The organism is Curtanaerobium respiraculi (assembly GCF_024609215.1).
Taxonomy (GTDB): Bacteria; Actinomycetota; Coriobacteriia; order Coriobacteriales; family Eggerthellaceae; genus Curtanaerobium; species Curtanaerobium respiraculi.
Map to the genome: position 1 here is coordinate 57,672 of NZ_JANIPD030000001.1, position 429,447 is coordinate 487,118.

General features: G+C 61.7%; 360 protein-coding genes, 6 tRNA genes, 3 rRNA genes, 1 other RNA gene and 4 pseudogenes. 120 read left to right on the forward strand and 254 right to left on the reverse strand.

Annotated features, from left to right (window positions below; translation table 11 throughout):
• Positions 1–392 precede the first annotated feature (392 nt).
• From NOV21_RS00260 to NOV21_RS00290, 7 genes are all read right to left on the reverse strand, one after another.
• A complete protein-coding gene (locus NOV21_RS00260) occupies positions 393–1,694 on the reverse strand; it encodes an MFS transporter (protein WP_283169638.1) in 1,302 nt (433 codons plus the stop codon).
• 281 nt (positions 1,695–1,975) lie between these two features.
• A complete protein-coding gene (locus tag NOV21_RS00265; protein WP_283169639.1) occupies positions 1,976–2,896 on the reverse strand; it encodes a LysR family transcriptional regulator in 921 nt (306 codons plus the stop codon).
• A gap of 289 nt (positions 2,897–3,185) precedes the next feature.
• Positions 3,186–4,427: a CaiB/BaiF CoA transferase family protein gene (locus tag NOV21_RS00270; RefSeq protein ID WP_283169640.1), complete on the reverse strand. Its 1,242-nt coding sequence runs from the start codon at positions 4,425–4,427 to the stop codon at positions 3,186–3,188.
• A 119-nt stretch (positions 4,428–4,546) separates the two neighbouring features.
• Entirely contained in the window at positions 4,547–5,743 is a 1,197-nt protein-coding gene (locus tag NOV21_RS00275; RefSeq protein ID WP_283169641.1) for an acyl-CoA dehydrogenase family protein, read from the reverse strand.
• Positions 5,744–5,905: 162 nt separating this feature from the next.
• The gene (locus NOV21_RS00280) at positions 5,906–6,499 is read right to left on the reverse strand and encodes a hypothetical protein (protein WP_283169642.1); all 594 of its coding nucleotides are present in this window, start codon (positions 6,497–6,499) and stop codon (positions 5,906–5,908) included.
• Positions 6,496–8,136 (reverse strand): AMP-binding protein, encoded by a 1,641-nt coding sequence (locus NOV21_RS00285; protein WP_283169643.1) that lies wholly within the window; start codon positions 8,134–8,136, stop codon positions 6,496–6,498. The genes NOV21_RS00280 and NOV21_RS00285 overlap by 4 nt, the downstream gene beginning before the upstream one ends.
• A 247-nt stretch (positions 8,137–8,383) precedes the next feature.
• On the reverse strand, positions 8,384–9,628 hold the full coding sequence (locus NOV21_RS00290) for a hypothetical protein (RefSeq protein ID WP_283169644.1): 1,245 nt from the start codon (positions 9,626–9,628) through the stop codon (positions 8,384–8,386).
• Here NOV21_RS00290 and NOV21_RS00295 point away from each other — a divergent pair.
• The gene (locus NOV21_RS00295) at positions 9,600–9,752 is read left to right on the forward strand and encodes a hypothetical protein (RefSeq protein WP_283169645.1); all 153 of its coding nucleotides are present in this window, start codon (positions 9,600–9,602) and stop codon (positions 9,750–9,752) included. The two genes, NOV21_RS00290 and NOV21_RS00295, sit on opposite strands and share 29 nt — an antisense overlap.
• A gap of 206 nt (positions 9,753–9,958) precedes the next feature.
• Here NOV21_RS00295 and NOV21_RS00300 read toward each other — a convergent pair whose 3' ends face one another.
• The 7 genes from NOV21_RS00300 to NOV21_RS00330 all read right to left on the reverse strand — a co-directional run bounded on the left by NOV21_RS00300 (position 9,959) and on the right by NOV21_RS00330 (position 16,260).
• Positions 9,959–11,122, reverse strand: coding sequence for an acyl-CoA dehydrogenase family protein (locus NOV21_RS00300; RefSeq protein ID WP_283169646.1), 1,164 nt, complete (start codon positions 11,120–11,122; stop codon positions 9,959–9,961).
• Positions 11,123–11,132: 10 nt separating this feature from the next.
• Entirely contained in the window at positions 11,133–11,624 is a 492-nt protein-coding gene (locus tag NOV21_RS00305; RefSeq protein ID WP_283169647.1) for a PaaI family thioesterase, read from the reverse strand.
• 67 nt (positions 11,625–11,691) lie between these two features.
• On the reverse strand, positions 11,692–11,988 hold the full coding sequence (locus tag NOV21_RS00310; protein WP_283169648.1) for a ferredoxin family protein: 297 nt from the start codon (positions 11,986–11,988) through the stop codon (positions 11,692–11,694).
• On the reverse strand, positions 11,985–13,277 hold the full coding sequence (locus tag NOV21_RS00315; RefSeq protein ID WP_283169649.1) for an FAD-dependent oxidoreductase: 1,293 nt from the start codon (positions 13,275–13,277) through the stop codon (positions 11,985–11,987). The genes NOV21_RS00310 and NOV21_RS00315 overlap by 4 nt, the downstream gene beginning before the upstream one ends.
• A gap of 17 nt (positions 13,278–13,294) precedes the next feature.
• Positions 13,295–14,185: an electron transfer flavoprotein subunit alpha/FixB family protein gene (locus NOV21_RS00320; protein ID WP_283169650.1), complete on the reverse strand. Its 891-nt coding sequence runs from the start codon at positions 14,183–14,185 to the stop codon at positions 13,295–13,297.
• Positions 14,186–14,229: 44 nt separating this feature from the next.
• Entirely contained in the window at positions 14,230–14,982 is a 753-nt protein-coding gene (locus NOV21_RS00325; protein ID WP_283169651.1) for an adenine nucleotide alpha hydrolase family protein, read from the reverse strand.
• 123 nt (positions 14,983–15,105) lie between these two features.
• Entirely contained in the window at positions 15,106–16,260 is a 1,155-nt protein-coding gene (locus NOV21_RS00330; RefSeq protein ID WP_283169652.1) for an acyl-CoA dehydrogenase family protein, read from the reverse strand.
• Positions 16,261–16,528: 268 nt separating this feature from the next.
• On the opposite strand from NOV21_RS00330, the gene NOV21_RS00335 reads away from it, so the two are divergent.
• Entirely contained in the window at positions 16,529–17,182 is a 654-nt protein-coding gene (locus NOV21_RS00335) for a TetR family transcriptional regulator (RefSeq protein WP_283169653.1), read from the forward strand.
• A gap of 95 nt (positions 17,183–17,277) precedes the next feature.
• Here NOV21_RS00335 and NOV21_RS00340 read toward each other — a convergent pair whose 3' ends face one another.
• From NOV21_RS00340 to NOV21_RS00365, 6 genes are all read right to left on the reverse strand, one after another.
• A complete protein-coding gene (locus NOV21_RS00340; RefSeq protein WP_283169654.1) occupies positions 17,278–17,823 on the reverse strand; it encodes a flavin reductase family protein in 546 nt (181 codons plus the stop codon).
• Between the two features lie 33 nt (positions 17,824–17,856).
• Positions 17,857–19,299, reverse strand: a complete 1,443-nt coding sequence (locus NOV21_RS00345) for a sodium-dependent transporter (RefSeq protein WP_428978380.1) — start codon at positions 19,297–19,299, stop codon at positions 17,857–17,859.
• A gap of 108 nt (positions 19,300–19,407) precedes the next feature.
• Positions 19,408–19,938, reverse strand: a complete 531-nt coding sequence (locus NOV21_RS00350; protein ID WP_283169656.1) for a cysteine hydrolase family protein — start codon at positions 19,936–19,938, stop codon at positions 19,408–19,410.
• 462 nt (positions 19,939–20,400) lie between these two features.
• Positions 20,401–21,879, reverse strand: coding sequence for an ATP-binding protein (locus NOV21_RS00355; protein WP_283169657.1), 1,479 nt, complete (start codon positions 21,877–21,879; stop codon positions 20,401–20,403).
• 971 nt (positions 21,880–22,850) lie between these two features.
• Positions 22,851–23,303, reverse strand: coding sequence for a (deoxy)nucleoside triphosphate pyrophosphohydrolase (locus NOV21_RS00360; protein ID WP_283169658.1), 453 nt, complete (start codon positions 23,301–23,303; stop codon positions 22,851–22,853).
• A 50-nt stretch (positions 23,304–23,353) separates the two neighbouring features.
• Positions 23,354–24,178 (reverse strand): hypothetical protein, encoded by an 825-nt coding sequence (locus NOV21_RS00365; protein ID WP_283169659.1) that lies wholly within the window; start codon positions 24,176–24,178, stop codon positions 23,354–23,356.
• On the opposite strand from NOV21_RS00365, the gene NOV21_RS00370 reads away from it, so the two are divergent.
• The 4 genes from NOV21_RS00370 (at position 24,177) to NOV21_RS00385 (ending at position 26,946) form a co-directional block, all read left to right on the forward strand.
• Complete coding sequence (locus tag NOV21_RS00370; RefSeq protein ID WP_283169660.1) at positions 24,177–24,314, forward strand: hypothetical protein; 138 nt, start codon at positions 24,177–24,179, stop codon at positions 24,312–24,314. The genes NOV21_RS00365 and NOV21_RS00370 overlap by 2 nt on opposite strands.
• Positions 24,315–24,393: 79 nt before the next feature.
• Positions 24,394–25,020 carry a GTP pyrophosphokinase gene (locus NOV21_RS00375; protein WP_283169661.1) on the forward strand — a complete coding sequence of 209 codons (627 nt, stop codon included), beginning with the start codon at positions 24,394–24,396 and terminating at the stop codon, positions 25,018–25,020.
• Entirely contained in the window at positions 25,017–25,700 is a 684-nt protein-coding gene (locus NOV21_RS00380; protein ID WP_283169662.1) for a response regulator transcription factor, read from the forward strand. The genes NOV21_RS00375 and NOV21_RS00380 overlap by 4 nt, the downstream gene beginning before the upstream one ends.
• The gene (locus NOV21_RS00385; RefSeq protein ID WP_283169663.1) at positions 25,669–26,946 is read left to right on the forward strand and encodes a sensor histidine kinase; all 1,278 of its coding nucleotides are present in this window, start codon (positions 25,669–25,671) and stop codon (positions 26,944–26,946) included. The genes NOV21_RS00380 and NOV21_RS00385 overlap by 32 nt, the downstream gene beginning before the upstream one ends.
• Positions 26,947–26,993: 47 nt before the next feature.
• Here NOV21_RS00385 and NOV21_RS00390 read toward each other — a convergent pair whose 3' ends face one another.
• From NOV21_RS00390 to NOV21_RS00400, 3 genes are all read right to left on the reverse strand, one after another.
• Positions 26,994–27,872: a shikimate dehydrogenase family protein gene (locus NOV21_RS00390; RefSeq protein ID WP_283169664.1), complete on the reverse strand. Its 879-nt coding sequence runs from the start codon at positions 27,870–27,872 to the stop codon at positions 26,994–26,996.
• A gap of 119 nt (positions 27,873–27,991) precedes the next feature.
• Complete coding sequence (locus NOV21_RS00395) at positions 27,992–28,747, reverse strand: transposase (protein WP_283169665.1); 756 nt, start codon at positions 28,745–28,747, stop codon at positions 27,992–27,994.
• A 53-nt stretch (positions 28,748–28,800) separates the two neighbouring features.
• Positions 28,801–30,318, reverse strand: coding sequence for a helix-turn-helix domain-containing protein (locus NOV21_RS00400; protein ID WP_283169666.1), 1,518 nt, complete (start codon positions 30,316–30,318; stop codon positions 28,801–28,803).
• Positions 30,319–30,589: 271 nt separating this feature from the next.
• On the opposite strand from NOV21_RS00400, the gene NOV21_RS00405 reads away from it, so the two are divergent.
• Positions 30,590–32,338: an FAD-dependent oxidoreductase gene (locus NOV21_RS00405; protein ID WP_283169667.1), complete on the forward strand. Its 1,749-nt coding sequence runs from the start codon at positions 30,590–30,592 to the stop codon at positions 32,336–32,338.
• 429 nt (positions 32,339–32,767) lie between these two features.
• Here NOV21_RS00405 and NOV21_RS00410 read toward each other — a convergent pair whose 3' ends face one another.
• A complete protein-coding gene (locus NOV21_RS00410) occupies positions 32,768–34,270 on the reverse strand; it encodes an alanine/glycine:cation symporter family protein (protein ID WP_283169668.1) in 1,503 nt (500 codons plus the stop codon).
• Between the two features lie 344 nt (positions 34,271–34,614).
• On the opposite strand from NOV21_RS00410, the gene NOV21_RS00415 reads away from it, so the two are divergent.
• Positions 34,615–35,094, forward strand: coding sequence for a flavodoxin (locus NOV21_RS00415; RefSeq protein WP_283169669.1), 480 nt, complete (start codon positions 34,615–34,617; stop codon positions 35,092–35,094).
• 53 nt (positions 35,095–35,147) lie between these two features.
• Here NOV21_RS00415 and NOV21_RS00420 read toward each other — a convergent pair whose 3' ends face one another.
• The 8 genes from NOV21_RS00420 to NOV21_RS00455 all read right to left on the reverse strand — a co-directional run bounded on the left by NOV21_RS00420 (position 35,148) and on the right by NOV21_RS00455 (position 42,529).
• On the reverse strand, positions 35,148–36,182 hold the full coding sequence (locus NOV21_RS00420; protein ID WP_283169988.1) for a tyrosine-protein phosphatase: 1,035 nt from the start codon (positions 36,180–36,182) through the stop codon (positions 35,148–35,150).
• A gap of 396 nt (positions 36,183–36,578) precedes the next feature.
• On the reverse strand, positions 36,579–37,541 hold the full coding sequence (locus NOV21_RS00425) for a slipin family protein (RefSeq protein ID WP_283169671.1): 963 nt from the start codon (positions 37,539–37,541) through the stop codon (positions 36,579–36,581).
• A gap of 13 nt (positions 37,542–37,554) precedes the next feature.
• The gene (locus NOV21_RS00430) at positions 37,555–37,908 is read right to left on the reverse strand and encodes a GntR family transcriptional regulator (RefSeq protein WP_283169672.1); all 354 of its coding nucleotides are present in this window, start codon (positions 37,906–37,908) and stop codon (positions 37,555–37,557) included.
• 215 nt (positions 37,909–38,123) lie between these two features.
• Positions 38,124–39,083, reverse strand: coding sequence for an NrfD/PsrC family molybdoenzyme membrane anchor subunit (nrfD, locus tag NOV21_RS00435; protein WP_283169673.1), 960 nt, complete (start codon positions 39,081–39,083; stop codon positions 38,124–38,126).
• A 24-nt stretch (positions 39,084–39,107) separates the two neighbouring features.
• Positions 39,108–39,764, reverse strand: coding sequence for a 4Fe-4S dicluster domain-containing protein (locus tag NOV21_RS00440; protein WP_283169674.1), 657 nt, complete (start codon positions 39,762–39,764; stop codon positions 39,108–39,110).
• 68 nt (positions 39,765–39,832) lie between these two features.
• Positions 39,833–40,114, reverse strand: coding sequence for a molybdopterin-binding protein (locus NOV21_RS00445; protein WP_283169675.1), 282 nt, complete (start codon positions 40,112–40,114; stop codon positions 39,833–39,835).
• Positions 40,111–40,932 (reverse strand): molybdopterin-dependent oxidoreductase, encoded by an 822-nt coding sequence (locus NOV21_RS00450; RefSeq protein ID WP_283169676.1) that lies wholly within the window; start codon positions 40,930–40,932, stop codon positions 40,111–40,113. Before NOV21_RS00450 ends, NOV21_RS00445 begins: the two co-directional genes overlap by 4 nt.
• 19 nt (positions 40,933–40,951) lie before the next feature.
• A complete protein-coding gene (locus NOV21_RS00455; RefSeq protein WP_283169677.1) occupies positions 40,952–42,529 on the reverse strand; it encodes a molybdopterin-dependent oxidoreductase in 1,578 nt (525 codons plus the stop codon).
• A 165-nt stretch (positions 42,530–42,694) separates the two neighbouring features.
• Here NOV21_RS00455 and NOV21_RS00460 point away from each other — a divergent pair, with 165 nt between their 5' ends.
• Positions 42,695–43,207, forward strand: a complete 513-nt coding sequence (locus NOV21_RS00460) for a rhodanese-like domain-containing protein (protein ID WP_283169678.1) — start codon at positions 42,695–42,697, stop codon at positions 43,205–43,207.
• Here NOV21_RS00460 and NOV21_RS11305 read toward each other — a convergent pair.
• From NOV21_RS11305 to NOV21_RS00490, 6 genes are all read right to left on the reverse strand, one after another.
• On the reverse strand, positions 43,176–43,442 hold the full coding sequence (locus NOV21_RS11305; protein WP_428978381.1) for a GntR family transcriptional regulator: 267 nt from the start codon (positions 43,440–43,442) through the stop codon (positions 43,176–43,178). The genes NOV21_RS00460 and NOV21_RS11305 overlap by 32 nt on opposite strands.
• A 123-nt stretch (positions 43,443–43,565) precedes the next feature.
• Positions 43,566–44,201, reverse strand: a complete 636-nt coding sequence (dmsD, locus tag NOV21_RS00470; protein WP_283169679.1) for a Tat proofreading chaperone DmsD — start codon at positions 44,199–44,201, stop codon at positions 43,566–43,568.
• Between the two features lie 117 nt (positions 44,202–44,318).
• Complete coding sequence (locus NOV21_RS00475) at positions 44,319–45,206, reverse strand: dimethyl sulfoxide reductase anchor subunit family protein (RefSeq protein WP_283169680.1); 888 nt, start codon at positions 45,204–45,206, stop codon at positions 44,319–44,321.
• A gap of 104 nt (positions 45,207–45,310) precedes the next feature.
• Complete coding sequence (locus NOV21_RS00480; protein ID WP_283169681.1) at positions 45,311–46,147, reverse strand: dimethyl sulfoxide reductase anchor subunit family protein; 837 nt, start codon at positions 46,145–46,147, stop codon at positions 45,311–45,313.
• A 13-nt stretch (positions 46,148–46,160) separates the two neighbouring features.
• Positions 46,161–46,781 (reverse strand): DMSO/selenate family reductase complex B subunit, encoded by a 621-nt coding sequence (locus NOV21_RS00485; protein ID WP_283169682.1) that lies wholly within the window; start codon positions 46,779–46,781, stop codon positions 46,161–46,163.
• A gap of 11 nt (positions 46,782–46,792) precedes the next feature.
• Entirely contained in the window at positions 46,793–49,246 is a 2,454-nt protein-coding gene (locus tag NOV21_RS00490) for a DMSO/selenate family reductase complex A subunit (protein ID WP_283169683.1), read from the reverse strand.
• Positions 49,247–49,475: 229 nt separating this feature from the next.
• Between NOV21_RS00490 and NOV21_RS00495 the strand changes: the two genes are divergently transcribed.
• Positions 49,476–51,167, forward strand: coding sequence for a helix-turn-helix transcriptional regulator (locus tag NOV21_RS00495; RefSeq protein WP_283169684.1), 1,692 nt, complete (start codon positions 49,476–49,478; stop codon positions 51,165–51,167).
• Positions 51,168–51,474: 307 nt separating this feature from the next.
• On the opposite strand, the pseudogene NOV21_RS00500 reads toward NOV21_RS00495, so the two are convergent.
• Positions 51,475–52,893: pseudogene (locus NOV21_RS00500) on the reverse strand (alanine/glycine:cation symporter family protein).
• A gap of 502 nt (positions 52,894–53,395) precedes the next feature.
• Between NOV21_RS00500 and NOV21_RS00505 the strand changes: the two are divergent.
• Genes NOV21_RS00505 through NOV21_RS00520 form a run of 4 tightly spaced genes read left to right on the forward strand, consistent with a single transcriptional unit; the run spans position 53,396 to position 56,546 of the window.
• Positions 53,396–53,965 carry an ECF transporter S component gene (locus tag NOV21_RS00505; protein WP_283169685.1) on the forward strand — a complete coding sequence of 190 codons (570 nt, stop codon included), beginning with the start codon at positions 53,396–53,398 and terminating at the stop codon, positions 53,963–53,965.
• Between the two features lie 31 nt (positions 53,966–53,996).
• Complete coding sequence (locus NOV21_RS00510) at positions 53,997–54,830, forward strand: energy-coupling factor transporter ATPase (RefSeq protein WP_283169686.1); 834 nt, start codon at positions 53,997–53,999, stop codon at positions 54,828–54,830.
• A complete protein-coding gene (locus NOV21_RS00515; protein WP_283169687.1) occupies positions 54,827–55,753 on the forward strand; it encodes an energy-coupling factor transporter ATPase in 927 nt (308 codons plus the stop codon). Before NOV21_RS00510 ends, NOV21_RS00515 begins: the two co-directional genes overlap by 4 nt.
• Positions 55,746–56,546: an energy-coupling factor transporter transmembrane component T family protein gene (locus tag NOV21_RS00520; protein WP_283169688.1), complete on the forward strand. Its 801-nt coding sequence runs from the start codon at positions 55,746–55,748 to the stop codon at positions 56,544–56,546. The genes NOV21_RS00515 and NOV21_RS00520 overlap by 8 nt, the downstream gene beginning before the upstream one ends.
• 614 nt (positions 56,547–57,160) lie before the next feature.
• Here the strand turns inward: NOV21_RS00520 and NOV21_RS00525 are convergent.
• The 9 genes from NOV21_RS00525 to NOV21_RS00565 all read right to left on the reverse strand — a co-directional run bounded on the left by NOV21_RS00525 (position 57,161) and on the right by NOV21_RS00565 (position 70,599).
• A complete protein-coding gene (locus NOV21_RS00525; protein ID WP_283169689.1) occupies positions 57,161–57,481 on the reverse strand; it encodes a DUF1292 domain-containing protein in 321 nt (106 codons plus the stop codon).
• 154 nt (positions 57,482–57,635) lie between these two features.
• Positions 57,636–60,458 carry a protein translocase subunit SecD gene (gene secD, locus NOV21_RS00530; protein WP_283169690.1) on the reverse strand — a complete coding sequence of 941 codons (2,823 nt, stop codon included), beginning with the start codon at positions 60,456–60,458 and terminating at the stop codon, positions 57,636–57,638.
• A gap of 83 nt (positions 60,459–60,541) precedes the next feature.
• Positions 60,542–61,690, reverse strand: coding sequence for a tRNA guanosine(34) transglycosylase Tgt (gene tgt / locus NOV21_RS00535; protein ID WP_283169691.1), 1,149 nt, complete (start codon positions 61,688–61,690; stop codon positions 60,542–60,544).
• Between the two features lie 9 nt (positions 61,691–61,699).
• Positions 61,700–62,593 (reverse strand): HAD family hydrolase, encoded by an 894-nt coding sequence (locus NOV21_RS00540; RefSeq protein WP_283169692.1) that lies wholly within the window; start codon positions 62,591–62,593, stop codon positions 61,700–61,702.
• Positions 62,594–62,764: 171 nt separating this feature from the next.
• Positions 62,765–63,868 carry a tRNA preQ1(34) S-adenosylmethionine ribosyltransferase-isomerase QueA gene (gene queA / locus NOV21_RS00545; protein WP_283169693.1) on the reverse strand — a complete coding sequence of 368 codons (1,104 nt, stop codon included), beginning with the start codon at positions 63,866–63,868 and terminating at the stop codon, positions 62,765–62,767.
• Between the two features lie 595 nt (positions 63,869–64,463).
• On the reverse strand, positions 64,464–64,961 hold the full coding sequence (locus NOV21_RS00550; protein ID WP_283169694.1) for a zinc-ribbon domain-containing protein: 498 nt from the start codon (positions 64,959–64,961) through the stop codon (positions 64,464–64,466).
• A gap of 104 nt (positions 64,962–65,065) precedes the next feature.
• Positions 65,066–68,218, reverse strand: coding sequence for an AfsR/SARP family transcriptional regulator (locus NOV21_RS00555; protein WP_283169695.1), 3,153 nt, complete (start codon positions 68,216–68,218; stop codon positions 65,066–65,068).
• Between the two features lie 399 nt (positions 68,219–68,617).
• A complete protein-coding gene (locus NOV21_RS00560) occupies positions 68,618–69,343 on the reverse strand; it encodes an epoxyqueuosine reductase QueH (protein ID WP_283169696.1) in 726 nt (241 codons plus the stop codon).
• 407 nt (positions 69,344–69,750) lie between these two features.
• Complete coding sequence (locus tag NOV21_RS00565; RefSeq protein ID WP_283169697.1) at positions 69,751–70,599, reverse strand: CPBP family intramembrane glutamic endopeptidase; 849 nt, start codon at positions 70,597–70,599, stop codon at positions 69,751–69,753.
• A gap of 60 nt (positions 70,600–70,659) precedes the next feature.
• Here NOV21_RS00565 and NOV21_RS00570 point away from each other — a divergent pair, with 60 nt between their 5' ends.
• Positions 70,660–71,367: a TraX family protein gene (locus tag NOV21_RS00570; RefSeq protein WP_283169698.1), complete on the forward strand. Its 708-nt coding sequence runs from the start codon at positions 70,660–70,662 to the stop codon at positions 71,365–71,367.
• Positions 71,368–71,522: 155 nt separating this feature from the next.
• Here the strand turns inward: NOV21_RS00570 and NOV21_RS00575 are convergent, their stop codons facing one another.
• From NOV21_RS00575 to sufC, 10 genes are all read right to left on the reverse strand, one after another.
• Positions 71,523–71,939 carry a hypothetical protein gene (locus NOV21_RS00575; protein ID WP_283169699.1) on the reverse strand — a complete coding sequence of 139 codons (417 nt, stop codon included), beginning with the start codon at positions 71,937–71,939 and terminating at the stop codon, positions 71,523–71,525.
• Between the two features lie 68 nt (positions 71,940–72,007).
• Entirely contained in the window at positions 72,008–73,105 is a 1,098-nt protein-coding gene (gene ruvB / locus NOV21_RS00580) for a Holliday junction branch migration DNA helicase RuvB (RefSeq protein ID WP_283169700.1), read from the reverse strand.
• Positions 73,106–73,114: 9 nt separating this feature from the next.
• Positions 73,115–73,696, reverse strand: coding sequence for a Holliday junction branch migration protein RuvA (gene ruvA, locus NOV21_RS00585; RefSeq protein ID WP_283169701.1), 582 nt, complete (start codon positions 73,694–73,696; stop codon positions 73,115–73,117).
• On the reverse strand, positions 73,697–74,200 hold the full coding sequence (ruvC, locus tag NOV21_RS00590) for a crossover junction endodeoxyribonuclease RuvC (RefSeq protein WP_283169702.1): 504 nt from the start codon (positions 74,198–74,200) through the stop codon (positions 73,697–73,699).
• Between the two features lie 112 nt (positions 74,201–74,312).
• The gene (locus tag NOV21_RS00595) at positions 74,313–74,606 is read right to left on the reverse strand and encodes a toxin-antitoxin system HicB family antitoxin (RefSeq protein ID WP_283169703.1); all 294 of its coding nucleotides are present in this window, start codon (positions 74,604–74,606) and stop codon (positions 74,313–74,315) included.
• Positions 74,581–75,021, reverse strand: a complete 441-nt coding sequence (sufU, locus tag NOV21_RS00600; protein ID WP_283169704.1) for a Fe-S cluster assembly sulfur transfer protein SufU — start codon at positions 75,019–75,021, stop codon at positions 74,581–74,583. Before sufU ends, NOV21_RS00595 begins: the two co-directional genes overlap by 26 nt.
• Positions 75,008–76,285: an aminotransferase class V-fold PLP-dependent enzyme gene (locus tag NOV21_RS00605; protein ID WP_283169705.1), complete on the reverse strand. Its 1,278-nt coding sequence runs from the start codon at positions 76,283–76,285 to the stop codon at positions 75,008–75,010. Before NOV21_RS00605 ends, sufU begins: the two co-directional genes overlap by 14 nt.
• A 2-nt stretch (positions 76,286–76,287) precedes the next feature.
• A complete protein-coding gene (locus tag NOV21_RS00610; protein WP_283169706.1) occupies positions 76,288–77,286 on the reverse strand; it encodes a SufB/SufD family protein in 999 nt (332 codons plus the stop codon).
• Between the two features lie 422 nt (positions 77,287–77,708).
• A complete protein-coding gene (gene sufB / locus NOV21_RS00615; protein WP_283169707.1) occupies positions 77,709–79,127 on the reverse strand; it encodes a Fe-S cluster assembly protein SufB in 1,419 nt (472 codons plus the stop codon).
• Positions 79,127–79,990, reverse strand: coding sequence for a Fe-S cluster assembly ATPase SufC (gene sufC, locus NOV21_RS00620; protein WP_283169708.1), 864 nt, complete (start codon positions 79,988–79,990; stop codon positions 79,127–79,129). The genes sufB and sufC overlap by 1 nt, the downstream gene beginning before the upstream one ends.
• Positions 79,991–80,297: 307 nt before the next feature.
• Here sufC and NOV21_RS00625 point away from each other — a divergent pair, with 307 nt between their 5' ends.
• The gene (locus tag NOV21_RS00625) at positions 80,298–80,669 is read left to right on the forward strand and encodes a metal-dependent transcriptional regulator (RefSeq protein ID WP_283169709.1); all 372 of its coding nucleotides are present in this window, start codon (positions 80,298–80,300) and stop codon (positions 80,667–80,669) included.
• 49 nt (positions 80,670–80,718) lie between these two features.
• Here NOV21_RS00625 and NOV21_RS00630 read toward each other — a convergent pair whose 3' ends face one another.
• The 6 genes from NOV21_RS00630 to NOV21_RS00655 are packed head-to-tail and all read right to left on the reverse strand — an operon-like array spanning position 80,719 to position 87,151.
• Positions 80,719–81,510, reverse strand: a complete 792-nt coding sequence (locus tag NOV21_RS00630) for an ABC transporter ATP-binding protein (protein ID WP_283169710.1) — start codon at positions 81,508–81,510, stop codon at positions 80,719–80,721.
• Positions 81,507–82,595 (reverse strand): FecCD family ABC transporter permease, encoded by a 1,089-nt coding sequence (locus NOV21_RS00635; protein WP_283169711.1) that lies wholly within the window; start codon positions 82,593–82,595, stop codon positions 81,507–81,509. The genes NOV21_RS00630 and NOV21_RS00635 overlap by 4 nt, the downstream gene beginning before the upstream one ends.
• Positions 82,592–83,809: a nitrogenase component 1 gene (locus tag NOV21_RS00640; RefSeq protein WP_283169712.1), complete on the reverse strand. Its 1,218-nt coding sequence runs from the start codon at positions 83,807–83,809 to the stop codon at positions 82,592–82,594. Before NOV21_RS00640 ends, NOV21_RS00635 begins: the two co-directional genes overlap by 4 nt.
• 23 nt (positions 83,810–83,832) lie before the next feature.
• Positions 83,833–85,263 carry a nitrogenase component 1 gene (locus NOV21_RS00645; protein WP_283169713.1) on the reverse strand — a complete coding sequence of 477 codons (1,431 nt, stop codon included), beginning with the start codon at positions 85,261–85,263 and terminating at the stop codon, positions 83,833–83,835.
• The gene (locus NOV21_RS00650) at positions 85,247–86,023 is read right to left on the reverse strand and encodes a nucleotide-binding protein (RefSeq protein WP_283169714.1); all 777 of its coding nucleotides are present in this window, start codon (positions 86,021–86,023) and stop codon (positions 85,247–85,249) included. Before NOV21_RS00650 ends, NOV21_RS00645 begins: the two co-directional genes overlap by 17 nt.
• A gap of 12 nt (positions 86,024–86,035) precedes the next feature.
• A complete protein-coding gene (locus NOV21_RS00655; protein ID WP_283169715.1) occupies positions 86,036–87,151 on the reverse strand; it encodes an ABC transporter substrate-binding protein in 1,116 nt (371 codons plus the stop codon).
• A 446-nt stretch (positions 87,152–87,597) separates the two neighbouring features.
• Between NOV21_RS00655 and NOV21_RS00660 the strand changes: the two genes are divergently transcribed.
• Together NOV21_RS00660 and NOV21_RS00665 are read left to right on the forward strand one after the other, a co-directional pair.
• Positions 87,598–87,903 (forward strand): hypothetical protein, encoded by a 306-nt coding sequence (locus NOV21_RS00660; RefSeq protein WP_283169716.1) that lies wholly within the window; start codon positions 87,598–87,600, stop codon positions 87,901–87,903.
• Complete coding sequence (locus tag NOV21_RS00665) at positions 87,896–88,342, forward strand: PIN domain-containing protein (RefSeq protein WP_283169717.1); 447 nt, start codon at positions 87,896–87,898, stop codon at positions 88,340–88,342. Before NOV21_RS00660 ends, NOV21_RS00665 begins: the two co-directional genes overlap by 8 nt.
• A gap of 370 nt (positions 88,343–88,712) precedes the next feature.
• Here the strand turns inward: NOV21_RS00665 and NOV21_RS00670 are convergent, their stop codons facing one another.
• Positions 88,713–90,071: an FAD-dependent oxidoreductase gene (locus tag NOV21_RS00670; protein WP_283169718.1), complete on the reverse strand. Its 1,359-nt coding sequence runs from the start codon at positions 90,069–90,071 to the stop codon at positions 88,713–88,715.
• A gap of 184 nt (positions 90,072–90,255) precedes the next feature.
• Between NOV21_RS00670 and NOV21_RS00675 the strand changes: the two genes are divergently transcribed.
• Positions 90,256–90,960 carry a FadR/GntR family transcriptional regulator gene (locus tag NOV21_RS00675; RefSeq protein ID WP_283169719.1) on the forward strand — a complete coding sequence of 235 codons (705 nt, stop codon included), beginning with the start codon at positions 90,256–90,258 and terminating at the stop codon, positions 90,958–90,960.
• A 75-nt stretch (positions 90,961–91,035) separates the two neighbouring features.
• Entirely contained in the window at positions 91,036–92,076 is a 1,041-nt protein-coding gene (locus tag NOV21_RS00680) for a hypothetical protein (protein ID WP_283169720.1), read from the forward strand.
• Between the two features lie 76 nt (positions 92,077–92,152).
• Here the strand turns inward: NOV21_RS00680 and NOV21_RS00685 are convergent, their stop codons facing one another.
• From NOV21_RS00685 to NOV21_RS00710, 6 genes are all read right to left on the reverse strand, one after another.
• On the reverse strand, positions 92,153–92,923 hold the full coding sequence (locus NOV21_RS00685; protein WP_283169721.1) for an acyl-[acyl-carrier-protein] thioesterase: 771 nt from the start codon (positions 92,921–92,923) through the stop codon (positions 92,153–92,155).
• A gap of 2 nt (positions 92,924–92,925) precedes the next feature.
• On the reverse strand, positions 92,926–93,192 hold the full coding sequence (locus tag NOV21_RS00690) for a phosphopantetheine-binding protein (RefSeq protein WP_283169722.1): 267 nt from the start codon (positions 93,190–93,192) through the stop codon (positions 92,926–92,928).
• A gap of 8 nt (positions 93,193–93,200) precedes the next feature.
• The gene (locus NOV21_RS00695; RefSeq protein ID WP_283169723.1) at positions 93,201–94,526 is read right to left on the reverse strand and encodes a class I adenylate-forming enzyme family protein; all 1,326 of its coding nucleotides are present in this window, start codon (positions 94,524–94,526) and stop codon (positions 93,201–93,203) included.
• A 279-nt stretch (positions 94,527–94,805) separates the two neighbouring features.
• Positions 94,806–95,936: a cation diffusion facilitator family transporter gene (locus NOV21_RS00700; protein ID WP_283169724.1), complete on the reverse strand. Its 1,131-nt coding sequence runs from the start codon at positions 95,934–95,936 to the stop codon at positions 94,806–94,808.
• A 3-nt stretch (positions 95,937–95,939) separates the two neighbouring features.
• Positions 95,940–96,377 (reverse strand): MarR family winged helix-turn-helix transcriptional regulator, encoded by a 438-nt coding sequence (locus tag NOV21_RS00705; protein WP_283169725.1) that lies wholly within the window; start codon positions 96,375–96,377, stop codon positions 95,940–95,942.
• Between the two features lie 53 nt (positions 96,378–96,430).
• Positions 96,431–96,973, reverse strand: a complete 543-nt coding sequence (locus tag NOV21_RS00710; RefSeq protein WP_283169726.1) for a glutathione peroxidase — start codon at positions 96,971–96,973, stop codon at positions 96,431–96,433.
• 198 nt (positions 96,974–97,171) lie between these two features.
• Between NOV21_RS00710 and NOV21_RS00715 the strand changes: the two genes are divergently transcribed.
• The 3 genes from NOV21_RS00715 (at position 97,172) to NOV21_RS00725 (ending at position 98,766) form a co-directional block, all read left to right on the forward strand.
• Entirely contained in the window at positions 97,172–97,561 is a 390-nt protein-coding gene (locus NOV21_RS00715) for a hypothetical protein (RefSeq protein ID WP_283169727.1), read from the forward strand.
• Positions 97,558–98,046 carry a type II toxin-antitoxin system VapC family toxin gene (locus tag NOV21_RS00720; protein ID WP_283169728.1) on the forward strand — a complete coding sequence of 163 codons (489 nt, stop codon included), beginning with the start codon at positions 97,558–97,560 and terminating at the stop codon, positions 98,044–98,046. Before NOV21_RS00715 ends, NOV21_RS00720 begins: the two co-directional genes overlap by 4 nt.
• 129 nt (positions 98,047–98,175) lie before the next feature.
• Positions 98,176–98,766 carry a hypothetical protein gene (locus NOV21_RS00725; RefSeq protein WP_283169729.1) on the forward strand — a complete coding sequence of 197 codons (591 nt, stop codon included), beginning with the start codon at positions 98,176–98,178 and terminating at the stop codon, positions 98,764–98,766.
• 116 nt (positions 98,767–98,882) lie between these two features.
• Here NOV21_RS00725 and NOV21_RS11420 read toward each other — a convergent pair whose 3' ends face one another.
• The 6 genes from NOV21_RS11420 to NOV21_RS00750 form a co-directional block, all read right to left on the reverse strand.
• Positions 98,883–98,987 carry a DUF6219 family protein gene (locus tag NOV21_RS11420; protein ID WP_487277363.1) on the reverse strand — a complete coding sequence of 35 codons (105 nt, stop codon included), beginning with the start codon at positions 98,985–98,987 and terminating at the stop codon, positions 98,883–98,885.
• 16 nt (positions 98,988–99,003) lie between these two features.
• Complete coding sequence (locus NOV21_RS00730) at positions 99,004–101,115, reverse strand: heavy metal translocating P-type ATPase (RefSeq protein WP_283169730.1); 2,112 nt, start codon at positions 101,113–101,115, stop codon at positions 99,004–99,006.
• Between the two features lie 81 nt (positions 101,116–101,196).
• Positions 101,197–101,517 carry a hypothetical protein gene (locus NOV21_RS00735; RefSeq protein WP_283169731.1) on the reverse strand — a complete coding sequence of 107 codons (321 nt, stop codon included), beginning with the start codon at positions 101,515–101,517 and terminating at the stop codon, positions 101,197–101,199.
• 201 nt (positions 101,518–101,718) lie between these two features.
• Positions 101,719–104,085 (reverse strand): ABC transporter permease, encoded by a 2,367-nt coding sequence (locus NOV21_RS00740; protein WP_283169732.1) that lies wholly within the window; start codon positions 104,083–104,085, stop codon positions 101,719–101,721.
• A gap of 11 nt (positions 104,086–104,096) precedes the next feature.
• Complete coding sequence (locus NOV21_RS00745) at positions 104,097–104,819, reverse strand: ABC transporter ATP-binding protein (RefSeq protein WP_283169733.1); 723 nt, start codon at positions 104,817–104,819, stop codon at positions 104,097–104,099.
• 68 nt (positions 104,820–104,887) lie between these two features.
• Positions 104,888–105,154, reverse strand: a complete 267-nt coding sequence (locus NOV21_RS00750) for a heavy-metal-associated domain-containing protein (protein WP_283169734.1) — start codon at positions 105,152–105,154, stop codon at positions 104,888–104,890.
• A 368-nt stretch (positions 105,155–105,522) separates the two neighbouring features.
• On the opposite strand from NOV21_RS00750, the gene hemH reads away from it, so the two are divergent.
• On the forward strand, positions 105,523–106,560 hold the full coding sequence (hemH, locus tag NOV21_RS00755) for a ferrochelatase (RefSeq protein ID WP_283169735.1): 1,038 nt from the start codon (positions 105,523–105,525) through the stop codon (positions 106,558–106,560).
• Here the strand turns inward: hemH and NOV21_RS00760 are convergent.
• Positions 106,557–107,219, reverse strand: a complete 663-nt coding sequence (locus NOV21_RS00760; protein ID WP_283169736.1) for a flavin reductase — start codon at positions 107,217–107,219, stop codon at positions 106,557–106,559. The two genes, hemH and NOV21_RS00760, sit on opposite strands and share 4 nt — an antisense overlap.
• Before the next feature lie 141 nt (positions 107,220–107,360).
• Between NOV21_RS00760 and NOV21_RS00765 the strand changes: the two genes are divergently transcribed.
• Together NOV21_RS00765 and NOV21_RS00770 are read left to right on the forward strand one after the other, a co-directional pair.
• Positions 107,361–108,068: a DUF3793 family protein gene (locus tag NOV21_RS00765; RefSeq protein WP_283169737.1), complete on the forward strand. Its 708-nt coding sequence runs from the start codon at positions 107,361–107,363 to the stop codon at positions 108,066–108,068.
• A gap of 348 nt (positions 108,069–108,416) precedes the next feature.
• On the forward strand, positions 108,417–108,854 hold the full coding sequence (locus tag NOV21_RS00770; protein WP_283169738.1) for a YbaN family protein: 438 nt from the start codon (positions 108,417–108,419) through the stop codon (positions 108,852–108,854).
• A gap of 380 nt (positions 108,855–109,234) precedes the next feature.
• Here NOV21_RS00770 and cydC read toward each other — a convergent pair whose 3' ends face one another.
• Complete coding sequence (gene cydC, locus NOV21_RS00775) at positions 109,235–112,699, reverse strand: thiol reductant ABC exporter subunit CydC (protein ID WP_283169739.1); 3,465 nt, start codon at positions 112,697–112,699, stop codon at positions 109,235–109,237.
• Between the two features lie 399 nt (positions 112,700–113,098).
• Here cydC and NOV21_RS00780 point away from each other — a divergent pair, with 399 nt between their 5' ends.
• Positions 113,099–113,476 carry a metal-dependent transcriptional regulator gene (locus tag NOV21_RS00780; RefSeq protein ID WP_283169740.1) on the forward strand — a complete coding sequence of 126 codons (378 nt, stop codon included), beginning with the start codon at positions 113,099–113,101 and terminating at the stop codon, positions 113,474–113,476.
• A 16-nt stretch (positions 113,477–113,492) separates the two neighbouring features.
• Here NOV21_RS00780 and NOV21_RS00785 read toward each other — a convergent pair whose 3' ends face one another.
• From NOV21_RS00785 to NOV21_RS00805, 5 genes are all read right to left on the reverse strand, one after another.
• Positions 113,493–114,059 (reverse strand): helix-turn-helix domain-containing protein, encoded by a 567-nt coding sequence (locus NOV21_RS00785; protein WP_283169741.1) that lies wholly within the window; start codon positions 114,057–114,059, stop codon positions 113,493–113,495.
• Positions 114,060–114,065: 6 nt separating this feature from the next.
• The gene (locus NOV21_RS00790; RefSeq protein ID WP_283169742.1) at positions 114,066–114,311 is read right to left on the reverse strand and encodes a hypothetical protein; all 246 of its coding nucleotides are present in this window, start codon (positions 114,309–114,311) and stop codon (positions 114,066–114,068) included.
• A gap of 107 nt (positions 114,312–114,418) precedes the next feature.
• Entirely contained in the window at positions 114,419–116,950 is a 2,532-nt protein-coding gene (gene feoB / locus NOV21_RS00795; protein ID WP_283169743.1) for a ferrous iron transporter B, read from the reverse strand.
• Between the two features lie 85 nt (positions 116,951–117,035).
• Complete coding sequence (locus NOV21_RS00800) at positions 117,036–117,257, reverse strand: FeoA family protein (RefSeq protein ID WP_283169744.1); 222 nt, start codon at positions 117,255–117,257, stop codon at positions 117,036–117,038.
• Between the two features lie 110 nt (positions 117,258–117,367).
• A complete protein-coding gene (locus NOV21_RS00805; protein ID WP_283169745.1) occupies positions 117,368–117,577 on the reverse strand; it encodes a FeoA family protein in 210 nt (69 codons plus the stop codon).
• A gap of 927 nt (positions 117,578–118,504) precedes the next feature.
• On the opposite strand from NOV21_RS00805, the gene thrC reads away from it, so the two are divergent.
• Together thrC and NOV21_RS00815 are read left to right on the forward strand one after the other, a co-directional pair.
• A complete protein-coding gene (gene thrC, locus NOV21_RS00810) occupies positions 118,505–120,055 on the forward strand; it encodes a threonine synthase (protein ID WP_283169746.1) in 1,551 nt (516 codons plus the stop codon).
• 27 nt (positions 120,056–120,082) lie between these two features.
• Positions 120,083–120,424, forward strand: coding sequence for a winged helix-turn-helix domain-containing protein (locus NOV21_RS00815; protein ID WP_283169747.1), 342 nt, complete (start codon positions 120,083–120,085; stop codon positions 120,422–120,424).
• On the opposite strand, the gene NOV21_RS00820 is transcribed toward NOV21_RS00815, so the two are convergent.
• From NOV21_RS00820 to NOV21_RS00965, 30 genes are all read right to left on the reverse strand, one after another.
• Positions 120,417–120,641, reverse strand: a complete 225-nt coding sequence (locus NOV21_RS00820) for a hypothetical protein (RefSeq protein WP_283169748.1) — start codon at positions 120,639–120,641, stop codon at positions 120,417–120,419. The two genes, NOV21_RS00815 and NOV21_RS00820, sit on opposite strands and share 8 nt — an antisense overlap.
• A 12-nt stretch (positions 120,642–120,653) precedes the next feature.
• A complete protein-coding gene (locus NOV21_RS00825; protein ID WP_283169749.1) occupies positions 120,654–120,968 on the reverse strand; it encodes a DUF192 domain-containing protein in 315 nt (104 codons plus the stop codon).
• Complete coding sequence (locus tag NOV21_RS00830) at positions 120,969–121,526, reverse strand: hypothetical protein (RefSeq protein ID WP_283169750.1); 558 nt, start codon at positions 121,524–121,526, stop codon at positions 120,969–120,971.
• On the reverse strand, positions 121,523–121,963 hold the full coding sequence (locus NOV21_RS00835) for a hypothetical protein (RefSeq protein WP_283169751.1): 441 nt from the start codon (positions 121,961–121,963) through the stop codon (positions 121,523–121,525). The genes NOV21_RS00830 and NOV21_RS00835 overlap by 4 nt, the downstream gene beginning before the upstream one ends.
• The gene (locus NOV21_RS00840) at positions 121,954–124,110 is read right to left on the reverse strand and encodes a molybdenum cofactor biosynthesis enzyme (protein ID WP_283169752.1); all 2,157 of its coding nucleotides are present in this window, start codon (positions 124,108–124,110) and stop codon (positions 121,954–121,956) included. Before NOV21_RS00840 ends, NOV21_RS00835 begins: the two co-directional genes overlap by 10 nt.
• 7 nt (positions 124,111–124,117) lie before the next feature.
• Positions 124,118–124,573: a TadE/TadG family type IV pilus assembly protein gene (locus NOV21_RS00845; RefSeq protein WP_283169753.1), complete on the reverse strand. Its 456-nt coding sequence runs from the start codon at positions 124,571–124,573 to the stop codon at positions 124,118–124,120.
• On the reverse strand, positions 124,557–124,721 hold the full coding sequence (locus NOV21_RS00850; RefSeq protein WP_283169754.1) for a hypothetical protein: 165 nt from the start codon (positions 124,719–124,721) through the stop codon (positions 124,557–124,559). Before NOV21_RS00850 ends, NOV21_RS00845 begins: the two co-directional genes overlap by 17 nt.
• Positions 124,722–124,761: 40 nt before the next feature.
• A complete protein-coding gene (locus tag NOV21_RS00855; protein WP_283169755.1) occupies positions 124,762–124,965 on the reverse strand; it encodes a Flp family type IVb pilin in 204 nt (67 codons plus the stop codon).
• A gap of 15 nt (positions 124,966–124,980) precedes the next feature.
• A complete protein-coding gene (locus NOV21_RS00860; RefSeq protein WP_283169756.1) occupies positions 124,981–125,898 on the reverse strand; it encodes a type II secretion system F family protein in 918 nt (305 codons plus the stop codon).
• On the reverse strand, positions 125,898–126,866 hold the full coding sequence (locus NOV21_RS00865) for a type II secretion system F family protein (protein WP_283169757.1): 969 nt from the start codon (positions 126,864–126,866) through the stop codon (positions 125,898–125,900). The genes NOV21_RS00860 and NOV21_RS00865 overlap by 1 nt, the downstream gene beginning before the upstream one ends.
• Positions 126,839–128,161 carry a TadA family conjugal transfer-associated ATPase gene (locus NOV21_RS00870; RefSeq protein WP_283169758.1) on the reverse strand — a complete coding sequence of 441 codons (1,323 nt, stop codon included), beginning with the start codon at positions 128,159–128,161 and terminating at the stop codon, positions 126,839–126,841. The genes NOV21_RS00865 and NOV21_RS00870 overlap by 28 nt, the downstream gene beginning before the upstream one ends.
• Positions 128,152–129,483, reverse strand: a complete 1,332-nt coding sequence (locus tag NOV21_RS00875) for a CpaE/TadZ family protein (RefSeq protein WP_283169759.1) — start codon at positions 129,481–129,483, stop codon at positions 128,152–128,154. Before NOV21_RS00875 ends, NOV21_RS00870 begins: the two co-directional genes overlap by 10 nt.
• Positions 129,484–129,497: 14 nt before the next feature.
• Entirely contained in the window at positions 129,498–130,118 is a 621-nt protein-coding gene (cpaB, locus tag NOV21_RS00880) for a Flp pilus assembly protein CpaB (RefSeq protein ID WP_283169760.1), read from the reverse strand.
• Between the two features lie 259 nt (positions 130,119–130,377).
• Positions 130,378–131,877, reverse strand: coding sequence for a cysteine--tRNA ligase (gene cysS, locus NOV21_RS00885; protein ID WP_283169761.1), 1,500 nt, complete (start codon positions 131,875–131,877; stop codon positions 130,378–130,380).
• A 184-nt stretch (positions 131,878–132,061) separates the two neighbouring features.
• Entirely contained in the window at positions 132,062–132,535 is a 474-nt protein-coding gene (gene ispF, locus NOV21_RS00890; RefSeq protein ID WP_283169762.1) for a 2-C-methyl-D-erythritol 2,4-cyclodiphosphate synthase, read from the reverse strand.
• 44 nt (positions 132,536–132,579) lie between these two features.
• Positions 132,580–133,446 (reverse strand): 2-C-methyl-D-erythritol 4-phosphate cytidylyltransferase, encoded by an 867-nt coding sequence (gene ispD, locus NOV21_RS00895; RefSeq protein WP_283169763.1) that lies wholly within the window; start codon positions 133,444–133,446, stop codon positions 132,580–132,582.
• A 105-nt stretch (positions 133,447–133,551) separates the two neighbouring features.
• A complete protein-coding gene (locus tag NOV21_RS00900; RefSeq protein WP_283169764.1) occupies positions 133,552–136,125 on the reverse strand; it encodes an ATP-dependent Clp protease ATP-binding subunit in 2,574 nt (857 codons plus the stop codon).
• A 156-nt stretch (positions 136,126–136,281) separates the two neighbouring features.
• Entirely contained in the window at positions 136,282–137,724 is a 1,443-nt protein-coding gene (gene pepD, locus NOV21_RS00905; protein ID WP_283169765.1) for a beta-Ala-His dipeptidase, read from the reverse strand.
• A 74-nt stretch (positions 137,725–137,798) separates the two neighbouring features.
• Positions 137,799–138,149: a PqqD family protein gene (locus NOV21_RS00910; protein WP_283169766.1), complete on the reverse strand. Its 351-nt coding sequence runs from the start codon at positions 138,147–138,149 to the stop codon at positions 137,799–137,801.
• A 3-nt stretch (positions 138,150–138,152) separates the two neighbouring features.
• Positions 138,153–140,159 carry an OPT family oligopeptide transporter gene (locus tag NOV21_RS00915; protein ID WP_283169767.1) on the reverse strand — a complete coding sequence of 669 codons (2,007 nt, stop codon included), beginning with the start codon at positions 140,157–140,159 and terminating at the stop codon, positions 138,153–138,155.
• Between the two features lie 2 nt (positions 140,160–140,161).
• Positions 140,162–142,390: a lysine--tRNA ligase gene (gene lysS, locus NOV21_RS00920; RefSeq protein ID WP_283169768.1), complete on the reverse strand. Its 2,229-nt coding sequence runs from the start codon at positions 142,388–142,390 to the stop codon at positions 140,162–140,164.
• 209 nt (positions 142,391–142,599) lie between these two features.
• Complete coding sequence (gene greA, locus NOV21_RS00925; protein WP_283169769.1) at positions 142,600–143,070, reverse strand: transcription elongation factor GreA; 471 nt, start codon at positions 143,068–143,070, stop codon at positions 142,600–142,602.
• A 99-nt stretch (positions 143,071–143,169) separates the two neighbouring features.
• Positions 143,170–143,463, reverse strand: a complete 294-nt coding sequence (tatA, locus tag NOV21_RS00930; RefSeq protein ID WP_283169770.1) for a twin-arginine translocase TatA/TatE family subunit — start codon at positions 143,461–143,463, stop codon at positions 143,170–143,172.
• Positions 143,464–143,547: 84 nt separating this feature from the next.
• Positions 143,548–143,624, reverse strand: a tRNA-Pro gene (locus NOV21_RS00935).
• Between the two features lie 105 nt (positions 143,625–143,729).
• Positions 143,730–144,863 carry a coiled-coil domain-containing protein gene (locus NOV21_RS00940; protein ID WP_283169771.1) on the reverse strand — a complete coding sequence of 378 codons (1,134 nt, stop codon included), beginning with the start codon at positions 144,861–144,863 and terminating at the stop codon, positions 143,730–143,732.
• 543 nt (positions 144,864–145,406) lie between these two features.
• Positions 145,407–146,870 (reverse strand): TrpB-like pyridoxal phosphate-dependent enzyme, encoded by a 1,464-nt coding sequence (locus tag NOV21_RS00945; protein WP_283169772.1) that lies wholly within the window; start codon positions 146,868–146,870, stop codon positions 145,407–145,409.
• Between the two features lie 767 nt (positions 146,871–147,637).
• Entirely contained in the window at positions 147,638–148,054 is a 417-nt protein-coding gene (locus NOV21_RS00950) for a TIGR04076 family protein (protein ID WP_283169773.1), read from the reverse strand.
• Positions 148,055–148,254: 200 nt separating this feature from the next.
• Entirely contained in the window at positions 148,255–148,743 is a 489-nt protein-coding gene (locus NOV21_RS00955; protein WP_283169774.1) for a DUF4143 domain-containing protein, read from the reverse strand.
• A gap of 181 nt (positions 148,744–148,924) precedes the next feature.
• Positions 148,925–149,608, reverse strand: coding sequence for a transposase (locus NOV21_RS00960; protein WP_283169775.1), 684 nt, complete (start codon positions 149,606–149,608; stop codon positions 148,925–148,927).
• Positions 149,609–149,926: 318 nt separating this feature from the next.
• Positions 149,927–150,250, reverse strand: a complete 324-nt coding sequence (locus NOV21_RS00965; RefSeq protein ID WP_283169989.1) for a response regulator transcription factor — start codon at positions 150,248–150,250, stop codon at positions 149,927–149,929.
• 191 nt (positions 150,251–150,441) lie between these two features.
• Between NOV21_RS00965 and hpf the strand changes: the two genes are divergently transcribed.
• Both hpf and NOV21_RS00975 read left to right on the forward strand, forming a co-directional pair.
• Complete coding sequence (gene hpf, locus NOV21_RS00970) at positions 150,442–151,002, forward strand: ribosome hibernation-promoting factor, HPF/YfiA family (RefSeq protein WP_283169776.1); 561 nt, start codon at positions 150,442–150,444, stop codon at positions 151,000–151,002.
• Between the two features lie 1,079 nt (positions 151,003–152,081).
• Positions 152,082–154,208, forward strand: coding sequence for a DUF2339 domain-containing protein (locus tag NOV21_RS00975; protein WP_283169777.1), 2,127 nt, complete (start codon positions 152,082–152,084; stop codon positions 154,206–154,208).
• A gap of 21 nt (positions 154,209–154,229) precedes the next feature.
• Here the strand turns inward: NOV21_RS00975 and rhaD are convergent, their stop codons facing one another.
• The 12 genes from rhaD to NOV21_RS01035 all read right to left on the reverse strand — a co-directional run bounded on the left by rhaD (position 154,230) and on the right by NOV21_RS01035 (position 165,852).
• On the reverse strand, positions 154,230–155,066 hold the full coding sequence (rhaD, locus tag NOV21_RS00980) for a rhamnulose-1-phosphate aldolase (RefSeq protein ID WP_283169778.1): 837 nt from the start codon (positions 155,064–155,066) through the stop codon (positions 154,230–154,232).
• Positions 155,067–155,155: 89 nt separating this feature from the next.
• Positions 155,156–155,923 carry an amino acid ABC transporter ATP-binding protein gene (locus tag NOV21_RS00985; RefSeq protein WP_283169779.1) on the reverse strand — a complete coding sequence of 256 codons (768 nt, stop codon included), beginning with the start codon at positions 155,921–155,923 and terminating at the stop codon, positions 155,156–155,158.
• Positions 155,924–155,933: 10 nt separating this feature from the next.
• Positions 155,934–156,587, reverse strand: a complete 654-nt coding sequence (locus NOV21_RS00990; RefSeq protein WP_283169780.1) for an amino acid ABC transporter permease — start codon at positions 156,585–156,587, stop codon at positions 155,934–155,936.
• Between the two features lie 175 nt (positions 156,588–156,762).
• A complete protein-coding gene (locus NOV21_RS00995) occupies positions 156,763–157,602 on the reverse strand; it encodes a transporter substrate-binding domain-containing protein (protein WP_283169781.1) in 840 nt (279 codons plus the stop codon).
• Between the two features lie 96 nt (positions 157,603–157,698).
• Positions 157,699–158,883: a 4Fe-4S binding protein gene (locus NOV21_RS01000; RefSeq protein WP_283169782.1), complete on the reverse strand. Its 1,185-nt coding sequence runs from the start codon at positions 158,881–158,883 to the stop codon at positions 157,699–157,701.
• Between the two features lie 14 nt (positions 158,884–158,897).
• Entirely contained in the window at positions 158,898–160,202 is a 1,305-nt protein-coding gene (mobB, locus tag NOV21_RS01005) for a molybdopterin-guanine dinucleotide biosynthesis protein B (protein ID WP_283169783.1), read from the reverse strand.
• The gene (yihA, locus tag NOV21_RS01010) at positions 160,199–160,825 is read right to left on the reverse strand and encodes a ribosome biogenesis GTP-binding protein YihA/YsxC (protein ID WP_283169784.1); all 627 of its coding nucleotides are present in this window, start codon (positions 160,823–160,825) and stop codon (positions 160,199–160,201) included. The genes mobB and yihA overlap by 4 nt, the downstream gene beginning before the upstream one ends.
• Positions 160,825–161,514, reverse strand: a complete 690-nt coding sequence (locus tag NOV21_RS01015; RefSeq protein WP_283169785.1) for a hypothetical protein — start codon at positions 161,512–161,514, stop codon at positions 160,825–160,827. The genes yihA and NOV21_RS01015 overlap by 1 nt, the downstream gene beginning before the upstream one ends.
• A 148-nt stretch (positions 161,515–161,662) precedes the next feature.
• A complete protein-coding gene (locus NOV21_RS01020; RefSeq protein WP_283169786.1) occupies positions 161,663–162,373 on the reverse strand; it encodes a cytochrome c3 family protein in 711 nt (236 codons plus the stop codon).
• Positions 162,374–162,401: 28 nt separating this feature from the next.
• Positions 162,402–163,862, reverse strand: a complete 1,461-nt coding sequence (locus tag NOV21_RS01025; RefSeq protein ID WP_283169787.1) for an ammonia-forming cytochrome c nitrite reductase subunit c552 — start codon at positions 163,860–163,862, stop codon at positions 162,402–162,404.
• Positions 163,863–164,090: 228 nt separating this feature from the next.
• Positions 164,091–165,593 carry a sodium/pantothenate symporter gene (gene panF, locus NOV21_RS01030; RefSeq protein WP_283169788.1) on the reverse strand — a complete coding sequence of 501 codons (1,503 nt, stop codon included), beginning with the start codon at positions 165,591–165,593 and terminating at the stop codon, positions 164,091–164,093.
• Positions 165,586–165,852 (reverse strand): YhdT family protein, encoded by a 267-nt coding sequence (locus NOV21_RS01035; RefSeq protein WP_283169789.1) that lies wholly within the window; start codon positions 165,850–165,852, stop codon positions 165,586–165,588. The genes panF and NOV21_RS01035 overlap by 8 nt, the downstream gene beginning before the upstream one ends.
• A 103-nt stretch (positions 165,853–165,955) precedes the next feature.
• Here NOV21_RS01035 and NOV21_RS01040 point away from each other — a divergent pair, with 103 nt between their 5' ends.
• Both NOV21_RS01040 and NOV21_RS01045 read left to right on the forward strand, forming a co-directional pair.
• Positions 165,956–167,443: a hypothetical protein gene (locus tag NOV21_RS01040; protein ID WP_283169790.1), complete on the forward strand. Its 1,488-nt coding sequence runs from the start codon at positions 165,956–165,958 to the stop codon at positions 167,441–167,443.
• A gap of 324 nt (positions 167,444–167,767) precedes the next feature.
• Entirely contained in the window at positions 167,768–169,330 is a 1,563-nt protein-coding gene (locus NOV21_RS01045) for a polysaccharide deacetylase family protein (protein ID WP_283169791.1), read from the forward strand.
• A 214-nt stretch (positions 169,331–169,544) separates the two neighbouring features.
• Here NOV21_RS01045 and NOV21_RS01050 read toward each other — a convergent pair whose 3' ends face one another.
• From NOV21_RS01050 to NOV21_RS01065, 4 genes are all read right to left on the reverse strand, one after another.
• A complete protein-coding gene (locus tag NOV21_RS01050) occupies positions 169,545–171,341 on the reverse strand; it encodes an ABC transporter ATP-binding protein (protein ID WP_283169792.1) in 1,797 nt (598 codons plus the stop codon).
• Between the two features lie 196 nt (positions 171,342–171,537).
• The gene (locus tag NOV21_RS01055) at positions 171,538–172,524 is read right to left on the reverse strand and encodes a diaminopimelate dehydrogenase (RefSeq protein WP_283169793.1); all 987 of its coding nucleotides are present in this window, start codon (positions 172,522–172,524) and stop codon (positions 171,538–171,540) included.
• Positions 172,525–172,698: 174 nt separating this feature from the next.
• Positions 172,699–173,553, reverse strand: a complete 855-nt coding sequence (locus tag NOV21_RS01060; RefSeq protein ID WP_283169794.1) for a TIGR02452 family protein — start codon at positions 173,551–173,553, stop codon at positions 172,699–172,701.
• Positions 173,554–173,620: 67 nt separating this feature from the next.
• Complete coding sequence (locus NOV21_RS01065; RefSeq protein WP_283169795.1) at positions 173,621–174,553, reverse strand: diacylglycerol/lipid kinase family protein; 933 nt, start codon at positions 174,551–174,553, stop codon at positions 173,621–173,623.
• Positions 174,554–174,621: 68 nt separating this feature from the next.
• Here NOV21_RS01065 and NOV21_RS01070 point away from each other — a divergent pair, with 68 nt between their 5' ends.
• From NOV21_RS01070 to NOV21_RS01085, 4 genes are all read left to right on the forward strand, one after another.
• Positions 174,622–175,452 (forward strand): MBL fold metallo-hydrolase, encoded by an 831-nt coding sequence (locus NOV21_RS01070; protein ID WP_283169796.1) that lies wholly within the window; start codon positions 174,622–174,624, stop codon positions 175,450–175,452.
• Positions 175,453–175,815: 363 nt separating this feature from the next.
• Positions 175,816–175,977 (forward strand): hypothetical protein, encoded by a 162-nt coding sequence (locus NOV21_RS01075; RefSeq protein ID WP_283169797.1) that lies wholly within the window; start codon positions 175,816–175,818, stop codon positions 175,975–175,977.
• Between the two features lie 81 nt (positions 175,978–176,058).
• Positions 176,059–177,510, forward strand: coding sequence for an aldehyde dehydrogenase family protein (locus NOV21_RS01080; RefSeq protein ID WP_283169798.1), 1,452 nt, complete (start codon positions 176,059–176,061; stop codon positions 177,508–177,510).
• Positions 177,511–177,584: 74 nt separating this feature from the next.
• A complete protein-coding gene (locus NOV21_RS01085) occupies positions 177,585–178,220 on the forward strand; it encodes a TetR/AcrR family transcriptional regulator (RefSeq protein WP_283169799.1) in 636 nt (211 codons plus the stop codon).
• Between the two features lie 118 nt (positions 178,221–178,338).
• Here the strand turns inward: NOV21_RS01085 and NOV21_RS01090 are convergent, their stop codons facing one another.
• From NOV21_RS01090 to NOV21_RS01110, 5 genes are all read right to left on the reverse strand, one after another.
• Entirely contained in the window at positions 178,339–179,448 is a 1,110-nt protein-coding gene (locus tag NOV21_RS01090) for an ATP-binding protein (RefSeq protein ID WP_283169800.1), read from the reverse strand.
• A 354-nt stretch (positions 179,449–179,802) separates the two neighbouring features.
• The gene (locus NOV21_RS01095) at positions 179,803–180,657 is read right to left on the reverse strand and encodes an aldo/keto reductase (protein ID WP_283169801.1); all 855 of its coding nucleotides are present in this window, start codon (positions 180,655–180,657) and stop codon (positions 179,803–179,805) included.
• Positions 180,658–181,182: 525 nt separating this feature from the next.
• Positions 181,183–181,551, reverse strand: coding sequence for a YccF domain-containing protein (locus tag NOV21_RS01100; protein ID WP_283169802.1), 369 nt, complete (start codon positions 181,549–181,551; stop codon positions 181,183–181,185).
• A gap of 181 nt (positions 181,552–181,732) precedes the next feature.
• Positions 181,733–182,227 carry a type II toxin-antitoxin system VapC family toxin gene (locus tag NOV21_RS01105; RefSeq protein WP_283169803.1) on the reverse strand — a complete coding sequence of 165 codons (495 nt, stop codon included), beginning with the start codon at positions 182,225–182,227 and terminating at the stop codon, positions 181,733–181,735.
• On the reverse strand, positions 182,224–182,589 hold the full coding sequence (locus tag NOV21_RS01110; RefSeq protein ID WP_283169804.1) for a hypothetical protein: 366 nt from the start codon (positions 182,587–182,589) through the stop codon (positions 182,224–182,226). Before NOV21_RS01110 ends, NOV21_RS01105 begins: the two co-directional genes overlap by 4 nt.
• A gap of 265 nt (positions 182,590–182,854) precedes the next feature.
• On the opposite strand from NOV21_RS01110, the gene NOV21_RS01115 reads away from it, so the two are divergent.
• The 3 genes from NOV21_RS01115 to NOV21_RS01125 all read left to right on the forward strand — a co-directional run bounded on the left by NOV21_RS01115 (position 182,855) and on the right by NOV21_RS01125 (position 185,495).
• Entirely contained in the window at positions 182,855–183,490 is a 636-nt protein-coding gene (locus NOV21_RS01115; protein ID WP_283169805.1) for a 4Fe-4S dicluster domain-containing protein, read from the forward strand.
• A gap of 13 nt (positions 183,491–183,503) precedes the next feature.
• Positions 183,504–184,469 (forward strand): NrfD/PsrC family molybdoenzyme membrane anchor subunit, encoded by a 966-nt coding sequence (gene nrfD, locus NOV21_RS01120; RefSeq protein ID WP_283169806.1) that lies wholly within the window; start codon positions 183,504–183,506, stop codon positions 184,467–184,469.
• 147 nt (positions 184,470–184,616) lie between these two features.
• Positions 184,617–185,495 (forward strand): MerR family transcriptional regulator, encoded by an 879-nt coding sequence (locus NOV21_RS01125; RefSeq protein ID WP_283169807.1) that lies wholly within the window; start codon positions 184,617–184,619, stop codon positions 185,493–185,495.
• A 60-nt stretch (positions 185,496–185,555) separates the two neighbouring features.
• On the opposite strand, the gene NOV21_RS01130 is transcribed toward NOV21_RS01125, so the two are convergent.
• From NOV21_RS01130 to NOV21_RS01140, 3 genes are read right to left on the reverse strand one after another with little or no spacing between them, the layout of a single operon-like run.
• The gene (locus NOV21_RS01130) at positions 185,556–185,840 is read right to left on the reverse strand and encodes a molybdopterin-binding protein (RefSeq protein ID WP_283169808.1); all 285 of its coding nucleotides are present in this window, start codon (positions 185,838–185,840) and stop codon (positions 185,556–185,558) included.
• 2 nt (positions 185,841–185,842) lie between these two features.
• Positions 185,843–186,646, reverse strand: a complete 804-nt coding sequence (locus NOV21_RS01135) for a molybdopterin-dependent oxidoreductase (RefSeq protein ID WP_283169809.1) — start codon at positions 186,644–186,646, stop codon at positions 185,843–185,845.
• Positions 186,647–186,663: 17 nt separating this feature from the next.
• Positions 186,664–188,301: a molybdopterin-dependent oxidoreductase gene (locus NOV21_RS01140; protein WP_283169810.1), complete on the reverse strand. Its 1,638-nt coding sequence runs from the start codon at positions 188,299–188,301 to the stop codon at positions 186,664–186,666.
• A 232-nt stretch (positions 188,302–188,533) separates the two neighbouring features.
• Here NOV21_RS01140 and NOV21_RS01145 point away from each other — a divergent pair, with 232 nt between their 5' ends.
• On the forward strand, positions 188,534–188,953 hold the full coding sequence (locus NOV21_RS01145; RefSeq protein WP_283169811.1) for a pyridoxamine 5'-phosphate oxidase family protein: 420 nt from the start codon (positions 188,534–188,536) through the stop codon (positions 188,951–188,953).
• A 179-nt stretch (positions 188,954–189,132) separates the two neighbouring features.
• On the opposite strand, the gene NOV21_RS01150 is transcribed toward NOV21_RS01145, so the two are convergent.
• The 5 genes from NOV21_RS01150 to NOV21_RS11310 form a co-directional block, all read right to left on the reverse strand.
• The gene (locus NOV21_RS01150) at positions 189,133–189,264 is read right to left on the reverse strand and encodes an AAA family ATPase (RefSeq protein ID WP_283169812.1); all 132 of its coding nucleotides are present in this window, start codon (positions 189,262–189,264) and stop codon (positions 189,133–189,135) included.
• Between the two features lie 111 nt (positions 189,265–189,375).
• Positions 189,376–189,858, reverse strand: a complete 483-nt coding sequence (locus tag NOV21_RS01155; protein WP_283169813.1) for a hypothetical protein — start codon at positions 189,856–189,858, stop codon at positions 189,376–189,378.
• 1 nt (position 189,859) lies between these two features.
• The gene (locus NOV21_RS01160; RefSeq protein ID WP_283169814.1) at positions 189,860–192,973 is read right to left on the reverse strand and encodes an ICP22 family protein; all 3,114 of its coding nucleotides are present in this window, start codon (positions 192,971–192,973) and stop codon (positions 189,860–189,862) included.
• A 158-nt stretch (positions 192,974–193,131) separates the two neighbouring features.
• Positions 193,132–194,322, reverse strand: a complete 1,191-nt coding sequence (locus NOV21_RS01165; protein ID WP_283169815.1) for a helix-turn-helix transcriptional regulator — start codon at positions 194,320–194,322, stop codon at positions 193,132–193,134.
• 287 nt (positions 194,323–194,609) lie between these two features.
• Complete coding sequence (locus NOV21_RS11310; protein ID WP_428978378.1) at positions 194,610–194,801, reverse strand: hypothetical protein; 192 nt, start codon at positions 194,799–194,801, stop codon at positions 194,610–194,612.
• 3 nt (positions 194,802–194,804) lie between these two features.
• Between NOV21_RS11310 and NOV21_RS01170 the strand changes: the two genes are divergently transcribed.
• Complete coding sequence (locus tag NOV21_RS01170) at positions 194,805–195,038, forward strand: hypothetical protein (RefSeq protein WP_283169816.1); 234 nt, start codon at positions 194,805–194,807, stop codon at positions 195,036–195,038.
• Between the two features lie 98 nt (positions 195,039–195,136).
• Here NOV21_RS01170 and NOV21_RS01175 read toward each other — a convergent pair.
• The 3 genes from NOV21_RS01175 to NOV21_RS01185 form a co-directional block, all read right to left on the reverse strand.
• Positions 195,137–195,212: transfer RNA gene (locus tag NOV21_RS01175), tRNA-Thr, on the reverse strand.
• 193 nt (positions 195,213–195,405) lie between these two features.
• Positions 195,406–198,030: an ABC transporter permease gene (locus NOV21_RS01180; RefSeq protein ID WP_283169817.1), complete on the reverse strand. Its 2,625-nt coding sequence runs from the start codon at positions 198,028–198,030 to the stop codon at positions 195,406–195,408.
• A gap of 9 nt (positions 198,031–198,039) precedes the next feature.
• Entirely contained in the window at positions 198,040–198,738 is a 699-nt protein-coding gene (locus tag NOV21_RS01185) for an ABC transporter ATP-binding protein (protein ID WP_283169818.1), read from the reverse strand.
• A 202-nt stretch (positions 198,739–198,940) separates the two neighbouring features.
• Between NOV21_RS01185 and NOV21_RS01190 the strand changes: the two genes are divergently transcribed.
• Positions 198,941–200,032, forward strand: coding sequence for a hypothetical protein (locus tag NOV21_RS01190; RefSeq protein ID WP_283169819.1), 1,092 nt, complete (start codon positions 198,941–198,943; stop codon positions 200,030–200,032).
• 487 nt (positions 200,033–200,519) lie between these two features.
• Here the strand turns inward: NOV21_RS01190 and htpG are convergent, their stop codons facing one another.
• Positions 200,520–202,475 carry a molecular chaperone HtpG gene (htpG, locus tag NOV21_RS01195; protein WP_283169820.1) on the reverse strand — a complete coding sequence of 652 codons (1,956 nt, stop codon included), beginning with the start codon at positions 202,473–202,475 and terminating at the stop codon, positions 200,520–200,522.
• 356 nt (positions 202,476–202,831) lie between these two features.
• On the opposite strand from htpG, the gene NOV21_RS01200 reads away from it, so the two are divergent.
• The gene (locus tag NOV21_RS01200; RefSeq protein ID WP_283169821.1) at positions 202,832–203,635 is read left to right on the forward strand and encodes a glycoside hydrolase family 25 protein; all 804 of its coding nucleotides are present in this window, start codon (positions 202,832–202,834) and stop codon (positions 203,633–203,635) included.
• 369 nt (positions 203,636–204,004) lie between these two features.
• Here NOV21_RS01200 and NOV21_RS01205 read toward each other — a convergent pair whose 3' ends face one another.
• Both NOV21_RS01205 and NOV21_RS01210 read right to left on the reverse strand, forming a co-directional pair.
• Positions 204,005–205,351 (reverse strand): sodium-dependent transporter, encoded by a 1,347-nt coding sequence (locus tag NOV21_RS01205; RefSeq protein WP_283169822.1) that lies wholly within the window; start codon positions 205,349–205,351, stop codon positions 204,005–204,007.
• Positions 205,348–206,760: an MFS transporter gene (locus NOV21_RS01210; protein WP_283169823.1), complete on the reverse strand. Its 1,413-nt coding sequence runs from the start codon at positions 206,758–206,760 to the stop codon at positions 205,348–205,350. The genes NOV21_RS01205 and NOV21_RS01210 overlap by 4 nt, the downstream gene beginning before the upstream one ends.
• 48 nt (positions 206,761–206,808) lie before the next feature.
• Between NOV21_RS01210 and NOV21_RS01215 the strand changes: the two genes are divergently transcribed.
• Positions 206,809–207,135: a hypothetical protein gene (locus NOV21_RS01215; RefSeq protein WP_283169824.1), complete on the forward strand. Its 327-nt coding sequence runs from the start codon at positions 206,809–206,811 to the stop codon at positions 207,133–207,135.
• Positions 207,136–207,188: 53 nt separating this feature from the next.
• On the opposite strand, the gene NOV21_RS01220 is transcribed toward NOV21_RS01215, so the two are convergent.
• The gene (locus NOV21_RS01220; protein WP_283169825.1) at positions 207,189–208,661 is read right to left on the reverse strand and encodes a helix-turn-helix transcriptional regulator; all 1,473 of its coding nucleotides are present in this window, start codon (positions 208,659–208,661) and stop codon (positions 207,189–207,191) included.
• A gap of 130 nt (positions 208,662–208,791) precedes the next feature.
• A complete protein-coding gene (locus NOV21_RS01225) occupies positions 208,792–210,576 on the reverse strand; it encodes an FAD-binding protein (RefSeq protein ID WP_283169826.1) in 1,785 nt (594 codons plus the stop codon).
• 292 nt (positions 210,577–210,868) lie between these two features.
• Here NOV21_RS01225 and NOV21_RS01230 point away from each other — a divergent pair, with 292 nt between their 5' ends.
• Positions 210,869–211,477: a rubrerythrin family protein gene (locus tag NOV21_RS01230; RefSeq protein WP_283169827.1), complete on the forward strand. Its 609-nt coding sequence runs from the start codon at positions 210,869–210,871 to the stop codon at positions 211,475–211,477.
• A 299-nt stretch (positions 211,478–211,776) separates the two neighbouring features.
• Here the strand turns inward: NOV21_RS01230 and NOV21_RS01235 are convergent, their stop codons facing one another.
• Positions 211,777–213,873 carry a glutamine synthetase III family protein gene (locus NOV21_RS01235; RefSeq protein ID WP_283169828.1) on the reverse strand — a complete coding sequence of 699 codons (2,097 nt, stop codon included), beginning with the start codon at positions 213,871–213,873 and terminating at the stop codon, positions 211,777–211,779.
• 367 nt (positions 213,874–214,240) lie between these two features.
• Between NOV21_RS01235 and NOV21_RS01240 the strand changes: the two are divergent.
• The 4 genes and pseudogenes from NOV21_RS01240 to NOV21_RS01255 all read left to right on the forward strand — a co-directional run.
• Positions 214,241–215,167: pseudogene (locus NOV21_RS01240) on the forward strand (anion permease); the annotation flags it as partial.
• A 299-nt stretch (positions 215,168–215,466) separates the two neighbouring features.
• Complete coding sequence (locus NOV21_RS01245) at positions 215,467–215,598, forward strand: hypothetical protein (RefSeq protein ID WP_283169830.1); 132 nt, start codon at positions 215,467–215,469, stop codon at positions 215,596–215,598.
• Between the two features lie 9 nt (positions 215,599–215,607).
• Entirely contained in the window at positions 215,608–216,300 is a 693-nt protein-coding gene (locus NOV21_RS01250; RefSeq protein WP_283169831.1) for a winged helix-turn-helix domain-containing protein, read from the forward strand.
• Positions 216,297–217,697 (forward strand): sensor histidine kinase, encoded by a 1,401-nt coding sequence (locus NOV21_RS01255; protein WP_283169832.1) that lies wholly within the window; start codon positions 216,297–216,299, stop codon positions 217,695–217,697. Before NOV21_RS01250 ends, NOV21_RS01255 begins: the two co-directional genes overlap by 4 nt.
• Positions 217,698–218,558: 861 nt before the next feature.
• Here the strand turns inward: NOV21_RS01255 and rpsI are convergent.
• The 6 genes from rpsI to lysA form a co-directional block, all read right to left on the reverse strand.
• Positions 218,559–218,951, reverse strand: coding sequence for a 30S ribosomal protein S9 (rpsI, locus tag NOV21_RS01260; protein ID WP_283169833.1), 393 nt, complete (start codon positions 218,949–218,951; stop codon positions 218,559–218,561).
• 3 nt (positions 218,952–218,954) lie between these two features.
• On the reverse strand, positions 218,955–219,401 hold the full coding sequence (gene rplM, locus NOV21_RS01265; RefSeq protein WP_283169834.1) for a 50S ribosomal protein L13: 447 nt from the start codon (positions 219,399–219,401) through the stop codon (positions 218,955–218,957).
• A 260-nt stretch (positions 219,402–219,661) separates the two neighbouring features.
• Positions 219,662–220,873: a glycosyltransferase family 4 protein gene (locus NOV21_RS01270; protein ID WP_283169835.1), complete on the reverse strand. Its 1,212-nt coding sequence runs from the start codon at positions 220,871–220,873 to the stop codon at positions 219,662–219,664.
• A gap of 13 nt (positions 220,874–220,886) precedes the next feature.
• Complete coding sequence (locus tag NOV21_RS01275) at positions 220,887–221,546, reverse strand: zinc-ribbon domain-containing protein (RefSeq protein ID WP_283169836.1); 660 nt, start codon at positions 221,544–221,546, stop codon at positions 220,887–220,889.
• 49 nt (positions 221,547–221,595) lie between these two features.
• Positions 221,596–222,882 carry a homoserine dehydrogenase gene (locus tag NOV21_RS01280; protein ID WP_283169837.1) on the reverse strand — a complete coding sequence of 429 codons (1,287 nt, stop codon included), beginning with the start codon at positions 222,880–222,882 and terminating at the stop codon, positions 221,596–221,598.
• Positions 222,883–222,900: 18 nt separating this feature from the next.
• Positions 222,901–224,256, reverse strand: a complete 1,356-nt coding sequence (gene lysA, locus NOV21_RS01285; protein ID WP_283169838.1) for a diaminopimelate decarboxylase — start codon at positions 224,254–224,256, stop codon at positions 222,901–222,903.
• Positions 224,257–224,401: 145 nt separating this feature from the next.
• Here lysA and NOV21_RS01290 point away from each other — a divergent pair, with 145 nt between their 5' ends.
• The gene (locus NOV21_RS01290) at positions 224,402–224,797 is read left to right on the forward strand and encodes a molybdopterin biosynthesis protein (protein ID WP_283169839.1); all 396 of its coding nucleotides are present in this window, start codon (positions 224,402–224,404) and stop codon (positions 224,795–224,797) included.
• The gene (locus tag NOV21_RS01295) at positions 224,798–225,247 is read left to right on the forward strand and encodes a 23S rRNA (pseudouridine(1915)-N(3))-methyltransferase RlmH (RefSeq protein WP_346428523.1); all 450 of its coding nucleotides are present in this window, start codon (positions 224,798–224,800) and stop codon (positions 225,245–225,247) included. It begins immediately after the preceding gene.
• A 54-nt stretch (positions 225,248–225,301) separates the two neighbouring features.
• Here the strand turns inward: NOV21_RS01295 and NOV21_RS01300 are convergent, their stop codons facing one another.
• Positions 225,302–226,804: an LCP family protein gene (locus NOV21_RS01300; RefSeq protein WP_283169840.1), complete on the reverse strand. Its 1,503-nt coding sequence runs from the start codon at positions 226,802–226,804 to the stop codon at positions 225,302–225,304.
• Between the two features lie 93 nt (positions 226,805–226,897).
• Here NOV21_RS01300 and NOV21_RS01305 point away from each other — a divergent pair, with 93 nt between their 5' ends.
• Positions 226,898–228,115 carry a deoxyguanosinetriphosphate triphosphohydrolase family protein gene (locus tag NOV21_RS01305; protein ID WP_283169841.1) on the forward strand — a complete coding sequence of 406 codons (1,218 nt, stop codon included), beginning with the start codon at positions 226,898–226,900 and terminating at the stop codon, positions 228,113–228,115.
• A gap of 19 nt (positions 228,116–228,134) precedes the next feature.
• On the opposite strand, the gene NOV21_RS01310 is transcribed toward NOV21_RS01305, so the two are convergent.
• The 11 genes and pseudogenes from NOV21_RS01310 to NOV21_RS01360 all read right to left on the reverse strand — a co-directional run.
• Positions 228,135–228,749, reverse strand: a complete 615-nt coding sequence (locus NOV21_RS01310; protein ID WP_283169842.1) for a glycerol-3-phosphate acyltransferase — start codon at positions 228,747–228,749, stop codon at positions 228,135–228,137.
• A 264-nt stretch (positions 228,750–229,013) separates the two neighbouring features.
• Positions 229,014–229,610: a recombination mediator RecR gene (recR, locus tag NOV21_RS01315; protein ID WP_283169843.1), complete on the reverse strand. Its 597-nt coding sequence runs from the start codon at positions 229,608–229,610 to the stop codon at positions 229,014–229,016.
• Positions 229,611–229,744: 134 nt separating this feature from the next.
• Positions 229,745–230,059 (reverse strand): YbaB/EbfC family nucleoid-associated protein, encoded by a 315-nt coding sequence (locus NOV21_RS01320; protein WP_283169844.1) that lies wholly within the window; start codon positions 230,057–230,059, stop codon positions 229,745–229,747.
• Positions 230,060–230,124: 65 nt separating this feature from the next.
• A complete protein-coding gene (gene dnaX, locus NOV21_RS01325) occupies positions 230,125–232,284 on the reverse strand; it encodes a DNA polymerase III subunit gamma/tau (protein WP_283169845.1) in 2,160 nt (719 codons plus the stop codon).
• 1 nt (position 232,285) lies between these two features.
• Positions 232,286–233,089: a VTT domain-containing protein gene (locus NOV21_RS01330; RefSeq protein WP_283169846.1), complete on the reverse strand. Its 804-nt coding sequence runs from the start codon at positions 233,087–233,089 to the stop codon at positions 232,286–232,288.
• Positions 233,090–233,253: 164 nt separating this feature from the next.
• An RNA gene (gene ffs / locus NOV21_RS01335) (signal recognition particle sRNA small type) lies at positions 233,254–233,349 on the reverse strand.
• Between the two features lie 92 nt (positions 233,350–233,441).
• Entirely contained in the window at positions 233,442–234,914 is a 1,473-nt protein-coding gene (locus NOV21_RS01340) for a bifunctional folylpolyglutamate synthase/dihydrofolate synthase (protein ID WP_283169847.1), read from the reverse strand.
• A 12-nt stretch (positions 234,915–234,926) separates the two neighbouring features.
• Positions 234,927–236,237, reverse strand: coding sequence for a UDP-glucose--hexose-1-phosphate uridylyltransferase (locus NOV21_RS01345; protein WP_283169848.1), 1,311 nt, complete (start codon positions 236,235–236,237; stop codon positions 234,927–234,929).
• Between the two features lie 104 nt (positions 236,238–236,341).
• Complete coding sequence (locus NOV21_RS01350) at positions 236,342–237,535, reverse strand: galactokinase (RefSeq protein ID WP_283169849.1); 1,194 nt, start codon at positions 237,533–237,535, stop codon at positions 236,342–236,344.
• Positions 237,528–239,909, reverse strand: a complete 2,382-nt coding sequence (locus tag NOV21_RS01355) for an MFS transporter (RefSeq protein ID WP_283169850.1) — start codon at positions 239,907–239,909, stop codon at positions 237,528–237,530. The genes NOV21_RS01350 and NOV21_RS01355 overlap by 8 nt, the downstream gene beginning before the upstream one ends.
• A 127-nt stretch (positions 239,910–240,036) precedes the next feature.
• Positions 240,037–240,711: pseudogene (locus NOV21_RS01360) on the reverse strand (MFS transporter); the annotation flags it as partial.
• Between NOV21_RS01360 and NOV21_RS01365 the strand changes: the two are divergent.
• Positions 240,639–242,105 (forward strand): DUF6937 domain-containing protein, encoded by a 1,467-nt coding sequence (locus tag NOV21_RS01365; RefSeq protein ID WP_283169851.1) that lies wholly within the window; start codon positions 240,639–240,641, stop codon positions 242,103–242,105. The pseudogene NOV21_RS01360 and the gene NOV21_RS01365 overlap by 73 nt on opposite strands.
• Before the next feature lie 11 nt (positions 242,106–242,116).
• Here NOV21_RS01365 and NOV21_RS01370 read toward each other — a convergent pair whose 3' ends face one another.
• Positions 242,117–243,988, reverse strand: coding sequence for an MDR family MFS transporter (locus NOV21_RS01370; RefSeq protein ID WP_283171748.1), 1,872 nt, complete (start codon positions 243,986–243,988; stop codon positions 242,117–242,119).
• A 248-nt stretch (positions 243,989–244,236) separates the two neighbouring features.
• Between NOV21_RS01370 and thrH the strand changes: the two genes are divergently transcribed.
• The 4 genes from thrH to NOV21_RS01390 all read left to right on the forward strand — a co-directional run bounded on the left by thrH (position 244,237) and on the right by NOV21_RS01390 (position 248,460).
• Positions 244,237–244,842, forward strand: coding sequence for a bifunctional phosphoserine phosphatase/homoserine phosphotransferase ThrH (thrH, locus tag NOV21_RS01375; protein ID WP_283169853.1), 606 nt, complete (start codon positions 244,237–244,239; stop codon positions 244,840–244,842).
• A 17-nt stretch (positions 244,843–244,859) separates the two neighbouring features.
• Positions 244,860–246,161, forward strand: a complete 1,302-nt coding sequence (locus tag NOV21_RS01380) for a zinc ribbon domain-containing protein (RefSeq protein ID WP_283169854.1) — start codon at positions 244,860–244,862, stop codon at positions 246,159–246,161.
• 80 nt (positions 246,162–246,241) lie between these two features.
• Positions 246,242–247,282 carry a PseG/SpsG family protein gene (locus tag NOV21_RS01385; RefSeq protein WP_283169855.1) on the forward strand — a complete coding sequence of 347 codons (1,041 nt, stop codon included), beginning with the start codon at positions 246,242–246,244 and terminating at the stop codon, positions 247,280–247,282.
• A gap of 47 nt (positions 247,283–247,329) precedes the next feature.
• Entirely contained in the window at positions 247,330–248,460 is a 1,131-nt protein-coding gene (locus tag NOV21_RS01390) for a cation diffusion facilitator family transporter (RefSeq protein WP_283171749.1), read from the forward strand.
• 81 nt (positions 248,461–248,541) lie between these two features.
• Here NOV21_RS01390 and nrdG read toward each other — a convergent pair whose 3' ends face one another.
• Both nrdG and nrdD read right to left on the reverse strand, forming a co-directional pair.
• On the reverse strand, positions 248,542–249,087 hold the full coding sequence (nrdG, locus tag NOV21_RS01395; RefSeq protein WP_283169857.1) for an anaerobic ribonucleoside-triphosphate reductase activating protein: 546 nt from the start codon (positions 249,085–249,087) through the stop codon (positions 248,542–248,544).
• 368 nt (positions 249,088–249,455) lie between these two features.
• Positions 249,456–251,678 (reverse strand): anaerobic ribonucleoside-triphosphate reductase, encoded by a 2,223-nt coding sequence (gene nrdD, locus NOV21_RS01400; protein WP_283169858.1) that lies wholly within the window; start codon positions 251,676–251,678, stop codon positions 249,456–249,458.
• A gap of 378 nt (positions 251,679–252,056) precedes the next feature.
• Between nrdD and NOV21_RS01405 the strand changes: the two genes are divergently transcribed.
• Both NOV21_RS01405 and NOV21_RS01410 read left to right on the forward strand, forming a co-directional pair.
• Positions 252,057–254,105 carry a lipopolysaccharide biosynthesis protein gene (locus NOV21_RS01405; RefSeq protein WP_283169859.1) on the forward strand — a complete coding sequence of 683 codons (2,049 nt, stop codon included), beginning with the start codon at positions 252,057–252,059 and terminating at the stop codon, positions 254,103–254,105.
• Between the two features lie 277 nt (positions 254,106–254,382).
• Entirely contained in the window at positions 254,383–255,165 is a 783-nt protein-coding gene (locus NOV21_RS01410) for a TatD family hydrolase (RefSeq protein ID WP_283169860.1), read from the forward strand.
• A gap of 564 nt (positions 255,166–255,729) precedes the next feature.
• On the opposite strand, the gene rplL is transcribed toward NOV21_RS01410, so the two are convergent.
• The 20 genes from rplL to argC form a co-directional block, all read right to left on the reverse strand.
• Positions 255,730–256,104, reverse strand: coding sequence for a 50S ribosomal protein L7/L12 (rplL, locus tag NOV21_RS01415; RefSeq protein WP_283169861.1), 375 nt, complete (start codon positions 256,102–256,104; stop codon positions 255,730–255,732).
• A gap of 78 nt (positions 256,105–256,182) precedes the next feature.
• Positions 256,183–256,704, reverse strand: a complete 522-nt coding sequence (rplJ, locus tag NOV21_RS01420) for a 50S ribosomal protein L10 (RefSeq protein ID WP_283169862.1) — start codon at positions 256,702–256,704, stop codon at positions 256,183–256,185.
• An 891-nt stretch (positions 256,705–257,595) separates the two neighbouring features.
• Positions 257,596–259,545 (reverse strand): Tat pathway signal sequence, encoded by a 1,950-nt coding sequence (locus NOV21_RS01425; RefSeq protein WP_283169863.1) that lies wholly within the window; start codon positions 259,543–259,545, stop codon positions 257,596–257,598.
• A 113-nt stretch (positions 259,546–259,658) separates the two neighbouring features.
• Positions 259,659–262,307, reverse strand: a complete 2,649-nt coding sequence (gene acnA, locus NOV21_RS01430; protein ID WP_283169864.1) for an aconitate hydratase AcnA — start codon at positions 262,305–262,307, stop codon at positions 259,659–259,661.
• Positions 262,308–262,404: 97 nt separating this feature from the next.
• The gene (locus NOV21_RS01435; RefSeq protein ID WP_283169865.1) at positions 262,405–263,004 is read right to left on the reverse strand and encodes a HEAT repeat domain-containing protein; all 600 of its coding nucleotides are present in this window, start codon (positions 263,002–263,004) and stop codon (positions 262,405–262,407) included.
• A 92-nt stretch (positions 263,005–263,096) separates the two neighbouring features.
• Positions 263,097–263,210: ribosomal RNA gene (gene rrf / locus NOV21_RS01440) — 5S ribosomal RNA — on the reverse strand.
• A gap of 120 nt (positions 263,211–263,330) precedes the next feature.
• Positions 263,331–266,294: ribosomal RNA gene (locus NOV21_RS01445) — 23S ribosomal RNA — on the reverse strand.
• 401 nt (positions 266,295–266,695) lie between these two features.
• Positions 266,696–268,202 (reverse strand): 16S ribosomal RNA (locus tag NOV21_RS01450).
• Together the 16S, 23S and 5S rRNA genes form the textbook arrangement of a ribosomal RNA operon.
• A 330-nt stretch (positions 268,203–268,532) precedes the next feature.
• Positions 268,533–269,744 carry a tyrosine--tRNA ligase gene (tyrS, locus tag NOV21_RS01455; protein ID WP_283169866.1) on the reverse strand — a complete coding sequence of 404 codons (1,212 nt, stop codon included), beginning with the start codon at positions 269,742–269,744 and terminating at the stop codon, positions 268,533–268,535.
• 18 nt (positions 269,745–269,762) lie between these two features.
• Entirely contained in the window at positions 269,763–270,959 is a 1,197-nt protein-coding gene (locus NOV21_RS01460) for an NADP-dependent isocitrate dehydrogenase (RefSeq protein ID WP_283169867.1), read from the reverse strand.
• Between the two features lie 28 nt (positions 270,960–270,987).
• Positions 270,988–273,480, reverse strand: coding sequence for a U32 family peptidase (locus NOV21_RS01465; protein WP_283169868.1), 2,493 nt, complete (start codon positions 273,478–273,480; stop codon positions 270,988–270,990).
• Entirely contained in the window at positions 273,473–273,991 is a 519-nt protein-coding gene (locus NOV21_RS01470) for a hypothetical protein (protein ID WP_283169869.1), read from the reverse strand. The genes NOV21_RS01465 and NOV21_RS01470 overlap by 8 nt, the downstream gene beginning before the upstream one ends.
• 99 nt (positions 273,992–274,090) lie before the next feature.
• Positions 274,091–276,181: a transglycosylase domain-containing protein gene (locus NOV21_RS01475; RefSeq protein WP_283169870.1), complete on the reverse strand. Its 2,091-nt coding sequence runs from the start codon at positions 276,179–276,181 to the stop codon at positions 274,091–274,093.
• Positions 276,182–276,256: 75 nt separating this feature from the next.
• Positions 276,257–277,654 carry an argininosuccinate lyase gene (argH, locus tag NOV21_RS01480; RefSeq protein ID WP_283169871.1) on the reverse strand — a complete coding sequence of 466 codons (1,398 nt, stop codon included), beginning with the start codon at positions 277,652–277,654 and terminating at the stop codon, positions 276,257–276,259.
• A gap of 124 nt (positions 277,655–277,778) precedes the next feature.
• Positions 277,779–279,035 carry an argininosuccinate synthase gene (locus NOV21_RS01485; RefSeq protein ID WP_283169872.1) on the reverse strand — a complete coding sequence of 419 codons (1,257 nt, stop codon included), beginning with the start codon at positions 279,033–279,035 and terminating at the stop codon, positions 277,779–277,781.
• Between the two features lie 99 nt (positions 279,036–279,134).
• On the reverse strand, positions 279,135–279,563 hold the full coding sequence (locus NOV21_RS01490; RefSeq protein ID WP_283169873.1) for an arginine repressor: 429 nt from the start codon (positions 279,561–279,563) through the stop codon (positions 279,135–279,137).
• A 119-nt stretch (positions 279,564–279,682) separates the two neighbouring features.
• Complete coding sequence (locus tag NOV21_RS01495; protein ID WP_283169874.1) at positions 279,683–281,026, reverse strand: aspartate aminotransferase family protein; 1,344 nt, start codon at positions 281,024–281,026, stop codon at positions 279,683–279,685.
• A gap of 19 nt (positions 281,027–281,045) precedes the next feature.
• Positions 281,046–281,993, reverse strand: a complete 948-nt coding sequence (gene argB / locus NOV21_RS01500) for an acetylglutamate kinase (RefSeq protein ID WP_283169875.1) — start codon at positions 281,991–281,993, stop codon at positions 281,046–281,048.
• Complete coding sequence (gene argJ, locus NOV21_RS01505) at positions 281,990–283,246, reverse strand: bifunctional glutamate N-acetyltransferase/amino-acid acetyltransferase ArgJ (protein ID WP_283169876.1); 1,257 nt, start codon at positions 283,244–283,246, stop codon at positions 281,990–281,992. Before argJ ends, argB begins: the two co-directional genes overlap by 4 nt.
• A gap of 8 nt (positions 283,247–283,254) precedes the next feature.
• Positions 283,255–284,310, reverse strand: a complete 1,056-nt coding sequence (gene argC, locus NOV21_RS01510; RefSeq protein ID WP_283169877.1) for an N-acetyl-gamma-glutamyl-phosphate reductase — start codon at positions 284,308–284,310, stop codon at positions 283,255–283,257.
• Positions 284,311–284,522: 212 nt separating this feature from the next.
• Between argC and NOV21_RS01515 the strand changes: the two genes are divergently transcribed.
• Positions 284,523–284,957, forward strand: coding sequence for an FKBP-type peptidyl-prolyl cis-trans isomerase (locus NOV21_RS01515; RefSeq protein ID WP_283169878.1), 435 nt, complete (start codon positions 284,523–284,525; stop codon positions 284,955–284,957).
• 51 nt (positions 284,958–285,008) lie between these two features.
• On the opposite strand, the gene NOV21_RS01520 is transcribed toward NOV21_RS01515, so the two are convergent.
• The 5 genes from NOV21_RS01520 to NOV21_RS01540 form a co-directional block, all read right to left on the reverse strand.
• Positions 285,009–285,371 (reverse strand): nitrous oxide-stimulated promoter family protein, encoded by a 363-nt coding sequence (locus NOV21_RS01520; RefSeq protein WP_283169879.1) that lies wholly within the window; start codon positions 285,369–285,371, stop codon positions 285,009–285,011.
• A 292-nt stretch (positions 285,372–285,663) separates the two neighbouring features.
• Positions 285,664–286,761, reverse strand: a complete 1,098-nt coding sequence (gene hypD, locus NOV21_RS01525; protein ID WP_283169880.1) for a hydrogenase formation protein HypD — start codon at positions 286,759–286,761, stop codon at positions 285,664–285,666.
• 25 nt (positions 286,762–286,786) lie between these two features.
• Positions 286,787–287,077: a HypC/HybG/HupF family hydrogenase formation chaperone gene (locus NOV21_RS01530; RefSeq protein WP_283169881.1), complete on the reverse strand. Its 291-nt coding sequence runs from the start codon at positions 287,075–287,077 to the stop codon at positions 286,787–286,789.
• A gap of 37 nt (positions 287,078–287,114) precedes the next feature.
• Positions 287,115–289,655, reverse strand: a complete 2,541-nt coding sequence (gene hypF, locus NOV21_RS01535; RefSeq protein WP_283169882.1) for a carbamoyltransferase HypF — start codon at positions 289,653–289,655, stop codon at positions 287,115–287,117.
• Between the two features lie 6 nt (positions 289,656–289,661).
• Positions 289,662–290,375, reverse strand: coding sequence for a LytR/AlgR family response regulator transcription factor (locus tag NOV21_RS01540; RefSeq protein ID WP_283169991.1), 714 nt, complete (start codon positions 290,373–290,375; stop codon positions 289,662–289,664).
• 209 nt (positions 290,376–290,584) lie between these two features.
• On the opposite strand from NOV21_RS01540, the gene NOV21_RS01545 reads away from it, so the two are divergent.
• Genes NOV21_RS01545 through NOV21_RS01560 form a run of 4 tightly spaced genes read left to right on the forward strand, consistent with a single transcriptional unit; the run spans position 290,585 to position 295,375 of the window.
• On the forward strand, positions 290,585–291,862 hold the full coding sequence (locus NOV21_RS01545) for a glycosyltransferase family 2 protein (RefSeq protein ID WP_283169883.1): 1,278 nt from the start codon (positions 290,585–290,587) through the stop codon (positions 291,860–291,862).
• On the forward strand, positions 291,859–292,680 hold the full coding sequence (locus NOV21_RS01550) for a sulfite exporter TauE/SafE family protein (protein WP_283169884.1): 822 nt from the start codon (positions 291,859–291,861) through the stop codon (positions 292,678–292,680). Before NOV21_RS01545 ends, NOV21_RS01550 begins: the two co-directional genes overlap by 4 nt.
• Positions 292,681–292,702: 22 nt before the next feature.
• Positions 292,703–294,007, forward strand: coding sequence for a sensor histidine kinase (locus NOV21_RS01555; protein ID WP_283169885.1), 1,305 nt, complete (start codon positions 292,703–292,705; stop codon positions 294,005–294,007).
• A 36-nt stretch (positions 294,008–294,043) separates the two neighbouring features.
• A complete protein-coding gene (locus NOV21_RS01560; RefSeq protein ID WP_283169886.1) occupies positions 294,044–295,375 on the forward strand; it encodes an MATE family efflux transporter in 1,332 nt (443 codons plus the stop codon).
• A 120-nt stretch (positions 295,376–295,495) separates the two neighbouring features.
• On the opposite strand, the gene NOV21_RS01565 is transcribed toward NOV21_RS01560, so the two are convergent.
• The 3 genes from NOV21_RS01565 to NOV21_RS01575 form a co-directional block, all read right to left on the reverse strand.
• Positions 295,496–296,311 (reverse strand): phosphatase, encoded by an 816-nt coding sequence (locus tag NOV21_RS01565; RefSeq protein WP_283169887.1) that lies wholly within the window; start codon positions 296,309–296,311, stop codon positions 295,496–295,498.
• A 41-nt stretch (positions 296,312–296,352) separates the two neighbouring features.
• On the reverse strand, positions 296,353–297,573 hold the full coding sequence (locus NOV21_RS01570; protein WP_283169888.1) for an MFS transporter: 1,221 nt from the start codon (positions 297,571–297,573) through the stop codon (positions 296,353–296,355).
• 170 nt (positions 297,574–297,743) lie between these two features.
• Positions 297,744–299,054: a trigger factor gene (locus NOV21_RS01575; protein WP_283169889.1), complete on the reverse strand. Its 1,311-nt coding sequence runs from the start codon at positions 299,052–299,054 to the stop codon at positions 297,744–297,746.
• Positions 299,055–299,257: 203 nt separating this feature from the next.
• Between NOV21_RS01575 and hcp the strand changes: the two genes are divergently transcribed.
• Positions 299,258–300,811, forward strand: a complete 1,554-nt coding sequence (gene hcp / locus NOV21_RS01580; RefSeq protein WP_283169890.1) for a hydroxylamine reductase — start codon at positions 299,258–299,260, stop codon at positions 300,809–300,811.
• Positions 300,812–301,143: 332 nt separating this feature from the next.
• Here hcp and NOV21_RS01585 read toward each other — a convergent pair whose 3' ends face one another.
• On the reverse strand, positions 301,144–304,695 hold the full coding sequence (locus NOV21_RS01585) for an ABC transporter ATP-binding protein/permease (RefSeq protein ID WP_283169891.1): 3,552 nt from the start codon (positions 304,693–304,695) through the stop codon (positions 301,144–301,146).
• A 150-nt stretch (positions 304,696–304,845) separates the two neighbouring features.
• On the opposite strand from NOV21_RS01585, the gene NOV21_RS01590 reads away from it, so the two are divergent.
• The 4 genes from NOV21_RS01590 (at position 304,846) to NOV21_RS01605 (ending at position 312,431) form a co-directional block, all read left to right on the forward strand.
• The gene (locus NOV21_RS01590; protein ID WP_283169892.1) at positions 304,846–305,475 is read left to right on the forward strand and encodes an IMPACT family protein; all 630 of its coding nucleotides are present in this window, start codon (positions 304,846–304,848) and stop codon (positions 305,473–305,475) included.
• A gap of 347 nt (positions 305,476–305,822) precedes the next feature.
• A complete protein-coding gene (mscL, locus tag NOV21_RS01595; protein WP_283169893.1) occupies positions 305,823–306,242 on the forward strand; it encodes a large conductance mechanosensitive channel protein MscL in 420 nt (139 codons plus the stop codon).
• 15 nt (positions 306,243–306,257) lie between these two features.
• Positions 306,258–309,074: a PD-(D/E)XK nuclease family protein gene (locus tag NOV21_RS01600; RefSeq protein ID WP_283169894.1), complete on the forward strand. Its 2,817-nt coding sequence runs from the start codon at positions 306,258–306,260 to the stop codon at positions 309,072–309,074.
• A gap of 3 nt (positions 309,075–309,077) precedes the next feature.
• Complete coding sequence (locus NOV21_RS01605) at positions 309,078–312,431, forward strand: UvrD-helicase domain-containing protein (protein WP_283169895.1); 3,354 nt, start codon at positions 309,078–309,080, stop codon at positions 312,429–312,431.
• 261 nt (positions 312,432–312,692) lie between these two features.
• On the opposite strand, the gene NOV21_RS01610 is transcribed toward NOV21_RS01605, so the two are convergent.
• On the reverse strand, positions 312,693–316,454 hold the full coding sequence (locus NOV21_RS01610; RefSeq protein ID WP_283169896.1) for a Cna B-type domain-containing protein: 3,762 nt from the start codon (positions 316,452–316,454) through the stop codon (positions 312,693–312,695).
• 621 nt (positions 316,455–317,075) lie between these two features.
• Positions 317,076–317,915 carry an amidohydrolase family protein gene (locus tag NOV21_RS01615; protein ID WP_283169897.1) on the reverse strand — a complete coding sequence of 280 codons (840 nt, stop codon included), beginning with the start codon at positions 317,913–317,915 and terminating at the stop codon, positions 317,076–317,078.
• 68 nt (positions 317,916–317,983) lie between these two features.
• On the opposite strand from NOV21_RS01615, the gene NOV21_RS01620 reads away from it, so the two are divergent.
• The 4 genes from NOV21_RS01620 to rsgA are packed head-to-tail and all read left to right on the forward strand — an operon-like array spanning position 317,984 to position 321,221.
• The gene (locus NOV21_RS01620) at positions 317,984–318,118 is read left to right on the forward strand and encodes a hypothetical protein (protein WP_283169898.1); all 135 of its coding nucleotides are present in this window, start codon (positions 317,984–317,986) and stop codon (positions 318,116–318,118) included.
• Between the two features lie 3 nt (positions 318,119–318,121).
• A complete protein-coding gene (locus NOV21_RS01625) occupies positions 318,122–319,651 on the forward strand; it encodes a TrkH family potassium uptake protein (protein ID WP_283169899.1) in 1,530 nt (509 codons plus the stop codon).
• A gap of 4 nt (positions 319,652–319,655) precedes the next feature.
• Positions 319,656–320,246, forward strand: a complete 591-nt coding sequence (locus NOV21_RS01630; protein WP_283169900.1) for a hydrolase — start codon at positions 319,656–319,658, stop codon at positions 320,244–320,246.
• Complete coding sequence (gene rsgA / locus NOV21_RS01635; protein ID WP_283169901.1) at positions 320,247–321,221, forward strand: ribosome small subunit-dependent GTPase A; 975 nt, start codon at positions 320,247–320,249, stop codon at positions 321,219–321,221.
• Positions 321,222–321,677: 456 nt separating this feature from the next.
• Here rsgA and NOV21_RS01640 read toward each other — a convergent pair whose 3' ends face one another.
• The 4 genes from NOV21_RS01640 to NOV21_RS01655 form a co-directional block, all read right to left on the reverse strand.
• Positions 321,678–323,789: a HelD family protein gene (locus NOV21_RS01640; RefSeq protein WP_283169902.1), complete on the reverse strand. Its 2,112-nt coding sequence runs from the start codon at positions 323,787–323,789 to the stop codon at positions 321,678–321,680.
• Between the two features lie 81 nt (positions 323,790–323,870).
• Complete coding sequence (locus NOV21_RS01645) at positions 323,871–325,019, reverse strand: toxic anion resistance protein (protein WP_283169903.1); 1,149 nt, start codon at positions 325,017–325,019, stop codon at positions 323,871–323,873.
• Between the two features lie 13 nt (positions 325,020–325,032).
• The gene (locus tag NOV21_RS01650) at positions 325,033–326,136 is read right to left on the reverse strand and encodes a 5-bromo-4-chloroindolyl phosphate hydrolysis family protein (protein WP_283169904.1); all 1,104 of its coding nucleotides are present in this window, start codon (positions 326,134–326,136) and stop codon (positions 325,033–325,035) included.
• A 184-nt stretch (positions 326,137–326,320) separates the two neighbouring features.
• The gene (locus NOV21_RS01655) at positions 326,321–327,592 is read right to left on the reverse strand and encodes an O-acetylhomoserine aminocarboxypropyltransferase/cysteine synthase family protein (protein ID WP_283169905.1); all 1,272 of its coding nucleotides are present in this window, start codon (positions 327,590–327,592) and stop codon (positions 326,321–326,323) included.
• 185 nt (positions 327,593–327,777) lie between these two features.
• On the opposite strand from NOV21_RS01655, the gene metA reads away from it, so the two are divergent.
• A complete protein-coding gene (metA, locus tag NOV21_RS01660; RefSeq protein WP_283169906.1) occupies positions 327,778–328,707 on the forward strand; it encodes a homoserine O-acetyltransferase MetA in 930 nt (309 codons plus the stop codon).
• 50 nt (positions 328,708–328,757) lie between these two features.
• Here the strand turns inward: metA and modD are convergent, their stop codons facing one another.
• From modD to NOV21_RS01685, 5 genes are all read right to left on the reverse strand, one after another.
• Positions 328,758–329,600 carry a ModD protein gene (gene modD / locus NOV21_RS01665; protein WP_283169907.1) on the reverse strand — a complete coding sequence of 281 codons (843 nt, stop codon included), beginning with the start codon at positions 329,598–329,600 and terminating at the stop codon, positions 328,758–328,760.
• A gap of 46 nt (positions 329,601–329,646) precedes the next feature.
• Complete coding sequence (locus NOV21_RS01670) at positions 329,647–330,363, reverse strand: ABC transporter ATP-binding protein (protein ID WP_283169908.1); 717 nt, start codon at positions 330,361–330,363, stop codon at positions 329,647–329,649.
• A complete protein-coding gene (locus tag NOV21_RS01675; RefSeq protein WP_283169909.1) occupies positions 330,360–331,205 on the reverse strand; it encodes an ABC transporter permease in 846 nt (281 codons plus the stop codon). Before NOV21_RS01675 ends, NOV21_RS01670 begins: the two co-directional genes overlap by 4 nt.
• 6 nt (positions 331,206–331,211) lie before the next feature.
• Positions 331,212–332,030 (reverse strand): molybdate ABC transporter substrate-binding protein, encoded by an 819-nt coding sequence (gene modA, locus NOV21_RS01680; protein WP_283169910.1) that lies wholly within the window; start codon positions 332,028–332,030, stop codon positions 331,212–331,214.
• A gap of 180 nt (positions 332,031–332,210) precedes the next feature.
• Positions 332,211–333,308, reverse strand: coding sequence for an ABC transporter substrate-binding protein (locus NOV21_RS01685; RefSeq protein ID WP_283169911.1), 1,098 nt, complete (start codon positions 333,306–333,308; stop codon positions 332,211–332,213).
• A 121-nt stretch (positions 333,309–333,429) separates the two neighbouring features.
• Here NOV21_RS01685 and NOV21_RS01690 point away from each other — a divergent pair, with 121 nt between their 5' ends.
• Both NOV21_RS01690 and NOV21_RS01695 read left to right on the forward strand, forming a co-directional pair.
• Positions 333,430–334,530, forward strand: coding sequence for a FecCD family ABC transporter permease (locus NOV21_RS01690; RefSeq protein ID WP_283169912.1), 1,101 nt, complete (start codon positions 333,430–333,432; stop codon positions 334,528–334,530).
• A 3-nt stretch (positions 334,531–334,533) separates the two neighbouring features.
• Positions 334,534–335,355: an ABC transporter ATP-binding protein gene (locus NOV21_RS01695; RefSeq protein WP_283169913.1), complete on the forward strand. Its 822-nt coding sequence runs from the start codon at positions 334,534–334,536 to the stop codon at positions 335,353–335,355.
• Between the two features lie 70 nt (positions 335,356–335,425).
• On the opposite strand, the gene NOV21_RS01700 is transcribed toward NOV21_RS01695, so the two are convergent.
• The 15 genes from NOV21_RS01700 to NOV21_RS01770 all read right to left on the reverse strand — a co-directional run bounded on the left by NOV21_RS01700 (position 335,426) and on the right by NOV21_RS01770 (position 353,916).
• A complete protein-coding gene (locus NOV21_RS01700) occupies positions 335,426–336,268 on the reverse strand; it encodes a TrmH family RNA methyltransferase (protein ID WP_283169914.1) in 843 nt (280 codons plus the stop codon).
• A 76-nt stretch (positions 336,269–336,344) separates the two neighbouring features.
• Complete coding sequence (gene groL, locus NOV21_RS01705; RefSeq protein WP_283169915.1) at positions 336,345–337,985, reverse strand: chaperonin GroEL; 1,641 nt, start codon at positions 337,983–337,985, stop codon at positions 336,345–336,347.
• 87 nt (positions 337,986–338,072) lie between these two features.
• Positions 338,073–338,360 (reverse strand): co-chaperone GroES, encoded by a 288-nt coding sequence (gene groES / locus NOV21_RS01710; RefSeq protein ID WP_283169916.1) that lies wholly within the window; start codon positions 338,358–338,360, stop codon positions 338,073–338,075.
• A gap of 285 nt (positions 338,361–338,645) precedes the next feature.
• Positions 338,646–339,371, reverse strand: coding sequence for a cytochrome b/b6 domain-containing protein (locus NOV21_RS01715; RefSeq protein ID WP_283169917.1), 726 nt, complete (start codon positions 339,369–339,371; stop codon positions 338,646–338,648).
• Positions 339,371–340,180, reverse strand: coding sequence for a 4Fe-4S dicluster domain-containing protein (locus tag NOV21_RS01720; RefSeq protein WP_283169918.1), 810 nt, complete (start codon positions 340,178–340,180; stop codon positions 339,371–339,373). The genes NOV21_RS01715 and NOV21_RS01720 overlap by 1 nt, the downstream gene beginning before the upstream one ends.
• Positions 340,181–342,376 (reverse strand): molybdopterin-containing oxidoreductase family protein, encoded by a 2,196-nt coding sequence (locus tag NOV21_RS01725; RefSeq protein WP_283169919.1) that lies wholly within the window; start codon positions 342,374–342,376, stop codon positions 340,181–340,183.
• Between the two features lie 274 nt (positions 342,377–342,650).
• Positions 342,651–343,442, reverse strand: coding sequence for a response regulator (locus NOV21_RS01730; RefSeq protein WP_283169920.1), 792 nt, complete (start codon positions 343,440–343,442; stop codon positions 342,651–342,653).
• An 18-nt stretch (positions 343,443–343,460) separates the two neighbouring features.
• Positions 343,461–344,717 carry a sensor histidine kinase gene (locus NOV21_RS01735; RefSeq protein ID WP_283169921.1) on the reverse strand — a complete coding sequence of 419 codons (1,257 nt, stop codon included), beginning with the start codon at positions 344,715–344,717 and terminating at the stop codon, positions 343,461–343,463.
• A gap of 64 nt (positions 344,718–344,781) precedes the next feature.
• Positions 344,782–346,125, reverse strand: coding sequence for an adenylosuccinate lyase (purB, locus tag NOV21_RS01740; RefSeq protein ID WP_283169922.1), 1,344 nt, complete (start codon positions 346,123–346,125; stop codon positions 344,782–344,784).
• Between the two features lie 357 nt (positions 346,126–346,482).
• Complete coding sequence (locus NOV21_RS01745; protein ID WP_283169923.1) at positions 346,483–347,160, reverse strand: potassium channel family protein; 678 nt, start codon at positions 347,158–347,160, stop codon at positions 346,483–346,485.
• An 8-nt stretch (positions 347,161–347,168) separates the two neighbouring features.
• Entirely contained in the window at positions 347,169–347,831 is a 663-nt protein-coding gene (locus NOV21_RS01750; RefSeq protein WP_283169924.1) for a potassium channel family protein, read from the reverse strand.
• Positions 347,832–347,941: 110 nt separating this feature from the next.
• Positions 347,942–348,370, reverse strand: a complete 429-nt coding sequence (locus NOV21_RS01755) for a PspC domain-containing protein (RefSeq protein WP_283169925.1) — start codon at positions 348,368–348,370, stop codon at positions 347,942–347,944.
• Complete coding sequence (locus NOV21_RS01760) at positions 348,363–349,136, reverse strand: PspC domain-containing protein (RefSeq protein ID WP_283169926.1); 774 nt, start codon at positions 349,134–349,136, stop codon at positions 348,363–348,365. Before NOV21_RS01760 ends, NOV21_RS01755 begins: the two co-directional genes overlap by 8 nt.
• 34 nt (positions 349,137–349,170) lie before the next feature.
• The gene (locus NOV21_RS01765) at positions 349,171–350,502 is read right to left on the reverse strand and encodes a hemolysin family protein (RefSeq protein WP_283169927.1); all 1,332 of its coding nucleotides are present in this window, start codon (positions 350,500–350,502) and stop codon (positions 349,171–349,173) included.
• An 81-nt stretch (positions 350,503–350,583) separates the two neighbouring features.
• Positions 350,584–353,916, reverse strand: coding sequence for a SpaA isopeptide-forming pilin-related protein (locus NOV21_RS01770; RefSeq protein WP_283169928.1), 3,333 nt, complete (start codon positions 353,914–353,916; stop codon positions 350,584–350,586).
• Between the two features lie 251 nt (positions 353,917–354,167).
• Here NOV21_RS01770 and NOV21_RS01775 point away from each other — a divergent pair, with 251 nt between their 5' ends.
• Together NOV21_RS01775 and NOV21_RS01780 are read left to right on the forward strand one after the other, a co-directional pair.
• On the forward strand, positions 354,168–357,893 hold the full coding sequence (locus NOV21_RS01775; protein WP_283169929.1) for a phosphoribosylformylglycinamidine synthase: 3,726 nt from the start codon (positions 354,168–354,170) through the stop codon (positions 357,891–357,893).
• Positions 357,894–357,958: 65 nt separating this feature from the next.
• Positions 357,959–358,618, forward strand: coding sequence for an HAD family hydrolase (locus NOV21_RS01780; protein ID WP_283169930.1), 660 nt, complete (start codon positions 357,959–357,961; stop codon positions 358,616–358,618).
• A 150-nt stretch (positions 358,619–358,768) separates the two neighbouring features.
• On the opposite strand, the gene NOV21_RS01785 is transcribed toward NOV21_RS01780, so the two are convergent.
• The 3 genes from NOV21_RS01785 to NOV21_RS01795 all read right to left on the reverse strand — a co-directional run bounded on the left by NOV21_RS01785 (position 358,769) and on the right by NOV21_RS01795 (position 360,005).
• Positions 358,769–359,053, reverse strand: coding sequence for a type II toxin-antitoxin system RelE family toxin (locus tag NOV21_RS01785; RefSeq protein ID WP_283169931.1), 285 nt, complete (start codon positions 359,051–359,053; stop codon positions 358,769–358,771).
• Positions 359,050–359,271 (reverse strand): type II toxin-antitoxin system RelB family antitoxin, encoded by a 222-nt coding sequence (gene relB / locus NOV21_RS01790; protein ID WP_283169932.1) that lies wholly within the window; start codon positions 359,269–359,271, stop codon positions 359,050–359,052. The genes NOV21_RS01785 and relB overlap by 4 nt, the downstream gene beginning before the upstream one ends.
• Before the next feature lie 335 nt (positions 359,272–359,606).
• Positions 359,607–360,005 (reverse strand): Fur family transcriptional regulator, encoded by a 399-nt coding sequence (locus tag NOV21_RS01795; protein WP_283169933.1) that lies wholly within the window; start codon positions 360,003–360,005, stop codon positions 359,607–359,609.
• A 94-nt stretch (positions 360,006–360,099) separates the two neighbouring features.
• Here NOV21_RS01795 and ahpC point away from each other — a divergent pair, with 94 nt between their 5' ends.
• From ahpC to feoB (NOV21_RS01815), 4 genes are all read left to right on the forward strand, one after another.
• Positions 360,100–360,663 (forward strand): alkyl hydroperoxide reductase subunit C, encoded by a 564-nt coding sequence (gene ahpC / locus NOV21_RS01800; protein ID WP_283169934.1) that lies wholly within the window; start codon positions 360,100–360,102, stop codon positions 360,661–360,663.
• A gap of 66 nt (positions 360,664–360,729) precedes the next feature.
• Positions 360,730–362,382 (forward strand): FAD-dependent oxidoreductase, encoded by a 1,653-nt coding sequence (locus NOV21_RS01805; protein WP_283169935.1) that lies wholly within the window; start codon positions 360,730–360,732, stop codon positions 362,380–362,382.
• Between the two features lie 159 nt (positions 362,383–362,541).
• Positions 362,542–362,760, forward strand: a complete 219-nt coding sequence (locus NOV21_RS01810; protein ID WP_283169936.1) for a FeoA family protein — start codon at positions 362,542–362,544, stop codon at positions 362,758–362,760.
• The gene (gene feoB / locus NOV21_RS01815) at positions 362,757–364,784 is read left to right on the forward strand and encodes a ferrous iron transport protein B (RefSeq protein ID WP_283169937.1); all 2,028 of its coding nucleotides are present in this window, start codon (positions 362,757–362,759) and stop codon (positions 364,782–364,784) included. Before NOV21_RS01810 ends, feoB (NOV21_RS01815) begins: the two co-directional genes overlap by 4 nt.
• Positions 364,785–364,935: 151 nt before the next feature.
• On the opposite strand, the gene menC is transcribed toward feoB (NOV21_RS01815), so the two are convergent.
• The 9 genes from menC to NOV21_RS01860 all read right to left on the reverse strand — a co-directional run bounded on the left by menC (position 364,936) and on the right by NOV21_RS01860 (position 379,785).
• Complete coding sequence (menC, locus tag NOV21_RS01820) at positions 364,936–367,623, reverse strand: o-succinylbenzoate synthase (protein ID WP_283169938.1); 2,688 nt, start codon at positions 367,621–367,623, stop codon at positions 364,936–364,938.
• Between the two features lie 27 nt (positions 367,624–367,650).
• Entirely contained in the window at positions 367,651–368,487 is an 837-nt protein-coding gene (gene menB, locus NOV21_RS01825) for a 1,4-dihydroxy-2-naphthoyl-CoA synthase (protein ID WP_283169939.1), read from the reverse strand.
• Positions 368,484–369,230 (reverse strand): alpha/beta fold hydrolase, encoded by a 747-nt coding sequence (locus NOV21_RS01830; RefSeq protein WP_283169940.1) that lies wholly within the window; start codon positions 369,228–369,230, stop codon positions 368,484–368,486. The genes menB and NOV21_RS01830 overlap by 4 nt, the downstream gene beginning before the upstream one ends.
• Positions 369,217–371,400, reverse strand: a complete 2,184-nt coding sequence (gene menD / locus NOV21_RS01835; protein WP_283169941.1) for a 2-succinyl-5-enolpyruvyl-6-hydroxy-3-cyclohexene-1-carboxylic-acid synthase — start codon at positions 371,398–371,400, stop codon at positions 369,217–369,219. The genes NOV21_RS01830 and menD overlap by 14 nt, the downstream gene beginning before the upstream one ends.
• A complete protein-coding gene (locus NOV21_RS01840) occupies positions 371,397–372,653 on the reverse strand; it encodes an isochorismate synthase (RefSeq protein WP_283169942.1) in 1,257 nt (418 codons plus the stop codon). Before NOV21_RS01840 ends, menD begins: the two co-directional genes overlap by 4 nt.
• 47 nt (positions 372,654–372,700) lie before the next feature.
• Positions 372,701–373,345, reverse strand: coding sequence for an HAD family hydrolase (locus tag NOV21_RS01845; protein WP_283169943.1), 645 nt, complete (start codon positions 373,343–373,345; stop codon positions 372,701–372,703).
• Between the two features lie 126 nt (positions 373,346–373,471).
• Positions 373,472–373,546 (reverse strand) — tRNA-Gly (locus NOV21_RS01850).
• 17 nt (positions 373,547–373,563) lie between these two features.
• Entirely contained in the window at positions 373,564–376,647 is a 3,084-nt protein-coding gene (locus NOV21_RS01855; RefSeq protein WP_283169944.1) for a M28 family peptidase, read from the reverse strand.
• A 93-nt stretch (positions 376,648–376,740) separates the two neighbouring features.
• Complete coding sequence (locus NOV21_RS01860; protein ID WP_283169945.1) at positions 376,741–379,785, reverse strand: helicase C-terminal domain-containing protein; 3,045 nt, start codon at positions 379,783–379,785, stop codon at positions 376,741–376,743.
• Positions 379,786–379,817: 32 nt separating this feature from the next.
• On the opposite strand from NOV21_RS01860, the gene NOV21_RS01865 reads away from it, so the two are divergent.
• The gene (locus NOV21_RS01865; protein ID WP_283169946.1) at positions 379,818–380,462 is read left to right on the forward strand and encodes a hypothetical protein; all 645 of its coding nucleotides are present in this window, start codon (positions 379,818–379,820) and stop codon (positions 380,460–380,462) included.
• Here the strand turns inward: NOV21_RS01865 and NOV21_RS01870 are convergent.
• The gene (locus NOV21_RS01870) at positions 380,448–381,392 is read right to left on the reverse strand and encodes a D-alanine--D-alanine ligase family protein (protein ID WP_283169947.1); all 945 of its coding nucleotides are present in this window, start codon (positions 381,390–381,392) and stop codon (positions 380,448–380,450) included. The two genes, NOV21_RS01865 and NOV21_RS01870, sit on opposite strands and share 15 nt — an antisense overlap.
• Before the next feature lie 81 nt (positions 381,393–381,473).
• Between NOV21_RS01870 and rlmN the strand changes: the two genes are divergently transcribed.
• Entirely contained in the window at positions 381,474–382,514 is a 1,041-nt protein-coding gene (rlmN, locus tag NOV21_RS01875; RefSeq protein ID WP_283169948.1) for a dual-specificity RNA methyltransferase RlmN, read from the forward strand.
• 75 nt (positions 382,515–382,589) lie between these two features.
• Here the strand turns inward: rlmN and NOV21_RS01880 are convergent, their stop codons facing one another.
• The 9 genes from NOV21_RS01880 to NOV21_RS01920 all read right to left on the reverse strand — a co-directional run bounded on the left by NOV21_RS01880 (position 382,590) and on the right by NOV21_RS01920 (position 388,605).
• A complete protein-coding gene (locus NOV21_RS01880; RefSeq protein WP_283169949.1) occupies positions 382,590–383,594 on the reverse strand; it encodes a ParB/RepB/Spo0J family partition protein in 1,005 nt (334 codons plus the stop codon).
• Between the two features lie 184 nt (positions 383,595–383,778).
• Positions 383,779–384,771: a ParA family protein gene (locus NOV21_RS01885; protein WP_428978379.1), complete on the reverse strand. Its 993-nt coding sequence runs from the start codon at positions 384,769–384,771 to the stop codon at positions 383,779–383,781.
• 65 nt (positions 384,772–384,836) lie between these two features.
• Positions 384,837–385,499: a 16S rRNA (guanine(527)-N(7))-methyltransferase RsmG gene (gene rsmG / locus NOV21_RS01890; RefSeq protein ID WP_283169950.1), complete on the reverse strand. Its 663-nt coding sequence runs from the start codon at positions 385,497–385,499 to the stop codon at positions 384,837–384,839.
• A gap of 12 nt (positions 385,500–385,511) precedes the next feature.
• A complete protein-coding gene (locus tag NOV21_RS01895; protein ID WP_283169951.1) occupies positions 385,512–386,039 on the reverse strand; it encodes a Jag family protein in 528 nt (175 codons plus the stop codon).
• 74 nt (positions 386,040–386,113) lie between these two features.
• Positions 386,114–386,884 (reverse strand): YidC/Oxa1 family membrane protein insertase, encoded by a 771-nt coding sequence (locus NOV21_RS01900; protein ID WP_283169952.1) that lies wholly within the window; start codon positions 386,882–386,884, stop codon positions 386,114–386,116.
• Positions 386,885–386,890: 6 nt separating this feature from the next.
• Positions 386,891–387,163 (reverse strand): membrane protein insertion efficiency factor YidD, encoded by a 273-nt coding sequence (gene yidD / locus NOV21_RS01905; RefSeq protein WP_283169953.1) that lies wholly within the window; start codon positions 387,161–387,163, stop codon positions 386,891–386,893.
• Between the two features lie 9 nt (positions 387,164–387,172).
• Positions 387,173–387,505: a ribonuclease P protein component gene (gene rnpA, locus NOV21_RS01910; RefSeq protein ID WP_283169954.1), complete on the reverse strand. Its 333-nt coding sequence runs from the start codon at positions 387,503–387,505 to the stop codon at positions 387,173–387,175.
• A gap of 8 nt (positions 387,506–387,513) precedes the next feature.
• A complete protein-coding gene (gene rpmH, locus NOV21_RS01915; protein WP_283169955.1) occupies positions 387,514–387,648 on the reverse strand; it encodes a 50S ribosomal protein L34 in 135 nt (44 codons plus the stop codon).
• A gap of 147 nt (positions 387,649–387,795) precedes the next feature.
• The gene (locus NOV21_RS01920) at positions 387,796–388,605 is read right to left on the reverse strand and encodes an ATP-binding protein (RefSeq protein ID WP_283169956.1); all 810 of its coding nucleotides are present in this window, start codon (positions 388,603–388,605) and stop codon (positions 387,796–387,798) included.
• Positions 388,606–389,235: 630 nt separating this feature from the next.
• Between NOV21_RS01920 and dnaA the strand changes: the two genes are divergently transcribed.
• From dnaA to NOV21_RS01970, 10 genes are all read left to right on the forward strand, one after another.
• Positions 389,236–390,690: a chromosomal replication initiator protein DnaA gene (dnaA, locus tag NOV21_RS01925; protein WP_283169957.1), complete on the forward strand. Its 1,455-nt coding sequence runs from the start codon at positions 389,236–389,238 to the stop codon at positions 390,688–390,690.
• 224 nt (positions 390,691–390,914) lie between these two features.
• On the forward strand, positions 390,915–392,018 hold the full coding sequence (dnaN, locus tag NOV21_RS01930) for a DNA polymerase III subunit beta (protein ID WP_283169958.1): 1,104 nt from the start codon (positions 390,915–390,917) through the stop codon (positions 392,016–392,018).
• A gap of 62 nt (positions 392,019–392,080) precedes the next feature.
• Positions 392,081–393,250, forward strand: a complete 1,170-nt coding sequence (gene recF, locus NOV21_RS01935; protein ID WP_283169959.1) for a DNA replication/repair protein RecF — start codon at positions 392,081–392,083, stop codon at positions 393,248–393,250.
• Positions 393,234–393,734 (forward strand): DciA family protein, encoded by a 501-nt coding sequence (locus NOV21_RS01940; protein WP_283169960.1) that lies wholly within the window; start codon positions 393,234–393,236, stop codon positions 393,732–393,734. Before recF ends, NOV21_RS01940 begins: the two co-directional genes overlap by 17 nt.
• A 183-nt stretch (positions 393,735–393,917) precedes the next feature.
• A complete protein-coding gene (gene gyrB, locus NOV21_RS01945) occupies positions 393,918–395,855 on the forward strand; it encodes a DNA topoisomerase (ATP-hydrolyzing) subunit B (RefSeq protein WP_283169961.1) in 1,938 nt (645 codons plus the stop codon).
• Positions 395,856–395,976: 121 nt separating this feature from the next.
• Positions 395,977–398,475: a DNA gyrase subunit A gene (gene gyrA / locus NOV21_RS01950; RefSeq protein WP_283169993.1), complete on the forward strand. Its 2,499-nt coding sequence runs from the start codon at positions 395,977–395,979 to the stop codon at positions 398,473–398,475.
• 177 nt (positions 398,476–398,652) lie between these two features.
• Positions 398,653–399,417, forward strand: coding sequence for an esterase family protein (locus NOV21_RS01955; protein WP_283169962.1), 765 nt, complete (start codon positions 398,653–398,655; stop codon positions 399,415–399,417).
• Positions 399,418–399,441: 24 nt separating this feature from the next.
• On the forward strand, positions 399,442–400,626 hold the full coding sequence (locus tag NOV21_RS01960; protein WP_283169963.1) for an ATP-grasp domain-containing protein: 1,185 nt from the start codon (positions 399,442–399,444) through the stop codon (positions 400,624–400,626).
• A gap of 475 nt (positions 400,627–401,101) precedes the next feature.
• Positions 401,102–402,706, forward strand: coding sequence for a LuxR C-terminal-related transcriptional regulator (locus NOV21_RS01965; protein ID WP_283169964.1), 1,605 nt, complete (start codon positions 401,102–401,104; stop codon positions 402,704–402,706).
• A 336-nt stretch (positions 402,707–403,042) separates the two neighbouring features.
• Positions 403,043–403,333 carry a site-specific integrase gene (locus NOV21_RS01970; protein WP_283169965.1) on the forward strand — a complete coding sequence of 97 codons (291 nt, stop codon included), beginning with the start codon at positions 403,043–403,045 and terminating at the stop codon, positions 403,331–403,333.
• 300 nt (positions 403,334–403,633) lie between these two features.
• Here the strand turns inward: NOV21_RS01970 and NOV21_RS01975 are convergent, their stop codons facing one another.
• The 4 genes from NOV21_RS01975 to NOV21_RS01990 form a co-directional block, all read right to left on the reverse strand.
• On the reverse strand, positions 403,634–403,783 hold the full coding sequence (locus tag NOV21_RS01975; protein ID WP_283169966.1) for a hypothetical protein: 150 nt from the start codon (positions 403,781–403,783) through the stop codon (positions 403,634–403,636).
• A 125-nt stretch (positions 403,784–403,908) separates the two neighbouring features.
• Positions 403,909–404,163, reverse strand: coding sequence for an AbrB/MazE/SpoVT family DNA-binding domain-containing protein (locus NOV21_RS01980; RefSeq protein WP_283169967.1), 255 nt, complete (start codon positions 404,161–404,163; stop codon positions 403,909–403,911).
• A gap of 621 nt (positions 404,164–404,784) precedes the next feature.
• Positions 404,785–404,860 (reverse strand) — tRNA-Ala (locus NOV21_RS01985).
• A gap of 81 nt (positions 404,861–404,941) precedes the next feature.
• Positions 404,942–405,018: transfer RNA gene (locus NOV21_RS01990), tRNA-Ile, on the reverse strand.
• A 152-nt stretch (positions 405,019–405,170) separates the two neighbouring features.
• Between NOV21_RS01990 and NOV21_RS01995 the strand changes: the two genes are divergently transcribed.
• From NOV21_RS01995 to NOV21_RS02115, 25 genes and pseudogenes are all read left to right on the forward strand, one after another.
• A complete protein-coding gene (locus NOV21_RS01995; protein ID WP_283171750.1) occupies positions 405,171–405,614 on the forward strand; it encodes a bifunctional nuclease family protein in 444 nt (147 codons plus the stop codon).
• A 101-nt stretch (positions 405,615–405,715) separates the two neighbouring features.
• Positions 405,716–406,252 carry a J domain-containing protein gene (locus NOV21_RS02000; protein ID WP_283169969.1) on the forward strand — a complete coding sequence of 179 codons (537 nt, stop codon included), beginning with the start codon at positions 405,716–405,718 and terminating at the stop codon, positions 406,250–406,252.
• Positions 406,253–406,270: 18 nt separating this feature from the next.
• Positions 406,271–408,085: a translational GTPase TypA gene (typA, locus tag NOV21_RS02005; RefSeq protein WP_283169970.1), complete on the forward strand. Its 1,815-nt coding sequence runs from the start codon at positions 406,271–406,273 to the stop codon at positions 408,083–408,085.
• Between the two features lie 413 nt (positions 408,086–408,498).
• On the forward strand, positions 408,499–408,753 hold the full coding sequence (locus NOV21_RS02010) for a dynein gamma chain protein (RefSeq protein WP_283169971.1): 255 nt from the start codon (positions 408,499–408,501) through the stop codon (positions 408,751–408,753).
• Between the two features lie 16 nt (positions 408,754–408,769).
• Positions 408,770–409,213, forward strand: coding sequence for a nickel-responsive transcriptional regulator NikR (gene nikR / locus NOV21_RS02015; RefSeq protein WP_283169994.1), 444 nt, complete (start codon positions 408,770–408,772; stop codon positions 409,211–409,213).
• 50 nt (positions 409,214–409,263) lie between these two features.
• A complete protein-coding gene (gene hypE / locus NOV21_RS02020) occupies positions 409,264–410,286 on the forward strand; it encodes a hydrogenase expression/formation protein HypE (protein WP_283169972.1) in 1,023 nt (340 codons plus the stop codon).
• Between the two features lie 205 nt (positions 410,287–410,491).
• Positions 410,492–410,680 carry an ATP-binding protein gene (locus NOV21_RS02025; RefSeq protein ID WP_283169973.1) on the forward strand — a complete coding sequence of 63 codons (189 nt, stop codon included), beginning with the start codon at positions 410,492–410,494 and terminating at the stop codon, positions 410,678–410,680.
• A 369-nt stretch (positions 410,681–411,049) separates the two neighbouring features.
• Complete coding sequence (gene dnaK, locus NOV21_RS02030; protein ID WP_283169974.1) at positions 411,050–412,957, forward strand: molecular chaperone DnaK; 1,908 nt, start codon at positions 411,050–411,052, stop codon at positions 412,955–412,957.
• Entirely contained in the window at positions 412,957–413,589 is a 633-nt protein-coding gene (locus NOV21_RS02035; protein ID WP_283169975.1) for a nucleotide exchange factor GrpE, read from the forward strand. The genes dnaK and NOV21_RS02035 overlap by 1 nt, the downstream gene beginning before the upstream one ends.
• Positions 413,590–413,726: 137 nt before the next feature.
• A complete protein-coding gene (locus tag NOV21_RS02040) occupies positions 413,727–414,677 on the forward strand; it encodes a DnaJ C-terminal domain-containing protein (protein WP_283169976.1) in 951 nt (316 codons plus the stop codon).
• Positions 414,678–414,703: 26 nt separating this feature from the next.
• Positions 414,704–415,054 (forward strand): heat shock protein transcriptional repressor HspR, encoded by a 351-nt coding sequence (locus tag NOV21_RS02045; RefSeq protein ID WP_428978382.1) that lies wholly within the window; start codon positions 414,704–414,706, stop codon positions 415,052–415,054.
• 43 nt (positions 415,055–415,097) lie between these two features.
• Complete coding sequence (gene clpB, locus NOV21_RS02050; protein ID WP_283169977.1) at positions 415,098–417,740, forward strand: ATP-dependent chaperone ClpB; 2,643 nt, start codon at positions 415,098–415,100, stop codon at positions 417,738–417,740.
• Between the two features lie 276 nt (positions 417,741–418,016).
• A complete protein-coding gene (locus NOV21_RS02055) occupies positions 418,017–418,910 on the forward strand; it encodes a DegV family protein (RefSeq protein WP_283169978.1) in 894 nt (297 codons plus the stop codon).
• An 89-nt stretch (positions 418,911–418,999) separates the two neighbouring features.
• Positions 419,000–419,395 (forward strand): GIY-YIG nuclease family protein, encoded by a 396-nt coding sequence (locus NOV21_RS02060; protein WP_283169979.1) that lies wholly within the window; start codon positions 419,000–419,002, stop codon positions 419,393–419,395.
• A gap of 275 nt (positions 419,396–419,670) precedes the next feature.
• A tRNA-Met gene (locus NOV21_RS02065) sits at positions 419,671–419,747 on the forward strand.
• Between the two features lie 587 nt (positions 419,748–420,334).
• Positions 420,335–420,658, forward strand: coding sequence for a helix-turn-helix domain-containing protein (locus NOV21_RS02070; protein WP_283169980.1), 324 nt, complete (start codon positions 420,335–420,337; stop codon positions 420,656–420,658).
• Positions 420,659–420,799: 141 nt separating this feature from the next.
• Complete coding sequence (locus tag NOV21_RS02075) at positions 420,800–421,057, forward strand: helix-turn-helix domain-containing protein (protein WP_283169981.1); 258 nt, start codon at positions 420,800–420,802, stop codon at positions 421,055–421,057.
• A gap of 20 nt (positions 421,058–421,077) precedes the next feature.
• On the forward strand, positions 421,078–421,674 hold the full coding sequence (locus tag NOV21_RS02080) for a helix-turn-helix domain-containing protein (protein ID WP_283169982.1): 597 nt from the start codon (positions 421,078–421,080) through the stop codon (positions 421,672–421,674).
• A 1-nt stretch (position 421,675) separates the two neighbouring features.
• Positions 421,676–422,464, forward strand: a complete 789-nt coding sequence (locus NOV21_RS02085; protein ID WP_283169983.1) for an ATP-binding protein — start codon at positions 421,676–421,678, stop codon at positions 422,462–422,464.
• 443 nt (positions 422,465–422,907) lie between these two features.
• Positions 422,908–423,534, forward strand: a complete 627-nt coding sequence (locus NOV21_RS02090) for a hypothetical protein (protein ID WP_283169984.1) — start codon at positions 422,908–422,910, stop codon at positions 423,532–423,534.
• A complete protein-coding gene (locus NOV21_RS02095; RefSeq protein ID WP_283169985.1) occupies positions 423,534–425,372 on the forward strand; it encodes a VirD4-like conjugal transfer protein, CD1115 family in 1,839 nt (612 codons plus the stop codon). The genes NOV21_RS02090 and NOV21_RS02095 overlap by 1 nt, the downstream gene beginning before the upstream one ends.
• Before the next feature lie 174 nt (positions 425,373–425,546).
• Positions 425,547–425,762, forward strand: coding sequence for a hypothetical protein (locus NOV21_RS02100; protein ID WP_006362318.1), 216 nt, complete (start codon positions 425,547–425,549; stop codon positions 425,760–425,762).
• 11 nt (positions 425,763–425,773) lie between these two features.
• Positions 425,774–426,187, forward strand: coding sequence for a PrgI family protein (locus NOV21_RS02105; RefSeq protein ID WP_283169986.1), 414 nt, complete (start codon positions 425,774–425,776; stop codon positions 426,185–426,187).
• On the forward strand, positions 426,168–428,681 hold the full coding sequence (locus NOV21_RS02110; RefSeq protein WP_283169987.1) for a VirB4-like conjugal transfer ATPase, CD1110 family: 2,514 nt from the start codon (positions 426,168–426,170) through the stop codon (positions 428,679–428,681). The genes NOV21_RS02105 and NOV21_RS02110 overlap by 20 nt, the downstream gene beginning before the upstream one ends.
• Positions 428,678–429,447: pseudogene (locus NOV21_RS02115) on the forward strand (hypothetical protein); the annotation flags it as partial. The gene NOV21_RS02110 and the pseudogene NOV21_RS02115, both read left to right, overlap by 4 nt.

Here is a 429,447-nt window from a genome sequence, read left to right on the forward strand (position 1 = left end):
GAGCGGCCGCACACCCCACCTCGCTTAAGGGAGGGTCGCTTAAGGGAGGGCTACCAGACTTGCGAGCCAAGCAGATCACAAATCTAACCTCAACCCTGAATGAGCGAAATGCCTACCGGTTTCCGGGGCAAGAAGCGATCTATCAGCCTCTGCCGCCTCTCGCATTCCATTCAGAAGGTTGGGGAAGCCGACACCCGGACTCCTTTAGAGAACGCACCTTGAAGGTAAGCGCTCTTCCGAATATTCCCTTTCGTGTGCCTGATGTCCCTTGATGAAGCTGTCGTCCAGAGACATCTTCGCCCTTTGAGCCGGAGCCGAGCCTCAAAGAAGAAGGGGCGGCCGATTTTGAGCGGCCACCCCTTCCAGCAGGCAGTAATACGACGGTTGAGCAGCTAGTCCTTCATGGGTTCCATGGCGCTGTAGCCGAAGAGCTTCTTGTACTGGGAAACCAGGTACAGGCACATGACGGTGGAAAGAAGCGCAGCGACGAGCAGGAGGATCATCATGATCCAGACGGCGCTCGCCTGACCGACGGCGGTGGTCATGGAGCCGACGACGAAGGGCAGGAACACTGAGGCGAAACCCATGAACGTGTAGTACATTCCAACGTTGCGGCCGCGCGGTCCGGGAACGATCATCTGGCGCAGGGTCACGCCGGTCTGCAGCATGCCCCCGGCAGCGGAGAAGCCGAGAACGGCGATGCCGAAGTAGACGGCACCGGCGCCGATGCCCAGCGGGAGCGCCAGGATGACGACGGCCAGGGCAACGGAGGCCAGGATGGAGTCGATCAGGATGACCTTCAGCGGACTCCAACGGAGCTTGCCCATCATGACGGCCCAGAAGAGGACGGCGATGATGGAGCCGGCAGTGTAGATGGATGTCAGGCCGGCGGCGGCAACCGGATCAAGGCCGAGGTTGGTGATGCCGAACTGCTTGGAGTACTGCTGGGCACCGTACATGATGAACATGATCACGAAGCCGAAGAACAGCGTGATGAAGTTCTCGAGGCCGTTGGGCTTGCGCAGCATAGCGTCCTTGGCGGCTTGGATTTCCGCTTCCGCGGCGTTCTTGGCCTCCGTGTCGCCTTCGACGCCCTGCTTGCGCTCGTCATCGTAGACGAAGGGCGTGAGGGCGGCCATGATGACGCAGATGACCGACAGGACGATCGGGATGATAATGTTGATATGCCAGGAATCGCCGGCGTTCCATGCGGCCAGCAGGGGGTAGAAGATGCCGGACACGGAGATGACCGCCTTGATGCCGATCGTGGAAGAAGCGGCGTACTTCGGGTTCGCCTCGGCGATGGCGGGGTAAAGCGCGCCATCCCAGAAGCCGGACGTGGCGACACCGGACAGGAAGCCGGCGACGCATGCAACGGTCACGTCGGTGGCGACCAGCATGATGGCGAAGCAGATCACGTACAGGACAGCGCCCAGAACGGCGGGAATCTTTCGGCCGATGCGGTCGGAGATCTCGCCACCGATCCACACGCTCACGAATTTGCCAACACCCGTCCAGGTGATGGCCAGGGCGACCGCGGCGGCACCGGCGGTGGCGTCGGCATAGCCCCACTGAGTATAGAAGTTGACTTGGTTTTGGCTGAAAATAATCGCTTGCACGCCATGCGTCAAATAGCACATGTAGACGGTGGCGATGGCAAACATATATTTCTTTGCCCTCTGAACTGCGCTCATGGCATTCCTCCTCATAGTTTGGATTTTTCACAAGTCGTACCGAGCCCGTGGTTAGCATTCGCCGCACTTGGGCCGTACAAGCGCATCGAATACCAACCTAAGTGCATGATATGGGTTGCCCCGGTTGAGCGCCAATAGAACTTAATGTCATGAAATCGTTGAATTGATTGAATTTGTTATCCAGTGATAGCTGAAAACTATTCCAAGGCGCATTGGGCAATGCACGGCGGGGAAGCCTGCAGCCTCCCCGTCGGGGTAATATGAAAAACCTGATCCCTTAGCTAGTCGAGCGGGACATCATCATCATCGGGGCAACCCGCGGAAAAATCAACCGTGGGTGCGAGTTCGATGAAATGCTCAACCGTCGGGCTCCGATACACTCCCTTTTTGTAAACCATATACACCGGATGGAAATTCTTCGGAACCTCCTCGATGGGCAGCGCAGTCAAGTCCGCGAAAAGCGAGGTGGCAATCGTGTCCAGACTCAAGCCGATGGCATCATCGCTCGCAGAAACAATCGATGCAAGCGTGATCTCGTCGTCGCATCGCTCGGTTGGAATGACGTTGCGCCCCTCAAGAAGCTCCTTCACTTCCTTACCGATCGGCGTATCCTCTCGATATGTGATGATTGAGTGGCCGGCGAAATCGGAAAACGATAGCTTCCTTTTCTCAGCCAGGAAGCTATCTTTCGAGACGATGGCTACGAGTTCCTGGTAGAGAACAGGAACGAAAGCAAGATGATCTTTGCCTTCCACATAGGCGGTGAACGCCACATCGTAGCGGTCTTCCTCAAGCCCTTTGATCAAATCGTTCGTCATGCCCTGATACAGATCGATGCGGGGACCGGAGCCGTATTTCTCTCTGAAGTCCCTGATGAGAAGCGATATGAAGCAGTTTTCGATGGTATAGATCGTACCGACGGAAACTGTTCCGCTGAACTGGCCCGTCTGCTCCTTAAGGATGTCGCTCCCCTCATGCAGGGCGGAAAGAGCTTTGATGGCGTACTTGTTGAACTCTTTGCCATATTTGGTCAAGCGGACGTTCCTACCGCTTTTCTCAAACAGCGGCACACCAAGCTCTTTTTCCAGCCTGGCAATGGAATTGGATAAAGTCGGCTGGGTGATGTACAGCTGTTCGGCCGCTTTCGTGTAGTGTTGAAGCTCCGCCAATTTGCAGAAGTACTGAAGCTGAGAGATATTCAAGGGACCTCCCTCGCCGTGCCTTGCTTGGTTTTCCGATCAAAATATCTCACAAGTTATGTTGGAACATATTAATCAGAGTTAATTATAGCTTTTCTGTTATGAATCAGATACGAATCGATTGCCTTATTGCACCCTCTTTCCCCGTCAGGTAATAAAAAATGACGGGGAAAGAGGGTGCAGAATAGAAATTATGTAAGGAAAGCCAAAGGAGCAATGCCCCAAACGAAAGCGCGGTGCGCGGATGAAATCGCCCACGCACCGCATGTCTGAAGCGTTATCAATCAGGAACTTATTTGCCCTGAAGGGTCGCCAGCTTGACAGGTCCGGAAACGGAGCCGTCTGCCATGGCAGCTTCGATCTCTTCCTTGCTGTAGCCCAGCTCAATCATAACGGCTTCGGTGGCAGAGCCCATCATATCGGTCGGCTCGAGCTCAGAGGTCTCGTTCAGTTCGAATTGCACGGGCACGGTCGGGCACCAACGGCCGCCCTTGGGATAGGGTACCTGCTTGATATACTCATTGATCAGCGCGTTCTGATCCTCGTACACGTCGGTCGGAGTCTGCGCGGGCTCGCAAGGCATGTCGTTCTTGCCAAACATGTCAAGCAGCTCGTCACGCGTGAACTGCGCGAAGCCGGCATCCAGAATATCTGTCACCTCACCTGCGAGACCCTTAGCGTTCACCGTCTCGCACACGGAGTAGTCCGGATGGTCGGCCAGCTCGTCGCGATGGATGAGATGCATGACCTTCGGCCAGTCGCGATCGTATTCGGGAAGGCACAGCACAACCCACTTCTCGTCCTTGGAGCGGAACACGTTGTTCAGCGGGTTGTTGACCTCGCGGCGACTCTTGGGGTACTCGTTGCCGTACTGGGCGGAAACCATGCCCGTGGACAGCGCGTAGATGGCAGCATGCTCGAGTGCGCAGGTCACGTAATCACCCTGGCCGGTCTTCTCACGACCAATGAGGGCAGCCAAGATGCCGGAGGCCAGAAACATGGAAGCCTGGAAGTCACCATAGCCGTTCGTCGGGATCATCGGGGCGTCGCCCTTGTTCACCGTGGTGCCGAACACGCCACCGCGACCCATGTAGCAGGTAACATCGAAGCCGGCGTTGTCCTTTTCAGGGCCCTTCTTGCCGTAACCTAGGCCGTGACCCATGACCAGGCGGGGGTACTTGGCGTGAATGCTCTCCCAATCGAGACCCATCTTCGCCAGCGACTTCGTGCGCATGTTGGTGATGAACACGTCAGCGTCGACCAGCAGCTTGTGCATGACCTCAAGGCCCTTCTCGGACTTCAGGTTCAAACTTATGAAACGCTTGTGCATATTCGCCATGTCGAAGCCGAGGTTCTCGTCATCGGACGCGGGCATACCGAACACAACAGCCTGGTTCACACGGCCAGGATCGCCCTTGGCAGCTTCGATTTTGATAATGTCGGCACCCCATTCGCCCAGCACACGGCCCGTCGTGGGAGTAGCCAAGAACGTGGTCAGGTCGATAACTTTGATACCATCAAGCGGCTTGCTCATATCGTCTCCTATCGAATCTTCCGGACAGCTGAAAAACCATCCCTTTGAAAAAGAGGGCCGACGAAACCGCCAACCCTCTCCCGATTATTCCATTCTAGAGTAAACTCCCAATGTCGTGATTAGAAGTTGTACTTGATCTCGCCCTGGAAATTCTGGCACTGACGAGCGATAGTGATGCGCTGCACGCAGGGAGCGCCTTCTTCAAGCCACATGGCACGGCAGTCGCGATACAGGCGCTCGGTCGGGCCGTAGGGGGAATCCTCGAAGTAACCGTCGCCACCGAAAATCTCGAGCATCTCGTCGGAAACCAGCTTCACGGTATCGATGGAGAACAGCTTGCAGATGGCGGCCTTCTCGGTGACGTATTCGTTGGTGGGGTTGATGTCGTAATCGCGAGCGAAGTCGTAGATGGCGGTGCGGAGGACATGGATCATCTTCTGCATCTCGGCGATCTTCTGCTTGATCATCTGGCGGGAAGCGATCGGCTTGCCGAAGGTGATGCGGTCGTTAGCGCGCTTGAGCGACATCTCGAGCATGCGCTGAGCCATGCCGAGGTTGGAGCATGCGATGTGCACGCGGGAAACGGACAAGGAGTGGATGGCAATTTCCATGCCTTGGCCCTCTTTGCCAAGCAGGTACTTGGGATCGAGCTTGACGTTGGTGAACTTCAGGCCCGCATGGCCGGCGCCCCGGCAGCCCATCATGTGGGACATCGGAACGATTTCGAAACCGGGAGCGTCATTGGGTACGACGAAGGCGGACAGACGGTCATCCTTTTCCTTGGTCTCGTCGGTCACGGCGATGACATAGGTGTAGTCGGAGCAGTCGGTGTGGCTGATGAGCCACTTCTCACCGTTCAGCAGGTAGGTGCCGTCGGCCTGCTTGATGGCGGTGGTGTGGATGTCAGCACCCGTGCCACCGGTCTGCTCGGTCAAGGCGAAGTTGATGTAGACGGACTTGTCCTGGAACTTGTCCATGAGCTTGTCCTTCAGCTCCTTGGTGCCGTAGTCATCAAGGATGCGCCAATTCAGGTCAGCGGCATGATGGAGATGCATGCGCATTCCGCCAGGACCGCGGGAGAACTCTTCCTGGACTCGCAGGATTTCCAGCTCGGAGAGATCCCATCCGCCGTACTGGGAAGGTAGGTAGTAGCGGTACAGATCGTTCTTCTTTGCAAGCTCGTAGAACTCCTGAGGGAACGTATTCGTGACCTCGATTTCCTTCTGCATCTCATCAAACGGGCCTTCGGCAAGCTCGCGGATCTGCTTCAGATACGCCTCGAACTGCTCATCGGAAATTTTCGCGTTGGGATTCATATATCCTCCTAGTGTGTCCCGCGATTCTTTCATCGAGCTTGATAGCTCTCATGGGTACTATTTTGTAATGGCTTACTACTATTTTCCAATTGATACCGATCGCCATTTTCCCGACGATCCATTCCGATAACCAATGGGTATCGGGAAATGCCTGTTCAGGGCCTATATTCCAACCGAAGACGTGGGAATCGGGGTTGCCATGCGCTCCAGCGGCATACGCACGATTCCCAAGTTGCGGACAGCGATGTAGGCCACCATCCCCGCTTTGCAGCGGAACTTGCATTCGATGCACGGGTCTTTGTCGCAATAGGCGAAGGCATCCTCGTCCGCAAAGGCAAAAACGAGCGGCGAGTGCTTCTTGGGAATGACATACTTCACCTGGATGCCTGTGAAGGTCTTGACCGCAACCCAATCGATGGCGTACTCGTCGCTGCGGATATCCCAGGACACCTTCAGCGCATTGTTATTGAAACTGCCCACGAACTTATAGTCAACCGAAACGCATTCGGGAAGGTCTTCCAGCGCCACGAACGAGACCGCCGACTCCTTCTCCTCCTCGTTTTCGCTGAAAAAATCAAGGTAGGCAGGTTCTGCAGTCGGCGTACGAATCTCCCCGCCGAGTCGTGACGGCCCCGATCCTGCAAGGCCGAGCGCCACGCTGCCCAGATGCGGATGGTAGAACGGCAGATCCTCGCGCGAAACGCGTGGCTTCGTCGTGGCATGCGAGCGCGTGACGCTAAATTCCGTGTTCTTCACTTCTCGTTCTCCTTCTCCCCCATGCGGCGCTTCAACTCCTCCGTCAAAACCCATTTCTTGACTTTGCCCGTCGGAGTGTACGGTATCGCGTCGATGAACTCTATGCGCTCGGGCCATACGCGCTTCGCAACTTTCTTCGACCGCAGGAACGCTTTCACATCGTCCAATGTCGGCCCCGCTCCCTGAGGCACAACGAAGGTGCAAATACGGTCCCCCAGGCGCTCGTCGGGCATGCCGATCGTCGCATGGGCGCCGATTCCCGGACAGCCGATGAGATTCGCATCCACCTCATTGGTTGAAATGTTCTCCCCACCGCGGATGATGATGTCTTTGATTCGGCCGGTGATGCGTATGCGCCCCTGCTCGTCAGCTACGCATAAATCCCCGCTGTAAAACCATCCGTCCGCATCGAGGGCGGCATCCGTACGCTCGGGCTCGTTCAAATAGCCCACAAACTGGTGCGGCCCGCGCGACGCCTCCTCGCCCTGCACGCCGGGGGCGACCGGGCGGTGATACTGGTCGACCACCCTCACCTCGATTCCCTCATAAGGAATGCCCGACCAATGGCCGTTCCACTCCAAGCATTTTTTCGGCGGAACGATGATATGAGGGCAGCTCTCGGTGGAGCCGTACGATTCGCACAGCAGCACGCCATGCCGATGCGCGCGCTCGATCAGCGTCTGCGGTACCGGCGCACCACCGCAGAGATATAGTTTCATAGGAAGGTTGGGGGAGTTTGTCTCCTCCAGCAACTTGAGCACGTCGAAGATGAACGGCGTGGCACCATGCGACCAAGTGCAAACGTTCTCCCGAATGAAATCGAGTGCCGAAGCGGGAGTGTAATCCTGCTGGAGAGCGACGCTGCTTCCTAGAAGCGTCGCAGCAACCAAACCATGGTACAGCCCCGTCGCGTGGTTGAGCGGCGAGGGCATCCACATGCGGTCATCTTGGTCGAGATCGAGCACGGAAAGGTATACCCGCTCGGAGAACAGGATGTTGTTATGGGTGTGCATGACCATCTTCGGCGTGCCCGTGGAACCCGAGGTCGCTAATATGCAGGCGACATCGTCGGAACGGGACGGGCATCCGCCCCGGTACGGTTCGAAGGTGCCGAGGATGTCGGAGAGCAGGTCAGCGCCTTCGAACGATTGCTTGAAGTCTCGATCGATCAGGCCGATGGCCTTCAGCGAATCGATGCGCTCGCGCAGCAGCGGACTGCGCTCGTCGAAGCGCATGTCCTTGAACAACGTGGGTGCGATGAAGGCAGCCGGACGAACACGTTCAAGCAGTTCGAACAGGGCATCGCCAGAGAGGCGCGCATCGAGAGAATGGACAACGGCACCGATTTTCACGCAAGCGATGCCAGCAACCGCAAACTCCACCCATTTCGGCACCTGGAGTGTCACGATATCGCCATTTTCAACCCCGCAGTTTGCGAGCCACGATGCGACTCGGGACGCTTGCTCATCGACCTCCGCATAGGTCAGCGTATTGTCCCCGTCATCCTTCACGTAGATGCGGTCCGCGAATGTGCGGGATTGCCCGTTCCAGATATCGTTCAGGGTTTGAGATTGCCAATAGCCCTTTTCGTAATAGAGCCTTTTACGGTTTTCGTCGATTCGAAGATCGGTAATCATGCGATTTCCTCCGCGCTCGAAAAACCGCGCGATACGATTCACGCTGCACTTTAAGTGTAATACGCTCCAATTGAACCCATGTATTTCCTTTATCAGGGGTTTTCGGGCAATCTATTGAATTTCGATATCGTGCGAAAAAGCCATCGGACACAACACCAGAACGCCACAACCGAAATCCCGCAACCCTGAAAAGGGCGGGATGCGGCGCCGCCGCATCCCGCCCGATTAATACGATGGATTGGAATCGTTACGGTTGTCCGTTTTCCAGTGCCTCTTTGTGCTGATCTCTGAGTTTGATGAACTCGGCAAGCAGCCGAGCGGATTCCTCATCTTCCTTGCGTTGTTCTTCCTTGTTAAGGCGCAAGTCCTCGCGAATCTTATCGTTATCGGCGATGAGCAGGTACAGGACGCTGCCCGCTATCAGACCTACGCCGCCACCGCGCGCCAAAATGAATCCGGCAATCATGCCGGCAACGCCTTGATCGGTCTTATCGCGGCATAGATCATGGAAGATTTGCGCGCACACGAAGCCCTGGATGCACAACACGACGACGAGGATGGCGCCCGAGGCCGCAGCAGCAGCTTCATACACGGGGTAAATGAACATGCCGATGCCGGTGAAGATGATGTTCGTGCCGGAACCGTCGTAGATGGAATCCATACCCTGGCGTCCATCCTGCTTGTAACGCTGGTAGGTCGCTACGCAGTAAGGAGCGCTTAATGGTCCGGCAAGCGCCGGGTATGGCGCAAACAGGCCCAGCAGCAGATTGCGGATGCCACAGATAGCGTTCGTGCGGTTGGAATCGAATTCGATGTACTCGTCTTCGCGCAGCGCCTGCAGGCCCAATTGCTGCACAGTGATGAAATCGCCGTAGGCGATGATCCAGGCGATTGCGGCAATGGGAACCGCCTTCACCCAAGTAGCAAGATCCGGGAAGCCAATGAAGAACGGCGAAACCTGCATGAACATATTGCCGAAATCAGGGACTTTGATGATCTGCCCCGAGAAATTGTATTTGAACTCCCCGGTGACGCCGCCGACCACGATGAGCGCAATCACGGCCCAGAGAAAACTGTAATTGCCCAGTATGCGGAGCATCTTGTTCGAATCCATGTGCTTGCGGATGCGCTCGCTGAACATCAGGCCAAACACGACGGCAAGACCGGCAATGCAGGCCCACACCGCATCGTCTAGAGGGCCACCCTCCTTCAGGCGCGCATAGATGGCCCCGACGCCGGCGCCCAACACGATACCGGCCTTGACGCCGGCGGGAACCATAACGTTGAGTTTCTTCGACAGTCCGCTGAATCCGAGGAATAGGAAGAGCACCGCCAACTCCAACTGGACGGCTATCAACGCCTGAATACGGGCGATGCCCGGGTCGAAACTTTCAAGGAACGCGATCACGATGACTGCAGCCGGGGTAATCCAACCGCAGATGGAAGGCTCGCCCAACAACCAGTTGCAAAAATACAGCAGCGTCTCGAACACGACGAGCGCCCACGCCGTCTCAGGATCGAGTCCCAACGTGGACACGAGCACGGCGAGCATGCCGTACGACGTGCAGGCGTTCATGATGCCCGTCACCATCTCGGGCGGCGACATCTTGAAGTGAATGAACGGGAGCCTGATTCGCAAAAGGCCGATAGGGATACACGGCTGCACGCCTCCCGGCGCACGCTTCAAAAAAGCCATAGATTCCCCTTCCTTGTGATTTCGAAATGATTGATTCTGCTTCAGAACACATGGTTCAAGCAGCGAAACCCCCCATGATGCGCTTTTTCTAAGCGCACCGTTCACGGAGAGAAGCAACGGATCCCGTCAGTATCCGTACCTTTCTTTGATGAGCGGGGCAGCGATCCGCACCATGATCTGATCGGTTCCCTCAGCGATCTGGAAGCCACGGCAATCGCGCCAAATCGAGGACACGCGCTCCTCGTTGGTGTACCCCCGACCGCCGAAGATTTGGAGTGCATCGGAAGCCACCTTGGTAGCGCGCGCGGGTACGAGGCGCTTCATCAGCGCGACGGACAGGCGCGACTCCTTCGTGTGTCCCCGCGTCCCCACCTCAATCGCCGTGCGGTACACGCTGTCCTTCATGGTGGAAAGGTCAATCTCCATGTCGACGATCATCTGCTGGATGATCTGGAAATCGAAGATCGCGGATCCGAACGCCTTGCGCTCGGACGCGTAGCGGACGGCATCCTCCACTGCGGCCTGCGCCAAACCTAGCGCCGTCGCGCAGGTGAAGATGCGCCCCGTTTCGAACCAGCGGAACAGCTGCGGGAAACCCGCTTCGGAACCCGGAAGGCGATACCGCTCGTCGACCTCCACGTTATCGAACACGATGTCGGAAAACGGGAGCATCGACTGCCCTGCCTTCTTGATGGGGTACACCCCGATTCCGGGCAGGTCGTGTGGAAGCAGCCACATCGACAGTGGCGGATACTTTTTGATCTCTGCATCTGCATCGATCGCAGCGACCAATATATAAGGGGTGAACTCTCCATTATTCACGAAGGTCTTCCGCCCGGTGAGCACCAGCTTGCCCCCCTCGGTTCTAACCGAGGTCTTCATCTGCATGGTGTCGGAGCCACCTTCGGGTTCCGTAGTTGCCAGGGCGAACACCAACCGGCCGTCTGAAAAGTAGCGATCGCGCACCATGTCGAATCGGTCGGAATCGGCAAACTCGCCCATGATCTGCAAGTTCAGCAAATCGTTCGCAAACGGGAGCGTCGCTCCGGCAGCCCGGGCGAGTTCCTCGATGACAAGTACCTGCGCGAACAGGTCGTATGTACCGTTTTCATCGCGATGCACGACATTGAACCCCTTGAAGTCGAGGTTGACGAAGTCCTTGACAACCTCGTCGGGAAGGCCGGCGTCCTTCTTCCATCGCGAGATGTTCTCGAACGAAAAGTGCTTCTCGCCGAAGGATCTCATCTCATCGATCAGCTCGCGGTGCTTGGGGGTGATTTCCGAATACATCGCCGCCCCTTCAGCTCACATTGCCAAACTGTTGATCGTTGCGAGGATAGAATGGCTCCAGCAGCGGGCTTTCCTCGGTCAGATACTCGAGATTGAACAGGGTCGACGTCGCGGAGACGAGCACCTTGCCAACCGAATCGGTGACGTGGCATTCGACCACCGATGTACGCTTTCCTCCGTGGAGCACGTTTGCATCGAAGAGGATTTCCTCCCCGACACAGACGGGCTTCAAGAAGTTCACGCTCATCTGCACGGTAGTGTTCGAATAGCCCATGGTATGCGCCGCCATGCCACACGTGGAGTCGAGCAGCGCCATGATAAAGCCACCATGCGTGGTTCCGATGATGTTCGTCGCGCCTTTGGGAACCGTCATGCGATTTCTCACGTGGCCGCGCTCGATCACGTCTGCATGCAGCGCTGAAAATCCCGTCATATCGGACAAGTAGTTAAGAGCCCCCTCGACGATGTAGTCGGGAAGTTCCCCGCGCTCTCCCTCGCTCATGTGCGTTCCTCCCAATGAAGAAAAAGCCGGACCAGGGGTTCTGGTCCGGCCAGCATATCATTAAGACCTACCCGAAACGGTATTCGATCCCCATCGTAGGTTGCGGGTTGGTCCATTTGATGATGATGGTGCCCCCGCAGGCGATACGGCAGGTGCCGCATTCCAGGCAGCCGGCGTAGTCGAACGACTTATTGCCGTCCTCGTCGCGTTTGTACAACGCCGCCGGACAGACGCGGATGAGCTTGTCGAATTCCGCATCATCGCCTTCCAGATCGACTTCGATATGCGCGTTATCCTCATCGACCTCATATTTGTTCAGCGACAGGTACTCGTCAACATTCACTTCGATCTCTATGTTGCTCATAGGGCCTTCATCGCTCCCCTCGCATCGCGCAGGAGGTTCATGATGCCGACCTGTTTGATGATTGGTTTCATGGTTTTCTTCACCGGACCGACCGGCGTGCCGTCGACCACGAACATCTTGTTCATGGCATCACGTACCGTTTCGGGATATCCCTTGAACATTCGGCCGAAACCTTCCATAAAGGCCGGCACGTGTTGGAATTGACGCAGGTCTTTGAGAACAAACGAATTCTCCAGCGCATCAACATAACCTCCAAGCCCCGATTTGGAGGTATCACCCGCATCGAGCGCCTTAGCAGCCTGCTGGCCGGCGATTTGGCCGGCTGCCACCGCATAATCCATGCCGCGCACCGTGTAACCCAGGTTGACGCACATCATAGCCGCATCGCCTGCGACGAGCACGCCGTCGCCAATGAGCTCGGGCATCATGTTGATGCCGCCTTCGGGAACCATATGGCCGGAATGTTCCACCAGCTTGGCGCCGGCGAGGACGGGAGCCACGGATGGATGGGCCTTCAGATCCTCGAGCATCTGGTATACCGGACGGGTAGCATGATTGGCAATCGCCTCAATGCCGGCCACAACACCAACCGAGATGGATTCCTTGTTGGTGTACACGATGCCGCCGCCGAACAGGCCATGGGTGGCATCGCCCGCAAAAAGCCATGCGGCACCCTCGCCTGGCGCGCACTGGAAGCGTGCCTCGATTTCCTTGGCAGGAAGCTCGAACACCTGCTTCACGCCGACGGCCATGTACCTGGCCTCGGGGCGCTCGAACCCGACCGCTTCCTTGGTGAGCAACGAGTTCACGCCGTCGCACAACAGCACGACCTCGGCGGTGATCTCGTCCTCGCCGGCGCGGACGCCGATGATCTTCCCAGACTCGTCCTTCATCAACGACTCAACGGCGATGCCGTTGATATATTCGGCACCGGCCTCCTCGGCCTGCTCCTGCAGCCATTGGTCGAAGGTCGCGCGTAGGACGGTGTAGGACTCCTGCCCGTCTTTCGTCAGCTCGTCGGAGCTGAAGTCGATCGTGAAGTTGGAATCGGGCGCCATGAGCGAGATGCGTTCATGGGAGACCTTGCGCTCGAAGGGAATATCATCGTAATTGGCGGGAAACACCGACTTCAAACAATGAGCATAGATGCGCCCACCCGTCATGTTCTTCGCGCCCGAGAAGTTGCCGCGCTCGACAACCAGGACGGCCTTGCCCGCACGGGCGAGCTCAAGGGCCGCCACGGAGCCGGCGAGACCGCTCCCGACGACGATTGCATCGAAATCTGCCATTAATAGCTCCCTTTCGGTTACAGAGCAGCAGTCAGTGCGGGAAGGATCGTCTTCAAATCGCCAACCAAACCGTAATCGCACTGCTTGAAAATCGGAGCATTCTTATCCTTGTTGATAGCAAAGATGGCACCGGAACGATTGCAGCCGACCATGTGCTGCATCTGGCCGGACACGCCGGCGGCAAGGAAGACCTTCGGAGTGACGATCTGACCGGACACGCCAATATACGCCTCGTGCGGGAACCAATCCACGCCCTCGGCGAGAGGGCGAGAGCAACCCACGGCGGCATCCAGCTTGTCGGCGAGCGCATAGGCCAGATCGAGGTCGGCCTTGTCGCCGAAGCCGCGACCCACGGAGATGACCGCATCGGCCTTGGTCAGATCGACGCCGCTCTTCTCAATCGGGGTGCTGGCGACCACTTCGATAGCAAACTGGGGCTCGACCCAGTCAATGACGACGGTCTCGTTGGCACCGGAAGCGGCAGCATCTGCGAACACACCAGCACCGATGGTATAGATGGCCACGTTGCCAGCAGCTTTTTGCACGCGCTCGGCAACGCCGCCGAAGTACATGGAGGAAGCGGAGCCATCGGCGGCGACGCTCATGGCATCGGTGACGACGGAGGTGCCAGCATGTGCGGCGAGCTTGCCGGCGACGATCTTCATGCGGCGTGTGGGTTCTACGAAGACGACTTCAGGCTGCTCGGCATCGAAGAATGCGATGATGGTTTCGGCGGAGCACTCGACAGCGATGCCTGCGGGAACCTCAATGGTTGCAACCTTGTCGGCGGCTGCTTCAGGAGCGGCATCGCCGATCATGATGAGAATGACTTCATCGGCGACACCGCGTGCGCCGGCAGCGAGTTCACGAGCAACGTCGGTATGCTCGGCTATGACGAAAGATTTCATGCTTTTCAATCCTTTCAGTGGAGATGCGACGAGCGCACGTCTTCTTACAGAGCAGCCTTGAGTGCGGCGGCGAACTTCTCGATGGCGCCTTCGTCGGTAGCATCGGCGATATCGAGCTTGCGCTCCGCCTGCTCGGGGGCGAGGCAGGAAACCGTCTCGAGGGCGCTCGCAGAAGCGACGTCTGCAGCGGCGACGTTCATCGGCTTCTTGCCGGCGGCCAGGATGTCCCTCATGCCTGGGATACGGGGCACGGCGATGTCGGGCACGACGGAGACGACGGCAGGCAGAGGCACGCGAACGGTCTCGATGTCATCCTCGAGCAGGCGCTCGATAACGACTGCACCGTCGGCGACATCGATCTTACGAGCTGCGTTCACCACGGGCACACCCATCTTGGAGGCAAGCTGCACGTCGACCTGCTGTGCGTAATTGTCAGCGGAGCCGTCGCCGCAGATAACAAGGTCGCATCCGCCAACCTTACCGATGAGTGTAGCAAGCTGCTCGGCAGTCGCATGGGCGTCGAGCCCGTCGCAGGCATCGTCGGCGATCATGAAAAGCTCTTCGGCACCGCGTGCAAGCACGTTCTTCTTAAGTTTGGATTCGTCGATGGACTTGGGGCCGACCGTCACGGCAATGACCTTGTCATCGGCGCCGGCAAGCTGCGTAGCAGCTTCGAAGGCGTTCAGGTCGTAGGTGGAGACGGTGTTCTTCGCTTTGGAGTAATCGAGGGAGCGGTCAGCTGCGACCTGGATGTCCTGGTCGTCAGGTACGACTTTGAATGCAACGACGATGTTCATTGAATGTTCCTTTCTACGGAAAGACTGTGGCCCGAAGCGCGTGCGGCGAAGGGCAGGCAAGCATAGTCCAGCCACCCCCCGCACAGCCGCCGATGGAGAGGGGGATAAGGCAAGCGAATGGTCTTATTTAGCGTATTTCTTGGCTACCTGGCGACCGGCGATATAGGCCATGATCTCGGGCGTGCCACCGCCGAACATGTTGCCGCGCAGGTCGGACCAGATGCGGCCGATGCGAACTTCGGAGGTGTAGCCCAACCCGCCATAGATGGACAGAGCCATATCGCCCACGTTGAAGCACTCGGTGCAACCGTAGCGCTTCAGCAGGGCGGAGTCGAGCTGCACTGAGATGCCGTTGTCAAGCTCCCAGAGCACCTTGTAAAGCATGTTGCGCGTGTTCTGGACACGGATCTCCATCTCGGTGAGCTTTTCCTGGATCATCTGGAACTTGGCGATGGGCTTGCCGAACGCCATGCGCTGGTTGGCGTAGGCGGCGGCATCGTCGAGAGCGGCTTGGGCTAGGCCGAGCTGCTCGGCAACGATGAAAGCGCGCTCGACCTCGAAGTTCTTCATGAGTAACATGAAGCCCTCGCCCGGCGCTCCCACGCGGTCCTCCTCGGTGACTATGACACCATCGAGGTAGACTTCGCAGAACGGAATGCACTGCTGACCGATCTTGTGCAGCGGGGCGGTGGAGACGCCCTCGCGATCCATGTTGATGAGCCACAAGCTCATGGAGCTGTTCTCGCGGGCGGGGTCTTCGTCCTTGGCGACGACGATCGTGTAGGGAAGCTGGGCGCCCATGGTGACCCAGGTCTTCTGACCGTTGAGCATATAGGTGCCGTCAGCCTGCTTCTTGGCGGTGCAGGTCATGCTGCGGTTATCGGAGCCCGCACCCGGCTCGGAGATGGACAGCGAGCACAGGGGCCAGCCGGTTTCCATGTAGGCATCGACGCACTTCTGAATCTGTTCGGGGGTACCGAAGTTGCAGATGTCGATCATATCGAGCGAGTTCTGGTACAGAATGTGGTTGCAGCCAGCAGAATGGTAGAGCTCTTCGATCATGAGGCCCAGGGTCACATGGTCTGCGGGAATCCCACCGTACTCTTCAGGGATGCCCATCAAGCCGAACCCGGCATCGCGGTACGCCTCAGCAATCTCGTCGGGCATGGTGTGGGTTTCGTACATCTCCTTGATGACGTCCTCGGTGAAGTGGCGATCGCAGAACTCGCGTACGCTTTCGAGCAGCAGCTCCTGCTCATCAGTCAAGCTGAAATCCATTAAGATCCTCCGTCCGAACGCATTAAATCAGCCGGATTCCCGGCTTGCTTCATTGCAGAGAATACGCTAGCGTCCCTATCATTTGGACCACCAGAATCGCAATTATGGGTAGTTTTCATCCGAAACGACCTTGGAAAACTATTTCTTTCTTTTATCGAACTACTATATTTCAGGACTATTTTGCGATAATAGGGAGCAGAAGGAGTAACATTCGTTCATCAAAATGCCAAAAGTGACCGGAAACAACTTGGGGAGAGGGCGATCCGTCGTGGCATCGAAACAAACCGTACTCGAACTGGCTGAAGCATTCATAGCCCTCACCGGGGAAAAGCCTCCATCGAAGATATCCGTTTCAGACATCATCTCGGCCGCCGGCAAGAACCGAAAGACCTTCTACTATCATTTCGTTGATAAGAACCAACTTATCGAATGGATCTTCCGCTACGACTTCGCGCGCGAGCTGAAGAAGCGCCTTCCTTCCTCGCAGCTCGTGTACGAGAGGGACTACGATGCGCCCTATTCCGACCTACCCTATTACGCCTTCGTGAAACGGGGCATCCGCTCGCTCGACGGCTCCCAGATATTCGACGCGCTCGCCACCTGTTTCGAGAACAGGCGCGACTACTACGCCAAGGTTTTGAAGATGTGCGAATCAGGCAACCTTGTCGATTATATGTACAGCCTCTTTCTACCCGCCATGAAACGTGATGTCAGATTCGTGCTCAGCAATCGCCAGTTGAAGGATGCGAGCGTCGACTTTCTTGCCGAGTTCTACCTAAATGCGGCGCTCTCGCTGATCGTCCGACGCATATGCGACCCACATTACATCCGCGTCACTGAGGGCGTCGCCCCATTTGCGAACATCGTGCACCAGTCGCTGGAGAGCACCATCAAGGAGCAGCAGCTCAGGCGCACACTCTAGCTTGTCCCAGTGTAAAGAGGCTTTCCCGAGAAGCATACGATGGAGCCGATGCAGCACCAGAATACGACAGCGAGAACCAGGAATCGGGACGGATCCTATCCTTTCAGGATGTAGGAGTCGACGATCTCACCCACGTACATCACATGCGTGTAGCAGCTGGCGCCGACATCGATATCGGTGACGTTTTCGGGATAGAACCGCTGCAACGCCCATTCGGGGAAGTTCTCCTTGACCATCTCGTGCCGGTAGAGCACGCGGCATTCGAGGGTGAGCGGCACCTCCTTGATAGCGGGAACATCCACGACCCGGCCGTTCACCAGCGTGAGCCCCAACTCCACGATCTTGTTATGGTCACGCCCGCTCGTGCTGCCGGCGACGCTGAACACGTCTTTGCTCAGGCGGCCATCCATGGGAACGTTGATGGTGAATTCGGGATGCAGCTCCATCAGGCGATAGCTTTCGCGGCTCGTGCGGATGAAGGCCGTGAACACCGGACGCCCCCACAGCGTGCCGATCTGGCCCCAGCCGATGACCATGGTGTCCACCTCAACGCCGACTTTGGTGGTGAAGAGAATCCCCCGCGGGTTCGCCTGGGCGATCCTGTCGGCATATTCGAACGGTTCGATATCGAGTGGCAGCATGGCCGGTCCTTTCGACGCGATGTCTCCGATGCACTATCCTATACCAAACCAAATGGCGAATTTGGGCGCATACCCCATTATGAATATGATGACCCCCAGCACGGGGATACCGTACGTGCACCACAGGCGCATCCATCGGGGGAAGCGGACGCCCGCCCCCGCATCCGCCTCGTCCACGAAGCTATCCCAGCTCCAGCCCCATTTCGTGCAGCAGAACACGGTGAAGACCAGGCCTCCCAGCGGGAGGATGTTGTTGGATACGATGAAATCCTCCACGCCCTGGATGTCGCCGATGCCCGGCACCACGACGCCCGAGAGCACGTTGAAGCCCAGCGCGCACGGCAGGCTGAGGATCGCCAGCGCCGCGCCGTTACGCAGCACCGCTTGCCGTCGATTCCATTTCCACCGGTCCATGCTCCATGTGACCAGAAGCTCGAAAACGCCGATCACCGTGGACAATGCCGCAAACCCCATGAACACGAAGAACAGGGCGCCCCACAGCTGCCCGAGCGGCATCTGCCCGAACACCACAGGCAGCGTCTGGAACACGAGCGAGGGCCCGCTATCGGGACTGATGCCATACGCGAAGCACGAGGGGAAGATGATAAGGCCCGCCATGATGGCGACCAGCGTGTCCATCCCCACCGTGGAGAGGGCCTCGCCGGTGAGGCTGCGCTCGCGGCCGATGCGGCTGCCGAAGATCTCCATGCCTCCCATGCCCACGGACAGCGTGAAGAACGCCTGCCCCATAGCCGCGTACACGGCGTTGCCGAAGGTTCCCAGCTGCTCCGAGGCGGTTTGTCCCGCAAACAGATGGCTGAAGTCGGGCAGCAGGTAGAATTCCAAGCCCGCAGCGGCGCCGGGCAGCGTGACGGCGCGCACGCAGAGGATTGCCAGTATCACGAAGAGCGCCGACATCATGACCTTCGACACGCGCTCGACGCCCTTTTCGATTCCCATGCCGCAAACGATCACGCCGATCGCGACGGAGAAAAGCATCCAGGCGATCAGTTCGCTGGGGTTGCCCGTGAGGGAGGCGAACGCCTGGGCCGCCGCATCGGCACCCGCCCCGTTGAACATGCCCGACCCCAGGCGCGGGATGTAGGCGAGCATCCACCCGCAGATGGTGGTGTAGAACATGAGCAGCAGAAACGAGCCGACGTATCCCCACGGCTCGAACCAGCGAAAGCTCTTCGCGCTGGGGAGGACATGGAACGCCCGCGCGGTGGAGCGCTGCGACGCGCGGCCGACCGCGAACTCCATGATGAGCACCGGCAAGCCCAACGCGAGCAGGAACAGCAGGTAGAGGATGATGAACGCCGCGCCGCCGTACTGCCCGGTGATGTAGGGAAAGCGCCATACGTTGCCCAGCCCGATGGCGCACCCGGCGGCAACCATGATGAATCCCAGCCTGCTTTTGAAATGCTCGCGCTGCTCCGATTGGGCAGCGGCGCTCTGCGGTCGCTCCACGTGCATCCTTCCCGCGATGACGATAGACGGGCGACATTCTACCAGTTCGCCGACGGACGGACGGCGCAAGCGCCCCTTTGCCCGGCAAATGCCCAGCGGCGCGCGGCGGTATTGCTACAGCACCTTCACCTGGCAGCTCGCCAGCGTTGCCAGCGCCGCATCATGGGATGCGGGCGTCACCCCCGCGCAGCACCCCGCCTTCACGTACAGCGGCACCTCGGGCAGGACGGCCTTGACGAGAAGCGCGTTGCTGACCACGCAGATATCGGTGCACAGCCCGATGAACTCGATGGATTCGATCGGCTCGACGGCGTTCGCGCGGGCAAGGTAGCGCGCAAGCTCCGCGGACCCGAAGGAGGGCTTCTCGAACACCTTCGCACCGAGCTTCTGTTGGAGCGCCCGCAAGGGCGCGATGATATCCCATCCGGGAGTGCCCTTGATGCAATGCTCCACCGGCAGGTTGCGCCCCTCCTGGGTGTCCAGGTAATCCGCCGCATGGGTGTCCTGCGTGAAAAGGACCTCGCCGTCGAACCCCTCGACCTCGTCGACCGCCGCCGGGACGATCGCCTCCGCTTCCGGCGTGCCCAAGGCGCCGTCGACGAAATCGTTCTGCATATCAACGACCACCAGGATCTTCTTTCCCATATCGCTTCCCTTCCCCAAGCCGATACCCCGTTGATTGTATATCAGGCGGCGGAAGGCGCGCATCCGGTTGTCAGCGGCTACTCTGCGTTTCATCATCTTTTCATGGCAACAAAATATCAAATTTTATCCATTTTTGACCTATAAAGCCCTTTTAAATGGATAAAAATTGTAATTTTATCTTACACGGATGCCGAAAGCACTCGCTTGCGCTTCTCCAGCATGCCCAGCATACCCGCGCGCGGGCGCATGCCCCCATTTCATCACCAACGCGTGAGGATTATTAAGCTTTCGTTAAGTGACAGCATGCTAGGGGTGCTTGCATCTTATCCCTTATAGTCGGGCGTCCTCCTTGACAAAGGTGCCCGGGTCGATCTTTTCGATCTTTTCGATCTTTTCGATCTTTTCGATCTTTTCGATCTTTTCGATCTTTTCGATCTTTTCGATCTTTTCGAGCGCTTCCAATCAGCCGTTCAGGCGATAGCTCTGCCTTGAGCTCCTGAGCTCCCCGATCCTTTCGACCACATCCCTCTCGACGAGCTTCTTCAACTGGTAGTTCACCGTGCTGCGCGGCATCCCGAGCGCCTGGGCGATCTCGGCAGAACTCGATTCCCCGTGCGCTTCGAGATAGCCGAGAACGCGATCGGCCCCGCTCCCGCGGCCGTTGCGAACCGCTTCGCCAGGCGGGATCGTCGGGGCGCTCTTCCTGAGAACGATGGAGAACATCGAAATTGAGTCGGCGACCACCGGTCCGCCCATTCCTCTTTCGCGCAACAGGGTCTCGATCAGCTGGAAACCCGTCCCGCGGCTCTCCGCGACGAACCCGCCTTCGAAGGGGGTCGTTTCCAGCAGTGCAGACAGATGCTGGTTGCGCGTGGAGGAATAGCCCGCCGAGCCGATAGTGTCCACGGTGACGGTGCCGTACAGGCCCCCCGGGCTCAGCACTTCCATTCTGTCCGAATAAAGGTTCACTTGCACTTGCGTGCCCCTTCCCATAGGCGAGTAATCCCTGTGCATGAGGGCATTGCACACCGCCTCGCGCACTGCGTCGGTGGGATAGTCGGGCACATCGACGCGAGCCCTGTCGCGAAGAATGCTGCGGGTTCGCGAGTTCCGCCGGACTGCCATTATCGTGTCGTGGATGATCTGGGGAATCGGCCCCGCCATGGTTTCGGAATCGAGATACTTGACCTTCTCGGCCGACGTTTTCGCAACTCCAGGATAGCAGGTGAAGGAAACCGTCAATTGCGGATAATACTTCTGCGGGTATCGCCCCAAAGCCAGCAGCCCGGCAAGCGTCGGCCGCAACTGCCCGGATTGGTCCCGAGCGGCAACCACAAGGTCGACCAACGCGTCCTCCTCGGAAATCGAGGCGAATACGCGAGGGTGCAGCATACGCTGGCGCTCGAGCACTTCTGCAACGAGGTTTCCGTCAAGGTCGTCCATTCTGGCGTTGGGCACGATCTCAGCATCGAAGGAAGGCTGGTATTTGTTCTCCGTCAGACGATCGATCTCGTATGGGCTCAGATGTCTGTCGCCGTCGAAGGAGCGAACGTACGAACCTTCGTGCATTCCCCGCTCGGTTACATAGACCGGCTTGTCGCGCGGGGCAACCTCGGGGACGCTCGCCAGAACGACCAAGGACCCCTCGAACGGGAGTATTTCGATATGCGCACGAACGGGAGGGCTCATTTTGTCCGAGCAGGCGCCCGCCAAGGCATTCGCGATCCGCTTCGCTTCGAAGCCCGAGGCTGGCTGAAACCCGTTCTTCTCCGACAGCCCCAGCACAATCGAGCCGCCCGACCCGTTGGAAAACGCGGACAGCGTTTCGACCATGCTCGAGGGGAGCTTCCCAACGGATTCCTTCACCTCCACCCGCTCGACGTCGGTGCCGACCTTGCGGAGCCTGCCGATCAGGTCATCCAGGTATCGGGTCTCGTCCACATCTGCCTCGTATCTTAATCATCGTCGCCTCCCGGCGACTTTCAGTCCTATATTCCTGACGACCGGATATGGGGCATGATTTCCGTCAGACGGGGGGTCGCGTGATGCCAGTCCGCTGGGGTTCCATCCCCTTCGGGGGGCGGCCGGCCGGCAACCCTGGAAAGGGCTGCCGTCGTCCTATACCAACGAGCGAGCACCGCGCTGCCGCCGAGCATCGCTTCGCTCGCTCTGCCGATCGGTTTTTACTGTAAGGAGGCTCGCGCCCCCGCCCGGCGGAGTTGCGCCAATCAGCTGGATAGCGGTTCATCGCTTTATATCGAACGAGGCTGCGCGCCGCCGGTGCGAGGGGGCAACCGCCTCATCAACTTACCAAGCTGCTTAACAACTTACCAAATTATTGCGCTGTTGTTAAGCGCATTAGCAAGAAGCGTGTGATTCGCATTACATCGCGTAACGCCTTCGTAGGCGAGAAAACTCGGACACCCCCGTTCCTTCTTGCGCATGCGTGGTCAGCGGACTTTCGCCCTGGCAGACCGACTGACCGCCGCAGTTGCCAGCAACCGAGATGGCCATTTCTGAAATTGCTGTTTGGGATATGCCGTATGGCATGGGTACTTTAGACCCAGCAAAGGAAGGCGATCGATACGCCTGCCGAAGAGAGGGGGACTTGCCATGAAAACCATCGCAAAAAACGCTACCCGCCGCGATCTCGCGAAGGCGCGCGCACTGGGGTAAGCCACGTTCGCTGGGACAATCCTGAGCGGATGCGCGCCCGCCGAGGCACATGCCGCCACCGTGACGGGGACCGTTCCGCAGACCTGGGATTACGAAAGCAAGCTCGTGATTGTGGGCAGCGGCGAGATCGGCCGAATGGCGGACCCCGGCGGCCCCACCAACACCGACGGCGACTAGGGCATGGTGAAGCAGATCGGAGGGCGTGCCTGCCTACTTGGACAGCGTGAGCCAGACCCTCATCCTCGGTGCCCGCGCAGGCCAAATCGCCGTCGACATGGACGCATGGACGTAACCCCCTCCCGCACGATGCCTTGCGCCTTGAGCGACCGAATCAGCCCGAAATCCGCGGGCAACCAGTCGACGGAACCGATAGTCGCGGCATCCAGCCAACGGGCGGCTTCGTGCTCCAGCAAGGCGTATCCGCCAACAAGGTGGCATAGGAAGCAGAGCATATGCAGATGGAACGAGGGGTAATCGTAATCGACGGTGTATACGAGCCGACCAACCGCGACCTCTGCCTTGAGCTCCTCGCGAATCTCGCGCGTAAGCGCCTCCTCGGGCGATTCACCCGGCTCGATCTTACCGCCGGGGAACTCCCATCTGCCCTTGAACTCGCCGTAGCCGCGCTGCGTCGCAAGCACGCTGCCATCGCGCTCGATCACCGCGGCCACCACTTCAACGGTCTTCATGCCCTCGCCTTCCGAATGGATGCGTTCGCTTCCCCCTGGGACGATAGCACCTATTCCGCATCGACGCGGCGCGAGGCGGTGCCCAATGCCATGCGCTTGTCGCGGGTGGCTCGCAGATACGCGTAGGCGACCCCGATGCCCCCGTACAGCCAGGCGGTGGCCACGTACTTCGCAAGGCTCATGACGTAGCTTGCGGGGCTCGCCACGATTCGGTACAGCGCGGACTGGTCGGCGAAGGGATACCCGGCCAGGGCATGGCCCACCGCCAGCAGCACGCCCTGGGCCACCATCAGCGCCATCATGGGGTAGGCGAGCTTTTGGACCTTGCGCCATGCCTCGCCCGACATGCGCTTCCGCACGCATGAGAACGAGGTGATCCACGGAACCAGGAAGCAAAGCATCAGGGGCACACCGGCCACGCCGCTGGCGAAGAACATGAACCAACCACCCACCTGGCCGAACGCCTGGAAGACCGTCTGGCTGGTGAAGACGAGAAGATAGGGGAGCACGCGCACGCAATGCGCGGCGATGATGATGCCGCCGAGGACCGACATCTCGGAGCGGATGGAGTACAGCTTCTTCACCATGGGACCGCGCTGCATCGCGCCGATGAACATGACGATCAGGTAGAAGCTCACCCCCGCGACCGCCGAGCTCGTCAGATTGAGGAATGTGTCGAGCAGGGGTATCGCGGCGCGCGTGGAATCGAAGCCGCCCATGCTCGCCGCGGTGGCGCCTGCGACGATCGCCGTCCACGGCAGGTAGAACGCCAGCGGGTGCGCGCGCAGGGGCTTCGCGCACAGCACGCAGAACGCCCACACGAACGGGAACACCTGCAGCAGGTCGGGAATGAATTGCGGAAGGAAGAAGACCATGGGCACCTTCGATTCGATGACGGATTCCCTCCGAGACTACGGCAGCGAAATTCGCGAGTCCCTCGGGAAAATCCCTGATTCGACAAGCGGGAGGGAGATGGTCTCCCAGATGGTCTCCTGCAGGAACCTTGGGTAACCGTCAGTTCTCAATGGACGAGGACCGGCAGGACCGCATGGTAAGATTGCGCGACAGCATATGCATCTGGAAGGATTCCATGGAATCGATTTACGCTGAATTCGCCGATAAGCTTCCTATCGTCATGCAGGATATCGTGGGCATGCTGGAAGAACGCAACCTGGCAAATCGCTCCGCAGGAGGGGAGGGGCTCTACGAGCACCTCCAGAAGCGCATCAAGAGCGACGCGAGCATGCGCGAGAAATGCCGGCGGCGCGGCCTGCCGGAAACCGCCGAATCCGCCCTTGCCGAGCTTACGGACGCCGTGGGATTGCGTGTGGTGGTTCGCTTTCTGGACGATATCCAAACCATTCGCCGCATATTCGAATCCTCGGAGCGCATACGGATCGTCGCCGAGAAGGACTACATCACCCAAGTGAAGCCGAACGGCTACCGCGGGTTCCACCTCATCCTCGCGCTGAGCGAGCCGTTCGAGGACGTCCGGGGCAACATCCCCGGAACCTATTACGCGGAAGTGCAGCTGCGCACCATCGCCCAAGACGTCTGGGCGAGCCTTGAGCACGAGCTCAAATACAAGCACGATATTGGCAACGCGTCGCTCGTGCAGAGCGAGCTCCTTCGGTGCGCCGACGGGCTGGCATCCTGCGATGTGCAGATGCAGACGATCCGCACCCTCATCGAATCATCGAAAGGCGATGCGCAATGAAGATACTGCTAGCGGAGGATGAAGCCGCGCTTTCGCGCGTGGTGTCGCGCGCGCTCGAAATCTCGGGGTTCGAGTGCGACGTGGCGAACGACGGGGTGGAGGCGTGCGAGCTTGCATCGCAATCCGCTTACGATTGCCTGGTCCTGGACATCATGATGCCGCGCAAGGACGGCATCGAGGCGCTGCGCGACATACGGGCGGCAGGCAACCTGACCCCCGCGATCTTCTTGACTGCGAAAGCCGAGGTGGAGGACTGCGTGGCGGGCCTTGCCGCCGGTGCCGACGACTACCTCGCCAAACCCTTCGCGCTGCAGGAGCTCGTGGCTCGCATACAGGCGCAAACCCGCCGCGCCCAAGCGTTCTCGCCCGAGGTGCTGCGCTTGGGCAACGTGACGCTGAACGTTTCGAACGAAACTCTCTCCAACGTGAATTCCATCCGCCTGCCCGACCGCGAAACGCGTCTGATGGAGCTGCTGCTGCGCAACCCCGATCGGGAGCTCTCCACCGAGACCATCCTCGACCGCGTATGGGGAGACGAAGACGGGGCGGACCCCGAGATCGTATGGGTGTACATCTCGTATTTGCGGAACAAGTTGGAATCCATCGCCGCCGACGTGATCATCGAAGGCGAGAAAGGCGGGGGCTACCGTGCCCAGATCGCAGAAAAGCCCTATCGATAGCCTGCAGCATCGCTTCATATGGATGTCCACCATCGCCGCGACGGTTCTGATAGCCCTCGTGCTGGTCACGCTCAACGTCGTCGCCTATGCGCGCATCTTCACCAACGAGGTCGCCATCGCGCAGATGATCTCGGAGAACGGAGGGGTCCTGCCCGATGATGCGACGATCGCCTTCGAGGATCCCTCTCCCTACGAGGACGCGCTGGGCGCGTTTTTCGGCAGCCATGAATTCGCACGGGACCGAACCGGCCTGGTGCGCTATTTCTGCGCAACGGTCGACGCGGACGGCACCCCCCTTTCCGCGGATGTCAGCCACATCACCGGCATCGACGAGGAGCACGCCCTCGCCCTCGCCCGCACCATCTACGGCGAATGGGGCTCATTCTCGTTCGACGATAGCGATTATTTCTATGCGAGCGCCCCTACCGGCGGCAGCGGCGAAAAGACGCTGACGGCGCTTGACGCCACCTACGAGCTGCACGAGCAGCGCGTGACCACGGCGTACTCCATCGTCATCGGCATCGCGTTCGACCTGCTGTTCCTGATCATGGTCATGCTGCTCTCGCATCGCGCTGTGCAGCCGTTCGAGCGCAACATGCGAAGCCAGCGGCAGTTCATCACCAACGCGAGCCACGAGCTGAAGACGCCGCTCGCCATCATGCAGGCGAACACCGATCTGCAGGAGATGGTCGGCGGGGCCACCGAGCAGACCGGGGAGATAAAGCATCAGGTGAAAAGACTCAACGAACTCGTCGAGCGATTGCTTTTGCTTTCGCGCCTGCAGGAGACCGACGCGATGGAGCTGGAGGCGACGGATATCTCGGAGATCGTCCAGAGCATCGCCGGGGAATGGAGAGTCCCCGTCGAGCAGGGCGGGAAGACGTTCGAGGCGAGCGTGGCGCCGGGGCTTAAGGCCAAGGTCGACGCCCGCATGTTCCACGAGCTGGTGAACATACTGGTCGACAATGCCAACAAGTACTGCGATGCCGAAGGCGCGGTATCCGTGCGAATGTCCGGCAAGGGATCGAAAGCCGTCCTCGTCGTCTCGAACAGCTACGCGGCGGGGAAAGAGCAGGACTTCAGCCGGTTCTTCGAGCGCTTCTACCGTGAAGACGAATCGCACAGCAGCCAACGCAAGGGTGCGGGAATCGGGCTGTCCGTCGCATCGCAGATCGTGGAGGACTTCGGCGGCACGATCCGCGTCTCATGGAGCGGCGGGACCATCTTCTTCACCGTGGTGCTGTAACGTGAGAAGGACGGCGGGGTGCTGCCCCGTCGCCGCGATGCAACGGGTTATTTGTACACCTTGCGGGCGATCATGTCGGCATCCATCTCGACACCGTACCAGATCTCCTCGCCGATGGCGGCCTGCTCGATCATCATGCCGAAACCCGGCACCGTGGTGCAGCCCTTCGCCTCGGCGTCTTTGATCAGCTGCGTGATCTGCGGGAAGTAGACCGTATCCGCCACGACCATGCCCTCCTTGATGAACTCGGCGGGAACCGGGGTGTCGGCGTTGCCCTCGCCCATGCCCACCGGCGTGCTGTTCACCAAGATGTCGGAACTTGCGATGGAGGCCTTCAGCTCCTCGTCGTCGCCGGTTCGGTACAGAACGACCCGCGTGCCCTTCAGCTCCTCGAGCTTCGGGGCGATGTCCTTCGCCTTCTGTTCGCCGAAGGTCCCCTCCATCTCGAACACGTCGATCTGCGCGATGCCCTCGAATGCCGCCTGCACGAAAATGGCGCTGCCCGCGCCGCCGCAGCCGACGAGCGTGAGCTTCTTGCCCTCCAGCTCGACGCCGGCTTTCTTCACGTTGCGCCAGAATCCGGCGCCGTCGGAATTGAAGCCTTTGGTCTTGCCGTCCTTGCAGCGGATCACGTTCACCGCGCCCATGAGGTCGGCGGCCTCGTCCATCTCGTCGAGCAGGGGGATGACCGCCTGCTTGTACGGCATGGTCACGTTGGACCCGTCCCAACCTTCCATCACCTTCATGGCGGAGATCACCGCGGGAAGATCCTCTTCCTTCTCGATGTCGAAGCACAGATACACCGAATCCTGGCCCGCCTGCCCAAACGACAGGTTATGTGTCGCGGGGCTCAGCGAATGGGTAGTCGGTTTCCCGATAAGCGTGATCAGATGCGTGTGACCGCTGATACGTGAAGTTTCACTCATGATTGCTTCCTCATACACTCTTTCTGCCGCTTCTCGCGCAGCGGCCGCGCTCTTTCCTGGTGACAACCAACCGGTGACAACCAACCGTATTCTTTGTCACATCCCCAGGTGATGGGTGGCTAGGACTTGCACGCCCTCGATACGATCCCCCTGCCGATGCCCGTGAGCCGCTCTATCTGCCGGATGGACAGCCCCCTCAGCCTCAGCTCGGCAAGGACCTCGTCCCTGCGCACCTTGCTTTCGACGGGAACCTCCCCGAGACCCGCTTCGCAAAGCACATCCTCGAGCGTCTCCAGGGCAGCTGCGTCGCTCAGCCTGAGAATCGGCTTGGATCGATGTGCAAGGCTGCTTTCATCGCACTGCGCCTTGTGGAAATCCGCGAACTGGCGGACACCTCCGAACAAATCGAGCACCGGTGCCGTCGTGCACAGCCGGGGCGAACCAACGTATTCTCGATAGCTGCTCCATTCGAATAGGCATGTTTTCGAGAGGCCCGCCTCGATTGGGTTCCGATGGATGTAGCGCACGGTTTCCATAAGTTGGGCGTCGCCCTTGATGGGGACGCTGCCATACCGTCCTTGCATCAGATGCCCGATATGATCGTGACGCCGATTGTAATACACGGCATATCTCCTGCCGCAGTTCTGCATGATGCGCGCAAGAGCAGCCATATCGGAGCGGAGAAGCAGATGGACGTGATTCCCCATGAGGGCGAACGCGTACAGGTCCGCGCTTCTATCGTCCAGTTCTTGCGACAGGACCTCCAGAAACCGGTCCCGATCGGCATCGTCTTCGAAAATGAGATGCCTGCCGCTGCCGCGCTGCGTTACATGGTAGATGTCCGCTTCGCTTTGTTCCCTTCGCTGATAAGCCATGCAACCACCCCCAGATTGGCGTTTTAATATCCTCAGTTTGCATACGTCATGTGTCAAAGGCTACGGTTGGCTGTCACGCGGCTGTCACGCTCCGCCAGGTCGATCAATTCCTGGTGGGAGTGGACGCCCAGCTTGGTGTAGATGTGCTTGATATGGCTCTTCGTCGTGTTGCGGCTAATCACGAAGTGATCCATGATGAAGCGCCCGTTGCGGCCGTGCGCCAGCAGGATGAAGATTTCGGTCTCGCGTGGGGTGAGCCCATGTTCAGCGGCTATGCGCTCGCAGCTCAGGTCGAACGCGCTATCGGACTCCTCTTCGGCACGCTGGCGTTCCTCCCCATCCTCCGAAACGCGGTCGTCGCCCGGCGTCTCAGCGACGGGAAGCTCCTGCACCCCATTGATGGTTGCCGTGAAACTGAATGTGCGGAACTCAAGCCACAGAAACGCGAAGAATGCGAACACAATCAATGTGCTGAAGCACACCGCCAGAAGCGTGTTGCTGCCGATGAGGGCGTTCGATTCGTGCCCCACGACCGCCCCGAACGTGATTCCGATGTCGCTCATGCACTCCGCTAGGCCGAACACCGGCATGAAGGCATACAGGTTGCGCTTCCCCACCCCGACGAACACCATCCACAGCAGCGCGACGAAGGCCACCTGCCCCGTATTTATGAGCGCCATGGGAACGGTAGCAAGGTCTGCGAACTCGAACGAGATGGGCGCTGAAAGCAAACCGGCCACCACGAGCAGCACGGCAAACGAGAACAGCCGATCTTCCTGCTCCTTGTTGCGCACCAATATCACGTACAGCACCAGGACGGCGATCACAATCCCCTCGAACCCCGCTTGCAAGGGCGCGTTCCTCACTTCATGAAGCGTCAGCGCGTAACCGTTCGCCATGCTGAAAAGCATCACGCAGAAAAAGAGCCCGTGAGACGAGCGGATAAAAGAGTCGGGGTTCACCAGCTCCACATCGTCCGCAGCCTCGCCCGATCGAAGCGTATCGAGCGTCTTCTTGCCGGAGTGGTACCCGAAGACCGCAACGATCACCCCCGCGATCGCGATGCCGGCAACCGCAGCTTCGGGGGACGGGACCATCGCCAGCAGCGGCGAGGCGGCACGATTGATCAAGAATCCGAATCCGATCACCGCTGCAACCTGCGCAAGCGACTCGAGCTTCAGGACACTGCAGGCGAATAAAACCTCCGCCAGCGCGATGGCGACTGCGCGCAGAAGCACGGTTGCCGTCAACGCAGCGGCGGGATACGAGGATGACCACAAAAGGAAGACCGCAACCATGATCGCTTGGCAGGCAACGGAAACGGCGCATATCGCCCGTGCGTTCAGAAGACGGGGCCGGAAACGCGCGATCAGGGCGAAACCGAGAAGGACCGCGCCGCCCAACAAGGTTGCTATTTCACGCGAGAGGCCGAACACATCGGCAGCCGCAGCGTACAGATGCGCATTCGTCAACCCTCCGCCGAAACGGATGAGGGCGAACGCGGCGATGCACGCCCAAAGATAACCGGACATCAGCAATGCCCACGGAGATGTGCGTTGTTCCTCTTTCATAGGATCCTTTCGGGCACGATTCTAACCTATCGGCGTGGCTTTCGACGAGAAGGCGCCGAATTGGCCAGTGCACCCATTTCCGACCTGGAGTTTTTCATCCCCTCACCCCACCGGGGGCATGGGGCTTGCACCATTGCCCCCCCCCGAAAATGACCCCACCCGGGCGGTGATTTCCCCGCACGTCGAAGCCATACTGGCAACATCGAATCGTCCGGGTCGACAGGAGTTCGGCTTTCGGACGGGAGGGTTTCCATAAGAGGAGGAAAAGAACATGAGCGAGATCGCGAAAAATGGGATTTCACGCCGCGGGTTCCTGACCGGAGCCGCCGGCATGGGCGCCTTGGCGGCGTTGGGCCTTGCGGGATGCGGCGGCAGCCCGAAGAGCGCGAAGGACAAGCCCGCCGATGCGGCAGCTTCCAGTGCGGCAGCCGGTTCCGCCGACTGGCTTGGCAGCGCCCCCGAAATCGCCAAGGGCGACATCAAGGAAACCGTCGACACCGATATTCTGGTCGTCGGAGCCGGCATGAGCGGCATCGTGGCAGGCGCCACGCTGGCAGACTTGGGTGCCAAGTTCGAGATCATCGATAAGGGCGGAGACGTTGCCGACAGCCACTACGACATCGGCGCCATCCACAGCCGTTGGCAGAAGGAGCAGGGCATCGACTTCGACGAAGGCCGCTGGCTGAACGAGTGGACCCGCTACGCCTCCTTCAAGAACGACCAGTCCGTCGCACGCACGTGGGTCGAGAACTCCGGTGCGACCGTCGAATGGCTCGTCGATCTGTACAACAACTTCCTGGGCGAGCCCGTCGATGCCACCGTCGACGTCGAGAACGGCAGCGACGGCAGGGCCGGCGGCACCAATTACTTCATCCCGCCCGAGTGCCACCACATCGTGCGCACCGCCTCATCCGATCCCCGCAAAGCCCGCGTCGACCACGTGGCGGAGCTGACCAAGTTCATCGAGAGCAAGGGCGGCAAGGTCACCTACAGCACCGCACTCGTCAAGCTCGTGCAGGACGAATCCGGCAAGGTCACCGGCGCCATCGCGAAGAACAGCAACGGCTACGTGCAGTACAACACCTCCAAGGGCGTGATCCTGGCCGCTGGCGGCTACGCTGCCAATCCGGATATGCTGAAGGCGCGCGACCCCGAGGCCGTGAAGTGCATCACCAGCCTGAACTACAACCAGAACAACGACGGATCCGGCATCAAGGCCGCACTGTGGGCCGGCGCGATGATGGACCCCGTGGGCGCGACCATGGTCTTCGACCGCGGCGTCGTGGCCCCCGGCGTCGATGCGGGCTACAGCGACGAGAAAAAGGGCACCTGGCCCACCAACGGCCAGTTCAACCTGGGAAGCCAGCCCTTCCTGAAGGTCGACCGCCACGGCAAGCGCATCAGCAACGAGAGCGCCAACTACGACGCGTGCTGCTTCGCGGCGGCGAGCCATCCGGGTGGGGTGTGGTGCCAGGTCTTCGACGTGAACGCACCCAACGACGTGCAGATCTTCAAGACCCAGGGTTGCTCCGCCATGACGTGGCAGATGCAGCTGAAGGACAAGACCGTCGACGAGGCGTACGATGAGAAGTACATCAGCAAGGGCCTGATGATGAAGGCGGATACGCTGGACGAGCTTGCAACCAAGCTGGGCTTCGAGGGCGACGACAAGGCTGCCTTCCTCAAGACCGTCGAGGGCTACAACGCGCTCTACGATGCGGGCGCCGACACCCAATTCGGCAAGGAGGCCTATCGCTTGAGCGCCATCCGCCAGGCTCCGTTCTACGGCGCATGGTACGGCGGCAGCCTGCTGACGACGCTCGACGGCGTGCGCATCAACAGCAACACGCAGGCCGTCGGCGAAGACGGCAACCCCATCGAGGGGCTGTGCGTGGTCGGCACCAACTCCGGCAGCTACTACGCGGGCAACTACCCCGTGTACCTGGTGGGCAACTGCTTGGGCCGTCAGGTCACCTTCGGCCGCTACGCAGCGCGCTTCCTGGCAGGCGACGTCAAATAACAGCATCCCGATACCGCGGCGGCGTGTTCCACGTCGCCGCAACCCTCCCAACGGGGACTGTATCAGAAGCGATTTTGGTACAGCCCCTTCTTCATGCGCCTGGTTTACTACCTGTGACAGGCAACCGGTGACAGGCAACCGTATTGTTTGTCACATTGTTTCTCACAGTTGTACGGTTGCCTAACACGCTGCACGCTGGACACGCTGGGGACATACGGCGCTAGATCGCTAACTTAATTACGTGACGGGCAACCGTAGCCTTTGTCACATTATTCGAGGGCATAACGGGCAACGCACCGTTATCGTTGGAGCAGCTGCTGCAACATATCTAACGTTCCCAGAAGACGTGATTAATGTGACAAAGGCTACAATGTGACAAAGGCTACAATGTGACAAAGGCTACGGTTGCCCGTCACGCGCTGCAAAGCGTTAACGCCGGGGGTGCTTCCTCGCCTCGTAATCTGTCATCGCCTCCGCCTTGTTGGGCTTGTCCGCGAGTTGGGGGATCGAGGTCTCATCCGCTTCATCCAGATGCGACTGGTACACGTAATGCTTGGTTCCGGCGGCGATCACCCCGCCCAGCGCCAGCACGGCGATGCAGTTGGGAACCGCCATAAGCGCGTTGGTGATGTCGGAGATGTTCCACACCAGCTCGCCTCCGCCAATGCAGCCCCAGAACACGAAAAGCAAGAAGACCACCTGGTAGGGGCGGATCCCCTTCTTTCCGAAAAGATACATGATTGCGCGGTTGCCATAGGCGGACCAACCGAGCATGGTGGAGTACGTGAACAGGACCATCCCAACGCCCAGCACCAACGGGCCGAGCACGGGAATGGAATCGAATGCGGTGGTGGTCAGCTGCGCCGCAGCAGTGATGTCGCCGGAAAGGATCCCCTGCTCGATGGCGGGATTCGCAAGCATGGTGCTCACGAGCATGATCCCCGTGATGGCGCAGATGACGACGGTGTCCCAGAACGTCCCCGTCATGCTAACCAGCGCCTGCCGCGCGGGATTCTTGGTCGTTGCGTTCGCCGCGACCAACGGGGCCGAACCCAAGCCGGACTCGTTGGAGAACAATCCGCGCTTGAAGCCGTATTGGAGCGCCAAAGCGATGCCGCTGCCCACCGCACCGCCGAATGCCGCGTGACCGGTGAATGCGCAGGTCACTATAAGGCTCAACGCCTCGCCCACGTAAGCACCGTTCATCCATATGATGACCAGGCAGCCGGCCGCGTACAGCGCCGCCATGACGGGCACCAGCCTTTCGCTCACCCGGGTTACGCTTTTTATTCCGCCGATGATGACGACGCCCACGAGTATGACCAAGAACACCCCGATCATGGCGTTGGCAGCAGCAATCTGCGCACCCGATTCCGTGGGGACATAGGCGGTGATGACGCCCGCAAGCGCATTCGATTGCACGCTGGCGCCGATGCCGAAGCTCGCTATGAACGCGAAGACGGCGAATAGCACGCCCAGGATATGGCCGATCCGCTTGTTCCGGAGGCCGCGCTCAAGGGCATACATGGCACCGCCGAGCATCTCTCCGTTGGCATCTTTGACGCGGTATTTCACGGAGATGTACGTTTCAGAATATTTGGTCGCCATGCCGAACACGCCGGTGATCCACATCCAGAAGATGGCGCCTGGGCCTCCTGCGAGCAGGCCTGTTGCAACCCCAACGATATTTCCGGTGCCGATAGTGGCGGCAAGCGCGGCGGTGAGGGCGCCGAATTGGCTAACGTCTCCGGCAGCCTGGTCGTCTTCCTTGGACACGGACAGCTCCACCGCGGTGACGATCTTACGCTGGATGAATCGCGTACGGATCGTCGAGTAGATATGGGTTCCCAAAAGCAAGACGATCATGGCCCAGCCCCATACGAACGAATCGATCGCGCTAATCGCATCGCTGAATGCGGTTACGAAGTCCATGGCTCCTCCTATGACGGCAGATAACTTTGCGCATTGTAGAGAGAAGCAAGGTTGCGCGGCGATCCGCCGTGCCGAATTTCTGGGGAACGGCGCACTTTAACAGGGCAAAGCACAGCGGCTGGGAGATCCACCGCCATGCTCGCGTGACGGTGACAGCCAACCGCATGCTTTGTCACATTAATTAACTTGAGCATAGAGTTAACCGTCCTCAAAAAATTAATGTGACAAAGCATGCGGTTGGCTGTCACCTTTTACCATGCCACTTGACTTGAACCATGGTTTAAGGTCAAGAATCAACCCCGAACCAATGAATGGCTCTGGAACCGAAAACGAAAGGAAACATCATGGGAAAGACACTGGTTGCCTATTTCAGCGCTACGGGCACGACCGCGCGCGTAGCGGAGAAGATCGCGGAAGCAACAGGCGGTGGCCTGTTCGAAATACAGCCCGCCACCCCCTACACCAGCGCAGACCTCAATTGGAATGACAAGCGCAGCCGCAGCACGATCGAGATGAACGACGAATCGTGCAGGCCTGTGATCTCGTCTCGGGTGGACGCGATGGATGCCTACGACGTCGTGTTCGTGGGATTTCCCATATGGTGGTACGTCGAGCCCCGCATCATCGATTCGTTCCTCGAGGGATACGACTTTTCGGGCAAAACCATCGTGCCGTTCGCCACGAGCGGTGGAAGCGGGCTGGGAAAGGCGCCGCAGCGGATGGCATCCATCGCCTCCGGCGCGCGCGTCCTCAGCGGAAAGCGCCTGAATGCAAGCGTATCGCAAAGCGAGATAGACTCGTGGGTCGCCGGACTGGGATTGTAATCAGGGGTAGAGGGAGATAATCGCGGCCCATGGCGAAGGGGAACCTGAAGACGCTACCGCTGAAGCAGCGATTTCAGGTTCTCTCGATGCTCGTGCGTCAGGTGAAGGCCATCTGCGACATACTGCTCGAACGACCCGAAATCGCGCTCGGCCTCGTCGAAGAACGCCTCGAGGTAAGCGGGGCGTGCCTGTAGAAACGAGTCGAGGATGGCGAGTTCCCCATCGTCCATCCCCACGCTGAGCCGTGACCTCTCCTCGGCGATTTCGAGCGCGCTGATTTCGTTCGAGCGAAGATACTCGGCCATGATGGAGCCCCCGTCGAAACCCGCGACACGGCAGGCGACGGCGCACAGCACCCCCGTGCGGTCCTTTCCGTTCACGCAGTGCACGAGTGCCGGCGCTTTCTGGGATGCGATGCTTCTCAGCGCCATGCCGATGATCGGATACTCCCGCGCGTACCGGCGGTAATTCGAGCACATACGCTCTTCGGGTTCGCCGTACTGCCCGATCGCGCCGGCAACCAGGCGTTTCGATGCATCCTTCCGCCTCCTTCCCTCCTCTGCTTCGAGCGTGACGGTTTTCACGTGCAGCAGGTACGGCTCGGGCGCTGCGTTCACCTCGTGGGCGCCGCGAATGTCGTAGATCGATCTGATGCCGAGATTTCCGGAGATGAAGAGGGCGTCTTCGGCGGAGATGCCCCCAAGCGCCGCGCTGCGGAAAAGCCTTGCCCCCCGCAGGGGGCCGCCGTCGAACGCGCGCAGGCGGAAGGTGCCGTATTCCCGGGGAAGCCGGTCGCGTTCGATTGCGGAAAACGCGAAGTTGGATATGAGCGGGGAGGGTGCACCCGAGGAATCGATGGTCCGCGCGCGAAGCAGATACGTTCCCGCTGCCTGCGGGGTGTAGGAGAACGACCATCGGATGCCGCGGTCCCGCGCCGCCCCGCGGGTGGGGTAACGAGTCCACGTCTTGCCCCCGTCGAGCGTGAATTCGACAGCGGCGATACCCTTGGAGAAATCGTCCGCCCAGCCGCGGAACATGATGGGCTCGCCCACAAGGTATACGTCAACATCGTCGGTGAACTCCATCATGGCTGCCACGCTTTCTCGATCATCGCATCCTTATGCACTCTATCAAAGCGGCCGCGATGCGGGCCTCTGGACAGGCAACCGTAGGCTTTGTCACATTAAATAAGTTGGACAAAGAGTTGACCGTTCAAAAATTAATGTGACAAAGCCTACGGTTGCCTGTCACCTCATCCAAGGCAGTGGAGATCATGCGCACCGTGGAGGGCAAGGGGACGGAATATTTCCTCTGGCGCGCCGACATCGCGACGCTGGATTTCAACCAGTTCACCCCGATCGGCTAGGCTGGTCCCGCGCCCGATCGCAGGATTCCAACGCGGGCGCTTTGGGCAGGGCGACCTCCCCTGGCAGCCGAGGCGGCGGCTTCGGATCGTGCTCCATCCCCTAAACGAGCCCCGGGCGTCACTTGCCCTTGGCTATCCTCTCCAAGCCATCGAACGCCTCGGACAAGGCGCTGGGGATGATGACCAAGCCGCCCTTCTCCTTCACGCTCTCCGACACGAAGCTCATGGCCCGCAGCTGCAGGGCGGAGTCCTCCTCCTTGTAGATGCGGGCCGCCTCGACGAACATCTCGGACATCTCGCGCTCTGCCTCCGCCCTGATCATGCGGGCGTTGTACTCCCGCTCGGCTCGGGCTTCCGCCGATAAGGACTCCTGCAGCTCGACCGGGATCTCGATATCGCGAATCTCGACCGACGAGATGGTGATCCCCCATTCGTTGGTCTTCTTCTCCAAGATGTCGGAGATCTCCTTATCCAGCTGCGTGCGCCGCACTCCCAGCTGGGCAATGGAGGCTCCGCCCATGACATCGCGCAAGGTGGTTTGCGCCACCCAGTACACCAGGCGTTCGTAGTTCAGCACCTCGCTACTGGCACGCTGGGCGTCCCAAACGGTCCAGAATAGGACGGCATCCACGTTCACCGGCACCAAATCGCTCGTGAGCACGTGTTCCGCATGGAAGCTGGTGCATCGCATGCGCATATCGATGGACGCCGTCGAATATTCAACGATGGGGATCATGAAGACGAGCCCGGGACCCGCAACGCGATTGAACTTGCCCGCGCGCAGCACGACGACGCGCTCCCATTCGAGCACCACATGGAAGCAAGCGTAGAAGATGATGCTGGCGATCGCGCCGACGACCACCGCCCACCAAGCCCCGGATGCAAGGGCCGCGGCGATGCTCGCCAAGGCGGGAATCGATGCGAAGAGGAAATGGAAGACAACGGCGCCCGTGCGACTCGTTTTCGCAGAATCAGATCCGTCTTCCATCTCGGTCTCTAATTCCGACATCGGCTGTTGCACGGGTGCGGATTCCGGCGGGACCACCGTGCTCGGATCGTCGAAGAACGATTTCTTGCTCATAGGACCGACCCTTTCAACATCTATCGGAATCCTGCTCGAAAACCTCGGCAATACGCAGAGAAAGCTCGTCCTTCGCCACATTATTCTCTTTTGCAACGCGAATCAATTCGTGAATGAGGACATCCACCGGCGAGTCGGGCAGTGGTAATTCGTCGTTATCGACTTCCGCGATGCGCGAGCGCCTGCCGCGGCCGGAAAGGATCAGCCCGTCGGCCTCCAGATCCTGGTACACCTTGTGCACGGTGTTGTAGTTCACGCCGATCCGGACGGCGAGCTCGCGCACGGTGGGGAGGACGTCCCCCGCATGCACCTGCCCCGACTTGATCTGGAAGTAGATCTGGTCGCGGATCTGGACCCAGACCGGCATCCCGGAACTCTCGTTCACGCTGAGGTGCTCAAACATAATGGCAAGGGCCCGCTTTCGCCGTGATTATCATGGGCATTTAGGATACCACAGCACGGGCTTTCACCTGTAAAATCGAGTACGAGCGAAAAGGCCCCGAAAAGAAAGGCAGAGCATCCGTAAGATGAGTAAGATGCCCCGCCCCTGTTCGGAGTGTACGATCCCCGTACCTACTCCCACTATATCAACGATGTAATCGTCGCAGTCACGATGTCGGCATGAACGCCCGCCGCCAAGATGAGGAAACGCAGTTCACATCCTCCAACCAAGGCACCAGCAGCTCCGATAAACATAACCGGATAGGCGGGTTTGCCAAGATGAGTCATCCCTGCAAGCGCTGCAACCAGGGGAAATCCCAAGCCCAGCAATATGAACATACCCCAAAAATACGGGGCCAGAATCCCTGTCGTCAGCATAGCGACCGAAGCAGCAGCCGCCGCGCTCATGGCGTTAGAGGGATTCCCATTTCCCAAAACCATGATGAATGCGACAACCACCAATACCTCAGCGACCACGAGAGCAATTACCGCCTTCTCCAATACGGAATGCGCCCATTCTTGAAGCAGCTCGCGTTTGGAAACGGACACGGCGACAACCTCCACCAAGGCAACGCCTGTATCGAACGCGCTAACCGTGAACAAGCACGGCAGAAGCGGAGTATCCCACAGGGGAACGCCCTCTGCCGTCATAAGCAACATGCCAGTATAAACCGCGACGAAAACACCTAGAGCGATACCCGCGATGGCAAAACCCTTGCGGAGACTGAGCATGCGCCGGGCGTACCAGTTCCATTTCTTCGCCAGCCAAGCTGAAAAAGGCAGGGTTGCCATAAGTGCGGAAAGCCCGAATACGATAATCGCGCAGAAGGCACCCCACGCACCATACGTCATCCACGTGGTCCAATGACTAAAAGCGCTCCAAAGCTGCATACCGCGAATCGGATGAATCAGATCGAACACCAGCAGAAGAAGACCGACGCCCAAGCAAATGGCAGATGCCCACATACTGATGCAGACAATTCGAGCATGATGCTCATGGTCTTTCAGATACAAATATCCCGCGGTAGCAAATGCGCCGGCGCTCATCCCGCCGAGAAACAGATACGCGCCGATGAGAGCGCCCCACGTTGTTTGAAGCATAACCTAACCTCCTTTCAAATCCCTCTATCTATTGACAACCAGAACAGAGGGGTTTCCCGGCTCACCGATGGGAATGGCGTCAGGAAACTTCTCCTTCATTTCATTTATCTTGCCCCAGTTCAGGGCATCGAAGATACATGCCTGCACGCAGTACGGCTCGCTTCCGGCGGGAAGGCCGGCGGTCAAGCAGCAATCGCACTTATCCATTCCCTCGCTCGTATACCGGGGCACGTCGTACGGACATGCTTCGTAACAATATTTGCAACCGATGCATTTTTCCTTGTCGACGCTCACGATGCCGCAATCACCCTTTGAGATAGCGCCCGCTGGGCATACGCGCTCGCAATTGGGTTCGACACAGTGCATGCAGCTCATGCTCACCGTTACATCTTCTTTGCGCTTGTTGGCAAAGTGGGTTACACGCCGGCGGTCGGGCGTCTCGTCTGAAAGCCTGTTGTATTTGCGGCACGCGGCAACGCACTTCTCGCATCCAACGCAATGGTCGATGCGGAACAGGAAGCCGTACTGCGCTTTGGCATCCGCGCCCTCGGCCACGGAAGTCGGAATACCAGCCGCAGCCGCAGACTCCTCGCGCACTTCACCGATGACGAGCGCGGCGGCACCGGCAACAGCTGCCCCCTGCAATAAGGTGCGCCTGGAAATAGGCGTGTTCTCTTGCATCCTTTGCTCCCGTCTCCTCCTTCGAAAACGCGGACCCGTCCAACAGGCGAGCCCGCGCTCGTCTTCATCTATTCTTTGACATCAATCTGGACGTACGCCGACTCGGGGCTGCATTCCCCCCGATCGTTTACCGACCGCACTCGCAGCACGTAATGCCCGAGTTGTTTCGGGGTGAACGCAAATGTCCACGTCACATTCTGATAATCGTTCGTCCCCTCCGTCAGATACGTCGTCCAGTTTGCGCCCTCATCCAACGAGAATTGAATCGCCGAAATTGCGTGACCGAAATCATAGGCGTTGCCCTTCAGCTTGATTGGTGTGCCCACATGTCCGACGATGGCGGGAATCATCTCACGTCCCCACCCAACAGAACGCCGACGTTCGGCAGGTTTTGATATGCGCTACGCGCTTCGTCCGTGCTCGGAGAGGGCGGCGGCGTCACTCGGTCTTCGAACGTGACGGCGACCACATCGCGGACGAAGTAATTCGCCGACGTCGAACCCAGCCATAGTTGATTGGTCCCGCCCATGGTCTCGGCTAAGGGCGCACCGTTCAAATCGAATACGATCGGGCAGTACCGCTGGTACACGTACTCTAGGGGCAGCGCCACTTCGTATCCGTCTGCACTGGTGAACACGATAGTGTTAACGGTTTCGGCAGGATCCGCGATCGCCGCTAAGGCCTTGACGGGAATACCTGTAACCTGGGCGTTGACCGCCGCTCTGCCATCGGCTGGATTTCCGGCGCAAGCGCAACCGAGCACGACAGATTTCACCTCGCTCGTTTGACAAAGCTGGTCGAACGAGGCGGTGAATCCATTGGAAACCGCACCGTTCACCGTTATTTCCCAGCTACCAGGATTCGTTGCCTCCATGTTCACGCCATGGGCCCCGCATAGATACTGGGCAGCCTCTCCCAAATCGCGTTTGACGATTGCGCTATCGGTCACCTCGCCCTGCGTGTAGTTGAACGTGCCGTTCACCTGATCCAATTGCACCAAATCGCTCCGCGCGGAAGCTGCATTCATGGATTCCGCAGTGGCGGGGCTGGTCGCATTCTCTTCCGAACTCGGCGAAGCGGTGGCCAGCGCAGCACCCCCCATGCTGGCCAGAGCGAATACCGCGCTGGTTCCGGCAACGAGCGTCTTCTTCATCGCATCTTTCTTCATCTCGTAAACCTCCCCATCGTTATTTCGCGTTGAACATGACTTTGTCGCATGTGAGGGCAGTGGAACCGTCTTCCAGGACCGCTCGTGCACTCAATACATAGGCACCCGGTTCTTCGGGCGTGTAAGTGAAGTTCCAATGAATCCATCTGACCGCATCGGTATCGGACGTGTCAAACGTCTTCCAGGTCTTGCCATTATCGAAGGAAAGCTCGATCGCCTTGATTTTCTGACCGAAAGCACTTCCGTATCCTTCGAAGGTATAGGGCTTGCCCGCTTCGATGATTTGGCCCTCATGGAAGTGAAGGATGCCGCAGTTGGGCTTATTCGCGTTTGCCCCGATTTCGCTGGAAGTCAGCGCATTGGTCTCATCCAGCTGCCATCCCTCGAACGTCTTGGGTTTGGGATCGTCGGAAACCTCGAGCTCGCTCGTCCAACGGATGCTGCTGGGAACGGGGCGGCCCTTGTACCAAGCACGCACTGGGAAGCCCTGGCTCCAGGTCAACCGCTGGCCATTGACTTCATATACAAGGTACCCCTCGTGGGTAGCAGCAGTTTCAAACGTCTCTCCGCGGCTCCATCCATCGCTTGCAGTCGCGAACACGCTCACCGCATTTGCCTGCACACCTGCTTTATCGAGCAGCCACTGGATGGGGATGCCCTTGCACTCCACGTTGCTTACCAATTCCCCGCCGCTGGCATTCATCACGCACTGCGTGCTGCTGACGAAGGTCTCGGTGGGAGCTTGGGCGATCAGGTCGCCCAACTTGATGGTGTAGGGATTATCGACCAATCCGGAAACCGTAATCTCCCAGTTGTCAAACGTCTCATCGTCGGTCGGAACGCCCCGCATATCCTTGTCGATCATTTCTTGATTCGTGTCGCCTGAGAGCCAATCCACGGTATACATATCGTTCGTGGTGGTTTGATCGTACTTGAAGTCGCCGTTGAATTCGGAGTTTTCGAAAAAGGTGATTCCCTGAAGCACGTCATACTTGGCTTCTTCCCACAGCTGCATCGTCGTGCCATTGGTGGCGGTATGGCAGCTCATGCAATTGCCGCTAAAAGTGTCCTTGCTATGGATGCCATGGATGAGTGTGCCGAACTGCTGCTGCGTCCAGAAGTATCCGGTGCCTTGATCGTGGCAAATCTCGCAATCCATCGGCTGCACGTCAGTACCCAGATTGTTCGTGATCTGCACATGCTTCAACGTAAGCTCGTTTTCGACAAGGTTGGCGAGGCCTTCTTTATGGCAAGACACGCAACCTCGATTATCCGAGTTCAGATAATAGGTGTTGTAGCTGCTCGGCTCGTCCGCAAGATGCCAGTAGGCGCCCGTCACCGTCGGGGTCAATTGGACGCGTGTGCCATCTTCAAGCGTACGCACCTCTGGAGCGTTCTCAGCGTACTGTTGTTCCAAAGCGGAATCGACCGCAGCCATGCTGCTATGGTCCTTCTCGGAAACCAGCGCCCCATTCGATGCGGAAGTATCCGATGCCTCATTCGCCGTTTGGGAATTCGGCACACAGGCAGCAAGGGTCAACCCCAAGGCGCAGCAGCACACTGCTGACATCACAATGGCTAGTTTGCGGTTTCGCATGTTCTCTCCTCTCGTCCATTGCCTTTTGCCTCTCGCTCTCGAAAATATATCATAATCTCTACAGATATACGATACTTATACTACATTCGTATGATTCTATTTTGAGTATAATGAGATTCTAAGATATGGAAATAGGGAGGCATCTTCAGTGGAAAGGACATTAACATGGCAAGATTGCTTTCCGAAAGAGCAAGGTTACGACCTGGTATTGCACGAGATTTTGCCAACTTGTGCATAGAGGGTGCGGTTCTATTTGCCATCATCGCTGTGCCGGGATGCACGAATAGCGAACCAGATATATCGAATGGGGTATCCGAGAGTTCCCCGGAGTCGACCGTCTCGACGCAAAGCGTGCCATCAAGCGAAGAAACGAACTCGCTTCCCGATTCTGCCTATATAACGGTCAATGAGCTTCACGATCGGCTTCAAGCCGAAAACCCACCTACGGTCATCGATATTCGCAGCAAGGGCGATTATTTGCCGTCTTTCATCGCTGATTCGAAGAACATACCCGCGGGACGCCAGTTCGAATTGAGGATGGACGAAATCCCGTCCGATAAGCCCATCGTGCTTATCGCGCTGAGTGAATCGGGCACCGCAGACGCCTACGAAGCTTTGATGCAGGCAGGCTACAGCCCAGAGAATGTCAAAATCGCCCAAGGGGGAATAAATGCATAGACGAAGGCGGGATTCCCCACAGAGGCACGAGCAAATCGAAAATGCTAAAGTTCCATGCGCTTGCATAATAGTGTGAGGCTTCCTCCGCGACGCGCGAGCGCCTGCCGCGGCCGGAGAGGATCAGCCCGTCGGCCTCCAGATCCTGGTACACCTTGTGCACGGTGTTGTAGTTCACGCCGATCCGGACGGCGAGCTCGCGCACGGTGGGGAGGACGTCCCCCGCATGGCGTGACAGGCAACCGTAGGCTTTGTCACATTAATTTTTGAACGGTCAACTCTTTATCCAACTTATTTAATGTGACAAAGCCTACGGTTGCCTGTCACGCGGTTGCCTGTCACGGAACGGCGCCGGAGCGCGCTATCGATAGAAGCGCAGCTTGGGGACCTCTAGCGCCCATGTCGTGCGGACGCCGTCGAGGCTCGCAAACGTGAGCTGGGACAACCCCCGATAGAATGGATGCCGCGCCGCCACTTCCATCTTCTCCAGAAAGTGGGGCGCCCACGTGAGCAGATGCTTCGACAAGTACTCCCCCACCAGCTCCGGGTTATTGCGCGCGATCCAAGCAAGCAACTCGAGCATCGTCCCGATATGGTCATCGGGCATGCGATCGCGTTGCGAACGCGCGATGCCGTGCTCTCCCAGCCAATCATGCAAATCCAAGGCGGTCGCGCCGAATATCACGCCATCTCGATCGGTATAGACGCTTCCCCATGGCGGACATGCCTTGCGCCCCGGCCCCACGAACAGGCGCCGATATTCCCGTGCGAGAGCAGTCTTGTCCGGCCACGCTGATAGGCCGTCCTTCATGATGCGGAGGGCGGCGCGAACATCATCCTCAACCCCAAACGGCCATGCGACGGCAGCGGCATCTGCGTCGATGCCCGCAAACGCGCCGAGTAGTGCGGCGACCTCCTCCGCAGCGGGATCGTACGCGAACAGGGGGCCGAGCGTTTCCCCCGTGAACGCCAAAGGTTCAATAGGGCGGTCATCCATCTTGTCGACTCCTTCCGATTGCCCCGATTCCAATTGATACGTGCAACGAATGCCGCTCCGTTCCGTACTTATGCATCTCCATGAACACCCTTCGGGCACGCGCCGCGCACGATGCGCCTACACGCCCACCCCCACCGTCAAGTGCATCAGATAGAAGGCGAAACGCATGATGAAAAGCGCCGCGAACAGCAGGGCGGCCGCGGTGATCCGCATGCCGAGCGGATGCGCCGCCCCCGTTCGAAGCGACAACGCCAGGACAACGACACCCACCGCGGAAAGCGCCCCGTAAACCGCAAGCATAAGACCATAATGCGGAACCACATCGACGGCTGCATACATGAAGTTGCCCAGATGCTCCAATGAAACGCCTTGCAGCGCGTATACGGCAAACAGCACGATAGCAGCTGCAGCCGAAACGGCAACCAAGGGCACGCCGCTTTTGGCTGCAAGACAGTCTCCCCCGGCAGCCGCGAACCCGACCGACGCGATAGCCGGCGACAGGACGAACGCCCCCACCGCGATCGATGCCGGCGTGTACGGGGTATTCCATGCCGCAATCGTCTCCACGCTGTAGGACAACGCCGACATGCCGATGAACGCCGCAGCTAGGGGAATCGCCAGGATCATAAGCGCTCGTTGCAAACCGCTGCGATCCTTCAGGGAGAACCCCAAAAGCCACACGATGGCGGCGCAGGCAAGGAACACAACCGCGGCGGACACCTCGTTCGAGAGGGGGCTGCGGCCAATCCCCCGGGCAACATAGAGCGCATTGGCGGGATTGCCCAGATGCGTGGCGCTGGCGATGAGGCCGGCCATGCACAGCACGAGCGGCAAGCTGAGCGCCTTGTTCAGCCGAGTTCGACGATGCGGCTTAAGGGCGCCCCCCAGCAGGGGAAGCTCCATGAAAACGAACGCCAACGCCGAAGCGGGGGCCAAGCTGGTGAACAACGCCAGCGTTATCTCGCCCAATGCGTTGCCGAACGCCAGTTCCGCTCCGCTTCCCATGACCCCCCTCTCGTCTCGACATCCAAGGACAGGGTAGCAGGTTGCCCACGGAAAAGCAGGCCGACGACGAGCGCGGGCCTGCTGAAAAGGTTGACGAACGTATCTTAGAGGACGCTCAGACCCACAGACAGCTGCATGGCGTAGAAGGCCAGGCGAAGAGCCAGCGCGCCCACGATCACCAAAACCACGGCCGCCGCTGCCATGCCAATGCCGCGCTTGGCAGCCAGTTGGATGCACACCGCGCCGGCGACCAACGCCACGCAGCCGCACACCAGGGCGGGCAGCGCACCACCGACCAACGCGCTGCCGGCGTAGAGCATGGTGCTCATGCCGTCGGTCGCGCCCGCCATGGCGGTTGCGGCGATCACGGTCAGGGCAGCGCCCAGGTACGCCATCACAGTCAGGCCCCTGGCGGGAAAGCCCGCTTCGTCCTTGGCGAAAGCCAGGACCAGAGCACCCGTCGCGGCGCCGCCGACCAACGTCAGGCCGATCATTTCAACCGGAGTGGCCCAGCTGTTCCAGCTCTGCACGGTAGGCAGCAGGTACGCCATGCCCATGAACAGACCGAAGCAGAGCGCCAGGACGGCGGCGACCACCAGAAAACCCTTGCGGCTGCCAGAGGTCAGCTTGCCGGCATTGGCAAGAATCGCGTACACGATAGCCACCACGGCGAACACTATGCCCATGCAGACCTCGTTGGTCAGCGGGCTGCGGCCTAGGCCGCTGAACACATTCACTGCGTTCAAGGGGTTGGTCAGGTGGAACGATGCTGCGATGAAGCCTACGACCACGATGGCCACGGGAATCCAGGTCGCGCGATCGATCTGGGCCTGCTTGCCCTCGTCGAACTGTGCGGAGAAGCTGGCAAGAGCCAAGGCGATGAATGCGCCTGCGCCCGCGGAAGCCAGCACTGTGAAGAGCGCCAAAGGCAGTTCGTTCATTGCATGCTCCATGCTAGATCACCTCCAGTTGGTTCACGATCATGCCCTCGTCGGTATCGGTCGGACGGGCATCGCCGGTCGCCTTGATGTACAGATTGGGATTGGTGAAGGTATCGGCCGGCAGCGGCGCGATGTTGGCGCGCGCACCGAGTTTCTCCATCTCCTCGACGGTGCCGAATTCCAAGGCGCGCAGCGGGCAGGCATCCACGCAGATGGGATTGGCGCCCCCGGCTACGCGTTCGGCGCAGCCGTCGCATTTCACGCTATGGCCTACCGCGCGATCGACCTTGGGCGCATTGTAGGGGCATGCCATATGGCAATATCCGCATCCGATGCACTTGGTTTCGTCCACGAAAACCAAGCCAGTGCCGGCGTCCTTATGCATGGCCCCCGTGGGGCATACCTGAACGCATGCGGGACTGTCGCAATGGTTGCAGCTCATGGAGATGTGGTACACGAACGCGGTGGTGGTGTACGCACCGTCGCCGGCATCCTGCCAGCTTCCACCCTCGAAATCGTACACCTTGCGATATGCCACGTCGATCGGCAGATCTTTGAAATCCTTGCACGCTATCTCGCAGGTTTTGCAACCCGTGCAACGCGTGGTATCCAGATAAAATGCGTATTGGGTCATCGGTCCTCCCCCTAGATCTTGGCAACTTGGACGATCATCGAGTGCGCGGGCCCGTTGCCCTTCGCCAACGGCGTGGGACGGTAGGTGGAAAGCGTGTTCACGCAGCCTCCCCTGTCCACCCTGTCGCCATCCATGTCGGCATCGTGCCAAGCGCCCTGCGGAATGCCGACGGTGCCGGGGATGATGCGCTCGGTGACCTTGGCCTCGATCTCAATGGTGCCGGCAGGGCTCGTGACGGTGGTCCGATCGCCGTTCGCAATGCCGCGCGGTTCGGCATCGATGGGGTTGATCCACATCTGATGGCGGCAGGCCTGGTTCAGCTCTTCGATGAACCCGAAACTCGAATGCGTGCGCGATTTGTAATGGAAACCGCTGCAATACAGGGGGAATTCGTCGGTCGTGCTACCGAAGCCCTGGAATCCGGGATCGAACTCGGGAATGGCGAAGATCTTGTCGCCGTCTTCGAGTTCCCACGCGTCATTCAGCTTGGCAAGCGCCTCGGAGTAGATCTCGATCTTGCCGGAGGGCGTGCCCAACGGATGCGCAACCGGATCGTCGCGGAAGTCCTTCAGGCCGATCGCGGGTTCGCATTGTACCTTGAATACGCCGTTCTCCTTGATCTCATCCCATGTGGGCATGATGATGCCGGAGCCTTTTTCGGGGTCGAGCGCATTCTCGCGACCCTTGTTGTACAGGTATTCGATCCATTCATCATGCGTGCGGCCCTCGGTGAACTGCTCGCGCATGCCGAAGGACTCAGCAATATCGGCGCATACGTCGTAGCTGCTGCGGCACTCGCCCGGTGGCTCCTGCGCGGGACCGCCCAGGACCACGCCAGTATAGTATTCCGAATATCCCTGGGTTTGCATGTTCAACTGCTCGCTGCGCATGGCATCGGGCAGAAGCAAGTCGGCGTACTTGGCCGAGTCGGTCATGACGGTATCCCACACCAATATGAATTCGCACTTGTCCTCATCGACGAGCACGTCATGTGCATAGTTGATATCTCCATGCTGGTTGGTCAGGCAATTGCCCGCATAGTTCCACAAGCATTTGATGTCGGCGCCCAGTCTGTCCGCACCGCCAATGCCCGCGTTCTCGGCGGTCATGGCATGCCCGTGGTCGATCGCATCGATGAATTCGTATACGGGAAGCGCGGTCTTGATCGGATTCTTCGCAGGCAGCTTGCCCACCAGGTAGATGGGAGGCTCGGCCTCGCGTTGGCCGGTGTTGGTGCCCGGCAGGCCGATCTGGCCCAAGGCGATGGGAACCATGCAGATGGCGCGCGTGGTCTGCTCGCCGTTGGTATGGCGCTGCGACCCCCACCCCTGGCACACGAACGGGGCTTTGGCGTTTTCCAGATCCGCCGCCAGCTCGCGGATCTTGGCGGCGGGGATCGCGGTGATCTTGGAAGCCCATTCGGGGGTCTTCTCCACCTGATCGTACCCCGTCCCCATGACATAGTCCTTGTACGACTTGTTCTGGCCCTTGGCGCTTGCGGGCATGGTGGATTCGTCCCAGCCCACGCAGTACCTCGCCAGGAATTCCTCGTCGGTCTTGCCATCCTTCACGAATTCGTGCACGAGCGCGGCGCACAGCGCGGCATCGGTGCCGGTGCGGATGGGCAGCCATTCGTCGGAATGCCCGGAAGCGCTCTCGTTCATGCGATAGTCGATATTGACGACCTTGCCGCCGCGGCCTTTGACCGCTTCACGGACGCGGGCGAAATCCCATGTGGCATTGGCCCCGCCCATGCGAGTGTCCGCCGGGCTGTTGCCAAACATGACCACCAGGTCGGAATGCGCCGCCGCCTCGCTGAAGGAGCTCGCATTCACGTTATCGTAGGGGCTGAACACGCTGCCGGCTTCCTTGTCGCTGCCGAACATGTAGGGCATGACGGCGGAAAGCATATGGGTCGAATAGTCGTAGCGCTGGTTCACGAAACCGCCCAGCAGGGCAAGGAGGCGGTTGCTCGGTTTGCCCATGGTGGAGTACATGCCCGTGGCATAGTTGATGAACACGCTGTTGGGACCGTACTCGCGGTAAATACGCTCCAAATTATCATGGATGATCTGGATAGCCTCATCCCAGCTGATCCGCTCGAACTTACCTTCGCCGCGCTTGCCCGCGCGCTTCATGGGATAGAGAAGACGATCGGGATGGTTCAACCAGCGACGCATGGAACGCCCGCGCAGGCATGCGCGCGCTTGGAAATCGGCACTGCCGACCGTATCCGTTTCCATATAGGCCACCTTGCCATCGCGCACGTGCCACTGGAAGATGCAATTGCCTCCGCAGTTCACGTTGCACTGGCTCCACGCGATCGTATCCGCGGGCGCCGCATGCGCTTCCTCTGCGCAAAACATCGGACCCGCAGCGTGCACCCCGCCCGCCGCTGCGGACAGCCCCGCAAGTGCGCCCGTTGCCGCAACGAACGAGCGACGGCTTATCGAATGCCCTGCCATACTCTCCTCCTCTTTGAAAACCTCCCGCCCGACACCTTCCTCCCCGTATCGGACATGATGCAAGCTTAGGGTATGCCGGGAAACCCCATGTCACATGAAAGGTGGTATTTTTACATTTGCCCAGATCAAAGCAGTTTTATCTATACTGGCACGCAATGTGCGATACGGTACAATAGCATGCATCATAGAACCTGCCCCCTGTCACGTTACGCATGGAGGGAGGGAACGAATGCGGGAGAAGGTTACCTCGGCTCTACGGCCCTCGGTCGCCGTGCTCGGATTCGCGCTCTTCCTTGCGATCAACGCCGCCAGCGTCTGGGGCGGCGTGTTCCCATTCCTTCCACTGGAATACCAAACGCACGATCTTCTGTTCTGGTTCTACTTCGCTCAGTCGATCGCCTTTTTCTGCACGTTCCTTGCGGCGGCGCGCATCGCATACATAACCCGTGCCAAGCGCCCGCTTCCTCTGACCGTGGGATGCGCCAGCGTGCTGTACGGCCTGGGATGGATCTGCCTGATCGCATCCATCTACCTCTATGCCGTCGCGTTGCCCTTACTCGTTGCCGCAGGATTGCTGCTGGGAACCGGTGCGGCGTTGTTCTACCTGCTCTGGCAGCGATATTTTGCCAGCATCGAATCGAGCAGGGGCACGCGCGACATGATCGTGGGCGCCGTCTTCGCTGCGGTCATCTACTCCGCGCTGTATCTTATCCCGCGCGCGGTCACGGCATTCTTGATCCCCGTGGTGTTCCTGCCGCTGTTCGGGTTGGCCCTTACGCTCAGGAACCGTGAGATCGACTTCGCCCAGCCCATGTTCTCGGATCTGCCGGCGCATAACCAGCGCGTGTACCGCCGTCTGGTGCACGGCACGTGGAAGTCATCGCTGGCGATCGGGTCGTTGGCATTCTGCGCGGGCGTCATGCGGGCGCTTGCCATCGACGATCCCTCCATCGGATCGCTGGTGAACGTGCTGTCCATGATCGCGCTGTTGGCGGCTGCCGCCGTTCTGCTGTACTTCTGGCTCGCCCGCGGGTTGAATCTTTCCATCACGCGCCTGTATCGCATGATATTCCCCCTCGTTATAACCGCGTTGGTATCCGTGCCGTTTGCCCCGCAGGCATACCTGCGATGGGTTGCGGCGGGTCTCTATGGCCTGTACGCTATCGCCAGCTTCCTGATCATGCTGCAAGCGGCACAGATCTCCCGCGACCAGGGAATCCACCCTGTGTACGCCTTCGGCACCATCGCCGGCATCGTGTATGCCCTGCACGATCTGGGGTTTTTGATCGGAAGCGCAAGCGACCGGATTCAACTTCCCAATATCGACCCAGTCACGCTCACCGTCGTGCGCGCCCTGTACCTGCTCGCACTCATGTTCTTCGTGTCATCGATCGACTTCAAGGCCGAACACACCCATTTATTCAGCGACGACCACATCGAGTTGCTCGCCTCGCGCGAGGGCAATCGGGATTACTCCGCTCTGGCGTCGGCGATTGATTTGGAAGAAGACGGGATCGACGGTGCGCCCAACGCAGCACCGCCTGTACTCGCCGATGCGAATCTTCCCCACCTTCCCCAAGATAACCGTGATTCTGCGCGCCAGTACCTGCAGCCCCCACCGAGCGGGCAATCGATCCTGAGCGATCTGGCTGAACCGAGCACCACGAGCTACGAGTACCGCGACCGCATCGACCGCGTGTCGCAGGATATCAAGCGGGATTTCGGGCTGTCGAACCGCGAGGCGGAGATCCTGAAGCTGGTCGCGCAGGGTAATACCGTTCCGAGCATCGCCGAGCAGCTCTTCATATCCGAAAACACCGTGCGCACGCACATGAAGCGCCTGTATGCCAAACTCGATATCCACAAGAAGCAGGAACTGATCGACCTGGCCCACTCCTACCGCCGGCCGCAGCGGGAATAAAGGTCGCCGCGATTGCCGGAAGCGCCCCCCAGGCTGTCTAGAAACTCCTATCAATCTGTTCAAACATGCATCAGAGAGTATCTATATGATTCTTGAAATACATATGTCGTATAAGCAGAAGTCTCAGGGGGTTCCAGACAGTCTCCCCCGCTGTATGGAATGCAAGGCTGGAACGGACCGGGCATCCGGTTCCGCGCACAGCGATCCGCCCGCCGCTCGATAGCGAATCGACCGTCGTAACCGCGATGTCAAGCATGCGCGCCGGCGGCGAGAACGGAGCAGCCGCCGATCGGTGCGCCAGCTGCGCTTACTTCGTCTCCACGCGCGGGATTTCGGCATTGTCCGATTCGGACAGATGGCCATCCGCCAGCCAGTATTTAGTCTCGCGGGAGATGACGCCGGAAAGCGCGAGAACCATGATGATATTGGGAACGACCATCAGCGCGTTCCCGATATCGCTGACGGTCCACACGACATCGCCCACGCCCAAGGCACCCGCAATGCCCACCAGCACGTAGACGATCTGGTACGGACGGCGGCCTTTGCGACCAAAGAGGAACGTGACGCAGCGATCGCCGTAGTAACTCCAACCCAGTATCGTGGAGTACGCGAAGCTGACCATGCCCAGCACCAGGATCGGCGTGCCCACATAGGGGATGCTGGAGAAGGCCGCGCTGGCAAGCGCCGCACCCTCCGTGATGGAGCCGCCTTCGATGATGCCCGGATGGGCAAGCAGGGTCGACACCAGCACGATACCGGTGATAGCGCATATGACCACCGTGCTCCAAAACGCGCCCGTCATGGCAACCAGCGCCTGGCGCGCGGGGTTCTTCGTCGCCGCCGCGGCGGCGACGATGGGGGCGGTGCCGAGGCCCGCCTCGTTGCTGAACAGGCCGCGCGCGCAGCCGTACTGCAACGCGACCATGATGCCGCTGCCCACGGCGCCGCCGAACGCCGCTTTCGACGTGAACGCGCACTCGATGATGGTCTCGATCGACTGGCCCAAATACGCGCCGTTCATTGCCATGATCGCAACACAGCCGCCCACGTAGACAACCGCCATGATCGGAACGAGCTTCTCACACACCGCGGTGATGCCGCGCACGCCGCCGAAGATGACCAGCGAGACCGCCACGGCGATGGCGACGGCAACGACCGCCGCATTCGCTCCGGGAAACGATGACGTGATGATGCCCGTCATGGCAGCGGACTGCACTGCGCTGCCCGTGCCCAGGGTGGCGATGATGGCGAACACGCAAAACAGCACCGCGCCCGCATGCGCCCAGCCGGGAGTGCTGCCGTCGGGCCGGCGGAACGCGCGCTCTCACGCGAACATGGCGCCGCCGATCATCTCCCCGCGCGAATCCTTCACGCGAAACTTCACGGCCGCGTACACTTCCGCGTATTTCGTGGCCATGCCGAACACACCGGTCAGCCACATCCAGAACACTGCCCCCGGCCCGCCTGCGAGGATGGCGGTTGCCACGCCCACGATGCTGCCGGTGCCGACGGTGGCAGCCAGCGCGGTGGCGAGGGCTCCGAACTGGCTCACGTCGCCTTCTGCTCCTTCATCGCGAGCAACGGAAAGCTTGATCGCGGTCCCCAGCTTGCGCTGTATGAAGCCAGTGCGAATGGTGAGGAAGATATGCGAGCCTAAAAGCAGGCAGATCATGGCAGGACCCCACACCAGGGCATCCACGCTATTTAAGAGTTCGATTACATCCATAATGGTCCACCAGTCTAGCCTTCTCTCCAGTCAAATCCGCTGGCACGGCCCAACCCTCACGACAATATCGCGTTCGAGCGCCCGGCAGCAGCGTTTGCGCCGCAGCGACGGGCGCTCCCGCGCACAACGACGAACCCGACCACATCGTCCATCATCCGCCCGAAACGCAATGCGTGCGCCCGTCATCGAGCGAGGCGCCTGGACGTGCGCGGCAATCGGGGTTGCCGGGGCCGCCACTCCCGGCGAGCGGGCGCGGGCGGGCGCGGCGTGGGGGGGCCCCCCCCCACGACCGCGCCCATGCGGAACCGGAAGAACGGGCACCGGCATCATCCCCCTTCTTCTTGCGCCGCGCACCTGTCCTGCGGTAAAAGGCAGGCTGCAGCATCCAAACCCTCGGGTCCTGCAATGCATACGCTGCGGATTCATTCGGCTGGCGCCGAGCGGATGCCGCGGTTTCGCTATAATCGAGTGCGCACTTCGAACCTAAGGAGCTGGACCCGCAATGCCCACCATGCAGAACACCAACCGTTGGGAAACCAAGGAACTCGTGACGATGGCGCTCATGTGCGCCATCAGCGTCATCTTGAGCTTCATCGAGTTCCCGCTCATCCCCGGCATCAGCTGGCTGAAGTACGATCCCTCGTGCGTGCCTGCCATGATCACGGGCTTCGCCTACGGGCCCGGCGCCGGCGTGGTCGTGGGCATCGTGAGTGTTCTCATCCACACGCTCATCATGGGCGACTGGGTGGGCGGCCTGATGAACGTGTTCATCGTGCTCGCCATGGTCCTCCCCTCCGCCGTCGCCTACACGCGCAACCGCACCTTCAAGAGCGCGCTCGCGGGCCTGGGCGTCTCGGTTGTCGTATGCATCGTCGTCGCCATCGTCTCCAACTTGCTCATCGACCCGTTCTACCTGGGCGTCCCCTTCGAAGCCGTCACCGCGCTGGTCGTCCCCGCGTTGCTTCCGTTCAACATCGTCAAGAGCGTGCTGAACTCCGCGCTGACGCTGGTCGTGTACAAGTCCATCAGCAACCTCATCACCCCGAAGAAGAATCGGGTGAAGGGCCGCTAACGGTTCCATGCCCGGCCTGGAAGGTGCTGTATTGATCGAATTCCAAAACGTCGGCTTCACCTACGACGGCGAGACATTCGTGCTGGACGGGATCGACCTATCGATCGGGCAGGGCGAGTTCGCATGCATCCTGGGCGGCAACGGCAGCGGGAAGAGCACGCTTGCCAAGCACGTGAATGCTCTGCTGGCGCCCGATCGCGGCACGGTGCGCGTATTGGGCAAGGACACGTCAGACCCCGAGGCGATGTATTTCATCCGCAGCAACGCGGGCATGGTGTTCCAGAATCCCGATGACCAGCTGGTTGCGAACCCGATCGAAAACGATGTCGCCTTCGGCCCGGAGAACCTCGGCGTACCCGCGGATGAGCTACGGAGGCGGGTGGCCGACTCGCTTGCGCGCGTGGGCCTGCAAGGCTTCGAGCGCCGGGAGACGACCGCGCTCTCCGGCGGCCAGAAGCAGCGCGTCGCCATCGCCGGCGTCCTGGCGATGGACCCCCGGATCCTCATATTGGACGAGGCGAGCGCGATGCTCGACCCCCGTGGCAGGAAGAGCCTGCTCAGAGTGGCACACGAGCTGAATGACGCGGGCATGACCATCATCATGATCACGCATTTCATGGAGGAGGCTGCAGGCACCGACCGCGTGTTCGTGCTCGATGCAGGGCACATGGTGCTGTCGGGAACCCCCGCCGAGGTGTTCGCGCAAGCCGACTTGCTCGCTTCGCTTTCGCTCGACAACCCCTTTGCCGTGAAGATGAGCCGCGCCCTGCAGCAACGCGGCGTGCGCGTGCCGCTCTGCATCTCCGAAGAGCAGCTGGCCGACGCGATCGCGTGCCTCGCACGGACGAAGGGGGGCTCGGCATGATCGAATTCCAAAACGTCGGCTTCACTTACCGTACGGCGGAAGGCAAACGCGGACGCAGGAAGAAGGCGCGGGAATCGGACATCGACTGGGGGAACGACCCCGGCGCGTACTGGGCACTCCACGATGTGAGCTTCGCGCTCGCAGACGGCGAGTTCCTCGGCATCGCCGGGCACACCGGAAGCGGGAAGAGCACGCTCATCCAGCATATGAACGGGCTGCTCCACCCCCTGCAGGGACGCGTGCTTGTCGACGGGGCCGATATCGCCGACAAAGGCGCTGCTGCGGCGGCGCGCGAGCATGTCGGCATGGTGTTCCAATATCCCGAGCATCAGCTCTTCGCCGCCACCGTCTTCGATGACGTGGCCTTCGGTCCGCGCAACATGGGGCTCTCCCCCGAAGAGGTGGAGCGACGCTATGCCCAGGCGATGCAGCTGGTGGAGCTCAACGCGGAAGCACTGCGCTCCGCAAGCCCGTTCGAGCTCTCGGGCGGGCAGCAGCGGCGCGTCGCGTTCGCGGGAGTGCTCGCCATGGGTCCGAAAACCCTGATCTTGGACGAACCGGTCGCCGGCCTCGATCCGAAATCCCGCGAGGACTTCCTCCGATTCATACAGCACATGCATACGGAGGAGGGCATGACCGTGGTGATGGTGTCGCACGACATGAACGACCTCGCCCGGCTGTGCGACCGCATCCTCGTCCTGAACCGCGGGGAGGTGTTCGCGCTCGGCACACCGGAAGAGGTGTTCGCCGACGCCGAGGCATGCAAGCGCATAGGCTTGGGGGTGCCCGCAACCCAGCATCTTTCCAACGAGCTCGCGAAGCGCGGGGTACGGCTTCCCCGCCAAGACGGTTTGCCCACGCTCGAATCCTTGGCCGACGCGATTGCGAGCATCGTGCCCCGCGAAGGGTCGCCGCGTGGATAGGGCGCTGTTCGGACAATACTTTCCCACGGACAGCCCCATCCACCGCATGGACGCGCGCGCGAAGCTGACGCTGGTCGTCATCGTGATGATCGCGATCTTCGCCTCTGGTTCCTATGCCGCGCTCGGCGTATGCGCGGCGTTCATCCTCGCCTTCTTCGCAATCTCCCAGATCCCGCTGCTCCAAGCGGCTCGGTCGATCGGCCCGCTCTTCTTCATCGTCATCATCACGGCGCTGTTGAATCTGTTCTTCGTACAAGGAGGCGTCGAATATCTCTCAGCGGGCCCCTTCCACGTGAGCCAAGCGGGCGTGCATTCGGCGGTGTTCCTCTCGATCCGCCTCACGCTGCTTCTGCTCGATGCGAGCCTGCTCACGCTCACCACGACCACGCTCGACCTCACGGACGCCATAGAGGCGGTCCTCATGCCGTTCAGCCGGTTCGGTCTGCCGGCGCACGAGTTCAGCATGGTCATGGGCATCGCGTTGCGGTTCGTGCCGCAGTTCGTCGGTGAGTTCCGCACCATCCGGGCGGCGCAGCTCTCCCGCGGGGCAAAGCTTTCGACCAGCCCCTTCAAAAGCGGATTATCAAGCGTATCGAGCCTGATGGTGCCTTTGTTCTCCAGCGCGTTCCGCCACGCCGACACTCTGTCGAGCGCTATGGATGCGCGCTGCTACCACGGGGCGGCGGGACGTACCAAACTGCACCCGCTCGCCTTCCACGCCCGCGACGCCATCGGCTCCGCCGTGTGCGTCGCGTTGCTGGCATGCGTGGTCGTCGTCAACGTGCTCTTCTAGGGAAGCACTGATGAATTCCGCCTTGGCCGGGGACGGCAGGCTGAGCGCCGGAGCGGCCAGCGCCGAGCGGGCGCGCCGGCGTGTGCGAACGGGGATCGAGCCGCTCCGGCGCCAGCATGTCGTTCTCGGGCTGGCAGGACTAATCAGCGGTTCCCTAGCGCGCGGTCGACTGCAGTGAGACGACAAGCGGCAACTCGGAGAAACACGTCCATTTTCTGAGCGGAATTCGGACTTAGGAGTCAAAGGCGAGAGAATCGGGGTTCTTTTTGCCTCCAAACTGCATCGTTAGTGTGTCGAAGCGAGCATTGCCCCAGGTCGGAAAATATCGAACGGCAGAGCGAAGGCAAGGATTGGCTCCTAAGTCCGAATTCCGCTCATATTTCGAGAGTTTTTCCACGAGACCGACGAAACGCCCGCGGCATGCCGGGAATAGCGCCCCGGTTATCTACCGCCTCGCGGTGGGTGCGCCGTCTCCGGCATCGACGATCGGCTCGTCGCCGCATTCGACCATGCATCTGCAACCTCAGCAGCCGCAGCGAAGCATATACGGCTGTCAAATCGAACCCGGATGCCCGGATAACCTGGGATAAGGGGCATCCGCACGCGCATCCCGACTACTCGAAATCGTAGAGGCCCTTGCTGGCCTCCCTGAACGCCTCCCATGCGGCATTGCCGGTTTCCTCGTCGGTCACCAGCTCGAAATCGACAGGCTGGCCGTCTTCGTCCATGGCAGTCACCTCAAGCAGCACCACCTCCCCGCTCGACAGGGCGGGCGCATCCTCGCTGATTGGGAAGAAGAAGGCATAGCGCGCCTCATTCATGAGGATGAGCCCGAGGAACTCCAGATCGATCTTCTCGCCGTTCTCGTCCTCGAAGGTGAAGACCGCGCCCTCCTCCTCGGGCGGGGCGAAGTTCGGAGCGCTTCCGTATCTCATCGTGGGGATTCCTCTCTCGTGGGATTTAGACGGTCGAACGGTGATCCGCAGCTGAAATGCGGGGCAGGCAGGTCGGTGGATAGGAAGCGATCGGCGCGCGATCCGAACCGGAGCAGAGCGGGCCGTGCGATCGGCGCGCACGGCCCACCTGCCGTTATTCGTCGCTTTTCGCCTTCGCGGACTCTTCGACCGCCTCTTCGAATTTCTCACGGTCGACGATGCGGATGCCCGGCTCGGGCGAAACCGCTCCGTCCTCGACGATCCGGTCGGACGCCTTCTTCTTCGCGCGCTGCTCGGCACGCTTGGCCTTCGCAGCCGCTGCGCCCGTGGGCTTCGCCTTCTCATGTTTCTGAACCGCGGGCGCCTTCTCGGGGGCATCGGGGCGATCTTCCACTGCAACGACCGTGGCTTCGCCGGCGGGCTTCGCCGCACCTTTGGCCTCGCTGTCCCTGCTGTCGCTTGACAGCGCTCCGTGCTCGAACGCGAAGCGGCCGACCTCGGCCCCGTATTTCTTCGCAAGCCGCTGGTTCTTCGGCTCGCGCGACTTCCAAATCGAGAACAGCGGGCAGGCGATGGCGATGGAGCTGTACGCGCCGACGACCAAGCCGATGGTCATGGCGAAGGCGAAGTCCTGCAGGGTCTCGCTGCCGAAGAGCAGCATCGCAATGACGGGGAAGATCGACGTGAGGGTCGTGTTGATGGAGCGTACGAACACCTGGTTCATGGAATGGTTCGCCATCGTCATGAACGTGCAGCGGATCTGCGAATGCTCCATGTTGTCGCTGATGCGGTGGAACACCACCACCGTGTCGTAGAGCGAGTAGCCCAGGATCGTGAGCAGGGCCGCCACGACGTTCGGGTTGATCTCGCGCCCGACCAGCGCATATATGCCCACCACCAGCAGAAGGTCATGAAGCAGGGCTATGACGGCGGTGACGCCCATCTTGTACTCGAAGCGTATGGCGATATATACGATGATCAGCACGAACGACACCAGCAACGCGATGACCATGGCATTGATGATGCTGCTGCCCCAGTCGGGCCCTATGGTGCTCACCTGGAAGCTTTCCGTGGAGATGCCGAGTTCATGCGCGACCTGCGTTGCAATCCCTGCGGCGCTTGCGGCATCGTCGTTGGCGATGCGCACGATGAAGCCGTCTTCTCCATTGCTGTTCGTGGTCTGGATGACGGGATCGCCCTCGCCCGCAGCATTGAACGCGCTGCGCATCTGGTCGGCGGTCACGCTGCCCGTATCGTTGAACGCGATCGACGTTCCGCCGATGAATTCGATGCCCAGGTTCAATCCACGCACGCCGATGATGCCGATGCACAGCACCATCATAACGGCGGCCGCGCCCAGAAACACATTGCGGTGCTTGAGGAACGGAATATCGTGCTTGATGAAGCGCCCCCGCACCTTGGCGGCGGCCTGCGCGGCGGCGCGGCCCTCCTCGCCGCCCTTGCGCGCGGCGTAGGCCTCGTTGTCGGCTGAGTTGATCGCCTCGGCGGACACGGCAGTCTCCACCTTCTCGCCCTCGGCCTCGGCCAGCCGTTTGTACACGACGGAAGCCTCCTGCGAGTCCTTCACGCCCCAGAAGCCGGGATGCTTTGCGATCTGATGCGGGGCGAGCAGGCGAATGATGGGCGCCTTGAACAGCAGCATCATCACGATGTCGCACATGATGCCCAGCGCCAGCGTCAGGCCGAAGCCCTTGACGCCGCTGCTGGCGAGGAAGAAGAGCGACAGCGCGGTCACCAGCGAGACCGAGTCGGCGTCGATCGAGGTCATGATGCCATGGCGCACACCCGTGATGGACGCCGCGCGCACACTGCGGCCGAAGCGGATTTCCTCGCGGAAGCGCTCCAGCGTCAACACCGACGAGTCGGCCGCCATGCCGATGGTCAGCACGATGCCCGCGACGCCCGCCAGAGAAAGGCTGAACAGCCCGAAATGCGAGAGCAGCGCGAGAAGTCCCAGGTAGAACACTGCAAAGACCGCGATCGCCGCCGCGGTGATAGAGCCGAGGCCCTTGTAGAAGAACAGCAGGTAGAGCATGACGATCAGCAGGCCGGCGAGCGCTACGGCAACGCCGGTCCCCAGCGCATCCTGGCCGAGGGTGGGTCCGACGGTCTCGCTCTGCGCGTAGGTGAAGCTGACGGGAAGCGAGCCGCTTTCGAGCACGGTCTTGAGCGCCTTCGCCGCATCCTGCGTGTAATTGCCGGTGATCTGCACCTTGCCGTCGGTGATCTCGGACTGCACAGCAGGAGCGCTGTTCACCTCGCCGTCCAGTATGATCACGATCTGGCCGTGGTCGCCCACCAAGTCGCGGCTCGCGTCGGCGAACGCCTGCGTGCCGTCGGCGTCAAGCTCGATGTTCACCGCGTAATTCGGGCCGGTCCCGTTCTCCCGGTCCACGTAGACGCGCTTGATGTTGGAACCCGTGATGATGGGGGTGTAGGTTCCGCTCGCCACGGTGAGGTTCGAGGATTTCTCGCTGGGAAGCGTGTTCCCGAAATCGTCGGTCACGGTCGCGTTCTGGTGGATCTGCCCCGTCTGGATCCGGGTCTTCACCGTTTGGTCGGTGAAACTGTCCAAGCGGGCGAACTCCAGCTGGCCCGTCTTGCCGATGGTATCGAGCGCCGCCTGCGTATCGGATAGCCCGGGGATTTGCACGAGGATCTGGTTGTTGCCCTGGATCTGTACCGTGGCCTCGGACGCGCCCAGCGCATTCACGCGCGTTTCGATGATGTCGCGCGACGCCTGCATGTCGGCGTCGGAAACGGAGCCGCCCTCGGTGCTGTTGGCGGTCAGCACGACCGAAAGGCCGCCCTGGATATCCAAGCCCTGGTTGATCTTCTCCTGCGGGGGCATGAACATCCACACCGATCCGACGATGATCAACGTGGTGATAACAAGCAGCCAGATATTGCGCCTATCGGTGCCGTGACTCCGTTTTTTTCCTCGAACTTCTGCCATGAACGTTCCTCGATCTTCGCGCCGAGAGGCGCATTCGCATTTCCCGAACCAAAGTATTATGCCACAAGCGGAATACATCCGGCTCAGTAGTCCTTCGCCGCGGCGCTGCCCATCCATGCGCGGTAGAATTCCTCGTAGGCGCCCGCCAGCACCGCCTCGCGCGCGCGGCGCATGAGGTCGATGAGGAAGAACAGGTTGTGCTGCGAGAGCAGCATCCCGCCCAGCATCTCGTTCTGCTTCACCAGGTGGCGCAGGTACGCGCGGCTGTAATTGCGGCACACGGGGCATGAGCACGCATGGTCGAGCGGGGTGAAATCGCGCGCGTACTTCGCGTTGCGCAGGTTCATGCGGCCGGTGCTGCTGAATGCGGTGCCCATGCGCCCGGTGCGCGTCGGAAGCACGCAATCGAACATGTCCACGCCTTCGCGGACGGCCCGGACCAGCGTGGTGGGATTGCCCACTCCCATCAGGTAGCGCGGGCGATCCTCGGGAAGGGCGCGCGCGGCCCGGCCCAGCGTCTCGAACATGATCTCGTGGTCCTCGCCCACCGAATATCCGCCGATCCCGAACCCCGCGAAGCGCCCCATCCCCTCCGCCTGGGCATGCCGCTCCGCCTCGATGAGGTGCTGCGCGCTCGCCAGACGCAAATCCAGGTGCATGCCGCCTTGCTCGATGCCGAATAGGCCCTGGTCAGCACGCGTGTGCGAACGTAGGCACCGCTCTGCCCATTCCCACGAGAGCCTCGTGCTGGCCGCGACGGCGCTCTTCTCCGCAGGGTATCCGATGCACTGGTCCAACTGCATGGCGATGTCCGCTCCGATGGCCTGCTGGATCTCCATGTTGCGCTCGGGCGTCCATCTATGCTTGCTCCCGTCGTAGTCGAGCGCTTTGAACGATACGCCGTCAGGATCGGCCTTCATCATATGGTCGAGGCTGAACAGCTGGAATCCGCCGCTATCGGTGAGCATGGGACCATCGTAGCCCATGAACTCCTGCACGCCGCCCGCTTCCCGCACCACCTCCGCGCCGGGCCGCATGTACAGGTGGTACGTGTTCGCGAGCACCACCTGCGCGCCGATTTCGTGCAGCACGTCCACCGTGATGCCCTTGACCGTGGCATGCGTGCCCACCGGCATGAACAGGGGCGTGCGCACCACGCCGTGGGCGGTCTCGAAAGAGAGGGCGCGGGCATGCCCGTCCTGCGCATCAAGGGTTACATCGAACAGGGCCATATGACTTCCTCACCGCTCAGGGGAGGCGCCGGCGTGCCCGTCCCATAGGGGGACGGGTTTCGCCTCGCGCCCGGAGGCGGTTGCGAACCCGCCATCCAAAGGACTTCTGTTGGGATATCCGCGCAACGCACGGGTGCTGGTGCACGGAGGCAGCTCCTGAGCCCACGCTGCGAACTCGGCCAGGGATCCGTGCTTCACCGAGCCGATATCGAAATCATTCTCGTTGATGAGCTCGTCGAGCACCAGATAGGCGTCCATGCCCGTCGACAGGCAGGACAGATCGTCGATGGTGTTGTTCCCCACCATCAGAACGCGGCCCGGTTCGTCAAGCGCGTCAGCGATGGCAAGGTTCTCGTGGTAGAACGCCGTCTGCGGCTTCACCGCCGTGCTGTTGTCGAACGTTGTAATGCGCGCGAAAGCCGTATGATCGACCGCGGCCCACTGCAGGCGCGCCAGCACACCCTCGCGGGGGAACAAGGGCATGGTCGTCAGGTAGAGCGGGTACCCTTTGGCGCGCAGCGTCTGCACCGCACGGTTCGCCGCGGGGTTCGGCACGATGCCCTCCCCGCATCTCTCGAATTCATTCGCGTAGAAATCCATCAGGAAATCCCGCGCCTCGGCTTGCTGCTGCAGGTTCAGGGGCATTTCCTGGTCTTCGTACGTGGCGCAAAACGTCGCCCAGAACGCATCCGCATTGGTCAGGTCTGACGGATGATCGCTCATCGAGTGCATGCCCCGGTTGAGGGCATGCAGGAACAGGCCGGCATCCCTGCCCTCCCGCCGCAACTTCCCTTCTAGCTCACGGTAATAAGTTTCGAGAAACCTGCGCACCGGCATGGGCAGCAGGGTGCCGTCCATGTCGAAGAAAATCGCATCGTAGGGCGCCGGATCGATATCGTTCAAAAAGCCTCAACTCCTTGTTTGCACGGAGATTGCCATGCGGACCGTACCCGAGCGTCAGACGCGGTGGCCGGCAGTCGCGGCCGCCCCGGCTTCCCATGGCGTGGCGCGCAAAACCCCGCCATCGCACAGCCCGCCGAAGGCGGATCGTTCCGCACGCGATCTCAATCTACGTTATGCGCCGACGGAATGGCCACAGCCGGCGGCAATCAACATGGCATCGCCGAAACTGAGCATCCGATACCCGCTTTCGATGGCGTGACGATAGGCGTTCATTATGCTGTCGCGGCTGCTGAACGCGCTGACTAGCATCATGAGGGTGCTGCGCGGCACATGGAAGTTCGTCACCATCGCATCCACCACGTGGAAGCGACTCCCCGGCAGAAGGAACAGGCTCGTCGTACCGTTCTCCCGCGCGCGCAGGCATCCCGCGGCCGCATCCCACGCGCTTTCCAAGCTGCGCACGCTGGTGGTCCCGATGGCGAACACGCGATTGCCCCGCTCGTGGGCGGCATCGCAGGCATCCACCACGCTTTGCGGAACCGTGTACGTCTCCGTGTGCATGGCATGCTGCGCAGGATCTTCCTCTTCGACGATACGGAACGTATCGATCCCCACCTGCAGTTCGACCGTATGCCACGAAGCGCCCTTCGCCTTGATTCCCTCAATCAGCTGGGGCGTGAAATGCAGGCCGGCAGTGGGAGCAGCAGCGCTCGTCTCGCGTTGGGAATACACCGTCTGGTACATTTCCTCATCACCGGCGTAACCGTGGATGTAAGGGGGCAGCGGCGTGTGCCCCACGGCATGGACCGCCTGGTCGAGCGTGGGAAAAGCATCCGTGGACAAGTTGACGATGCGCTCGCCCTTGCCATCTTCCTTGAAATCGACGACCTCCGCCGACAGAACCACCGCACCCGACGCATCGGCGAAATCGACCATGGCACCGGGCTTGAGCCGTTTGCCCGGCCGGACGAGGGCTTCCCACAGCGCGCTTTTGTTAGCTGGGGCAACTCCTGCGTGGGGTCGCAGGAGAAAGACCTCGGCTTGGCCGCCCGTTCCGCGTTTGCACCCCAAGAGGCGCGCGGGAAGAACGCGGGTCTCGTTTGCGACGAGCACGTCCCCCGGATCGATATAGTCCACGATATCCCGGAAAATGCGGTCCGCAAGCGCTCCCGTCGCGCGATCCATCACCAGGAGCCGGCACTCATCCCTCACCGGCCACGGCTGCTGCGCGATGCGATCGGGTGGTAATTCGTAATCAAAATCATCGGTCTTCATGGCATACCTCGTTTTGCGTTCAAGCAGTAGATGATAGCGCACGTATCGACCATTCGCACGCGATGTGCGATGTTCGATCCGACCAATGCGGTTTTTTCGAAAATCTCATATCTTGAAGAGCTTATTAGATCGCCAACATCGGAATATGCATACGAGTTGCTCAACTCAGATGGCGACGAGGTTCGCAGGAAGACAGGTAAAAGCCTGATAGATTCAGGCCGTACCGAGAATCCCAACAATGATGAATACTTGGTGTCTTTAGAGGCTGTGAAGAAATACTCCGAACATTCGTCTCCGCTGGATCGTAGTGGTCGCGAAAGACCCGCCGATGTCATGTCACCGGCGGGCTCCATCTTGAGCTCATCTGCGAGGCAGTCGAATTCGCCACCGTCAAAGCCTTGCTTTCAGGCTCATCCGCTCGCGTGCCATTTCCTCGGCGCTCGCGGTGGCCTTGTCTACCGTTTCATCAACCCTTCCACCATCCCAGTGACTTCATCGAGGACGGAGCACCCCGCCAAAGCCAATGGAAGCAGGGCGATGAGGGGGATGTGGTTTTTTGCCCATGGAGATCCCCCTCGGATGGGCTGGGAACGGGCTAATGGAATATCTTTATCTTCCCAACGAGCGGAAGCTCCTTCGCCCTCCCTTGGAAGACGTTCACGAGGCCGAGGATGGAGAGGGCCAGGAAGACGAGGCCGACAAGGCTGAGTATCGTCGGCACGAATGCAAGCCGCCATGAAATGGACAGCACGATGGCGCTCACGATTTGCACGGCAACCCAGTATGCGACCTCCACGAGAAACAGCACAAGCCCTTGACGAGCGTGGTAGCGCACGAAACGGTTCCCCTTCTCGGCGAAGAAGGGGATGAGAACGAGTATGCCCAAGTACGAAAGGCAGCCTATCCCCTTGCCGCTCTCGACTTCGGCGGGAGTGTAATCGCTTGTGGTGTCGGGCGTGTCCGCGAGGTTCTCGAAGGCGGCCTGTGCGTCGCTGTGCCATTCGACCTCGTCCTGCGAAACCGCTTTGCCGCACGACGGACAGTAGCGGATTCCCTCTTCCATTTGAGCGCCGCAGTGTTTGCAAAACATCATGACGATCCTCTCTCTTCGAAGTTTGACGTTGACGTCAACATAGAGGAGAGGGCGTGAAATGAGCGTGAAACGAAAGGGACGAGAGGATAGGCAGGCGAGGAAACCTAGATGGAAAGCTCCGTGTCGATGCCCATTTCCTCTTGGAACCTCCGCTTGAATTGGCGGTAGAAGCTTTTCGCGCGGGCATGCTGCCCCTCTTTGCGATAGAGGGCGATGAGCGTCGCCGCGCATTCCTCGTCAAGCGGGTTCACCTCGAGTGCGCGTACCAGCTGCTCGCGAACGGATGGGGAGCATGCGCCCTTGAGGGCCAGGCGGCCGAGCTCGTGCACCGCTTCGGCGTACATGGAAGCGTAGTACTCCCTCCTTATGGCACCCCAGTCGTCGCATTCGGTCTCGCCGAGGAACGGCCCCTGGTACAGCAGGCAGAGTTCGATGAGAGCCCGGGGGTCGTCGGCATCCCCTTCCTCCCACTGGCGGAAGAGCGTATCGAACTTTCGCACGTCGCTTTCGATGGAGGCAGCTCGCTTGAGACGCAGGCCGTCCTTCGTCTCCTCCAGAAGGGCATTGTCGCTTTCGAAGGGAAGATTGGCCCTCGAAAGCGTCTTGCGGAGCTCGTAGAGCGCAACGCGAAGCGAGGTCTGAGCGGATTTTCGATCCGATTCGGGCCAGAAGATGGCAGCGAGGCGCTCACGCGACTGGGCAGTCTCCCGAGCCAGCACGTATTTCAGGATGCCGCACACCTTCTTCGTCTTGAAATCGCCTTCCGTAAGCACCATGTTTCCATATGAGAGCTGGAATCGGCCGAAAAGGCGCACGCTGATCGCATCGGTTTTGGGAGCTGCACGGTTCCCTTCGTGGTAAGAGCGCAGCAGATGGCAATAGGCGCTTTGGATCTTGTCATCCTCGGCATGCGCGAGAACGCGATTCAGTGAAGGGAAATCCATCGTCATCGCATAGACATACCCGTGCTCCTTTCCCAAGTGGACCCATAGCTCGAGGTACAAACGCCCGCTCTCTTCGTCGCCTGCAAGAAAATGCAAGTCGCAAAGGTGCAGGTATATGCCGTACAGGCTCTGCCGAGCTCGCTTTTTGTCGCATGTGGCCAGGCATTCCGTGAAGATGCGTTCGGCTTGCGCATATTCGCCGCGCTTCTTATGAACGACACCCACGACGGCCTTCGAGAATTCCCCCATGCCGTGCCCGGGGTTTTCCCGCGCGAAGAACGATGCGGCCCCCTGCGCTTCGGCAAGCAGGCTCTCCGCCGGCTCGCCTTCATCGATGAGGCAGAGAAGCGAAACAACCTCCTGGACCAGCGTCTCGCTGCCGTACCGTGAAAACTGGACCCGAGCTTTGCGCCATGCATCCAGAGCCCCGCGCGTATTTCCCTGAAGGTACTTCTGAAAACCCAAAACATAGCAGGCATACCCCAGAGAGAATGACGAGCCGTACTTTTCCCCCAGCAGCGAGAACTCGTTTACGAAGAACTGCATGAGGTCCTGCCTCGCGGAAAGGAAGCACACGTTGCAGCAGGAAACGAGTCCGATGATGCGCCACTGATCGTTGGCTGCCATGATCGGGTGGGCCAGTATCCTCTCAAGGTTCTTTCGCGATTCCTCCAGGTTGCCGCTCCGGTAATGGAATATCCCCCTGATCATCAGATAGCTGAATTGCCACATGGCATCGTTGATGGGGCGACGTTCGAGATAGCGGCTGTAGCGTTTCGCGCGAACGAGCTCGTCTTGTCCGGTCAGCGAGATGAACCGGCTGACGACAAGGTCGGTTCGGCTCGTTCCTCCCTTTAGGACGATGGCAAGGACGGGGAGCCCCTTCGCAGCGCTCTGCAGCACACCGAAATCGTTGGTTTGGAAGGCGATGACCATGATCATGCCGAAGCAGTTCATCAGGAACGCATAGTCCTCCCTTTTCCTGAACTCATCCATGGCGCGAAGGAGGTTCGCCTCCGATTCCGCCCTATCGGTGTTCATGAGGCGCATGGCGTCGATGAAGAGAAGATAGGGGCTGCGTTTGATCTGTTCTTCGGTGAACAGGCCCAGCAGCAAAAAGCACTTCTCGGGCTCTCCCGCCGCAAATGCATCCTTGATGTTGTCGGCGGCAAGTGCGAAGGCATGCCGTTCTTGTTCGGCCTTGAGATAATGGAAGATGGATTTCTCCAAGTTGCGCGTTCGATAGTAATCTGCGGCATGGATATGCAGTCTGCGCTGACTTTGCAGATCGGTGGATCGCCGATACAGGCGGCTCAGGCCATCGCGAAACAGGGAGTGGAACCGATAGCGTACGGGATTGCCCCGAATCCTCTGAAGATATAGGTCGCTTCGTTCTATCCAATGCAGAAACCCCATCGCATCGGGGTTCTTGAACAGATTCGACAGCTCATCGATGGAGAAATCATCAAGCTGCGAAAGCTCGAGCAGCAGGGTCCTCTGATCATCGGTGATAGAGGAGAGGAATTCTTCGAGAAAAGCGAAGAAAAGCGCGTCGACGCTTTCGGGAAGCGCCCCTGGAGCAGCTGCCCTGGAAAGTATTCCCGAATGGCAGATGATGTAGACGCAGGCTACCCATCCCTCGCTGATGCGAGCAAGAGATTCCAGCTGGTCATCGTCGAGCTTCATACCGTAAACATCCCTTACCAGCGCTCTGATCTCATGCCTCTGGAACAGGAGGGCCGTCTCATCGAACAGATGGCAACGAGGATGAAGGAGCAGTTTTCCCGTGAGGATGCCGGGGTCTTTGCGCGACGCGATGACCATATGCACGCAAGCGGGCATGTTGCTGGCGAAATACCGCATCGTCGCCTTTATGGCATCGTTGTCCATGACCGTCTGGTAATCGTCAAACACGAGAAAGAGCTCATCATCGGAATCCTCGACGAGGGAAGCCATGTCCTGACATATCTGGGCGTTGAGGAGCGGGTAATCCTCCTGAAGGTTCCCCAGGCTGCTGAACATGCGGAAACTATCGATTTGAATACGATTCCGCTCGGAGAAGAGCATGGATAGAAGATGCTGGTAAAAAACGGGGAGAAAGGAGTCCTCCCGTTCGAGCCGATACCAGCGGGTGCGGTCACGGTGTTTCTGGAGCGAGAGGAGGATAGCGGTCGTCTTGCCGAATCCGGCAGGGGCCACGAGAATGGCAAGCCGGTATGTTCCCAACGAGAGCTTCTGGATGCGGTCGCAGAAAAGACTGCGCAGGGGAATCGCGGGGAGTCGCAGCTTTGTCTGAAGGAGAGGAGATTCCACGTTGGCAGTCCTTCGAGTCCATACTGATTGCGACGAAGTATAGCAAAATCGGGGGCTCCCTATATCCGATCGTTGTATCGACAACGCTTTTCTTCGTCCAGGGAAGTACTGATTAGGTCGTATCGCGCCCCCAAGCGGTGCCCCGACCGCCGCATGGGCCGCGCCATGCGGCGGTCGGGGCACCGCTTGGGATGAGCGCGATCGGTTCGGCTACTTGAAAAACGCCCCTGAGAGGGGTTTGGATGGCAAAGCCTGAAAAAAATCTACCGATCGTTTTCTCTAAAATGATTCTCCGTAAGGGCTGTGCATGGCCTTCCAGCCGGCCGTCGCGGGATCCGGACAGGCAATTAATTGCCTCCGAGGCCTCGCTGATCATGCCATCGGATCCTGCGCGGTCGTTTATCGCTCATAAGGTTGATCAGCGGAATTGCGGGATTGCTCGCGGAAGCGTTTGCGGGCATCGTGCTTGGCGCGCTGCCTCGCCTCGTAAGCTTCCCGTTTGCGCTTGCGATCCTCGCGCAAGGGGGCTTCTGCCGCCTCGCGCTCCGCCGCCCGGGCGGCACGCTCGCGTTTCCGCTCTTGTCGTTCCGCATCGGCTTCCGCCTTGCTGACCAAGCACCCGCAATAATTCTGGCGGTACATGCCCGCCTCGCGGCTCCTCCGCGTGGCCTGGGGGTAATAGGGGCGGAAATCTTCCCATACGCAAACAAGCCCGTGCGCTTCGGCCGCACGTTCCAGCTCCTCGTGGCATACCTCGGAGAGCTGATAGGGGCTCACCGCGAGCGTGGTGGAAATCCCCTCGAAGCCATGCCTCGACGCGTAGGCGGCAGCTTCCTCCAATCGCATGCGATAGCAGGCGCGGCAGCGATTTTCGCGCAGGGCTCCGGATCGATGCTCCTCGCCAGGAAGGCGGCTCCATGCCTTGTCGTCGTAGGGGAAATCGACGACGGGAATGCCCTGCTCCCCCGCCCATTCCAGCAGCGTGTCCAGCCTGCGGTCGTACTCCGCTCGCGGTTGGATGTTGGAATTCGAGAAGGCGATGGTTATGTCGTGCCCCGCCTGGACGAGCAGCCGGACCGGTTCCAACGAGCACGGCCCGCAACACGCGTGCAATAGCAGCTTCATCGGACCTCCTCGCATCGCCTCGGAGCCTCGCGCGGCACCCCGTTCGGACTGTTCTATGCTAGCACGCTTTCCGCATCAGGATTCGAATCGCCGCGAATACGGCAGAGGCAGTGCGCGCTGCGGACAATGCGCCCGATGGACACTCGATGAATTCTCCCACGTGATTCGCGATACCGCGCTTCGGCGTTCGAAAAAGCAGATGGATGCGCCATGCTGCAGCATCGAGTCGGAAGCGCATAGCCTTGGCAGCTCAGGGCAATGGGCAACGGGGCGCTGCGTGCAGGGCAGGCCCCAATCGAATGGATGTGCCATGCTATTCCGGCAGATAGGGTCGCGAACCCTCAACGACGATGTTCGAAAGGCCCACGCCCGGGTAGCCTTTTAGCCGCCATGCGATCCAGAGGGCCTCACGCACCCTGGCAATCTCGCAGACGATGCATGCAGTATGCCGCGACAACCATGCACCCTAAGGCGACCATCACCGTCGAGACCGCGCCCGCTCCCGCAAGCGCCACACCGCCCATCGACGCCCCGCCCGTGGAAAAAAGCGTCGGCAGCGTATCGATAATATCGAAAACGGCGTGTACGGCTATCGGCACCGCCAGGCGCCCGGTCGCGGCATACAGGAAGCCCATCGCCACGGAAAACCCGAATGCGGTTACGGTTTTGGCGAGCACGGCAAACCACAGTGCGTTCCGAGGCATGGCATATTGGGCCTCGACCACCCCGGAAGCATGAAGCAGGGCGAATAGCAGGCTCGTCGCGAGAACGCCTTTCAATAGGGCGTTCCCCGATCCTGCTTGATTTCCCGCGCGCGCGAATCCCGTCTGCACGACGCCCCGAAACAGCGCTTCTTCGAACGCCCCCGTCGCGCATGCGAGCACCGCAAGCGCTAATATCCCGAAGAAAAGACCCGCCCCCTCGGGTGAGGCCGGGCTTCCGCCCACCGACTCCAGCGCCGAAGCACCGGCCATCCCCCGCACACAGCTCGCGCATGCCGCGGTTGCGAGAAGAACGCAGACGGTCAGACCTACTGACTTGGGATCTCCGGACTTCCCTCGACCAACTTCAAAAGGCAACGCCCCGCTCGGCGATGACCCCGGCCGCATCGCCCGCCAAAGACCGGTCGAAACCAGCGCCGCCGCTCCCGTTGCGCCCAGGGATGCCCAGTATCCGTTCGAGGGAAACGAGGCGTAGAGGGCCAGCACCGCGACGAGCGCCGTCGTGGTGAATGCAAGGGGATGGGATGTGCTCAAATTCCTCAGCATCATGGCGACAGTATAATCGCAGCCGGCCGGATGAAAGGGAGTGGGCGCATGGCGGAGCGGAGCGGTGGACGCGGCGTGGATTCCTTTTTCCTGAAGATGCTCGCCATCGTCACCATGACATGCAACCATGCGGGTTACATCTTCAACGGCCAACTCCCCTTTGAGGCGTACTGCATGCTCATCGGAGTGGGAGGATTCACCTTCCCGATCATGGCCTACCTCGTCCTCGTGGGATACCGGCATACGCGCAGCGTGAAGAGCTACGCGCTGCGGCTGCTCGTCTTCGCCCTGATCTCGGAAATCCCCTTCTGGCTCTTCCTCGGGCACGAGGGCAACGTCATGTTCACATTGCTCGCTGGGCTCCTGGCTTTCCGGCTGGACGATGCGGTGGAAAACCGCTGGCTTCTCACCGGGGCGGTGGCGCTGCTCGCACTTGCGACGCTCTTCTGCGACTGGGGCGTGATAGGCGTCCTGGCAATGTATCTGTTCAAACGGTTTGAAGGACGGCCTGGAGCCGTGTACCTGCCCCTTGCCGTCGTTGCCGTCGTCGCGGGGGCATACGGGCTGCAGGAGCTCGCGGAGGAATCGGCCGATGCGATTCCGTCGATCGCCTACGCCTGCGCGAACATGGCCGCAGCGCCTTTGCTGGCACGTTACAACGGCGAGCGCGGCTATCCGCTCAAGTACTTCTTCTACGCATACTACCCCCTGCACATCGCCGTATTGGGGATCGCCGCGCGGGCGCTCTCCGCCTAGGGAGGCACTGATGGATTCCGCCTTGGCCGGGGGCGGCGGGCTGAGTGCCAGGGCGGCGGAAGGCGAGCGGGCGCGCTGACGTGCGCGAACGGGGATCGAGCCGCTCCGGCACTCAGCATGCCGTCCTCGGGCTGGCGGAATTCATCAGCGGTTCCCTAGATCTTCTCCGTCTGACGGGATTCCAGGAAAGCACGCATCGCCGCATCCGGGGCAACGTCCCCTTGAATCTCGAAGCCGTACGAACGGGCGAGGGCATCGGCCTGCGCCGCCCTCAAATCGGCTTTCCGCGCATCGCCCGCCTCGCGCCAATACTGGGAGGAAAGGTTGAGGGAATGCGCGACGTATTCGATGACCGCAGGGTCGGTGCCCGAAACCGAGAGGATGTCCGCGATCGAAGCGGGAGCCAGGTTCAGCAGCACTTCCCCGTCGATTTCCGTCGCGGCCCCGATCGCCTCATCCAAAAGCTCCGCGGCGGCACCGGTGCCCCGCTCGCCCCGCGCACGTTCCATGCTGCGATTGATGGCTTCGATGAGCTGCAGGATCATGCGCATAAGGTAATCTTGCTCGAACATACACGGCTCCTATCCAGTGCGACGCGGGAACGCCCGACCGCATCGCAAACGCATTGAGACGATGCGCCTCAATCAGCAGCAGTATACGGGATTCCCATATGGTCGAACGCCCGCTCGGTCGCCTGACGGCCCTTGGGCGTGCGTATAAGGAGTCCCTGCTGCATCAGGTACGGCTCGTAGACGTCTTCCAGGGAATCGGGGTCCTCCGACAAGGCGGACGCCAACGTGGTGAGGCCGACCGGCCTTCCACCGAATTGCTTGCAGAGCAGCCCCAGTATGCGATTGTCCACCGCGTCCAACCCGAGCGAATCGACCTCGTAGAACTCAAGCGCCCGGGCAGCCGTATCCTCGTCGATTCGTCCGTCCGCCTTCACCTGCGACCAGTCGCGCACGCGCTTCAGCAGGCGGTTCGCCAAACGCGGCGTGCCGCGGCTGCGGCGCGCGATCTCCAACGCGCCGTCGCGTGTCACCGGCACATCTAACAGCGCCGCCGAACGGTTGACGATATCCGCCAATTCGCCCGGCGTGTAGTAATTCAGGCGGAATGCGACGCCGAACCGGTCACGCAACGGGCCGGTGAGCAATCCGGTGCGCGTCGTGGCGCCGATGAGGGTGAACTTGGGAAGGTCCAGGCGAATGGAACGGGCAGCGGGGCCCTTGCCCACCACGATATCCAGCACGAAATCCTCGAGAGCGGGGTACAGCACCTCTTCCACCATGCGGTTCATGCGGTGGATCTCGTCGATGAAGAGCACGTCCCCATCCTCGAGATTGGTGAGGATCGCAGCCAAATCGCCCGTGCGGGCGATAGCGGGGCCGCTGGTGGTCTTGATGCGAGCGCCCATCTCGTTGGCGACCACCGTCGCCAACGTTGTCTTGCCCAAACCCGGAGGGCCGCTGAACAGGACATGGTCGACGACGTCGCCCCGTTGCTTGGCGGCCTCGATGATGATGCCCAGCGATTCCTTGACGCGTTCCTGGCCGATGTAGTCCGCCAATCGCTTGGGGCGCAGGCTGCGATCGAGGGCCAGGTCGTCTTCGGCAAGCTCCGCCTGCGTGAGGCGTTCGCGCGGATTGGCGCCGCCAAAGCCGCTTTCGCCCAACGCCGTGCCATCCGCCGGCTGCGCCGACGCATCGTACATCATGCCTTCGATTTGAACGCCCATAGCCCGCCCTTATGCACCCAGCCGTTTGAGCGCGTACTGCAGCAGCGCGCGTTCCGTGGCATCGGCGGGGGCGTCCTTGAGGGCGAGCTCCGCTTCGGCCGAAGTGAAGCCCATGGCCAGAAGGTCCTCGGTCGCCTGCTTGGCAGCAGCGGATTCGCCCGTGCCCGCGGCTTCCATAGGAGCAGCATCCTTGGCAAGGGTGCCTTGGAGCTCCAATATGATGCGTTGCGCCGTCTTCTTGCCGATTCCCGGAATGCGCGCGACCGCGGTCGCGTCGCCTGCCATGATAGCATGCGACAACGCATCGGGGGTGTACGACGAGAGCGCGGACAACGCCACCCTCGGACCGACGCCGGACACGCTGATAAGGCGTTCGAACAGCCTTTTCTCTTCCAGTGTGGCGAACCCGTACAGGGTGAGCGCATCTTCCCGCACCTGCAAATACGTATGGACTTGCACGTGCTCTCCCGCTTCGGGCAGGGCGGAAAGCGAGCTGGCGGACATCCCCACCTGCATCCCTAAGCCCCCGACCTCGATGACGGCCGAATCCTCCAACCGAGCGGCGAGCACGCCCTTCACAAACGCGATCATCTAGGCGATGCTCCCTTCCGCGAGAACGCTCTGGTGCGTGGTGTAGCAAATGGCGGCAGCGAGCGCATCGGCGGCATGGTCCGGCCAAGGGGTGCTTTCCAACCCTAGGATCTGCGTGACCATATAGCCGATCTGGGCCTTGTCCGCCGTGCCGTTGCCCACGACGGCGGCCTTGATCTCCGTGGGCGTGTATTCCCCCACGTTCAGCCCGCCGCGGGCGCAGGCGACCAACGCCGCCCCGCGCGCCTGCCCCGTGCCGAAGGCGGCGGTCACGTTCTCGCCGAACCAGACCGTCTCGATGCCCAGGCTTTCGGGTTCGAAGCGCTCGATCACGGCGCCGACCTGCTCGAAGATCTTATTCAGCCGATCGGGAAGCGCCTGTCCGGGATTCGTGGTGACGCACCCGTACGCCAGGCACTCCAGTCGAACGCCCTCTTGGCGGACGATCCCCCAACCGGTATGCGCCAGGCCGGGATCGATGCCCATGATGATATGCTGCGCCATCGGACCTACCTTCATACACGAACTTTTGTTCTATTTTATCACATAAGCAGGTCTTGGCAACTGGTATGCGGTTTCGAGCGATGATGACAGCGGAAACGCAAACGCAAATCCGCTATACCCGGGACGCTATCAATCTGTTCGAGGAAACGCCTTGCTCGGCAGCTTCTATCGCGAGGGTGCGATGCTTTTCCGGCGTAAGCCTGACTTGGAATCTTCCGGAAAAAGACCTCTCGGAAAACGGGACGGGGATCGGTTCGTGCGAGGCTGCCAGATCACCCAAAACCTCGTCCACCAGATCAACTGCGCCATCAAGCGCATGATCCCTGTCGGCATCCAACCATGAAAGGGAGGGGAACTCGACAACCGTGGCGATCGGAATGCTACCGCGCGTCCGCCAACTGCTCATCGAGCATGGTAAGGCAGGTGCGCCAGCCGAGTTCGGCGCACTTCACGCGCGCGGGCATCAGGCTGGTGCTCTTCAGTTGGGCTGCATCGCCCAGCTCGGCGATCTCATCCTCGCCCGCCTCGCCGCGGATCATACGCAGGAATACCTGGCACAGATAGCGTGCTCGGTCGACCGTCTCATCGGTGACCAAATCAGCCATCAGGTCGGTCGATGCCTGGCTCACCGCGCAGCCGTGCCCGGTGAACGCCGCCTCCTCCACCACGCCGTCCTCAACCTTCAACTTCAGCGTGATCGAATCGCCGCAGCTGGGGTTCACTCCCTCGTGCTCGCAAGTGGCATCGTGCAAATCGTATTTGTAATCGGGATGCGCGTTGTGCTCCATGAGCGCCGCGCTGTAGATATCAGAAAGCGCCATTGAAAATCTCCCATACCTTCTGGAGGCCGTCCACCAGCTTATCGATGTCGTTTTGATCGTTGTACAGGGCCACGCTCGCGCGGCAGCAGCTCTCCACGCCCAGCGACGTCAGCAGGGGTTGAGCGCAATGATGGCCGGCGCGTATGGCGATATCCTGCGAATCGAGGATGCTCGCCACATCGTGCGGATGGACGCCGCAGATGTTGAATGAGACGACCGCCACGTGATCGGCGGGATCGGCCGGGCCGATCAGCCGGATGAAGGGAAGTTCCTGCAGGCGCCGCGCGGTCTCCGCCACCAGCGCCCTCTCGCGCGCCTCTAACGTCTCATACCCGATTGAGTTGATGTACGTTATTGCCGCGCCCAGGCCCGCGATGCCCGCGGCATCCTGTGTGCCCGCTTCGAATTTCTGAGGGATGGGGGCGGCGCCGAAATCGGTCTCGGTCACCCAGTCGATCATCTCCCCCCCGGTCAGAAACGAGTCCATACGCTCAAGGACCTGGTGCTTCGCCCACAGGACGCCCACGCCCATCGGGCCGAACAGCTTATGGCCGCTGAATGCGAAAGCGTCGCACCCCAGCTCCTGCACGTTCACCGCCATATGCGGCGCGCTCTGAGCGCCGTCCACCACCACGAGCGCGCCGAATTGATGCGCCCAGGCGGCGATCTCCCTCACGGGATTCTCCACGCCCAGGACATTGCTCACCTGGGCGATCGAGACGATGCGCGTCCGCTGGTTGATCTTGGATTCGTATTCCTCCCGCGTGATCTTGCAATCGTCATCCGGACGCAGGTACACCAGCGTGGCACCGGTGCGCTTGCATAGCTGCTGCCAGGGAATCAGATTGCTGTGATGCTCCATGATGGAGATGCAGACCTCGTCCCCCGGGCCGATGAGCTTGCCGCCTACCGTCGCCGCCATGATGTTCAGGCTTTCGGTCGCGTTGCGGGTGAAGACGACCTCGTTCGCCATCGGCGCGCCGATGAAGCTGGCCACGCGCCTGCGCACGCGGTCGATGGCCTCGGTGGCCTCCACCGACAGCCTGTACAGCCCGCGTAGGGGGTTGCTGTTCAGGTTGATGTAGAAATCGCGCATCGCATCCAGCACGACCTGCGGGCGCTGCGCGGTAGCGGCGCTGTCCAGGAAGGTGAGCCCGGGATTCCGAGCGAGCAGCGGGAAGTCCTTTTTGAAGGGATTCGACGATAGGTTGACGCTGCGGATTTGCTCCGCAGTTGCCTTCACGGCGGTTGGTACGGGTGCCATGGCTATTCTTCTCCTTCTCGGGCGGGGACCATCCCCGCGTGCACGTTTTTCAAACGTTCGATGGCGGCGCGGCTGCGGGGGGTGAGGGCATGCGCCAAAGCGTAATCGAACACCGCTCCCACGAACAGGGCCTCCACCTGCTCTTGGTTCAAGCCCCGTGAATTCAGATAGTGGAGCTGCTCGGGTTCGACATGGCCGATGGTGGCGCCATGGTCGCCCTGGACATCGTCTTCGGTGCAGAGGATCACCGGCAGGCTCTTGTTGCGAACGCCGTCGTTGGCGAGCAGGACCGTCTCCTGCTCGCGGCCCTTGGCGCCTTTGCAGCCGCGAATCAGGTCGATGGTATCGCGCAGCGTCTTCCTGGAGGAGTCGGTCAGCACGCCTTGGGCATCGAACTCGACCTGCGTCTGAGCACCGCGCTGCCGCATCGCATAGTTGAAATCGAGCACCGAGGAGCCGAGTCCCGCATAATGCACGTCGATCCCATTCCGAGCGCGGAATCCTTCCAGGTTGCTGGCAAGGCCGACGTAGCTCGCGCCCGCGCCGAGCACGGTCTGGCGAATCGTCACCCGCGCATCGTCGTCCTCGTCTATGGCGACGCATTCGAGGTAGGTGAACCCTTTTCCCAGGGTCTGCAGAAGCTCGACCTCCACCTGCGCGTAGGCGGCGGCATGCACGCGAACGAGCACGCCCGCCATACCGGCTCCCCCATCGGGCGAATCGGTGTGTACGACCACATGGGCGCGCCCACCCTCGCCGGGATCCACATCCACCACCGCAACGACGGTTTTCCCATCCTGAGCGGTGATGTCTACGACGGCATCGCCGGTAGCGATGACGCGCTGCGAGGCATGCGCCAGCAACCAGTCAGGCCCTTCCCCCAGATCGGCGAGCGCCGATGAAAGCCCGACATTCGAGATCTCCGCCTCCCAAGCAGATTCGGATCCCTCAAGGCTCCCCTCCGAGGTCATCTGAACGCCAAATTCATCTGCGGATTCCAAAGGAATCCGCTCCATGGATGCATGAGGCAGCGGAGCGCCCGAGTCCGGCTTCCCCGAAGCCAGGCGAGCAGCGGAGCGGCGCACGTCGGAGGATGCGGGCGATCCGGGGGCCCCGTCGGGGACCCTCTGAACACCATCCGCCGGCGCCATCCCCAATGGCGCCGAATTTTCGCTGTTCGCGAAAATTCCCAGTGATTGCATGAAGCAGTGCAGCGCACGAGGTTCGGAGAGTCCGTTGGACTCTCCGAAGCGAGCAGCGAAACGGGGTGTCCCCGACGGGGCCCCCGGATCGCCCGCAGCTTGCAACTCCGAAATATGCGCCCCCTGCGCCAACGGCAGGTCCGCGATTTCTACTTCGACCTCGTTGATATTCAGTTTATGCCAGGTGATGGCCGGCGGGCGGTTCAACGCGAGAGTAGCCATTAGCCGATCGCCCCTTCCATGCCTTCCATCTCCAACTTGATGAGGTTGTTCATCTCCACCGCGTACTCCAGCGGCAGTTCCTTGCTCACCGGGTTCGCGAAGCCGTTCACGATCATCGTGCTGGCCTCTTGCTCGGCTATTCCACGGCTCATCAGGTAGAACATCATGTCGTCGCCGATGCGCCCGATGCTCGCCTCGTGCCCCACATCCACGTTGTGGGCGCGCACGTCCATGGCGGGGATCGTGTCGGAACGGCTTTGGTCGTCCAACATCAGATTCTGGCAGCTCACGTACACGTCGGAATTCTCCGCGCGCTCCGTCACCAACACGCTGCTGCGGAACGTCTGGATGCCGCCTCCCTTGCTGATGCCCTTCGTATCGATATGCGTGCTGGTGTTCGGCGCGTCCAGCACCACCTTGCAGCCGGTGTCCAGGTTCTGCGTCGCCCCGGCGAACGTGATGCCCGTGAATTCGCACGAGCTTCCCTCGCCTGCGAGGATGCTCATGGGGTACAGGTAGCCTACGTGGCTTCCGAAGCTGCCTGACACCCATTCGACGCTGGCGCCGGCATCGCAGACCGCCCGCTTGGTGTTCAGGTTGTACATGTTCTTCGACCAATTCTCGATGGTGGAGTACCGCAGGTGCGCGTTCTTGCCCACGAAGAGCTCGACGGCTCCGGCGTGCAGGTTGGCGACGTTGTACTTCGGTGCGCTGCACCCTTCGATGAAGTGCAGGTCGGCTCCGTCCTCCACGATGATGAGCGTGTGCTCGAACTGCCCCGCGCCCTTGGCGTTCAGGCGGAAGTAGCTCTGCAGGGGAAAGTCCACCTTCACGCCGCGGGGCACGTAGACGAAGGAGCCGCCGCTCCACACTGCGCCGTGCAGGGCGGCGAACTTGTGGTCGTCGGGCGTGATCAGCTTCATGAAATGCTCGCGGATGAGCGGCTCCCAACGCTCGTCGTGCAGCGCTTCCTCGATGCCGCTGTAGACGACGCCTTGCTTGGACGCCTGATCTTGGATGTTGTGGTACACGAGTTCGCTGTCGTACTGCGCGCCCACGCCGGCGAGATAGGCTCGCTCCGCCTGGGGGATGCCCAAGCGCTCGAACGTGTCCTTGATGTCCTCGGGCACGCTGTCCCAGTCGCTCTTCTGCTCGGTCGGGGGCTTCACGTAGGTGACGATATGGTCCATGTCCAATCCGTCGATGCTGGGTCCCCAATCGGGAACGGGCAGGGAATGGTAGATCTCAAGGGAGCTCAACCGCAGGTCGAGCATCCATTGGGGCTCGTCCTTGCGAGCGGATATCTCTCGTACGATTTCGGGGGTCAGGCCTTCATCGAGGCGCTCGTAGCCCTCTTCGCTCTTCACGAAGTCGTACAGGCTGCGATCGACCTCGACCACCTGCTGCTCGGAAGCCATTACCGCGCCTCCGCGGATGCGAGCGCCGCTTCCGCGCGGGCGAGCACCGCCGACGCATCGAACGAGGACGATTCGCCTTCGCCATTCGCGGCGGGCGCTTCGGCGGGTTCGTCTTCGAAAACCTCGAACTGCTCGAACCCGTTGGCATCGATGTCGGCGATCATGGAGGCATCGCTCTCTGCCGCCAGATGGCCGCGCACCATCACATGGGTGCGGTCGACCGGCAGGTGCTCGAGGATGCGCGTGTTGTGGGTGATCAGCAGTATGGTGCCGTCGCATTCCGCGCGGTAGACGGCGATGGCGCGCGACACCACGTTGAGCGCATCCACGTCAAGCCCGCTATCCGTTTCGTCGAGGATGGCGAGCTTGGGCTGAAGCAGCAGCAGCTGCAGCATCTCGACCTTCTTCTTCTCGCCGCCGGAAAACCCCACGTTCAGCTCGCGGCTCAGATACGACGGGTCCATGCTCAGCTGCTCCATGATCTCGGCAACGCGCTTCTTATACCGCTTGCCGCGCAGGTTGAGCCGTTCCTCATGCTGGGCGGCGATGGCGCGCAAGAAGCTGCTCAGCGGCACGCCGGGCACCTCCACAGGCGCCTGGAAGCTCATGAACAGGCCGGCGCGGGCGCGCTCAGGCACGCTTCTCTCCGTGATGTCCTCGCCGGCGAGCTCTATGCTGCCAGCCGTTCGGGTATAGGCGGGGTTTCCCATGATCACCTGGCCGAGCGTGCTCTTGCCCGCCCCGTTGGGTCCCATGAGCACATGGGTGGTTCCGGGTTCTACCGCAAGATCGATATCGTGCAGAATCTTCTTATCGCCTGCACCGGCGCTCAAGCCGGTCACGGATAGCAACGCGTCCTTCATCGCGTACGCCCCCTTATGTACCCGGGTCGCATGCCCCGGCGGGCCTCCGGCCCTTCTCGTGTAGTTCACGGAATATCCTAGCATGTAAGTAGGATTTAATGAACTAAACGTCACCATTCCGACATCTGCAAAATCGCAGGCCAGAGGGCTTCCTATAGTTAGGTACATCTAATTTTTTCTATTATACTTGGGCTATGCAGCTACCGCATGAGCCTGCGGACTTCCGCTTTCGGGCGCTTTCACTTTTCGGGCAATGAAGTAGAATGGGACACGTGCATTTTCGCTCCTACGCAAAGGATGGCAAAACATGGCTCTTGTGCTTCATGAATCCGCTGAAATGTACCTCGAGACGATCCACGTGCTGCATCTGAAGAACGGGCACGTGCGCGCCGTCGACATCGCCCAGCGCATGGGCTACTCGAAGCCGACCATCAGCGAGTGGATGGGCAAGTTGCGCGACGCGGGATACGTTACGGTCGAGAATTCGGGCAACATCGTGCTCACCGAGCAGGGTCAGGAGATCGCGGGTCATATCTACGAGCGGCACCTGCTTCTCACGAGCTTCTTCGAGAAGATCGGCGTCGACCCGGACATCGCCGAGGACGATGCCTGCCGCGTCGAGCACTATATCTCGGACAAAACCTTCGACGCGCTGAAGAAGCACCTGGAGGAAATGTAGCTCGCCCGGTTAGCCCTCGGACGGCAAGCAGGTTCCCACCGCCCCGCTTTCATGCGTATGCGAGGCGATAGGGGAACACCGTATGCGCGATGTCGGAATCCAGATCGACGGATACGACGCGAGCGCGAACGCGGTAAAAACGTTCGATGTTCTCCTCGGTGATCACTTCCGACGTCGACCCGAACTCGCGCACGCCGCCTTCGCCGAGAAAGAGCGTGTCATCCGAGATCATAAGGGCATGGTCGGGGAAATGCGTGTTGATCACGCATGTTGTCGTCCCTCGCTCCGCTATTCGCTGGATTGCGGACAGCACGCGCAATTGGTTGCACATGTCGAGGTTCGATTCCGGTTCGTCCAGAATCAAAACCTCGGGCTCGCTCACAAGCGCTCGGGCGATCAAAACCATCTGCAGCTGGCCTCCGCTGATGCGGTTGCAACTGCAATGCGCTATGCTGCCCAAATCCAACCAGTCGAGAGTTGCCTGCGCCCGTTCGTAATCCTCTTTGACGGGACTGGAGAACAGCCTCTTCTCCGCATTCAGGCCCATGACGACGGTATCGAGGACGCTGAACGCGAAGGGACTCTGTTTCGCCTGCGGCACGTAGCTGATATGGGTCCATACATCGCGATGCCTACAGGTCGAAAGCTCACGTCCGTTCAAGTAGGTTCCGCCGGTTCGCCATGGCAAGAACCCCATGATGCATTTGAGCAGCGTGGTCTTCCCCACCCCATTCGGACCGAGGATCGTGAGAACCTTGTTCTCGCGGACCGCCAAATCGAAATGGTCGTACAGCAGGCGGCCGCGGTACCCGAACGAGCCGTTTCGCACTTCAATTCTCATTCCGAAGAACCTCCTGTCTTCCGTAAGATCCAAGCGAAGAACGGCGCCCCGATGATGGCCGTCAGGATGGACAGCGGAATCTCGGCGCCGCTTGCGATGCGGGCGATATCATCGATGATCAGCAAGTACGAGCTTCCGAGCAGCACTGAAGCAGGAACCAGCACCCGATGGTCGTTTCCGACCAGCATGCGCCCCACATGGGGGATCACCAGGCCTATCCAGCCGATCACCCCGCAGAGCGAAACCGTGACCGCCGTCATGAGCGTCGCCAGGACGATAACGACCAGGCGCAGACGCGACACGTCGACCCCGAGGGACGCCGCCTCCTCTTCATCCAGCGAGAGCAAGTTGAGCTTCCAACGCAACCCCCAAAGCAACGCGCAGCAAGGCAGCACCACCCCGGCAACGACGGCAACGTCGGAAAACGATGACGAGGCCATAGACCCCATCAGCCAGGTGGTGATTGCAGGCAGCTTGTCGTAGGGATCGCTCACGTATTTGATGAGGGACACCAATGCGGAAAACAGTGCCGATACGATGACCCCGGCGAGGACGAGCATGTAAATCTGGGTCCTGCGCTGGACGCGTCCGAGCATAATCACCAAAGCGACCGCTGCCAAGCCGAACCCGAGCGACAATCCCTCGATGGCGAGAGCGCTGCCGAAGAGGAGAATGCCGAGCGCGGCTCCAAAGCTCGCGCCCGACGAAACGCCCAGTATATCCGAGCTGACCAACGGATTGCCGAACACCGCTTGATAAGCGGCGCCTGCAACCGAAAGCGCCGCACCCACCAGCAAGCCCATCAGGATACGCGGCATCCTCACCGAAAGGACGACGTTTGCAGCGGTCGCGTCGGGCTGCGATGCCCCCGAGAGGGCATTGAGCAGAACGTTCACCACTTCTACGGGCGAGAGCCCGTACCTCCCCAGGCAGAGCGAGACGACGAACGATACGGCAAGCGCGGCGACCATGCCGATCAATGCGAAACCGCGTTTCCATGCGGCAGACTCCATGCGGGCGGCCTTGGAATCGCCTTGGGCGCCGATCGGAGCGGCCCCCGATGCCTTCATCACGGCATTCCTCATGCCGTCTGCCTTCCAGGTCGGGAGCCATGCAGCGCGCGAAGGAACCCCCGCCCGTAGGGGCAGGCATCGTCCTCCCAGGAAAGCCGGCTCGAAACCGCAAGATGGGGCATTGGGATGAAGCGGGTATCCGGATGGGCGAATTCCTCAAGCAATCCGTCGGCGACCACCATATCGTACGCTCCCGAGGACACGAGCTCCAAGGCGCGGAACTCGCTGATGTGCCCAGGATCTCCGGGAAGAGCGTCAGCGGCATCCCAGCCGAAAAACGTCGCGATATCGACCCGCGCGCACCCCTCGTCGGACATCAGGGACTGGCGCATGCCCTCCGCCATCACCTGCTCGCCTATCACGAGCGCTTTTCCTCCACCGTCGGGAGCGGTTTCGAGCGATATGCGAGATGCCTCGGTTTCCCCCTCGATGCGCATTTCCATGAGGTTGGAGAACGCTTGCACCGGCATCTCGCCTGAAAGCGACGCCCAAGCATACGGTATCCCGAACCTGCGCTCCATCCATCGGGCCAACTTCAGGCCGCTCGAGGACACCACGACATTACAGCTCGCGCGAAGCGCCTGAGCCAGCTCATCGAGATCAGAACCCATGCACCAGCAAGTCTCCACATCCCAGCCGGCGCTTTCCAGCAATGACGATGCCGCCTCGATATTCGATTGGCCTTGCAGGTCGAGGGGCGTCGCGCCCAGGAGATTCACGGAACGCGCCGCCCGCGCGGCATCGGCCTCGAAGCCGCATCCGGCGAACACCACGTCGCGTGCAAGCTGCAGGAGGGCCATCTCCACACCCACATCGTAATAGCGCGTCCCCGTGGTATCGACAGCGAGAACGGGCACGCCGAGCTTACGTTCCAACTCGCGTCCGATTGCCTGCAAATCGGTTCCCAGAACCATCGGATTCGGAGACCCCACCAGCGCGATGAACCTTCCGCCGACCGCCTCTTGCGTGCGTTCGACAGCATGGACGAGCAAATCGTCTTTGCCGAACAACGCTTGCATATCATCGAGCGCAGACGTGAAAATGCGCGCATGGCTGTCGTATGCGCGCGGCTCGTCGTATGCCACGAAATTACCCGTGCATCCCGCCGGATCGTGGAATATCAGCGTCCCGTCCAGTTCGAAGAGAGCCGAGCATGCGCCTGAGTAGTCTCCCGCAAACGTGGGGAGCACCGCATGGAAACGATCCGACTTCTCGATATCCCGCATCGTCCTATCCCCTCCCGGAGCGGTCATACGACCAGGCCCTTTGAATACATGAGCTCTTTGGCGTCGCGTTTCGATGAAAGCGCGTCGTGGACGGACCGCAGGAGGTATTCCAATGCCTGGAAACCGAACGGCTGCCTGTCGACGCCCCATTCGACAACGGCCGCCTCTGGGGCAAGGCGGGCCACGTCGAAGCCGATGGCGACATCGGTGGCACGGGGCGCGCCGGCGACGAGCGACATGCCCGGATGGGTGCCTGGGTAAACGGGTATAGCGGGATCAACCCGTCCGAGGTAGTCGATGAACGGCGCATCGGACTCCGAAAGCTCCTCGGCTATCAAGAACGAGATATTCGCCCCCGCGCGGGCGAGGACGGCGGCGATTTCGAATGTCGAGCCGTTTAAGCTGGACCCAACGGCGATGTCCAAGCCGGCCATCCACGGAGCCGCATCATCAAGCGCCTGGCGGGCGCGCAGTTCGTATTCCTTGCAGTCGATTTCGGCACCCAGCGATTCTCCGAGCCCCTCGTACATGCGGGCGACATGGTCGGGGTCGATGGGCATTCCCGTGAGAAACCATGGGATGCCGAGCCCCCTCCTCATGTCCTCGCACGCCAAACGCCCGAACGGCTTTAGAAGGATATTGAATGAAGCCCCTCTCATCAGGCAGAATTCGTCAAATGTTTTGCATGCGGTCATCTGCCGCACCGTATGGTAGCCGGCGCTCGCAAGCAGGGCGTGCAATTCGCTTCCGCCCATGACGGGGGCAAACCCCCCGATGATGTTCGCCTCGCCCCGCTTCGCGGGGATCTTCCCGGCCTTCTGCAAGAACCGGTAGATGCTCCGTTGCAGGTTGACCGGCGGGGGCGTGCTGGACGTCATCGAGATCGGATCCATGTGCCCGTCGACGAAGGGGATGCCGTATCGTCGTTCCAGCTTGGCGCACACCGACCGATAGTCCGACCCGAGCAAATCGTCCACGCATGTGCTGAACAGATAGAAGGCCCGGGGGGCGGGTTTGCGCATCTCCATGATGCGGGCCACAGCCTCTTCGACATGGTCCATATGCGCGCCCATGACCAGATCCTCTTCGGTCGCATCGAGATAGTACATCCTGTCCCTGTAGCCATGCATATAGGCGGCCATCGACCCATGCCTCCCGCATCCGAGCGGGGATGTGAACAGCATGACCGTCTCGGGGACCTGCATGGCGCCGCGGGCTATGCCCCACCCTCCGGCGCAGGGCGCCACGAAACGGGCGAACCCTTTCGGGGTGAGACAGTTTTCGCCAATGGGGAGGCCGACGACCTGCGTCCCATCAGCCGATGCATCGGCCCCGCCGGAAACAGCGCCCATCGACCGAAGCCTGCCGATGGGGATCGCCACGTCCTCCGCCTCATCTGCGGTATCGACCCGCGTCAAAACGCCGGACGCCGTCACATCACGCCCGCACCGCATCGGCGGCCTCCACTTCATCGACCAGCTGGCGCGCAATGCCCTTGAAGATATTCGATATCTCGAGACCCGAATCAAGCTGCTCGACGGTCATGCCGGCATCCTCCGCTTGCTGGATATGCGCATCGCGGGGAACGATGCCGATGATGGGCGCTTCGATTCTTTTTGAAAATTCCTCCACGATCTTTATCTCGTCCGGAACGTTGCGACAATTCACAATCATCCCGCGGAGCTTGGCGTATCCTCGTGATGCGAAATTATCGAGGGCGCGCTTGATATTGGCGGCGGCGTACATCGCCATCTTCTCACCCGAGGTGACGATGATGACCTCATCGGCGTAACCAGCACGGATCGGCGTCGCGAAACCCCCGCACACAACGTCCCCCAGCACATCGAAGAACACGAAATCCGGATCGTACGTCCCGAACGCGTCGAACTCTTCCAGCGTATCGAACGTTTTCACGATGCCGCGACCGGCGCATCCGCTTCCCGGGGTCGGGCCGCCCGCCTCGACGCAGGCAATGCCCTTGTATCCCTCCGAGACAATCGAATCGAGGCTGGGGCACACCCCGTTGTTTTCCAGAAGGACATCCATCACGGGCATGATGCTTCGCCCACCGAGCAGGTTGAACGTCGAATCCGCCTTGGGATCGCATCCGATCTGCATCACCCGATACCCCTCATCGGCCAAGCAGGCGGAAAGGGTGGAAGTCACCGTCGATTTGCCGATGCCGCCCTTTCCGTAGATTGCGATTTTCTTCATTGCTCCGCTTCTTTAGTCCTGAGTATGATCGAGCATGCGTGAGAGCTCATCGTCGGAAAGGCCGTATCCGTAGACATCGCTGTAGAATGTGCTTACCTCCGCTTTCATGTCCATATCCTCGAACAAATCGGCATGCTGCACTTTCGCCAGCCACTTGATCATGAGCGGGGTCTCCACGCAAGGCGGATCCCAACGGTAACCGCCTATCGGGATTTTGTACACGTTGTTATTTTGGACGGCTTTGATCTGCGACCAGTCTTGCCCGTCCAACTTGTTCTGAAGCACGTCCGACGCTTTGATCCCCGTGAAATTCCCCACGAACACATAATCGGGATTCCAGGAGATGATCTGCTCCATATCGACTTTCACGCTCTGCTGCTGCATATCGGCAGCAGGATCGTTCGCGCCGCTCTTGTCCATCCAATAGGGGGTGAAGCCGGAACCGTTCACCGTCAGATTTTCGGAAAGATGGATGGAAGTCGGACGTTGCTCGGGACCCAGACCGCTTGTACGCGAAGACACCTCGTCAACCTGCTTGAAGAAATAGTCGACGATGAAATCGGCACGGTCGTCCTTGTCGAACAGCCGGCCCAGCAGGCGGATCCACGTCTCCAAATCGTCTACCGTGCCATATTTCAGGGCAACCACCTTAAGACCGGCATCTTCCATGGCTTTGATGCTGTCCGGCTGGCTCGTCCATTGGAACACGACATCCGGCTTGAGCGAGAGGAGCTGCTCGACGTTGACGGTGAAATCACGTGCGCACCAATCCGTATTCACGCCTGCCAATGTCGGATACATGGACTTCAACACGCTGTTCTCGTATGCGGGCATCGAAGCGGGGTTCGCGCCGATAAGCGTATCGGTATCCCCCATGATGGCGTAGTAGATGGAGGGGAACGGGATGATGGTTGTGGCGACGCGAGTCGGAATCGTGTCGAACGCTATGGTCTTCCCCAACTGGTCGGTGATTTCGACCGATTTTTTCGCCTCGGATGACGACGCATTGGAACCGGAGTCGCTTTTCGACCCCCCGCTGCAACCGGAAAGCATGGCGGCACCCGTTGCAAGCGCGATTCCCGCACCGGCCACGAACGCCCTCCTGCCAAGCAGTCGTCCGGCCTGCATAGAGGACCCTGCCTTTTTGACATTGTATTGCATGTGTAACCTTTCGTTAGGTATCCCTTACCCATTCGAAAGTATAGCAATTTCCTTGGGAATTGGTGATTAGGTTATCCTAATCACAAAAAAAGTGGTTCTTGAGCCCGATCGGAGGTGACTTTTCATCTCTAGCCTCACGGGAGTACGGCATGAACACGATGCGGCACATGCAATCCTGCTTCGCATGAGCCAAACCCTCGTTGTTGTTCATCTCCCCGCTTTGCCGGAGATGCTCAGGCTGGTCTCTGCAGCATTCCCTATTGCAAAGCGGGGATTCCGTCACATTAAGAACCTGGTAAACCCGCTATCGCACCCCAAGCAAAGCTTGGGGATTTCTTCAATCGTTAAGTTTGTTTACATGTTTACATTATTGCTGCGTTCGGCTATGATAGTTTCGATGGAAGGGAGAAACCATGCCGACGAAGACATTCTCGGGAAGAGCCGATGCAGAGAAGCTGAAGTTGGCGAATGCTGCAACCAAGCGTGACGCTCAAATGACCTTCGGACAGTTTTGCAGTACCGCTCTGGTTGATTACATCTGCGAGCACAACGCGCTTCCCGATCTCCAGCCAACCCGCAAGAATCCTTCCGCCTTTGCTGTATTGCGAAATCTTGCAGGCAAACATGGGTCAAGCGCTCTTTCAGGTCGGGGAGACCCCGCTATCGGATCGATGTCGGACGAGCAAATTGAAGAGTTGATTGCGAGCCGCTATGCATAAGCGCGTACTCGTCGACACCAATATCATTCTCGATATGGCAATGCAGAACCGTCCGGATCACATCGCGGCGCTGCAGCTGCTCGACGAGGTTGAGGCCGGAGATACTCAGGCGATAATGGCTGCGACATCCTGCAAGGACGTCTATTATGTGCTGTCGAAATACATGGGCGAAATTGATGCTCGCGCCTATATCCTTGCGCTGATGGAAGTGTTCGACATCTGCGCGATCGACAGGGCGATCTGCCTGCAATCGGCGCTTTCGAACGAACCTGACTTCGAGGACGGCCTCATTCGAGCGTGTGCAGAAAACGACAGAGTCTCCTACATCATTTCCCGCGACGAGAAAGCGTTCAGAAAATCACCTACTAAACGTCTGAGTGCGGCAGGCTATATCGAGCTTCTGGATTCCTGGAACGAAATCGGTGACAGGCAACCGTAGACTTTGTCACATTATTTAAATTGGGCAGAGGGTTGAACGTTCGTATAAATTGATGGTTCCCCCTGAAATGCTCCTCCGAGAGGGCTGCGCATGGCCTCCCAGCTGGCCGTCGCGGGATCCGGGCACCGGCTCTAATCAATCGCCTTCAAGGCCTCTGATCATGCCACCGGATCCCGCGCGGTCGTTTATCGCCCATAAGGTTGATCAGTACGTCTAGGGGAACCGCTGATGAATTCCGCCAGCCCGAGAACGACATGCTGGCGCCGGAGCGGCTCGATCCCCGTTCGCGTACGCCTGCGCTCGCTCGGCTTTTGCCGCTCCGGCACCCAGCCCGCCGTCCCCAGCCAAGGCGGAGGTAATCAGTGCTTCCCTAGAAGAAGCGCTCCACGAGTTCGCGCGAGTACTCGGCGGTCTCATCCATGTCGCCAAAGCTCATGACCTCGCCGGCGTAGAAGGTGTTCAGGCTGCCCTGTATTGCCTCCACCTCGTCGTACCAACCGGAAGCGTAGGTTTCGGAATCGACATGCGGGAAGTAGTACCAATCCTTCTCCAGGTGAACCTTTTCCGCCGGGTTCCCCATGACCTTCAGGTCGCCCAGAACCATTTCCCTGCAGGTGCCGTAGTCGATTTCCGGGTCCCCGGTATGGGTGCGCAACGCGTAAGTCGTGAGCATCTGCGCGTCATCGTCACGCCACCTGTTGTAGTACACCATCAGATGGCCGTAACGCTTCTCGTCCATATTGTCGAAGATGTAATAGGAGATTTCGGGATGCTCTTCGGGCTTGGTGGTGAAGGCGAGGACATCGTAGCGCTCGTATTCGATCTTGGAGAAGTGATCCTTCTCCTCCGGGGTTGCGTCGAAATAATCAGCCATATACTGCAGCGGCGACGTGATGATGACCTTGTCGAATTCCTCGACTTCTCCGTTCACGGTGATGAGCACCTTGCCGTTTCGGCGCTCCACCTTGGTGATATCGGAATTCAGGCGCGCGCCGTGCTCCAATTTACTGTTCAGATGCTCCCATATCGACTGCGTGCCGTCTTTCCATGTCCACAGGTTCACATTCACGAAGTTCATCGTGGTTTGGAAATCCAGGTACTTGAGCACGTAGGCGGCGGGGATCTCATCGAAATAACCGTACCCGAACGCCGTGAAGGGCCCAATCCAGACGTCTTCCACCAGCTCGACGCCGTTCTTCTTGCAGAATTCCCGGAACGGGAGCGCCAGGTCCTTCAGATTGGGATTCTCGCCCTCCACATGCTCGCGCTCCGGCGTGACGGCATCGCCCTCGTAGCGGCCCTGCGCAACGCCGCGGTGCCCGTTCACATCGTACCCCTTATATTTCGTCGAGAGGATTTCGCCGAACTCCTTCATCTGATTGCGCATCTTCAGCAGGCGCGGGACCTTCAGCGGGTTCTTCTTGGGGTCGAAGGGATCGATGACCTTGCCCTTGCCATCCTTGTAGTTGCGGTTCAGCTTCGGGCCATCGTGGGTGATGCCGCAGAATTCTTCCACGTCGTGGACGGCATAGTAGGACGGAACGCCCATGATGGCGCCCATCTCGTAGCGGCGGCCCTTGAATTCGGGCGAATGGCATTTTCCGCCCACATGATCTTCCCTTTCGAAGATCGTATAGTCGTGATAGCCCTTCTGCTCCAGGTACATACCTGCAGACAAGCCAGCCGGGCCACCGCCAAGGATTGCAATGCGCTCATTCATGTCCGCCATTTCATTCTCCTCTCCGAGAAAGCGGTTCCAGATATTCACAATCTGGTAATACCAAGATATTAACCGTTTATGTACGTGAAATCAACAGAATTTTATCATTATTTATCTCGTATTTCTTCGTATAAATGGTATACTGATTAAGTGGTAATACCAATGACATTTAATTTGTTCTTTGGAAGTGGCAATGGGTTTTCAGAAAATCAAGAGCGACTCGCTCACCGATAAATTCATCGAGCAAATCGAAGGGATGATCCTATCGGGCGAGCTTGCGACGGGCGAAAAGCTCCCTTCGAGCCGCAGCCTGTGCGAGATGATGGGCATAAGCCGTCCGGTGGTTTCGGCAGGTATCGGCAAGCTCGAATCGATGGGCTTCGTTGAGGTCAAACCCCGCCAGGGGACGTTCGTGAGCGATTATCGGCGCAAAGGATCGGTCGAAACCCTTGACGCCATCATGCGCTACAACGGCTGCCTGATGCGGCGCGAAGAGGTGGAATCGCTTTTCCAAGTGCGTTGGGCATTGGACGAACTCGCGGTTCGCCTCGTCATCGAACGTGCGAAGGATGCCGAGATCACCTCTCTTCGCACCTACCTCGAACAGGCGCTCGAAGCTGCCACGGCGGAAGAGGAGGCGCAGGCCGTCTTCCTTTTCTATCACGAGCTCACGGTCATCTCGCAGAACATGATCATGCCGCTCGTCTATCACTCGTTCAAGTCGGCAAGCGAATTCTTGTGGGAACGCTATATCGGACTCACGCATGTGGGGCAGCTCGCCGAGGACGTGCGCGGGGTGATGGATGCGCTCGAAGCGCGTGACGAAGGGTCCGCGCTGGAAGCGGTGCGCAGCAATTGGCGCAAGGGCATGGAGCTGCTCGACGAGATCGCCCAGTAGGTGGCCGCCCGGCATCGGCGGCCTCATAAGACACGGCGGAAACGGGCCGCGAGGCCCGGGATACAAGGAGGAAACATGGATATCTTGATGGGAATTCTCAACGTCATCGGCATCATCCTGCTGGTGATCGTCATCATCGCCATCGTCGCGATGGTCGGCGTGCATTGTTTCTACGTGTGGGGCAAGGGGTGCTATTCCCCCGAAGAGGAGCAGAAACTCGCATTCCCCGGCGACGAGCTGATGGAACGCTTCGACCCTGAGCTGGTGGAAACGGTCACCGCTGGCATCACGATCGATGCGCCGGTAGAGAAGGTGTACCCCTGGATCTATCAATGGGGCGGCACGAAATCCGGCAGCCTTTCCAGCGAATTACTGGAGCGTTGGTTCGGCCATATGAGCATTTACAACCGCTATGAGCTGTGCGAGGAATGGCAGCAGCCCGACAGCTTCATGCCCGGCGACTTCATGGAATGGGACCGATCCGGTATGGGCAACGAAGCAGCCGACGTGGTCGCTGACAAGTACATCCTGGGCTTTTCCGACATCAAGCATCCCCCACATTCACGTGGCGCGTATGCCATTGCCGGCGGCGCGGTAGATGACATGAACTTCATCTGGGGTTGGTACTTCGTTCCCCTGGAAGGCGGCAAGACGCGTTTTCTGTGCCACTGGAAGTACTACGGCACCACCAACGCGCCCACGCGCTTCCTGCTGAAAAACACCATCCTGAAATGCGGAACCGCCATGCAGCGCTGGCAGATGGAGTACACCAAGAAATGCGCTGAGGGCACCATGCCCGTGCACCGTCACGTGAAGACGTATCGCAAGATCTTCGGCATGTACCACTACGAGCCCGACGAGGTTCAGGACAAGATCGACTCCACGCATGTGCGCGACGGGCGCTACAACCCCGCGGTGAACGAGGTGCGCCCCGCCAAGATGGCCGATCCCGCCTGGCCGCCCAAAGACGGTCCATGGAGCATCGACAGGGATTACTACCGCGATCGCATCCCGCGCGCCATCGAGGAGATCAAGGAGAAGGCAGCCAAGCAGCAGGCTGCGGCCGATGCTAAGATCGCCGCGCTGGAAGAGGAGCTGGCGGCACTGGAAGGATAGACACCCGATCGGCTCGCGGAATGGCCGCGCAATCGCCCTCTGGATCAAATCCGTCCAGGGGGCGATTTCCGTTCCGTCACGATGCCTCGCAGGATTCGCGCAGGTACGCGATGCGGAAAGCGATGGGATCTTCTTCGCCCCGGGCCAAGTCGCCTTCGAAGTAGACATCTCCCCCGTCGCGGATGCAGACGACGTCCAAGGGCGTCCCCGGCGCCACTTCCTGCAGGTACTCGACGCGCACACCGCCAAACGGCATGTCCCGGTATTCGTCTTCGGTCAGAAACTCCTCAACCAGGTCGAAATACCCCGCGTTCCCCATATGCCCGTTGATATCCGCAAGATGCCGGGGCACGGTAACGCGGCAAGTCCGCATGCGATCCTCCCGCGCTTTCCGATCGGATTCGCGCTTCGGCATGGAGACGGGTCGCGGGAGCATGAGGCCCCGTGTTCCCGAGCTCTCTTGAAGCTGGATGCCCCGATCGCGCGGATAAACCGGCTTGCGCGTGGCCTCGTCGATCAGGAGCCACAGAGCAGATCCAGAGACTTCCGCACCGCAGTCGCCGGTCAGACGGTAGTGCCGGGGGAAGAAGACATCCAGGGTCTTCGCCGCCTTGCAGCGCAGCGTCAGCTTCTCCCCGTACGCCGGCAGCTGTCGCATGGAAAGCTCCTGGCGTGAGATCACCCAGAGCAACCCCCTATCGAGCGTTTCCCTACGCGTGACCCCGGCCGATTCGGTGAATGCGATGGTCAGCTCTTGGAACAGGCGCAGGATTCCGGAGATCGGGACCTTGCGCCTGCCGTCAACGTCCGAGCTCAGAACGGTGTGCGTCTGCTCGAAATACTCCATGCCTAGCCTTCTGCCTCCGCACCCGTGCCCTCGTAGCGGATCACGGCATCCACAAGTTCGCCCAGAGTCTTGAACGTATCCCATTCCTCATGCGGAATACGGACGTTGAAATGCTCCTCCAGCTGGCAAACGACCAATATGAAGTTCATCGAATCGATGCCCATGTCTTTGTTGACCACCGAATCCTCGGTAAGCTCCATGTCTTGCAGCTCGGGAACGTACATCTTCACAAGGCGTATCGTCTCCTCCTTGACGGCTTCTCTGTCCATATCGGCTCCTATCTTGCCTCATTTCCAAGCAGATACCTTTTGATCTTCCCCGTTTCGGTGCGGGGCAGCGGGCCGTGGTGGAACATGACGTCGGTGATCTGCTCGTCCCTCCGCCTTCCCCCGTTTATCTCCTCCACCAGAGCCTTTATGCCAGCTTCGATAAGCTGGCCGGGAAGGGGCGTTCCGAGTACGATCGACAACCTTCCGCCGCGCAGCACCATCGCTAAATCCGGAGTGCCGCATGCCTGGGCGAGCTCTTCCTCCTCTTCGGGAAGGAACACCTTCGTGCCATTCCCGAGCACCAATACCTCTTTCTTCCTGCCGGTCACGTGCAAATCGCCGTTTCCGTCCAGATAGCCCAGGTCGCCGGTATGCAACCTTCCTGCGCGAATATCCCCGGCGACTATCTCCCCCGCTTCGCAATACCCTTCCATCAGGCTGCCGCAGGAAACGGAAATCTCCCCATCGGGCTCGATGCGAATATCGCAACCCGGGCAGGGCGTGTAGGCGACGGGGTCCGGCGACTTCGTATGCAGGGCGATGCCGCTGGCGGTTTCCGTCAGGCCGTATCCCGCATGCACCTCGATCCCCCGCGATTCGATCGATTCCAGAAGAGTCGGGGGACATGGCGCCGCGCCGACGACGATCAGGCGCATGTCGGAACCCAGCGCGTTCGCCCGGGCCATGACCTCCAGCATGCGCGGAACCGCGGAAAGAACCGTGGCGTGGAAGAAATCGGCGTCTTTGAACATCTCGTGCACTCCCCTGCTCAAGGCGACGGCGCTTCCATACGCGAGACCCCAGAGGAGCGAGCACACGAATCCGAACACATGCGAGAAGGGCAGCAGCGAAAGAAGAACATCCTCGGGGCCCAAACCAGCCAGGGATTGCCCGGCGAAGCACGCGGAGAGCAGCGCCTTGGAGGACAAGACCACTCCCTTGGAAGCGGAAGTCGTGCCCGATGTGAAGAAAACCGCCCGTCCTTCCGCCTCTGCATCGCCGGAATGCGCATGCGGAATGGCGTGCGGCGACAACTTGCCTGCGGGCAACGGCCTGTCTTCCGGAATGAGAACGATATCGCTGCCGGCATGCAGGCGGGCGATCGCTTCGACCGCGAATCCAACCGTCTTCGATTCGCGAAGCGCAACCGGTGCGCTCGGCGAGCCCTCCGCTCGTTCGATCTCAGATGACCGGGCCAGGATCCTCTCTCGATATTCGCGCCTTGAGAGCTGGGATACCCGGCCGCCCTCTGCATATAAGAATGCGGGGTCGCAGGCTCGGTCGGTTGCAAAAGAATCCACCAGTTCATGGATGTTTTCGAAGCGTTTCTGCATGCTTCGATTCTAACACTGCACGGATCGGGCCCGCAGGCTTTCGGAGGCCCGCAGGCTTTCGAGAAGCCGGCAATCCGCGAAGCCGGCGCACCGAGGGTAGGATCCCGCCCTCCGATGCGGGAAACGCCCGATAAGCCGGAGCATTCCGGCGGCATATTTGGACACGTGCATCGAATCGTTGCTCTCGTGCGATGATGATATCGAGATCATCATCGTGCCTATTCGAGCATCCGCGCACCCGCATCCGGCTTCGCGAACCGCCCCAACCACAACCGAACCCTAGTCGGTGATATCGGAATCGAGGGCAGCGTAGAAGGCATACCCGGGAAACGCCCGCCTCATCTGATCCACAGCCGATTCGAGCACGGCATGGCGGTCATCCGCATCGAATCCCACCACCGCATCGAACGTTGCGATCCGGGCGCCCTCGTCCACGTACAGGCCGTGCACCTGCAGGATGTTCTCGTCCGCCCGGGCGATCTCGTCCAGGCGCGCACGCATGGCACCCGCCACCTGCGTCTTGTCGGCGTTGACGGAATACACGCCCACCGTGTGCAGCAAAACGTCGGTCTTCTCGTGGACATCTTTCTGGATACGCCTGGTCAGCTGATCGATCGCACTCGCAGCCATGCCTTCGGCAACCTCGATGTGCACGCTGCCCATCAGCCTGTCGGGCCCATAATCGTTCAGGATCAGGTCGTACGCCCCCAGCACGCCGGGTTCGGATTCCACGACCTCGCGCACCGCACGGGATGTTTCCGCGCTCACGCGTTCCCCCAGGACCTTCCCAATCGCCTCACGCAGGATATCGACGCCCGCTTTAATGATGAAGATCGAGATGACGGCGCCGAGCCACGCTTCCAGGCTGATGCCGGAGAATATGAAGATGAACGCCGCGGCCAACGTGGAGGCGGAGATGACGGAATCCATCGTGGCGTCGGTGCCGCTGGCGACGAGCGAATCGCTTGCATACTCCTCCCCCTTCGACTTGGTGTATCTGCCGAGGATGATTTTCGCCACGACGGCGACCGCGACAATGGCGAGCGTGATCGCATCGTAGTTGGCGACTTCGGGATCGAGGATGCGGTTCACCGACTCCTGCAGGCTTTCGAAGCCGGCGAAGAGCACGATCACGCCGATGATGATCGTGGTCATGTACTCGACCCGGCCGAATCCGAACGGATACTTCTTCGTCGGGCGCCGTCCCGCAAGCTTCGTGCTGACGATGGTGATCACCGAGGAGAACGCATCGGAAAGGTTGTTGACGGCATCGAGTACGATGGCGATAGAGTTGGAAAGCGCGCCGACCGCCGCCTTGAACGCCGCGAGCAGCACGTTCGCCACGATGCCGACGATGCTGGTGCGGATGATCCCCGTATCGCGCGATCCGATCTGGGCCTTTTCTTCCATGGGCTATTCCTCTTCCATGTTGCGCAAAAGCTTGTTCAGCAGGTCCCGCAAGGCAAGCGCGTCCTCCATTTCCAGCGGGACGCATTTCGCCATGCTCCCCGGCACCGATAGCGCCCGGCTCCGAAGATCTTTCCCCTCCTGCGTGAGCGAGATGTCCACCCGGCGCTCATCTTCGGTGCTGCGCGTACGCGTCACCAGGCCTTTCGCCTCAAGCTTCTTCAGCAGCGGGGTCAGCGTGCCCGAATCGAGATGCAAGCGCTCTCCGAGCTGCTTCACCGATACGTTCTTGTCCTCCCACAGCACCATCATCGCGATGTACTGCGTATACGTGAGCCCGATCTTATCCAGCAGCGGCCCGTAACGACGCACGATCTCCTTCGATGCCGCGTAGAGGGGAAAGCAGAGCTGGTTGTCGAGGGCCAGTGGGTTCAGCTGTTGCATGGGATCCTCCAAACGTCAGCGGGGCACGAAGTCGCGACCCGCCCGATCGCTTCCTAGAGCAGCGCCTTCACGGCAGCTGCGACGTCTTCCATCTTGGCGGTGGGCTCGAAACGTGCGACGACTTCGCCCTCGCGGTTGATCAGGAATTTGGTGGAATTCCACTTGATGTACGCCTTGTCCCCGTACTCCTTGTCGACCGACTTCGCGACCTTGTTCATCGCCATCGCCTTCACGCCCTTGCCGAAGCCCTCGAACAGGAACTTGGTGGCGAGGTCGGCGAACAGGGGCGACGCGGCAGGGCCGTTCACCTCGATCTTCTTGAATTGGGGGAACTCCGTGCCGAATTTCAGCGTGCAGAATTGGTGGATCTCCTCATCGGTTCCGGGTGCCTGGTTGGCAAACTGGTTGCAGGGGAAGTCGAGGATCTCGAAGCCGTTGGCGCGCTCATCCGCATACAGCTTCTCGAGGTCCTCGTATTGGGGGGTGAACCCGCAACCCGTCGCGGTGTTCACGATGAGCAGGACCTTGCCCTCGTATTCCCCCAGGGAAACCGTGCTGCCGTCCTGCTTTTCAACGTCGAAATCGTAGATGCTCATGTAATTCTCCAATCGGTCTCAAAAATGCGATGGATTTAATATAACACACTATTATATTGCATGCAATTTTTTTATTGAAAGAAAGAACTATATGGACAGCGGGTTTTGCAGCTCTCATGCCTTCGTGAATTGAGTTGTGCGAATCGAGTCGTCTCAAATTGATGCTATACTGTATATCAGCAGAAGGAGAGATCGATTATGCTAGAAGCGAGAACCGAAAAACCACGCTCGACCCAAATGAACGTGCGCATCGACATCGAAACCAAGCGCAAAGGCGACGAGGCCCTTGCGGCCATCGGATACTCCCCTTCTGCCGCCGTGCGTGCCATCTGGGAAAAAGCCGCCGCCCACCGCACGGATACCGCCTTCCTCCGCCAGCTGTTGGAAGACGAGGCGGCGGAAACCCCCAAGGAGCTCGAAGACCAGCTGCGTCGGCGAGCCGTGGTCGAAAAGGGCCTTCGAATCATTCCGGAAGCATATGAGCGATTGGGGATCACACCCGCCCTGGATCCGTTCTTCGCGACCGCCGATTGGAAGGACATTCGCGACCGCCTCTATGATGAAGAGTTCGAAGAGGAGCGGCAATGAGACGATCGGGCCTGTCGTTCCTTATCGACACCAATGTCTGGCTCGACCATTTCTTCGACAACCGTCGTGATCATGAAGTCGCCACGGCCGCTCTCACGCGCGCCTACGAATTGCAGGTTCCGCTCTTCTACGCCAGTCCAAGCACCAAGGATGTGTTCTACCAGGCGGCATGGGCGCTGAAACGGGACGCGCGCAACGCGCACGGAACATTGACGGAAGAAGACGCACGCAACGCGACCGAAACCGCATGGAGCGTGGTGGAGAACATGGACGAGCTTGCAACCGCGGTCGGATGCGATAGTAGCGATGTGTGGCTCGCGCAGAAATACCGCTGCCTGCACAACGACCTGGAAGACAATCTGATCTTCGCAGCTGCGAATCGGGCACATGTCACGCAGCTGGTCACCAGCGATGAAAGGCTCATCGAGCACGCGCCCGTCGCGACCCTTACGCCGAAAGACGCGCTCGCACTGCTCGAACTGTGAGGGGCGATCGGCCCGGAACCTTCGGCATATTCCCTCGTTGCGGTTGCGCCCATTGCGGGGCGGATCGCCTTTGGGCTTCTGTTCGCGGGAACGTTCGTCATCGCCGCTCCCCTAGTGGGGCTGTTCGGCATGAGCGGGCACGTGGCTCCGCTCCCAGGCGGTCCCCTCGTTGCCGCGCCTTCGGTGTCCGGCCTCGGCGATGCGGCTACCGCCGGGCTCTTCGGATCAGGAACGGTCCTCGCCGCCGCGGGGTGCGCACTGTTCGCCATCCTCTGGTGCGAATACCTCTCGCGCGTCTCGCTCAGCCGCGCGATGTTCTATCTTGCCATGGATGCGGCGCTCGTCCTGCCCGTCAACGCGCTCATGCTCTGCATGGACGAATTCGGCTATGCGGTCACGCTGCTGACATGCGTCGCGCTCTCATGGATGGGGCTGCGTCGATGCAACGAGACCCTCCGCGGGCACGACCCCTTCGAACGCCCCGCCAAACCGGCAGTCGACACCCCCTCGAGGAAAACGATCGTCGCCCTGATGTCTGCCGTGCTCATCTACACGGCATGCACGGTGGTCGTGAAAACGATTCCCTACGGGCGCCCGATTTACCTGTACGCGACATACATTCTCCTTCCCATGTCCCGCCGTGCAGGGAAAGAGTACGCGCGTCCTTCCGCGCGCTGGAAGGGGTTAGCACGGTTAAAACCCCCTGTAACCCCGGGTTAAACCCCCTCAACGGATGCAGTGCGCCAACAAACGGGAAGCGCCGGGGCACAATCGCCTCGGCGCTTCGAGCTGGGCATCGGCCTCTCCTTCACGATGCCCCGGAAATGTTCAGACCCTCAGTTGCGATTGTACCCCGTGTACATGCACAGCACCATGCACACGACGGAGGCGTACGCGAAGAAGCGGTGCAGCTTCATGGGCTTGCTGAATTTGTTCCTCATGGTCGATCGTTCCTTCCTATGCTCGGGAATCTTCGGGGAGCAGCGGGACCGTGTTCGCCGCCGTGATGCCCACCGTGCTGATGTTGTGGGCGAACGCGCCCACCGTCGGGGCGATTACCCCCGCCACGCCCAGCACGATGAGGGCCGTGTTGAAACCGACGATCAGGCGGTAATCGGCGTTGATCCGCGCCATGAGCGCCGTCGCCAGCCGCCTCATGGTGATCAGCGAATCCAGATGCGCGTTCTGCACGCTCACATCCGCGACGGCGCGCGCGATATCGCTGGCATCGTTGAGGGCGACGCTCACGTCGGCAGCAGCCAGCGCCGGGGAATCGTTGATGCCGTCCCCCACCATGATGACCTTGCGGCCGGCGCGCTTCAGCCCCTCGACGTACACCGCCTTGTCTTCCGGCAGGACCTGGGAGCGGTATTCGTCGATGCCCACCTGCGCGGCGATGGTGCGCGCGCAGATCTCGGAGTCGCCCGTCAGCATGACGACCTTGCCGATGCCCAGCTCGTGCAGGCGCCGTATGGTGCGCGTCGCCGAGCTGCGGACGGGGTCGGCGATGCACAGCACGCAGCGCAGCGTTTCGTCCACCGCCATGAAGATGGTGCTCGCCGTGGGCGCCTCGCGCTCCAAACGCTCGGAAATGCCCTCGGGCTTCTCGATGCCGTTATCGTCGAAGATGAAGTGGGCGCTTCCCAAGAGCACGCGCTTGCCGTCCACCTTGCTGGCGATGCCGTGCGCCACGATGTACTCGACCTCTTCGTGGTTCTCCTCCGCATGGCGGATGCCGCGATCGATCGCCTCCTGGACCACGGCGCGCGCCAGGCTGTGCGGATAGTGCTCTTCCAGGCATGCCGCCGTGCGGAGCAGATCGGCTTCGTCGTCCCCGGCATCGCATACGATGATCTTCTCCACCTTCGGAGCGGCTTCGGTGAGCGTCCCCGTCTTGTCGAACACGACCACGTCGGCATCGGCCAGCGCCTCGAGGTATTTCCCGCCCTTGATGATGATGCCCCGGTTGCTCGCCTCGCGCATGGCGCTCATGACGGCAACCGGCATGGAAAGCTTGATGGCGCAGCTGTAATCGACCATCAGCACGCTCGTCGCCTTCATGATGTTGCGCGTGAGGGCGAGCACGGCGAAGAATCCGAGGAAGCTGAACGGCACCAGGCTGTCCGCCAGATGCTCCGCGCGGCTTTGGACCCCCGCTTTCAGCTCCTGGCTCTCCTCCACCATGCGCACGATATGGTCGATGCGGCTTGCCCCGGGAAGGGCCTCGGTGCGGATGACCATGTCGCCGTCCTCCGCGACCGTCCCCGCGAACACGGTGCTCCCTGGGCGCTTGTGGACCAGGGCGCTCTCCCCGGTCATGCTGGCCTCGTTGACCTCGCCTTCGCCTTCCACCACGGTACCGTCGACCGGAAGGCTCGCGCCCATGCGCACGCGCAGCAGCTGACCGATCTCCACATCGTCCATGTTCATGGCGAAATCGTTGCCCTCATCGTCGACACCCCAAACGGTCTCGGCGCGCACGAGCAGGCTCTCCTGCAGGGCGATGCGCGTGCGGGCGTTCACATGCTCTTCCATCAGCTCGGAAATCCTCAGCAGCAGCATCACGGTGGCGGCGCTCTTGAAATCGCGCTGGAGCATTGCCGCGGCGATGGCCGTGGCATCGAGGACCTCGATGGTCAGACGCCCGCGCAATAGCTGCGCGAGGCCCTTGGCGATGAAGCGCGCCGATTGCGCGACCACCCAGGCGACCTGCAGCGGGTAGGGAAGGAACATGCGCCGCGCGTAGCGGCCGGCGAGCATGATCAGCAGGCGGCGGACGAAGCGGGCGTTTTCCCGCGGCATGTCAAGTTCCGCGCTCCCTTCGGAGCGCGGAAGATCCAGGACCCTGAGTCCATCCATCGTCTGCAGCACGCGGGCTCGCGCTTCCCCATCGCCCGCCTTGTACATCACCAGGACGCTACCGTTCGTCGAACGGGCTTGCACTTGGAGGACCTGCGGAACTTGGCGCAGCTGCTCGGCGATGCCGTTCGCCTCCGCGACATCCATGATGCCGCCCCCGCAGCGCAGCCGCAGACGGCCCGGGATATCCTGCTTGATGGTGTAGCGCATCTTGAACTGCCTCCTAAACGGAGCAGGACGGCACGCCAAGCGCGCACCGTCCCGCTCGATGCCCCTCGAAAACGCGGTGTCCTACTCCGCCTTGGCGTCCTTCGCGACGCCGTCGACCTCGGCGGTGACCTCCGCGCGGATGTCATCCTCCATCGCCGCGAGCCGCTCTTCGACGCCCGCCTGGATGCGGCGCTCGCGCGCACCTTCGGCGCGCAGGTCCTCCGCATCGTCCATGACGCTCTGGGTGTACTCCTGCACGCGGTCGTTCGCCTTGAGCACGCCGGCCACGCCCTTGACGGCGGTATCGCGGACGCCCTCCGACTTCGAAGCCGCCTTCAGCACGCACGTTGCCGCCATGCCTCCCACGAACAGGCCCACTCGACCCCAAATATGCAAACCCATGCCAACCCTCTCTCTCACACGGCCGAAGCCGCTCTTCGATCTTCACCCATCGAACCTGCCGGGTTCTCCGTTGCATCGAGTATTGCATGCCGCCCAAAAACGCTTCAACTCCAAAAGGGCGGGCAATAGCCCATTCAGCTGTTTTAGCCTCTCATCTGGGCAAAGATTAGTTCACCCTTCCGAACGGCAACCCCTTCGCGCCTACTCCTGCGCCTTGAGCGCCAACGCGAGCGGCACCCGGCGCAGGTGGATCCGGTTGAGCAGCGCGACGACCGCATACGATGCCAACCCGAGCGCCCAATATTCCACGAACACCCGGAAGGGGACCGCGAGGCCGAAGGTGATGTCGTAGCTCATGAGCGCGTATTGGAACACGATGTCCAAAAGCACCCAGATCACGGGAACCGAGACCGCCAACGAGATAACGACCGCGATGGTGAGCGAGCGGACGTACAGGAGCGACAGCTCGGAGTCCCGGTAGCCGAACACCTTCAGCTGGGACGCCGCGCGGCTGCTCCGCTCCATGATGGTCTTCGAGAGGAGGTAGATGACCACGACGAATATGAGGATGGCGGCAACGATCATCATCTTCGCGACGTCGCCCATGGATACTTCCAGCTGGTCGGCGATCTTCTTCATCTCGGCCGGAGTGAGGACGCTGGCCACGTCCTTCGCATCGAAATGAAGTTCCGCGTCGCTGGCCCAGCCGTTGAATGCATCCGCATCGTTTTTCACCAGCGTGTTGAGGTATGCGCGGTTCGCATACACGTTCGCATCGGCCTGCGTTCCGTACACGGACTCCACCCGCGTTTTGTATGATTCGCCCTCGTAGGGATCATCGAACATGATGGTGTCACCGGGGTGCGCCCCTATCTTGTCGGCAAGGCCGGCCCCCAGGACGACGCCCTCGCCCGGCACGTTCACATCACCCCAGTACAGGCTGTTCGGCTCGACGCCGTACACCGTCACCTTCATGGGTCCGAAACCCCATTTCTTCTCCGTCTCCAGCGAGACGAGCTCCACCTTCTCCGCCTGGCTTGCGACGCCGGAATCCTGGTCCGCCAACTCCACCTGGCTCTTCAGCGTATACACATGGCCGGCGGGAAGCGAGTCCGCCATATCCCCGGCGATGGAGTCGACGAGGGGGAGCAGGCCCACTCCGAACAGCAGTATCGTGCCCGATATGACGATGCCCAGGAAGATCGTGATGACGCTCCCCAGATTGCTCAGCAGGATGCGCAGGCGGAACCGGGTTTTGAAAGGCCACGCCGCCGGAAGCGAGACGCCGCGCCCCCGCCGCGCACGGCCCGTCTCGTGGCGGAGGAAGGCGAGCGGCGTGCAGCGCATCTTCCGCGCCAAGCCGATGGATGTGATCGCGAAAAGCATGATCAGCGGGACGATCGTGACGGCAGCGAAATCAGCTGGATTGACATGCAGCTCGAACAGCGGAAGGCTGTATGATTTGTAGTACATGGATCGCGTCCAGTCGACGAAAACCCGCTGTATGCCCAGGTTGCCCACGATGGCCGCGGCGATGGCCACGATCATCGGCAGTATCAGGTAATGGCGCAGCAGCTCGCCCTTCCGGTATCCGCTGGCAAGCAGCGTGCCGATGGTGGACGATTCCTCCTCGATGGTCGCATTGGTGATGACCACGAAGATGAACGCCATGATGACGATGATCAGATAGTAGAACACGCGGTACATGAGGGCGTCGCCTTCGACGTCATCGATGGCGAAGGAGATGCCCTGGTTGTCCTTCATGTCGATCAGGTCCGTGACCGTCGCCCCGCCCAGCACCAGGACGCGGGCGAGGCTCTTCTCTGCGGCGATGCGGTCGGAAAGCTCCAAATCGGCGGATTGGAATCGGAAACCGTACGTGTAGACCTGCGGCACGTCCGCGAACGAATCGTACCCCTCCGGCGTGAGGATGCCCACGCAGAACGTGAGGTCGTCCATCACGAAATCGGTGTTCCGCTGGAACAGCGCGGTGTAATCGGGAAGGGTGGCGAGGCCCGTGATGGAAAGCTCCTTGCCCGACACCTCGATGCCATCGCCCACGCGAAGTCCGTGGTTGGCCGCGAACGTCGGATCGATCGCGATCTCGTCGGCGGCCTCGGGAAAGCGGCCCTCGCGCAGGGAGGGGAGGTCGATCTGGGTCCTGTTCTTGTACAGGCGCATCGTTATGCCATGGTCGGACGCGACCGGGTCATCTTCCACGACGGCGACCGCATCACGGCAGAACAGCTCGTACAGCTGCAGAGGCTCGTATCCGTCGAAGTCGACGTTGTCATCGGCCATCGACAGCATCAGGCGGTCGATCCAGCTGAACTCGCCGTCTTGCGCGGCGGCGATCTGGGAATCGTCGAGCTTGTGCGATACCGTGATGCGACCGTGCTCCACGTTGTATTTCGAGAACATCTCACCGGTGATCGTCGTAATCGAATTGGTCGCGGTCAGATATCCGCCGATGAAAGCGATGGCGAAGGCGATGAGGACGAATATCCCCAGGTATTTGCCTGCATTCCATCGAAGCTGGCGGGGGATGCGCTTGAGAAGGGAACCCATGGCGCGCCCGCCTACCAGACCAGGTCGCGCGCGAGGGTGCGGTGATCGTTCACGGTGTTCTGGGAGATGCGCCCCTCATGCAGGCGCAGCACGCGATGCGACATCTTCGCAATCGCGTCATTGTGGGTGACGATGACCATCGTGCACCCGAAGCGGTCGTTCACCCGCTCGAGCACGTCGAGCACCTCGAGGGAGGTCTCGTAGTCGAGCGCGCCCGTCGGCTCGTCGCATAGCAGCAGATCCGGCCGTTTCACCAGGGCACGGGCGATGGCGCATCGTTGTTGCTGGCCGCCCGACACCTGCCGCGGGAACTTCTTCGCCTGCCCGAGGATGCCCAGGCTGTCCAGAAGCTCATCCACAGGGAGGGGATTCTTCGACAGATGCCCGCAGACCTCCACGTTCTCTCGAATGGTGAGATCGGGCAGCAGGTTGTAGAACTGGAAGACGAACCCCAGCTCGCGACGACGGTACTCCACCAGATCCTTCCCCTGTAACCGACTGACATCGGTCCCGTTCAGCACGATGCTGCCATGGTCGGCGGCCTCGAGGCCGCCGAGGAGGTTGAGAAACGTCGATTTGCCCGAGCCGGACGGTCCCAGCAGCACGCACATCTCGCCACGCATCAGGTCCACCTCGATGCCGTCGAGCACATCTATCCGGGCATCTCCCGTGCCATAGCTTTTGAACAACCGCGTGATGTGGACGAACGGCTGAACGGTGGTCTCGGTATCCATACGGTTGCCTTTCGCGTTAGATTTTCCTAACCCGTAGAATATCACTACTGATTAGGCTATCCTACTTTTTACCCGCTCCGGCGTCCGAAAAGCCCCCGGCGCTTTTTCTCCGCTCCTTCGGAAATCGCGAACGAGACGACGCGGTACCCCGTCGGGGCGAGCGCCTTCTCCACCTGCTTCTCGGTGATCGGAAGCTGCGAGGAAATCACCGTCTCGCCTTTGGAATGGGAGGATGTCACATTCTCCACCTGCAGGCTCCCCCGAATGGCATCGTTCACGTGGGCCTCGCACATGCCGCACATCATTCCATCTATCTTCGCCGTTGCGATATACATTCCATCTTCCTTACTGTTTGCATTAGCTTTACCTAACGAAAAGTACCACTATGGGATCGGCTTGCCTACCCTTTTTTGGAAGAGTCGGCCGATGCGCTTCCCGTCAACCCTCCTCTATGTTAGATTTGCCTAACTTCTATCGGACCGATCGAGACGAGATGAGATATGACAGCGCATGCCCGACACGGCGGGGCGCCCGCTCGGCCTTTGGGCATCCCTCCGGGCGGCGCTTTGGCTTATAATCCATCCGGGCGACAACCCGCGCCGAAACGAATCCTTTGGGAGGACGCGCTGCGCCCGTTCCCATTGATTGCATACCCGACCGAAAGCCGCCGGGAGACGGCGATTGCACAGATACGAGGTTGAGAATGGCCCAAACCGGCATTCTGCTCATCAACACCGGCACTCCGGACGCGCCGACCGAAGACGCCATACGGCGCTACCTGGGGGAGATGCTTTCCGACCCCGCTTTGGTGAACGTGCCGCGCTTCATCTGGAAACGCGTGCTGAAATACGCCATCCTCCCGAAACGCCCGGCGAGGACGAAGCCCGCCTACGAGCGCGTTTGGACCCCGGAGGGCTCCTCGTTCATGCGCATCTCCCTCGCTCAGCGCGACAGCATCGCCGCCGCGTTCGGCGGGCGATACCGCGTTGAGCTCGCTATGCGCTACGGTAACCCCTCGATCATGGCGGGGTTGAAGGCGCTGGCGGACGCCGGATGCGACCATGCGGTGCTCGTCCCCCTGTATCCGCAATACGTGCGGGTGTGCGCGGGCACGTCGCTGGGAGAGGCGCGCCGGTGTTTGGGAGAGCTCGCCCGCACAGGCTGGAACCCTCGCGTGACCGAAGTGCCCCAGTTCTTCGATCAGCCCGCCTACGTGCGCGGCATCGCGGATTCGATTCGGTCGACCTGGCTCGATGGCAGGGCATTCGCCGACGCGGAGCGGGAAACCGGCGCGAAGCCGAAGTCCAAGCTCATCTTCAGCTGGCACTCCACGCTGATGGCCGATATCGAGGCGGGCGATCCCTACCGAGACCAGGATGAAGCGACCGCGGCTGCCGTGGCGGCAGAACTCGGCCTGGAGGATGACGAGTGGACGATCTCCTACCAGTCGCGTTTCGACAACCGCAAATGGCTGCAGCCTTTCACCACCGATGTGCTCGCGAAACTCGCGGCCGAAGGCGTGGGGGACGTTGCCATCGTGTGCCCGGGATTCGTGGCGGACAACATCGAGACGCTGGTGGAAGTGTCCGAGGAGCTGCGCGACGGTTTCCTTGCCGCAACCGACTGGCGGGCGCGTTTCACCTACGTGCCCGCCCTGAATGATTCGCCTGCGCTCGCGCAGGCGGTTTCCGACGCGATCCGCCAGGCCCTCGCGGAAGACGCAGGGAGCCCGTCCCGTTAGAGTTCGACGCGCTCGAACAGGCTCTTGCCCGCCCCGCAGATCGGGCACATGAAATCGTCGGGGAGCTCGTCGGCGTATTCGACATGGCCGCAAATGGTGCAACGCCATGCGGTGCGTTTGGAAGCGTCCCCCGCCGGGATGGCGGCTTCCTCATCGGGCTGGTATGAAGAGGCCTTCGGCGGCGTTTTCCCACCTTTCACCTGGTGGTAGAACGCATAGGTCATCGGCGTCTCGGAGGAGAGCACCTCAGCTTCTTCCACCGTGCCGATGAACAGGATGTGGGTCCCCACGTCGAGCGTGTTGCTCACCTTGACCGAGAACCGGGAGCAGGCATGCTCGCTGACATAGGGTGTGCCTTCCCCGTCCACGCCGGATTCGCAGGCAGCGAACTTGTCGGTGTCTGTGGACGTATGGAACCCGAACGTGCCGATGAGATCCATCGTGGCCGTCTCGTCGAGCACCGCAACGGTGAAGCGGCCTGACTCGCGCACCGCCGCGCACGTGGCGTTCTCCTTGTTGATTGCGACGCTCGCCTGGGTGGGTATCGATGTGACCTGCGCGAACGTATTCACCACGCAGCCCGCTCGATTCCCGTCCGCACCTTTCGCGCCCACGATGTACAACCCGTACGACACCGACCTAAACGCCTTGGTATCCATGCCAACCCCTCCCCGCGGAATCTCTCCAGTTGTCCCCTATTGTACTCTCTCATGGAAATTGCATGATAGGATTTGACCCAGCATCCAATTGAACGCAAACTGTTAGGAATCCCTAACTTCTGTCAACGAAAGGATGTGGCCATGGCGGATCGTCGAATACCCATCGAAGAGATCACGCGCGCCGTCGAAGCCGATGCCTTGCTCGAACGGGACATCGTGCGCTACGCCGCCCCAACCCTTGCCGGAATGAAGCCGGCATGCATGTTCAGCTGCCCTTACACTGCCGACCCCGACGATGGGGTGCGGGAGTTCGTGCCTGAAGTCCTGCTCCTCGGCGAGTTCAAGCAAGCATTGGACGGTCTAGGCGCGCGTCTCTCGCCTTACGGGGTGGACATCGAGGTGATTGCATGGCGCGACACGAGCGCCCTGCTGTACGTCTGCCGCAGAGAACTGGCGGCGCAAGCCGTTTCGACGGGAGCCGCCGCATCCCGATTGGCGGCATTGGGATACCAGATCGACGACTTCGAAGCCTGCATGGATTTCCTGCGCGGCCGCATAAAGGAGTTCGACAACCTGGATCGTCAATGCGATTTCTGGGATTTCCCGCACGAGATCGGGCATTTCCTCGGCTACCCCGCCATCGATGTCGCGGCTTACACGCGCAATCGGGGCTGGAACTTCACGGCGGACGGGCATTGGCGCGTGTACGGATGCCAGCATCGCGCGCGAGGCGTGCTGAGGCATTTTGCCAAACTGGATGAGTGCGAGCGCAGCTATTGGCGGCTCTACACGGAAGGCGCGCGCGTGGAGCATCTCGCCGAATTAGGCAACCTGGCGTGTAGCGGATAGCAACGCATGCGTTGAATACCGTGGAATCCACGGTGTATCGACCTCATATCGCGGAAAGCCGCCAAATCGACACGCAGGCAAGGCGCGATGCATGGGAGCTCGTGGTATCCGCGCCTCTTCAACCATGCTGCAACCTTGCGCCATGGTCTTCGCCGCCCGCGTCGAAGCGGGCCGGGAGCATCCCATGCCATGCGAAGCGGAAGGCTTCCCCTCCACCTGCATCCCTCCTGCAATCGGGGTCCCTAGTTAGGCAAGCCTTGCTATTTGTGATAGCATGTCTCATTGCACGCTGGCGGGCATGGCTCCGACGGCATGCATCGTCTCTTGACAACTTCGAGAAGAGGAAGTATGCCCGCAGCCGATATCGAAAAACCTTCTTCAAGACGCTTGCCCCGCGTGCTCTGGGCGGCGGCGGGTTTCATCAGCTTCGGTCTGGGAATGCTGGGCGTGGCCTTGCCCTTCTTGCCCACCACCCCCTTCATATTGATCGCCGCCTTCTGCTTCGCGCGCAGCTCCAAGCGCGTGAATGATTGGTTCAAGGGAACGAAGGTGTACCATCGGGTGCTCGAAGGATACGTGACCAAGCGCTCCATGACGCCGAAGGCCAAGCTTTCCGTCCTCGTACCCGTAACGGTGCTCATGGCTATCGGGTTCGTGCTTATGATGCGCGTGCCGGCCGCTCAAATCGTGCTGGCGATCGTATGGGTTGCCCATGTGGTCTATTTCGGCTTCGTGGTGAAAACCGATCGCAGCCCCGAAAAATCGGCCTCTATCGAGGGCAGATAGCCCCCGGCGAACGCGACCGCGGAGAAAACCCTCATTTTTGTGAGCGGAATTCGGACTTAGGAGCCAAGGAGGAGCGCTCACATAGCCCCGCCTTGCCGCTAGCTCTCTTTTAGGCAGCCACGACCTGGGTTTTTTCTAAGCACGGGGAGTACCAAGACTGTTAGATGGCGCCAAGCGGCCCCCTTTCGGCTCCTAAGTCCGAATTCCGCTCACAAAATGGGAGATTTTCCACGAATTGACGAAAACGGCGGAACGCTTACGCGTGCAAAGCGGCAAAGCGCCGAATCGCCGGAGACGTACGGCATGGTCAAGCTCATCCCCATGCACTCCATTCGAGCCGGAAGGCCGATTGGAATCCTCCCGCCCAGCCGCGCCGGCACTTAGCTCGTACGATCGGGAAGAACGTAACGGACGTCGGCAAACCCCACGGTGCTCGCCCGGTGGCTGACGATGACGACGGTCTTCCCGGCGCGCCCCTGGTCGAGGGCATCGATGACCGCTGCCTCGTTCAGGGCATCGAGGTTGCTGGTGGGCTCGTCGAGCAGGATGATGGGGGCATCCTGCAGGAAGATGCGTGCCAAGCCGACGCGCTGGCGCTCGCCGCCGCTCATCGTGTCGCCCAGTTCGCCAACGGGCGTCTCGAATCCGCGCGGCAAGCGGTCGACGAAATCCATGATGCGGGCCTTCTCGCAGGCACGCCGCAGCTGGTCGGGCGTGGCGTCGGGCCGGGCGAGCAATATGTTGTCGCCCAACGTCCCCGAGAACAGATGCGTGTCCTGCGTCATGTAGCCCAGGCTCTCGCGCAGACGGCGCGTGGGAATGCCCCGGACGTCCGCTCCGTTGTACGTGATCGAGCCGGATCCGACATCCCAGAAGCGCATAAGGAGCTTCAGCAGCGTCGACTTGCCCGACCCGCTTGCGCCCTCGAGCGCCAGCACCCTTCCCCGCTCGAGGGCGAAGTCGATATCCCGCAGCACCTCTTCTCCCTCATAGGAGAAGGATACATGGCTCACCCGCACCGGGGCGCCCGCCTCCTCATCGCCTCCATCATCGGGCACATCGGGCGTTTCGGGCTCCTCGTCGAGCAGATCGAGCACGCGATCGCCGGAGGCGAGCGTCCCAGCGAGGCCGCCGCCAAGCCGCATGACGGCTATGACCGGGCCGAACGACGACATGAACGCCGCAACGCCTCCCAAAGCCTCGGAGAACACGATGGACCCTTGCCCCATGAGAGCGATCGCCGCGACGATCATCGCGATGTCGAATCCGATGATGACCACGTCCGCGCACGCGGCGACCACGCCGTCGCGCCGTTTGTAGGCGAGTTCGACCGTGCCGAGCTCCTCTGTGCGACGGCCCAGATTGAGCCCGCGTCGCCGTGCCGCTCCGAACTGGATGAGCTCGCGCAGGCCGCGAAGGCTCTCCAAGACGTAGGCGTTCAGCCTGCCCGTTCCATCGCGCAGCGTGCGCCCGGCCGTCCCCGAGACACGGTTCCCCGCCATCGGGAGGGCGACACCGACCGTCAGGTACGCCGCCAGCGCGATGAGGGCCATCCAGGGGCTCGTCGCGGCAAGCCAGCAGACCATCGCGAGGCTCACGATGAACGCGATGGCGACCGGGGAGATCGTGTGCGCGTAGAACACCTCCAGCAATTCGATGTCCGCGGTCGCAAGAGACACCAGATCGCCCTTGCTCCGCCCCTCGAGCTTGGCGGGGGCCAAGCGCCGCAGCGCCGCGTACACCTTGTCGCGAATGACGGCGAGGATGCTGAACGCGATGAAATGGTTGGCCATCTGCTCGCCGTAGCGCAGAGGACCCCGCACCACCCCGAAGAACGCGACGGCAAGGCACAGGGCGAACAACGACATCCCCCCGAACCGGGCGACGGTGCGGCAGAGCGCGTACGCCCCCGCCGTCATCAGCGCGATGGCGGCAAGATGGCCCAAGGCGCCCAACGTGATGGCGAGCGACATATGCGGCTTCAGTCCCCCGAGCAGGGAGATGAGCCTGCCCATGATGCGCAAGGGGGAGCGATGGCGCGGCGGCTCCGACGCAGAGCGGCCCTTCGGGCGCGCGGTGCGGAATGCGGGCTCGGCAGGCATGCCCCCGTCCGGCTCCTCCTGCGAGAAGTCGCGGGCAAGTTTCTCCAGGTGCTGCTGGCTTTGCCACAGATGCGCGTACACGCCCCCGCCCAGCAGCAGTTCCTCATGCGTCCCGCTCTCTGCGACGACGCCATCCGCCAAGGCGTATATGCGGTTGGCGTGCTCAACCGCGCTCAGGCGGTGGCTGATGACGATGACCGTCTTGTCCTCGGCGAGCTGGGCGATGACGCGTCCGATGGCCTCCTCGCTTTCCGCGTCGATATTGCTCGTCGCCTCGTCGAACAGGTAGATGGGCGAATCGTGCAGCAGGGCGCGTGCGAGCACCAAACGCTGGCGCTGCCCTCCGCTGAAATTGGAGGACGCCTCCGCCACCGGGGTATCCAGGCCGGATGCGGAGCGCAGGTAGTCCGCGATGCGGCATTGCGCGAGAACCTCCCACATACGGTCATCGTCGGCTTCGGGATTCCCCAGGGCAAGGTTCTCGCGCACCGTGCCGGCGAACAGCATGCCGTTGGTCGGAACCGATGTGATGGATCGCGCGAGAAGCTCTGGCGAGAACTCGTGCAAATCGACGCCCCCCAGCGTCACCGATCCGGCGTATCCGGCAAGCCTACCGCTCAGGATGCCCGCAAGCGTGCTCTTTCCGCAACCGCTCTCGCCGACGATGCCGCAAAACCCTCCCTGCGGGAACACGGCGTCCACTCCCCGCAGGATCTGGCGGCTCCTATCATAGCTGTAGCTCACCCCGTCGCAGGCCATCGTGATATCCTCCGGCAGCTCGTTGCGCCCTCCGGCAGCCGGTTCGGGCATCGCGAGCAGCTCGTGCATGCGGTCGGCGGCCGCGACGCCGTTCATGGCGCTGTGAAACAGGCTGCCCAATGTGCGCACGGGCAGGAAGAACTCCTGCGCGAGGAACACGATCGTGAACGCCCCGGCGAACCAGAGCGCCCCGGCCGAGAGCTGCGTGGCAGCGACGATGATGCCCGCCGCCGCGCCCACGAACACGACGAGGTCCATCGCGACGATACTGCGCAGCTGAACGGAAAGCAGGCCCATGGTGGCGCTGCGGAATTTCTGCGCCTCATCGTTCATGCGGGCGTGGCGATCCTCGTCCGCTTGGAAGATCTTGAGCGTGGTAAGGCCCTCGATGTCCTCGAGGAACGAGGTGCCGAGGTCGCCGTAGCTTCCCCAATACACGTCCGCAGCGTTGTGGGCCGCCTTGCGCACACCCATGATCAGGCCGGGAACCAACGGCACGCCGAGCGCGAGCACGAACGCCGCCGGCAGGTTGATGGGCGCGAGCGCCACGAACAGCGTGAGGGGGGCAATCAGCGCGAACACGAGCTGCGGCAGATATGCCCCGAAATACACCTCCAATTGCTGCGCTCCGTCGATCGCCAACTGCACCGCCTCGGCCGTGCCCACCTTCTCCTGGTAGGAGGGCCCCAGGCGCAGCAGCTTGTCGAACACCTTCTGGCGCACCTGCCTTTTCGCGGCGAGGGCGGCCTTGTCCCCCGCTCCCTGGGCGAGGACGCCCGAGAGCGCACGCACGCACGCCGCCGCCCCGACGAGCGCGAGCGCGGCCCAGGGCACCGTGCGCACGCCGACGAGCAGGTCCTGGAACACCCAGCCCAGACGCATCATGATGAAGATGGTGGCGAGCAGGCCGACCCATTTCCACAGGACGCTCAACGCGATGTACTTCTTCGCCTCGGGAGCCAATGCGAGAAGTTTCTTGTCCATGTTCGCCTCTTCGTTCGACGCAGCCAAGACGGCGCAGAGGCTCGCATCATTGCAATGGCGAAATCACTCAGGTGGATGCGCTCAAGCTGTTGTTAGCAAATCCTAACCATTGTAGAGCCCGAATGGAGCACACGTCAACCTGCCAGAAACGCTCCGCCAATTCCCCAAGTATCACGTGCGTCCCCGCCAGCAGCCAGCCCGGCCAGCGAACCCCGCATGCTCGGCTCGCCCGACGGCGTCCGCAAAACCCGTCGTCGCGGAAGGGCGTGTGTACGAAAGCGCCCTCCTTCCCCTCGGCAATGCGGCCCAAGGTTCCGTTGCCATTTCGACATGAGAAAATGGGCCCTGTTCAAGTACAATGTTAGGCATGCATAACCCATTCGTTCGAAGGCGGTTGCCATGCCACTGGTCCTACACGAATCTGCCGAGATGTACCTTGAGACGATCCATGTGCTCAGCAAGGAGAAGGAGCATGTGCGAGGGGTGGACATCGCCCAAAGGATGGGCTACTCCAAGCCGACGATCAGCGAATGGATGGGCAAGCTCGGCGACGCCGGCTACGTCCACATCGACGAGAAGGGAAACATCTCCCTCACCGAGATGGGGAATGACGTCGCCACCCGCACGTACGAGCGGCACGAGGCGTTGACCGAGTTCTTCACGAAGATAGGCGTGCAGCCGGAAAGGGCCGAAAGCGATGCCTGCCGCGTGGAGCACTACATCTCGGACGAGACGTTCGATGCGCTGAAGAGGCACCTCACACGCATCGAGGCGTAGGAGCCGAAACGGGCTCTCAGCCGACGTGCATGCTGCGCCATTCGCGCGGGAGCATCCCTATGGTGTCGGCGAAGGCTTTGCTGAACTTGCTGGGGTTGGCGTAGCCGACCTCGGCGGCCACCTGCGCGATGGGCAGGTTTGGCTGATCGCGCAGCTTCTCGCAGGCGCAGTGGATGCGGTACGTGCGGTACCAGGTGTACACAGGCGCGCCGAACGCCTCCTTGAAGCACGACTTCATCATGGTCGTCGAAACCCCGCAAGTCCTCGCAAGGTCCTCGATGGTATGCGCATGCGAGAGGTCCCCCGTCATCAAATCGCGCGCGCGGCAGGCGACGTCGAGCCTCCGCCGCTCGCGTGCGGTGAGGGAGGACCGGTCCTTTCCGCAGGCGTCGTCCACCAGGCGCGAAAGCTCGGGGGTCGCATCGACCATCATGACCCCGCCTTCGCGCCCCAAGCGGTCGAGCAGCTCGTCCACCCGGCTGCCGTCCGCCACACGCGCTCGGTCGACCAGGATGTATCTGGCGACATCGGCCGGCATCGTCAGATGCTGCGGCTGCGAGGCATGCGCAACGACCATCGCCATCGCCGGCTATGCGCCCATCTTGTGCGTCGCGTGCGTGCGCCCGCGGCCGTTGGCGGAAGCCTCCATATCCTTCACCATCAAATCGGCAACCGAGCAGCTTCCGCCATGGCAGGTGCCATCCTTGCACGAGCTGCATCCGTCGCAGCTGCCGCTCTTGCCGCTGATGTAGTTCCACGTCGCGCGTGCTCCGATGAATACGAGCGCGATGACGAGGGTAAGCGTAACTATCGTTCCCACGGTCATATCGACCATCTCCTGTTCCTTCGTAGGGGAATCCGTTTTCGTTTCCCCCAAGGCATCCGCGAATGCGCTGGGGGAAACGGGGCCGCGCCAGTAGCCCCGGTTCCGATGAAAAGCCCTTACGCGGCCGCGCCTTCAGCGGCGGCGACGCTCGTCATGCCCTTCTTGTCCTTGTACTTATTGGGACGGAAGAGCAGGTACAGGCCAGCTGCCACGACGGCGATGGCGACCAGGGTCCAAACCCCGAAGGTTGCTTCGCCGGTTGCCAGACCGCCGAGCTGGAAGACCACGAGGGCGACCAGGTAGGCGAACCCGCACTCGTAGCCGATGGCCGCCCAGAACCACTTGCCGCCGTTCATCTCCTTGCGGATGGCGCCCATCGCCGCGAAGCAGGGGGCGCACAGCAGGTTGAACGCCAGGAAGCTGTAGGCCATGGCGGTGGTGTAGCTGAGCTGCACGTTCGCATACCAGCCGAGATCGGGGATCGGGGCGCCGTTGTACAGGACGCCGAACGTTCCGACGACGTTCTCCTTCGCGATCAGGCCGGTGACCGTTGCGGCAGCAGCCTGCCAGTTGCCCCAGCCGAGCGGGCTGAAGATCCATGCCACCGCGTTGCCGAGGGCGGCGAGCAGGCTGACCGACTGGTCGTCGACCATCTCGAGGCCGCTTTCGGTCATGCCGAAGCTGGAGAGGAACCAGACCAGGATCGTGGCGAACAGGATGATCGTCGCGGCCTTCTTCAAGAAGGACCAGCAACGCTCGCCCATGCTGCGGACGACGCTGCCGAAGGTGGGGATATGGTACGCCGGCAGCTCCATGACGAACGGGGCGGCCTGGCCGCTAAACGGCTTGGTTTTCTTCAGTATGACGCCGGACACCAGGATGGAGCCGATGCCCAGGAAGTACGCGCTCGGCGCGACCCACCACACGCCGCCGAACACCGCACCCGCGAACAGGGCGATGATGGGCAGCTTGGCGCTGCAGGGCATGAACGTGGTCGTGGTGACCGTCATGCGACGGTCGTTCTCGTTCTCGATGGTGCGGCTGGCCATGACGCCGGGGACGCCGCAGCCGGTGCCGATGAGCATGGGAATGAAGCTCTTGCCCGACAGGCCGAAGCGGCGGAAGATGCGGTCGAGGATGAACGCGATGCGGCTCATGTATCCGCAGCCTTCCAGAAGCGCCAGGAAGAAGAAGAGGACGAGCATCTGGGGCAGGAAGCCCAGCGGCGCGCCGACGCCGGCGATGATGCCGTCGAGCACGAGCGCCTGCACGACCTCGTCCACATCGGCGGCCTCCATGGCGTCGCCGACCAGCGTGGGGATGCCGGGGATCCAGAGGCCGAAGTCCTCATGGGCGACCTCGGGGACCTCGAGGGATTCGGCGTACGTAGCCGCATCGACCTCGACGACCTCGTCCTCGCCGGATTCGTCATCGTAGGAATCGTAGGACGCCACGACGTTGGCCGCCTCGGCATCCTCGATGAATGCGGCCATGGCGGCATCGTACTCCGCCTGCTCTGCCTCGGTCGCATCCTCGGGGAGTGCTTCGGGGACCTCGAGCCCCGCTTCCTCGGCGGCGGCGTTGAACGCCTCGATGTTGGCGGCCGCCTCCTCGTACGGAGCGGCGGCTTCGTCGTAGTTGGCCTGGGCGGTGCCCTCCTGGGTAACGATGGCCATGGGATCCAGGTACCAGCCTTCGCCGAAGATGCCGTCGTTGACGCAGTCGGTCGCCCACGTGCCCACGGTGGTGATCGAGAAGTAGTAGACGAGGAACATGATGACCACGAAGATCGGCAGCGCCAGGAAGCGATTCGTCACGACTTTGTCGATCTTGTCGGAGATGGACTCGGTGGCGGCGGAATTGCGCGTCAGGCAGCTGTCGATGATCTTGTTGATGTAGTCGTAGCGCTCGTTGACGATGATGCTCTCGGAGTCGTCGTCGTGCGCCTTCTCCGACGCGGCGACGATACCCTCGACGTCGGGGATCGAGCTCATGTGCGAGGCGATCTTGCTGTCGCGCTCGAACAGCTTGACGGCGAAGAAGCGCTTGGCGTGCGCGGGCACGTCGGCGGGGAGCTTCTCCTCGATCTGCCGCAGGGAATCCTCCACATCCTGCGCGAACGCGTGCTGGCGGTGCGGCTCGATGTTGCCCTGGGCGAGCTCCAGCACCTTCGCGACCACATCGTCGATGCCGGTCTTCTTCAGGGCGCTCATCTCCACCACGGGGCAGCCCATCTTGGCGGACAGCTCTTCAAGGTTGATGACATCGCCGTTGCTCTTGACGATGTCTATCATGTTGACGGCGATGACCGTGGGGATGCCCAGCTCGATGGCCTGGGTGCTCAGGTACAGGTTGCGCTCCAGATTGCTGCCGTCGACGATGTTGATGATGGCGGACGGCTTGCCGTCCTTGTCGCCATCGATCAGGTAATCGCGCGCGACGGTTTCCTCCAGCGTGTAGGGCGACAGGCTGTAGATGCCGGGCAGGTCGACGATGCGCACGTCCGTGTGCCCCTTGAGCTTGCCCTTCTTCTGTTCGACGGTCACGCCGGGCCAGTTGCCAACGTATTGGTTGGCCCCGGTGAGGGCGTTGAACAAGGTGGTCTTCCCGCAGTTGGGATTGCCCACCAACGCCACATTGAATTCCATGTGTTCCTCCAGTTTGACTTCGAGTCTTTCGTCCCGGTCGCCTGACTCCCAAGCTTTCTCCGGGGTGTGCGGGCCGCTTGCGAGCTTAAGCGACTTCCACGTGCTGCGCCTCTTCTTTGCGCAGCGACAGTTCGTATCCGCGAATGGTGACTTCCACCGGGTCGCCTAACGGAGCGACTTTTCGGACGTACACCTTCGTGCCCTTGGTGATGCCCATATCCATGATGCGGCGCTTGGTGGCACCTTGGCCGACCAGCTTCGCCACGGTCACGGTCTCACCGGGCTTGACGGTATCGAGCGTTGCCATAGTTCTTCCTTTCTGTGATGAAAATCGAAAATCTGCCATATCGCAACGCAACCATTTCGCCTCGCGACCGCGAGGAAGGCGAACGCGAGGTGAAGCGGGTGCTGAATTGCCTAAACGATGACGCAGCGTGCCAGTCGGCCGTCCACCGCGATGCGCGAGCCTTTGACGCCCACGATCAGGTTCTCGCCATTGCGGGCGATCACCTTGAGCTTGGTGCCGGGGACGAAGCCCAGGCCCTCCAGGTGCAAGCGCGATTCGCCCTCGCCGGTGACGGCATGGATGATGTAGTCGCGTCCGGGTTGAACCGTCGTCAAAACCATGCGAGCCATCCTTTCATCCTTCTCTTTCTCAGTGCCTCTCCTTGAAGCGGCCCCGAACGCCCGGTCCTTCTCTCAACGAGCATCCGTTAGGACCCGCTAATCGTATAAATAGTAGTTCGGGATATCTAACTGTCAAGACTCTGGTTTCATCTTTTTCGCGAATGGAACCCATATCCGCCATATCCGCCGTGCAGCCCGAGGGCCGATTCGCTTCGTGCGTGGATCCGCACCGCGTGAGCTGCGGAAGCGTCCTTTCTGCCGGAGAGGAAACCCCTTCCCCGCCCTTCGCCGCGCATCGGCGCGGAAGACGGCACCGCCTTCCCCACAACAAGAAAAGGCTGCCCCGGAAGACAGCCTTTCGATAGACAAGAGGACGGGCATTTGGAGAAGCTGAATGCCCGTCCTGACCCTCATACAATGGTTGCAGACGAGAAGGAGGTTCGTATGGGGTCTACGTGTTAACTTGTCAAGTGGAAGGTTAGCTTTGAGGTTGTTAGGAATAGCTAACTTCCGTGTGATATGTATATTAGGGAATCCTAACTAAGTGTCAACACCTTTTTTGAAAAATTTCGAAAAAATTTTTCGAGCGGCGGCGGGGCGGGGACGGTAGAGGATGGCGGGGCGAGCACCCCGGTCCCGTCTGCGCGCCCTCCGGCGAAGGGGATGCCCGATCCGCGGCAACCGCGAAGGCGGGCCGGAAGCCTTGAGGCCCCGACCGCCGGGGCGCGAGGACGTTCCAACCCGCTCGAATACGCGAGACTTTCCCTTTGCCCCCGCCCGAGGTGCGGGGCGTTCACGGCATGCCTTCGCAGACGACTCCGCAAGGCAATCTGCCAGGTGGTTCGCGCATGCCGGCGCCGCTTTGCAGGGCGGGCATGCTAGAATAATCGTCCGAGAGAATACTGCCTGCATCGAGGAGCTATCCCTATGGCAAACGCATATATCGACACCCGGGGGCGCATGCCGCGCAGCGTCCCCTTCACCCAGGCAGTCGTCAGGGGGCTTGCCGACGGGGGCGGGCTCTTCGTGCCCGAGCGAATCCCCCGGCTCCCCCTGGACGAAATCTGCGGGCTGGCGAAGTTCCCCTACTGGCAGAGGGCGGCGGCCATCTACAGGAAATTCGAGGTCGACTTGCCCGGCGAGCGCATCGACGAGCTCATGCAGGCGGCCTACGGGGAAAACTTCGACACCGAGGATATCTGCCCCATCGCCTCGTTCGACGATGGAATCCACGTGCTGGAGCTCTGGCACGGCCCGACGAGCGCCTTCAAAGACATGGCGCTGCAGTGCCTTCCCCTATTCTTCAGCGCGAGCGCGGTGAAAATGCGCGATGAGGGGGAAATCGACCACACTTTTTTAATCCTCGTCGCCACATCGGGGGATACGGGCAAGGCCGCCCTCGAGGGCTTCGCGCGCAAGGAGGGGGTGCGGATCGCCGTGCTCTATCCGGATGGCGGCGTAAGCGACATCCAGCACAAGCAGATGGCAACGCAAACGGGCGGCAACGTGATGGTCTGGGGCGTACGCGGGAACTTCGATGACTGCCAGGCCAGCGTGAAGCAGGCATTCAACGACAAGGAATTCGCCCAACGGCTGATGGACGAGCACAAGGTGGCGCTTTCGAGCGCGAACAGCATCAACTGGGGACGCCTGCTCCCCCAGGTCGTGTACTACGTGTCAAGCTACGCCGAATTGGCGGCGGCCGGCAAGCTCGCCGCGGGCGATCCCCTCGACGTGTGCGTCCCCACGGGCAACTTCGGCAACATCCTCGCCGCCTGGTACGCCAAGCAGATGGGAACCCCCATCGAACGACTGCTGTGCGCGAGCAACGAGAACCGCGTGCTCGCCGATTTCATCAACACCGGCACCTACGATATCTCCGACAGGCCGTTCGTGCTCACGCCGAGCCCCAGCATGGACATCCTGGTCTCCAGCAACTTGGAGCGGCAGTTGTTCGAGCTCACCGGGCGCGACTCGTCTGCCATCGCCGGATGGATGGACGATCTGTCCTCGCACCGCAAATTCCGCATCGATCCGGCTACCTTCGCCAAGCTGCGCGCCGATTTCGCAAGCGATTCGGTGGACAGCGCCACGTGCCTGCGCACGATCAAGCAGGTCCACGAAGAGCGCGGATACCTGCTCGATCCCCATACGGCGGTCGCCTGGGAGGTCGCGCAGCGCCTGCGGGGCGAGAACCCCGTGCTGATCGCGGGCACGGCCCATTGGGCGAAGTTCGCGAACAACGTCTACCGCGCGCTGCAGGGCATCGACCCGGGCGCACCCCTCCCGGAAGACGCGGCGCGTCTGACGGGATGTCAGCTCAACCGCCGCATCGCCGAAGCCGCGCAAGCGTCCCCCATCCCCCTGGGATTGGCGGAACTCGACGACAAGCCGCTGCGCTTCACCTCGGTCATCGACCCCGGGAAGACGAGCGTCGAGGCCTCGACATTGAACTTCTTATCCGAAAACCACGCCTAGACCGCCCCCTATCCGAAAGGAAGCCCCATGCAATTAGACAAGCTGACGCCGTCCGTCAAGATATCCATCCACAACCCCGAAGACAGCAGGAACGCCGCCTTCGGCCCTGGCGTCGCCGCGCTCTGCCGCGGAGTGCGCGACAAGGGGTCCCTCAACGCCGCCGCAAAGGGAATGCACATGGCCTACAGCAAGGCATGGCGGATCATCAAGGACACCGAAGCTGCCCTGGGATTCCAGATGCTGAACCGCGACGGCGCGCATGGCAGCACCCTCACCGTCGAGGCGGATCGGCTGCTGACGGCATACGACAAGCTGTGCGTATCGCTTTCCCTTGCCGCGAAGACGGATTTCTCCGAGCTCCTCAGGTAACGGCGCTGCCGAGGGGCGCAACCCTGATCTTCACTTCGAAACCGCCGACCTCGCACACGAGGTCGGCGTTCGCGTTGCCGTCCTCCGATGACGGAACGCCCGGACCGGTCGGCTCGCCTTGGCCCGTCTCCTCATCATCGTCGAATCGATGCATGCACCCGAAGCAGACGTCCATATCATCGAAGCACCGCGCTTTGCATACCGGGCAGATTTTCATGGGACCTTCCTTTCATCCTAGGCTCAAGCCTACGCGCTCCCCCACCTGGGGCCATCTCCTGCTTTCATCGGCCGCGCGCTCGATCGCAACCGCTGCGCCCTTGCATCGAAGCACCCTCCCCGGCACGACGGACCGCTCCGCCTTCAGGACCCGGCCCGCGCCGTCGATGAACGCGACGTCGATCGGGCAGCCCATGCCATAGGTATGGATACCCCGGCACGGGGCAAGGACCAGCGCCCCCTCCGCAGCAGGGCGGCGTAGCAACCCCCGCAATCGGGACCGCCACGTGACGGCCCACCGGGCGGGCGTGCAATACGGTTCTTCCATTCAACCCTCCTCCGCGATAACGACGAGCGATGTTTCCCCGAGGACGGGCTGGCAAAGGAGGGTGACCCACCGGTACCTGCCCTCGCGCTTCGAGAACGCCGCGCATCTCACCTCATGCGATACGGAGGAGGACACCGGCGTCCATCCCCTCTCGCGGAGGAGATCGGCAGCTCGGCGCATCACCGCATCCCCGTCCAAGGGGCAGACGATCCCCACCACGCCGTTTGCTGAGGCAACGAGGCTTGGCTCGAACAGGGAGGGATCGAGCAGCTCGGCGGCGAACGGAGCGGAAACTTCCCCGCCATCCACCCGAACGCCTCCGGCCGCCTCGAACAGACGTTGAATGGCATCATCTCCCACGCCATCGAGCGCCCCGGCCTCCCGTCGCATCCCATGCTGCCCAATGGCCCCCTGAGAGGATGCGGCGTTTTCCGCCGCGATTGGATCGGAGGCGCTCCGATGACCTTCGGGTGGGATCGCCGGCAGGATCGCCAGGAAAGCAGCTGCGACGGCGAGGGCGGCGGCCGCGGCGGCGAGGCGCCTCATCTGCGCTCTCATACGACCGCCCCCGGTCGGTAGGGATCGACCGTCATCGAGGCGGTGTGCACGATGGGAGGGAGCGGCACGCCGAAGACCGATCCCGATAGCGAGCGCCCGAGCAGCGTGGGAGTGAATCGAAGCTCGCCCGTATACGTGACCCATCCCGGCGCATGGCCGCTCATCGTCACGCTCGATTCGAGGAAATCCCCTTCGAGAGACTCCTTCACCGCCGCATCGACGCTCCCCAGGCAGGCGCCCGGTCCCTCCCCATGGGACGGAGACGTCCCGTAGGTGGTCACCGCCAAACGAAACTGGCGATCGAACGCGGAGCAGGCATCGAAGAACAGCAATGCGTTCAGCATGATGATTGCGATGGCGATCAGAGCCGGGAACGCCACGGCGGCTTCGACCGTCATCTGCCCCCGATGCGACGATATCTTCCCTGCTATTCCCATACGGATCCCCCGTCCCCCGAACCCGTCATCTCCTTGATCGCATCGCGCGCCCGGCCGACCATATCGAGCGAGCCCTCCTTCACCGCAGGAGGCAGGGGCACTTCGATCGGGATGGGGGAATCGCCGTCCCCCCAAAGATCGATGGAGGCCACTTCGATCTTATCGGGCGATCCGTCGATGGACTCGACGGAATACGACGCGAGAACATCGATAGCCGCGCCGAGCGGATTCACCGACGAAGCGGGGATATGGGCGGCAACGCTTTTCACGTCCATCAACGCCTGCGCGAACGCGCCCCCATCTTGTGCGGCAACCCGGTACGTGTTGGCGAGGATGGGCTTGTACGAGACCAGATCCATCGGCTGCAGCCCGATGCCGGCGATGGCAGCCTCGAGCCTTCCGCGCGCCCATGTCCCCAATCCGGAATGGCTGATCAACGGCAGGGCGTTGAGGGCGCCCTCCACCCCCTCCTCGAGCGACGTCGCTCCGCGCGCATGGGCGGAGAGCATCGCCGACCATATGCCGAGCACCAGGGCAGGAGCTTGAGAAGCGCCGCCGTCCGCGTCGGCTATCACGCCATCGAGCAATGACGAGATCACGCTCCCGGCCTCATCGGGATCGTCCTGCCCCAATTCAGCGGCGGAAATCGCAGCGCGCGGGCCGAGGGCGCCGCTGGCCTGCACGAACGTATTGGGAAAGAATGACGAGACGGGCAGGGACGACGTCGCCGCCACAAGCGCGACCGCCCCGTATCTGCCGGGGGGATTTACTTGAATGCGGGCTTTCGCCGCCCGCTTCGCCACGTCGGCGAGCGATTCGAGCGCCTTGCCCACCGGGATCTGGACAGCCTTCTGGGCGGGGATCTGGTTCTGCCTCTCGCGTTCGTACTGCGCCGCCTCTTCCGCGACGATGCGGTAGTAATGCTCGAAGCCGTTGTCCGTGGAAGTCGATGCCGCCGCCACCCGGGCCAAGCTGACGGCGGAGAATTCGCAGTGTGGACATGGGGAAAAGCCGGAGGGGTCATCCACCAGCATGCGAATCGACCCGTACCCCTCGAAAGAACCCCCCGCGCACCCCGGGCATCCTTCGAAAGCATGCATCGTGCTCGTGCCATCGGGATTGGCGGATATCGGATAGACCGCCTCGTCGTACAGCTCCGTCTGCTTCAATTCCTCGAGGTTGCAGGGAACGAGGGGGAACGACGCCTCGAACGTCCCATCCGCCCCTTCCCTGACGTAACCGCGGTCCACCTGTTCTGCGGCGAACGCGTACATGCGCGCCCGAAGCGATGAGTTCGCACGCTCCTTCGCCGTGCCGTCAAGCGGGCATTCGCATGCAAGCCGAACCGGGTAGTACGCTTGCGCCCGCGCGAGGGCGACGGAGAACGACCATGTGGACGGGCTTCCGTAATGGGGGTTGTCCGCGCCTGAGAGGCCCGCGAGCGACTCCGCCCGCTCCTCCATGCAGTAAGAGGGCGCGGCGCCGCAATCTGCCTCGAATGCGCGCTGCCTATGCTCATCGGCGCGCTTGGCGGCCTCTTCCGCCTGCTCGGCCGCCTCCTCTATCTCCTTCTGCTGCTCCTGCAGCTCCCGGACCGCCTCCTCGCCCCCCGTTTCAGGATCCATGGCAAGAAGCTCCCCCTCGGTGGGCAGGAGCACCGCGATTGCGAAGTACCCCTCCTCGCCTCCGTTCGCCGAAGCCACGCCGCACGCCTCGGCTGCGGCGAAGAACGGGAGGAGCTTCTGAAGCCCGTTCAACCCCTCGATCGCCCTCGAGGCGAACGCGGTGCGCGCCTGCATGATCCGATACGCCGCATCGAGCAATGCCTCCCCCACGGCCGCACCCCCGGGCACGCAGAGCGCCACGGCACCGACACCGGCCGTGGTGACACCTGCGAGCGAAAGCGTCAGGCAGACGGCATCGCAGGTCTGAGCGACTACGTAAAAGCTCGCCACCTGGTTATCAGCCGCGAGGACGCTCGCATCGGCAACGTTCTGCACATCGGCCGAGTGCGATTGGATCTTGTGCACTTGGGCCGCGCTGAAAAGCAGCGAGAGGGAGATGAGCAGGGCAAGGACCATGCCCACGGTGGTGAATCCCCCGTCATCCTCGTGGAAGGCGCGCACCCTTCGACCCAACCCAACCATGATTCTCCTATCCCGTGTACCAAGGAGGCTTCGTGGCCGCCTCCTGGTGCACGACGATTCGATACCGTCCATCCGGAGCCAAACCGGTCAACGCCCCCGCCGCATCGAACAGAGGAAGCAGCCTCACCTCGTTTTCGATGTCGACCGAAACCCGTGCGGCGTGCTCGTCACCGTGGAGACGAATCCGGTACGAGCAGCCCCCCTCATGGATATGGAAGAGCTCCTGCTGGGGAATGGAGCCGAGATGGCGTTTGACCACCGCGACGCACGCGTCCTCGTCGAAGTGCCCTTCGGAACATCGGGTCGCGGCGAGCCGGCAACCTTCCGCTGCCGCACCGTCCATGACCATGCGGTCGTAGAGGATGATGCCGGGTTGCACGAGCATGAGCATGATCACGAACAGCACGGGGATCAGAAGCGCCGCCTCCACGGTTGCCTGCCCCGCGTCAGTATGCGAAGACATCGGCCCACGCTCCCGTCGCGCCGGCGATATGATGGGAAGCGCTCAGCAGCGCGTGCTCGACCAGCTTCCCATCTCCCGCCATGCGCCATAACGCCGCCAAACCGGCGAGCAGAGCAACGAATGCGAACAGGACGAGAGCGGTTTCCACCGTGCCCTGCCCTGCGCGGCCCGTAAGCGCCGCCCGGACCCTACAGGCTGTTGATGCCGTTTGCAATCGCATCCCACAGCTCCTGTATCTTCGGTCTGAAAACGGTGATCGCGAGTATGGCGATCACCACGAGCACCCCCACCAGGATCGCGTACTCGGTCGTTCCCTGACCGCGCGTGTCGCGTAGCAGATCCCCTATCTTCACCTGGACTCCTGCAATCATGTTCCGTACCATCGCTCCCATTTCCCCATCCTTTCCTCAAACCAACAGCTCGAGCAGCACCGGCCCCATGACCAGCAACAGCATCGAGGGCAATATGAGCGTCCCCACGGGGACCATCATCTTCACAGGAGCCTTCGCCACCTGCTCCTTCACCGATGCCTCGTGATGCTCCCGCGCTTCGACGGCCAAATCCCCCAGCGTGTCGGCAAGGGGCGACCCGAACCGCAGCGAGCGCACGATTCCGTCGACCATCCGCCTCAACAGGCGGGAGTCGTAACTTGCCTGGACCGTCCTCAGCGCCTCCTCGCGCGTGCGCAATCCGCTCGCCCATTCCCCGGCAGCCATGGCGAGCTGCCGTGCGAGGGCGGTGTCGAAGCAGTCGCAGTACAGGAAAAGCGACCGATCGAACGAAAGCCCGCTCCGCAGCCCCAGGCAGATCACCTCGATTGCCTGGGAGAGGTGCTTTTCCAGATAGCGCCGCCTCGCATCGCGCTCAGCCCTCAAAGCCCGCGCCATGCCCGACCATCCCCAGAGAAAGCCCGCGCCCGAACCGAGCACGGCAAGCTCTCCCGAGAAAAGCGATCCCGCCAGGCATCCGCATGCGCCTCCCGCGGCCGCCAGCAGCAACCTCGTCCGAACGAGGCCCTCGCGCGTGGTCGCACGCGCGAGCCCCGCGGGGATCGCAGCGCGCTCCAGTCTTGCGGCTCCGGCATACGCCCACGGCGGAAGCGATCCCGCATCCGCACGCGATACCCTGACCGCCTCTTCAAGGAAAGCCTCGTGCAATCCGCCGCACAGGAAGCCGGAACCGCCCCGGCGGTTCCCCGTCGATATTTCGAGCAGCCTCCTCCTTCCCCGCCTGCTCTGCCAGGCGCCTCCGATAGCTCCGCATCCAACACCGCCGGCAATCGAAGCGAGCAGGCCCGCCGCCAACGCCTCCGCAGCAAGGCCCATCAGCCCACCTCCACATGGAGCAGCTTCCGCACCGCCACGATCCCCGCCGCCTGCATGGCCAATGCCGAAGCGAACAGGCAGAACCCCAAAGGAGACGCGAAGAATGGCGCCAGAAAGTCCTCGGTGAGAAGGGACAGCACGGCAACCAGGACGATGGTGACCCCCATCACCACGCGGGCGGACAGCCGCGCTTGGGCGGTGTGCACGCGCAGGGAGCGCCGGAGCTTCAACTCGCCTTCCATCGACTCCCTCGCGGCATCGAGCATATGCTGCATGCTGCCACCCGCTTGGTGCTGGACCTCGAACGCAACCGAGAGGAACGCGAGCTCGGGCACATCCTCCGCACGGCGAAACCCGTCCAACGCCTCCCGCGCCGAAGCCCCGGTCTCAAGCCGATGCGACGCGCCTGAGAAAAGCCGGCCCAACGGACCGGAAAGCTCCCCTCCCACCTGCTGGAACGTTTGCTGGAGGGAATAGCCTGCGCGGAAGCAGACACCCATCATGCGCAGGGCATCGGGCAGGGCCTCGCGCATCGCCTCGATGCGCATCTCGGTAGCCTTCCCCGCTGCGGCACCTGCAGACGCCAACCCCAGGATCGCGAGCGCCATCCCGGCGACAGGGGACCCCGCAAGGCATCCGACCGCCAGTGCGACCGCGATCCAGCAGATGCCGATCGAACCGCATGCCTCGGAAGAGCTCGCATACCCCCTCGATCGGAGGGCATGCGCCGCCTTTCCGCTCCATGAGGCCCAAAGGGGCACGCCCGCCAGCTTCCGGGCGACGGGAAGGAAGAGCGGGATGCCGTTGCGAGCCGCCCGCTCGAGGCGCGAGCCGGCACCTGCGCTGCGCTGCATGCGATTCTCCGCCATATGCGCGGCAATCGCTCTCCCGCACGCGAGGACGAAGAGGCACGCGGAGGCGAATGCGAGGATCGCCGCCCCTAGCAGCATTCGGTGAGCTGCATCCACGATGCCACCTCCTCGGGTCGTGCCCATCCCCGGCACGTATCAAAGGACAGCCACGAGGGGGCTTTCGCCCACGCCCCCCGGTCCTCGAAATCGTCGCGGGCATACAGCGGGATGACCGCGCAGGCGTTCCGGCCGCGGTCGTATTCGACCTCATCGATATGGCTGACGAAACGCCGGCCGTCCGATGACCGGGCGGTCTGCACGATCATGTCGAACGCGGTGCCGATTTGCGCCTCGATCACATCGACGGGCAAATCGGCGGCGTAGCGCGCCATCGTCGTGAGGCGGAGCGCGCAATCCGCCGGGGAATTCGCATGCAGCGTGGTCAGGCTCCCCGCATGCCCGGTGTTCATGGCCGTGAGCATCTCGAGCGCCTCCCCTCCGCGCACCTCCCCTACGATGATGCGATCGGGACGCATGCGCAGAGCATTGATCACCAGATCGCGTATCCCGACTTTCCCCGTCCCCTCGATGCTCGCAGGACGCGCCTCGAGACGGATGACATGGGGATGGTCCAAGAACCGCAATTCCGCCGAATCCTCGATGGTGAGAACCCGCTCCCCGAAATCGATCTCGCACGACAGGGCGTTGAGCAGCGTTGTTTTCCCGCTGCTCGTTCCCCCGGAAACCGCGATGTTCTTCCGCGCGCGAACGCTCCAGACGAGCACATGGCGCACGCCTTCGTCGATCGAACCGCTTCGGCTCATCTCGTCAAGCGTGATAACCCGTTGGGTGAATTTGCGAATCGTGAGCATGGGGCCGTCGAGCGCGATGGGAGGGATGACGGCGTTCACGCGGTGTCCCTCCGGCAAGCGGGCATCCACCATCGGAGAGGCCTCGTCGATGCGCCGCCCCAGGGGTCCGATGATGCGGTCTATCACGCTTCTGACTTCTTCGTCCTCGGCAAAGGGGGTCGGCAGCAGCTCCAATACGCCGTCGCGCTCCACATACAGCGAGCGCGAACCGTTGACCATGATCTCCGTGACGGACTCGTCTGCGACCATCCCTTCGAGCGGTCCCAGGCCGAAGAGGACGTCGATCAGCGCATCGGCCGCGTTCCGGCGCATATCCTCGCCCTCGATGAACCAGGGGTCGTCGGCGAAAACCTGAGCGCAGGCCGCTCGGACCTCGTTCTCGGCACGGGAGGGGTTCTCCGCTTTCATGCGGACGATTTCATGGGCGGGCAGAATCGACTCCACCCGCGTTTTCAACTCGTGCGCCCTCTGCGATGCCGCAGGCACCGCGATGCCCGGGGATCCGCTGCTCGCGATCCTCACGCGTTCCGTCAGAGACATGCCGCCTCCCTATTCCGGGGGATGAACGCGCGTAAGCGCTTCTTCGTGCGCGGAACGGGCTTGAATCCCGATTCCGGACCGCCGATCAGGGGAAGGATGCCCTTCCGCACGCTCATCCACAGGGCATTGCGCGATGAGGCAAGGTCGAGCGGCTGCCCGCACCCCAAGATCTCTTCCACCGCTTTCCCGCCATCGAGGACCTCAACCGATTTCGCACCCGAAAGCGCGCATGATACGTCGATGGACGAGAACAGGGCACCGCGTCCGCAGCGGTTGAGCGCGAACACGAACGACTGCGTCGGGACGCTGCAACGCGCGCACAGGTCGAGGACGTGCCGGCAGAGCCGGATGCCCGTCGGTCGCTGATCGAGTACGAACAGCACGGAATTCGAGAGGGCGAGCACTTCCATATGAAGATCGTCCCATGCGGGGGCGGTATTCACCACCACGCAATCGAATCGGGCCCTCAGGGCTTCGATTACGGTGGGGACGGCCGTCGCGGAGGCCTCGCTCCGTTCGAGCGCCTGCGGGGACGCGACGATTGCCGGATGCCCCCCTTCCGCTTCGAGGGACTCTATGCGATGGGGCGTGGATAGGAGCTCGTCGATGCGCAGCGCCTTGTCGCACCCCATCAGGTAATGGATATCCCCGCACTGCAGGTCCGCATCGAGGATGACCGTGCGCCTCCCGGATGCGACCGCCGCATAGGCGGTTGCGACGGCGATCGTGCTTTTCCCCACGCCGCCCGCCGCTCCGACGACGCTGAGAACGAAGCCTTTGGACGGAGGGCCGCCCGAGCTGGAAACCGCCGGACAAGGAGGGAACAAAATCGCCGGCGCCTCCTCCACCGGCGGATCTTCATGCTGCAAATGGCTCCAGGCCGCAGGAGCATGCTTCGGCGCGCCTGCGCGAACCGGAGCGAGCACCGCCGTGGCAGGCGAGGCGCTCCCCGCGGGTGTCGCGGCAGCGGACTGCTTGACGCGGGCGTACTCCTTCGCGAACGCACCCCGGTCGAGCACCCGGGATATGCCGGCGGCCTTCGCCCGGCTGTACAGCGAACCCGAGCCCTGGGATACCACGAGCGACACGCGGTCGCACCCGTCATGCGCGACCGCCGCCGCCAGGTTGATCGCATCGACCGTGTCGCTGCCCGCAACCCAGAGGTGCGCGGCTCCTGTCGCGGATGCCGCCGCACGGGCGCGGGCAGCATCGCATATGACGTCCAGCCACGCATGGGCGCCCAGATTCTCTCCATCCAGTCCCAAGATTTCCGGATGCTGCGCCGCAACCGAATCGACGCACAAGACCGCTGCCTGTTCCATAACCGCATCCCCCTTCATTCCGTTGCCGGCAAGGCAAGGTACACCTCGCCCGCCTGGGCGGCCGCTATCAGTTCTTGAACATGGGGAGGTTCGACGGAGAGCGTCACCCACGAGCGAGCTCCGCCGCTCGACCCGCAGGCGAGCACCTGGCAGCCGCGGGCCACCTCCGCCACGCCGCTTGCAAGTGCGGAGTACACGTCGACCTTCGATCCGGCGGCAAGCGCCCCGCCGACTGCCTGGGCGCTCGGCACCTCGATCGTCACCGCCTGCGTCCCCGGGGGCACCGACAAGCCGGCGGCCCGCCCCTCGAACCTCTGCAGCGAGAGGACCTCCCCCTGCACGACCGATGAGGTGAGCTCGCGCCCCGCAACCGCATCCGGAGATTCCACGGCGCCCTTGGGCAGCAGGTCGACCAGCCATGGCCGCTGCTCGGTATTCGATGCGTCAACCGCCTCGCCCGGCGAGAGGTTCCGCCGCGCCACGCACACCTCGACGGTCTCCCCGCCGTAGCGTGCCAGCGCCTCGGTCCGAGCCGTATCGACCTCTGCTCGAACGGAGCCCGTATATGCGAAGACGGCTAACGCGCACGCCAACCCCGCCAGCACGGCGACCGCTCCGAGGACCCTGCCTTTCATGCTTCTCCTTCCGAATGGGCACGTCCCTATGCTGCCTGCAGGCCATCGCCGAGCTATCCGCGCGCGCATCGGCGACAGCGCCCCCGCCCCGTCACCGGCCCGATATCGCGCATCCCCCGCGGACGCAGGCGGGGCATCCTCCCGCGAAGCGAGCGCGGGCGAATCGCGTGCTTCGGCTCCGATTGGATGCATTCCGAAAGCAAAAAATCCCCGCGGACGCATCCGCGGGGATCGGGAGTCGGGATTCTGCCGCCGTACGTTACTTTTTCTGATAGGTCACGCGGGCGCCCTGGGGCGTATCCTCGATGGCGAACCCCAGATCGCCAAGCCCATCGCGCACCTTGTCCGCAAGGGCGAAATCCCGCTGCTTGCGTGCGGCCTGACGGCAGTCGAGCAGCATGGCAACCGCCTTCTGCGCATTCTCGCCCGGATAACCGGTGAGTTCCTTGGCGAGCGCGACCACCTCCTGGGGATAGTCCTCCGCCTGCCCCGCGCCCTCCAAGTCGATACCGAACACGCCCAGCAACTCGACGATCTCGGCACGGGCGTCGCGTAGGATGGGCACGTCGGAGATCGAGCACGTCGCATCCCCCAGCTGGGCGTTCAATTCGCTCACCAGCGTGAACACCTGGCCGAGCGCCCCGGCGGTGTTGAAATCGTCATCCATCGCGAATATGAACTCATTGCGCGCGCTCTTCATCAGGCCGAGGATCTTGCGTATGTCAAGCGGGCTCGGGATGTCTTCGGCGTTGTCGATCGCCCACTGGAGGCGCCGCGTCAAGCTCGTGATGCGCTCGAGCGCGGCGGAGGCCTCCTCCAGGCGTTCGGCGCTGAAATCTAAGGGGCTGCGATAGTGTGTCTGCAGCATCAGCATGCGCAGAACCTCGGGCTCGGTGGTCTTCAGCACATCGCGCAGAAGCAGGAAATTGCCCAGGCTCTTGCTCATCTTCTCTGAATCGATCTGCAACATGCCGCTGTGCAGCCAATAATTCGCGAAACCCTCGCCCCATGCCGCCTCGGCCTGCGCGATCTCGTTCTCGTGATGGGGGAATACCAAATCGGCGCCACCGCCGTGGATGTCGAACGGCAGCCCCAGGTACTTCCTCGACATAGCGGAGCACTCGATGTGCCAACCGGGCCGTCCCTCGCCCCACGGGCTATCCCACGACGGCTCACCCGGCTTGGCGGCCTTCCACACTGCGAAATCCAAGATGTCGCGCTTGCGGCCCCCGATACCCGCGTCGGCCGCGCGCAGATCGCGATGGCCGCTTTCCATCTCATCGACGTCGCGATGGCTCAAGCTGCCGTATTCGGGGAAGCTGCGCACGTCGAAATACACATCCCCCTCTGCTTCGTAGGCATAGCCTTTATCGATGAGCGTCTGCACGAGGTCGATCATATCGGGGATCTCCTCGGTCGCCTTCGGGCGGATATCGGGATCCAGCACGCCCACCGCGTGCATGTCGTCGATGAAGGCGCGGGTGTACTCCTCCGCCACCTCGGCGGCCGTGCGGCCCTCCTCGTTCGCCTTTGCGATGATCTTATCGTCGACATCGGTCACGTTCTGAACGAAGGCCACCTTGAAACCGCGCCAGCTGAGATACCGGCGGATCATGTCGAAGCAGATGAACGTGCGCGCATTGCCGATATGGATATAGTTGTACACTGTGGGACCGCATACGTACATGCGGATCTCGCCGTGGTGGACGGAGGTGAACTCCTGTTTTGAACGCGACTGCGTGTTGTAAACCCTGATCATGGAAGAGCCTTACCTTCTCTGTTGTCGATGCTGCCATAGTATCTGAAATCCCCGAACGAAGGGTGCGTGGGCGGAAGGCCCCGAGTCCGCTTCATCCGATGCCGCGCACGATGTGGAAACCGCCGGCGCTTCGCTGCCGCCCTGCCGCATCTCCAGATGGCCGACGGCTGGGAAAGGACGGACGCTAACATCGCTCCAAGAGCGCGACCGCCTGAGCGGAGATGCCTTCACCCCGCCCCTCGAATCCCAAGTGCTCCGATGTCGTCGCCTTCACGCCAACTCGGTCCGCATCGATTCCCATTGCGGAGGCGAGGTTGCTTCGCATGGCCTCGCGATGCGGCGACATCTTGGGGGCCTGCGCGACGATGACGCTGTCCACATCGACGATCTCGAACCCCATCGACCTCACCGTCTCGGCAGCCTTCGCCAGCAGCACCATGCTGTCAGCTCCGGCCCACGCATCGTCGGTATCCGGGAAGAGCTCCCCGATATCGCCTGCGCGAGCGGCCCCGAGCACGGCATCCGCCACGGCATGGGCGAGCACGTCGGCGTCGGAATGCCCTAAAAGCCCCTTCCCATAGGGAATATGCACGCCGCCGATGATGAGCTCGCGCCCCGAGGCGAGCTGATGGACGTCGAACCCCAAACCGATCCGCATGGTATCCCTTCCGCTCATGCGGCCCCGCGCTGCAGCGCGGAACCCTAGTCGTCTCGCTTCCGCAGCATCGAGTTCACCGCGCTCGCCAGAAGCAGATAGTCCTCCGGAACGGTGAGCTTGATGTTGTCGCGCTTGCCCTCGACCACCAGCACGCGGCCGCCCAAGCGCTCGATGAGCGAGCTGTCATCTGTCCCCACGAACCCGTCCGCCAAGGCGGCGGCATGCGCGCGACGATAAATACCCGCACGGAACACCTGCGGAGTCTGCGCGTTCCAGAACACGCTACGGTCGGGAGTGCCCACGATGACCCCGTTCTCGACCAACTTGAGGGTGTCGATGGAGGGATGCGCCACGACCGCGCCATCCGCGTCCATGTTGCCCTTCACCACGCTGATGGTGTGCGCGATGAGTTCCGGCGAGATCAAGGGGCGTGCGCCATCATGCAACACGACGTATTCGTACGATTCGGGCACGTACTCCAAACCGGAGAACGCGCTCTCCTGCCTGATGGAGCCGGAGGGGGCCATCACCACGGGGGTGACGAACGGGAACGGGTCGATCGCTCGCTCCAGGTATTCCCCCTGCCGGTCCTCGGGGCACACCACGACGATGAGGCCGACATCGCCCACGGCATCGAACGCCTCCGCCGACCAGGTGAGCACCGGTTTGCCGGCGATCTCGACCAGCTGCTTGCCGCCCTCGCGGCCGAAGCGCTCGCCCGAGCCGCCTGCCAGTATGATGGCAACGGTTTTCGGATCCTTGTCGACCTTCCCCTCGAGTCCCACCATGTTCTGGGTGATGGCGTCGAAATCGATGGCGCTGACCAGGCTTTCGGGATGCTGCAGCGCCGAAGGGGAGTACACCGGATCGATCGTGCTGGTCGAGCTGCCGTTCTCGTGTAACGTATCCAAGGCTTCCTCTTTCTTCCGCCTGCGCCCGCTGGGAATCCTCCCCATGATAACGCAAGCACGCCGATTCCTCGACGTGCTTGCGAAGGGAAGCCATACAGCGGTTCCCTAACTCGCCGCTCCCTGCGAAGCGGGGGCCGCGCCGCCGTCCAGTGCGCGGCTCGTGTTGCCGAGATCGTACCCGGCAAGCAGGAGCTCCGCTTCGTGCGCGACGCTGTCGCGTTTGCGCGGAGCCGGAATGGTCCCCTCTCCCTTCTCGAATACGAGCTTGCCATCTTTGAAATCGACTTGGATGACGGAACCGCTCGACCACATCCCTTCCAGCACCTGGTCGGAAATCGGATCTTCCAGCAGGCGCTGGATCGCGCGGCGCAAAGGACGCGCGCCGAAGGTCGTGTCCGTGCCCTGCTCCGCCACGTAGTCGCACGCGGCATCCGTGATGTTGATCGTCATGTTCTGCGCGATCAAACGCTCGCGCAGGTCTGCGACCATCAGGCGCACGATCTGGCTGATCTCCACCTTCGTCAGGCTCTTGAACACGATCGTGTCGTCGATGCGGTTCAGGAACTCGGGGCGGAAGGTCTTCTTCAGCTCGCCCATGACACGGCTCTTGATCTCGTCATCGGACAGGCCGCCGCCCTGTTGGCCTCCGAAGCCGAGGGGAGCGCTCTGCGCGATATCACGCGCGCCGATGTTGCTCGTCATGATGATGACGGTGTTGCGGAAGTCCACCACACGGCCCTGGCCGTCGGTCAAGCGACCCTCCTCCAGCACTTCGAGCAGGATGTTGAAGATGTCCGGATGCGCCTTCTCGATCTCGTCGAACAGCACGACCGAGTAGGGGCGCTGGCGCACCGCCTTGGTCAGCTGGCCGCCCTCGTCGTATCCCACGTATCCCGGAGGGCTGCCGATGAGCCGCGACACCGTGTGCTTTTCCATGTATTCGCTCATGTCGAAGCTGATGAGGGCGTCCTCGGTGTTGAACAAGAACTCCGCCAGCGCCTTCGAGAGCTCCGTCTTCCCGACGCCGCTGGGCCCGAGGAAGATGAACGACCCCGTCGGGCGCTTGGGATCCGCCAGTCCGCTGCGCGAGCGGCGAATGGCCTTCGAGACCGCGGTAACGGCCTCGTCCTGGCCGATGATGCGCTCGTGCAGCACGCTCTCCATACGCAGCAGCTTATCGGCCTCGGCTTCGGTCAAATCGCTCACCGGCACACCCGAGGACATGCTCACCACATCGGCGACGTCCTTCGTGCCGACGGTGGGCATATCGCTTTCCGACTTCTGCTCCCACACCTTCTGGGCCTCTTCGCGCTCCGCTTTCAAACGTTCTTCCTCGTCGCGCAAGCGCGCCGCCTCCTCGAAGTCCTGGGCGGCGATGGCGGCCTCCTTGCGGACATGCACGTCGCGCAGGTCGTCTTCGGCCTTCATCAACTCGGGAGGCAACGTCATATTGCGGATGCGCGCACGCGCCCCCGCCTCGTCGATGATGTCGATCGCCTTGTCGGGCAGGTAGCGGTCTTGCACGTAGCGGCTCGAAAGCTGCACGGCGGACCGCAACGCCTCGTCGGTGAACTTCACATGGTGATGCTCCTCATAGCGGCCGCGCAGGCCCTGCAGCATGCGGATCGACTGCTCTTCGCTCGGCTCGCCCACGGTGACCGGCTGGAATCGGCGCTCCAGCGCGGCATCCTTCTCGATGTGCTTGCGGTACTCGTCGATGGTCGTCGCGCCGATGATCTGGATCTCGCCGCGGGATAGCGGCGGTTTCAGTATGCTCGCCGCGTCGATGGAGCCTTCCGCGGCTCCGGCCCCGATGATGGTATGGAGCTCGTCGATGAACAGGATGATGTTGCCGTCATCGATGACCTCCTTCACGCATTTCTTCAAACGCTCCTCGAACTCGCCCCGGTACTTGCTGCCGGCAACCAGGCTGGACACGTCAAGCGTGATCAGGCGTAGGTTCCGCAGGATATCGGGGACCTGGTTGCTCACGATCAGCTGCGCCAGTCCTTCCACCACGGCGGTCTTGCCCACGCCGGGCTCGCCGATGATGAGCGGATTGTTCTTCTGGCGCCGGCAGAGGATCTGCATGATGCGCTCGATCTCGCCTGCGCGGCCGATGACGGGGTCGAGCTTGCCATCGGCGGCCTTCTTCGTCAGGTCGGTGCCGTACTCGTTCAGCACGCTTTCCTTCGGACCGGTCGGCTGCGCCTGCCCGGCACGCCCTGCGAACACGCTCGACTGCCCGACAAGGTCGTTCAGGGCGCTGCGCACCGCATCGCCTGACACGCCTTGGCGCGCCAGCACGTCGATGGCAGTGCCGCTACCTTCGCGAACGATGCCCAGGAGCAGATGCTCGGTGCTGATGTAGCTCTGCCCCATCTGCATGGCCTCGCGCAGGCTGTTCTCGAGCACGCGCTTCACGCGCGGGGTGAACCCGAGGTGCCCCGAGACATCCGAGTTGGGATCGATGGTCGCCACTTCGCGGATACCGGCAACGACGTCGTCGTACTTCACGTTCAAACGATTGAGCGCCTGGGCGGCAAGACCGTCCTTCTCCTTGATCAACGCGAGCAGTATATGCTCGGTCCCGACATACGGCTGATGCAGGTTGCGCGCCTCGTCCTGCGCGATAACCAGCACCTTGCGCGCCTTGTCGGTAAACTTATCGAATGACATGCTGCCTCTTTCTTCTCGCAGCTTTCAATGTAACGGCCAGTACTCTAGCACTCAGAGCTTCGGAGTGCCAAACACGATACTTTCCCGTAATGTGGCGTGCAGTGTGACGAACACTACGGTTGCCTGTCACGCGCGGCAGCGCATTCCGGCGGGAAGCTATGCGGAGACCACGCGCTGTACCAGCTGGTATGTGCGCCGGAAGCTGGGGATGCTCAAGCGCTCTGCGGGCGTGTGCACGCCCGTCATATCCGGCCCGATGGAAACGGCATCCAGGTTGGCGATCTTACCCGCCAAAAGTCCGCATTCGACCCCTGCATGCAGGCTGGTGACAACCATGTCCTTGCCGAAGAGCTCGCGATACGCATCTTCCACCACGCCTCTCAGGGTGGAATCCTCAACCCACTCCCACGCGGGATAGGAACCGGTCACCTCCACGCTCGCGCCAAGGCTTTCGCCGATCCACCGCACATCTCCGATAAGCTCATCCAGCTCGGCCATGACCGAGCTGCGCACCGCCGTGCGCACGACGAAAGCGTCATCTTCCAAGTTGGACACGCCCATGTTCAGCGAAGTCTCCACCATGCCCGGCACCTGCTCGCTCATGCGCTGCACGCCATCCGGCAGCGTTTCCATCAGCGCCAGCACGATACGGGTCGATTTCGTGGTGAGCGGAAGGGTCTCATCGGCAGAATCGTGGCCTATCGCCTCGACGTCCACGCGCAGATTCGGCTCTGTGGGGAACTCGCCTGCCATGCGATCCTGCAACAGACGCGCCACCTTGTGGATCTTATCGAAGTTGGCCGTCTCGATGACGGCTTCCGCGCGGCTGGGAATCGCATTGGTCTTGCTTCCGCCGGAGAATTTCACCAAGCGCATCGTCTTATCGGCTTCGAGCCCAGCGAACAGGACGCGGGCGAGCAGCAGGGCCCCATTGGGATGCCCCTTGTCGATCTCGGTGCCGGAATGGCCTCCCGCAAGCCCTTCGATGGCGATGCGGGCGCGGGCGAAGCCCCTCTCTCGCTTCACGGGAAGGCGAAGCTCCACATCCGCGCCCCCAGCGCACGCGGCGAGGGCGATTCCCTCTTCCTCGCTGTCCAGATTGAGCAACCTGCGCCCCTGCAGAACGGATGCGTCGAGCGCGTGCGCGCCGAGCATGCCCACTTCCTCCGCCGCCGTGCAGATGAACTCGATGCGCGGATGGGCGAGTTCCGCATCGTCCAGGATAGCGAGCGCGATGGCGACGCCGGCGCCGTCGTCCGCCCCCAGCGTGGTCCCGTCCGCCGTGATGAAATCGCCGTCCACCAGCACGTCCACGCCTTCGGTTTCCATATCCTTCGGACAATCGGGAAGCTTTTCGCCCACCATATCCATATGGGCCTGCAGGATGATGGGCTCGTCGCCCTCGCGGCCCGGCGTCGCCTCTTTGGCGATGATCACATTCAGCGCCTCATCCCGATGCACCTCCAACCCGCGATCCTTCGCGAACGCGACCAGATAATCGCTCACCGCTCGCTCATTATGCGACGTGCGCGGGATACGCGTCAGCTCCTCGAAATAATGGAAAAGCGGACGCGGCTCGATAGACTCAAGAACACTCATGGGATATCCCTCTCCCCCGGCTATCCGGGTTCCTCCGAAAGAAAACGGCGGGCTCGCAACGCCTGCCGTCTCTTCTACTTCTTGATTTTATTTTCGTACACAATATAGCCGTTCGCATGGAGAAGCTCCACGAACTTTGCGAGGCGAGGGTAGAGCGGCTCCGCCTTCTGCCCGAACTCCTCGCGAACCAGGCCGCCGATATCGAAGACCGTGCGCGTCCCGTCCATGCACTTCCACACGAACGATCCGAACTCGTCCAGCTCGATATGGCTGGTACGGGGCGCCTTCGCCACGATTTGGGCGAAGCGGTTGAAGAATCCCCTGTTGGCGACCTCCACCACGACCCTTCCTTGGAACTCGTGCCATCCGACCAGCGCGTTATGCCGCGGAACGTAATCCAGGAAGTTGTCCGCGCTCCGCGCCACCGGCTAGCTCTGCTCCCGCGCGTCCGAAGATGCCTTTGCCTTGCGTTTCGTCGCCCACACCATGCTCGCGATGAGCAGGGCGAAGAACACGAGCGACCCGAAATCGCCCAGGGAAAACGCCTTCGAGACATCGATCGCCTCGCCCAGGGAACCACCGCCGACTTGGATGACGGCGAATGCTGCGAGCAATATGCCCACAAGGCCCTCGCCGGCGATCATGCCGCTCGCATAGAGCACCCCGCTTTGGACGGCGTCCTTGGCGTCGGCGGCGCTTTCCGCTTCGACGGCTTTCGCAGCCTCCTCGCCTTCGGATTCGCGGACGGCGGCGATCTTCTTGGCGTTGCGGCGCTCCGCCACTTTATCGATCGCCCAACGCACCGTCCCGCCGACCATGATGGGAAGCGTGGTGAAGATGGGCAGGTAGATGCCGACGGCGAAGGGAAGCACGGGCACGCCGATGAGCTCGATGACCACGGCGATGAAAGCGCCCGTGAAGATAAGGGCCCACGGCAGGTTGGCGTTCATCACGCCCTCGACGATCATCTTCATCATGATAGCCTGCGGGGCGGGGAGCTCGGTGCTGCCGAAGCCCCACGCGGTGGAAAGCAGGTAGAGGATGCCGCCCACGGCGACGGCGCTGGCCACCACGCCGATGAGCTCGCCGATCTGCTGGCGGTACGGCGTCGCCCCCACGATGTAACCGGTCTTCAGGTCCTGGCTGGTGTCGCCGGCGATAGCGGTGGCGATGCAGATGACGCTGCCGATGGTGATGGCGGCGATCATGCCCTCTGTGCCGACGATTCCGATGGCTTTCAGAATCGCGGTCACGATGAGAAGCGTTGCGATGGTCATGCCCGAGACGGGGTTGTTGGAGCTTCCCACGATACCGACCATGCGGCTGGAGACGGTCACGAAGAAGAAGCCGAACACGATGATGAGGATGGCGCCCACCAGATTGACGGGAATGGTGGGAATCAGCCACAGCGCGAGTGCGATGATGCCGATGCCCAGCATCACCAACTGCATGGGAAGATCGGTCGAGGTGCGGGTGCCGCCGTCGACCTTCGTCCCGTATTTGCCGATCGCATCCTTGAACGTGCGAACGATCAGAGGGAACGCCTTGATCAGCGTGATGATGCCGCCCATAGCGACAGCGCCGGCCCCGATGTAGCGGATATAGCTGCTCCATATTCCCACGGCACCGCTTGCGGCGAAGATCTCGCCGATGGGTGCGGTTCCGGGAAAGACGGTCGCCCCCGAGCCGAAGATGACGATCATCGGCATGAGCACGAACCACGCGAGCACGCTGCCCGACACGATCGTGGCGGACACTTTGGGGCCGACGATATAGCCGACGCCCAGCAAGGCGGGGAGCACGTCCGCGCCGATACCGGAGCCGGGGAAGCTTTTGAATTCATAGGCGATTTCGCTGGGGAACAGCTTCACGCCGTCGGCGATGAACTTATACAGGGCCGCGATGCCCAACCCGCCGAAGACCAGGCCCGCCTTGCTGCCGCGCTCCTCGCCCGCTTCCAGCACCTCCGCGCAGGCGGTGCCTTCGGGATACGGGAGGACGCCATGCTCCTGCACGATGAGGGCATCGCGCAAAGGGATCATGAAGAGCACGCCCAACGTGCCCCCGAGCAGGGCTATGAGCCCGATGGTGAGCATCGATGGCATGTCGGTTGATCCCTCGGACGCCCATATGAACAGCGCCGGCAGCGTGAAGATCGCGCCCGCGGCCACCGACTCGCCCGCGCTGCCGATGGTCTGCACCATGTTGTTCTCCAGAATCGAGTCGCGCCGCAGGACGAAGCGGATGACGCCCATGGAGATCACGGCGGCGGGGATGCTGGCCGAGATGGTCATGCCCACGCGCAGCCCCAAGTAGGCATTCGCGGCACCGAACACCACGGCGAGGAGGATGCCCAAAACGATCGAAGTCGCCGTCAGTTCGGGCAGCACCTTATCCGGTGCGATGTACGGTTTGAATTCTGGTTTTCGGTCCATGCTCACGCAAACGCCCCATTTCCTTCTTCGATCAACGTCTTCTCCGCTTCTAGGATACTAGAGAAAAGGTCGTTTAGGTCGATTCCGAGCAACTCGGCGCCGCGGGCGATGTTCTCGCGATCGCATCCTGCGGCGAAGCTCGCCGATTTGAACTTCTTCTTCAACGACTTCAGATTCATGTCAAGCACGCTATGCGAGGGCCGCACCAGCACGCATGCGTTGACAAGGCCGGACAGCTCGTCGATGGCGAACAGCACCTTCTCCATCTGGTGCTCGGGAGCCGGCACCGCGGGGTTCCAGTCGGCGTTGTGAGTCTGCAGGCAACGCGCCACTAACGGGTTCGCACCCGCCTCGGCAAGCATCTCCGCCGCCTTCAGCGTGTGCTCGGCGGGCGTGGGGAATTCCTCCCAGTCGAGGTCGTGCAGCAGGCCGACGATGCCCCAGAACTCCTCGTTGGCGGAGTCGTATTCGCGCGCGTAGTACCTCATCAACGCCTCCAGCTGCAAACCGTGCTGGATATGGTATTCATCTTTGTTGTGGGCCTTCAGCAAATCGAGCGCCGCATCGCGCGTGATGCCCGCGTCGAGCTTCTCGCCGGGAAGCGGGGCGGCGACGCCCGCGCAACCGTTCTCTTCGGCGAATGCCCCCGGCTCCGCTTCCCCGGCCGGCGGAATCGCTTCCGTTCCGCCGGCCCCCGCCGCGGCAGCCGCGGGCGCGGCATCGTCCTTCTTCTGCTGCTTGGCTTCCGGCCTCATGTGCGGGAACAGCAGCACGTCGCGGATGGACGCCTGGTCGCATAGCAGCATGATCATCCGGTCGATGCCGTAGCCGATACCGCCCGCCGGCGGCATGCCGTACTCGAGTGCGCGGATGTAGTCCGCATCGTATTCCATCGCCTCATCATCACCCTGGGCCTTCGCCTCCACCTGGGCGATGAAGCGCCTCTCCTGATCGACGGGATCGTTCAGCTCGCTGAAGGCGTTGGCATATTCATGGCCGGCGATGACCAGCTCGAACCGGTCCGTTAGACGCGGATCGGACGGCTTGCGCTTGGCAAGCGGGCTCACCTCCACCGGGTAGTCGCACACGAACGTGGGGTTCACGATCTCGGACTCGCACAGCTCGTCGTACAGGACGAACACAAGCTTCCCGGCACCCCACGAGGGATCCCATTCCAGATGCTCTCGATCGAGGATCGCGCGGAGCTGCTCGACGGGCGTGTCGAGCGTCACGTCCTCCCCCACGTGCTCGCTCACCAGCTGCGTCATGGCGACGCTGCGCCACTCGCCCCCGAATTCGATCGTCTTCCCCTGGTAGGAGATCGCATCGCCCTCGTTCACCGCGGCATTCGCCGCGCGGAACAGCCCCTCGGTCAGGCGTTTCATACCCTCCACGTCGCTGAAGGCGCAGTACGCCTCCATGCTGGTGAATTCGGGGTTGTGCGTCAGGTCCATTCCCTCGTTGCGGAACTGGCGGCCGATTTCGAATACGCGGTCCATGCCGCCCACCAGCAGGCGCTTCAAATGCAGCTCCGTGGCGATGCGCAAGTAGCATTCCTGGTCGAGCGCGTTGAAATGCGTGGTGAAGGGCTTCGCGTTGGCGCCGCCGAGCGTCTCCTGCAGAATCGGGGTCTCCACCTCGAGGTAGCCCTGGTCCTCCATGTACCGGCGGATGGCGGAAATGATGCGCGAGCGCTTGATGAACACGCCCTTGACATCGGGATTCATTGCCATATCGACATAGCGCTGGCGGTAGCGCGTCTCCTTGTCGGAGAGCCCGTGGAATTTCTCGGGCAGGGGTCGGATGGATTTGCTCAAAAGCTCCCATCCGTCGGCGCGCACCGACAGCTCGCCGCGCTTGGTGCGCATGACCGTGCCCTCCGCGCCGATCCAGTCGCCCACGTCCAGGTCCTTCATGGAGGCAAACGATTCGTCGCCCAACTCGTTCACACGGCAGAACAGCTGCACATCGCCCTCGCGGTCGCGCAGCACCAAGAACATGATCTTGCCCTGGTTGCGGATGGCCATCACGCGGCCGGCAACCTTCACGCGGTCCTCCGTCGACGCGCCGTCCTCGAGCCCCGCATAACGCTCCGCAAGCTCGCCCGTCAGCGCCGTCGCATCGTACGCGTGGCCATAGGGCTGCGCACCCGCCTCCAGCAGCGCGGAGCGCTTGTTCAATCGGACCTGCCGCGGATCGTCTTCGATCGCATGGTTCTGCACTTCCGCCATGTGTTCTCCCGTTCGTCGTGCGGTCGTCGCGAGGACGACATCGTTCATTTCCCGCCCCCGCTTGCGAAAAAGCCCTGGAGCACCTGGGATCCGCCCGCATGGCCACCCCGGTGGCGCAAGGCCAACGCAGCATGGAAACAAGGGCGAAGAACGGGTGCCTCAGGGCTGTGCAGCGTCGGCATCTCGCCGTTTGCGGAACGGCGGGGCGATTAATTCGCCACTTTGGTGATCACCATGTCGATCTCGCGCCCGGTGGGGCCCGTCGATTTGATCTCGTCGCCCTTCTTGTGCCCGATGAGCGCCGCACCCACGGGGCTCTCGTTGCTGATCTTGCCCGTGCGGACGTCCGCTTCGGCGGCGCCCACGATGTTGAAGATGCGCTCCTTGCCGCTCATCTCCACCGTCACCGTGCTGCCGATGCCCACGCGGGTGGAGCGCTTGCTCTGCGCCACCACCGTGGCGTCGCCCAAGATCCGCGTCAGCTCGGCGATGCGGGTTTCCACCATGGCCTGCTCGTTCTTCGCATCGTCGTATTCCGAGTTCTCGGAGATATCGCCGAACTCGCGAGCGACCTTGATGCGCTCGCCGACCTCGGCGCGCTTTTCCGTCTCAAGGTAATGCAGCTCCTCTTCGAGCTTACGCTTCCCCTCTTCGGTCAGGACGTAATTCTGTTCTGCCATGGCTATCCCTTTTCGCTACGTACGGATGATGGATAAAAGGAACGTGACACGCGCTCAGGGCACATGTCACGCTGAGATGCAGGTTATGCGAGACGAAGCTTACTCGTCTTTCGCGTCGCTGGCCTTCTTGACAACCTTCTTGACGACCTTCTTCTTGGGGGCGGGGACAGCCTGCTTCGCTTCGGGGGCGGACTGCTCCTCCACGACCTCAACGACCTCCCCTTCGGATTCCTCGGATTCCTTCGCGTTCTTGCCCATGCCTTCGCGCAGGTTCTTCACGCTTTTGCCGATGGCGCTTCCCAGCTTGGGGAGGTTCTTAGGCCCGAAGATGAGCAGCACGACCACCAGGATGATGACAAGTTCCATAGGACCGAAAAGACCGAGAATTTTCATAAGGACCTCCTAGAAGGCGGGTTCCGAAAAGCCTGCCGCTTTTTGGAAGAAAGGGTGTCCCCGCTGAGACACCCCGATTGCTCCTGGTCGGGATGACTGGATTCGAACCAGCGACCTCTGCGTCCCGAACGCAGCGCTCTACCAAGCTGAGCCACATCCCGTTTCGCCGCTTTCACAGCGGGAGATATAGTATCACAGAGTCCGGCAAAGGGGAGGGGAGGTTCGAGCCCTCCCCTTTTCATCACATTTTTCCCTGCGGGGAACGCCTACGGGCGGACGATCTTCATACCGGACTGCACGGAGCCCACGATGACGCCGATGCCGTAGTCGGCCGCGTGGATCATCTGGCCGCCGCCGATGTAGATGCCGCAATGGCCGCTCTTCACGCACACGTCGCCCGGAGACGGGTTGGACACGGCGGAATAGCCCATCAGGCTGCTGCTGGTGAATATGCGCGAATGGGAGCCGCTGAGGCAGTAGCTCACCAAACCGGAGCAGTCGTATGAGGAAGGGCCGACCGCGCCCCAGACGTAGGGCGCGCCCAGGCAAGCGTACGCGCGGCTGACCGCATCGCTGCCGCCTTCGTAGGATCCGCCCGAGTTGCCGGATCCGCCGCCATTATAATCATCGTCATCGGTATAGCTCGAGCCGCCTCCGCCGTTGCTGGAAGACCCCCCGCCGCTGTTGGATTGCCGCTCCGACGCGGCGCCCTGCTGGGCGGATGCCGCGACCGTCGCCGCCGCCTGTGCGGCAGCTGCGGCTTCTTCCGCCTGGCGCTTCTGCTCCACCAGCTGAGCCACTTCGGAGGACAACGCGTTGTACGTCGCCTCGTACTGAGACACCGTCGCCGCGGCCTCTTCCTTCGCCTGGCGGGCGGACTCCGCCTGCTCGGCGGCTACGCGCTCCTGCTCGGCATATTCGTCCTTAGCCGCCTGCAATGCGGTGCGCTCATCCTTGATCTGGACAACCGTCTCGGCCTTGTCTTCCGAGATATCGTTCAGAAGATCCAGGCTGGTCGCGAATTCCTCGAACGTGGATGCGCCCATGAGCACGTCCAGGAAGGAGCCCGTGCCGCTGCGGTATGTGCTGCGGACGCTGTTGCCCAGATGGGTTTGCAGCGTGGCGATGTTGTTGTTCGCCTCGTCGATTTGGGCCTGGGCCTCGTCCATCTTGGACTTTGCGTCCTCCTGGGCTTGGAGCGCTTCCGTGTACTGGTCGGACGTCTGCTCCAATGTGGCCTGCATGGCCTTGAGCGACGCGTACGCCGCATCGGCCTCTGCCTGCTTATCTGCGATTTCATCAGCGAAGGCGAGCGTCGGGTTGAGGACCGCCATCGCACCGATTGCGGCAGCACCCGTGACGAAGGTGCGCCGAGGGAGCCGGGTATCAGTATTCTTCATTCATTCCCTGCCTAGAGTCGATTGCTTGCTTTCGGCTTCGGTAGATTTTAAAAGCGAAGGGATGAAAAAGCAACCGATGTGGAGACGCGGCGGACAACACGCCGCGTCTCCGAGGGCGATCCGGCATGCGAGCCGAGCCCCCATTACCCCATATCGTCGGTGGGTAAGCGCACCCCCAGCATATTGCGGTGCGCGCGCTTCTCCGCGGTGGGCTCTGTCTCCACATTTCCCAGCTTCCCGGCGGAAGCCGAAGCGGCGGCCGCGCGAACGGTGCGCGAGGCGCAGCGTGACGGCCAACCGTGTGACGGCCAACCGTATTGGTTGTCACATAACGTGACGGGCAATCGTATGGGATCTCAAGCTGTTATGTGACAACCAATACGGTTGGCCGTCACCATGCAGCGCACGGGCAGGCGTTTCTCGGTTCAGGGATTTTGACTACACGCCCGCCACGACGTTCTTGTCGACGGCGTAGCCGTAGTACATCGCCATGGAATGGCCGGGGCCCGGCTATTTGCGACGTGCGATAGCCGGGGCCGTGTTTTATTCCAGGGGAAGGCCTCCGGCGCGCTGGATGCCGGGGACCGCGGGGATCGTGGCGAAGCCTGCTTCCAGCTCCTCGTCGGTGGGCACGTGGTCGACCATGGTGCCGTTGTTGAACGCCTCATAGGCCTTCATGTCGAAGTAGCCGGTGCCGGTCAGCCCGAACAGGATCACCTTCTCCCCGCCGGTCTCACGGCAGCGTTCGGCTTCGCGGATAGCCTGCAGGATCGCATGGGCGCTTTCGGGCGCGGGCAGGATGGTTTCCAGCGTGGCAAACTGCTCCGCGGCGGCGAACACGTCGGTCTGCAGCACGTTGACCGCTTCCAAATAGCCGTCGTGCTTGAGCTTGGCGATGATGGGCGAAATGCCGTGGTAGCGCAGACCGCCGGCATGGTCGGGACTGGGCAGGAAGCCGTTGCCCAGAGTGAACATCTTGCAGAGCGGGCAGGTCTGGCCGGTGTCGGCGAAGTCGTAGGCGTAACGGCCGCGGGTCAGGCTGGGGCAGCTGGCAGGCTCCACCGCCACGAAGCGCGTGTCCGGGCGCACGCCGCGCAGCTTGTCGCGCATGAACGGGGCGATCAGCCCGCCCAGGTTGCTGCCGCCGCCCGCGCAGCCGATCACGATGTCGGGGTACTCGCCCAGCTCTTCCAGCGCGGTGTAGCTTTCCATGCCGATGATCGACTGATGCAGCATCACCTGGTTCAGCACGCTGCCCAGCTGGTAGCGGCCCTTGTTGTCGGGCACGTTCAGCGCCCGCTCGACCGCTTCGGAGATCGCGGTGCCCAACGAGCCGGTGGAGCCGGGATTGTCAGCCAGCATCTTCCGGCCGATTTCCGTGGTGTCGGAAGGCGAGGGAGTCACCGTGGCGCCGAAGGTCTGCATGATGGAGCGGCGGAAGGGTTTCTGCTCGTAGCTGCACTTGACCATGAACACGTCCAGGTCGAGCCCGAAATGCGCGGCAGCCTCAGACAAGGCGGTGCCCCACTGGCCGGCTCCGGTTTCGGTGGTGATGGTGGTCAGCCCTTGCTCGTGCGCGTAGTAGGCCTGGGCCAGGGCGCTGTTCAGCTTGTGCGATCCGCTGGTGTTGTTGCCCTCGAACTTGTAGTAGATGCGGGCGGGCGTGTTCAGTGCGCGCTCCAGATTGTAGGCGCGGCACAGCGGGCTGGGGCGGTAGACCTTGTACATCTCGCGGATAGGTGCGGGGATCTCGTAGTACTCGGTCTGGTCGTCGAGCTCCTGCCGACTGAGTTCCTCGCAGAACACGGGCGAGATATCGACCGGGGTCGCAATCGCGCCGTTCGGCAAGCGCATGGGCTCGGGCGCTTCGGGCATGTCGGCGCGCAGGTTATAGAAGACCGTGGGGGTCTGGTCTTCGCGCAGGTACACGCGGTAGGGCGCGCTCTCTTCGGCGGTCGCGGGGGCTTGGGTCATGTTTTGGGTCGTGGTCTGGGTTGCAAAGCTCATGGGTGTTCCTTTCCTCGTTGTCCTTCACTTTGCCGTGCTGGTGCCCAGGAACGAGGGAACGAAAAAAGCCCGCCCTTCGAACCTGAACGATTCAAGGACGGGCCATAAGCTCGCGGTACCACCTTGATTCACGGGTCGCCCCGTGCACTTTGCAGGAGTCCAGCAACTCCCTGGCAACTCACGTATGCCTTCCGTCGCAGCCTCATCGGTGCGCCCTCGGCGGCCCACTCGGCACCCCGCTTCTCCGCCCGGATCCCAGCACCCCGGACTCTCTGTGCGCGCGTTGGCGTCTACTTTTCCGCTTCATCGGTTTCGCCGGCAGGTGTGCCGACGTTGCACGGGATTCTACGCGCGCTATGCGATAGCGCGCAAGTCCCAATTTCGAAAAAATTTGCGACTGGCGCCTGCTGGACTCCTTTTCCCCATACCGCCAGGATTTCGAGGAAGACTAGCTCCGCGCTTTTCGCATGGCAAAACGGGCAGGTCCACGTTCTTTTCCGACCCGGGTTCAAGGGACGATGGCATTTCGGGCAGCAGCGCGCTTTTGCCAGCCGGGCGATTTGGCGCTGGGCTCGGGAAACCCCAGTGAAAATGCGGCGCTCGCTTCGAATGGGCGGAAATACGCCTTTTCGCCCATGCACGTGAAGTGCGGAGCGGCCCGAACTGCCACTCGGCCGTCGGCCAAGGTCCTCGCTGGGTACGCAGCGGCCCGATTTGCCATGCTAAAAGTGCGGAGCGCCCCGTTTTGCCATTAGGCGCCGCCGAGCCTATCCCGTGTAGGCGTCTTCCTTGCTGCTGGTGAAGTCGTGCGCTTCCAAGTAGGCGCATTCGTCTTCGGTCTCCGGGATATCGAAGCGCTCCAGCTTGAAGATGACCGGGCGCGTGCCGTCGTTGCAGCAAGCGATCATCACCCTGTCATCGTTGGTCCACTTGTGCATGAACGCGCCGCCCTGGAGGCCGGTGTAGACGTAGCGGCTGATGCAGTCCCACGCCTCGGCGCAGGCGAACCGCTTGTCGCCGCCGAAACGGTAGAAGTCATCCCGGTCGCCTTCGCGCCAGAACTCGTAGACGTCGCCCTTCTTGAAACAGGGGCATGCCCCGCTCTCGGGGTCTGCCAGGTATTCCCGTTGCAAGTCCTCGTGTACCTTCGTGTCCAGGACGGTCACCTTCACCCTATGCCGCATAGGGCGCTCCTCTCTCTTCTCGTCGCCTGCCGAATTATACCGCCGCTTTGAGCGGGATGCGTTCGGAGCTGCGATTCCGGGTCTGTGCGCAGCGGGCATCGAAGCAGGCAGCAATTCCGATGAGAAGGCTACTGCTACGACGGCGATCTGGCGCAGGCACTTGTTTGATGCCCGCTCTGCGCCAACTCGGCTCGATAGTGCTAGGCCCCTAACGTCCTGATGGGGATCACGTAGATGCCATCTTCGACCTCGCGGGCGAATTCGCCGTTGCCGGTAATGACCGCCATGAATTTCGGAGGCCTCGTCTGTGTCTGCGGGTTCTTCAGCAGCTTTGTCCGCATCCGCCGCAGGCTTTCGACCCCATTCGGCACCTTGTCTTCGCTCGTTTTTATCTCGAAGGCGGCCCAGTTGCCATCGGCGAGTTGAATGACTGCGTCAGCCTCCAGCCCCGAATCGTCCCGGTAGTAACGCAGGGGGAGACTCTCGCTGAGGTCAAGTGTGGAAGCATATACGGCAAGATCGCGCATAACCATGTTCTCGAAGATCAGTCCGAAAGTCTGCCAGTCTTCTAATAGTCCGGCGCTCGAAACCCCCAGCATGGCGCAAGGAAGGCTTGGGTCCGCGAAGTAGCGTTTCGGTTTGGTTGCGAACCGCTTGCGCGACCGTGCAGGCGTAAGGGAATGATCCATGGCTTCCCCTGGTGCTTTCGATACCCAGCTGCATTGTTTTTGCTTCGCGATTATAGAAAAACCGAATGCGTACTACAAGAAAATCCGAATGATGCTGTTCACCCAAAAAATTGGCTTCCCCGGTTTGTGTGGGTTCATGAGCGCCCCGGAAGCGCAATCGGCAGGTTGGAGCAGCGCAACATCACGAGCGCCATGAGGTTGTCGATGCTCCTGAACCCGTAGCCCATGCGCACCCGCATCGGGAGAACCTCTCGCGGCTCATGTTGTCGATGCTCCTGAACCCGTAGCCCATGCGCACCGTGAGTTCGATCTTGTTGTTGATGGCCTCCACGCGGGCGCTGCCGATGCCGAGCCCCACGGCACGCACTTCCGCCCCTTCTTGCAGCCCGTCCCGCCCACGCCGACGCGCACGAGGCCGTCGAGGCGACCGCCCGCCTCGGCGTCCGGGCGGTCGCACACGCGCTTGCAGACACCCGCGCTCTTCCAGCCGATGCGCATCAGCCCCGCGGCCGGCGCCGCGGCTCGCATGCACGCAGAGCCATGCCGCCTGCTCCTCGAACGCCACGGCGAACCTGGACGCGGGATGCGCCCACGGCACCGGCTCCGCGTGGACTCCGCGCTCGGGGCACCCGGCGCGCGACGCGGCGTGCTCGAGGTGGACCCTCGCCGATCCCGAATCCAGCGACCCCCATCTCCCGGCCCTGGGGATGCCGTCGTGGGCGGCGGCCTTCCGCCCGCGCACCGGGCACCGTCTCATCTGCGTTTTCCCCGGCCTGACGGAGACGGCCAGGCACCCATCCTCGAACCCTGCGGATTCCACGACGGCCAGCGTGACCGCGAGCGGCTTTCTTAGTAGACCCTTCATCGGCGAGGGGGTTTCCCTTCGGTCTTGTTTTGGCGAAGAAGACTTTGATGGGAAATCCCCGAGCCGATTGCAGCTCTACTTTTTATTCACCCACGCAAACCCCCGAAGAGCCAAAAATTGGGCATATTTTGTATTCGTCTTCGTCATTGCAATGTCCTTTCATCCCTCGCGCCTGCTTGGCGCCCACTGATCGGACGCCCTCCCCGAAAGGTGCGGGCTCTCCGTTTCACTGGATGCGACACTAGGCTGGATGACAGTCATCACCGCAATGGATGATTTGGTAAATCGATTGGATGATTTTTGGTTGAGCTGGCCTGATCAGGTCTTTTGCTGATACCAATCGATAAATTTCTGTTGCATTTCAGTTTCCGAATGCACGTCGAGTTTGCGATACACGGCATTTACGTGGGTGCGTACAGTGCCCTCGGAACCACCCAGAAGCCTTTCGATCTGCCCGCGCGTGCACCCATCCAGCAGCAAAACGAAGACTTCTTGCTCACGTTTGGATACAGCATGTTCTGCCGCAAATGCATGGATAAGCTCTTCTTGGGAAGGCTGGGCATCTGGAGAACTCGGGGTTTCAGCCTGCGGCAAATCGGATGTGCGCGATCCAACGTGACAACCAATACGGTTGCCTGTCACCAATACGGTTGGCTGTCACCGGTTGCCGTAAAACTCTTACTCGCTCTCGCCGCCAAAACGGGGGTTTCAGAGTATTCCGGTTGCGCTATACTTGAAAACACCAGCTGGAAAGGGGGAAACGCTTCGCAACTTACCGCGATGCCGCCCGCCTGAAAGCTGTTTTTTATTCCTCGAGCAGAGAGGTGATGTTTATGGAGATCTCCGTTACTGGGCGCAAAATGGGTGTAACCGATGCTCTGAGATCTTACGCAGAAGAAAAGATCGGCAACTCCATGAAGGCGATGGACATCGACCCGCTGGTGGCAGAAATCGTCCTCCACAAAGAGAAGAACCCCGCGATCCCCCGCCCTGCCGTGTGCGAGGTGACCATGACCGCCGGCAGCCACATCATCCGCGTGGAAGAGCACGAGGAGGACATGTACGCCGCCATCGACGTGGCGTCCGCCAAGGTACTGCGGCAGCTGCGTAAATTCAAGACCCGCGTGGTGGAGAAGAACACCCGCACCGACGCCGCCACCATCCGCACGCAGTGCTCCGAGCCCGACTTCGACGCGCTGATGGAGGAACTGGCCGATGACGAGATCGTGCGCGAGAAGGACATCGACTTCAAACCGCTGACCGAGGAGGAGGCGCTCGTGGAAATTGACCTTCTGGGCCACGACTTCTTCGGCTACATCGACCGCGACACGGATACCTTCCGTATCCTGTACCGTCGCGCGAACGGCGGGTACGGCCTGCTGAAGCAGAAGTAGCCCGCACCGCGCGCCGCAGCATATTGCGAAGCGGAAACGCCTGCCGACAATGCCATGCGAAGGAGGATCGTCCCTGGACGGTTCTCCTTTTTGGTTACGGGGATAGATTGATAGATAGTGCGGATCCCGCAAGATGGCGCGCGAGGGTGCCGCGGACAGACAAAGGTAGAGACAAAGGTACCGAGACAAAGGTACCGTAGACTTTTGTCACATGGCCGGACAAAGGTACCGTATGCCACATGCGGCGACAAAGTAGGGACAAAGGTACCGGACAAAGGTACCGTATGCCACATGCGGCAACAAAGGAATCGGAGACCTTTGTCGCATGCGGCTATATTCGAGCCGGTAATCCCTGCAGGAATCCTGATATATCCATCCGTGACACCATTCAACGGTAGAGGGCCTGCCAGTATCGGACACGCGGGCCGGACGGACAAAGTCTACGGCCCCTTTGTCCGTGTCAACGCATCGCGGCATTGCTTGATGTACCATTCAACGGTAGAGGGCCGCCATGGCATCAGGACCCAAGACAACGATAAAGGGGCCGTACGACACGACAGGGGACAAAGGGGCCGGGGACTTTTGTCACATGTGGAGTACCCGCCATGGCATCGGAACCTGATGGAGGTACCCGTATGGAACTCGTTGCATTCTTACTGTTCGCAGCACTCTTCGGCCTTGCCGGCTATCTTCTCGTGCGAGTCGGACGACAAGACCGCGAGATACGCAGGATAACGGCATGGATGGAATCGCTCGGGCGGGACGCGAGCGCCCAAGACTTCGTCGCGCATCCTCTCCCGTCGGATCAGGCGGGCGGCAGGTCAGCCGCCCCCGGGGCGCCGCAGCCTCCTGCAGGCATCCCGTTCCCAACATCCACCAATTCGCAGGCCTCTGGCATTGCCCCTCAATCGATAGCGAGTCCATTTGCTTCGGCGGTCGAATCGCAAATGGAGGGCGAACCGGCATTAGCGGAACCCGGCTTCCCTGCAAACGTCTCCCCCCAGCGCCCCGCTAACGCCCTCGCCGCATCATCGCGGGCATCCGCTGCATCGGTTCCGCCGTCGGCTTGGCAAGGGAAGGTGGCTACGGAAGCGGGAACGCAGGGTGCCGCGCAAACCCCCGTCTCCTCCTTCGCGCAGCAGCAGGAGCCTGCCGCTTCGGTGGAAACGCCTTCCCGACCCCCTTCATCCTTCGAGCGCATCCTCGGCAAGAACGTCATCGGCGCGTTGGCTGCCCTCATGGTGTTCTGCGGCATCGTGCTGCTCGGGATCCTCGTGGTCCCCTCCCTCCCGGAATTCGCGCGATGCCTGCTCATGTACGCCGTCTCGATCGCGCTGTCGATTGCCGGCGGCACTCTTGCCGCACGGAGGAAAGACGCGTTCAGCACCACGCTGCTGGGCAGCGGATGCGGTGCGATATTCATTTCGCTGCTGATGACGCACGTGTACTTCGGGTATCTGGGGGACATCGCCACCTTCGCCCTGCTCCTTGCATGGATGGTCGCCTGTCTCACCCTCACGCGGAACCTCCAATCCATGGCGCTTTCCGTCATCGTCCACGCGGGCATGATCGTGTCGGTGTGCTTCGCTTACGCTTACGGATTCGATGCGCAACGCGCGCTCACCGTCGTCGTCTACCAAGTGCTCGCAAGCATCCTCATCATCGTCGGAGGGGCCCTCTGCTATCGCAGGTCGTATCGGTTCTCGCTTTTCGCCTCGATGGGGCTCACCGTAGTCGCCGGCCTGTTCATGGGGGACTACCTCGAGGCGCATACCGCGGCCTTCGAGCCGTCTTTCTTCTTGTCGTTCACCGGCATCGCGTTCATATCGCAGTTCGTCGGCGCGACGGCGCTCTCGTGCATCGCGAGCATCTCGACGCGCACTGCCTCCCGCGATGCCGACCGCATCCCCCTCCATCTCCTCAACAAGCTGCTCTGGATTCTCTCGCTTCTCACCATCGTGTACCGTATCGCCATCCGCATCGCCGAGGATGCCCTCCTTCCCCACGATGAGGCGGCGACCATCGCGGTGGCGATCACCGGGACATGCCTGCTCGTGCACGCTCTGGCGAGTGCCGGCGCCGTGCGAGCCCGCGCCATCGCCCCCGATCAGGGAAGGGTATCGATCGTCACCATGGCCATCGTCGCCGTCCCGCTCCTCTGGTGGCGGACAGCCCTGGCGTCGGCGGCCGCGCCGATGGCGGCGCCCTCGCACCTCCCCTTCATCATCGTCATCGCCATCGCCTTGTATGCGATCGCATGGATGCTGCGCGACCCCTTCTACGGCACGAAGGGGAACATCTTCCTCGCCCTCGACGTCATATCGCTGGCCGCGATCGGCGGTTACCGCAGCTTGACGGAGCAGGTCTCGCCCATCGCCTCCCTGCTTCTCATCGCCGTGCAGGCGGCGCTCGTCCTCGCCTGGTGGAGGCAGCAGCCCGAAGAGGACAAGCGGAAGGTCGCCGCATCGACGGCGCTCGCCCTCCTGGCCGGCTTCGCCCTCGCGTTCACGAACGCTGTGACCTGCCTGGACGACGAGTTGGGCACGCCGTGCGCGCTCATCGTCCTGCTGGGGATCATGCTGGCGCTCTGCCTCGCGGATGCCGAAGAGCGCTTGGGCGCCTCAAACGCGCAGAAGGGGCTCTTCCGCCTTATCGAGCTGACGATCGCGCTGGCCGGCATATGCGCCATCGAACTCGCCCCCGCCCATCCTGCGGATGCGCACGGGCTGGCGCTCGCAACCGCGTACCTCGTTCTCGGATTGCTGGCGGCAACGCTCTCCGTGGCACGGATCGTGAGATCGGCCCGCCTCGGCGCTTGGAACCCTGCGGCGCTCCAGATAGCCTACGGCCTTGCGTTCACGCTCTCGTTCATGGCGCTGGCGGACAGCGCCGCGATCTTCGGGAGCATCTCGTATGTCTCGAGCATCGTTTTGATGCTCGCCGCGTTCGCCTGCGTGGTCGGCGGGTTCTCCCTCCACCTGAAGCCGCTGCGCCTGTACGGGCTCACCGCCATCATACTGTGCGTGCTGAAGCTGGTCGTCATCGACATAGGTTTCGTCTCGACCGTGGCACGCGTCATCGCCTTCATCGGCGGCGGTATCGTGTGCTTCGCCGTCAGCGCCCTGTACAGCTATGCGAGCAGGCGGCTGGACCGCGGAGGGGAGGCGGATCGGGCAGATCTGCCCTCCGAAGACGTCAGACTGTAGTGCGGCCCGCGAAACGACGCTCTACGACATCATGCCCTCATCGAAATCGAAGCCCAGGTTGTCGCAAATCTCCTTCAGATGCTCGGCGCTCACCAGGCGCTCCGGCTCGGCACCGCCGTTGGCGGCGAGGGCGTGCAGGTAGACGCCCGCGGCCTTCTCGAGCGTGTGCGCCAGTCCGAACGAGTCATCGAAATTCTGCTCGCGCACCACGATGCCGTGTTGCGTCCATACGACGGCGTCGTGATCGACGATCATGTCCGCCGTCCGCCGCGCCAGCTCGAGGCTGCCGGGCAGGGCCCAGGGGATGACGCCGATGCCCTGAGGCGCCGCCATGATCACCTCCGTGCCGGAGCCCCACAGCACGCGGTTCCACTTCTTCTCATCAGGCTCGATCACCAAGCCCAGAGACATAATGTTGGGCGTGTGCGCATGGTATATCACGCGGTTGTCGCCATCGGTGTCGCGCATGAGGGCCGCATGGCAGAGGATATGCACGTCGATCTCGCTTGTGGGACGCGCCCCGTCGCGCAAACCCCACACTTTGCGCCATGCGCTGCCGGACTCGTCAACCTCGATGATGCCGCAGTTGACCGCAGGGTCGATGCTGACCTTGCGCATCGGGGCCCCGGCTGCCGTGACGAGCATCATCTCGCCGGCGACCTCGGGAGCCTCGTAACCGAGCCCGACCCATTCGTGGCCTTCGCCCTTCACGCTGAGGTAGGGAAGGCAGACGCGCACGTCTTCGTCGGTCAGGCGGTAGGAAAGGTTCCCCGCGCTGCTTTCGTGCCATCCCTGCTTCCACACATCATCGCACATGCGGATGAACCGCCGCATGCAGTTCGCCTGATCGATAGCCATTATGCCCTCCTGGTTCCCGAAACGGATCTTGGAATCAGTATAGCCTTTAACCCGCCCATGCGAGCAGGCTCGATGATGCGCACGGGCGGTCAGTCGCTGATCTTGCGCAGAAACGCCCGGGTGCGGTCGTGCCGGGGATGGTTGATGACCTCGTCCGCCGGCCCCTCCTCGACGATAACGCCGCCGTCCATGAACACGATGTGGTCGGCCACGTCGCGCGCGAAGTTCATCTCATGCGTGACGATGACCATCGTCATATGCTGGTCCGCCAACGTGCGGATGGCTTTCAGCACCTCCTGCGTCAATTCGGGGTCGAGCGCGCTCGTAGGTTCGTCGAAATAGAGGATGTCCGGGTTCAGCGCCAGGGCGCGGGCGATGGAGACGCGTTGCTGCTGCCCGCCCGACAGCTCGCAGGGGACCTTGTCCTCGTTCCCCTGCAGGCCCATGCGCGCGATCAGCTCGTGGGCCTGCCGCTCCACCTCGGCGGCATCGCGCTTCTGCACGCAAAGGGGGGCGTCGGTGATGTTCCTCATCACCGTGTAGTGCGGAAACAGGTTGTAGTTCTGGAACACCAGCCCGAATCGGCCCTTCGCCTGCTGGAGCGCGTCCTTGCCGGCGTAGACCGCCTCGCCGCCCTCATCGTGGGCGACCTCCAAATCGCCGTAGGAAAGGCATCCCGCATCGAAGCGCTCCAGCAGCGTGGCGCACCGCAGAAGCGTCGATTTGCCGCCGCCGGAAGGTCCGATGATGGCCACCACCTGGCCGGGGCTCACTTCGAGGGAGATATCCTTCAGCACATCGTTTTCACCGTAGCTCTTGCGCACATGCTTCAAGGAGACGACCGGTCGTGCGGGCATGGGGGACTCCTTAGTCATGGTAGTAGTCGAGTTTCTTCTCGGCGCGGTTCAGGGCGAATTCCACCAACAGGCAGCAGGCCCAGTAGATGAGCGCCGCGATGAGATACGGCGTCATGGAAACCTGGCTCGCCGCGATGGCCTGCGCGCGCGTGAACATCTCCATGATGCCCAGCACGAACGCGAGCGATGTGTCCTTCACCAGCGTGATGATCTCGTTGCCCATCGCGGGGAGGATGCGCTTGAACACTTGGGGGAGCACGATCTTCATGAAGGTCTGGCCGCTGGAATACCCTAGCACCTCGGCCGCCTCGTACTGGCCGCGGGGGATGCTTTGGATGCCGCTGCGGTAGATTTCGGCGAAGTACGCCGCGTAGTTGAGTATGAACCCGATATCGCAGGCCCAGAACTTCCAATCGCTGCCCAACTGCATGCCGAACAGGTAGTACGGGCCGAACATGAGCGCCATCAGCTGCAGCATCAGGGGCGTGCCGCGCAGCACGCTGATGTAGAAGCGCGCGATCCACGCCAAGGGCTTGAACTTGCTCATGCGCGCCAGGGCGACGATGACGCCCAGCGGCAGCGCACCGACGAGCGTGACGATGAAGATCTGCCCCGTGAGCAGCAGACCGCTGCCCAGCAGCCCCATCATGGTCCCGAAATCCATAGCGTCCTTTCAATAAAAACCCTGGCTCGCCCAGGGAAGTCAGCGTGACGGATCCCGGCGAGCCCGGGATCCCGTTCGGCAGCGGGACATCGAGGGCCGGCCCGTCTGCCGAACGGGTCCCTTGCCGCCGGAATCCGTCACGGTGTCGACGCAGCGTCCGTTCGGCGGAACGGCGCTACTTCAGTATCCAGTTGTCGAACGACAGCCCGTACTCCGCGTATTTCTTGCAGATGGACTCGACCGTGCCGTCCTCGTACATGGCCTTCAGCGTTGCGCTCACCGTATCTGCGGTCTCGGTATCGCCCATGGCGAAGCCCACCGCGTAATGCTCGCTGGAAAGCTCGGTGCCCAGCTGGGTAAACACGTCGGGTTTCGCGGAGATCTGGTACTGCGCGATGGAGAGGTCGCAGGCGACCGCATCCACGGCGCCAGACTCCAACTGCAGGAAGGCGTTGTTGTAGTCGGCGATGGTCTGGGGGGCGCCGCCCGCGAACGTGGCGGCGAGTTTGGCCTGATCGCCCTCGAGGACGTCGAGCGCGGCAGAATCGACCTGCGTCATGACCGCCTTGCCGGCAAGCCCCGCGAAATCTGCGATCCCGCTATCGGACCGGACCACGATGACCTGCTGGTTGAGCATGTACGGTTCGCTGAAGGCGTACTTGCCCTCGCGGCCCTCCATGGTGAAGCCGTTCCAGATGCAGTTGATGGAGCCGCTGCCCAGCATGGCGTCCTTCGCATCCCAATCGATCGCTTCGGCTTTGAACTCCCATCCGTTGCGGTCGCAGACCTCTTTGGCGAGATCCAGGTCGAAACCGGTGTAGGAGCCGTCATCGCCCATGAAGCCGTAGGGGGGATACGCGGCGTCGAAACCGACAACAAGCGTCCGGGCGGCATCCTTGGAAGCAGGCGATGAGCTGCTTGAATTGGAGTTTGCCGAGCTGCAGCCAGCGAATGCGAAGGCGGCAAGGCACGCGACGCATGCGCATGCGACGAGGGTCGCGAGCTTCTTCTTCATCAGATATTCCTTCCTTTGCATGGATGATCGTCCCTTTGCTTTAGCACGCTAAAGCAGCGGAGCGCCATTATATCATGCTCGGGCGGGATGTGGCGCCTAAGACCGCGAGCGGGGGCTCATGAAGCCCGCCCCGAACATGCCGTTATCCGTGCGGCGGGTCAGGCGGAAGGAGCGCGGTTCGAAATCGACGAGCTGGGAGGGGACCAGTTCGTCGGACACCTGCAGGCAATTCTTCAGGCACGAGTCCTCGCAGAGGCGGCATTGTGTGCACTCCGCCGCCCAATGTTCGTACAGCGCATCGCATCCCTCAAGGCGCGCATCCTCGTCGGGGGCGGCGTGCAGAGCCCCCGTGGGGCAGAACATCAGGCACATTCCGCAAGCGGTGCACGTATCGGCATCGATGGTCACCTTCCCCCACAGGCGCGTGGTGATCTCCTCGTCCGCCGGTGCGGGCTCGCCGATCCGGTCGAGGGCGTTCATCAGGTCCAATTGCCGTTGCGCATGGAACTGCGGCAGCGTCTGCCGATCGCCATGCACCGCGAACATATCGCGCAATGTCGGGGCCGCCTTGCCCTCATCCAGCTTGAGCTGCTGAGCCAATGTCACGCTGGCGGCCTTCTTCGCATCATCGCGCGCCGCCCCGAAGAACTTGCGGCGGCTCTCCCCCTTCATGCGGCGGCGGTCGCGCTCGGACAGCAGGCATGCCTCGGGAAAGGCGCTCGCGCGGCGTACCCGCGCCCCGCTCCCCCATATTCCCAGCAGTTCTTTAGCGCCCCCCACCACGGTATCGGTCGTCCCCTGCGTATCGCGGTAACGGCAGGTTCGGCACCCGCCGTCCACGAGAAGCACCTCGCCCGCCCCTTCGGAGACCGCGTCGACGATGGCGCTCTCGTCCACACGGCACAGGCACGGTACCTCGGCGTAGGTGCGCGGGTCCGCTTCGCGGCGGCTCGATATGCGCGCGCAGGCGATGACGGCCGTGCCTTCCAGCGCCCGCATCCCGTCGGCGACCTGGGCCATAAGGTCGGCATCCATGGGCTGCAGGGGCATCAGCGCCCCAGTCGGGCAGGCGGTGCAGCACGCCTGGCACGCCACGCAACCGTCGAATCGAATCGAGAGCACGTTGTCGCGCACGTCTACCACGCCCGCCGGGCAGGCATCGATGCACCGCGTGCAACTGGAATTGCGGTTGCGCACGGCGACGCATTTCTCGGAGAGGATGAGGACGGGCTTGCTCTCAAGTTCCTGGGCGATTTCGACGATATCGTTTATCGATGGCATAGACGCTCCTTGCCCTACTCCGTTTCGTTCGCAAGCAGGTATTCCTCGGCCGCATGCAGCTCCGCGGGGGTGTTCACGTTGACGAAGCAGCCCCCCATGGGCTCGGCGCGCAGCACGCGCGGCTGCGTGAACGGCGCGATGACGATGTGCTCGAACAGGGACTGCGCTCGCAGGTCGCCCCCTTCGACGAGGCGTTGCGCCGCGGGCAGGCAGGTGCTTTTGCGGTAGAGGGAGTGCATGGGCTCGTATCCGTGCTTGTTCACGGGCACCACCGCATCCGCCAGCGTGCGGGATAACTCGGCGCTTTCCGCCGCGATCAGCCGCGCGGAGGCGAAGAGCATGTCGCAGGCGATGATCGCCACGTATTCGTTCTTCGCCGCGGACAACGCGGTGAGAACGCCGGGAAGCGCACCGCGGACCGGCAGGATATCCGGCACCAGCCTGATGGGTTGGCCGGGATACGCATCCGCGAGGAATGCGAGGTCCTCCGCCTCGTTCGTCGTGACGATCAGTTCGTCGGCCACCGGGAGCATCCGCTCAACCATGCGCACGATCAAGGGGCGGCCCAGAAACGGTACGGTCGCCTTGCTCCGGCCCATGCGCTTGCTTTCACCACCCGCCTGGATGACCACCGAGATGCGCTGCCGCATGAACCGCTCCTGCAGGAAATCGCAGATTCCAGCTGCATCGCCCAAGCCGAACGAGGGGATGCCGTACCGAGCCGCCCCCTCGAGGGCGGCGGGGATGTCCGACACCACCGCCACGGTGGAGCTCGTGGGCATCTTACCCGGATCCCCGACGGCATCCGAAGCGGCGGGGTTTCCTTGGGACGCTCGGCCCGCCTGGACGAAATCGCTGGTCAGAGGAACGCCCGCGTATGCATTCCTTCGAAACAGCTCCGCGATCTCATCGTCGTGCACGTTCCCCGCGCGCATGATCTCGATGGAGGGGAGTCCGCTTTTCCGATACCCCTCCACCAAGACGATATCATGCCCCGGCATCTCGGCTACGAGGTCGGAGCATTCGACCTCGCCGGCGACATCGCAGATGCGGGCGATCTGGCCGGGCGCTGCGATCACCACCTCGGCGGCACCCGCTTGGCGATGGCGGTAAGAATCCTTACCCGGGATGTCGATGTCGAACCCCGCATGCCCATGGTGCTTGATGCTCCCAACGTCGATCCCACGTGCCGTCAGCTCGGAAATCAATTTGACCACAAGGGTCGTCTTCCCCGAATTGTGGCGCCCAACGATGGAAACCGCCGGGCTGGGAAGTTGAAGCCTTGAGATAGTCACGTGGCAGACCTTCTTCTCGCTCACTCTTGGGAATCGTCCGAGGGGATTGCCGAGCGCGACTGGTTGACGGCATCTTGGATAAGCGACCGCACATCGTCGATGCCCTCGCTCGAAAGGCTGCTCGCGGGCACGACGACCGCATCGCCCGCGGCGGCGAGTTGCCGGCTCAAAGCTCCCACCTGCTTGCGCTTTGCGTTTGCTCCCAGCTTGTCTGCCTTGGTGAACACCAGCATGAAGGGGATCTCCTGCAACTGCAGAAACTCGATCATCCGCAAGTCGAGCGGGCTCGCATCGTGACGGATGTCCACCAGGAGCACGCAGAGGGCGAAGCGGCGGTTCTGCGAGAAGTATCCTTCGACCAGGGGCTTCCATGCACCCTGCTCGGCTTTGCTCCGCTTGGCGTACCCATACCCCGGCAGATCGACGAAATCCACATCGCCCACGTTGAAGAAGTTGATGGCGCGTGTCTTTCCCGGCGTCGCCCCCACCTTCACCAGATCCTTGCGACGGAAGATCTTGTTCATGATCGAGCTTTTCCCCACATTGGAGCGCCCGACGAACGACACCTCCGGCCGCATGCTCGCCGGAACCTGCTCGGGCTTTGCATAGCTTGCGACGAAGCGGGCGAGCTGGTAGTTGATGTTCATCACGCGCCCCCTCCAAGGAAGTTCTCCCACCATCCGCGCGACGCCATGCCCATCGCCTCGAGCGCATCGAGCAGCTCCGCCTGCTGCGCGGGCGGCATGGAACGGAATTCCGCCTGCATCCGCCGCGTGAACGCCGCGGGATCGGCGGCAGCCTCCTGGAACGCCCGCTGCATCTCCTCGAGGGCGAACCCGTCGAGCCCGCCTTCGGGAAGCAGGGACGACAGCTTCGAAAAGTCCATTCCGGGAAGCCACGACGCCCCCGCTTGCGGCCCCCTGCCCGTCGCATCCTCTTCGGGACGGGGGAGATCGAGCCGGTAGAATTGCTCCATCATGGCGCCGAACGCCGCCGGCACGTCGCTGCCGCCGCCGCTGGAGAGCGAGAACACATCCTTTTTGAACACCACGTTCAACGTCCAGCGCATCGTCGGACGGCCGGGTGCCGCGCCGTATGATCCATCCCATCCGAACACGCCCGCCTCCTGCAGGGCATCCTTCAGATGCTGCGCGGTTTCCTGCGGAACCTCCCGGGTGAAATTCACCTTCGGGTTGCCCCCGCTGCCCTGTTCCACATGCAGGGAGTACAGACCGTCGCCCTGTTGCACCATGCGAAACACACTACGGCCCCGCACGGCCTCCACCAGCGTGAACGCCAAGCTGTAAAACGGTGGATTCGCTCGATCCTCGGCCATACGCTTCCCCTTCAGTCGAAATCTCTCGGGCAAAGCATACCAGACTCGTCAATTCCCCCGCCGCGCGGGGACCGCCTGCTTTCGACCCGTAACGAAGAGGGCGGGCGCCGAAGCGCCCGCCCTCCCAGGACATGCCTGCCGCTACCCCTTAGTTGGCATGGGCATCCTCGAGAATCTGCTGACTCTCCTGGTAGCTCACCCATCCGTCGGGGAGCACCGCGCTGGGGATGTCCGGGTTGCTGGCGTTATGGCAACCCGAGCACACCACCGTGCTGGCGCGATGGCCCTTGTGACACTCGCCGCACTCGACGCGGATGTTATCGCCATGATGCTGGGAATGGGGGTTGAATTCCATCTCGATCGTGGTCTTCTCCAGCTTGTTGTAATCCACCAAGCCATCGCTGCCGCGCAGGTACGCGTGGCAATTCTCGTTCACGCAGAACTGGGTCCCCTCTTTGCCGTCCCATTTCATCATGCGCCCGAGATCGCGCTCGGTACGGGGAAGGTAGTAGTCGCCCGCCACATAATGCATGCCGTCGGTGGCGAGTTCCGTCATGTTGGGCTCGTGGCAATCCACGCATTCGATGGTCGAGTTCTTGCCCGTGGTGTTGTTGTGGCTGTGCAGCACTGCCATCATGGCGTTGGTGTTCGACACTTCATTGCCGTATTTGTCGGTACCCACCACGCCCTTCTCTTGCGAGTAGTTGTCCACATAAGTCTGCTCGATGTGGCACATCGTGCTGCAGAAGCTCGGATGCTCATGCCACTGGTACATACCCACGCCGGCAACCACAAGGACGACGACCACGATGGCGGTGATGATAAGGCCCTTATGCTTTTTCGGTTTCGGTTCAGCCATCTGTATCGCTCCTTTCGAACTTGCGTCTTTAAGAAGCAACGTAGAACATGTTGATGTCGTTGGCTTCGCCATCGGCTTCAACGCTCTGCGGCAGGGTCACGCCAGCGGCCACGGCCAGGCTGGCATCCGTGATCTTGCTGTGCAGCTCGTCGGCATGGGCGTCGGCCCAAGCCTGGAAGCCCTCGACCGTAGAGGCCTTGCCCAGGATCATGTCGCCTTCGTTGAGCAGCTCTTCGGCCTTCTGCAGGGTGCTCTCGTACAGCGCGGTGTTATGGGCGCCCTTGCTGTTCTCGGCGGCAACGCTGTTCCAGTAGAAGGCGCTGTCGCGCTGGATCTTCTGGAGGCGGGCGACCTGCTCGTCGGTCAGGGTGCCGGCGGCGATGGCGTCTTCAAAGTTGTGGATGAAGTCAGCTGCGCGCATGCCTACCTCGTGGCGATGGGCATCCTCCTTCTTCTGCTTCTCTGCTACCTCGGCCTTGATATCCGCATGGCAGGTGGAGCAGTTGGTGTTGATGAGCTCTTGGTTGTCGAGCGGGCTCCCCCAGTAGTGGCTATGATACGCCGTGCCGTCATCGGCGGTCTTGACCGCCATATGGCAGTCGGCGCAATCATAACCGAGGTCCCGGCCCATGTGGCCGCCTTCGGGTCCGTAGTTGTACTCGAACTCGGAGTGGCGCACGGCAAGCATCTTGGCGCCGGTGGTGGCGTAGGTCCAGTCAACGTAGTTGTGCTCGTCGTACCACTGCAGGGCCTTCTCGGGCGTCATGCCGTCGAGGCTGTCGTATGGGCTGGTCGGGCGACCGGTGACCGGATCCATGCTGTAGTCGCAATGGCACTGGCCGCAGGCCTCGCTCGAGGCGGTGGCCTTGTCGATGCCGTCTCCCAATGCTTCGATCCACTGCAGGCGTGTGGGCTTGACCACGCTAGGATCCTCGTTGTCATGGCAGTTGGCGCACGTGATATTGTCCTCGTACTTCTGCACGTACTGCCAGAAATTCTCGCTCCAGATCTCGCTGTCGCCCGACTGCGCCACGTCGTAGTTGAACTCCGCGGACTTGCAGGCGATGCAGCCGGTCTTGGCTTTCGCGGTGGCACGACCCTGATGGGTGACCGTGAACAGCGAATAGGTATGGCCCGCCGGCTCCGTGTAGAACTTGGCGTAGCCGTAGCCCAGACCCAAGACCTTGATCTCGGGATACTTGACCAACTTATCGATCTCGTTCACGTCGCCGTCCTTTGGCAACCAGAGATTCTCATCGTTGCTTTGCCAGGTGCGCACCTGGTTCGGATACTGGCTTTCCCATTCCGCACCATAGATAACGCCGTTCTTGGTGACTTCCGGAACGGTGGTCGGGGAAGAGGCCGATGGCGTCGGATTCCCCGGATTCGCCTTGGGGGCGCACCCGACGATTGCGACAACCGCTGCCATGGCAACTACCACAACCATGCAGATGAGCAGTTTCTTGCTGCTCCTCAGCTTACTGAGCATTTATATCCCTCCTTGCACAGTAGTCCCCTGCATTTCCTTGAAATCAAATCATATTGTCTTCACATTTATTAGTCTAGTGTAATCCTTCTGGTTCAGAGCAATATGAGGGGTTTTCCTGATATGTCCACGCAATTGAACCGTTTATCTGGGATTATGCACAAACCGGAAAACGGCGCCCTCGAAAAGAGCGCCGCCTGGCCTATACTCCCTATGGTGTAGGCGAAAATCCTACTCCGGCCCTTCCGCCCGGGGGAAGAACGTCGCGAGCGCCTTTCCCCCGGTGGGCTTCCCCACCAGGCTTCCCACGACCATGAGGACGAGCGCCAGCGTGATGCCGATCGTGATCTGATGGAGCCCGGCCACCTTGAATCCGGTCGCCATCGCAAGGCAGTACGCCGCCGTGCCGCCGATCATCGAGCAGAGCGCCCCCGTCTTGTTCGCGCGGCGCCAGAACAGCCCGCCCACGAACACCCAGCAGAACGCCGTTTCGAGCCCGCCGAATGCGAACATGTTGATCTTCCATATGACACTCGGGGGGACGATGGCGAGAACGAAGACGACGATGCCTATCCCGAAGGTTACAGCCTGGCTTCCACTGCTGATCAGGCTATCGGCGATCTCCTTGCCTTTTGCCCGCTCGCGATGGAGCCACAGATCCTTGATGATGGCGGAACTGCTTGCGATGAGCAGGCTCGATACGGTGGAGATGCTCGCCGCGATCGGGCCGATGATCGCGATGCCCGCAAGCCAGGGCGGCAGGCTCCGCGCGATGGCGGTGGGGATGATGTTGTCGACGCTGCCGCCGTAGTCGGCAAGGCTCCCGGGGAGGATGCCCGCCGCGAACACGCCCAAGCTGGTCACGCCGATCATCATGGCGCCGATGATGATCGTCCCCCAGATCATGGCGCGGTGCAGCGCTTTCGCATCCTTGAAGCCCATGCAGCGCACGACCGATTGCGGCAGGCAGAACGTGAACACGCCCACGAGCAGCCACTGCGTGAAATACAGGCCCACCGGCATATTGCCACCCGAAAGCGGATCGAGCATCTCGGGATGGTTCGACGCGATCGTGTCCATGACGTTCGCATACCCCCCGCCCTGGCTGAAGATACCCCCCGCCAGCACGGCGATGCCCACCAGCATGGCGATGCCGCAGAGCGCATCGGTGAACGCCACGCCGCGGAACCCGCCGATGGTGGTGAAAAGGATGACCGCGATGCCGAAGATCGCCAAACCCGTTACGTAGCTGTAGCCGGTCACCGCTTCGAACAGCTTGGCACCGCCCACGAACTGGGCAACCATGGTCGCGGCGAAGAACAGGACCATTATCAGGGTGCTTGCCACCGCCAGGGAATCCGACTGGTAGCGCTCTCGGATGACGTCGATGACCGTGACCGCTCCCAGCTTGCGGCTGATAAGCGCCATCTTCTTCCCCATGATGCCGTAGAGGATGAACAATGTGGTCACCTGCACGGATGCCATGTACACCCATCCGAAGCCGATCGACCACGCCTGCCCCGGCCCTCCGACGAAGGAGCTGACCGATCCGTACGTGACGATGGTGGTCATCGCCAGCACGAACCCGCCCAGGCTCCGGCTGCCGATGAAGTACTCCTTCACGAACCCACCGGCGGCGCCGGCAGCTTGGCGGCGCGCGGCGAGCGCGATCACCAGGGCGACGGCGAGGAATACGACGACGGGGAGCAGGCCCGCGATGCTCGAGCTATTCATGGTCGGACCCCTCTTCCTCGCCCAGATCGAAATCGGCGAAGACCCTCTTGCCGAGCACGACGGCGACCGCGACGGCGAACAGCCAGGTGCCTACCGTGCCGCCGACGATCCACAGGGGAGTGTGGAACACCTCGATATCCAGCCCCGCCAAGCCGAAGCCGCATGCGGTCCATACGAGGATGGTGAGCAGCAGCGCGACGACCGTCACCGCCGCCTCGCGATCCGCCTGCGCCATCTTCTCTTCGTAGGTGCTGTACATGGCATCGCCTTTCGCTCGAGGAGGACGTTCGCATTGTAGTGGCCATCGAAATGAATTACCATCGAGTGTAAATTATGCGGGGAACTAGAAGGAGCACTTCCTCATGCATCTGAAAGTGCAGCATCGCGGAGGCAGGGACTACCTTTCCATCGTGCAGAGTTATCGCGATGGGAAGAGGACGCGTACGCGCACGGTGGAGACCATCGGCTACGCTGACGACTACGCCGACCGCTACCCCGACCCCATCGCTCATTTCCGCGCCCATGTAGAGCAGTTGAACGCATTGCGCGACGAAGGAGCCGCCGTTCCGCTCTCCTTTGGAAGGGAAGAGCAGATAGGCGAAGGCCGGCAGCGATCCGCGCGCCTGGGCTCGGCGGTGGCGCTGGGCTGCTTGGATGCGCTGGGGATCGCGGGGTTCTTCAACGCGCGGCGCGGGCGCCCCGACTTTCCCGCGCAAGCGGGGCGCGTGTTCGAGATGCTCGCCGCAGAGCGGATGATGCACGTGGCGAGCAAGCGCGAATCATGGGAACGGCGCGCCTCCTTCCCCCGTTCCTGCGATTTCGATTACGCCGACGTATATGCCGCCCTCGATTGCTTCTCCGCCCAGAGGGAGTCGATATGCCGGGCGATGGCAATCTCGTACGAGCGGCTGGGCAACGCATACGACACGAGCCGCATCTACCTGGTCGTCTCCGCGTTCCCCTTCGCCGCATCCGGCGAAATCGACACCGGGGAGGACGGCGGGGCGGGGCGGGCGACGGCATGGATCGCGCTCGCCCTCGACGGCGCGAGCATGCCTTTGAGCTACTACCTGTACGGGGAAGCCCCCGATGCGGCGAGCCTCGCCCGCTGGGCGGAGCGGGCGAGGAACGATTTCGGGGCGGGCCGCGTCGTGGTGGTGGCGGGAAGGCTGGCGGAAGCCGAGCTCGCCATGCGCGCGCTCGCCGCGAGGGGGCATGGCTTCGTGCTGTTCGAGGACGTGGGGGCATCCGACGACCTTCGGGCATGGGCCCGGGATCCCGACGGATATGTCGACAGCCGGCAGGGCAACTTCCACATGAAAGCGCGTGCGGGGCGTCTGCCGGCCCTGGGACCCGCCCTCCCCGAAGTCCCCTTGAAAGAGGTGGTGCTGCGAAGCCGCGGATATGCATGCGTCGCGTGCAGCGAAACCAACCTGTCCCCGGGGGGCATATTCAACATCTACCGAGAACTCTGGCGCCTGGCGGAGCCGTTCCAGGTGATGGAAGCCGACTTCGCCCCCGTTCCGTACCCGGTATCGCACGCCAGCCACGTCCGTGCGCACTTCGTCATATGCTATGCCGCGTTCTTCGCCCTGCGCATGCTGCGGCAGCATATGGGTTGGGCGCACAATGCGGCGCACGTCGCCGACGCGCTGTTGCATATGGAGGGAACCTGCCTGCAGGCGAACTGGTTCCTGTTCACCTACCGTTCGCCGGTGACTGACGACATCGAGCGCGCCTGCTCCATCCCCGTGGCACGCCGGATCAGAACGCCGGATGACATCCGCCAGTCAATCGGATCGACACGGCGCGCCCTGCGCGCAGAAGATCTTCCGGCAAAGAAGCCTTAACCCCCTCGCGTGCGAATGCCGCCTCCCACGAGGATGCCGGGCGGGCGGAGCGGAACGCCGCGAGCGCCCGGCATCCCCCCAGGCTGTCTGGAAACCCCTATCAATCTGTTCGAACATGCATCATGGAGTATCTATATGTTTCTTGAAATACTATATGTCGTATAAGCAGAAATCTCAGGGGGGTTCCAGACAGCCTCCCCCCGCGCTGCGCGCATGCCCGATTTGCGCAATGTCCTCGAAGATACGGAGGACATGGGCGCATGAACCGGCTCGATAGGGCATAATGGTTTGCCAATGCAAGCAATAATCTTAAGGGGGTATGCTTTGGCAGAGGAAAACGCAGCGCATAATCACAGCAATCCGACCCAGCGCCCTTCAACGGGGGCGAGCACCAACCCGAACGACCCGCCACGCGGACAATCGCAACAGAAAGCCCAAGCCCAACCCGATCTCGATGCGCGCCGCCGAGCATGGGAGCGGATGACGCCCGAGCAGAGGGCGGCGGCGCAGCAGCAGGCTTGGGCCCGTATGACGCCCGAGCAGAGGGCGGCGGCGCAGCAGCGGGCCGCCCAGCAGCGCGCTGCCCGTCAGCGGCAATACCAGCAGCATGCGCAGCAGGTCGATCAGACGGCGCAGCAGTATTCCCGCTCCAATTACGCGGGCATGCGTCCAGCCGACCCCCATCAATACACGGTCGCGGCACGCAATGCCGCGAAACGGCAGCCGCGCAGCAAGGCACCCCGCATCGTCGGCGGAATCGTGGCGCTGGCGGTCATCGTCGCCGCCGTCGTCTTCATCTTCTTCCCGCCCTTCTACGAGGTATCCATCAACGGGATCACGCACCGCGTAAACGCGGGTGCCACGTTCCAGGACGCCATCAATGCCGGCTACGCTTCGCCGAAAGCCGGCAATCTGATGGCGATCGACGGAAGCGTCGCGAAGGAGGGCGGCGGCGAGCCCTTCCAGGCAACCTACGAGGACACCACGACCAGCGATTTGAAGGCGCTCCTGCCCCGCGGCGCCCAAATCACGATCTCAAACGGCGGGGATACGACCGAAACGTACACCGAGACGACCGAGACGGTTCCCTTCGAAACGCGTGACCTCCCCACCTCGAACGCCGCCTATTACGAGGGATCCATCCACATCTATTCCGACGGCGAGAACGGCGAGCAGACCACGAAGATCGGCGACGTCTCGGGCGCGAGGATCAGCGAGGTCACCAAGCAGCCGGTCCCCGCGGGATATCGCGGCTATACCGTCGACACCGGCGGCGAGAAGGTCATCGCGCTCACCTTCGACGACGGCCCGTGGCATACCACCACGAAGGAGATCATCGACCTGCTGGCGGAATATAACGCCCATGCAACATTCTTCGTCATCGGCAACCAGGTGGAGGAGAACCCCGATCTCGTGCGGGAAGCGCACGACAACGGCAACCAGATCGCCACGCACACCTACGACCATGCCGCGGGCAGCGGCAAAGGCGTGAACCTCACGTACATGTCGAGCGATGAGCAGGTGCAGGAGATCACCAAGGGCCTCGAAGCGGTCGACAATGCACTCGGCACGCAGGTGAGCCGCGTGCTGCGCACCCCCGGCGGCAACTACTACGGTCCGCTGATCACGACGCTCCACCCCTATATCGACGCCGAAATCGGTTGGGATGTGGATACGAGGGACTGGAGCAAGCCCGGAGCCGAGAAGATCGCCGAAGCCCTGAAATCCGTCAAGCCGGGGCAGGTGGTGCTGATGCACGACGGCGGCGGCGATCGATCGCAAACCGTCGAGGGCCTGCGCACCGCCCTGCCCTATCTCGCCCAGCAAGGCTACAAGTTCATTACCATCGACGAGCTGATGAAGTACCCGGAGGGCGCAAGCGCATAGCGGGAAGCTGGTTCCCGCATCCATGGAACGCAGGAGGCGCGGAGCATCGACGCTCCGCGCCTCTTTCGGGTTCGGTTGGAGCGGCCCTGCCCAGCTTGGCGAATCGAAACCGCCTGCGCATTCGATTCGCCGCTTGCCGGATGCGTTCCGCTTCCCGAGAGCATGATCGCGGACCCGCGAGGCATCGGGCCTTCTCGCAAACGGAAATGCGCGATCACCCCTGATCGAGGAAGGCGCCCGTCTGGCGGTTCCACAGATGGGCGTATTCGCCGCCCTCCGCGATGAGCCGCGCATGGGGGCCGTCTTCGACGATCTTGCCATGGTCGAGCACGACGATGCGGTCGAGGCTGGCAACCGTGCTCAACCGATGGGCTACCACGATGCTGGTGCGCCCCGCCATCAGCTTCGCCAGGGCGTCTTGCACGGCCGCCTCGCTTTCGCTGTCGAGCGCGCTCGTGGCCTCGTCCAGCACGAGGATCGGGCAGTCAGCCAGCATGGCGCGCGCGATGGCGATGCGTTGCTGCTGCCCTCCGGACAGCTTCACGCCACGCTCCCCGGTGATCGTCTCGAACCCCTGGGGAAGCTGCTCGATGAACTCTAACGCGTTGGCTTGGCGCGCCGCCTCGCGAATCTCATCCATCGTGGCATCCGGCTTGCCGTAGGCGATGTTCTCGGCAACGCTGCGATGGAAGAGCAGGCTCTCTTGGGGAACGTAGGCGATCTGCCGCCGTAGGCTCTGCTGCGTCGTGCAGGCGACGTCCTGCCCGTCCACCAGGATGCGTCCCTCTTGGATGTCGGACAGGCGCAGCAGCAGCTTCGTGAGCGTGGTCTTCCCCGCTCCACTCATCCCCACCAAACCGATGCGCTCGCCGGGGGCGATATGCAGCTCGAACTTGTCGAACACCTGCGTGCGGACGTTCCCGTCGGTGTAGAAGAAGTCGATGCCCTCGAAATCGATGCGGCCCTCGGCGACCACGAGGGGCTTGGCGTCGGGGGCGTTCGCCACCAGGCGCGGCTCATCGAGCACGGAGGTCATGCCGCTCGCATCGCCGAACGCCCGGTTCAAGCGCTGCAATCCCGTGTTGATGAAGTTGAACTGGTTCGTGATCGTGTAGGTGTAGGTGAACATCATCACCAACGTGCCGGCCGAGATGCCGAACCATGCATTGCCGCCCGCGATGAACACCGACACCACGCTCATGATGATCACGGTGATGCACGCCGTGATGATCGCGCGCATCATAGATGCCCGCATGCGCTTGCTATCGCGCGCCACGACCTCGCGGTTCGCCGAATCGAACAGACCGCGCTCGTAATCCTCGCGCCCGTATGTCTTGACCGCCAAGATGTTCGCCACGCTATCGGACAGCTCGCCCGAAAGTTGATTCTGCGCGCCCGCCGCCTCCTCGTTCAGGTTCAGGATGCGCTTGTACATGTAGTACGACACGCCCGCGTAGACGACGAGCAGCACCATCAAGATGGCCACGTACTCCGGCACGCGCGGCAAGAGGATCAAGCAGGTGAAGAACACCGCGCACACGACCGGGATGAACGGGAACACCAGCGTCTCGAGCAGCTGGTTGTAGCCGTTCATGAACTTGGTGGTCTGGCTGACAAGCGTGCCGCCGAAGCGGTTGCTGTGGAAGCTCATGGACTGGTTGCTCAACGCGTCGAAACTCATGGTGGCAAGGTCGTACGATGCGGCGATCTCCAGCTTCCACAATGTGTAATCCTGGAGCTTGCTGCACGCCTGGCCGAAGAGGTTCACCAGAATCAGGGCGACGATATAGGGCCCGTATACGGAGAACACCTGGTCGCCCGCCACGGGCCCCTCGCCCACACGGTCCACGATGGCGCTCATCAGATACGGATTGCCGTAGGAGAGCAGCGCCGCGAACCCGATGGTCGCGACCATCAGCCCGGTGAAAAGCCCCAGATGCTTGCGGGATACCAGCCAGTAGTAATGCAGCGTGCGCTGCGTGGTCGACGGCACGTCCTTCGTCTTCTCCATACCGCACCTCTTGCTCGTTCGTTTGACCGATTCACGGTAGCGAATCGAGCCGAGCGGTTCAAGCCACGATTGCGTAACGGAAGTTCCTCCGAACTCGCACGCCCTCCTTGTGACGGCCGTCACCGGTTGGCCGTCAGGTTGCCCGTCGCACGGGGGAAGGCATGCGGTCCGGCAAACCCCCAAGCTGTTCGGAATATTAGAGCAGATGGCCGCGAAGCTCTTCGGCGGACAGGGGCGAATAATATGCGGGGGCGATGTCGAAGATCGTCTTGCACCCGGTCGCGCCCTCCGCCGCCATGCGCGCCACGGCGCGGGCGACCGCCACCAGGACACTGCCGGTGAATTCGGGATTGCTGTCCAGTTTCAGGCTGAATTCGATGGTGTGGCGCTGATCGCCGTTCCCCGTGCTGCCGCTGCGGATGACGCTCCCCCCGTGGGGGATGCCCGAATGGTCGCGCTGGAGTTCCTCCATCGTGATGAAATTCACCGTGGTATCGTACGGCTCGAAGTAGTTCGGCATGGTGACGATGGCGTCTTCGATGGCTGCCAGGTCGGCGCCTTCCTCCGCCACCACATAGCACTCGCGCGTGTGCTTCTGACGGTCGGTCAACTGCGGCTCCTCGCCCGCGCGCACCGCTTCCAGCGCTTCGGGAACGGGCACCGTGTACTGGCGCGCATCCACCACGCCGGGAATCCGGCGAATCGCGTCGCTATGGCCCTGGGAAACGCCACGGCCCCAGAAGGTATAGTCGGCACCTTGCGGCAACATGCTGTTGCCGATGATGCGGGCCAGGCTGAATAGGCCCGGATCCCAACCGGCCGAGATGACGCCCACATGGCCGGATTCCCTCAGGGCGGCATCCACGGCGGCGAAGTGCTGTGGGATGTGCGCATGGGTGTCGAACGAATCGACCACATTGAAGAGCTTGGCGCATGCAGGGGTCTGCTCGGGCAGGTCGGTCGCGCTTCCGCCGCCCAGAACCAGGACGTCGATATCCTGGGCGTGCTTCTCGAGATCGGATGCGGCGAAGACGGGAACACCCGCCGTCGCGATGGCGAGCTCTTCGGGGTTGCGGCGCGTGAAGACCGCTGCAAGCTCCATATCGCCGGCAAGCGCGACTGCCGCCTCCACGCCGCGGCTCAGATTGCCATAGCCCAATATTCCGATTCTCGTTTTCGCCATGAGGCACCTCTTTCGGTCGTGTTCGATTGCGCGTAGTTTACGCCGCGCCCCTCCCATCCATGTTGCAAGGATGTAAAAACTGGCACTTCACCTCGCACTGCGCACAAACCCATCGCGGCGTCGATCGAATCGGCCGTGTGACGGCCAACCGTGACGTTGTGTCAAAAAAGCAGGCTATCGGCGCAGCGTCACGCCTTCGGGGAGCTCGATGCCATCGAGCACGTCTTCCTCGCCATCATCCCGATCGGCGGCCTCGGCAGGCTCTTTCGCCGCGGGCTGGGCGAATCGAACGGCAAACGCATCGTACTCCGCTCCGCGGCGCGTGCTGAACAGCACGCGCTCGAACACGCCCGGATGCTCGTCAATCCAATCGCGGAACAGACCGGTAACCTCCGTCGGATCGTATCCGTCCACGCCGCACCCGAAGCCGTTCACCACAAGCGAGTCGGCGCCGTTCGCCGCCGCGACGCGCAGGAGCGTCTCCACGCGATCCTTCATATCGCTCGCGCATTCCTTCTCACTGCGATTCGCCTCCAGGGCGCGCGTGCGGTTGGGGGCGGCAATGACCACGACGCCCGCCTCGCGTATCTCCCCGTTGCGGACGAATTTCACGCCCGGAATGTACAGGGCATGGCCGCTCAGCAACCCCCCGCGGCGTTCTTGGCGATTCGTCTCGTAGTACGTTTTCGAGAATGCGCGCAATATGGGGTACAGGTTGCTCTCGGCGCACAGCTGCTGCTCCGGGCCGAACGAGCCGTCCTCGTACGCGCCGCCGGGACGCGTGAACGCAGCGGGATCGACCACCGCAACCTGCCCCTTCGCCTGCCGTGCGACCTGCGGCAGAAGGTACGTGAACACATCGGTCTGCGTGGTTTCGAACCGAGGCTCCGGAACCTCGAGCGCACGTCCTTCCCCATCCTGGTACTCGCGCGTCTCCTGGATGCTTTTTTCCGTCTCAGCCCCGAAGGCAACCTTCATCAAGGAAATGTGCTTCGCCGCTTCCGCTTTCCTCGCCTCGCGTTTGTCCATGCCGACCTCCCCGAATCGAGCCGTTTTGCGCTCCATCATACCGCAAGGCAGGGCCGGACGGAGCGCGTCAATCCTTCGGGAAGACAACCCTCAACGCTCCGGGGACGACCTCCACCATATGATGGGTGCCGTGGATGGGCTCCCCATCGACCTGCGAAGGGGGCTCGGTGGCAAAGGAGACCTCCATGCGGCGCAGCTGGGCGAACCGCAGATGACTCGAGCTTGTGTGCATCCCGAAGCGGGCGGCCGCGAACGTGGCGAGCGTCAACGGAATCGAGGGCGCGCCGATCGAGCAGCAGAAGTCGAGCAGCCCGTCATCGGGTTGCGCCGCGGGCGTGATCTTAAAACCGCCACCGTAGGTCGGGCCGTTCTGGACGGCGAAGACGATCGACGAGCCCGTGCTTTTTTGGCAGACGCCGTCGGGACCCTCAAGGGTAAGGCGATAATCCCACCCCTCCTTCGCCCTCGCCATGATCTTCACACCCGACGTGGCGAACAACGCCGAGCCCTTCTGCACGGCATCCCGTGCGCGGCGGTCGCTCGTGTCCAAGGCGATCGCCGCGTCGAGCCCGAACGAGAGGGTTTCCGCGAAGTACGTCTCCCCATCGACCAATCCCAGGTCGATGGGCCTCTCCACCCCTCCGGAGATTTGGCGCAACGCCCGTGCGGCATCGTTGCGCACCATTCCCAGCGTGCGGGCGAAATCGTTTCCGCTCCCCACGGGAACCACCGCCATACGGGGACGTTCGCCTTCGGGAATGCGCATGAGGCCGTTGACCACCTCGTGGATGATGCCATCTCCGCCAACTGCGATGACCGTGTCGAACGGGGCGGCATCGGACGCGAATCCCAACGCATCCCCCGTTGCCCGCGTCAGCAGCATATGGCACGAGGCCGGGTCGTCGGCATAGTATTCCAGGCTGCCTTCCACGACGGCGGCGGCTTCCGCCCCCGCGCCGCTGTGCGAAGCCGGATTCGCGATCACGAGCGTTTTTCCCATGGCGTTCCTTTCTCGTCCAACTGAAAGTATATCCGACGGAGGCTGGGCCGAAGCGTATACTGGACGCCATGGTTTTTTCCGAACATATGCCGCCACGGCATCTTGCCCTGCACATCCTTGCGAGCGGGAGCAGGGGCAATGCCGCGATTATCGAAGACGTGCATGCGGGTTCCGGTGTGCTCATCGACTGCGGGATAAGCAAGAAGAGGTTTCTTTCCGCTTGCGACGAGATGGGATTCGACCCCTTGAAGCTGCAGGGCATCCTCATCACGCACGAACACCGCGACCATACGGCGGGCTTGGGCGTGATGCTGCGCGGGCTGGCGAAGCAGGGCATGATGCTGCCGCTGTACGTGAGCGGCCCCGTGGCGACGGCAAGCGAGTTCGTCCAGGAAGTGCAGCGTCAAGAGCTGGTCGAGATCCGAGACATGCGCGCCGAGGACCGGCTGACTATCGGGGGCATGGGCGTTTCCGTATTCCGCACCTCGCATGATGCAGCCGAATCGTTCGGCTTCCGCTTCGAGGCGGCGGGGGATGCGGTGGGGTTCGCCACCGACACCGGCGTAGTGACGCCGCAGGCGCACGAGCTGCTCTCCGACGTGCGCATCCTCGGCTTGGAAAGCAACCACGATCCGGCGATGCTCAAAGCGGGCCCCTACCCCGCCCACACCAAAGCGCGCATCGCATCGGATGCGGGGCACCTTTCGAACGAGCAATCCGCCGCTGCGCTGGAATCGCTGCTGTGCGATCGCCTGGAAGAGGTGGTGGCACTGCATATCAGCCAGAACAACAACGATTACCGCCTGCCGGTACGCACGCTGCAGAATGCGATCGACCGCAACGCACACGCTGCCCGTGTGCAGGCAGGCTTCCAAAACCGCCCCGTCTCGATTCGCTGACAGCCGACGCGAGCACCATGCCACACATTCCCACGATGTGTTCCCCCGCTATCTTCCGTTAGCCGAACGGAGCGGGCGGAGAGGCCATCCCCATCTACAATGGGATCGTCGAAGCGAACGTGAAGTACTTCTCCCCTTCTTCGATATGCGCCGCGTCGGAACACGAGGCTTGCAAGGCCATGCCGGAACAGCTTCCGACGGGGACGTATGCGCTACATACTTTGCGTGAAGATGGAGGTATTTCCCATGAAGATGTCAGCTTGGGTCACGAACGAGGCAAACCAATTCCACTGGGAGGATGACTTCAACCTCGACGTGCTGTGACCCAGCCGCACTATCAAAGGCATAATCGAAGGCGATGCCGTGTCGAAGTTCTTCATCCCCAAGCTGGTGGATTATTACAAGCGAGGCTTGTTCCCCTTCGACAGGATGGTGAAGAAATACCCGATTTCCGAAATCGAGAGGGCGTTCGCGGACTCCGCGAACGGCACGGCCATCAAACCGGTCCTTATGATCAAGGAGTGAATCCGCACGCCGAGGATTCCATGAGAAAAGAGCGCGGCCGCTGCGCGAGAAGCGGCAGGAAGAGTATATGAGGAAGTTACGATGCAGAAGTACAAGATGTACATCAACGGCGAATGGGTCGAGGCGTCCGACGGGGCGTATTACGACGATTACAACCCCTATACCCGCAAGGTATGGGCGCAGGTCGCCGACGGCGGCCAGCCTGAAATCGATGCCGCCATCGATGCCGCCCAAACGGCATTCCCCGCCTGGCGCGACACGCCGCCCAGCGTGAAGCGTAAGCTGCTGTACAAGGTTGCGGACATCATCGAGCGCCGCACACCTGACCTCATTAAGTGCAACGCCGAGGAATGCGGCACCTGCGGCGCCATGGGAGGCTTTTCCGCCTTCTCCACCCCGGAGTATTTCCGCGAAGCGGCAAGCCAGGTGTTCATGGTGCACGGCGAGGTCATCCCCACCGACACGCCGGACACCCTCTCCATGAAATGGGTGCAGCCGCTGGGCGTCATCGGGTCCATCACCCCGTGGAACGTGCCCACGTTGCTGGGCGCGCGCGGCATCGCCTGCCCCATCGCCTATGGCAACACCGTCGTGCTCAAGTCGAGCGAGTGCTCCGCCTACAGCGGCTCCATATTCTTGGCGGAATGCTTCGACGAAGCGGGGTTCCCACCCGGCGTGATGAACGTCGTCACCGTGGGACCGGGCAAGTCGCGCCTGGTGGGGGACACGTTCACCAGCGATCCGCGCGTCAAGGCCATGCATTTCACCGGTAGCACCGCCGTGGGGAAGCACCTGAACGAGCAGTGCGCCGGCCATTTCAAGAAGATCGCGCTGGAGCTGGGCGGCGATGACCCCATTATCGTCACTGCCGACGCCGACTTGGAGTATGCGGCAAGCTGCGCCACATTCGGCCGCTTCATGCACCAAGGTCAGGTATGCATGGGCACGAAGCGCGTGGTGGTGGAGGAGGCGGTGGCGGACGAGCTGGAACGAAAACTCGTCGAGCACGCCGAGGCACTGCCGTGCGGCGACCCGCTGGACGAGAAGAACTTCATCGGCCCACTGCAGAACGAAACGCAGATCGAAGAATGCGTGAAGGACGTTGAAAACGCCCGTGCGCAAGGCGCGAAGGTGCTGTGCGGTGGACAGAAGCTCGAAGGATGGATGTATCAGCCCACGGTCATGGAAGTGACCGAGGAAATGCCCATCGCGCAGAAGGAGATCTTCGGCCCCGTCCTGAAGGTGCTGCGTGCGAAAGACGCCGAGGATGCCATCCGTATCGCCAACAACACGGCATACGGCCTATCATCCGGCATCGTCGCAGGCAACGGCTACGATGCCATACAGATGGCACAGCGAATCGAAAGCGGCATCTGCCACATAAACGACTGCTCGCTGGACGACCATCCGCACGCCCCCTTCGGCGCCGCCAAGCAAAGCGGCATGGGAAACAACGGCATGGAAACCATTCACGAATACACCCAAACCCGGTGGGTGACCATCAGCCTGAAGAACAAGCAGTACCCGGTATAGGCCCGGTATACTGGCAGGGGAAGGGGATGCGCCCCTTCCCCTTCGGCTTCCCTTGCTTTGGAGGTGACGCCACCGTGCAGGAACTCGAATCGGATTCTCTCTACGAACCGATCGCACGCATACGGCAGGGCCGCCGTCTGGACATCGCGACAGCGTTTCTGCGTCTCATGCACGAGAAGGAGATGGGGCGCATCACGGTGAAGGAAATCGCCGAAGAAGCCCATATCAACCGAAAGACCTTCTACCGCAACTTCGAGAACATCCAATCGCTCGCCTCGTACATCTACGAGGGCATGGGGCGGGTCTACGCAACCAACTACGTCGATTCGCTGGTGATGACCGGCGGCATCGACCGCTTCTTCGAATTCAAACGGACCAGCATCGAGCGCTACCTGGACTACTACCGTGCGCTCGCACTATCGCGCGCCAAGAATGTTCTGTACGAGCGCGTGTTCACCTGTTGGATCGCCGATGCGCTGGACCAGCTCGGCGATATGGGCGTGGAGCTGGACACGAAAGCCCGCCTCTGCCTGCAGATGAGCGTGTACAACATCATGGCGATGTTCAGCGAATGGGAGACCAACGACAGGCTGCAGGATCAGATGTCCGTCGAAGAGCTTATCGGCCTGCTGAAGTGGGCCTCGAAGGATCAGATCGCCACGGTGCTCGACAGCATCTCCTCCGCGAAGGGCGAAACGGTGAAGTTGTAAGCGTGCGCAACGGCCAACGGGCTCACCTTCTATTATGCTCGGCACTGCACTGCCGAAGATTCCTCGGTAGGCGCTCCGGCTTTCCCGATGGTACGGCTGTGCAAATACCATCTCCCGTTTATAAAAACAGCTTCGCATCGCCAAGCAAGAACGATTCGAGCGGAATCTCGGACGAGCCAACCACGATCCGACGGGCATTCGGATGGCTTAGAAGGAACTTCTTCATGCCGCGCTGATTCTTCACACGACCGCTCTTCACCTCAATGGCGACGAGCTCTTCGCCGCGCCTCAGCACGAAGTCGACCTCATCGGAACCGTCACGCCACCAGTGCACGCTAAAACCTTCCCGCTGTCCTCGGTGCAGCAGATAAGCTCCAACCGTCGATTCCACCAAATGCCCCCAGCGAGAGGAATCCCGTCTGATAGCCTGGAACGGAATCCCCAATGCAGAACTGGACAGCGATGCATCGTGGACCATGAGCCGCGGCGAACTGCGGCGGCTGCGCAACTCCTTCGCGTCGTATTTCGAAAGTCCGGTAAGAATTCCGGCAGCGGAGAGCAGCTCAAGATACTCTGCGAGCGTCGTGGTGTTGCCGGCGTTCTGAAGCTGGCCGAGCATCTTCGTGTACGATAGCTTCTGGGCCGAATACCGCGCTCCCAACGCGAAAAGCGATCGCATCAACGCGGGCTTGCGGATAGGAGCCATCTGCAAGACATCCTGTGCGATTGTCGGCTCGACGATCGAATCGAGCATATAGCGGCGCCATCGCCCCTCGTCTATCCGCATCTGCACTGCTCGAGGATACCCGCCGAAGAAGACGAATTCGTCGAGTGTGCAACCGAATGCTTCGCGGCACTCAGCGTAATCCCATTGCGCGAACCGTATCAACTCGAAACGCCCCATGAGAGAGTCGCTCAATCCATCGCCTATGAGCAGCGAGCTCGACCCACTGAGAAAGACTTTCAACGTGGAACTCGCACGGGAGTCCTCGTCCCACAAACTTTTTACGATGTTGGGCCAGGCGGCTATTTTCTGGATTTCGTCAACGATCAGCACCGCTTCGCCGGTGGATCTCGCCAGGTTGCGCGCCTGCTGCCACTCCACGCGCAACCATTCCGCATCCCCTAAATCGGCGCTGACCGAATGCACGGGGATAGCGATACTCGAGCACGCTTGCGTGAGAGCGGTGCTTTTCCCCGTCTGCCGCGGTCCTACCACCACTTGCATAAGACTGCGAGGTTCCTCCATGCGCGATTTGATCGTATCCACTAATGCGCGTTCGTACATTCCAACCCCGACAATCTCTATTGAGTGATTTTACTCAATACAACCCAAACTCTCAGTGATTTCAGCAATCTCGAAGGATAGCTGGTAATGGTCGGCGGCTCCCCTGCGGTTTCACGAAGCCGCATCGAAGCACGAACCCGCCCTCGTGGGCATACCGTATTCCCCTTGGCTCAGAAGCATACAAGGAAGAATATGCAAGACGTTCCAGTAGAACGCATGAAAACACGCACCGCTCCGCCCGCGCTTGGAAGGGGCGATGGCAAGCACCCCTCCGGCCTGATATCTCGGTCGAGCCTATTTCCTGCTGAATACCGGGAACATGGCGTACTCGCCGTAATCCACCGATTCGAGACTCTTGAGCGCCATCATATCCTCGTCGGAAATCTCGAAGTCGATCGCGGCATTCTCGCGCATGTGCGCGGGATTGGCGGTCTTGGGGAGGGGAAGCGTGCCCAGCTGCAAATCATAGCGAATGCAGAGCTGCGCCACGCTCACGCCGTATTTTTCCGCCATCTCGGCAATAGTCGGCTGGCTCAGGATGGCACCATGGGCAACGGGCGAATACCCTTCCACCAAGATATCGTGCCGCTGGCAGTATTCGATAAGGGCCGCAGGCGTATTGCCCACATGAACGAGCAGCTGGTTCACCATCGGCTGGATCGTGCACGATGAGGCGATGTTCTCCAAATCCTTCTCTTTGAAATTGGAAACGCCGATCGAATGCAGCTTCCCCGCCTTATAAGCGTCTTCAAGGGCGCGCCAGGCCTCGCGATTCCCATCCGCATACTCGCCACCGCGGAAATCCGCCCACGGCTGGGGACTGTGGATGAGCATCAGATCGAAGTAGTCCAACCCCGCTTTCGCGAGGGATCCGTCGATAGCCGCGGTGGCGGTTTCGTAATCCTTCGCCTCCGCAGCGAGCTTCGTCGTCACGAACAGCTGGTCGCGCGGGATGCCCGATGTGCGCACGCCCTCGCCCACGCCCCGTTCGTTCATATACGCCTGCGCCGTGTCGAAATGGCGATAGCCGATTTCGGCGGCAGCGCGCACCGCTTCGGGAGCCTTGTCATCATCGATGAACCACGTCCCAAGGCCGAGCTGGGGGATTTTTACGCCATTTCGAAGAGTGAATGTATCGTTCAGCACCATGGTGGGATCCTTTCATCGGATGCATCCGCATCGCGTAATCTCTCGTTCCGGACCGGGAGCATCGGAGGCTGCGTCCGGGGCGATACCGCCCCATCACGTGAACAGCGCGCCTTTTCGGAACGATTCGAAGTATTCGCCTCCGATCGGCCGAATGGTTCGGCGATCCCGATCCGTTACGAAAAAGCGGGATTCCCACCATCGGAGCACCATGTCCGCGAATTGAAAATCATGAGGCAGAACGTCTATCGAAAGCGCCGGCAATCCAACGGCGAATCCGCGTGCGGGCTCACACAAGAGAGACAATCGCCCATGAGATAGCAAAGAGCACAGCGGCGGCAGCGATTGCGCCAAGGATGAGGGCAGCGCACCCGGACGCACGAGGCGGCTCGTTCACGTCGTTTTCGTCTTCGAGCTCCCTCACATGCTGGAGAAGCGCATAATCCCCCGGCTCACGATCACCAGGTCCGCGCTGAAATGAATCAAGTCCCATTGCGTGCTTACTCCATTCCCCAATCCCGAGCCCGCCTAGCGGATGTCAACTACATTCGATCCGAACGGGGCGAGGGCGAGCCGTGCCATCTTGAACAGTTGCAATCCGAACGGAACGCCCACTATGGTGATGCACAGCACGGCACCGCAGATGGCAAAGTAAATCGCGGTCCACAGCCCGATGAGCAGGAACCACACGACATTGGCTAGCATCGACGGAGCCCCGCCGCCGCACGTTATCTCCTTGCCGAACGGCGTCAGCGATAATGCCGCCATGCGGAAACTGATGCGGCCGAGAGGAATTCCGACAATGGTGAGGTAGAAAATCGCGCCGGCAATTGCATAGGAGAGTGCGGCTTCCCAACCGCCGAGCACAATCCAGATGATGTTGCCGATCGTCCTCATTGAAAAAGCCTCCCCTTATGGTTTCGCCTTAGAGTATGGCACATGAAACGGAGCGGCTGCGAAACTGAACTTCAAGAGCCGAGGAACACCCCAGCAAAATCTACCTGGCGGTTACTGCCACATCTCGCTGGATGACATGCCCTAGTCCACTCAGCTGTTCGCAGTTGCGAGTTCAAGCAAACTAATCCGCATGAGAATTCAACAGCGAAAACGCATCGGAGACGCTAATCGCGGCAACGGGAGCGTGAGAGAGAAGCTTCTCATCGTTCGTCACCAAATAGTCTGCCTTGGCGCGCTGAACTGCAGCGATTACAAGATCGTCCCCGAAATCGCCATGCATGCTTCGGAGCTTCGAGGCAATCCACGCACCGGACAGGTCTGCCCCGATAGGGTTCGCATGCTGAATCATATAGTCAACGCAGGACCATGCGATTCGGTCTATGGCAAGGGCATCCGCCTCCGTCAGTTCGCCCTCATCCCTGGCTTGACGCTTCAGAATCGACCTTACGAGACAGTACGTATCCTTAAGCGAGGAAAACGAGCACAGAACCATCGATCCTTGAGCAGCAGCAACATCAAATGCCGCGAGAGAGGACGCGTGTCCGCTCCGACTACTGAGAAAGATGTCAAGCCACACATTCGTGTCGAAAACAAGCTTGAGTGGCCTGGAATTCATGCCAGACCTCTTTCTCGGAAACGATCGTGGAGCGCGTCCGCCAGCAACTCTCTTGAAGACACTTCCCCATATTCGCCCCAAGGAGCATGTTGCCCTTCGAATGCTCGGATATCGTCTACGAGTGTATGCAAGCTGCTCACCTTATCGCGATCAACTGATAACCCGGCTTCGATGTGCGCATCCGCAGGGTCCCCATCGAGGAAACGCAGCGCATCCGGGTCGTTTTTATGGATGGAAAGATATTCCCAGAGCCAACGCACCGCCTGAGATGGAGTGCGATTCGCAAGGGAAAGCGCCTGATCCCCACTATCTTTTAGTTGAGCTTCCAGGCGCGTATTCATTTGCGTCATTGCCGTCGACATCGTCCCCTTCTCTTGAAATGTATATCATTGTATAGCATTTAACCCCAGCGATCAGACGGCGCGATCGCCATTATGAGAAAGGTGGATCCACGCGCGCTGTGAGCAAATGAAAATGTTCCATAGGGGGCTGCATGGATAAAAACGATTACATGGAGAAAACGTCCGCGTGGCGTCACCGACCCCTGCAAAAATCAAACGTTGACTCGCCCCCGAGGGCATGGTTTAGCGTAATCGAAGAGGGAAGGGCTCATCGAAAAGAGGGAATATGCAGCATGGGTCACCGCTTTCACGCCGAACGCTGGTTGCCGGCGCTATAGCCGTCGGAGCCTCGGCGTTCATCGTTCCGGCAGTCACGGCACCGAGCGGAACCGCATTTGCAGAAGACGGCAAGAAGGTGCAGTACGGATTCATGGTTCGCGTGGACAACTGCCAGAATTGCGGCAAGTGCGTCATCTCCTGCCGCGTGCACAACCGCACCCCCGAGGGAGTAGGGTCTCGCCGGAAGATAACCGCGTACAAGAAGAAAACGGGTAAAGAGATTTACATCACGACTTCTTGCATGCACTGCGCCGAACCTTCATGCGTAACCGTATGCCCGTCAGGCGCGATCTCGAAAGGCCAGGGCGGCATCGTGAGGGTGGACCATGACCGCTGCATCGGTTGCAAGTATTGCTACCAAGCCTGCCCGTTCGAAGCGCCCCATTACATCGAGGGATCCGGCATGGACAAATGCGACTGCTGTCTGGAGGCGGGCATCGAGCTCGGGCAAACGCCCTTCTGCGTTCAGTCGTGCCGCTTCGGAGCGTTGGAATACGGGCAGATCGATGAACTTCTCGCAAAAACAAACGGGCTCGGACATCAGGTAGAGGGCCCAACGGGCCCATCGATGGTCCTTCGATAGGGAGAGGGTTCCCATGACGGAATTTCAACTCGTTTGGAGCTGGCAAATCGCTCTGTACCTATTCTTAGGCGGCATGGGCGCCGGAGCGTTCATCATGTCCGCGGTACTCCGCTTTTACGATCGAGGGTGCACGGAAAAGACCGTCCTGGTCTCATCATGGATTGCGATAGCATGCCTTGCATCCGGCTTATTGCTGCTGCTCTTCGACTTGACAAACCCCCTGCGCGGACTTTTGCTATGGCAGAGCTTCAGCCATTTCGAATCATGGATGACTATCGGCGCCTGGATCCTTTTCTGCGGGATAATCGATATGTTCCTGTTCGCCGTTGCATCGACCCCATGGGCGCAGGAACATTTTCCATCGATTGCATCAAACAGGTTCAAGGATGCACTTGCCATCATCGGATCGGTCCTCGGATTCTCAATCTGCGCCTACACCGGCATCCTGCTCATGTGCGCACCGGGAGTACCCCTTTGGAACACGCTTCTCCTACCCTGCTTGTTCACCGTTTCGGCGCTTGACACGGGGGCCGCCCTCGTGGAGCTTGTCTCCTGCGCTTTCGACCGGCAAGAACGTACGGAAGCTGCGGCAAAACCGCGCTCCTCCCTTCTAATAGAGCGCATCACCATCATACTCGCAGTACTCGAGCTGGCTGTGTTGGCAGTGTACCTGGGAACCATGCTCGCAGGGCTGGGAGCAGCTTCCGCAATCGAAGCAACCGCTGCGAAATCAGCGGCGTTGCTCGTAAACGGGATGCTGGCACCGCAATTCTGGATACTGGTGGTTGCGCTTGGCCTTGCCCTGCCCCTCTTTGTCGCCGGCAGGGGAATCGCGCGTGGCGCCATCGATGCGAAAGCGGCAACGATGTGCGGAGCGATCGGCGTCCTCGTCGGGGGATGCAGTCTTCGATTCCTTATCCTGCTTGCGGGGATGCATGCCGACACCGTCTTGGATACGTTCATGACGTTCTTCTGCTAAGCGGGGACGGATGTCCGAACACACTGGATTTCCGACCCCCGATACGATCTAAGCCCCATCCGCGCCGGGCTTTTCTTTCTCCCTGCGTTTTTCTTTTGGTACCATGCGTCCCAGGAGGGAGCAATGAAGCGAATCAGTATCGGCCGTATGGCGGAATTGAATTGCGTCACGAAGAAGACGCTGCATATCTACCATGAAAAAGGCCTGCTCACACCTGCGATTGTGGATGAGAACAGCGGGTATCGCTACTACACGCTCGACCAGTGCAGCACAATCGACATGATTCAGCAGCTTCAAGTGCTCGGACTGACCCTTGACGAGATCAAAAGATTCCAAGATGAAGGGAATCCGGAAGATTTGATGCGCATCGCAAACAGGCGCATCGCGGAAGTAGACAAAGAAATGCTCCAGCTTTCCATCTCCCGTGAAAATGCCATCAACGTGCTGAAGGGATACGAGACCATCATGGTTCCGCCTATCCGCGATGTCGTTATCATGGAGCGCGTGCATACGCGCCCGATTTATTCCTGCCCCATCTTGCATGAGGGAGCGAAAAAGCTCAATCCGAATGCAGCAGCCTTTCTCGATGAATGGGAGCTCAATTTGCGCATGACAAAGCAACGGTTCATCGAAAACGATATCCCCCTCGCACTATTCCGAGAAGTTGGATGCATCATTCCAAAACGGAATCTCATCAACCGCGATTTCGAATTCTCGAAATCCTATGTTTCCATACGGAATCAATCGATTGCCGACGCATACGCGAACGATATCGCTCCCGCCGGCCATTACCTGACGCTTTGCGTGGACTACATCGGCCCCGGCGGCGAGAATATGGAATACGAGGGACTCAATAAAGTACTGGACTACGCAAAGGATCACGGATTCGAAATCGTCGGCGACTATTTCGGGGAGATTATCGCCAATACCCCGGCATTTCACTATTCGGGGAGAAACATGCTTTTCAAAATCCACGTGCCGATCGCCTTGCGCGGAATCACACCCTATGACACGCTCCGAAGATGAAACGTCGCGCAGGGCGCCCCGAACGAATCGGGACGCCCTGTTTGTTCGCCGGGAAAACGATTAATCGGCTGCCACATGGAACGGAACGCAGGCGGCCTCGGGAGTGAAGACGCCCCGCGAGTCCAGCGCTCTCACCAGCAGCATGTAATCACCAGGCTCGTCAGGGGTGAATGTGAACTCCCAGTTCACGTTGCACAGGTCGTTCGCCTGGGGAGTCTCGTACGTCGTCCACGTCGCCCCCTTGTCGCAGGAGAACTGCACTGCGGCTATCGCGTCGGAAAAGCACTGTGCGTAGCCGCGAATCGTAAGCGGCCGCTTTGCTTTTCCTTGGACCTCGCCGATCATGGCTATGCCGCGCTTCCAAATGTCACCGCCACATTTGGCTGGTTCGCACCTTGCGCACCTGGTGCAGCGGGAGGGTTCTCTTCCGCAGTCAGGCGAATCTCGACGATATTCTGTGAAAAGAGCCGCGCAGCCGTCGAGCCCAGCCAGAGCTGGTTCGAACATCCGATCGCGCTCGTGGCATCCTCATCGTTTACCGTCGTCACGATGATGCTGTAACGCTGCCGAACATACGACAGGGGAAGGGGAACGCTCATGCCGTCGGCGGAAACGAACGTGATGGTGTTCACGCCCTCCGAGGGAACGGCGTCCTCAATCAACGCAGAAAGACGGAATCCCTCAACTTGCGCATTGGCGCTCGCCCGTCCATCGGCAGGATTTCCGGCGCAGGTACACGACATAACCTGTTTCACAGGAGCCTTTTTCCGGTACGCATCGACATCTGCCACGAGCGGGTTCCCGACATCGCCTGTCACGCGAATGGCATCGATTGCCCCGGATGAGGCGTCGAGTCCGATATCGAGTTCCCGAGACCCGCAAAGGTTCTTCGAGGCGTCGTAGAGAAGTCGGCGAAGCATCTCGTTGCTTGCGCTCGCATCCTGGTTCCAGGAAAACGACCCTTGGACATCCGCTATCTCGCGCTGTGCTGCCGCAGAGCACGATTCCTCGTTGAGGTTCGCATCGGCTCGATCCGCATCAGCGCCGCTGGCATCTGAGGTAGCTGCAAGCGCTTGGACTGCGGGCGCGCCTGCAGCTATAAGCGCCCCACTGGCAATTAGGCTGATGAACTTGGCGTTCTTCATCGTCATAGTCGCACGCCCCTCTTCTATTTTTCCGTCTTCGCATTGAACATGAACTCTATTGGATCGGCGGTTACCGTGCCGTCCGTCGTGACCGACCGGATTTTAAGCACGTAGGCGGTATCGGCATCTTCGGCAGGCGTATAGGTGAAGTTCCAAACGACCCAATTCTTATGGCTCGTTCCAGGGGTCTCATAGCGGGTCCATGTCGCGCCGCCATCCATCGAGAACTCTAGAGCGGCGATCGTCTTGTCATAAGCGGTAGCATACCCGTTGAACGTATACGGCTCCCCAGCCTTTACGATAGTCCCCTCGTCGAAATCGAACAGACCTACGTTCGGTTTGTTTTGATATCCTGCAGAATCATTCTCGGGCCATGCCGTGGAGGTGTAGTACCCTCCTTCATCGCTGGAATCCTTCGGCCAGCCATTCCATTCGTGGATATCGACAGCATCTTCAGCCATGACGACCGTCAGGTCGGAAACCTCCTTCACCTGGGCAGGAGCGCCCGATCCGGGCACGATCATCTGAACGGGATAGCCTTGGTTCCAAGGGAGGGACTCTCCGTTCACCTTAGTCGCCAGGATAGCCCCGTCATAATTATCCCTCCGAACCGATTCCAGGAAACCGTCGGAGCTCGTGATGGAGAGGACAGCCCAGTTAGGGTCTGCCCCCGCTTCTTCCAACAGCTTATCGACGGGAACGCCCGTGTACACCGCATTGGCGAGCAGAGGGCCTCCTGTGGGGTTCAACGTGCAATGGAACGTGCTGGCCACATCGACCGTGCCGTATTTGGCAATCAGCTCTGGAAGGGTGTAGGTGATTTCTTTTCCGACGGCACCCGAAACCGTGATGGTCCAGTTGTTGAACATTTCTTCATCGAGAGGAGCGTTGTTCGCCGTATTCTCGCGACGCATATAGTCATTGTCGTAATACACCCAGTCGAAGTCGAAGATGCTCTCGGTGGGAGTGATCTTATCTTGGCTGTAGGAAAAGTCGCCTTCCACATTGGCAACAGGAGTGATGTTCCTCAGCTGATTGTGCTTTTCAAGATCCCAAAGCTTCATCCCATCACCATCGCCTTGGGCAACATGGCAGCTCCAGCAATTGCCGGTATTCGCAGTGGGTTCGTCCTGCCCCTTCGCCTCAAAATTGGTCGCTCTCAAGCTGCCGACATTGTGGATGCCATGGATGAGCGTCCCGAACGAATGCTGATTCGTTTGATACCCGTAGCCGAATTCATGGCAATCCAGGCACATGGGGAGGGTGATTTGGATCCCGTAGTCGTTACGCAGGTCCACATGGTTCCAATCCATCGCCGCTAAGGTTTCGGCGAGGTCTTCGTGGCAAGCATTGCATCCGCGATTGTCGGCATCGAGATAGTATGTGTTGAACGGAAGATCGGCAATGGTCTTCTCATCCTGATAGAAATAGACGTACGAAGAGTCGAGCGCCGTTTGGTCGACATTTTCGGTCGGAGTCCGCTGAATCTGCATTCCGTCGTCCTTCGTGATGACTTCAGGCTGATACTTGCCTGCTGCGATTTCGGCAGCCTCCTGCTCTTCCGCCGACGGGGGCTGCTCTTGCGTGCAGCCTGCGGCGAGAAGCGATCCAACGACGCAGAGCGCTGAGAGCGCAATCGCCAAGCCCTTTTTATTCCTCATGTGTCCCTCTTTTCCTTGTCCGAGGACTTCCCCGTATACAAAGGTAAGGCGTGCCCCAAGGTGCGACTCAAGGGGTATTTGCGAGTTTTGCCCGAGAATTCGACCGTCACGATGCAGTGGGACGACGGGAGAAAGGCTTGACCACCGACCCATCCGCGCCAGGAAACGGTGATCGACGCCGCCGTCGAGCGATTAAGCGGTACAATCGCCGCGTTCGGAAAGGAAGGATCACATGGATAAAAACGACTATCTGCGCATGCTTGTCGACGAGATCCATTCGGTGGTCATCGCCACGGTCGACGAAGCGGGGCATCCTCAAGCACGTGTGATGGACCTCATGCTCTGGGACGGCGACGGCGTGTATTTCACCACCGAGCGTGGCAAGCGCGTGCACGAGCAGCTGATGGAGCAGCGCTACGTCGCCGTCGCGGAGCTTAAGGGCCAGGCGGGCATCATGCTCAACGGCGAGGTCGAGCCGCTGGGGCGCGAGCGCGTCGACGAGGTGCTGGAGAAATATCCCTACATGCGCGAGCTCTTTCCCGGGAAGGCGGCCGACACCCTCGAGACGTTCCGCATCTGCCGCGCCCACGGCAGCTACTACGACATCACCGATCCAGCCAACCTCGTCACGGACACCTTCGAAATCGGGTAGCGGACGCGATGGGGACGAGCTTCCCCCAGCAGCGCCTTGTCAAATCCGCATCTTTACGCTCAGGCAGAACCTATCTAAACCTTAGAAGCCCAGGCCTTGCCAAGGGACTGCACGATCGCGGACCTCATGATGAAACCCTCACCTTCGCAGGAAGCAAACGGCATAGAGCGGAACATTCGTCATCCAGGATTCTTTCCGAACTCTTGCAGCAGCCATGTTTTACCAACCTGGCGAGCACCTCTCAGTACGAGCGGCTTTCGTTGCGGCGCATTTTTCCACAATATCAATTCGTCAATCAGATAGCGTCGCATGGTGGATTCCTTAGATATCAAACACATTTTTCGGCCGAATTTTGAGTAAGGATTGGGATAAAAGATTTGCTTGGTTGATTGCCATTTCTACGGCAATGCAGGCGATACGGTTTACACGGCGATACGGTCGAGCGACACGGTCAACGTCTTGCTGGCAGACGTGTACGTAAAACTCAGATGGGTCTTGGTATCCACGTTGCGTGCCGTATAGGAGTGCGTACCCAAGACGTTGGTATCGGATTCCACGCCCGTGAACCCAACGTCTTTCAGTTCTTGCAGGTAGGCCTCGGCTTCCTCGCCTTCGACTCCAGTGTATGTCAGTGCGGTAATACCACCTGAATCGATGACCGAAACCTGCTTCGTGCTACCGGTGAACGATGGGGCGGGCACGTTGGCGGTGTTCGCGTTCTCCGGCCACGATCCTGTCACCGCCGTCGAAGATGGTGTCTCGGCACTCTTCCCCGCCGAAGACGAGGCGCCGCCCGTTGCAGAATCCACGCCCGCTGCAGGTTTCCCACCCGCCGCGCATCCGGCAACCAACCAGCTCATCGACACCGCGAGCACGAGGGGAATCACCTTTTTCATCTTGTGCATGTTATTCACGCTCCTCATATATTCTTCCTGCCGTTTCTCGCGCAGCGGCCGTGCTCTTTCTTTCCCTCAACCGTAAAGCCGCATTCGCGACCAAAGAACCTGTAAGCAATGCCATGAGGGGGAGCCCTGCCGTCAACACGTCGAATGGACCGTCACCCGTGGCCGGCAATGCCTTTCGGCCGACGGACTCGCATGCCAACTGCCTCGGCGCGCAGAGGGCCGTCTCTTTTGAGGGCAGTGCCTTCTGTCCGGGAACCTCTATCCATCCGAATGGATCGACCGTGCCAGACCACTGCAGGATCAACCGTCCCGTCAGCGCATCGAAATAGTGCCACTGAACCGTCTTTCCAGCATATCTGGCACCTACGTGCACGAACAGGGTCATGTCGGCCGGCCATGAGCCTGCCTGGTAATAGAAATGGATGCTGTGTATCAACCTGTCGCCCGCAAGGCCCGACATCATGCTCCATTCGGGGTCGGTGTCGTAGCGTACGTTGAAGTCATATACGTCGATACCGCCCACCTGATGAATGGTGGTTTTCCCGAACATGCTGCCCGTCTCGAATAGGAACACCACGCCGTTGCCCTTGAACATCCCGCTCATGATGACATTGCTCCCCTCGGGGTCGATCGCATACGAGCGTACATAGGCGGTGAGGTACGATTCGAGCCATGCGCCGCTTACGAGGTCGACGTCGTTCGAAAGGATCATAACGGGGCGGTTCAGCCCGACGAGGGTCTGCATCATCTCGCGCGTGACCTTCAGCTGGCTGTTCGGCGGGTCGAAGCCGACGAGGAAGCAGGCCAATTCCTTACCGAGGGAATCCCATGTGAGGTACTCATCGACCAGGTAGAGCCTTCCTTTGGAAAGGTAGAGGTAGGTGTAGGGGGATGCGGTGCCCAGCGAACCGGCGTCAACGCGCCTCCCCGGAGCTTTTGCGCCGGCCGCAGCGCCCATATCCTCGCCTATCGCAACCGTGCCTTCGGACCCGCCTGCGGGTTCGGCATACATGGCGAGGCGGTGCCGGGCGCTCCGGAATGCATACGCCGTCACCGTTCCACCCGTTACGATGATCGAGCCCCGTTTTGCTTCCGACCGGCCCCTGCCCGGTACGCCCGCATGAATGCCGATCGCCACGGACTTTTCATCGGCTGCATTGGCAAGCGCCACCACGGTGCCGCCTTCGATGAGAATGGAGTCATTCGCGTTGATGGCGATGAACTCGTTACCGCTCGACTTCCCATATAGGGCCGTGTTGCACAATGCGAGGGCGGTTACCGTTCCGCCGCTTATGCGGATGGTATCTGACGTGATCGCATAGCCTTTCACGTTATCGGCCGCCAGATAGCGCAGCTGCGCCAGCACCGAAAGGTATTTCGAGTAGTCGCCGGACTTTGCCAGCTCTTCAGCTTGTCTCACCAGATCCCGCAGCTGTTGCGCATCGTAATCCGATAGATCCAGCGCGCCCAATGCGAACGCGTTCAGCGCACCGCCGCGCACGATGAGGGCCTTTGCCGCCATCCCGACGTATGCGCCGACGATATCGAGCGTGCCCCTCCGTATGAGCACGGTGCCAGCTGGCAGGAGGAGGCCGGTGGAAAGAGGAGCGCTTGCGGAAACATACCCGCCGTCGATCACGATACCCGTTTCCGGGCCGTAGATCGCGGCATCGTTCCCGTTGAAGCCGACAGCCGTCACTTCGACCGTTGAATCCTTCACGTTCAACATGGAGGGGGCATGCTTCGAAGCACGCATCCTCAACCCGTATGTAGCGGAAGGGGCATTGCTGCTGCTCTGCTTATCGAGGATGCTCTGGATAGAGACATGGGCGTTGGTGAGGTAAACCGACCCTTTCGTGGAGACTCCCGTGCCGCCCAGCGTGAACACGGAGAGCTTGCTGTCGGCCACGCGCAGATCGGAGCCGACGGTGGCTCCGTCGCCAGCTATGTTCGTGATGGCGTGCTTGCCTTCGATCGCAAGGCTTATCTTCCTGCTTCCCACGTGGAGGACGACGTCTCGCTTCGGCTGGTTGCCACCGCCGGAGATGGTGAGCCTGCCGCCCACGTTGAGCGCCGTGCCGTTCTTCAGGCTCGTAACCCCAAGCACTCCGCTGTTCACGTTCACGTCGCCTTCTACATCCACAAGCGGAGCGGAGCAGTCTGCATTGATGCCCGCGACCTGCAGGTTCACGTTATCAAGCGCGAGGCTCCCGTCTGCTTCCGTACCGGTGCCTGCCTTCTCAACCGCTATACCGCCCATGATGGCGACTATGCGGTTCTCCTTGCCGTCAATGGTAAGTGCGCCGATGACGTGCAGCAGGGGATCATCATCGTCGTCGTTTTGGGATGCGATGAACACGGTGTCATCGTTTGCGAATACCGTGAAGTCGTCACCCAGGAAGCGCGCCACGATGGCGCCGCGTATGGTGGAATTCAATGTGAGCCGGTTGATGGACTTTGTGTAGAAGGCCCCTTCGGTGGAGGCATCTTGCTTCGTTCCATCGAACAGCACCGCATTGCCAACTTGCAGAAACGACCGATTGTCGGCGGATGGCGCGGTATGTGCTGCCGATGCGAAGGATGCAGCTGGCTCGATGGGCGGCGCGCCGGCGATATCGCCCGTCTCTTCAGCGATGGCGCTGCTCGCGCCGTCGATCCCGCCGTCACCTGATTCGCCTGCAACGGGAGCACCGCCAGATATACCGCCGGCCGTAGCGCCTTCCGCTTTGCCGGTTGCCGCATCGATGGTCGGGTCGTCTACATAGCCGTCTGCGCCGGGGGCGACTTCGTCAGCGCTCTCGGCGCAGGCGGCATCCCCGATGCCTGCATCCACTCCGACCTGCACCGTGCCGCCTCCCGTCGCGACGGGCGTGCCCTGGGCGGATTCAGGTGGCGACGAAGTGCGCGGCTCCCCGATGCCGGCATCCACTCCGACCTGCGCCGTGTCGCCTCCCGTCGCGGCGGGCGTGCCCTGGGCGGATTCGGCCGGTTCCTCATCGGCCCACGCGTACGATGGCAATACGGCAACGATCAGGGCCGCGATCATTCCCAGCATCAGCATCGCGCCCATGGCGCGTGCGCAGCGGATGCATCCATCTGTTTTGCCCATTGCCATGGTCCGCTCCCTTTTGCCCCGCCCATTTGAGCAAATGGTAGAGGAGCCGCGCAATTTGGGAACACCCCATCAAGGGGGTGAAACGTCCATTTCACGGGAGATAGGCACAGAGGACGCAGTCTTGCCATGCGGCTCCCGCGCCTGCGGGAAGGCGGGTATCACTTGATGAGGGCAGACGCCAGGTCGGCCCTTCTGTGAATGCCCAGCTTGGCGTATGAAAGCGCCAGGTACTTCTTCACGCTGTTTTCCGACACGCCCATGCGCCGTGCAATGATGCTCGTCGAGCAGCCGCGAACCGAAAGCATGCACGCTTCCAGCTCGCGCGGCGTCAGCGAATCGGCGCGGCATTCGTCCCATATGCCGTTGAACAGGTTCGTCCAGTTGGCGATGAACTGAGAGCTCGTGCGTTTGATGACGCTTTGCACCTCGGGCCAGGCTTCTCCGAGCGTGCGGTCGAGCATCGAGGCGAACGCCGAGCGGTATTCGACGAAGGGGGCGATGATGCCTTCGGGTTTCGCAAGCGCGATCGCGCAACGCAGATGATCGCGAGCGAACGAGGTGTTGCCATATTCCCAGTAACCGGCCGCGGCGATGATGCGCAGGTACAGCTCCGATAGGCCGGCGCGGTCGCGTCGACACTCGCAAATAAGAGGCTCCACCACCGCCAGCATGTCCAATTCGCGATACTGCATGTACAGCAGCTTGCAGTACGCATAGCGTGCCATGGGATACATGCTGTGAGGTAGTCCCTCGAAGCGTCCGCGGCGCAACCACTCGGGGTAGACCGTGCGCCCATGCAGGCCAAGGTTGGTCTCTGCTACGAATAACTCGCGAATCATGGTGAGCTGCGGTGTAACGGCAGACGTTCGCTCAATGCGGTGCAGCGCGTCGAGCCACGCCCGCCCATCTCCCTTGAACAGCGCGCATGAAGCGATCGCCGAATCGACCATGAGGGACTCCCAAGTTGCGAGCGTCGTGCGGTCGATGCATTCGACCAGGTGGAGCACCTCGTCGATGGCTCCTTGCAAGCGCAAGAGGTACAGGCGGCTTACGTGCGGTGCAACGCTTTCGAAATCTACGAGGAATCGGCTGTCGACAGGTATCGCGGCATCGGCGGGCTCAACCGAAACGGAGCTCGGCTTGCCGGCATGCGGGCCATAAGACGGTCCGACATCCGTTTCCGGAGCGCGTCTACGTGCGTCGGCCGGGCGCTGAGCACCAGCCGGCACCAACCACGTGCGCCCGAATCTCCGTGCCCCGCAGACACGCCCCTCTGCCAGCAGCCGTTGCACGTAGCGGACGGAGACGCCCCAACGATTGGCGGTCGCTCGGGTGGATTCGTACTGCATGGCACATCCCTTCCGCATAGAAGGCATCGTTCTGCCCGTCCCTTTTTATAGTGTACGCTCAAGCGAACACAGGAGAATGACGCTTTCGCGAGAAATCTGCAAGAGGAGCTCGCAACGCCATCGTGGCATGCTTCTTCAGGTCGCAGGCTGACCTACGCATTGCGAGCGACCCCAACTGAGGTTTCTCTCGTGGTGCGCGATGACAAGTGATGCCAGAAATATGGACTTGACCTGGAGTTTTAGTTCACCTCGTACCAAACGGCAACAAACGAAACCACCCCCGAAAATCAAACAAGAGGTGCCAAGCGCGCCCGGCGTATCCCGCGGCGGAAAAGGAGGCGGTTCCGATGAAGTTCAGGACGAGGGGAATGAGGCAGAGTGGCGAAGCGCAACGAGCTGATCGTGGATCTGGAGATGGAGGGGCTGGCGTCATCGACCTGCATGTAGCCGTACACGATCGCGTTTCGAAGGCCTGCCATCTTGTGCCACAGAACTTCAGGGTACCGGTCTTCGAGGGTGCTGCGCGAGCGTTGGACGGACTCGCCGATTTGGCCAGCGGCATGAGGATTAGATCGGCGAGATTCCTGTTCGCCAGCACGACGGAATCGGGCGTCTACGTTGTGGACGCGGCGAGCCTGCACGAGATGGAGGCAGGCGGCAGGTTGCGCGGCAGACCATGGGAGGCCGATACTGCGGGTAGTCGGCAGGGTGGTTAAAAGGTGGTCACGGTGTTTGGTGATTGTTCGCAAGTAGACTACAGGACATAAAAAAGCAGGTCAGAAGCCATTCATAAACTTCCGACCCGCCTTGTTTATGGAGCCAACGAGCGGATTCGAACCGCTGACCTACGCATTACGAGTGCGTTGCTCTACCAGCTGAGCCACGTTGGCGAACTCCTCCGCTATTGCGGAGTGCGACTCCGAAGTATAACGAAGCCGCACGGTGTGCGCAACCACCCCGAATCGCGCGACCGAACGCCCACAATTCCCCGCCTCCCCGCCTTCGCGGAACATCTGCGAGGCCTTCCGAGCGCCGCTTCCGAGGATGGCAGTCTCCCCACCCGCAGCGGGCCGAATCCGAGCGCTAATCGACGCTCTTCAGGCTCTCCACCATGCTGATGCGCTGCAGCTTGCGGCGCATGGCCAGCATCACGATCACCGTGAACGCCATGGTCAGCGCCACCGCTATCGCAAAGCTCGCCGCATGGATATCGCGACCGAACATCACCTGGTCGACCTCCGCCGTGAGCACGACGAACCCTTCCATCCACACCCCTAGCACGCACCCTAGCAGGGCGCCGATCAGGGAGAGGATAATGGTCTCGCGGAAGATGTACGCGTCCACCTCGCGCGCGGTGAAGCCCAGCACTTTCAGCGTGGCGATTTCGCGCACGCGCTCCCCGATGTTGATATTCGTCAGGTTGTACAGTACGACAAACGCGAGCAGCGCCGCAGCTACGATGAGGATGACCACCACGGCATCGACGCTCTTCAGGGCTGTCCGGTAGAAGTCGATCACCTCGTCGCTCAGGGCAACCGTGCTCACATCATGCGTCTGCAGCAGCTCGGCCATCAGGTCGGCGCGTTCGGGCACATCGTCCGCAACGGCATATAAGGTGTTGTACACCGGCGCCTCGCCGAACGCTGCTCGGTAATCGGCAGGTGAGACGTACAGGTAATCGCCTACGTAGTTTTCGGTGATGCCCCCGACGGTGAATGAATAAATCTTCCCCGTGGGATTGCCCACCGCATCCTGCTCTTGCACGTGGATCTCATCGCCCGGGCCAACGCCCATCTCGTTCGCCAGCTTCTCGCTGACCACCGCGGAGCCATCGGCAACCGCCAAGCGCTCACCCGTCGTCCGTTCTCGCAACGTCACGAAATCGGAGAACACCGCCGTGTCCTCGGGAACGGTCAGAATGGCGTGCCAATCGTCCCTGCCGTCCGCGACCGCAAGCATATTGGCCGATAGCAACCGCGTCGTCTCCCGCACGCACGGCGCGTCCCCCACCAAGGAGGCAACGGTCCGGCCCGATGGCGGCGCTTCCCCGCTCGCGCCATCCGCAGCAGCGTCATCGTCCAGCACCACCGTCATGTTGTAGTGCAGGATCCCCCCATATTGCTTATCGATGATGTCGTTGATGGAATTTGATAGCCCCAACCCCGTCAGCAGCAGCGCCGTGCACCCCGCAATGCCCACAATCGCCATGGCGAACCGCCGCTTGTATCGGAAGATGTTGCGCGCCGTGACCTTCCACGAGAACGAAAGGCGGCTCCATAGAGGCCGAACGCGCTCGAGGAGGATGCGCTTCCCCGCCTTCGGAGCACGTGGGAGCATGAGCGCGGCGGGAACCTCGCGCAGGGCGGCGAGCGCGGCAAGAATCGTGGCGACGAGGACGATGCCCATTCCGAGCCCGGCTGCCCGCACCGTGATCCCCGCATCGATGGGACTCGGCGACACGGGCACGGTGTACATGACCGTGTAGGCGTACATGATGAACTTCGGCAGGAATTGCGAAAGCAATCCGATGCCGACGATGCACCCGATGCCGCTCGCGGCGACGACGTACAACACGTACTTCGACAAGATACGCGGCCCGGTATACCCAAGCGCCTTGTACGTGCCGATGAGGATGCGCTCCTCGTCCACCATGCGCGTCATCGTGGTGAGCGAGACAAGTGCGGTCACCAGGAAGAATATGAAGGGGAACACCTGCGCGATCGCGTCGATGCGGTCGGCGTCGCTATCGTAGCTGGCGAAGCCGTAGTTCTTATCGAGCCCCAGCACATACCATTCCGGATCGTCCAGAGCGGAAAGCGCCGTTCCGCCGCCCGTCATCGCCTCCACGAAATCGGCCACCTCGGGGAGGTTCTGCTGCTTGGCGGATTCGACTCGCTCGGAGGTCAGGCTGGGCTCCAGGGCCCTGATGCGCTCTGCCACGGGGCCGACTGCATCCCAGTACGCTTCGCTTGCGGCGATCTCCTCCCGCGCACCCTCCACGGTGACGAATGCGCCGGTGTAGGGTATCTCGGCGAAGGCATCCGGGAGCACGTACATGATATCGTCGACCACGCCGTCGCCCAGGCTGGTTGTCGCGTAGCGCGCCGTGCAGATGTAGCTGGCGCTGCGCACGAACCCGACTACCTTATACTTGGCCTGCGAAAACGTATCCTTCAATCGCCCCCGTGGCACGCTTTCTATCTGCACCGTATCGCCGAGCGAGATGACATCGTCGAGCACCGCATCGTACGCCATCACGCATTCGTCCGCAGCCGCGGGCCAGCGCCCTTCCATCAGCAGCGGACGGTTCACATAATCCTTGCGGTCGCTTTCCGCATGCAGACCATCCGAGGTGTCGCTCTGCTGCGCGGCATCGCCATCCAGCTCATGCACGCGCACCGCATACCGCTTCGTGCCGATAACGGTGAGCGTGTCGGTCTCGCGCTCTAGAGCAACCTGGGCCACGCCATCCACGCTTCGCAGAAGATCGAGCGTCCCATCATCCAGGCCAAGCGTTCCCGCAACTCGCAAATCGTATGTATTCGTCGCGTCGAGATACTCATCCGCCGCTAGATGCATGTCGGGCGCGGTCATGCGCAAGCCGGCGTAAAAGCCGCATCCCAATGCCGCGATCACGGCGAGCGCGATGAAACGCCCCGCCGAACCGAGAATCGATTGCCTGATCTCCTTTGCGAAGGTGCTCGCCACGCAACCAACCTACCATTCGACCGTGCTGGCATCAGCGGGGTCCGGGTTGATCTCCACCGTGGCGGCGCGGCCTTCATGCACATGCACCACGCGGTCGCCGATATCGCAGAATGCCTGGTTATGCGTCACCAGCACCACCGTATGCCCCCGGCAGGCGGTTTCCTGTAGCAGGCCTAGAATGGCCTTGCCCGTACGGTAATCGAGCGCGCCCGTGGGTTCGTCGCACAGCAGCAACCGGGGATTCTTCGCCAACGCGCGCGCGATGGCAACGCGCTGCTGCTCGCCGCCCGAAAGCTGAGCGGGGAAGTTGTCCATGCGGTGTGCCAGGCCGACCTGGGAGAGCATCTCCTCCGCGGGCAGCGGATCGCGGCAGATCTGCGCAGCGAGCTCCACGTTCTCCAACGCGGTCAGATTCTGGACCAGGTTGTAGAACTGGAACACGAACCCGATATCATGCCGACGGTACAGCGTCAATTCGCGTTCGTCGAGCGCGCTGACCTCTCTGCCGGCAAGCAGAATCGACCCACTCGTGGCGCTGTCCATGCCGCCCAGCAGGTTCAGCAGCGTGGTCTTACCGCTCCCGCTCGGGCCCACGATCACCGTTAGCTCGCCCTGCTCGATCTCGAACGTCATGCCATCCAGGGCGGCAACTTCGACCTCGCCCATTGCGTACACCTTGCGCACATCGCGGAATTCGACAAAAGCCATGGCACCCCCTTTTTCCTGCCATTATAACTTGGCAATCGATACGATATCGTTTCACGTGCGGAGAAAGCTCGCGGTATGACCGCGGGGATCGCCCGTGATCCTCGGGCGATATGCCCGGATGAGCAGACGCGATCGCCGGATGGCGCCCCGCGTTCAGAGTGAAGTCAAGCCGAACTTGTCCCCCGTGTACCCAGGAGACGCCTTGGATCAGTTCTTCTTCTCACATGAATCTGCCTGGCAATATTGGCGCGTCTCCCACTATGCGGGAATTCGCCATGCGGAGCCGTCTCGCATAAGGTCGCTGCGTCATGCATGCACCAGCGCAGAAAAACTGCGAGAGATCCAAACGGGACATACCGGTCTCGATGGGCAGCCCGCACATCTCCTGAGCTCCGGGACGACGCACCGCAAAAACCCTTATGTCATCATGCACTATATGCGCGGACAGCTGCCGGAACATTCGTTCTGCCAAGTCTCCGAGAGCATATTCGTCGCTTCCCCCGAACTTGCCTTTCTCGAAGCCGCCCAGCAGCTTTCGACCGTCGAGGCGATCTCGATCGGGATGCAGTACTGCGGCTCATATGCTCTTCCTCTGGTACAGGATCGAAACGTACCCGAGCCGTATATCCCTCCCTATCTGCTAGGAGCATTCCCGCTCGGAGACGCCTGCGATGCGGTGACCTCACCGCCCGCTGCGCCCGCATGGTCCGCCATGCAGAATCAAGCTGCACAGTGCCTTCCTCTGACCACATATCGCAAGCTGAAATCGTATATCGATTCGGCGAAGGGCTTGCGGGGAGTGGCTGCGGCTCGCCGTGCCCTGCGCTGGATCCGCCCTGGATCGGAATCGCCCATGGAAACCGTTCAATACCTGCTTACCTGCCTACCGCCGTATCTCGGGGGTGACGGATTCCGCTGCGTCGGACTAAACGTTCCCGTAGCGATCACCAAAGACGCGGCAAACTCGCTTGGGAGAGCCACCTACAGGCCAGACCTGATCCTCGAAGGCCCCCGAAGTCGCGTCGCATTGGATTACGACGGAAAAGGGACCCACACGAGCCCCGAAGCGGTCGCACGGGACAAAATGCGTCAAAGCGATTTGGAACACCTATTGGGATACCCCGTACTCATGATTCCCGCAGAGCAGATCATGCACTTGAGACAATATGGGCGTCTTGCAAAAAAGCTCTCTAAAATTACGGGGCATAGGCTTCCGGACAAAAACTCCGAACTCATCAAAAAGCGCGCCCGACTCCGACGCACGCTGCTTGATCCCAACATACACCATTGGTAACCGCATTGATCCCCGACGACGGAGCTTGAAACCGAGTGCGTATCGATGAAAAAACATACGTCACAAGCCGGCTCGGAGAAAAACAGCGATTATCTGAGCGCTTTTCGGACTTAGGAGCCACGTTTTTCAGAAATGCGGGCAATCCAAGCATGGCCGATAAACCCGACCTGGGGAAATGCGGAAGCAACGCATGCAACCCTGCCGTTCCGAGCCGATCCACAGGGATGAATGGCTCCTAGGTCCGAAAAGCGCTCAGGAATTATCGGTTTTTCTCCGAGATGCGATTGCTTGACGCCCCTTCGTTGTATTTGCAACAGGTTCATGGCATCTCCGCGAGCGGTGGAAGCGCATTGCATGCAAAGGCGGCCGCAACACATCCGCTGCGCGGTTACGAAGCCGTATGAACTCCTTCTCGCCCGCCAAGCCGCATCCCTATAGACACGGCTCCGCGTTCGGGCTATTTCTGGTGGCAGCCGCGGGATGCCATCTACCTCATCAGCGTCGCGATCTGCTTGGCAAACTCGACGGGATCGTCGATGGGTAGGCCCTCCACCAAAAGCGCCTGGTCATAGAGCAGCTTGCTGTATTGCTTCACCTTGTCGGCATCGCCTGCCTCCTGCGCCGCGCGCATCACCTCGAACACGGGATGGCCGGCGTTCAGCTCCAGCACGCGCTGGCTGTGCATGTCCTGCGCATCGGGCATGCCGGCAAGCACCTTCTCCATCTCCAGGCTCAGGGGCCCTTCCGCGGTGAGCGCTGCGGGAGCATCGGTCAGAACGCTGCTAATCTGCACTTTCGTTACCTCGTCGCCCAAGGCGTCCTTCATGGCGGCAAGCAGGCCCTCGTTCGCCTTCGCGGTTTCCTCTGCGGCGGTTTTATCGCTCTCTGTCTCTAGGCCCAGGTCGCCGCCGGCAACGTTCTTCAGCTCCTTCTCGGAGTAATTCGACATGGCCTGGAAGCAGAAATCGTCGACATCCTGCGTGCACAGCAGCACGTCGTACCCGCGGCCGACCACGCCTGTGACCATGGGCATCTTGCCCAGGCGATCGGTGCTTTCGCCTGCAGCATAGTAAATCGCCTTCTGATCCTCGGGCATGGATGCCACGTATTCATCCAAGGTGATCATCTTCTGCTCTTTGGCAGAATGGAACAGCAGCAGCCCGCCCAATGAGTCCTTCGCCATGCCATACGTAGTGTAGATACCGTACTTCAGCGCACGCCCGAAATTGTCGAAGAACTTCTCGTACTCCTCGCGGTCATTATCGCGCATCTTCTCCAACTCGGCTTGGATCTTCTTCTCAACCTTCTTCGCGATGGCGCGCAGCTGGCTGTTGTGCTGCAGCGTCTCGCGGCTGATGTTGAGCGTGAGGTCCTGGCTGCTCACCACGCCGCGCACGAAACCGTAATACTCGGGCAGCAGTTCCTCGCATTTGTCCATGATCAGCACGTTCGAGCTGTACAGTTGCAGGCCGCGCTCGTAGTCCTTGCTGTAATAGTCGAACGGACGCCGTCCTGGGATGAACAGCAGCACATCGTAGCTGATCGCACCCTCCGCATGCACGACGATGGTGCGTTGCGGGTCGGTGAAGTCGTGGAACTGGCTCTTGTAGAACTCGTTGTACTCGCTCTGCTCCACCTCGCTTTTGCGACGCTTCCAGATGGGAGTCATCGAGTTGATCGTCTCGAGCTCCCGGTACTCCTCCCATTCGGGCTTGTAATCCTCGGGCTTGGGATCGGGCTCGGGCTTCTGGCGGCTCTTCGTGACCATCATCTGCACGGGGTAGCGCACGTAGTTGCTGTAACGCTTGATCAAGTCCTTCAGGCTATACTCGGAAAGATACGTGTCATAGTTCTCGTCCTCGGTGTTGTCCTTCAGGTACAGGATCACGTCGGTGCCGTGGCTGGAGCGCTCCGCAGGCTCGATCGTATAGCCCTCGACGCCGTCGCTCTCCCATGCCCAAGCCTGGTCGTCGCCGTAGGCGCGGCTCACGACGCGCACCTTCTTGGCAACCATGAACCCGCTGTAAAAACCCACGCCGAACTGCCCGATGATATCGATCGCATCGGACGAGGGAGTTGCGACGGCCTCATCTGCCTCGACTTCGCCGTCAGGCTTTTCCGCGGTGGCAACCTGCGTGTTCTTGAATTCCATGCTGTCGGAATGCGCGATCACGCCCAGGTTGGCATCGAGCGCATCCTTATCCATGCCGATTCCGTTGTCAGACACCGTGACGGTGCGGGCATCCACATCGAATGAGACGTTGATGGCCAGGTCGCTCTTTCCCAGCTGGATGCTCTGATCGGTCAAACTGCGGAAATACAGCTTGTCCTCGGCATCGCTGGCGTTGCTGATGAGCTCGCGAAGGAAGATCTCACGATTCGTGTAGATTGAATTGATCATGAGATTGAGCAGTTTCTTGCTTTCCGTTTTGAACTTGCGCATGCGCCATCGCCTTCCGTCTTCCCGTGCGTGTAAATTAGCAGTCTTGATGTTCAAGTGCCAAGTGGTGATTATAATGCGGGGTCAGGCGCCTGCAACCGCATGTAAGCAATCGGTAATGTTAGTATGCGCGCATGGATCAGCGACGACATACCGGCGGACGGGCGTCGGGGGCGCACCGTGCTTCCCGGAAAACGAGGAGTGGAAGCGGCCGATCCACAGGAGCGCCGGAAGTTCGCCGCGCCAATGTGCGAAACCTCCGTGGAGATGACACCCAGGCCGGCCACGAAGCGCGGCGGGCGCGAACCGCATCTGCGCGCCGCACGCAGGTGCCCTCCCCCATCGCGCGAGTCAATCCGGTGTTCGCGATCGAATGCCTTATCGTCGCTTTAATCGCCGCGTTCATCGTATGGCAAGTGGCATCGTGCGCGGGTTCGAGCGGCAAAGCCGAGCCGGCGTCCGGCGGCTCGAAGTACGGCATGCCCAATTACACCGATTACGACTGGGACAATCTCTCGAAGAACTCAAACGGCCGCCTGGCCTACACGGTGGACGGCGAGAGGCGATCGAAAACGGGCGTCGACGTATCGGAACACCAGAACGAGGTCGATTGGCAACGCGTGGCGGCCGACGACGTGCAGTTCGCCATCATCCGGTTGGGTGCGCGCGGCACCACGGAGGGGATCGTGAAGCTAGACGAGCGCTATGCTGAAAACCTAACGGGAGCGCGTGATGCGGGCTTATCGGTGGGCGTGTACTTCTTCTCCCAAGCGACAAGCGAAGACGAGGCGGGCGAGGAAGCCCGCTTCGTGCTGGACACCTTGGACGGTACGCGCTTGGATTACCCTGTGGTGTACGATCTGGAAGAAACCGGAACCGGCGCGGCGCGGGCGGACAATATGACCACCGAACAGGAGACGGCCTGCGCCAAGGCCTTCTGCGAAACCATCGCCGCTGCGGGCTACACCCCCATGATTTACGGCAACAGCAACGACATAGGCCATTATTCGATGGACGACCTGCACGACTACCCGCTATGGTTCGCCTCCTACAACGACCTGCCCTACGGACCGGCCGGTTTCAATATCTGGCAATACACCGACACGGGCACGGTCGATGGGATCGAGACGCCTGCAGACCTCAGCATCCAAATCCAGCCGTAGATCCCGTGTCTTGCAAACCGATGAACCGCAGAGCTACCGGGGCGTGTTCGCGTGGTCGGACCTGCGATAACGAAGCGAGCCGTATTGTCAAAAGGCCCCTTTGACAATGGAGATCGATCCTGATGCGATTTCGAGTTAATGCATCGTCCCGGCGATAACACCGGGGTCAACCCTGATAGGCCGCCGACCGGCCGCCTCCTCCGGAACAAAACCGGCCGTGATCCCGTTCGAGAATCGCAATGGAGATAAGCACCGGTGCAGTTCATCGGAAACAGAGGAGCCTCAACAAGTACGACAGAGGAACGGGTTACCTGAATCGAGTCCGCGCAGAAGCCGCAACGATGCAGGTGAGAACCCCGCCCGAAAGCGCTATCCGATGCCGCCCAGCAGACTGCCAGCGATCAGCACCGCCAGCGCGACAACGCAATACCCGTACTTCGCCAGAGGATAGAACGCCTCCGCCAGCGGCTTGACACGGCCTTTGTTCATCTGCTCCCGCACGAAATCCTTCCCGCAGAACCAGAAGAACATGATGCCCGCCAGCGCGGCGCCGATGGGGCATAGGTAGATCGAGCAAACGTCCATCCAGGGCGAGACGATGCTCTGGATAAGCAGGCTGACGATGAGCCCGATGGCGAACACGGTAAAACACGCCTTGTTGCGCTCCAGGTGGAGCATCTCCTGCAGGGTGGCGATGGGCGCCTCGTAGAGGTTGATGAGGCTGGTGAGCCCGCCGAACAGCACGGCAACGAAGAACACCGCCTGCACGGCGGGGCCCGCCGGCATGCCGGCGAACAGATCGGGCAGATAGATGAACAGCAAACCCGGCCCACCCGAGGAAAGGCGCTCCCCCGCCGTCGCCATCGCGGGGATGATGACCAGCGATGCCAGCACCGCGGCGAGGGTGTCAAACAAGGCGACGTACTTGGCGCTGTTGGGGACGTTTTCGTTCTCGCCCAGGTAGCTGCCGTAGATGAGCGTGCCGCTTCCGGCGACCGACAGGCTGAAGAACGCCTGGCCCAAGGCGTACACCCACACCATCGGATCGGCAAGGCCCGAGGGATCGAGCACGAACAGGTACTCGTAGCCCGCACCGGCGCCCGGCAGCGTCGCCACGTACACGGCAAGGACGATGAACAGCAGGAAGAACAGCGGCATCATGACCTTGTTCGCCCGCTCGATGCCGCGTCCGACGCCGAAGATGACGATGGCAAACGCCGCAACCAGGGCAACGGTCTGCCAGAAGAAGTTATTGGAGGAAACAGCGCCGAACAACGCCCCGAACTGGTCGACGCCTTGCATGCCGATGCTGCCGCCGGTAAGCGCGAAGAAGGTGTAGCTGAAAATCCACCCGACCACCACGGTATAGCCGATGGCCATCGCCAGCGAGACGACCACGGGGAACAAGCCCACCAGCTTGCCGGAGCGTTCGCTGCCGAACCGCCTGCGAGTAGCCATGCCGAACGCCCCGACCGGGCCGCTCTTCGCCGCGCGGCCGAACGCCATCTCGCCCATCACCCCGGTCGACCCGATCAGAAGCACGAAGACGAGATAGGGGATCAGGAAGGTCGCCCCGCCGTACGCGCTCACACGGGTCGGGAACAGCCATATGTTCCCCATGCCCACGGCCGATCCGATGCATGCGAGGATGAACCCCCTGCGGGTGCGGAAGCTGTCGCGCCCCGCTTTCGGTTTGACTGCCTGTCGTTCGATCATCGTTGGTCCTTCGGCCGTTCGCTGCGGTACAAAAGGGAAAGGGCGAGCGATATGGCGCAGAACGCCACCACTGCAAGCATCATGGAAGTATACCCCTCCGTGCCCGGGCGCGCCGTAGTGAAACCCACGAGGATCGCGGGTGCCACCGTGGTGCCCATCTGGCGCACCAGCGCGAGCGTGGCGATCGCCGTCGTGCTCTCCTTCGGATCGGCCACCTGCAGGATCATGTAGTTCAGCGGCGTGCCCATGGCGAAGCCGAGGCCCAATCCCACGACGATCAGCCCGACGACCATTGCAACCGTGCTCGGATGCGCTGCGACGAACAGCGCCAGGAAGGCAAAGCCGATTGCCGTTACCGTCAACCCGAACGCAAGCACGGGCACCGGGCCGCGCGTATCGATGATCTTGCCGCCGACCGGAGGTCCCACGACGCCGAAAACACCCAGCACGGCCATGTAATAGCCGCCCGAGCCCACCGGCAGGTTCAGCGCGGTTTCGGCGAATTCGGGGATGAGCACCATGCTGATGATGATGCCGCCCACGAAAAACGATGCGATCATCGTGATGACGATGTTGCGGTTGCGCGCGTATTCGCTATGGAAAATGGGATCGTCCGCGCTGTGCTCGACTCGCGCGAGCAGCAAGCCGACGGCCGCCGCCAGCGCAAGCGGAACCCACGTGCCCGGCAACGCGAGCGTGGACAGGGGGTTGAGGAAATCGATGCCCTTCAACCCGAGCAGCACCAGCAGGACGAACCCCACGAGCGCCACCGATCCCGCCGCGTCGAAACGCGTTTCGGTTTCCGCCGCGCCGTGATCGGGCAGCCATGCGAACGCGGCGGAGATAAGCGCCGCTCCCACCGGCAGGCAGATGAAGAACGCCCAGCACCAGTTTTCGGCACCGACCGCCGACACGATCGCGCTGCCCGCTGCGGCGCCCAGCACATTGGCCAGACCCGCCGTAGCCGACGCCGCACCCAACCACATACCGCGCTTCTCCCGCGGGACGCCGGCGCCCATTTCCGCTGTCGCGACAGGGATGATGCCGCCCGCACCCACCGCCTGCACGATGCGGCCGAGGATCAGAAGCGGGAAGCCGCCCGCGAACTGCGCCGCGCCGCACAGCAGGCTGCCGATGCAGAAAACCGCCAGGCAGACCGTGAATATTCGCGCACGGCCGTATCGATCCGCCAGCTTCCCCACCGCGGGGATGCATGCCGCATAGAACAAGGTGTAGATGTTCACCATCCATATGCCCACGTCGCTCGCCAAGCCGAAATCCGCCTGGATGACCGTGCGCAGGGGCGCGATGATGCCCACATACAAGCCGCCAACGAACAGCCCTATCAAGTACACCGCCGCTATGCGCCCGAAATGCCGCTCTTCTTGTTCCGTTTCACTCGCATCCATGGCGCAACATTATAATCGTTGCGCAGAGGCAGAAGAGAAGGAGCTCCTATGAGATGCTGGGAAACGCGAGGATGCGAAGGGCCGGAGAACAACTTCGACCACTGCCCCCACGCTATGCTGAATGGGAAATGCCCCGTGGACTGCGCATTCGCGATATGCGACCGTCCCACGCATAAGCAGGCGGACGTGCTCGACATGCTCGACCCCGACGTAGACCGCAGTGCGGCGGTGAAGGAGATGTGCAGCACATGCTCGTTCTTCATCCAGAACGGCCCGCGCATCGCCGATCGCGTCGAAGGCGAAGAACCTGCCTGGAAAAAGCATTACGCCCAATACTACCAGGACCCCACGCTCGCGAATATGAGCGTCGAATAGGGCAACGTCGCTTTGCTTCATGCCGAAAGCGATGCGGACGCCGGCCAGGAACGCTACTCCCCTTCCTCCAAAAGGGAGATGATCTCCGCGCGGCTGTGCACGCCGCACTTCTCGTAGATGTGGCGCACGTGCGTTTTCACGGTCGCGGCGCTGATGACGTACGTCTCCTGGATGTATTTGCTGCCATGGCCCGTGGCCCACAGCTTGAAAATCTCGGTCTCGCGCGGGGTGAGCCCCACCTGCCGGGCGACCGTATCGAGCCGGGTTTCGAACGGCGCACCCGTCTTCTGCTCCAGCGCGGCTCGTTCCTGCTGACTGGGCGCTTGGAACACGAGCTCGGTGTCCTGGTCGGTGAACAGGAACCCCGCCGCGATCATGAGCACGAAGACCGAGATGATGGCGAAGGGCGCACGCTGGTCGATGAGCCCCATGGCAAGCAGCTGGCCGGCGAACATACCCAGCTGAACAGCACCGCGCCCGATTGCGAACACCAGGAACGCCGGCACGCGCGTGGTGCGGGCGATGTCGGCCAGAAGGATCCACGACAGCATTTCGATCGTCACATCGCAAGCAGTCGCAAGCGACGCCACCAAGGCGGCGCTCTGGTAACCGAATATGTCGAGAACCAGCAGCGTAGTGGCCAGGAACGGCAGCGCCATCTTGTATGCGGCGCCCAAGCTGACCGTGCCCTTAGTGAAGAACAGGCCCCACAGCGCGGCAACCACCGTCACGCCCACGCTCATCAGCAGCGTGGGCAGCAGGGCGTCGCTTTCCTGGTAGTCGGCCATGCCCACGTACACGCGCACACCGCCATACACGAACATCACGATCAGCAGCCCCACGCCGATGCGCCACGGCAGGTCGCGCAGCGGAACCAGCATGCGGCCGCCCGCCTCTTCCCCACCCTTGCCTTCAATCGTCAGGCGAGCCTGCTCATCAGGCGTTTCCGCCAGCAGGGGGTTGGGACCTCCGAGCACCGCCGACACATTGCTCGCACGCGGCAGCAGCAGCGAAGCGGCAAGCGGCAGCACGATCTCCACGCCATAGCGCGCGACGTAGGGCAGTTGCATGGAGCCGTAGTAGATCAAAAAAGCGAAGAAGAACGAGGCTGCCGTGCACACGATGATGTTGCGCGGTGTCAAGCTGCTGAAAAGCGAGCCCCAGTACACGATGATCCAACACGACGCCACACCGGTCAGGGCGGCGCCCGCGAGCTGAGCAACATCGGGAATCGCCACGGGAACGGTGCTGAGCGCGGTGCCCGCCGCCATAATGACACCCGCGATCACGAGCGACCACCGCGTGGCGAACCGTTTGACCGCCGCCCGCGAGAACAAGATGATGAGCAAGTATGTGCTCACGCTGAACACCGACGAGACGATATGGACCCACAGCAGCACCCAGCCGGTGCGCAGGTTCACGTTGATGGACGCGGTGCCGTTGAACACCAGGTACATCCACGCCAGATAGAAGCACAATCCGAAAATCTGCGTTGCGCGGAACGTTGCCGTGCGATTCGTATCCAAGTTCTCCTCCCGCGTTCGAGTCCGAACATTATATCGAATGGAAGCGCCCGGGCGACGCAACGCCCGGGCGTGAAGAAGCGGATGCGCGGGCAGGGAGGGGATTCCCGCGCATCCCGGTTTTGTCGGAACTTTACGCTTGCTTGGCAGCGTTCTCGCCCGCGATGCGGCCGAACATCATGCACATGCCGCAGCTCATGCCCTTCAGGTCGATCGGATACTGCACGTTGAAGCGCCCGCCCTGGGGAGCGCCGGCGACGTAGACTCCCTTGATGATCTCGTCATCCTTGTTGTACACATGGCAGTCCGCATCGGACACCGCACCGCCCAGCGCGCCCAGGTTCAGCGCGACGCCGCAGGTGGCGGCGTAGAACGGCGGGGTGCTCAACGGGAACAGGCGCGAGGACACCTTGCCGAAATCGGTGTCGGCGCCGGCCGCTGCCAGCTCGTTGTAATGCGCGATGGTCTTCTTCGCAGCTTCGACGTCGATTCCCTCGAGCTGGGCAAGCAGGCCCTCAAGCGTGTCGGACGTGACGGCGCGGCCGTCGGACACCGCATCGGCGATGTCCTTGTCGGTGCGGCAGTTGATGCGCAGGCCGCTTGCGGTGTACGAGGGAAGATCCTCGGTCAGGTAGTAGCAGGCGATGCCGTGCGCTGCGGGGAAGTTCTGCAGCTGCTGGGGCCAATTCGCGTCGAACAGCTGCCAGGCGACCTTGCCGGGCTGCTTTTCCACCTGGTTCTCGATCTGCTGGCCGGGGATATCCTCGTTCATGAAGCGCTTTCCATGCTTGTTCAACCACAGATAGCCGTTGTTGCCGATGACGCCGCGTCCGTCCGCGCCGGCGCCGGCGCCCATGTGGTGGATGATGGAGGCGTGATCGCGCTCGATCTCGGCGCCGTGCCAGGCGAGCATCTTCAAGGCATCGCCGGTGAGGGCGTAGTTACCATCCGCGTCGACGGCGATGATCAGGTTGGGAACCGCGTTCTCGATATTGTCGGGCTGGTAGTACTTCATCATATCCTCGTTGGCCAGGTAGTCGCCCGTCGCCAGGACGACGCCCTTCGAGGCGTTGCATTTGATGTACTTCTTGGAGCCGTGCTTCTGGGCGTACACGCCGGTCACCGCACCGGAATCGTCCACGATCAAATCGATGACCGGGGTGGTGTAGCGGACGTCGGCACCCTTGTCGACGGCGACCTGCAGGTTCTCCTTCATGCACGTGGCGAGGCTGCTGAACCCGACGCTGGTGGGATAGCAGGGCATGGATTCCTTGGTGTAGTCGTACGTCTCCAGCATGGGCACGAAGTAGGGGAACAGGTAGTTCTTCTGCCCCTCGACAGGAACCTCGCCGTAGCTGGTGCTGGAGATGTACAAGTCGGAGCACGGCTTGATGAACCAATCGAGCGCGTCGCCGGATTCGTCCGCCCACCGGCGCACGATGTCGTAGTTGCTGCGGTGGCTCCCGCCGATCATATGCTCCTCGCACAGCATATCCTTGTCCAGAAGCGCATCGCCGGTTCCGCGACCCCAGGCCTTCTGGGTTTCGCCGCCGTAGATGGCCATGTCGCTTGCAACGCTGTTCAGCGCCGATGACTTCTCGAAGCAGACCACCTTGGCGCCCGCCTCGGCCGCCGCGCGCGCCGCCGGCACGCCCGCGGCGCCCAGACCGCATACGATGACGTCGCAATCGATGGTTTCCTCGATGTCAGCATCTTGGATGGTCGGTTCCTCGGGAAGCCACGGCATGGTGTCGCCTCCATCGTAGCCTACCGTAGCGCCGCTCGCCTTCGAGGCGGCGGCCTCGTCCTTCTTCGCGCTTGCGCTCTTCGGCGAGGCGCATCCGGAAAGCCCCAGGGCAGCGGCGCTCGCCGCCATGACTCCGGCACCGGTAAGGAAGTTGCGACGACTGATTTCCATTAGAGATCCTCTCTCTTGCGATGCGCACCTAATCCCCTGGTGCGCCAACCCTCCCGCAAGGCGTTTGCAGCCTGCGTTGCATGCCGTGCAGTATGCCGTCCCGCAAGGGGGAATCCACCGTCGAAATGGGTTGAAATCGGGGTCCCGCCCTCGGCCAAAAGGGTTGATCTTCGGTTGATTTTCCGCATCTTCGCCCGTAGGAGGACCATGGGAGCCCCGATTATTGTTATTGGCACACGGGAGGGGCTATAATCTTCGAATGCAGACTGGAACCAGGAAGAGAGGACCACATATGCTCAACCGCGAAGAACTTCCCACCGCCGATAATTCGAGCAACATGAACCGCGTCGCCGACGGCAAGCAGGCCATCGGGACCACGTTGGAGAACCTGAAGGCAGCCGTTTCGGGCGAAACCGGCGCATCCGCCAAGTACGCCGCTTACGCCGAGGCGGCCGAGGCAGCGAACAAGAAGCAGGCCGCCAAGCTCTTCCGCGCCGCAAGCGCAGCCGAGCAGGTGCACATCCGCCTGGAGAGCGACCTCGTCCGCGCCGAGGAGCCCGACTTCGCGAACCCCACCGCCGACGCTCCTGCGGTGCCCGAAATCGACCTCGCCCTCATCGATGCCGCTTACGGCGAGATGTACGAGACCTCCGACATGTATCCCGGCTTCATCGCAAAGGCGAAGGAAGAGGGCAACGACCGCGCCGTCATGGTCTTCACCAAGGCCAAGCTCGCGGAAAGCGTCCATGCGGAAATGTACCTGCAAGCGTACAACAACCTGGATGCGCTCGATGACGAGAGCTATTACATGTGCCCCGGCTGCGGTTACATCCATAAGGGCAAAGACATCAAGAACTGCCCCATCTGCGGCGCTCCGTCCAGCGTCTTCAAAGAATTCTAGACCGAACCTCCCGAACGGCAGACGGCGCCTTGCGGGGCGCCGTTTCTCATGCGGGGCCTTCGCGCCCCCGATCGGCCCGATTCGCGCACGCCGGGCGCACGCTTCCCGGCGCACCGTCCGGCATCGCCCGAACGCCAGGATCATGCGGGCCGGCTCAAAGGCGGAATCCCGTTTGCCCCGCATTCCCAGCCGCAGGAAACGCTGCCCTCTTCGACTGCGGCGGAACGCGGGGGCATCCCGACGGAACCTCCTCGAACGGCGGGACGGAACGCGCTCGACGGCGCGCTGGACCCGTGCGCTTACGCGTAGAACAGTATGTCGTTGTACGTGGGAAAGGGCCAGTATCCGTGGTCGACGATGGGTTCGAGCGCGTCGATCTGGGCCCGTAGCGCCTCCATGGCGGGCACGACCTTTTCGGCATAGGCATCGGCTTCGGCCTGCATGTCCTCCCCTATGGCCTCCGCTTCGGCATGCATGCGCTTGAGCTCCACGAACGCCTCATTCGCGCTCTTCAGCCCGTCAAGGATGATTTCAAGTTGCTCTTCCTGGTAGGTAAGGTCCGCGGCGGGCATGGCCTCGCGCACCGTGGTGATGCCCTTGGCGATCTTCGTGGCATAGGCGTTGATGGCAGGGATGTAATTGCGGCGCACCATGCGCTCCATCACGTTCGCCTCGATGTTGAGCGTCTTGGTGTACTTTTCCAGCTTCACTTCGTAGCGGCTGCGCACCTCCTGCTCGTCGAGTACGCCGAACTCGGCGAACAAATCGAGGCTCTTCTGCTCGATGAAGCACGGGAGCGCTTCGGCGGTGTTGCGGTTGTTCGCGAGCCCGCGCCGCTCGGCCTCGCGGCGCCACTCATCGCCGTACCCGTTGCCGTTGAATATGATGCGTTCGTGGTCGGTCAGGCTCTTCTTGATGTACGCCAAGGCTGCCGCCTCGAATTCGGCATCCGTCTCCTTGCCCTCCATCGCGTCTGCAAACGCCTTGAGCGCGTGCGCAACCGCGGTGTTCAGTATCATGTTGCAATCGGACAGGTTCACCTGGCTGCCGGGCATGCGGAACTCGAACTTATTTCCGGTGAAGGCAAGCGCGCTCGTGCGGTTGCGATCGGTGTTGTCCACGAGGAAATTGGGCAGCACATCCACGCCCAGATCCATGGACACCTTCGCGGCGCTCTGATACGGATGGTCGTCGATGAGCGCGTCCACGATATCGCCCAATTCGTCACCCAAGAAGATGCTGACGATGGCTGGCGGAGCCTCGTTGGCGCCCAGGCGGTGATCGTTGCCGGCGCTTGCCACACTCATGCGAAGCAACTCCTGGTAATCATCGACGGCGGCGATGATGCAGGTCAAGAACACGAGGAACCGCAGATTGTCGGCAGGCGATTCCCCCGGCTCCAACAGGTTGACCTTCCCGTAGCTCATCGACCAATTGTTATGCTTTCCGCTGCCGTTGATCCCCTCGAACGGCTTCTCGTTCTGGAGGCAGGCGAGGCCGTGATGGCTTGCCAAGAGCTTCATCTTCTCCATCGTGAGAAGGTTCTCGTCGATGGCGCGATTCGCCTCGCAGAACACGGGGGCGAGCTCGTGCTGGCAGGGAGCGACCTCGTTGTGCTTGGTCTTCGCCGCAACGCCAAGCTTCCACAGCTCGTCGTCGAGCTCCTTCATGAAGTCGTTGACGGTGGGTCGGATAGCGCCGAAATAGTGCTCTTCAAGCTCCTGCCCCTTGCAGGGGGGCGCGCCAAACAGCGTGCGGCCGCAGAGCATCAGATCCTGCCGCTTCGCATAGTCCTCCTCGGAGATGAGGAAGTACTCCTGCTCGCCGCCGACCGTGGTGATGATGCGATGCCCGCCTTCGCCGAAGTGCTCCAACACGCGGTTCGCCTGGTTTGACAGCGCCTTCATGCTGCGCAGAAGCGGCGTCTTCTTATCGAGCGCCTCGCCGGTGTAGCTGCAGAATGCCGTGGGAATGCACAGCACCTCGTCCTTGATGAACGCGTAGCTGGTGGGATCCCACGCCGTGTAGCCGCGTGCCTCGAACGTGGCGCGCAGGCCCCCATTGGGGAAGCTGCTGGCATCCGGCTCGCCCTGGATGAGCTCTTTGCCTCGGAACTTGGTGATGGCGGTGCCGTCTCCCACCGGTTCCATGAAGCTGTCGTGCTTCTCGCTCGTGATCCCGGACAACGGCTGGAACCAGTGCGTGTAATGCGTGGCGCCGCGCGCGATTGCCCATTCCTTCATGGCGTGCGCGACCGCATTCGCCAGATCCAGGTCGAGCGGCTTGCCCTCCTTTATGGTTTCGGCGAGATCGGTGTAGGTATCGCCGGGGAGGTATTCCTTCATCACGGCGTCGTTGAACACCATAGACCCGTATATCGCTTCGATATCCGACATATGAGCTCCTAACGTGCTGTTCTCGCTACCTTATCACAGCCGCAGGGCGCCCTTCCCCAACGCCCGCCCCGCTCGGCGATGTTCCAAAAACTCTTTACGCGCGAGGGGCTATTGCAGCGCGCCGGAGAAGCTTCGATGGGCGCGGATGGGGCCGTGTCGATGCGAAGCCGGGCAACGTCGTCGAATCCGCTCGCGGGAAACCGCTTGGACGCGGAACCGGCTTCTCGGCAGAAAAATTTGCAAAGCCCTTACATCCGCCTCGCAGAGCGCGAACATCGGGTTCGTACGATGGAATCGCATATACACCCGAAACGTCCTCCAACCGGAAAAGGAAACGATGGAATCCACCACCCTCATCGTCGTCGGCATGGTGATCGCGACCTCCCTCGCGTTCGACTTCACCAATGGCTTTCACGACACGGCGAATGCCATGGCAACCTCCATAGCCACGGGCGCGCTGAAGCCGAAAACCGCGGTGGCGGCGGCCGGCATCCTCAATCTGGTCGGTGCGTTCCTCTCCACCGAAGTGGCGAAGACGATCTCCGGCGGCATCATCAACGAATCCCAAGTCACCATCGCGCCGGAATTCATATTCGCGGGCTTGGTCGCCGCCATCATTTGGAACCTTATCACCTGGCTGTTCGGGCTCCCCAGCAGCAGCTCGCACGCGCTCCTCGGAGGGTTGGTGGGCGCCGTCATCATCGGCGCCGGCGTGCAGGGCGTGAATTTCGGAGCGGTTGTGGCGAAGGTGCTCGGACCTGCGCTGATTTCCCCCGTGATCGCGGGCGGCGCCGCCTTCTGCGCCACGCGCATCATATACCGCGTCGTGCGAAGGCTTGGCGAATCACGCATCGAACGCGGATTCCGCCACGGGCAGACAGTCACCGCGCTCTTCGTCGCGCTCTCCCACGGAACGAACGACGCGCAGAAGACCATGGGCATCATCACCCTCACGCTGATCGCCTCAGGCGTGCAGGCCTCAGGCACCGGCCCGCAGCTTTGGGTCATCGCAAGCTGCGGACTCGCCATCGCGCTGGGGACTTACGCGGGCGGCTGGCGCGTCATCCGCACGCTCGGAAAAGGGCTGACCGATATATCGACGCCGCAGGGATTCGCGGCGGAATGCTCGAGCGCGACCACGATACTCGTCTCCTCGCATCTGGGCTTCGCGTTGTCGACCACGCAGGTGTGCTCGGGATCGATTCTCGGCGCAGGCCTGGGGAAAGGCTCGCCCATCAGCTGGAAAACCGCGGGCCGCATGTTGACCGCCTGGCTTATCACCTTCCCGGCGGCAGGTTTGGTGGGAGCGCTTGCATGCGCACTGGCGCGAACCGGCTTCGCAGGAACCATCGGCACCGGCGGCCTTGCGATCGCATTCGCGTTGGCCATCCTCGCTCGGGCGCGCCGCAATCCGGTGCATGCCGGCAACGTCAATCAAATCGACATTCCCCCCGCCCCCGAGACGCCGGCCATTCCCCCGAAGGCCGCATAAGGAGGAGTCATGCGCGAGGTACTCGATTTCGCCATCGTGCTCGCAGCCACCGTGGGCATCGCCAGTTCGATCGCGCTGCTCTACTCTTTAGGCTTGCGCCTATGGGAAGGGGCACCAAGATACGCCGCGTGCGCGCGCCCCGGCTGCGCCGCCTCGGCGGCATCACCTGCTTCATGCTCTGCATAGCCATCGTAGTCTATGCCCTCTGGCCCATCGTCCCCGCCTTCCATTAGAATGGCACCATGATCTACTATGTTGAAGATGACACCAACATTCGCGAGCTGACGCTGTATGCTTTGCGCCAAGCGGGGCTGGAAGCTGAGGGGTTTCCCTCCGCCGACCCGTTTTTCGATGCATGCCGCATGCGAGTTCCGGATCTGGTTCTGCTCGACATCATGCTTCCTGGCACCAACGGCATGCAGGTGCTGGAGCACGTGCGCGCGGATCCCGTCCTAAAGCAACTACCCGTCATGATGCTGACGGCGAAGGGAACGGAATTCGACAAGGTGCGCGGGCTGGATGCTGGAGCCGACGATTACTTGGCAAAGCCCTTCGGGATGATGGAGCTCATCAGCAGATGCAAGGCGCTCTTACGCCGGGCGAAACGTTCGTCTACCACCCCCTCCGATACGATCACCTGCGGATGCATCGCGTTGGACCCTGCCGCACGCGAGGCGAGCGTCGGGGACACGCCCGTCGACCTCACCTTGAAGGAATTCGACCTCTTGCATGCGCTCATGGAGAACCAAGGTCGCGTCCTCACCCGCGCTCAGCTGTTGGAGGACGTCTGGCAGACCTCGTTCGTCGGGGAAACGCGCACGGTCGACGCGCATGTGCAGTCGCTGCGCCGCAAGCTCGCCGAATCGCACCCCGGATCTGAGAGCATGATTCAAACCGTTCGCGGCGTTGGCTATTGTATCAAGGCGCTCCGATGAAAACCGATGGCGGAGGCACGACGCTTTCCTCCCGTATATTCCAGGGCATGGCGGCGTTCGCCCTCTCCTCCATGGTGGTATTCGCCCTCTCCGCGCTCTCCGTATTCTACCTCGCCCATGAGCAAGAGGCGGAGACGGGCCTGATGGCGGATGCGGACGCCCTTGCCATCCGCCTAGACGGGCAGAGCGAGGATGGCCGACTTGCCTACCTGCCAACCCTGCCCGCATCCTCTGAGCGCTGCACGCTGATCGCCTGGAACGGAGAGGTGCTCTACGACAGCAAGGCCGATGCCCATACCATGGAAAACCACGCCGACCGTCAGGAATTCCAGCGCGCGCGGACAGAGGGCGGGGCGATCGCGGTCCGCCATTCCGAAACGGTGGGGACCGACACCGTCTACGCGGCGAAGCGCTTAAGGGACGGCTCCGTGATACGCCTCTCGGAAACCCGGGAATCGCTCGCATCGCTTTTGCAGCGCATGGCCGTGCCCTTGGGATTGATGGCCGTGGCGATTGCCGTGGCCGCATTCTGGTTGGCGCGGGTACTCGCGCGGCGCATCACGCAGCCTATCAACGCGATGGATTTGGAGAACCCCTCCGCAGACGGCGTCTATTCCGAGCTGCGGCCCCTGCTGGGGAGGATCTCCCGCCAGCAGACGCAGATGCGCGCCCAAAACGACGAGCTCGAACGCGCGGTGGAGGCGCGCCGCGATTTCTCTGCCAACGTCAGCCACGAGATGAAAACCCCTTTGCAGGTCATAGGGGGATACGCGGAACTGATCGAGCAGGGAGCGGTGAGGCAAGACAACATTCCGCGCTTCGCAGGGTTGATCCTCAAAGAATCACAGCAGATGCGATCGCTCATCGATGACGTGCTCATGCTCTCCCGCCTCGACGAGTCAGCCTTGGGGGAGGCGGAGATCGGCGACGTCGACCTTGGAGCCATCCTCGACCAAGTGCATCTGCGGCTTGCCCCCATCGCCGCACAGCGCGGCATCGATGTGGAGATTCGCGCCGATGAGGGTCCCTTGCAAGTGCGTGGCAGCGAGACGCTGCTTTCCGAAATGGCATACAACCTGATGGATAACGCCATCCGCTACAACCATCCCGGAGGGCGGGTGGATGTTGCGCTCGCCCGAACGAAAAATGCCGTATGGTTGACCGTGGCGGATACCGGACCGGGAATCCCCCCGGAAGCGCGCAAGAAGGTATTCGAGCGCTTCTACCGTCTGGAAGAGGGGCGGTCGCGCGAAACGGGCGGCACCGGGCTGGGATTGGCGATTGTCAAGCACACGGCGCAGCGTTACGGGGGGACGGTTGCGGTGAGCGGCAACGAGGCAGGCGGCTCGACGTTCACCGTGAGCCTCCCCGCCGCGCCTCTCCCCCAGGTTATCTAGAAACTCCTGTCAATCTGTTCAAGCATGCAACGCATAGTGTCTATCTGTCTTTTGGAACACTATATGCCATATGATCATCAGTCTCAGAGGAGTTTACAGACAGCCTCCCCAGCTGTTCGCGCCAACTCTGCCGGATAATCGCGTTTTCCCGGGCATGCGCTTCCCGTCTGGGCCAGATTCGAAGGGAAATCGCATTCGACTCCCGCCGGAAGCAGCGGCTTCACCCACTATTTTCGCATAGTCCCAGATCAGAGGTCATGCGAGAAACTTGGCTCACATGACCTTCCGAGCGGATATGCGATTATCCTCCCTTATTGGCACCGAGATGGAAAGGTCCGCAGCCGGAAATGCGATTCGCTTCCAAAATTGGCCCGCGCCCCGATGCGTCTCGCCGGGAACCCTCCGGCAAGCTTTCGGCCGGGCACCGGGAAATAGGGACTGCGTCAGAAGCGCTTCCGAAGCAGCCCCTTCATTGCCTCCCGCTTTCTTCAGATTCCACCTCGCAATGGACACCCTTGCGCTTGGCTGTACGCTTCCCGCCACCGGGCGCGCCGGGGACCCTCGCCCGTTAGAGATGAGTAACTTTTCAAAGTAACCGCACCCCTCAGCTGTTGCACTAGAGATGAGAAGTTACGCCCGTTAGAGATGCGTGCATGCTCGGCATACCAGGAGGGGCTGCACCAGAATCGCTTCCGAAGCAGCCCCTTCATTGCCCCCGCGCTTCGCGCAGAAGGCTGGATGAAGACCCATGAACGAAGGAAGCCCCGGCACTGAACCGCGCCTTTTGATCTTGATTTCACTTGTCCAAGATCCGGGGAGCGGTTCACGCTGCCGGGGGCTTCCGAAAAACCGCGATGGGCCTTAGCGCTTGCTGAACTGCGGGCGCTTGCGCGCCTTCTTCAGACCGTACTTCTTGCGCTCGACCATGCGGCTGTCGCGCGTGAGGAAGCCGGCTTTCTTCAACTCGGCGCGATACTCGCCCGCGCTGAGCAGCGCACGGCTGATGCCATGGCGCAAAGCGCCGGACTGGCCGCTGACGCCGCCGCCGTTGAGCAGCGCGATCACATCGAAATGGCCTTCCGTGTCCGTCACCTTGAACGGAGCGATGGCGTTGTCCACCAGCTGCTGGCGGCCGAAGTACGCCAAAGCATCCTTGCCGTTGACGGTAACCTTGCCGGAACCGGGGACCAAGCGCACGCGCGCGATGGCGTTCTTGCGACGGCCGGTGCCGTAATAGATTGCTTCACCTGCCATGGGTTAATCCTCCAAGCTGATCTGACGGGGCTGCTGAGCTGCATGCGGATGTTCGGGGCCTGCGTATACCTTGAGCTTCTTGCCCATGGCGCGACCAAGCGTGTTCTTGGGGAGCATGCCCTTGACGGCCTTCTCCACCACGCGCTCGGGATGCTTCTGCATGGCCTCTTCGAACGTCTCGCTCTTCAGACCGCCGGGGAATCCCGTGTGGCGGAAGTACTCTTTCTGCTGAGCCTTCGAGCCGGTGACGCGGATCTTGTCGGCATTGACGACAATGACGAAATCGCCCGTATCAACGTGCGGGGTGTAGGTCGGCTTGTGCTTACCCTTCAAGATGGTGGCAGCCTTCACGGCGACGCGGCCCAGAACCTGGTCCGCCGCGTCGATGAGGACCCACTCGCGCTCTACCTCGCCGGGCTTTGCGTAATACGTCTTCAAAGTTTCCTCCATTGCATGTTCCGCCTATGCGGATGTCGTTTTCACAAGTGCAGATGCTGCGATACCGGGATCCTACTCCGGTGCGGCGCCTCGGTCTGGACATCCTCGGCGGTCCGTTTCGCTTGCAGGCTGCGTTTACGGGGCTTCTGAAAGCAACTGTAAGATTGTAGAGCGCAGGGGCAGCGTCCGTCAATGCCCGTACCGAGCGATTCGCAATCTGCACAGATGCGGGAGAAGATGGAGAGGTGCAAGGAGAAGTACAGCTCGCCCGATTAGAAAAACGAATCGATCAGATCGACGACGGCAGCGTACGCGCGCGGACGATCGAACTGCTCTTCGGAGATATGCCGGGCCGCGGCGCCCATGCGCTCGCGCGCGGACGGGTTGTCGATCAGTTCCACCAGCGCTGCGGCGAGCTCCACCGGGTTTTCGGGCTCGACGTTGACGCCGAAGCCGTCATGTTCCACCTTCTGCATGAATTCGGGATTGGCCAATGTGTTGACCATCGGCTTGCCCGCGGCAAGGTAATCGCCAACCTTCGAGACGATGCTCTGGGGCGCCTTGCGCGCGAACGAGTTGACGAGCACATCGCTTGCGGCGAGGTAGGCGGCCATCTCCGCATGCGGCAGATACCCGGGAAATACGGCATTCACCTTGAGTTGCGCGGCCAGCCCTTGCACCCGTTCCAACTCGGGACCCGCACCCAACACCATCAGCTTGATATCGGTGCGTCCCATATCCTTCAGGACCCTTCCGGTGCGCATCAACGTCTCGATGTCGTAGCTCGTGCCGATGGTGCCCGCGTAGGTGGCCCACGATTCACCCGCCGGCTTCTCGAGGGGGTTCGCCCGGACCTCCTCGTCGAATTCGGCAACATCGTTCCCCACGTACACCGTGAGCAATCGGGGGCTCGCCCCCGATTGCAGGGCGCGCTCGGCGTACTCATCGCTTGTGCCCACCACTGCCGAGGCGTGCCGATACACGAAATCCGCATCCCGCTTGAACGGCGAGAACAGCACGGCGCTCACAACGGGGACGTCCAAGACCATGCGCATCGCCTCGGGCCACAGGTCGTTCACATCCGCAACGAGCGGGATGCCCGCACGCAGGGCGTACTCCGCGCACACGCGGGCGAGATCGTTGGGGGGAATGCGAACGAACACCAGATCGTAAGCATGCGATTCGAAATGCCGTGCGACCTTCTTCGCAACCTGGGCATGGTTGGAGATGCGGGCCGGGGTTATGTTGCGCTTGTACGCCGGGGCCTCGATGAACACCACGCGATACGGAAAGCCGGCATACATCGGATCGGAAAGATCGCGTTGCGACTTATCCCAATGTTGGAAGGCGGACGTGATCAGATCGACCTCGTAACCGGCTTCCACCAGGCGCTGCGCGATATAGGGTTCGCGGTCAAGCCCACGCTTCTCGCCCGGCAGCCGCACATCGATCGCAACGACCGCGATGCGCTTCTTCGCGCCCATGGAACGCGATTCCCTACCAAACCGAGATCAGGTCTTCGACCTGGTCGGCCCACTCCGCATCGAAACGGGTGGTGAAGCTGTCGCCGAAGCCGGTCATCCGCTGCGATGAGTTGATGGAATCCCGGAATTCGGGGTTGTTGCCGAAGAATTGCAGGGCCGCCACGCCTGCAACGACCGAGAAGACCAGGAACACGGAGGCGAGTGCCACGCCGATGATGCCCGTGATCTTGCCCGCTTTCGTGCGGGAGGCCTCCGGACCGTCCGCCGCAGAACTCGCTATGACGATCGCGACGATGCCGCAGATGAGGCCGAGCAGAATCGAGGGGGCGAACACGATGGCGAGGATGCCGAATATCAGCGCCGTCGTCGCCTTGCTGGAAGGCTGTTCGGGCGTCGAGTAGTTGGCGATCGGCGGTTGCGGGGGAACCGGGGACTCCCCGGATCGGCCGCCTGTCCCGGTGCAATCCCCCTGCGGGGCATCGTTGCCGTAGCCCAACGTGTTCGGCACCGAATACGATGTCGTCATCGCAGGCGGTTGCGGGACCCCGTACTGGGAGGCGGGCTTGGGAACGGAACCCGACTGCACGGGATCGCCGCTATCGATGGGCTTCCCGCACGAAACGCAGAATTTCGCATATTCGGGGTTCTCGGCGCCGCAGTTAGGACAATTCACAATCGACCCCTTTCCTTCGTTCCTGCGCTTGCCTCCAGTATACCCATTCTCACAGGATGCGAATGACGGCAGGCTCCGTGTTGTCGACCAGCACACCATCCAAATCCTCGATGTCGGCGAGCGCTTCCTGGATATCCTTCTCGAGGGCTTCGTGCGTCGCGTACACCAAATCGACGCCCGTACCGCCGCATCCGCCGCGCTGCACCATCGATTCGATGCTCACCCCATGGCGCGCGAACACGTCCGCCGTGGCAGCGAGGACGCCGCTGCGGTCCTCTACGGACAGGCGGATGTAGTACCGCATCGAAAGCGTTTCCATGGGCACGAGGGGCAGATGATCGTAGGTGGCACGGCTCGCCCACGGTGCGATGCCCGCCTGTACGTGGCGGGCCACCTCGAGCACGTCGCCCATCACGGAGCTGGCGGCCGGACCGCTGCCCGCGCCTTTCCCGAAGAACATGGTCTCGCCCACGGCATCGCCCACCACATAGATGGCATTGTACACGCCGTTCACGCCCGCAAGGGGATGGTCCTTCGGGACCATCGTGGGATGGACGCGCACATCGATGCCAGCGGGCACATGGTTGCCGATGGCGAGCAGCTTGATAACATAGCCCATGTCGCCCGCAACCTGGAAGTCGATCGGGGCGATGAGCCGGATGCCCTCCGTGGGGACCTGGCCCATTGTAACCTCGGAATTGAACGCGATAGAGGTGAGGATCGCGATCTTCGCCGCCGCGTCGAACCCGTCGACATCGGCGGTGGGATCCGCCTCCGCAAAGCCCTGGGCCTGCGCTTCCGCCAGCGCATCGTCGTAGGTGGCACCCGTCTCGGACATGCGCGTGAGCATGTAGTTGGTCGTGCCGTTCACGATGCCCAGCACGCTGGTTATCTCGTTGGCGAACAACGAGTGCTTCAACGGGTCGATGATGGGGATGCCGCCGCCCACCGCGGCCTCGAAACCGATCTCCCGGTGCATCTTCTCCGCCAGATCCAAGATCTCGTCACCGCTCGTGGCCATGAGAGCCTTGTTGGCGGTCACCACGTTCTTGCCGGCGGCCAGCGCGCCCATCACCACCTCTTTGGCGAAAGTGGTGCCCCCCACGACCTCGATGACGATATCGATCTCGGGGTCGTCCAGAATCTCGTGGAAGTCGTCGGTGTACAGATCGCGCACACCGTGCGCCACCGCTTGCTCGGGATTGCGCGAGCACACGCGCACGATTTCCAAATCGATGCCGTAATGCCGGCGAAAATCATCTTTGTGCGATGCGATGATGTCCAAGCAGCCGCCGCCCACCGTCCCGGTGCCGACGAGTCCGATTTTAACCGTCATGGGAAAGTCCTTTCGATCCTATAGGTCGCATACCATCAGGTCCTCGTAGGTTTCACGCCGCGTGACCACGCGGGCCTCACCGTCTTTCACGAACACCACCGCGGGGCGCGGCTGCCCGTTGTAGTTGCTGCTCATGCTGCGGCAATATGCCCCGGTGCCGAACACGCAGACGATATCGCCCAGCTCGGGACGCTGCAGGCTCCCGTCGAACACCACGGCGTCCCCGCTCTCGCAGTGCTTGCCGCACAGCGTCACCACCTCGGTGCGGGGCTCGTCGGCCTTGTTGGCGATGACCGCCTCGTATTCCGCATGGTAAAGCGCCGTGCGGATATTATCGCTCATGCCACCGTCCACCGCCACGTATTTGCGGATGCCGGGAAGCGTCTTCAGTATGCCGACCGTGTACAACGTCACACCCGCGACGGCCGAGATGCTGCGACCGGGCTCGGCGAGGACGCGCGGCTGCCTCACCCCACGCCTCTCGCACTCCGTCCGGAGGGCCTCGGTGGTGATGCGGGCGAACTCCTCGACGGTGGCAGGATCGTCCCCCGCCAGATAGGCGATGCCGACGCCGCCGCCCACGTCGAGGTCCTCGATCTCAATCCCGTAACGCTCCTCGATCCGGGCGATGAGGTCGACCGCTATCGCAACCGCCTCGCCGAACGGGCGCAGCTTGAAGATCTGCGACCCGATGTGCATATGCAGTCCCCGCAGGCGCACATTCTTCGCCTTCAGTACGTCTGCAACGCAGTTGAACGCGAAGTCGTCGCGCATGGTGAAACCGAACTTGCTGTCCTCCATGCCAGTGCGGATGTACTCGTGGGTATCCGCCTCCACGCCCGGCGTGATGCGCATGTACACGTCCTGCACGACGCCGTGCTCGCGCGCTATGCGGTCCACGCGGGCGAGCTCGATGCGGCTGTCCAGGACGATGGCGCTCACCCCGGCGGCGACGGCCTCCTCCAGCTCTTGCGGTGTTTTGTTGTTCCCGTGCACGTAGACGCGGTTCGCTGGGAAGCCCGCCGCCAGGGCGCAGGCGAGCTCTCCGCCGCCGGAAACGTCCAGGCTCGCGCCCTCCTCGGCCACAAGGCGGACCATGGCCTTGTTCAGGAATGCCTTGCTCGCATATACGATCTCGGAGCCGGGATGGTGCGCTTCGAACGCAGCGCGGTACTCGCGGATGCGGCTGCGCAGGTCTTCCTCGTCGTATACGTACAAGGCGGTGCCTTGCCGATGGGCCAATTCCACCATATCGACTCCGCCGATGAACAGATGTCCGTCGCGAACTTGGGCCGTGCGCGGGAGCACGTCGCCCAATTGCAGGGTGGTTCGGCCGTCGGCCACCGCGTTCGCCTTGGGTGCTGGCAGGGACATAGGGGTCTTCCTTCGCAATATGTGTGCAGTTCAAGCATTGTAGCAAGCGCCTTGCCGCATGCTATCATCTTCCGCGGAAATTCAAACGCTCGGCGCGCGGTCGCAACCGGCGCGCTGCGCGAAACCTGAGGGAAGAAGGAACCCCATGATAGATGAACCCTCGTTGGACTCATGGCTCGCCGAGGCGAAGCGCGACCCCCGGGCGGACAGCTGCGGCATGTACCTCTGCCACAACGGCGTGGCGCGCAGGACCCCTAAGGCGCAGGTGCGCCGGGGCGAGACGGGCCTGCCCGACGTGCGCTGCATCGACTTCTCCTACGATGCGGCCGGCGTCGCCGCCGCCGAGAAGGAGGCGCTCGCCATGCCCGGCATCTACTATGTGCGCACCTGGCTCGCAAAGGGCGAACGCCAGGTGGGCGATTCCATCATGTACGTCCTCATCGGCGGAGATATCCGCCCCCATGTGGTCGACTGCCTGCAGGCGCTGGTCGGGAAGATCAAAAACGAGCTGGTCGTCGAAAAAGAAATCTACGTCGAGTAGATGCTGAAGATCACCGTCATCGCCACCGGGAAGCTGAAGGAACGCTTCTGGAAGGAAGCTTGCGAAGAATACCGGAAGCGCCTGGGCGGATATGTGAATCTGACGATGCGCGAGCTCCCCGACAGCACGCGCGAGCGGGAGGCCGACGCCCAGCTGGCGGCGATCGATGCGCTCGGCGGCGCCCATCTGTTCCTTTTGGACATCCGCGGACGGGAAACGGGCAGCGAGGCCCTCGCCGAGCGCATCGAGACCCTGGCGGTATCGGGGAAATCGCATCTGGCCTTTTTGATAGGCGGAAGCGACGGGGTCTCGCGCGAGGTGGCCGACAGGGCTGCCGAGCATCTGAGCTTCGGACCCGTCACCCTGCCCCACAACCTTGCCCGCGTCGTGTTGCTGGAACAGCTGTACCGCGCCGAGAAGATCATCCACCGCGAGCCCTACCACAAATAGCGCGGGGCGCTTACGCGCCCCGTTTCGATCGATATGGATATGTGCGGATACGGCCTAGTAGCTGCTGCCTAGCACGACCAGGAAGTCGCCTCGCAAGCTGTAGGTGCCGTCGTTCTCCATGGCAACCGCCCCGTGCCCGACGACAGCCGCGATCGCCTTCGCCTCGGCGGCGTTCGACGAACCCTCGTACACGACGATGTTGCTCTTGTAGTTCGAGCTATCGGCATTGCCCGTGTCGGCCACCGTATAGCCCTCCGCCGTCAGGTTGCTGGACACCGCCGCCGCCGTGCCGTTCGGCGCGCCGCCGTTGCGCACGTAGATGGTGCCGCCCTTGCTGACCGTCGCAGACGAGCTCGTCGCAGATGGCGCCTTCTCGGAAGCCGAGGTCGAGCCTTCGGAGGACGAAGTGCCGCTGCCGGCATTCGAGAGCATGATCCCCGTGCTCTTGTCGGCAACCGTCTCCTCCGTCGGAGGCAAACCGGCATCGACGCGCTTCATCATCGCGGCCCATTTGTCGGTGAGGCAGTTGGTGTACCACACGTTGTTCTCATAGACCGGCTCGTTGGGCATGGTCGCGCTGTACAGATCGTTTTCGGTGTCCATGCCCTGAAGCGCCTGCGCGATGCCCACGATCTCCTCGACGGACATGTCGGTCTGCACCGACTTCGAGAGGGCTTCCACGGTCTTGGCGATGGTGGCGGCATCGGACGAGAGGACCTTCTTGGCGATGGCGGAAAGCACCAACCGCTGGTCGGCCGCTCGGTACTCGTCGCCGTCGCCCACCTTGTCGAAGGCATGGCGGGTACGCGCCAGGATGAGCGCCTGCTCGCCGTCGAGCGTCTGGAGGCCGGCGTCGAGATGGCCGGTGTAATCCTCGTCGTCGATCTCGTAAGGGACATCCACCTCGATGCCGCCCAGCGCATCGACGATGTCGGACAGGCCGTCCATATCGATGAGGGCGAAGTGCGAGATGGATACGCCGGCAAGCTCGCTGACGGTGCTCACCGCCATCGTCGCCCCGCCGAAGGCGTAGGCTGCGTTGATCTTCTGCACGCCATGGCCGCCCATGTTCTGGATCTTCGTATCGCGCGGGATGGAGACGAGCGTGGCCTTCTTCGACTTGGGATCGATCCGCGCCAGCATCATCGAATCGGTGCGGTATATGCCGCCGTACGATTCGTCCTCGTCGCGCCAGATCGCCTGGTCGGTGCCGAGCAGCAGCACGTAGAAGGGCTCGGAGGCGGTGTCCTTGGCAACCAGCACCGAATCGATATCGGAGCTGACGCCTTGGCTGAGATTATGGTTGAGCATGTTCACGTACGCCCATGCGGTGCCCGCGCCCACGGCGACGAGCAGCGCCAAAACCAGGAAGACGTTGCGCACGATGCGGAAGCGGCGGCGCTTCCTGCTCCGCGGCTCGGTATAGCGGCTACCCGCACGCCGCGAATACTGGCTTGCAGAGTCCCGGTCGGGGGGCACGTGCGAAGAAGCGCGCCGAGCGCGGGACTCGGAGGACCCCCTCTTCGCATGCGCAGATGTGCTGCGATGTTTTCTCATGCGCGCTATTCTCCCAAGGGAAAACCCGTTAAGCAAGAGAATCCCCCCAACCCACATATGTGGTACCTTCTTCTGGAACAGAAAGGGGCACTCGTGGATAACCCGCTTTACACGCTCACCGAAGAAGAGCGCTCATACGTGCGCGAGACATGCGAGGCGGAGTCCGCTCGGCTCTCGCCCTTCGCCGCCCGCGATTCCGACGCGGTGTACGAAACCCCCGTCGAGCGGGATCGCGACGACGAGCTGGTGCGTCCGAATTTCGTGAACGACATCGACCGCGTGCTGAACAACCCCTACTACAACCGGTGCATGGACAAAACGCAGGTGTTCCCCCTGTACCGCAACGACGACCTCACGCGGCGCAGCTACCATCTTCAGCTGGTGGCGCAGATCTCATGCAAGGTCTCCCGCGCCTTGCGCCTAAACGTGCCCCTGACCCGCGCAATCGCCCTGGGGCACGACATGGGGCACACCCCGTTCGGCCATGCGGGCGAGAAGGTGCTCTCCGCCCTCTACCACGAGCACACGGGGAAGCGCTATTTCAACCATAACGTGCACAGCGTGCGCCTGCTTCGCACCGTGTCCGACAGCCATCTGTCGCTGCAGACGCTCAACGGCATGCTCTGCCATTGCGGGGAGAAGGCATGGGCGCGCTACGAACCCCGCCCATGCCCCACATTCGATGACCTGGATGAGATGATGGAGCGCTGCTACACCGTCCCCAAAGCGAGCACGACGCTGCGCCCCAGCACGCTCGAAGGCTGCGTGGTGCGCGTCTGCGACATCATCGCGTACCTGGGGAAGGACCGTCAGGACGCCATCACCGTCGGCGTGCTCGACACGACGACCTATCCTTTGCGCAACAGCGCCATCGGGGAGACGAACCGCGAGATCATCGGCAACGTCACCGCCAACCTGATCAAGAACAGCATCGGCAAGCCCTACCTGGCGATGGACGAACCGGTGTTTCAGGCGCTCGATGCCGCGAAACGCCAGAACATCGATGAGATCTACAACAGCCCCGAAGCGCATGGACGGCTCGACGAGGTGTTGGGGGACATCATGGGGGGCCTGTACGACCGCTGCCTGGAAGATCTGCTGGCGGAACGGCGCGACAGCCCCATCTGGCGCCATCACCTGAACGCCTGGATGCTGCGGAACAACGACGCCTACCGGGACCAGCCGCCCGACGATATCGTGGTAGACTACCTCGCCTGCACGACCGACGAGTACCTGATCGCGCTCTTCAACCACCTGTTCCCCGAAGACGCCATCCCGGAAGAAGATCTCTACATCCCCTATTTCCGGTAGGAGATCGCGCGCCGAAAACCTACTTGCGGGATTTCGTAAACAGGTTCGTCTCGGCCTCTTCGCCGTGCAAGGCCCGCCAGGCTGCACCGCCATGTTTCGCGAGCATGATACCCGCAAGGACGGCGCTTATCGCAAATACCTCCCCCAAGCCGAAGAGCAGGAACGCCGCCACGCACCACACGGCGACGATCGCCAGCGCCCCGAAGCACAACTGCCGGGTCGCAAGCACCACGGCCAGCCCGACGGCAAGGGAGGCGAAACCCCGCAACGGATCCAACAAGACCACGACCGAGCAGGTGACTGCCACACTCTTGCCGCCTCGGAACCTGTGCCATAGGGGGAAGTCATGCCCCAGAGCCACCCCCAAACCGCCCCAGGCAACGGCGACGAGCCCCAGAGCGGGCGCGATCGCATAACGCGCAAGAACGCAACCGGCAACGGTCTTCAGGATGTCGCCGGCAAGCGTGGCCGCCGCCCACTTGGCGCCGAGCAGGGCCCCCACGTTCGACATACCCGGATTGCGCGACCCCACGTCGAACGCGCTCTTCCCCAGGCGACTCCGCACAACCGCTTCCGCCGTTAAAAAGCACCCGCATGCATATCCCACGAGCAGGCACGCCAACCGCTCGACCACTGCGCACCACCTCTTTCCCGGCTCGCGGGGGCATCTCCCCGTTCTTCCCATTTTAGCCCCACGCCCCCCAAGGAGAGCCTTCCTTCAAGCCGGCCGGGGTCTCCGGCGATCCCGCCTTTGCCCATTCTACGGAAGTACCGATTCATCGATTGCTTCGTCATCCTCAGGCGAATTGGACGGCAGCCGCCTGAAAAACCACCATCCAAAGGGACTCGGGAGGATGAAGCCTGATTTATCAGCGGCTCTTCTCGGAGCAAGGGCCCGCTACAGCTCGCGGCGCGATTCTATGGCGCGGCCGAGGGTCACTTCGTCGGCGAATTCCAAGTCGCCGCCCACGGGCAGGCCGCTCGCCAAACGCGTCACCTTGATGCCCAGGGGGCGGATGATGCGCGCAAGATAGCTGGCGGTCGTCTCGCCCTCGACGTTGGGATTGGTCGCCAGCACCACCTCGTCCACTTCCTCTCCGCTCAGACGCCCCATCAGCTCGGCGATATGCAGTTGGTCGGGGCCGATTCCGTCGAGCGGGTTGAGCGCCCCCCCGAGCACATGGTACAGACCGTGATAGGCAGCGGTGCGCTCGATAGGGGGGATGTCGCGCGGCTCGCTGACCACGCAGATCTGCGACCGGTCGCGCTTCTCGCTCGCGCAGATCTCGCAGAGCTCGCCTTCGGCATAGTTGAAGCAGACGGGGCAGAAGTGCACCGCGTCCTTCACCTGCATGATGGCGCGGGCGAGGCGCTCCGCCTGAGCGCGGTCGCCGTTGAGCAGCCAATAGACGATTCGCTGGGCGCTTTTCGGGCCGATGCCCGGCATCCGCTCGAGTTCGTCGAGCAGCACTTGGATCGAGGGGGCGCTTTGCATGCAAGCCTTTCAAAACGGAGGCCCCTCGGCGGTCCAAGGAGCCCGAAAAAAACGATTCGACCGGAGGCCTCGCCCGACGAGCCGGGACCTCCCATCGCTCCCGCCGATTCTCGGCAGGCGCGAATCGGCGGGAACTAGAACGTCATCCCGGGAATATTGGGCATACCGGCGGTGACTGCGCTCAAACGGGTGCTGGACAGCTCGTTCATGCCGCGCAGCGCATCGTTGGTCGCCGCCATGATCATATCCTGCAGCATCTCGGGATCGTCGGGATCGATGGCGACGGGCGAAATCTCGACCTTCTGCACCTCCATCTCGCCCGTGACGGTCACCCTCACCATGCCGCCGCCGGCGGTGCCCTCGTATGTCAGCGTCTTGATCTCCTCTTGCGCTTGGGCAAGCTGGGCTTGCATACGCTGGGCCTGCCGCATCATCTTCTTCATGTCCATCGGGCTTCGCTCTCCTTTTTTCATGGTGGCGGGACGCTCGCTCTCCGTGCGCCCCGCATGCGGTCCTACAGTTCTTCGAAGGTAACCTTGGTTCCGAATGCTTCGTACGCCATTGTACCCAATTGCTCGGCGGTCAACCCCGCCGAAGGGGACGCGGATCGCACAGCCCGGTCCCGCTGCGACCCCGTCACCGGCAAGGGACCGCGATCCTCCCAGGAGGGGATTTCATCGGCCGATGCGGTTTCGGCTTCGTAGAGGTCGAGCGGAACGTCGTCGTCCGGCCCCGCGGAAGGGGCCGAGGGGGCGGACGGCTGTTGGGGCGCCCCCTGCACGGTTGCACGAGCACGCGCCATCGACGGGGACGGGGCGGCGGGAATCGGAGCCGCCTCGGGCTCGAAGGAGGATCCCCGGGGCTTGTCGACGCTCGGCATCCGCTCGATCGTGAAGGGCACGTCCGCTCCTGCCGCCGTATGCAGAGCTTGGGCGAGCGCCGTCTTCAATTCGGGGCGCTGAGCCATGTCGTACGCGAACACGTTGTCGGCAGGGAACTCGAGGGCGATGCCGCCGGAGCCGTTCGGATGGACCCGCACACCCACCAAAAGCGCGCCGTAGGCGGTCTTCTCCCGCTTCACCGCATTGGTCGCCGAGCGCCACAAGCGCTGCAGCGCCGCTTCGTTCCCGATGAGGGCGGAGACGCTTTCGGCGGGCGCCTGCCGGGTTTCTTCGGGCACGGGGCCCGGCTGGGCTGCAGGCGGGACATCGTAGGGTCCCGCCTGAACCTGCGGGGACGGTATGGGCCTCTTTTGGACGGGCGGTTGCGCGGAGGGCTGCGGCATCTGGGTCGATTGCCGCATCTGGGCGCGGACGCGCCCACTCGCATCCATCCGCTCGGGGTGCTGTTGCTCAGCGATAGGCGCGGTTGGGGCCGTGGGGGCTTGGGCGGCGGAGACGGCATTTTGCCGAGGGGCGGAGGGCCGGGGCGCCTCGCGAGGCACGGCCTGTTGGAAGTCAAGCCCGCCGCCAGGCTGCGGCGCCGAGGCCTCCGGGCGCGGCTGCAAGGCGGCGGGCGATGCAGGGGATCCCGTTCCGCCCCGCTCGAGCGCTTCGATGCGCTCGGCCAGCGCCTCCAAGGTGATATCCCCCTCGGGACGGACTATGCGCGTGAGGGCGATCTCGAAGCAGAGCCGGGAATTGGTGGCCCCGCGCAGGTCGGAGATAGCATCCCCCAACACGCCCATGATGCGGGCAAGGCGGTCGGGACCGAACAGCTGAAGCTCGGCGGCCATTTCCCGTCTCTCAGCCTCCGTGATATCGATCGCCGCATCGACGCCGGCGAGGCTGAGCACGTACAAATCGCGCACGTGCTGGGCGAGGTCCCGGCAAAATTGTGCCAAATCGGCGCCCGACTCGACGAATCTCGCAGTCCAGTTGAAGCACGCGGCGATGTCGCGTTTGCCGATGGCCTGCACGATCTCGGCCATATCGCTCGAATCGAGCGATCCCAGAAGGTCCTCGGCGCCCGCGACGGAAACAGCCCCCCCGCCGAACGCGATAAGCTGCTCGAGCGACGTCAGGGCGTTGCGCATGCCGCCCTCGGCCCGATGGGCGACCAGCTCGAGCGCCTCCGGCTCGAACTCCACCCCTTCCGCTACGCAAATCGCGCCGAGACGGCTGACGATCTCGTCGGTGCTCAGGCGGTGGAAATCGAACCGCTGGCAGCGGGAGTGGATGGTCTCGGGGACCTTCTGGGGGTCGGTGGTGCACAGGATGAACACCACGTGGCTGGGAGGCTCTTCCAGCGTCTTCAGCAGCGCGTTGAACGCCGCCGTCGACAGCATGTGGACCTCGTCGATGATATAGACCTTGCAGCGCCCGCGCGTCGGTGCGTAGTTGACCCGACCGATGATCTCATCTCGGACGTTCTCGACACCTGTGCGGCTTGCCGCATCCAGCTCGTACACATCGGGATGCACGCCATCGGCGATGTCCCTGCAATCCTGGCAGGTCCCGTCGGGGGAGCTCGTGGGCCCCCGCTCGCAGAGCAGCGCCTTCGCCAGCAGGCGCGCCGTCGTGGTCTTGCCCGTCCCGCGCGGCCCGCAGAACAGATACGCGTGGCTCACCTTGTCCGCTTCGAGCGCGTTTTTCAACGTCCTCTCGATATGCTGCTGGCCGACGACGTCCTCGAACGTCTGCGGACGGTACTTGCGGTACAGTGCTTCTGCCATCTCAGCTCACATCTTCTTGCTCTCTCGTATCCGACTTCTTGCCGCGCAGCTTCGCCTCCGCTTGCAGGCTCCGCCGATAGACGGGATCCTCGTAACGGTCAGGATGGGGCGCGTCCACGGCACCCACCTCGCGGGCCGCTTGCGCCGAAGCCTTCTTCGCACGGCTCGCCATCGCCCCCTTGACAGCCCCCGCAATCGCGGGAAGGACGCTCACGCCGACGATGCCCAGCACGATTATCTCGAAATGGTCCTGAACGAACGGCACGCCCCCGAAGAAATAGCCGACCAGCACGAACAGGCTCACCCACGCGACGCCTCCGATGGCGTTGAACATCGTGAATTTGCCGAAATTCATATGCCCGGTGCCCGCCACGAACGGCGCGAAAGTGCGGAAGAACGGCATGAAGCGCGTGATGACGATGGTGAGGCCGCCGTATTTGGCGAAAAACTCGTCCAGCTTGGCCATGCGCTCGGGCGTGAGCGCCCGCACCTTGCCGCTGTCGATGATGCGGCTTCCGAAGAACCGCGCGATCCAGTAATTGCTCGTGTTGCCCAGAATGGCCGCTGCATAGAACACGGCGAGCGTCGCCACCAGATTGAGCCCGCCCCCGTCGGCGCTGAAGACGCCGGCGGCGAACAGGAGGCTGTCGCCCGGGAGGAACGGGAACACGACGACACCGGTCTCGATGAACACGATGAGGAACAGGGGCGTGTACACCCAGACGGCCCCCAGCGAGATGATCCATCCTGCAATCGCCGCCCGAGGATCCTGCAACAGCCCGATAAGTGCCCCGATGATATCCATGAACGCCTTTCCGAAAAGCCAATGGAACATGACGGCCGAAAGCGTTGGGAAAGAGCCGCGCCTGCCACCGCCCCGAACACGCGCCGGTTTGGCCCTGGCCGGCACTGCACGCAAAGCCGGTGCCAAAGCAGGTGCACCCAGCGCTTTGCAGCGTCGGTCGAGTATCCTGAATAGGCAAGGGCGCTCGCCAGAGGCCCCTTATGGCTGCTTCCTCCCGGACCTGACCAGGTTCGGGGCATGGCGCCGCCCAAGCCCATCCAAGATACTCGATCTTGCGGCTTGCCAGTATACAACAGTTGCGCAGGACGCCCCGCTGCGCCCCCAACGACCGCAAAACCTCTAGAAGGGGCGATCAGCCCTCGGCCGCCAGGGCATCCATGATGGATTTGATGCTGTACAGGCTGCCGAAGGCGCAGACGATGCCCCGCGCGCCGGCCGCCGCCCGCGCCGCACGCACCGCCTCGGGAAAGCTTTCCGCCAGATGGGGGCGCAGGCAGCTGGCGCAACCGCCCCGTTCCTGCGCCACCCGCAAGAGCGCGGTGCACAAGCGCGACAACGGGAGCGCGCGGGGGTTGGGAGGCTTCACCAACACGAAATCCTCCGCCAGGTCGAACACCTCCGCGAGCATGTCGGGATAATCCTTGTCGGCCAGCACTCCGATGATGAAGACGGCCTTCCTTCCGGGGAAATGCCTCCGCAGCGAGTCCGCCAGCACCCGCGCGCCCTGCGGGTTATGCCCGCCGTCGACGATGAAGGTCGGGTTCTGCGCGACGATTTCGAAGCGGCCCGGCCACGCGGCGGCGGCAACCCCCGCGCGAATCGCCCCGTCGGAAATGGAGAAACCGCGCTCGCGCAACGCCAGGACGGCCTCGATCGCCAGTGCGGCGTTCTCCGGCTGGTAAGATCCCAAAAGCCGCGTCCGCAGATGGGCGAACCCGCCGTAGGAGAACATCTGATAGGGAATGCCGGCGGGGAGAGGATCGCCTTGATCAGGGGCGGCGTCGCCGTCGTTCGACGGCCGGGGCGAAGTCGGTGCCGAGGACAAGCCGAAACCGCGTGGCGCGTCGGAGTGAGTGCGGGCGGAATCCGCCTCGGCACCCCCCGTCGCCCCGGAATCCTCCACCGCGAGCCGGCCCGCATCGACCCAGCGGACCGCGCAGCCCTGCTCCTGGGCCTTCGCCCGGATGGCCTCCGACGCATCGGGCTCCTGCGGGGCGCTCACCACCGTGGCCCCGTGCTTGATGATGCCCGCCTTCTCGCCCGCGATCCGCCCGATCGTGCCCCCCAGTATCGCCGTATGGTCCAGGGCGATGGGGGCGATGGCGCAGACTTCGGGCGCGGAAACCACATTGGTGCTGTCCAGGCGACCGCCCAACCCCACCTCGAGCACGGCGAAGTCGACCCGGGCGCGTGCGAACGCAACGAGCGCCACCGCCGTCATGAGCTCGAATTCGGTCGGATGCTCGGCCATCGCCTCCGCTTGATCCCGCACGAGCCGCGTGCAGGCCATCAGCTCGTCCGAGGGGATGCTCTCGCCGTCGATGCGGATGCGCTCCGAGAACTCGATGATATAGGGGCTGGTGAAAAGCCCGACGCGGAACCCCGCCGCCCGCAGGATGCTTGCGGTGTATGCACAGGTGCTTCCCTTGCCATTGGTCCCGGCAACATGCACGATGCGAAGGCCCTCCTGCGGGTCCCCCAGGCGGCCCATCAGCTCCGTGATGCGCTCCAATCCGGGCTTGACCTGCTGCCAGCGCGGTTCGTTGATATAGGCGACCGGGTCGAATTCCTCCGACGCCTCACGCTTCTTTCCTGCCTGTTGCACGAAACCCCCGTCCTACAGCGCATCGATGAAGCGTTGCAGCGCCGCGCGGCCGGCTTCATCCCATTTGAACACGCCTGCGCATTCCAGCGCCTCTGCGAACCCTCGGCCAATCGCCCCACGATCGCCCGGATCGTCGATATCGAAGGAATCGCACAGGCGCGGTGGAAGGATGGCCAACCCCATGACCTCGATGAGCCCCAGATTCTCCTTCTTGATGCGATGCAGATGCTCGTGGACGTGGAATAACCCCAGCGGGTGTTCGGGCGTGGCCACGTTGCAGCGCAGCGCCAAATCCATTTGATAGGCGGATCCGATACGGCGCACGATAGGCGTGATCGTGTTATGCGGTACGCCGTCCGTTTCCGCCAGCACGCCAGCGACGGGATCGCTGTAGCCACGCCATACGTCCAGCACCCGGCAGGCGGCATCGAGCACACCCGCTCGATCCCGACCCTGCAATCGCACGACAGTCAGGGGCCACCTCACCACGCCGGCAGCCACGTCGGGGCATCCCGGTATGTCGAATGCCTGGACCACGGGGGCAACCTGCATGGGGAAGGAGTGCCGACCGCCCTGGAAGTGGTCGTGCGACAGTATGCTGCCTCCCACGATGGGAAGGTCGGCGTTGCTGCCGATGAAGTAATGGGGCAGCACATCGACGAAATCGAGCAAGCGGCCAAACGTAGCTCGGTCGATGTGCATGGGGCGATGCACGCTGCTCATGACGATGCAATGCTCGTTGTAGTAGGCATACGGCGAATATTGCATGCCCCACGGCTCGTCGCCGAGGTCGAGCGGGACGATACGCAGATTCTGGCGCGGCGGCCACTCTCCCCGCGGGTCATCCGCACCCCGCCCCGCATACCCCTCGTTCTCCATGCATAGACGGCAGGCGGGGTACTCGCTTGCTGTCCGGGGGGCCGCTCCCGCTGCGGAGATGGCACGAGGGTCCTTCTCCGGCTTGCTTAGGTTGATGGTTATCTGCATATCGCCCCACCGCGTGGCGGTGCTCCACTGGATATTGCGCGCGATGGCGGAGGCCTTCACATAATCGGCGTCGACGCACAGCCGGTAAAACCAGGATGTCGCCTGTACGGGATCGTCTGCGAGATTGGCGTAGAACAGCCGCGCCACCTCGGAGGGACGTGGCATCACCAGGCCGAATAACCGCTCGGAAGATGCCTGGGAGTCGCGCTCGAGCTCATCGGCGATCGTGTTGAGCGCCCAGAGGCGATCCTTTGCGGAAACGACGCCGCGATCCAACGCCGCGCTGACGAATATGCGCGTCCGCTCGAACGCATCTGACTCTATGGTGCAATCCATGTTCTCTCTTCTCTTATCCCAGCATCCGCAAAACGACCGCGAACGCATCGGAACCCACTCTCCATCTGCCGGCAGCAGAATGCCATCCGCAGCCAGGAACGCCCTCAGCCGCCCAAGCGCTCCGCAAAGGCGCCACGCTGGCTGACTTCGACGAAGCTGCACACGCCGGTGCCGAGCAGGGCTCGGATCCCCTCGGAGAATTCCCCCGCAACCGCTTGGGGCACGTATGCCTGGATCGTCCCGCCGAAGCCGCCGCCGTGGATGCGGGCCGCTCCCCGCCCCGCCAGCACATGGCGGCAGGCGGCCAATGCAACCATCGCCGGTTGGTTGCGGTCACCGGGAACCGCCACGTTCTGCAAGTACTCGGCGGAGCTTTCCGCCGACGCACGCGTGGCGCGCAGGAACGCCTGCATGTCGCCCGCGCGAAGCGCTGCAGCGCGGCAGTCCACCAATCCGACCTCGGTGAAATAATGCCAGGCGCGCAGCACCGCCGCATCGCCCAGAGCGCCCCGCGCCTCCGCCAGATGCCTGAAGAACCGTTCGGGGGCGATCCTGCCCAGCACGTCCTCTCCGAAGAACCGCGCGACGGAGCGCATGTCCTCGACCAGTCGGTTGAAATCCCCCGTGTGCGCGCTGTGGTCGGCATGCGTGTCGATCAACGCAATGCGATAGCCCCGCGATTCGAAGTCGAAATCGATATGCGCAACCGCCGGATTCTCGAGATCGCGGAAATCCATATCGCATATTCCGCCGAACGCGCTCGCGGTCTGATCCTGGAATCCGCAGGGCTTGCCGAAGTAGCGCCGCTCGGCATCGACCGCGATATGCGCGAAATCGGCGGTGGAGAGCCCGGCGGAGGGTTCCAGCCACGGGTTGCCTTGCGCGGATGCGGGAGCGTGCTTCGGGTCGAACAGCACGGCGAGCCCCCGCGCCAAGGCGAGTTCGAACGCTGCGCTGCTGCTCATACCGCCCCCCACCGGCAGCGTGCTGGAGACACGGGCGTCGAAACCCGCCACGGGAACACCCGCCGCGCGCAAGCCCGCGGTCACGCCGCGCACGAGCGACGGCGTCGCGTTGCGTTCCCCGGCAACCGGCTCGGTGGAGCGGATGTCGATCTCGAACGGCTCGTACCCGTCGCTTTCCACCCGTGCGGCACGCGTTCCGTTCTCCCGCAGCATCATCGCGACGCCTTGCGTCACCGCGGCGGAAACCACCCGCCCGCCCTGATGGTCGGTATGGTTCCCGGCGATTTCCGTGCGCCCCGGCGCCCATGCGCGAACCTGCCACGGTTTACCCACGATCATCTCTCGTTCTCATCTGGTGCAGCGCCGCCTCGAACGCCGCTCGCTGGCTGCTGTTCCAGGAACCCATATCATCGCTGGTCATGAGCACGCTCCCGCAGCCCGCCGCCGCGGCGAGCAGCCGATCGCGCTGCCCGCGCTTGAGCTTCACGTCGGATCGGAGGAACACGACGTCGGGATCGCATCCGAAGGCGCGGCCGTCGAGGGGCGCTCGCGCCTTGGTATCCGCCAGGCTCGTTTTCGTGCTCGCGCGCTCGCGGTGCAGGAGCCGCATGGGGAGTTTATCGTCCCAGTCCAGACCGACATCGCATCCGATGCGGCAATAGTCCGCGCCGCCGAAGACCGAAGCGAGGGGCACGCCGCACGCGAGCAACAGCGTCTCCTCCCCTGCCGCCGCGCGCAACAGGTCCCATGCATCGGCCATCAGCTGCCCCCGGTTCATCCCATCATGGGGCACCATGCATGCCGCGTAGAGGAAATCGAGCTTCAGCAGCCCGAACCCCCAATCGGAAACCGCCTTCCGCACGCACGACGCCACGTAGGCCTGAACCTCGTCGTTACGCGTATCCAGCGCGCAATGTCCGCTCCAATGGCTCCCGGTGATCACCGCGCTGCCGTCCTCGTCGCGTAGAAGCCATTCGGGGTGCTCGGAGATCAGGATGCTGTCCTTCTCGACGACGAACGGCGCCATCCACAGACCGGGCAGGAATCCGGCCTTCCGCACCTCGTCGGCAATCGGACGCAGCCCATGGGGGAACTTCCCGGCATCGACCGCGGGCCAATCTCCCTTCTTGCACCAGCCGTCATCGATCTGGAACACACGGGTCATCCCCTGCGTATCGAGTCGGTCGAAAGCCTCGGACGCACCGCGCAGGTCGGAGAGGACGCCCGCCTCGTCGATGCGCTCATAGCGACGGTACCAACTCGTATACCCGCAGAGGGGCTCGACCCCACGCGCTTCGATGCCGGCGAGGGCGAACCACCGGTCGTATGCGGCGTCCTCCTCCGCCCCCTCCACCACGGCGATTCGGCAGAGCACCACGTGCTCCCCCGCCCGCAGGAGCCGCTCGGGGCATTCGGGCGAGGCTACCACCGTGTTCGCCGCACAATCGGTGCGGATGAGGGTGAAGCCGTTGCGCTCCTGCAATCCGCCGACGAGCGTGAATCCCCCGCTCGAACGGAAGGCAGCGTAGCTGTACCCATGCAGCCGCCCTGGCTTGCCCGAGTACGCGGCGAAACGGTAATCGCCGCTCGCATCGAGCGCATACCTGTTAACCAACGCATCGGGCACGCGGTCCAACCCACGCAGCGAAGCACCCACACCCATCCAGTCGGTCGCGGTCCATGACTGGTATCCGTTCAACAGCAGCTCATCGTCCTTGCCGAACGGATGGGCAAACCCCACTTCGCATTCCACCACGCGCAGCGGACCTGCGGCAATCACCGAAAGCTCGCACACGTCGCCTTCGAAGCCCAATTCGAACGCCGCATCTTGGACATCATAGCGTCCCATGCCCTCGACCTGCATGACGCGAACGCCATCGGACGTGGCGAACGAGACCGAATACCAAACTGGCTCCATATACGCACCTTGCTTTCTCCCGCAGGGCATCCGCCGGCGGGAAAACGACAGCTCCAACTTTTCCCCGTCGCCCCGCTTGGCGGATTCGATGGCGGCGAACACGTCACTCTCGCGATAGCGCAGGAACACCAACCCGCCCGCCAGGCAGAATGCGGCCGCCGTGAACGCGGTGAGGCGGTATCCGAACCCCTCGATGCCGATGAGAGCGATGCTGGTGAACATGAGCATGCTCACGCTCTGCCCCAACTTGAACGCGAACGTGCGCGCCGCGTAGAACATGCCTTGGCGTGCTTCGCCCGTGGCGAGGGCATCCGCCTCCGCGATATCGGCCACGACGGCCTGCGGGAGGATCCCGAGGATCGCCATGGGGATGGCGGCAAGCACCGCCACGACCACGCCCCACGCGACGCCGGGAATACCCAGGGTCCCCACGAACGCGGTGATGAGGAACGCCCCCGCGAAGAACAGGAATGCGAACACGACCATCTTCTTCTTGCCCAATCGCTTCGCCAGCAGATTGACCGGCGCATAGCAGGCGAAACTGATCAGTGTCATGAGAGCGAACAGGGGGAACGTCATTCCGTCATCCAACCCCATCAATTCGGTGATATAGAACGGCAGGCCCGTCTGGAACATGGTGAGCGCGATCCAATACAGTATGTCGGATTCCACGAGCGTGCGGAACTGCTTGTTTTTGAACGTCTTGGCAAGGCTTCCCAGCGTGCCCGTCTGCGAGGGCTGCGTGACGGCGTAGGCGTGCTCGTCGATGGCGAAGCTGGGTACCAGCATGCATATGACGGCGAATGCCGAGAGGATTCCCACCGTGATGCGGAAGCCCCCCCACGCTGCCGAAGCTCGGCTCGAACACCGCGGCGATGTTCGGCAGCAGGTACGCGATGGCAGTGCCGAAGAAGTAGGTGGTGCTGATGAACGTGGACACGTTGATGCGCAGCTCCTGTGTGCGGCCGAGCTCGGGGATGAGCGCGTTGTAGGGCGTGCAGTAGCACGTCATGGCAAGGCAGAAACACAGCACCATGGCCAGCAGGAACAGGTTGTTCACCGGGCTTTCCGCATTCACCGGGCTCACGAAGACCAATATGGTGAACAATCCGAACGGGACGGCCGCGTACCGCAGAAACGGCATGCGGCGGCCCAGGCGATGCGAGCACCGGTCCGACTTCCCCGCGATCCACGGATCGGTGAAGGCGTCGAATATGCGTCCCGAGGCGGTGATGAGGCCGATGACGGTAAGCCCTAAGAACACGGCGCCCTGCGTGATGAAGATCTGATGCCCCTGGGACAGCAGGCTTTGCCCCGGTTGATAGTAGTACACCAGCCAATTGCTGATGATCCCCGAAAGCGTGGACCAGCCCAGCTGTCCGATCGCAAAGACCCACAGGATATTGTTCGTTGCCAACCTCGGCGCCTCCACGTGGGATGACCGTGCCATTACGCCTCTTCCTTCGCTAAAATACAACCTGTACATAGTAGCGGAAATCGTTTGCACGGGAGAAGGCCATGGATCAGAGCATCGATAGGGCTGCGATGATTTTCGGGAACCGCATCCGCGAGCGCGACTATCGGAGGGCATGTCGGGCCAAGCGGCGCTACCAGCGGCAATTCGGGGACGATTCCGACCGACCCTGCCATCTGGCAGCCCAACCCGCGCCCGCCGTGGGGAAGGCGCTGGGTGTGCAGCTCCTGCGCCCCGCCGGCATCCCCGCACTGGACCTCCACCCGAACGCGCATGAGAAACCCCTCGTGGTGGGGGCGATCCGCATGGGCTTCGGCCATTACCGCATCGCCCTCGCGCTGGCGAGCTGCGCCAAGGCGAGAGGGTATACGCCCTACCTCATGGATCTCGCCGCCTTCCCCGGCACGACCGCCAGCAAGATATTGGGGCGGCAAGACAAGCTGTACTCGCTGGGCAGCCGTTTGAGCCAGCAGTTCGGCTTGTTCAACAAAGTGGTATGGGAGCCGCTCAATTCCGAGGGTTTCCGCAAGCTCTCCTACAACGCGGGAGACCTGAAAACCGCCGAGCTCATGACGGCCCCCTTCAAAGACCTCCCGCGCGACGTGCCCTTCATCAGCGCGCACGCATATCCCGCGCAGGCGGCGATATGCGCAGGCATGCGGAACGTGGTGAACGCCATCCCCGACAACTGGCCGATGGCATTGCACCTGGCCGAGGGCTCGGTGCACACCGTGCAGACCCCCAGCGCCTACTGGGGGTACAAGATGCTTCGCGGGATGGACGGCACCCGCCCTCTGAAACCGATGCCCGCAGGATCCCTCGCCTGCACCGGGCATTACGTGGACCATGAAATAGCCGCCCGCATCGCCGACGATTGCGCCATGCGCATCGCCCGCTTGGAAACCGGTCAACCGACGCGCTACCTGCTCTCCGTGGGAGGGGCCGGCGCCCAGCAGGAGCTGTTCGCCGCCATCATCCAGCATCTCGCCCCCGCCGTCGCCGCCGACCGCGCCGCGTTGCTCATCAACGTGGGCGACCATGCGAACGTTTGGAACGGGTTGGTGCGCGCATTCCCCGAGCTCGGCAATGCCGTTTGCCACTTCAACGATTTCGCGGAGACGGCGCGATTTGCCGACGATGCGCTCACCGGGCAGGTGCACGGTATCCACGCCTTCTACGACAAGGAGATCTTCAACGCGGTCTACAGCACCAATCTGCTCATGCGCGCCGCCGATGTGCTCATCACCAAGCCGAGCGAGCTTTCCTTCTACCCCGTTCCCAAGGTCATGACCAAGCGCGTGGGCGGCCACGAGGCTTGGGGGGCGATCCGCGCGGCGGAAATCGGGGACGGCACCTACGAGATGGAGACCATCCCCGAGATCTGCGCCATGCTGGACTGCCTGCAGAACGAGCCCGAGCTCGTGCAGTTCATGTGCATCAACATATGCGCCGCCGCGAAGGCTGGCGTGTACGACGGAGGCTACCGCGCGGTGGATCTGGCGGAGGGGTAACCTCAGCCCGCCTATGCGCTGGCGGCGTTCGCCTCCACGGTGCCGAGCACCGATATGATGTTCCTGCGCGAGATGGCACCGACCATCTTGCCGTCGCGCACGACCGGCAGCTTCTTGATGCGCCGCTCGGCAAGCATCCTGAAGGCCTCCTCGGGATCGCTTGCAGCATCGATGGCGGTCACGCGTTTCGTGGCGATATCCATCACATCCAGATCGAACAGGCTGGCCAAGCGATCCTGCATCGATTCGGAGTCGCCCACCGTGAAGAAGCCCATGCCGTCGTTGGTGCGGATCTCCTGGCGCCCCAGATACTTCATCACGTCGCCGTCGGACACGAATCCGATGGGCGCTCCGGACCCATCGACGATCGTGATGCCGCTCGTCTCGGTCTGACGCATGAGGTCGATCGCATCGCGCACGGTGGCGCCGGCGGCGAGGTGCGCGCTGGCAGTGTTCATCAAGTCGCTCACCGTCCAGGCGCGCTCCACGCCCGGCGCGCCCTGCGCCGCAGGCGCGCCTGCGGCTTTGACGGCCGGGTTTCGGACGAACACAACGATGCCCGCAACGACGACCATCAGCATCGAGAACATCCCGACGAATGCCAGATGCTCCCCTGCGAACGTGGTTGCCAGAGCATCGGCACCCTCGGGGGCGACCACCGCCGCCAAGCCGGTCAAACTGACGATGGTTGCCGTACCGAAACTGGCGCCCACCTGGTTGGTGGTGTTGCCCAGCGGGGTGGAATGCTGGATCATCTTGTTGTCGAGCGAATTCACCCCCCAGGTGTTCAAGGGCGTCACCAGGAACTGGATGCCGATATCCATCATGGTGAAGACCAAGCACACCTCCAAGAAGCTCGTGTCCATGCCGTACGTGGTCAGGAAGAAGCCCGCGACCCCCAGCACCGCGGCGCCGGGGACGACCAGCTTGCGCACGCCGAACCTGTCGAACAACCGCCCCGCGAGCAGGCCGCACACCGCGCCGATGACGGCGCCCGGGAGCATGATGAGGCCCGACGTGGTCGCGTTGCCTCCCAGCACTTGCTGCACGTAGATGGGGATAACGACCTCGCCGCCGACCAAGGCCGCCTGCAGCAGCGCGATGAGGATGACCGCCGTGCGATACTCGCGGATCTTCAGCACCTCCACCCGAAGCATCGGCACCTCGAGTCGCGTTTGGCGCCATGTGAACAGTCCGATGAGCACCGCACCCGCCGCGATCAGGGCAATGGTGACGGCGATATCGTCAACGGCGCTGAACGTGGAGAGCCCGTACAGCAGCCCGGTCATGCCGCACGCCATGAGCAGCACCGAGGGCACGTCGAAGGGCGCCTGCTCGAATTCACCGCTATTTTCAAGCGAGACGAGGGCGAACACGACCACGGCCGCGGCGAGGACGGCGACGATGATGAACAGCGCGCGCCACCCCACGGTATCGACCAACATGCCGGAGAGGGAGGGGCCGATGGCCGGGGCGAAGCTGATGATGAGGCCCACGATCCCCATGGCGCTGCCGCGCTTCTCGCGCGGGAACGCAAGCAGGATGAGGGTGAACACCATGGGCATGACGACACCCGTGGCCATCGCCTGCATCACGCGGCCCGCAAGCAGGGAGGGGAACGACGGGGCGAGCGCTGCCACCAAACTGCCCAGCCCGAACCATGAGATGCCGCCGACGAATAGCTTGCGCGTGCTGAAACGCCCGACGAAGAAGGCGTTCAGGGGTATGATGACGGCCTCAACCATGGAATAACCGCTTGTGAGCCACTGCACGGTGGTGGCATCGATGTGCAAATCGCCCATGATGGTTGGCAGCGCCGGCGAGAGCAGCGTCATATTCAGCACCGCCAGCAACGTGCCTGCCAGCAGCACGATCACCATCATCTTCTGTTTTCCTTCAAGGCCCATGTCCGCCTCCAAAAAAGGAGGCAAGCAGGGAAACCCTGCTTGCCTCGACGCGTTCGGCTGTTACATCCGAGCGGACATGGTAGCAAGTGCCGAGAGGGGCGCGTAAGCGATGTTGCCGAACGTTCATATTCGCCATTTTTCCCGCACAAAAGCCCCACGACCTCGCGATTCGCACCGGTATGCGCTACCATGGCGCCATCGGACCCAGCGAGAAAGGCTTGCCCATGGCACTGAATATCGTTTGCCTCGACCTGGAAGGCGTGCTCATTCCCGAGATTTGGATCGCCTTCGCCGAAGCCAGCGGCATCCCCCAGCTGGCGCGCACCACGCGCGACGAACCCGACTACGGCAAATTGATGGATTGGCGCCTCGACCTGCTACGGGAACATAACCTGGGGCTGCATGAGATACAGGAGACCATCGCGGCCATCGACCCGCTTCCGGGCGCCCGGGAGTTTTTGGACAAGCTGCGCGAAACCACTCAGGCCGTCATATTGAGCGATACCTTCGACCAGTTCGCGCAACCCCTCATGCGCAAGCTCGGCTGGCCGACGCTGCTGTGCAACACGCTCGAGGTCTCCCCCGACGGAAGCATCGCCGGCTACCGGCTGCGATGCGAGAACACCAAGCTCACCACGGTGCGGGCGTTGCAGAGCTGCGGCTTCGACACCATCGCCTTGGGCGATAGCTTCAACGACCTCGGCATGATCCGCGCCAGCAAAGAGGGATTCCTATTCCGCAGCACCCCGGCCATCAAAGCGGACAACCCCGACCTGCGCGCTTTCGACGAATACGACGATCTGCTGGCAGCCATACGCGGCGCGTTGTAGCGTGGAGACGAGGCCCTATGAAGTGCCCCTACTGCGGTCTGGCGAACCCGGCGAGCGCCCGCACGTGCAAGCGCTGCGGGACGCCTTTGGCGAGCGCGGCCCGCACAGGCAGCGGTAAGCTCCCCGTCTACCGGCCCGTGCGCGCCGAGTTGGGAGGCGTCAACCCGGTGAACGTGCACGATGCGGCGCGGGCGAAGCCGGGCGAGGGCATCCCCCAGACGCATTCAACCCGGCTCAATCCGGTGCACCTCCACCACGGCACGCAGCCAAAAAAGCATCGCTGGTACTCCCGCACGTTCATGATCGCGCTGGCGGCCATCCTGATCGTGAGCATGGGAGCGGGGTCGTGGGCGTTCGTCGCCCATTCGCGCGCCATGGCGGAGCAGGAGGCGGCGTATAAGACGGCCCACCAGCTCCACACCGTGGACGTGGCGCTCGATGTGCCCGATTACGTGCAGGGCTCCAGCTCGGCAATCCCCATCCGCATCTCCGGCACGGATATCGACGGGGAGCAGGTCGAGCAGCTGGAGCTGATGACGGCGAACAAGCATCGCGTCGATTTGCTGCAAGGCTCCTACACCTTCACCCCCGCGGGGTCCCCCGCAACCCGGGGCGGCACCATCTACCTTGTGCCCGCCCCCCAGGCGGTGAGCATCGAGGCGGACGGGGCGCTCATCGACGGAAACCACGTCGTCGGCCCCGCCTTCTCCTACATCCCCATACCCTCCGACCAGGTGACCGATGCCCAGGTAATCGCCGTGCGGGCGTGGATGGCGGACGATGCGGCCATGAACGATGCGACGGTGCAAAGCTTCATCAACGCCATCACCTCCGCCCGCGCAGAGGCGCAGGATAAGGTAAGCGCAAGCGAATCCGAGATCGAGACCAGCTCGTTCAGCTTCACGATCCCTTCGTACTGGCAGGGCAAGGTGGACACGAAGGTCGCAGCGAACGACTACGGCCTTTCGGCGGCGACCATGTACCTGAGGGGCACGAATTATAAGCTGGCATGGGTCGAAACGGTGCCTGCGAACGTGCAGCGCGCCGCAGAAAACGGATCGGATCATCTGATCGTCAGCATCGAGGGACCTGGATATCGCGTTGAGGCGTGGTCGACGAACTGGGCCCGCGAGGCGGCCATCGACAAGACGGCAAACGTAAGCTCCTACGATACATCCCTGCTCTACCAGCTGGTCCGGCTTTCCACCGGCAACACGATGACCTACAGCCAGGCTATCGCCCGCGGAGCAGATGACGTCGGCACGCCCGACGCCGAATTCCTCGCCGAGGAGCTCGTCCCCTCGCTTGCCGCCATCTAGGCGCTTCCGGCTCGCCGCTACCCTTTTCCGTGGCAATGCGCTAGAATTCGTCGGACACGAGCAGAGGAGGCCAGAGGGAGATGCTGTTGGTTCGCACGGACGCCACCAAGGCGATCGGCGCGGGGCACGTCATGCGCTGCACGGCAATCGCCCAAGAGGCGCAAGCGCGCGGTATCCGGGTGCTGTTCCTGGTTTCGAATGATGAGTCCGCCCACGCGGTACGCGCCCAGGGGTTCGATGTCGAGCTCATCGGAGGGGATCCGTCCCTGTTCCTGCGCGTCGACGCGATGAACGTCGCGCGGGTTGCGAAGGAGCAGCGTGCCGACGCCATCCTCATCGATTCCTACGCCGTGACCAACGGTTTTTTCAACCAGCTGCATGAGGCGCTTCCCGGACCGGGCACGAAGGTCGCCTACGTGGATGATGCCTTCACGTTCAAGGAGGGGTTTTCCGAAACCCCCGCTCCGATCGAAGCCGATGTCGTGATCAACTACGGTTTCGGATTCACGCTGGGCGCCTACGAGGAGATCTACCGCGGCTCCGACACGCGGCTGTGCATCGGGCCCGCATACGCCCCGGTGCGCCACAGCTTCCCGGAAGTGCACCCCGTTCACCGCGACCAGGTGGAGGACGTGCTGATCACCTGCGGCATGGCGAACCCGCGCGGGATCGAGGAAAAGCTGGTCCGGCAATGCGAGCATGCCTGCCCAACTGCGCGCATCACCGTCATCGTAGGGGGCAATTCGCCCTTCGAGGCGCCGGAGGACTTCCATGTCGAAGTGAGGCGGAACGTGGAAAGCCTCGCCCCGTACATCCAGCAAGCCGACATCGCGCTTTCCGCATCGGGACTCACGCTGTACGAGCTCGCGGCGTCGGGGCTTCCGACCGTCGCCATCCCCACCGCCAGCAACCAAACGGGGCATGCCCTGGGGTTTCAGAACCTGGGCCTGGGCCCCCGGGTGCCCGTCCACCCCATCGATTTTGGTGCCCTGGGGGAGGCGCTGCTCGAGCTGGCCGCATCGAAGGAGCTGCGCGAGAGCTATTCCGCCCGTATGAGAAGCGTCGTCGACGGCAAGGGCGCCGGACGCATCCTCGATAAGCTGCTCGCCTCGGCTGAATAGCGCAAACCGCATCGCCCACAACTGAGTTTCGCGGTACCATGGCGAACATGGAACAGCACACGGCAACATCCGACAAGAGGCAGCGGACCATCGTGCGCGCAAGCGCGGTGGGCGTGGGCGGCAATATCCTCCTCACCGTCATGAAGGCGATCGTCGGCATCCTTTCGAATTCCATAGCGATCACGGTAGACGCCGTCAACAACCTCACCGACGCCGCCGCCTCGCTGGTCACCATGCTCGGGGCGAAGCTCGCAAACCGCCAAGCCGACAAAGGCCACCCCATGGGCCACGGGCGCTACGAGTACCTCTCGGCGCTCGTCGTCGCCATGCTCATCGTCTACGCGGGCATCACCGCGCTCGTTGAATCGGGCCGCAAGATACTCGAACCTGTCCAGCCCGACTATTCCGCCCTCGCGCTCGGCGTGATCGCGCTGAGCATCGTTATAAAGATCTTCCTCGCCTGGTACATGGTCAAGCGCGGGAAGGAGACCGATTCGCAAGCATTGGTGGGTTCGGGAATCGACGCGCGCTACGACGTGGTCATATCGCTTTCCGTCCTAGCGGCGGCGCTGGTCTACCTTGCATCCGGAATCAGCCTGGAGGCCTACGTCGGCATCGCCATCGCGCTCATCATCGCGAAGGCGGGCTTCGATATGATCCGCGAGACCATCGACAACATCCTCGGGCATCGCGTCGACCGCAAGCTCGCCCAGAGCATCAAGCGCACGGTGGAATCCGACCCCGACGTGCGCGGCGCCTACGACCTGCTCGTCGATAATTACGGCCCGGAGCTGCTGATCGCCCAAATCCATGTGGAAGTGGATGACACGATGACCGCCGCGCAGATCGACGATATGACGCGTCGCCTTCAAACGGCGGTGATGCGCGAGCACGACGTCGTGCTCGCGACGGTGGGAATCTACGATTACGACACCCAAGACCCGGAGATCGCCGCGATGCGGGAGGCGATCACCGAGGTGGTGCTTGCGCACGAGGGGGTGCTGCAACTCCACGGATTCCATGCGAGCATGGACGCCAAGATCGTGCTGTTCGACCTCATCGTGGACTTCGGCATCAAGGATCGCCGGCCCATCTACAACCACATCGTCAACGACGTGAAGAAGCTGTACCCCGATTTCGCCGTCGTGGTCACGCTCGACCGCGACCTTTCCGACTAGCCGCTCGCGCAGAGCGGCCCCCCGCGGTGAATCGCCGCCGGCAGCTAGGGCTTGAAAAAATTACCGTATCCGAGCATGCCCCTACACCATGTCATGGACGGCATACTGCGGATCGTCCTTCCAGAATTCGACCTGCTTCGACGCAAGCGTCGCCGGAACGTCGATGATGCGTTGGTTGCTGCTTCCCCTGAAACGCAGGCCGATGCTTTTCAGCTCCTGCACGAAGGGGCCGTCCACCAGCACGTCGATATGTTCTAACAGGGCATCGGTGTCTTCCGTATGACGGCTTCCGAAGAGGAGGTCCTCGATGGTGTCGCCCGTGTACACCCAAACGTCTTTCCCGGGGCATTCCCGCCTCACGCGCGCCAGAAGCGGCGCCAAGCCCTTCTGGTTCGCCGGCTCCATCGGCTCGCCCCCCAGAATCGTGAGGCCTTGGACGTACCCGGGCTTCAGGCTTTCAATGACGGCGTCCGCCGCATCCGAGGTGAATTTCTCGCCGAACGCAAACGACCATGTCTCCGGCTGGAAGCACCCTTCGCAACGATGCGTGCAGCCCGAGACGAACAGCGTGGTGCGGACGCCCGGCCCGTTGGCGATATCGCAATACTTGATGTTCCCGTAATTCATTATTGTTCCGCCGTTCTGTCGAACGGCGGGCCGCTCGACGTTGCGAGGCAATCAGGTTAAGCCGGCGGAACCCTTTCCCGAACCTCGGCGCTGGCAGAGCCAACGTGAGATCCGTGGCGGGCCTTCGGCACTCGCCGGAATTGCCTCTTGCCGATTCCCCTAGACGAACCCAGGGCGTTTGCTTTTTCCAACGATGCGCGAAAGGCGGAGAGCCGGAGTGGGCGCCTCGGACCTTCGCAGCATCGCCGTTCCCATCGTTGCCGAAACGGCGGGAACGTTTGATCGACGATGCGCGAAAAACAAGGGGGATAGGACAGGCACCCCAGCACCTCGCAGCGTCGAGGTGAACGTCGTTCGTTAGAACGACGCTATAGGTGCAGCACGCGATCCTTAATCTCCTCCGTGCGGCCCTGGTTCCAGAACTGAGTGCCGATGTACCCGCACGTGCGGCGTGCGACGTTCATCTTGCTCTGGTCACGGTTGCCGCAGTTCGGGCACTCCCACACCAGCTTGTTGTCCTCTTCCACGATTTGGATCTCGCCATCGTAGCCGCATTCCTGGCAGTAATCGCTCTTGGTGTTCAGCTCGGCGTACATGATGTTGTCGTAGATGTACTTCAGCACGCTCATGACGGCTTCCAGGTTGTCCTTCATGTCGGGCACCTCGATGTAGCTGATGGCACCGCCCGGGGAAAGCTTCTGGAAGGCGCTCTCGAACCGCAGCTTCTGGAAGGCGTCGATCTCCTCCGACACGTGAACATGGTAGCTGTTGGTGATGTAGCCCTTGTCGGTGATGCCCTCGATCACGCCGAAGCGGCGCTGCAGGTTCTTGGCGAACTTGTACGTGGTGCTTTCGAGCGGCGTGCCGTACAGACTGAAGTCGATGTTGTGCTCGGACTTCCAATCGGCGCACTTGTCGTTCATATGCTGCATGACGCGCAGGGCGAACGGCGTCGCCTCGGGGTCGGTATGGCTCTTGCCCGTCATGTACTTGGTGCACTCATACAGGCCGGCGTACCCCAGGCTGATGGTGCTGTAGCCGCCGAACAGCAGAGGGTCGATCTTCTCGCCCTTGTCGAGGCGGGCCAGGGCGCCGTACTGCCATAGGATGGGGGCGGCGTCGCTCGTGGTGCCCTTCAGGCGGTTGTGGCGGCACATGAGGGCCTTGTGGCACAGTTCCAGACGCTGGTCGAATATCTCCCAGAACTTATCGTAGTCGCCGCCGCTGGAGAGCGCGACATCCACCAGATTGATCGTGACGACGCCCTGGTTGAAGCGGCCGTAGTACTTCGGTTTGGAGGGATCGTAATTCTTGGCCCGGGCGATGTTGCCGTAGCCGTTGCCGCTGCGGTCGGGGGTGAGGAACGAACGGCAGCCCATGCAGGTGTAGGTGTCGCCCTCGCCTTCCTTCTCGCCCTTCGACAGCTTGTACTCCTTCATCTTCTTCTCGGAGATGTAGTCGGGCACCATGCGCTTGGCCGTGCATTTGGCGGCGATCTGCGTGAGGTAGTAGTACGGCTGGCCCTCTTCGATGTTGTCCGGCTCGAGCACGTAGATGAGCTTCGGGAACGCGGGGGTGATCCACACGCCCTTCTCGTTCTTCACGCCCTCGTGGCGCTGGCGCAGCATCTCCTCGACGCACATGGCCAGATCGTGCTTCTCCTGCTCGTCCTTCGCCTCGTTCAGGTACATGAACACGGTGATGAAGGGGGCCTGGCCGTTGGTGGTCATGAGGGTGACCACCTGGTACTGGATGGTCTGCACGCCGCGGCGGATCTCATCGCGCACGCGCTCTTCCACGACCTTGTCCAGGGCGGAGGCCGACGGCTCGACGCCCAGCTCGTTCATCTCGCTGATGACGGTGCGGCGGATCTTCTGGCGGCTGATGTCCACGAACGGGGCCAGATGCGCGAGCGAGATGCTCTGCCCGCCGTACTGGCAGCTGGCAACCTGCGCGATGATCTGCGTGGCGATGTTGCAGGCCGTGCTGAAGCTATGGGGCTTCTCGATCATGGTGCCGCTGATGACGGTGCCGTTCTGCAGCATGTCCTCCAGGTTCACCAAATCGCAGTTGTGCATGCGCTGCGCATAGTAATCCGAGTCGTGGAAGTGGATGATCCCCTGCTCATGGGCTTCCCACACGTCCGCCGGGAGCAGCATGCGCTTCGCGAGGTCCTTCGATACCTCTCCCGCCATGTAGTCGCGCTGGACGGAGACCACCGTGGGATTCTTGTTGGAGTTCTCCTGCTTCACTTCCTCGTTGTTGCAATCGATGAGCGAGAGGATCTTGTCATCGGTGGTGTTGCTGGTGCGCTTAAGGCCCTGCACATAGCGGTAGATGATGTACTTGCGTGCGACCTCGAAGGCGCCCTGGGCCATGATCTGGTCTTCGACCATGTCCTGGATCTCCTCGACGGCGGGCGCATGCCCGCATGCCTCGCACTCGACCGTCACGTTGTTGGCAGCCGTGAGGATCTGGTTCTGCGACAGGCGGTTCTCGGGCGCGACCTCGTTGTTGGCTTTGGCGATGGCGTTGACGATCTTCGTGACGTCGAAGACCACTTCGCTGCCGTTCCTTTTGATGACCTTCATGACTGCTCCTTTGCATTCGCGAACAGAGACGATGAGCGAATCTTGCGGAGGGCGAAGGCCCTCCCCGGTTGAATGTTTCCTACTATGCCCCGAAAAATATTGGGAACAAGCCTTGACTTCTTGAAATAGTATGTTTCCCCATATGGCAATAAACCGCTAGATACTGGTCTTCACTAAACAATCAAATACTATATATTGTGGTTGTCTGTGGAGAACCTGGGGAAAACAGGGGCAGAATCCCCGGTGAGCGGCGCACGATGGGGGAATCCCCGTAGCGGCATGGCGGGCAGTTAAAGGTTCTGTAACGCCTTGGGTCCGGAGGGGTCGCAGACGTATAATTAGGTTTCGTGAAAACGGGAATGAAAAGGACACGCGAACGTGCAGCTTAAACGCCGCCGGCACAACGAGGACGGTCCAGCGCAGCAAGGGGGCTACGTCCCCTTGGGGGACGATCCGCGCATGCAGAAGGAGCAGTTCCGCCAGTACAACTCCGCCGACCCGGAACCCGATACCCGCAGCGCCCGCCTGCGCAGTCGCCTTCTGGGCTTGAAGCGCAACTCGTCGAAGCCGCGGAAGAAGAGCGCCCTCACCAAGGCTATCGAAGCGTGGACGGCACGCCTGCTCGGCGCGGCGCGGGCGGACGGGTCGTTCGCGGCGCAGGAGGCGGAGTACGAGAGCAATCGCACGTCGCAGGACTATCTGTGGAACACGACGGGGCTCGCCACCTGGGGAATGGTGTTCCCCCTGCTCACCATCATCGTCACCCAGCTGGTGGGCGTCGAACGCGCGGGCATGTTCTCATTCGCGTTCGTGGTCGCCAACCTGCTGATGATCCTCGCGAACTACGGTGCCCGCACGTACCAGGTGTCCGACCGCGACGAGGCGCACGCATTTTCCGATTACCAGATCAATCGATGGCTCACCGTCATACTGATGCTGGTCGTGGGCTATCTCTTCTGCACATTCCACGGGTACGCCGGGGAGATGTTCACGATGACGATGTGGCTGTTCGTCTACCGCGCGGTGGACGGATTGGCCGACTGCTACGAGGGCCGCCTGCAGCAGGTTGACAAGCTCTATCTGGCCGGCATCAGCCAGACGATCCGAAGCGCGCTGGCATTCCTCGTCTTCTCATTCTTCCTGCTGGTCACTCGCGACCTGGGCATCGCCTCCATCGCCATGGGCGTCGTGGCGGCGCTCACCTTCGCTTTCATCACGCTTCCGCTCACGCTGCTCGAGACCCCCCAGAGCGCGCGCTTCTCGCTCGCCAGCGTGGGGCGCATCTTCGCGGCATGCTTCCCCGCCTTCGTCGCCCTGTTCCTCTACGCGGTCATCGACAACATGCCGAAGTTCATGATGGAAAGCGTGCTCAGCTACGACAACCAGCTGTACTTCAACGCGCTGTACTTCCCCGCCCAGGCAATTCTGCTGATCGTGGGGTTCTGCTATAAGCCCATGCTCACGCGAATGGCGGACGCATGGAACGACCTTGGGCGGCGGCGCAGGTTCGATTTGCTTATCTTCGTCGCGCTGCTGGCGGTCGCAGGCATCACGCTGGCGGTCCTGTTCCTGATGGCGACCATCGGTCTGCCTATCATGAGCTTCCTTTACGGCATCGACTTCGAGCAGTTCAGGCACATCAGCTATCTGATGGTGATCGCGGGCGGCATCACGGGCGGCATCGATTTCCTATACCAGGTCTTCACCGTCATGCGCCGCCAGTGGGCCGTCACGAAACTGTACGTGATCACGGTGGCGTTCGCGCTGGCCATCTGCTACATGCTCATCCATGTGAGCGAGTTGCGCGGCGCGGTGATGAGCTATCTGATCACCATGGCGATCCTGCTGGTGCTTTTGGTGCTGGAATACATCCGCATCCGCGTCGAATACAAACGCCATCCGGAGGACGACCCCACGCTGAAGGCGGCGAAGGCACGTGCGGCTGCCCAGCAGGAGCGCCCCGATGATCCGCAGAGCGCAGGCGAAGCCCCCGCTCCATCCGACGAAAACGCCCATGCGGACGCCCCGCCCGCGCGGGTTGCGCGCGATGCGGGAAACCGGGCAGCATCGAACGTCCGGAGTGTCGAGCGAGAGGCCGCAGGCAGAACGCCAACCACTTCGACACGTAACCCGCGCGATACGGCGGAAGCGCCGGAGGGCGCGCCTTCGGCGAGAGTGCAAGCCATGCGGAGGGTCCCCATCGCGTATTCCCAGCAACCGGCCCGCGAAGAGACGGCGCCTAGCGAGCCCGAGGGCGCTTCGCACCCGCCCGCGGCCCCCGCATCGGAGCGGCCTCCGCTGGAGTTCACCCCGCGGGAGATAGCCCGTCAGGAGCGCATTGTCCGCGAGGGCGGCGAGCCCGACCCGCGCTACCGGGCCTGGCGCGCCCTGCAACAGCGCAGGCAAAACCGCGAGCAGGGGAAATAGCCGATAGCAGCGGAGCGGCGCTGAATGCGATCCCCGGCGCCGGACCCCGGGCGGATCCTCGCAAGGGAGATCGTCGCCATGCAAAGGCCGGAATGGCGCGAAAGCCCGCCGACGTTTTTCGTCGGATTCCCCCGCTTGCTGCCGTGGGGCATTTTCGGGATGAATGCAGTCCGACAAGCAGTACAGTATGATTTCCAAACACAGACCGGCCGCCAGGTGCAGAACGACGGTTGAGTGCCGTTCAACCTACGGCCATCCAACACGCATGGAGCTTCGTATGCAAGGATTAGAGCCTTCCCTTCCGAAACCTTTATTCGATATGCATTGCCACTTGGGATTCGCGCCCGATGCGGCAGCCATAGCCCAAGAGGTCGCCGCACGTGGCGAGGGCATGCTCAGCTGCGGAGTCGACCCATCGCGCTTCGCCGGGGAGGAGGTGCGCTACGGATCGAGATCGTCCGTATCCCCTTCTTCCGTCCGCGTCGGCTTGGGCTTGCACCCCTGGTGGGTCGAGAGGGTCGGTGCGGAGGGGCTTGGGGCTTTTCTCGACCTTTTGCCCGAAGCGCGGTTCGTAGGGGAAATCGGGATCGACCGTGGTGCACGACACGGCGGGAATGTCTCCGAACAGGCGGAGGCGTTCACCCGCATTTGCCGCGCGCTGACAGCACATCCCGGCAAGGTCGTGTCCATCCATGCGGTGAGGAGCGTCGATGTGGTGATAGACACCCTGGAAGCGACCGGAGCTTTGCACGGCAACGTTTGCATCCTCCATTGGTTCTCAGGTACTTCCCAACAGCTGACACGCGCCGTAAGGGCGGGATGCCATATCTCGCTCGGAATGTTTTCCCTCTCCACGAAGCGGGGCAAGGCATACGCACGCCAAGTCCCTGCAGGCAAGCTTCTTCTTGAAACCGATTACCCGCCCGAGCAAGGGGAGCCCCTTGGATATGAGGGAATGCACGCGCCCTTGCAGCGCGCCGCCGAACAGCTTGCCGAGGCCTGCGGGCGAGACGCCCTCGAAGCGGCTTGCGCCGAAAGCAAACGGTTGCTGGGACTGTAACCCAAGCGAACGGCTGCCGAAGCCTTCTCCGATGCTGCGTCAAAGCGCTTCTCGGAAATATTCCTCGAAAAACTGAGCGGAATTTGGACTTAGGAGTCATTCCTATGAAAAAACAAGACGATATCTGCGTTTCCGGGAAGCATGCAGAGAGGTTTGCATTTTCTTTTCCTCCCCGAACTGGGATTTCTTGGACGACCGTTTAGGATTTTTGCGCTTGGAAGCGCAATGAAAGTCTTCGTTGGCTCCTAAGTCCAAATTCCGCTCAGTTTTTCGTCTTTTTTCTCCGAGAATGCATCTGCAGCCCGCTAACTGCAACCAACCGATTGGGGAACGGGAATCTGTTGCATCGAGATTCCCGATTCCGCTTCCTCCACCTTTTTCATGACAAAGGTCTCCGGGACTTTTGTCACTGCTGCTTCGCGCAGGGGACGAGGTTGAAGGCCCGCGAGTCAAAGGCCGTTGACCTGCGTTAACCGTCCTCATTCGTTCGCACCCCTTTGCCCTATAGCTCAAAAAGAGCCGCTCCGGAGAGCGGCTCTTGCGAAAGCATTCCGTTCCCGGAATTTACTTCAGGGTGACGGCAGCGCCGGCGGCCTCGAGCTTTTCCTTCAGCTCTTCGGCCTGGTCCTTCGGCAGGGCCTCCTTGATGGCCTTCGGAGCGCTCTCGACGAGTTCCTTCGCTTCCTTCAGGCCCAGAGCGGTGATCTCGCGAACGACCTTGATGACGGCGATCTTGTTGTCGCCGAAGCCCTCGAGCACGACGTCGAAGTCGGTCTTCTCCTCGGCAGCGCCGCCCTCGGCAGGAGCAGCGACGGCGACGGCAGCAGGAGCGGCCGCGGACACGCCGAAGGTGTCCTCGATCATGGTAACGAGTTCGGATGCCTCGAGCAGGGACATCTCCTTCAGGGCTTCGATGATTTCTTCTTTGGTGACAGCCATGGTGGCTTCCTTTCATGTGGTGGACCTTGCGGCCCGATTCTTCAAACTCATGCGGCTTTCACGCCGCGTGCAGCACATCTACGCTGCGGGCTTTTGCTCGGCCACCTGGCTGATGGCGCGCGCAAGACCGCTGGGCACACCGTTGATGGTAACCGCAAGGCCGCGGGCGACACCGGCGATGGCACCGGCAATCTGGCCAAGCAGCTGCTCGCGAGAGGGAAGGGAAGCGATTGCTTCGACTTCTTCCGCGGAATAGGCCTTGCCGTCCATCAAGCCGCCCATGATAACGAGCTTGTCGTTACCCTTGGCGAAGTCTTTGATGGCTTTGGCGGCAGCGGCAGCATCGGTCTCGGCGAATACGAAGGCGTTGGGACCTGCCAGGATGTCATCCATCTCGGGCAGCTCCATCTCCTTCAGGGCGAGCTTCATGAGCGTGTTCTTGTACACGACCATGTGTGCGCCCGCTTCGCGGACGTCTCGGCGGAGCTGTTGGGTCTCTTTCACGGTAAGTCCGCGATAGTCGACAATCCAGACAGCGCTGATGCCGTCGAGCTCTTCCTTGATCTTGGCGAGAGTCTCTCTGTTCTGTGCGTTGGGCATGTGACACCTCCTTTGCTGCAAAACTCGGGTTCCGCGCCGTAGCGGGAATCGCGGCTTGCGAAGAAGAAACGACCCCCTGCTGCGAGACAGCAGGGGGTCGACACGCGCAGGTTGCGGTATGCAAACCACCTCGGCAGGCCGCTTTCGCGATTAAACCTTGCGGTGCCGGCTGTCTTTGGCAGCGGAACAGGTTACTGTTCGGTGCTGCATTTCTGCAGCTCCGTTATTGTGCCAGCGTTCGCCGTCAACCGCAAGGTTCTGCGCACGGTTTTCACATGCGAAGCCTGCCGTGCGAAGCCTGCCCGAACAGCCCGGGCTGGTTGCAAATCTAACCGCAACACCAGGAGGTGCGTTTAGAAATTCAACCTACCCCCGAACCTACCCAGACCCCCAGACAACCCATGAGGCGGGAGTTAACGACCGGGAGGGAACATGCGAGGCCGAACGAGCAGGACGCTCTTCCAGCCGAAAGCGCAACATTGCCTCCATGGGGGCATATCCCGTTACCCGGGGATTGGCATGCGAATCTCATCGCTCCATGCATTCGGTCCGTTCAAAGATTCCGCCTCGCGGCGGATGCCCTTGCCATTGGCTGTGCGCTTCCCGCCACCGGACGCGCTAGGGAAGCACTGATTAATTCCGCCTTGGCCGGGGACGGCAGGCTGAGTGCCGGGGCGGCGAAAGGCGAGCGAGCGCAGGCGTGCGCGAACGAGGATCGAGCCGCTCCGGCGCCAGCATGTCGTTCCCGGGCTGGCGGAATATATCAGCGGTTCCCTAGGGGACTCCTGCCCATTAGGGGACTCTCACCCATTCGAGACGCATGCATGCTCGGCACACGAAACCCGCCGGGTCGATTGCACGGCCCGGTGGGAAATGATCGATGGGATCCTTCTACGAAGCCTGCCCCGGAGCGGCTTGGACGGCAGGAGTAGTCGCCGCTGCGGCCGCTGCCGTGCTTTGCACCACCTCGAGGTTTTGCACCGTCGCCGTGGGATCGCCCTCTACGTACTCGATCTTCACGGTGTCGCCCTGCGCGACGCCGACCGCCTGGATGACGGTGGGAAGCGGGCAGTCGTAGATGAGCGTATCGCCCGTCAACGTCAGATATATGTGGCTGTTGCCCTCGATCGCCGCTTGCATGACCGTTCTCACGGTCCCCTCTTTCGAAAGCAGCGTCATATCGCCAGCGGAATCCGACGAGATGCCGTTGGTTGCAAGCAGCGCCTTGTACGTCTTCTGGCATTGGTCAATCGTATCTCCCACCGCCACGTTCTGGTACCGCTGGATATCGATCATGGCGAATTTCTTCACCAAGCCCGCAGCATCTTTCAACGCGATGAAGTACGTCGGCTGGCCATTGATGTTCAACAGCAGCGGGAACGTCGCCTTATACTCCAGGTTCTGAACCTGGCCCTCCGCGCTTCGCATCGCGCTGTCCTCGGTCGCGCCGGCGACGCTGTAGTAATGCGCTTCGGCGGTGCGCTGGTTCACCAGTATGAACCCGACGATGGCGTTATCGCTCGTGGCGCTGGTGACGCCCGTGTACACCCAGACATCGTCATCCTTGGCGATGTAGTTGTACCCGCGCTTCCCGTTGGTGCCCGGCGTGGTCTGCACGACGCCGCTCTGCCCCAGCCAGCTGTTCAGCCAACCGTTATGCAGGCTGCCGTACCAGTTGTACTGCTGCACCACCAAATCGCTCGGATAGGCTCGGTCGACCCATTCCGGGCAGTCTTCGATCGGCATGTCCTGGCACTCGCCCGTGCTGGCGTTCACCAGCACCACACGCTCGATATCCTCGCCGCCGAACAGGCCGATCGTGCGGTTCTGCACGGGGCACACCCACCAGGGCGTTCCATCCTCGTCGATCTCGAAAGCCTTCTCCTCGAACATGTAGAAGGGATAGGAAAGCTGCACGTAGCGGTCGATGTTGCGCACGAACGGATCGCTTTCCACGTAGTACATGGGCTGCTCGGGGCGGACGATCTGGGTGTTCTGGGTGGCCATGTCCACGAGGACGTACGCAGGAACGCCCGTGTCCATGTTGTAGAACCATTTGAAAAAGTCCGCATACCCCAGAGGGCTCACGCGGACGGGACGGCCCTTGTAGTTGATCTGCGAATACGTCGTCTCTATCTCGAACTGGCTCACATACTCGGGGATCTCGCCCAGCGTGCGGTTGCCCAGGAGCGTTGCGCTCTCGCGGTCGATGACGGGCACCGTGCCGAAGTCGGGCTCCTTGATGTCGGTGGCGAAATCAAGGTTCTGGATCTTCAGAATGCTGGAGTATTTCTCGGCGTTGCCCGGCCAGATGCTGTACGAGGCGGCCCAGCCGACCACGGCGATCGCGAAAACCGCCAGCGGGATGAACGAGAGCCATTTGAAGCGCTTCGCCTTTCCGTCGCTCTGCGCCCGCTTGTCGGAGCCCTTGGCATACGCATGGGACAGCGAGCGGAACGTGACGAAGCTCGGAAGCAGCACGAAGATGATAAGGAACCACCACAGGTCGGCCGAGTGGATGTTGATGGGCGGGTGGAACCACCAATACGCGAAGGCCACGATGAGGACGAGCGCGATGGCCGCGATGATGATGGTTTTCTTGCCCCAGGCGGGCAGCGGGATGTCCGGGATGAACGAATCCAGGATGCTTCCACCGCCTCCGCCGTCGCCTCCATCGCCGCCGCGCCTCCCGCGACCCGCAAACGGATTGCGCTGGTGGGTGCCGCGCTCCGATTCCGAGGCAGCATCCGACGCGCCCCGCGCATCGCTGCTGCCGGCTCCCTGCTCGGGCGGGGTGAACCCCACCATCCTGAAAAACTCTTCCATTTGGTTCTTATCCATCAAGAACTCCCTTGTTCATTTTTTTTTCGAGAAGCTTCACGTCAGTATACCGAAAGAAGACGAGGCCCCTCCCGGTGAAGATTCGGGGCGCTTCATACGATGCTTCGCAGGCTCTACGCACGGACCAGGTTCCTCAACACGTATTGGAGGATGCCGCCGTTGCGGAAGTAGGCGCCTTCCGTGGGGGTATCGATGCGCACCAGCGCGGTGAAGTCAATCGTTCGGCCGTCGGGCTTGACCGCGTGCACGGGCACATGGGCTGGCCGGGGCAGCCCCGCGCTGAAGTCGATCGCGCCGATGGAGAACGTCTCGGTTCCATCGATTCCCAGTCTCCGAGCGTTTTCGCCCTCTTCGAATTGAAGCGGCAAGATGCCCATGCCGATGAGGTTGCTCCGATGGATGCGCTCGAAGCTTTCGGCGATGGCGGCACGGACGCCCAGGAGCATCGGGCCCTTTGCCGCCCAATCGCGGCTGCTGCCGCTGCCATACATCTTCCCCGCGATGACGATCAGGGGGATGTTGGCGGAATGGTATTCCTCGCTCGCATCGAACACGAATTCGATGCGGCCGTTGAGGAAATCGCGCGTCCAACCGCCCTTCCTCCCCTCCGCCAGCGCGTTGCTCAGCTTCACGTTGGCGAAGGTGCCCCGCGCCATGACCTCATGGTTGCCGCGGCGCGATCCGTACGTGTTGAAATCAGCATCCGCGACGCTGCGCTCGCGCAGATACGACGCGGCCGCGCTCTCGGGGGCGATGGCGCCCGCCGGCGAGATATGATCGGTCGTGATGAAATCCCCTAGAAGAGCGAGAACACGCGCGCCCTCGATGGGTTTCGGGTCTTCGGGAACGGCGGACATGCCGTCGAAGTACGTCGCGCGGCGGACATACGTGCTCTGGAGATCCCAATCGAACGTCGCGCTTGGACTGCTGTCGAGCTCTTTCCATGCGTCGGTGCCTTCGAACAAGCCTTCCGCGCCGGCGGTGAACAGATCGTTCGTCACCACCGTCTGGCGCGCCTCCTCTATCTCCGCATCGGTCGGCCAGATGTCACGCAGGAACACGGGCGCTCCCGCTGCGTCCACGCCAAGCGGCTGCGTTTCGAAATCGAAATCCATCGTGCCCGCGAGCGCATAGGCGATAACGCCGGCGGGGGCAGTCAGGTAGTTCTGGGAGACGTCGGGGGAGATCCTGCCCTCGAAGTTGCGATTGCCCGAAAGCACGCTTGCGAGCTCGATTTCGCCGGCGATGCCGTGCATCTGGGGTAGCACAGGGCCGCTGTTGCCGATGCAGCTCATGCAACCGAATCCGCAGTTGTAGAAACCGAGTCGATTCAGGCCGTCTGTCAAACCCGCCCGCTCGAGCATCAGCTCCGTCGCCTTGCTGCCCGGAGCGAGGATGGTCTTCACCCATGGCTTCGGCGCAAGGCCTGCGGCGGCGGCGTTGCGCGCCAGCAATCCGCAGGCAAGCATCATCGCGGGGTCGGTGGCCGTGGTGCAGCTGGTGACGGCGGCGATCGCGAGCGCCCCGTGGGACAATTCGCACATCGTACCGTTCATCTCAATGGAAACGGTCTTTCCAAAATCAACGTTGCGGTCAGCGCAGATTTCCTCGAAGCGCGCGCGAGCGTCCTTCCAATCGAAACGATCGTGCGGACGGCTCGGACCCGCCAGGCTGCGCGAGACCGATCCCAGATCGAGATGAAGGACCTTGGCGTATTCACGCTGCGCCCCATCGTTCCACACGCCCTGCGCCTTCGCGTACGCCTCGACCAAAGCGACGTGCGCTTCGCTCCTCCCGGTCAAGCGCAAATAGGCAAGCGTCTGGTCGTCCACGGGAAAGAGCGTGCAGGTGCTGCCGTATTCCGGCGTCATGTTCGAGATGCAGGCACGCTGGGTGGCAGTGAGGTTGGACACCCCCTCGCCGAAGCATTCCACGAAACAGCCGACGACCCCCTCGGCGCGAAGCATCTCAGCAAACCGCAGGGCAACATCCATGGCGGCAACCCCCTCGGGCAGCTTTCCGCTCAGCTCGATGCCGATGACGCGCGGAACAAGCTGCGTGATGGGCTGGCCCAAGGCCGCCGCCTCGGCTTCGATGCCTCCGACGCCCCACCCGAGAACGCCGAGACCGTTCGCGGTGGGCGTATGGCTGTCGGTTCCCACCAGCGTGTCGAAATACGCCAATGTCCCCTTGTCGGTAGCGCGCGTCCAAGCAACCTGGGCGAACCGTTCGATGTTCAGCTGATGGCAGATTCCCTGTCCCGGAGGAACGATCTTCACATTGTCGAACGATTGCTGCGCCCACTTCAAGAATGTATACCGCTCGGCATTGCGCTCGAATTCCAAAGCCGCATTCGCTTCCTTGGCAGACGGGCATCCATACTCATCAGCGATAACCGAGTGGTCGATAACCATATTGCAGGGAATGCGGGGGTTGATCTCGGAGGGATCGCCGCCAAGCGACTTGCAAGCCTCGCGCATGACGGCGAAATCGACGAACACGGGCACACCGGTGAAGTCCTGGAACAGAACTCGAGCGGGGCTGAATTCGATTTCCTCGCCGGGAGCCCCTCCTAAACCCGCGGCCATGATGCGATCGGCCAGCATCGATGCCGTGTCATCATCTGGAGCGCATCGGAGCACGTTCTCCAACAGCACTTTCAACGCCCGAGGAAGCTTGCGCGATCCCTCGATCTGGTCGGTCGGATAATACGTGTATGAACGACCGGCAGCTTTCAATTCCGCCGTTCTAACCTCCGCCATGGCATCTCCTCTGGTCAAAATCACCTGCACGCACTAGGGTACCCATGAAAAAAGCGCCTTGGAACCCAAAGCGCTTATTCTCGGGAAAAACATGCCATTAGGAAAGATTTTCGATGATCTGCTTGGCGCGATTCTTCAATGCACCGCGTCCGTTAGCGGCGTCGAAGGCCATGCGTTCCTTCAGTTGATCTTTGACCTCCTGGGCAAGCTTGCCCTGGGAATAATCGATAACCGCAATAAGCATCTCTTGGAATCCGGTATCCCCGTGATAGCACTGGATAGCCTCATCGATAAGCGGCCAAGTTTTATTGGAACGATTCTCGGTGGTGGAACCGTATTTGCAGAGAAAGCGCATGGCGGAAAGCTGCACGACGCCATTGTCCTCGTCGAAGAGGGAAGCCTCCGCCCCGGACAAAGCCTTGTCGCAGGATCGAGCATCGAGCTCAACGATTTCAGTCAGGGCATCGAGAACCTCCCAACGCGTTTGGGCCTCGGGACGATTGAGGGCATCGATCAAAGCATCCGTCGCAGGTTTAACGGCCTCCGGATCCTTTTTCGCGATTAACGCAAGCGTAGAAGCAGCATTCTGCCTATTGCGACGGGAAGGGCCGGAAAGTTCGTCGACAAGCTGATTGAACACGGATCCGTCCTGCAGAGCCGACTCGGCCAATTCGTTCAAATCTTGGATATCGCTCACTGGAAACCCTCTTTTTCGCATAGTCGATCGAACATAGATTATATCGCAACGGCAAGCTCCACGCCCGCCCCCGGGCATAGAAATGCCCCCCATGAGCGCGACGCCCTATCCTCCCACGGACTACACCGCAGTACTTTCGGCGAAGAGGGGCTTAACTGCCGAGTTCGGAATGGGATCGGGTGATCCCCCCCTCCATGGTCACGCTCATGGGGGGCGTTCCCCCAAAAGAGCATCGATCTCTCTTGTCAAAGTCCGGGACATCTCCCGGGCAACCCTGAGGGCCGCATAGCGCGCGTGCGGGGAACGATCTCATTGATGGGATGTAATGAAGGAAGAGCTCGGGCTATTAGTACCGCTCGCCTGAGGCGATCGCTCGCCTTGCAGCTGCGGCCTATCGACCTCCTGTTCTAGGAGGGCCCTTACCAAAGGGAGAACTCATCTCGGAGGCGGCTTCCCGCTTAGATGCTTTCAGCGGTTATCCGTTCCGGACGTAGCTAACCGGCGGTGCCGTTGGTCGACAACCGGTTCACCAGAGGTCCGTCCACCCCGGTCCTCTCGTACTAGGGGCGGATCTCCTCAATTCTCCTGCGCCCGCGGAGGATAGAGACCGAACTGTCTCACGACGTTCTGAACCCAGCTCGCGTACCGCTTTAAATGGCGAACGGCCATACCCTTGGGACCGACTTCAGCCCCAGGATGCGATGAGCCGACATCGAGGTGCCAAACCTTGCCGTCGATGTGGACTCTTGGGCAAGATCAGCCTGTTATCCCCGGAGTACCTTTTATCCGTTGAGCGACGGCCATTCCACTCTGGGCCGCCGGATCACTAGAACCTGGTTTCCCACCTGCTCGACGTGTCTGTCTCGCAGTCAAGCCCGCTTGCACTCTTGCGCTCTCGGGACGGTTGCCGACCGTCCTGAGCGGACCTATCGCGCGCCTCCGTTACTCTTTAGGAGGCGACCGCCCCAGTCAAACTACCCACCTGGCACGGTCCCCCTGCCGGATCGCGGCCAGGGGTTAGGCCGCCGGCGCGGCGAGGGTGGTATTCCAAGGGCGGCTCCACGGGGGCTGGCGCCCCCGCTTCAAAGCCTCCCACCTATCCTCTACGCGCCGAGCCGTCGGCCAATGCCAAGCTGTAGTAAAGGTTCACGGGGTCTTTCCGTCCTTCCGCGGGTAATTCGCATCTTCACGAATAATACAATTTCACCGGGTCCATGGTCGAGACAGCGCCCAAGTCGTTACGCCATTCGTGCAGGTCGGAACTTACCCGACAAGGAATTTCGCTACCTTAGGACCGTTATAGTTACGGCCGCCGTTTACCGGGGCTTAGCTTCGGGGCTTCGCACGAAGTGCTAACTCCTCCGCGTAACCTTCCGGCACCGGGCAGGCGTCAGACCCTATACATCGCCTTGCGGCTTCGCAGAGTCCTGTGTTTTTGATAAACAGTCGCTTGGGCCGTTTCGCTGCGACCCCCTCCCGCTCCGGCCGCGTGGACCTTCACCGGCGGGGGCACTCCTTCTCCCGAAGTTACGGAGTCGGTATGCCGAGTTCCTTAACCATGGTTCTCCCGATCGCCTCGGTATGCTCTACCCGCCCACCTGTGTCGGTTTTGGTACGGGCCCCTCGCGCCTCCCCAGGGGTTTTTCCAGGGAGCATGGACTCGGCGGCTTCACCCATTCGCTTCGTCTCGCGTCTCGGGCTCAGTGCGCCGCTGTCTTCCATGCGACGCGCCCTACGCGCTTTCACCGGGACGTCCAGAACCCGGCCCGCCTATCCTCCTCCGTCGCCCCGTCGGTCGAGCGGCGCATGAGGGGGTGCAGGAATATCTGCCTGCTGTGCATCGGCTACGCCTCTCGGCCTCGCCTTAGCTCCCGACTGACCCTGGGGGGATTAGCCTCGCCCAGGAAACCTTAGGCTCGCGGCGGCGGAGTTTCTCGCTCCGCTCTCGTTACTCATGCCAGCATTCTCGCTTCCGAGCGGTCCACCGGCACTTGCCGTGCCGGCTTCGCCCCCCTCGGAACGCTCCCCTACCACCGGAATATCCGGTCCGCCGCTTCGGCGCCGTGCTTAGCCCCGTGAATTGTCGGCGCATGTCCACTTGACCAGTGAGCTGTTACGCACTCTTTGAATGCATGGCTGCTTCTAAGCCAACATCCTGGTTGTCTAGGCAAACGCACATCCTTTGCCACTCAGCACGGACTTGGGGGCCTTGGCGGGCGGTCTGGGCTGTTTCCCTCTCGAGCACACGGCTTAGCCCATATGCTCTGACTCCCGGCCTCTGAAACGTCGGTATTCGGAGTTTGGTCCGGTTCGGCAGGCGGTGAAGCCCCCTCGCCGGTCCAGTGCTCTACCTCCGACGTTGAACGGCCGAGGCTAGCCCTAAAGCTATTTCGGGGAGAACGAGATATCTCCGGGTTTGATTGGCCTTTCACCCCTACCCCGAGGTCATCCCCTCCGTTTTCAACCGAAGTGGGTTCGGCCCTCCACGCGGTCTTACCCGCGCTTCAGCCTGCCCCGGGGTAGCTCACCCGGCTTCGCGTCCGCGGCGCGCGACTCTACGCCATCTTAAAGGCTCGCTTTCGCTACGGCTCGGTACAACCTTAACCTTGCCGCGCACCGCGACTCGCTGGCTCATTCTACAAAAGGCACGCCGTGACGGGCTCGAAAGCCCGCTCCGACTGCTTGTAGGCGCACGGTTTCAGGTACTATTTCACTCCCCTCTCGGGGTGCTTTTCACCTTTCCCTCACGGTACTGGTTCGCTATCGGTCATGAGAGAGTGTTCAGCCTTGGAGGGTGGTCCCCCCTGCTTCGGACCGGGTTTCACGTGCCCGGCCCTACTCAGCATCCGGATCGGTGGCCCGGGGGATTCGCGTACGGGGCTCTCACCCGCTGCGGCCGGCCTTCCCATGCCGTTCCGCTCTTCCCCGGGACCTCTCCGCCGGCGGTACAGGCCGCCGGTCACCGGTGCTACAACCCCCGTGCAGAAACGCCCTGAAGCTTGCACATGCACGGGTTTGGGCTTAGGCCCCCTTTCGCTCGCCGCTACTCGGGGGATCTCGGTTGATTTCTCTTCCTCCGGGTACTGAGATGTTTCAGTTCCCCGGGTTGCCTCCTCGCACCCTATGTGTTCGGGTGCGGGTGCCCGCGCGTTACCGCGGGCGGGTTGCCCCATTCGGGAACCCCCGGGTCGAAGGCTGTGTGCGCCTCACCGGGGACTATCGCGGCTTGCCGCGCCCTTCGTCGACTTCTCATGCCAAGGCATCCGCCGTGCGCCCTTAACATCTTCCTTCCCTCGGTGCGCTCCCGCGCTCCGAGGTCCTGAATCCAAAATCATGTTTAAACTGTATGAGTCTTGATCGAGTCAATGTCAGTTCGAGTAAATATCTTGAAGTAGGTATCCCATATCTTTGCGATCGTTCTCTATTCGTGTCAACGCGAACCACCATCGCAGATCGGTATTAGAAGAATCGAGATCTATTACTGATGCTTATCATTAGATGATGAGATGATGATTCGAGTTTCTCGCAATCGTCACGCTATGCAGCTTTCAAGGTGCCCCAGGGGAGCCCTGGGAACCGGATGCTGCGAGCTTCGAGCGGACCGGACGCGTCCCTTTTCCAGACTTTCTTTCTCTCCGGGGCCGGGAACATAAGCTCGACCGGCTTCGGACGCCATTTCGCGTCTCCCTAGAAAGGAGGTGATCCAGCCGCACCTTCCGGTACGGCTACCTTGTTACGACTTCACCCCCCTTACCCTCCACACCTTCGGCCCCTCCCTCACGAGGTTGGGCCGGGGACTTCGGGTGCAGACGACTCGGGTGGTGTGACGGGCGGTGTGTACAAGGCCCGGGAACGTATTCACCGCGGCATGCTGATCCGCGATTACTAGCAACTCCGACTTCACGGAGGCGGGTTGCAGCCTCCGATCCGAACTGGGGCCGGCTTTACGGGATCCGCTCCCCCTCGCGGGGTGGCAACCCTTTGTGCCGGCCATTGTAGCACGTGTGCGGCCCAGGGCATAAGGGGCATGATGACTTGACGTCATCCCCACCTTCCTCCGGCTTGACGCCGGCAGTCCCCCATGAGTCCCCAACTGAATGCTGGCAACATGGGGCAAGGGTTGCGCTCGTTGCGGGACTTAACCCAACATCTCACGACACGAGCTGACGACAGCCATGCACCACCTGCGCAGGCTCCTCTCGGCCACGGCGTCTCCGCCGCTTCACCTGCATGTCAAGCCCTGGTAAGGTTCTTCGCGTTGCTTCGAATTAAGCCACATGCTCCGCTGCTTGTGCGGGCCCCCGTCAATTCCTTTGAGTTTTAGCCTTGCGGCCGTACTCCCCAGGCGGGGCGCTTAATGCGTTTGCTGCGGCACGGAGGAAGCTCTCCCCCACACCTAGCGCCCATCGTTTACGGCCGGGACTACCAGGGTATCTAATCCTGTTCGCTCCCCCGGCTTTCGCACCTCAGCGTCAGTTGCGGCCCAGTGGTCTGCCTTCGCCATCGGTGTTCTTCCCAATATCTGCGCATTTCACCGCTACACTGGGAATTCCGACCACCCCTACCGAACTCGAGCCGTGCAGTTCGGGGTCCAGCCGGAGGTTGAGCCCCCGGATTTAAGACACCCGCTTGCACAGCCGCCTACGCGCGCTTTACGCCCAATGAATCCGGATAACGCTCGCCCCATACGTATTACCGCGGCTGCTGGCACGTATTTAGCCGGGGCTTCTTCTGCAGGTACTGTCTTGATTCCTCCCTGCTGAAAGCGGTTTACAACCCGAGGGCCTTCATCCCGCACGCGGCGTTGCTGCGTCAGGGTTTCCCCCATTGCGCAAAATTCCCCACTGCTGCCTCCCGTAGGAGTCTGGGCCGTATCTCAGTCCCAATGTGGCCGGTCGGTCTCTCAACCCGGCTACCCGTCGTAAGCTTGGTGGGCCGCTATCCCGCCAACTACCTGATGGGCCGCGACCCCATCCCCCGCCGCCGGAGCTTTCCCGGCCAAGGCATGCGCCCCGGCCGGAGCATCCGGTATTAGCCGCCGTTTCCGGCGGTTGTCCCGGAGCGGGGGGAAGGTTGGTCACGTGTTACTCACCCGTTCGCCACTCTATATCCCACCGAAGTGGGTTTAACCGTTCGACTTGCATGTGTTAGGCACGCCGCCAGCGTTCATCCTGAGCCAGGATCAAACTCTCCGTTGAATGCGGCCCTTGCGGGCCGTCGTTTACGGTGTTTGCCTGTGTTCCGTTATATGAGAATAACGGGGTATGTTCTAAATGTTTTGTCTGGCTGGATCTGTTCGATCTTTTCGATTCGCAGTATCCGGTTTTCAAGGTTCCCCGCGGGCTTTTCCGGCCCGCGCCCGCTCGGCGTCTCCGTCAAGCGGCGAAGAGTTATATTAGACGCGTGGCCCGTCGGGCGCAAGGAGTAATTTTTTCCTTCATAAATCGTCTACATTTGCATGCGAAGCCGTGCGGAAACGGCACCCCAGATATCTGAAATGCCGTCATGATACGTACTACGGCCTGGGCTTATACCAACTTGGCAAAATGCCTTTTGCCCGATTGCAGCAAGGCGCCTTGCAGTACGGCAGGTTCCACGTTGTACTGCTTCGGGGCTACCGGCACATCATCGATGCGCACCCCGCCGCCATCGATGGTGCGGCGCGCTTCGCCCGCGGTTTTCGCCAACCCGGCTTCCACCAGCACGCGTGCAAGATAGACAAGGCCGTCATCGTTTGTGGACAGATCGACCTTCACCTCCGGCACGTCGGTGGGGGCGGCATGCTTCTTGAACACGCGGTCGAATTCCGCTTCCGCCGCGCAGGCGGTATCGGCATCGTAATAGGCCTCGACGATATTCTTCGCCAGCGCGCGCTTCACCTTGTTCGGATGGAGCTCGTCGTTCCCCAAGCCTCTCTCGATCGCATCGATCTCGTCGACGGAACAAGTGCTCGCAAGGCGGTAGTACTTCACCATTAACGCGTCGGGGATGCTCATGATCTTTCCGAACATGTCGTTCGGCTCATCGGTCAGTCCGATGTAATTGCCGTAGCTCTTCGACATCTTGCGCACGCCGTCGGTGCCTTCGAGCAGGGGAAGCGTCAGGCACACCTGGGGCTCCATGCCCATCTTCTCCATCAGCTCGCGCCCGGCAAGCAGATTGAACAGCTGGTCGGTTCCGCCCAGCTCGACATCGGCCTTGATCACCACCGAGTCGTAAGCCTGCAGGATAGGATAGAGGAACTCGTGCACGCCGATCGGAAGCTGCCCGGTATAGCGGTTGTGGAAGTCATCCCGCTCGAGGATGCGCGCAACGGTGAATCTGCTCGTGATATCGAGGATCCCCTCAAGGTCGAGCTTCAGGATCCAGTCCGCGTTGTACACTAGGGACGTCTTGTCCGGGTCGAGGATTTTGAATGCCTGGTCCACATAGGTCTGCGCATTGGCGGCAACCTGCTCGCTGGTGAGCTGGGGACGCGTCGTGCTGCGTCCGGACGGATCGCCGATGAGTGCGGTGCCGTTGCCGATGATCAGCGTGACGTGATGGCCCAGGTCCTGGAATGTGCGCAGCTTGCGCAGCGGGACGGCGTGCCCCAAGTGGATATCGGGCGCCGTGGGATCCACGCCCAGCTTGATGTTGAGCGACGTGCCGCGTTTGAGCTTCTCCAATAGAAGCTCTTCGGGGATGATCGCGTCCGTCCCCGACTTGATGATGCGCAGTTGTTCTTCGGCGGATAGCATGGTGGGTCGATGGCCTTTCTACAGTCGGGAGGCGATGGCCTTGATGAAATCGCCCGTGCTCAGCGTTTGGGGGTTGGGCAAGGCGGTGATACGGGCAAGGTCCCCCGTCATCTGACCGGACTCGATCGTGTCGATGACGGCCTTCTCCAGGCGATCGGCGAAGGCGACCAGCTCGGGAAGTCCGTCGAGATCGCCGCGCTTGCGCAGGGCACCCGACCACGCGAAGATCGTGGCAACGGAGTTCGTGGACGTCTCCTCCCCGCGCAGGTGCTTGTAGTAGTGGCGCTGCACGGTGCCGTGGGCCGCTTCGTACTCGTACACGCCCGATGGGGACACCAGCACGGAGGTCATCATCGCAAGCGAGCCGAAGGCGCTGGATACCATGTCGCTCATCACGTCGCCGTCGTAGTTCTTGCAGGCCCAGATGAACCCGCCCTTCGACTTCATAACGCGCGCAACAGCATCGTCGATCAGCGTGTAGAAGTACTCGATGCCCGCCTCGTCGAACCTCTCCTTGTACTCTGCATCGAAAATCTCCTGGAACACGTCCTTGAAACGATGGTCGTACTTCTTGGAGATGGTGTCTTTCGTGGCGAACCATACATCTTGCTTCGCATCGAGCGCGTAATTGAAGCAGCTGCGCGCGAAACTCGCGATGGAGGAATCCAGGTTGTGCACGCCCTGAGCCACGCCGGGTCCGTCGAACTCGTGCACGGTCTCGCGGATCTCGGTGCCATCGGCGCCCGTGTACACCAGTTCGACCTTGCCGGCTCCGGGCACGCGGATTTCCACATTGCGGTAGATATCGCCGTAGGCGTGGCGAGCGAGCGTGATGGGCTCTTCCCAATTTCGAACGCACGGTTCGATCCCCTTCACCGGGATGGGCGTGCGGAACACGGTTCCGTCGAGCATGGCGCGGATGGTGCCGTTGGGGCTCTTCCACATCTCCTTGAGGCCGTATTCTTCCACGCGAGCCGCGTTCGCCGTGATGGTCGCGCACTTCACCGCGACGCCGAGGCGCTTGGTCGCGTTGGCGGAATCGACGGTCACCTGGTCGTCGGTGGCATCGCGGTTCTCCAACCCCAGATCGTAGTACTCGCTCTTCAGGTCGACGAACGGGCAGATCAGATCGTCCTTCACCATCTGCCAGATGATGCGGGTCATCTCGTCCCCGTCCATCTCGACGAGGGGGGTTGTCATGCGGATCTTGCTCATGCGGGATACCTCCTAGTGGTTTGCATGGTTATTGAACAGCGCGGAACAGGTGGCCTGTGGTGGTGCCCGCGGGTTTGGAAACGGTGCCGGTGCCCTTCTCCGCCAGATTGCGCGCACGGACGGCGCGAGCCACCGCTTCGGACGCCGCCTCGGTGTTGAGAAGCGTCGTGTCCACCATGAATGCGGTCACCCCGGCAGCCATCAAATCGGGGGCAGCGTGAAGGATGTCGAGGGAGATCGCGTTGTAGAGATGGCTTCTTCCCGTGCAATCGGTGACGATGGGCATCTCGAATTCTTTGCGGTCTTTATAGTAGTGGGGGCTCCGGCGGCGCGCGCAGTGCGTGCAGTCGCGATTGCAAGGTCCTTGGCTCATCAGCATGCAATGCTCGGTGATCATCAATTCGGCGGCACCGCTCACGAACAGACCCAGCGGAACCGACGTCTCCTCGGCGATGCGCTGGATCTGCCCCAGCGTAAGCTCGGGCGAAAGCCAGACGCGCGTCGCGCCTAATTCCGCCAGGGCGCGCACCGTTTCGGAGTTCGTCACCGGAATATGGGCGCCCGCCTCGGGCAGCGCGCCCATCTCGGCAGCGCGCACGACGGCACCCAAGCTATCGGCGTACACCGGCTTCCCCGCCCTCACATACTTATAGGCATCGAAGCCGAACTTGGCTTCGCGCGTCCCGGGAACGGCATCATGGACGATCGCGGGTATCGCGATGCCGACGTCTTTGGGGTAGCCCGCTTGGGCAACGGTCTCCGAAATCTGCCCGGCGATCAGGGATTCCCCCCGCTTGAAATTGAGCGCGGGAACGTAGACGGCATCCGCACCGGCTTTTTTCGCAGCGCGGGCGCACGCTGCATTTGTCGCCCACGCGATCACATGGCAGCGAAGGCCGCGGCCAGAAGCTCCGGATCGGGCCTTCGCGCGCGGCGTCCTTGCAAGGGCGCGTGCATGATACCCGGCAAGCATGGCATCCTGCAGTTTCTCCGCTGCAGCAGCGCGCAGCTTGTGGAGCTGGGAAAAGCCCATGCCGACATTCTCATCGAGATCGATCTGGATATTCTCCAACATGAACGGCGTCGTGCCGAAGCGATCGATATGCCCGCGCACGTCTTCAGCGGTAATCGCTTTGGTGCGCGCCTGCTCCACGACAGCGCCTTCCGCGACTCCTGCCGTCTCGGCGGGTTCGACACCGTCCGGAGGCGACGCAGGCCGAAGCTCCAGACGAGCGGGTTGCCCAATATGGAGCACGACTTTGCCGACGATGGAAACGCGGGGATCCTGATCGCTATCGGCGAAGGCGGCGTCTGCGCTTCGCACGCGGAAGACGCGATCGCCCTTCCCCACCTTGCGATCAACCGACAGAAGGTACGCCCCATTTTCGAAGTCTATGTCGGAAACGATATGGGAGAAATGACCGCGGTTGGTCCAGAATTCAAGCACATCGCCATCAGCTAGCCGCCTATCGGTCTCCACAAAGACCGTTCCATTCGCGACCTTCGCCACGCGGCCGACGAACACGCCCCGATTGTTAGGTCGCCCATAGCTCATGAGCTCATTGCCGTCCTCGCCGACAAGATAGCCCTGGGTAAACCCGCGGCTGAAGGCTTCGGCGAGGATTCGCCTCTCTTTGCCGGTCGCGCGCACGGACGCGGGGACGCTCGGTTCTTCCGCATCATCGGTTTGCCCCTCGAACCATGCGATGGCGCGATCGAGCGCCGCCCGGTACACGCCGGTCACTGCCGAAACGTATTCGGGGGACTTCATGCGGCCTTCCACTTTGAAAGACGTCACCCCGGCGGCGATCAGTTCGGGCAGCAGGTCGACCGAGCATAGATCCTTCGGGGAGAGCAGGTGCTCGCCCGGAGCGTCAAGCGGTTTGCGCTGCGCGCGGTTGTACAGCTCGTAAGGAAGGCGGCACGGCTGGGCGCACATCCCCCGATTGGCAGAGCGGCCGCCCACCAGCGAGGACAGCATGCACTGCCCCGAATAGCACACGCAGAGGGCGCCATGGGCGAAGGCTTCCACCTGCATGCCGCGGCGGTCGGCCTCGGCGCACAGATGCGCTACCTCGTGCAGATTCATCTCGCGGGCAAGCGTGACGCGGGAGGCGCCCAAACGAGCCGCCGCTTCCAGGCCCGCTGCGTTATGGGTGTTCATCTGAGTGGAGATATGCAGAATGGCTTCGGGAACCGTGCGCTTCATCCGGGAGGCAAGCCCCACGTCTTGGACGATGAACGCATCCACGCCTGCCCGCCATGCCTGGCGCACGAGCTCCAAAGCCTCGTTGAATTCCGACGGCATGATGGCCGTGTTGACCGTCAGGTAGATGCGAACCCCCCGCAGGTGCGCCCAATCGCATACGGCGGGCAGACCCGCCAATGTGAAGTTATCGGCGTTGCGCCGGGCGTTGAACGTCTCGACGCCCAGATAGACGGCATCTGCACCCGCCCGTACGGCGGCGTGCAGACAGGATAGGTTGCCTGCAGGACCAAGCAGCTCGGGAGTGTTATGCATTGGCGATTTCTTTTACTGCGTCGTCGGCGGCTTTCATCTTCTCCATCCCGCTGTCATAGGCCGACTGCACCTCGGCCAGGCGGCTGGCGTACGTGTCGGCATCGAGGGTGGAATTCTTCGCATCGTTGTACAACGCGACATAGGACCTCATCGCATCGTCAAGCGTGCAGAGCGCATCGACGTAGGCGTCTTTCACGGAGCTCAGACGGTCGGTCACCTCGGTGTTCTTCACGCTGTCGATGGTGGATTCGACTTCGTTGAGCTTCGCCTGCATGGTCACCGCGTCCTTATCGGCAACGGCTTGTTGGAACGCGTCCAGCGATTCCTGCAGGCTGGCGGTCTGGCGGTTGAGGGTGGCCATATAGGCACGGTTATCGGAGGCGTCGGAGGCGACGGTTGGCTGCTGCTGCTGACTCGTGGTGCCCGGCACGCATCCGACGACCGCGAAAAGGGCGGCGCACGCCAAGCATGCTGCGACGGCAAGCCGTGCGATACGGGAAATGCGGTTCATAGGTCTTCCTTTGGTCGGTTACGGTGCCCCATCATAAGGCAACGCGCCCGCCAAGTGGTGGACGCGTTGCGTTTTTCATCGACCCGTTGACCCACGGGGCTAGGGAGTCTCCGCGTCGTCATCGGCAGAGGTCGTCTTCGAGGTGCTTTTCGCCGATGTCGACTTCGAGGTCTCCTCGGTGCGCGTGCTCTTCGAGGTCTCGTCGCTGGAGCCGTCCTCCGATGACGAAGCGGACGAGCCGGAATCCGATGAGCTGGCCTTCGGGGCCCCGGCCGCGCCGAGCGCGGTCTTGTCCGAAGAGGTCAGAGCACGGTAGTCGGGCTTCTTCGCCTGGTCCATCGGGAAGCTCTCGTTCACCCCACGCGGCAGGACCTGGTTCAGGAACCCGGAGAAGACGCTCGTCGCGCTGTACCATGTGGGCATCTGGCGCTCTTCACGCGCGCCCAACCAGATAGCAACGGAGTACTGCGGGGTGATGCCGCAGAACCAGCTGTCGCGCCAGTTCTGCGATGTACCCGTCTTGCCAGCCGCCTTCTGGGAGTTCAGCCGCGCCGCCGTGCCCGTGCCGTTCTTGATGACGCCCTCCATGACTTGCTCGGTCGCATGCGCCACCTCCTCCGTCATGACGCGCCGGCCGGTGGTGTCCGCCTGGAATACCACGTCGCCCTTGGAGTCGACGATCTTCTCGATCGCGACGGCATCGCGCTGTATGCCACCCGTCGCGATGGTCGCGTAGGCGCCCGCCATCTCGCGTACCGTGCATCCGTTGGATCCCAGGGTGATGGAGGGGACCTCTTCGAGGTTGGACTGGATGCCGCAGTCGGATGCCATCTTCGCGACGGCGGACGGGCCCACCAGCGCGCACAGTCGCGCGAAGCCCGTGTTCGACGACACGGCGAAGGCGCTGGCGACCGTACGGGTGCCGTACGAGGTGCCACCGTAGTTCTCCACCTTCCAGTCGCCGATGGTCGTATTGCTCGAGCAGTCGACATAGGTGCTGGCGGGATCGATGCCGTTATCGATGGCGGCGGCCAATGTGAAGGTCTTGAACGACGAACCCGTCTGGCGCTGCGCCTGCGTGGCAAGGTTGTACTCGTTGGAATCGTAATCCTTCCCGCCGACGAGCGCCTTGATGTAGCCGGTGCTCGGGTCGACCGCCACCAGGGCGACCTCCAAATCGTCCGCTACCTCGTTTTCCTTCGCCTCGCACGCCGCTTCGGCGGCATCCTGCGCATCGATGTCCAACGTGGTCGTGACCGTGAGTCCGCCTTTGAACACCTCGGCCTCGGAATAGTTCTCGAGCAGCACTTGCCGCACGTAGCTGGTGAAATACGGATATGCGTAGATACCGCTGCCGCTATCGCTGCCGGACACCTTCAGGCCAAGCGGCTCGGCGATGGCGGCGTCGTACTCGGCTTGCCCGATGTAGCCGTTGGTGAACATGCGGTTGAGGACCGTGTTGCGGCGGGCAAGGGCGTTGTCCGGATAGTTGATGGGGTTGTTGTACGTGGGCGATTGGGGGATGCCGACCAGCAGGGCAGCTTGGGAGAGCGTGAGCTCCGACGCCTTGCACGAGAAGTACTTCTCGGCGGCGGACTCGATGCCGTAGGCGCCCGATCCGTAGTTCACCGTGTTCAGATACATGAGCAGGATCTCGTCCTTCGAGTAGATCTGCTCCAACTTCATGGCGATGTAGGCCTCGCGCACCTTGCGCTTCAAGGTCTGCTCGGTCGCCTCGTCCGCCAGGACCGTGTTGCGGACGAACTGCTGGGTGATGGTGGAAGCGCCTTCGGTGGAACCGCCGAGCAGGTTGTTCACCACCGCGCGGGCGATGCCCATCGGGTCGATGCCGCTATGCTCGTAGAACCGCTGGTCCTCGGTAGCGACCGTTCCCTGGTATACATAGGGGGTCATCTCGTTGAGGCTGTCCAGGGGCTCTCGGTTCTCCAGATAGAACTCCGCGAGAAGGGTCGTTCCATCGCTGGCGTACACTCGGGTCTTCTCGGCAAGGTTGTACGCCGACGAATCCTCGTAGTTGGGAAGGTCTTTCAGCCACGCGTTCCCGAGGGCGAATGCGCTGACCGCGCCCGCGACGATGAGTCCGGCCAAAAGGAACAGAGCGATGACCCAAGGCAGGTAACCGCGCTTGTTCTGCGTTCCGTTCCTGCGTTTAAGAGCTCGTGATGCCATAAAACCCCCTGCGTTTAGGACGGAGCTATTCTACCATCCATCCTTTTGCGGGGAGCGAAGTACACAAGTTCCTTCTCAGCGGGAGGCGAGGACCGCCTCGTCCGCAGCAAGCGTTTCGCGGACGCGCTCAAGTTGCTCCGCGACGGCTGCGCTTGCGGTTCCGCCCTCCGTCGTGCGGGCATCGACGATGTTTCGCAGATCGAGCTGGCCGACCACATCCTCTTCGAACAGGTCGCTTTCGGCACGCAAATCCGCCAAGGAAAGATCTTCCAGCTGGATGCCGCGCTTTTCGCACAGAAGCACCAGATGCCCCACGACCGCATGCGCCTCGCGGAAGGGCATGCCCTTCTTCGCAAGGTAATCGGCCACATCGGTCGCCGCCATGAAACCCTTGCGCGCGCTCGCCAGCATGGCATCCTCGTGCACCGTCATCGTGGCGATCATCCCCGCTGCGCAGCGCATCGAATCCGCCAGCGTGCCCGCCGCGTCGATTACGCCCTCCTTGTCCTCCTGCATATCCTTGTTGTATGCAAGGGGAAGGCCCTTCATGGTGGTGAGCAGCGCCATCAAGTCGCCGTAGACGCGGCCGCTCTTCCCGCGGATAAGCTCGGCGAAGTCGGGATTCTTCTTCTGCGGCATGATGCTGCTGCCGGTGGAATAGCCATCCGACAGCGTGATGAAGCCGAATTCGCTGGTGGACCATAGGATGATCTCCTCGCAGAGGCGCGAAAGATGCATCATGCCCACGCTGCATGCGTAATTCAAGTCGAGGAGGAAATCGCGGTTGGACGTAGCGTCGAGCGAATTCGCGGTCACGCCGCCGAAGCCCAGCTCTTGCGCCGTCATGCGGCGGTCGAGAGGATAGGTGGTTCCTGCAAGCGCGGCATTGCCCAGGGGATTCTCGTCCGCCTGGTCGCACGCGAACGCCAAGCGCGCGAAGTCGCGCTGGAACATCCAATAATACGCAAGCATGTGGTGCGCGAACAGCACCGGTTGAGCATGCTGCATATGGGTGTAGCCCGGCATGATGGTGCCCGGATGGCTCTCCGCCACCTGCACCAGCACCTTCCGAAGCGCGATATTCCCCTCCATCAGGGTGGCGCATAGGCGCTTCGCCATCAGGCGGGTATCGGTTATCACCTGGTCGTTGCGGCTGCGCCCGGTATGCAGGCGCTTCCCCGCCTCGCCGATGCGGCGCGTCAATTCGCCCTCGACTGCCATGTGGATATCCTCGTCGTTGATATCGAAAGCGAACGAGCCCGCTTCTATATCCGCAAGAATCCCCGCCAAGCCGGCATCGATCTGTGCAGCGTCATCAGCGCTGATGACTCCCTGATGCGCCAGCATCTTGGCATGGGCGCGGCTCCCTGCGATATCTTCCGCGTACATCTGCTTATCCATCGGAAGAGACGCGCCGAAGCGCTGGGTGAAATCATCGACACCCTCTTCGAACCTGCCGCCCCACAGAGCCATTGCCGTTCCCTTTCCTGCCCTCGCGGGGCGCTTGATCACGATGTGGAAGATGAGGCGGTGCGACCTGGGGTCGATGCCACCTCATCCATGATACCGCCGAATCGGCCGTGAAATCGCGCGTCCGCTATTCGCAATCTGTGAAGATCGCAGGAACATGGCCGCCTTCCTTCGCGCCGGCAACCAGGCGCTTCGCCGCCCAATTGCTGGCGGTAAGGCCATGCAGCTCGATGAAACCGGCAGCCGCCTCGTGATGGAAGGTGTCGTCCTCCTCGTAGGTGACCAGACCGTAATCGTAGAGCGAGTAGGGGCTCTTCAGGCCGACGACCGTGCAATTGCCCTTGTAGAGCTTCATGCGCACCGTGCCGGTCACGTAGGTCTGCGTGCTGGCGACGAACGCGTCGATGGCCTCCTTCAAGGGGCCGTACCACAGGCCGTCGTACACGATGGTTGCCCACTTCTGCTCCAAGCCGAGCTTGTAATGCAGCAGTTCGCGCTCCAAGCACAGATCCTCGAGGGCCTTGTGCGCGACGATCAGGGCGATGCAGCTGGGACACTCGTACACCTCGCGGCTCTTCACGCCCACGAGGCGGTTCTCGATCATGTCAAGACGGCCGCACCCGTTATCGCCGGCAAGCTTGCCGATCTTTTCAAGAAGCGGCTTCATCTCCATCTTCTGTCCGTCGAGCGCGACCGGCTTGCCCTGCTCGAAGTCGATATCCACGTAGGTGGGGACATCGGAGGCCTTCTCGGGGTCCACGGTAAGGGTGTAGATGTCCGAAGGGGGCTCGTTCCAGGGGTCTTCCAACACGCCGCATTCGATGGCGCGGCCGACCAGGTTGTCGTCGATGGAGTATGGGGATTTCCTCGTGGTCGGCACCGGCACGCCGTGCTCGGCCGCCCAGTCCATCTCCGCGGTGCGCGCTTTGAAGGGCCACTCGCGGACGCAGGCGATGATCTCGATGCTGGGATCGAGCATGGAGATGCAGGTTTCGAAACGGACCTGGTCGTTGCCCTTGCCCGTGCAGCCATGCGCGATGTACTTCGCATGGTGTTTATGGGCGATCTGGACCAGGTACTTGCTGATAACGGGGCGAGAGAGCGCGCTGAGCAGCGGGTACTTGTTCTCGTACAGACCGTTGGCCTTGATGGCCTTCGCGACGATGTTGTCGGCGAAATCCTCGCGCATGTCGATGACGTAGCAGTCGAGGGCGCCCATATCGAGAGCGCGCTGCTTCACCTTCTCCAGCCCCTCGTGCTCCTGTCCCACTTCGCCGACGACGGCCACGACGTCGAGGTTCTTCTCGTCCTGGAGCCAACGGATCGCACACGAGGTGTCCAATCCGCCAGAGTATGCAAGGACGACGATTTCTTTTTCAGCCATGATGAATTCCTTTCGGGATGAGCCTGTTCAGGCGTGAAGGTACGAGGTGCCGCGAAACGGCTATGGAGCGGGCGCTGCGCCCAGGGTATGTATCGACGGCTATCGTCGTCGCAGGCCGTTGAGGGTGGCTTGGATGCCGAGGGCGTGCTCGGGAGTGTCCGCTGCGATCATGATGGTGTTGTCTCCTGCAACGCTGCCGAGCGAGCCCTCGATGGAGGCGCTGTCGATTGCCCCGGCAACGCCCGCCGCACCGCCCGGGAACGTGGTGACGACTACCAGGTTGCCGGCGACGTTCACATCCTCGACCAGCTCGGAGACCATGCGCTGCAACCGCAGGTCCTCGGGGAGGATGTAAAAACCCTCCTGCGATTTCAACAGGCCCATGTCGGTGATATCCCGGCTGATGGTGGCCTGCGTGCAATCGTGGCCCGCCTCCTGGAGTTTCACCGCCAGATCGCGCTGCGTGCGGATGCTGTTTTCGCGGACGATTTCGCGAATGACATCGTGCCGTTGCGTGCGTTTTTTCATGTTCGGTTTCTGCCGCCTTACAAATCCGCATTGCATACTGCGTCTTTCAGGAAAGATATGCGGTATTCTTGCAAATTTCCTTTAAAACATGCAATACAGAGTAGCAGACGCCTCTTTGGTTATCTAGAAGAACGTCCAAGTTGCGCCAGTTTCTTCATAAGGACATCAACATCCGCCTTCGTGCATATGAGCGGCGGAAGGAAACGCAGCGTATGCGGGCCGGTGGCGTTCAGAAGCAACCCCTCGTCAAGCCCGGCGAGCACGATCGCATGAGCATCGATGCCCTCTTCCAGATCCGCGCCCACCATCAGGCCGAGTCCGCGCACCTCGGTGACGAAGGACAGCCCCGACAGCTGGGAGCGCAGGTAGGCACCGACTTCCGCGGCGTTTTCCGCGATGCCCTCGTCCTTGAGCGCATGCAATGTGGCATGGGCCGCCGCCATGGCAAGGTTGCTCCCGCCGAACGTGCTGCCATGGTCGCCGGGAGCGAACGCCTCTGCGATCTCCTCCCGAGCGGAGCATGCCCCCATGGGGAACCCGTCCGCGATGCCCTTGGCGCTTGAGACGATATGAGGCACGATGCCCAGCTGCTGGAACGCATACGGCGTCCCCGTCCGGTACATGCCGGTTTGCACCTCGTCGGCGATCATGAGCGCACCCGCCCGCTCGCACAGGTATGCAGCTGCCTGCAAATACTCGGGAGTGCATGGATGCACGCCCGATTCGCCCTGGATCGGCTCGAACATGAATGCGCAGATATCGTCCCCCAAACGGTCGAAGCACGTGTTCAGCTGCCCCATATCGTTCGGCTTGATATGCGTGAATCCGCCGGGAAGCGGCTGGAAGCTCTCCTGCTTCACCGGCTGTGCGGTCGCCGCGAGCGTCTCCATCGTGCGACCGTGGAAGCTGCCATCGAGCGTGATGATCGTCGTGCCGCCGTTCCCCCGCTTCTTCGCATACAGGCGGGCGAGCTTGATCATGCACTCGTTCGCCTCCGCCCCGCTGTTGGCGAAGAAGCTTTGCCAATTGCACCCGCCGCCTGCGGAAACCCCTCTCGCACGCAGAAAGCCCGGGTGTTCCGGGTCGGGCGAGGGGATTCGCCGGCCGTCCAACGGCCGAAGCCGATCGGAACCATGAGGCCCTTCCGCGGTGCGAGAGGCTCCTGCGGGCAATCGGCAATTCAATGCGTCGGATAGCAGCTTGGCAACCTCTCCGCGCTGCTCGATGTAGTAGTAGTTGCTCACATGCATGAGCTTTGCCGCCTGCCGCTGGATCGCATCCACCACCTTCGGGTGGCAATGCCCCAAGCTGCATACCCCGATGCCGCCGATGAAATCGAGGTAGTCGGCGCCTTCGTCATCCTGCACGTGCATGCCCTGCCCTGCAACCAGGCACACCGGCTTGCGGGCGAACGTGGGAACCATGTAAGTTGATTCGAGTTCCTGCTGCTGTTGAAGTGTCATTGAGAATTCCGCCTAGTCTTCATTGGTTGATCATGAGTTTCGATGCCACCGAGCTCAACGGATGCTGATCGGCGTTGTAGCTTTCGGTGGTGCCGTGGATGACCGTGCCGATGCCCGTGTCCGTCAGCAGCTCCAGCAACAGCGAATGGCGCGTTTTGCCGTTGACGATGTGGGCGCGCCCCACCCCGGCATCCAAGGCGGCGACGCAGCTCTTCAACTTGGGGATCATGCCCGTATCGATCGCGCCCTCGTCGATCATCTTCCGCGATTCGTCCCGCGTGATGTTGCTGATGAGCGTGGTCTTGTCGTTGAAGTCCAGGTATAGCCCGTCAACGTCGGTGAGGGCGATGAACTTGTGCGCGTGGATCGCCCCGGCGATGGCGCTCGCGGCGATATCGGCGTTGATGTTGTAGTACCCGCCATGCGAGCCGAGCGCGATGCCCGCAACGACGGGGATGTAACCGTCCTCGATCAGATTGTTCAGATATTCGACGTTCACCTTGGTGATGCGTCCAACGCGGCCGTATTCCGGCGCCAGCTGCGTGGCGACGATCGTGCCTGCATCGCTGCCCGACACGCCGACGGCAAGGTTCCCATGCTCGTTGATGTCGCGCACGAGGTTCTGGTTCACATCCCCCACGAGCACCGTCCGCACCACGTCCATGGCATCGTCGGTGGTGACGCGCAGCCCGTCCTTGAATTCGATGGGGATGCCGTACCGTTCGAATGCCCTGTTGATCGATTTGCCGCCTCCGTGAACGAGCACCGGGTTCACGCCGATGATCCTGAGCAGCACGATGTCGCTCATGACCTGGGCGCGCAGAACCGGGTCCTCCATTGCGCTGCCGCCGTATTTGATGACGACCGTCTTGCCCGTCGCCTCCTTGATCCAGGGAAGCGCCTCCGCCAGCACATGGGCGTCGGTCGCAAGGCTGGGCCGAACCTGGGTATCTCTCGAAAATTTCATGTCCGGTAATCTCCGTTGATCGTGATGTACTCATGTGTGAAATCGCACGTCCATACCGTGGTGGACGCATCGCCCGCGCCCAGCCCGACGTCGATGACGACCTCGGGTTCCTCGAACCGCCTCAGGGCCTCGTTTTCATCGAAGTCGAGGGCGAGGCCTTTCCTGCAGACGGGAATGCCCATGATGGCGATGTCAACATCCTCCTGTCGGAACGTTGCCTTCGTCTTGCCCGCCGCCGCGGCGATGCGGCCCCAGTTCGCGTCATGGCCATATATGGCCGTCTTCACCAGCGGGGAATTCGCGATCGAGCGGGCCACTTCGTCAGCATCGGCATCGTCCGCCGCGCCGCGGACGTTGACCGTCACCAATTTGGTCGCTCCCTCGCCGTCCGCCGCCATCTGGCGCGCGAGGTTCTCGCACACCAGCAGGAGCGCTTGGACGAACTCGTCGTATTCCGCCGACCCGATTTCGAAGGTTCCCGCTCCGGCAACCGCCTTCCCGCTGGCGAACAGCAGCGCGGTATCGTTGGTCGAGGTGTCGGAATCGACGGTGACCTTGTTGAAGGTGCGGTCCGCCGCCGTGGTGAGCGCATGGTGGGCAGCCGCCGGGGAAAGGGGCGCGTCGGTGGTGATGACGCCGATCATCGTGGCCATGTTGGGCATGATCATACCCGAACCCTTCGCCATGCCCCCCACCGTGATGCGCGCGCCGGCATGGGGACCCGAGCCGCATATGTATGAAACCGCATGCTGCTTATCATGGGTGTCGGTCGTCATGATGGCGCGGGCGGCGGATCTCCCGTCCCGGACGGAATCGCCCGCCTGATCGACGAGGGCGGGCAATGCCCTTCCATACGGCTCGAGGGGGAGCTGCACGCCGATGACGCCCGTGGAGCATACGAGCACATCCTCTTCGGCGCACCCCAGCACCTCGGACGCCAAGCGCGCGCCCGCCCGGGCGCGGTCGAGCCCGACCTCCCCCGTCGCGGCGTTCGCATTGCCGGAATTGATGACGACCGCCCGGGCCACGCCGCAGCCGATGCCGTCAAGATGCTCGCGGGACACGGTCACCGGGGCGCTGCAGAACACGTTCTGCGTGAACACGCCCGCCGCAGGGCAGAGCTCGTCGGCGACAACCAGTGCCATATCCAAGCGCTGGGGGTTCTTCCGGAAACCCGCATGGATACCCGCCGCGCGGAAACCCCTGGCGGCGACCACGCCGCCCTCGATACGTTGAAGATGGTTGAGTTCCATAGTCGCTCCTACACGGGTAAGGCCATGGTGGCGAGGCCGCAGGTCTCCGGCAGGCCGAAGACGATGTTCGCGCATTGGACCGCCTGGTCGGCGGCTCCTTTGCCCAAATTGTCGATGGCGCAGGTCGCAACGAGCGTTTCGGTTGCCGCGCGCCATCCCAGCCCGATATGGGCGTGGTTGGTGCCTGCGACGCTCGCCGTCTTAGGCTGAGCTCCCAAGGGGAGGACGTGCACGAACGGGCGGGCGGAATAGAAGTCGGCATACAATTCGTGCGCCTTCTCGAGCGTGAAGCCCGCTCGGGGCACCTGCATGCTCACGGTGGAGAGCATGCCGCGATTGAGCGGGACCAGATGGGGGACGAACATCACGCGACCGGGAGCGCCGAGGATCTGCTCGATCTCGGGAGTGTGGCGATGTGTGCCCACGCCGTATGCCTCGGCGTTCTCGTTGGCGCTGCAGAAATGGGTCCGGGCGGAAGCCTTCTTGCCGGCACCCGTGACGCCTGACACGGCGTGCACGTTGATGACGCCCTGCGCCAGCCCTGCATGCACGGTCGGGAACGCGGCAAGGCCCGTCGCCGTGGGATAGCATCCGGCGCATGCGACGAGCACCGCTTCGCCCGCGGCGCGCCGGCGCGCCGCCTCGGCCAGCTCGCCGCCCGTGATCTCGGGCAGGCCGAACGCGCTGCGCGCAAGCAGCTCGGGCGAGGTGTGGGGGATGCCGTACCATGCCTCGTACGCTGCCGGATCCTTCAGGCGGTAATCGGCGGAAAGGTCGATCACCGTCACCCCCGCCTCGACCAAAGCAGGCGCAACTCTCAGGGCAGCCGTATGGGGGACGGCGAGGAACGCCACATCGCATTCCATAACCGCGGGATCGTCATGTGCGGTGAACGCCAAGTCGGTGACCCCCGTGAATGCAGGATAAGCCTCGTCGAGGCGGATCCCGGCATCGGAATCGCTGGTGGCCGACCTCAGCTCGAATGCGGGATGCTCGACCAAACGCCGGACCAACTCGACTCCCGCATAGCCGGCAGCACCGATGACTGCTGCGTGATACTTCATTATCGCCTCTTTGTTTATGCATTTATATTTTGAATAAATGCTATTTTATGCAATAGTTGGGAATATAGCATGTTTTTTGGAATGTAGCGGGAAATTCCGCCAGTCTTCACGTTTCGATGTTCGTCGCGCAAGCCCATGCGCACCTGCCCTATTGTACGCTAGACTGGCACACCAACCGGCAATGGATCGATGCGGGCGGATAGGAGTCCCCTATGGCAAATAACGAAGGCAAGCGGATGAAGGTGCATTACATCGGCACGTTCGACGATGGCGAGGAGTTCGACTCCTCGGTCAAGCGCGGCGAGCCCATCGAATTCGTATGCATGGCGGGGCAGATGATCCCCGGGTTCGATGCCGCCGTGAGGGAGATGGAGCAGGGCGAAACGCGGAAGGTCCACATCCCCTGCGCGGATGCGTACGGCGAACGCGATGAGAGCATGATCCAAAAGGTGCCCGTCGAGCATATCCCCGACGCGGACAAGTTGCCCGTGGGGGAAGTCGTGTACTTCCACGGCCCAGGCGGTCAGCCCATGCCCGTGAAGGTGGTGTCGATCGAAGGCGGATTCGCGACCTTCGACATGAACCACGAGATGGCAGGCAAGGACCTGAACTTCGAGATCACGCTCGTCGAGGTCGTCGAGGGCTAATCCCCGATTCGGGCTGGAGCGGGCAGACGGAGGCCGTCGGCCTTTCTCATTTCACGAGCGGGATTTGCCGTCGCGCAGGTGGCGAATCGCCCCGGCGGGGTCGTAGAGCATCATGCGCGGCCCGGCATACGCCATCACCTTTCGCACGCGATCCCGCATCTTGGGGCTGTAGCAATGCGTCTCGCACGAACTGCAGAACGTCTTCGTCTCCATGTGGGGGCACCGATCGATCCGTGTAAACGCGTAATCGACAAGCTCCTGGCAATCGGGGCACAGGCCCCGTCCGTCGGGCGCAGGCCCCTCGGGCGCGCGATTCTCATGCTTGCGGCCCCGGCAATAGATGCCCACCATGAAAGCAAGCGTCTTCTTCTCGTGTTCGATACGCTCTTCGATCGTGCGCGGTTTCTTCGCCATGGATTGCGCCTTCCCTTCGTCTGGGGAGAATCCTACCATGCGGAAGCGCGGAGCCTGCCTCGGAAAACCCCTCTGTTTGGCTATCCTACCACCCAGGGAACCGCTGATGAATTCCGCCAGCCCGGGGACGGCATGCTGGCGCCGGAGCGGCTCGATCCCCGTTCGCGCACGCCTGCGCCCGCTCGCCTTCCGCCGCCCCGGCGCTCAGCCCGCCGTCCCCGGCCAAGGCGGAACTAATCAGTGCGTCTAGGGATGCCGAGCCGATGGGCCGAAACGCGGAGAAGGGAGGGGGCTAGCGGTAATACCGATAGTACGCCGCGCAGCTGCCCTCGCTGGAGACCATGCACGGCCCCACCGGATTCTCGGGCGTGCACACCTTTCCGAACAGCGGGCAGCGGTCCGGGTCCATCGCCCCGCGCAGGATATCTCCGCACCGGCAGCCCTTCGGGTCGATCGTCGGCTCCACTTCCGGCTGGAGGCGCTTGACCGCATCGAACGCGGAGTATTCGGGCCGGATCGCATACCCGCTCCCGGGGATGGTGCCCAAGCCGCGCCACGTCGTCGCACAGGTGTCGAACACCTCGTCGATGATCCGCCGGGCGACGGGATTGCCCTCGGCGCGCACGCCGCGCGTGTAGGCGATCTCGATATCGGCGCGGCCTTCGTACAGCTGGCGCAACAGCATCGCGATTCCCTGCAGTATGTCGACCGGCTCGAACCCCGTGATGACGCCCGGAACCCCATAGTCGCGCGCAAGGAACTCGTAGCATGCGGACCCGGTGATCGTGCTCACATGGCCCGGCAGGATCAGAGCGTTCACCTTGAGCTTGGGATCCTTGATGATGGACTCGATCGCCCCCGGCATGTTCTTATGCGCGACGAAAACGGTGAAATTCCCCAGACCCTGCGCCTTCGCCCGCTTGATTGCCATCGCCACCAACGGCGTCGTGGTCTCGAACCCGACCCCCACGAAAACGACCTGCCGGTCGGGATGCTCCGCAGCGTAGGCGAGCCCGTCGAGGGGGGAATAGACGATCTGCACATCGCGACCCGCCGCCTTCTCCGCCAGCAGGCTGCTGGTGCTGCCGGGCACGCGTGTCATATCGCCGAATGTGGTGATCGTGACGCCGGGTATGCGGCAAAGTGCGATGACGGTGTCGATGTCCTTGTTGGCGGTGACGCACACCGGGCACCCGGGACCTGACAACAGGCGGATCCCCTCGGGCATGATCTGGCGGATCCCCGCCCGCGCGATGGAAACCGTGTGCGTGCCGCACACCTCCATCAGGCGCGCTCCGCCTTCGGGGGCGAGCTCCTCGATGCTGCGCAGAAGGCCGCGGGCAAGGTCGGGGTTTTTGAATTGGGACAGGTCCAACGCGGTTTCAGCCATGGCGCATCCTCGAAGCGGCCGAAGCCTAGGCGCGCGTGGTGCAGACCACGCCGAAGCCGTCGCCGGAGCCCGCGGCGGCCGCCCCCAGCTCCTCCTCGACCATGCCGGGGAATTCGCGCACGATCTCAAGCGTTTCCTCCGCGAATTGAGGATCGACGATCTCGATGGCGAAGCCGGCATGCACGAGCACGTAATCGCCGATCTGCGCCGTGGGGGTCAAATCGATGGAAGCGGTGCGCGTGACGCCCATGATATCGACTTCCACCATGTTGTCGTCAAGCTTCTTGGTGATCTTGGCTGGAATGGCAAGACACATAACGTTCTCCTTTTGCGTCGCGCGGACGGCGGCGAATCTATTTGCTCGCCCGCAATGCTACCACTGCTTGGCCGAAACTGATGCACGCATCGTTGGGCGGCAGTTCCCGCGGGAGGGCGACGGTGAATCCGGCCTCGGCGAGGGCGGGAACCACGTGCTCGCACAGATAGCGGTTCATGAACACGCCGCCCGAGAGGACAACGGTGCGCAGCCCGTACAACGCCTCCGCCAACCGCGCGAGCGTGACGATCGCATCGACGATGCCATCGTGGAAGCGCCGCGCGATCGCGCCGCTCGGCACGCCAGCCGCGATATCGTCGAGCAAGGCGCGGAATAACGGCGCGGCATCGACGAGCAGCACCGCGGTGTTCTGGGCGGTGCTCCCCTCGACGGCGGTGTTCTTGACGATGTCCACATGGTACGGAGCCTGGATCGCCGACGGATCCTCCCCGTCGATGGCAGCCTCCAGAAGGACCGCGCCCTCGCCTTCGTAAGTCGGCTCATCGCAGAGCCCCAGAAGCGCGCTCGCGGCATCGAACAGCCGACCGACGCTGCTGGTCTGCGGACAGTTGATGCCCCGTTCGATCATCGCGTCGAGCGTCTCCGTCTGCTCCTTCAGGGCCTCGCGCACGCGCGCCGCACCGGGATGGTCGAGCAGGTCGAACGCCCAGAGCGCCCCGTAAGCGCACCGAAGCGGGTGCTTGATGGCGGCGGCCCCCCCGGGGAGGGGGAAATACGCGAAGTTCGCGAACCGCTCGAAGGACGCCAGGTCGGCGAGCAAGACCTCCCCGCCCCAGACGGCGCCATCCTCCCCGAAGCCGGTGCCGTCGAAGGCGAACCCGCACACCGGGCCCTCCAGGTTGTTCTCCGCCATCGCCGAGGCGATATGGGCATGATGATGCTGGACGGCGATGACGGGCAGTTCCTGGTCCGCCGCCCATTTGCTCGTCAGATACTCGGGATGCTTATCGCACGCGACCAAGGAGGGGGTCAACCGCAGCAGGGCTTCGTAGGTGCGCTTCACCTCGAGCCACGCGTCGCTGGTAGCAGCATTCTCCATGTCGCCGATATGCTGGCTGACGAACGCCTCGCCCGGACGCGTCAGGCAGAACGTCGCCTTCTGCTCGGGGCCCGTGGCGAAGACCGTCGGCGCATCCGCAGGCACCGCAGCCGTCGCAACGGGAAGGGGCGCGAACCCGCGGGCACGGCGAATGACCTGCGTTGCCGTCACGCCGGCACCGAAGTCGAGCACCCGCACCACGGAGTCGTCGTAGCGGCTCCGGATGGGACGGTCGTTGCCGATGAACGCGTCCGCGATACCGGCGAGAGCGGAAAACGCCTCGCCGTCATCGGTCTGTATGGGCTCATCATGCACGTTACCGCTGGTCATCACCAGCATACCTCGATAATCGTGGAGCAGCAGGTGCTGCAAGGGCGTGGCGGGCAGCATGATGCCCAGCTCGGGGAGCTTGTCGGCGAGGCCCGGCGCAAGGACGGCGTCCGGGCGCTTGCGCAGCAGCACGATGGGACGGGCAGGGCTCCTCAGCAGCGCTGCCTCATCATCGGACACGAAGCAAACCGCGCGGGCGTCCTCCACCGTGCGCACCATGACGGCGAACGCCTTCCCCTCGCGATGCTTGCGCCTTCGCAGCTCGGCGATCGCGGCGGGGTTCGAGGCATCGCATGCCAAATGGAAGCCCCCCAGGCCCTTGATCGCGATGATGCCGCCCCCGCGCAGCAGCTCCACCGCCTGCGCCAGTATCGCGTCGCTCTCCTCTCGCGTGCTCCCCCACACGGGTGCGGAAGCCCCGGGGGGCTCGGATGCCCCCGAAGGGACCTTCGGCACCGCATAGGTAAATTCAGTAGAAGATCGTCGCAGTGAAGCGCACGACCGGAGGGACGGCCCCACGAGTCGTCCCGAGAGAACAGCGGAACGGGGCGTCCCGGAGGGGGCGTCCGAGCCCCCCGGGGCTTCCGCACCTGCCGGCGCATACCAGCTGATATGGGGACCGCATTCCCAGCAGGCATCCGGCTGGGCATGGAAGCGGCGGTTGGAAGGATCGCCATACTCGCGCGCGCAATCCGGGCACATGGGGAATTTCCCCATGCTCGTATGCGGACGATCGTAAGGCAATTTCTCGATGATGGTGAAACGCGGACCGCAATTCGTGCAATTGATGAACGGATAGCGGTAGCGCCGGTCCCGCGGGTCGAACAGCTCGCGCATGCACTCGTCGCAGGTCGCCAGATCGGGGCTCACCAATGTGGCGGCAGCGGAACGATCGTCGTCCGAGAAGCGGATGGTGAAATCCTCGAAGCCTTCGACGGGAACCTCGTCCATGCGGATGCGCTCGACGCGCGCCGCGGCAGGGGCGCGATCGGAAATGCCCCGGACGAACGCCTCCAGCTGGGGCTCCGCCCCCTCCGCATGCGCATGCACGCCGTCGACGCCGTTGAGGACCCAGCCCGAAACGCCCGTCTCGTGGGCGAGGCGATAAACGAAGGGGCGGAAACCCACCCCTTGGACGATACCCGTTACCCGGATATCAAGTGCAGTTTGATCGCGCGGTTGCGGCATGACAGCCTACAATCCCAGCGCTTTCTTGAGCGCGGGAACGCGGCGGCGCGACACCGGGACCTTCTCGTCGCAGCCGTCGAGCGTGAGCAGCAGCGTGCCGCCCGAAACGGATTCTACTTCGACCACCTGCGCAAGGTTGACCAGATAGCCGCGGTGCACACGGAAGAACCCGTGCCCGTCCAGGCGCTTTTCCAGCTGGGCAAGGCTGACGGTGCTGAAGAAGCGATCCTGATCCGTTTGGAGGTACGCGTAATCGTCGCGCGCCATGATATAGCGGATCGTGTCGATGCCGATGAGGATCTTCTTGCCGGCCTTCTCAACCGGGATGCGCTCAAGCTTCTGCACCTTGGCATGCAGCAGGGCCTGCTCCTGCACGCGCGTGACCGCTTGCTGAAGGCGCTCCTCTTCCACCGGCTTGACCAGGTAATCGATGGCATTGACCCTGAAGGCATCGGTCGCGAATTCGCTGTACGCGGTGACGAAGACCACTGCGGGCGGGTATCTGAGGTGCTGAAGGGCTTCCGCAAGCTGCAGGCCCGAGGCCTCCGGCATGTTGATATCGAGGAACATCACGTCGCATGGATATTCCTTCAGCTTCTCGATTGCCTCGCGCACGCTGGCGGCTTCGGCAACCACTTCGGTGCCACCGACCTCGTCCAAGAGAAATTTCATCTCAGAGCGCGCAGGCGCCTCATCATCGACGATTATCGCTTTAAGCACCAAGGCGGTCCCCCTTCAATATGGAAAAGATAGCCGTTCGTCCGCTAAAATTGTCCTTTCAGTATACGGCATTGGCGGCGACTTATTCCATCTTTCGTCAACGATTTCGCCCCATCGCTTCCTTCCACATGCGGCAATCCGAAGCGAACTGCTCAAGAATCCGCTAATATAGGAGGTTGCCATTAAAAGGGAAGGGAAGATCGACGTACATGAATCCACTCGTAATCATCCCCACATTCGTCTCTGCGCGCGGGAAGGCGCAGGCTGCTTCACCGCTGAGCACCTATGACCACGTCACGCCGCTGCAGCAGAAGGGCGAGCTGCCCCGCCTGCTCGAATCGCTCGAAGGCGTGCGCGGCATCGGGCAGATTTGCGTGCTCGTGGCGGCGGAGCGGACGGTGGAGATACAGGCGCTTGAAAAGGTGCAGGCGATATGCGCGCAGTTCCCCCAGCTCAACACCACCGTGGTGGGCGCGCCCGAGCTCTCGCTCATCCGGCAACGCTTTGACCAGCTGAAGCTGGGTTCCAACGAAATGTCGGTGGGGCTCGTCGGCTACAGCGCCATCCGCAACCTCGGGCTGGTCGTGGCTAACGTGTTCGGTCACGACAGCGTGGTGTTCCTCGATGACGACGAGATCGTCCAAGACCCCGAATTCCTTGCGAAGGGCATCTACGGCCTGGGCAAGCTCACCCGTCGCGGCATACCCATCCTGGCGAAGAGCGGCTACTACCTGAACAGCGAGGGCACCTACCACTCGAAAAGCCAGAACAAGTGGTACAACCGCTACTGGCAGCAGGGCAGCGCCTTCAACGCCTGGATCGACAGGGCCATGGCAGGGCCTCGCCTCTCGCGCAGCAACCATGTATGCGGAGGCTGCCTTGCCTTGCATCGGGAAGCATATAAGCGCGTGTGCTTCGACCCGTGGATCGTCCGCGGCGAGGACCTGGATTACATGCTGAACCTTCGCATGTACGGATCCGATATCTGGTTCGACAACAAATGGATGCTCCTGCATCTTCCGCCCGAGGGGGCAAGCGAGGGCGCGCGCTTCCGCCAGGACATCTACCGGTGGCTGTACGAGTACCGCAAGGTGGAGTTCAGCCGCACGCAAATCGACCTCCAGCAGGTGAAACCCGGTTCATTGGAACCGTACCCCGGTCCGTTTTTGGAGCCCGGCATACAGAAGCGCATCAAGCGGACGGCGCTTTTGCGCAGCCTGGGGCGCCCCGATCGGCGCGCATACCAGCAGGCGGCGCGGGCTGCGAACGACGAGGCGGCTGCGTACGCCTCCCGCAACTGCTCGAAGTATTTCGAGTTCCAATACATCTGGCCGCAGATCATGGCCCGCACCGAAAACGACGAGATCCTGCGCTCGGCGCTGCTGAAAAGCACCGGCCTCCGCACGAACCGTGCGGCGGATGCGCAGCAGGCAGCCTCGTTGGACCCCGGCGCAACCAGCGAGATCCGCCTGAACATGGCAGAATGATCGTGACCGGAACGCTCATAGCCGCCACCCTGAGCGGAATCGCAATCGGAATCCTATCAGGGCTTTTGGGCATCGGGGGCGGCGTGGTCATGGTGCCGCTGTTCCGGTTGGGATTCGGGCTGACCGCCATCGAGGCGACGGCGACATCCCTGTTCGCCATCATCCCCACCGGCATCTCGGGTGCGGCGGCCCATATCCGCAACCGCACCTCCCAACCCGCCGTGGGTGTCGCCGCCGGGTTGGGAGGGGCGCTCACCTCGCCTGCGGGTGTCGCACTGGCAACCATGAGCCCCGGATGGGCTATCATGCTCGCCGCGGCGCTGGTCATCGGCTACTCCGCGTACAACATGCTGAAGAAGGCCTTGAAGATGCCGAGGGAGGCGCGCCCTGCTCGTCCGGAGCAGGAGAAAGCCGCCCCCGCCATCGCGCCGACCGGGCACGCGACGCGCAAGCAGCTCGTCGTGGGATTCTCCATAGGGCTGCTCGCGGGCGTTATCAGCGGATACGTGGGCGTGGGTGGCGGTTTCATCATGATCCCGCTGTTCATCGCATATGCGGGCATATCGATGAAGCAAGCGAGCGGCACATCGCTCATCGCGGTGGCGATCCTCGCGCTGCCGGGGGCGGTCTCCCAGCTGATGTACGGCAACGTGCACCTCGCCATCGGCCTGGCAGTCGCCGTCGGCAGCATACCCGGAGCGATGCTCGGCGCCAACCTGGCGAAACGCGTACCCGAACGGAGCTTGCGCCTGCTGTTCGGGGCCATGCTCCTGGCGGCCGCGGCCATCATGGCGGCCAACGAGTTCTTCCTCCCCTAACATCTCCGAGAAAGGCGGCACCGTGGCAAACAAAGCACGCAAGATGCAAGTCCTCACCGCCGAGGTCATGACGGGCATCGTCACGCTCATCGCCGGCATGGCGATGCTCGCATCCATCACCAGCCCCCAGGCCAACATATCGCACATGGTGCTCTACGGCCTCGTGATAACCATCGGGGTCACCGTGCTCATACTGCTGTGGCTCGATCCCGACCGCATCCGCGCCGGCCAGAGCAACGCGGTGCTCAACCTGGCCAGCCGCATGCTGGCGGCGATGCGCGACGGCCTGGACCAGACGAGCGCCCAGCGGATCTGCGAGATGCTGCTTCCCGCCACCAACGCCATCGCCATCGCCATCACCGATAAGGTGGACATCCTCGGCTACGCAGGCGCGGGGCAAAGCTACAACACGCTGGGAACCCCCATCCGCACGCATGCCACCCACGCCACGATCGCCGACGGTCGGATGCGCGTGCTGTACAGCAGCCAGGAGATAGGCTTCCCCGAAGACCACCACATCATCAACGCCGCCATACTGGTGCCGCTCACCCTGGGCAATGAGACGGTGGGGACGCTCAAGTTCTACTTCCCGAGGCCACGCAACATCAACGAGACCCAACAGAGCATCGCCGCCGGATTCGGCGAGCTTCTGAGCACGCAGCTGGCCGCCATCGAACTGGAAGAGCAGAAGAAGCTGGCGACCAGCATGGAGCTTCGGGCCCTTCAAGCGCAGATCAACCCCCATTTCCTGTTCAACACGCTCAACACGATCGCATCTTTCACCCGAACCGACCCCGACCGTGCGCGCACGCTGCTGCGCGAGTTCAGCAAGTTCTACCGCGGCACGCTCGAGAACGCGAGCGATCTGATCCCCCTGGCACGCGAGCTCGACCAGACGCAGCGCTACCTCAAGTTCGAGATTGCACGCTTCGGGGAAGACCGCCTGGAGATGGTCACCGATGTGCCGCAATCCCTCATCGACACGCTGGTTCCTGCTTTTTTGATCCAGCCGCTGGTGGAAAACGCCGTCAAGCACGCCATGCCCGCCAAAGGCAAGCTGACCGTCTCCGTCACCGCCACCGCGCAGGGACGGGACCTGCTTTTGGAGATCGCCGACGACGGCGTGGGAATGGATGAGGACCAGCTCTCCCGCATCATGTCGCCGCAGAGCGACACCGGGCTGGGAATCGCCGTGGGGAACATCCACGACCGCGTGCAGGGGTATTACGGGGGGCATTCGAACATGGCGGTCGACAGCACGCCGGGCGAGGGCACGCGCATCACGCTGCTGCTCGACCGCAGCTGCATCGGCGAGATCGTCCTGTAGAACCCCGGGCAACGTAAAAGAAAGGGACGCATCCCCGTGGCGAAATCACTCGATATGCCCATCACCTTCCGCACCATGCTCCGTTTTGCCGCGCCGACCATTGCCGCGCAGCTGTTCATGAGCATCTACTCCACCGTCGATGGCCTGTTCGTGGCAAACCTGGTGGGAACCGACGCCCTGTCCGTAGTCAACATCGTCATGCCCTCCCTCATGGTGATCCTCGCCGTCGCCAGCATGGTGTCGGCGGGCGGCCGGGCGTTCGTCGCCGCGCAGTTGGGCGCGGGCAAGCAACAGGAGGCGCGGGAGAACTTCTCCCTCGTCATCGCGGTCAGCTTCGGCGCGGCGCTCGCGCTCTCCCTCGCTGGATTGGTCGCAATGGACCCCCTCCTTCACGTGATGGGATCCGATGACGCGCTCCTCGACCTCTGCCGAGCCTACGCGACCCCTCTGTTCATCATCATGCCCCTCGCGATGCTGGGGATGGTGTTCGACACCTTCTTCATGGTCGAGGGCAAACCGGGGATCGGCAGCATCCTCTCCATTGCGGGCGGCGTGCTGAACATCATCCTCGACTACCTGTTCATCGCCCTCTTCGGTTGGGGTGTCGCGGGAGCGGCGATCGCCACCGGCATCGGCTACTCGGTGTCGGCCGTGGTAGGACTCGTCTACTTCGCAGTCCGCCGAAACGGCAACCTCTGCCTGGTGAAGCCCGTGTGGCGGCCGAACGCCCTCGCGAAGATTTCAGGCAACGGCGCCTCCGAGATGGTGATGATGCTGGCGGGCAGCGTTTCCACCGTGGTGATGAACAACGTGATGATGGGACTCGCCGGAAGCGACGGCGTGGCGGCTATCAGCATCATCGTGTACGTGATGAGCATCCTCTCCGCCGTGTACTACGGTTACGACTACGGGGTGTCCGCGCTGGCAAGCTACAATTTCGGCAAGGACGACCACGAGCGTCTGCGACGTTACCACAGCATCAACCTCCGCGTCACCATCATCGCCGGCGCATGCATACTGGGCGCCAGTCTCATCGCATCGCAATCGCCGACGGGCTTCTTCGCGCGACCCGGCACGCACGTGTTCGACCTGGCGGTGCAGGGCTTCGGCATATGCTCGTTCGCATTCCTGGTCATGGGGGTGAACGACTATGCCAGCTCGTTCTTCACCGCGCTCAACGATGGGCGGACGTCGGCCATCATCGCATTCATGCGCACGTTCGTGTTCACGCTCGCCGCGCTCATCATCATGCCCGCCCTCTGGGGCATCGTGGGGCTGTGGTTCGCGCTGCCCGCCGCCGAGCTCGCCAGCTTGGCGGTTTCAAGCTATTACCTGGTCGCGAAACGCAACGTCTACCATTACGCCTAGCCCATTCCACCATGCTTTCGGACGCACCCCCGCTTCTTCCCTTCCCGGTCGGGGATCGCACGGCAAAGGGCAGGCCGGAGCATGCGGTCCCCTGGGAACCTTATCGTGCGAGTTCCCCCTTCACCCGATGCAAGGGCACTCTTCCGCAGGGGCGATGCCCGCCTCCGCCAGCGCCGCGAGGAACGCCTCCGCGGAGCGCGTGGAGACGAGCTCGGACGGGAACCGCATCTGGCGCAGCAACTTCGGCACCACGTTGAAGTCGCCCACTTCGGCGGAGATATGCGCGTCGGTGCTCACCGCGATGGGGGTCCCCGTCTCCGCGCACCGCTCGATGATGGTGCGGCACATCTCGTGCGAGCTCTCGACATGCGTGAAGCTGTACTCGTTCACTTCGATGAGCTTATGCTGCTCGCGCGCGCAGGCGAGCACGGTGTCGATATCGTAGGGCACGCCCGACCTGCCGGAATGTCCCAGGATCAGCACGCGCGGATGCTCGAGGGCTTGGCAGTACATATCGGTTGCCTGGCCGATGGTGGCATTGCGCGCGAACCATTTGTCGTGGACGCTGGCGATGACGTAGTCGCAGCGACGGAACACGTACTCCTGCAGCGTGAGAGGTTCGACAGGAGCGCCATCGATGCTGGTCGTCACCGTGGTATCCCCGCCGTACAGATCGCCGCGCAGGTTGACGATGTCGGCCTCCGCCCCGTGCAGCAGCCTCACCCCATGCCACAGGCGCGGCCACACCCGGTAGTTGTTGTAGTACTGGAAGTTGCGGACATCGCGTTCCACGTAGAGCATATCGCTGAAATGGTCGGTGCTCCCCAGCAGCTGGATCCCCCGCTCCGCAGCCTGCCGCACGTTCTCCTCAATCGTGGAGTACGCATGGCGCGAGAAGAGGGTGTGGGTATGGACGTCGCATTTGAATTCCAGCATATCGATTCCTTCCGAAGAACATGCGCGCACAGCCGCCGCGGTTATACGGGAACGCGGTAGCGCTTGTACGTAACCGCAACGATCACCATCGCCGAGACGGCCATGAGCAGGAACACGCCGTAGGCGTCCTGGTAGCTGCCCATCACGTCGGAAATCGGCCCGGGGATGAAATTCCCCGCCAACCCGCCGACGACGTAGGCGACCTGGCAGTCCTTCACGAACTTCCCGGCGTTGCGCCGCGGCACCAGCTCCAGCGACCATTCGGACACGCCGATGGTGCCGAGCACCAGGCCGAACGAGGCGAGCAGCGCCCCGCACACCACGAGCGGGATGCTCGTGATCGAACCGGCCGCTATCAGCAGGATGAGCCCCGAAACCTGGCACCCGAACATGATGAGCGACGCGATCGAAGAGCTCATGCGGTCGAACAGCCGCCCGGTGAGCGCCTTCGACGCGGTCAAGCTCACCGCCGCAAGCGAGAGCATGCCGGCAGCGAAGCCGCCATCGTAGCCCTGCGTGGTCAGATAGACCGACAGGTAGGTGTTGGACGACATGCATACGCCGCCCACGCATACGACCGCCAGCAAGAACAGACGGCGTGCGCCGTCGGGCATGGGCTTTGGCTTATGGGCATGCACACGGGTGCTTCCGGCTTCCTCGGCAGCCGGATCGTGAAGAGGTTCGAGACCCTTGTCGCTCGGCCGGTTCCGCAGAAGCGCGAACACGACGACGGCGACGGCGAAGGAGAGGGCCGCCTCCACCATGAACGATACGGAAAGCGATATATGGGCGATGACCTGCACCGCCACCAGCGGGATGATCATGGCGGCGATGCCCGTGCTGACCGATGCGAAGCCGAGCGCGCCGCCGCGCCCGCTCGCATACCACCGTTTCACCAGCACGGTGACGGCGATCATCCCGCCCAAGCCGTAACCGGCACCTGCGAAGATTGCGCCCGCGATCAGCACGGGGAAGCTCGGCGCCAGCGCATACAGAACGAAGCCGACAGCGGAGCACAGCGTCGCCAACGTCACGCCGCGGCGATAGCCCAGGGCATGGTAGAAGCGATCGGCGAACATCATCAAAGCCATCGAGGTGAATGTGCGCGTGGAGAGGATGAGCGAGCCGCCGGTGTTGCCCACATAGGGCAACTCGACCAGATACGGCTGGTACACGCCGAACGAGGTGCTGGTAAGGCCCATGTTCACGAACAGGAAGATGAACGTGCAAAGGGAGATCACCTTCGCGTAATGCATTTTCATACGGGGTTTCGGCCTTCTTCCGCCTTCATGGAGCCTACCGTCCCCTGGTATACCGAAACGGCGCACGAGCTTCCACACCCTTCACCGCTTCTCCGTCCCAAGAGCATGCCAGACCGCAAAAAGGCGGGCGGGAGCGATCCGGCCCGCCTCGCCCCGTGCATATGGAATCGCTATTCGAACACAGCGTGCGCGACCGCGTCATCGTGTGCCCGCAGGCGCTGCGCCATCTCCACCACGACGAACCAGGCGCCGTTCCGGTCGAAGATCGCCTTCGCCTCCGCCTCGCGGCCGGGGGACATCACGCTGATCGCATGGTCCATGTCCTCCTGAGTGACCTCCGCGTCCATATGGCGCCAATAGGCGTCCAGCGCGAATCCCTGGCGCAACGATTCGCGCGCCTGCATGGCGACCATCAGGGTGAACTGCTGCTCCTGCATGCCCTGCTGGGAGGCGAACTGCTCGGGCGTCAACCCATCCGCCGCCAGCTGTTGGAGCATGTTTTCCATGATGTCGTCGCGCGTGCGCTCCATGTACAGATCGTCGATCGGTCCCACCAGGCGTTTGGCAAGCTCGGAATCGACCTGCATCTCGAGCTCCTCGCGCTGGTGGGCGGCCATATGGTCCTCCAGCTGGGCGCGAACCGCCTCGCGGTACTCCTCGACCGTTGATCCGGCGCCTTCGAAATGCTCTTTCACCACGTTGTCCGTAAGCTCGGGCACCACGCGCTTGAACCGGCCGCGGCAGACAGTATGGACCTGGAACACGTCGGGGACGGCATCGGGGGAAGGGCTCATCTCGGAAGAGGCGAATTTGAAGTCGCGCTCCTCGCCTTCCTCCATCCCCACGACGGCATCGATGAACCCGCGCGGCATCATATCGGGGGCGAGCATGATATGCATGTCCGTGCCGGAAAGGTTCGGGGCGGGACTCCCGTTCATAACGGTTTCCACGTCGAAGATCGCGTAATCGCCTTCCGCGAGCGGCGCCGGCTCGGGCTCCATCGTTGCGATCGAATCAAGCGCCTCGCCGATCGCCTCGGCAACCATCTCATCGGTGACCTCATGCGAATGTCCCGGCGAAACCGCGACCGGCCCGTAATCTGATAGATCGAATTCCGGGCGCAGCACCAGGCCGATGTCCATCGTCCACGGATCGGGACCGTATAAATCGCCTTGGTCGGCGGCATCGATCAGGGGCTCGGGAGTGTACATGATATGCAAGCCGCGCTGGTTCACCACCGAGGCGGCCGCGATGGCCGCGACATACGAGGTGATGCCCTCCGACACATCCTGGGCACCGAAGCGATGCTCCAGGGCCGTACGGATATCGCCGCCCTCGCCGGGGGTGATGCGCGCCTCCTGCGCCATGCCGAGCTCGGCCTCGCGCACGATGGCGACCTTGTCGCCCGGGGCGATGCGGACGGACACCCGCATCTGCCTGCCTTCGTCGAATACTTCTTCTGTGAGGATCTCAACATCCATGCGTCTTCTCTTCTCTATCCATGGGGGATATAAGCCCTTGCATGATAGCAAAGCGCCTTGCGGAAAACCCCGCAAAAAAAGACGCATCATTTGTTGTAGAAACAACAGAAGTCACCAATACACCGCTTTAGGATACGCGATATGGAAACCACGATAACGTGGAAGGCGCTGCTTCGGCGGCGCGCAACGAGAAGGAGTTGTTCATGAGCGAGATGTTCTGCTTCCAATGCGAGCAAACCGCCGGCTGCACCGGATGCGCGGGCGCCGCGGGCGTATGCGGTAAGACCGCGGAGGTTGCCCGCCTCCAAGACGAGCTGACGGGGGCGCTGATCACGCTGGCCACAGCCCAGCAGACCGCCGGCGAGGCATCCGACGAGGTCAGTGCGCTCGTCGACGAAGCGCTGTTCGCCACCGTCACCAACGTGGACTTCAGCGACGCAGCCGTGCGCGCCCTCATCGCCCGCGTTCATGCCGCCCAGAAGGCCTTAGGGGTCGAAGGCGACTATGATATGAAGAAGATCTGGAACGCCGACGAGGACACCCGCTCCCTGAAGAGCCTCATCCTGTTCGGCATCCGCGGAACCGCCGCCTACGCCTACCACGCGCGCGTGCTGGGCTACACCGATGCCACCGTCGACGCCTTCTTCATCAAGGCGCTGGCCTCACTTGCCTCCGAGGGCGCGGACCTGCTCCCCATCGTGCTCGAGGTCGGCGAGAAGAACCTGGCGTGCATGGGCCTTCTCGATCAGGCCAACACCGAGACCTACGGAGACCCCGTCCCCACTGACGTGCCCTTCGAAATCGAAGCCGGCCCGTTCATCATCGTCACCGGCCATGATCTGAAGGACTTGCAGCTGCTCCTGGAGCAGACCGACGGCACGGGCGTGAACGTGTACACCCACGGCGAGATGCTGCCCGCGCACGCCTATCCGGAGCTGAAGAAGCACCCGCAGCTCAAGGGCAACTTCGGCACCGCATGGCAGAACCAGCGCAAGGAATTCGACGGCGTGCCCACGCCCATCCTGTTCACCACCAACTGCTTGATGCCGCCCAAGGCCAGCTACGCCGACCACGTGTTCACCACGAACTGCGTCGAGTACCCCGGCTCCCACCGCGTCGGCGAGGACAAGGACTTCAGCGAGCTGATCGCCAAGGCCAAGGAGCTGGGCGGCTACGCCGAGAACCATCCCATGACGGGCATCAACGGCGGCACCCACACCGTCACGGGCTTCGGTCGCGCCACCGTCCTCTCCGTCGCAGGCCAGGTCGTAGACGCCGTGAAAGCCGGTCAGATCAAGAACTTCTTCCTGGTGGGCGGTTGCGACGGCGCCCGGGCGGGCCGTAACTACTACACCGAATTCGTGAAGCAGACCCCCTCTGACAGCGTGATCCTCACGCTTGCCTGCGGCAAGTACCGCTTCAACGACCTCGATCTGGGCACCGTCGCCGGACTGCCCCGTCTGCTGGATATGGGGCAGTGCAACGACGCATACGGCGCCATCCAGGTTGCCGTGGCGCTCGCCCAGGCGTTCGATTGCGGCGTGAACGACCTGCCGTTGCACATGGTGCTCTCCTGGTACGAGCAGAAGGCGGTGTGCATCCTGCTGACGCTGCTGCACCTGGGGATCAAGAACATCTACCTGGGCCCCACCCTGCCGGCGTTCATCTCCCCCAACGTGCTGAACGTCCTGGTGGAAAATTACAGCATCACCCCCACCAGCACGCCGGAAGAGGATCTTGCGAAGCTGCTCGCATAGTTCTTCGAAGCGAGCAAGGGGCATCCACCCCGACCGAGCGAACGGCCGCGCGAATCGCCTTCCGCGCGGCCGTTCTTCGTCTGCTTCCCGAGCGCCGGTCTCGGGTCGATGCGGGAGATCGCAATTCCCAAGCGCACCCAACCGCGTCCCATCCGACGAGACGGACGGGACGATGGGAACATGGGATGCATCGGCTGGGACGTATGCTGCGAAGTCGGGGAAAGGCAGCCGAGCACTAACGCGGATGGGCTGATGCCGTCCCCCATAACTGCGCATCGGGCCGAAAGCACCCGCCTTCGGCCCGCTATCTTGCGCTTCGATTCGCGGCGCGGCTACTCGCTGCGCAGCGCCTCCACCGGGTCGCGGCGGCTCGCCGCACTCGACGGGATCAGGCCGGCAACGAATGTCAGCAGCACGCTGATGCCGACAAGCACGGCAGCGGAGGCGACGGGCAGGATCATCACCTGCGGCACGTTCCACCCCGCGTACACGATGGGATTCACCACCAGGCTTGCCAGGTACACCACGGCGATGGCGAGCACGCCCGCTATCAGGCCTTCGATGATCGTCTCGGCGTTGAACACGTTGGCGATGTTCAGCTTGCTCGCCCCCATGGCGCGCAGGATGCCGATCTCCTTCTTGCGCTCGAGCACGCTGATGTAGGTGATGATGCCGATCATGATCGAGCTGACGACCAGGCTGATGCTGACGAAGGCGATCAGCACGAGGCTGATGGTGTCGACGATGCTCGTGACGCTGCTCATGAGCGTGCCGGCGATGTCGCTGTACTGGATGGTTGCCTTGCTGTTGCCCTCGGCGTTCATCTTGTCGTTATAGTCGTCGATGATGCCGATGACGCTTTCCTTCGCCGGGAAGTCGGTCGGATAGATGCTGATGGACTGCGGGTCGGACAGCTCGGCATACCCCAATTTGCCCATGTTGTTATCGTACGTCAGATCGTTGGAATTCATGTAGCTGGTCAAAAGGCTGGTCAGGTCGTCCTGATCCATGTTGAATTTGATGGCGTCGGCGAAGGCGTCGGCGTCGAATGAGAATCCATTCTGCATTGCATTCGAAAGGCTCGCCATCTGGCTTTGCAGCTGGCCGGAGATGGCGCTCGAGAGCTGGTTGCCCACTGAATTCGTCATGACCGCCATCTGCGTGGTCAGCGAGGTCGCCATCTCGTTCGCCATCACCTGCGCCGCCTGCTGCATGAGCGCCTGCATCGCCGTCGCAAGATAGGGTGCGAACTGATTGGTCATGTAGTCTTGCATGGCGGTTTGCACTGCGCTCTGGAGGGTTGGACCGACCTCGTCCTGCATCTTCTTGAGCGCAGCCTTCCCCTCGTTGGACTCCTGGTACTTCGCCCACGCTTCAGCCATCTTCTCTTGGTCGGCGAGCACCGCCGGCCCGTACTTGGTTGTCGCCCAAGCCATGAATCCCGCCATGAAGTCTCCGCTGCTCTTACCGATCGCCGCCTGCTGCTCCTTCGAAAGGTCGGGGTTCATCTTCGACAGATCGGGTTTCGGGGCATTCGCCATGATCTGGCGCATCGTTTCCTCGCTGAACACGGACGACATGGCGCTCGGATCCATCTGCAGGCTGCTCGGATCGATGGACATCCCGCTCATATCGAGGCCGGAAAGGTCCATGCCGCTGAAGTCCATGCCCGAGGAAAGCGCGCTCGCATCGAAGCTGAACGCCCGAGAGAGGGCATCTTCGTCCACGGTGAACATGGAGCCCATATCGAAGTTCGTGCCGCCCTCGCTCTGCAGTTCCTCGAAGGTCTTCCCCGTGAACACGTCCACGTCGGGATGGTCCTTCTGCTGTTTGACGATATCGCTCTCGCCGGCGATCTGGATAAGCTGCCGTGTCAGACCCGGCATGTAGGCGACGCCCTCGGAGAGCACGGGCGTGGTGGACTCAGCGCTCGGTTTCACCACGCCGACTATCTTCAAATCGATGCCGTCGGCGATCCTCTGCTTCATCGTCTCGGTATCGCCGCTGATATCGCTCCAGATATTCTGGTCCGCATTGTACTGGTACAGGCTGGATGCAGGCACGACCTTGAAGCTCAGGCCCAAGGCGTCGTCGTAGGTGAAGTCCTTCGTGATCTCCGGGACCACGACCTCCTTGCCGTTCAGCGCATCCTGCGTCATCTGGTTCATCACTTCGGGATCGTACACGCCCAAGCTGTACAGCATGTAGTCGCTGATCTGGCCCGACGAGCTCAAGACCAGAACGGCCTCGTCGTAGCTCTGCGCCCACCGGCCGGCCACCACGTCCATGCGGCTTTCCAAAAGCTCCTGATCGTCGAGCATCTCGCTGAAAGCGCCCATGCCGCTGCTCCCGGCCGAGAGCGCGCTGCCCGAGATGCCGTTCGACATCGTCTGCGCCATCGTGGACGGGTTCAGGCGCACAACCCCCTTCGACGTATCCGGATAGTAGATCTGCGGCTTGATGCCGTAGTTGTACTGCACCGTGTTCACATACCGGTAGATATCGCTCTGGCCGCTTTCCAAATACTCTTTGAATGCGGAGAGGTTGTTGTTCTTCACTTGGGCGAACATGTCCGTCATGATGCTGTTCTGGGGGATGGCGTTTTCGTTTGAGGCCCCGTCGCCCGCATCGTCGCTGCCCGATGTCCCCGCAGTGTATCCCATCGTCGCGGTGAGCAGGCTCGATATGTCGAAGCTGCTCTTGGTGATGGTGATGGGGTAGCTGGTCAGCGCCTCTTCTTCGGTATCCGCGATGTAATTGTTCACACCGTTCGAAAGCGCCAGGATCGCCGCGATGCCGATGATGCCGATGCTCCCGGCGAAGGCCGTCATGAACGTGCGGCCCTTCTTCGTCATGAGGTTGTTGAAGGACAGCGCAAGCGCCGTGAGGAAGCTCATGCTTGCCTTCTTCCCGGATTTCCCCGAGGAAGATCTCTGCCGAGCGCCCGCGCCATGGCCGGCTTCGCCGTGTTCCTCCGACGATCCCGGGACCGGAGCCCCCGCCGGCGTCGGGGAGCCCTCCATGGCCTGCTGCGCGCTCGGCGCGCTTGCCGGGGGCGGGAAACCTTTCGGGACTTCCCGTTCCGCTGCTCCTTCGATTCCTTCGGAATCGAACTCGTGCGCTGCACTGCGACGATCTAATACTGAGGAAGAATTTGCAGGGTCGAGGGTCCCCGCGGGTTCCCCGCCCCCGGCAAGCAGATCCCCATCGAAGGGGTCGGAATCCCCGACGATGCGGCCGTCTGCGAGGTTGACGATGCGGGTGGCATACTGCTCGGCAAGCTTCGGGTTGTGCGTGACCATGATGACCAGGCGGTCGCTGGCGATCTCTTTCAGCAGATCCATCACCTGGATGCCGGTGTCGGTGTCCAGCGCGCCCGTGGGCTCATCCGCAAGCACGATGTCGGGATCGTTCACCAGGGCGCGGGCGATCGCGACGCGTTGCATCTGGCCGCCGGAAAGCTGGCTGGGCTTCTTATGCAGATGCTCGCTCAGCCCCACGCGCTTCAGCTCATCGGTCGCGCGCCTCTTGCGTTCCCCGCGGCTGATGCCGGAAAGCGTGAGCGCAAGCTCCACGTTCGAAAGGATGCTCTGATGGGGAATCAGGTTGTAGCTTTGGAATATGAACCCGATTCGATGGTTGCGGTAAGCATCCCAGTCCTTGCCCTTATAGTCCCGCGTGCTCACGCCGTTGATGGCGATATCGCCGGAATCGGCATGGTCCAACCCGCCGAGGATGTTCAGCAGCGTGGTTTTGCCGCTGCCGCTCTGACCCAGGATCGCCACGAACTCGTTGTCGCGGAAATTGAGCGAGACCCCGTCGAGAGCCTTTTGCACGAAGTCCCCGGTCTTATACGATTTCCGCAGTTCCTTCAGTTCGATCATCGAGTTCCCCTGCCGTACAATATGACATCATGCGATACGCGGTTCGGCGCGCATAATCCTTCAAAATGACCCGGACAGTATAGGAAGGAATCCGCCGAGCCGATGCGAACGGTCCGTTTTCGTTTACAAGCCGTTGGAGGTTGCACAGCATTGGCCGGATTCACGACGATCGAGGGTCGCGCGCAGGCGGAAATCGAGGCGAAAAAGAGCCGCTTCATCGGGCAGATCGCCCACGCGGGCACCGAGGAGGAGGCGCTCGCCTTCCTCGACGAGGTGCGCGGGAGGCATCGCATGGCACGCCATAACGTCTACGCCTACATCGTGCATGCGGACGGCGCATCCGACCGCATGCGTTATTCCGATGATGGCGAACCTCAGAAGACGGCCGGCATGCCCACGCTCGATACGCTGCTCCACGCGGGACTGGTCGACGTCTGCTTGGTGACCACGCGCTACTTCGGAGGGGTGCTGCTGGGCACCGGCGGCCTCGTGCGCGCCTACACCCAAGCCGCTCAGGCGGCAATCGATGCCGCTCGGCTCGTCCGTATCTCCCCATGCGTGGATATCGAGACGAACGTCCCCTACGCGCTGTACGAATCGCTTGCGCGCATCGCAGAGGGCAAGGAGGCGCGCATCGTCGACACATCGTTCACCGACGATGTCGCCGTGCGGATACGCACTCTGGCAGGTGTCGAAGAACCGCTTGTGAAGAAAATCGAAGAGCTAACCCGTGGAACGGCGCATATGCGGATTTCGGGGCCCCACTTCGCTCCATTCTAGCCCTCACCCGTTCTGAACAGGCAAATCACCACATTCGTGCTATGCCTTTTCAGCAATAACATCCCTTTGGGGTAATAGATTTATCCTCAAAAGCAGGCATACTTGTCATCAATGAACGGATCGGCCCCTCTCCCTTATCCTTAGCCGATAGCGTTCGCGGGTTGATATCCTCTTCAATCCGACAAAGACGGCCGGCTCTTCTCCCTCTCTCCCTTTTACGGGCCCGCCGTCCTCCTCCTCAAGCCCCAGCCCTCCAGCTGGGGCATTCTTTTATCAAAACCTCACGGTGCGAGGACGCAAAGCGACTGTATAATATCCAAGTTTAAGCAACCCGACCCGGAGGAAACATGGCAAGCAAATTCATTTCCGAATTCAAGGAATTCGTATCCCGCGGCAACGTCATGGACATGGCTGTCGGTATCATCATCGGCGGCGCGTTCACGGCGATCGTCACGTCGCTGACGACCAACATCATCAACCCGCTCATCACCCTGGCGACGGGCGGTCACGGCACGGAAGTCGGCGGGCTCGCCATCAAGGTGTCGGATTCCGCCACCATCGATTTCGGCGCGTTCATCTCCGCCATACTGAACTTCCTGATCATCGCCTTCGTCGTGTTCTGCTTGGTCAAGGCCGTCAACAGCCTGAAGAACGCCGTCGTTCAGGAGAAGGAAGAAGAGGCCACCACGAAAACCTGTCCGTTCTGCAAAGAGGAGATCGCCATCGAGGCGACCCGCTGCCCGCACTGCACGAGCGAGCTTGATTAACGCCTGCTTGAAGGCATGAGCATCCCGCACCACTCCTATTCAAGCGATCACGATGCAGCCCACGGCGCACTGGATGCGCTGCGGGCTGCTCGCGATTCCGGGCGCCGTCCGGTTCTCATCGTGCCGAATGGCCCTTCCGTGCTGCGCGCCAGGCGCATGCTGGCCGCGCACGAAGACGGCTTCGGCACCACCGTGGCGACTTTGGCGGGATGGGCTGCCGAACTATGGCAGCTTTTCGGCGACGGGAGCACGCTCGTCGGGGCGGAAGAGCGCAGCGTTCTGCTCAATCGCTTGGCCCGCATGCGGTTTGGGGATAAGGCAACCCCCGGCATGGGCCGGCTGCTCTCGCAGGCGGCGGCCGAGGCGCTGTGCTTCGCCGGGCAAACGGCCGACCTCGAGGGGACCGAGGTCGATGTTGCGAACGTGCTTGCGGAATACCGCTCCGCGCTGCATGAGAGGCGCCTGATGGAGCAATGCGAGTCGTATCTCGAGCTCGCACATCAGGCTCCCTGCCTGCGGAACCGTTTTGCGCCCGTCATGCTCGGGTGCCTCGATGCCCCGATTCCCGTCGCAGGCCTGCGTTTCCTGGAGAGCATGGGTGCGGAAGGCTACGACGCCCCCCTGCCGTCTTCGGGCGGGAACCCGGAAACGTCGGAGGAATTGCGCGCGCTCCAGAACCTGCTGTACCGGCGCACCGCGGATAATGCGCCCCTCAACCCCACCGGCGCCTGCATCGTCTCGTCCACGGCGGGTCCTTCCGCGGAGCGCTTCGCCCTGTCGCGGGAACTCGCAATCTGCGCTTCAGGGGGGCATTCCCTGCTCTATGCGGTCAAAGACCCCCTGGGGCTTTTCGACTTCTGCGCCCCCCATCTGGCGAAACACGGCATCGATGCCCTCGTCCACGCATCCGTTCGAGCAAACGATACCGACATGGGCAGGGCCCTGCTGTATCTTGCCGAGCTTATCGGCGCGACGCGCATCGACACGCTGCTCGCCGCCGATTACGGGCTGAACCCCTTCTCGGGCATATGGTACGGAACGGCGTTCTTCTCCGATAAAACCCACCGTGGCAATCGCCTGATAGAAGCGGACGAGGTCCTTACCGACCTCGCCGGCCACGCTGGCGAAGGATTGCAACCGGTCGTGGGGCTTCTTGAAGACGGGGATTTCGAGTCCGCCTTCTCGTTGCTGCGCGCCAACCTCTTCGACCGCTTTGCCGGTCGGGCCGCCTACGCTTCCGTGCAGGCAAGCGTGCTGGACCGCGCCCAGCGCCTCTGCGCAGCCGGCGCTGCCTGGAACATCCCCTGGCACGAAGCGATCGCCCCCCTCGCCCAGGCAACACTTCCGGTGCGCGCGCAAACCGGAGATCGCCCGACGGTCGCGTTCGTGACGTTGCGCGATGCCGCCCAGGTTACGCCCGCGAGCTACGATACCGTCGTCATCGGCAACCTCGATGCGGCATCCTACCCCGTTCGCGACCCCGAAGGCGCCCTTGAAACGCTTTTGGGGAAATGGGATGCGGTGCCCACGACGGACGCGCTTGGCTCCATGCGCCGCATGTTCGTGCGAGCGATTGCAACCGCTCGCACCTCTCTCGTGATCGAGCGCAGCCTTCGCAACGAAACCGCCGAAGACGAGCAAGCGGCGCTGGTTTTCGAGGAAGTGCTCGCCTGTTACCGCCAGAATTTGACCGACGACGAGGGGCTGGATCCCGCAACCGGGGCGCCGCTGTCCCTCCCCTCGCGGGGCATCGCCGGGGAAGAGAATCTGGTTTCCAACGCCTGCGGGAGCGCGCACGCTTTGCGCTACGAACCCGCGCCCCTGATCGGGGAGGTCTCTCCCGAAGTGCGCCAGCGCATCGTCCTGCCCCGCCTCTACGGGAAAGACGCCTACCCCGGCCTGGACCTTTCCGCTTCCCAGATCGAAAGCTATCTGGAATGCCCGTATCAATGGTTCGCGAAACGCCGGCTGAAACTGGAGGGGATCGAGGAGGGTTTCGGCCCCCTTGAGCGCGGGACGTTCATGCATACGGTGCTGGAAAAGTTCTACCGTCGTTTCCAGGCCGATGTCGCGCAGAAGGTGACCGGGGATACGCTCGGAGCAGCCCGGGAGATCCTCGAACAGGTTTTCGCTGCTACCGTGGCCGAGCAGCCGAAGAACAAGCCGGGGAACCGCTACGTTCCCATCGACTCATGGGAGCAGCAGGTTCAGGCGAATTTGCTCGACCGCCTCGTCGAGGCGCTGCCCTTCGAAGCGCGCCTTCTGCCCGATTTCGCGCCATGGAAATTCGAATGGGGGTATGGGGAATACGCCCCGTACCGCTATGCGGGATGCAACATTTTAGGCCGCATCGACCGTATCGACATCGACGGCGCAGGCAATGCCGTGATCATCGACTACAAGAGCTCCCTCTCCATGGCGTACAGGCTGCATGGGGCACAAGCCCCCGAAGGCGGGGAAGCCGTCTTCGAGTTACCGCAGAAAATGCAGGCGCTCATCTACGCGAAGGTGGTGCGCGATACGCTGGGATGCCCCGTCGTCGGGACGCTTTACGTCAACCCCCTGAAGCAGACCGTGTCAGGGGCGTACGATCGCCATGTTATCCATGCCGATCAGATCCCCTTCACGAAAGCGGAGGCCGAAGCCTGCGGGGTGCCCTGGGGGGATATCTCCACATTCGATGAGCTCATCGACAGAAGCGAGAAGATGGTGGCAGACCGCATGAACGAGCTTGCCGCCGGCAACGTGGCGCCCGACCCGCTGGGCCCCGGCGCATGCGAATACTGCCCGGTTGGCAACTGCCCCCGCCGGCTGACGAAGGCAGGTGCTTAGGCCGTGAACCTCGATTCCCTCACTCCGAGCCAGCGAAATGCCGTATCGTATCTGGACGGGCCCCTGCTCATCTGCGCGGGGGCAGGCAGCGGAAAAACGTTCACGCTGACCCAGCGCATTGCCTGGGCGATGCTGCCCGGTTCAGGCAAGGATGGCGCGCCTTTTCTCGACAGCATCGATTCCGCATTGGTGATCACTTTCACCAACAAGGCCGCGGGGGAGATCAAAGACCGGATCCGCAGCACGCTTGCCGCCGAAGGGATGACGGAGGCGGCGCATGCGGTCGACGGCGCCTGGATTTCCACGATCCATGGCATGTGCATGCGCATCCTGCACGAGCACGCGCTTGAACTGGGGCTCGACCCTGCGTTCGAACTGGCGATGGGGACGACGGCCTCCCAGGCGCTGAGCGAGTCCATCACACGGGTGCTCGACCGCGTGCGCGAGGAAGACAACCCCCGCTACCGGGCATTGTTCCACGCGTATGCGGCAGACCGCGTGCGGGCGATGGTTGCGGAGGCAATCGATAAGGCGTCGCATCAGACAGATGGCCTCGATGCGTTCAACACGGGTCCGAAGCCGGCCGATGCGGGGGCGATCGCGCGCGAGCTCGTCGGTTTGGCAGCGGATGCGATGGCCACCGGCACCGAGAAGAACCAGCAGGCTGCCGAGAAGGCCGAGGCCGACTTGAGCGCCCTCCTCCTCGAAGGAAGAGCCGATGCCGAAGCGGTTTCCGCCGTGCTTGCCGGCGTGAACCTCAGAAACCTGCAAGGCAAGAAACCCCCCGTCAAAGCTCTGAACAGCGCCATCAAGGAAGCGCGGGCATCGCTCTCCATCACCGCCACCGTCCCCCTGCTGCGCGACATCCTCGCCCTCTCGCGCGAGGTGGAGGGGGAATACCGCGCCGCCCTCGCGCGTCGCGGGATGCTGGACACGAGCGACTTGATCCGCACCACGCTTCGAGCCTTCGACCGCCACCCCGAGCTTGCTTCGGAATACACCCAGCGCTTCAAGCTGATCATGGTCGACGAATTCCAGGACACCAGCCAGCTGCAGATCGACATGATCGAACGCATCGCAGGCCCTTCGCGCACGCATTTGTGCACGGTCGGCGATTCCCAGCAGAGCATCTACCGTTTCCAAGGCGCCGACGTGCAGGTGTACATGCGACATAAAGCCGACATGCTCGCCGCGCAGCCCGTCGGCGCCCATCGGGTAGAGTTAGGAGGCAATTTCCGCAGCCATGGGGATGTGCTCGCGTTCGTCCGGAAAGTATGCGGCCAGCCGGGATACTTCCCCGAGAAATTCCTCGACCTCCATGCCGAAACGGAGGGGAAACCCCTGCATGGCGGCAGCCCCCGCATAGAGCTTGCCGTCACGCGGTACGGAACCGGAATGGGGTCCGCCGACCAAGCCGCCTCGGCGGAAGCGGCCTTCATCGCCCGAAGATTCGCGGAATTCCGCGCTGCGGGCCACAGCCCTGCCGACATGGTGGTGCTCATGGGGGCATCCACCGGTGCATCCATCTACGCGGCCGCCCTGCGCGATCGAGGATTCAACGTGGTGGTTGCCGGAGGGTCGAAGTTCTTCGATTCGACGCAGGTCAAAACCGCCTTGGCGCTGCTCAACGTGCTGGCGAACCCCTACGATTCCGAGAGCCTGCTCGTCCTGCTTTCGAGCGAGGCGTTGCCTGTCTCATCCGATGACCTGCTGCAATTGAGCACCTATGCGGATCCGCAAAGCGCCATGCCCCGGCGTCAGAACCCGGCGGAGGGCCTGCTGCGCCCCGACCGCGCACCCCAAACGATATCGTCCGCCCTCGCCCACGCGACCGCCGTGCTCAAGCGCGCTTGGAGCAAATTGGGACGCGTCCGGCCAGCTCAGCTGCTTCGCGAAACCATTCTCGATTCCGGTTGGCTGCAGCGCATGGAGGCAAGCGGTGCCGAGGGGTTGGCCCGCGCCGCCGACGTATTGAAGTTCATCCGCATGGTGGAAGATGCTTCCGCCGACGGGTTCGATGTCGTCCGCGTTGCCGCGGACCTTTCAGCGCAGGCAGACGCATCCGCTGAGGCGCCCGGCGCGCTCTCTCAAAGCTCCGTCGACGCGATCAGGATCATGACGGTCCACGCCAGCAAGGGACTCCAATTCCCCATCGTGGCTATCGCGAACTGCTACGCTCCCTCCACCGCAACCGACGCGCCCGCGACGGTCACCTGCGGCCGAACGGTCTACAGCGCATTGCTTCCTCAGAATTTCACCGCGAATCCCGTGGAAGCGGACGATGCCGCGCTGGGAAGCTCCACCGATTTGGGAGAGTTCGCCAGCCAGCTGAAGGCGGTGAATGCAGAGCGGGAGTATGCCGAAAAGAAGCGTCTCTTCTACGTCGCCGTCACGCGGGCGAGCGCCGCGGCGATCGTGGCGGTCAAGCACCGCGAAACGAAAAAAGGGTCCTACCCCGGCGTCGAGCAGGATTTGCTGACAGGCTTGTTCCCCGGCCAGACCGCCTTCCCCGATGCCAGCGGGGAATTCGACTACGGCGGGAGCCGACCCGCACGATACACATGCGTCCCCCTTTCCGAAGAGGACGAGGTCGTTGCACGGGAAGATGAGGCATCCGGGAATCCGCTTGCGATTCCGATGGATCTCTACCCCAGCGCCATCGAATCGCGGGCCGCGCTCTCACCGTGCAATCCCCTCAGCGACTTCTTCAGCTATACAAGCCTTGCGGCGGAAAAGCCGCAGCGACCGGATGCCCTTGCCCCGAGCGAAAACGGAGATGAACCGACTCCGCAACGCGCAGCAGACGCGGACAAAGCCACCGAGTTCGGCAGCGCGCTCCATCAAGCGTGCGAGCTGCTCGCCTACCGTCACTCGCCGAAACTGCAGGATGTGACTTCCATCGACTTGGAGCGTATCGCCGCACGGTGGAATGTACACGATCTCGATCGGCTTCGCTCCGCTTTCGATCGGTGGAGGCTGAGCGACGTGTGCGAGCGAGCATTCGCGCATCGCCGCATAGAACCCGAGACCCCCTTCTGCACCGCGTTTCATGGCGGTTACCTCGAGGGTTCCATCGACCTGCTGTGCACCAACGGGAACGGAAGGGCCTACCTCGTCGACTACAAGACGGGCGGCAGCGCGACAGAGACCTCGGAGGCCCTGCATGATAAGCATCTCTTGCAAGCGCAATGCTACGCATTGGCCGTACTGAGAGCGGGTTTCGAGGCGGTGGAAGCGCGTTTCGTGCGCGTTGAGCAGCCCGGCCCCATCGATCCGGCGCAACCGCAGGTTGTCTCGTATTCGTTTGCCGAAGACGACCTTCCGTTGCTGGAGGATGCGATCTCTTCATACTCATAAGTTACCCTCGAAGAGGCGGATTGCCCGCGGCTTGAGAAATAGAAAACGGCGGAACCGCGCCTCAAATGCGTCGCGTGAACCTCGCCGACAACGTTACCCGATGGCGCATTCGCTCTGAAACACGTGGCGGTGAACCCGGAATACACCCATCCTCCCCTCGAGGTCGCGCCGCGCGTGGTCGAATCCCCGAAAGGCAAGGGAGGTTCGGAACGTCTTCCAAACCTCCCCCTTCATCGATCAGGATGCGTAAGTCGCCCTGTTCTAGCTCTTCCTTCGCTTCAGCGCCAGGAGTGCGCCAATCGCGACAGCCGAAGCAACCAGTATTCCCACGAGGGAGATGAGGAGCAGCGTATCACCCGTCTGCGGGGTTCCCACGGTCTTTTCCGGAGGCGTGGAATTTGACGGCGGAGGGGTAGGCTCATCGGTCGTCGGCTTCAAAGTATTCGTGACGTTGAAGCCGTCTATGCTCGTGACGTATCCCGCAACCTCATCTTCGGCAATCGTATAAACGATCTCTTTGCCCACCTTGAACTTGGGCAGCCCCTCGAACGTCCACTTCCAGCCGTCGGCGGCGGTCACCGTCTTGCTCTGCACCTCTTCGCCATCGGCCAGCAAACGCACGGTGATGCTCTCGGGGCGCAGGCCATCTTGGTCGTTTGCATCTTCCCAGGTCTTTTCGCCCGATAAATTCACGGTTTCGTAGGTGTTCGTAAGCTCGATCGTGCCGTTTTCGCCTGAGACTTCTCCCGCGGACGCACTTCCGTAGGGAAGAGGATCGTCATCGTCGAATATCTCCTTGGCCGTGTAGACAAAGAGCTTGCCGTTCTGATTCGACTTGGGGAGCTTTTTGAACGTTACACTCCAATTCCCATCGGCATCGGGCTTGACCTTGTTGTAGCCGATATACACGGGTTCATCGGAGCCGCCTTCGACGCTGCGATACAGACCGATCCTGATCTCTGCCGGGCGCTTGCCCGCCGCATCGCCGTTGTCGTTCCACGTCTTATCGACCGTGACATCGATAAGCTCGCTCGTGCCGATGTAGACATCGCCGTTCGAGCCGATTCCGCCACCACGCTCGCCCGCATGGTTGCCCGTGATGAAGACGGTGGCGAGCTCTTTCGCAAGCGCGGCATCTGCATCCGTGATGCCGTTTTTGAGGTTCAGCTCCCCACTGTAGAGCTTTCCGGACAGGCTACTCAGAGGAACCTCGGTGCCGTCATCGTACGTCCAGTGATAGGGGGTGCCGCCAAGCATGGACTCCGAGATTTCATAATCGGGCTGAGCCGAGGCTCCGTGCCACACCATACTTGCGTTGACATGGAGCCCATTTCCGCTCGGAGCGCTATTGCCGTAGAATGCGGCACCGTTCTTGACTCGGATTTCCGTATTCGAGGTGGGGCAGGCAGCGTAGCCGCCTCCGTTCTCTCCGGCATCGTTGCCCGTGACGAGGGCGTTGGTAAGATAGAGCTCTCCCGAATGGTAGCCTTCCCAATCATGTCCGCCGTTGACATATATGCCGCCGCCACCGAAGGAATCGCTTTCGGCCGTGTTGTTGGTGAAATGTCCGGCGCTCACGTAAGCCCTTGAATAGCCTTCCCCTGTTCCTCCTTGGACAAAAAGACCGCCACCGGAATCGTTGGCAACATTCCCCTCAAAGGTTCCGCCGGTCATGGTGAGGACGGAATATTCATCGCCAGACACCCTCGAAACCCCGAGGGAAAGCCCTCCCCCGTTACCTTCCGAGGTGTTGTTCGAAATCGTTCCTCCGGAAATATTGACCGAAGACTGATACCAGGTGGCGATGCCACCGCCCGATGGGTCCTCAGAATCCAGCTTCACCGCATGGTTGTCGGTGATCGAGCCGGATTCGACATTGACCGTACCATCCAGTGCGTAGATTCCACCGCCCCATACTGCGGTATTTCCCCGTATCGTTCCTCCCCTGACGTTAACGGTCCCCTTCTCTTCCACTCGCACGGCACCGCCCGAATAAGGGTAGTCGTTTTGTGTGAGCTTGTTGTTCTGCAGCACCGAACCTTCCCCGAGGGTGAGCGTCCCGCCGCTGACCTTGACGAGGGAGCTCTTCCCGGCATCGGCGCCGTTCTTGTTCCCATCGATGACGATGTTCTTCAATGTCAGGTTCCCGCCGCCGGAAACCTTCACCAGGTTGTCATTGAATTCAGCATCCCTGAAGACGGCCACCTTCTCGGGGTCTTTGAATTCCCACGTCGCTTCGGAGCTGACTTCCACCGTATCGATGACGGAGATGATCACGTTCTTCCCCTGTGCGGAAAGCGCCTCGGCAAGCTCTTTCGCCTTTTCGAACGTCTTGACGGCGTTGGCCTTCGTCGTGCCATCCTTCGAATCATCGCCGCCTACGCCGTTTAGATATACAAACGTCCCCGGGTCTTTATGGACGACGAGATCGCCGGTCCCGCCGGATTCGGAGGCCGGCTTGAATTCGACCTTGACAAAGGGGTTGGTAACTCCGTACAAGGCAACCTTATTCGCAAGATCGGCCGTGGCCCCATGGGCGATAACGATATCGTCCATCTCTTTTCCAAGGTCGTTGAGGTCGTCCTCGGATTCCGCAAGGTCGAACATCAGGGTTGCTTCACCCCCGGTGTATTCAAAGCTCTCCCCGAAATTGACCGGCATCGTTTTGCCGTCGTTCAGTTCCTCGTAACTCGAGAGGTAGAGTCTGTCATGAGATCCTTCGATGATCGTGTTCCCATTGTGGAGCAGGTAATCCTCAAGATTGATCTTATCTCCTACTGTCAGAGAGCAGTCGGTATCGGAGTTGCATATCCAACCTTTTAGAGAAACTTTGTCATCAGCGGAGTTGATAATGGAAAGCTTCCCCCCTGCTCCGGCGAGATAGAACGACCAACCATCTTCTGAGGTAGCATCCCTTCTGTTAAGATCGATGGTCAGCGCCTTGGTAATCTTAATCCGGAACTCTTTGGGTACTTCAATCGCTTTGACATCGCCAACTTCATCGGTGTTGATGATCTTGATGGTGTCGCCGTCTTTCGCGGCATCAACAGCTTCTGCGAGCTTCTTGTACTTCACCCCGTCGATTTCCGCTTCAAAAACGGGAGCCGTGGGTTTGACCGTTCCCTTGGAATCAACGCCGTACCCGCTGAAATCCATGGAGGGGTCCGTGGGGTCTTTCATGGTCGTGACATCGACGTCGCTGCAATCTTCGCCTAGATCGGTTCGGCCGCCCGCAGTGTTCGTGTTGTTGTAAACGGCGCTGTTATCGAGAGTGAGATTATACGTATCCACGCCAGCAACGCCATATTCATGCGTGCACGTATTATCTTTAACGACTGTCTTTATGAGAGCGACCCGATCGTCCTCCCAATTTCTGGCAGATACGACAGCTCCTTCAGCAACCTCGTTGCCCGTGAAAACGCAGTCGGTGTAAGTTCCCTCTACATCGGCGATTCCCTGGGCCTTATTGCCCTTGAACGTGCATTCGGAGAACGTCTTGCTCCCGACGCCGCCGAAAGCCAGGAGGCGGTTCGTGCCCTCGGGCGTGTTGCCATCGAAATGGCAGTTGGTGAAGGCGATGTTGTTTTTGGCTCCGCCCCAAATGACATGAGACTGGGTCCCGCTGACCGTCACGTTTGTGAAACGCAAGTCTTTACCCAGATCAGAGTAAGCTTCCATGGTTATCGCGTATCCCGGGCCCGTGCATCCCGAGATCGTGACATCCTCAAGATTGACGCCGCCCTCGGCATCGATCGCACTGGCGCTCGAACCGTATTTCGCTTCTCCGCCGACGATGGTTCCGTTTTTGATTGTAAGTATCTTATTGTCCCGAAGGACGATGGTCGCTTGATCCTCTCCGTCCGTGGATGTAGAGAGGGTATGCCCGCCCAAGTCAAGGGTGATGGACTTGCCGACCGTCACCGATTCGGTCCTGTCGGCAAGCAGGGTAACGGTATCGCCATCGACCGCTGCGTCGATAGCCTCTTGCAGAGAGGGGTAGTTCGTTCCCCCTACCGAAGCCACTGCGCCGGGGTCGCCACCGGCAGGTGCACGCAGCGGCACAGGGGCGGCGAAAAGTACGCCATCCGCCGAAACGCTGGAATCAGAATCGGCTGGTTCGGAGCTCGTCTCGGAAGAAACCGCACTCGAAGAGGTCGCGCTTGACGACGCGGCAGCATCGCCCGCACCCGAAACATCCGGCGAACCCGCTGCAACCGGGGCAGCGGAGCCGCTTGTCTCGGACACCTCATCAGCCAGGACGACACCCCCCCGAGGCGAGGAGGCCAACCGTTAGCATCAGGCTCATGATCAGTGGTACGAATATTCTGCGTTTTGTCATGTTCCCCTACCTTCATCCCGTTGGATGGAGCTGTTAAGTTGTCAAATCGGCAACGAAACCGAACTCGTTCTTGATTCTTGGATTCTACCACGATTTCCGTGCTGTAAGGGAGTCCTATCGTAAATCGTTGCGCCTATCCAGCGCTGTGGGCGGCAGTCGGCTCGTGCCCGACGAGCTCGACAAGTCGCAGGGATTCCGAGAAATGGGCGAACGCGGGCATGACGGGCGGGCGAGGGCGCTTCCTACGCGGAAAACGCGCTTGCCGCGGGGATTTCCCGCCTCATCAGCCAGGCAAGAGCGTGAACCTATTCTAAGATGCGGTAGAATCGCCCGAAATTATCGTAGAGGATGGCCTGGGTCTGCTCGGGAGGAAAACCGAATTCCATCAGGCGGTCGAACTCGACGCGCGGGTTCCACATGGGAAAATCCGTGCCCCACATGATGCGGTCCGCATCCAATTCCCCGATGAGCTCCCGCACCTCGGGGACGGTTGCCCACTCCAGCATGCTGCTCGTGTCGAACACGATGTTCGCGCCTCCCTGAGCGTATTCCGCCAGCACCAAAGGCCGGCGCTCCCATATGCGGCAGCACCCGAAATGGGCCGCATGCACCCGCAGGTCGGGAACCGCATCCAGCACGCGGGCCAAGCGCTCGGGCGCACTGTAGTCGTACCGTTCGTCGCCCACGTGGAAGAGCATGACCAGGCCGGCTTCCGCCGCGCGGCGGTACAGCGGCATCATCTTCGAATCGTCCAGGTTGAACCGCTGAATGTCCGGGTGCAGCTTGATGCCCGCGAGCCCCAGCTCCTGCACCTGCGCGACCAGGGCGCCGAAGTCCTCCACATCCTGATGCGCGGTGCCCAGCCCGATGAACTCCGCATGGGCGGCGCATTCCTCGGCGATGAAACGGTTGATGCTTTCCACCTGGGGAACCGTCGTCGCCACGGAGAACACGAGGAAGCGATCGACCCCCATCCCCGCGCCCTCGATGCGGATCAGCCCTTCCGCCGTCGCATCTTCGGAATACATCTCCCAGTCGTAGAAACTTCCCGTCGCGCGGGATGCCTTCGCCGCGATCTTCTCTTTGTATATGTGCGCGTGGGCATCCGCCACACGGTAGGTGACACCACCTGTTGAAATGGCCATGAGCGCTCCTTTCGTTGAGAGCCCGTCCACTTTACCACTGTCGCACCGGTAAGTAGTATCATCCGGATATGCTTAACCGGCGCATCGAACAAACCGATTGGAAGAGCTCAGCCATTGGGCTGTGCGTCATCATGCTGTCCGTCATCTTGTTCCTCGTCGCCCTCTATATCCTCATCGTTCTTGTGAAGCTGCTGATCGGATAGCGTATGTGGCAGCGCTTCTCGTTCTACGACTTCCGCGTTATCGGCCATTACCTGGGGGTGCTCCTCTTTTTCACGGGTTTGATGATGCTCATCCCGCTTTCGGTCGCGCTCGCGCTGGGCGAATACGAACCGGCGCAGCGCTATCTGATGTCGATGGGCATCGGCATATGCGTGGGGTCGCTGCTGCGCATGCTGCGCATCGCCCCCGGCAAGCTCAGCCGCCAGCAGGCGGTGGCGGTTACCAGCTTCGCCTGGTTGGTGGTGGGGTTCATGGCAGCTGTGCCGCTCGCCCTATCCTCGCATTACGCATCCGTGCTCGACGCGGTGTTCGACGCGGTGTCGCTCGTCACCACCACAGGGGTCTCGATCGCCTCCAACCCCGACCACATCTCCTACGCCGACAACATGTGGCGCTTCAGCCTCAGCTATGCCGGCGGTTTGGGACTCATCGTCGTCGCCATGTCGTTCGGCCTGTTCGGACCCAGTTCCGGCCACCCCTCGCTCTACGAGAGCGAGGGCCGCAGCGAGCATGTGCTGCCCAACGTGGTGCAGACCGCGCAATTCATACTGAAATTCTCATCCAGCATCGTGGGCTTGGCAGCCATCGTGCTCGCCATCGTACTGGCCCTGCATGGCGTCGACCCGCTGCGATCGGCGTTCCACGGGCTTTGGCTGGCAATCACCAGCTTCATGACCACGGGCCTGACGCCGCAAAGCCTGGGCGTGGCGTACTACCACAGCGTCGGCATCGAGTTCGTGCTGATGATCCTCATGGTGCTGGGAAGCATCAACTTCGGTCTGCAGAGCGAGGTGCTGCGCGGCCGTGTCAAGGCGTTCATGCGCGATATCGAAGTGCATGCGGGCGTAGCCTGGGTAGCGGGCACGCTGATCGTGTTCATCTGCGCGCTGGCAGGATCGGAGCTGATGAACAACCTTCCCGCGATGATGCGCACAGGGCTGTTCACCCTCATAGCCGCTTCCACCACCTGCGGCCTTTCGGTGGTCAGCAGCAACCAGCTGACCACGGTGTTCCCCTCGGGGGCTCTTCTGGTGCTCGCCCTCGCCATGGCGGTCGGCGGCTCTTCGGGATCGACCGCCGGCGGCATCAAGCTGCGTCGTATAGCGATCATCGGGAAATCGGCATTCGAAACCATGAAGAGCACCGCGTCCCCCGAAAGCGCGCGCATCGTCACGAACTACTACCATATCGGTCGGCATCGTCTCGATGGGCCCGAGGTCAAGGAGGCCATGACGGTCTTCATCATGTTCGTGGCCGTCTACATCATCGGCGCGCTGGCCGGTATCGCCATGGGCTACGATGCGGTTGCCGCGGTCTCGGAAAGCGTCGCGATGGCAAGCAACGGCGGCATCTCCTCGGGAATCGCCGATTCGAGCGCCCCAGTACTGCTGAAGATCATCTACATCGCCGAGATGTGGGCCGGACGTCTCGAGTTCGTCACGTTCCTCGCCGTCTTCATCAAGATCTTCGCTTCGGTGCGGCCGCGCAGAACGTGGATCAAGAGGGAGGATTAGCCCCGTGGAACGCAGAGCCCTCCGTTCGTTGCCCGCCTTCCTCGCCATCGTTTGCGCGCTGGCCATCGCCCCGGTTCCCGCGGCCTTCGCCGACGAGACCTCGAGCGAGAACGTTATCAACACCCAGCAGATGCCGGACAGCTCGTTCCTCTACGACACGAGCATCTACGACCTGGCCAACGCCGACACCAGCTACGATGATGCCATCGTGCAGGTGACAGGCGAGGTGGTCGGCGATGCCATCAGCGATTCGACCGTCGCTGGCAAGACGTGGATCACGCTTTCCAGCTTGGACGCGAACCGCGAGGGCTCCATCGCCGTGCTCATCGACGACGATGACCTGGACCTCATCGACACCTACGGAAAATACGGCGCCACGGGCACGACGCTCACCGTCAAGGGCACATTCCATCTCGCCTGCGGCGTGCATGAAGGAGCGACCGACATCCATGCCGACGAGGTGAAGGCGACCGCGGCAGGCAAGGCGACGCCCGATGTGTTCGATATCCACGATTTCATCCCGGGCATCGTGCTGGTCTTCGTCGGGGCATTGCTCACGCTGCTGTACCATTGGATGCGCGAGAGGCAGCGCTAGATGCGGGTTCGTGCGCGGGTCGTGCAACTTGATCGCGGGTTTCCCCTGGTCAAAACGGAGAATGAGGACGAATTCCGCTGCAAGCACGCCATATCCCTGGTGAAAGGACGCGACGTGCGCGCGGTAGTGGGGGACCGGGTGCTGGTGTCCGTGGACGAATCCGCCGATATCGCGCAGATCGTGGAAATTCTCCCCCGGACACGCTCCCTCGTGCGCAAGGACCCTGCCGAGCGCCAGCTACCGCAGACACTGGCGGCGAATTTCGACACGGTCATCATCGCGCACCCCTTGGCTGAGCTCAACGTACGGCGCCTGGAGCGAGAGTTGGTACTGGCGCACGAAACCGGCGCGCAGGTGGTGGTTGCGCTGACCAAGGCGGATCTCGCCGAGGATGGGCAGACGGAGCGCGCGCTGGAGCACGTGCGACACATCGTCGCAGACGGCGTGCGCGTGCTGGGCATAAGCAATCAGGATCCCCGCAGCGTCGAGGAGCTGCGCTCCTGCATTCCCGTCGGATCGGTCGCCGTGCTCATCGGGCGCTCCGGTGTGGGAAAATCGAGCCTGGTCAATCTGCTCTCCGGCGAGGAGGTTCAGGTGACCACCCCCGTCCGCGAGGACGGGAAGGGGCGTCACACCACCGTGAACCGGTGCATGGTCGCCGTACAGGGCGGTGGCTACATCGTGGATATGCCGGGTGTGCGCGGGTTGGGCCTTTGGGATGCCGACGACGGCCTCGCGGCAGCCTTCCCCGATATCGAAAGGCTCGCCCGGGAATGCCGCTTCCGAGACTGCACGCATACCGACGAGCCGGGCTGCGCCGTGAAGGCGGCCGTCGAGGCGGGCACCGTCCGCATCGAGCGCCTCGATTCCTACGTGCATCTGCACACCGAGAACGAGGAGCAGAGGCGCAAGCGGGAGGAAGCCCAACGACTGGCAACCCGAGGGCATAAGCCCGATCGGCACCGCACGCGCTAGCCAGCCGCTCGCGCCTCCCAGCCACCGCCACCTTTTCTCGACCCACCGCTACTCCCGTTGGGGTACCGGTTTCAGCGATCGATACACTCACCGCGGTAAATTGCATGCAACCTTATCGCGGTTGCATGGGACGGCTTCCAATCGCCGGGCGGGAGCGTAGTATGCAACCTGTCCCTGACGCGGCAGGTTCGAACCCCCTCCTTTCCACGGCCTGCCGCACTCTTTTCCTTGGCGAAAGGGCCGGCGGGAACCACGCTGCAGATGGCTCCCGCCGGCCCTTTTCGGCCCTCTCACCGCCCCGTTTCGACCCTTTCGCCGCCCTGCTTCGCCGCCCGTGGCCGGGGACGCCCACCCATGCTCCCATGCTCCAATACAGACTCCCTGGCCATAGATCACGATAGGAGTGTCTTTCCTCACTGCATGAACCGATGTAAAAACCTTTGCCTTCCGAGACATCTACCGCACCTTCAGCAAGGGGGTGAGCGGTCCGTTGGCGAGCACGGCGACCCGATGGGTCGCACGCGACAGCGCCGTATACAAGCGTCGGCGGTGGAGGTCGTCGTCGGGATAGCGATCCGCCGTCGCATCGGGGATGACGACCATGTCGAACTCGAGCCCCTTGGCAAGCCGCAAATCCATCAGCACCACGCCGCTGCCGGGCAGGGAGTCCGTATCCCTCATCACATGCACGGAGGGGCACGCGGACGGGAGCCACTTCGCCAGGCTGTGGGCACTTGCGCCATCTTGGGCGACGATCGCCGTCAGCCCATCGCGTCGCACGGCGTCCTCGGCTAGGGAAACGAGCGCAGCCTTCCACTGGTCGGCATCTCCATACGAGACGATGCGAGGCACTTCCCCCTCGTGCTGAACGCTCGTCACCTGCACGCGCTTGTCCTCCGGCATCAAGCTCGTGAACAAAGCCGTCACCTCCGGGGAGGATCGGTAGCTGGTCAGCAGGCTGCACTCGTCAACGTTGCCGCGCGCTTCCCCGAAAATGGCGCGGATCTGCGCGAATGAAGCCGTGCCCGGGCGAATCGCCTGGTTCTCATCGCCCAGCAACAGGAAATTCGCGTTGCCGAAGAACCGGGCCAACGCCATCAGCTGCGCTTCGGTGTAATCCTGCACCTCGTCGATCATCACGTAGCGGGCATCGCGGTTGCCCGTGCCGGCAAAGAGCCCGCGCAGGTATATGAGCTCGGGTGCGCTCATGGTGTCGGCGCCGTTCATGCGCATGCCGATACGGTCGAACCGGAGCCATTCAAGGTTCTCCACCGCTTCGTGCCCGCGGTCGAAATACGTTGCCTGCACGTATTGCCGCGCCAGCTCCAAGACCTCCTCGTCGGTCGATGGGGCGACAGCGCTGCCGAAGACGGAGACCTGCGAATCGATATCGAGGGAGAGCATGGCGTCCTGCACATGCTCGTCGGTTGCCATCTGCGCAAGCCGTCGATCGAGCCGCTCATGCAGGTCCTCCACCACCAGCGCGGCGAAACGGGGTCCCAATGGCACATGGGCATATTTCGCGACGGCGCCCTGCACCTGCGAAACCTTCAGAAGGCACGCACCGTCGATGACGATCTCGCGAAAATCGCGCTGCTCCAGCCGCAGCGAGCCCATACCCTCGCGCAGCGCGTGCAGCGCACGCGCGGACACCCCGAAGCCGAGCCCGCGATCCGCCAGCCCAAGCTGCTCAACGAAGCTCGCCCACGTCAGGATGTGCGGATTGCGCTCGCCCATGTTGGGCAGCACGTCATCGATATAGCGCCCGAACACCGCATTGGGCGTGAGCAGGTACACCTGGTCGGGGCGCAAATCCTCGCGACGCTGGTAGAACAGGTATGCGATGCGCTGCAAGAGGACCGATGTCTTCCCGCTGCCGGCGATGCCGTCCACCAGCAGCACGGGCACGTCCTCGTGCCGCACGACCTCGTTCTGCTCCTTCTGGATGGTGGCGGTGATCGCCTTCAGCTTTTCGCTGTGGCGAGAGCCGAGCGCGGCGAGCAGCAACGGGTCCTCGATCGCCACGGTGGTATCGAAGCACGCCTTGAGCTTGTCGCGCGCGATGTCGAATTGCCGGCGCACCAGCAAGTCGCACTCGATCGTGCGCCCGTTCGCCTTGTAGCTGGTCTTCCCGTTGCTCTGGTTGTAGTACACCTCGGCGACGGGACTGCGCCAGTCCACGATGAAATGGCGGTGCGTCTCGTCCACCATGCCGGCGGCACCCAGATACACATCGCGCGGCGGGCGGCTCCCCTTGAACTTCAGCGTAACCTTGGCGAAGTACGGCTGCCGCAGCAGGAGGTTCGCTTTGTTCAGGCGGTCTTCGACCACCGTCGCCACGCGGGAATACTCCTCGATTTGGCGGTTCATTGCCTCGAGTTCCACCAAGGTCTCGCTCGCCGCGCTGTCCATCGTATCAAGCGTCTGGTCCTGGTGGAAATCCTCAAGCTGCTGCGCCGCCTCGGCGCTCGTTGCCGCAAGCTTCGCCGACGCATCCGCGGCGATAGCCTCCAGCTTCGCATATGCGACGGTTAGCTGCTGCTGCTCTTCCTCGAAAACTTGATCCATGCTGCCTCGCCCTTCACCTTGAAATGCGGCAAAGTATTCTAGCAGCATTCGCCCTGACCCCTCAACTTGTGGGCAGGTCCGCTACTCCTTGCTCGCCTCGAGCAGCTTCTGCTTCAGCTGTCCCTCGATCGCCGAAAGCTCCGCCTCGGCGGCAAGGCGCTTCTCGCGTCCCTCGCGCTGCACCTGCATGACCTCATCGAGCGTGCCGATCAGCTGCTCGTTGGTATGGCGCAGCGTCTCGATGTCGACGATACCGCGCTCGCTTTCCTTGGCGGCCTCCACGGTTGCCACCTTCAGCGAGTCGGCATTCTTCTTCAAAAGCTCGTTCGTCATGTCCGTCACCTGACGCTGGGCGGTCGCCGCGCGCGTGGCGTGCTCGACTCCGAGCGCGATGACCATCTGGTTCTTCCACAAAGGGATGGTGTTCACGACGGTGGTTTGGATCTTCTCGGCCATCACCGCGTCGCTCGCCTGCACCATGCGGATCTGCGGGGCGGTCTGCAAGGCGACCTGGCGCGTCAGCTCCAGGTCGTACACGCGCTTTTCGAAACGGTCGCACCGCGCGGCCAAATCGCGCGCGGCCTGCGCATCCTCCGGCTTGCCGCTCTCCTCGGCCTTCTTCCTGACGGCGGGAAGGTCGGTGGCGCGCACCTGCTCGAGCTTCTCCTTGCCCGCGATCACGTACATCGTCAGCTCCTTGAAGTACTGCTGGTTCAAGTCGTACATGCGGTCGAGCAGGTCGATATCCTTCAAAAGCTGCACCTGGTGGTTTTCCAACTGGTTGCTGATGGCGTTGACGTTGGTCTCCACCGAGCTGTAACGCGCCTTCAGGCTCTCAGCCTTATTCTTTCCGCGTTTGAACAGACCGAGCAGGCCGCCCTGCTCCTCTTCCCCGGGGTCGAGGTTGCCCAATTGCACCACCAGGGTTGAGAGCTCCTCGCCCACCTCGCTCAAATCTTTCGTGCGGACGTTGTCGAGCGCCTTCTGGCTGAAGTCCGCCACCTTGCGCTGGGCCCCCACGCCGTAGGAGAGCACGGCGGACGAATCGGCGATGTCGATCTTCTGGACGAAGTTCTTCACCTGCTGCTTCTCCTCGGCGGAAAGGATGGAATCGTCGATGGCCGAAGGCGCCGCGGGAACCGCAGGCTGCTCCGTCTTCGCCAGAGCGTCGTCGATCGTGGGCGCCTGAGGCGTTTCGCTGCCGAATTCGAGATTGATTTCATCTGCCATGGGGTGGATCCTTTCAGTCGGTCAGTCCGTCCTGGGTGAGCATGGTGCGCATCGCGCTGGCATCGCTTGCCACGTCGAGTTGCTGGTCGAGATAGATATCGTTCAGAAGGTTGTCCGTCGCGGAAGCGACCAGTTCAAGCATGTCGTCGACCTCGGCACGGGTGCGCTCTGCAGCCTCGCCCGTGGCGTTCGCCGCATCCAGCTCGGCGTATGCATCGGCGAGTTTCGCGGTTGTGGGCAGGTAATAGGAGATGTAGCGCCTGAAACGCCCGCTATCTTCGGGATGCGCCTGCACGTACTCGGATACGCGCGCAACCTTCCCCGTCAACGTCGCCATCTTGTCCCGCGTGGCCTGGTGGGTGATCTTCCCCGATGCGGCGAGCATACGCTGGGCGAAGTCCTCGCAGGCGGCGACGATCGACCGGGCGGATTCCGGCAACGAAGCCGTATTCCGATGGGCGACCTCGTCCGCACGGACCCCCTGCTCGTAACGTTCGAATTCACGGTATGCGCCGTCGGTGAGGAACAGCGTCTCCATACCGTTCACCGATGCTACGCGCCCCTGGGGGATGAAACCGTTCCGGATGGCCTTCTGCACCCGATCGCGCATCTTCGCTGCAGGGAATCCCATGCGTGAAGCCAGATCGTCGAGCGGAACCACCACTTGCGTGGAAACCATGGTGCGGATCCTCTCCGTGTCGGAGACAAGGCCGTGCAGGCCCGCCCCCTTCGCGATGAGCGCTACCGCGCCAGCCGCGCTGCCGACGCCGATCACGCCCATGGCAACGGCGAACGCGGGGACGACCAGGCCCAGCACCGCAGCGCCGAGCACGCCCCCGCACGCGATGGTCCCCAATACGATGCCGCCGGCGATCATCCCCGTCCCCTGCATGCGGCTGCCTGAGGGCACGACGATGTTGCGGGACGGCTCGGGTTTCCGCACGATCGCGTCGACCCGGGTGGTGATGGCGTCCACCGCGCTCGAGAGCTTCGCGGCGGCAGCGTCGAAGTCGAAATTCGAGATGGCCCGGTTCGCGGCATCGGCCGCCCCGCGCACAACAGTCGCACCTGCGGCGACCATCTGGTCGAACTGTTCCTGCTGCGTGTTCTGAGGCATCGTGTGCGAGCCCTTCTGCTTCGACTGGTGGACCGGAACGGAGAGTACATGTGGGATAGTACCATGAAGGCGAGCTCTCCATGCCCGCCGTTTAGCGGACGTAGGGTATGCCGGCCACCAGGTTCCAGCCCATGCGCACCCCCAGCCCCTCTGTCGCTCCCTCGATGGGGCGGTTCGTGCGCATCTACCCGAGTGCCTGGTCGATATCGGCGATGATATCCCGCGCTGCCTCGATGCCGCACGAGAAGCGCACCATATCGGCACCGATGCCCGCCGCTTCGAGCTCGTCATCGGTCATCTGCCGGTGCGTGCTGCTTGCCGGATGGAGCACGCAGGTGCGCGAATCCGCCACATGGGTTTCGATCTGCGCCATCTTCAAGCGGGCCATGAATGCCTCCGCCGCCGCTCGGCCGCCGGCGACGCCGAAGCTGATGACGCCGGCCGACCCGTCCGGCAGGTACTTCCGTGCCAATTCGTGGTAAGCATCGCCGGGAAGGCCGGGGTAGCGCACCCAAGCGACCCGCTGGTCGGCGGCGAGGAACTCGGCCACGGCCTGCGCGTTAGCGCAATGCTGGCGCATCCTCAAAGCCAAGCTCTCCAACCCGATGTTCAGATAATAGGCGTTCTGCGGTGCCTGGATGCTGCCGAAGTCGCGCATGAGCTGGGAGGTCGCCTTGGTGATGAAGGCGCCTTCCTTGCCGAAGCGCTCCGCATACACGATGCCGTGATAGCTTTCATCGGGTGCGCAGAGCCCCGGGAATTTGTCCGCATGGGCCATCCAGTCGAATTTCCCAGAATCCACAATGGCGCCGCCGGTGGCGCTCGCGTGGCCGTCCATGTACTTAGTGGTGGAATGCACCACGATGTCGGCGCCCCATTCGAAAGGGCGGCACATCACGGGCGTGGGGAAGGTGTTGTCGACGATCAGCGGCACACCGTGCTCGTGGGAGATGCGGGCGAACCGTTCGAGGTCGAGGATGGAAAGCGCGGGATTCGCGATCGTTTCCCCGAAGACGCATTTTGTGTTCGGCTTGAATGCCGCCGCCAATTCCCCGTCGGATGCTGTGGGCGGCACGAAGGTGACCTCGATGCCCATACGCGCCATGGTGTGCGCGAACAGATTGAACGACCCCCCGTAGATGGCAGATGAGGAGATGAGATGGTCGCCGGCGCCGCACAGGTTGAACACCGAGAAGAAGACGGCAGCCATTCCCGATGACGTCAACATCGCCGCGGTGCCGCCCTCCAGCTCGGCGATGCGTGCCGCCACGAAATCGTTCGTGGGATTCTGCAGGCGTGTGTAGAAATACCCGGGTTCCTCCAGGTCGAACAGGCGCCCCATACGCTCGCTGGTTGCATAGCGCCAGGTCGTGCTTTGGTACACTGGAATCTGACGGGGATCGCCGTCGCCGGGATGCCAGCCGCCCTGCACGCATACGGTCTCGATATCGCTCATGGAACTTCCCTTCATCTTGGATATGCCGACCCATTATAGGAGTCCTGTTCCGCGTCTTGCGGAGTAGGGAGGGTTTCGCTCTTCGAATTTCCGATAACCAGTTAACGTTGCGCCGCCGGCCCCTCCGCACCGAGCGTTTTGCTCTATCATGGGCACCTACCCGACCATACCCGAAAGGCGACGCGATGCCCATCAGGATCCCCGACAGCCTGCCCGCGACCAGCACCTTGGAAGGCGAGAACATCTTCGTGATGACGGAGTACCGCGCCATGCACCAGGACATCCGCCCGCTGCGCGTGCTTCTGCTGAACCTGATGCCCACCAAGGTCGCCACCGAGACCCAGATACTGAGGAAGCTGTCGAACACGCCGCTGCAGGTGAACGTGGGCCTGCTGCACACCGCCACGCACATCTCGAAAAACACCTCCGCAGAGCACCTCTCGTCGTTCTATGTGAACCTGGACGACGTCCGCGACCAGCGATTCGATGGCTTGATCATCACCGGGGCGCCCGTCGAGCACATCGAGTTCGAAGACCTCGATTACTGGCCTGAGCTCGTTGACATCATGGAATGGAGCCGTACGCACGTGTTCAGCACGTTCTACATCTGCTGGGGAGCCGAAGCCGGCATGTACCATCACTATGGCATCCCCAAACGCCCTCTCCATCAGAAGATGTCGGGCGTGTTCAAGCATAGGCTGGTGAAACCGACGTCTCCACTGGTGCGCGGGTTCGCCGACGAGTTCTGGGCGCCTCATTCCCACCACTATATGGTGAGCAGGAACGACGTGCTCGCCCAGCCGGAACTCGAGATCATCGCGGAAAGCGGCGAAGCAGGGCTCTATCTGGTGAAAAGCACCGACAGCAGGGACTTCTTCGTGTTCGGCCATTCCGAGTACGACACCGACACGCTGGCGAACGAGTACAGGCGCGATACGGCGAAGGGGCTGGATCCGGCGGTCCCGCTGCATTACTTTCCCGGCGACGACCCCGCCAACGAACCGGAAAACACATGGCGCGCCGAGGGCCAGCTGCTGTACACGAATTGGCTCAACTACTACGTGTACCAGGCGACGCCGTACGACATCGACGCACTCGACGGTTTAGCGGTGTAGCGACCCCCACCTGGACACAAGACAAAGGTGCCGTGTCGGATGACAAAAGTCTACGGTACCTTTGTCATGCGGACGCTCATGTCGACGGGCTTCGCCGAATACAGGCAGGTGGTGGCTATTCCGTCGACGCCGGCCGCCGCATACGACTCGCAATTCGCCATGTTCACCCCGCCTGCGGCGATGAGCGTCAGATGGGGATCGATCGCGCGGAGCTGGGGCACCAGCACCGCCATCCGCTCTGCGGGGACCTTATCGAACTGGATACCGTCGACACCCACCTGCGCAAGCAAGAACGCTTGGTCGGCGGTTGCCTCCACGAACACCTTCTTCTCGATGCAGCGACGCCTGATCGCGGGCAGCTGCTCCAGCAGCGCATCGAACCCGCCCATGAACTTGATATGGTTGTCGAAGATGAGGATGGTTTCGGAAAGCCCCATCCTATGCGGCCAGGCTCCACCCGTCATCACGGCCTTCGTCAGAAGGTCCTTCGCCCCCGGAAACACCTTGCGCGTGACGAGCACCTCGCAGCGGGGGTTCACCGCATGCACCTTGCCCACGAATTGGGCGGCTTTGGTGGCGACCGCCGATACGCTGTCGCATAGGTTCAGGCACACCTTCCAGGCCGCGTGCAGATCGGCGGCATCGCCCTCGACGCGCAAGAACGATTCGCCGGCGGCAAGCCGCGTCCCGCTGGGCCTGCACGCGTCAACCTCCAACCCCAGCTTCCGCGCCGCGCGCGCAGCCTCCTCCACGCCGCACAGCACGCACCCCTCGCGCGTGAAGTACTCCATACTGCCGACGGTGCCGGCGATGCCCAGCGCCTCGGTCGTCAAATCGATGGAGGGAACGTCCTCCGCTATGAATTGCTCGATGCGAGCGTCGCTGAACCTCATTGCATCCAATCCTCCCCTACCCCGTTCCGGCCTTGCCGTTCGGGGATCATCGTATTCCCAAGAACTGCTTCACCTCGGGGTCGTATTCTGCATCGAACAGCTCCGCGGCGGGCACAACCGCCCATAGCCTGCCGCCGAGCACGATCGCCACACGGTCCGCAAGCGCCTGCGCCTCGTTGAAATCATGGGTCACGAGCATGATCGTGCAACCGATATCCTCATGCGCCCGCTCCACCATGCCGTACATGCGGAGCTTCGTCGCCGGGTCGAGGGCTGAAAACGGCTCGTCCATCAGAAGCAAGCGGGGCCGGAGGACCAGCGCTCGCGCAAGGGCGACCCTCTGGGCCTCGCCCCCGCTTATCGTCGATACATCGCGGTTCGCCAAATCGGCCACATCGAACCGTTCGAGCATCTCGATTGCGCGCTCATGGGCCTCCCGTTTCGCAACGCGGTGGAGGCGCAGCCCGTACATGGCATTCTGCACCACCGTCATATGGGGAAACAAGGCACTCCCCTGGTATACGAATCCGATGCCGCGTTCGTGGACGGGCACGGACGCGATATCTACGCCGTCGATGCGGACCTCCCCCTCGTCGATCCCGTACCCGCCGGCAATCGACTCCAAAAGCACGCTTTTCCCGCTGCCCGTATGGCCTACAACCGCCACGACCTCGTCCGGCGCGACGGAGAGGGTTACGTCGACCAGATTGAAATCACCGCATCGGACCGTGACGCGATCGAGCTCGACCCGCGCGCCCATCATGCATCCTCACCCTTCACGGCGCTTCTTCCTCCGATGCGGCGCCCGGAGGCGCGGGTTCGCCTGCTGAGCACGTTCGCGGCAGCCATGGCCGCCGCGGACAGCAGGAGCATGATCATGGCGGTTGCCATGGCCGTCTCATTGTTGCTTGTGGAGATGTTCAAATACACGCTCCCCGGCAGGGTTTCGGTCTTCATCCGCGTGACTCCGACCAACATCAGCGTCGCGCCGAATTCGCCCACACCGCGTGCCCACGTGAGAACGAACGTGCTGATGAGCGCGTTGCGGCACAGGGGGACGATGATGGTGCGGAACACCTGGAAGGGATTGGCCCCCAGCGTTTCCGCCACGAACTCCACCCGATGCCCCACGTCCCCGAATGCGGTGCGGACCATGCGGATGGCGAAGGGGAGATTGACGATGAGCTGGGCGAACACGATGCCCGCCGGTTCGAACACGACGGCGAACCCCGCCTCCTTCAAAGCTTTCCCGAACGGCGAGCTGAATATGATCAGCAGGGCGAAGCCGAGGAGGATATAGGGCAGGGAGAGCGTCAGCTCCATCATCACCTCTGCCAGGCGCACGCCGGGCAACCGCACATGGGTGATCGCATAGGCAGTGGGCATGGCGAGCGCAAGGCAGATGGCGGTGGAGATAATCGAGGTGACCACGCTCATACGCAGGCTGAAAAGCACCTCGTTGGAGAAAAGCGCTTCCGTCAGATGCTGGAACCCCGTGACCACGATAGCCGTGATGGCGCTGCCGACGAACAGCAGCACCACCAAGGTTATCGCAATCGTTCCGAAGGTGAAGGCGTCGAGGTGCGTATGGCGGAGTTTGGTCAACCGAGGTTACACGAGCTCGTAGCCGTAACCGATCCAGATATCCCGGGCGGTTCCGGTTTGCAGGAAATCGCTGAACGCGGATGCGGCATCCTCGTTCGAGCTGCAGGTGAGGGCAGCTGCGGGGATGGTCTTGGTCGCCTTCTGCATCTCGGGCACGTCGATGACCTCGACGCTGTCGCCCGCGTTCTCCTTCCACACGATGCCCGCCTGGCCTTCACCCTTCGACAGCGCCGTGGAAATCTGCGGGGCGGTCGTGGTGGTGGTCAGCTTGCCATCGGCCATCATGGAATCCCATATGCCCGCCTCGGTCATGGCCTTCTTCGCGATCTTTCCGATGGGGGTCGATTCGGGATCGCCCACCAAAACCGTGGAGCAGTTCGCCAGATCGGAAATGGAGCCGACACCGGCCGGGTTGCCCGTGGGCACGACCAGGACGGGGATATGCTTCACCAAATCGGTGCTGGAAGCCACGTAATCCTTGACCGGCTCAAGCTCCTGCGCGCTGCCCGCGATGAAGAAGTCCCCCTCTTGAGTCTGTTTGATCTGGGTTTGAATCTGGGCCGCATTGGCATAGGTGACCTCGACCTTGCAGCCGGTCTCGTTTTCGAATGCATTCGTAATATCGGTGAAAGGCTTGGTCATACCCGCGCCGCAGTAGATCTTAAGCGTCTTGCCCTCCAAGCTGGCGGCGCCCGCCGAGGATGGGGCCGCGTCACCGGACGCGCTATCGGACGAGGCGGTCCCGCCTGAGCACCCCGCGACGAGCAGGCATGCGCACGCGGCAACACATGCCAAGACGATCATCTTCCAGAACCTACGTTTCATTGCCCCTCCAAGCATCGATCGACTTGCTTCGAGGATTATAGGTATTTGGGAATTATTCTTCAAATACTATAAATTAGATATGATTTGGGTTCCCCGTTCCCATGATGTCCGCCGGAAAATCGGTAGGCCGGTCTTCCGGCGGCGCGGCTGCATCGTCGCCTCCCCAGGCCGCGATACGGCCTATGCGGGATCGACGCAGTTGAGGATCATGTTCGCCTCATCCTCGGTGAGGCTGTAATCGTAGAACGTCTTGTAGAAAGCCTGCGTCTTAGCCACCATGTCGACATCCTCGAACTTGTCGGGGTTCAGCTTCTTCGCAGCCCACAGGACCTGCAGGGCCTCTTCGCCCGAATAGCGGTCCCAGGGGAACACGCCGCGGGGATTCGCGTACACGGCTCCGTTCTTCACGGCGGCGATACCGCTCCAGGCAGGATCCGCCACAAGCTCGTTCACGCCCTTCTCGTTCGCCGAGCCGATGATGATCACATCGGGATTGGCGGCGACGATCTCCTCCATCGACACCTCGATCATGTTCCCCGACTTCTGGATGGCGTTCACGCCGCCAGCCATCTTGATCCACTCGTCCACGATGCAGTCGGTACCGTCGATCTTCAGGAAGTTGGTGCCGTTGACGATATGCAGCACCTTCACCTTGTCGGCATCGGAAACTGAGGACATCTTATGGGCCACGAACTCGATGTTCTCATCAAGCAGGGATTCCCAGGATTTCGCAAGATCCGGCGCATTATCACCCAGAACCTGAGCCGTCAGCTGGACGTTCTTCCTCAGGTTCTCATAGTTCTGGAACATCACGTTCACCGCGACAAGGCCGTTGTCGCGCGCCGTCTTCACCATATCCTTGTTCGAGGCGAAACAGACATCGGGATCGAGGCTGAGAATCTCCTCGATATTCAGATTGTTGTCGGAATCAACGTTGGCCGGAACATCCTTCAGACCTGGGAAGACGACGTTCGCCCAAGCCATCTTTTTGAATGATGCCGTCGTGGAAACCAGTTTGCTCGCCGCGCCCAGCATGATGACAATCTGGTTGTGCGCGTGCCAGAAATCAGCCACGGTCTCAACCTTGGTCGGAACCTCGACGGTGTCGCCGGCGAGGTCCGTGATGGTTTGCGTGGCGGACGCCGATGAACTGGATGCTGAGGATTTTACGGATTCCCCGGATGCACAGCCGAACAATCCGCCAACCCCCAGAGCCACGATGCCGGCGACTCCCAGTTTCGCGAACTGACGGCGGCTGAATCGGGTCTTCACTTCCATGATGTCTCCTTTATCGAGATTTCCGTTTAACGGCCATGAAGATTGTAGAATTTCCCGGTTCGATTATCATCATATAAAGAATAATCTCAAATAAGAATAATAATCGCGGCAAGGGATGCGTATGGGAGAAATTCGGGATAAGGCTGAGAAGAAAGACGACGGCCGCTCCACGGAAGCGGGCCTGAGGCAAGATTCCGATGCATTGCGGGGTCTGGAGAGCAAATCCCTCGGCATCATCATGGCGGGCCTCGCCGTCGTCGTCATCGCGCTGGTCCTTTTCGCCTTATCCGCCGGACGGTACCAAGTCCCCCTCGATATCACCGCCCAAATCCTCCTATCGCCCATTACGGGCCAAGCGGGGGATTGGACATCCAACGAGTACAACGTCGTCGTGTTTGTCCGGCTCCCTCGCGTGATCGCCGCTGTCCTCATCGGGATCGCATTGGCTCTTTCCGGGGCATCTTATCAGGGGGTGTTCCAGAATCTGCTCGTTTCCCCAGACATCTTGGGCGTATCGTACGGAGCCTGCGTGGGTGCCGCGCTCTCCATACTGCTCTCCCTTGGCTCATGGCAAACCCAGATCTTCGCGTTCCTCGGAGGTCTGCTGACCGTGCTCATCACCGTTTCGATACCGCGCCTTATGCATCGACGCAGCAACATTATCATGGTGCTTGCCGGCGTGATCGTCGGCGGCTTCATGTCGTCGGTGCTCGGCCTGCTCAAATACGTAGCCGACCCGGAAACCCAGTTGCCCGATATCGTCTATTGGCAGCTGGGATCGGTTGCGAAAGCAGATTACGGCACGCTCTCGTACACCGCGCCCGTCATCGTCGTGGCGGCGGCGGTCATCATTTGCATGCGCTGGAGGCTGAACATCATCTCGCTTGGCGAGCAGGAAGCGCAGACCCTGGGAATCAACCTGCGCAAGGAACGCGGGGTCATCATCGTCGCGTCCACACTCCTCACCGCCAGCGCCGTCAGCATATCCGGCACCATCGGCTGGGTGGGGTTGATCATCCCCCACATCACGCGCCGCATCGTCGGGGCGGACAACAAGCGCCTGATTCCCTGCTGCACACTGGTCGCCGCCGCCTTCATGCTGATCATCGACACCATCGCCCGCGCCACCTCCGGATTCGAAATCCCGTTAAGCATTCTTACAGGATTCGTCGGAGCCCCCATCTTCTGCTACATCCTCATCAAACAGCGGAACCAGGAGTAAGCCATGGCGCATCTTCTCGAAGTCGACCGCCTCTCGTACGAATACCACCGCGGGTTCCCCATATTCACCGACGTATCCTTCGATCTGGAACAGGGCGAGGTGCTCACATTGCTCGGGCCGAACGGCGCCGGGAAATCCACATTGCTCAACTGCATCGCGAACCTGACCACACCGACGGATGGCTCGGTGCGACTGGAAGGGAGGAACCTCACCGAATTCGAGCCGCGCACGTTCGCGCAGCATGTCGCCTACGTTCCGCAGCAAATAAGCGTGACCTACGGATACTCGGTGCGCGAATACCTGGTCATGGGCGCAGCGCCGCATCTGGGGATGTTCAGCACCCCGACGGCGCGCGACTACGAGCAGGTGGAGAAGGCGATCGAGGCCCTAGGGCTGCAGCCCCTCGCCAACCGAACGGTCTCCAACCTGTCCGGAGGCGAGCGCCAGCGCGTTGCGATCGCGCGGGCGATTGTGCAAAACCCCGAGCTGATCCTCTTCGATGAGCCCACCAGCGCGCTCGACTATGGCAACCAGATCCGCGTATTGCGCACCATCAAGCAGCTCGCACGCGAGGGGTACGCCATCATCATGACCACCCATAATCCGGATCACCCCATCCTGCTCGGGGGGAAGGTGGCGATGCTCGACCGGAGGGGATCGCTGGACGTAGGGGATTCGAAGCTGACACTCAGCGGGGAAACGCTCTCGAAGCTGTACGGAATCGACCTGCATCTCGCCTATGTGGAGGAAGTCAATCGATTCGCCTGCGTTTCCGGGAATCTGGAGGAGGATGGGGAACCGCTCGACGGGATCATCAAACGGTAGGAGGGAGGAGGGCTGTCCCCAAACCCATGGGCGTGCTAACGGATTCCGGCGGAAGATCGACCCGCCCGTCCTAACCGGAAGGCTGGCAGAGTTGGTAGAAGGCGACGGCGCTTGCGGCGGCAACGTTCAGGCTGTCGACGTCGTGGGCCATCGGGATGCGCACGGTGTAATCGCATTGCGCGATCGTACGCGGGGCGAGCCCATCCCCTTCGGTGCCCAAGACGATGGCGAGCCGCGGCTCTGAGTTCAACCGCTCATCTTTGATCGGCACCGAATCGTCGGAAAGCGCCATGGCAGCCGTTTTGAATCCGCAGGCACGCAGCCGCCGCAGCCCCGCATCGGGCCAATCATGCACCGAATCCCCGATGCGCGTCCACGGTACTTGGAACACCGTCCCCATGGAAACGCGCACCGCGCGGCGATAGAGGGGGTCGCAGCAGGTGGGCGTCACCAACACCGCATCGACGCCCAACGCGGCGGCGCTGCGGAACGCGGCGCCCACGTTCGTGTGGTCGACGATGCCCTCCAGTACCGCCACGCGGCGCGCACCATCGAGCAGTTCCTCCACCGGAGGGAGCTGCGGACGCCTCATGGCGCAGAGCACCCCGCGCGTCAGCTCGAAACCGGTCAGGCCCGCAAGCACGCCGCTCTCGCCCGTGTACACCGGAACGGGAGCGCCCCCCTCGCCCGTGCAACCCTCGACCAGCGGTCGCGCGGTTCCAAGCCATCTACGCTCCATCAAAAACGAGAGGGGCTGCATCCCCGCGTTCAGGGCCCGCCGTATCACCTTAGGCGATTCCGCGATGAAGATGCCCTGCTCGGGTTCGAGCCTGTTGCGCAGTTGGGCTTCAGTCAGCTTGGCGAACGCGGCAACCTTCGGGTCGCTCAGCGAACAGATCTCGACTACCTCCACAATCGCCCCTTTCATGCAGAAGGCTCCCGCGCGCAGCGCACGGGAGCCTCTCCGAGTTGGCTATGAGCCGCTGAGCTTACATCATACCGCCCATGCCGCCGCCCATCTGAGCCGCAGCGGCCGCTGCGGCCGCCGGATCGGGATCCTTGGGGATCTCGTTCACGGTGCAGTCGGTGATCAGGATCAACGTGGCAACGGAAGCGGCGCTCTGCAGCGCGGTGCGCACCACCTTCACCGGATCGTTGACGCCCATCTTGATCATGTCGCCGTATTCGCCGGTAGCGCTGTTCAGGCCGACACCCGCCTCGGAGTGCTTGACCTTCTCCACCACGACGGAACCCTCGAAACCGGCGTTCTTCGCGATTTCGCGCATGGGAGCGACAATCGCCTTGCGGACGATGTCGACGCCGATCTCCTCGTCCTTGGTGTCGCAGGACAGGGCATCGAGCGCGGGCAGGGCGTCCACCAGGGCGACGCCGCCGCCGGCGACGATGCCCTCTTCGACCGCGGCGCGGGTGGCCTGCAGCGCGTCTTCGATGCGGCTCTTCTTCTCCTTCAGCTCGCTTTCGGTGGCAGCGCCGACACGCAGGACGGCAACGCCGCCGGTCAGCTTGCTCAGGCGCTCCTGCAGCTTCTCGCGATCGAAATCGCTGTCGGTGCGCTCGATCTCGGCCTTGATCTGCTCCTTGCGCTCGTCGATGCGGGCCTTGTCGCCCGCTCCGTCGACGATGAGCGTGTTGTCCTTGTCAACCTTCACGCTCTTGGCACGGCCGAGCATGTCGAAGGAGGCATCGGCGAGCGTCATGCCGAAGTCCTTGTCGATGACCTGCGCGCCCGTGACGATGGCGATGTCCTCGAGGATGCGCTTGCGGCGGTCTCCGAAGCCGGGGGCCTTGATGGCGACGACGTTCAGGGTGCCGCGCAGCTTGTTCAACAGCAGGGTGGCCAGGGCCTCGCCCTCCACGTCCTCGGCGATGATGAGCAGCGGGCGGCCGGACTTCATGACAGCCTCGAGCAGCCCCACCATATCCTGGACGTTGCTGATCTTCTGGTCGGTGAGGAGGATGAGCGCGTCCTGCAGGTTGGCCTCCATCTTCTCCATGTCGGTGGCCATGTAGGGGCTGATGTAGCCGCGCGACCATTGCATGCCCTCGACATGCTCCAGCTCCAGGCCGAAGGTCTGGCTCTCCTCGACGCTGATGGCACCGTCTTTGCCCACCAGCTCCATCGCCTCGGCGATCTTCTCGCCGATGGCGCTGTCGCCCGCGGAGATGGTGCCCACGTTGGCGATCTGCTCCTTGGAATCGATCTCGATGCCCTGGGCCTTCACGGATTCGACCACCGCGTCGACGCCCTTCTGGACGCCGCGGCGGATGCCCAGCGCGTCGGAACCGGCGATGACGTTGCGCAGGCCCTCGGCAACGATGGCGTCGGCAAGCAGGGTGGCGGTGGTGGTGCCGTCGCCGGCGGCGTCGTTGGTCTTCACGGCGGCCTCGCGGATCAGCTGGGCTCCCATGTTCTCGACGGGGTTCTCCAGCTCGATCTCCTTGGCGACCGTCACGCCGTCGTTGGTGACCATCGGCGCGCCGTAGCTCTTCTCCAGCGCCACGTAGCGGCCCTTGGGGCCGAGGGTGACCTTGACGGCATTCGCCAGTTTATTGACACCGGAGGCGAGCTGGCTGCGTGCTTCGGCATCGAACTTGATTTCTTTAGCCATTACTTCAATTCCTTTCGAAACGGTTCAATCGCGAAATCCCCGCATCTGACTGCCATGCGGGGACGGTTCCGGCAAGATGCTGCGGAACTAGCCTTTGATGGCGTAGATGTCGTCGGCGCGGAGGATGACGACCTTCTCACCCTCGACCTCGACTTCGGTTCCACCGTACTTGGCATACAGCACGTGGTCGCCGACCTTCACCGGCATCGGCAGATGCTCGCCCTTGTCGTTGACTTTGCCTTCGCCAACCGCCAGCACCTCTCCACTCGTCGGCTTCTCCTTGTTGCTGTTGGCCAAAACAAGGCCGCCCGCGGTGGTTTCCTCAGCTTCATCCTGCTTGACGATGATGCGATCGCCGATCGGTTTAAGGTTCATGCTTCGAATCCTTTCCTCGTTGTTGACGCCGCCGACGGCGGCATGGTTACCAAGCCCGGGTTGCTTCGCGTTAGCACTCGAGCGTGCCGAGTGCCAAACAACGGTTGAAATCATAGCATCCACCTGGTTGCATGCAAGGAATTTCAAGAAATATGAGTCCAAGTAACTCAACCGTTACTTTCGAAAAAACGCGGGGCACCAACCGGACGAAGGTTGATGCCCCGACTTGGGAGCGGGCGGAATTATGAGGAGGGAGACCGCCCGACCGCGTCTTCGCGTTGACGCCTATTTGTTTTCCGGAACGACGTGCGTTCCGTCTTCGATTTCCTTGCGTGCCCAGAATCCCCAATGGTAGAGTGCGTTCGATTCGGTGATCCTGCCATCGCCCCACATGACGCGCAGCATGCCGCGGTACGGCTGGAAGATCCCCGCGCCCAGGTAGATGTGGGCGATCAGGAAGATCAGCAGCAGGATGAAGAACAGATCGTGGATGAATCGCATCATGATCAGCGTGTCGTTGCTTGCGGCGAAGAAATCGGTGCCCAACCACAGGACCATGCCGGAGATGATCATCATGATGGTGGAGACGATCAGGAACCCGTCGGCCACGCGCTGACCGGATTTCACTTCATCCTGGTCGGGCATGTGCACCTTCTTCGGAGCCAGCATGTAGGGCACGAATTTAGCCATGAACTCGCCATCTTCGGGCGTCCATTTGGTGAAGTACTTGCCCAGAAACGCCTTGAAGCCGCGCGGAGATGCGAGTGCGCTCAGCAGGGGCACGACAAGGAGCACCACGCCGAGCACACGATGGCTGAGGCGAAACGCCTTGACCACGTCGGCGCCGACGGCGGTCGAAAGGGCGGGCACGAAGACGAACAGGCCGGATATGGAAAGCCAGATGATGGCGATGGCGACGACGCCGTGCGTGAACCGCGTTTGAACGGAATGGCGCTGGATATCGCGCTTCTGCATCGCCGCGTATTTCTCGCGGCGCTCATCGTTGGTCATTATCGCTCACCTGCTTCTTTATCGATGTGCTTGATGATCTCGCCCGTCTCGACGTCCACGACATCGTGGGCCTCTTCGTCGTAGCGCATTTCGTCGCGGTGGTACCCTGCACCGCTGATGAAGCTGATGCCCAAGCCGGCGACCAACGCGGCGGCACCCACGCCGGCGATCGGCTTCATGGCGTCGAGTGCACCGACCATGCCGCTCGGTTTCGCATCGGCAGGCAGCTCGCCTTCGGCGATGTCGTAGCCGAGCACCGTGATCATGCTCATGCCTCCCATCTCGTCTTCGCCGTAGATGCAGGCCTTGTCCATGCCCCGCGCCTTCAGCTCCTCGACGCGCTTATGGGCCTCGTCGATGATCTCGTCGCGCTTGCCTATCTTGCGGGCACCCGTGAGGCACGTGGCAACGCAGCTGCAGGTGGGTTCGCCGTTGTCGTCGTCGACGGCGCAGAACCGGCATTTATCCACCGTGTCATCGGCGATATTCACCTGGCGCACATCGAAGGGGCAGACCGAGATGCAGTACTTGCATCCGATGCAGCGATCGAGGTCGACCGATATGATGCCGCGGTCATCGATATGGGACGCACCCGTGGGGCATACGGCCACGCACGGGGAGTCCTTGCACTGCATGCACTGGATCGGCACGATCTGCGTATGCAAGTCGGGGGCGACGCCCAGCTCGACTTCCGCAAAGCGGATGAACTGAACGTCCGGTCCCAGATCATTCTGCTTCTGGCAGGATGTCACGCACGAATAGCAGCCAACGCATTTCGTGGTGTCCATCAACATTCCGTAGTCGTTCATTTAGGCACCCACCTTCTTGACCTTCACCGCTATCTCGTTGCGCATGGAGCCGCCGTATCCGGGTTCCAGCTGGAAATCCAGGAAGTCGGGCGGGTTGAGGCCCACATCGTTGCCGATGTGCTGCTCCTCAACATGGCGGCCGTAGCAGTCGGGCAGGTAGATGACGCCTTCGACGATGCGATCGGTCACGTGCGCATGGGTCTTGCCCGTGTATTTTTCATTCGAGATCTCGATCGTGTCGCCGTCGGAGATCTTGCGCTTCTCGGCATCGGCGGTATTGATCCACGCCGCCGTGAGGTCGTAGCGCTTGGTGATGTTCATCAAACCCTTGACGTTCGAGGTCATGGTGTGGCTGTGGATGGGTTGTTTCGCGGCGATAAGGCGGAACTCGTCCTCGCCGGGCGTGACCGCGGGCGGGATCCAGCTGGGGGTGCGCTGATAGCCGGCTGCCGCTATCTCCTCGCTGACGAACTGCATCTTCCCGGAAGCGGTCTTCCACTTCGGCTTGGTGCCGGAGACGAACGCGGCGTCTTTGAATTTCATCGTGCCCTTGGAGCACAGCTCATCGTAGTCGATACCCGCCGAGTCGAGCATCGCGCGGGAGACCTCCTCGACCGTGAAGTCGAAGTACTGGCCGATGCCGCATGCCTTCGCCAGGCCGACGAAGATCTCATCGACCGGCTTGGTGTTCGGGTACGTCTTATCGAGCACCTGGCAGCGTATGAACACCGTCGGGGTCTTGCCGCCGTCGAACTGCGGGATCTCGGCGCGCTCCAGGAAGCTGGTGTCGGGGAGCACATACTTGCACGCCTTGGCGGTCTCGCTCATCTGGATGTCGATGCAAACGGAAAGCTCGCAGGCCTTCACGCATTCGGCCAGGTACGCGGGGTTGGAATAGCCGCCGACCATGTTCGAGTTGTAGAAGAACATGCCGCGGACCTCGCCGTCCATGGCGGCCTTCGCCGCGGCAAGGGCGGTGCCCGCCTTCGTCATGGCGAGGGGGAACTCCTTCGAGCCCACCTGCTTCGCCGTCGGCTTCGGAGGCGTGGGGAACTTGGCCTCGTCGAGCTTGTACTTGACCGCGCCCGGCGTCAGCGTGACGCCGCCGTCGGCGTTCCATGCGCCCATCAGCCCGTTGAACAGCACGACCGCGCGCGCCAGCTCGCCGGAGTTCACGTAGCTGTTGCCGGAGGGGCCGCGCCAGCCTGGCTCGATGCCGCACGCGGGGGCCGCCTCGGCCATCTGCGTGGCAAGCCGCTTGATGGTGTCGGAGGGGACGCCGGTGATGTCCGCAGCCCACTCGGGAGTGTACTGCTTGATCGCCTCCGCATACTCTTCGAATCCGTACGCGTGCTCCGCGATGAAATCGGCATCGTAGAGGTTGTTCTCGATGACGTGGTTCGAGAGGGCGAGCACGAACGCCAAGTCGGTGCCGGGCTTGATGGGCACCCATTCGTCAGCCAATTGCTGGGAATTGGTGAAACGCGGGTCGACGCAGACTATGCGGGCGCCTCGCTCATGGGCCTTCACCATGTTGGCGAGGGCCGCCGGGCGGACGCCGTCGGCGTAGCTGCGGCCGATGAACATGACCATGTTGGTCTTCCCGAAGTCGACCGACCAGCTCTTCGTGCCGACGACGAGCGTGTAGGCCGACTCTCGCGAGATATTGCATGCCGCGGCATGCGTGTACACGTTTTTGCTCCCAAGAGCCTCCATGAACCGGCGGGTGTACCAGTCGCCCGAGGGACGGGGGTCCTGCACCATGGCAAGGGCGCCGGGGCCGCTCTCGGCGAGGATCTTCTTCACGGATTCGCCGATTTCCTCATACGCCTGATCCCAGCTTATCGCTTCGAACGTTCCGTCATCCTTGCGCTTCAGGGGGTCCTGCAGGCGGTCGGGCGACGTCGCCCATTCCGCCAGGGCGTATCCGCGCGCGCACAGCTTGCCTTTGGCCTTGGCGTGGTCCGCGTCGCCCACCATCCTCTTCAGCTTCCCATTTTCCACATACGCCGTAAATCCGCACTTGTTAGAGCATCCGTTGCATGCCGAGTGCACCGCGCGTGTTTGCCCGGCCTCGCCGTCACCGGATTCCTGCGCCCAGGCTTCGGACTCCACAGAGCCAGCGGCAAGCACGCCTCCCAGCATGCCGGCCGTTCCCGCCAGGAAGCCGCGCCTGGTAACAGTGTGGTCTGTCATGGTCGCCCCTCCTTCTCGCCCTTCTCCAAAGGCAATCTCATCCCAATACCGACCGAGTCGGCCAGTGGGATCGAGGATACTTAAAGATGGTGGGGATGTTGTTAAATAATGTGGATACTATGATGGTTATAGCGTTATTTATCGAATTTAGTCATTAACTAGTGAGTTCGATTCAGTATTAACTGACGATTGATTTCTCAATTCCTCCATTTTCCATATTATTCGCATTTCGCTATAATCCGAGGTTAAGTAGTCTGTTTTTGAAGTAGGCGAGCTACTTCTGGCCGGGTTTCACCAAGCCGCGCTCGTAGGCGATCACCACCAGCTGCGCGCGATCGTGCGCGTCCAGCTTTCCCATGATGCGAGCGACGTGGGTCTTGACCGTCGCGGGGGAGATCACCAGCTCCTCGGCTATGGCATCGTTGCCCATGCCCCGCGCCACAAGGCGCAGTATCTCCCTCTCGCGGTCGGTGAGCTCGGGGAAGGCGTCGCCGACGGTCGTTTGCCGATCGCGCGCTTCGACGAACGTCTCGATGAGCCGCTTGGTGATGGAAGGTTCGATCAGGGCATCCCCCGCGGCAACCGCTCGGATGGCATGTTCGATGTCATCGGGCTCGGCGTCCTTCAGCATGAAGCCGGAGGCGCCTGCCTGCAGTGCATCGTAGACGTACTCGTCGATATCGAAGGTAGTGAGGACGAGGACGCGCACATCGGCGAGCTGCGGGTCGGCGCATATCCGCTTCGTGGCGGATATACCGTCCTCGAGGGGCATGCGGATGTCCATCAGCACCACGTCGGGATGAAGCTTGACGGCAAGGTCGTACGCCTCGATGCCGTTCGAGCCTTCTCCGGCGACCTTGATTCCCTCGTAGGAGGAGAGGATCAGCTTGAAGCCATTGCGCACCAGATCCTGGTCGTCGACGATCAGGACGCGCACGTTCTCGCCGGCGTGCTGGGCGGCATCGGCGGCCAGCACCGCCTCTTCGCTGCGTTTGCGCAGGCGAGCCTGCACCTCCGCGTAATCCTTGCTGTACAACGAGCTTCCGCCGATCAGTTCCTCTGCCATACCGCTTTCGCTCTCCTTCTACTCGGAAGCTTCCATCGCGTGATCATCCGGCTCCTTGAGCGGCAGCGACACCCGCACGCGGAATCCGCCCTCGGGCCGATTGTCCGCCGAGCACCGCCCATGCAGCACTTTGGCGCGCTCCAGCATGCCGATGATGCCGTTGCCGCCCTTGGCGGCGTCTACATCCACGCCGTCGTCGTCGAACGCGTCTGCCGACGGGCGACCCACGCCGTCGTCCTCTACGGTCAGGACCGCCTCCTCGGGGGTGGAGGAGAGAGCGACCCAAAGGTTCTTCGCATGGGCGTGCCGCACGACGTTGGTGATGGCCTCGCGCGCGATGCCGAACAGGGCGAGGTCCGCATATGCGGGAACCCCGTCCGCATTGTACCCCGCCACATCCTCATGGACCGCAAGCCCCGCGTTGCGCGCGTATTGCAGCAGGTCGGGAATGCGGTCGGTGCCGTTGGTCGGCCGGGTCTCCGCCTCCTGGCCCTCGTTGCGCAGCACGCCGATCATGCTTCGGATCTCCTCGAGGGCGGTCTTCGAGGTCTGTCGCACCTGCCGGACCGCTTCGCGCGCCATGTCCGGATCGCGGTCGAGGAGGCGCTCCGCCGCGGCCGCTTGGATGCTCACCGCCGAGAGGGAATGAGCCGTGATGTCGTGGATCTCGCGCGCGATGCGCAGCCGCTCCTCCTCCACGCGGCGGGCGGCCTCGGCGTCGCGCGTCCGTTCCGCCTCCTCCGCGCGCTGGCGGATGGCGGCGACGTAGTTCACGTAGGTGCGCGCGGCCACCCCCGCCACCATGCTCGCGATGACGTACGAGATGTTCTGTATGCGCACGACCGCGGCGACCGTGTCGTTGTCGCTGGGTATGCGGGCGATCAGGAGCAGTATGAACGCAACGATGCCGGCGGTGATGATCTCGCGCTTCGGGCGCTCGTACACGATGGTGAACATGCTGATTGCCGGCCCGATGACCGAGAACGCATAGCCGGGCGAGGTATCCTGCGCGCTGCTGAACACCACGAAGACGAGCAGGAAGCTGGGCCAGGGGAACTTGCGACGGAATACGAGGGGCAGCGTGGTTGCCGCCAGCGCGATATAGGTCGCGGCGCTGGGGTCGCGCACGATGATGCCCACCTGCGAGCGCAGCGAATCGTCGGTGAAGACGATGGGCGACGTCGACAGGTACAGCTGGAGGTATGCGACCAGAAAGGCCGCGCACGCGATGAAGACGTCGATGAGCCAATCCCGCGAGTCCAGATGATCTTTCATGAGGAAGTCCATGCGCACAGTATAGCGAAGGGCCCGATCCCGCCTTCCGCGAGGGGCAGCTCGATCAGAATTCGAGCTCCCTCAGGCGGTCGAATACGATATCCTTGCGACGCAGGAAATCCCACGGATCGAAGATCTCATCCATCTGATCCGCGGTCAGCGTGCACTGCGGGTCTGCCTCGAGCCGTTCGCGATAGGTGGGACCCGGCTTCGCCTGCTGCACATCGCGCCACGTTGCCATCGCGTTGCGCTGCACGATGACGTAGGCGTCCTCGCGCGCGATGCCCGTCTGCACCAACGCGAGCAGCACCTTGCTGCTGAAGATCAGGCCGCGGGTCTTATCCATATTCGCCCTCATGGCCTCGGGATAGGCCTGCAGGCCGTCCAGGATCCACTGCAGCTTCTCGGCGATGTAATCCAGGCAGATGAAGCTGTCAGCCAGCGCGACGCGCTCGGCGCCGGAATGGCTGATGTCCCGCTCGTACCACAGGGCCACATCGTCGAAGCCCACCTGGGCGTTCGCCTTCACCGTGCGCGCGAGCCCGCACACGCGCTCGGCGGTGATGGGGTTGCGTTTATGAGGCATGGCGCTGGAGCCCTTCTGCCCCGACTTGAACGGCTCCTCGGCCTCGATGACATCGGATTGCTGCAGAAGTCGCACCTGCATTGCCACGCCCTCGAAGCTCGATGCCACCGTGGCAAGCGTGGAAAGCACTTGCGCATGCCGGTCGCGCGCGAGGACCTGCGTCGACAGTGGATCGGGGGCAAGGCCCAGATGATCGCATACGTACTGCTCGACGAAGGGGTCGATGCTGCTGTATGTGCCCACGGCTCCGGAGATGGCGCCTGTCGCCGCGACCTCCCGCGCCTGCTGGAGGCGGACGATCGCGCGTTTCATCGCCCACGCCCAGGACCCGAATTTCATGCCGAAGGTCATCGGCTCCGCATGTATGCCGTGCGTGCGGCCCGTGCAGAGCACGTTCTGGAACTCGAAGGCGCGTCGCTTGCATACCTCGCCGATCTGCCTCACATCCTCGATGATGATGTCAAGCGCCTGCACCACCTGATAGGATAGGGCCGTGTCCCCCAAGTCGGAGCTGGTCATGCCGTAGTGCACCCAACGGCTGGGCTTTTCGGCGCCTTCGGGGACCTCGGCATCGATGTATTCGCCCATGCAGGTGAGAAACGCGATCACATCATGGTTGGTGACCGACTCGATCTCGTCGATTCGGGCGACGTCGAAGTCGGCGTGCTCGCGGATCCACGCCGCGTCCTCCTTCGTGATGCCGCTCTGCCCGAGCTCGGCCTGGGCCTCGCACGCGAGCAGCTCGATTTCCTTCCAGATGGCGAATTTATTCTCGTTTTCCCAGATATGGCCCATGGCGGGTCGCGTGTAGCGGGGGATCATGGCATGTCCTTTCAGGAGGAATTGCGATGCAGCAAGTATAAACGTCCCGGCACCGCACGCGGCAATGCTGCACATTTGGCGAACAAAAACGAGTACCGCGCTTGCGGAGGCGGTCTCTTTCCCCAAGGCAACCTGCCGACATTCCGAATATGCGCCGCCTCCGCAGCAATCGCAAGCAATGCGCAACGCCCCAGGTCCGCCCAAGGAAGCCGGCGAGGCGGACCTTGGCGGATGATTGGGGTCGATCCGGGGAAAGCGGGCCGGTCCCCGGCTGCCCTTTTCGCCGAGGGGATTCCGGGTGCCGCCAGGATCCGCCGCAGCATCCGGCGGTTGCGGCGTTCGGAAGAGCGCCGCATCCTACAACTGCCTGATGGCTGCGCGGCCTTGGGCGGTCACGTCTTTGTCGCTCGCCAAAACAACGGTATCGCCTGCGAACAGAAACGTATCCCCGCCGACCACTTCCATGTCATCGTCCTCGTCGCGCGATACCGCCACGATGAGGCACCCTTCCGGTAGGGGAACATCCGCGATCGCCACGCCCTCCTCGGCGTCATGATGCCGGAACCGGGGCACGGTCACCTCGGTGAGCTCGACGTTGCCGTGGGAGAGGTTCGAAAGGACGCTCATGCCCCCCAGCATCGTGTCCTCTTCGATGATCTTCGCGATGATCGTCGTGCTGCTCACGCATTCGATGCCGGCTTCGCGGAAGATGCGCAGGTTCTTCGGGCTGTTCACGCGCGCGATGCAGCGCGGAACATTGAACACGCGCGTGGCGATCTCGCACGATACCAGGTTAGCATCATCCTGCCCGGTGGTGCTCACGAACACGTCCGCACGGCGGATGTCGGCATCTTCCTGATACCGCGACATGCAACCGTCGCCGTGGATGACGAGGAACTGCCCCGAAAGCTCGCTTGAGAGGTGGTCGGCAGCCTTGCGATCCTGCTCGATGATGGCAACCTGGTTTCCGTCGCGGAGCATGACCGACGCCAGGTATTCGCCGATCTTCCCACCGCCGTTGATAACGATGTACATACCGACCCCTAATTCTGAATCCAGCGGGAGAACGAGCCGATGAGCCTATGCCGCACGCAGGCAAGGACGCTGTCACCATGCCCCAACACGCTGTCGCTCGAGGGGATGGAGCTGGCGCGCCCGTCCGCGCGCTCGAAGGCGATGATACGGATGTCATGCGCCCGTTCCAACTGGCCCACGCGGATGCTGGTCATGCCGTTGTCCTTCAGATCCAAGCTGAAGCGGAGCACCTCGAACTCGCCGAAGCTGTCGACGTGGAAACCATGGCCCGAGCTGATCTTGCTGAAGACTTCCTCCGCCACCAAGCTGGTGCCGCAGACGTAGTCGAGCCCCAACTGCTCGTAGGCACGTTCGTGCCCCGGGTTGTACAAGCGGGCGATGACGTGGGGCACGTTGAACAGCCGCGCGGCGACTTCCGCGGTCATGAGGTTCGCGTTGTCGCTTTGCGTGACCGCGGCGACGCAATCGCAGGTTTCCACGCCCGCGCGCCGCAGCACGGCCTCGTCGAAGCCCACGCCCTCGATGACCGAGCCGTTGAACCCGCTCCCCAGATTCGCAAAGGAGGCCGCATCCTTATCGACCACGCACACGTTGTTGTCGTTTTCGGAGAGCATGCTCGCCAGCTGCGAGCCTACCCTGCCGCATCCGACCACGATGATATTGCTGCCCATTCGATGCCTTTCATCTTTTTGGGGAAGTATAGCGCACGGGGACTGGCAGCCGCGGCCGCACTTCGCGCCCCATGGAGTCAACCCCCTTGGGCGCACCGCAGCCGAGGCGGCTAATAGCGGGGAAGCGCGAGCGCGAGCAGCAGGTACAGAAACGAGGTGAGAAGGGGGCTCGTGATGAAAAGCAGCAGCGCGATGATGCGGACGACGATGCTGTCGAGGTGCAGGTACTCAGCGATACCGCCGCATACCCCGGCGATGCGACGATCGACCGTGCTGGCGCGGAGCGTGCCCCGATCGCCCGTGGCGGCGCGGGAGAACTTGCCCGACCTCCATGCCCAGACCAGGTAGACCACCAGGGCGACGAGCGCGCAGGGGAACACGAGGTCGAGGATCGAAAACGCGATGCCGACGAGGAGCCACCACCACCATACGCCCGAATACACGAAGAGCATCGCGGCGGCGCCTGCGGCCACCATGGCCGCGCCCACGGCCAAGAGCGAGCGCTGCCTGCGCGTGTAACGTTCCCACCGCCTAGACATTGAGCGCTCCGTCCTGAGACAGGATGGTGATTCCGATGGGGCCGGCGCCCAGATGGTGCGCGGCGGGGCCGATGTCGACGTAGAAAACCAGGCCGATGAAGCAGAACAGCACCATGATCGACAATGCCGCGACCGCCATCGCCCGGGAATCGATCGCCCGCGATTGGAGGGCCAAACCGGCGAAGATGAGAAGCAGGGGCCAATTCTGATCGAACCATTCGTCCACCCGCAGCGAGATGACGCCGGACAGGGCGAGCAGCGTCACCAGGCCGAGGAACGCCAATGTCCCGCCTTCGACGGTGCCGATGAACGTATACCCGGAGCGGCCGGGGACCACCAAGCGCACGACTCCGAGCGCGATGGCGAACAGCGCCCAGAACCCCACCGCGGGAAAGCCGATGATGACCCGTGAAAGCAGCAGGGTCGCGGCCGCCGACACCACGGCGAGCCCGACAAGCAGCGCGATGAGGATCCCCGTCGCCTTGCGGTCGTGGAACGGCTTTTTGCCACCGGTGCCTCCGCAGGCGGCAGAGCGCTGATCAGGCGCGACATCGACGGGGCACCACACATCGGCCTCCCGGGGAAGCAAAAGCCAGAGGGCGAGGTAGACGAACGCGGCCAACCCGCAGCTGAGCACGGTCAAGGCGACCGCCAGAAGCCGCACGGACGTGGCGTCCACATCCCAATGATTGGCAATACCCCCGCATACCCCGCTGATGGGGCCGTCGTTCGACCGATAGAGGCTATGCGCGCGCCGCTGCGGCATTCCTTCCCTTCCCACCTGCGCCGATGGGAGCAGGCTATTTGGAGGAGTCACCCTCGGCGCCATCATGCGCCGATTCGGGCTGGGAAAGCTTCTCGACGCGAATGACCTGGATGCGATTGCGGCGCATATTCTGCACGGTGAAGCGATAGCCTTCGTATTCGAAGTCTTCGCCCACCTGCGGAATCGTATCGATCAAATCGATGAGCCACCCGGCAATGGTCTCGTATTCATCGGACTCCACCAGCGGAAGCCCGGACTCGACCGCGTCCTCCACCGGAAGGCTGCCGTCTACCAGCCATTCCGTATCGGTAAGCCGCGTGATGTAGCGGCCTTCCATGTCAGTCTCGTCGACGATCTCTCCCACGATCTCCTCGACGATATCTTCAATGGTGATTAAACCACTGACCCCACCGTACTCGTCGACGGCTATGGCCATCTGTTGCCGGTTCGTTTGCATTTCGGAGAGCATCGGGAAGATATCTTTGGTCTCGGGAACGAAGAACGCCTCGGTCGTGTAATCTCCCACCAGGTCATCCTCGCGGTCATCCAGCACCGCCGGCAGGAGGTCCTTGAACTTCACAACGCCGGTGATGCGGTCTTGATTCTCGTGGAACACCGGGAGGCGAGAGTACCCGGTTCCGCGCATGCGGTCGAGCGTCTGCTTCACGGTCTCGTTGTCCTCGGCGAATATGATATCGGTGCGGGGCGTCATGATATCGCGTGCCACCGTCTCGCTCATGTCGAGGATCTCGTGGATCATGCGCTTCTCGTCGGGGAGCAGATCCTCATTGTCCGCCACGAGCACCTTGATCTCGTCTTCCGAAACCGCGTTGTGGTCTTCGGGCGAACCCACATGGAACAGGCGCGCAAGCGCTTCGCTCGATCCTGCCGTCAATTTGACCAAGGGCTTCGCTATCAGGCTGAACGCCTTCAGGCTGGGGGCAAGCGCCATGCTCACCGCCTCCGGATGGGCCCACCCCAACCGTTTGGGGAACACCTCGCCGACGACGATGGTCACGTAGCTGACGATGAGGGTGATGATGACCGTCGCCAAGGGCGCGGAGATATCGGTCAGCCAGCCGACGCCCAAGCTGCGCATCCACGCCGAGAAGGGTCCTGACAGCGTGGTGGCGGAAACGGCGCTGGCGAAGAACCCCAGCAGCGTGATATAAACCTGGATCGTCGCGAAGAGGGCATCCGAATCCTCGCCCACCTCGAGCGCCGCCTGCGCGCGGGGATTGCCCTCGTCACGCGCTTGCTCCAAGCGCATCTTCTTCGAGCTCACCACCGCAAGCTCCGCCGCCGAGAAATAACCGTTGCCCAAAATGAGAACGATCGAGAAAGTAATCGGTATGGCTATGTCCATGTGTGTTGCGCTTCTCCTTTTGGCGACAACGATACCACACCGCAATTTTCTCACGTTCGGACGGCGCTACCCCCGCATTCACTATTTATCAACACCGGAAGGACGGGGAACGGAAAGGCTGCGTCGCCGGAGAAGGCGGCGCGGACGCCGTACCGCATGGGCGCACAAGGCGAGCGACCCCGCTGCCGCCAAAGCGATCGGGTTCGCTAGGCGGAGCAGTTCGTCGCCCGTTTGCGCCAGCTCGGTTTCCGGAACGGGAGGTTTTGGGCCCTTGGGGGCAGGAACGCCCACGGCGACGGGGAAGACGACGGTCTGCCCCTCGTCGTCGATGTCCGCATGGGATGCGAAGAGCTCGTCGCCGTGGAACATCTCCTCGAACGCCACGACCGATGCGCCCTCCATCGCAGTCGAATCGAATTCGAATACGACCTCGACGGCGCCTTCCGCCTGCTCCGCTTCGAATGTCGCATTGGCGGTAACCGGTTCTCCGTCGGAGCCGGCGATTTCCCCTCCATCCTTCATCGCCCCGTCGTCATCCTCGACGGCGCGATGAAGCGAGCCCTGCACGGTATAGGATTCGCCCGGCACGCAACCATGGTACTCCACCACATCGACGAGCCGTACGTTCGTGCCGAGCGTGCCCTCATGGCCGCCGTTCACCGTTGCGGTGGTCCCCAATGATACCGGAGCGTTGGACCGCTCGATTTCCAGCGAGGACCCCGATGCGATCCCGCGTTCGCGCGACGTGATGAGCCCCCGCTCGTCCACGGTGAAGGAAAAGTCCCGGCTCTGGGAGCCATCCGCCCAATAGCCGGCGGGGGATTCCTCCTCGTGCACATGGTAGGTCCCCGGGGCAAGCCGGCTCACCTCGAGCACGCCCGCCCCATCGGTGGCAACCCGCTCATCGTACGCGCCATCGTCGGTCCATATCCGGAATACCGCCCCCGGAAGCGGGGTGCCCGCAGCCGAATCGACCTTCTTCAACCGGAATGTCGTGGGCTCATTCGAAAACGAGCATCGAGCACCGACCTTCTGCGGCCCTTCGGCACAGGCGCCCACTTCGACGCGGTGGGTCTCAGGGTCCACGGCATAGCCTTGGGGCGCCTTCACCTCGTAGACGTCATACGAACCTAGGTACAAGCCGTCGGCGCGGGCCGCGCCCGCCGCATCGGTTGTCAGGTTGGCGACGACCTGGCCGCGCACCGCATGAACCTCCCCGTCGAGGGTGACGATGTCCTCCGCCGCCTGCACCGCATAGCAGGCCCCCGCCAGCGGCGAGCCCGCACCATCCGATTTCGCAATCTCGATGGAACCCCTGAGGGGAGCATCCGCGAACTCCACGACGAGCGGATCGTCCCAGGTGCGGTACTCGGCGGGCACCCCGAAGGAAATTGTTTCCTCCCCCAGCGCGTAGCCGCGTGGCGCCGACACCTCCTGCACGCGGTACGTGCCCTGCTTGAGCATCAACGGAAGCATGACCTCCCCGTCGGCGTTCGTCGTCCATACCTCCTCCGAGCGCTCCTCGGGGTAGCGGGCGGTGTGAACGACCGCATCACCGTTCGCATCGAGCAGGCGGAACGAGCAGATGCCGCGAACCGGCAGGCCGCTTTCGGAATCGACTTTGACGATCTTCAGAGGGGTCTGGGGGATTTTGTCCTCGACCAACGCGGCGGGAGCGTAGCAGCCCTCGCGCGGAATCGACATGCGCCAATCCGGTGCAGCCAGCAGCTCGGTACCGTGCCTTTCCCGGTAATCCGCTTGAACCGCCGGGGGGATGACCTCATGGACCCCGTACGTGCCACAGGCGAGCGCTCCCGACCATCCCTTCGGCACGCTCCAGCCGTTGACCTCCTTACCCGACCGCGTCGAAGCGTACCCGTTTTCGTCGGTGACGATGGTGCACACCACACCGCCGGGGGCGATTTTCGTTTTTCCATCCTCGGGGGAGACCACCGGCGCGGCGCTCGCGTTGATGATTTGGAACCGGATGCCCGCCACCAAAACGGATTCGGGCCGCTGCGGGTCGTTCCCGTCGAAGTCGACCTCGCCCGACTTGATGACGCGGAAATCCCCTCGCTGCACGGAATCTGCCTGGGAGTTGCCCGCAACCAAGGTGACGGGGTCATCGCCCGTCACAAGCGACGTGGCCGTGGGCGCGGGTCCTCCGCAGCCGTCGTCGAGGTTGTATCCCTCGGGCGCGGCGATCTCCCGGATCGTCACGGTTCCCCGGGGGAGGATGGGGCGCCCCGTGGCGCCCGGATAGCCGGTATCGAGGTAGAAGGGATCGCCCGACACCAGATGGCTTTCATCGAACGCCGCCCTGCCGGCGGCATCCGTCTCGAAGACCCACGACCGCGTCGGCTCGCCCGAGGCGTCGCCGTCCATATTCGCATAGTACTTCACGGCGAATCGCGCCCCCGCGAGGGATGCGTTGCCCTGGGCGGAACCGCCGGTCTGCGCATCCACCTTCGAGACCAATGCCTCCACCGGCTGCCCCGCGGGAGCATCCGCTACCGAACCGCCGTTCACGTGGGCGACCCCGCCGGCTTCGATCTCGACGGTATACGTCGAGGCATCGAGGCGGTACCCCGAAGGAGGTTCCGTTTCCCGCACGGTGTACGTCCCGACCGGCAGGGGCTTTGACCGCGCCTTGCCCGAAGCATCGGTCACCAGCGTGTCGCAGGCCTCGCCGTCGTCCGCGCGGGAAACCGCGTAACGGGCCCCCGCGAGCGTATAGCATCCGTTGCCCTTCGTGATCGAGTCGTTCGCCGAGACCTTCGCGATATCCAACGAGCCGTAGGCCCTCCAGTACCCCTCGACCTTGGCCCACCCCACCGTCGCCTGGTCGTACTCGTCGCCCGTGCCGCTGCCGACCTCGTTGTTCACGTACAGGACGAAGACCCCGTGGTACACCGCGTGGGATGCATCCCAGCCGCTTTCCGTCTCATCCAAGACGAGCACGGCTACGTGCGGAGCGGAGGTCGTGGTGTCGTTGTTCGACTGGCAGCAATGGCCGCGGTCGGGAAGGGCGGAAACCTCGATAGATCGCTTGTTGGCGATATCGACATAGGAATAGGCGAAGTTGGAATACCCCCACCCTTTGAAGTTCCCCTTGCCCGCGGCGTTCGAGGCCGTCAGGAACGCCGGGTACTCGAACGGAACGTCATCGTATCCACCCCCGTCGGGAGTCTCGTACAACGTTGCCCGGAAACCCGCGAGCACGTAGCTTTGGAAATAATCGCTCCAGTACAGGTCGCCGTTCGCTTTCGGATCCCCCTGGTTGGCGGCGGGCGGAGCGGCCCATGCCCGCTCCGCGGGGGCTGCCATGCACGCGAAGGCGCCCGCAACGCACAGCGCCAGGGCAAGCGCCACGGCCATCCGCCCGATCCTCCATCGCTTTTCCCGCTCGTCCATAGCCTCCCCCTCATCGGAATACCGGTGGGACGAACCTACCCGACCCATTCCCCGCGCCATCCCGCCCTGCATCGGCAAGGGGCGCACCGGATGCGTCGCGTGGGCATGTCGAAACCCCCTCTTCGGCCGCCTCCTTCCCATACGCAGGGCATCCCCAGAAAATCCCCGCATTTACCTCGAGCCTGCTCGCAAACGTGATGAGCCGGTGTACCATTGGCTTCATTCAAGGTTGCACCCCGGAAAGGACTGTCATGGTTTCCCGTATCTATGTGGAAAAGAAGCCCGGTTTCGATGTGGAAGCCCAACAACTGCTTCACGAGCTGCAGAGCATATTAGGAATGAAAGGCCTCACGGGGCTGCGCCTCGTGAACCGCTACGATGTGGAGGGGATCGACGATGCTCTATTCGCCGCCTGCATCCCGACGGTGTTCAGCGAACCGCAGAGCGACGTGACGTACGCCAGCCTGCATGACGAGTGCCTCCCCTGCGCCAACGTATTCGCCGTGGAGCCTCTTCCCGGACAGTTCGACCAGCGGTCGGACAGCGCCGCGGAATGCGTGCAGCTGATCAGCCAGGGCGAGCGCCCGCTGGTCCGCGCCGCGAAGGTGTACCTGCTGCAAGGCGCGCTTTCCCGCGAGGATATCGACGCAATCAAGCGCTATGTCATCAATCCGGTGGAAGCCCGCGAAGCCCGGCTGGATACTCCGGAGACCTTGGCGAACGATTATGCCGATCCCGCGCCCGTCGAGGTCCTGGATGGATTCAACACGCTCAACGAGAAGCAGCTGGGGGAATTCATCGCCGACCATGGCCTGGCGATGGACCTCGCGGATATCAAGTTCGCCCAGCTCCACTTCGCCAGCGAGGGCCGTTGCCCCACCATCACGGAGATCAAGGTGATCGACACGTATTGGTCGGACCACTGCCGCCACACCACTTTCGGCACGCAGCTGCAGGAGGTCAAGATCGATGACCAGATCATCCAGTTCGCCTTCATGAAGTATTTGAAGATGCGCGAGCAGCTGGGCCACACGGACAAGCCCATGACGCTGATGGACATGGGGACGATCGGCGCCAAATGGCTGAAGGACCAGGGCATCCTCCAAAACCTCGACGAGAGCGAGGAGATAAACGCATGCACCGTCAAGGTGACTGTGGATGTCGATGGCGAGGACCAGGACTGGTTGTTCCTGTTCAAGAACGAGACGCACAACCATCCCACCGAGATCGAGCCGTTCGGCGGGGCCGCCACCTGCATCGGCGGGGCCATCCGCGATCCGCTTTCCGGGCGCAGCTACGTGTACCAGGCCATGCGCGTCACCGGCGCGGGCGATCCTCTGGCTCCGGTGGAGGAAACGCTGACGGGCAAGCTCCCCCAACGCAAGCTCGTGACCACGGCTGCGGAGGGATACAGCAGCTACGGCAACCAGATTGGCCTGGCCACCGGGCAGGTGGACGAGCTCTACCATCCCGGCTATGTGGCCAAGCGCATGGAGATCGGCGCCGTGGTGGCTGCCACCCCCGCCGACCACGTCCGCCGCGAGGTGCCCGCCCCAGGCGACGTTGTCGTGTTGCTGGGCGGACGCACCGGCCGCGACGGCATTGGCGGGGCGACCGGCTCATCGAAGGCGCACAACAAGGAATCCCTTGAAAAGGATGGTGCCGAGGTGCAGAAGGGCAACGCGCCCGTCGAGCGCAAGCTCCAGCGGCTCTTCCGCCGCGGGGACGCCTGCCGTCTGATCAAGCGTTGCAACGATTTCGGGGCGGGCGGCGTGTCCGTCGCAATCGGCGAGCTGGCCGATAGCCTCTACATCGACCTGGACAAGGTTCCCAAGAAGTATGAGGGCCTCGACGGCACCGAACTCGCCATATCGGAGAGCCAGGAGCGCATGGCATGCGCCATCGCAGCGGATGACGTGGATGAGTTCCTCGCCTACGCTCGTGAGGAGAACCTGGAGGCAACCGTCGTCGCCGAGGTCACCGACACCGGCCGTATGCAAGAGGTGTGGAACGGCACGATGATCGTCGACCTGAGCCGCGAATTCTTGAACAGCAACGGCGCGCCCAAATTCCAGAAGGCGCATCTTGCGGCCCCGCGCCCCTATGAGCGCACATGGGAGGGCAACACCGTCGAGGAGCGCATGAATTCCCTGGTGCGCGATTTGAACGTCTGCGGCAAGAAGGGACTGTCCGAGCGATTCGACAGCACCATCGGCGCGGGCACCGTGCTCATGCCCTTCGGCGGGGCGCGCCAGCTCACGCCCGCCCTGGCCATGGCGGCGAAGCTCCCCGTGTTCGGCGAGACGCGCACGATCAGCGGCATGGCATGGGGTTTCAACCCTTACCTGATGGAGGCGGACCCCTTCACTGGCGCGTATCTCTCCGTGGTCGAGAGCGTTGCGAAATTCATCGCCTCGGGCTTCGAGATAAAGAACGCCTACCTCACCTTCCAGGAATACTTCGAAAAGCTGCGCGACGATGCCGAGCGCTGGGGTAAACCAGCAAGCGCGCTCCTCGGAGCGCTGATGGCCCAGGTCGACCTCGGCGTAGGCGCCATCGGCGGCAAGGACAGCATGAGCGGGTCGTTCGAGGACCTGGATGTGCCGCCCACCCTGGTCTCGTTCTGCACGGGCATCGGCACGATCGACCGCGTGACGAGCCCCGAATTCAAAGGGGCGCGCCATCGCGTCATCGAAATCCGCCCCGAGTACTCCCTGGGGGGGCTGCTGCCCGACACGAGCGGGCTCATGGCCGCCTTCGACGTCGTGCAATACCTCATCGAAGAGGGCTTGGCGCTCGCCGTGACCACCCCGGGCTATGGATGCGCCGCCGAAGCGCTGTTCAAGAGCACGCTGGGCAACGCAATCGGAATCACGCTCGACCAGGCCAAGGACCCCGACGAGCTGTTCACGCCCGCCTACGGTTCTTTCTTCGTGGAGCTCGCCTGCGGCACGGACGTCCCCGAGGCCGAGGGGACGCTCTCCATCAGGGAAATCGGCATGACCACCGCCGCCTACGAGTTCGTTGCCGGCGGCGAATCCATCAGCCTCGCCCAGCTGCAGAAAGCCTGGGAGGGCAAGCTCGAGCCGGTGTTCCCGTACCGCAACCGCGCGGGTGAGACGGAGGCGGTCTCGAGCGGATCGCACCTCCCCCTCACCTTCAATGGGACGATTGCGAGGCCGCGCGTGGTCATCCCCGTGTTCCCGGGCAACAACTGCGAATATGACAGCGCCGCGGCGTTCGAGCGGGCGGGCGCTATCCCGCAGACGCTCGTCATCAACAACCTCTCGCCGCAGGCCGTTGCGGAAAGCACCGAGGCGCTGGTGCGGGCGATCGATGAGAGCCAGATCATCATGATCCCCGGCGGGTTCAGCGGCGGCGACGAGCCCGACGGCTCTGCGAAGTTCATCACCGCGTTCTTCCGCGCCCCGGCGGTGACGGAAGCGGTGCTCGATCTTTTGCAGAACCGCAACGGCTTGATGCTGGGTATCTGCAACGGCTTCCAGGCCCTCGTGAAGCTGGGGCTGGTGCCCTTCGGCAACATCCGCCCCATGGACGCCAGCTGCCCCACACTCACCTTCAACAGCATCGGCCGACACCAGAGCCGCCTGGTGCGCACGCGCGTGGCCAGCAATCTTTCTCCATGGCTGTCCCGCTGCAACGTCGGGGATGTGCATACCATGCCGATCAGCAACGGCGAAGGCCGATTCGTGGTGAGCGACGAGCTGTTCACACGGCTGAAAGACGCGGGGCAGATCGCGACCCAGTACGTCAACGCCTCGGGCGCCCCTAGCATGAACTGGGAAGACAACCCCAGCGGAAGCGCATGGGCCATCGAGGGCATCACGAGCCCCGACGGGCGCGTATTCGGCAAGATGGGCCACACCGAGCGCAACGGAACCGGATTGTACGCCAACTTCCCCGGCCAATCGATGCAACCGCTGTTCGAATCCGGCGTGGGCTATTTCACCGACTAGAAGCTTGATGCCCGGCGGGACATGGAACCCGTCCCGCCGGGCGGAACGAGGGAGAAATTCAAAACATGGACATCTTCACCGGCACCCGCGGGTTCATATTCGACTGCGATGGCACCCTGCTCGATTCCATTCCTGCGTGGAACGCCTGCGAAGCGGAACTCGAACGGCTCGCAGGGGCCACGTTCACCGAAGATCAGCTGGAAGAGCTCAGAGCCGCCAGCATCACCGAAGCAGCGCGCATCTTCCACGAACGGTATGGAATAGGCCGGAGCGCCGAAGACGTGCTTCGCATGGAAGACGAGATGCTGTTGGACCTGTACCGAACGGAGGTGGGGGCGAAACCCGGGGCACGCGATCTGCTCGCCTATGCAGGGGAACGGAGCATACCCTGCACGGTGGTCACCAGCAGCCCCCTGCGTTACGTTCGGGCGGGATTGCAGCGGAACGGGCTGACTGCATACCTCCGCGAGATCTGCACCACCGACGAGCTGAACACGAGCAAGCAGGAGCCGGGGATCTACGAGCACGCCATGGCGACTATGGGTTCAACCCCTGAAACGACCTGGGGATTCGACGATGCCGTCTATGCGATCCGCGTCATGGAGTCGATGGGGATCCGCGCAATCGGCGCGTATGACTGCAACGAAACCGGCGCCTACGAAAACCTTGCCGCAGCAGCCACCATGATCGTCCGCTCCCTCTCAGAACTCGTTCCCGCCGAATAGCATCGAATTCCATACCACCCGGATACCCGAGAGGGGTCCCTTCAGCGCGTGACGGCCAACCGTATTGGTTGTCACATAACGTGAGGAGATGCGGATGGGGTTATCTCAAGCTGTTATGTGACAACCAATACGGTTGGCCGTCACGCCACATTACATGTTCGGCAGGTTGCCGTAGACGCCCTGCCGATGGCCTACGCGAACGACCTTGATTTCCAGCACATTGTCCAATATCCTCCCGAGTATCCGATACGAACCGACGCGCCAACGCCAGCCGCTTTCCGTACCCTGAAGCCGCTTGCCCCCGTGCACATTCCTTGGATTCTCGCAGCCGGAAAGGTTCTCGTTGATCCACGAGAGGATCATCAATCGCTGCTTCTTGGGAATCTTCTTCAGATCCTTCACCGCAGCCCCGGAGAACTCTACCGCGTAGCTCAATCGGACATCACGGCCATGCGCATAACCTCGTCCATCGTGTACGTCGCGCCGTCATCCTCCGCTATGGCCTCTTCGTACGCCTGCAAATCGGCCGCTTCTTCGATGCGCTCCAAAACGGACTCGCGTACGACTTCGGAAAAGCTCTTTCCGACGAAATCGGCGTAGGATTGGATCCAATCGCGCTCTTCCGGAGCGAACCGGATCGCCGTCGCATTCATGGCCATCCACTCCTCCAATCAACGTGCTACATCGTAGTACTTTTCAAGATACCACGATCTTCTTTTGTTGAAAATGGACATGCAGGAAACCAAAAGGAGATGTTTGATTCTCCCTGAGTAGAATCTATCGACTCCGAGAATGTTCGGGTACCCCGCATACCGGTTGGAGATGCATGCGCCATAAACAACATGCCGCCTGGAGAATCAGCGCATCCCCGCAGGCGGCCAAGGCGAGTGACGGCCAACCGTATTGTTTGTCACATAACTGACGGACGACCGTATAGGGTTGTCTCAAGCTTGTTATGTGACAAACAATACGGTTGGCCGTCACGAACCTACCCCTCCTCTGCTTTCCGTTTCTGGCAGGCGGGACACACCCCCTCGAACAGGGTGGCATGCCCGGTCACGCGATAGCCCGACGCATCTTCCGCCAACGCATCCGCCTGCGCGTCGTAGGGGATGGGGACGTCGTCCACCGCCCCGCAAACGCTGCAGACGATATGCCCGTGCCCCTCGACGCGATGATCGTACCTGCAACCGTCGCCCGTCTTCACGACGAGGATGCTCCCATCCTCTGCGAGCAGGTTGAGGTTCCTATACACCGTGCCCATGCTGATCTTTTTGTCCTGCGCATGCACGCGTTCGTACACCTGCGCGGCCGTGGGATGGCAATCGAGCCCCCGGACGGCATCGAGGACGATTTGACGTTGCCGGGTGCTCCTCCGTTTGACCATTCCAAATTCCTCCATAATTTTTCTCTTGACATCCTGTATCAATTATAAATAATAGGAACTGTTATTAATAAAGGCAACCCTTAAGGAGCAGATTATGTCCCTCATCGGCAAGCAAATCAAGGATTTCAGCGTGCAGGCCTATCAGAACGGTGACATCAGGACCGTCACCAAGGAAGACGTCCTGGGAAAGTGGAACCTGTTCTTCTTCTACCCCGCGGACTTCACCTTCGTGTGCCCGACCGAACTGGAAGATCTCCAGAACAATTACGAGAAGTTCCAAGCTGCAGGTGCGGAAGTGTACTCCGTCAGCTGTGACACCGAGTTCACCCACAAGGCATGGCACGACGAATCCGAACGCATCGGCAAGGTCACCTATCCCATGCTGGCGGACCCCGCGCATAAGCTGGCGAAGATGTTCAAGGTCCTCATAAAGGACGCCGGCCAGGCGGAGCGCGGCGCTTTCATCGTCGATCCCGAAGGTACCATCCAGGTCCAGCTCATCACCGCAGGCGGCATCGGCCGCAACGCGGACGAACTGCTTCGCCTCTTGCAGGCAGCCCAGTTCGTGGCCGAGCATGGCGACCAGGTCTGCCCGGCGAAGTGGCAGCCCGGCGCCGAGACGCTTGCCCCCAGCCTCGATCTGGTCGGCCAGCTGTAATAACCCCTTACGCATTTTCGATCGGCCGCAATCCCACGGTTGCGGCCTCCTTATGAGGAGGTTTTCATGGAAAGCAAAGAAAACCTCTACGACGCGGCGATCATCGGCGGTGGACCTGCAGGCCTCACCGCCGCTTTGTATCTCGCACGCGCACGGTATCGCGTGCTTGTCGTAGAGAAGGATCGCTTCGGCGGTCAGATAACCATCACCAACGAAGTGGTGAACTACCCCGGCGTCCTGAGCGCTTCCGGCGAAGAGCTCACGAACACCATGCGCCGGCAAGCGGAAAACTTCGGAGCCGAATTCAAGGTGGCGGAGGTCACCGGCCTGGATACCGACTCTGACGTCAAGGTCGTTCATACCGACAAGGGCGATGTCGAGGCCCTCGCCGTGCTTCTGTCCTCGGGGGCAAATCCGCGCCACGTCGGATTCGACGGCGAAGAGGAATTCCAAGGCCATGGCGTCGCCTACTGCGCCACCTGCGATGGCGAATTCTTCACCGGCAAAGAGGTACTGGTGGTCGGGGGCGGCTATGCGGCTGCGGAGGAATCCGTCTTCTTGACCAGATATGCCAAGCACGTGACCATCCTCGTGCGCAAGGACGACTTCTCATGCGCCGCTTCTGCCGCAGAGCAGGCGAAAAGCCATCCGAAGATCTCCGTGCGGTACAATACCCGCGTGAAGAGCGTCTCGGGCGACGCCGCACTGCGCAGCGCCGTGTTCGAGAACACGAAGACCGGGGAGACCGCGGAATGGCGCCCCGAGGACGGCGGTTCGTTCGGCCTGTTCGTGCTGGCAGGATACATTCCCGCCACCGAGCTGGTGAAGGGCATCGCCAAAACCGACGAGCAGGGCTATGTGCTGACCGACGAGCATCATATGACCTCGGTCGAAGGGCTGTTCGCAGCCGGAGACGTATGCCAGAAGCCGCTCCGCCAGGTCGCCACAGCCGTGGGCGACGCCGCCGCCACGGCGACGGAGATGGAGCGCTATCTTCAAGACGCCCAGAAGCGAGTGGGATACGTACCGCAGCAGCCCCAACGCAAAACAGAGGATCAACCGAGGGGAAGTGCATCGATCAACGAAGGGCAGGCGGATCCCGCCCAAGCTTCCCGTTTGTTCCCCCCGGATATGGTCGCCCAGTTGAAGGGCATGTTCTCCCGCATGGCGAACCCCGTCGTGCTCAGGCTCTCGCTCGACGGGACCGAGCAGGCCGAAGAATTGCGCGCGTACGCGACCGAGCTTTCCTCCCTCACCGATAAGGTCGACATGGATGAGGTTGCCGGCGCGACGGGAGACGACCTCCCCAAGGTGGAGATCATGCGCGCCGACGGCACGTGGACCGGCCTGGCATTCCACGGCGTACCCGCAGGGCATGAGTTCACCCCGTTCGTACTGGGACTCTACAACGCCGCGGGGCCGGGTCAGCCTATGAGCGGCGGCGACCGCGACAGGGTCGAGGGCATTTCGGATAAGATCGACATGAAGATCCTCGTCAGCCCCACCTGCACCATGTGCCCCGACCTCGTGGTCGCAGCGCAGCGTATCGCCAACCTGAACGACAACGTGACGGCGCAGGTGTACGATGCGGCGCGCTTCCCCACGCTTCGCGACCAATACAACGTCATGAGCGTCCCCTGCCTGATCGTGAACGATGGCGAAAAGGTCGAATTCGGCCGCAAGAACCTCTCGAAGCTGCTCGACTTCCTTTCCGCGTAGATGCCAACATCTCGCGCTCGCCGGCACGCACCCGCCTTCCAGGCTGGTGCGTGCCTTTTTTGCACCCATCCCCTTGAAATTTTCTTGAAACCGATCCTTCCTTTCCCTATCATCAATTTATTAGGGTTACCTAACTTATACTCGTGGGGAAGGAAAGCTGTGAATCTCTCAGAAGCAAAGCCCGGAACGGAGGCGTGCATCGCGCACATCGATGGCGACATCCGCCTGCTTACGCGATTCGCATCCATGGGGATGTCGCCAGGCGCCTCCGTCAAAATCGTCCGGAACGATCGGCGCAGGCCGGTTCTCCTGTTCGGACGCGACACCTTGCTCGCCATCAGCCGGAAGGATGCCTCTCTGGTGGAGGTGGCGCAATGACCGCGGAGGTAGGGGCGCTGAACATCGCCCTGCTCGGCCAGCCCAACTCCGGCAAATCCACCTTGTTCAACGGCCTTACAGGCGGGCATCAGCATGTTGGCAACTGGCCCGGGAAGACCGTTGAGAAGAAGACGGGGAGCTTCTCCGAACGGGGAATCAACTTCCTGGTCTGCGACCTCCCCGGAGCCTACAGTTTGTCCGCACAATCCGACGAGGAGCGCATCACCCAGGAATTCATCGAGCAGGGGCGGGCGGATGTCGTCTGCCTGATGGTCGATGCGAGCCAGCTGGCGCGCAGCCTCTACATCCTCGCCGATTTCGTCGGTGCCTCCACCCCTAGCGTGCTCGTGCTGAACATGATGGATGTGGCCGAGCAGCAAGGCAGACGGGTCGATGACGCCAAACTCGAAAAGAGGCTCGGCATCCCGGTGGTTCCTTTCGTCGCCAACGATCGGTCATATTATCCGTCGCTGGTCGAAGCCGTCATCCGCGCACGCGAATCCGGCTCCCGCATCGATGACAAGGCACTCAAGGACCTGTACCGGGAAAACTCCCCCGATTGGCGGCGAGAGTACGCGCCGCTCGTCGACCGGGAGGAAGATACCCCTGACACCGCGAATGATCCCCGTCTTTCTGACGCTTCCGCACCGTCGAATGCGGGATTCAATGCCGTTTGGCTGGCAGCGCAACGGGCATGCAGGAGCAAGCAGGGGTCCGTCGACTGCGCGAAGGCGCGCTTCCTCTGGGTCGATCGCATTCTCGAGGGGGCCCAGTCCATCGTTCCGGTCAAATCGGGGTTCATGGCGCGACTTGATCGCGCTCTGCTTTCGCCACGGTGGGGCAAGCCCGTCTCGATCCTGGTGATCATCGTCGGCCTGCTCGTCGCATTCGCTGTCGCGGTCATCCCGATGATGGCGTCGATCAGCCTGCCGTCGCTGATCTCTCTTCCGCTGTACGAGGCGCTCGAGGCAATCGGGGCTCCGGTGTTCGTGGACGACCTGCTCGCATACGGCGTGGTGACCGCATTGGCGTATTCGCTTTCGATGGCCTCGTTCGTGTTCGGGGTGGGCTTCGCATTCGGCATGCTCGAGGAGATCGGCGTCGTCGCGCGCATATCGTACGTCTTCGACAGCTCGATGCAGAAACTGGGGCTGCAAGGCAAGGTCATCATGTCATTCATCATGGGCCTCGGTTGCACCATGGCAGGCATCGTGGGAACGCGCGTCATCGATTCGTACGGGCAACGGCTGCTCGCCATCGCCGTCACCTGGGCGGTTCCTTGCGGAGCAACGCTCGCGATCGTCCCAACGATATCCCTCGTATACTTCGGGCCGGGCGGCATGATCGCCATCGTCCTTGCGATTTACCTGCTCATGGTCGCCGTCATGCTGCTGGTCGCGCGGGTGTTCGGAAACAGCTTGGCGCCCGAAGCGGAGCGAGCGGGGCTGGTGATGGAACTCCCCCCGTATCATAAGCCGAAGTTCCGCGTCATCTTCACCACCAGCATCCGCCGCGCCGTGGATATATTCAAACGCGGGTTCCGCATCGTGCTCCTGGTTATGGTGCTCTTCTGGGCGCTCTCGTTCTCTCCGACGGGATCGGCCGATGATTCGCTCATCTTCGCGTTCGGCAAGGCGATCGAGCCGGTCACGCAGTTCTTCGGATTGGGGTGGAGAACCTTCCTCGCGTTCTTCTGCTCGATGTTCGCGAAGGAGGCGGCGCTGGGCGTCCTTTCGGCCGTTGCCGGGGCGGGAAACATGAGCCAGGGCCTGTTCGCCACCATGATCGCCGCAAAAGGCGGGGCGAGCGTCGGCCTCGGCGGGCTGACCGCCGTCGTCTCCGCACCCGAGATGCTCGCCTTCCTCTTCGCGTTGTCTTTCAACATGCCCTGCGCGATGAGCCTCTCGGTCACCTACGGGGAAACGCATTCCGCAAAATGGACCGGATTGATTGCGCTGTTCTACTTCGCACTTGCCCTCTGCCTGAGCTTCATCGTGTACCACGTGGCGGTTCTCTTCCTCTAGGAAACCGTCTGCGCGAACCTCCCTCCACCTCGGTTCGACCGGATAGCCATATCGCTATCATTGAAGGAACCGTGGAGGAGGTGAGGAATCCCAAAAACGTCGCCAATGCGATGGATTTCAGGGTTGGTGAGGAATATCAGGGTAGCGCCTGCTACGAACGACGCTCGAACACCTGGTGGGTGAAGGCGACCCGTTCGAGGGTTTCCTCGTCGAGCTCGCAACCGAGCCCCGCTTCGTATCCCGTCGGGTTGACCTCCAGCGAACCATCCGTCAAATCGAACGGCGGAAGGCAGATATCCATGGGGAAATATCCGCTCGTCGGATTGATGTCCCCAGGAAGCGTGGCACCGGGAAGCGCCGCAAAGGCGCCGGCAAGGCGCTTTCCCACGCCTGTCTCGAACATGCCGCCTAGCCAGAAGTCGATGCCGCGCCCACGGGCCTGCGAGCAGAAATCGAGCGCGGGTCCGATGCCGCCGAATTTGGCAACCTTCACCACGACGCATCGGAGGTCGGGATACGCCTCCAGTACGGATTCGAGTTCGGCAGCGGTCGTCCAACTCTCGTCGAGCGCGATGGGGCAGCTGAGCTCGCGCTGAATCCGAGTCAGGCGGGCGTGAAGGCCGCGGGGGCCTACCTGCGGCGGACGACGTGGGTCGAGGGGCTCCTCGATGCAGGCTATTCCCTCCGCGTCCAAAGCCTTCAGCGTGTCGAGGTCGCTCTCCGTATAGCTCTGGTTCGCATCAACCGTGATGAGCAGATGGGGGAACCGCCGCCGCACCGCGCGCACGGTTTCGACATCGTGGCCGGGGGCAACCTTCAGCTTTACGCGAGCGTAGCCGGAATCCACTGCCTGCGAAACCTTGTCGAGCATGCGGGTGACGCCTTCGATGCCGACCACGACCCCGCCTGGAACCCATCCCTCGGGCAGCGCGTGCAGGCAGGTACCGTCATCCACCGCATCGCGCCCGCCGATCAGGGATCTGATCGAACGCCCGGTCATCTTCCCGTACAGGTCCCATACTGCGCTCTCGAGCGCCGCGCACGCTAAAGGATGACGGATGGTTTGGGAAAGCCGGCTAAAAAGCATGCTTACCTCTTCGGGCTTCCAGAACGAATGCTTTAAGAGCTCGGGGGCGAGAACGCGCTCTATCACCCGCATATCATCCGAGATCGTCTCTGGCAGGTACCAATCTGTCGCGAAGGCAACATCTTCTCCGATTCCGGTACGACCCGCAGAATCGGTAATGCGGATAATGAGGGATTCCCTCTCTTTCAGGAGGGTTTTAGCAGTCTTCACTGGATGGATGAAGGGCAGTTTGATTCGCCACACCTCGATTCGCGAGATGGCGATATGGCTCGCATAGCGGCGGAGCAGCGCCGCGCGGTTCACCTTCCCGATGCCCTTGCGCGGCAGGTCATCGAATACATAGACCTCCCTTGGCTGGTAGATTCGCGCCATCCGCGCTCGAGCGCTCTCCGCAACGTGTTCGGCGGCGAGCACGCGATCGAAACCGGGGGCTTTCGCTGCTTGGGCCATCTCCACGAATGCGATGGGACGCCGACCCCATCGAATATCCTCGGCGCCAAAGACGAACGCCTCGGTGACATCGGGTATCTGCAACAACTTTCTGCGTATTTCCTCAGGGTAGACGTTCTCCCCACCCGAGACGAACATATCCCCCGTACGTTCCGCTACCACCAGCCGACCATCTTCGATCTTCCCCCGGTCTCCGGTGATGAAATACCCGTCCGCGGTAAAATCCGCGCGTGCGTTGAGATAGCCGCCGAACACCCCCGGCCCCGCAACGGCAAGCCGGCCGAAGCCGCGCTCGTCGGGATCGAGCACGATCGCCCGGTATCCGGGAAGCAGGCGCATCCCCTCGTCGGCGCCGACCACGGGAGAACACGCGATATGGCTACATGTCTCGGTCATCCCATAGCTCACCACCACCGCGGCACCGAGATCCTGGGCCTTGCGGAGCATGGCGGCGTTGGGCGCGGCGCCGCCGAGCAGCACGCATTTGTAGCGCGGAAGGAGCGCTGCGGCCTCAGGAGCCGCCAACATATCCTGCAGCATCTTGTCCACCACCGAGATGTGAGTGCAGCCGTAGGCGCGGCCGTCACGCAGGATGGTTTGAGGATCGAATGCACGGTAGAGGATGAAGGCGGTTTGCGAGAGCAGCGCGCGCACGACGATCTGCAAGCCCCCGACGTGGTACATGGGCAGGGTCAGCTGCCAGCGTGCATGTGCGGATACGCCGAGCACCCTATTCGACGCACGCGATGCGCCCGTGAAATTGGACCAGGTGAGCGCCGCGGCCTTCGGCTTGCCCGATGTCCCGCTGGTGAACATCACCACCGCGGGGACGTCATCGTCGAAATCATGGATGCAAGCATGCGCGAAGATCATCTCCTGCGAAGCCGAGGAAAAGGAGGATGTGCGGATGGCGGCGATCGCATCCCCCTCGGTGAAGGGATGCGATACCGCCCCCGCCCCATCGCCGACGGTGCGCTGCGGCGCGGCTATGTCCCGGAGACGATCCTCCTTCTCCGATTCCATCAAGCGCACGTTCAGCATCACCAGGCAGAAGCCGCCGTACGCGGCGGCAAGGACTGCGTACACCAACGCAGCTCCGTTCGCCATATCGATCGGGATCCGATCACCGCGGTTGAATCCCTCCCGATGCCATGCGCGGGCGAGGCGCAGCGCGCACGACCGTGCGCGCTCCCAGCTGACGCTCCGGTACTGCCGCGTCGCGTCGATGAAGCATGGCTCCGCGGCGCGCAGGGTCGCGCACGCCTCAAGCGATTCCAGGATATTCAGTGAGCGCTCTTCCATTCGCTGGCGTCGGACCAGGATTCCATCCTAGGGGAATACCGGGTATTTCGAGAAGTCGGGTTTGCGCTTTTCCTTGAAGGCGTCGCGCCCCTCCTTCGCCTCATCGGTGGTGTAATACAGAAGCGTCGCATCGCCGCCAAGTTGGGCCAGGCCGGCGTATCCGTCGGTAGCGGCGTTCAGGCTCGCTTTCATGAATCGCAAGGCGGTCGGACTCCATTGCATCATCTCCTTCGCCCACGCCACGCACTCGTCCTCGAGCTGCTCGAACGGGACCACCTTGTTGACCATGCCCATGCGCTCCGCTTCCCGTGCGGTGTACTGACGGCACATGAACCATATCTCGCGTGCCTTTTTCTGCCCCACGATCGCGGCAAGGTATGCGGCTCCGTACCCGGCATCGAAGCTGCCAACCTTGGGCCCGGTCTGCCCGAATTTCGCGGTTTCGGCTGCGATAGTCAAATCGCACAGCAGGTGCAGTATGTGGCCTCCGCCGATGGCGTATCCATTCACCATGGCGATGATGGGCTTCGGGACCACGCGCATCAGACGCTGCAGGTCGAGCACGTTCAGGCGTGCGATCTTATCCTCGCCGACATAACCGCCGTTGCCGCGGATCTTCTGGTCGCCGCCGCTGCAAAATGCCTCGTCCTCATGGCGTCCTCCATGGTTCATGCCGGTCAGAATGATCACCCCCACCTTGCTGTCGTCTCGCGCGCGGCTGAAGGCGTCGAACATCTCGCTCACCGTCAACGGGGTGAATGCGTTTCGCCTCTCCGGACGGTTGATCGTGATCTTCGCGATACCGTCGGCTTTCTCGTAGAAGATCTCACGGTATTCCGCCGCCTTCTCCCACTTCACACTCATGCAAACTCCTTCCGGATGATGTCCTCGTATGCTTGCGGATTTTCCATATGCACATTATGTCCTGCATTCACGCGATGGACGATGAAACTTTCGGGCAATCGGTCAGCCAGCGACGAATACTTCGCATCCCGCGTTCCCACGATGTAGTGCACCGGGAAGGGGAGCCGGGTCAACGATTCAACCGTATCCCGTTCGAGCGGCATGGTCTGCACGCCGGCGTACCGCAGCTGGTTGGCAAGGCGCGCCGGATCGCACGCGCGGCGCATCCGGCGCTGGAGCTCTTGGACGCTTGCGGGAAGCTCCCTTTGGGTCGCGAACAGCGGCAAATCCTCCCACCGGTTGATGAACTCCTCGAAAGCGAGGGGGGAGCCGTCATCCAATTGCGCGGCCCACGCTTCGTTCCGCTCGGCGCAGCACGTGCGATCCTCCTCGTCGATGCATCCGAGTCCGGCGCTTTCCAGCACCAGGCCCGCTACGGCATCGGGATGCCGGAGGGCGCATAAGGCCGCGATTCGACCCCCCATGGAGTAGCCGACCAACACGGAGGCCCCTCCCATGCGGACCGATTCCTCGTGCACGGAGGCGATCAGCGAGCCCATCCGCCCGTCGCGGTGCGCAGCGTAATCGAAAGCATGCGCACCGGCGGGCAATCTGATCGAATCCCATGTGCGGGCATCCTGCATGAATCCGTGCAGGAGCAGCAGAGGTTTCGAACGCTTGTCGACCAGGTTACTGAAGGGCATACCTCTCCGTCACGCCGGCAAGGGGGACGGGCACCTCGATGAGGGACACGCCAGGTTGCGCGATCGCGTTCTGATACGCGGTCCTGAACCCTGCGATCGTGCGAGCGCGCTCGTAGGGAACTCCGAAACCCTGGGCAATCTGCTTGAAGTTGACGTTCTGTGGGGTTAGGAACAACCGGGCGAAATGGTCCTCTTGGCTCTTCTGGGGCAGCATGTCGAAAATCCCCCCGCCGTTGTTATTCAGGAGCACCACGACGAGCGTCGGGGCGAGGCCCCCACCGTGCATTTCGCGCACGCGCAGCTCGTTTTGGAAGGCGAACGCGTTCACGTCGTGGAGAAGGGCGAGGTCGCCGGTGATGAACGTCGCCTGTCGATACGCTTGCGAGGCGCCGATCGCGCTGGACAGCGTTCCGTCGATGCCGTTGAGTCCCCGATTGCAGAGCACCCGAAGGTTTTTGCCGCCCTTGCGGTAATAGCGGTCCAGTGCGCGGATGCTCATGCTGTTCGCGCAGAACACCAGCGAATCCTCGGGTGCGAGTTCGAGCGTCTTGGCGACGTAGGCTCCCTCGAAATCATCTCTCTGGGGTCGAATCGACGCATTAATCCGATCCGCCGCGCGCTCGTTCGCCTCGACCCATTCCGCGCAGCCCGCTTCGTCCGCAGCCAGCTCCGAGGAGGCGTCGCGCAGTGCCGTTGCGAACACCACCGGCAACGTGTGCACGAACAAGCTGGTTGAGCTGGTCATATCGCGCGTATCCCGCACGTCGACTGCGATGTGCACGGGATGCTGGTCTGCGAGGACCCGCGTCAGCATCTTGGAAACGGGCCATCGACCGAAGCGGATGACGACATCCGCCGCGGGGATCTCGTTCGAGTCCATGCCGCCGTAGGCATCGAGGACGAGGGGGTCGCCATACGATCGGAGCCCCGAGAGCGGATCCGCGATGAGCGGGATATGGAGCTCGCGGGCGAACTCCAGAAGCACCTCGGCGTCTTCCGGGGAGTTGATCGAACCCTCGCCGCAGAGGGCTATGGTGCGCCTGCCGGCGAGGACCTTCCGGATGCCCTTGACATCGGCCGGATAGAGGCCCTGTCCGGCGACCACTGTGGGGGGAAGGGGGTTGGCATCGTCGTCACGCGTTTTAGCCGCGGGGATCAATGGCTCGTCGAAGGGGAAGTTCAGGTGCACTGGCCCAGCATCGCAGCTTTGCATACCGGGCACTGCGCCATGCGCGGCTATGCATGCCTCGAGGGCCATCTGCCGGGCATACGAGAGGATGGTGGGGTCGGCGCTCGGCTCGGGCATCTGGATGAATTTCCTCACATGGGAGCCGAACATGTTCAATTGGTCGCATGTTTGGGGAGAGCCGACGTGCTGCAGGCGCGCAGGGCGGTCGCCGGAGAGGAATAGCAGGGGAACGCGGCTCGACTCCGCTTCGAGGACGGCGGGCATCCAATTCCCCACGGCGGTGCCGCTGGTGCAGATGACCGCGACGGGGCGGCGCTTCGCCTTCGCCAGGCCCAGCGCGAAGAAGGCCGCGCCGCGCTCGTCGACGTGGACGTACACGTCGTGGAAACGCTCGTACGCCTTCATCGCAAGACCGGTGGAGCGGGACCCAGGGCTGATCACGTAATCTACGACGCCGCACCGCTGGAGTTCCGCGAAGAAGGCATCCAGGAAGGCTGCGTTGACCTCCTCGGGGGCTAGGTTGGGGGAACCCTCCTCATCGGGATGGAGAACGGCCGCTTCGGGGCGAAGCTCGTTCCCGGACTGCTCCTGCGTCGCCGGTTCCAATGTCTGGGATCCCGTTTCCTCGGATTCGTCCACGAGGATATCGAGCCCGCTGGTCTCCTGCTCGTCGGTTTCGGTTTTCACATCCGTCCCTTCGTCCCGAGAGGGCTGCCTCGCCGCATCCGCCGCCTTTTCGCTCCGATTGGCGGGCGACTCATCCTCCGCCCTGTCGAGGGAGACGATCGGAACGCGATACCCCGACGTCACATTGGGCGACGTGAACCCCGCGGTGAACTCTTCTATCGACTGGCCGCCTCTCTCAAAAACCCCTCCCTGGCGGGCGCGTTCGCGCTGGACAGCCCTCATCGCAGCATCTATTATCCGCTGGTCGATCTGGACGGACTTATGCATGGGCTGCGTCGCGTCGTTCGATGTCATCTTTCGCCCCCGTCGAATGCAGAGAGGATCGTCTTCAACTTCATTTCTATCTCATCGTACTCGGAATCGGCACCGCTTCCCTCCACGATGCCGCAACCGGCATAGACATACCCCGCCTCGCCGTCGAAAACCCCGCTCCGGATCGACACGTTGAACGCGCCGTCGCCCTCGGTGTCGACAACCCCTATGCTCCCGCCAAAGAACCCGCGGTTGTACGGCTCGATGCGCCGGATGAGCATCATCGCCTCGCCGACGGGAGAACCGGACAGCGCCGGCGTGGGTGAAAGCTGGTCGGCAAGATTCTCGATGCTGCGCCCGTCCATCATGCGGGCCCTTATCGGCGTGTGCAGATGCTGGACATGGGGAAGGACTTTGATCGTCGGGGAAGCGGGAATCGAGACGTCGTAGCAGTTGCGTTCCACGACAGCACGGATGAAATCCACCACAAACGCATGCTCGCGGAGGTTCTTCTCGTCGTGGAGGAGACCGTTTGCCTTGATCTGCGAATCCGCTGGATCCGCCGACTGGGGGCAGGTGCCTGCGAGACACTCGGTTTCCATCAGCGAGCCGTGTTTCCGAACCAGCAGCTCGGGCGTGCATCCGCAGAAGAAAACGTCGCCGTACCGGTACATGAACACCACGCCGCGCGACGGGCCGTCGATGAGGTTGATCAGCAGGTCCTTGCTTGAAAACGGATGCTCCGCGGTCAACCTCAGACGCCGGGAGAGCACCACCTTGTCCACTTTTTCCCCGCGTATGGCGCGCAGCGCATCGGCAACCTCGCTTCGCCATGCATCGCGGGAATCCTCCGTCAGGGTGTAGGGGATGGTAACCCGCTCACGTCGCTTCGCACGGGCCGCTTCCCGGGCGAAGCGGTCGACTCGCCCCGGGTATACCGGGCCCAAGCTGTTCACCTGCAGGAAGGTACCCCGGTCATCCTGTACCAGAACGACTTCGGGGAGGAGGAACCGGAGCCTTGGATAGCTCGAGAACAGCTCATCCGCGGGAGCAGGGTTTTCAGCATCGAACCGATCGTAGCTGAACAGCACCGTCGCTATATCTGCCGACCCCTGCCGAACCTCGTCTATCTCGTCGACCGACTGCACGGCGATGCAGCGACCCAGGCCGAAGAATCTGAGCCTCTTTTCCTTATCGTAGTACACGAATTGGTCCGTGAACCCTTTTTGGAGCGCGCAGAAGGCGTCGACGATATCGGCCGGCAACGTTTCGGAATATGTGTAGACCTTCGGCACCGCTTTCCTTTCCCTCGCGGGGCTCATCGACCCATTCTAACGCATCGTCACAGCAGTGCGAGAAGCTGGTCCGGTGCGGAGATTATGCGGTCGGGACGAGCTGCCTCCAGATTGCCGAGGGGGTTGAACCCCCAGTCAACGCATACCGTCCCGCATCCCGCATTCCGACCGACTTCCGCATCGACTGGCGAGTCACCGATGTACACCGTCGAATCCGTCGTGCTCCCCAGCTCATCTATCGTCATGAGCAGCCCTCGGGGATCGGGTTTGCGCGGGATGCCCGGCCTCTCCCCGTGAACTGCATCGAATACGTTCGGAAAGTAGTTCTCGCAGACGGAACGCGTGGCGGCGTCGAACTTGTTGGACAGGACCGCGAGCTTGGCGCCCGCCGTTTTCAGTTCCGCAAGCGTCTCGGGAATCCCCTCGTATGCTTTCGTGTAAGTGAAACCGTACTCGGGATACAGCTCCTGCCATCGCGTGAGCGTCTTCTCCATCTCCTCCGGGGTGCACCCGGCGGGGACGGCCTGTTCGATCAAGCGTCGCGCCCCATGTCCGATGAATGTCTCGATTTCTTCCACCGAGCGCTCGGGGAACCCCATCTCCCGAAGCGCTCCATTCGTCAGAGCGGCAAGGTCGGGAAGCGTGTTTAAGATCGTCCCGTCGCAATCGAATATGAATGTGTCCACTGCCATATCGAACCTCTTTCAAACGATGTTTCACGTGAAACATCGTAGTCGAACCGTTCTCGTCGCCCCCGCTCAGGGCACCGAATATAGAAGAAGAGGTTGATCTCTCAACCTCTTCTGTCATGTAAAAAGTGGAGCGGGTGACGGGACTCGAACCCGCGAATACGAGCTTGGGAAGCTCGGGCCTTACCACTTGGCGACACCCGCAGCAACTAAGTAGTATATCAGACGTTCTTCAGAATGTTCTCTACGAACATGATGTTCTGATCGAGAATCTCCTCGTCGACCGCTTCCAGCACATCGTCTCCTTGCGCGTAATAGGCTGGTTTGGCGCCATCCATGCCCGCAAGCGTAACCGCTTGCAAGCCACGGCGCATCGCGACCGTCGCGGCGCTCTCGCGCCACTTCATCGAACGGACGGCGGGATTGAAGCCCGAAGCCTGCGCGGCCGAATGCAGGTACCTCTTCACACGTGACGATGACCTGCGAGAAAGGATCAGGCCTTCCTCCTCGATCGCAGTCAGATCTCCGGCTCCGATGCCTTCGAGGTTGATGACAACTGATCCCCGCAACTCGCTCGCATGCTCGGAGAGGAACGCCTTCATACCGGCATTCCCGGCATGCTCCGCACCGAGGGCGACGAACCAGACTTCGGTTGTGATGCCCGCGTTGCGGAAGCCGTACACCCTCTTCGTCTCCTCGGCGATCTGATCGCCTTCGTTCTCCGCGGCGTACTTTGCGGCGGCGAGTCCTGCAACCTCGGCGAACTCGGCGGGCATGTGCTCCACGCTCCGACGATCGCGGCGGCGCGCCTGGGCATCCTCAGCGGAAGCATCATCCCTGCCGACGGAAGAGCGGATGCGGGAGAATGCCCCACCGTTCCAACGTTTGGTTTTGCCGGGATCGTCCGTTTCGACATAATTTTCGTAATCGACGTAATCGTCGTACACGTACCCATCGTCGGGCGCTTGCCCATATTCGTAATCGCCGCTCTCATTCTGGAAGCTCTCCCGGCCTCCGCGTCGAGCCCCGACCTCGGTCGGATTGAAATTCTCGTCGACGCCTAACCATTCGGCGGCGTTCTCCTCCTCGGGCTCGTCCTTCTTCTTCCGATGGAAGAGGCGGCCCAGCAGACCGCGATGCTTATCGGGCATCTCCATGTACCCGGGACCCGCATATGCTCCAGTCACCGTCGCGTTCTCATCGAAGGCGGAATCGTCGGCATCATCGACGTAGCGCTCCTCCGGGGCGATGTCGGCGACTAGCTCGTCCCCGACGGGAGCGAAAGTTCGTTCCGCTCCGACGGCGGCAAACGAACCCGTAAGGCTGACCGCCTTGTTCTCTGGCTGAGGCGGAACCGCGGAAATCGTCCCGCTCATCGAGGGAAGCGTCTGCCGCAGGGCGGCGCGCTTATTATCGGGCAGCTGGGCGAACTGATCGCTGCCGTTCGCCTCGATGCGGGGAATGCGGCTCGAAAGCGAGGGATCGGCAGATGCCTCCTCCGCCTGCGCCAAGGGGGCTCGCTGCTTGAAGCTGTCGAGGGGGGGGAGATCGGGCGAGGTGGCGGGGACCTGCGGAAGAGTGACCGCGGGAACGGAACGCGCGGGCTGCGGCTCCTTGCGCGCAGACACGGCTTCCGATGAGGCAATCGGGGAGATTTCGTCGGTTCCGTCGACCATGACGCGATTCTGCGTGCGGCGCTGGGCCGGTTCGACGTGGCGGGAGGGTCGCTTCTGCAGACGTTCGGCTGCAGTATCGCGCGAAGGATCAGGAGCCGTCTTAAGCTCATCTCTCAAGGACGAGACGTCGAGAGGCGGGATGGCGGTCGTCGCGCTCGGATCGGATGGGGCGGCGCCCTCCTGAACAGGCATGGTCGGTGCGTCCTGCACGGATTCGAACTTCTCGGGGGGAGCGGGCTGTGCTGGAGCGGCGGCGGGGATATCAGCAGAACGGGTGGGGATAGCCGAGAAATCGTGGGGGGGTTTGGTCCCTCCGATCTGCGGGGCAGGCGCGGAATCGGAAGCGGCCTTCGGCTCCTCTGCCACCTGCGGCCGAGGAGGGATATCATCGGGCGATTCGGGCGCGCTCACCTCGACAATGTCGCGGGCGCGGGCCTGGAGTCGCTGCTCCGCCTCATCTTCAAGGACCTTGTTCGCCTCGGCGAAGTACATGCTGCTCTCGGCAACGGCCGCGTCAAGCGCGTCCGCGTAGCGCGAGCGCTTGACCGTACCGGTGCTTCTGGGCTTGTTGGCCTTCTTCTGGGCGGCGGCGAACCAAGCAGGCACCGCATGCCCGGATTCACCGTCCGGCTCCCGCTCCTTGCTCGTCTCCTGCTCCCCGTCCGACCCATCGGACGTCTCCACTGCGGCGCCTTCCGCAGCATCAAGAGGGGCCTGCCCGGTGAACACGGCGCGGGTTTCGGCACGCTGGGAGCTCGCATCCTCTTCGGAGGCCTTCTCCGCAGGGATCCCGATGGCGGCGTTCGGTTCCACTTCGTATTCGACGGGCGCACCTTCAGGGAGAACCCCTTCCTGCTCCGCGGCGTCTAACCCGTAGATCCGCGGCTCCTGACCCTCTTCGAATTCGGGAAGCTCCTCCCACGCCCCATCTTGCACGCGCCGGGCGACTTCCACCAAGGCCGAGACACCTGCCGCGTTATTGTTGGCAGCCTCGTTGTAGGAGCTCGCGCGATGGATGACGAATTGGATCACGGGAAGCAGGGCGAGCACCGACAGTACGGCTATGAGCACCATCATGACCATGCCGACCCCGGCGAAGATGGCGATAAGCCAGAACAGGGGAAGGAGGGCGGCGGCGCAGCACACGATTTTCTGGATGATGGGGAGGAAGCTCCCGAGGACGCCGAGCTCCGGCTCGACGCGACCGCTGTCATAATTCGCAACCAATATGATTTTGCGACGGCGGGCGCGGCCCTCCTGGGCGAGCAGGTATTTTGCAATCACATTCTGGCTCACCCCGCGCTGGAACATGCGGGAAAGAACGGGTTTGTCCAGCAGCTCGAGCGCGATGAGCAATGCGCAGACGAGGGTGACGATGAACGCGGCAACCGTCAGCACCGGGAAAAAAATACCGACCAGGGACACCAGCGCGGACACGCCGAAGAGGATCGGAGAGGTCAGGCCGGGTTGATTGGAACATGCGAACTCCTCGACCTCGGCCTTGAGGCCCGCACTTTTATCGAAGCGTTCGGCGATGAATTGCGCCGCTTGGTTTTCCTCTTCCGTTCCTGCGGGCCGGGGACCGATTTCCTGCGAGAGGTATGCGATATCGTCATACAGTTCTGACATGGTGCGCCTTCCAATTGAATCGCCATTCAGAAATTTTCATTTCAATCGGATCAAGTATATCCCAAAACATGGGGTGGATACGTCGCGACCTGCCTATCCTTGCAGCTCCTCGACGATTTCGGCCATGGTGAGGATCCTGATATTCCTGCTCGGAAGCGAACGCAGGAAGGTCTTTCCGTACCCCTTGGTCGCCAACCTCCTGTCGGCGAGGACCAGATTGCCGGTATCCGTCGACGACCTGATCAGCCTGCCCGCGGCCTGCTTCACCTCGAGCACGGCGGCGGGCAGGACATAGTGGGCCCATGATTGCGAATCGATATGCTGGCGCGCCTGGGACAGGGGATCCGTCGGCTTGCCGAAGGGCAGTTTGGGGATCACCACGGTTTTGAGCGTGGCGCCGGGGGCGTCGAAGCCCTCCCAGAAGCTCTTCAGGGCGAACAGCGATAGGTGTTCGTCGGCGATGAACTCGTCGCGCAGGCCTTTCACGCTCACCCCCCATTTCTGGCAAACAACGCGCAGGTCGTGGGGTTTCAACGCGGGTTGAACGACATCGTGGCTCCGCTCCATCTCCCGGCGATTGGTGAACAGCGTGAGGGTGCTCCCCTGTTGCGCGAGGTGGATCCCGATGAGGAATCGCGCCAACGCATCGAGATAGCTTTGGTCGTTCGGGTCGGGCATATCTGACGCAACGAACACCGACATATTCCGGTCGAAGTCGTAGCTGCTATCCAAATGGCGGGTTTCAAAGGAGGAATGCTCGCTTTGCCCGAGTCCCAATGCGGAGGTGAAGATATCGAAGGAATCATCGATGGTCATGGTGGCGGATGTGAACACGATACTGTGCGTGCGGGCGTACAAGGTCTCATTCATCTCCGCACCGACATTCATCATGAGCGCTTCCAGAGATTCATATCCCTTGAACCGACCACCTGGGTGCTTGATCAGGTGCGCTGAATACGCGTAGGTGTCCGGCCCTTCGAAGAGGATGGTCTCGCATGCGCCGATTTGGTCTTTCAACGAAAGCGCCACGCTTGCGATATCGCGTTGCGCGGAAGCTGCCGCGGGGATGTCCTCCATGAGGGATACCATACCCTGACAGGCTTTGATGAGATTTTCGGCGGCATCGCACAGGACATGGGCGAGGTCGCACAGGTTTTTGAACGAGTAGCTCGAACGCACTTCGTCGTTGATCCACACATCAACCGTGTCATATCCCTTCGACCTCGTGTTCTGGTCGAAGAACAGCAGGTCGTGGATATGGGCTATGAACTCTCGCGCCGCGTCAGCGTAGGCTGCGCCTGCACGCTGCGCACGGCCGCTGAGGGCGAACACCAGCGTGTCTCCCGGCGAGAGCCCTTCATCGGAGCCGGTGCGATCTTCGGTCGGGAGAAGCTCGGCGGCCCTCTCCTCGGAAATGTTCACCAGACCCACAAGGCGCCGCTCGGCTTGGGAGAACACGCTGCGGGAAGGGTCGGCGGGGGCGATCTTTCGAGTGATTCGATCAATCTCCCCGGCATCGAGTTTGCAGCTGAACGCCCGCCTGGCTTCGTCCTCGGCTCCGTGCGCCTCGTCGACCACCCAATAGCGGAGGGGAGGGAGCAACCCCCCTTCAGCGTTGATGTCGCAGAACAGCATGGTCTGATTCGTGACGACGATCTCGGCACGCTCCGCTCGCAGGCGCGATCCGTGCACGAAGCATTTGGCCCCGAAATACGGGCACTTCCTTCGGAGGCAATCTTTGCTCGTGGTGGTGATCTCGTACCGGGGCAGGGCGCGGTAGTCCAACTTCAACCCATCGATATCGTCGTATTCAGTCTGCTCGATGAACGACAGCAACGCCGCGAGCGCGGGGGCTCGGGAAATCTCCCCCTCCGCCACGTTCTTCACCCCGGGACCCTGCTGCTGCATGCGCTCCACCATGCGCAGGCACGGGTAGTGGGAAAAACCTTTCAGGCTGCAGAAATCCAATCCTCCGACGGCATCCGAGAGCAGCGGCAACTCATGGTTCACAAGCTGGTCGAGCAGGGCGTTGGTCTTGGTGGCGACACCGACTCCGATGCCGTTCTTCTTTGCGGCGATAACCGCGGGCACCAGATATGCCATGGATTTTCCAACCCCGGTTCCCGCTTCGATTGCAAGGTTCACGGATGAGGAGAAAGCGTCGTTCACTGCAAGCGCCATGACTATCTGTTCATCGCGCGCCTCGAACCTGGGATATATCGAGCCCACCATGCCGTCTGAGGAAAACGCCGCGGCGATCTCGTCCGATGAGGCGAATTCGAGCGTGCGCGCCGGGTCGGCGGCGATGTCGGCCGCGTCGTTTCGAACGGGCTGCGGGAAGGCGCTCACATTAGCCTGCCGCGTGCGCCTGAGGCTGAAGCCCTCGGCTGCCTCGTCGGCGAGTTTTTTGAAAACGTGGGATGTCGGCCATATGGACTCGTCCGCCATGCCGGCGATCTCCTTCACCAATGCGGCGGGCATGCCCCGCACCGCCGCGAGGAGGATCCGATATATCGCGCAGAGGGCCTCGACATCGGCATCCGCCCGATGGGTGGAGACCGGGGCGTCGAATGCCCTCACCAAGTCGAGCAGCCGATGCGATTTCATCCGGGGAAGGGCGATGCGCGCCAGGTCGAGCGAATCAATCCACACGTTGTCTTTCAGCGGGTATCCCGCGGCGATTTTGGTGCAGAAATGCTTATCGAAGGCTGCATTGTGGGCGACGAGGTTGCTTTCCCCCACGAATTCGGCCAGCTGCTTGACCGCCACGGTGGGAGTGGGGGCATCGGCAACATCGGAATCGTGGATATCCGTCAGGTGGACGATCTCCTCGGGGATCGAGATACCCGGATTGACGAAGGTGACGAACCACTCTCGTATCTCGCCCCGCACCATGCGCGCGGCGGCGATTTGGATCAGCTGGTCATGTTTGAACGAAACGCCGGTCGTTTCGGTGTCGATCACCACCACATCTTCATCGAGTATGCCGAAATCATCATGGAGCGCAGCATCGCGCAAACCGGCATAGCGGTCGATGATGCGCTGCGGAGTGCCTTCGATGATGTAATTATAGAGCGTGCCCGTGGGAATCAACCTGCCTTCGATCTCGGACAGCCTATCATGAATGTTGCATCGCATACATCGTGTGAACGTCCTTCAAGGAGAAATTCATGGCCCAGGTACCGTATTACGGCGCGTACGCGCGGTTCACAACCCCCGATAAGAAAATCGGCGCGACCCTTATGGGGTCCGACAACCTGGTGGGAGACCGCTATGCAATCGAATTCAGGGTCGAGGGGGGCAACCCCGTCCCCTGGCTGCGCAATCGTTTCGGCAAGCCTATCGGCACGGTGGAGGGGCCGGAGGCTCAAGAGCTGGCGCTGTGCAACGCACGTGGATGGAAGGTTAACGCGATCCTCGCATCCGTTTGCTATTCAGAGCAACCCGAGCCAGGCCTGTACTGGGGCGAGGTCGTCCTCATCTGCTACTCGAAGGCGGACGAAGAGGCTTTCGACACCTTCGTGCAGGGAGTGGGGGGTATGCTGGCGAAGGGGATCCGGCCCCAAATCGACCTGGGGCAGAGCGGCTATTCCCGCGTCGTGGAGACGAAGGGCTCATGGCTTCCGGAAACGCGGCAGAAGCAGCGCACGTCAAAGAAGGGCCAGGCAGTCATCAAGAACCACCGCTCGTTCAACGAGGGCATGATCGAAGCGGCGCGGAAGAAGAATCCCGGATGCATGGCAGTCGGGATCGCATTCGATATCGTGCTCGTGATCGCGGTGGTTTGGCTTCTGAAGTCCCTACTCGGTTTCTAAGGCGAGCTCGACCAACCTGGTGCAAAGTTCGGGAAAACTCATACCCGCAGCACGTCCCGCGTCGGGAAGCAGGCTCGTCTCCGTCATGCCGGGGTTGGTGTTCGTCTCCAAAACCCATACCTTGCCCTGCTCATCGACGATCATGTCGGTGCGGGAAACGCCCGTGCACCCCAAGGCCCTGTGCGCCGCCATCGCGCAGGACTGCGCCGCGGCGGTGAGTTCATCGCTCAAGGGCGCCGGGCAAATATGCTTCGATCCGCCGGGCGCGTACTTCGACTCATAATCGTAGAATTCGCCCAACTGCGGCACGATCTGTATCACCGGAAGAGCTTCGGGGACGTCATTGCCGAGGACGGCGACTGTCAACTCGGTGCCGGATACGAACGACTCGATGATCACCTCGTCGTCCATCGAGAACGCCTCTTTCACCGCCGCGACGACTTCCTCGGCACTTGCGCAAATCCTCACCCCCAGGGCACTGCCCTCAGTTGCCGGCTTCACAACCACTTTGGCGCCGATGTCCGCAAGGACGGCTTCCACATCAAGCGATGCCTCGTCGAACAGGGTGAGGGAGGGGGGAGTGGGGATACCCTGCGCCTCATAGTGGATTTTTGCTTTCGCCTTATCCATAGCTGTCGCACTCGACCATACCCCCGGCCCGGTGTAGGGAATTCCGAGCACTTGCAACATACCCTGCATCGACCCGTCCTCCCCTCCTTTGCCGTGCAGGCAGAGGAAGGCGACATCGAAGTCCCCTTCGATCAAGGCGATAAGGTCCTCTTTGATCGCGGGGTCGAATTCCCTCACATCGAATCCCGCCGTCCTGAGCGCGGCACCGGCACCCTTCCCGGATTCAAGGGAAATCTGTCGTTCCCCGCTTGTTCCGCCGGCAAGCAATGCAACCTTGATATTATCAGGCGCAATATTCATGGACCCTCCTTCCCTTCGATGAATCACGAGGTAGAGTGTAGCAAATCGAACCGACCTCTCTTTGAGAACCGCGGTGGCCCCATGGAACCCATCAATTCATTTTCGCTCGAACAATTCCCGCAGGTGGTAGAGACATTCGGTCAACCACGATTCAGGGCAAGACAGCTTGCCCAATGGTTGTATGCCAAGGGCGCGGAGTCATACGACCAAATGAGCAACTTGCCCATCTCGTTCAGAAAACGCCTCGCGGAGGAAGTACCCTTAGACATCCCCCTTGTGGTCGACCGGCGCGTCTCCAAGGACGGATCGCGGAAGTACCTCCTCGAATTCCATGATGGCGCGCGGGTGGAGGCGGTTGGCATGCCATCACGCGACGTGAACGACCGGGGAGTCCTCCGAAGGCTCACCGTCTGCTTTTCCACTCAAGTGGGCTGCCCCATGGCATGTGCGTTCTGCGCGACGGGGAAGGAAGGGTTCACCCGCAACCTTCTCCCCGGGGAGATGGTACAGCAGGTGCTTGCCGTGCAGCGGGACTTCGAAATGCGCATCACAAATGCCGTCGCCATGGGGCAGGGCGAACCCTTCCTCAATTATGGGAACCTCATTGCGGCGCTTCATATACTGAACTCGGAATACTGCCTGAACATCGGAGCACGCCATATCACGGTGTCGACCTGCGGCATAGCAAGTGGAATCGAGGCGTTCGCACGCGAACCCGAGCAATTCACGCTTGCCCTCTCCCTCCATTCCGCCGTGCAGGAAACGCGTGATCAACTCATGCCCAAAGTCCGAAACGAGAATTGCGAGGCATTGAGAGCCGATCTAAGGGCCTATTTCGATGCCTCCGGTCGGCGAGTAAGCCTCGAGTACCTCCTGATCGAAGGTTTCAATGACGACGAGCGGCACCTTCGGGCATTACGATCGTTCTGCCGGGGCCTTCATATCCATATCAACCTGCTTCCTTTGAACGATGTGGAGGGAAGCCCGTTCAAACCGAGCTCGGATCACACCGTCAAGCACTGGATGGACGAACTTGCCCGCGCGGGGATCGAAACAAGCCTCCGTGATTCGCGCGGCGCCGATATCGACGGCGCATGCGGCCAGCTGAAGAACAAGCATTGATTTTAGCGGCCTCGTGCGGAAAATCCCGCTGGCTGCAATCCAAACCATGCGTGGAAGAGGGATGAAACCCCTTTCCTAATGATCCATCAACTCGAAGATGCGCTTTAAATCCTCTTCGTCGACGAATTCGATCTCGATCTTATTCCGTCCACGCACCGTCTTCACGCTCACCTTCGTGTTCAAGCGCTTCCTCAGCTGCCGGGCACACTTCTTGAAAGACGGCGGGGTGGGAATCCTCTTCTTCGTATTGGCATTATTCTGCGCCTGACCGGAGAAGAGCCGGGCAAGGGTCTCGGTCTCCCTCACCGAGAGCTTCTCGTTGCGCAGCTTCTCGGTAAGCTTCCTCTTCCCCTCCGGAGTCGGGACGGAGAGGATAGCGCGAGCATGCCCGGCGGTGATCTTATCCTCGAATAGCAGCTGTTGCGCTTCCTCGGGTAATTCGAGGAGCCTCAGCGCGTTGGCGATGGTCGAGCGCCCTTTGGATACGACCTGCGCGACGTCGGACTGCGTCATCCCGTTGCGCTCCATCAGGCGCTTGTACCCGTAAGCCTCCTCGATGGGGTTCAAATCGGACCGTTGAATATTCTCGATCAAAGCGAGCTCGAGGGCCTTGTCGTCGTCCGCTTCCTTCTCCCGGATGGGGATGGTCTTCAGACCGGCGCGCTTGCACGCCTGCCACCGGCGTTCTCCGGCTATGATTTGATACCGCATGCCGACCTTGCGGACGAGCACAGGTTGCAAAAGCCCATCGCGCTCAATCGAGGTCGCAAGCTCCTCTATCTCTTCCTCTTTGAAGTTCGTGCGTGGCTGGTTCGGATTGGGTTCCACGAGATCGATATCCACCTCGTCCGCCTGCTTAATCTCACGCTTCTCGCGCACCACGACCTCTTTGATCGTGGTGTGATCGTCTTCTTCGATATAAGGAACCGGCTTTGCCACATCGCCTCGCATCTCGGCTTCTCGCAGAGCGTTCTCTGCGCGGGAAACAGCCCTTATCTCTTGGAGGGATGCTTGGGGAGGTCGGGCGGGACGTTCCTGTATCCGAGCGGCGGCGGCGGCTTCCTCCGTCACCGTGGTCATCACCTGAGCTTTGCCTTTTTCCGATTCAGGCGAAGCGGCCGGTTTCTCAGTCGAATCGGGGGATCCCGGGATAGAAGAGAATTCGGAGATGGGCTCTTTCGGTTTTTCAGCGGGTTCCTGTCCGAGTTCGACGCGACTTTCCCCTATAAGGGAATTCAATCCTCTGCCCAAACCACTTCTCTTCTTAGCCACGGGCAATCACTTCCTTCGCAATATTCACGTATGCTTCCGCCCCCTTGCCCTTCGGATCATATTCGGTAATGGGCAGACCGTAGCTCGGAGCCTCGGAGAGCTTCACCGTTCGGGGAATCATAGCCTCGAATACTTGCTTCCCGAAATAATGTCTTACTTCCTCGGCGACTTGGCGCGACAGCGTGGTGCGCCCATCGAACATCGTGAGCAACACCCCAAAGATATCGAGCGACGGATTTAGGAGGCTTTTGACACGTTTCATTGAATCAAGGAGTTTTGTCACACCTTCCAATGCATAGAATTCGCATTGGATGGGGATGAGGAGTTTGTCCGATGCGACGAGCGCGTTCACGGTGAGCAGTCCGAGCGACGGCGGGCAATCGATGAAGATATAATCGTACTTGCCGCGCAGGGGACCAAGGGCATTCTTCAGGCGGTTCTCGCGGGCGATCTCGTTGACGAGCTCCACCTCGGCGCCGGCGAGGTTTATAGTGGCGGGCAAGACGTCTAATCCCTCGCAAACATCGGGGATGATCGCATCATCGACAGGAAGGTCGGAGAGCAGGACATCGTAAACATCGTTTCCTATCTCCCCCTTATCGATCCCCAACCCGCTCGTCGCATTTCCCTGCGGATCGAGGTCGACGAGGAGCACAGCCTTGTCAAGCGTACCAAGGGCGGCGGAGAGGTTGATGGCCGTCGTCGATTTGCCGACGCCACCTTTTTGGTTGATGATGCCTATTATCCGCGTGGTTCCTATGGTGTGGGTGACGCGTTTCTTCTCCGCCATCGATTTGAGGGGTTTAGAGGGAGGTTCGTATTCGTTCTCTTCTTCCTCCGCTTCCACCATCACGTCGACCTCGTCGATTTCAGATTCTTCCTCTGCGGGGATATCCCGGTTTGCCGCCTCTTCCAACTCGGATGGTGCGGTGACAGCCTCTTGCTCCGTTTTATTGCTTCTTCTAAAACTATCAAACCAGCCCAAGGGGGACTCCTAACCTAGCCAACTTGGCTGATTATACCCATGATTCGATGTTTCACGTGAAACAATTACCGATACGGGTTCTTTTGGGCCATTCCGGACCGACGTGGAAGCTTGACGGATGGATTTCCCGACCGCTGGAAGACGATGATGCTCCGATGGGTTTTCCCGTCGCTCAATAGGAACGCGCGGGTGGAGATATGCTTCATTCCAACCTTCTCCTGGATGCGCAGAGCATCATACAACTCCCCTTGGTATTCCCCGCTTTTATATGCCACGAGATGCCCTCCTTCGCAAAGGAGCGGACTCGCCAACTCGATGAGGGAGTTCAGGGAAGCGAGGGCGCGGGCCGTCACCAACGAGAACGCTCCCCTCGATATCCTGCCCAAATCCTCGATGCGTCCGTTGTATGTTGAAACGGAGTCTTCGAGGTCAAGTTTCTCGATAATATCGTCGAGCACTTTGACTTTCTTGCCGACCGACTCGACGAGGAGAAAATCCCTCCCCGTCTCGATTGCCAAGGGTATGCCGGGAAAACCAGCTCCCGATCCTATATCGGCAGCTGGTCCTGCGGGCGCTTCATCCACCTCCGGAAGAGCGGCGAGGGAATCCTCTATATGGAGAAGCATGGCGGATTCGGGCGATGCGATACGCGTGAGGTTGACCGTCTTGTTCGCCTCGATGACGAGCTCGACGTGCTTCTTCTCCTTGTCGATGGAAGAACGTTTCACGTGAAACAATATCTACAGGGGTCTCACCACGACGTGGCGGTTTGCCCCCTCGCCTTCCGATTCGGTCTCGACACCGTCGAATTCTCGCAAACGGATATGCACGATGCGGCGCTCGTACGGAGTCATGGGGCGGATTTTCATCGGACGGCCGGAGGAAAGCGCCTTCTTTGCCGTGGAAACCGCAATGGACTCGATCTTCTCACGTTGACGGGTCTTGTATCCCTCAACATCGACGACGACGGGATACCGATACCCGATCTTACGCATGGTGATCGCTGAAACGAGGAACTGGAGGGACTCGAGGGTACGGCCATGGCGTCCTATGAGCACCGCCATGTCATCTCCGGTTATATCGAGGATGAGTTCCCCTTCATCTCCCTCGTACTCGTCGATTGTGACCTCGCCGAGATCGAAGTATTTGAAGATGTCCTCAAGCAGGGCTATGGCGGTATCCGCGATATGGTCGAGTTCCTCCTCGTCCACCTGCATCTCATCGACCTTTTCGACGCCCTCGTCAGCAATCTCAAATTCTTCAGCCATCAGATAATTCCCTTCGATCGCTTCGTGCGGTATATACCAACAATCCCGCTTCAGCGGGATTGCAGCATGCGTGGCTAGCGTTTCTTAGAGGGACGCTTCTTCTTCGCCTTGCGCGTTACATCGACTTTGACCGGCTTGTCGACGATCTTCGCCTCTTCCTCGGCATCCTTCTTCTTGAGAGCGCGTGTGGTCAGCTGCTGCTGACATACGCCGAAGAGAGAGGAAACGCCCCAAAACAGCAAAACGCCGCCGGGAGAGCTCCAACCAATCCAAACCATGAACACCGTCATGAAAGCGCTGATTATGAGAGTCTGTTTGCGTTGCGGGCTGTTCGGCGTATTCATTTGCTGAAGGACCATGGGAAGGAACGTAGCGCCGGCAAACACCACAAGCAAAATCAGATAGGGGATGAAGGCCCCGATGCCCACGGCGAACGAGGAGCCGGGAGTGAGCGTCAGGTCGGGGACCAGGTGGTAGAACTGGTACGAGGAACCCGTCGTACGGCTCGCCATCTCTTGGAGCACCTGGAACAGCGCGACGAAGATGGGCATCTGCAAGAACAGGGGAAGGCAGCCTGCAATCGGGTTGAACTTCGCCTCGGCGTAAATCTTCTGAACCTCTTCCTGCTGGCGGATGGGCTCGTCAGCATACTTCGCCTGAATCTCCTGGATCAGGGGCTGAACCTTCTGCATTTGATAGCTTGACTTGATTTGCTTCTGCATAAGCGGGAATAGAATCAAGCGGAAGATGAGCGTGACCAAGAGAATAGCCATACCCCAGTCCCCGAAGATCCCATACACGCCGTTGATGCATGCAAAGATGAAATCCTTAAATGCGTCCCACACGGTGGCCTATCCTTCTTCGTTCTTCGCCGTCGGTTTTTCCGGTACCGGATCATACCCATGCGGGCCGCCCGGATGACACTTCAAAATCCTCTTTGCCGTCAGAATGAACCCTTTGCAGAATCCGAACCGCTTAAACGCGATAAGACCGTATTGCGAGCATGTGGGCTCGAAACGGCACGTTCCGGGGAAAAGGGGGGAGATTGCCACACGGTACACTTCGATGAGGAGGATGGCCAGCTTTGTCGGCAGACCCTTCACGATCGTCAATATACCATGCATGCGATCAGCCTACTTTTCCACTTCGGAGCGAATCAGCGTCTGACAAGCGAACAGCACTTTACTATACTCGACCTCGAGAATATCCCTCTTCGCGATAAAAACCACATCGTAGCCCGCCCATGGACCCCCGAGGTCGCGGACGATGGCCCTCATGCGACGCTTTGCGGTATTACGCCAGACGGCATTCCCATTCTTCTTGCCCGCAATAAAAGCAACACGACCCCTGGGGCCGTGCCGATCTTCATTTCTTTTGATAAGAAGCGAGACTGAATGTGCGTTGCATCGCTTCGCATGTGCGAACAGGGAGGAGATCTCTGTGCTGGATGTGATGGTGTCCAACACAGTCCTGTCTACACGGTCAGCCGCTTACGTCCCTTGGCGCGGCGACGTGCGAGAACGGCACGCCCACCCTTGGTGGACATGCGGGCGCGGAAACCGTGGCACTTAGCGCGCTTGTGCTTGTTCGGTTGATAGGTGCGCTTCATGGCTTATACCTTTCTTGTACGTTTAGAGCAACTATGGAAGGGTATCGTCTCCGTCGACGATTCGTCAAGGCGCATCACAGCTTATTCGTATAAAAAAATTGCATTGTGCCCGGTCACGGCGATCACACCGTATATGGTGGTGGAAATTCACATGTTCAATCGGCGGCAGATTTCCTCGCCGTAATCGGTTAGTATGCGCTTCTTGTTCATCGTCGTCTCGATCAACCCCGCCTCCTGCAATTTCTTCATCAAGGCGAAAGCGCTGCTGCTGGCGAGCCCGGTGAGATTCATCAAATCGGTCACACCGAGGGCACCTTCCTCGGCGAACACCTGCAGCACCAATTTCTCTCTCTCGCTCAAAGGAGGCAACGGGACCGTGCGCGGTCCCCCTGGCAGGGGGACGACGGGCGGCGCGGGGGCGCCAGCCAGATCGGAGGGGGCATTTCCGCTGTTGAGGCTAATCGTCACAACAGCGCCGACATCAATATTATCCTCGATGGTAATCGTCCCATGGGTCAGCTCGAGATATTCCTTCACAAGGGGAAGACCGCTCCCGACGCCGCGGATGTAGTGCTTCATCGGCTCGATGGCGGAGGTGAATCCGGGTTGCGTCGCCTTCTCCTTGTTGCGTATCCCCGGCCCTTGATCGCAGAACCGGATCGTATTCCCCCCATCGAAGATGGAGACAACCACCTCGGTGAAGCGCGCGTGGATGAAATTCTCCGTGACCTCGCGGATGGCCGAGTAGGGGATTTTCCCGCCGAGCCGGCGCTTCTGCTCATCTATCACGTCGGCGAGATGCTCGATGTAATCGGCCGTGGGAGCGGGCTCCACCTCGAAGATCCGGGGAGCCATGCGCATATCGTCATACACGGCCACGCGGGCGACGGAGGGCACGTACGAATAATCGGAGATCTCGTTCCGCTCGCTTTCCCTGTCCACCGTCCCCCCGTTCATCCCGTGGTCAAGCATTCTTTTCAGGATTTTTCATTTACTTTTCTATTTACTCGAATCGGAATCATCATTCTACGCAACTTTTTAATCTTTTTCAGAGACATTTCCATTTTTAGGAAAATTGCTCATCCTTCCCACCTCTGGTTTTCATACTTTTCCACTTTAGATTCACTATTTGTGGAAAACATCATTACTAGATTGAAAACATCTGTTGAAAATTAAAACCCGTTGTGAGAAACCCCCGATGTCTGTTGAAAACCATCCATCGAGAAGACCGTCGAGGGCGCCGCGGGTACGTGAAACACGCGATTGCGGAGAGCACCACTCCTTGAACTGGAGGAATCTAACATCTTCATTTTGTCAAGCGCTATCTGTTTTATATAATGCCTGTTCAGATATGTTTTTAAAAAAATATTCATATACGGATCGAAGATGGGGCGCGAGGGTCGGAAGAGGCTGATTCTCCATGCATCATTATCAGCAAGCAAAGTTTTCAACAGCTCCTTGCGGGGAGTTGAGGCGGTTTTAAACATTTTCCACAAGACCGGAAAAGATACATGTGGAAAACAATGGTTGAAAAGAGCGTCCGCTGTCGTACACTGGGATGCCAAGTCCATTCGAAAGAGGTTTTCCATGAATCCCGAGTCATACATCGATCTTTGGGAGGACGTGACGGCTCGGATTAAAACGTTCGAGAATATCGACCCCTCCCAAATCGACGCGTTTTTCACCCGGCTGCAGCCGCAGGCATTCAGCGAAGGCTTCCTCATGCTCACCACGGACAGCAGCTTCATCAAGAAGTGGATCGAGTCCCACTACACCGGGGCGATCAGGCACGCGCTCGAGGAGATGTACCACGTCCCCTTCACCATCGCCATCGAAGTCGATCCTGAGAGCGCTTCTTCGTCTCTTCCGGAGGCACCCCACCCGGCGGGGAGGACGCAGCTGGCTCCAGCGGCAGCGCCGCGGCAAGCGGAGGCGGAAGCCGTTGTTCTGTCGGAGCCGGCTCCCGAGCGCGCCGGTGCGCCCGCGCCTGCCGACAGCATGCTGTCGGGATACACGTTCGAGAACTTCGTTACGGGCACGTCGAACAACATGGCGTATTCCATGGCAGTGGCAGTCGCCGAGACCCCGGGAGGGCAGGCAGGGTTCAACCCTCTGTTCATCTACGGAAAGAGCGGGTTGGGCAAAACCCATCTTCTCCGATCCATACAGAACTATATCCGCGCCAACTACGCGCAGCAGCGGACGGTGTACACCGACACGATGGAGCTGGTGAACGACTACACCGACGCAGCCGCGAGCCATGATCAGGATGCATTCGCACGATTCAAGCAGCGGTACGAGAACGCCGACGTCCTCCTCATCGACGACGTGCAGGGGCTTCAGAACCGGCCGGCGACGTTGAATATGGTGTTCCAGATATTCAACCGCATGGTAGACCGGGGAAAGCAGGTTGTCCTTTCCGCCGATCGCGCGCCAAAGAACATCGACATCGACGAGCGCTACCGCAGCCGGTTCGCGATGGGGGGTATTTGCGACATCCAACCCCCGGAACCCGAAACGAAGCTGGGAATCATAAAGAACTACATCGAGGAATGCAAGAAAACCGGAGGGGGCTTCGACATCCCCGCCGACGTTCAGGAATTTATCGCGGAGAACTCAAGCTCGAACATACGCGAGCTGAAGAGTGCGGTCACCCGGGTGGTGTTCGAGGTGCGGAGCGGCGGCATGAAGGGCATAACCGTCACAGACGCGCGAAAACTTCTCGCCGACCATTTCAGCGGCGGCATGGCGAAGCGTGTCAGGGTAAGCGACATCCAAGCGGCGGTCGAGAGGTTCTACGGAGTATCCCATGCCGAGCTGGTGGGCAGGAAGCGCTCCGCGAACATCACCTACGCCCGCCAGATAGCAATATATCTCTGCCGCACGCTGATCGATATCCCCTTCAACACCATCGGCAGTGAATTCAACCGGGACCATTCGACTATCATGTACAGTTACCGGTCGGTCGAGGAGAAAGCAAAGGAAAGCCGCGACGTCAACGAGGAGCTCGAGATATTGCGGCAGGAGCTTCTGGACCAATAGGAAAAAGGGGGCACACCCGAGGGAGAATCAGTGGAGAAAAGAGAGTGCACGGTCGAATCCCGAAGCGGAGCCGGAAACGATGGGGAGGGAATGCGCGCGGCACCCACAGGTATTGCATGGGGAAAACAAAGCTTCTACCTGCGATTACAACGATTTTCACCTTTTTCCACCAACCTTATTATTACTATGATGTTTTAAATTAATTACTTAGAAAGGGAGTTCCGTTGAAGTTCAGCATCAACGCAAGCGAACTGCAAAACGCATTGACCACCGTGTCAAAGGGATCCGATTCCAATCCGGCCCAGCCCATTCTCGCAGGCATCCTCCTGAATGCCCGCGAGAGCATGCTGACGCTCGAGTCAACCAATCTGAACCTTTCCATCCGCTGTGCCCTCCCCGCCCTGGTCGAGGAGGAAGGGAGATGCGTCATCCCTTCAAAGCTGCTGGTAGATGTGGTGAAAAGCCTGCCCGACGCGGCGGTGCACATCCAAGCGGAGGATGACGAAGACAAGGCGACCATCCTCTGCGAGGCGTCGACCTTCTCATTGAAGACCCTTGCTGCGCAGGATTTCCCCGGCTTCCCGGAAGTCGCGGCAGACCATACGATGAGGATTCCCTACGGAATATTCAAGAGGATGGTTCGACGTACGGCCAAGGTCACATCGCGGGATGAATCACGTGCCATACTCACCGGCATCCTAGTTGAAACGGCAGGGGGGCTGCTACGGATGGTAGCGACCGATTCATATCGCCTTGCGGTGACGGAGGCTCCGTTCGGCGATACCGCGGAATCGTTTTCGGCGGTCATCCCCGGCGCGTTCATGCAAGATCTCGCCGCGCTCCCGGAGATTGGCTGCGACATCGAGATGGCGGTCGCGGAAAACCAGATCATCGCCGAATATGGAAGCACCACGTTTATCAGCAGGCGGATCGAGGGCAATTACCCGCCCTATAACCAGCTTCTGCCGGACTCGTTCAAGACGCGCGCGACGTTCGACACGAAGCAGCTGATAGATGCCGTCAAGCGAACGTCGCTTCTCAGCAACAAGACCTCCGCTATGAAACTCGATCTGAACGCCTCATCGCAGACGACGCAGATTTCCACGGCAACCCAGGATATCGGCGCCGCCAGCGAGACCATTCGCAGCAAGATAGAGGGCGACGATTGCGAGATTGCGTTCAATTTCGGCTATACCATCGACGGGCTTTCCAGTTCCGAAGAGGATGAGGTGTCACTCGAGCTCCAAGGTGCCCAGAGACCCGGTATTTTCAAATCGGGCGATTCGGAGAGATACCTATATCTGATCATGCCCATCCGCATGCAGTGAAGTCTCCATTGACCTCGCCCGAAACACACGAATCCCGCCATGAGCAACTGAAGGTGACGTCGGTGTCGTGCGCCGATTTCCGGGTATACAGCCGCTTCGCCCTCGAGGACATCGGCGACCTGACCATCTTCGTCGGCCCCAACGCCGTCGGCAAGACAAGCGTCCTCGAAGCAATCCAGCTCATAACGGGGCTCGAATCCTTCCGCACGTCGCACGTATCGCAGACGGTTCGCTGGGGAGCGGCTTCCGCCCGCATCTCGGCTCTTTTTGAAAGCGAACGGCGCAGCCTCAACATGCGCCTCGATATCGCCTCCGGGCAGAGGAGGTATTCCCTCAATGGAAAGGGCAAGAGCGCCCGCGCCCTCTCCGGGCTTCTTCCCGCCGTCGTGTTCTCCCCCGATGACCTTCAGATGGCCAAGGGCGCCCCATCGCTTCGACGCAAGCAGATCGATAGCCTGGGGGCGCAGGTCTCGAAGAACTACTATGCGGTGCGTTCCGATTACGTGAAGCTCGTCAAGCAGAAGAACCAGGCCCTCAAGGCCGAGATGCCCGATTCGTTCATCGATAGCATCGACGAGGTTCTGACGCGGGTGGGGGTCCAGGTGCTGCAACACCGGCTGTATCTGGTGGATAGGATTCAGCCTTTCTTCGAAGGATACTACCGGTCGATAGCTGGGGGATCGGAACGTGCCTGCTTGGTCTACCTTCCCTGCTGGATGCGCCGCCGAGACCGTGCGGAAAGATGCCGTTACGAATTCGACAGGCAGGAGGCGCTGTCCGAGCTGGCTCAGGCGATTTCCTCCCATCGCACCGCCGAGCGTGCCCAGCACCGTGCCTTGATAGGACCCCATGCCGACGAGGTGACGTTCCTCGTCGAAGGCCACGATGCCTCCCAATTCGCGAGCCAGGGGCAGCAACGCTCACTGGTGCTTGCCTACAAGCTCGCCGAATCCGCTGTGATCCGCGAGCTTCTCGGGCAGAAGCCCGTGCTTTTGCTCGACGACGTGATGAGCGAGCTCGACGAGCGTCGCCGTCGGCGTTTCATGGAGTTCATATCCGAGGGTATGCAGACGTTCATCACGACCACCAACCTGTCATATTTCTCGTTTGAGATGACCGATCGCGCGCGGGTGGTCGACCTTGCCCGCTTGCGCGAGAGAGAGGTCGATGTTTCACGTGAAACATTCTCAATGCGCAGTGCGGAAGGAGGGTTCCATGACGAAGCTCGGTGATGCCCTCGCCGCCGCCATTTCGGGTATTCCAGGGGTTGATGGGGGGGAACTCATCAAAGCTCAGCGCATCGCGCAGGTTCGGGCGATGTGGAAGGGGCTCGTCGATCCCATCATCCTCGCTCATACCAACGGCGTCTACGTATTCACGGAAGGCGGGGGAAAGCAGATGCACGTGTACGTGGATGAAAGCATCTTCGCTGCCGAATTGAACAACCAACGGGAACTTCTGAAGCTGCAGATGATGGAGAGATACGGCGAGAAGGTCGACGAGCTGCATATCCACATCTCCAAAGGGAAGTACAAGAGCATCCATCCATTCGAAAACACGAGCGGGCCGCTGCAATGGCGGTCCGCGCCCCTTTCCGCGAGCGAACTCGATCGTGTCGAGGAAAGCTGCGGGGGTATCGGGGAAGGACGTTTGAAGGATGCGTTCAAACGCGCGATGATTGCCGATTTGGAGTGGAAGAAGGGGCTAAAACGATAAAGTTCCTCATTACCTCTTACATAAGGCGCTTAGAATGGCTCTCAGAGCCTTTAAACAATGCAATATTAACGGAGAGACCAAGCTATTTTCATGCTTCGTGATAGACTGTTAGGCTGATATGCCCCCTCTGGGGGCGTTTGCATGCATATCCACATCTCATCTTCCCAAGTAGAAGGGACCAACGTGGCAGAGAAAAAACCATCCCATTACGACGGAGCGGATATCCAGGTCCTCGAAGGGCTCGAGCCGGTGCGCAAGCGTCCCGGCATGTACATCGGCTCGACCAGTGCGCGCGGTTTGCACCACCTGGTCTACGAGGTTGTCGACAATGCTGTCGATGAGGCGCTTGCCGGATATTGCTCCGAGATCAAAGTATGGATCAACGTCGATGGCAGCGTGACCGTCGACGATAACGGCCGCGGCATCCCCATCGACAAGCATCCCAAGGAGAAGATCCCCACGGTCGAGGTTGTCCTCACCATCCTGCACGCCGGCGGCAAATTCGGCGGTGAGGGGTACAAGGTGTCCGGTGGCTTGCATGGCGTCGGAGTCTCGGTGGTGAACGCGCTTTCCACGCGCACCGTCGTGCGCGTCCGCCGCGACGGCAAGGAATATGAGATCGGATTTGCCTACGGCAAGACCATTGAGAAGCTGCACGAGATCGGTAAATCAAAGCGCACCGGCACCACGGTGCAGTTCTGGCCAGATCCCGCGATCTTCACCGACACCGTGGTATTCGACTACCACACCTTGGAGGAGCGCTTCAGGGAGATGGCTTTCCTGAACAAGGATTTGAAGATCACCCTCACCGATAACCGCGAGATCGACGACGAGGGGATCGCCAAGGCCGAGACGTTCCAATACCACAACGGCATCAAGGACTTCGTCAAGTACCTCACCGCCGGCAAGGAGGTGTTGAATGCCAAACCCATCTACTTTGAGGCGGAAAGCCCTGCCGGCGAGGTGGAGGTGGCCATGCAATGGACCAGCGGGTACTCTACCAACTCCGTGTTCAGCTTCGCCAACAACATCAACACCGTTGAGGGGGGCATGCACCTCGACGGGTTCAAGACGGCCGTCACGCGCACCATCAACGACTATGCGCGGGAGAAGGGGTTGTTGAAGGAGAAGGACAGCAACCTCACCGGCGACGACACCCGCGAGGGCCTCTCCGCAGTCATCTCGGTGAAACTGCACGACCCGCAGTTCGAAGGGCAGACGAAGACCAAGCTGGGGAACTCCGAGATGCGCGGCCTGGTGAGCGGTGCGGTCACCCAAGGGTTGGGGGAATATCTGGAAGAGAATCCCGCCCCCGCGAAGCGCATCATCAACAAAGCGAGCCAAGCCCTGCGCGCCCGCGAAGCAGCCCGCAAGGCACGTGAGATGACCCGCCGCAAGAATGTGCTGGAATCGTTCAGCCTGCCGGGTAAACTGGCCGATTGTAGCAGCAGGGATGCTGCCGAGTGCGAGATGTTCATCGTCGAGGGGGATTCTGCAGGAGGCTCGGCCAAGCAGGCCCGCGACCGCAAATATCAGGCGATCCTCCCCCTGCGCGGCAAGATATTGAATGTCGAACGAGCCGGACTGCACCGTGCTCTGAATAGCGACACGATCAGTTCGCTCATCACCGCCATCGGCACCAACATCGGCGAGGATTTCGACGCGGAGAAGGCGCGTTACCATCGGATCATCATCATGACCGACGCCGATGTCGACGGAGCGCATATCCAGATTCTGCTGCTCACCTTCTTCTACCGCTACATGCCCGAGCTCATCAACCGCGGGTACATCTACATAGCCAAGCCCCCGCTGTACGGTATCAAGGAAGGCAAGAAGAAAATAAGGTATTGCTACAACGATGATGCCCTCGCCGAGGCGATGAAGGACTACCCCGAGGATAAGAAGCCAACCGTCCAGCGTTACAAGGGCCTAGGTGAGATGGATCCCGATCAGCTATGGGAGACAACGATGGAACCCGAGACCCGTATCATGATGCAGGTGAGCATCGAGGACGCCGCAGCTGCCGAACGAGCGGTGAGCGATTTGATGGGCGACCAGGTGGAGCCCCGCAAGGAATTCATTCAGAAGCATGCGAAGGACGTGCGCTTTTTAGATATTTAGCTGCGTATCGAGCATATGCGGCAGTTGTAGTAGAAGGAGTTAATCGGTGGCAGATGAACCCAAAGACCCCGTTGAGATCAATGAAGAACCCGACGGGCAGGAGGATCTCTCCCTTGAGCAGATAGCCCATGCCCACCAGGTTCTGCCGGCGGACATGGCGAGCCAGATGAGGCAGTCGTTCATCGAATACTCGATGAGCGTTATCGTCGCACGCGCCCTGCCGGACGTGCGCGACGGATTGAAGCCCGTTCATCGGCGCATCCTGTATGCCATGAATGAGAGTGGAATCCTGCCCAATCGGCCCCACGCCAAATCCGCGCGCACCGTCGGCGACGTGATCGGTAAATATCATCCGCACGGGGATACGGCAGTGTATGACACCATGGTTCGCCTGGCGCAGCCGTTCAGCCTTCGCGTGCCGTTGGTCGACGGCCATGGCAACTTCGGCAGCATCGATGGAGATAATGCCGCCGCCATGCGTTACACTGAGGCACGTCTTGCCCGTCCTGCTATGGAGTTGCTCCGCGACATGGACAAGGAGACGGTCGACTGGCAGCCCAACTACGATGAGAGCCTGCGCGAGCCGAAGGTGCTGCCCTCCCGCTTCCCCAACCTGCTCGTCAACGGCAGCCAGGGTATCGCCGTGGGGATGGCGACGAATATACCCCCCCACAACCTGGGGGAAGCGATCGATGCAACCTGCCTGATGCTCGACAACCCCGATTGCACGACCGAGGACCTCATGAAGGTCATGCCGGGTCCCGATTTCCCCACCGGTGCCGTTATCATGGGGAAGAAGGGCATCGTCGAAGCCTACGAGACCGGCAGGGGGTCCCTCACCATCCGCGCGCGTTGCGAGATCAGCGAGAAAAGGAACGGGCGCGGCGTCATCACGGTGGAGGAGATCCCGTACGGGGTTAACCGAAACAAGCTGCTCGAGAAGCTGGGCGAGCTCATCCGCGAGAAGAAGCTCCCCGAGGTCTCCAACGTCCACGACGGCGCCGACCGCCACGGCATCGACATCATCATCGAACTGAAGAAAGATGCTATTCCCCAGGTCGTACTCAACAAGCTCTACAAGCATACGAATCTCCAGACCGGTTTCGGCGTGAATATGCTCGCCCTGGTCGATGACGTTCCCCGCACGCTCTCCCTGAAGGAGGCGCTGCATTACTACATCAAGCATCAGAAGGAGGTCATCGTCCGCCGGACGCGCTTCGACCTGCAGAAGGCCGAGGAGCGTGCTCATATCGTGCGCGGCCTGCTCATTGCCCTCGACAACATCGATGAAGTCATCCATATCATCCGATCGAGCAAGACCGACGCCGAAGCCCGCCAACGTCTTATTGGCAATTTCAACCTCGACGAGATCCAAGCGAACGCCATCCTCGATATGCGTTTACGCCGTCTGACCGGCTTGGAATACGATAAGCTCGCCGGCGAGTTAAAGGAGCTCGAGGAGAGAATAGCTTATTACCAGCGTGTTTTGCAGGATGAGGAGCTGGTCAAGCAGATCATCAAGGATGAGATGCTCGATATCAAGAAGAAATTCGGCTCTCCCCGTCGCACAGCGATCACCTCATCTGCCGATACGGACATCGATATTGAGGATCTCATCGCCGACGAGGATATGGTGGTCACCGTCACGAAGAGCGGATATATCAAACGCCTTCCTTTGATGACGTATCGTCAGCAGAAGCGCGGCGGCAAGGGCATGCAGGGTGTGAATCTGAAGGACGGCGATTTCGTCGAACATCTCTTCATAGCCAGCACCCATGCCTACATGCTGTTCTTCACCTCAACGGGCAAGGTGTACCGTCTGAAGGTGTATGAGATCCCCGAGGCGGGCCGCCATGCGCGCGGCACCGCGATAGTCAACCTTCTCCAGCTTGACAAAAGCGTTGGTGAGCGGGTTGCGGCCGTCATCGCCACGAAGGAGTTTCCCGAGGACGAGTACCTGATGTTCGCCACCGCGAGGGGCATGGTGAAGAAGACTTCGATGAGCCTGTACGATCGCACGCGCCGCGACGGGTTGATAGCCATCAACCTGAAAGATGAGGACGAGCTGATCGCCGTCAAGCGCGTCGCCCCGGGCGAGCAGGTCGTCATGGTCAGCAACGCCGGCAAAGCGATCACCTGGAAGGAGGATGAGGCGCGCGCCATGGGCCGCGATACCACCGGCGTGCGGGGCATGGCCCTCGCCGATGACGCCCGCGTGCTCGATATGTCCATCGTCAAGGATGAGGGTGATCTGTTCGTCATCACAGAGAAGGGGTATGGGAAGAGGACGCCCATCAGCGAATATCCCTGCCACCATCGCGGTGGCCAGGGCGTCTTCACCATCACGATGACGATGAAAAAAGGGTTGCTCGCCGCCGCCAAGATGGTCAACGAGGATGAGGAGCTCATCATCATCAGCGAGGATGGCGTCGTCGTCCGCACACCTGCCAAAGGCGTGAGTGAGCAGGGGCGCAATACCCAAGGCGTCCGCGTGATGAATGTCGCTGTAAAGGACAAGGTGACCGCTGTCGGCATCGCTGATGACAGCAAGGGCAAGCGCCACAAGCGTGTCGGCGCCGCCGCTGACAGCGAGGATGTCGACGTCGATGAGGAAGGCTAGACGTTACATCCCATAATTCGCATCAAACGCGACAAGCCCGTCGGGTCGGTTCCGACGGGCTTGCTTACCTTGTATACTGGTTGCGTCAGCTCCGTTATGCGGCCTTGCCAGCTGCGAGCCCGCTTCAAACGTTCGGGACTCGGGGCGGACGATTCGCTGCAACGGTAAGGGGAAAACATGCAGAAGCAGTATTTCAAAGAACGCAGCTGGTGCCTCGATCGCGAAATGGAGTTCAACGTGTACGGCTCGGCCGGCAAGCCGGTGCTGTACATCCCCTGTCAGAACGGCCGGTTCTCCGATTTCGAGGACTTTGGGATGGCCGATGCTCTCTCCCCCCGCATCGAAGACGGGCAGATCCAGGTGTTCAGCTGCGATACCATCGACGCGGAGACCATCTCGAACGAGTTGGGCGACCCCCGCTGGAGGATCGAGAAGCATGAGGACTGGTTCCACTACATTGTCGATGAACTCGTCCCCCGCATCCATCAAATCAACAATAGGAACGGATTTTTGAACGCGGGGCCGGGGATCCTTTCTTTCGGTTGCAGCATGGGAGGATATCATGCAGCCAACTTCTATTTCCGTCGGCCCGATCTCTTTGACCGCAATCTCTCTCTTTCCGCCATGTATGATCTGGATCACTCATTCGATGGTTACCACGACGACCTGACGTATGACAACTCCCCCGACGTTTTCCTGCGGAATATGACCGACGACCATCCTTGGATGGAGCGCTACCGCCATGGGAAATGCGCGCTCTGCGTCGGGCAGGGAGATTGGGAGAATGAGACGCTCGAATCGACCCGGCGCATGGCGGAGGTCGTCGCCCTCCGCGATTTACCGGTCTGGGTCGATTTTTGGGGGTATGACGTGTGCCACGATTGGCCCTGGTGGTTCAAGCAGGTCGATTATTTCATGCCTTGGCTGCTCGACGAGAAATAGAACCATCCATCAAAAAGGAAAAACGTGAACTTCGTATTCATATCTCCGAACTTCCCTGAAAACTACTATCGTTTTTGCGAGGAGCTCGACCGCGACGGGGTGACCGTCCTCGGTATCGGCGACGCCCCATACGATGACCTGCGTTGGCAGTTGAAAAGAGCCTTGACCGAATATTATCGTGTCGACTCCCTCGAAGATTACGACAGCGTGTACCGCGCGGTCGCATTCTTCGCGTTCAAATATGGTCGCATCGATTGGATAGAGAGCAACAACGAGTATTGGCTCGCCCAAGATGCGGAGCTTCGGGATGATTTCAACGTCTCCACAGGATTCCATGCGGAGGATATGGATCGCTCTCGCCGAAAGAGCGTCATGAAGGAGTATTACCGGAGCATCGGCATCCCCGTCGCCCGGTACCATCTGCTCAGCTCGCCGGAAGCAGACCGTGCATTCATCGACGAGGTGGGATATCCCGTCGTCGTCAAACCGGATGATGGAGTCGGCGCCGACGATACCCATCGGATCGAGAACGGCGAGCAGCTCGCCGAATTCTACGCGGTGCCGCGGGAAGGGCCGTATCTGATGGAGGAATTCGTTCGCGGGACGGTATGCTCGTATGACGCGATCATCGATAGCGGGGGGAACCCCCTTTTCGAAACCGGCAACATGTCGCCGGTGAGTATAATGGATATTGTGAACGAGTCGACCGATGTCTTCTTCTACATGGTGAAGAACCTTTCCGATGATGTGCGGGATGCCGGACGCAGGACCGTGAAGGCGTTCGGAGTGAAGAGCCGCTTCATCCACTTCGAATTCTTCCGCCTCGATGAGGATCAAGAAGGTCTCGGCTCGAAGGGCGACATCGTGGGGCTCGAGGTGAACATGCGCCCGTCGGGGGGATTGAGCCCCGAGATGCATAATTTCGCGAACAGCACCAACGTGTACAAGATCTATGCCGATATGGTCGCTTTCGATTCGACAAACGTCGATACGAATGGTGAGCAATACTATTGCGCGTTTGTGAGCCGGCGGCTCAACCGCACATTCGCCATGGGGCATGCCGACGTGATGGCGACGTACGGGAAAGACATCGTCGAGCATGCGCCCGTGCCGCCTGCGCTCTCGGGTGCGATGGGGGATTATGTCTATATTGCCCGCTTCAAGGAGAAAGCCTCCATGCTCTCGTTCGTGAAGGACGTGCTCGCCTAGGCGAGCTGGAGGAATTTCATGAAGAAGGGGATCTGCCGCTCCCAGCTCGCCTCGCAATGAGATGTGCCCGGCGTCACGCTGGATGATGCTCTTCCATCATCATCAATGCCTCGTTTCCTATGGACTTGGCATATCACGCCTCCCTTTCCCTTATATGGAAGCGGGCATATAAAGGTGAAAAATATAGGGGCGCCGCTCTTCCAAATGGAAAAATCCCTTAGGTATTTGTTTGGGAAATACCCTGATAGTTATTCATGATATAAGGACTCATCGGCGCTTTCCCCGGAAAATCGAGTGGGGAAATAAGGTACCATGTTCCCCGAATCGGAAGGGGTTATCTGCTCGTCCACGTGAGGTATCGATGGGGGTGGACGGAATACAAGATGGATGGCCTCCACGCCAACTGATGGGTGTTCTGCCACCGTATCGCCTGGGGGATCATTGGTTTTTCAAGCCTGAAGAGGGGCCGGTCTCTTTGCTGAGAGCAAAAGTGAGGGCGATTTCCGCGAAGTCGCTCATAGCCAACGTTCGTTTTCGTTATCTGGGGATGGGGTTCTTCTGGGCATGCTGCATGCTCACGTTCAGATCGTCGGGGGCGTTGCCCACCGGCATCGATATCACCATGCTGTACACGACGCTGCTGCTGCTCTCGTTCGGCGTGAATATCGCCACGATGGTCACGTTCTCGCTTGTCGAATGCAAGCACCCGGGCACTGTCGGCCGGCTTCCCGCCGGTGCGTTCGCGATGATCATCATAGCGGGGCTCGTGTGTCTCAATTACGCGGATCGCAGCGAGGGCGGGCTGTCCCTGTTCTTCTGCGGTGCCACCCTCGTCGGCATCGGATACGGATCATACTGGGGAATGTGGGCCGAGACCTATTCTCATTTCCATCCCGATATCACCAGCGTCTCGCTGCCCTTGAATTTCATCCTCACGGTCACGATATACAGCCTCGTCTCCGCCGTCTCCGAGAATCTCGGCATCCCTGCCACCGCTTTCATGGTTGTTCTACCGGTTATTTCATGGGCGCTGCTCAGGCGGTGTCGCGCTGACGAGCGGTATGATCGGACGCCGAACACGATCAAGAACATCGTCATCTCGGTCCTCTCCCTCGAGCAGCTTCTGCTTATCTCGGCGGTGCTCTCCTTCTTCTTCGGGCTCCTCTGGGAATCCTCGGTGCTCCTCCTGGGGTCGGTCGATCAATCGCATCAGGTGCCTTTGCTCATCGCATTGGCGACCACGGCGTTTCTCTTCCTGTTCAATACCATCGGCCGCAAGCGGTGGGATATGAACATGCTGTACCGATACGGCGTGCCCGTGATCGCGGTGGCGTTCGTCCTGTTCCCGATATTCTTCATGTCGAACCCGATTCTCGTCAATTCGGTCCTCGGGGCAGGGTTCAGCATTCTCGAGGTGCTGATATGGATTGCAAGCGTGTCGGTGGCCTACGACAACCGGGTGTCAGGCTTCGTCGTCGGCACCGTCGTGCGCTCGACATTCCTTATCTTCAGGCTCATCGGCATCGCGCTGGGGTATTTCCTATTCAATTTGCACGGAGCGAATCTGGTATCGCTCACCGTCATGGCAACGTTCGGCATCGCCACGATGGCGTCCATCACGTATCTATCTTGGCGTGGTAGGACGGTCGACCCGGAAGATATTGGCGTGTTAGATCCCCAAATCGAGGATACAGGATCGAACAACTCGAATTATTCCGGGGTGGCCGGCAGGAGGAGCAGCTCCGATTCGGCGAAGGCGGGATCGGCTCAGAGCGACCAGGATTCGTTTCCCGACACGCTCACGAATTTCAAAATGTGTTGCGATGCCGTATCCGAGCGGTACAATCTCTCTCGCCGCGAGGCGGAGGTGCTCCCGTATCTGGCGCAGGGAAGGACGGCAAAATTCATCTCCGACGAGCTGTTCATTTCCGAAAGCACCGTTCGCACCCATATTCGGCACATCATCGAGAAGACCAAGGCGAAATCGAAGCAGGATATCATTGACATCGTCCTCGTTCACGGTGCGGAGCTCTGCACCGAGTGCATCGTCATGTCCAAAGAGGACGTGCAGGATTTCTAGGGAATCCGAGAGATTCGAAATGTGCGGGTAAATGCTAGGCATGCTTCACCAAGCAAAGAAGCCGCCTCGCGGCGACTTCTGAATTCGTGGTGGAGCATAGGGGGCTCGAACCCCTGACCTCAGGCTTGCAAACGGATAAATGTTCGATAAAGCCAAAATCACAAAGGCCTGCACCACCAGATATGGTGTGATTGTGCAGGTCTATGGCATCATATAGCGTTCCTAAAATCTGTAAAATCACTCGAATCTGAGGCTTCGACCTACGTTCGTAGGTCATTTGTTGGTCACGTTGTTGGTCAGCGAATGATGCGGAAAACCCAGGTTTGGAGGTTGAAGATGAAGTACACGAGCAGGGGTCTCCGCAGGTGCCGCGGCACCGTGGAGACATCCACCATGTGCGACTACAAGAAGAGCCGCAACTGCATCGCCCGCTACATCGGCAGCATGCGCCTGTGCGATTTGAGGATAGACGACGTGAACGCCTGGATGGCGGAGATGAACGCCGACGGGCTTTCCGCCCGCACCATATCCAAGCGCTTCCATGTATTGAAGCAGACCCTGAAACATGCTCAGGCGTGGACGTGCGCACCGTGGCAAGCTACCTGGGGCGCTCGAACGTTGCCATGACGCTCAACGTGTACGCCGAAGTGGACCCCGACGCCAAGCGCGCCGCGGCCAGCAAGGTGGTTGAGGCGTTCGGGGAAAGCGTGCAGCGCGCCTTCGACCTGGCGGCCCTGGCGGAGCCCGCGCCCGACCTGGAGAGTCCCGGCATCCAAATCACCTTCACCGTGGCCCAGCTGGAGAAGATGCTCGAGGACGCCAGGCGCCGCGAACCGACGCATCCCAAATCAGCCTCGCCGCCGCAGCGCGGGGAGACTTGTCGGGGGATCCCCCGCGCCCCTTGGTTCCTAGCCGCGGATGGTTTCGCTACTTCCTGGATTGCCTATCGAGCAAATCATCGTGGTGGCCGATGTCGAGCAGGACGATGATGGTGTCCCCATCGAAGATGAATGCGATGCGGGTGTCCATGTTCACGCTGCACTCGAAGACTTCGTCGGTCGCCTTGATCTTCTTCATCCGCAGCGACGGGTGTCAGGGGTTGCCGGCGAGCAGGCGGAGCTTGGAGTCCACGGCGCGGCGCTCCCTCTTCGAAAGCTTGCCGTAGCGTTTGACGAAAGTCTTCCCGAAGCTGAGCTTGTACACTACTCCATCGCCCGGTGCAGGGCGGCCAGGGCGTCGTCGATGTCATCGTAGACCACTCCCTTGGATGCCCGGGCCTCGGCGGCTAGCGCTTCGAGCTTTTCAGCCTCTGCCTTCGGGTAGACCACCACGGGCACGAACTTGATGATGCCGTCCTCGGCGTACACTTCGAACATGTCCCCGCGCTCGAGCCCCATCTCCTTCACGACGCTGCTGGGGATGGTCACCTGGGACTTCGCCTTCATCTCCGCGAGCATTCCGATCACCTCCAGAAGTTGGAATGTAGAACTTTCCAACTCATTATAGCAACTGCGGGGAAGGTTTGCATCTTGGCCGTGCGATGTTGGGGAACTGATGCCGAAACGGTCGGTTCGCACGCTCTTGCCCTCCAGGGCCTCGATTTGAAGCTGGACGGCCTTACGGCCCCGCTTCTCTCAAGCTTTTCTTCTTCTCGATGACGCTCCAGTCGTTCCTGGGTTTCCACGGCGCGAAAAATAGCAGAGGGGAGGGCCCTTGTGTCGAAAATAGGAGGGAGCCTCCTAGAAATGGTAGGCAGCCTCCTATTTTTGAGAGTTTCCCTCCCATATCCTCGTTCGGAGAGGCGCGTCCGAAGTGCCAGTTATTTTAGTTATTGATAGTTATATATAGTTATAAGGAACCGGCACAGAGGTTCCAGCAAGGGGGTTTGGAACCGGCAGGGCGGACTACTGGAACCGCTATGCCGGGTGTTGAAAACTCTGGGACCGCCAGAGGGGTTCCAGAGCCGAAAATTCCGCTCGTTTTCGACGGTCCACGTTGCTACAATGTGGTCAAATGTAGGTTCCCATGTTGGTCAGACCAGCAAAAAGGCCAGCGACAAAGCGCTGACCTGGTGTTATTGGTGGAGCATAGGGGGCTCGAACCCCTGACCTCAGGCTTGCAAAGCCCGCGCTCTCCCAGCTGAGCTAATGCCCCGTTATGTTCGCGCCGACCCTTCGATATTAATAAACGCTCCACCGGCAAACTCGGCTCACGGTGGAGCGTTTATCGATAAAATGGTGGGCCCGAATGGATTTGAACCAGCGACCTCACGCTTATCAGGCGTGCGCTCTAACCAACTGAGCTACGGGCCCGCGAAATCGCGCTTCGCTACTTTAACTCGCTTCCTATGATACAGCAAGGGCTTTCTGATAGTATGAAGAAAATTCACGAAAGGAAGTGGGACATGGTTCCCATGTGCGTCAAAACGTTGGTGGTCACGAATCCTCCTCACCCTTCGGTGCTCATGTTGTGCCCGGTTGAGGATTACGGAGAGAAGAGATCGTGCCGCGTGGTTCCGATTTGGATCGGCCCCGCGGAAGCGCGTCAATTGGGGGCCGCCTTGGAAGAAGCCCGCTTCAATCGGCCGATGACCCACGATCTCTTTCTCGATGCCATCACCAACCTCGACGCTTCCGTCGACCATGCGGAAATCGTCGATCAGAAGGGTATCACGTTCTTCGCTAAGCTCTATCTCAGCCAAGGATCGCGCATGATCGCCCTCGATGCCCGACCCAGCGATGCCGTCTCCCTCGCCATCCGAGAAGGGGCGAATGTGCTGATGTCGGAAGATGTCCTCGGACGCGCGTCTTTCCCCTATATCGTGAAAAACGAGGAAGATGACGAAGCTGAAATTGAGGAATTCCATTCTTTCATTGAAGGGCTCACCCCAGACGATTTTGTGCAGTAGCATTCCCCGGTGGCAATTCAGCATGCGGTGGTGAGATCCCACGGGAAGAGCGCCCGCACACGGTTGCCGCGGCGGATCAGTGCGCGATCGAGAGGGGTGCTATGGATAGGGCGGAAGCGTTGCGGGCGCTTGGCTTGGGCGAGGAAGCCACGGCCGATGACATCAAGATCGCCTACCGCGAGACCGCGCAAATCCTGCATCCCGACCGCTTTGCGGGCAACAAGAAGCTGCAGGAGCGTGCGACCGAGCAGTTCAAGAACCTGCAGGAGGCATACGATCTCCTCTCGAAGGGCAGGGCCGCCCCATCTTCGGCGAAAACCCGAGCCGTTTACGGCCGGGTGCAGGAGGTGCATGCCCGGCTCGCCGGAATCGCCGCGGCCCGCGTGCAGCTGCAAGAGCAACGCGATTCCTTCATCGACCGCCGCAAGACCGGTTTGGGTATGTTGGCGGGAGGCTTGTTCGTCGCTCTGCTCGCCCGTCGCATCGTTTGGCTCGCCGGCATCGCCGGGGCCGTCGCCTTTTGGGGCGGATTCGACGCGTATACCGCCCACCGGAGCATCGAGGCGCTCACGAAGCAGCTCAACCATTTGACTAAAGAGAAGAAGCAGCTTCTAGCGGAGCTGGAAGAGATGGAATAATCGGAAGGATCCGAACCGATGAAGCAGGAACACATCCGCAACGTCGCCATCATCGCACATGTCGATCATGGAAAGACGACGTTGGTGGACCAGTTGATGAAGGCAACCAACGTTTTCCGTGTGAATCAGGACGTGGGCGAGCGTGTGCTCGACAGCAACGACCAGGAGCGCGAGCGCGGCATCACCATCCTGTCGAAGAACATCTCCATCAGCTACAACGGAACGAAAATCAACGTCATCGACACCCCGGGCCATGCCGATTTCGGTGGCGAGGTCGAGCGCGTTCTGAACATGGCCGACGGTGCTCTGCTGATTGTCGATGCGTTCGAAGGGCCCATGCCCCAGACTCGGTTCGTGCTGCGACATGCGCTTGATCTGGGTTTGCGCATCGTCGTGGTGATCAACAAGATCGACCGCCCCGGCGCCCGCCCCGACGAGGTGCTCGACGAGGTCTTCGATTTGATGGTCGAGCTGGAGGCCAACGACGAGCAGCTCGATTTCCCCGTGATCTATGCGAGCGCGGTGAACGGGTTCGCACGCTACGAGGCCGATGACGGCAATATGGATATGCTGCCGTTGCTCGACACCATATTGAAGGAAGTCCCCGCACCCGACTGCGAGCCCGACGGTCCCGTCGCCCTGCAGATCTGCACGGTCGACCACAGCAGTTTCGTCGGACGCATCGGGGTCGGCCGCCTGTATTCCGGCACGCTGCATAAAAAGGAATCGGTTCTGGTCATCAAAGCCGATGGGACGCGATACAACACGGTTCTCAAGCAGGTGCTCACATTCGACAAGCTGGGAAAGACCGAGGTCGAGGAGGCGCATGCGGGCGATATCATCGCCGTCGTGGGCGTGGAGGATGCCGACATCGGGGATATGGTCACCAGCATCGATTCGCCTGTCGAGATGGACCCGATCAAGATCGACGAGCCCACCATGGCCGTCGTGTTCCAAGCGAATGACAGCCCGCTGGTCGGTCAAGACGGCGACATCGTGGGCGCTCGCCAGCTGAACGAGCGCCTCGCCGCCGAATCCGAAAGCAACGTGGCAATGCATATCGCCCCCTTGGAGGACAAGAGCGGCGTGGAGGTCGCCGGGCGCGGCATCCTGCAGATCTCCGTGCTGATCGAGACCATGCGCCGCGAGGGCTTCGAGATGCAGGTGGGGCGCCCCCGCGTGATCATCAAGACCGACGAGGCCGGCAACAAGACCGAGCCCATCGAAGAGGCCACGGTGGAGACTCCCAGCGAATACGCTGGCAAATGCATCGAGGTCTTCGGCACCGCCGGCGGCGAGATGACGGACATGGCCACCAAGGGAGAGACGACCCACCTGGTGTTCCGCATCCCCACGCGCGGCACGATGGGCTTGCGCACCAAGTTGCTCAACGTCAGCCGCGGCGAGGCGAATATGTTCCACCGGTTCTTGGAGTATGGCCCGTACCGCGGCGAATTTGCCGGACGCAAGAACGGCGGCATGATCTCCATGTCCACCGACAAAGCGGTCGCCTACGCGCTCGATACCCTGCAACAGCGCGGGCGCCTGTTCGTGAGCCCCGGCGACGAGTGCTACGAGGGCATGATCGTCGGGGAAAGCGCCAAAGAGGGCGACATGGTGGTGAACGTGAGCAAGACCAAGAACCTGGGTAACCAGCGGTCCAGCGGCGCCGATAAAGCGATTCAGCTGACTCCGCCGATCAAGTTCACCCTGGAGGAGGCGCTTGAGTACATCGAAGACGACGAGTTGGTGGAAGTGACGCCGAAGAACATCCGCTTGCGCAAGCGCATCCTCGACACGACCGCCCGCAAGAAGGCTGCTAAGAACAAGTAACCCGCGCCGCCGGCAGCCTCCTGAAAAACCATCATCATCGGATCCTTCGCCGTTCGAAAGCGTTGCTCCCGGTGTCTGCCGAAGCGCAGCCGGTCATCTTCAACAAGGAACCGGTTGCTTTTTTCCGTTGCGAAAACTTTCAGCAAGCCCGGGCGCATCCTTCTGCATGCTTCTTCCACCGCGCAAAGTCCAGGTGTCGTGCGCGACGCGTGTGGCCAATGATGGTCACGTCGAATCATTCTAAATATCATGCCGGAAGTTGGTATCAGAGCGCGCGTTCCCTGCGTTGGTGCTTATGTTCGTTGTGGCGGTCATCGGGGTTTCTGCACACATACGAAATAGTTCGTAACACGGGCCTTGATTAGGTATAGTATCGCAAGTGGAATGCAATCCCGTGTGAAAGGACACTCACCATGTGCACGAACGGCGTCAATACCGGACAATTTTCCATGATGCTCGAGCAAATCGATGACCAGATCGCTCTCGAGCGCCGATGGGTTCACAAGCTCGCCCACACCGCAGGCAACGCCGGCTTCGCCCAGACCGATGAGAAGCTCCATCAGATCCAGGAACTTCTGGATGACGCTCGCGCGCTCATCACCGACGCGAAGGACGCGCTGGAAGAGGATGCCGAGAGCAGCAGCGGCGTGACCGTGAACCTGGTGTAGTGTGTCGAGCGATCTGATGCGGTTCTCCGTGGCGATGCCGGAGGACCTTCTCATGCGGTTCGATCAGCTGGTCGCGCGCCGTGGCCTGGCGAAGAACCGCAGCGAGGTCGTGCGCGACCTGGTGCGCGAAGCGCTCATCGAGGAGGATTGCGACAGTCCGGGAGCCGAGGTGATGGGCACGCTGACCATCGTGTTCAACCACCACGAGCATGATGTGCGCGAGAAGCTTGATATGATCCAGCACGACCATTTCGATGACATCATCTCATCCACGCATGTGCACATCGACGCGCATACGTGCTTGGAGGTGATCATCATGCGTGGCGAGACCTCCGAGGTCCAGAGGATCGCGAACGTGATTCTGGGCACGAAGGGCGTGCACAACGGCAAACTGGTGCTCACCAGCACCGACCCCGGAGCGGCGATCGAGACCACCGCGGGACGCGTGTACGTGAGATAAGGCGATTGCGGCGGAGCATCGACGCCGCCGCGCTTTTGAAAGGAAGCACCGTGGACGACAAGGTTCTGCTCGGGCATGGCAGCGGCGGCAGCATGATGCGCCGCATCATCGACGAGGTATTCTTCGCGGGCTACGGGAACGATGACCTCGCCACCGGAAACGATGCGGCGGACCTTCCCTCTTCCGCTCCAGGTGAGCGCATCGCGTATTCTTCTGACAGTTTCGTGGTAACGCCGCATTTCTTCCCCGGCGGCGACATCGGGCATTTGGCGGTCTGCGGCACGGTGAACGACGTCGCGACCAGTGGGGCGGTGCCAAAATACCTGTCCAGCAGCTTCATATTGGAAGAGGGCTTCCCCATGGAAGACCTCAAGCGCATCGTGGAGAGTATGCGGCAAGTCGCCGCCGAAGCGGGCGTCGAGATCGTGACCGGCGACACCAAGGTGGTGAACCGAGGACATGGCGACGGGGTGTACATCAACACGAGCGGCGTGGGGTTCATCCCGGCCGGCCGCCGTTTGGGCGGGCAATACATCGAGCCAGGCGACAAGGTTCTGGTTTCGGGCACCCTGGGCGACCACGGCATCACGATCATGAGCTGCCGAGAGCAGTTGAGCTTCCAGGCGGACCTGCAAAGCGATGCCGCGCCTTTGAACCAGCTGATAGAAGAAGTCCTTTCGGCGGCGCCCGGCACCCGCTGCTTCCGCGATCCCACGCGCGGCGGCTTGGCAAGCACCTTGAATGAGCTTGCCGAGCAGAGCGGGGTCGATATGATCGTCGAAGAGGATGCGGTTCCGGTGAAGGGTGCTGTCCGCGGCGCCTGCGAGATGCTCGGCTACGATGTTTTTCAGGTTGCCAACGAAGGCAAGATGGTGGCGGTGGTTCCGGCTGCCCAAGCCGATGCCGCACTTGCCGCCATGCGGGCAAATAAGTACGGTTCCGATGCCGCGGTGATCGGGGACGTTGTAGAAAGCGATCCCTCGCGCGGTACCCGCGTGAGCATCCGCACGAATTTCGGGAGCGTGCGCATCCTAGATATGCTGGTGGGCGAGCAGCTCCCGCGCATCTGCTAACGAGCCTTCCGACTCCGCCAAGTTGAAATACCAAACACCACGGGTGCTTCGCCTTCGCGAGGCACCCCTTCTGTTTCGTCGTGCATTACCGAATTGTTCCCAAATAGCCCTTGCAATGCTGGCTGGTAATGTTATCTTGCAACCGCACAAGCGGTTAGTGGAGAAGCAAGCCAAGCTACCCGCCATACCTATATAGGAGGTCAACATGTCACATCCCGTTATTAGCACTGATGATTGCGTAGGTTGCGGCATCTGCGTGGATGCTTGCCCGCAAGGCGTACTCGATGTGCCTGCCGGCGTCGCCGAGGTCGTGAACGAGGAAAGCTGCATTGCATGCGGCAACTGCCTGGAGGAATGTCCCATGGGCGCGATTCAGGAGATCGTGGAAGACTAGCATTGCATATCATAAGCGTGTCGCAAGGGCCTCGGGATCAACGCCGAGGCCCTTTCCTTGTGCGCCTGCAAGAGCGCCTTCTGGCGGGTGCTTCTTTCCTGGAGCCCGGACCCCTTCGCCACATCTTCACGCTTGGGTTTTTCTCAACCGCTCTCTTTTCGATAGAGGGGATGCGTTCTGCCCCCGGATGCTCGGCTCTCTCCGCTTCTCGGAGGCCATGACCTGCCCAGTTCCCCGCAAGCTTTCGGGAAAATGACAAGATGGTGTCAAGCTCCGAAGGAAATTTGACACGATATGACTCAGATTTTATAGTGCGAACTAGTGAAAAACCACTACGGACCTAGCAGGCAACTGAAAGGATATAAGGACATGGCAAAAATTATCGGCATCGACTTGGGCACCACCAATTCGGCGATGGCCGTCATGGAGGGCACCGAGCCCGAAATATTGGTCAACGCGGAGGGCGACCGCACGACCCCTTCGGTTGTCGGCTTCCGCAAGGACGGCGAGCGCGTGGTCGGCAAGGCGGCCAAGAACCAGGCAGTCACCAACCCCGAGAACACCGTCTCGTCCATAAAGCGCTTCATCGGCCGCAGCTTCGGCGAGACCACCAGCGAGCAGAAGACCGTATCCTACAAGCTGAAGAACGGCAAGGATGGGCGTGCGGTCGTCGATATCGACGGCAAGGACTACATGCCCGAGGAGATTTCCGCCATGGTGCTGCAGAAGCTCAAGAGCGACGCGGAAAAGCAGGTAGGCGGCACGATCACCCAGGCTGTCATCACCGTGCCCGCGTACTTCAATGACGCGCAGCGCCAGGCGACCAAAGATGCTGGCAAAATCGCCGGCTTGGAGGTCATGCGCATCATCAACGAGCCGACGGCGGCCGCGCTCGCCTACGGACTGGACAAGACGAGCAAGGACGAGAAGGTACTGGTGTTCGACCTGGGCGGTGGCACGTTCGATGTGTCCGTTCTGGAACTGGGCGATGGCGTGTTCGAGGTCTGCTCCACTTCCGGCGACAACCACCTAGGCGGCGATGACTGGGATCAGCGCGTCATCGACTGGCTCGCCGACAAGTTCAAGACGGACAACGGTATCGACCTGCGCAGCGACAAAATGGCCCTGCAGCGGTTGAAGGAAGCTGCCGAAAAGGCGAAAATTGAGCTTTCCAGCACCACGCAGACCAACATCAACCTGCCCTTCATCACGGCGGATGCCAGCGGTCCGAAGCACCTGGACTACACGCTTACCCGCGCCGAATTCGAACGCATCACCCGCGACCTGTTGGAGCGCTGCAAGCAGCCGGTCCAACGCGCTCTTTCCGATGCCGGCCTTTCCGTGGGCGAAGTCAACGAGGTTCTGCTGGTGGGCGGCTCCAGCCGTATGCCCGCCGTGCAGGATTTGGTGAAGACCATCACCGGCAAGCAGCCCAACATGTCCGTGAACCCCGACGAGGTCGTCGCCATGGGCGCGGCCGTCCAGGGCGGCGTGCTGGCGGGCGATGTGGAAGGCATCCTCCTGCTTGACGTCACGCCGCTGTCCTTGGGCGTCGAGACCATGGGCGGCGTCATGACGAAGATGATCGACCGAAACACCACGATCCCCACGCGCAAGACCGAGATCTACTCCACCGCTGCCGACAACCAGACCAGCGTTGAGATCCACGTCCTGCAGGGTGAGCGCGAGATGGCGGCCGACAACAAGACGCTGGGCAAGTTCCAATTGTCCGGCATCCCGGCAGCCCGCCGCGGCATCCCGCAGATCGAGGTCACCTTCGACATCGACGCCAACGGCATCGTGAACGTGTCCGCGAAGGACCTGGGTACGGGCAAGCAGCAGCAGATCACCATCAGCGGCAGCACGGCGCTGTCCGATGACGAAGTGGACCGCATGGTGAAGGATGCCGAGAGCCATGCCGAGGAAGACGCGAAGCGCAAGGAAGAGGTCGAGGCGCGCAATAACTGCGACAGCTTGGTTAACGCGACCGAGCAGACCCTGCGCGATCTGGGCGACAAGGTGCCGGCCGACACCAAGAGCACCGTCGAATCCGCGCTGCAGCAGGCGAAGGATGCGCTTGCCGGAACGGATATCGAGGCCGTCAAGAGCGCGATGGAGGGGCTGCAGCAAGCCGGCTACAAGCTGAGCGAGATCGTGTACAGCCAGCAGCAAGCGTCTCCCGACGCAGGTGCCCAGCAGGCTCCCCAGCAGAGCAGCGACGGTCCCATCGAGGCCGACTACGAAGTCGTCGATGACGATTCCAAGGGTGATAAGTAATGACCGAAGAAGCCAAGGAAAAAACCGAAGAGGCGACCGAGCGCACTCCTGCCGCTGAAGAGGTTGATCCCCAAACTTCTTCCCTTGAGGATGAGCCCGCAGCGGCCGATACTGCCGCGGACGAGGCAACCGAAGATGCCGCCCCGGAGGATCAAGTCGCCAAAGCCTGTGCCGAGGCAGCCGATTGGCAGGACAAGTTCATGCGCTTGCATGCGGAGTGGGATACCTACCGCCGCCGTACGAATGAGCAGCGCGCCGAAGAGAAAAAGCGCGCGACCGAGAAGCTGGTCGAGGATTTGATCCCCGTGCTCGATGACTTCGAGCGCAGCGTCGACTTCGCCGAGAAGAACGGCGAGGAGGGCCTGCTCGAAGGCGTGCAGAAGGTCCACGCCAAGTTCGTGGATGCCCTGCTGAAGCATGGAGTCGAGGTCATCGATCCGGTGGGCGAGGAATTCAACGCGCTGGAAGCCCGGGCGGTGGCGACGGTGGAGAATGCCGATGTGCCCGATGAGACGGTCGAAGAGGTCTATCAGAAGGGCTACAAGATGGGCATCAAGGTAATCCGTTCGGCCATGGTGACCGTTGCGGTCGGCGGGCCGAAGCGCGAGAAGCCGGAGACGGACGGGGATTAACCTTCGCTGCAAGAGAGATGTGTGGCAGGCGGGCTGGCGCAGAAGCGCTCGGGCCCGCCTGTTCGGTGAAGAAAGCGAAGCCGTGCCATCCTGTTGCGTGGGGCGGCACGTGCGACAATCAAGAGAGGTGAAACGTTATGGCTGGTATCCCCGACTACTACAAGACGCTGGGCGTTTCACGCGACGCCACGACCGACGAGGTGAAGAAGGCATACCGGAAGAAGGCGCGCACGGCGCACCCCGATGCCGGAGGCGACGAGGAGGAATTCAAGAAGATCAACGAAGCCTACGAGGTGCTGGGCGACGAGAAGAAGCGCAAGCTGTACGACCAGTACGGCACCGCGGATGCCAACCGCATCCCCAACGGTTGGGGCGGACAAGGTTTCAATGTGAATATGGGCGGCTCGGGCTTCGGATCCTGGGCGGACATCCTGGATAGCATCCGCAAGGGCGAAGGCGCCTTCGGCGGCAGTTGGGATATGAGCGATATTTTCGCCGGAATGGGTGGAATGGGCGGCCAGGCGGCACAGCCGCGCCCCCAGAAGGGCCGCGACGTCAACGTGACGCTCGACGTGACCTTCGACGAGGCATTCCGCGGTGCGACCAAGCGCGTGACCGTGCGCGTGCCGGGCACCACAGGCCCGGAAACGTTCGACTGCAATGTACCGGCCGGCGCGGTTGACAACGGGCGCGTTCGCTACACGGGCAAGGGCGAGCCGGGAACCAACGGCGGCGCGGCGGGCGATCTGCTCATCACCACGCACATCAAGCCTCACAAGCTGTATGCGCGCAATGGTGCCGACGTGTTGATGGACCTTCCCCTCTCCCTCGACGAGGCGGTACTGGGTGCCAACGTCGAGATCCCCGCTCCCAACGGCTCGCGCGTGCGCCTGAAGGTGCCCGCCGGCACGCAGGACGGGGCCGTGCTGAAGGTGCGCGGGGCGGGTGCCCCCAAGGTGAAACGCACGGGCACGGGCGACCTGCTCGTCACCGCCCAGGTCCGGATCCCCAAAGAGGTCAACGACAGGCAGCGCCAGGCTCTCGAGGCGTTCCGCGCTGCAAGCGATAAGAAGGTGAGATCGTGGTAGCAAGCGACAGAGATGAACCGCTGTACATGATTTCCGTGGCGGCGAAGCTGGCGGGCGTCCATCCGCAGACCCTTCGCTCGTACGAGCAGAAGGGGCTGGTCACGCCGCAGCGCACCAGCGGCAATACGCGCATGTACTCTCAGACCGACATCGAGCGGCTCGAGTTGATAAACGAGCTGACGGGCGAGGGGATCAACCTTGCGGGCGTCATCCGCATCCTCGACCTGAAGGGCCGTTTGGAAGAGCGCGATTCCGACATCGACATGCTGCACAAGAAAGTGCGGCGCCTGGCGGATCGCGTGCATGAATTGGAAACGCGAGAGTCGGTGACGAGCTTGGTTATGTCAACCGGAACCGCTCTCCGTCGGCTTCCGTAGGCAGCGGGTCGGGAATCCCGCCGTCTCGAAGGAGGTAGCAGATATGAATATGGGAAATTTGCAGAAGTTGGCCATCACGGCGCAGGAGGCGCTGCAGAACGCGCTCTCCATCGCCAGCGATGCGCAGGCTGCCCAAGCCGAGCCGATCCACCTGCTCAAGGCACTGCTTGATTCGCAGGAGAACAACCTGAGCGCTATCGTGAAGCGTATCGGCGCCGATGCGGGTCAGCTGCGCCGCAATGTCGATGAGAAGGTTGCCTCGCTCCCGAAGGTGAGCGGCGGGGGCATCATGGGCATCAGCGGCGCGCCCAGCATGCAGCTGATGAACGTGCTCGACAACGCGGTCAAGGCGGCCGAGAAGATGGGTGACAGCTATGCCACCAGCGAGCATCTGCTCATTGCGCTCGCCAGCGACAACGGCGACGCGGGCAAGCTCTTGTCCGCCGCGGGTGTCACGCGGAAGAACATCGAAGAGGCCTACGACGACCTGCGCGGGGATACGCGCGTGACCGATCAGACCGAGAAAGCCCAATTCGAGGCGTTGGAAAAGTACGGGCAGAACCTGACGCAGCAAGCGCGCGAGGGCAAACTCGATCCGGTCATCGGCCGTTCGGAGGAGATTCGCCATACCGTGCAGGTGCTCAGTCGCCGCACGAAGAACAATCCCGTCCTCATCGGCGAGCCCGGCGTCGGCAAGACGGCGATCGTCGAGGGCCTGGCCCAGCGCATCGTGCAGGGCGACGTTCCCAGCAGTTTGAAGGACCGCGACATCATCGCTCTTGACCTGGGGTCGATGATGGCCGGAGCGAAATATCGTGGCGAATTCGAAGACCGCTTGAAAGCGGTCCTGCGCGAGGTGAAGGACTCGAACGGGCAGATCATCCTGTTCATCGACGAGCTCCACACCATCGTCGGCGCGGGCGCATCCGGCGACAGCAGCCTGGATGCCGGCAACATGCTCAAGCCGGCTCTTGCCCGCGGCGAGCTGCATGCCATCGGGGCCACCACGCTTGACGAATACCGCAAGTACATCGAAAAGGACGCGGCCCTGGCGCGGCGCTTCCAGCCGGTGGTCGTGGGCGAGCCGTCGGTGGAGGACACCATCGCCATCCTCCGCGGCCTGAAGGAGAAATACGAGATCCACCACGGCGTGCATATCACCGATAGCGCCCTGGTTGCCGCCGCCGAGCTCTCGAACCGCTATATCAGCGACCGGTTCCTGCCCGACAAGGCGATCGATTTGATGGACGAGGCCGCTAGCCGCCTGCGCATCGAAATCGACAGCAAGCCCGAGGACATCGACCGTGCCGACCGCAAGTACACGCAGATGCAGATCGAAGAGCAGGCGCTGATGAAGGAGGACGATCCCGCCAGCCAGGAGCGCCTCGTGGAGTTGCGCCAGCAGATGGCGGAAGCAAAGGAAAAACTCGATGCCCTGAATGCGGAATGGCTCAACGAGAAGGATGTCATCGTTCGCGTCCAGGAGCTGAAAGCCCAGATCGATGCCGCGCAATCCGAGGAGGATCGCGCGACGCGCGAAGGCGACCTGTCTCGGGCATCCGAAATCCGCTACGCGCGCATCCCGGAGCTGAAGCGCCAATTGGAGGCTGCGGAAACCGAGGTCTCGAAGAAAGAGCAGGAGGGCGCCATCCTGAAGGAGGTCGTGGGCGAAGAGGAAGTGGCAGACGTGGTCAGCGCATGGACCGGCATCCCCGTCTCCAAGATGATGCAGGGCGAGATGGCGAAGCTCGTTGACTTGGAGGCCAAGCTGCACGAGCGCGTCGTGGGGCAGGACGAGGCGGTGAACGCGGTCGCCGGCGCCATACGCCGAAACCGCGCAGGCCTTTCCGACCCCGATCGCCCCATCGGCAGCTTCTTGTTCCTGGGCCCCACCGGCGTGGGCAAGACGGAGCTTGCGAAGGCGCTCGCCGAGTACCTGTTCGACACCGAAAAGGCGATGGTGCGCATCGACATGTCAGAGTACATGGAGAAATTCAGCGTGCAGCGTCTGATCGGTGCGCCCCCGGGGTACGTGGGCTACGACGAGGGCGGGCAGCTGACCGAAGCGGTGCGGCGCCGCCCCTACAGCGTGATTCTGCTCGACGAGATCGAGAAGGCGCATCCGGATGTCTTCAACATCCTGCTGCAGGTGCTCGACGACGGCCGTTTGACCGACGGACAAGGACGAGTGGTGTCGTTCAAGAACTCGATCGTCATCATGACCAGCAACGTCGGAAGCCAGTATATCCGCGAGTTCGCCGAGAACGGCAACGAGAAGCAGATGCAGCAGGCGATCGACGGGGCGCTGCGCAGCACGTTCAAGCCGGAATTCCTGAACCGCATCGACGACATCGTGGTGTTCAAGAGCTTGTCGCTGGACGATATCGAGCCGATCGTCGAGCTGCAGCTGAACGACGTGCGCAACCGCCTGGCCGACCGACGTATCAGGCTGGTGGTGGGACCCGCCGCCGTGCAGCATCTCAGCTTGGATGGCTACGACCCCGTGTTCGGCGCTCGCCCGCTGAAGCGCCTGATCCAGCGCGAGATCGTCGACCGCATCGCCAATGAGATGGTACGCGGGAACGTTATGGAGGGGGCAACCGTGGTCGTGGACGTGGACGATCGGCTCGGGTACGAATGCACGGTCGAGAATCCGAAGGACAAGGTGCCCCTGCTGGAAGGCTAACAGGTGCGGCCGTCTTCCCGCTGGGAGGACGAGAGGCGTTCCGCGTTTTTTCGGGATGGCGGCTCCACGCGATGCACTGCCCTCGAGGCCCCGGGTGCTCCATTGCCCGAGTTTTTCGATGCAGAGCCTATGCGTGGGCCGCCGTCTCACGCGCTGCTTGCCGGGTTGAGCTCCCACCTTTAGGGCGTTCATCTGGATAATATCAGCGGATGTGTTGACCTGGGGGCATCGGAGAATTACTTTATGGAGACGGACATTCCCAGGGAAAGAGAAGCCATGCCAACGGAAGCCCCGCTGCCTCCCGCCAACAGCGCTGGCGAACGGATCGCCATCATCGTCGATTCGTGTTGCGACGTTCTGCCTTCGTACCTCGAGAAGTACCCCTTCTTCGTTATACCGGTTATGCTCAATTATCCCGATCGCAGCTATCTCGACCGGGTGGACATCACGCCGGCGGAAGTGTACGCGCGGTTCCCGGATGAGATTCCAAAGACCAGCACGCCAACGCCCGCGCATGTGCACGATATGTTCGAAAAAGTGGTTGCCGCAGGTTACACGCACGCCATCTGCGTGAACATGAGCAGCGCGCTTTCAAGCACGGCAGCGGTGATGGAGGCGGTCGCGGTTGATTATCCGCAGCTCACGTGCGCGGTCATCGACACGCTCAATATCGGCATCGGAGCGGGAATCAACGCCATGTACGCCGCCGAGCTGATGGAGCGCGGCCTCCTCTTCGCGGACATCGTTGAGATTTGCCGCGATATCGTTCCCGCGACGCGAATATTCATCATTCCCAACGGGTTGGAATATCTGCACAAGGGCGGGCGCATCAATTCGACCGTGTACCAGTTGGGCACCATGTTGAACTTGTGCCCCATAATCACGTGCGACACGAACGGCTATTATGCGGTGTGCGGCAAGGCGCACGGTAGGAGGAAAGCGCTGAAGAAGGCATTCGACCTTGCGAAGAAGGCTGTGGTGCCCGATGCGAAATTCCGTGTGGTCATGGCCCAAGGGGCGGCGGAGGAAGATTACCGTCCGCTGTTCAACAGCCTGCCCGACGAGTTTCCCGATGCGACCGAATATATCGACGGGCTTGATTTGAGCCCAGCGCTGGTGGTGCATACCGGGCCCGGCCTCATCGGCATCGTGGTTCAGAATTTCGCGTAGGCGGGGCTTCCGGAAGCCGGTGCGAACCAAGCTCGTGGAATGCGAAATGCGAAAATGCGGATTCGATTCGTTGAGCCTATAATTCGCCCATGGGGTATTACGTCTATATCGTCCGGTGCGAGGACGCATCGCTGTACACGGGCATCACCACCGATGTGGCGCGTCGCATGGCCGAGCATCGGTCGCAAGCGGCACCGGGCGCGAAGTACACGCGCATGCGCAAGGTGATCGCGCTGGAAGCGCTCTGGAAGGCGCCCGACCGGATGGCGGCGAGCACGTCGGAATACCGGATCAAACAGTTGAGGCGCGCGCAAAAGCTCGCGCTGGTGGAACATCCCGAACGCGCCGATGCGGTCGCCTTCCCCAAATTCGACGAGGCGGCTGCGAAGAAGGGCGCTCCAGGAACGTTTCGCGTGTTCGAGCCGGCGTCGGAGGAAGAGTGCAATTTCCTGTGGAACGAGGCGATTTCTCGCGATCGGGGATGATGGCGCTGCCCCGGGTCTGCACCCCCGTCTGTCCTCGGTCGCAGTGATGCAATGACGCCGGTAACTCCTCAAAATAACCGCAACACTCGGGGGCGGTTTATTCCTCGAGGTCAGTGCAACGGAATTGCCAATTGCCCGAATCAAACGTTCTGCGATCTTACAGCGACGTTGCAACGACGTTGAAATGTGCTGTTTGTGAAACATGAAGTCTCCCTTGTACAATGATATGCAAGGGAGTAGTCTATTGCTCTGCCTATTCGAAAGGCGCCTCATAGTGCGGGGTGGAGCAGTCTGGTAGCTCGTCGGGCTCATAACCCGAAGGTCGGAGGTTCGAATCCTCCTCCCGCGACCAAAAAACGATTGACCTGCTGAAATGCAGGTCAATTTTTTTATGCGGGGGAATTTTTCAACCGAAAAAGTTTACCCCGCAGCCCGTTTTCGGGCCTTACGAGAGGGGTCTGGGAGCCGTCGAAATCGCGGTTTCCAGGCCCCTTTTATTCTTTCCAGGGATAACCTCGCGGGGGAATTCGGGGGGAATCTTCTCGAGGTCATGGGGAAATCTGGGGGTATCGCGGTACCAGCGGGGGGAATCGAAAAACCAACCCGCGTCGCGTCAAAACACCTTCGAAAGCGCGAAAACCGGGCGATTTCCCCGCGCTTGAGCCCCTTCCCGGGTCGACCGAGAAGGAGTGCAACCGCTCCGCTCGCCGCCCCCGTGTATGTGAATTGGATGGCTAATGGACGTAGAGAACCCTAGCGGACTATCCGCGTTTTCCGCGACTTGCCGCCATTCACCTCAGCCTGTAAAACCCCTTGTCATCGAAGCGACGTCTCCGCAACCGCTCATCGCGGGGCGTCGGAACGCAACCACAAGGAGGTATATCGATGCAACAGAAGACGGTCGCGCCCTACGGCGCGAGCTAGATACCGAACCCCTACATGCCCTTCGGTGCGACCTCAGGGTTCGCGCCCCTCGCCGACGACGCCGGCGTCTACCTGCCCACAGGCCCAGGCGACGCGCAGCGCATGGAGCTTCTGAACATGCCCGGCGACGGCTCGGACGTGTGGCTCGACGTGAGGAGCGTACAGCTCTACCTGCAGATCTCCAACACGTCCATCTACAAGCTCATCCACGCCGGCGAGATTCCCGCCGTGAAGCTAGGCGCCAAGACGATCCGCGTGAACCGCAGGGCGCTCGAGGAGTACCTGCAGCGCGCGCAGGAACCGCTCTCCGCCTGCGAAGACGGGGACGGCGCGCTATGAGGCGAACCGCCCCGGCCGGCCCGAGGCGGGCAGACGCGAAAGCCGCGGAAGGCGTAGCATTCGACATGCCCGGCGGCACCGTGCCCGACGCTCGTGCCCATGCCCGCGCGGCCCTTGCGACGCTCCGGAAACGAGGCGGCAATGGCGGCAGATAATCGCAGCATGGAACACGAGAACGGGACGCTCGTCCTCCTGAAGGACTTCTACAACGTGAGGGAGGTCGCAGCGCTCCTGCACTGGAGCAGAGGTCGCGTCTACGCGATGGCGGAAAGGGAGGTGGATCCGTTGCCGATCAGGCGTTTCGAAGGCAGGAAGAGGAATTTTCTCATCCAGCGCGACGAGCTCATCGACTGGTACGACCGGAACTTCCTCTACCTGCAGGAGGACGGCCTGGATTAGGCGCCGACCGAAGGAAGACCATGATGGCAAGCGACGGCTCGAAAGACGAGTTCGTCGTGGTGCATCGCTTCATGATAAAGGAACTCGGCCTGAAGGGCGCGACCCTCCTCGTCTACGCGAGGGTGTACGGGTTCTGCGAGAAGAGCAAGCGGGATTTCTACGAGAGCAAGCCCAAAACCGCCGAGTTCCTAGGCATATCCGAGAGAACTGTATTCCAATCAATCAAGGAGCTCGTCGACAGGGGCTTGATCCGCGAAGTAGGGATCCACGAGCTCGGGGTAGGTCGAAGCACCAAGGTGTACCGCATCGCGCAGACGTCCGCCGTCGAGGTCGAAGACCAGACGGACGAGCGGACGCATGCCATGCGGGAGACCGAGAACCCTGCCACCGACGATGCCCACGGCGCGAAGCGGAACGCCCCTGAAGGGCCTGCACCTGAGAATCCTTCAGGGGGCTTGGGCCGGCATGAAGAAATCTCATGCGGCGGCGCAACTCCCCATGAAGAAAACGCATGCGGAGCGGCTGCGCCCCCTGAAGATTCCTCATGCCAACCCCTGCGCGATGTTCACCCGATAAGAAAGTCAGAGAACAGGGAGTTCATAGGAGAGGACCTTTGATATGCCCGACGATATCGACGAGGAATTCAGCTACATAACGCCGGAAGAGGCAAAGCAGCGGGGTCTCAACGCCCCGAAGGGCGATGACGAGTGCCCCTGGTGCGGCCGGAGGCTCGAGGCGAGAGGGGTCATCCTGAACGGCCGCGTCGCCTGGGTTTCGAGAGAACGCTGCGGTTGCGAAGGCGAGATGCGCGCGGAGAAAGCCGCCGAAGCCCGCGAGGAAGCGGCCAAGGAACGGGAGCGCAAGTCGAAGCTCGTCCGTGCCGGAGTCAAGAAGCGCTACATCGACGCGAAGGTCGACACCGCGGAAACGCAGGCGTACGTCGAGCGGTTCGGGTCCGACGAGGGACGCGGGCTCTACATCCACGGCGATGTCGGTACGGGAAAGACATACCTTGCAAACGCGCTCGCCCGCGTTTTCATAACAGCGGGCTACAACGTCGTGCTCACGACGGCCATCGAGATGCTCGGGAGCATACAGGACACCTACGGCAACGAGGACTCGACGGCGGTCGCCGTGCAGCGATACAGCAAGTGCGACGTGCTGATCCTGGACGACCTCGGGAAGGAGTCCGGGTCGTCGTGGTCGGTGTCGACGCTCTTCCAGATCATCAACCACAGGTACGAGGCGATGCGACCGCTCATCGTCACATCCCAATACGACCTCGCGACCCTCGAGAAGAGGATCGCCCGCCGCGGCGAGCGCGAGAGCGCACGCGCCATCGTGTCGCGCCTCGGGCAGATGTGCCACGACGTCCACCTGGCAGGGGGCGACCGTCGGCGCAGGTGAATGTGTAGTCCAGGTGGCAAATGAACGAGGGGAAACGCAGGGAACCGTAACGCACTTCCGGTGCCTTCACACCCTCCCGCACATCATCTATAAAGGCGTCGAGACGCGCCATCGGCGAAGCCGGCGGTGCGCCAGCGCGCCCAGGCAAAACACGCACCTCGCGCGCCAACGTGAAAGCAGCCGGTCTTCCACCTTCACCCCGCCGGCTGCCAGATGCAGAGGAGCGCGCCCTCCAAATCCCACAGGACGCGCCGCAAGCGCACCGCGCCGTCTCAAACTGGGCACCGCGTCCGAAAGGGGCGCGGCGCCCGCCAAACGGCTGGCGGCTTCGAGCCCGGTTCGGTCGTCGGAGAGAAGGCCGGGACATCTTGTCCCATCGATTCAACAAGGACACCGCGGAAGGTGGAGGTGGGACAAAACGTCCCACCGGAGCGAGGAGGCGGATGATGGCAAGCGATTTCGGCGACGACGCGGGCGGCGAGCTGTACAACTGGCTGCTGAGGATAGGGCAAGACGCGGGCGAGAAAGCGATGCGCGACGCCGCCGGCAAGCTGTCGAGAGCCCTGCGCAACATGCGAAGCGGAGCAGAGCAAGCCGACGAGGCAAATCCCGAAACCGGGAAGACGCCCCGCTGGGCAAAGCTCGACATGGCAGAGATCGACGCCCTGCCCGACGCCGCAGGCGCCCGCCGAGCGCTATCGGAGCGCATGGACGACGCGGGCGTCGGGTACGCCTTCGTCGGGGACCCCGGGACCGGCACCAGCTACCTGCTCTTCAGGACCGAGGACGCCCCCAGGCTGTACAGCTGCATAGACGAGCTGCTCGAGGAGATCGGCTCGCAGGCCGATGCCGCCGCAGCGGAAATCTCCCGCGAGAGCGGCGAGCGTACCGCGGAAAGGGACCGCGAGGGCGCGACCCCCGCCCACGACCGTGCCAAGGAAGACCCCGACAAGGAGCCGCTCGAGAAGCGGGCGCGCGAAGCGAAGGAGGCCTCGGAGCAGCTGGAGAACGAGCGCGGCGCCAAGGTGCATGAGCGCGAACCCAGGTTCCAGGAGGTCAGGGGCAAGTGATGAGGACATCACTTCCGAAACTGTCGGTCACCATAGCCCTGTCCGCCGCGGCGTTCGCCGCCGCGGACGCCTACGCCGGATGCCTTCTCTCGATGCCCGGCCAGCCGGTGGAGAACCTCACCGCGGCGCTCGAGGCGCTGCCCGGATGGCTCGCATCCGGAAACGCCCTCTCGATGCAGGCGGGGCCGCTCGCAGCGGGCGTCGTCGCAGCCTGCGCCGTGTGGATCGCATGGGCTTACAGCCTCATCCGAGAGGGAAACTTCCGCTCCGGCGAGGAGCACGGAAGCGCCAAGTGGGGCACGAGGCGGCAAGGGCGGAAGTTCATGGACCCCCGCAGCGCCTCCAACAACATCATCCTCACGAAGCACTACGGCATGGCGATGTCGCGCGCACGCCATTCGCGCAAATACGACAGGAACCGCAACGTGCTCGTCATAGGCGGCTCTGGCGCGGGGAAGACGCGCGGCTACATAGAGCCCAACATCATGCAGATGAACGCGAGCTACTTCGTCACCGACCCCAAGGGAACGACCGTCGTCAACCTCGGGTGGATGCTCGAGCACAACGGCTACGACGTGAAGGTCTTCGACACCATAGACTTCGCCCATTCCGCGCACTACAACCCCTTCGCCTACCTGCGCGACGAGACCGACATCCTCGAGTTCGCCGAATGCTTCATAGGAAACACCACCGGCGACAAGGAGCACGCAGGCGACCCGTTCTGGGAGAAGGCGGAGCGGCTGCTCTACGTCGCGCTCATCGGCTACCTCGTGTACCACTGCCCAGAGGAGGACAGGTCGTTCTCTGGGCTCGTGACCCTGCTCTCGCTGGCGAAGGCCAAGGAGGGCGACGAGGACTACATGAGCCCGCTCGACCTGCTCTTCGAGAGGGTGAGGACGGGAAGGAAGTACGTCCGGACCGGCGAGGCCCCGGACCCCTACGACTACGGCGGCAAGGGGGCCTACGGAGGGGCGCAATCCGGCTGGAGCTGGGTGAAGGTCGGCGAGCCCGTCGACGTCGACAAGGACTTCAGCCTCCTCCACTACAAGATGTTCAAGGACGCAGCGGGTAAGACCCTGAAGTCGATCCTCATCAGCTGCAACACGCGCCTCGAGCCAGCCGCCATCCCGCAGGTCAGGGAGGTCCTCTCCCGCGACGAGATGGAGCTCGACTGCCTCGGCGACGAGGATAGGAGGATCGCCGTGTTCGCGATCATGTCCGACACGCGAAAGACCTACTCGTTTTTGCTCGCGATCATGATGTGGCAGACGATGAACATACTTTGCGACAAGGCATTCGCCGAGCACGGGGGGAGCCTGCCAACGCCCGTCACCTTCCTCTTCGACGAGTTCGCCAACATCGGGAAGATCCCCGACATCGAGTCGATGGCCGCCGTCGTGCGCAGCCGCAACATGTCGATCTCGATCGTGCTGCAGTCGGTGGCGCAGCTGCAGGCGAACTACAGCGACGAGACCGCCCAGACCATCATCGACTGCTGCGACACCACGCTGTTCCTGGGCGGGAAATCCAACGAGACCAACCGGGACATATCCGAGATGGTCGGAAAGGAGACGGTCTCGATCCTCACGTTCAACGAGAGCCGCGGGACCATGAGCTCGTCGACGCGCAACTGGAACGTGGTCGAGCGCGACCTCATCCAGGCCGCGGAGGTCGGCAAGATGCCCCGCGACGAGGCGATCGTTCTCATAGCGGGCACCGACCCGCTGCGCGACGCCAAGTACGACATCGAGAGGCATCCGAAGTGGAAGGAGGTGCACCCCGGGCACGCGGGCGCGATCTGCGAGCCGTACAAGCCGGGAACGAACAAGGGGAAATGAGATGAACGGGACGGCCACGCAAGGCGCCTAGGCCGACGGGAGCTTCCACCCTCCCGGGGGCTGCCGTCCCAGATGCAAAGGAGCGCCCCGAGGGGGCTCCGGATAAGATTCTACCAGCAAGGGCGGGCCTTCCACACCCATTCCGCCCGAAGATGCAAAGGAGACAAGCGAAAAATGCTTTCCAACATCATCAGCCTCGTATCGGGGTGCGTAACATTCCTCGGCGGCTTCCTCATCGTATGGGGCGCCGTCTCGCTCGGCCTCGCGATCCGCGAGCAGCAGGGCGGCGCTCAGATAGCCAGCGCCATCTCCACCATCGCCGGCGGCGCGATCATCGTGGCGGCGGCCGTGTACTTCGGGATGCTCGACACATCCTGGCTCCCGGCGTAAGGGGGTCGAGGATGCTCAGCGTATCAGTGCACAAGGACATCGGCGAGTACACCGAGAAGGTCGTGGGCAAGCTCTCGGCCCGCACGCTCGCCTGCACTTCCGGCGGCCTCGCCGCCGCGGTCGGCGCGGCGGCGGTCGTCTACTTCGGATTCGGCATCCCCGTCGCAGACGCGACCCTGCCCGTCATGGCGTGCTCCATGCCGTTCTGGCTGGCCGGCTTCTGGCGGCCGAAGGGGCTTACCGCCGAGAAGTTCGTACCCCTCTACCTCGGGCACGCCTTCGGCGACGGCAAGCTCGCCTATTCGACGGGCTTCACGACCGAGGCGAAGGGCCTGCTCGAGACCCTGGCGCAGAAACCCGACCGCAGATCGCGCAGGAAGGCCAAGCGGAAGGGGGCGGAGCTCCATGAGCCGAGCAAGGCGTAGCAAGCAGGCCGACGGCGAAGAGAAGCGGCCCGCAAGGAGACCGGCGCGGGCGTCGCTCGACCGGAGGGTGAGGGAGCAGGAGAAGGAGCTGTCGACTCTCAACGAGTCGCGCAGGCGGCGCCGCGCGGCGGCGAAGGACGTCTACAACGCGATAGGCTTCGACGCGATGTACAGGGACGGCATCTGCCAGGTCGAGGAGGGCCTCTTCAGCCAGACCATAGCCTTCGACGACATCAGCTACCAGAGCGCCCGCGAGGAGAACCAGCAGGCGATCTTCTCCGCCTACTGCCAGCTCTTCGACTACTTCGGCGCCGAGAGCTGCGTGCAGCTCTCCGTCGTCAACACCCCGATACCCGCCTCCGAGATCGGCCGCAAGCAGTTCTTCCCCGTATCGGACGGGGACACGGCGGAATACGCGCGGGAATACAACAGGATCCTCAACGACAAGATGCGCGAGGGCGTGTCGAACCTCGTGCGCGAACGCTACCTCACGTTCGCGACAGGGGCCAAGGACGTCGACGCGGCGGTGCCCAAGCTCGCGCGCATGCGCACCGACGCCATCCAGACGCTCAACAAGATCCGCAGCAGCGCACGCGTCCTCGACGGCGAGGAGCGCCTGAGCGCCATCAACTCGGTGCTGCGCCCGGGAAAGCCCTTCACGTTCTCGTGGGACCAGATCGGGGCGAGGTCGGGGCTTCGTTCGAAGGACTCCGTCTGCCCGACATCGCTCGATTTCAAGCCCGAGGGCTCGGGCACGTGCTACCGCTCCGAGGGAGCCTGGTGCCAGGTGCTCGCCTTCACGAGGTTCGGAAGCGAGCTCACCGACAGGTGCCTGGCGGACGTCATCGACCTGCCGATGCCCCTCAACGTCACATTGCACGTCCAGGCGATCGACAAGGCGAAGGCCGTCGCCTTCGTCAAGAAGCGCCTGGCGTGGATGGACAAGGAGATCATCGACGAGCAGATGAGCGCCGTGAAGAAGGGCTACGACTTCCAGATCCTGCCGAGCGAGCTCAAGTACTCCAAGGAGGAGGCCGAGGACCTGCTCGACCACCTGCAGAACAAGAACCAGAGGCTCTTCGTCTACACCGGGCTCGTGTTCACCTGGGCGGAGACCCGCAGGGAGCTCGACGACCAGGTGCTCCAAATCGTGTCGACCGGTCGGCGCAACTCGATAGAGATAGGGACTCTCGACTACCGACAGCGGCAGGGAATGAACTCGGTCCTGCCGCTGGGGCATAACCACGTCGAGGTGTCCCGCATGATGACGACCGCGCAGGTCGCCATCCAGATGCCGTTCGCCACCCAGGAGCTCGCACAGGGGGGCGGCGGCTACTACGGGCAGAACAAGCAGTCGAGCAACCTGGTGCTCTGCAACCGCAAGCGGCTCGCGAGCCCCATGGGCTTCGTCGCGGGCAAGCCTGGAAGCGGCAAGTCGTTCTCCGTCAAACGCGAGATAGAGAACACGATACTGGCGTACCCGGAGGACGAGGTCATCATCCTCGACCCGGCGGGAGAATACTCGCCCGTCGTCACCGGCAGCGGCGGCGAGTCTATACGCTTCGCACCGGATTCCGGCACGCACCTCAACCCCTTCGACCTCTCCGACGTGGCCCACCAGTCCACGGCCGCACAGATGGCCTTCAAGATCGACGCGTTCCTGGCGCTCTCGTCCGCGACCATGGCGGAAGGGTCCCAGGGGCTTCCCGAGGCAGACAAGTCCATCATCAGCCGCTGCGTCGAGCTCGCCTACGCATGCTGCGCGGACGAGGGGCGGCTGCCGCTGCTGGGCGACTTCCACGCGATACTCCTCGAGCAGCCCGAGATCGAGGCGCGCGACATCGCGCTGCGCTACGAGCGCTACGTCAAGGGCGCGCTGTCGTTCTTCAACCACCCCTCGAACGTGGCCTTCGAGAGGCGCATAACCAACATCGACTTCAAGGACCTCTCGGAGAACATGCGCGCTTTCGGCATCATCGCGGTGCTCGAGACGGTGCGCAACCGCATGTACTACAACTTCGAGCGCGGCGTGACCACCTGGCTCTACATCGACGAGGTGCAGAGCCTGTTCGGGCACCCCGCCATCATCAGCTACTTCAGCAAGTTCTGGGCCGAGGGCCGCAAGTTCAACCTCATCTGCACGGGCATCACGCAGAACAGCGTGTACATGCTCGACCACGAGGAAGCCCGCAACATGGTGCTCAACTCCGACTTCATCCTGCTGCACAAGCAGTCGCCGGTCGACCGCAAGGCATGGGTCGACCTCATGGACCTCTCGGCCCAGGAGTCCGGCTACATCGACGAGTCGGTCAAGGCCGGCGAGGGGCTGCTCATCGCGGGCGGCGCCCGCATACCCATAAAGGACGACTTCCCGAAGGGGGCGCTCTACGACCTCTTCAACACCAAGCCCGAGGAGATCGCGGCGCTCAAGCGCGCAAGCGGCTTCGCCGAGAACGCACGGCGCCGCGCGAGAGAGCGCGAGGGGAAGAAGTGAGCGCCCTCGCGAAAAAGGACGTGACCGTGCCCGCCGAGGGCATGAGCTGCATCCGCGTCGGCAGGACCGAGGCGACGGAAACCGGCGACGTGCGCCCGCAGGACATGACCCGCGCGCTCACAGAGGGCGCGGGAGGCCATGCAAGCAAGGGAAAGGACTCACCTTCCAAGCAGAGCGCCGCCGCAGCCGTGAACCGCAGGACGCAGCTCCGCTCCCATGCGAGCCAGCTGGCCGTCGAGACGGCGCTCGACGAGGCCGAGGAGGCGGACGACTCCGACGGCACCCGCGACGCGCGGGACGGCGCGGAGAACGCCGTGCGAGCCTGGCGGACGATCGGCGCCAGGGGACGCAGGGAATCGGACTCGGGTTCCACAGTAAAGAGCCGCAAGGGATCCAAGGCGACGAAGGAAGCAAAGGCCGAGGCCGCCCGACGGAAGGCCCAGGCGCAGGCGAGGGCGCACGCCGAGGCACGGGTGCGCGAGCGGGCGGCGGCCACGGCAGCCAAGGAGGCCGCGCGCACCGGGGGAACCGAGGCGGCGCTCGCGGGCGGGACGTCTGCGGCGGCGCCCATAGCGGGCGTGCTCGCGGCGGTCGTCCTCGTGGTCGTGCTCGCGCTCGCCGCCAGCCAGGCCATGAGCGCGCTCTTCGGCTTTTGGGACAACGAGGCGCAGGCCCAGGCGGCCAACAGCCTCGGCCTTCCTCCCTACATCACCTCCGAGATGGTGGAGGCGGCGCTGGAGTGCCAGGAGGAGTACGGGCATCCCGC

What these genes read in the sequence shown, in the direction of transcription:
- secD (WP_283169690.1), bottom strand. Translation starts at nt 60,458, where the DNA reads ATGGCAGAAGTTCGAGGAAAAAAACGGAGTCACGGCACCGATAGGCGC.
- sufB (WP_283169707.1), bottom strand. Translation starts at nt 79,127, where the DNA reads ATGGCTTCCGAGCAGCAGGTGGTCGAGGTCGATCGCAGCCTGTACGAC.
- NOV21_RS00685 (WP_283169721.1), bottom strand. Translation starts at nt 92,923, where the DNA reads ATGGAGTATTTCGAGCAGACGCACACCGTTCTGAGCTCGGACGTTGAC.
- NOV21_RS01090 (WP_283169800.1), bottom strand. Translation starts at nt 179,448, where the DNA reads ATGCAAGTGGTGGTAGGACCGCGGCAGACGGGGAAAAGCACCGCTCTC.
- NOV21_RS01385 (WP_283169855.1), top strand. Translation starts at nt 246,242, where the DNA reads ATGCTGTTGGTTCGCACGGACGCCACCAAGGCGATCGGCGCGGGGCAC.
- nrdD (WP_283169858.1), bottom strand. Translation starts at nt 251,678, where the DNA reads ATGAAGGTCATCAAAAGGAACGGCAGCGAAGTGGTCTTCGACGTCACG.
- NOV21_RS00635 (WP_283169711.1), bottom strand. Translation starts at nt 82,595, where the DNA reads ATGAGGAATGCCGTGATGAAGGCATCGGGGGCCGCTCCGATCGGCGCC.
- NOV21_RS01640 (WP_283169902.1), bottom strand. Translation starts at nt 323,789, where the DNA reads ATGGATCAAGTTTTCGAGGAAGAGCAGCAGCAGCTAACCGTCGCATAT.
- NOV21_RS00490 (WP_283169683.1), bottom strand. Translation starts at nt 49,246, where the DNA reads ATGGCAGGGCATTCGATAAGCCGTCGCTCGTTCGTTGCGGCAACGGGC.
- NOV21_RS01780 (WP_283169930.1), top strand. Translation starts at nt 357,959, where the DNA reads ATGGACATCTTCACCGGCACCCGCGGGTTCATATTCGACTGCGATGGC.
- NOV21_RS01770 (WP_283169928.1), bottom strand. Translation starts at nt 353,916, where the DNA reads ATGGACGAGCGGGAAAAGCGATGGAGGATCGGGCGGATGGCCGTGGCG.
- NOV21_RS00840 (WP_283169752.1), bottom strand. Translation starts at nt 124,110, where the DNA reads ATGGTTGGGTTGGGTCGAAGGGTGCGCGCCTTCCACGAGGATGACGGG.
- NOV21_RS01975 (WP_283169966.1), bottom strand. Translation starts at nt 403,783, where the DNA reads ATGAAGAAGATCAAGGCGACCGACGAAGTCTTCGAGTGCAGCGTGAAC.
- NOV21_RS00690 (WP_283169722.1), bottom strand. Translation starts at nt 93,192, where the DNA reads ATGGACAGAGAAGCCGTCAAGGAGGAGACGATACGCCTTGTGAAGATG.
- NOV21_RS01295 (WP_346428523.1), top strand. Translation starts at nt 224,798, where the DNA reads ATGCTGAAGATCACCGTCATCGCCACCGGGAAGCTGAAGGAACGCTTC.
- NOV21_RS01185 (WP_283169818.1), bottom strand. Translation starts at nt 198,738, where the DNA reads ATGGCTTTTGTCGAATTCCGCGATGTGCGCAAGGTGTACGCAATGGGC.
- NOV21_RS01625 (WP_283169899.1), top strand. Translation starts at nt 318,122, where the DNA reads ATGTGGCAGCGCTTCTCGTTCTACGACTTCCGCGTTATCGGCCATTAC.
- NOV21_RS01730 (WP_283169920.1), bottom strand. Translation starts at nt 343,442, where the DNA reads ATGGCAGAGGAACTGATCGGCGGAAGCTCGTTGTACAGCAAGGATTAC.
- NOV21_RS00310 (WP_283169648.1), bottom strand. Translation starts at nt 11,988, where the DNA reads ATGAGCAACATAGAGATCGAAGTGAATGTTGACGAGTACCTGTCGCTG.
- NOV21_RS00750 (WP_283169734.1), bottom strand. Translation starts at nt 105,154, where the DNA reads ATGTATATCGCAACGGCGAAGATAGATGGAATGATGTGCGGCATGTGC.
- NOV21_RS01080 (WP_283169798.1), top strand. Translation starts at nt 176,059, where the DNA reads ATGCAGAAGTACAAGATGTACATCAACGGCGAATGGGTCGAGGCGTCC.
- NOV21_RS01980 (WP_283169967.1), bottom strand. Translation starts at nt 404,163, where the DNA reads ATGCTCGCGGAGATGAAGGCGAAGTCCCAGGTGACCATCCCCAGCAGC.
- NOV21_RS00845 (WP_283169753.1), bottom strand. Translation starts at nt 124,573, where the DNA reads ATGTCTTCGCATACTGACGCGGGGCAGGCAACCGTGGAGGCGGCGCTT.
- NOV21_RS00805 (WP_283169745.1), bottom strand. Translation starts at nt 117,577, where the DNA reads ATGGTTTTGACGACGGTTCAACCCGGACGCGACTACATCATCCATGCC.
- NOV21_RS00835 (WP_283169751.1), bottom strand. Translation starts at nt 121,963, where the DNA reads ATGGGAATAGCAGGGAAGATATCGTCGCATCGGGGGCAGATGACGGTC.
- NOV21_RS00770 (WP_283169738.1), top strand. Translation starts at nt 108,417, where the DNA reads ATGCCCGCAGCCGATATCGAAAAACCTTCTTCAAGACGCTTGCCCCGC.
- tgt (WP_283169691.1), bottom strand. Translation starts at nt 61,690, where the DNA reads ATGGCCCTGTTCGATGTAACCCTTGATGCGCAGGACGGGCATGCCCGC.
- NOV21_RS01280 (WP_283169837.1), bottom strand. Translation starts at nt 222,882, where the DNA reads ATGACGGTTAAAATCGGACTCGTCGGCACCGGGACGGTGGGCGGCGGC.
- NOV21_RS01125 (WP_283169807.1), top strand. Translation starts at nt 184,617, where the DNA reads ATGGCGGAATTGAATTGCGTCACGAAGAAGACGCTGCATATCTACCAT.
- NOV21_RS00325 (WP_283169651.1), bottom strand. Translation starts at nt 14,982, where the DNA reads ATGAACATCGTCGTTGCATTCAAAGTCGTACCTGACGACCAGGACATC.
- NOV21_RS01575 (WP_283169889.1), bottom strand. Translation starts at nt 299,054, where the DNA reads ATGGATGTTGAGATCCTCACAGAAGAAGTATTCGACGAAGGCAGGCAG.
- NOV21_RS00285 (WP_283169643.1), bottom strand. Translation starts at nt 8,136, where the DNA reads ATGATTACCGATCTTCGAATCGACGAAAACCGTAAAAGGCTCTATTAC.
- NOV21_RS01485 (WP_283169872.1), bottom strand. Translation starts at nt 279,035, where the DNA reads ATGGCTGAAAAAGAAATCGTCGTCCTTGCATACTCTGGCGGATTGGAC.
- NOV21_RS00315 (WP_283169649.1), bottom strand. Translation starts at nt 13,277, where the DNA reads ATGGCAGATTTCGATGCAATCGTCGTCGGGAGCGGTCTCGCCGGCTCC.
- NOV21_RS00605 (WP_283169705.1), bottom strand. Translation starts at nt 76,285, where the DNA reads ATGGCACCCGTACCAACCGCCGTGAAGGCAACTGCGGAGCAAATCCGC.
- rplL (WP_283169861.1), bottom strand. Translation starts at nt 256,104, where the DNA reads ATGGCTGTCACCAAAGAAGAAATCATCGAAGCCCTGAAGGAGATGTCC.
- NOV21_RS00300 (WP_283169646.1), bottom strand. Translation starts at nt 11,122, where the DNA reads ATGTATTCGGAAATCACCCCCAAGCACCGCGAGCTGATCGATGAGATG.
- NOV21_RS00275 (WP_283169641.1), bottom strand. Translation starts at nt 5,743, where the DNA reads ATGAATCCCAACGCGAAAATTTCCGATGAGCAGTTCGAGGCGTATCTG.
- thrC (WP_283169746.1), top strand. Translation starts at nt 118,505, where the DNA reads ATGGCAAACGCATATATCGACACCCGGGGGCGCATGCCGCGCAGCGTC.
- NOV21_RS01460 (WP_283169867.1), bottom strand. Translation starts at nt 270,959, where the DNA reads ATGAGCAAGATCCGCATGACAACCCCCCTCGTCGAGATGGACGGGGAC.
- NOV21_RS00900 (WP_283169764.1), bottom strand. Translation starts at nt 136,125, where the DNA reads ATGTCATTCGATAAGTTTACCGACAAGGCGCGCAAGGTGCTGGTTATC.
- NOV21_RS01245 (WP_283169830.1), top strand. Translation starts at nt 215,467, where the DNA reads ATGGGAAGGGGCACCAAGATACGCCGCGTGCGCGCGCCCCGGCTGCGC.
- NOV21_RS00960 (WP_283169775.1), bottom strand. Translation starts at nt 149,608, where the DNA reads ATGAAGGGTCTACTAAGAAAGCCGCTCGCGGTCACGCTGGCCGTCGTG.
- NOV21_RS02090 (WP_283169984.1), top strand. Translation starts at nt 422,908, where the DNA reads ATGATGGCAAGCGATTTCGGCGACGACGCGGGCGGCGAGCTGTACAAC.
- NOV21_RS01695 (WP_283169913.1), top strand. Translation starts at nt 334,534, where the DNA reads ATGGCGCATCTTCTCGAAGTCGACCGCCTCTCGTACGAATACCACCGC.
- NOV21_RS01685 (WP_283169911.1), bottom strand. Translation starts at nt 333,308, where the DNA reads ATGGAAGTGAAGACCCGATTCAGCCGCCGTCAGTTCGCGAAACTGGGA.
- NOV21_RS00630 (WP_283169710.1), bottom strand. Translation starts at nt 81,510, where the DNA reads ATGAGAATTGAAGTGCGAAACGGCTCGTTCGGGTACCGCGGCCGCCTG.
- NOV21_RS00395 (WP_283169665.1), bottom strand. Translation starts at nt 28,747, where the DNA reads ATGGCTTATCAGCGAAGGGAACAAAGCGAAGCGGACATCTACCATGTA.
- NOV21_RS00780 (WP_283169740.1), top strand. Translation starts at nt 113,099, where the DNA reads ATGCCACTGGTCCTACACGAATCTGCCGAGATGTACCTTGAGACGATC.
- NOV21_RS00440 (WP_283169674.1), bottom strand. Translation starts at nt 39,764, where the DNA reads ATGCAAGAGAACACGCCTATTTCCAGGCGCACCTTATTGCAGGGGGCA.
- NOV21_RS01620 (WP_283169898.1), top strand. Translation starts at nt 317,984, where the DNA reads ATGCTTAACCGGCGCATCGAACAAACCGATTGGAAGAGCTCAGCCATT.
- NOV21_RS02060 (WP_283169979.1), top strand. Translation starts at nt 419,000, where the DNA reads ATGGGGTATTACGTCTATATCGTCCGGTGCGAGGACGCATCGCTGTAC.
- NOV21_RS00675 (WP_283169719.1), top strand. Translation starts at nt 90,256, where the DNA reads ATGGGTTTTCAGAAAATCAAGAGCGACTCGCTCACCGATAAATTCATC.
- NOV21_RS00695 (WP_283169723.1), bottom strand. Translation starts at nt 94,526, where the DNA reads ATGCAGAAACGCTTCGAAAACATCCATGAACTGGTGGATTCTTTTGCA.
- NOV21_RS01490 (WP_283169873.1), bottom strand. Translation starts at nt 279,563, where the DNA reads ATGAAAAAACGCACGCAACGGCACGATGTCATTCGCGAAATCGTCCGC.
- NOV21_RS00340 (WP_283169654.1), bottom strand. Translation starts at nt 17,823, where the DNA reads ATGCTGCCACTCGATATCGAACCGTTCGAATATGCCGACAGGATCGCC.
- NOV21_RS01210 (WP_283169823.1), bottom strand. Translation starts at nt 206,760, where the DNA reads ATGGATGCGAGTGAAACGGAACAAGAAGAGCGGCATTTCGGGCGCATA.
- NOV21_RS02010 (WP_283169971.1), top strand. Translation starts at nt 408,499, where the DNA reads ATGTGCACGAACGGCGTCAATACCGGACAATTTTCCATGATGCTCGAG.
- NOV21_RS00945 (WP_283169772.1), bottom strand. Translation starts at nt 146,870, where the DNA reads ATGAGCTTTGCAACCCAGACCACGACCCAAAACATGACCCAAGCCCCC.
- NOV21_RS02045 (WP_428978382.1), top strand. Translation starts at nt 414,704, where the DNA reads ATGATTTCCGTGGCGGCGAAGCTGGCGGGCGTCCATCCGCAGACCCTT.
- NOV21_RS01390 (WP_283171749.1), top strand. Translation starts at nt 247,330, where the DNA reads ATGGAACAGCACACGGCAACATCCGACAAGAGGCAGCGGACCATCGTG.
- NOV21_RS01955 (WP_283169962.1), top strand. Translation starts at nt 398,653, where the DNA reads ATGCAGAAGCAGTATTTCAAAGAACGCAGCTGGTGCCTCGATCGCGAA.
- NOV21_RS00420 (WP_283169988.1), bottom strand. Translation starts at nt 36,182, where the DNA reads ATGATGGAGTTCACCGACGATGTTGACGTATACCTTGTGGGCGAGCCC.
- greA (WP_283169769.1), bottom strand. Translation starts at nt 143,070, where the DNA reads ATGGCAGAACAGAATTACGTCCTGACCGAAGAGGGGAAGCGTAAGCTC.
- NOV21_RS01110 (WP_283169804.1), bottom strand. Translation starts at nt 182,589, where the DNA reads ATGTCGACGGCAATGACGCAAATGAATACGCGCCTGGAAGCTCAACTA.
- NOV21_RS02075 (WP_283169981.1), top strand. Translation starts at nt 420,800, where the DNA reads ATGGCGGCAGATAATCGCAGCATGGAACACGAGAACGGGACGCTCGTC.
- argJ (WP_283169876.1), bottom strand. Translation starts at nt 283,246, where the DNA reads ATGGAACTCAACCATCTTCAACGTATCGAGGGCGGCGTGGTCGCCGCC.
- NOV21_RS01290 (WP_283169839.1), top strand. Translation starts at nt 224,402, where the DNA reads ATGATAGATGAACCCTCGTTGGACTCATGGCTCGCCGAGGCGAAGCGC.
- nrfD (WP_283169806.1), top strand. Translation starts at nt 183,504, where the DNA reads ATGACGGAATTTCAACTCGTTTGGAGCTGGCAAATCGCTCTGTACCTA.
- NOV21_RS01060 (WP_283169794.1), bottom strand. Translation starts at nt 173,553, where the DNA reads ATGGACAAACGCGAGGCGAGGAAAGCGGAAGCGGCGAAGCACATTTCC.
- NOV21_RS01550 (WP_283169884.1), top strand. Translation starts at nt 291,859, where the DNA reads ATGATCGTGACCGGAACGCTCATAGCCGCCACCCTGAGCGGAATCGCA.
- NOV21_RS00680 (WP_283169720.1), top strand. Translation starts at nt 91,036, where the DNA reads ATGGATATCTTGATGGGAATTCTCAACGTCATCGGCATCATCCTGCTG.
- NOV21_RS00830 (WP_283169750.1), bottom strand. Translation starts at nt 121,526, where the DNA reads ATGAGAGCGCAGATGAGGCGCCTCGCCGCCGCGGCCGCCGCCCTCGCC.
- NOV21_RS01025 (WP_283169787.1), bottom strand. Translation starts at nt 163,862, where the DNA reads ATGCTCAGTAAGCTGAGGAGCAGCAAGAAACTGCTCATCTGCATGGTT.
- rpsI (WP_283169833.1), bottom strand. Translation starts at nt 218,951, where the DNA reads ATGGCAGGTGAAGCAATCTATTACGGCACCGGCCGTCGCAAGAACGCC.
- NOV21_RS01860 (WP_283169945.1), bottom strand. Translation starts at nt 379,785, where the DNA reads ATGCGATGCAACATTCATGATAGGCTGTCCGAGATCGAAGGCAGGTTG.
- NOV21_RS00800 (WP_283169744.1), bottom strand. Translation starts at nt 117,257, where the DNA reads ATGGCAACGCTCGATACCGTCAAGCCCGGTGAGACCGTGACCGTGGCG.
- NOV21_RS00320 (WP_283169650.1), bottom strand. Translation starts at nt 14,185, where the DNA reads ATGAAATCTTTCGTCATAGCCGAGCATACCGACGTTGCTCGTGAACTC.
- NOV21_RS01225 (WP_283169826.1), bottom strand. Translation starts at nt 210,576, where the DNA reads ATGGAAATCAGTCGTCGCAACTTCCTTACCGGTGCCGGAGTCATGGCG.
- NOV21_RS01970 (WP_283169965.1), top strand. Translation starts at nt 403,043, where the DNA reads ATGAAGTACACGAGCAGGGGTCTCCGCAGGTGCCGCGGCACCGTGGAG.
- NOV21_RS01645 (WP_283169903.1), bottom strand. Translation starts at nt 325,019, where the DNA reads ATGGCAGATGAAATCAATCTCGAATTCGGCAGCGAAACGCCTCAGGCG.
- feoB (WP_283169743.1), bottom strand. Translation starts at nt 116,950, where the DNA reads ATGGAATTCAATGTGGCGTTGGTGGGCAATCCCAACTGCGGGAAGACC.
- NOV21_RS00415 (WP_283169669.1), top strand. Translation starts at nt 34,615, where the DNA reads ATGGGAAAGACACTGGTTGCCTATTTCAGCGCTACGGGCACGACCGCG.
- NOV21_RS01805 (WP_283169935.1), top strand. Translation starts at nt 360,730, where the DNA reads ATGGAAAGCAAAGAAAACCTCTACGACGCGGCGATCATCGGCGGTGGA.
- NOV21_RS01650 (WP_283169904.1), bottom strand. Translation starts at nt 326,136, where the DNA reads ATGCCTCAGAACACGCAGCAGGAACAGTTCGACCAGATGGTCGCCGCA.
- dnaA (WP_283169957.1), top strand. Translation starts at nt 389,236, where the DNA reads ATGAATCCCGAGTCATACATCGATCTTTGGGAGGACGTGACGGCTCGG.
- menC (WP_283169938.1), bottom strand. Translation starts at nt 367,623, where the DNA reads ATGGAAGAGCGCTCACTGAATATCCTGGAATCGCTTGAGGCGTGCGCG.
- yihA (WP_283169784.1), bottom strand. Translation starts at nt 160,825, where the DNA reads ATGAACATCAACTACCAGCTCGCCCGCTTCGTCGCAAGCTATGCAAAG.
- metA (WP_283169906.1), top strand. Translation starts at nt 327,778, where the DNA reads ATGCCCATCAGGATCCCCGACAGCCTGCCCGCGACCAGCACCTTGGAA.
- NOV21_RS01000 (WP_283169782.1), bottom strand. Translation starts at nt 158,883, where the DNA reads ATGCCATCGATAAACGATATCGTCGAAATCGCCCAGGAACTTGAGAGC.
- NOV21_RS02040 (WP_283169976.1), top strand. Translation starts at nt 413,727, where the DNA reads ATGGCTGGTATCCCCGACTACTACAAGACGCTGGGCGTTTCACGCGAC.
- NOV21_RS00765 (WP_283169737.1), top strand. Translation starts at nt 107,361, where the DNA reads ATGGCGGATCGTCGAATACCCATCGAAGAGATCACGCGCGCCGTCGAA.
- NOV21_RS00270 (WP_283169640.1), bottom strand. Translation starts at nt 4,427, where the DNA reads ATGAGCAAGCCGCTTGATGGTATCAAAGTTATCGACCTGACCACGTTC.
- NOV21_RS01155 (WP_283169813.1), bottom strand. Translation starts at nt 189,858, where the DNA reads ATGCACAAGATGAAAAAGGTGATTCCCCTCGTGCTCGCGGTGTCGATG.
- NOV21_RS01345 (WP_283169848.1), bottom strand. Translation starts at nt 236,237, where the DNA reads ATGGATTGCACCATAGAGTCAGATGCGTTCGAGCGGACGCGCATATTC.
- NOV21_RS01100 (WP_283169802.1), bottom strand. Translation starts at nt 181,551, where the DNA reads ATGAGGACGATCGGCAACATCATCTGGATTGTGCTCGGCGGTTGGGAA.
- NOV21_RS01690 (WP_283169912.1), top strand. Translation starts at nt 333,430, where the DNA reads ATGGGAGAAATTCGGGATAAGGCTGAGAAGAAAGACGACGGCCGCTCC.
- NOV21_RS00950 (WP_283169773.1), bottom strand. Translation starts at nt 148,054, where the DNA reads ATGCGGCATAGGGTGAAGGTGACCGTCCTGGACACGAAGGTACACGAG.
- NOV21_RS00745 (WP_283169733.1), bottom strand. Translation starts at nt 104,819, where the DNA reads ATGGATACCGAGACCACCGTTCAGCCGTTCGTCCACATCACGCGGTTG.
- NOV21_RS01205 (WP_283169822.1), bottom strand. Translation starts at nt 205,351, where the DNA reads ATGATCGAACGACAGGCAGTCAAACCGAAAGCGGGGCGCGACAGCTTC.
- rpmH (WP_283169955.1), bottom strand. Translation starts at nt 387,648, where the DNA reads ATGAAGCGCACCTATCAACCGAACAAGCACAAGCGCGCTAAGTGCCAC.
- NOV21_RS00460 (WP_283169678.1), top strand. Translation starts at nt 42,695, where the DNA reads ATGGCAAGATTGCTTTCCGAAAGAGCAAGGTTACGACCTGGTATTGCA.
- hypF (WP_283169882.1), bottom strand. Translation starts at nt 289,655, where the DNA reads ATGCCGCAACCGCGCGATCAAACTGCACTTGATATCCGGGTAACGGGT.
- NOV21_RS00870 (WP_283169758.1), bottom strand. Translation starts at nt 128,161, where the DNA reads ATGTCTCTGACGGAACGCGTGAGGATCGCGAGCAGCGGATCCCCGGGC.
- NOV21_RS01585 (WP_283169891.1), bottom strand. Translation starts at nt 304,695, where the DNA reads ATGATCGAACTGAAGGAACTGCGGAAATCGTATAAGACCGGGGACTTC.
- NOV21_RS01565 (WP_283169887.1), bottom strand. Translation starts at nt 296,311, where the DNA reads ATGCTGGAATTCAAATGCGACGTCCATACCCACACCCTCTTCTCGCGC.
- NOV21_RS01600 (WP_283169894.1), top strand. Translation starts at nt 306,258, where the DNA reads ATGAGCATCCCGCACCACTCCTATTCAAGCGATCACGATGCAGCCCAC.
- NOV21_RS01050 (WP_283169792.1), bottom strand. Translation starts at nt 171,341, where the DNA reads ATGGAGAAGACGAAGGACGTGCCGTCGACCACGCAGCGCACGCTGCAT.
- queA (WP_283169693.1), bottom strand. Translation starts at nt 63,868, where the DNA reads ATGAAGACCGATGATTTTGATTACGAATTACCACCCGATCGCATCGCG.
- NOV21_RS00260 (WP_283169638.1), bottom strand. Translation starts at nt 1,694, where the DNA reads ATGAGCGCAGTTCAGAGGGCAAAGAAATATATGTTTGCCATCGCCACC.
- NOV21_RS01750 (WP_283169924.1), bottom strand. Translation starts at nt 347,831, where the DNA reads ATGGGCAGCAATATCATCGTGGTCGGATGCGGCAGGGTAGGCTCGCAG.
- NOV21_RS01865 (WP_283169946.1), top strand. Translation starts at nt 379,818, where the DNA reads ATGGCCCAGGTACCGTATTACGGCGCGTACGCGCGGTTCACAACCCCC.
- NOV21_RS02000 (WP_283169969.1), top strand. Translation starts at nt 405,716, where the DNA reads ATGGATAGGGCGGAAGCGTTGCGGGCGCTTGGCTTGGGCGAGGAAGCC.
- NOV21_RS01380 (WP_283169854.1), top strand. Translation starts at nt 244,860, where the DNA reads ATGAAGTGCCCCTACTGCGGTCTGGCGAACCCGGCGAGCGCCCGCACG.
- acnA (WP_283169864.1), bottom strand. Translation starts at nt 262,307, where the DNA reads ATGGCGGAGGTTAGAACGGCGGAATTGAAAGCTGCCGGTCGTTCATAC.
- NOV21_RS01895 (WP_283169951.1), bottom strand. Translation starts at nt 386,039, where the DNA reads ATGGCTGAAGAATTTGAGATTGCTGACGAGGGCGTCGAAAAGGTCGAT.
- NOV21_RS01365 (WP_283169851.1), top strand. Translation starts at nt 240,639, where the DNA reads ATGGATCAGAGCATCGATAGGGCTGCGATGATTTTCGGGAACCGCATC.
- mscL (WP_283169893.1), top strand. Translation starts at nt 305,823, where the DNA reads ATGGCAAGCAAATTCATTTCCGAATTCAAGGAATTCGTATCCCGCGGC.
- NOV21_RS01150 (WP_283169812.1), bottom strand. Translation starts at nt 189,264, where the DNA reads ATGCGACGCTATCTGATTGACGAATTGATATTGTGGAAAAATGCGCCG.
- NOV21_RS01765 (WP_283169927.1), bottom strand. Translation starts at nt 350,502, where the DNA reads ATGGACATAGCCATACCGATTACTTTCTCGATCGTTCTCATTTTGGGC.
- NOV21_RS01845 (WP_283169943.1), bottom strand. Translation starts at nt 373,345, where the DNA reads ATGGCAGTGGACACATTCATATTCGATTGCGACGGGACGATCTTAAAC.
- NOV21_RS00655 (WP_283169715.1), bottom strand. Translation starts at nt 87,151, where the DNA reads ATGCAGGCCGGACGACTGCTTGGCAGGAGGGCGTTCGTGGCCGGTGCG.
- NOV21_RS01300 (WP_283169840.1), bottom strand. Translation starts at nt 226,804, where the DNA reads ATGAGAAAACATCGCAGCACATCTGCGCATGCGAAGAGGGGGTCCTCC.
- dmsD (WP_283169679.1), bottom strand. Translation starts at nt 44,201, where the DNA reads ATGGATGACCGCCCTATTGAACCTTTGGCGTTCACGGGGGAAACGCTC.
- NOV21_RS00360 (WP_283169658.1), bottom strand. Translation starts at nt 23,303, where the DNA reads ATGAAGACCGTTGAAGTGGTGGCCGCGGTGATCGAGCGCGATGGCAGC.
- NOV21_RS01115 (WP_283169805.1), top strand. Translation starts at nt 182,855, where the DNA reads ATGCAGCATGGGTCACCGCTTTCACGCCGAACGCTGGTTGCCGGCGCT.
- NOV21_RS00855 (WP_283169755.1), bottom strand. Translation starts at nt 124,965, where the DNA reads ATGGGAGCGATGGTACGGAACATGATTGCAGGAGTCCAGGTGAAGATA.
- NOV21_RS01040 (WP_283169790.1), top strand. Translation starts at nt 165,956, where the DNA reads ATGCATCTGAAAGTGCAGCATCGCGGAGGCAGGGACTACCTTTCCATC.
- NOV21_RS00375 (WP_283169661.1), top strand. Translation starts at nt 24,394, where the DNA reads ATGGAATCGATTTACGCTGAATTCGCCGATAAGCTTCCTATCGTCATG.
- NOV21_RS00985 (WP_283169779.1), bottom strand. Translation starts at nt 155,923, where the DNA reads ATGCCCGCACGACCGGTCGTCTCCTTGAAGCATGTGCGCAAGAGCTAC.
- typA (WP_283169970.1), top strand. Translation starts at nt 406,271, where the DNA reads ATGAAGCAGGAACACATCCGCAACGTCGCCATCATCGCACATGTCGAT.
- yidD (WP_283169953.1), bottom strand. Translation starts at nt 387,163, where the DNA reads ATGCATGGTATATTGACGATCGTGAAGGGTCTGCCGACAAAGCTGGCC.
- NOV21_RS02080 (WP_283169982.1), top strand. Translation starts at nt 421,078, where the DNA reads ATGATGGCAAGCGACGGCTCGAAAGACGAGTTCGTCGTGGTGCATCGC.
- NOV21_RS00995 (WP_283169781.1), bottom strand. Translation starts at nt 157,602, where the DNA reads ATGAAGAAGAAGCTCGCGACCCTCGTCGCATGCGCATGCGTCGCGTGC.
- NOV21_RS01520 (WP_283169879.1), bottom strand. Translation starts at nt 285,371, where the DNA reads ATGGCGAAGAAACCGCGCACGATCGAAGAGCGTATCGAACACGAGAAG.
- NOV21_RS00860 (WP_283169756.1), bottom strand. Translation starts at nt 125,898, where the DNA reads ATGGGCCTTGCTGCGGAGGCGTTGGCGGCGGGCCTGCTCGCTTCGATT.
- NOV21_RS00740 (WP_283169732.1), bottom strand. Translation starts at nt 104,085, where the DNA reads ATGGGTTCCCTTCTCAAGCGCATCCCCCGCCAGCTTCGATGGAATGCA.
- NOV21_RS01725 (WP_283169919.1), bottom strand. Translation starts at nt 342,376, where the DNA reads ATGACAGACCACACTGTTACCAGGCGCGGCTTCCTGGCGGGAACGGCC.
- NOV21_RS00875 (WP_283169759.1), bottom strand. Translation starts at nt 129,483, where the DNA reads ATGGAACAGGCAGCGGTCTTGTGCGTCGATTCGGTTGCGGCGCAGCAT.
- dnaK (WP_283169974.1), top strand. Translation starts at nt 411,050, where the DNA reads ATGGCAAAAATTATCGGCATCGACTTGGGCACCACCAATTCGGCGATG.
- NOV21_RS00305 (WP_283169647.1), bottom strand. Translation starts at nt 11,624, where the DNA reads ATGAGCGAGGGAGAGCGCGGGGAACTTCCCGACTACATCGTCGAGGGG.
- NOV21_RS00380 (WP_283169662.1), top strand. Translation starts at nt 25,017, where the DNA reads ATGAAGATACTGCTAGCGGAGGATGAAGCCGCGCTTTCGCGCGTGGTG.
- NOV21_RS00505 (WP_283169685.1), top strand. Translation starts at nt 53,396, where the DNA reads ATGCCCACCATGCAGAACACCAACCGTTGGGAAACCAAGGAACTCGTG.
- NOV21_RS00570 (WP_283169698.1), top strand. Translation starts at nt 70,660, where the DNA reads ATGGCGGAGCGGAGCGGTGGACGCGGCGTGGATTCCTTTTTCCTGAAG.
- NOV21_RS01255 (WP_283169832.1), top strand. Translation starts at nt 216,297, where the DNA reads ATGAAAACCGATGGCGGAGGCACGACGCTTTCCTCCCGTATATTCCAG.
- htpG (WP_283169820.1), bottom strand. Translation starts at nt 202,475, where the DNA reads ATGCGCAAGTTCAAAACGGAAAGCAAGAAACTGCTCAATCTCATGATC.
- NOV21_RS01940 (WP_283169960.1), top strand. Translation starts at nt 393,234, where the DNA reads ATGACGAAGCTCGGTGATGCCCTCGCCGCCGCCATTTCGGGTATTCCA.
- NOV21_RS00785 (WP_283169741.1), bottom strand. Translation starts at nt 114,059, where the DNA reads ATGGCGATGGTCGTTGCGCATGCCTCGCAGCCGCAGCATCTGACGATG.
- NOV21_RS01545 (WP_283169883.1), top strand. Translation starts at nt 290,585, where the DNA reads ATGAATCCACTCGTAATCATCCCCACATTCGTCTCTGCGCGCGGGAAG.
- NOV21_RS00575 (WP_283169699.1), bottom strand. Translation starts at nt 71,939, where the DNA reads ATGTTCGAGCAAGATTACCTTATGCGCATGATCCTGCAGCTCATCGAA.
- feoB (WP_283169937.1), top strand. Translation starts at nt 362,757, where the DNA reads ATGACCGCGGAGGTAGGGGCGCTGAACATCGCCCTGCTCGGCCAGCCC.
- NOV21_RS00400 (WP_283169666.1), bottom strand. Translation starts at nt 30,318, where the DNA reads ATGAAAGAGGAACAACGCACATCTCCGTGGGCATTGCTGATGTCCGGT.
- thrH (WP_283169853.1), top strand. Translation starts at nt 244,237, where the DNA reads ATGGCACTGAATATCGTTTGCCTCGACCTGGAAGGCGTGCTCATTCCC.
- clpB (WP_283169977.1), top strand. Translation starts at nt 415,098, where the DNA reads ATGAATATGGGAAATTTGCAGAAGTTGGCCATCACGGCGCAGGAGGCG.
- NOV21_RS00640 (WP_283169712.1), bottom strand. Translation starts at nt 83,809, where the DNA reads ATGCGGGATATCGAGAAGTCGGATCGTTTCCATGCGGTGCTCCCCACG.
- nrdG (WP_283169857.1), bottom strand. Translation starts at nt 249,087, where the DNA reads ATGAATTACGGGAACATCAAGTATTGCGATATCGCCAACGGGCCGGGC.
- NOV21_RS01735 (WP_283169921.1), bottom strand. Translation starts at nt 344,717, where the DNA reads ATGAAAGATCATCTGGACTCGCGGGATTGGCTCATCGACGTCTTCATC.
- NOV21_RS00560 (WP_283169696.1), bottom strand. Translation starts at nt 69,343, where the DNA reads ATGAAGCTGCTATTGCACGCGTGTTGCGGGCCGTGCTCGTTGGAACCG.
- NOV21_RS01745 (WP_283169923.1), bottom strand. Translation starts at nt 347,160, where the DNA reads ATGTACATCGTTATCAACGGCGGTGGGAAGATCGGCGAATACCTGGCG.
- NOV21_RS00705 (WP_283169725.1), bottom strand. Translation starts at nt 96,377, where the DNA reads ATGCAACAGCTGAACCCACTGGCCCTCGACAACCAGCTCTGCTTTCCC.
- sufU (WP_283169704.1), bottom strand. Translation starts at nt 75,021, where the DNA reads ATGGCGCTTTCTGATATCTACAGCGCGGCGCTCATGGAGCACAACGCG.
- NOV21_RS01065 (WP_283169795.1), bottom strand. Translation starts at nt 174,553, where the DNA reads ATGGGAAAAACGCTCGTGATCGCGAATCCGGCTTCGCACAGCGGCGCG.
- NOV21_RS11420 (WP_487277363.1), bottom strand. Translation starts at nt 98,987, where the DNA reads ATGAGGAACAAATTCAGCAAGCCCATGAAGCTGCACCGCTTCTTCGCG.
- NOV21_RS01095 (WP_283169801.1), bottom strand. Translation starts at nt 180,657, where the DNA reads ATGGTGCTGAACGATACATTCACTCTTCGAAATGGCGTAAAAATCCCC.
- NOV21_RS01020 (WP_283169786.1), bottom strand. Translation starts at nt 162,373, where the DNA reads ATGGCTGAACCGAAACCGAAAAAGCATAAGGGCCTTATCATCACCGCC.
- NOV21_RS01570 (WP_283169888.1), bottom strand. Translation starts at nt 297,573, where the DNA reads ATGAAAATGCATTACGCGAAGGTGATCTCCCTTTGCACGTTCATCTTC.
- NOV21_RS00495 (WP_283169684.1), top strand. Translation starts at nt 49,476, where the DNA reads ATGCGGGAGAAGGTTACCTCGGCTCTACGGCCCTCGGTCGCCGTGCTC.
- NOV21_RS01055 (WP_283169793.1), bottom strand. Translation starts at nt 172,524, where the DNA reads ATGGCGAAAACGAGAATCGGAATATTGGGCTATGGCAATCTGAGCCGC.
- lysS (WP_283169768.1), bottom strand. Translation starts at nt 142,390, where the DNA reads ATGGCGGAAGTGCAGAACCATGCGATCGAAGACGATCCGCGGCAGGTC.
- cydC (WP_283169739.1), bottom strand. Translation starts at nt 112,699, where the DNA reads ATGGACAAGAAACTTCTCGCATTGGCTCCCGAGGCGAAGAAGTACATC.
- NOV21_RS00455 (WP_283169677.1), bottom strand. Translation starts at nt 42,529, where the DNA reads ATGCGAAACCGCAAACTAGCCATTGTGATGTCAGCAGTGTGCTGCTGC.
- NOV21_RS01880 (WP_283169949.1), bottom strand. Translation starts at nt 383,594, where the DNA reads ATGACCACGGTGACGGAGGAAGCCGCCGCCGCCGCTCGGATACAGGAA.
- NOV21_RS00410 (WP_283169668.1), bottom strand. Translation starts at nt 34,270, where the DNA reads ATGGACTTCGTAACCGCATTCAGCGATGCGATTAGCGCGATCGATTCG.
- NOV21_RS00700 (WP_283169724.1), bottom strand. Translation starts at nt 95,936, where the DNA reads ATGGAAGAAAAGGCCCAGATCGGATCGCGCGATACGGGGATCATCCGC.
- NOV21_RS02110 (WP_283169987.1), top strand. Translation starts at nt 426,168, where the DNA reads ATGAGCCGAGCAAGGCGTAGCAAGCAGGCCGACGGCGAAGAGAAGCGG.
- NOV21_RS00820 (WP_283169748.1), bottom strand. Translation starts at nt 120,641, where the DNA reads ATGAAAATCTGCCCGGTATGCAAAGCGCGGTGCTTCGATGATATGGAC.
- NOV21_RS02035 (WP_283169975.1), top strand. Translation starts at nt 412,957, where the DNA reads ATGACCGAAGAAGCCAAGGAAAAAACCGAAGAGGCGACCGAGCGCACT.
- NOV21_RS01470 (WP_283169869.1), bottom strand. Translation starts at nt 273,991, where the DNA reads ATGAACCGCATTTCCCGTATCGCACGGCTTGCCGTCGCAGCATGCTTG.
- NOV21_RS00485 (WP_283169682.1), bottom strand. Translation starts at nt 46,781, where the DNA reads ATGACCCAATACGCATTTTATCTGGATACCACGCGTTGCACGGGTTGC.
- NOV21_RS01250 (WP_283169831.1), top strand. Translation starts at nt 215,608, where the DNA reads ATGATCTACTATGTTGAAGATGACACCAACATTCGCGAGCTGACGCTG.
- hypD (WP_283169880.1), bottom strand. Translation starts at nt 286,761, where the DNA reads ATGGCTGAAACCGCGTTGGACCTGTCCCAATTCAAAAACCCCGACCTT.
- NOV21_RS00405 (WP_283169667.1), top strand. Translation starts at nt 30,590, where the DNA reads ATGAGCGAGATCGCGAAAAATGGGATTTCACGCCGCGGGTTCCTGACC.
- rsgA (WP_283169901.1), top strand. Translation starts at nt 320,247, where the DNA reads ATGCGGGTTCGTGCGCGGGTCGTGCAACTTGATCGCGGGTTTCCCCTG.
- NOV21_RS00650 (WP_283169714.1), bottom strand. Translation starts at nt 86,023, where the DNA reads ATGAAGAAAATCGCAATCTACGGAAAGGGCGGCATCGGCAAATCGACG.
- NOV21_RS00430 (WP_283169672.1), bottom strand. Translation starts at nt 37,908, where the DNA reads ATGCCGGTCTGGGTCCAGATCCGCGACCAGATCTACTTCCAGATCAAG.
- rlmN (WP_283169948.1), top strand. Translation starts at nt 381,474, where the DNA reads ATGGAACCCATCAATTCATTTTCGCTCGAACAATTCCCGCAGGTGGTA.
- NOV21_RS00955 (WP_283169774.1), bottom strand. Translation starts at nt 148,743, where the DNA reads ATGGATCATTCCCTTACGCCTGCACGGTCGCGCAAGCGGTTCGCAACC.
- NOV21_RS00475 (WP_283169680.1), bottom strand. Translation starts at nt 45,206, where the DNA reads ATGGGAAGCGGAGCGGAACTGGCGTTCGGCAACGCATTGGGCGAGATA.
- NOV21_RS00390 (WP_283169664.1), bottom strand. Translation starts at nt 27,872, where the DNA reads ATGAGTGAAACTTCACGTATCAGCGGTCACACGCATCTGATCACGCTT.
- NOV21_RS02070 (WP_283169980.1), top strand. Translation starts at nt 420,335, where the DNA reads ATGCCCTTCGGTGCGACCTCAGGGTTCGCGCCCCTCGCCGACGACGCC.
- recR (WP_283169843.1), bottom strand. Translation starts at nt 229,610, where the DNA reads ATGCAAAGCGCCCCCTCGATCCAAGTGCTGCTCGACGAACTCGAGCGG.
- modA (WP_283169910.1), bottom strand. Translation starts at nt 332,030, where the DNA reads ATGAAACGTAGGTTCTGGAAGATGATCGTCTTGGCATGTGTTGCCGCG.
- NOV21_RS00725 (WP_283169729.1), top strand. Translation starts at nt 98,176, where the DNA reads ATGAGCGGGCACGTGGCTCCGCTCCCAGGCGGTCCCCTCGTTGCCGCG.
- lysA (WP_283169838.1), bottom strand. Translation starts at nt 224,256, where the DNA reads ATGTCCCTGCCAGCACCCAAGGCGAACGCGGTGGCCGACGGCCGAACC.
- cysS (WP_283169761.1), bottom strand. Translation starts at nt 131,877, where the DNA reads ATGATCAGGGTTTACAACACGCAGTCGCGTTCAAAACAGGAGTTCACC.
- NOV21_RS01870 (WP_283169947.1), bottom strand. Translation starts at nt 381,392, where the DNA reads ATGAATATTGCGCCTGATAATATCAAGGTTGCATTGCTTGCCGGCGGA.
- NOV21_RS01775 (WP_283169929.1), top strand. Translation starts at nt 354,168, where the DNA reads ATGGTTTCCCGTATCTATGTGGAAAAGAAGCCCGGTTTCGATGTGGAA.
- NOV21_RS00990 (WP_283169780.1), bottom strand. Translation starts at nt 156,587, where the DNA reads ATGGATTTCGGGACCATGATGGGGCTGCTGGGCAGCGGTCTGCTGCTC.
- argH (WP_283169871.1), bottom strand. Translation starts at nt 277,654, where the DNA reads ATGGCTCTGTGGGGCGGCAGGTTCGAAGAGGGTGTCGATGATTTCACC.
- NOV21_RS01370 (WP_283171748.1), bottom strand. Translation starts at nt 243,988, where the DNA reads ATGATGGTGATCGTGCTGCTGGCAGGCACGTTGCTGGCGGTGCTGAAT.
- nikR (WP_283169994.1), top strand. Translation starts at nt 408,770, where the DNA reads ATGCGGTTCTCCGTGGCGATGCCGGAGGACCTTCTCATGCGGTTCGAT.
- NOV21_RS00365 (WP_283169659.1), bottom strand. Translation starts at nt 24,178, where the DNA reads ATGGTCTTCTTCCTTCCGCAATTCATTCCCGACCTGCTGCAGGTGTTC.
- tatA (WP_283169770.1), bottom strand. Translation starts at nt 143,463, where the DNA reads ATGAAAATTCTCGGTCTTTTCGGTCCTATGGAACTTGTCATCATCCTG.
- NOV21_RS01615 (WP_283169897.1), bottom strand. Translation starts at nt 317,915, where the DNA reads ATGGCCATTTCAACAGGTGGTGTCACCTACCGTGTGGCGGATGCCCAC.
- NOV21_RS00370 (WP_283169660.1), top strand. Translation starts at nt 24,177, where the DNA reads ATGGGCACCTTCGATTCGATGACGGATTCCCTCCGAGACTACGGCAGC.
- NOV21_RS01425 (WP_283169863.1), bottom strand. Translation starts at nt 259,545, where the DNA reads ATGGATAAGAACCAAATGGAAGAGTTTTTCAGGATGGTGGGGTTCACC.
- hemH (WP_283169735.1), top strand. Translation starts at nt 105,523, where the DNA reads ATGGCCCAAACCGGCATTCTGCTCATCAACACCGGCACTCCGGACGCG.
- NOV21_RS01160 (WP_283169814.1), bottom strand. Translation starts at nt 192,973, where the DNA reads ATGGCAATGGGCAAAACAGATGGATGCATCCGCTGCGCACGCGCCATG.
- panF (WP_283169788.1), bottom strand. Translation starts at nt 165,593, where the DNA reads ATGAATAGCTCGAGCATCGCGGGCCTGCTCCCCGTCGTCGTATTCCTC.
- NOV21_RS00480 (WP_283169681.1), bottom strand. Translation starts at nt 46,147, where the DNA reads ATGAACGAACTGCCTTTGGCGCTCTTCACAGTGCTGGCTTCCGCGGGC.
- NOV21_RS00915 (WP_283169767.1), bottom strand. Translation starts at nt 140,159, where the DNA reads ATGGACCGAAAACCAGAATTCAAACCGTACATCGCACCGGATAAGGTG.
- NOV21_RS00525 (WP_283169689.1), bottom strand. Translation starts at nt 57,481, where the DNA reads ATGAGATACGGAAGCGCTCCGAACTTCGCCCCGCCCGAGGAGGAGGGC.
- rplM (WP_283169834.1), bottom strand. Translation starts at nt 219,401, where the DNA reads ATGGAGGAAACTTTGAAGACGTATTACGCAAAGCCCGGCGAGGTAGAG.
- NOV21_RS00350 (WP_283169656.1), bottom strand. Translation starts at nt 19,938, where the DNA reads ATGGGAAAGAAGATCCTGGTGGTCGTTGATATGCAGAACGATTTCGTC.
- NOV21_RS00550 (WP_283169694.1), bottom strand. Translation starts at nt 64,961, where the DNA reads ATGATGTTTTGCAAACACTGCGGCGCTCAAATGGAAGAGGGAATCCGC.
- NOV21_RS00330 (WP_283169652.1), bottom strand. Translation starts at nt 16,260, where the DNA reads ATGGATTTCAGCTTGACTGATGAGCAGGAGCTGCTGCTCGAAAGCGTA.
- NOV21_RS00735 (WP_283169731.1), bottom strand. Translation starts at nt 101,517, where the DNA reads ATGGGTTTGCATATTTGGGGTCGAGTGGGCCTGTTCGTGGGAGGCATG.
- modD (WP_283169907.1), bottom strand. Translation starts at nt 329,600, where the DNA reads ATGAGGTTCAGCGACGCTCGCATCGAGCAATTCATAGCGGAGGACGTT.
- NOV21_RS00595 (WP_283169703.1), bottom strand. Translation starts at nt 74,606, where the DNA reads ATGAGCAGTTGGCGGACGCGCGGTAGCATTCCGATCGCCACGGTTGTC.
- NOV21_RS01530 (WP_283169881.1), bottom strand. Translation starts at nt 287,077, where the DNA reads ATGTGTCTTGCCATTCCAGCCAAGATCACCAAGAAGCTTGACGACAAC.
- sufC (WP_283169708.1), bottom strand. Translation starts at nt 79,990, where the DNA reads ATGAAGGACGCGTTGCTATCCGTGACCGGCTTGAGCGCCGGTGCAGGC.
- NOV21_RS01995 (WP_283171750.1), top strand. Translation starts at nt 405,171, where the DNA reads ATGTTGTGCCCGGTTGAGGATTACGGAGAGAAGAGATCGTGCCGCGTG.
- NOV21_RS01330 (WP_283169846.1), bottom strand. Translation starts at nt 233,089, where the DNA reads ATGGATATCATCGGGGCACTTATCGGGCTGTTGCAGGATCCTCGGGCG.
- NOV21_RS00665 (WP_283169717.1), top strand. Translation starts at nt 87,896, where the DNA reads ATGCATAAGCGCGTACTCGTCGACACCAATATCATTCTCGATATGGCA.
- NOV21_RS00445 (WP_283169675.1), bottom strand. Translation starts at nt 40,114, where the DNA reads ATGATTCCCGCCATCGTCGGACATGTGGGCACACCAATCAAGCTGAAG.
- NOV21_RS00670 (WP_283169718.1), bottom strand. Translation starts at nt 90,071, where the DNA reads ATGGCGGACATGAATGAGCGCATTGCAATCCTTGGCGGTGGCCCGGCT.
- NOV21_RS01270 (WP_283169835.1), bottom strand. Translation starts at nt 220,873, where the DNA reads ATGGGCGCGAAGAAGCGCATCGCGGTCGTTGCGATCGATGTGCGGCTG.
- NOV21_RS01015 (WP_283169785.1), bottom strand. Translation starts at nt 161,514, where the DNA reads ATGGCCGAGGATCGAGCGAATCCACCGTTTTACAGCTTGGCGTTCACG.
- NOV21_RS01465 (WP_283169868.1), bottom strand. Translation starts at nt 273,480, where the DNA reads ATGCATAACACTCCCGAGCTGCTTGGTCCTGCAGGCAACCTATCCTGT.
- NOV21_RS00425 (WP_283169671.1), bottom strand. Translation starts at nt 37,541, where the DNA reads ATGAGCAAGAAATCGTTCTTCGACGATCCGAGCACGGTGGTCCCGCCG.
- NOV21_RS01855 (WP_283169944.1), bottom strand. Translation starts at nt 376,647, where the DNA reads ATGTCAGAACTGTATGACGATATCGCATACCTCTCGCAGGAAATCGGT.
- relB (WP_283169932.1), bottom strand. Translation starts at nt 359,271, where the DNA reads ATGAATGCGACGGCGATCCGGTTCGCTCCGGAAGAGCGCGATTGGATC.
- NOV21_RS01215 (WP_283169824.1), top strand. Translation starts at nt 206,809, where the DNA reads ATGAGATGCTGGGAAACGCGAGGATGCGAAGGGCCGGAGAACAACTTC.
- NOV21_RS00660 (WP_283169716.1), top strand. Translation starts at nt 87,598, where the DNA reads ATGCCGACGAAGACATTCTCGGGAAGAGCCGATGCAGAGAAGCTGAAG.
- hcp (WP_283169890.1), top strand. Translation starts at nt 299,258, where the DNA reads ATGAGCGAGATGTTCTGCTTCCAATGCGAGCAAACCGCCGGCTGCACC.
- NOV21_RS01495 (WP_283169874.1), bottom strand. Translation starts at nt 281,026, where the DNA reads ATGACACTTCAACAGCAGCAGGAACTCGAATCAACTTACATGGTTCCC.
- NOV21_RS00720 (WP_283169728.1), top strand. Translation starts at nt 97,558, where the DNA reads ATGAGACGATCGGGCCTGTCGTTCCTTATCGACACCAATGTCTGGCTC.
- hpf (WP_283169776.1), top strand. Translation starts at nt 150,442, where the DNA reads ATGGAGATCTCCGTTACTGGGCGCAAAATGGGTGTAACCGATGCTCTG.
- rplJ (WP_283169862.1), bottom strand. Translation starts at nt 256,704, where the DNA reads ATGCCCAACGCACAGAACAGAGAGACTCTCGCCAAGATCAAGGAAGAG.
- NOV21_RS00625 (WP_283169709.1), top strand. Translation starts at nt 80,298, where the DNA reads ATGGCTCTTGTGCTTCATGAATCCGCTGAAATGTACCTCGAGACGATC.
- NOV21_RS01235 (WP_283169828.1), bottom strand. Translation starts at nt 213,873, where the DNA reads ATGTCGGATATCGAAGCGATATACGGGTCTATGGTGTTCAACGACGCC.
- NOV21_RS01830 (WP_283169940.1), bottom strand. Translation starts at nt 369,230, where the DNA reads ATGCCCTTCAGTAACCTGGTCGACAAGCGTTCGAAACCTCTGCTGCTC.
- NOV21_RS01920 (WP_283169956.1), bottom strand. Translation starts at nt 388,605, where the DNA reads ATGAACGGGGGGACGGTGGACAGGGAAAGCGAGCGGAACGAGATCTCC.
- argC (WP_283169877.1), bottom strand. Translation starts at nt 284,310, where the DNA reads ATGAAGTATCACGCAGCAGTCATCGGTGCTGCCGGCTATGCGGGAGTC.
- NOV21_RS00790 (WP_283169742.1), bottom strand. Translation starts at nt 114,311, where the DNA reads ATGGTCGATATGACCGTGGGAACGATAGTTACGCTTACCCTCGTCATC.
- NOV21_RS01130 (WP_283169808.1), bottom strand. Translation starts at nt 185,840, where the DNA reads ATGATCGGCGAGGTCCAAGGAAAAGCAAAGCGGCCGCTTACGATTCGC.
- NOV21_RS02085 (WP_283169983.1), top strand. Translation starts at nt 421,676, where the DNA reads ATGCCCGACGATATCGACGAGGAATTCAGCTACATAACGCCGGAAGAG.
- NOV21_RS00710 (WP_283169726.1), bottom strand. Translation starts at nt 96,973, where the DNA reads ATGAGCATCTACGATTTCGACGTTGAAAAGCAGGACGGCAGCACGGTT.
- menB (WP_283169939.1), bottom strand. Translation starts at nt 368,487, where the DNA reads ATGAGTGTGAAGTGGGAGAAGGCGGCGGAATACCGTGAGATCTTCTAC.
- NOV21_RS01165 (WP_283169815.1), bottom strand. Translation starts at nt 194,322, where the DNA reads ATGCAGTACGAATCCACCCGAGCGACCGCCAATCGTTGGGGCGTCTCC.
- pepD (WP_283169765.1), bottom strand. Translation starts at nt 137,724, where the DNA reads ATGAGTGTTCTTGAGTCTATCGAGCCGCGTCCGCTTTTCCATTATTTC.
- cpaB (WP_283169760.1), bottom strand. Translation starts at nt 130,118, where the DNA reads ATGAAAGGCAGGGTCCTCGGAGCGGTCGCCGTGCTGGCGGGGTTGGCG.
- NOV21_RS02100 (WP_006362318.1), top strand. Translation starts at nt 425,547, where the DNA reads ATGCTTTCCAACATCATCAGCCTCGTATCGGGGTGCGTAACATTCCTC.
- NOV21_RS00715 (WP_283169727.1), top strand. Translation starts at nt 97,172, where the DNA reads ATGCTAGAAGCGAGAACCGAAAAACCACGCTCGACCCAAATGAACGTG.
- NOV21_RS01670 (WP_283169908.1), bottom strand. Translation starts at nt 330,363, where the DNA reads ATGATGGGCGCGCGGGTCGAGCTCGATCGCGTCACGGTCCGATGCGGT.
- NOV21_RS02055 (WP_283169978.1), top strand. Translation starts at nt 418,017, where the DNA reads ATGCCAACGGAAGCCCCGCTGCCTCCCGCCAACAGCGCTGGCGAACGG.
- NOV21_RS00825 (WP_283169749.1), bottom strand. Translation starts at nt 120,968, where the DNA reads ATGGAAGAACCGTATTGCACGCCCGCCCGGTGGGCCGTCACGTGGCGG.
- tyrS (WP_283169866.1), bottom strand. Translation starts at nt 269,744, where the DNA reads ATGCTATCCGCCGAAGAACAACTGCGCATCATCAAGTCGGGGACGGAC.
- NOV21_RS01795 (WP_283169933.1), bottom strand. Translation starts at nt 360,005, where the DNA reads ATGGTCAAACGGAGGAGCACCCGGCAACGTCAAATCGTCCTCGATGCC.
- NOV21_RS02105 (WP_283169986.1), top strand. Translation starts at nt 425,774, where the DNA reads ATGCTCAGCGTATCAGTGCACAAGGACATCGGCGAGTACACCGAGAAG.
- NOV21_RS01135 (WP_283169809.1), bottom strand. Translation starts at nt 186,646, where the DNA reads ATGACGATGAAGAACGCCAAGTTCATCAGCCTAATTGCCAGTGGGGCG.
- NOV21_RS00450 (WP_283169676.1), bottom strand. Translation starts at nt 40,932, where the DNA reads ATGAAGAAAGATGCGATGAAGAAGACGCTCGTTGCCGGAACCAGCGCG.
- NOV21_RS01140 (WP_283169810.1), bottom strand. Translation starts at nt 188,301, where the DNA reads ATGAGGAATAAAAAGGGCTTGGCGATTGCGCTCTCAGCGCTCTGCGTC.
- groL (WP_283169915.1), bottom strand. Translation starts at nt 337,985, where the DNA reads ATGGCTAAAGAAATCAAGTTCGATGCCGAAGCACGCAGCCAGCTCGCC.
- NOV21_RS00515 (WP_283169687.1), top strand. Translation starts at nt 54,827, where the DNA reads ATGATCGAATTCCAAAACGTCGGCTTCACTTACCGTACGGCGGAAGGC.
- NOV21_RS01355 (WP_283169850.1), bottom strand. Translation starts at nt 239,909, where the DNA reads ATGCTGGTACCCAGCTTCGCCATCGACGAGCACGCCTACGCCGTCACG.
- purB (WP_283169922.1), bottom strand. Translation starts at nt 346,125, where the DNA reads ATGATCCCCCGCTACACGCGACCCGCCATGGGCCATATCTGGGAAAAC.
- NOV21_RS01145 (WP_283169811.1), top strand. Translation starts at nt 188,534, where the DNA reads ATGGATAAAAACGACTATCTGCGCATGCTTGTCGACGAGATCCATTCG.
- NOV21_RS01105 (WP_283169803.1), bottom strand. Translation starts at nt 182,227, where the DNA reads ATGAATTCCAGGCCACTCAAGCTTGTTTTCGACACGAATGTGTGGCTT.
- NOV21_RS00815 (WP_283169747.1), top strand. Translation starts at nt 120,083, where the DNA reads ATGCAATTAGACAAGCTGACGCCGTCCGTCAAGATATCCATCCACAAC.
- groES (WP_283169916.1), bottom strand. Translation starts at nt 338,360, where the DNA reads ATGAACCTTAAACCGATCGGCGATCGCATCATCGTCAAGCAGGATGAA.
- menD (WP_283169941.1), bottom strand. Translation starts at nt 371,400, where the DNA reads ATGACATCGAACGACGCGACGCAGCCCATGCATAAGTCCGTCCAGATC.
- ruvA (WP_283169701.1), bottom strand. Translation starts at nt 73,696, where the DNA reads ATGATCGCGTTTGTGAAGGGCGTGCTCGCCGCTCGGTTGGAGGATTCG.
- NOV21_RS01760 (WP_283169926.1), bottom strand. Translation starts at nt 349,136, where the DNA reads ATGCCGCAGCGGCGCGCGCATAGCCTCTATCGGTCGAACGACGGCCCC.
- dnaX (WP_283169845.1), bottom strand. Translation starts at nt 232,284, where the DNA reads ATGGCAGAAGCACTGTACCGCAAGTACCGTCCGCAGACGTTCGAGGAC.
- NOV21_RS00645 (WP_283169713.1), bottom strand. Translation starts at nt 85,263, where the DNA reads ATGCGGTGCGGGCGTGATGTGACGGCGTCCGGCGTTTTGACGCGGGTC.
- argB (WP_283169875.1), bottom strand. Translation starts at nt 281,993, where the DNA reads ATGAAATTTTCGAGAGATACCCAGGTTCGGCCCAGCCTTGCGACCGAC.
- NOV21_RS00940 (WP_283169771.1), bottom strand. Translation starts at nt 144,863, where the DNA reads ATGAAGAATACTGATACCCGGCTCCCTCGGCGCACCTTCGTCACGGGT.
- NOV21_RS02095 (WP_283169985.1), top strand. Translation starts at nt 423,534, where the DNA reads ATGAGGACATCACTTCCGAAACTGTCGGTCACCATAGCCCTGTCCGCC.
- ruvC (WP_283169702.1), bottom strand. Translation starts at nt 74,200, where the DNA reads ATGGCGCAGCATATCATCATGGGCATCGATCCCGGCCTGGCGCATACC.
- NOV21_RS01655 (WP_283169905.1), bottom strand. Translation starts at nt 327,592, where the DNA reads ATGAGCGATATCGAGACCGTATGCGTGCAGGGCGGCTGGCATCCCGGC.
- NOV21_RS02025 (WP_283169973.1), top strand. Translation starts at nt 410,492, where the DNA reads ATGTCACATCCCGTTATTAGCACTGATGATTGCGTAGGTTGCGGCATC.
- NOV21_RS01755 (WP_283169925.1), bottom strand. Translation starts at nt 348,370, where the DNA reads ATGTCTAGGCGGTGGGAACGTTACACGCGCAGGCAGCGCTCGCTCTTG.
- nrfD (WP_283169673.1), bottom strand. Translation starts at nt 39,083, where the DNA reads ATGCTTCAAACAACGTGGGGCGCTCTCATCGGCGCGTATCTGTTTCTC.
- NOV21_RS01230 (WP_283169827.1), top strand. Translation starts at nt 210,869, where the DNA reads ATGCTCAACCGCGAAGAACTTCCCACCGCCGATAATTCGAGCAACATG.
- NOV21_RS01410 (WP_283169860.1), top strand. Translation starts at nt 254,383, where the DNA reads ATGCAAGGATTAGAGCCTTCCCTTCCGAAACCTTTATTCGATATGCAT.
- NOV21_RS01070 (WP_283169796.1), top strand. Translation starts at nt 174,622, where the DNA reads ATGGTTTTTTCCGAACATATGCCGCCACGGCATCTTGCCCTGCACATC.
- NOV21_RS01475 (WP_283169870.1), bottom strand. Translation starts at nt 276,181, where the DNA reads ATGGCATCACGAGCTCTTAAACGCAGGAACGGAACGCAGAACAAGCGC.
- NOV21_RS00760 (WP_283169736.1), bottom strand. Translation starts at nt 107,219, where the DNA reads ATGGATACCAAGGCGTTTAGGTCGGTGTCGTACGGGTTGTACATCGTG.
- ruvB (WP_283169700.1), bottom strand. Translation starts at nt 73,105, where the DNA reads ATGGGCGTTCAAATCGAAGGCATGATGTACGATGCGTCGGCGCAGCCG.
- NOV21_RS11310 (WP_428978378.1), bottom strand. Translation starts at nt 194,801, where the DNA reads ATGGCAGGCCTTCGAAACGCGATCGTGTACGGCTACATGCAGGTCGAT.
- NOV21_RS01320 (WP_283169844.1), bottom strand. Translation starts at nt 230,059, where the DNA reads ATGGACATGAAGAAGATGATGCGGCAGGCCCAGCGTATGCAAGCCCAG.
- NOV21_RS00730 (WP_283169730.1), bottom strand. Translation starts at nt 101,115, where the DNA reads ATGCGCTACACCATCAAGCAGGATATCCCGGGCCGTCTGCGGCTGCGC.
- ahpC (WP_283169934.1), top strand. Translation starts at nt 360,100, where the DNA reads ATGTCCCTCATCGGCAAGCAAATCAAGGATTTCAGCGTGCAGGCCTAT.
- NOV21_RS01515 (WP_283169878.1), top strand. Translation starts at nt 284,523, where the DNA reads ATGGCAAATAACGAAGGCAAGCGGATGAAGGTGCATTACATCGGCACG.
- NOV21_RS01035 (WP_283169789.1), bottom strand. Translation starts at nt 165,852, where the DNA reads ATGTACAGCACCTACGAAGAGAAGATGGCGCAGGCGGATCGCGAGGCG.
- NOV21_RS01720 (WP_283169918.1), bottom strand. Translation starts at nt 340,180, where the DNA reads ATGAACGACTACGGAATGTTGATGGACACCACGAAATGCGTTGGCTGC.
- NOV21_RS00345 (WP_428978380.1), bottom strand. Translation starts at nt 19,299, where the DNA reads ATGCACGTGGAGCGACCGCAGAGCGCCGCTGCCCAATCGGAGCAGCGC.
- rhaD (WP_283169778.1), bottom strand. Translation starts at nt 155,066, where the DNA reads ATGGCTATCGATCAGGCGAACTGCATGCGGCGGTTCATCCGCATGTGC.
- ispF (WP_283169762.1), bottom strand. Translation starts at nt 132,535, where the DNA reads ATGCGGATCGGTTTGGGGTTCGACGTCCATCAGCTCGCCTCGGGGCGC.
- NOV21_RS01715 (WP_283169917.1), bottom strand. Translation starts at nt 339,371, where the DNA reads ATGACCAACGATGAGCGCCGCGAGAAATACGCGGCGATGCAGAAGCGC.